General features: G+C 61.6%; 450 protein-coding genes, 8 tRNA genes, 4 pseudogenes and 1 riboswitch. Of the genes and pseudogenes, 257 read left to right on the top strand and 205 right to left on the bottom strand.

Translation table 11 applies throughout. The annotated features are described in order from the left end of the window. Positions 1–178: 178 nt before the first annotated feature. Complete coding sequence (locus tag AB4Z25_RS20270) at positions 179–553, bottom strand: VOC family protein (protein ID WP_112540511.1); 375 nt, start codon at positions 551–553, stop codon at positions 179–181. Between the two features lie 216 nt (positions 554–769). Between AB4Z25_RS20270 and AB4Z25_RS20265 the strand changes: the two genes are divergently transcribed. Next, positions 770–1,102, top strand: a complete 333-nt coding sequence (locus tag AB4Z25_RS20265) for a hypothetical protein (RefSeq protein ID WP_162698830.1) — start codon at positions 770–772, stop codon at positions 1,100–1,102. Between the two features lie 166 nt (positions 1,103–1,268). Here AB4Z25_RS20265 and AB4Z25_RS20260 read toward each other — a convergent pair whose 3' ends face one another. Both AB4Z25_RS20260 and AB4Z25_RS20255 read right to left on the bottom strand, forming a co-directional pair. Continuing rightward, the gene (locus tag AB4Z25_RS20260) at positions 1,269–2,204 is read right to left on the bottom strand and encodes a sensor domain-containing diguanylate cyclase (protein ID WP_112540513.1); all 936 of its coding nucleotides are present in this window, start codon (positions 2,202–2,204) and stop codon (positions 1,269–1,271) included. A gap of 91 nt (positions 2,205–2,295) precedes the next feature. After that, positions 2,296–3,204, bottom strand: coding sequence for a DUF1003 domain-containing protein (locus AB4Z25_RS20255; RefSeq protein ID WP_112390924.1), 909 nt, complete (start codon positions 3,202–3,204; stop codon positions 2,296–2,298). A gap of 205 nt (positions 3,205–3,409) precedes the next feature. Here AB4Z25_RS20255 and AB4Z25_RS20250 point away from each other — a divergent pair, with 205 nt between their 5' ends. Further along, positions 3,410–5,098 (top strand): sensor domain-containing diguanylate cyclase, encoded by a 1,689-nt coding sequence (locus AB4Z25_RS20250; protein WP_442208850.1) that lies wholly within the window; start codon positions 3,410–3,412, stop codon positions 5,096–5,098. Between the two features lie 355 nt (positions 5,099–5,453). Here AB4Z25_RS20250 and AB4Z25_RS20245 read toward each other — a convergent pair whose 3' ends face one another. Continuing rightward, a complete protein-coding gene (locus tag AB4Z25_RS20245) occupies positions 5,454–6,182 on the bottom strand; it encodes an SDR family oxidoreductase (protein WP_112540515.1) in 729 nt (242 codons plus the stop codon). Positions 6,183–6,347: 165 nt separating this feature from the next. Here AB4Z25_RS20245 and AB4Z25_RS20240 point away from each other — a divergent pair, with 165 nt between their 5' ends. After that, positions 6,348–7,241 (top strand): AraC family transcriptional regulator N-terminal domain-containing protein, encoded by an 894-nt coding sequence (locus AB4Z25_RS20240; protein WP_442208849.1) that lies wholly within the window; start codon positions 6,348–6,350, stop codon positions 7,239–7,241. Positions 7,242–7,257: 16 nt separating this feature from the next. Here AB4Z25_RS20240 and AB4Z25_RS20235 read toward each other — a convergent pair whose 3' ends face one another. Beyond that, entirely contained in the window at positions 7,258–7,623 is a 366-nt protein-coding gene (locus AB4Z25_RS20235) for a MerR family transcriptional regulator (protein ID WP_112540516.1), read from the bottom strand. A gap of 83 nt (positions 7,624–7,706) precedes the next feature. Here AB4Z25_RS20235 and AB4Z25_RS20230 point away from each other — a divergent pair, with 83 nt between their 5' ends. Further along, positions 7,707–8,528 carry an oxidoreductase gene (locus AB4Z25_RS20230; protein WP_112540517.1) on the top strand — a complete coding sequence of 274 codons (822 nt, stop codon included), beginning with the start codon at positions 7,707–7,709 and terminating at the stop codon, positions 8,526–8,528. Positions 8,529–8,546: 18 nt separating this feature from the next. On the opposite strand, the gene AB4Z25_RS20225 is transcribed toward AB4Z25_RS20230, so the two are convergent. Continuing rightward, positions 8,547–8,969, bottom strand: a complete 423-nt coding sequence (locus tag AB4Z25_RS20225) for a SufE family protein (RefSeq protein ID WP_112540518.1) — start codon at positions 8,967–8,969, stop codon at positions 8,547–8,549. Positions 8,970–9,178: 209 nt separating this feature from the next. Further along, positions 9,179–9,697: a DUF5330 domain-containing protein gene (locus AB4Z25_RS20220; protein WP_112540519.1), complete on the bottom strand. Its 519-nt coding sequence runs from the start codon at positions 9,695–9,697 to the stop codon at positions 9,179–9,181. 452 nt (positions 9,698–10,149) lie between these two features. Here AB4Z25_RS20220 and AB4Z25_RS20215 point away from each other — a divergent pair, with 452 nt between their 5' ends. The 4 genes from AB4Z25_RS20215 to AB4Z25_RS20200 all read left to right on the top strand — a co-directional run bounded on the left by AB4Z25_RS20215 (position 10,150) and on the right by AB4Z25_RS20200 (position 15,345). After that, complete coding sequence (locus tag AB4Z25_RS20215; RefSeq protein ID WP_112540520.1) at positions 10,150–11,691, top strand: sensor histidine kinase; 1,542 nt, start codon at positions 10,150–10,152, stop codon at positions 11,689–11,691. Beyond that, positions 11,663–12,586, top strand: coding sequence for a peptidoglycan-binding domain-containing protein (locus AB4Z25_RS20210; protein WP_112540521.1), 924 nt, complete (start codon positions 11,663–11,665; stop codon positions 12,584–12,586). Before AB4Z25_RS20215 ends, AB4Z25_RS20210 begins: the two co-directional genes overlap by 29 nt. A gap of 464 nt (positions 12,587–13,050) precedes the next feature. Further along, positions 13,051–13,812: a hypothetical protein gene (locus AB4Z25_RS20205; RefSeq protein ID WP_112540522.1), complete on the top strand. Its 762-nt coding sequence runs from the start codon at positions 13,051–13,053 to the stop codon at positions 13,810–13,812. A 393-nt stretch (positions 13,813–14,205) separates the two neighbouring features. Continuing rightward, positions 14,206–15,345 (top strand): porin, encoded by a 1,140-nt coding sequence (locus AB4Z25_RS20200; RefSeq protein WP_112540523.1) that lies wholly within the window; start codon positions 14,206–14,208, stop codon positions 15,343–15,345. 128 nt (positions 15,346–15,473) lie between these two features. Here AB4Z25_RS20200 and AB4Z25_RS20195 read toward each other — a convergent pair whose 3' ends face one another. Further along, positions 15,474–16,109 carry a TetR/AcrR family transcriptional regulator gene (locus tag AB4Z25_RS20195; RefSeq protein WP_162698831.1) on the bottom strand — a complete coding sequence of 212 codons (636 nt, stop codon included), beginning with the start codon at positions 16,107–16,109 and terminating at the stop codon, positions 15,474–15,476. Between the two features lie 221 nt (positions 16,110–16,330). Here AB4Z25_RS20195 and AB4Z25_RS20190 point away from each other — a divergent pair, with 221 nt between their 5' ends. Further along, positions 16,331–16,906 (top strand): TetR/AcrR family transcriptional regulator, encoded by a 576-nt coding sequence (locus AB4Z25_RS20190; RefSeq protein ID WP_112540525.1) that lies wholly within the window; start codon positions 16,331–16,333, stop codon positions 16,904–16,906. A gap of 52 nt (positions 16,907–16,958) precedes the next feature. Continuing rightward, a complete protein-coding gene (locus AB4Z25_RS20185) occupies positions 16,959–17,318 on the top strand; it encodes a DUF1491 family protein (protein ID WP_112540526.1) in 360 nt (119 codons plus the stop codon). On the opposite strand, the gene AB4Z25_RS20180 is transcribed toward AB4Z25_RS20185, so the two are convergent. Together AB4Z25_RS20180 and AB4Z25_RS20175 are read right to left on the bottom strand one after the other, a co-directional pair. Continuing rightward, complete coding sequence (locus tag AB4Z25_RS20180; protein ID WP_442208848.1) at positions 17,315–18,346, bottom strand: DUF2336 domain-containing protein; 1,032 nt, start codon at positions 18,344–18,346, stop codon at positions 17,315–17,317. The genes AB4Z25_RS20185 and AB4Z25_RS20180 overlap by 4 nt on opposite strands. Positions 18,347–18,589: 243 nt before the next feature. After that, positions 18,590–18,796, bottom strand: coding sequence for a hypothetical protein (locus tag AB4Z25_RS20175; RefSeq protein ID WP_112390911.1), 207 nt, complete (start codon positions 18,794–18,796; stop codon positions 18,590–18,592). Positions 18,797–19,319: 523 nt separating this feature from the next. Here AB4Z25_RS20175 and AB4Z25_RS20170 point away from each other — a divergent pair. Beyond that, entirely contained in the window at positions 19,320–19,490 is a 171-nt protein-coding gene (locus tag AB4Z25_RS20170; protein ID WP_310297669.1) for a hypothetical protein, read from the top strand. 5 nt (positions 19,491–19,495) lie between these two features. Here AB4Z25_RS20170 and AB4Z25_RS20165 read toward each other — a convergent pair whose 3' ends face one another. Together AB4Z25_RS20165 and AB4Z25_RS20160 are read right to left on the bottom strand one after the other, a co-directional pair. Continuing rightward, positions 19,496–20,047 (bottom strand): DUF1254 domain-containing protein, encoded by a 552-nt coding sequence (locus AB4Z25_RS20165; protein ID WP_112540527.1) that lies wholly within the window; start codon positions 20,045–20,047, stop codon positions 19,496–19,498. Continuing rightward, positions 20,040–20,627, bottom strand: coding sequence for a DUF1214 domain-containing protein (locus tag AB4Z25_RS20160; protein ID WP_112540528.1), 588 nt, complete (start codon positions 20,625–20,627; stop codon positions 20,040–20,042). The genes AB4Z25_RS20165 and AB4Z25_RS20160 overlap by 8 nt, the downstream gene beginning before the upstream one ends. 137 nt (positions 20,628–20,764) lie before the next feature. Between AB4Z25_RS20160 and AB4Z25_RS20155 the strand changes: the two genes are divergently transcribed. Together AB4Z25_RS20155 and AB4Z25_RS20150 are read left to right on the top strand one after the other, a co-directional pair. Continuing rightward, the gene (locus AB4Z25_RS20155) at positions 20,765–21,049 is read left to right on the top strand and encodes a type II toxin-antitoxin system RelE/ParE family toxin (RefSeq protein WP_112540529.1); all 285 of its coding nucleotides are present in this window, start codon (positions 20,765–20,767) and stop codon (positions 21,047–21,049) included. Continuing rightward, entirely contained in the window at positions 21,021–21,341 is a 321-nt protein-coding gene (locus tag AB4Z25_RS20150; RefSeq protein ID WP_112540530.1) for a HigA family addiction module antitoxin, read from the top strand. The genes AB4Z25_RS20155 and AB4Z25_RS20150 overlap by 29 nt, the downstream gene beginning before the upstream one ends. Positions 21,342–21,549: 208 nt before the next feature. Here the strand turns inward: AB4Z25_RS20150 and AB4Z25_RS20145 are convergent, their stop codons facing one another. Next, complete coding sequence (locus tag AB4Z25_RS20145) at positions 21,550–23,688, bottom strand: transglycosylase domain-containing protein (RefSeq protein ID WP_442208847.1); 2,139 nt, start codon at positions 23,686–23,688, stop codon at positions 21,550–21,552. Positions 23,689–23,875: 187 nt separating this feature from the next. Here AB4Z25_RS20145 and AB4Z25_RS20140 point away from each other — a divergent pair, with 187 nt between their 5' ends. Further along, entirely contained in the window at positions 23,876–24,352 is a 477-nt protein-coding gene (locus AB4Z25_RS20140; RefSeq protein ID WP_112390929.1) for a YcgN family cysteine cluster protein, read from the top strand. Between the two features lie 23 nt (positions 24,353–24,375). On the opposite strand, the gene ampC is transcribed toward AB4Z25_RS20140, so the two are convergent. Then, on the bottom strand, positions 24,376–25,527 hold the full coding sequence (gene ampC, locus AB4Z25_RS20135) for a class C beta-lactamase (RefSeq protein ID WP_162698835.1): 1,152 nt from the start codon (positions 25,525–25,527) through the stop codon (positions 24,376–24,378). 131 nt (positions 25,528–25,658) lie between these two features. Further along, complete coding sequence (locus tag AB4Z25_RS20130; RefSeq protein ID WP_112540533.1) at positions 25,659–26,546, bottom strand: LysR family transcriptional regulator; 888 nt, start codon at positions 26,544–26,546, stop codon at positions 25,659–25,661. 141 nt (positions 26,547–26,687) lie between these two features. On the opposite strand from AB4Z25_RS20130, the gene AB4Z25_RS20125 reads away from it, so the two are divergent. Then, positions 26,688–28,130, top strand: a complete 1,443-nt coding sequence (locus AB4Z25_RS20125) for an MFS transporter (protein ID WP_112540534.1) — start codon at positions 26,688–26,690, stop codon at positions 28,128–28,130. A 3-nt stretch (positions 28,131–28,133) separates the two neighbouring features. Here AB4Z25_RS20125 and AB4Z25_RS20120 read toward each other — a convergent pair whose 3' ends face one another. After that, positions 28,134–28,706, bottom strand: coding sequence for a TetR family transcriptional regulator (locus tag AB4Z25_RS20120; RefSeq protein WP_112540535.1), 573 nt, complete (start codon positions 28,704–28,706; stop codon positions 28,134–28,136). 107 nt (positions 28,707–28,813) lie between these two features. Between AB4Z25_RS20120 and AB4Z25_RS20115 the strand changes: the two genes are divergently transcribed. Together AB4Z25_RS20115 and AB4Z25_RS20110 are read left to right on the top strand one after the other, a co-directional pair. Next, on the top strand, positions 28,814–29,728 hold the full coding sequence (locus AB4Z25_RS20115; RefSeq protein ID WP_112540536.1) for an SDR family oxidoreductase: 915 nt from the start codon (positions 28,814–28,816) through the stop codon (positions 29,726–29,728). A gap of 108 nt (positions 29,729–29,836) precedes the next feature. Continuing rightward, on the top strand, positions 29,837–30,283 hold the full coding sequence (locus tag AB4Z25_RS20110; protein ID WP_112540537.1) for a GIY-YIG nuclease family protein: 447 nt from the start codon (positions 29,837–29,839) through the stop codon (positions 30,281–30,283). Between the two features lie 105 nt (positions 30,284–30,388). On the opposite strand, the gene AB4Z25_RS20105 is transcribed toward AB4Z25_RS20110, so the two are convergent. From AB4Z25_RS20105 to AB4Z25_RS20090, 4 genes are all read right to left on the bottom strand, one after another. Next, positions 30,389–30,625: a type II toxin-antitoxin system prevent-host-death family antitoxin gene (locus AB4Z25_RS20105; protein WP_162698832.1), complete on the bottom strand. Its 237-nt coding sequence runs from the start codon at positions 30,623–30,625 to the stop codon at positions 30,389–30,391. 59 nt (positions 30,626–30,684) lie between these two features. Further along, entirely contained in the window at positions 30,685–31,017 is a 333-nt protein-coding gene (locus AB4Z25_RS20100; RefSeq protein WP_112540538.1) for an MmcQ/YjbR family DNA-binding protein, read from the bottom strand. A gap of 47 nt (positions 31,018–31,064) precedes the next feature. After that, positions 31,065–32,423: an HD-GYP domain-containing protein gene (locus AB4Z25_RS20095; protein WP_112540539.1), complete on the bottom strand. Its 1,359-nt coding sequence runs from the start codon at positions 32,421–32,423 to the stop codon at positions 31,065–31,067. 208 nt (positions 32,424–32,631) lie between these two features. After that, the gene (locus tag AB4Z25_RS20090) at positions 32,632–32,919 is read right to left on the bottom strand and encodes a DUF3892 domain-containing protein (RefSeq protein ID WP_112540540.1); all 288 of its coding nucleotides are present in this window, start codon (positions 32,917–32,919) and stop codon (positions 32,632–32,634) included. A 641-nt stretch (positions 32,920–33,560) separates the two neighbouring features. Between AB4Z25_RS20090 and AB4Z25_RS20085 the strand changes: the two genes are divergently transcribed. Both AB4Z25_RS20085 and AB4Z25_RS20080 read left to right on the top strand, forming a co-directional pair. Continuing rightward, positions 33,561–34,262, top strand: coding sequence for a hypothetical protein (locus AB4Z25_RS20085; protein WP_112540541.1), 702 nt, complete (start codon positions 33,561–33,563; stop codon positions 34,260–34,262). 82 nt (positions 34,263–34,344) lie between these two features. After that, positions 34,345–35,634, top strand: coding sequence for a DNA-packaging protein (locus tag AB4Z25_RS20080; protein WP_112540599.1), 1,290 nt, complete (start codon positions 34,345–34,347; stop codon positions 35,632–35,634). 33 nt (positions 35,635–35,667) lie between these two features. Here the strand turns inward: AB4Z25_RS20080 and AB4Z25_RS20075 are convergent, their stop codons facing one another. Further along, the gene (locus tag AB4Z25_RS20075; protein ID WP_442208846.1) at positions 35,668–35,796 is read right to left on the bottom strand and encodes a hypothetical protein; all 129 of its coding nucleotides are present in this window, start codon (positions 35,794–35,796) and stop codon (positions 35,668–35,670) included. Between the two features lie 141 nt (positions 35,797–35,937). Between AB4Z25_RS20075 and AB4Z25_RS20070 the strand changes: the two genes are divergently transcribed. The 7 genes from AB4Z25_RS20070 to AB4Z25_RS20040 all read left to right on the top strand — a co-directional run bounded on the left by AB4Z25_RS20070 (position 35,938) and on the right by AB4Z25_RS20040 (position 41,406). Beyond that, positions 35,938–36,609, top strand: coding sequence for a hypothetical protein (locus AB4Z25_RS20070; RefSeq protein WP_112540542.1), 672 nt, complete (start codon positions 35,938–35,940; stop codon positions 36,607–36,609). A gap of 23 nt (positions 36,610–36,632) precedes the next feature. Then, the gene (locus AB4Z25_RS20065; RefSeq protein WP_112540543.1) at positions 36,633–36,944 is read left to right on the top strand and encodes a Dabb family protein; all 312 of its coding nucleotides are present in this window, start codon (positions 36,633–36,635) and stop codon (positions 36,942–36,944) included. Positions 36,945–37,160: 216 nt separating this feature from the next. Beyond that, the gene (locus AB4Z25_RS20060) at positions 37,161–38,318 is read left to right on the top strand and encodes a phage portal protein (RefSeq protein ID WP_112540544.1); all 1,158 of its coding nucleotides are present in this window, start codon (positions 37,161–37,163) and stop codon (positions 38,316–38,318) included. A 54-nt stretch (positions 38,319–38,372) separates the two neighbouring features. Then, positions 38,373–38,933, top strand: a complete 561-nt coding sequence (locus tag AB4Z25_RS20055) for an alpha-ketoglutarate-dependent dioxygenase AlkB family protein (protein ID WP_112540545.1) — start codon at positions 38,373–38,375, stop codon at positions 38,931–38,933. A gap of 178 nt (positions 38,934–39,111) precedes the next feature. Further along, the gene (locus AB4Z25_RS20050) at positions 39,112–39,429 is read left to right on the top strand and encodes a DUF6107 family protein (protein WP_112540546.1); all 318 of its coding nucleotides are present in this window, start codon (positions 39,112–39,114) and stop codon (positions 39,427–39,429) included. A 147-nt stretch (positions 39,430–39,576) separates the two neighbouring features. After that, positions 39,577–40,143: an HK97 family phage prohead protease gene (locus tag AB4Z25_RS20045; RefSeq protein ID WP_112390960.1), complete on the top strand. Its 567-nt coding sequence runs from the start codon at positions 39,577–39,579 to the stop codon at positions 40,141–40,143. A 9-nt stretch (positions 40,144–40,152) separates the two neighbouring features. After that, positions 40,153–41,406 carry a phage major capsid protein gene (locus AB4Z25_RS20040; RefSeq protein WP_112540547.1) on the top strand — a complete coding sequence of 418 codons (1,254 nt, stop codon included), beginning with the start codon at positions 40,153–40,155 and terminating at the stop codon, positions 41,404–41,406. A gap of 115 nt (positions 41,407–41,521) precedes the next feature. Here the strand turns inward: AB4Z25_RS20040 and AB4Z25_RS20035 are convergent, their stop codons facing one another. Further along, positions 41,522–42,442, bottom strand: coding sequence for an IS110 family transposase (locus AB4Z25_RS20035; RefSeq protein ID WP_442208845.1), 921 nt, complete (start codon positions 42,440–42,442; stop codon positions 41,522–41,524). A 350-nt stretch (positions 42,443–42,792) separates the two neighbouring features. Here AB4Z25_RS20035 and AB4Z25_RS20030 point away from each other — a divergent pair, with 350 nt between their 5' ends. From AB4Z25_RS20030 to AB4Z25_RS20020, 3 genes are all read left to right on the top strand, one after another. Continuing rightward, the gene (locus AB4Z25_RS20030; protein WP_112540549.1) at positions 42,793–43,362 is read left to right on the top strand and encodes a head-tail connector protein; all 570 of its coding nucleotides are present in this window, start codon (positions 42,793–42,795) and stop codon (positions 43,360–43,362) included. Then, positions 43,362–43,697, top strand: coding sequence for a phage head closure protein (locus AB4Z25_RS20025; protein ID WP_112540550.1), 336 nt, complete (start codon positions 43,362–43,364; stop codon positions 43,695–43,697). The genes AB4Z25_RS20030 and AB4Z25_RS20025 overlap by 1 nt, the downstream gene beginning before the upstream one ends. An 87-nt stretch (positions 43,698–43,784) precedes the next feature. Continuing rightward, positions 43,785–44,201, top strand: coding sequence for a DUF3168 domain-containing protein (locus tag AB4Z25_RS20020; RefSeq protein WP_112540551.1), 417 nt, complete (start codon positions 43,785–43,787; stop codon positions 44,199–44,201). On the opposite strand, the gene AB4Z25_RS20015 is transcribed toward AB4Z25_RS20020, so the two are convergent. Then, a complete protein-coding gene (locus AB4Z25_RS20015) occupies positions 44,161–45,345 on the bottom strand; it encodes an MFS transporter (RefSeq protein ID WP_442208862.1) in 1,185 nt (394 codons plus the stop codon). The two genes, AB4Z25_RS20020 and AB4Z25_RS20015, sit on opposite strands and share 41 nt — an antisense overlap. Before the next feature lie 360 nt (positions 45,346–45,705). Between AB4Z25_RS20015 and AB4Z25_RS20010 the strand changes: the two genes are divergently transcribed. From AB4Z25_RS20010 to AB4Z25_RS19905, 22 genes and pseudogenes are all read left to right on the top strand, one after another. Next, entirely contained in the window at positions 45,706–46,113 is a 408-nt protein-coding gene (locus AB4Z25_RS20010) for a phage major tail protein, TP901-1 family (protein WP_112540553.1), read from the top strand. Next, positions 46,113–46,478: a gene transfer agent family protein gene (locus tag AB4Z25_RS20005; protein ID WP_112540554.1), complete on the top strand. Its 366-nt coding sequence runs from the start codon at positions 46,113–46,115 to the stop codon at positions 46,476–46,478. The genes AB4Z25_RS20010 and AB4Z25_RS20005 overlap by 1 nt, the downstream gene beginning before the upstream one ends. A gap of 104 nt (positions 46,479–46,582) precedes the next feature. After that, complete coding sequence (locus AB4Z25_RS20000) at positions 46,583–46,696, top strand: phage tail assembly chaperone (RefSeq protein ID WP_442208844.1); 114 nt, start codon at positions 46,583–46,585, stop codon at positions 46,694–46,696. A gap of 44 nt (positions 46,697–46,740) precedes the next feature. Continuing rightward, a complete protein-coding gene (locus AB4Z25_RS19995; protein ID WP_112540600.1) occupies positions 46,741–47,748 on the top strand; it encodes a serine hydrolase domain-containing protein in 1,008 nt (335 codons plus the stop codon). A gap of 25 nt (positions 47,749–47,773) precedes the next feature. Then, positions 47,774–48,317, top strand: a pseudogene (locus tag AB4Z25_RS19990) (phage tail tape measure protein). Between the two features lie 7 nt (positions 48,318–48,324). After that, positions 48,325–48,963 (top strand): TIGR02217 family protein, encoded by a 639-nt coding sequence (locus AB4Z25_RS19985; RefSeq protein WP_112540556.1) that lies wholly within the window; start codon positions 48,325–48,327, stop codon positions 48,961–48,963. Then, complete coding sequence (locus tag AB4Z25_RS19980) at positions 48,960–49,850, top strand: baseplate hub domain-containing protein (protein WP_112540557.1); 891 nt, start codon at positions 48,960–48,962, stop codon at positions 49,848–49,850. Before AB4Z25_RS19985 ends, AB4Z25_RS19980 begins: the two co-directional genes overlap by 4 nt. After that, positions 49,847–50,299, top strand: a complete 453-nt coding sequence (locus AB4Z25_RS19975; RefSeq protein ID WP_112540558.1) for an NlpC/P60 family protein — start codon at positions 49,847–49,849, stop codon at positions 50,297–50,299. Before AB4Z25_RS19980 ends, AB4Z25_RS19975 begins: the two co-directional genes overlap by 4 nt. Before the next feature lie 331 nt (positions 50,300–50,630). Beyond that, positions 50,631–54,416 carry a baseplate multidomain protein megatron gene (locus AB4Z25_RS19970; RefSeq protein ID WP_442208843.1) on the top strand — a complete coding sequence of 1,262 codons (3,786 nt, stop codon included), beginning with the start codon at positions 50,631–50,633 and terminating at the stop codon, positions 54,414–54,416. 21 nt (positions 54,417–54,437) lie between these two features. Next, positions 54,438–54,644 carry a hypothetical protein gene (locus tag AB4Z25_RS19965; protein ID WP_112540559.1) on the top strand — a complete coding sequence of 69 codons (207 nt, stop codon included), beginning with the start codon at positions 54,438–54,440 and terminating at the stop codon, positions 54,642–54,644. Positions 54,645–54,837: 193 nt separating this feature from the next. Further along, on the top strand, positions 54,838–55,086 hold the full coding sequence (locus AB4Z25_RS19960; RefSeq protein WP_112390722.1) for a hypothetical protein: 249 nt from the start codon (positions 54,838–54,840) through the stop codon (positions 55,084–55,086). A gap of 52 nt (positions 55,087–55,138) precedes the next feature. Next, entirely contained in the window at positions 55,139–55,801 is a 663-nt protein-coding gene (locus AB4Z25_RS19955) for a response regulator transcription factor (protein WP_112390723.1), read from the top strand. Next, entirely contained in the window at positions 55,801–57,204 is a 1,404-nt protein-coding gene (locus AB4Z25_RS19950; RefSeq protein ID WP_112540560.1) for a sensor histidine kinase, read from the top strand. Before AB4Z25_RS19955 ends, AB4Z25_RS19950 begins: the two co-directional genes overlap by 1 nt. A gap of 118 nt (positions 57,205–57,322) precedes the next feature. Next, a complete protein-coding gene (locus AB4Z25_RS19945; protein WP_112540561.1) occupies positions 57,323–57,748 on the top strand; it encodes a hypothetical protein in 426 nt (141 codons plus the stop codon). Positions 57,749–57,941: 193 nt separating this feature from the next. Beyond that, positions 57,942–59,081, top strand: coding sequence for a c-type cytochrome biogenesis protein CcmI (ccmI, locus tag AB4Z25_RS19940; RefSeq protein WP_112540601.1), 1,140 nt, complete (start codon positions 57,942–57,944; stop codon positions 59,079–59,081). Further along, positions 59,078–59,530 (top strand): cytochrome c maturation protein CcmE, encoded by a 453-nt coding sequence (gene ccmE, locus AB4Z25_RS19935; protein WP_112390726.1) that lies wholly within the window; start codon positions 59,078–59,080, stop codon positions 59,528–59,530. The genes ccmI and ccmE overlap by 4 nt, the downstream gene beginning before the upstream one ends. Next, complete coding sequence (locus tag AB4Z25_RS19930; RefSeq protein WP_112540562.1) at positions 59,527–61,524, top strand: heme lyase CcmF/NrfE family subunit; 1,998 nt, start codon at positions 59,527–59,529, stop codon at positions 61,522–61,524. The genes ccmE and AB4Z25_RS19930 overlap by 4 nt, the downstream gene beginning before the upstream one ends. Positions 61,525–61,667: 143 nt before the next feature. Next, a complete protein-coding gene (locus tag AB4Z25_RS19925) occupies positions 61,668–62,165 on the top strand; it encodes a cytochrome c-type biogenesis protein (RefSeq protein WP_112540564.1) in 498 nt (165 codons plus the stop codon). A 190-nt stretch (positions 62,166–62,355) separates the two neighbouring features. Then, entirely contained in the window at positions 62,356–63,942 is a 1,587-nt protein-coding gene (locus AB4Z25_RS19920; RefSeq protein ID WP_442208842.1) for a Do family serine endopeptidase, read from the top strand. A 101-nt stretch (positions 63,943–64,043) separates the two neighbouring features. Then, a complete protein-coding gene (locus AB4Z25_RS19915) occupies positions 64,044–64,790 on the top strand; it encodes a response regulator transcription factor (protein ID WP_112390729.1) in 747 nt (248 codons plus the stop codon). Further along, positions 64,787–66,196 carry a sensor histidine kinase gene (locus tag AB4Z25_RS19910; protein ID WP_112540566.1) on the top strand — a complete coding sequence of 470 codons (1,410 nt, stop codon included), beginning with the start codon at positions 64,787–64,789 and terminating at the stop codon, positions 66,194–66,196. The genes AB4Z25_RS19915 and AB4Z25_RS19910 overlap by 4 nt, the downstream gene beginning before the upstream one ends. Positions 66,197–66,311: 115 nt before the next feature. After that, complete coding sequence (locus AB4Z25_RS19905) at positions 66,312–69,266, top strand: bifunctional [glutamine synthetase] adenylyltransferase/[glutamine synthetase]-adenylyl-L-tyrosine phosphorylase (RefSeq protein WP_112540567.1); 2,955 nt, start codon at positions 66,312–66,314, stop codon at positions 69,264–69,266. Here AB4Z25_RS19905 and AB4Z25_RS19900 read toward each other — a convergent pair. Together AB4Z25_RS19900 and pepN are read right to left on the bottom strand one after the other, a co-directional pair. Further along, complete coding sequence (locus AB4Z25_RS19900; RefSeq protein WP_112540568.1) at positions 69,263–71,581, bottom strand: sensor histidine kinase; 2,319 nt, start codon at positions 71,579–71,581, stop codon at positions 69,263–69,265. The two genes, AB4Z25_RS19905 and AB4Z25_RS19900, sit on opposite strands and share 4 nt — an antisense overlap. A 183-nt stretch (positions 71,582–71,764) precedes the next feature. After that, positions 71,765–74,413: an aminopeptidase N gene (gene pepN / locus AB4Z25_RS19895; protein ID WP_442208841.1), complete on the bottom strand. Its 2,649-nt coding sequence runs from the start codon at positions 74,411–74,413 to the stop codon at positions 71,765–71,767. 299 nt (positions 74,414–74,712) lie between these two features. Between pepN and AB4Z25_RS19890 the strand changes: the two genes are divergently transcribed. Continuing rightward, positions 74,713–75,642: a DMT family transporter gene (locus tag AB4Z25_RS19890; protein WP_112540570.1), complete on the top strand. Its 930-nt coding sequence runs from the start codon at positions 74,713–74,715 to the stop codon at positions 75,640–75,642. Positions 75,643–75,859: 217 nt separating this feature from the next. Further along, positions 75,860–76,750 carry a hypothetical protein gene (locus AB4Z25_RS19885; RefSeq protein ID WP_112540571.1) on the top strand — a complete coding sequence of 297 codons (891 nt, stop codon included), beginning with the start codon at positions 75,860–75,862 and terminating at the stop codon, positions 76,748–76,750. On the opposite strand, the gene AB4Z25_RS19880 is transcribed toward AB4Z25_RS19885, so the two are convergent. The 5 genes from AB4Z25_RS19880 to AB4Z25_RS19860 form a co-directional block, all read right to left on the bottom strand. Beyond that, a complete protein-coding gene (locus AB4Z25_RS19880; RefSeq protein ID WP_442208840.1) occupies positions 76,747–76,896 on the bottom strand; it encodes a hypothetical protein in 150 nt (49 codons plus the stop codon). The two genes, AB4Z25_RS19885 and AB4Z25_RS19880, sit on opposite strands and share 4 nt — an antisense overlap. Before the next feature lie 41 nt (positions 76,897–76,937). Continuing rightward, positions 76,938–77,129: a hypothetical protein gene (locus tag AB4Z25_RS19875; RefSeq protein WP_112390736.1), complete on the bottom strand. Its 192-nt coding sequence runs from the start codon at positions 77,127–77,129 to the stop codon at positions 76,938–76,940. A 134-nt stretch (positions 77,130–77,263) separates the two neighbouring features. Next, positions 77,264–78,148 (bottom strand): uracil-DNA glycosylase, encoded by an 885-nt coding sequence (locus AB4Z25_RS19870; protein WP_442208839.1) that lies wholly within the window; start codon positions 78,146–78,148, stop codon positions 77,264–77,266. A 57-nt stretch (positions 78,149–78,205) separates the two neighbouring features. Next, positions 78,206–79,501 carry an Hsp70 family protein gene (locus AB4Z25_RS19865; protein WP_112540573.1) on the bottom strand — a complete coding sequence of 432 codons (1,296 nt, stop codon included), beginning with the start codon at positions 79,499–79,501 and terminating at the stop codon, positions 78,206–78,208. A 142-nt stretch (positions 79,502–79,643) separates the two neighbouring features. Next, positions 79,644–80,534: a LysR family transcriptional regulator gene (locus tag AB4Z25_RS19860; protein WP_112540574.1), complete on the bottom strand. Its 891-nt coding sequence runs from the start codon at positions 80,532–80,534 to the stop codon at positions 79,644–79,646. A 102-nt stretch (positions 80,535–80,636) separates the two neighbouring features. On the opposite strand from AB4Z25_RS19860, the pseudogene blaOXA reads away from it, so the two are divergent. Then, positions 80,637–81,448, top strand: a pseudogene (gene blaOXA, locus AB4Z25_RS19855) (class D beta-lactamase). A gap of 38 nt (positions 81,449–81,486) precedes the next feature. Here blaOXA and AB4Z25_RS19850 read toward each other — a convergent pair. From AB4Z25_RS19850 to AB4Z25_RS19840, 3 genes are all read right to left on the bottom strand, one after another. Then, the gene (locus AB4Z25_RS19850) at positions 81,487–84,618 is read right to left on the bottom strand and encodes an efflux RND transporter permease subunit (protein WP_112390741.1); all 3,132 of its coding nucleotides are present in this window, start codon (positions 84,616–84,618) and stop codon (positions 81,487–81,489) included. Next, positions 84,615–85,943 (bottom strand): efflux RND transporter periplasmic adaptor subunit, encoded by a 1,329-nt coding sequence (locus AB4Z25_RS19845; protein WP_112540575.1) that lies wholly within the window; start codon positions 85,941–85,943, stop codon positions 84,615–84,617. Before AB4Z25_RS19845 ends, AB4Z25_RS19850 begins: the two co-directional genes overlap by 4 nt. A gap of 189 nt (positions 85,944–86,132) precedes the next feature. Beyond that, complete coding sequence (locus AB4Z25_RS19840; protein WP_112540576.1) at positions 86,133–86,921, bottom strand: SDR family oxidoreductase; 789 nt, start codon at positions 86,919–86,921, stop codon at positions 86,133–86,135. 253 nt (positions 86,922–87,174) lie between these two features. On the opposite strand from AB4Z25_RS19840, the gene AB4Z25_RS19835 reads away from it, so the two are divergent. Both AB4Z25_RS19835 and AB4Z25_RS19830 read left to right on the top strand, forming a co-directional pair. After that, positions 87,175–88,839 (top strand): electron transfer flavoprotein-ubiquinone oxidoreductase, encoded by a 1,665-nt coding sequence (locus AB4Z25_RS19835; RefSeq protein WP_112540577.1) that lies wholly within the window; start codon positions 87,175–87,177, stop codon positions 88,837–88,839. Between the two features lie 167 nt (positions 88,840–89,006). Next, positions 89,007–89,621 carry a L,D-transpeptidase gene (locus AB4Z25_RS19830; protein WP_112540578.1) on the top strand — a complete coding sequence of 205 codons (615 nt, stop codon included), beginning with the start codon at positions 89,007–89,009 and terminating at the stop codon, positions 89,619–89,621. 43 nt (positions 89,622–89,664) lie between these two features. Here the strand turns inward: AB4Z25_RS19830 and AB4Z25_RS19825 are convergent, their stop codons facing one another. After that, complete coding sequence (locus AB4Z25_RS19825) at positions 89,665–90,570, bottom strand: DMT family transporter (RefSeq protein ID WP_112540579.1); 906 nt, start codon at positions 90,568–90,570, stop codon at positions 89,665–89,667. Between the two features lie 142 nt (positions 90,571–90,712). Here AB4Z25_RS19825 and AB4Z25_RS19820 point away from each other — a divergent pair, with 142 nt between their 5' ends. From AB4Z25_RS19820 to AB4Z25_RS19800, 5 genes are all read left to right on the top strand, one after another. Next, positions 90,713–91,186 (top strand): Lrp/AsnC family transcriptional regulator, encoded by a 474-nt coding sequence (locus AB4Z25_RS19820; protein ID WP_112517147.1) that lies wholly within the window; start codon positions 90,713–90,715, stop codon positions 91,184–91,186. Between the two features lie 107 nt (positions 91,187–91,293). Further along, the gene (locus AB4Z25_RS19815) at positions 91,294–92,226 is read left to right on the top strand and encodes an ABC transporter substrate-binding protein (protein WP_112540580.1); all 933 of its coding nucleotides are present in this window, start codon (positions 91,294–91,296) and stop codon (positions 92,224–92,226) included. A gap of 6 nt (positions 92,227–92,232) precedes the next feature. Next, positions 92,233–93,246, top strand: a complete 1,014-nt coding sequence (locus tag AB4Z25_RS19810; RefSeq protein ID WP_442208838.1) for a FecCD family ABC transporter permease — start codon at positions 92,233–92,235, stop codon at positions 93,244–93,246. Then, positions 93,243–94,244 carry a FecCD family ABC transporter permease gene (locus AB4Z25_RS19805; RefSeq protein ID WP_442208837.1) on the top strand — a complete coding sequence of 334 codons (1,002 nt, stop codon included), beginning with the start codon at positions 93,243–93,245 and terminating at the stop codon, positions 94,242–94,244. Before AB4Z25_RS19810 ends, AB4Z25_RS19805 begins: the two co-directional genes overlap by 4 nt. Further along, positions 94,237–95,046, top strand: a complete 810-nt coding sequence (locus tag AB4Z25_RS19800; RefSeq protein ID WP_112540582.1) for an ABC transporter ATP-binding protein — start codon at positions 94,237–94,239, stop codon at positions 95,044–95,046. The genes AB4Z25_RS19805 and AB4Z25_RS19800 overlap by 8 nt, the downstream gene beginning before the upstream one ends. On the opposite strand, the gene mgtE is transcribed toward AB4Z25_RS19800, so the two are convergent. Both mgtE and AB4Z25_RS19790 read right to left on the bottom strand, forming a co-directional pair. Then, on the bottom strand, positions 95,027–96,400 hold the full coding sequence (mgtE, locus tag AB4Z25_RS19795; protein ID WP_112540583.1) for a magnesium transporter: 1,374 nt from the start codon (positions 96,398–96,400) through the stop codon (positions 95,027–95,029). The genes AB4Z25_RS19800 and mgtE overlap by 20 nt on opposite strands. 294 nt (positions 96,401–96,694) lie before the next feature. After that, complete coding sequence (locus tag AB4Z25_RS19790) at positions 96,695–97,708, bottom strand: zinc-binding alcohol dehydrogenase family protein (RefSeq protein WP_112540584.1); 1,014 nt, start codon at positions 97,706–97,708, stop codon at positions 96,695–96,697. A 103-nt stretch (positions 97,709–97,811) separates the two neighbouring features. Here AB4Z25_RS19790 and AB4Z25_RS19785 point away from each other — a divergent pair, with 103 nt between their 5' ends. Further along, a complete protein-coding gene (locus AB4Z25_RS19785) occupies positions 97,812–98,207 on the top strand; it encodes a winged helix-turn-helix transcriptional regulator (protein WP_112540585.1) in 396 nt (131 codons plus the stop codon). Here AB4Z25_RS19785 and AB4Z25_RS19780 read toward each other — a convergent pair. Then, positions 98,175–99,392: an MFS transporter gene (locus AB4Z25_RS19780; RefSeq protein ID WP_112540586.1), complete on the bottom strand. Its 1,218-nt coding sequence runs from the start codon at positions 99,390–99,392 to the stop codon at positions 98,175–98,177. The genes AB4Z25_RS19785 and AB4Z25_RS19780 overlap by 33 nt on opposite strands. Before the next feature lie 305 nt (positions 99,393–99,697). Between AB4Z25_RS19780 and AB4Z25_RS19775 the strand changes: the two genes are divergently transcribed. Further along, entirely contained in the window at positions 99,698–100,642 is a 945-nt protein-coding gene (locus AB4Z25_RS19775; RefSeq protein ID WP_112540587.1) for a diacylglycerol/lipid kinase family protein, read from the top strand. A gap of 1 nt (position 100,643) precedes the next feature. Here AB4Z25_RS19775 and AB4Z25_RS19770 read toward each other — a convergent pair whose 3' ends face one another. Continuing rightward, positions 100,644–101,996 carry a glutamine synthetase family protein gene (locus tag AB4Z25_RS19770; RefSeq protein WP_112540603.1) on the bottom strand — a complete coding sequence of 451 codons (1,353 nt, stop codon included), beginning with the start codon at positions 101,994–101,996 and terminating at the stop codon, positions 100,644–100,646. Positions 101,997–102,079: 83 nt separating this feature from the next. Between AB4Z25_RS19770 and AB4Z25_RS19765 the strand changes: the two genes are divergently transcribed. Further along, entirely contained in the window at positions 102,080–103,447 is a 1,368-nt protein-coding gene (locus tag AB4Z25_RS19765; RefSeq protein WP_112540588.1) for an aspartate aminotransferase family protein, read from the top strand. Here the strand turns inward: AB4Z25_RS19765 and AB4Z25_RS19760 are convergent. Both AB4Z25_RS19760 and AB4Z25_RS19755 read right to left on the bottom strand, forming a co-directional pair. Continuing rightward, a complete protein-coding gene (locus AB4Z25_RS19760) occupies positions 103,444–104,952 on the bottom strand; it encodes a glycosyltransferase family 39 protein (protein ID WP_112540604.1) in 1,509 nt (502 codons plus the stop codon). The genes AB4Z25_RS19765 and AB4Z25_RS19760 overlap by 4 nt on opposite strands. Positions 104,953–104,959: 7 nt before the next feature. After that, positions 104,960–105,964 (bottom strand): glycosyltransferase family 2 protein, encoded by a 1,005-nt coding sequence (locus AB4Z25_RS19755; RefSeq protein WP_112540589.1) that lies wholly within the window; start codon positions 105,962–105,964, stop codon positions 104,960–104,962. 85 nt (positions 105,965–106,049) lie between these two features. On the opposite strand from AB4Z25_RS19755, the gene AB4Z25_RS19750 reads away from it, so the two are divergent. Further along, complete coding sequence (locus AB4Z25_RS19750) at positions 106,050–107,012, top strand: lysylphosphatidylglycerol synthase domain-containing protein (RefSeq protein WP_112540590.1); 963 nt, start codon at positions 106,050–106,052, stop codon at positions 107,010–107,012. Here the strand turns inward: AB4Z25_RS19750 and AB4Z25_RS19745 are convergent. The 4 genes from AB4Z25_RS19745 to AB4Z25_RS19730 are packed head-to-tail and all read right to left on the bottom strand — an operon-like array spanning position 106,980 to position 109,322. Beyond that, positions 106,980–108,224, bottom strand: coding sequence for an RNA polymerase sigma factor (locus AB4Z25_RS19745; RefSeq protein WP_112540591.1), 1,245 nt, complete (start codon positions 108,222–108,224; stop codon positions 106,980–106,982). The two genes, AB4Z25_RS19750 and AB4Z25_RS19745, sit on opposite strands and share 33 nt — an antisense overlap. Positions 108,225–108,227: 3 nt before the next feature. Next, positions 108,228–108,587 (bottom strand): YciI family protein, encoded by a 360-nt coding sequence (locus AB4Z25_RS19740; RefSeq protein ID WP_112540592.1) that lies wholly within the window; start codon positions 108,585–108,587, stop codon positions 108,228–108,230. 4 nt (positions 108,588–108,591) lie between these two features. Next, a complete protein-coding gene (locus tag AB4Z25_RS19735; RefSeq protein ID WP_112540593.1) occupies positions 108,592–108,951 on the bottom strand; it encodes a YciI family protein in 360 nt (119 codons plus the stop codon). Then, the gene (locus AB4Z25_RS19730; RefSeq protein ID WP_112540594.1) at positions 108,948–109,322 is read right to left on the bottom strand and encodes a YciI family protein; all 375 of its coding nucleotides are present in this window, start codon (positions 109,320–109,322) and stop codon (positions 108,948–108,950) included. Before AB4Z25_RS19730 ends, AB4Z25_RS19735 begins: the two co-directional genes overlap by 4 nt. 151 nt (positions 109,323–109,473) lie before the next feature. Here AB4Z25_RS19730 and AB4Z25_RS19725 point away from each other — a divergent pair, with 151 nt between their 5' ends. Continuing rightward, positions 109,474–109,689 (top strand): hypothetical protein, encoded by a 216-nt coding sequence (locus tag AB4Z25_RS19725; protein ID WP_112540595.1) that lies wholly within the window; start codon positions 109,474–109,476, stop codon positions 109,687–109,689. A gap of 2 nt (positions 109,690–109,691) precedes the next feature. On the opposite strand, the gene AB4Z25_RS19720 is transcribed toward AB4Z25_RS19725, so the two are convergent. From AB4Z25_RS19720 to AB4Z25_RS19710, 3 genes are all read right to left on the bottom strand, one after another. After that, complete coding sequence (locus AB4Z25_RS19720) at positions 109,692–111,200, bottom strand: AMP nucleosidase (RefSeq protein ID WP_112540596.1); 1,509 nt, start codon at positions 111,198–111,200, stop codon at positions 109,692–109,694. 59 nt (positions 111,201–111,259) lie between these two features. Continuing rightward, positions 111,260–111,439 (bottom strand): hypothetical protein, encoded by a 180-nt coding sequence (locus AB4Z25_RS19715; protein ID WP_112390767.1) that lies wholly within the window; start codon positions 111,437–111,439, stop codon positions 111,260–111,262. Positions 111,440–111,756: 317 nt separating this feature from the next. Next, positions 111,757–112,095, bottom strand: a complete 339-nt coding sequence (locus tag AB4Z25_RS19710) for a DUF2147 domain-containing protein (RefSeq protein ID WP_112537575.1) — start codon at positions 112,093–112,095, stop codon at positions 111,757–111,759. A 440-nt stretch (positions 112,096–112,535) separates the two neighbouring features. Between AB4Z25_RS19710 and AB4Z25_RS19705 the strand changes: the two genes are divergently transcribed. After that, complete coding sequence (locus AB4Z25_RS19705) at positions 112,536–112,802, top strand: tetratricopeptide repeat protein (RefSeq protein ID WP_112537574.1); 267 nt, start codon at positions 112,536–112,538, stop codon at positions 112,800–112,802. Between the two features lie 128 nt (positions 112,803–112,930). On the opposite strand, the gene AB4Z25_RS19700 is transcribed toward AB4Z25_RS19705, so the two are convergent. The 3 genes from AB4Z25_RS19700 to AB4Z25_RS19690 form a co-directional block, all read right to left on the bottom strand. Further along, a complete protein-coding gene (locus AB4Z25_RS19700; protein ID WP_112537599.1) occupies positions 112,931–114,043 on the bottom strand; it encodes a pyridoxal phosphate-dependent aminotransferase in 1,113 nt (370 codons plus the stop codon). 89 nt (positions 114,044–114,132) lie between these two features. After that, entirely contained in the window at positions 114,133–114,540 is a 408-nt protein-coding gene (locus AB4Z25_RS19695; RefSeq protein WP_112390770.1) for a PilZ domain-containing protein, read from the bottom strand. 152 nt (positions 114,541–114,692) lie between these two features. Then, a complete protein-coding gene (locus AB4Z25_RS19690; RefSeq protein ID WP_112537573.1) occupies positions 114,693–115,097 on the bottom strand; it encodes a DUF2177 family protein in 405 nt (134 codons plus the stop codon). A 164-nt stretch (positions 115,098–115,261) separates the two neighbouring features. Between AB4Z25_RS19690 and AB4Z25_RS19685 the strand changes: the two genes are divergently transcribed. Beyond that, the gene (locus AB4Z25_RS19685) at positions 115,262–115,708 is read left to right on the top strand and encodes a baeRF12 domain-containing protein (protein ID WP_112537572.1); all 447 of its coding nucleotides are present in this window, start codon (positions 115,262–115,264) and stop codon (positions 115,706–115,708) included. 60 nt (positions 115,709–115,768) lie between these two features. Here AB4Z25_RS19685 and AB4Z25_RS19680 read toward each other — a convergent pair whose 3' ends face one another. Beyond that, the gene (locus tag AB4Z25_RS19680) at positions 115,769–116,113 is read right to left on the bottom strand and encodes a hypothetical protein (protein WP_112390773.1); all 345 of its coding nucleotides are present in this window, start codon (positions 116,111–116,113) and stop codon (positions 115,769–115,771) included. 339 nt (positions 116,114–116,452) lie between these two features. On the opposite strand from AB4Z25_RS19680, the gene AB4Z25_RS19675 reads away from it, so the two are divergent. Together AB4Z25_RS19675 and AB4Z25_RS19670 are read left to right on the top strand one after the other, a co-directional pair. Continuing rightward, positions 116,453–116,890, top strand: coding sequence for a glyoxalase superfamily protein (locus AB4Z25_RS19675; RefSeq protein ID WP_112537571.1), 438 nt, complete (start codon positions 116,453–116,455; stop codon positions 116,888–116,890). A 17-nt stretch (positions 116,891–116,907) separates the two neighbouring features. After that, positions 116,908–118,275 (top strand): MATE family efflux transporter, encoded by a 1,368-nt coding sequence (locus tag AB4Z25_RS19670; RefSeq protein WP_112537598.1) that lies wholly within the window; start codon positions 116,908–116,910, stop codon positions 118,273–118,275. Positions 118,276–118,456: 181 nt separating this feature from the next. Here AB4Z25_RS19670 and AB4Z25_RS19665 read toward each other — a convergent pair whose 3' ends face one another. The 8 genes from AB4Z25_RS19665 to AB4Z25_RS19630 all read right to left on the bottom strand — a co-directional run bounded on the left by AB4Z25_RS19665 (position 118,457) and on the right by AB4Z25_RS19630 (position 126,796). Next, a complete protein-coding gene (locus AB4Z25_RS19665) occupies positions 118,457–118,612 on the bottom strand; it encodes a hypothetical protein (RefSeq protein ID WP_442208836.1) in 156 nt (51 codons plus the stop codon). Positions 118,613–118,699: 87 nt separating this feature from the next. Beyond that, positions 118,700–119,536: a helix-turn-helix domain-containing protein gene (locus AB4Z25_RS19660; protein ID WP_112537597.1), complete on the bottom strand. Its 837-nt coding sequence runs from the start codon at positions 119,534–119,536 to the stop codon at positions 118,700–118,702. Between the two features lie 38 nt (positions 119,537–119,574). Continuing rightward, on the bottom strand, positions 119,575–119,802 hold the full coding sequence (locus AB4Z25_RS19655; protein ID WP_112537570.1) for a DUF1127 domain-containing protein: 228 nt from the start codon (positions 119,800–119,802) through the stop codon (positions 119,575–119,577). Positions 119,803–119,893: 91 nt separating this feature from the next. Then, entirely contained in the window at positions 119,894–120,688 is a 795-nt protein-coding gene (gene iolB / locus AB4Z25_RS19650) for a 5-deoxy-glucuronate isomerase (protein WP_112537569.1), read from the bottom strand. Positions 120,689–120,904: 216 nt separating this feature from the next. Beyond that, a complete protein-coding gene (iolE, locus tag AB4Z25_RS19645) occupies positions 120,905–121,822 on the bottom strand; it encodes a myo-inosose-2 dehydratase (RefSeq protein ID WP_112537568.1) in 918 nt (305 codons plus the stop codon). Positions 121,823–121,955: 133 nt separating this feature from the next. Next, positions 121,956–123,806 (bottom strand): 3D-(3,5/4)-trihydroxycyclohexane-1,2-dione acylhydrolase (decyclizing), encoded by a 1,851-nt coding sequence (gene iolD / locus AB4Z25_RS19640; RefSeq protein ID WP_112537567.1) that lies wholly within the window; start codon positions 123,804–123,806, stop codon positions 121,956–121,958. Positions 123,807–123,893: 87 nt separating this feature from the next. Then, a complete protein-coding gene (locus AB4Z25_RS19635; RefSeq protein WP_112537566.1) occupies positions 123,894–125,828 on the bottom strand; it encodes a bifunctional 5-dehydro-2-deoxygluconokinase/5-dehydro-2-deoxyphosphogluconate aldolase in 1,935 nt (644 codons plus the stop codon). A 92-nt stretch (positions 125,829–125,920) separates the two neighbouring features. After that, on the bottom strand, positions 125,921–126,796 hold the full coding sequence (locus AB4Z25_RS19630; protein WP_112537565.1) for a MurR/RpiR family transcriptional regulator: 876 nt from the start codon (positions 126,794–126,796) through the stop codon (positions 125,921–125,923). 209 nt (positions 126,797–127,005) lie between these two features. On the opposite strand from AB4Z25_RS19630, the gene AB4Z25_RS19625 reads away from it, so the two are divergent. From AB4Z25_RS19625 to AB4Z25_RS19610, 4 genes are all read left to right on the top strand, one after another. After that, complete coding sequence (locus AB4Z25_RS19625) at positions 127,006–128,121, top strand: Gfo/Idh/MocA family protein (protein ID WP_112537564.1); 1,116 nt, start codon at positions 127,006–127,008, stop codon at positions 128,119–128,121. A gap of 77 nt (positions 128,122–128,198) precedes the next feature. Beyond that, a complete protein-coding gene (locus tag AB4Z25_RS19620; protein ID WP_442208835.1) occupies positions 128,199–129,416 on the top strand; it encodes an NAD(P)/FAD-dependent oxidoreductase in 1,218 nt (405 codons plus the stop codon). A gap of 85 nt (positions 129,417–129,501) precedes the next feature. Next, positions 129,502–129,591: transfer RNA gene (locus AB4Z25_RS19615), tRNA-Ser, on the top strand. A 564-nt stretch (positions 129,592–130,155) separates the two neighbouring features. Beyond that, positions 130,156–131,226, top strand: coding sequence for a porin (locus AB4Z25_RS19610; RefSeq protein ID WP_112537562.1), 1,071 nt, complete (start codon positions 130,156–130,158; stop codon positions 131,224–131,226). A 105-nt stretch (positions 131,227–131,331) separates the two neighbouring features. Here AB4Z25_RS19610 and AB4Z25_RS19605 read toward each other — a convergent pair whose 3' ends face one another. Together AB4Z25_RS19605 and AB4Z25_RS19600 are read right to left on the bottom strand one after the other, a co-directional pair. Then, entirely contained in the window at positions 131,332–132,219 is an 888-nt protein-coding gene (locus AB4Z25_RS19605; protein ID WP_112537561.1) for an alpha/beta fold hydrolase, read from the bottom strand. 56 nt (positions 132,220–132,275) lie between these two features. After that, complete coding sequence (locus AB4Z25_RS19600; protein ID WP_112537560.1) at positions 132,276–134,342, bottom strand: lytic transglycosylase domain-containing protein; 2,067 nt, start codon at positions 134,340–134,342, stop codon at positions 132,276–132,278. 216 nt (positions 134,343–134,558) lie between these two features. On the opposite strand from AB4Z25_RS19600, the gene dapA reads away from it, so the two are divergent. Together dapA and smpB are read left to right on the top strand one after the other, a co-directional pair. Next, entirely contained in the window at positions 134,559–135,443 is an 885-nt protein-coding gene (gene dapA / locus AB4Z25_RS19595) for a 4-hydroxy-tetrahydrodipicolinate synthase (protein ID WP_112390787.1), read from the top strand. 112 nt (positions 135,444–135,555) lie between these two features. Further along, positions 135,556–136,035 (top strand): SsrA-binding protein SmpB, encoded by a 480-nt coding sequence (gene smpB / locus AB4Z25_RS19590; RefSeq protein ID WP_112390788.1) that lies wholly within the window; start codon positions 135,556–135,558, stop codon positions 136,033–136,035. Between the two features lie 134 nt (positions 136,036–136,169). Here smpB and AB4Z25_RS19585 read toward each other — a convergent pair whose 3' ends face one another. After that, positions 136,170–136,751: a LabA-like NYN domain-containing protein gene (locus AB4Z25_RS19585; protein WP_112517113.1), complete on the bottom strand. Its 582-nt coding sequence runs from the start codon at positions 136,749–136,751 to the stop codon at positions 136,170–136,172. Between the two features lie 293 nt (positions 136,752–137,044). On the opposite strand from AB4Z25_RS19585, the gene rpoZ reads away from it, so the two are divergent. From rpoZ to AB4Z25_RS19525, 12 genes are all read left to right on the top strand, one after another. After that, the gene (gene rpoZ / locus AB4Z25_RS19580) at positions 137,045–137,449 is read left to right on the top strand and encodes a DNA-directed RNA polymerase subunit omega (RefSeq protein ID WP_112390789.1); all 405 of its coding nucleotides are present in this window, start codon (positions 137,045–137,047) and stop codon (positions 137,447–137,449) included. Positions 137,450–137,590: 141 nt separating this feature from the next. Further along, the gene (locus AB4Z25_RS19575) at positions 137,591–139,825 is read left to right on the top strand and encodes a RelA/SpoT family protein (protein WP_112390790.1); all 2,235 of its coding nucleotides are present in this window, start codon (positions 137,591–137,593) and stop codon (positions 139,823–139,825) included. A gap of 165 nt (positions 139,826–139,990) precedes the next feature. After that, positions 139,991–140,140, top strand: coding sequence for a DUF3563 family protein (locus AB4Z25_RS19570; protein ID WP_112390791.1), 150 nt, complete (start codon positions 139,991–139,993; stop codon positions 140,138–140,140). Between the two features lie 144 nt (positions 140,141–140,284). Further along, complete coding sequence (locus AB4Z25_RS19565; protein WP_112390792.1) at positions 140,285–140,875, top strand: DUF2062 domain-containing protein; 591 nt, start codon at positions 140,285–140,287, stop codon at positions 140,873–140,875. A gap of 25 nt (positions 140,876–140,900) precedes the next feature. Next, positions 140,901–141,305, top strand: a complete 405-nt coding sequence (acpS, locus tag AB4Z25_RS19560; RefSeq protein ID WP_112390793.1) for a holo-ACP synthase — start codon at positions 140,901–140,903, stop codon at positions 141,303–141,305. A 115-nt stretch (positions 141,306–141,420) separates the two neighbouring features. Further along, positions 141,421–142,164, top strand: a complete 744-nt coding sequence (gene lepB, locus AB4Z25_RS19555; RefSeq protein ID WP_112390794.1) for a signal peptidase I — start codon at positions 141,421–141,423, stop codon at positions 142,162–142,164. Beyond that, a complete protein-coding gene (rnc, locus tag AB4Z25_RS19550; RefSeq protein WP_112537559.1) occupies positions 142,161–142,880 on the top strand; it encodes a ribonuclease III in 720 nt (239 codons plus the stop codon). The genes lepB and rnc overlap by 4 nt, the downstream gene beginning before the upstream one ends. Before the next feature lie 7 nt (positions 142,881–142,887). Next, positions 142,888–143,829 carry a GTPase Era gene (gene era, locus AB4Z25_RS19545; RefSeq protein ID WP_112517110.1) on the top strand — a complete coding sequence of 314 codons (942 nt, stop codon included), beginning with the start codon at positions 142,888–142,890 and terminating at the stop codon, positions 143,827–143,829. Positions 143,830–144,145: 316 nt separating this feature from the next. After that, positions 144,146–144,898, top strand: a complete 753-nt coding sequence (locus tag AB4Z25_RS19540; RefSeq protein WP_112517109.1) for a Crp/Fnr family transcriptional regulator — start codon at positions 144,146–144,148, stop codon at positions 144,896–144,898. A gap of 232 nt (positions 144,899–145,130) precedes the next feature. After that, complete coding sequence (locus AB4Z25_RS19535) at positions 145,131–145,490, top strand: response regulator (protein WP_112537558.1); 360 nt, start codon at positions 145,131–145,133, stop codon at positions 145,488–145,490. 66 nt (positions 145,491–145,556) lie between these two features. Continuing rightward, positions 145,557–146,327: a DNA repair protein RecO gene (gene recO / locus AB4Z25_RS19530; protein ID WP_112517106.1), complete on the top strand. Its 771-nt coding sequence runs from the start codon at positions 145,557–145,559 to the stop codon at positions 146,325–146,327. Between the two features lie 105 nt (positions 146,328–146,432). Then, complete coding sequence (locus AB4Z25_RS19525; RefSeq protein ID WP_112537557.1) at positions 146,433–147,428, top strand: aldo/keto reductase; 996 nt, start codon at positions 146,433–146,435, stop codon at positions 147,426–147,428. Here AB4Z25_RS19525 and AB4Z25_RS19520 read toward each other — a convergent pair. Both AB4Z25_RS19520 and AB4Z25_RS19515 read right to left on the bottom strand, forming a co-directional pair. Beyond that, positions 147,425–148,282, bottom strand: a complete 858-nt coding sequence (locus AB4Z25_RS19520) for an MOSC domain-containing protein (protein ID WP_112537556.1) — start codon at positions 148,280–148,282, stop codon at positions 147,425–147,427. The two genes, AB4Z25_RS19525 and AB4Z25_RS19520, sit on opposite strands and share 4 nt — an antisense overlap. 15 nt (positions 148,283–148,297) lie before the next feature. Further along, positions 148,298–148,942 carry an HD domain-containing protein gene (locus AB4Z25_RS19515; protein WP_112537555.1) on the bottom strand — a complete coding sequence of 215 codons (645 nt, stop codon included), beginning with the start codon at positions 148,940–148,942 and terminating at the stop codon, positions 148,298–148,300. A 264-nt stretch (positions 148,943–149,206) separates the two neighbouring features. Here AB4Z25_RS19515 and AB4Z25_RS19510 point away from each other — a divergent pair, with 264 nt between their 5' ends. Beyond that, positions 149,207–149,518 (top strand): hypothetical protein, encoded by a 312-nt coding sequence (locus AB4Z25_RS19510; protein ID WP_112537554.1) that lies wholly within the window; start codon positions 149,207–149,209, stop codon positions 149,516–149,518. Positions 149,519–149,631: 113 nt separating this feature from the next. Further along, positions 149,632–150,147 carry a superoxide dismutase family protein gene (locus AB4Z25_RS19505; RefSeq protein WP_112537553.1) on the top strand — a complete coding sequence of 172 codons (516 nt, stop codon included), beginning with the start codon at positions 149,632–149,634 and terminating at the stop codon, positions 150,145–150,147. Positions 150,148–150,188: 41 nt separating this feature from the next. Here AB4Z25_RS19505 and AB4Z25_RS19500 read toward each other — a convergent pair whose 3' ends face one another. The 9 genes from AB4Z25_RS19500 to AB4Z25_RS19460 form a co-directional block, all read right to left on the bottom strand. Beyond that, positions 150,189–150,764, bottom strand: coding sequence for a hypothetical protein (locus AB4Z25_RS19500; protein ID WP_112517102.1), 576 nt, complete (start codon positions 150,762–150,764; stop codon positions 150,189–150,191). A gap of 54 nt (positions 150,765–150,818) precedes the next feature. Further along, positions 150,819–151,742 carry a mechanosensitive ion channel family protein gene (locus tag AB4Z25_RS19495; protein WP_442208834.1) on the bottom strand — a complete coding sequence of 308 codons (924 nt, stop codon included), beginning with the start codon at positions 151,740–151,742 and terminating at the stop codon, positions 150,819–150,821. A 49-nt stretch (positions 151,743–151,791) separates the two neighbouring features. After that, positions 151,792–152,280 (bottom strand): tyrosine phosphatase family protein, encoded by a 489-nt coding sequence (locus tag AB4Z25_RS19490; RefSeq protein ID WP_112537595.1) that lies wholly within the window; start codon positions 152,278–152,280, stop codon positions 151,792–151,794. Positions 152,281–152,321: 41 nt separating this feature from the next. Continuing rightward, positions 152,322–152,894 carry an HD domain-containing protein gene (locus tag AB4Z25_RS19485; protein WP_112537551.1) on the bottom strand — a complete coding sequence of 191 codons (573 nt, stop codon included), beginning with the start codon at positions 152,892–152,894 and terminating at the stop codon, positions 152,322–152,324. A 26-nt stretch (positions 152,895–152,920) separates the two neighbouring features. Continuing rightward, positions 152,921–153,760: a CAF17-like 4Fe-4S cluster assembly/insertion protein YgfZ gene (gene ygfZ, locus AB4Z25_RS19480; protein ID WP_112537550.1), complete on the bottom strand. Its 840-nt coding sequence runs from the start codon at positions 153,758–153,760 to the stop codon at positions 152,921–152,923. Between the two features lie 80 nt (positions 153,761–153,840). Then, positions 153,841–154,602: a hypothetical protein gene (locus AB4Z25_RS19475; RefSeq protein WP_112517098.1), complete on the bottom strand. Its 762-nt coding sequence runs from the start codon at positions 154,600–154,602 to the stop codon at positions 153,841–153,843. 14 nt (positions 154,603–154,616) lie between these two features. Beyond that, positions 154,617–154,874, bottom strand: a complete 258-nt coding sequence (locus AB4Z25_RS19470) for a hypothetical protein (RefSeq protein ID WP_112390884.1) — start codon at positions 154,872–154,874, stop codon at positions 154,617–154,619. 100 nt (positions 154,875–154,974) lie between these two features. Then, a complete protein-coding gene (locus AB4Z25_RS19465) occupies positions 154,975–155,433 on the bottom strand; it encodes a TIGR02301 family protein (protein ID WP_442208859.1) in 459 nt (152 codons plus the stop codon). 36 nt (positions 155,434–155,469) lie between these two features. Continuing rightward, positions 155,470–155,925: an NUDIX hydrolase gene (locus tag AB4Z25_RS19460; protein ID WP_442208833.1), complete on the bottom strand. Its 456-nt coding sequence runs from the start codon at positions 155,923–155,925 to the stop codon at positions 155,470–155,472. 63 nt (positions 155,926–155,988) lie between these two features. Between AB4Z25_RS19460 and AB4Z25_RS19455 the strand changes: the two genes are divergently transcribed. The 3 genes from AB4Z25_RS19455 to AB4Z25_RS19445 are packed head-to-tail and all read left to right on the top strand — an operon-like array spanning position 155,989 to position 157,770. After that, positions 155,989–156,309 carry a YnfA family protein gene (locus AB4Z25_RS19455; protein ID WP_112537592.1) on the top strand — a complete coding sequence of 107 codons (321 nt, stop codon included), beginning with the start codon at positions 155,989–155,991 and terminating at the stop codon, positions 156,307–156,309. A 47-nt stretch (positions 156,310–156,356) separates the two neighbouring features. Further along, positions 156,357–157,118 carry an SOS response-associated peptidase gene (locus AB4Z25_RS19450; protein WP_112537549.1) on the top strand — a complete coding sequence of 254 codons (762 nt, stop codon included), beginning with the start codon at positions 156,357–156,359 and terminating at the stop codon, positions 157,116–157,118. Between the two features lie 31 nt (positions 157,119–157,149). Then, the gene (locus AB4Z25_RS19445) at positions 157,150–157,770 is read left to right on the top strand and encodes a LysE/ArgO family amino acid transporter (protein WP_112537548.1); all 621 of its coding nucleotides are present in this window, start codon (positions 157,150–157,152) and stop codon (positions 157,768–157,770) included. On the opposite strand, the gene AB4Z25_RS19440 is transcribed toward AB4Z25_RS19445, so the two are convergent. From AB4Z25_RS19440 to AB4Z25_RS19420, 5 genes and pseudogenes are all read right to left on the bottom strand, one after another. Beyond that, positions 157,767–157,907, bottom strand: a complete 141-nt coding sequence (locus tag AB4Z25_RS19440) for a hypothetical protein (protein WP_442208832.1) — start codon at positions 157,905–157,907, stop codon at positions 157,767–157,769. The genes AB4Z25_RS19445 and AB4Z25_RS19440 overlap by 4 nt on opposite strands. Positions 157,908–158,066: 159 nt before the next feature. Next, a complete protein-coding gene (pssA, locus tag AB4Z25_RS19435) occupies positions 158,067–158,912 on the bottom strand; it encodes a CDP-diacylglycerol--serine O-phosphatidyltransferase (protein WP_112517094.1) in 846 nt (281 codons plus the stop codon). Positions 158,913–158,930: 18 nt separating this feature from the next. Beyond that, positions 158,931–159,632, bottom strand: a pseudogene (locus AB4Z25_RS19430) (phosphatidylserine decarboxylase); the annotation flags it as partial. 136 nt (positions 159,633–159,768) lie between these two features. Further along, on the bottom strand, positions 159,769–161,643 hold the full coding sequence (locus tag AB4Z25_RS19425; protein ID WP_112537546.1) for an ABCB family ABC transporter ATP-binding protein/permease: 1,875 nt from the start codon (positions 161,641–161,643) through the stop codon (positions 159,769–159,771). A 226-nt stretch (positions 161,644–161,869) separates the two neighbouring features. Next, positions 161,870–163,945 carry a LysM peptidoglycan-binding domain-containing protein gene (locus AB4Z25_RS19420; protein WP_112537545.1) on the bottom strand — a complete coding sequence of 692 codons (2,076 nt, stop codon included), beginning with the start codon at positions 163,943–163,945 and terminating at the stop codon, positions 161,870–161,872. A gap of 156 nt (positions 163,946–164,101) precedes the next feature. On the opposite strand from AB4Z25_RS19420, the gene AB4Z25_RS19415 reads away from it, so the two are divergent. After that, positions 164,102–164,725, top strand: a complete 624-nt coding sequence (locus AB4Z25_RS19415; RefSeq protein ID WP_112390837.1) for a TIGR00730 family Rossman fold protein — start codon at positions 164,102–164,104, stop codon at positions 164,723–164,725. Between the two features lie 15 nt (positions 164,726–164,740). Here the strand turns inward: AB4Z25_RS19415 and rarD are convergent, their stop codons facing one another. The 7 genes from rarD to cysS form a co-directional block, all read right to left on the bottom strand. Continuing rightward, positions 164,741–165,655, bottom strand: a complete 915-nt coding sequence (gene rarD / locus AB4Z25_RS19410; RefSeq protein WP_112390838.1) for an EamA family transporter RarD — start codon at positions 165,653–165,655, stop codon at positions 164,741–164,743. Positions 165,656–165,773: 118 nt separating this feature from the next. Continuing rightward, positions 165,774–167,390, bottom strand: coding sequence for a citramalate synthase (gene cimA / locus AB4Z25_RS19405; protein WP_112537544.1), 1,617 nt, complete (start codon positions 167,388–167,390; stop codon positions 165,774–165,776). Positions 167,391–167,754: 364 nt separating this feature from the next. Then, positions 167,755–168,714, bottom strand: a complete 960-nt coding sequence (gene pip, locus AB4Z25_RS19400) for a prolyl aminopeptidase (protein WP_112537543.1) — start codon at positions 168,712–168,714, stop codon at positions 167,755–167,757. Continuing rightward, on the bottom strand, positions 168,711–169,187 hold the full coding sequence (locus AB4Z25_RS19395; RefSeq protein ID WP_112537542.1) for a GFA family protein: 477 nt from the start codon (positions 169,185–169,187) through the stop codon (positions 168,711–168,713). The genes pip and AB4Z25_RS19395 overlap by 4 nt, the downstream gene beginning before the upstream one ends. Further along, a complete protein-coding gene (locus AB4Z25_RS19390; protein ID WP_112537541.1) occupies positions 169,184–169,672 on the bottom strand; it encodes a GFA family protein in 489 nt (162 codons plus the stop codon). The genes AB4Z25_RS19395 and AB4Z25_RS19390 overlap by 4 nt, the downstream gene beginning before the upstream one ends. After that, on the bottom strand, positions 169,669–170,145 hold the full coding sequence (locus AB4Z25_RS19385) for a GFA family protein (protein WP_112537540.1): 477 nt from the start codon (positions 170,143–170,145) through the stop codon (positions 169,669–169,671). The genes AB4Z25_RS19390 and AB4Z25_RS19385 overlap by 4 nt, the downstream gene beginning before the upstream one ends. 205 nt (positions 170,146–170,350) lie before the next feature. Beyond that, on the bottom strand, positions 170,351–171,727 hold the full coding sequence (gene cysS / locus AB4Z25_RS19380) for a cysteine--tRNA ligase (RefSeq protein ID WP_112537538.1): 1,377 nt from the start codon (positions 171,725–171,727) through the stop codon (positions 170,351–170,353). Between the two features lie 340 nt (positions 171,728–172,067). Between cysS and AB4Z25_RS19375 the strand changes: the two genes are divergently transcribed. Next, on the top strand, positions 172,068–172,802 hold the full coding sequence (locus tag AB4Z25_RS19375; protein ID WP_112537537.1) for a GH25 family lysozyme: 735 nt from the start codon (positions 172,068–172,070) through the stop codon (positions 172,800–172,802). 1 nt (position 172,803) lies between these two features. Here AB4Z25_RS19375 and AB4Z25_RS19370 read toward each other — a convergent pair whose 3' ends face one another. The 4 genes from AB4Z25_RS19370 to radA form a co-directional block, all read right to left on the bottom strand. After that, positions 172,804–173,544, bottom strand: a complete 741-nt coding sequence (locus tag AB4Z25_RS19370) for an SDR family NAD(P)-dependent oxidoreductase (RefSeq protein ID WP_112517085.1) — start codon at positions 173,542–173,544, stop codon at positions 172,804–172,806. Positions 173,545–173,622: 78 nt separating this feature from the next. Then, the gene (gene purF / locus AB4Z25_RS19365; RefSeq protein WP_112537536.1) at positions 173,623–175,113 is read right to left on the bottom strand and encodes an amidophosphoribosyltransferase; all 1,491 of its coding nucleotides are present in this window, start codon (positions 175,111–175,113) and stop codon (positions 173,623–173,625) included. 173 nt (positions 175,114–175,286) lie between these two features. Continuing rightward, the gene (locus tag AB4Z25_RS19360) at positions 175,287–175,916 is read right to left on the bottom strand and encodes a CvpA family protein (RefSeq protein WP_112390848.1); all 630 of its coding nucleotides are present in this window, start codon (positions 175,914–175,916) and stop codon (positions 175,287–175,289) included. 94 nt (positions 175,917–176,010) lie between these two features. Then, the gene (gene radA / locus AB4Z25_RS19355) at positions 176,011–177,414 is read right to left on the bottom strand and encodes a DNA repair protein RadA (RefSeq protein WP_112537535.1); all 1,404 of its coding nucleotides are present in this window, start codon (positions 177,412–177,414) and stop codon (positions 176,011–176,013) included. A gap of 247 nt (positions 177,415–177,661) precedes the next feature. Here radA and AB4Z25_RS19350 point away from each other — a divergent pair, with 247 nt between their 5' ends. Beyond that, the gene (locus AB4Z25_RS19350; RefSeq protein WP_112537534.1) at positions 177,662–178,351 is read left to right on the top strand and encodes a PDZ domain-containing protein; all 690 of its coding nucleotides are present in this window, start codon (positions 177,662–177,664) and stop codon (positions 178,349–178,351) included. A gap of 173 nt (positions 178,352–178,524) precedes the next feature. Further along, positions 178,525–179,160 carry a LysE family translocator gene (locus AB4Z25_RS19345; RefSeq protein ID WP_442208831.1) on the top strand — a complete coding sequence of 212 codons (636 nt, stop codon included), beginning with the start codon at positions 178,525–178,527 and terminating at the stop codon, positions 179,158–179,160. 6 nt (positions 179,161–179,166) lie between these two features. Here the strand turns inward: AB4Z25_RS19345 and alr are convergent, their stop codons facing one another. The 4 genes from alr to AB4Z25_RS19325 all read right to left on the bottom strand — a co-directional run bounded on the left by alr (position 179,167) and on the right by AB4Z25_RS19325 (position 182,629). After that, positions 179,167–180,330, bottom strand: coding sequence for an alanine racemase (gene alr / locus AB4Z25_RS19340; RefSeq protein ID WP_112537532.1), 1,164 nt, complete (start codon positions 180,328–180,330; stop codon positions 179,167–179,169). A gap of 103 nt (positions 180,331–180,433) precedes the next feature. Continuing rightward, positions 180,434–180,796, bottom strand: coding sequence for an HVO_A0114 family putative DNA-binding protein (locus AB4Z25_RS19335; protein WP_112390853.1), 363 nt, complete (start codon positions 180,794–180,796; stop codon positions 180,434–180,436). After that, positions 180,793–181,050, bottom strand: coding sequence for a toxin-antitoxin system TumE family protein (locus tag AB4Z25_RS19330; protein ID WP_442208830.1), 258 nt, complete (start codon positions 181,048–181,050; stop codon positions 180,793–180,795). The genes AB4Z25_RS19335 and AB4Z25_RS19330 overlap by 4 nt, the downstream gene beginning before the upstream one ends. Positions 181,051–181,132: 82 nt before the next feature. Further along, positions 181,133–182,629 (bottom strand): replicative DNA helicase, encoded by a 1,497-nt coding sequence (locus tag AB4Z25_RS19325; RefSeq protein WP_112517338.1) that lies wholly within the window; start codon positions 182,627–182,629, stop codon positions 181,133–181,135. Positions 182,630–182,952: 323 nt separating this feature from the next. Between AB4Z25_RS19325 and AB4Z25_RS19320 the strand changes: the two genes are divergently transcribed. From AB4Z25_RS19320 to AB4Z25_RS19310, 3 genes are read left to right on the top strand one after another with little or no spacing between them, the layout of a single operon-like run. Next, positions 182,953–183,396: a MarR family transcriptional regulator gene (locus AB4Z25_RS19320; RefSeq protein WP_112537531.1), complete on the top strand. Its 444-nt coding sequence runs from the start codon at positions 182,953–182,955 to the stop codon at positions 183,394–183,396. Positions 183,397–183,406: 10 nt separating this feature from the next. Then, a complete protein-coding gene (locus AB4Z25_RS19315; RefSeq protein ID WP_112537530.1) occupies positions 183,407–185,077 on the top strand; it encodes an MFS transporter in 1,671 nt (556 codons plus the stop codon). Positions 185,078–185,095: 18 nt separating this feature from the next. Then, positions 185,096–186,160: an HlyD family secretion protein gene (locus tag AB4Z25_RS19310; RefSeq protein WP_112537529.1), complete on the top strand. Its 1,065-nt coding sequence runs from the start codon at positions 185,096–185,098 to the stop codon at positions 186,158–186,160. Between the two features lie 57 nt (positions 186,161–186,217). Here the strand turns inward: AB4Z25_RS19310 and rplI are convergent, their stop codons facing one another. From rplI to AB4Z25_RS19285, 5 genes are all read right to left on the bottom strand, one after another. Continuing rightward, the gene (gene rplI, locus AB4Z25_RS19305; protein WP_112517079.1) at positions 186,218–186,796 is read right to left on the bottom strand and encodes a 50S ribosomal protein L9; all 579 of its coding nucleotides are present in this window, start codon (positions 186,794–186,796) and stop codon (positions 186,218–186,220) included. Between the two features lie 15 nt (positions 186,797–186,811). Next, positions 186,812–187,795 carry a DUF2232 domain-containing protein gene (locus AB4Z25_RS19300; protein ID WP_112537528.1) on the bottom strand — a complete coding sequence of 328 codons (984 nt, stop codon included), beginning with the start codon at positions 187,793–187,795 and terminating at the stop codon, positions 186,812–186,814. A 156-nt stretch (positions 187,796–187,951) separates the two neighbouring features. Then, positions 187,952–188,200, bottom strand: coding sequence for a 30S ribosomal protein S18 (rpsR, locus tag AB4Z25_RS19295; RefSeq protein WP_004680498.1), 249 nt, complete (start codon positions 188,198–188,200; stop codon positions 187,952–187,954). 12 nt (positions 188,201–188,212) lie between these two features. Further along, positions 188,213–188,671, bottom strand: coding sequence for a 30S ribosomal protein S6 (rpsF, locus tag AB4Z25_RS19290; protein WP_112390859.1), 459 nt, complete (start codon positions 188,669–188,671; stop codon positions 188,213–188,215). A gap of 335 nt (positions 188,672–189,006) precedes the next feature. After that, positions 189,007–190,050, bottom strand: coding sequence for an aldo/keto reductase (locus AB4Z25_RS19285; protein WP_112537527.1), 1,044 nt, complete (start codon positions 190,048–190,050; stop codon positions 189,007–189,009). A gap of 205 nt (positions 190,051–190,255) precedes the next feature. On the opposite strand from AB4Z25_RS19285, the gene fabD reads away from it, so the two are divergent. The 7 genes from fabD (at position 190,256) to gmk (ending at position 196,753) form a co-directional block, all read left to right on the top strand. Then, on the top strand, positions 190,256–191,200 hold the full coding sequence (fabD, locus tag AB4Z25_RS19280; RefSeq protein ID WP_112537526.1) for an ACP S-malonyltransferase: 945 nt from the start codon (positions 190,256–190,258) through the stop codon (positions 191,198–191,200). A gap of 30 nt (positions 191,201–191,230) precedes the next feature. After that, the gene (gene fabG / locus AB4Z25_RS19275; protein WP_112390863.1) at positions 191,231–191,968 is read left to right on the top strand and encodes a 3-oxoacyl-[acyl-carrier-protein] reductase; all 738 of its coding nucleotides are present in this window, start codon (positions 191,231–191,233) and stop codon (positions 191,966–191,968) included. 287 nt (positions 191,969–192,255) lie between these two features. After that, positions 192,256–192,492, top strand: coding sequence for an acyl carrier protein (locus AB4Z25_RS19270; protein ID WP_003502080.1), 237 nt, complete (start codon positions 192,256–192,258; stop codon positions 192,490–192,492). 93 nt (positions 192,493–192,585) lie between these two features. Continuing rightward, complete coding sequence (gene fabF, locus AB4Z25_RS19265; RefSeq protein WP_112537525.1) at positions 192,586–193,848, top strand: beta-ketoacyl-ACP synthase II; 1,263 nt, start codon at positions 192,586–192,588, stop codon at positions 193,846–193,848. A 116-nt stretch (positions 193,849–193,964) separates the two neighbouring features. Next, complete coding sequence (gene mltG / locus AB4Z25_RS19260) at positions 193,965–195,185, top strand: endolytic transglycosylase MltG (protein WP_112537524.1); 1,221 nt, start codon at positions 193,965–193,967, stop codon at positions 195,183–195,185. Positions 195,186–195,199: 14 nt separating this feature from the next. Next, a complete protein-coding gene (locus tag AB4Z25_RS19255; protein WP_112390866.1) occupies positions 195,200–196,087 on the top strand; it encodes a YicC/YloC family endoribonuclease in 888 nt (295 codons plus the stop codon). Positions 196,088–196,090: 3 nt separating this feature from the next. Then, positions 196,091–196,753, top strand: a complete 663-nt coding sequence (gene gmk / locus AB4Z25_RS19250) for a guanylate kinase (protein ID WP_112537523.1) — start codon at positions 196,091–196,093, stop codon at positions 196,751–196,753. 220 nt (positions 196,754–196,973) lie between these two features. On the opposite strand, the gene rsmA is transcribed toward gmk, so the two are convergent. From rsmA to AB4Z25_RS19215, 7 genes are all read right to left on the bottom strand, one after another. Further along, positions 196,974–197,801 (bottom strand): 16S rRNA (adenine(1518)-N(6)/adenine(1519)-N(6))-dimethyltransferase RsmA, encoded by an 828-nt coding sequence (gene rsmA / locus AB4Z25_RS19245; protein ID WP_112537522.1) that lies wholly within the window; start codon positions 197,799–197,801, stop codon positions 196,974–196,976. After that, positions 197,801–198,826: a 4-hydroxythreonine-4-phosphate dehydrogenase PdxA gene (pdxA, locus tag AB4Z25_RS19240; protein ID WP_112537521.1), complete on the bottom strand. Its 1,026-nt coding sequence runs from the start codon at positions 198,824–198,826 to the stop codon at positions 197,801–197,803. Before pdxA ends, rsmA begins: the two co-directional genes overlap by 1 nt. Before the next feature lie 4 nt (positions 198,827–198,830). Further along, positions 198,831–199,769: a peptidylprolyl isomerase gene (locus tag AB4Z25_RS19235; protein WP_112537520.1), complete on the bottom strand. Its 939-nt coding sequence runs from the start codon at positions 199,767–199,769 to the stop codon at positions 198,831–198,833. Positions 199,770–199,954: 185 nt separating this feature from the next. Then, entirely contained in the window at positions 199,955–202,318 is a 2,364-nt protein-coding gene (locus tag AB4Z25_RS19230; RefSeq protein WP_112537519.1) for an LPS-assembly protein LptD, read from the bottom strand. Beyond that, a complete protein-coding gene (gene lptG, locus AB4Z25_RS19225; protein ID WP_442208829.1) occupies positions 202,318–203,406 on the bottom strand; it encodes an LPS export ABC transporter permease LptG in 1,089 nt (362 codons plus the stop codon). Before lptG ends, AB4Z25_RS19230 begins: the two co-directional genes overlap by 1 nt. Beyond that, positions 203,403–204,578, bottom strand: a complete 1,176-nt coding sequence (locus tag AB4Z25_RS19220) for an LptF/LptG family permease (protein WP_112537517.1) — start codon at positions 204,576–204,578, stop codon at positions 203,403–203,405. The genes lptG and AB4Z25_RS19220 overlap by 4 nt, the downstream gene beginning before the upstream one ends. A 97-nt stretch (positions 204,579–204,675) precedes the next feature. Continuing rightward, positions 204,676–205,446 carry a phosphatase PAP2 family protein gene (locus AB4Z25_RS19215; protein ID WP_442208857.1) on the bottom strand — a complete coding sequence of 257 codons (771 nt, stop codon included), beginning with the start codon at positions 205,444–205,446 and terminating at the stop codon, positions 204,676–204,678. A gap of 166 nt (positions 205,447–205,612) precedes the next feature. Here AB4Z25_RS19215 and AB4Z25_RS19210 point away from each other — a divergent pair, with 166 nt between their 5' ends. Further along, positions 205,613–207,106, top strand: a complete 1,494-nt coding sequence (locus AB4Z25_RS19210; RefSeq protein WP_112537590.1) for a leucyl aminopeptidase — start codon at positions 205,613–205,615, stop codon at positions 207,104–207,106. A gap of 20 nt (positions 207,107–207,126) precedes the next feature. Further along, positions 207,127–207,576, top strand: coding sequence for a DNA polymerase III subunit chi (locus AB4Z25_RS19205; RefSeq protein ID WP_112537516.1), 450 nt, complete (start codon positions 207,127–207,129; stop codon positions 207,574–207,576). Between the two features lie 9 nt (positions 207,577–207,585). On the opposite strand, the gene AB4Z25_RS19200 is transcribed toward AB4Z25_RS19205, so the two are convergent. From AB4Z25_RS19200 to AB4Z25_RS19180, 5 genes are all read right to left on the bottom strand, one after another. Beyond that, a complete protein-coding gene (locus AB4Z25_RS19200) occupies positions 207,586–207,804 on the bottom strand; it encodes a hypothetical protein (protein WP_112390891.1) in 219 nt (72 codons plus the stop codon). 54 nt (positions 207,805–207,858) lie between these two features. Next, the gene (locus AB4Z25_RS19195; RefSeq protein WP_112537515.1) at positions 207,859–208,785 is read right to left on the bottom strand and encodes a Gfo/Idh/MocA family protein; all 927 of its coding nucleotides are present in this window, start codon (positions 208,783–208,785) and stop codon (positions 207,859–207,861) included. 95 nt (positions 208,786–208,880) lie between these two features. After that, a complete protein-coding gene (locus AB4Z25_RS19190) occupies positions 208,881–209,699 on the bottom strand; it encodes a polysaccharide deacetylase family protein (RefSeq protein WP_112537514.1) in 819 nt (272 codons plus the stop codon). Between the two features lie 129 nt (positions 209,700–209,828). Continuing rightward, the gene (locus AB4Z25_RS19185) at positions 209,829–211,712 is read right to left on the bottom strand and encodes an ABC-F family ATP-binding cassette domain-containing protein (protein ID WP_112537513.1); all 1,884 of its coding nucleotides are present in this window, start codon (positions 211,710–211,712) and stop codon (positions 209,829–209,831) included. Positions 211,713–211,762: 50 nt separating this feature from the next. Then, positions 211,763–212,809: a GGDEF domain-containing protein gene (locus tag AB4Z25_RS19180; protein WP_112537512.1), complete on the bottom strand. Its 1,047-nt coding sequence runs from the start codon at positions 212,807–212,809 to the stop codon at positions 211,763–211,765. Positions 212,810–213,044: 235 nt separating this feature from the next. Between AB4Z25_RS19180 and AB4Z25_RS19175 the strand changes: the two genes are divergently transcribed. Beyond that, positions 213,045–213,734, top strand: a complete 690-nt coding sequence (locus AB4Z25_RS19175; RefSeq protein ID WP_112537511.1) for a glutathione S-transferase family protein — start codon at positions 213,045–213,047, stop codon at positions 213,732–213,734. 84 nt (positions 213,735–213,818) lie between these two features. After that, positions 213,819–214,241 (top strand): nucleoside-diphosphate kinase, encoded by a 423-nt coding sequence (ndk, locus tag AB4Z25_RS19170; RefSeq protein ID WP_016553456.1) that lies wholly within the window; start codon positions 213,819–213,821, stop codon positions 214,239–214,241. Between the two features lie 235 nt (positions 214,242–214,476). Here ndk and AB4Z25_RS19165 read toward each other — a convergent pair whose 3' ends face one another. Next, a complete protein-coding gene (locus tag AB4Z25_RS19165) occupies positions 214,477–214,986 on the bottom strand; it encodes a hypothetical protein (RefSeq protein WP_112537510.1) in 510 nt (169 codons plus the stop codon). Further along, positions 214,983–215,528, bottom strand: a complete 546-nt coding sequence (locus AB4Z25_RS19160; RefSeq protein WP_112537589.1) for a CGNR zinc finger domain-containing protein — start codon at positions 215,526–215,528, stop codon at positions 214,983–214,985. The genes AB4Z25_RS19165 and AB4Z25_RS19160 overlap by 4 nt, the downstream gene beginning before the upstream one ends. A 67-nt stretch (positions 215,529–215,595) precedes the next feature. On the opposite strand from AB4Z25_RS19160, the gene AB4Z25_RS19155 reads away from it, so the two are divergent. After that, complete coding sequence (locus AB4Z25_RS19155) at positions 215,596–216,492, top strand: branched-chain amino acid ABC transporter permease (protein WP_112537509.1); 897 nt, start codon at positions 215,596–215,598, stop codon at positions 216,490–216,492. A gap of 23 nt (positions 216,493–216,515) precedes the next feature. On the opposite strand, the gene AB4Z25_RS19150 is transcribed toward AB4Z25_RS19155, so the two are convergent. The 5 genes from AB4Z25_RS19150 to AB4Z25_RS19130 all read right to left on the bottom strand — a co-directional run bounded on the left by AB4Z25_RS19150 (position 216,516) and on the right by AB4Z25_RS19130 (position 220,972). Continuing rightward, positions 216,516–216,977, bottom strand: a complete 462-nt coding sequence (locus AB4Z25_RS19150) for a molybdenum cofactor biosynthesis protein MoaE (protein ID WP_112537508.1) — start codon at positions 216,975–216,977, stop codon at positions 216,516–216,518. Between the two features lie 236 nt (positions 216,978–217,213). Next, positions 217,214–217,468 (bottom strand): molybdopterin converting factor subunit 1, encoded by a 255-nt coding sequence (moaD, locus tag AB4Z25_RS19145; protein ID WP_112537507.1) that lies wholly within the window; start codon positions 217,466–217,468, stop codon positions 217,214–217,216. Further along, the gene (gene pgsA / locus AB4Z25_RS19140) at positions 217,468–218,055 is read right to left on the bottom strand and encodes a CDP-diacylglycerol--glycerol-3-phosphate 3-phosphatidyltransferase (protein ID WP_112389555.1); all 588 of its coding nucleotides are present in this window, start codon (positions 218,053–218,055) and stop codon (positions 217,468–217,470) included. The genes moaD and pgsA overlap by 1 nt, the downstream gene beginning before the upstream one ends. Before the next feature lie 110 nt (positions 218,056–218,165). Next, entirely contained in the window at positions 218,166–220,208 is a 2,043-nt protein-coding gene (gene uvrC / locus AB4Z25_RS19135; RefSeq protein WP_112537506.1) for an excinuclease ABC subunit UvrC, read from the bottom strand. Then, positions 220,205–220,972, bottom strand: a complete 768-nt coding sequence (locus tag AB4Z25_RS19130; protein WP_112537505.1) for an SDR family oxidoreductase — start codon at positions 220,970–220,972, stop codon at positions 220,205–220,207. Before AB4Z25_RS19130 ends, uvrC begins: the two co-directional genes overlap by 4 nt. A gap of 364 nt (positions 220,973–221,336) precedes the next feature. Here AB4Z25_RS19130 and AB4Z25_RS19125 point away from each other — a divergent pair, with 364 nt between their 5' ends. After that, complete coding sequence (locus tag AB4Z25_RS19125) at positions 221,337–221,972, top strand: outer membrane protein (RefSeq protein ID WP_112389558.1); 636 nt, start codon at positions 221,337–221,339, stop codon at positions 221,970–221,972. Positions 221,973–222,029: 57 nt separating this feature from the next. Here the strand turns inward: AB4Z25_RS19125 and AB4Z25_RS19120 are convergent, their stop codons facing one another. Both AB4Z25_RS19120 and AB4Z25_RS19115 read right to left on the bottom strand, forming a co-directional pair. After that, on the bottom strand, positions 222,030–222,623 hold the full coding sequence (locus AB4Z25_RS19120; RefSeq protein WP_112389559.1) for a glutathione S-transferase: 594 nt from the start codon (positions 222,621–222,623) through the stop codon (positions 222,030–222,032). Between the two features lie 57 nt (positions 222,624–222,680). Continuing rightward, positions 222,681–223,550, bottom strand: coding sequence for a 23S rRNA (adenine(2030)-N(6))-methyltransferase RlmJ (locus tag AB4Z25_RS19115; protein WP_112537504.1), 870 nt, complete (start codon positions 223,548–223,550; stop codon positions 222,681–222,683). Positions 223,551–223,633: 83 nt separating this feature from the next. On the opposite strand from AB4Z25_RS19115, the gene AB4Z25_RS19110 reads away from it, so the two are divergent. From AB4Z25_RS19110 to AB4Z25_RS19100, 3 genes are all read left to right on the top strand, one after another. Next, the gene (locus AB4Z25_RS19110) at positions 223,634–225,757 is read left to right on the top strand and encodes a molybdopterin oxidoreductase family protein (RefSeq protein ID WP_112537588.1); all 2,124 of its coding nucleotides are present in this window, start codon (positions 223,634–223,636) and stop codon (positions 225,755–225,757) included. Then, positions 225,754–226,347 carry an NUDIX domain-containing protein gene (locus tag AB4Z25_RS19105; protein ID WP_112537503.1) on the top strand — a complete coding sequence of 198 codons (594 nt, stop codon included), beginning with the start codon at positions 225,754–225,756 and terminating at the stop codon, positions 226,345–226,347. The genes AB4Z25_RS19110 and AB4Z25_RS19105 overlap by 4 nt, the downstream gene beginning before the upstream one ends. Before the next feature lie 99 nt (positions 226,348–226,446). Further along, a complete protein-coding gene (locus AB4Z25_RS19100; protein WP_112537502.1) occupies positions 226,447–227,616 on the top strand; it encodes an alpha-D-ribose 1-methylphosphonate 5-triphosphate diphosphatase in 1,170 nt (389 codons plus the stop codon). On the opposite strand, the gene AB4Z25_RS19095 is transcribed toward AB4Z25_RS19100, so the two are convergent. The 4 genes from AB4Z25_RS19095 to purM are packed head-to-tail and all read right to left on the bottom strand — an operon-like array spanning position 227,617 to position 230,048. Further along, positions 227,617–228,045 carry a type II toxin-antitoxin system VapC family toxin gene (locus tag AB4Z25_RS19095; RefSeq protein WP_442208828.1) on the bottom strand — a complete coding sequence of 143 codons (429 nt, stop codon included), beginning with the start codon at positions 228,043–228,045 and terminating at the stop codon, positions 227,617–227,619. Continuing rightward, on the bottom strand, positions 228,021–228,257 hold the full coding sequence (locus tag AB4Z25_RS19090) for a type II toxin-antitoxin system prevent-host-death family antitoxin (RefSeq protein ID WP_112537501.1): 237 nt from the start codon (positions 228,255–228,257) through the stop codon (positions 228,021–228,023). Before AB4Z25_RS19090 ends, AB4Z25_RS19095 begins: the two co-directional genes overlap by 25 nt. Positions 228,258–228,315: 58 nt before the next feature. Continuing rightward, positions 228,316–228,978, bottom strand: coding sequence for a phosphoribosylglycinamide formyltransferase (gene purN / locus AB4Z25_RS19085; protein WP_442208827.1), 663 nt, complete (start codon positions 228,976–228,978; stop codon positions 228,316–228,318). Next, positions 228,975–230,048, bottom strand: a complete 1,074-nt coding sequence (gene purM, locus AB4Z25_RS19080; protein ID WP_112537499.1) for a phosphoribosylformylglycinamidine cyclo-ligase — start codon at positions 230,046–230,048, stop codon at positions 228,975–228,977. Before purM ends, purN begins: the two co-directional genes overlap by 4 nt. A gap of 242 nt (positions 230,049–230,290) precedes the next feature. On the opposite strand from purM, the gene AB4Z25_RS19075 reads away from it, so the two are divergent. From AB4Z25_RS19075 to ppx, 4 genes are all read left to right on the top strand, one after another. Beyond that, positions 230,291–231,412, top strand: a complete 1,122-nt coding sequence (locus AB4Z25_RS19075) for an AI-2E family transporter (protein ID WP_112517043.1) — start codon at positions 230,291–230,293, stop codon at positions 231,410–231,412. After that, positions 231,409–232,107, top strand: a complete 699-nt coding sequence (hdaA, locus tag AB4Z25_RS19070) for a DnaA regulatory inactivator HdaA (protein ID WP_112537498.1) — start codon at positions 231,409–231,411, stop codon at positions 232,105–232,107. Before AB4Z25_RS19075 ends, hdaA begins: the two co-directional genes overlap by 4 nt. A gap of 65 nt (positions 232,108–232,172) precedes the next feature. After that, entirely contained in the window at positions 232,173–234,377 is a 2,205-nt protein-coding gene (locus AB4Z25_RS19065) for an RNA degradosome polyphosphate kinase (protein ID WP_112537497.1), read from the top strand. Between the two features lie 10 nt (positions 234,378–234,387). Continuing rightward, a complete protein-coding gene (gene ppx / locus AB4Z25_RS19060) occupies positions 234,388–235,911 on the top strand; it encodes an exopolyphosphatase (RefSeq protein WP_112517040.1) in 1,524 nt (507 codons plus the stop codon). A gap of 12 nt (positions 235,912–235,923) precedes the next feature. Here ppx and AB4Z25_RS19055 read toward each other — a convergent pair whose 3' ends face one another. The 3 genes from AB4Z25_RS19055 to AB4Z25_RS19045 form a co-directional block, all read right to left on the bottom strand. Continuing rightward, a complete protein-coding gene (locus AB4Z25_RS19055; protein ID WP_112537495.1) occupies positions 235,924–236,598 on the bottom strand; it encodes a glutathione S-transferase N-terminal domain-containing protein in 675 nt (224 codons plus the stop codon). 133 nt (positions 236,599–236,731) lie between these two features. Further along, positions 236,732–237,652 carry a LysR family transcriptional regulator gene (locus AB4Z25_RS19050; protein ID WP_442208826.1) on the bottom strand — a complete coding sequence of 307 codons (921 nt, stop codon included), beginning with the start codon at positions 237,650–237,652 and terminating at the stop codon, positions 236,732–236,734. Between the two features lie 141 nt (positions 237,653–237,793). Beyond that, entirely contained in the window at positions 237,794–238,357 is a 564-nt protein-coding gene (locus AB4Z25_RS19045; protein ID WP_112537494.1) for a DUF308 domain-containing protein, read from the bottom strand. 123 nt (positions 238,358–238,480) lie between these two features. On the opposite strand from AB4Z25_RS19045, the gene AB4Z25_RS19040 reads away from it, so the two are divergent. After that, on the top strand, positions 238,481–239,059 hold the full coding sequence (locus tag AB4Z25_RS19040; RefSeq protein ID WP_112389573.1) for a TetR/AcrR family transcriptional regulator: 579 nt from the start codon (positions 238,481–238,483) through the stop codon (positions 239,057–239,059). A 99-nt stretch (positions 239,060–239,158) separates the two neighbouring features. Beyond that, positions 239,159–240,037, top strand: a complete 879-nt coding sequence (locus AB4Z25_RS19035; protein ID WP_112537493.1) for an aldo/keto reductase family oxidoreductase — start codon at positions 239,159–239,161, stop codon at positions 240,035–240,037. A gap of 60 nt (positions 240,038–240,097) precedes the next feature. Here AB4Z25_RS19035 and AB4Z25_RS19030 read toward each other — a convergent pair whose 3' ends face one another. The 5 genes from AB4Z25_RS19030 to AB4Z25_RS19010 all read right to left on the bottom strand — a co-directional run bounded on the left by AB4Z25_RS19030 (position 240,098) and on the right by AB4Z25_RS19010 (position 245,701). Next, positions 240,098–241,456 carry an esterase-like activity of phytase family protein gene (locus AB4Z25_RS19030; RefSeq protein WP_112537492.1) on the bottom strand — a complete coding sequence of 453 codons (1,359 nt, stop codon included), beginning with the start codon at positions 241,454–241,456 and terminating at the stop codon, positions 240,098–240,100. 45 nt (positions 241,457–241,501) lie between these two features. After that, complete coding sequence (locus tag AB4Z25_RS19025; RefSeq protein WP_112537491.1) at positions 241,502–242,575, bottom strand: adenylate/guanylate cyclase domain-containing protein; 1,074 nt, start codon at positions 242,573–242,575, stop codon at positions 241,502–241,504. Positions 242,576–242,653: 78 nt separating this feature from the next. After that, positions 242,654–243,799 carry a ribonuclease D gene (gene rnd / locus AB4Z25_RS19020; RefSeq protein ID WP_112537490.1) on the bottom strand — a complete coding sequence of 382 codons (1,146 nt, stop codon included), beginning with the start codon at positions 243,797–243,799 and terminating at the stop codon, positions 242,654–242,656. A gap of 99 nt (positions 243,800–243,898) precedes the next feature. Beyond that, complete coding sequence (locus AB4Z25_RS19015) at positions 243,899–244,261, bottom strand: hypothetical protein (protein WP_162698663.1); 363 nt, start codon at positions 244,259–244,261, stop codon at positions 243,899–243,901. A gap of 48 nt (positions 244,262–244,309) precedes the next feature. Beyond that, entirely contained in the window at positions 244,310–245,701 is a 1,392-nt protein-coding gene (locus tag AB4Z25_RS19010; RefSeq protein ID WP_112537488.1) for a multicopper oxidase family protein, read from the bottom strand. A 253-nt stretch (positions 245,702–245,954) separates the two neighbouring features. Between AB4Z25_RS19010 and aspS the strand changes: the two genes are divergently transcribed. Then, positions 245,955–247,745: an aspartate--tRNA ligase gene (gene aspS / locus AB4Z25_RS19005; protein WP_112537486.1), complete on the top strand. Its 1,791-nt coding sequence runs from the start codon at positions 245,955–245,957 to the stop codon at positions 247,743–247,745. Between the two features lie 138 nt (positions 247,746–247,883). Here aspS and AB4Z25_RS19000 read toward each other — a convergent pair whose 3' ends face one another. Beyond that, entirely contained in the window at positions 247,884–249,071 is a 1,188-nt protein-coding gene (locus tag AB4Z25_RS19000; protein WP_112537485.1) for a hypothetical protein, read from the bottom strand. A gap of 217 nt (positions 249,072–249,288) precedes the next feature. Between AB4Z25_RS19000 and parC the strand changes: the two genes are divergently transcribed. Together parC and AB4Z25_RS18990 are read left to right on the top strand one after the other, a co-directional pair. Further along, the gene (gene parC / locus AB4Z25_RS18995) at positions 249,289–251,547 is read left to right on the top strand and encodes a DNA topoisomerase IV subunit A (protein ID WP_112389582.1); all 2,259 of its coding nucleotides are present in this window, start codon (positions 249,289–249,291) and stop codon (positions 251,545–251,547) included. A gap of 160 nt (positions 251,548–251,707) precedes the next feature. Continuing rightward, complete coding sequence (locus AB4Z25_RS18990) at positions 251,708–252,163, top strand: SRPBCC family protein (RefSeq protein WP_112389583.1); 456 nt, start codon at positions 251,708–251,710, stop codon at positions 252,161–252,163. A gap of 131 nt (positions 252,164–252,294) precedes the next feature. Here AB4Z25_RS18990 and AB4Z25_RS18985 read toward each other — a convergent pair whose 3' ends face one another. The 3 genes from AB4Z25_RS18985 to hemB form a co-directional block, all read right to left on the bottom strand. Then, positions 252,295–253,071, bottom strand: coding sequence for an arginyltransferase (locus tag AB4Z25_RS18985; protein ID WP_112389584.1), 777 nt, complete (start codon positions 253,069–253,071; stop codon positions 252,295–252,297). 167 nt (positions 253,072–253,238) lie between these two features. Continuing rightward, positions 253,239–253,697 carry an RDD family protein gene (locus tag AB4Z25_RS18980; protein ID WP_112389585.1) on the bottom strand — a complete coding sequence of 153 codons (459 nt, stop codon included), beginning with the start codon at positions 253,695–253,697 and terminating at the stop codon, positions 253,239–253,241. Positions 253,698–253,767: 70 nt separating this feature from the next. Further along, positions 253,768–254,781 (bottom strand): porphobilinogen synthase, encoded by a 1,014-nt coding sequence (hemB, locus tag AB4Z25_RS18975; RefSeq protein WP_112537585.1) that lies wholly within the window; start codon positions 254,779–254,781, stop codon positions 253,768–253,770. A 132-nt stretch (positions 254,782–254,913) separates the two neighbouring features. On the opposite strand from hemB, the gene AB4Z25_RS18970 reads away from it, so the two are divergent. From AB4Z25_RS18970 to AB4Z25_RS18960, 3 genes are all read left to right on the top strand, one after another. Beyond that, complete coding sequence (locus AB4Z25_RS18970) at positions 254,914–255,351, top strand: DUF6163 family protein (protein ID WP_112389586.1); 438 nt, start codon at positions 254,914–254,916, stop codon at positions 255,349–255,351. Positions 255,352–255,481: 130 nt separating this feature from the next. Continuing rightward, positions 255,482–255,997: a transcriptional regulator LdtR gene (gene ldtR, locus AB4Z25_RS18965; protein ID WP_112389587.1), complete on the top strand. Its 516-nt coding sequence runs from the start codon at positions 255,482–255,484 to the stop codon at positions 255,995–255,997. A gap of 137 nt (positions 255,998–256,134) precedes the next feature. Next, positions 256,135–256,533, top strand: coding sequence for a hypothetical protein (locus AB4Z25_RS18960; RefSeq protein ID WP_112537484.1), 399 nt, complete (start codon positions 256,135–256,137; stop codon positions 256,531–256,533). A gap of 767 nt (positions 256,534–257,300) precedes the next feature. On the opposite strand, the gene AB4Z25_RS18955 is transcribed toward AB4Z25_RS18960, so the two are convergent. Then, on the bottom strand, positions 257,301–257,708 hold the full coding sequence (locus AB4Z25_RS18955; protein ID WP_112537483.1) for a hypothetical protein: 408 nt from the start codon (positions 257,706–257,708) through the stop codon (positions 257,301–257,303). A 443-nt stretch (positions 257,709–258,151) separates the two neighbouring features. On the opposite strand from AB4Z25_RS18955, the gene AB4Z25_RS18950 reads away from it, so the two are divergent. The 5 genes from AB4Z25_RS18950 (at position 258,152) to AB4Z25_RS18930 (ending at position 263,476) form a co-directional block, all read left to right on the top strand. After that, positions 258,152–259,459 carry a L,D-transpeptidase family protein gene (locus AB4Z25_RS18950; RefSeq protein WP_112389589.1) on the top strand — a complete coding sequence of 436 codons (1,308 nt, stop codon included), beginning with the start codon at positions 258,152–258,154 and terminating at the stop codon, positions 259,457–259,459. A 325-nt stretch (positions 259,460–259,784) separates the two neighbouring features. Next, positions 259,785–261,083 carry a serine hydroxymethyltransferase gene (glyA, locus tag AB4Z25_RS18945; protein WP_112389590.1) on the top strand — a complete coding sequence of 433 codons (1,299 nt, stop codon included), beginning with the start codon at positions 259,785–259,787 and terminating at the stop codon, positions 261,081–261,083. Positions 261,084–261,092: 9 nt separating this feature from the next. Continuing rightward, the gene (gene nrdR, locus AB4Z25_RS18940; protein WP_112389591.1) at positions 261,093–261,569 is read left to right on the top strand and encodes a transcriptional regulator NrdR; all 477 of its coding nucleotides are present in this window, start codon (positions 261,093–261,095) and stop codon (positions 261,567–261,569) included. A 3-nt stretch (positions 261,570–261,572) separates the two neighbouring features. Continuing rightward, positions 261,573–262,856 carry a bifunctional diaminohydroxyphosphoribosylaminopyrimidine deaminase/5-amino-6-(5-phosphoribosylamino)uracil reductase RibD gene (ribD, locus tag AB4Z25_RS18935; RefSeq protein WP_112537482.1) on the top strand — a complete coding sequence of 428 codons (1,284 nt, stop codon included), beginning with the start codon at positions 261,573–261,575 and terminating at the stop codon, positions 262,854–262,856. Beyond that, positions 262,856–263,476, top strand: coding sequence for a riboflavin synthase (locus tag AB4Z25_RS18930; RefSeq protein ID WP_112537481.1), 621 nt, complete (start codon positions 262,856–262,858; stop codon positions 263,474–263,476). Before ribD ends, AB4Z25_RS18930 begins: the two co-directional genes overlap by 1 nt. Here AB4Z25_RS18930 and AB4Z25_RS18925 read toward each other — a convergent pair. The 3 genes from AB4Z25_RS18925 to AB4Z25_RS18915 form a co-directional block, all read right to left on the bottom strand. Next, positions 263,439–263,972 (bottom strand): GNAT family N-acetyltransferase, encoded by a 534-nt coding sequence (locus tag AB4Z25_RS18925; protein ID WP_112537480.1) that lies wholly within the window; start codon positions 263,970–263,972, stop codon positions 263,439–263,441. The two genes, AB4Z25_RS18930 and AB4Z25_RS18925, sit on opposite strands and share 38 nt — an antisense overlap. Positions 263,973–263,991: 19 nt before the next feature. After that, positions 263,992–264,495, bottom strand: coding sequence for a cupin domain-containing protein (locus tag AB4Z25_RS18920; RefSeq protein ID WP_112537479.1), 504 nt, complete (start codon positions 264,493–264,495; stop codon positions 263,992–263,994). Positions 264,496–264,612: 117 nt separating this feature from the next. Further along, on the bottom strand, positions 264,613–264,972 hold the full coding sequence (locus tag AB4Z25_RS18915; protein WP_112389596.1) for a hypothetical protein: 360 nt from the start codon (positions 264,970–264,972) through the stop codon (positions 264,613–264,615). A 334-nt stretch (positions 264,973–265,306) separates the two neighbouring features. Between AB4Z25_RS18915 and ribH the strand changes: the two genes are divergently transcribed. The 3 genes from ribH (at position 265,307) to AB4Z25_RS18900 (ending at position 268,590) form a co-directional block, all read left to right on the top strand. Beyond that, the gene (ribH, locus tag AB4Z25_RS18910) at positions 265,307–265,768 is read left to right on the top strand and encodes a 6,7-dimethyl-8-ribityllumazine synthase (RefSeq protein ID WP_112537478.1); all 462 of its coding nucleotides are present in this window, start codon (positions 265,307–265,309) and stop codon (positions 265,766–265,768) included. Next, positions 265,765–266,247: a transcription antitermination factor NusB gene (gene nusB, locus AB4Z25_RS18905; protein ID WP_112517016.1), complete on the top strand. Its 483-nt coding sequence runs from the start codon at positions 265,765–265,767 to the stop codon at positions 266,245–266,247. The genes ribH and nusB overlap by 4 nt, the downstream gene beginning before the upstream one ends. Before the next feature lie 201 nt (positions 266,248–266,448). Further along, the gene (locus tag AB4Z25_RS18900) at positions 266,449–268,590 is read left to right on the top strand and encodes a sodium-translocating pyrophosphatase (protein ID WP_112389599.1); all 2,142 of its coding nucleotides are present in this window, start codon (positions 266,449–266,451) and stop codon (positions 268,588–268,590) included. Between the two features lie 78 nt (positions 268,591–268,668). Here AB4Z25_RS18900 and AB4Z25_RS18895 read toward each other — a convergent pair whose 3' ends face one another. Beyond that, positions 268,669–269,193, bottom strand: coding sequence for an outer membrane protein assembly factor BamE (locus AB4Z25_RS18895; RefSeq protein ID WP_112389600.1), 525 nt, complete (start codon positions 269,191–269,193; stop codon positions 268,669–268,671). A 191-nt stretch (positions 269,194–269,384) separates the two neighbouring features. On the opposite strand from AB4Z25_RS18895, the pseudogene AB4Z25_RS18890 reads away from it, so the two are divergent. The 6 genes and pseudogenes from AB4Z25_RS18890 to AB4Z25_RS18865 all read left to right on the top strand — a co-directional run bounded on the left by AB4Z25_RS18890 (position 269,385) and on the right by AB4Z25_RS18865 (position 273,828). Then, positions 269,385–269,974: pseudogene (locus AB4Z25_RS18890) on the top strand (ubiquinol-cytochrome C chaperone family protein). Between the two features lie 10 nt (positions 269,975–269,984). Continuing rightward, positions 269,985–270,539 (top strand): DUF177 domain-containing protein, encoded by a 555-nt coding sequence (locus AB4Z25_RS18885; protein ID WP_112537476.1) that lies wholly within the window; start codon positions 269,985–269,987, stop codon positions 270,537–270,539. Between the two features lie 101 nt (positions 270,540–270,640). Then, a complete protein-coding gene (plsX, locus tag AB4Z25_RS18880) occupies positions 270,641–271,687 on the top strand; it encodes a phosphate acyltransferase PlsX (protein WP_112389603.1) in 1,047 nt (348 codons plus the stop codon). Between the two features lie 19 nt (positions 271,688–271,706). Continuing rightward, positions 271,707–272,678 carry a beta-ketoacyl-ACP synthase III gene (locus tag AB4Z25_RS18875; protein WP_112517011.1) on the top strand — a complete coding sequence of 324 codons (972 nt, stop codon included), beginning with the start codon at positions 271,707–271,709 and terminating at the stop codon, positions 272,676–272,678. A 110-nt stretch (positions 272,679–272,788) separates the two neighbouring features. Further along, complete coding sequence (locus AB4Z25_RS18870; RefSeq protein ID WP_112389605.1) at positions 272,789–273,127, top strand: integration host factor subunit alpha; 339 nt, start codon at positions 272,789–272,791, stop codon at positions 273,125–273,127. A gap of 110 nt (positions 273,128–273,237) precedes the next feature. After that, the gene (locus AB4Z25_RS18865) at positions 273,238–273,828 is read left to right on the top strand and encodes a MerR family transcriptional regulator (protein WP_112389606.1); all 591 of its coding nucleotides are present in this window, start codon (positions 273,238–273,240) and stop codon (positions 273,826–273,828) included. Positions 273,829–273,891: 63 nt separating this feature from the next. On the opposite strand, the gene AB4Z25_RS18860 is transcribed toward AB4Z25_RS18865, so the two are convergent. Both AB4Z25_RS18860 and AB4Z25_RS18855 read right to left on the bottom strand, forming a co-directional pair. After that, positions 273,892–274,209, bottom strand: a complete 318-nt coding sequence (locus AB4Z25_RS18860; protein WP_112389607.1) for a DUF1236 domain-containing protein — start codon at positions 274,207–274,209, stop codon at positions 273,892–273,894. A 78-nt stretch (positions 274,210–274,287) separates the two neighbouring features. Further along, on the bottom strand, positions 274,288–274,497 hold the full coding sequence (locus tag AB4Z25_RS18855; RefSeq protein ID WP_112537475.1) for a hypothetical protein: 210 nt from the start codon (positions 274,495–274,497) through the stop codon (positions 274,288–274,290). 306 nt (positions 274,498–274,803) lie between these two features. Here AB4Z25_RS18855 and bcsN point away from each other — a divergent pair, with 306 nt between their 5' ends. From bcsN to AB4Z25_RS18750, 21 genes are all read left to right on the top strand, one after another. Beyond that, positions 274,804–275,805 carry a cellulose biosynthesis protein BcsN gene (bcsN, locus tag AB4Z25_RS18850; RefSeq protein ID WP_112537474.1) on the top strand — a complete coding sequence of 334 codons (1,002 nt, stop codon included), beginning with the start codon at positions 274,804–274,806 and terminating at the stop codon, positions 275,803–275,805. Positions 275,806–275,857: 52 nt separating this feature from the next. Beyond that, positions 275,858–278,056, top strand: a complete 2,199-nt coding sequence (gene bcsA / locus AB4Z25_RS18845; protein ID WP_112537473.1) for a UDP-forming cellulose synthase catalytic subunit — start codon at positions 275,858–275,860, stop codon at positions 278,054–278,056. Then, a complete protein-coding gene (locus tag AB4Z25_RS18840) occupies positions 278,056–280,623 on the top strand; it encodes a cellulose biosynthesis cyclic di-GMP-binding regulatory protein BcsB (protein WP_112537472.1) in 2,568 nt (855 codons plus the stop codon). The genes bcsA and AB4Z25_RS18840 overlap by 1 nt, the downstream gene beginning before the upstream one ends. After that, positions 280,620–281,657: a glycosyl hydrolase family 8 gene (locus AB4Z25_RS18835; protein ID WP_442208825.1), complete on the top strand. Its 1,038-nt coding sequence runs from the start codon at positions 280,620–280,622 to the stop codon at positions 281,655–281,657. The genes AB4Z25_RS18840 and AB4Z25_RS18835 overlap by 4 nt, the downstream gene beginning before the upstream one ends. Continuing rightward, positions 281,654–284,095, top strand: coding sequence for a cellulose synthase (locus AB4Z25_RS18830; RefSeq protein ID WP_112537471.1), 2,442 nt, complete (start codon positions 281,654–281,656; stop codon positions 284,093–284,095). The genes AB4Z25_RS18835 and AB4Z25_RS18830 overlap by 4 nt, the downstream gene beginning before the upstream one ends. A gap of 55 nt (positions 284,096–284,150) precedes the next feature. After that, entirely contained in the window at positions 284,151–285,191 is a 1,041-nt protein-coding gene (locus AB4Z25_RS18825; protein WP_112537470.1) for a trans-3-hydroxy-L-proline dehydratase, read from the top strand. A gap of 97 nt (positions 285,192–285,288) precedes the next feature. Further along, entirely contained in the window at positions 285,289–285,903 is a 615-nt protein-coding gene (locus AB4Z25_RS18820; RefSeq protein WP_442208855.1) for an HAD family hydrolase, read from the top strand. Between the two features lie 87 nt (positions 285,904–285,990). Further along, a tRNA-Pro gene (locus AB4Z25_RS18815) sits at positions 285,991–286,067 on the top strand. A 415-nt stretch (positions 286,068–286,482) separates the two neighbouring features. Further along, entirely contained in the window at positions 286,483–287,934 is a 1,452-nt protein-coding gene (locus AB4Z25_RS18810; RefSeq protein WP_112537584.1) for a DUF3300 domain-containing protein, read from the top strand. Positions 287,935–287,958: 24 nt separating this feature from the next. After that, complete coding sequence (locus tag AB4Z25_RS18805) at positions 287,959–288,921, top strand: DUF2950 domain-containing protein (RefSeq protein ID WP_112537468.1); 963 nt, start codon at positions 287,959–287,961, stop codon at positions 288,919–288,921. A 28-nt stretch (positions 288,922–288,949) separates the two neighbouring features. Continuing rightward, on the top strand, positions 288,950–290,134 hold the full coding sequence (locus tag AB4Z25_RS18800; protein WP_442208824.1) for a hypothetical protein: 1,185 nt from the start codon (positions 288,950–288,952) through the stop codon (positions 290,132–290,134). 33 nt (positions 290,135–290,167) lie between these two features. Beyond that, positions 290,168–291,628 carry a transglycosylase SLT domain-containing protein gene (locus AB4Z25_RS18795; protein WP_442208823.1) on the top strand — a complete coding sequence of 487 codons (1,461 nt, stop codon included), beginning with the start codon at positions 290,168–290,170 and terminating at the stop codon, positions 291,626–291,628. 147 nt (positions 291,629–291,775) lie between these two features. Next, on the top strand, positions 291,776–292,756 hold the full coding sequence (locus tag AB4Z25_RS18790) for a formylglycine-generating enzyme family protein (RefSeq protein ID WP_442208822.1): 981 nt from the start codon (positions 291,776–291,778) through the stop codon (positions 292,754–292,756). Positions 292,757–292,878: 122 nt separating this feature from the next. Further along, on the top strand, positions 292,879–294,732 hold the full coding sequence (locus AB4Z25_RS18785; RefSeq protein ID WP_112537583.1) for an ATP-binding protein: 1,854 nt from the start codon (positions 292,879–292,881) through the stop codon (positions 294,730–294,732). 13 nt (positions 294,733–294,745) lie between these two features. Continuing rightward, on the top strand, positions 294,746–295,360 hold the full coding sequence (locus AB4Z25_RS18780) for a response regulator transcription factor (RefSeq protein ID WP_112537464.1): 615 nt from the start codon (positions 294,746–294,748) through the stop codon (positions 295,358–295,360). Between the two features lie 108 nt (positions 295,361–295,468). Further along, positions 295,469–295,816: a response regulator transcription factor gene (locus AB4Z25_RS18775; RefSeq protein WP_442208821.1), complete on the top strand. Its 348-nt coding sequence runs from the start codon at positions 295,469–295,471 to the stop codon at positions 295,814–295,816. A gap of 247 nt (positions 295,817–296,063) precedes the next feature. Further along, the gene (locus AB4Z25_RS18770) at positions 296,064–296,498 is read left to right on the top strand and encodes a YidH family protein (RefSeq protein WP_442208820.1); all 435 of its coding nucleotides are present in this window, start codon (positions 296,064–296,066) and stop codon (positions 296,496–296,498) included. Positions 296,499–296,519: 21 nt separating this feature from the next. Further along, entirely contained in the window at positions 296,520–297,392 is an 873-nt protein-coding gene (locus AB4Z25_RS18765; RefSeq protein ID WP_112537463.1) for a Na+-dependent transporter, read from the top strand. Positions 297,393–297,437: 45 nt separating this feature from the next. Next, on the top strand, positions 297,438–297,818 hold the full coding sequence (locus AB4Z25_RS18760; protein WP_112517992.1) for a DUF1622 domain-containing protein: 381 nt from the start codon (positions 297,438–297,440) through the stop codon (positions 297,816–297,818). Positions 297,819–298,077: 259 nt separating this feature from the next. Next, positions 298,078–299,586 carry an arylsulfatase gene (locus tag AB4Z25_RS18755; protein ID WP_112537462.1) on the top strand — a complete coding sequence of 503 codons (1,509 nt, stop codon included), beginning with the start codon at positions 298,078–298,080 and terminating at the stop codon, positions 299,584–299,586. A 335-nt stretch (positions 299,587–299,921) separates the two neighbouring features. Then, positions 299,922–300,143 carry a hypothetical protein gene (locus AB4Z25_RS18750; protein WP_112537460.1) on the top strand — a complete coding sequence of 74 codons (222 nt, stop codon included), beginning with the start codon at positions 299,922–299,924 and terminating at the stop codon, positions 300,141–300,143. Between the two features lie 13 nt (positions 300,144–300,156). Here AB4Z25_RS18750 and AB4Z25_RS18745 read toward each other — a convergent pair whose 3' ends face one another. Further along, on the bottom strand, positions 300,157–300,390 hold the full coding sequence (locus AB4Z25_RS18745) for a DUF982 domain-containing protein (protein WP_112517002.1): 234 nt from the start codon (positions 300,388–300,390) through the stop codon (positions 300,157–300,159). 176 nt (positions 300,391–300,566) lie between these two features. Here AB4Z25_RS18745 and AB4Z25_RS18740 point away from each other — a divergent pair, with 176 nt between their 5' ends. Next, positions 300,567–300,779: a hypothetical protein gene (locus tag AB4Z25_RS18740; RefSeq protein WP_112537459.1), complete on the top strand. Its 213-nt coding sequence runs from the start codon at positions 300,567–300,569 to the stop codon at positions 300,777–300,779. A 3-nt stretch (positions 300,780–300,782) separates the two neighbouring features. On the opposite strand, the gene AB4Z25_RS18735 is transcribed toward AB4Z25_RS18740, so the two are convergent. From AB4Z25_RS18735 to AB4Z25_RS18710, 6 genes are all read right to left on the bottom strand, one after another. Continuing rightward, positions 300,783–300,932, bottom strand: a complete 150-nt coding sequence (locus tag AB4Z25_RS18735; protein WP_310298328.1) for a hypothetical protein — start codon at positions 300,930–300,932, stop codon at positions 300,783–300,785. A gap of 64 nt (positions 300,933–300,996) precedes the next feature. Then, the gene (locus tag AB4Z25_RS18730; protein ID WP_112537458.1) at positions 300,997–301,290 is read right to left on the bottom strand and encodes a helix-turn-helix transcriptional regulator; all 294 of its coding nucleotides are present in this window, start codon (positions 301,288–301,290) and stop codon (positions 300,997–300,999) included. 31 nt (positions 301,291–301,321) lie between these two features. After that, a complete protein-coding gene (locus tag AB4Z25_RS18725; protein ID WP_112537457.1) occupies positions 301,322–302,575 on the bottom strand; it encodes an O-antigen ligase family protein in 1,254 nt (417 codons plus the stop codon). Beyond that, positions 302,572–304,131, bottom strand: a complete 1,560-nt coding sequence (locus tag AB4Z25_RS18720; RefSeq protein WP_112537456.1) for an undecaprenyl-phosphate glucose phosphotransferase — start codon at positions 304,129–304,131, stop codon at positions 302,572–302,574. Before AB4Z25_RS18720 ends, AB4Z25_RS18725 begins: the two co-directional genes overlap by 4 nt. A 66-nt stretch (positions 304,132–304,197) precedes the next feature. Further along, positions 304,198–305,361 carry a glycosyltransferase family 4 protein gene (locus tag AB4Z25_RS18715; protein WP_112537455.1) on the bottom strand — a complete coding sequence of 388 codons (1,164 nt, stop codon included), beginning with the start codon at positions 305,359–305,361 and terminating at the stop codon, positions 304,198–304,200. A gap of 6 nt (positions 305,362–305,367) precedes the next feature. After that, positions 305,368–305,943 (bottom strand): polysaccharide biosynthesis/export family protein, encoded by a 576-nt coding sequence (locus tag AB4Z25_RS18710; RefSeq protein ID WP_112537454.1) that lies wholly within the window; start codon positions 305,941–305,943, stop codon positions 305,368–305,370. A gap of 191 nt (positions 305,944–306,134) precedes the next feature. On the opposite strand from AB4Z25_RS18710, the gene AB4Z25_RS18705 reads away from it, so the two are divergent. Continuing rightward, the gene (locus AB4Z25_RS18705) at positions 306,135–308,282 is read left to right on the top strand and encodes a GumC family protein (protein ID WP_442208819.1); all 2,148 of its coding nucleotides are present in this window, start codon (positions 306,135–306,137) and stop codon (positions 308,280–308,282) included. Between the two features lie 3 nt (positions 308,283–308,285). On the opposite strand, the gene AB4Z25_RS18700 is transcribed toward AB4Z25_RS18705, so the two are convergent. After that, positions 308,286–309,524, bottom strand: coding sequence for a GNAT family N-acetyltransferase (locus AB4Z25_RS18700; RefSeq protein ID WP_112537452.1), 1,239 nt, complete (start codon positions 309,522–309,524; stop codon positions 308,286–308,288). Positions 309,525–309,645: 121 nt separating this feature from the next. Beyond that, positions 309,646–309,855, bottom strand: coding sequence for a DUF2842 domain-containing protein (locus tag AB4Z25_RS18695; RefSeq protein ID WP_112516994.1), 210 nt, complete (start codon positions 309,853–309,855; stop codon positions 309,646–309,648). A 113-nt stretch (positions 309,856–309,968) separates the two neighbouring features. Between AB4Z25_RS18695 and AB4Z25_RS18690 the strand changes: the two genes are divergently transcribed. Together AB4Z25_RS18690 and AB4Z25_RS18685 are read left to right on the top strand one after the other, a co-directional pair. Next, positions 309,969–311,072, top strand: coding sequence for a COX15/CtaA family protein (locus AB4Z25_RS18690; RefSeq protein ID WP_112537451.1), 1,104 nt, complete (start codon positions 309,969–309,971; stop codon positions 311,070–311,072). Positions 311,073–311,231: 159 nt separating this feature from the next. Continuing rightward, entirely contained in the window at positions 311,232–311,639 is a 408-nt protein-coding gene (locus AB4Z25_RS18685) for a DoxX family protein (protein ID WP_112537450.1), read from the top strand. 2 nt (positions 311,640–311,641) lie between these two features. Here AB4Z25_RS18685 and AB4Z25_RS18680 read toward each other — a convergent pair whose 3' ends face one another. The 5 genes from AB4Z25_RS18680 to cml all read right to left on the bottom strand — a co-directional run bounded on the left by AB4Z25_RS18680 (position 311,642) and on the right by cml (position 316,071). Beyond that, positions 311,642–312,427, bottom strand: coding sequence for a sulfite exporter TauE/SafE family protein (locus AB4Z25_RS18680; protein WP_112537449.1), 786 nt, complete (start codon positions 312,425–312,427; stop codon positions 311,642–311,644). A gap of 57 nt (positions 312,428–312,484) precedes the next feature. Next, positions 312,485–313,408: an N-acetyl-gamma-glutamyl-phosphate reductase gene (gene argC / locus AB4Z25_RS18675; protein ID WP_112537448.1), complete on the bottom strand. Its 924-nt coding sequence runs from the start codon at positions 313,406–313,408 to the stop codon at positions 312,485–312,487. Between the two features lie 80 nt (positions 313,409–313,488). Then, positions 313,489–314,442 carry an agmatinase gene (gene speB, locus AB4Z25_RS18670; protein ID WP_112537447.1) on the bottom strand — a complete coding sequence of 318 codons (954 nt, stop codon included), beginning with the start codon at positions 314,440–314,442 and terminating at the stop codon, positions 313,489–313,491. Next, positions 314,432–314,800, bottom strand: coding sequence for an antibiotic biosynthesis monooxygenase family protein (locus AB4Z25_RS18665; protein WP_112537446.1), 369 nt, complete (start codon positions 314,798–314,800; stop codon positions 314,432–314,434). Before AB4Z25_RS18665 ends, speB begins: the two co-directional genes overlap by 11 nt. Before the next feature lie 92 nt (positions 314,801–314,892). Next, complete coding sequence (cml, locus tag AB4Z25_RS18660) at positions 314,893–316,071, bottom strand: CmlA/FloR family chloramphenicol efflux MFS transporter (RefSeq protein WP_112537445.1); 1,179 nt, start codon at positions 316,069–316,071, stop codon at positions 314,893–314,895. Between the two features lie 289 nt (positions 316,072–316,360). Between cml and AB4Z25_RS18655 the strand changes: the two genes are divergently transcribed. After that, on the top strand, positions 316,361–316,738 hold the full coding sequence (locus AB4Z25_RS18655; protein ID WP_112537581.1) for a VOC family protein: 378 nt from the start codon (positions 316,361–316,363) through the stop codon (positions 316,736–316,738). A 55-nt stretch (positions 316,739–316,793) separates the two neighbouring features. On the opposite strand, the gene rpsI is transcribed toward AB4Z25_RS18655, so the two are convergent. After that, positions 316,794–317,261 carry a 30S ribosomal protein S9 gene (rpsI, locus tag AB4Z25_RS18650; protein ID WP_112389640.1) on the bottom strand — a complete coding sequence of 156 codons (468 nt, stop codon included), beginning with the start codon at positions 317,259–317,261 and terminating at the stop codon, positions 316,794–316,796. Between the two features lie 2 nt (positions 317,262–317,263). Beyond that, entirely contained in the window at positions 317,264–317,728 is a 465-nt protein-coding gene (gene rplM, locus AB4Z25_RS18645) for a 50S ribosomal protein L13 (RefSeq protein ID WP_112389641.1), read from the bottom strand. 26 nt (positions 317,729–317,754) lie between these two features. Between rplM and AB4Z25_RS18640 the strand changes: the two genes are divergently transcribed. Beyond that, on the top strand, positions 317,755–317,907 hold the full coding sequence (locus tag AB4Z25_RS18640; protein WP_162698667.1) for a hypothetical protein: 153 nt from the start codon (positions 317,755–317,757) through the stop codon (positions 317,905–317,907). Positions 317,908–317,950: 43 nt separating this feature from the next. Here AB4Z25_RS18640 and AB4Z25_RS18635 read toward each other — a convergent pair whose 3' ends face one another. Continuing rightward, entirely contained in the window at positions 317,951–318,382 is a 432-nt protein-coding gene (locus AB4Z25_RS18635) for a PaaI family thioesterase (protein ID WP_112537444.1), read from the bottom strand. Between the two features lie 74 nt (positions 318,383–318,456). On the opposite strand from AB4Z25_RS18635, the gene AB4Z25_RS18630 reads away from it, so the two are divergent. Both AB4Z25_RS18630 and AB4Z25_RS18625 read left to right on the top strand, forming a co-directional pair. Continuing rightward, positions 318,457–319,290, top strand: a complete 834-nt coding sequence (locus tag AB4Z25_RS18630; RefSeq protein ID WP_112537443.1) for an enoyl-CoA hydratase — start codon at positions 318,457–318,459, stop codon at positions 319,288–319,290. A gap of 3 nt (positions 319,291–319,293) precedes the next feature. Continuing rightward, complete coding sequence (locus tag AB4Z25_RS18625) at positions 319,294–319,527, top strand: methionyl-tRNA formyltransferase (protein WP_442208818.1); 234 nt, start codon at positions 319,294–319,296, stop codon at positions 319,525–319,527. 3 nt (positions 319,528–319,530) lie between these two features. On the opposite strand, the gene AB4Z25_RS18620 is transcribed toward AB4Z25_RS18625, so the two are convergent. Both AB4Z25_RS18620 and AB4Z25_RS18615 read right to left on the bottom strand, forming a co-directional pair. After that, entirely contained in the window at positions 319,531–320,367 is an 837-nt protein-coding gene (locus AB4Z25_RS18620) for a DMT family transporter (protein ID WP_112537442.1), read from the bottom strand. A gap of 446 nt (positions 320,368–320,813) precedes the next feature. Beyond that, the gene (locus AB4Z25_RS18615) at positions 320,814–321,137 is read right to left on the bottom strand and encodes a hypothetical protein (protein ID WP_442208817.1); all 324 of its coding nucleotides are present in this window, start codon (positions 321,135–321,137) and stop codon (positions 320,814–320,816) included. A gap of 95 nt (positions 321,138–321,232) precedes the next feature. Between AB4Z25_RS18615 and AB4Z25_RS18610 the strand changes: the two genes are divergently transcribed. Next, on the top strand, positions 321,233–321,661 hold the full coding sequence (locus AB4Z25_RS18610) for a CoA-binding protein (protein WP_112537441.1): 429 nt from the start codon (positions 321,233–321,235) through the stop codon (positions 321,659–321,661). A gap of 103 nt (positions 321,662–321,764) precedes the next feature. Further along, complete coding sequence (locus AB4Z25_RS18605; RefSeq protein ID WP_112537440.1) at positions 321,765–323,048, top strand: O-acetylhomoserine aminocarboxypropyltransferase; 1,284 nt, start codon at positions 321,765–321,767, stop codon at positions 323,046–323,048. 18 nt (positions 323,049–323,066) lie between these two features. Here the strand turns inward: AB4Z25_RS18605 and AB4Z25_RS18600 are convergent, their stop codons facing one another. Together AB4Z25_RS18600 and AB4Z25_RS18595 are read right to left on the bottom strand one after the other, a co-directional pair. Further along, entirely contained in the window at positions 323,067–323,387 is a 321-nt protein-coding gene (locus AB4Z25_RS18600) for a hypothetical protein (RefSeq protein WP_112389648.1), read from the bottom strand. A 184-nt stretch (positions 323,388–323,571) separates the two neighbouring features. Continuing rightward, positions 323,572–324,417 (bottom strand): class I SAM-dependent methyltransferase, encoded by an 846-nt coding sequence (locus AB4Z25_RS18595; protein ID WP_442208816.1) that lies wholly within the window; start codon positions 324,415–324,417, stop codon positions 323,572–323,574. Positions 324,418–324,539: 122 nt separating this feature from the next. On the opposite strand from AB4Z25_RS18595, the gene AB4Z25_RS18590 reads away from it, so the two are divergent. The 3 genes from AB4Z25_RS18590 to AB4Z25_RS18580 all read left to right on the top strand — a co-directional run bounded on the left by AB4Z25_RS18590 (position 324,540) and on the right by AB4Z25_RS18580 (position 327,559). After that, positions 324,540–326,510 (top strand): transcriptional regulator, encoded by a 1,971-nt coding sequence (locus AB4Z25_RS18590; RefSeq protein WP_442208815.1) that lies wholly within the window; start codon positions 324,540–324,542, stop codon positions 326,508–326,510. Positions 326,511–326,588: 78 nt separating this feature from the next. Continuing rightward, a complete protein-coding gene (locus AB4Z25_RS18585; RefSeq protein WP_112537437.1) occupies positions 326,589–327,206 on the top strand; it encodes a LysE family transporter in 618 nt (205 codons plus the stop codon). Between the two features lie 8 nt (positions 327,207–327,214). After that, positions 327,215–327,559: a cupin domain-containing protein gene (locus tag AB4Z25_RS18580; protein WP_112537436.1), complete on the top strand. Its 345-nt coding sequence runs from the start codon at positions 327,215–327,217 to the stop codon at positions 327,557–327,559. Between the two features lie 10 nt (positions 327,560–327,569). Here AB4Z25_RS18580 and AB4Z25_RS18575 read toward each other — a convergent pair whose 3' ends face one another. Beyond that, the gene (locus AB4Z25_RS18575) at positions 327,570–328,031 is read right to left on the bottom strand and encodes a MarR family transcriptional regulator (protein WP_112537435.1); all 462 of its coding nucleotides are present in this window, start codon (positions 328,029–328,031) and stop codon (positions 327,570–327,572) included. A 149-nt stretch (positions 328,032–328,180) separates the two neighbouring features. Between AB4Z25_RS18575 and AB4Z25_RS18570 the strand changes: the two genes are divergently transcribed. From AB4Z25_RS18570 to AB4Z25_RS18545, 6 genes are all read left to right on the top strand, one after another. Then, complete coding sequence (locus AB4Z25_RS18570; protein WP_112537434.1) at positions 328,181–328,978, top strand: SDR family NAD(P)-dependent oxidoreductase; 798 nt, start codon at positions 328,181–328,183, stop codon at positions 328,976–328,978. A gap of 288 nt (positions 328,979–329,266) precedes the next feature. Then, the gene (gene pstS / locus AB4Z25_RS18565) at positions 329,267–330,289 is read left to right on the top strand and encodes a phosphate ABC transporter substrate-binding protein PstS (protein ID WP_112389655.1); all 1,023 of its coding nucleotides are present in this window, start codon (positions 329,267–329,269) and stop codon (positions 330,287–330,289) included. 83 nt (positions 330,290–330,372) lie between these two features. Then, positions 330,373–331,350 carry a phosphate ABC transporter permease subunit PstC gene (gene pstC, locus AB4Z25_RS18560; protein WP_112537433.1) on the top strand — a complete coding sequence of 326 codons (978 nt, stop codon included), beginning with the start codon at positions 330,373–330,375 and terminating at the stop codon, positions 331,348–331,350. A gap of 1 nt (position 331,351) precedes the next feature. Further along, entirely contained in the window at positions 331,352–332,203 is an 852-nt protein-coding gene (gene pstA / locus AB4Z25_RS18555) for a phosphate ABC transporter permease PstA (RefSeq protein WP_112537432.1), read from the top strand. Beyond that, entirely contained in the window at positions 332,203–333,009 is an 807-nt protein-coding gene (gene pstB, locus AB4Z25_RS18550; RefSeq protein ID WP_442208814.1) for a phosphate ABC transporter ATP-binding protein PstB, read from the top strand. The genes pstA and pstB overlap by 1 nt, the downstream gene beginning before the upstream one ends. 119 nt (positions 333,010–333,128) lie before the next feature. Further along, positions 333,129–333,884: a DUF1194 domain-containing protein gene (locus AB4Z25_RS18545; protein ID WP_162698666.1), complete on the top strand. Its 756-nt coding sequence runs from the start codon at positions 333,129–333,131 to the stop codon at positions 333,882–333,884. 2 nt (positions 333,885–333,886) lie between these two features. Here the strand turns inward: AB4Z25_RS18545 and AB4Z25_RS18540 are convergent, their stop codons facing one another. Both AB4Z25_RS18540 and AB4Z25_RS18535 read right to left on the bottom strand, forming a co-directional pair. After that, positions 333,887–335,131 (bottom strand): cytochrome P450, encoded by a 1,245-nt coding sequence (locus AB4Z25_RS18540; RefSeq protein ID WP_112537429.1) that lies wholly within the window; start codon positions 335,129–335,131, stop codon positions 333,887–333,889. Between the two features lie 57 nt (positions 335,132–335,188). Continuing rightward, on the bottom strand, positions 335,189–336,442 hold the full coding sequence (locus tag AB4Z25_RS18535) for a GGDEF domain-containing protein (protein WP_112537428.1): 1,254 nt from the start codon (positions 336,440–336,442) through the stop codon (positions 335,189–335,191). A gap of 377 nt (positions 336,443–336,819) precedes the next feature. Here AB4Z25_RS18535 and clpP point away from each other — a divergent pair, with 377 nt between their 5' ends. The 6 genes from clpP (at position 336,820) to AB4Z25_RS18505 (ending at position 345,888) form a co-directional block, all read left to right on the top strand. Further along, the gene (gene clpP / locus AB4Z25_RS18530) at positions 336,820–337,452 is read left to right on the top strand and encodes an ATP-dependent Clp endopeptidase proteolytic subunit ClpP (protein WP_112389661.1); all 633 of its coding nucleotides are present in this window, start codon (positions 336,820–336,822) and stop codon (positions 337,450–337,452) included. A 303-nt stretch (positions 337,453–337,755) separates the two neighbouring features. Then, positions 337,756–339,033, top strand: a complete 1,278-nt coding sequence (gene clpX, locus AB4Z25_RS18525; RefSeq protein ID WP_112389662.1) for an ATP-dependent Clp protease ATP-binding subunit ClpX — start codon at positions 337,756–337,758, stop codon at positions 339,031–339,033. Between the two features lie 404 nt (positions 339,034–339,437). Next, positions 339,438–341,855 carry an endopeptidase La gene (gene lon / locus AB4Z25_RS18520; protein WP_112389663.1) on the top strand — a complete coding sequence of 806 codons (2,418 nt, stop codon included), beginning with the start codon at positions 339,438–339,440 and terminating at the stop codon, positions 341,853–341,855. 204 nt (positions 341,856–342,059) lie between these two features. Next, on the top strand, positions 342,060–342,335 hold the full coding sequence (gene hupB, locus AB4Z25_RS18515; protein WP_112389664.1) for a DNA-binding protein HupB: 276 nt from the start codon (positions 342,060–342,062) through the stop codon (positions 342,333–342,335). 123 nt (positions 342,336–342,458) lie between these two features. After that, positions 342,459–342,606: riboswitch (FMN riboswitch) on the top strand. Between the two features lie 79 nt (positions 342,607–342,685). Further along, positions 342,686–343,594, top strand: a complete 909-nt coding sequence (locus tag AB4Z25_RS18510; RefSeq protein ID WP_112537427.1) for a DMT family transporter — start codon at positions 342,686–342,688, stop codon at positions 343,592–343,594. 95 nt (positions 343,595–343,689) lie between these two features. After that, complete coding sequence (locus tag AB4Z25_RS18505) at positions 343,690–345,888, top strand: esterase-like activity of phytase family protein (protein ID WP_112537579.1); 2,199 nt, start codon at positions 343,690–343,692, stop codon at positions 345,886–345,888. Between the two features lie 282 nt (positions 345,889–346,170). Here AB4Z25_RS18505 and AB4Z25_RS18500 read toward each other — a convergent pair whose 3' ends face one another. Both AB4Z25_RS18500 and AB4Z25_RS18495 read right to left on the bottom strand, forming a co-directional pair. Then, positions 346,171–347,157, bottom strand: a complete 987-nt coding sequence (locus AB4Z25_RS18500) for an aldo/keto reductase (protein WP_112537426.1) — start codon at positions 347,155–347,157, stop codon at positions 346,171–346,173. Positions 347,158–347,248: 91 nt separating this feature from the next. Beyond that, on the bottom strand, positions 347,249–347,755 hold the full coding sequence (locus AB4Z25_RS18495; protein ID WP_112537425.1) for a DUF3833 family protein: 507 nt from the start codon (positions 347,753–347,755) through the stop codon (positions 347,249–347,251). 79 nt (positions 347,756–347,834) lie between these two features. Here AB4Z25_RS18495 and AB4Z25_RS18490 point away from each other — a divergent pair, with 79 nt between their 5' ends. After that, positions 347,835–348,257 (top strand): (R)-mandelonitrile lyase, encoded by a 423-nt coding sequence (locus tag AB4Z25_RS18490; RefSeq protein ID WP_112537424.1) that lies wholly within the window; start codon positions 347,835–347,837, stop codon positions 348,255–348,257. Between the two features lie 42 nt (positions 348,258–348,299). On the opposite strand, the gene AB4Z25_RS18485 is transcribed toward AB4Z25_RS18490, so the two are convergent. After that, positions 348,300–348,905: a class I SAM-dependent methyltransferase gene (locus tag AB4Z25_RS18485; protein ID WP_112537423.1), complete on the bottom strand. Its 606-nt coding sequence runs from the start codon at positions 348,903–348,905 to the stop codon at positions 348,300–348,302. A 122-nt stretch (positions 348,906–349,027) separates the two neighbouring features. Between AB4Z25_RS18485 and AB4Z25_RS18480 the strand changes: the two genes are divergently transcribed. The 7 genes from AB4Z25_RS18480 (at position 349,028) to AB4Z25_RS18450 (ending at position 356,136) form a co-directional block, all read left to right on the top strand. After that, positions 349,028–349,300 (top strand): hypothetical protein, encoded by a 273-nt coding sequence (locus AB4Z25_RS18480; RefSeq protein ID WP_442208813.1) that lies wholly within the window; start codon positions 349,028–349,030, stop codon positions 349,298–349,300. Continuing rightward, positions 349,297–350,235 carry a hypothetical protein gene (locus AB4Z25_RS18475; RefSeq protein ID WP_442208812.1) on the top strand — a complete coding sequence of 313 codons (939 nt, stop codon included), beginning with the start codon at positions 349,297–349,299 and terminating at the stop codon, positions 350,233–350,235. The genes AB4Z25_RS18480 and AB4Z25_RS18475 overlap by 4 nt, the downstream gene beginning before the upstream one ends. A 114-nt stretch (positions 350,236–350,349) precedes the next feature. Next, positions 350,350–350,631: a hypothetical protein gene (locus AB4Z25_RS18470; protein WP_442208811.1), complete on the top strand. Its 282-nt coding sequence runs from the start codon at positions 350,350–350,352 to the stop codon at positions 350,629–350,631. Between the two features lie 131 nt (positions 350,632–350,762). Continuing rightward, positions 350,763–351,017, top strand: coding sequence for a hypothetical protein (locus AB4Z25_RS18465; RefSeq protein WP_442208809.1), 255 nt, complete (start codon positions 350,763–350,765; stop codon positions 351,015–351,017). Positions 351,018–351,196: 179 nt separating this feature from the next. Further along, positions 351,197–352,501, top strand: coding sequence for a phage major capsid protein (locus tag AB4Z25_RS18460; protein WP_442208807.1), 1,305 nt, complete (start codon positions 351,197–351,199; stop codon positions 352,499–352,501). 148 nt (positions 352,502–352,649) lie between these two features. Next, complete coding sequence (locus AB4Z25_RS18455) at positions 352,650–352,970, top strand: hypothetical protein (RefSeq protein WP_442208805.1); 321 nt, start codon at positions 352,650–352,652, stop codon at positions 352,968–352,970. Further along, on the top strand, positions 352,963–356,136 hold the full coding sequence (locus AB4Z25_RS18450; RefSeq protein ID WP_442208804.1) for a phage tail length tape measure family protein: 3,174 nt from the start codon (positions 352,963–352,965) through the stop codon (positions 356,134–356,136). Before AB4Z25_RS18455 ends, AB4Z25_RS18450 begins: the two co-directional genes overlap by 8 nt. A 111-nt stretch (positions 356,137–356,247) precedes the next feature. On the opposite strand, the gene AB4Z25_RS18445 is transcribed toward AB4Z25_RS18450, so the two are convergent. Continuing rightward, positions 356,248–356,820, bottom strand: a complete 573-nt coding sequence (locus tag AB4Z25_RS18445) for a hypothetical protein (RefSeq protein ID WP_442208802.1) — start codon at positions 356,818–356,820, stop codon at positions 356,248–356,250. A gap of 128 nt (positions 356,821–356,948) precedes the next feature. Then, the gene (locus AB4Z25_RS18440) at positions 356,949–357,386 is read right to left on the bottom strand and encodes a hypothetical protein (RefSeq protein ID WP_442208801.1); all 438 of its coding nucleotides are present in this window, start codon (positions 357,384–357,386) and stop codon (positions 356,949–356,951) included. A 165-nt stretch (positions 357,387–357,551) separates the two neighbouring features. Here AB4Z25_RS18440 and AB4Z25_RS18435 point away from each other — a divergent pair, with 165 nt between their 5' ends. The 5 genes from AB4Z25_RS18435 to AB4Z25_RS18415 are packed head-to-tail and all read left to right on the top strand — an operon-like array spanning position 357,552 to position 359,901. Beyond that, positions 357,552–357,686, top strand: coding sequence for a hypothetical protein (locus AB4Z25_RS18435; RefSeq protein WP_442208800.1), 135 nt, complete (start codon positions 357,552–357,554; stop codon positions 357,684–357,686). A gap of 40 nt (positions 357,687–357,726) precedes the next feature. After that, positions 357,727–358,248, top strand: coding sequence for a hypothetical protein (locus AB4Z25_RS18430; protein WP_442208799.1), 522 nt, complete (start codon positions 357,727–357,729; stop codon positions 358,246–358,248). Continuing rightward, on the top strand, positions 358,236–358,490 hold the full coding sequence (locus AB4Z25_RS18425; RefSeq protein ID WP_442208798.1) for a hypothetical protein: 255 nt from the start codon (positions 358,236–358,238) through the stop codon (positions 358,488–358,490). The genes AB4Z25_RS18430 and AB4Z25_RS18425 overlap by 13 nt, the downstream gene beginning before the upstream one ends. Continuing rightward, entirely contained in the window at positions 358,487–358,738 is a 252-nt protein-coding gene (locus tag AB4Z25_RS18420; protein ID WP_442208797.1) for a helix-turn-helix transcriptional regulator, read from the top strand. The genes AB4Z25_RS18425 and AB4Z25_RS18420 overlap by 4 nt, the downstream gene beginning before the upstream one ends. Beyond that, complete coding sequence (locus AB4Z25_RS18415) at positions 358,735–359,901, top strand: site-specific integrase (protein ID WP_442208796.1); 1,167 nt, start codon at positions 358,735–358,737, stop codon at positions 359,899–359,901. The genes AB4Z25_RS18420 and AB4Z25_RS18415 overlap by 4 nt, the downstream gene beginning before the upstream one ends. 5 nt (positions 359,902–359,906) lie before the next feature. Here AB4Z25_RS18415 and AB4Z25_RS18410 read toward each other — a convergent pair. Next, positions 359,907–359,982 (bottom strand) — tRNA-Val (locus AB4Z25_RS18410). 399 nt (positions 359,983–360,381) lie between these two features. Here AB4Z25_RS18410 and AB4Z25_RS18405 point away from each other — a divergent pair. From AB4Z25_RS18405 to AB4Z25_RS18280, 26 genes are all read left to right on the top strand, one after another. Continuing rightward, positions 360,382–360,458: transfer RNA gene (locus AB4Z25_RS18405), tRNA-Asp, on the top strand. 50 nt (positions 360,459–360,508) lie between these two features. Next, positions 360,509–360,585 (top strand) — tRNA-Asp (locus tag AB4Z25_RS18400). Between the two features lie 246 nt (positions 360,586–360,831). Beyond that, a complete protein-coding gene (locus AB4Z25_RS18395) occupies positions 360,832–361,197 on the top strand; it encodes an NADH-quinone oxidoreductase subunit A (protein WP_112389750.1) in 366 nt (121 codons plus the stop codon). Beyond that, entirely contained in the window at positions 361,188–361,772 is a 585-nt protein-coding gene (locus tag AB4Z25_RS18390; protein ID WP_112389670.1) for a NuoB/complex I 20 kDa subunit family protein, read from the top strand. Before AB4Z25_RS18395 ends, AB4Z25_RS18390 begins: the two co-directional genes overlap by 10 nt. Positions 361,773–361,790: 18 nt before the next feature. Then, positions 361,791–362,393, top strand: coding sequence for an NADH-quinone oxidoreductase subunit C (locus tag AB4Z25_RS18385; RefSeq protein ID WP_112389671.1), 603 nt, complete (start codon positions 361,791–361,793; stop codon positions 362,391–362,393). A 36-nt stretch (positions 362,394–362,429) separates the two neighbouring features. Continuing rightward, positions 362,430–362,825 (top strand): four helix bundle protein, encoded by a 396-nt coding sequence (locus AB4Z25_RS18380; RefSeq protein ID WP_442208853.1) that lies wholly within the window; start codon positions 362,430–362,432, stop codon positions 362,823–362,825. Positions 362,826–362,885: 60 nt separating this feature from the next. Continuing rightward, positions 362,886–364,076, top strand: coding sequence for an NADH-quinone oxidoreductase subunit D (locus AB4Z25_RS18375; protein ID WP_112537421.1), 1,191 nt, complete (start codon positions 362,886–362,888; stop codon positions 364,074–364,076). Continuing rightward, a complete protein-coding gene (locus AB4Z25_RS18370) occupies positions 364,076–364,351 on the top strand; it encodes a hypothetical protein (protein WP_112537420.1) in 276 nt (91 codons plus the stop codon). Before AB4Z25_RS18375 ends, AB4Z25_RS18370 begins: the two co-directional genes overlap by 1 nt. A 16-nt stretch (positions 364,352–364,367) precedes the next feature. After that, on the top strand, positions 364,368–365,501 hold the full coding sequence (locus AB4Z25_RS18365) for an NADH-quinone oxidoreductase subunit E (RefSeq protein WP_112537419.1): 1,134 nt from the start codon (positions 364,368–364,370) through the stop codon (positions 365,499–365,501). A gap of 10 nt (positions 365,502–365,511) precedes the next feature. Further along, positions 365,512–366,816 carry an NADH-quinone oxidoreductase subunit NuoF gene (gene nuoF / locus AB4Z25_RS18360; protein ID WP_112537418.1) on the top strand — a complete coding sequence of 435 codons (1,305 nt, stop codon included), beginning with the start codon at positions 365,512–365,514 and terminating at the stop codon, positions 366,814–366,816. Continuing rightward, positions 366,817–367,431, top strand: coding sequence for a 5' DNA nuclease (locus AB4Z25_RS18355; RefSeq protein ID WP_442208795.1), 615 nt, complete (start codon positions 366,817–366,819; stop codon positions 367,429–367,431). Positions 367,432–367,655: 224 nt separating this feature from the next. Continuing rightward, positions 367,656–369,737, top strand: coding sequence for an NADH-quinone oxidoreductase subunit NuoG (gene nuoG / locus AB4Z25_RS18350; protein WP_112537416.1), 2,082 nt, complete (start codon positions 367,656–367,658; stop codon positions 369,735–369,737). Between the two features lie 12 nt (positions 369,738–369,749). After that, positions 369,750–370,793, top strand: coding sequence for an NADH-quinone oxidoreductase subunit NuoH (nuoH, locus tag AB4Z25_RS18345; RefSeq protein ID WP_112389678.1), 1,044 nt, complete (start codon positions 369,750–369,752; stop codon positions 370,791–370,793). A 40-nt stretch (positions 370,794–370,833) separates the two neighbouring features. Beyond that, entirely contained in the window at positions 370,834–371,325 is a 492-nt protein-coding gene (gene nuoI, locus AB4Z25_RS18340; protein WP_112389679.1) for an NADH-quinone oxidoreductase subunit NuoI, read from the top strand. A 143-nt stretch (positions 371,326–371,468) separates the two neighbouring features. Continuing rightward, positions 371,469–372,083 carry an NADH-quinone oxidoreductase subunit J gene (locus AB4Z25_RS18335; RefSeq protein ID WP_112389680.1) on the top strand — a complete coding sequence of 205 codons (615 nt, stop codon included), beginning with the start codon at positions 371,469–371,471 and terminating at the stop codon, positions 372,081–372,083. A gap of 24 nt (positions 372,084–372,107) precedes the next feature. Beyond that, positions 372,108–372,416, top strand: a complete 309-nt coding sequence (gene nuoK / locus AB4Z25_RS18330) for an NADH-quinone oxidoreductase subunit NuoK (RefSeq protein ID WP_018900202.1) — start codon at positions 372,108–372,110, stop codon at positions 372,414–372,416. Positions 372,417–372,423: 7 nt separating this feature from the next. After that, entirely contained in the window at positions 372,424–374,421 is a 1,998-nt protein-coding gene (nuoL, locus tag AB4Z25_RS18325; RefSeq protein WP_112537414.1) for an NADH-quinone oxidoreductase subunit L, read from the top strand. Continuing rightward, the gene (locus tag AB4Z25_RS18320) at positions 374,421–375,932 is read left to right on the top strand and encodes an NADH-quinone oxidoreductase subunit M (protein WP_112537413.1); all 1,512 of its coding nucleotides are present in this window, start codon (positions 374,421–374,423) and stop codon (positions 375,930–375,932) included. Before nuoL ends, AB4Z25_RS18320 begins: the two co-directional genes overlap by 1 nt. Positions 375,933–375,950: 18 nt before the next feature. Then, on the top strand, positions 375,951–377,396 hold the full coding sequence (nuoN, locus tag AB4Z25_RS18315; protein ID WP_112516956.1) for an NADH-quinone oxidoreductase subunit NuoN: 1,446 nt from the start codon (positions 375,951–375,953) through the stop codon (positions 377,394–377,396). Continuing rightward, positions 377,396–378,160: a biotin--[acetyl-CoA-carboxylase] ligase gene (locus tag AB4Z25_RS18310; RefSeq protein WP_112537412.1), complete on the top strand. Its 765-nt coding sequence runs from the start codon at positions 377,396–377,398 to the stop codon at positions 378,158–378,160. Before nuoN ends, AB4Z25_RS18310 begins: the two co-directional genes overlap by 1 nt. A 9-nt stretch (positions 378,161–378,169) precedes the next feature. Next, positions 378,170–379,840, top strand: coding sequence for a ribonuclease J (locus tag AB4Z25_RS18305; RefSeq protein WP_112537411.1), 1,671 nt, complete (start codon positions 378,170–378,172; stop codon positions 379,838–379,840). A 4-nt stretch (positions 379,841–379,844) separates the two neighbouring features. Continuing rightward, entirely contained in the window at positions 379,845–380,249 is a 405-nt protein-coding gene (mce, locus tag AB4Z25_RS18300) for a methylmalonyl-CoA epimerase (RefSeq protein WP_112537410.1), read from the top strand. A 119-nt stretch (positions 380,250–380,368) separates the two neighbouring features. Then, positions 380,369–380,650: a DUF1467 family protein gene (locus tag AB4Z25_RS18295; protein ID WP_112389686.1), complete on the top strand. Its 282-nt coding sequence runs from the start codon at positions 380,369–380,371 to the stop codon at positions 380,648–380,650. 581 nt (positions 380,651–381,231) lie between these two features. After that, positions 381,232–382,554, top strand: a complete 1,323-nt coding sequence (gene proS, locus AB4Z25_RS18290) for a proline--tRNA ligase (protein WP_112537409.1) — start codon at positions 381,232–381,234, stop codon at positions 382,552–382,554. Positions 382,555–382,567: 13 nt separating this feature from the next. Beyond that, positions 382,568–383,875: a lipoprotein-releasing ABC transporter permease subunit gene (locus AB4Z25_RS18285; protein WP_112389688.1), complete on the top strand. Its 1,308-nt coding sequence runs from the start codon at positions 382,568–382,570 to the stop codon at positions 383,873–383,875. Between the two features lie 15 nt (positions 383,876–383,890). Beyond that, on the top strand, positions 383,891–384,574 hold the full coding sequence (locus AB4Z25_RS18280) for an ABC transporter ATP-binding protein (protein WP_112517329.1): 684 nt from the start codon (positions 383,891–383,893) through the stop codon (positions 384,572–384,574). Here AB4Z25_RS18280 and AB4Z25_RS18275 read toward each other — a convergent pair. Both AB4Z25_RS18275 and AB4Z25_RS18270 read right to left on the bottom strand, forming a co-directional pair. After that, a complete protein-coding gene (locus AB4Z25_RS18275) occupies positions 384,571–385,035 on the bottom strand; it encodes a DUF5680 domain-containing protein (protein ID WP_442208794.1) in 465 nt (154 codons plus the stop codon). The two genes, AB4Z25_RS18280 and AB4Z25_RS18275, sit on opposite strands and share 4 nt — an antisense overlap. Positions 385,036–385,100: 65 nt before the next feature. Then, positions 385,101–385,676 carry a hypothetical protein gene (locus AB4Z25_RS18270; RefSeq protein ID WP_112537406.1) on the bottom strand — a complete coding sequence of 192 codons (576 nt, stop codon included), beginning with the start codon at positions 385,674–385,676 and terminating at the stop codon, positions 385,101–385,103. A gap of 303 nt (positions 385,677–385,979) precedes the next feature. Here AB4Z25_RS18270 and dnaE point away from each other — a divergent pair, with 303 nt between their 5' ends. Next, entirely contained in the window at positions 385,980–389,465 is a 3,486-nt protein-coding gene (gene dnaE / locus AB4Z25_RS18265) for a DNA polymerase III subunit alpha (RefSeq protein ID WP_112537405.1), read from the top strand. Here the strand turns inward: dnaE and AB4Z25_RS18260 are convergent. Beyond that, positions 389,462–390,700 (bottom strand): L,D-transpeptidase family protein, encoded by a 1,239-nt coding sequence (locus AB4Z25_RS18260; protein ID WP_112537404.1) that lies wholly within the window; start codon positions 390,698–390,700, stop codon positions 389,462–389,464. The genes dnaE and AB4Z25_RS18260 overlap by 4 nt on opposite strands. Before the next feature lie 173 nt (positions 390,701–390,873). Between AB4Z25_RS18260 and AB4Z25_RS18255 the strand changes: the two genes are divergently transcribed. Further along, on the top strand, positions 390,874–392,607 hold the full coding sequence (locus AB4Z25_RS18255; RefSeq protein ID WP_162698665.1) for a GNAT family N-acetyltransferase: 1,734 nt from the start codon (positions 390,874–390,876) through the stop codon (positions 392,605–392,607). On the opposite strand, the gene AB4Z25_RS18250 is transcribed toward AB4Z25_RS18255, so the two are convergent. From AB4Z25_RS18250 to AB4Z25_RS18240, 3 genes are all read right to left on the bottom strand, one after another. After that, positions 392,604–393,899 (bottom strand): DNA polymerase IV, encoded by a 1,296-nt coding sequence (locus AB4Z25_RS18250; RefSeq protein ID WP_112537402.1) that lies wholly within the window; start codon positions 393,897–393,899, stop codon positions 392,604–392,606. The genes AB4Z25_RS18255 and AB4Z25_RS18250 overlap by 4 nt on opposite strands. Positions 393,900–394,024: 125 nt before the next feature. Continuing rightward, entirely contained in the window at positions 394,025–394,690 is a 666-nt protein-coding gene (locus tag AB4Z25_RS18245; protein WP_112537401.1) for a hypothetical protein, read from the bottom strand. 2 nt (positions 394,691–394,692) lie between these two features. Beyond that, the gene (locus tag AB4Z25_RS18240) at positions 394,693–395,001 is read right to left on the bottom strand and encodes a DUF3572 domain-containing protein (RefSeq protein WP_112389695.1); all 309 of its coding nucleotides are present in this window, start codon (positions 394,999–395,001) and stop codon (positions 394,693–394,695) included. Positions 395,002–395,134: 133 nt separating this feature from the next. Between AB4Z25_RS18240 and AB4Z25_RS18235 the strand changes: the two genes are divergently transcribed. Both AB4Z25_RS18235 and AB4Z25_RS18230 read left to right on the top strand, forming a co-directional pair. Then, positions 395,135–395,506: a response regulator gene (locus tag AB4Z25_RS18235; RefSeq protein WP_003547430.1), complete on the top strand. Its 372-nt coding sequence runs from the start codon at positions 395,135–395,137 to the stop codon at positions 395,504–395,506. Between the two features lie 18 nt (positions 395,507–395,524). Beyond that, positions 395,525–396,898 (top strand): PleD family two-component system response regulator, encoded by a 1,374-nt coding sequence (locus tag AB4Z25_RS18230; RefSeq protein ID WP_112516946.1) that lies wholly within the window; start codon positions 395,525–395,527, stop codon positions 396,896–396,898. Positions 396,899–397,659: 761 nt separating this feature from the next. Here AB4Z25_RS18230 and rpmG read toward each other — a convergent pair. The 5 genes from rpmG to topA form a co-directional block, all read right to left on the bottom strand. Further along, positions 397,660–397,827: a 50S ribosomal protein L33 gene (gene rpmG / locus AB4Z25_RS18225; protein WP_003587245.1), complete on the bottom strand. Its 168-nt coding sequence runs from the start codon at positions 397,825–397,827 to the stop codon at positions 397,660–397,662. A gap of 93 nt (positions 397,828–397,920) precedes the next feature. Further along, complete coding sequence (locus AB4Z25_RS18220; RefSeq protein WP_112537400.1) at positions 397,921–399,105, bottom strand: MFS transporter; 1,185 nt, start codon at positions 399,103–399,105, stop codon at positions 397,921–397,923. A 274-nt stretch (positions 399,106–399,379) separates the two neighbouring features. Further along, the gene (locus AB4Z25_RS18215; protein ID WP_112537399.1) at positions 399,380–399,838 is read right to left on the bottom strand and encodes a DUF983 domain-containing protein; all 459 of its coding nucleotides are present in this window, start codon (positions 399,836–399,838) and stop codon (positions 399,380–399,382) included. 18 nt (positions 399,839–399,856) lie between these two features. After that, positions 399,857–402,226 (bottom strand): ribonuclease R, encoded by a 2,370-nt coding sequence (rnr, locus tag AB4Z25_RS18210; RefSeq protein WP_112537398.1) that lies wholly within the window; start codon positions 402,224–402,226, stop codon positions 399,857–399,859. A gap of 2 nt (positions 402,227–402,228) precedes the next feature. Further along, entirely contained in the window at positions 402,229–404,916 is a 2,688-nt protein-coding gene (gene topA / locus AB4Z25_RS18205; protein WP_112537397.1) for a type I DNA topoisomerase, read from the bottom strand. 251 nt (positions 404,917–405,167) lie between these two features. Here topA and AB4Z25_RS18200 point away from each other — a divergent pair, with 251 nt between their 5' ends. After that, complete coding sequence (locus AB4Z25_RS18200; protein WP_112389701.1) at positions 405,168–405,347, top strand: hypothetical protein; 180 nt, start codon at positions 405,168–405,170, stop codon at positions 405,345–405,347. 5 nt (positions 405,348–405,352) lie between these two features. On the opposite strand, the gene dprA is transcribed toward AB4Z25_RS18200, so the two are convergent. The 5 genes from dprA to AB4Z25_RS18175 are packed head-to-tail and all read right to left on the bottom strand — an operon-like array spanning position 405,353 to position 409,589. Further along, positions 405,353–406,498 carry a DNA-processing protein DprA gene (gene dprA, locus AB4Z25_RS18195; RefSeq protein WP_112537396.1) on the bottom strand — a complete coding sequence of 382 codons (1,146 nt, stop codon included), beginning with the start codon at positions 406,496–406,498 and terminating at the stop codon, positions 405,353–405,355. A gap of 1 nt (position 406,499) precedes the next feature. Then, positions 406,500–407,120, bottom strand: coding sequence for a glycerol-3-phosphate 1-O-acyltransferase PlsY (gene plsY / locus AB4Z25_RS18190; protein ID WP_112537395.1), 621 nt, complete (start codon positions 407,118–407,120; stop codon positions 406,500–406,502). A gap of 46 nt (positions 407,121–407,166) precedes the next feature. Continuing rightward, positions 407,167–407,334 (bottom strand): hypothetical protein, encoded by a 168-nt coding sequence (locus tag AB4Z25_RS18185; RefSeq protein ID WP_162698664.1) that lies wholly within the window; start codon positions 407,332–407,334, stop codon positions 407,167–407,169. Positions 407,335–407,346: 12 nt separating this feature from the next. After that, complete coding sequence (locus AB4Z25_RS18180; RefSeq protein WP_112537394.1) at positions 407,347–408,636, bottom strand: dihydroorotase; 1,290 nt, start codon at positions 408,634–408,636, stop codon at positions 407,347–407,349. After that, positions 408,633–409,589: an aspartate carbamoyltransferase catalytic subunit gene (locus tag AB4Z25_RS18175; RefSeq protein WP_112516939.1), complete on the bottom strand. Its 957-nt coding sequence runs from the start codon at positions 409,587–409,589 to the stop codon at positions 408,633–408,635. The genes AB4Z25_RS18180 and AB4Z25_RS18175 overlap by 4 nt, the downstream gene beginning before the upstream one ends. Before the next feature lie 177 nt (positions 409,590–409,766). On the opposite strand from AB4Z25_RS18175, the gene AB4Z25_RS18170 reads away from it, so the two are divergent. Continuing rightward, positions 409,767–411,416, top strand: coding sequence for an acyl-CoA dehydrogenase family protein (locus AB4Z25_RS18170; protein ID WP_112516938.1), 1,650 nt, complete (start codon positions 409,767–409,769; stop codon positions 411,414–411,416). A 3-nt stretch (positions 411,417–411,419) separates the two neighbouring features. Continuing rightward, positions 411,420–412,037, top strand: a complete 618-nt coding sequence (locus AB4Z25_RS18165) for a GNAT family N-acetyltransferase (RefSeq protein ID WP_112537393.1) — start codon at positions 411,420–411,422, stop codon at positions 412,035–412,037. 25 nt (positions 412,038–412,062) lie between these two features. On the opposite strand, the gene AB4Z25_RS18160 is transcribed toward AB4Z25_RS18165, so the two are convergent. Further along, positions 412,063–412,719 carry a TetR/AcrR family transcriptional regulator gene (locus AB4Z25_RS18160; RefSeq protein WP_112537578.1) on the bottom strand — a complete coding sequence of 219 codons (657 nt, stop codon included), beginning with the start codon at positions 412,717–412,719 and terminating at the stop codon, positions 412,063–412,065. Between the two features lie 111 nt (positions 412,720–412,830). Between AB4Z25_RS18160 and AB4Z25_RS18155 the strand changes: the two genes are divergently transcribed. The 4 genes from AB4Z25_RS18155 to AB4Z25_RS18140 all read left to right on the top strand — a co-directional run bounded on the left by AB4Z25_RS18155 (position 412,831) and on the right by AB4Z25_RS18140 (position 415,446). Continuing rightward, the gene (locus tag AB4Z25_RS18155) at positions 412,831–414,024 is read left to right on the top strand and encodes a TCR/Tet family MFS transporter (RefSeq protein ID WP_112537392.1); all 1,194 of its coding nucleotides are present in this window, start codon (positions 412,831–412,833) and stop codon (positions 414,022–414,024) included. Positions 414,025–414,174: 150 nt separating this feature from the next. Continuing rightward, positions 414,175–414,825, top strand: coding sequence for a TetR/AcrR family transcriptional regulator (locus AB4Z25_RS18150; RefSeq protein ID WP_112537391.1), 651 nt, complete (start codon positions 414,175–414,177; stop codon positions 414,823–414,825). Positions 414,826–414,946: 121 nt separating this feature from the next. Next, entirely contained in the window at positions 414,947–415,123 is a 177-nt protein-coding gene (locus AB4Z25_RS18145) for a hypothetical protein (protein ID WP_442208865.1), read from the top strand. After that, the gene (locus AB4Z25_RS18140) at positions 415,120–415,446 is read left to right on the top strand and encodes a DUF6105 family protein (RefSeq protein ID WP_112537390.1); all 327 of its coding nucleotides are present in this window, start codon (positions 415,120–415,122) and stop codon (positions 415,444–415,446) included. Before AB4Z25_RS18145 ends, AB4Z25_RS18140 begins: the two co-directional genes overlap by 4 nt. Here AB4Z25_RS18140 and ruvX read toward each other — a convergent pair. Further along, positions 415,389–415,877 carry a Holliday junction resolvase RuvX gene (gene ruvX, locus AB4Z25_RS18135; protein ID WP_112516933.1) on the bottom strand — a complete coding sequence of 163 codons (489 nt, stop codon included), beginning with the start codon at positions 415,875–415,877 and terminating at the stop codon, positions 415,389–415,391. The genes AB4Z25_RS18140 and ruvX overlap by 58 nt on opposite strands. Positions 415,878–415,996: 119 nt before the next feature. On the opposite strand from ruvX, the gene AB4Z25_RS18130 reads away from it, so the two are divergent. From AB4Z25_RS18130 to AB4Z25_RS18115, 4 genes are all read left to right on the top strand, one after another. Beyond that, a complete protein-coding gene (locus AB4Z25_RS18130; protein ID WP_112389712.1) occupies positions 415,997–416,701 on the top strand; it encodes a metal-dependent hydrolase in 705 nt (234 codons plus the stop codon). Positions 416,702–416,770: 69 nt separating this feature from the next. After that, positions 416,771–417,058 (top strand): Asp-tRNA(Asn)/Glu-tRNA(Gln) amidotransferase subunit GatC, encoded by a 288-nt coding sequence (gene gatC / locus AB4Z25_RS18125; protein WP_112389713.1) that lies wholly within the window; start codon positions 416,771–416,773, stop codon positions 417,056–417,058. A gap of 54 nt (positions 417,059–417,112) precedes the next feature. Continuing rightward, on the top strand, positions 417,113–418,594 hold the full coding sequence (gatA, locus tag AB4Z25_RS18120) for an Asp-tRNA(Asn)/Glu-tRNA(Gln) amidotransferase subunit GatA (RefSeq protein ID WP_112537389.1): 1,482 nt from the start codon (positions 417,113–417,115) through the stop codon (positions 418,592–418,594). A 38-nt stretch (positions 418,595–418,632) separates the two neighbouring features. Continuing rightward, positions 418,633–418,908, top strand: a complete 276-nt coding sequence (locus tag AB4Z25_RS18115; protein ID WP_112537388.1) for a hypothetical protein — start codon at positions 418,633–418,635, stop codon at positions 418,906–418,908. Between the two features lie 3 nt (positions 418,909–418,911). On the opposite strand, the gene AB4Z25_RS18110 is transcribed toward AB4Z25_RS18115, so the two are convergent. The 3 genes from AB4Z25_RS18110 to AB4Z25_RS18100 form a co-directional block, all read right to left on the bottom strand. After that, the gene (locus tag AB4Z25_RS18110) at positions 418,912–419,202 is read right to left on the bottom strand and encodes a type II toxin-antitoxin system RelE/ParE family toxin (protein ID WP_112537387.1); all 291 of its coding nucleotides are present in this window, start codon (positions 419,200–419,202) and stop codon (positions 418,912–418,914) included. Continuing rightward, positions 419,192–419,377 carry a hypothetical protein gene (locus tag AB4Z25_RS18105; RefSeq protein WP_112537386.1) on the bottom strand — a complete coding sequence of 62 codons (186 nt, stop codon included), beginning with the start codon at positions 419,375–419,377 and terminating at the stop codon, positions 419,192–419,194. The genes AB4Z25_RS18110 and AB4Z25_RS18105 overlap by 11 nt, the downstream gene beginning before the upstream one ends. Positions 419,378–419,464: 87 nt before the next feature. Continuing rightward, a complete protein-coding gene (locus tag AB4Z25_RS18100; RefSeq protein WP_112537385.1) occupies positions 419,465–419,722 on the bottom strand; it encodes a YjhX family toxin in 258 nt (85 codons plus the stop codon). A gap of 289 nt (positions 419,723–420,011) precedes the next feature. Here AB4Z25_RS18100 and AB4Z25_RS18095 point away from each other — a divergent pair, with 289 nt between their 5' ends. Then, the gene (locus AB4Z25_RS18095; protein WP_112537384.1) at positions 420,012–420,521 is read left to right on the top strand and encodes a GNAT family N-acetyltransferase; all 510 of its coding nucleotides are present in this window, start codon (positions 420,012–420,014) and stop codon (positions 420,519–420,521) included. Here AB4Z25_RS18095 and AB4Z25_RS18090 read toward each other — a convergent pair. Next, positions 420,518–420,823, bottom strand: coding sequence for a DUF1294 domain-containing protein (locus tag AB4Z25_RS18090; protein WP_112537383.1), 306 nt, complete (start codon positions 420,821–420,823; stop codon positions 420,518–420,520). The genes AB4Z25_RS18095 and AB4Z25_RS18090 overlap by 4 nt on opposite strands. A gap of 134 nt (positions 420,824–420,957) precedes the next feature. Here AB4Z25_RS18090 and gatB point away from each other — a divergent pair, with 134 nt between their 5' ends. From gatB to AB4Z25_RS18065, 5 genes are all read left to right on the top strand, one after another. After that, positions 420,958–422,463 (top strand): Asp-tRNA(Asn)/Glu-tRNA(Gln) amidotransferase subunit GatB, encoded by a 1,506-nt coding sequence (gatB, locus tag AB4Z25_RS18085; RefSeq protein WP_112537382.1) that lies wholly within the window; start codon positions 420,958–420,960, stop codon positions 422,461–422,463. 61 nt (positions 422,464–422,524) lie between these two features. Further along, positions 422,525–423,028: a GNAT family N-acetyltransferase gene (locus AB4Z25_RS18080; protein WP_112537381.1), complete on the top strand. Its 504-nt coding sequence runs from the start codon at positions 422,525–422,527 to the stop codon at positions 423,026–423,028. Positions 423,029–423,035: 7 nt separating this feature from the next. Beyond that, entirely contained in the window at positions 423,036–423,500 is a 465-nt protein-coding gene (locus AB4Z25_RS18075; RefSeq protein WP_442208793.1) for a GNAT family N-acetyltransferase, read from the top strand. Positions 423,501–423,604: 104 nt separating this feature from the next. Further along, entirely contained in the window at positions 423,605–424,000 is a 396-nt protein-coding gene (locus AB4Z25_RS18070; RefSeq protein ID WP_112389721.1) for an NADH:ubiquinone oxidoreductase subunit NDUFA12, read from the top strand. Between the two features lie 118 nt (positions 424,001–424,118). Next, positions 424,119–424,556, top strand: a complete 438-nt coding sequence (locus AB4Z25_RS18065) for a DUF2155 domain-containing protein (RefSeq protein WP_112537380.1) — start codon at positions 424,119–424,121, stop codon at positions 424,554–424,556. Positions 424,557–424,758: 202 nt separating this feature from the next. Here AB4Z25_RS18065 and aat read toward each other — a convergent pair whose 3' ends face one another. The 5 genes from aat to AB4Z25_RS18040 form a co-directional block, all read right to left on the bottom strand. Further along, complete coding sequence (gene aat, locus AB4Z25_RS18060; protein WP_112537379.1) at positions 424,759–425,373, bottom strand: leucyl/phenylalanyl-tRNA--protein transferase; 615 nt, start codon at positions 425,371–425,373, stop codon at positions 424,759–424,761. 6 nt (positions 425,374–425,379) lie between these two features. Continuing rightward, complete coding sequence (gene accC, locus AB4Z25_RS18055) at positions 425,380–426,729, bottom strand: acetyl-CoA carboxylase biotin carboxylase subunit (RefSeq protein WP_112389724.1); 1,350 nt, start codon at positions 426,727–426,729, stop codon at positions 425,380–425,382. A gap of 10 nt (positions 426,730–426,739) precedes the next feature. Next, positions 426,740–427,216: an acetyl-CoA carboxylase biotin carboxyl carrier protein gene (accB, locus tag AB4Z25_RS18050; protein ID WP_112389725.1), complete on the bottom strand. Its 477-nt coding sequence runs from the start codon at positions 427,214–427,216 to the stop codon at positions 426,740–426,742. Positions 427,217–427,238: 22 nt separating this feature from the next. After that, entirely contained in the window at positions 427,239–427,676 is a 438-nt protein-coding gene (gene aroQ / locus AB4Z25_RS18045; RefSeq protein WP_112517326.1) for a type II 3-dehydroquinate dehydratase, read from the bottom strand. Between the two features lie 145 nt (positions 427,677–427,821). Beyond that, positions 427,822–428,580 (bottom strand): DsbA family protein, encoded by a 759-nt coding sequence (locus AB4Z25_RS18040; protein ID WP_112537576.1) that lies wholly within the window; start codon positions 428,578–428,580, stop codon positions 427,822–427,824. 202 nt (positions 428,581–428,782) lie between these two features. Between AB4Z25_RS18040 and AB4Z25_RS18035 the strand changes: the two genes are divergently transcribed. Then, positions 428,783–429,940, top strand: a complete 1,158-nt coding sequence (locus AB4Z25_RS18035) for an aminotransferase class I/II-fold pyridoxal phosphate-dependent enzyme (protein ID WP_112537378.1) — start codon at positions 428,783–428,785, stop codon at positions 429,938–429,940. Between the two features lie 209 nt (positions 429,941–430,149). Here AB4Z25_RS18035 and AB4Z25_RS18030 read toward each other — a convergent pair whose 3' ends face one another. After that, positions 430,150–433,065, bottom strand: coding sequence for an Rne/Rng family ribonuclease (locus AB4Z25_RS18030; protein WP_112537377.1), 2,916 nt, complete (start codon positions 433,063–433,065; stop codon positions 430,150–430,152). A 733-nt stretch (positions 433,066–433,798) separates the two neighbouring features. On the opposite strand from AB4Z25_RS18030, the gene AB4Z25_RS18025 reads away from it, so the two are divergent. From AB4Z25_RS18025 to prfB, 3 genes are all read left to right on the top strand, one after another. Then, on the top strand, positions 433,799–434,962 hold the full coding sequence (locus AB4Z25_RS18025) for an N-acetylmuramoyl-L-alanine amidase (RefSeq protein WP_112537376.1): 1,164 nt from the start codon (positions 433,799–433,801) through the stop codon (positions 434,960–434,962). 241 nt (positions 434,963–435,203) lie between these two features. After that, complete coding sequence (locus tag AB4Z25_RS18020; protein WP_112537375.1) at positions 435,204–437,663, top strand: penicillin-binding protein 1A; 2,460 nt, start codon at positions 435,204–435,206, stop codon at positions 437,661–437,663. Positions 437,664–437,763: 100 nt separating this feature from the next. Continuing rightward, positions 437,764–438,895 (top strand): peptide chain release factor 2 gene (gene prfB / locus AB4Z25_RS18015; protein WP_112389732.1). Its coding sequence is split into 2 segments (ribosomal slippage): positions 437,764–437,832 and positions 437,834–438,895, totalling 1,131 coding nucleotides; the frame shifts between segments, so codons are not numbered across the junction. A 54-nt stretch (positions 438,896–438,949) separates the two neighbouring features. Here the strand turns inward: prfB and AB4Z25_RS18010 are convergent. Both AB4Z25_RS18010 and AB4Z25_RS18005 read right to left on the bottom strand, forming a co-directional pair. Then, complete coding sequence (locus AB4Z25_RS18010; protein ID WP_310298653.1) at positions 438,950–439,270, bottom strand: hypothetical protein; 321 nt, start codon at positions 439,268–439,270, stop codon at positions 438,950–438,952. 218 nt (positions 439,271–439,488) lie between these two features. Further along, positions 439,489–439,564, bottom strand: a tRNA-Thr gene (locus AB4Z25_RS18005). A gap of 271 nt (positions 439,565–439,835) precedes the next feature. Here AB4Z25_RS18005 and AB4Z25_RS18000 point away from each other — a divergent pair. Both AB4Z25_RS18000 and AB4Z25_RS17995 read left to right on the top strand, forming a co-directional pair. Continuing rightward, positions 439,836–440,609: an NAD kinase gene (locus AB4Z25_RS18000; RefSeq protein ID WP_112537373.1), complete on the top strand. Its 774-nt coding sequence runs from the start codon at positions 439,836–439,838 to the stop codon at positions 440,607–440,609. Between the two features lie 2 nt (positions 440,610–440,611). Then, on the top strand, positions 440,612–441,136 hold the full coding sequence (locus AB4Z25_RS17995) for a hypothetical protein (RefSeq protein ID WP_112537372.1): 525 nt from the start codon (positions 440,612–440,614) through the stop codon (positions 441,134–441,136). A 54-nt stretch (positions 441,137–441,190) separates the two neighbouring features. On the opposite strand, the gene AB4Z25_RS17990 is transcribed toward AB4Z25_RS17995, so the two are convergent. From AB4Z25_RS17990 to rlmB, 3 genes are all read right to left on the bottom strand, one after another. Further along, positions 441,191–441,328 carry a hypothetical protein gene (locus AB4Z25_RS17990; RefSeq protein WP_442208792.1) on the bottom strand — a complete coding sequence of 46 codons (138 nt, stop codon included), beginning with the start codon at positions 441,326–441,328 and terminating at the stop codon, positions 441,191–441,193. Between the two features lie 62 nt (positions 441,329–441,390). Further along, entirely contained in the window at positions 441,391–441,549 is a 159-nt protein-coding gene (locus tag AB4Z25_RS17985; protein WP_442208791.1) for a hypothetical protein, read from the bottom strand. Between the two features lie 81 nt (positions 441,550–441,630). Beyond that, positions 441,631–442,521: a 23S rRNA (guanosine(2251)-2'-O)-methyltransferase RlmB gene (gene rlmB, locus AB4Z25_RS17980; RefSeq protein ID WP_112541165.1), complete on the bottom strand. Its 891-nt coding sequence runs from the start codon at positions 442,519–442,521 to the stop codon at positions 441,631–441,633. Between the two features lie 203 nt (positions 442,522–442,724). Here rlmB and AB4Z25_RS17975 point away from each other — a divergent pair. From AB4Z25_RS17975 to AB4Z25_RS17965, 3 genes are all read left to right on the top strand, one after another. After that, a tRNA-Tyr gene (locus AB4Z25_RS17975) sits at positions 442,725–442,809 on the top strand. Between the two features lie 31 nt (positions 442,810–442,840). Continuing rightward, positions 442,841–442,914, top strand: a tRNA-Gly gene (locus AB4Z25_RS17970). Between the two features lie 197 nt (positions 442,915–443,111). Beyond that, a partial coding sequence (locus AB4Z25_RS17965; protein ID WP_421387882.1) for a GTP-binding protein occupies positions 443,112–443,258 on the top strand: 147 nt, incomplete at its 3' end.

Genomic DNA, 443,258 nt, shown 5'->3' with positions numbered 1-443,258 from the left:
ACGTCATATGGCGTCATTGCCGCATGAGAGCGGCATGAATTGAGACCCTGCGCCGAGGCGCGGGGCAGAAACGCGTTGGTACTCCGCCCGGAAAATCAAAATGGGCGGATGAGCAGCTAATGCGGCGAGTTTTTCAACGATATCGGCGCAAAGCAGCCGGTTTCGCCCACGCCAACCGTCACCTCACCGCCAGCGTCCGCGCCGTCAGCTTGTTCCCATCCGGATCCCGCAGATACGCGACAAACGCCCCGTTTGGGCGCTCCGAGGGCGGGGTTTCGATCGCCGTGCCGCCATGCGTGCTACCGGCGGCATGCCACGCCAGAACATGCTCCCGGCTCGCAGCACCGATGCCGATCGTCCCGCCGTTCGCCGCCGTCGCGGGCTTGCCGTCGATCGGCGTGGTGATCATCAGCCGGCCGCCCTCATGGGCATAGATCAGCCGTCCCCGCGCATCCATCTCGCCGGGCTTGCCGCCCAATGCGGCGAAGGTGGCGTCGTAGAAGCGCCGGGACCGCTCCAGGTCGTTGCTGCCGATCATGATGTGGGTGAACATGCTTTGTCTCCAGTGGGCCGGGGTATTCCAGGTTAAAGACATGGGCCAGCCGGAAAGCCCGGTCAATGCGGAAATTGTTGCCGCGTTCCCCCAGCGAGCGCCGCCTGCGGATTGCCCGCGGCTGGGCTGTCGGGAAAGCGGGGCGGCGCAATTTCTCTCGCCAGTCATATTCCTGCATGCTAATTTATTCCGGCAATCAGATCGGGAGGGGCGTTCGTGCGTTTGCAACTCGTAGCCTGCATTTTGGCTTTGATCCCATTGGATGCTTCTGCCAGCTCGCCGTCGGACATAGCCGATCTCGTCGGTGCGCGGGCTCCCGGCGCCGAAAGCGAGATGCAGGCCCGCGGATATGTGGATGTCGGGGGCAACAACACCTGGTGGAATGCTGCCCGAAAGCAGTGCGTCAAGGTGCGCGTCTCTCAGGGACGGTATGCATCCATCTCGCAGCTCAAGGCTTCCTCCTGCGGCCAGAAGGCGACTGCCGCCAAGAACTGCCCGGCAGACCTGTCTCAAGCTGACCTTTACAAGTATCCGGGCTGCAGCCTGTGAGCCGGTGACGTTGCTCCGGCTGGGCTTATCAGGCAATCAGAGATAGGAGTGCTGATCATGATGGGGACTTTCCCAGGTTCATGACCGCCGCGACGTTTGTCATCTCCGCAGGTTTCGCCGGTGCGACCGACGTGGCCGTTCGCTTCAAGTGCGGTGCCTGTTTCGCCTAGAGCGCCGAAACCCTGTTCCGCCCCGAGCGCTTCGACAGATACAACCCCTCATCGGCACGCTTCAGGATATCGCTGGACGACCGGTCCGGCAGGCCGAATTCGGCCACGCCGCCGCTGATCGTCGATTCGTAGCGCAGGCTCTCCCGGAGAATGGCGGGAACGCGTTCGCGCAGCCGCTCGGCGATCTCCAGCGCGTCGGTCTGGCGGGTGCCCGGCATCACCACCACGAATTCGTCGCCGCCGAAGCGGGCGATCATGTCGTCCTGGCGCAGATGCTGGCGGCAGAGGCGGGCGATCTCGATCAGCGCCGTGTCGCCGGCGTGGTGGCCCATCTCGTCGTTGAGCCTCTTGAAATTGTCGAGGTCGAAGACCAGCACTGAGGTCTGCGATTTCTCGCGCTCGAAGACCGTCAGCCGCTGATCCAGCGTTTCGATCAGCTTGCGCCGGTTGTAGAGCCCCGTCAGCGCGTCGGTTTCGCTGAGCTGGCGCAGCTGCTGCTGCACCTCGTTCTTGCCGGTGATATTGCTCGCCACCCAGACGACGGCATCCTCGCCCTCCACCTGAAAGGGCAGCGCCTGGACGCGGCCTTCGAACCAGATCGAATGGCCGGGGCCATCGCCCGCACCCTTCACATCGGCGCCGCTGAGTTCGTATTCGACGATATGCAGCGCGCCGCTTTCGAGCGCTCGCTCGATCTCGGCGGCAAACCAGCGGGCCTTTTCCTCTTTCAGCACGTCATACATGGTGAGCCCGACAAGGCCGCTGCCATCGTGATAATGCCGGAGATCCTTGCCGCCGAAGATCGCCGCATAGCGGCCGCTGCGGGTGAGAATGAAGGCCGGATCCGGAAGGGAAGACAGGATCGACGTCAATTGCTGCTGCGTAAACACCCTGTCACCTCTCAGATGACGCGCGGGGAGGGCGCCTGTCATCTGCCTGTCAGTCTTTCGTCTGCCCAATCTGGCACAGCCGCATTGCATTTTTCTAAATGGGGGCCTGCGAGAGCTGACCGGGTATTTGTTGTCAGCCGTCCGTCTCATCCGCCTTCGGCGATGCGCTGAACAGGTTCTTCAGCGCGTTGGTCTTTGTCTTCTGCACCCTGCTCATCTTCAGCGCCCGGTTGGCGGCCTTGGCCTGTTCCAGCATCATCTCGATCTGGATCTGCTGGATCTCGGTCAGCCGCTCCCATTGCCGGTTCAGGAGGTGATCGACCTTTTCGTGCAGGTGGCGGATTTCGAGCTCCGCCTTGAGGTTGACCTTGTAGTCGTTGAGCGCCCGCAACCGGTCCTTCGATTCCTGGCGGCGCTGGCTCATCATGATGATCGGTGCCTGCAGTGCAGCGATGGTCGAGAGGATGAGGTTGAGGAGAATGAAGGGATAGGCGTCGAAGGCCCGCTGCTCGCCCATCAGGAAGTTGATGCCCATCCAGACGGCGAGGAAGAAGCAGAAGGAGATGATGAAGGTCCAGCTGCCGCCGAAGGTGGCAACGACATCGGCGACGCGATCGCCGATCGAGCGGCGCTCCTCATAGTCTTCTTCGATGTTTTCGGCCAGCGTATCGTGGCTGCGCAGGCTCTCCACCACCTCGTCCTCGAGGTTGGAAAGTTCGCCGCGCTCGTCGCGCAACAGCTCGGCGATATACTGGCCGCGATAGTCGTCCACGACCTTGCGGTTGATATAGTCATCCGAGCGCAGCCCCGGATGCTTCTGCCGCATGAAATCGGCGAGCGACGGGCGCAGGTCGTCGAAGTGAATGGCATCCTTCTTCTTCAGCGTAGCACCGGTGATCGCGTCGACCAGGCGCACGGACTTCGCCTTGGCCTGCGCCAGGCTGTCGCTGTAGTCCTTCATCTCGACGGTGGCGGCCTCGCCATGTCCGGCATCGAAATCCACGATCCCGCCTGCGAAATCCAGGGGCTTTTCTTCTGCCATCCGACGATCCTGTGTGCCGATTTCCTGCGCCTCTAAACATCAAATCGAACAGGATTGTGACATTGTTCTGCGATCCCGGCGAGGCCATTTGCCGCTATAGGCTCGGGCTGATAACCGGGACTGGCCATGCGCGATTAACGGCATCAAAAGCTTTTTGCCGTATCGGAACGTCATGATCTCGAGTGGACTTCGAAACATATTTTCGGTGGCCGCTCTGCTCCTGGTAATGCTGCTGCCTGCTGGCGCCGCATCGGCCGGCGAAGCGGAGTCCCTGGGGATTCGCAGTTCCTGCCAGGCCTACGCCACGCTTTCAGAAGACTTGGCCGCCATTGTCAGGAATGAGGCACGCTGGTCCTGCGGCGCCAAGGAATACTCCCTCGATGCCGAGCGTGTGCTGCTGCGCTTCGACATTGCCCCCGGCGAGACGCTGCCCCGCTATTTTCTCTCCAGGCGCAGCGCGCTTGAGGTTGTGCATCTGCTTGCTATCAGCAGTGATGGCGCGATCAGGGAAAACACCATTCCCGCCGCCGCCCTGCAGAGCTCGATGGCCGGCGGCTATTTCAAGGCGCCCCTGCCGGAGCTGACCGGCGAGACCAGGCAGGTCGTCGCCGTCATCGACCTGCCGAGCCACAAGATGACGCTGGAGCGCGCCTATCTCGCCCCGGTGGATGGCGCCGGTGGCGTCAGTGATATGCGCTTCGCGCTGATCCTCGCCGGGCTTGCCGGCATGCTCGTCATGCCGCTGATCTTCAATGCCGCCTTCTACCGGGCGCTGCGCGAAACTTTCGTTCTCTGGCACACGGCGCTGACGTTCTCGCTGCTGGCGACCATTCTCGTCACATCCGGCCTGTCGGTCCTGCTGTTTGATCCGCCGGCGATGACGCTGAGCTGGATGACGACGGTGATCTTCGGCATGACGGTCGCATCCGGCGCAATGTTCACCCACAGCTTCGTCGAGCCCGGCCGGATGCATCCGTGGCTGCGCCGCGCGCTGCCCTGGTGCGCCGCCTGGGCGATTGTCCTCAGCGTCTTTCACGCGGTCTTCCCCTTCGTCGCCCGCCCCATCCAGTCGAGCGCCTACACGGCGGCTTTTGCCCCCGTGCTTGCTCTCTTCATGCTGTCGATGATCGATGCCTGGCGCCGCGGCAGCCGCGCTGCGCGCTACCAGGCGATCGGTTACCTGCCGATGGTCGTGGTCGGCCTGATCCGTCTGGTGACCGGCATCGTTCCCTGGCTGCCGAGCACCGACGCGACACTGCTCTTCTATGCCGGCTGCGTCTGTGAGGTCGTCTTCACCACGCTTGGCGTGGCCGAGCGCTTCGTCACCATGAAGCGCGAGCGCGACCGCGCCCGCAACGAAGCCGAACTGCTGGAACGTCTCTCCGAAACTGACGCCCTGACGGGCTTGCTGAACCGAAGGGCGATCGAACTGCGTTTCGAGCAACTTCGCGCCGAGGGCTTCACGACGCTCGCGATCATCGACCTCGATCATTTCAAGGCGATCAACGACGTCAACGGCCACAGCACCGGAGACGAGGTGCTGAAGGCCGTCGCGAACGCACTCCAGCCCGGACCTAGCGTCCGCGCCTACCGCCTCGGCGGCGAGGAATTCGTGCTCCTCTTGCGCGGCGAGGACGCCGGGACTCAGGCCGAACTCCGCCGCCAGGCCATCCCCGCCATCGTTGCCCACACTGTCGCCGGCCTCGAACGGCCGGTCACCGCCAGCATGGGCATCGCCGATCTTCTTGCAGAAGAGGATTTCGCGGCCCTCTATGAACGGGCCGACAAGCTGCTCTATGAAGCCAAGAGCGCGGGTAGAAACCGGACGCGGAGTGCGGTGAGGGTGGTTGAGGTGACGCAGGGGTTCGCGGGTGAGCGGGCGATGAGTGCGTAAGGGGCGGGCTGCTCCTGTCAGGTAGCCCGCCTAACCGTTGCCTTGAACGTAGCCGCTATCGGCCATCGCGTTCACATCATCGGCACAGTAACAATCAGAACAACTGCCAGTCCCGCGAGCAGGACTGATGTTTCGATCATGAAGATGGCGATCTGCCGGCTGGACATTTCAGGAAAAAGGGATTTCATCATTTGCTCCTATTAAAAATATTATTCTAACGGAGCCACCGTATCACCAAAGATAATCGAAAAGTTTTTTATTTTCGAATTTGCTAAAATTTTCTTAATGGCTGGTCGCGGCCCAGGTTGCCCGGGGCCGCTCTCCAGCTTGTGAGGGCGTCACAGCGCCCGCGGGATCACCAGGGCAGCACGCCATTGTGGTTGAAGTAGCCCGCTGTCGGGCCGTCCTCGCCGAGCGTCGCCAGCTTCACCGCCACTTCGGCTGCTTCTTCCACCGTCCGGTAGCCGCTATTGCCGTTCATCTCGGTCGCCGTATAGCCGGGGTCGGCGGCGTTGATCTTGATGCTGAAGGGTTCGGCGGCCTTGGCGAGCGAGACGGTGGCGGCGTTGAGTGCCGATTTCGAGCTGTTGTAGCCGAGCGCGTTGACCGCGTAGAACTCGTTGTCGGGGTCGAGCAGCGACTGGATCGAGCCGAGTTCGCTGCTCATCATCACGATCCGTCCCGCACCCGACGCCTTCAGCAGCGGCAGGAAGGCCTGTGTCACACGGATCGGCCCGAAGACGTTCACCTCGTAGACGTTCTTGGTGATGCCGATCGGCTCCTCGAGCGGCGAGATGCCGAAACCGTCGGCGATCCCGGCATTGTTGACGAGGGCATCGAGCGTGCCCGTCTGTCCGGCAAGCGCCTTTGCGGCGGCCGCCACGCTGCTATCATCGGTGACGTCGAGCTCGAGCCAGTGCGCGTCGAACCCTTCAGCTTTCAGCCTGGCGGCGGCCGCTTCGCCACGGCTCTGGTCGCGGGCACCCAGCCAGACGCGATAGCCTTCCGATGCCAGCCGCCGCGCGATTTCGAAGCCGATGCCCTTGTTGGCGCCGGTAACAACTGCAGTCTTGATCTTGGTCATGTCTCACTCCGTTTGTGGAGCCTTAGACATCGTGCCGATCGCGATCGCAGCGTGAGCCGCAAAATCCCGGCTTCTTGCCTAATCCTCCTGACCTGCTGCCCGCAACGCGCCGCTCTCTTGTCTTGCGTTCGGCGGCCATGCCACCATATGTCCATGATGGAAGCGATGGATGAATTGCGCGATCGGGCGCTGAGACACGCGCAGGGACAGCGCACGCAAACCGCTGTCCCGCGGGTGACGATCACCAAGGATGCGGCGCTGACGGGGATGACACCCGGCATCTATGAGCCGATGCTCTGCCTCGTCCTGCAGGGCGCGAAATGTGCGCTGATCGGCGACAGGCGGCTGCATTACGACCGTGCGAGTTATTTCGTCGCCAGCATCGAGGTTCCCGGCGCCTGCCAGATCGTCGAGGCGCGCCCCGATACACCCTATCTCGCCGTCGCCCTGACGCTCGATATCCCTGTTGTCGCCGAAATCATCATGGACATGCCGGGCCTGCCGCCGATGGCCGATGGTCCCGGTTTCGGCATCAGTCCTGTCACGCCCGATCTTGCCGATGCCTGGCTGCGGCTGATCAAGCTGCTCGACACGCCCTCGGATATCACGATCATGGCGCCGATGCTGGAGCGCGAGATCATCTACCGCGTGCTGCTCGGCCCGCATGGGCCGATGCTGCGACAACTGGCCCGCAGCGACAGCCGTCTCGGCCAGATCCGCCGTGCCATCAGCCATATCCGCGACAATTTCGATCAGCCCATCACCATCGAAACGCTTGCCTGCATCGCCGGCATGAGCCCGTCGGTGTTCCACAAGCACTTCAAGGATGTGACGGCGATGAGCCCGATCCAGTATCAGAAGAAGCTGCGGCTCCACGAGGCCCGCCGCCGCCTGCTGGCCGACCCCGGCGATACGGTACGCGTGGCCTTCTCGGTGGGCTATGAAAGCGCCACCCAGTTCAGCCGCGAATATGCCCGCCAGTTCGGCGCTCCGCCCGCCCGCGATGCCGGAAGGCTCAGGGAGCGCGGGACGCATCTGCGCCAATTGATCGACGGCTGAAGAAGCGCAGCGAGCGCTACGATTTTGTCTCTGACGTGCGGTACCGATCGAGCTTCTGCAGAATGAAATCCTCTATCTTCCGAAGCTCGGCGAGCTTGCCCCTGACGATATCGAGGCGTTCTTCGAGAAAACTCACGGTCTCCGCGGCGGTGACTTCGCGCTCCCCGTAAGTGTCGAGGATCGGCCCGATTTCCTTCAGCGAAAGGCCAAGTTGCTGCGCCTGGCGAACGTGCTCGATCCTCTTGATGGCACTCGCATCATAGTCCCGGTAGACGCGGCTTCCCGCCCGCCGCTCGGTCGAGCGGATCAGGCCGATCTCTTCATAGTGCCGGATCCCGTCCTTCGACATGCCGGAGATGCGGGCGAGTTCGCCGATGAGCATTTTTTAAACCGCTTGACTGTGGGGTTTCCCGATAGATTACGAAGGAAGCAGTTTCGTTTCAACCGATAAGTCCGAGGTTCAGAATGCCCGCATCGCAAAAGCCCGTCGCCCTCGTCACCGGGGCCTCATCCGGCATGGGAAAGGATTTCGCCATGCGCCTGCTGGCGGAAGGCTATGTGGTCTATGCGGCGGCGCGCCGCCTGGAGCGCATGCAGGATATCGTCGCCAGGGGCGGTCTGGCGATTGCCATGGACGTCACCGATGACGCGTCGATGCTATCAGGTGTCGAGCAGATCATTGGCGGGCAGGGTCGCATCGATGTGCTCGTCAATTGCGCCGGCTACGGCCAGTATGGCGCCATCGAGGATGTGCCGATCGATCTCGCCCGCCGGCAGATGGAGGTCAACCTCTTCGGGCTCGCCCGGCTGACCCAGCTCTGCCTGCCACATATGCGCGCCCGCAAGTTCGGCCGCATCGTCAATATTTCTTCGATCGGCGGCAAGCTCACCACCCCGCTCGGCGGCTGGTATCACGCATCGAAATTCGCGCTCGAAGGCTGGTCCGACGTGCTGCGCAACGAGGTGCGCGGCTTCGGCATCGACGTCATCGTTATCCAGCCGGGCGGCATCGAAACCGAATGGAGTGATATCGCCACCGGCGAGGCATCGCGCATCTCAGGGTCCGGCCCCTATGGAAAGCTCGTCCAGGCCTTCGTTCGCGGTCAGTCGAGAATGCGCAAGGCGCCCCCGCCATCGGTGATCACCGAGCTGCTCAGCAAGGCGGTCGGCGCAGCCCGGCCCCGCACACGCTATGCCGGCGGCATGCTGGCCAAGCCGCTGCTGTTCCTGCGCCGCTGGCTGCCGGACCGTATTTTTGATCGTTTGATCATGTCGGCCTTCCGCTAACCGGCGGCCGCGTTTCCCTCAGGCCGCCGCGCGAACCCGTGCCTCTTCGCGAATGCGGTTGACCATCGAGCGCAGCCCGTTGGAGCGCTGCGCCGAAAGGTTTTCGACGAGGCCGATCTTGGCGAAAGTCTCAAAGGCATCGAGTGCTGCGATCTCGGAGGCGGTCTTGCCGGAATAGGTGGCAAGCACGATGGCGACGAGGCCGCGGACGATATGGGCGTCGGAATCGCCCTCGAAGGTCATCACCGGATTGTCGGGGTTGCCATCGGTATGCGTCACCAGCCACACCTGGCTGGCGCAGCCCATCACCTTGTTGGCGGATGTCTTCTTCTCGTCCGCAAGATCGGGCAGCGCCTTGCCGAGCTCGATCACATAGCGGTAGCGGTCTTCCCAGTCGTCGAGCAAGGAGAAGTCGTCGATGATGTCGTCAAGCGATGCCATGGGAGCGGGGCCTTTCAGTGATGCCCTGCATATAGGGGAAGTGCAGCTCTTTTTGAACCGTTAAAAAAGAAAACGCCGTGAAGGATGGGCATCCTCACGGCGTACAGCAAACTGCTGAAATAAACAGGGCAGGCACGTCAGGCACGGCGGGAATTCCCTGAGGGGGAAGGCCGGTGCAAGCTTTGGGGCGGGAGGTCTCCCGCGGAATTTCAGGAGACCGGGCGCGGTTTCGGCGTCGGGATGACGGACGGAACGGTTCCGGTGACGACGGTGTCGGAGGCGCTCGCATCATCGACCGGCGGGCGGTAAGGCATCGGCTGGTTCAGTGCGGCGGTCTTCTCTTCCTTTGCGGAAGGAGCGAGCGCTGCAACCGGGGTGAGGTTGGCGAGCGGTGCGGCGACGGCGCCTGCTGCTTCGGCGATCTTGGCGGACGGCTTGTCCTTCTCGTCGCCGGAAAGCTGGCTGTCGATCAGCTGGTAGGCGACACGGGCGCCTTCGCGGGCTCTGTAGCCGAGCGCGGTCAGCGTTTCGCCGCCCTTGCTGCAGACTTCCGGCTTCTCGCCGCACATGCCCGTTATATAGTCATAGGCGCCGCTGACGGCGGTGAAGGCGTCGGAAAATTGAACCTGGGGGTCGTTGGCGAGGCGCGTCGAGCTTTCCGAGCTGAAAAGCGGCAGCAGCACCAGCACAAGTCCGAACCAGAAGCTTCCTTTGATCAGTAGTCTCATTGTCGTTGCCCATCCTGTTTTCCCGTCCGGTCTTGTTGCCGAATCAGGGTCCGTTTCCGGTGTGCTTTCACCCTAGCGCGGAAGTGCGAATGCCACTTTTCGAAACTCCGCGGCATTTGCGGCAAATTTAATTCGAATTTTAAATAAAGGCCGACGTACCGTATTTCAGTCAAATTGTAGCCATCGGCATTAAGCATGGCACGGCCTACCGCCTGTAATTGCAGGGATTCTCAACGATGGCCTCGCCGCAAAAGTTAACACAAAGCTGAAATGCCAGCGAATTCCATCGCTTACCCCCTGTTAACCACGAAAACCAAAGGCCCGCCGCAATGGCTCAAAACGGGACTTTTGCCGCTTTCTGGCTGTGGAGGCGGGTTTTGCCTTATCCTTTCTTTAAGCGCCCAGGGCCTATTGTCCGGGTCTGTTAAAGAGCCTTTTCGGGCGGGTATTGCGTGCGAGTATTGAGTGACATCGGCAACCGGGCGGCAGCCCTCGTGGACCGGGCAGCGGCAAGCTGGCTTTCCCGCACGGGGAGCGGCGAGGCCGTTGCCGAACGCGAGCTTGCCATTCTCCGCCGCCTCGTCTTCCTGTCGTCGGGCGCGCTGATTGCAGCCCCGGCCGGCCTCTCCTTTGTAACCAGCCCCGCCGTGGCACTGCCCGCAGGTGTGGCGACGGTCTGCGCCGCCTTCCTGTTTTCGGCTGTCGGCAGCATCGCGCTGTCGCGCCAAACGCAGGTGGCAAGCGCTGTCATTCCGGAGACAGCCGAAGACTTCTTCCTGCAAAACAGTGCGGGCCTGATCCTGTTCCTCGATCCGCAGGGCAACGTCACCTCGGCCGGTGGCCGCGATATAAGCGAGTATCTTGCCTGGATGCGCGAGCCCAAGGGCCGCGGCTTCATCGAGCAGGTGCATGTCTCCGACCGCATCCTGTTCCTGCAGGCGCTCGATCAGCTGCGCCAGGGCGATGATGCCGTCAGCGTCGACCTGAGGCTGGACCGCCCGGGCGTCTCGCGCGATCTGCGCCAGTTCGCCTATCTCCGGATGGATATGACCGCGCGGCGCGACGGCGAAGGCGCGCTTGCCGCCGTCGTCTCCCAGCTTCGCGACGTCTCGGTCGAGCAGCAGCTGCGCATCGATGCGCAGAGCCGTGCCGCCGATGCCGAATCGGCTAACGATGCCAAGTCGCGCTTCCTGGCTGCCGTCAGCCACGAGCTGCGCACCCCGCTGAACGCCATTCTCGGCTTCTCCGACATTCTGCTCGGCGAATATTTCGGCAAGTTCGAAAACGATCGCCAGCGCGAGTATGTCGGCTTGGTGCGCGATTCCGGGGCCCACCTTCTGTCGGTGGTCAACACCATGCTCGATATGAGCAAGATCGAAGCCGGGCGCTACGAGCTGATGCTCGAGCCCTTCGATATCGGCGCTTCGATCAAGTCGTGCGAGGCGATGCTGACGCTGCAGGCAAAGACCAAGGGTGTGTCGCTGACCAGCCGCATTCAGCGCGATCTCGACGAGGTCGTGGCCGACCAGCGCGCCGTCCAGCAGATCCTGATCAATCTCGTCGGCAACGCCGTGAAGTTCACTGAACAGGGCGGGGCTGTCACCGTAGACGCCTCGGTGCGCGCAGGCGTGCTGCAGCTCAGCGTCAGCGATACCGGCATCGGCATTCCCGCCGACCGGCTGGCGACGCTCGGCCAGCCCTTCGTGCAGATCCAGAACGATTATACCCGTCAATATGAAGGCACCGGCCTCGGCCTGTCGCTGGTCAAGGGGCTCGTGGCGCTGCATGGCGGCCACTTCGCCATTGCCAGTGCGCCGGGCGAGGGCACGATCATCACCATATCGATCGCGGCGGATGGTTCCGGCGCACCGGCCGCGGATGCGGCGCGGGATGCGGCCGTCGAATTTCCGCCACGCCTGAAGACGACTGCGGCATCCGTTGCCGGATTGGAAGAGGGGCTGTTCGATGGCCGCGCGCAAGCGAAAATCGCCTAAGGGGAAGAGGGGCCGGCAGCAGCCGGGCCTGCTTCTGACGGGGGCAGCCGCCTTGGGCGGCGTCGGCATGACGGGCGCATCGATGCTCGGCGGCGTCGTTGCGCGCAATCCATCGATCGCCGGCGGAACCGCCGCCTTCGTCGTCATCTTCTCCTTCGTTGCGGCCAATGCCCTCTGGTATCAGCCGGGCACGCATCCGCATCCGTTCTTCCGCACCCGTGATCTCTCCTCGCCATTTTCCATCGGCCGCCCCTCGGTCGAGGAGCCGCATCCAAACGACGTCACGACTTTCAAGATCGAGCGGCCGGGCGATGAGGGTGCGACCACCAATGCGCTGCCGCCGGCCGCAACCGGTGGCCAGCAGCCGGTACAGCTGGTCATGGATATCCAGCAGCAGCTGATCCGCCGCGGCCTCTACAATGGCACTGCGGACGGCGTCATCGGCCCGCGCACCAGCGCTGCCATCCTGTTCTTCGAAGAGACCGTCGGCATGCCGCAGAACGGCGAGGCGACGCCGGAGGTTCTGGCGGCACTGCAGACCGATTCGGCAGGCCCTTCCACGGTGCCCACAGAGAAGCCGCGCGCGGATGTCAGTTCCGCCGCATCCGCCGAGGACCCGGTGGCGGCGGCTATCCGCAGCGCCGAGAAACAGGTTAAGACGGCGACCGCGGCCCCCAAGCAGGTGACGCCTGGCGAACTCTCCAGCGTCGATCTGGTCTTGAAGATCCAGAAGGGTCTGGCCAACATGGCCTATGCCAATGTCGGCGTCGACGGTGTGGCCGGCGAACAAACCCGCGCTGCCATCCGCCACTTCCAAAAGCACTACAACCTGCCGGAAGATGGCGAGCCCAACGCGGCGGTGCTGAAGAAGCTGAAGGAAATCGGCGCGATTTAGCGTCGAGTCGAAATTCCTCTTTTGATTGCATTAAAGGCGTTCAAACACGCTTTTCGGGACGCTGGGCGCGCGGACTGGTACGTATGCGTTCCGCAAATAATGACAGATTGTCGCAGACTATGCGCGCAAAACTACTGGCGGGTGAGGGCGAAAGGCGATTTAAGTCGCTGTAAACATAGGAAAACAGGTAGAAGTCTAGCTCACGCCTATTGTTTCATAGGTCGCTGTATTAGCAACGAATTTATAATTCTCACAAAAATATGATATAAATACTCGGCTCGCTTGGTGCTATTCATCAAGTGCGACCGGGGGGCCAGTCAGGAGCAACGGACTGTGATTAAATTGTCACTTTCTCGCATCTGAAAGATACCAGTCGGATGGTATCTTTCTCTCGTCGCCACGCCGCGGGCATCCCCGCGCCCTCCTTGAACGGGACGGCGCCTTCCCCCGCCAGGATCAAACAAATGTTGCGCGAACCTTCCTATGGCGGGATGGGCGAACTGGACGGCTCCGACCGCGCCATGTATCGCTCCACCGCCTCTATCAATGATCTCGAAAATCCGCGGCTTTACAAAGCCCTCCACGATCATTTCGCGGCGGTGTATCCCGTCACGTCCAAAACCGGCGCATCCGAGTTCCATCTCGGCGGCGGCCAGTCCTTCCGTCTCCATCGCGGCGTAAACGATCTCAATTTCGAGATCACCTATTCGGAAATTTCCCGTTTTGCGGCGATCACCCGTTCGCTCAACTCCAGAACGAAGAAATACGCGAAAGACGGCCTGCAGTGGAGCACATCGCGCGTCGCCTCTCCCAAGCAGCTGCTCGCGCTGCCGCGTCCGCTCGACGAGCCGCGTTCGCCGGAAGACGTGCTGATGTCGATCTTCCATCTCGATCTCAATGATTCGGCGGAGACCGAACGGCGAATCACGACTTGCATCGCCGCGCTCTATCCGTCCGGTCCGCGCCTCGGCGGCGGTCAGCAGGGCAATGATGCGCAGATGACGATGTCCAATCTTGCCGACTGGCTGTCCTTCCAGGACGTGCGCCAGGTGCTGCAGGTCGATGACGCCGATCATGCCGCGACCATGCTCGTCTCGATGATGTTCGGCGGCTTTGCCTCGCGCATGAGCGCGGGTGAGGGCTTGCCCGACAGGGCCTCTCTCACAGGCTATCTGAAGAGCTGCATCCAGCTTTTCGTCCGTGGCTGCCGCCGTCACGACGCCTGATGATCTTCCAAACCGGCCGCCGCAGGCGCGGCCGGTTGAGCGTTGCTCCGCCACGGGATCGCCATTCTCCGGCCCGATTTCCTTCATCGGAGCCTCTGCTCTAGCGCCTTGCTTTTATTAATTATTTCTTAACGTGCCAGCCTGGTTATGCACAGCAGAACCGCCCCGGACCGCCAAAATGTGGTAAAAATGCCACGAGAAAAACTTCCGGGATAATTTTGGTACGAATACGTTTATTAAATAATTGACGACTCCGGGGCCTCCTGTTCATATCCAGCCCGTGACCGAAGCAAACGTTCGGAAACGCATGGCGGACTGAAATTTCAGGGGACCGCATCCATCGCGCTAAGCAAGAGCCAACCTTGGGGTTGGCCTCTGGAACGGAGACAGAAAATGAACATCAAGAGCCTCCTTCTCGGCTCCGCTGCTGCACTCGCAGTAGTATCCGGTGCACAGGCTGCCGACGCTATCGTCGCCGCCGAACCGGAAGCAGTAGAATACGTCAAGGTTTGCGACGCCTACGGCACCGGCTACTTCTACATCCCGGGCACGGAAACCTGCCTCAAGATCGCTGGTTATGTCCGTTTCGACGCCGGCTTCGGCTTCGGCGACGCATACGACAACAACGGCGGCCAGGATTGGGGTGATCACACCCGCGCTGAACTCTCGTTCGACACCAAGAGCGACACCGAATACGGCACGCTGACGGGCCGTATCGCCCTCCAGGCCAACGCCAACGGCGCAACGATCCCGGCTGGTGGCCTCACCGGCGGTGCGGCCACGACGCTCGGCAGTGAAGGCAACAGCACCATCATCGACGAAGCCTACCTGGAGCTCGGCGGCTTCCGCGCTGGTAAGTTCGCAAGCTGGTGGGACAACGACTTCACCGGTGAATCCGACAAGATGTCGAACAACACCAACTTCAATGCTGTTCGTTACACCTACGACGCTGGCGACTTCTACGCTGGTGTTGCTCTTGAAGAACTCGGTGGCATTTCCGGCCGCGACGCCTATGCCGATTTTGGTCTGGCTCCGACGGTTTCGCAGCTTGACAACAACAGCCTCGGCATCGACGCCTCGGTTGGCGGCAAGTTCGGTGCGTTCACTTGGCAGGTTTACGGTGGTTACAGCCAGCGTGAAGAAGAAGGCGCAGTCACCGCCCGTATGTCGGCTGACATCGGCCCCGGCACCCTCGAAGGCGCTGTCGTCTGGTCTTCTGGTCTGAACTCCGAAACCTTCACCAACAACTACGACCAGACGGGTGAATGGACCTTCGTTGCTGAATACCAGATCAAGGCAACCGACAAGCTGACCATCACTCCGGAAGTCCAGTACACCTCCAACATCGTTCCGGATGTTGACGGCAACTGGGATACCGGCCACATGTGGCGCGCTGGTGCAACCATGGACTACAAGATCGTCGACAACCTCTCGACCCGCGTTTCTGCGACTTACGTCAACGAAAACTACGGCAATGCAGGTGGTTCGGCTGATTGGGTTGAAGGCTTCTTCCGCCTGCAGCGCGACTTCTAATCACACGCTATAAGCCGATTAAGATTGACCTCCAAATCGGTTTCGAAAGGAGAGCCCGGGTTCCCACCGGGCTCTTCTCGTTTTTATGTGATGGGTATTGACTGAAGTGACGCGCCTGAGTGCTGCCGTTAAGGTCGAAGTCCGTTGGCGAAGATCTTCAGGCTGGAGCGCAGATAGGCCTTGGTGCGCTTGGCGCGGACATCGGGATCGGCGCCGCCGCGATCGATGCTGAGGCTGCCGAAGACGATGCCGATCAGCATCGTCGCCGCCGCATCCGCGTCGATGGCAATGATCAGTCCCTTGTCCGTCAACTGGCGCAGCCAGCTGGCAAGCTCGGCCCGGGCCATGTCGAAATCGAGCCGCAGCTGCGGCACGTATTCGGTGGCTTCCCAGGCGACTTCGATCAGGAAATACTGGCGCATGTTCGCCGGGCTCGGCGCTTCGTTTTCATCGACGAAGAACACACGGCCGAAAAGCTCGTCGAGAGCGATCCCGTCCGTGGCTTCGGGGAAGTAGAAAACAGAGCCTATCTTCGCCTTGATGGCAGCGGAAAGAAGATCGCCTTTGGCTTCGTAGAAATCGTAGAATGTCCGCTTGGAGATGCCGCATTTCGCCGCGATGATATCGACGGTTGTATTGGCATAGCCGAGCTCGATAAAGACGTCCGTGCCTGCCTCTATTATGTCGGCCTGCCGCTGGTCTAGATCGATGCTCTTCGGCCGCCCGCGAGGCCGCTTCTGCTTTTCGTCGGTGTTCGAGCTCACATTTCCCCTGCGCGCACGTGATATTTTCATCCCTGCGGCACTGATACATGAAGAGCTGCGGCGGGTACAGCGACTTCAATGTCGCGATTATGTTACAGGCTGTTGACAGGCTGCGGGAAAATCGCAGCATCGAAAATCGTTGCACGCCAAAGGCCAGATGCTAAGCTTGCCGCAGGGAAAACAAGGGAGCAACGCATGATTGTCTCCTCGCCGGGGACAGCATGGAAAGCCCGTACAGACGCCGCAAGCAGCCTGAGCTCGTCAGGCGCAATCTGCTCGATGAAGCGCGCAAGCTTGCCGTCGAGGAAGGCCTCGCCTCGGTGACGATGCAGGCCGTTTCCGAGGCCGCCGGCGTCACCAAGGGCGGCTGCATTCACCACTTTCCAAGCAAGAAGGACCTGATCGAGGCCGTCTTCGACGAGCTGTTGCAGGCGATCGACGAGGATATCGAGGCACGTATCGCCAGCGACCCCGAACCCTACGGCTCCTTCACCCGCGCCTATATCAACTCGGTCTTCGACAAGAACGAGCGGACGAATGGCGGCCACTGGGCGCCGCTGACCATTTCGGCGCTGACCGACCCCCATCTGCGCACCCTGGTGGCTGATTGGGCCAATGCCCGCGCCGAGCGCCACAGCGCCACCGATGGCGACATGCATCTGCGCATCGCCCGCTTTGCCGCCGATGGCATCTGGCTCGCCAATCTCTACCATGTCGATATTGCCGATGCCGAAAAGATCAAGGCGGATCTCCTGGCCGTGACCGAAAGGCCGCGGGTTTCCCTGGCAAGGGCCTAGAGCCGGCGGAGCAGCTCTGGCGCCGCCGCCGCCATCCGCCTATAGAACGTCCATGAGACTTCGCACCGACATTTTCGTTTCCGCGCTGCTGCGCCGCGTCTTCGCCATGGGGGATTTCGCCGCCGTGGAGAAGAAGGGCGCCGAGGAAGCCGGTGCGATCTTCATCCGCCAGCATTTCCGCGATGGGCTGGAAACGCTTTTCGGCCCGGCGCCGCAAAGCTTTTTCGATGAGGAAGACAACGGTGACCGGCTGTTCGAGATCCGCATGGAGCGGCAGGAGCCGGAGATGGTCAGGGAGCTGCTGGAGCGCGAACGCAAGTTCGATCCGGATCTCTGGATCGTTGAGCTCGAGACCGGCGATGCGGCAGCGCTGCTGACGCTGGCAGCAGAGAAGAAGAAAAGCCCGTTCTAGCGGCGGCCGACCGTCTTCAGCTCGCGGGCAGGCGGCACTTTGCGCTCCGCAACCGCCGGCTCCGCCTGGCCGTCGCGTTCCGGCATGTAGGTGTAGCTGTCGGCACGGCGCCACGCCTCGACCCGTTCGTGGCATTCCTCCGCATCGAGCGCATCCAGCACCATCCAGGCGCGGGTGACGCTGTGCTGCGGCTCGGCCAGATGCGGATAAAGCTTTTCCAGCACGAAGACGGCATCGAGAAAGCCCATGCCCAGGCTCATAAGCGTCGTTGCCAGCTGCTGGCCGGAGAGGTCGAGCATGATGCGCTCGGCAAGCCAGCGGCTGGCAGACAGCGCATCGGCAAGCGTGCTGGCAAAATGGCTGGCCTCGCGGGAGCGGGCGAAGCGCACGAGCAGCGCTTCCTGGATATCGGAAATCGTCCTGAGACCGAGCCGGTCGTCATCCTTGCGGCCGAGATGGCTGGCAAGCCCGCGGATCTTCTGGCGCATCGCCTCTTCGTTGGCGAGGCGCTCGGCAAAATCGGGATCGACAGCAGGCTCTTCGATAACAGGAACAGCGGCAGCGATCGGAGCGGCTGTCTCTGCGGCCGGCAATTCGGCGGGTGCGGGGCGGGCGGTCGCCTGGCGCAGCGCCACCAGCGCATCGATCACCTTCGGCGAAAGATTGTCACGGCTGACGATGGCGCGGATATGGGCGGTGCCCTGCGTGCGGGCGATCATGATCAGCGTATCGTCGCTGATCGCCTGCGAGGCGGTGAGAAAGGGGGCTGCGACCGATATCGGCTGATTGCCGATGAACAGGGCAACTGCCTGCGGGATTACGATGCATTGCGACAGGGCGGCAACGGCCTGGCGGCGCGCCTCCTCGGAGGAGGCCTGGAAGAGGGGCGTGAAGAGTTCTGCAAACTGGCGCAGCTCGGATCGCGTCGGATGCGCCAATCCCTCGAAGCTGCTGACAGTCGCCATCAATACCACGTCCTTCTTTCGAATGGCCATCGGCCCTTCTAGGTCTCTAAACCGGTCACGCACAAGAATACCCCGGAAACGCCGATACTGAGGGATCGAATGCGCCGGTTGGACGGAGACCGGACCCATACGAATATGAATAAATCCTACATCGGCAGGGTTAATGCTTGCTGAAGATTTTAATCAAATGCCACACAATAATACACGTAGCGCGTGCGCCGGTATAGGTAGCCGACAAACGAAAAGCGCCCCGCTGATACGAGGCGCCGAGCGTTGTCCGGATTGCTCCGGAAGTGTTTTGGAACGTTAAAGTCCCTTGTGGGAGCGCAAGGCCATCAACAGCTTTTCGCCGTTATCATGACCCGACTGATAGAGGTCGAGCGCTGCCGAAGCGGCAAAATGTGCTTCGGGACTTTTGATGTCGAGACGCTTCTCCGAGCACCACGCGTCGAGTGCGCCGCGCAGCACGTCCAGATCTTCGGGAGAGAATGTCGCATTCACGAATAAAGACATGAATTGCCCTCCGTGTCCTGCGGCAAGAGCGTATATTGTCTCTCAAGCGGTCATCGCCGTTAAACCTTTGACCGATGGACGGACCATACGCCCATTCAGGGCGACTGCAATTAATATTTTCATGACGTAAATCGGCAACACATCCTTATGACGTAAAGGTGATCGGCGCGCTTTTCGTAAGGTCCTGAATTTATGCGTCTTTCCTAATTAAATCTGACTTATTGCCATGTGAAACTAAAAGCCAGCTCGCCGCGTTTATTGAACGGCCTTACAACAAGGCTTCGCAGTGCTGAAATATTAGGAAACTGTTAACTATCCTATGTCTCAATTCGGACAGGAACAGCGCGGTTCGAAGGTTCGGCCGTCAAGATTCCACATCACGGATATCCGCAAAGGTGCCGTGAGAAAGGCGCGAATGCCCGGAGATGCCGGCAACGGTATTGAAGGACGCGCTGGCCCGCGCAGGCGGGCAGGGTGAAATCCGCTTAGCTTCATCCGTCTCGGGCAGTGCATGGAGACGAGAATGGCCACCATAGTCGCATTGGCTGACCGGCGCTCGCAACAGCCGCGCCGCAAGGACCAGGAGCCCGTCGAGGCTCAGATATTGCTGTTCACCGGGGTCCGCTACGAGCGGCTCACCGACGCGCCGAAACCCCGTCCGGTGCCACGCGCGCCGCGTGTGAAGAGCAAGTAGAGATATCAATTGCCGCTGGCGTAGGTTTCGCAGCCCGCCTCGGTCAGAAAGTTCTTTGCCGCGTTGTCGAAGCTTGCCTGCGGGGCAAGCGTGCGCAGCACCGCGTAACCTTCGCTATGGGTCATCTCCACCAGGATGGTCTGCTGCAGATCGGCAGGCAAAGCCTTGCGCAGCTCCGTCAGCTTGATCGGGCTTGCCGCCAGCACATCCAGCGCCCCGCCCACCGACGTCCTGTCATTCATGCTGAACACCTCGTTCGAGGCGCCGTCATAAACGGCGATCGACCAGAAGGGCACGCTGCCCTTGGCGGTGAAGCGCACCGGGCCGTCTTCCAGATCGAAGGAGCAGACGGCGGTGCGCACGAAGGGATCGCTGTTCGACAGCCCGGCATCGTCATAGGTCGATGACAGCAGATAGAAATTGTTCGGATCGCCTTCGGCAATCACCCGCGTCTCGGCATCCTTGCCGGTGAAATGCGGCAGCGCCAGGATGATGACCAGATGCAGCAGGGCGGCGCCGAACAGGCCGGTGATGATGGCAAAGACGATCCTAAGCATTGCCGCACCCGGTCTTCTCGAGCTTCGGCATCGCCAGATCGATAACCCCGGAGCTTCCGGCCGTCGGTGTGTCGAACAATGTCAGCACCAGCCGGAAGGTGCCGGCCGCCGGAAGCGCCAGCCAGTTGCCGGGCCGGGCGCTGGCGGAAACGTCGATGACGAAGCTGCTGTCGGTCTGGCGCAGAACGGTCCAGGAATTCAGCGCGCCGGGCAGGCCGGGGCGAACCGAGGCGGGATTGCCGCTATTGTCTGATGTATAGAGCGTCCAGAGCCGTGCTGCCGGCGTCTGCCCGCTGATCCGGTAGCTGCATCCGGCATTCAGCCGGTCGCCATGGTCATCGACACCAGCCGTGAATGTCAGCCCCTCGGCGCTGCCATAAAGCAGCTTCCCGGCGCGCGCCCGGTGCGATTTCGCGTAAGGATCGGCATCGGCAGTCTGCAGCTCCGGAAAGGCTTCCCAAGCGCCAAGCTTGATGGCGCCGAACCCCTGCGTCACATCCAGCGCATACCGCGAAACCATGATCCCGCCGCCGAAAGCGACGATCAGCGTAATCGCGATAAATAGCGGGAATCGAAACACTGCCGGCCCTTGAGATCAAATCAGATGAAAGGGTTAGCACTGATTCTGGCGGGGTGGAATGGTGGAGGTCGTGGTCTTAGCCACTCAACGGGGCATAACGCATTGCGTTATATAACGCTATGCGTTATGTTTGTCGGATGATCAGAAGCTTTGCCGACGCTGAAACCGAAGGAATCTGGGGCGGCGAGCGCAGCCGGAAACTGCCCGCGGATATCCAGCCGGTCGCCTTGCGGAAGTTGCGTCTCATCAACAGCGCGAAGGCGCTGGATGACCTCCGCATCCCGCCCGGAAACCGCCTCGAAGCGCTGAAAGGCAACAGGCGCGGGCAATATTCCATTCGCATAAACGACCAGTGGCGCATCTGCTTCCGCTGGCAGGAAGGAGCGGTACATAATGTCGAAATCGTCGACTACCATGGATGAGGCAGGGCTTCTCCCCAACCCGCATCCCGGCGAGATCCTGCTGGAGGACTTCCTGAAGCCGATGGAGATCAGCCAGAACGCATTGGCGCGCGCCATTCACGTGCCGCCACGGCGGATCAACGAGATCGTTCTGGGGAAGCGCACCGTGACGGCGGACACGGACCTGCGTCTGGCCCGCTATTTCGGTCTCTCCGAAGGCTTCTTCCTGGGCTTGCAGACCGACTACGACCTGATGGAGCGCAGACGGGAGATTGGTGCTGACCTGTCTTCGATCATGCCGCATGCGGCCTGAGGATTTGCAGGATAGGAAATCTGGTGCCTGCGGCCCCCTCATCCGCCCTTCGGGCGCCTTCTCCCCAAGCGGAGAAGGGAAAAGGAGTTTGCGGCTTGCCCGACTTCCCCTCTACCCTCGGGGCGAGGGCAGGGTGAGGGGCTCCAGGCGCCGTAAGTCTTTATAGATTCTGAGAAAATTGGCAGACACGTCTAGCGCTCCACCCCAATCACTCCACACTCGCCACCTTCTGCGCTTCCAGCGGCGCTGCGTCCTTCAGCTTCTCGCCGAGGTCCTTGAGGATCTTCGTGCTTTCGGCTGACAGCATGCGCGGGCGCACCAGCTGGGGGATGCCGTCGGCGGGTTTGGCGGCGGCGGTTTTGGCGGCGTCCTTGGGGGAGGGTAGCGGGTTTTCGATGCCGGGGATCGGGCGCAGCACGACGCCCTGGTGGGCGTAGTCCATGGCGCGCTTGAAGGTCATGGCGGGCAGCGAGCCGCCGGTCATGTTGTTGGTCGAGGTATAGTCGTCGTTGCCGAACCAGACGGCGGTCGTGTAATTGCCGGTGAAGCCGACGAACCAGGCGTCGCGATAGGCCTGGGTCGTCCCCGTCTTGCCGGCGGTGACGATGCCGTTGTCGAGGGCGGCCTTGCGGGCGGTGCCGACATAGGGGATGCGGCTCAGCATCTGGTTCATTTCGTCATCGGCCTTTTCGGACAGCACCCGCTTGGCCGGCGGCTCGTCGCGGTCGAAGTCGTAGAGCACGTCGCCGTCGTAATCGAGGATCTGGGTGATGCCGTGGCGCCGCGACTGATAGCCGCCCGCCGGGAAGACTGCATAAGCCGTCGCCTGGTCGAGGACGGTGACTTCGGAGGTGCCGATCGGGATCGTCACGTCGTCACGCACCGGCGATTCCACGCCCATCGCTTTCGCCATGGCGCGGATCGGCTGGATGCCGAGCTTTTCCTTGGCGAGACGCACGGGAATGGTGTTGATCGACTGGGCGATCGCCGTTTCCAGCGTCACGCGCCCGGCATAGCGGTTTTCGTAATTGTGCGGGCTCCAGTTGCCCCAGGAGATCGGCGCGTCGATGATCGTCGTCTTCGGCGTCATGCCGCTCTCCATGGCCACCGAATAGGTGTAGACCTTGAAGGACGAGCCCGGCTGGCGCAGCGCCTTGGTGGCGCGGTTAAACTGGCTTTCGCCATAATCCCGGCCGCCGACCATGGCGCGCACCGCACCGCCGTTTTCGATCATCACCATCGCGCCCTGCTTGGCGTGATAGCTCTCGCCATATTCGCGCAGCGACGTCTCGACCGAATCCTCGGCCGCCTGCTGGATGCCCATGTCGATGGTGGTGCGGACCACGAGCGAATGCTGGTGGAAGCGCGAGGCCAGCCGCTGCACCTCGTCGAAGGCCCAGTCGAGGAAGAAGTCGGGCGCCTCCTGCTCGTTGCGGTCGATGGCGGTGGCCGGATTGCGCCGCGCGGCGATCACCTGTCCCTCGGTCATCAACCCGCTCTGGACGAGATTGGTGAGCACCTCGTTGGCACGGGCGCGCGCCGCCGGAAGATTGACATGCGGGGCATATTTCGCCGGCGCCTTGAAGAGACCGGCGAGCATGGCGCTTTCGGCCAGGTTCACATCGGTGATGCTCTTGCCGAAATAGAATTGCGAGGCCGCCGCCGCACCGAACGTGCCGCCGCCCATATAGGCGCGGTCGAGATAGGTGGAGAGGATTTCCTTCTTGGAGAGATTGGCCTCCAGCCACAGCGCCAGGAAGGCTTCGGTGATCTTGCGGTCGATCGAGCGCTCGTTGGAGAGAAACAGGTTCTTCGCCAGCTGCTGCGTCAGCGTCGAGCCGCCCTGGACGACTTCGCCGGCCTGCGCATTGGTGACCAGCGCCCGGAACAGGCCGATGACGTCGATGCCGAAATGGTCGAAGAAGCGGCGGTCTTCGGTCGCCAGCACCGATTTGATCAGGCTGTCGGGCAGCTCGTCGATCGGAACCGAGTTCTGGTGGATGACGCCGCGATGGCCGATGACATTGCCGTAGCGGTCGGTGAAGGTGACGGCGAAATCGCCGCGATTGCGCCAGTCTTCCTTGGTCGCCTCGAAGGCGGGCTGGGCCAGCGCCAGCATCAAGACGGCGCCGACGGAGCCGAGCGTCAAGCCTTCGCCGCCGAGTTCGAAGACGATGCGCTTCCAGCCGCGAACGCGGAAGCGGCGGAAGAAGATGGTGATGTCTTCCCAGATTTCGGCAGAGCGGAAACCGGCGTTCCAGACCGTCGAATCGATCCAGGAATCGATCTTCAGCAGAAGGTGCCTGCTCTTCTTCGGCTTCTTTTCCGGAGTATCAGGATCCTGCACGTTCTTCACTTCCCGCCCGATCGCGCTTGACGGCTGGCCCCCCAGGCGTCAGAGCAACAGCCTCATTCGGCATTGCGCTCTTCGATAAACGAAGCATGCTGAATGTTTGATTGATTTGCCCGGTGATAACAAGAGACGCAGTCTGCCTCACGCGAATTTGCGGGGCCGCTGTTGCAGAAACGAAATGATGGAAGACACACCCTTCTGGAAGCGCAAGACGCTGCCCGAGATGACGAAGGCAGAATGGGAAAGCATCTGCGATGGATGCGGGCTCTGTTGTCTGAACAAGCTCGAGGAGTGGGACTCGGGCGACATCTACTTCACCTCGGTTGCCTGCAAGCTGCTGGATGGCGAGAGCTGTCGGTGCTCGAACTACGAGAAGCGCTGGGATTTCGTGCCCGATTGCGTGCAGCTGACCAAGGAAAACGTTCCTGAGATCGCCTGGCTGCCGCCGACCTGCGGCTACCGGCTGATCAATGAGGGCGAGGACCTCTACTGGTGGCACCCGCTGGTTTCGGGCGACCCCGAAACCGTGCACCAGGCCGGCATTTCCGCCAGGGGACGGACGATCAGCGAGACGGAGATCGACCCCGAGGCGCTGGAGGATTACGTGGTCGACTGGCCGCTGACGGTGGGCAACGACGCGAAGGAGCGGCCGGAATAGGGGCCGCGCCTCGCACTGCTTTTTTACTTGGCCGTATAAGGCTTTAGCGCTTCAAGCATTTTCAGCCCCGCTTCTGCGCGCGCCGTGTTGGGATAGTTGCGGTTGGCGATCACCACGAGCGCCGTCCGGGTCTTGGGGACCAGCATAATATAGGTGCCGAAGCCGTTGGTTGCGCCTGTCTTGTTGAGCAGGACAGCGTTTTGGGGCTCAAGCGGCTTTGCCAGTTGCTTCACCGGCTGGCTGTTCATGACCATCTCAGGGGCATTGCCTGCCAAGAGACGGTCGAGCTTCACCGGCCACGGATACTGTTCCCAGATCATGTCCTGCGTGAACGAGGCGGTTTCGAAATAGCCGGTATGGGTCTTGCGGATCGCCGCGGCGAGATCAGGGGCGAGGGCGGCCTGATCAAGGTTCAGTTCGAGCATGTGCAGCATGTCGCGCGGCGTCGATTTGATGCCGTAGGCTTCCTCTTCGAGAACGCCCGGGTTGACGCGGATCGGGCGGTTATCCTTGGAGTAGCCGAAGGCGTAGCGGTCTGCGGCGGCTTCTGGAACAGAGATGAAGGTGCTCTTCAGGCCGAGCGCCGGGAAGAGGTCTTTCTCCGCGGCCGCGCGATAGCTGCCTTCGAGGCGCTGGCCGGCGATGCGGCCGAGCAGGCCGATGCTGACATTCGAATAGGAGCGCATCGTGCCCGGCTTGTAGGGCGGTTTCCAGCTCTTGAGATAGGCCGTCAGTTCCGCGTCGTTGGTGACGCTGTCAGGAACCTGCAGCGGCAGGCCGCCTGATGTGTGGGTGGCGAGATTGACGAGGGTGATCTTGTCGAAGGCGCTGCCCTTTAGTTCCGGCAGATAGGTGGAAACAGGTTGCGAAAGCGAAATGACACCGCGCTGTTCGGCGAGCGCTGCCAGCGTCACATTAAAAATTTTGCTGACTGAGCCGAGCTCGAAGATCGTATCCGGCGTGACTGGCGTCTTCGCTTCGCGCGAGGCCTCGCCATAGCTGTAATAGAACTGCTTTCCGTTGACCGAAATGCCGATGGCGAGCCCCGGAATATCAAATTGCTTGATGATGGGCTGGAAAGCGTCGTCTGCCAGCGCCTGAAAGGCTTTGTCCGTCAATTCCGCGGCATGAAGCGGGGTTGCCGATAGGGAAAGTGCAATAACGCAGTGTCTCATATTCACGGGGCGGCTCCTTGATATGCGCCGGCAAAATGGGCCGGCACGCGGTCGATAACGCGGCCGGGCGCATCGTCACAAACGATAAGAACTCGCAGGAGACCCTAGATAAATTTGGGCATGGGTCCCCGTCAGGCGCAGATCTCGCGAACGCAGCCGCGCAGCCAGCGATGCGCCGGATCGGCATCCATCCTGGGATGCCAGAGCAGCGAGATGGTGATCTCCGGCGCGGCGAAGGGAAGCGCGAAGCTGTGGAGACCGGCGCGCAGGTTGCCAGTATAGCGCTCGGGCACGCTGGCGATCAGGTCCGAGGCGCGCGCCAGCGCCAGCGCTTCGGAAAAGCTGCCGACGGCGGTGACGATCTCCCGTGCCAGCCCGATCGCCCGGAGGGCCGTATCGACGGGTCCGCCCTCCAGCCCGCGGCGGGAAATCTGGATATGGCGGCCTCCGGCATAGCGGGCGGCGGTCATCGCACCTTTCGAAAGCGGGTGGTCCGCCCCGACGACGCCGATGAAGCGATCGTGAAACAATGCCTGGGCGCGGATTTCCGGGCCGGTCGTCTCGCCGATGACGCCGGTTTCGAGATCGGCTTCGCCATCGCGCAGGGAGGCGCTGTCCTTGTCCTGCTTCGGCAGGAAGCGCAGCCGGACGCCGGGCGCGCGCTCTGCGGCGAGGCGGATCAGGGCCGGGCCGAAATTCTCGACGAAACCATCGCGGTTGCGCAGCACGAAGGTGCGCTTGAGCTGCGACAGGTCGAAGGCTTCGGCCGGCCGCAGCAGCGTCTCGGCCTCTTCACGCAGATGGCTGACCCGCTCGCGCAGCTCGAGCGCCCGCGGCGTCGGCACCAGACCGCGCCCGGCGCGCACGAGAAGCGGATCGCCGACGGTTTCGCGAAGCCGCGCCAGCGCCCGGCTCATCGCCGAAGGGCTGAGCCGCAGGCGCCGGGCGGCGCGCGCCACGCTGCCTTCGGCCAGCAGAACATCGAGCGTATAGAGGAGGTTGAGATCGGGCTTGGTCATGGTGCCTCCGGTTGGCGATCGCGATGATATGGCGTTCTATGCACGAATGAAATGCAAATGATGCGTATTCCGCCATATCTCCGGTGGCGCTAGGCTTCTCTCGGCTCCTCTTCAGGAGCATTTGAGAACGGAGTGCTTTGCATGACCATCCCCCTTCGACCCACCACCTCCGATGTGGCGCCAATCGCTGCGGCGCCGGTGCGGGGAGCGCTGGCGAGCCTGTCGCTCGCGCTGCTTCTTTCCTCGCTCGGCACCAGCATTGCCAATGTCGGTCTGCCGGTGCTGGCGCAGGCGTTTTCAGCCAGTTTCCAGCAGGTTCAGTGGGTGGTGATCGCCTATTTGCTGGCGATGACGGCGCTGATCGTCAGCGCCGGACGGCTCGGCGACCTGATCGGGCGGCGCCGCCTGCTGATGGCGGGTATCCTGCTTTCCACCGCGGCATCGGCGCTTTGCGGACTGGCGCCGGCGCTCTGGGTTCTGATCGCCGCCCGCACGCTGCAGGGGCTGGGCGCAGCGGTGATGATGGCGCTTGCCATTGCCATGGTGGGCGAGGCGGTGCCGAAGGAAAAGACCGGCCGGGCGATGGGGCTGCTCGGGACCATGTCGGCGATCGGGACGGCGCTCGGTCCTTCGCTCGGCGGTGTGCTGATTGCGCTGGCCGGCTGGCGGGCGATCTTCCTCGTCACCGTGCCGCTCGGTTTGCTGGCCTTCCTGCTCGCCCGCCATTGCCTGCGGGACGGGGAGAAAAGCAATCCGGCGCCGCGCCAGGGCTTCGATCTGGCCGGTACGCTGCTTCTGGCACTGGTACTGGTTGCCTATGCACTGGCGATGACCATCGGCCGCGGCAGCTTCGGCATGTTGCAGGCCGGGCTGCTGGCGGCGGCCGCGGCTGGAACGGGTGCGTTCCTGTTGGCCGAAGCGAGGGTGAAGTCGCCGCTGTTTCGGCCAGTGATGCTGCGCGATCCGGTGCTGGCGCCCAGCCTTGCGATCAATCTCTGCGTGGCGACGGTGATGATGACGACGCTGGTGGTCGGGCCGTTCTACCTGTCGCGCGGCCTGGGGCTCGATACGGCGATGACGGGGGCGGTCATGTCGATCGGCCCGCTGATCTCGACGGTGAGCGGCGTTCTGGGCGGGCGGATCGTCGACCGCCTTGGTGCCGGAAACATGGTGATAGCAGGGTTGGCGGCGATGGCAGCCGGGGCACTGGCGCTCTGCGCTCTGCCGGGTCTTGCCGGCTACATTGCCGGGATCGCGGTGCTGACGCCGGGCTATCAGCTGTTTCAGGCGGCCAACAACACGATGGTGATGACCGGTGTGGCAGCGGGGCAGCGTGGCGTCATCTCCGGCATGCTGGGTCTCTCGCGCAATCTCGGCCTGATCACCGGCGCATCGGTGATGGGGGCGATCTTTGCCGCAGCGCTTGGCGGTGCGGATGCCGCGGCGGCGGCGCCCGATGTCATTGCAACAGGCATGCGGCTGACATTTGCCGTCGCGGCAGGCCTGATCATCGCCGCCATCGCCATTGCCGGAGTGGCCCGGTTTGCCGACGCGCGGCGTGCCGATGCCGCAGGCGAGATGTGACGATCAGACTAGCGCTTTCAGATCAAGCACCCCGAGAAACAGCCGCAGCTCCCGCTCCACATAGTCGGCAGCACGGCCTTCGGCGGTGAAGCCCCACCAGAGCAGTGAGCCCTGCCATTGCGACAGCATCAGCCGGGCCGAGGTTGCGGGATCCGGCGCGGCGGAGAGGCATTCGGCGAGGGCCTCCGTCAGCGCCTTGGCCCAGGCTGCACCCCGGGCACGGAGCAGCGGATCGCGGAAATCTTCGCGCAGCACGAGGAGGCCCTGAGCATAGGCGGCCGCGTCCTCGCCGTAATCCTGCGACAGGCCAGTGAGCAGGGCGACGGCGCCGCCAGGGGTCTTTTCCGAAGACGCGGCAAGCTTTGCGGTTTCGGCATCCAGCCCATCCCAGGCATGCATGAGTGCCGCCCGCAGCATCGCCGCCTTGGTGCCGAAGCGCTGGACGAGGGTGGAGCCGGAAAGGCCGCTGACCTTGGCCACCGCGCCGAAGCTGGCCGCATCCGGCCCCTCGTCATGGATGAGGGCGAGAACCATCTCCAGAAGCTGCTCGTCCTGAAGGGTGCGGGTGCGCGGCATTGCATTTCCTCTTGCGTTCGATACAAATATGAACGAACGTTCGTTTATAATCAATTGCCTGCTGGGAGATGCGGGCGGATTTTGGTTCTAGCGTGGAGGATTTGGTTATGACAGCGGATCTGACAGGAAAGGTGGCGCTGGTGGCCGGCGGGACGCGCGGCGCCGGGCGGGGGATTGCCATCGAGCTTGGTGCTGCCGGGACGACCGTCTATGTGACCGGCCGCTCGACACGAAAGCAGCGCTCGGAATACGACCGGCCGGAGACGATCGAAGAGACGGCGGAGATGGTGACGGCAGTGGGCGGCCGGGGGATAGCCCTGCGCGTCGACCATCTGGTGGCGTCCGAGGTGGAGGCGCTGGTGGGGCGGATCCGCACGGACGAGGGCAGGCTGGATATTCTCGTCAGCGATATCTGGGGCGGCGAGCACCTGACGGAATGGGACAAGCCGGTCTGGGAACACTCGCTGGAAAACGGCCTGCGCATGCTGCGGCTGGCGATCGACACGCATCTCATCACCGCCCACTACGCCCTGCCGCTGCTGATCGAAAGGCCGGGCGGACTGCTGGTGGAGATGACTGATGGCACGGCCGACTACAACGCCGCGCATTATCGGCTGAACCCCTATTACGACCTCGTCAAGACAGGCGTGATCCGCATGGCCTGGGCGCATGGCAGGGACCTGGAAAAGCACGGCTGCACCGCGGTTTCGCTGACGCCCGGCTGGATGCGCTCGGAAATGATGCTGGAGATCTACGGGGTGACCGAGGAGACCTGGCGCGACAGCAGCATCGCGCCTGCGCATTTCGTGATCTCCGAAACCCCGCGCTTCACCGGCCGGGCGGTGGCGGCGCTGGCTGGCGATCCGGAGAAGGCGCGGTTCAACGGGCAGTCGCTGTCGAGCGGCGGACTGGCGAAGCTCTATGGCTTCGACGATGTCGACGGATCGCGGCCGGACTGCTGGCGCTACATGGACGAGGTGGTGGAGACGGGGAAGGATGCGGATGCGGCGGGGTATCGGTGAGACGTAAATCAATATATAGTATGCAAGTTTCAATAGCATACACTATTGCGTTTCTGAAATGTTCTGTCATGATTGCGGCGTAGGTGCAAATTCCCAGCGGAGCAAAACATGGCAACAGGCATCTTTGGCCTTCTCGGGCAGTTGAACTCCTCACCTGAGCCCCACTTCCACCATTGGCAGGGAGCATCTGGTCAATGGTGGATTACGACGGTGTTTCCGCTGCTTGCGTCGCACATTGATCAGTCGTCCGTCTATGTGATGGTGAGACGAGAAGCTAATGGGATGGCCCGCCCACTTTACATCGGTCAGACGTCCGACACCGCTCGGCGAATGGACGAACACCTTAATGACAAGATTTGGCAGGCCATGAACCTCGGAGGCAACGAACTGCATCTCCATTTTCTTGCGAAGACCGAGCAAGAGCGTTTCGCTATCGAGACCGACATTCGCAACGGCCACGAAACTCCACTTAACCGTCAAAACAGCGTGGCAACGGCAGGCAGTTTCCTCGGGTTGCTGTCATCAAAGCCAATTGCAATGGGTTTGGGGCGCTAGGCTAGGCTGCCGCTACCAAGGCGCCACCTTCGACGAGAAGACATAAGCGCGCTTTGAAATGCAGGGCTGGCGGTCAGCGCGCAGCTTTTTCTGATCGCCATAATGCTATGAGCCTTCATCACGAGCGAAGGCTACATCCGGGCCAGGAAATGTTCTAAGGAATGCCGCGAAACTGGCTCTGTGCGGTTTTTCTGGCGTGCGAATCTTCTCTGCCGCTGAAACACTAACAAGCACCGCCACTGGCTTTCCCCCGTCAGTAATCGTGACGAATTCGCCAAGACGTACGGCCTCGACCTGGCAGGGAAGATCATGTTGTGCGTCCGCAATATCCATGGTTTTCATTAGTCTATTCCGCGTCATCCTAGGGAAAGTTTGGGCGCCATTCGGCTTGGAAGCAAGGCCTACCCATCCAGCAGCCCATGCAACCCCTTCGGCGCCACGTTCAGCCAGGCCTTGCGCACCAGATCGCGGGTGAGGCTGTCGTCGGCAATGGCGTTGTAGAGGCGGGTGGAGCCGCGTTCGCCCCAGCCGCCGGGGACGGCGAGCGTCTCCTTTGGGGCGACTTCGAGGGTGAGTTTCTGCTGGTCGGGTGTCAGGCGGACGACGCAGTAATCCTGATCCGGAAAGGTCAGGAAAATCTTGCCGCGCACGCGAAAATCGCGTGTGCCGAAATGGGCGCTTTCGGCCGTTTCCGGTAGGGAAAGCGCGAAGGCTGCCAGCTGCTCCCGGTCCATGCCGGATTGTAGCATGGAAGATCAGATGGCCCAAGCGCGGGGCCAGATCAAGCAGCCGCCTTCTTCTCGATGGCGGTGCGGTCGAGTGCCCGTTCGAGCGCTTCGATACAGACGGGATCGTGGCTCTGGCCGGCCCCTTCCCAGAGGATCGACAGCGCCTTCGAGATCGGCATTGCGGACCGGTAGGGGCGGTCGGCGGTGAGCGCGTCGAAGACATCGGCGGTGGAGACGATGCGGACTTCCATGGGGATGGCTTCGGCGGTCAAGCCGCGCGGATAGCCCTTGCCGTCGAGCCGCTCGTGATGGGCGCCGCCGATAATAGCGGCATCGGAAAAGGCATGGATGCGCGACAGGATGAGCTCGGAAAATTCCGAATGGCGCTTCATCTGCACCCATTCCTCGCCCTCCAGCTTGCCCGGCTTGTCGAGCACGGAATTGGAGACGCCGAGCTTGCCGATATCGTGAAGCAGGGCGGCGCGTTTCAGGAAGCGGCGCCCCTCGGCATCGATGCCCATCTCTTCGGCGATCAGATCGGTGAACAGCGCGACGCGATCGCTATGGCCGGAGGTATAAGGGCTTTTCGCGTCGATCACCTTGGCGAAGGCGGCGGCGATATCGTCGAGATAATTGTCGTCGGCCATGATCGCCTGCTGGCCGGGCTCGCTGCTGAGCACGACCTCTTCCAGCTGATCGGACGCGAGCACCTGCCAGAAGTCAGGGCGGGCGGCAACGCGGCCGAAGGCGGCGCAGAGATCGGGATCGAACCAGGTGCCGGACCGTTTGGCGATCTCGGCCTTGGAGGCCTCCGGGCCGCCGCTTGCCTGGAAGATATCGGCGATCTGCGAGAGCAGCGCGATGCGCGAGAATAGCGGGATTTCGGTGCCCGAGAGGCCGATCGGCCGGCCGCCGCCATTCCAGTGTTCGTCGAGGCCGAGAATGCCGTTGGCGACATCTTCGGAAAATCGCATCATCCGGGCGATTTCGGCGCCGCGCTGACAGCGCGTCTGGATCAGGTCGGTGACGATCTCGCCGCCATTCTGCAGGATATTCAGGATGCCGCGGAAACGTTCGGCAAGGCCGGCCTGCATGCCGGTATGGCCGATGACGAAGCGCAGCACCTGGCCGAGGCTGCCATCGACGAGCTTGAAGTCGCGTTTGAAGGCGAGATCGTCGGCCAGATAGATCTCGCAGATGCGCGCCGCATTGCTGCTGCAGCCGAGGTCTTTCAGGAGCAGCGTGTAATAGAGATCCTGCAGGGCGCTGTCGGGCAGACCGAGCTCGCGGCCGATATGGGTGCCGATATAGCAGGCGCGGATGCAATGGCCGGGCGGCTGTCCCTCGGTGAGATCGAGCGCCTTGCTGAGCGCCTCGATGATTTCCGCAAGCCGGATCTGGATGCCGCTCATGATGGTGCCGCCTGAATAGGGTTCGGTTCAGTTGGCGCCGGGGAGGTTGAGGAAGGGTTCAGGAAGGTGGTTAAGATGGGGGATTGTGGAGGGATTTCAGTGTATTAGAAAATATTAATGCACGCCATAATTTTAAATTGCTGTGAGGCATTAGTCAGCGCTACTCGGTGTTGTGGCGCTGACCAACGAAGTGCGAGAAGCCAGACGCCTATCGACAGCTGGCAAGGCTCAATAAGTTATTCGGTTCCGCACCATCGGCTTCGGTTCTCAAGTATTTGCGGCCATTGCGTGTTGCAATGACCACCCAAACCGATTTTCCATTGGCTTTTGTCCAGAAGCGCCACCGCCCGTCCTCTATTCCGGCAATAGCAACATCAAGCTTGATACACCAAGCTCCACCACTCTCAGATCCGGTCGCGCCGCCTACGCTGTCGATCCGCCGGTCCGCATCATTCTCATCTGGGATTATGCAAGTTATTTGGTGATCTGTTGGCATTTTGGTTTCCTGTGTAAAATCGAGGAAACGCTTGACGTGAATCGCGTAACGCGTAACTTGAGGACGTGATCACAAACCAAGCGGTTCTATCGCTTGTTTCGGTTGAGGCGACGGTTGTAGCTAACCGTCGCCTTTCACGTTTGCCGAGACCTCTGAGTCGGGCAAGCGTTGCTTATTGCTTACACAAGGCTAGTGCCGCGATCTCCACAGGTTTTTCTCACGTTCTTAAGCTACGCTTGTTTGCGGGCGTCCTCGCGGGGTGCGGTTCGGTCTGGTTTTTGAAATTATAGGAAAATAATCCTTGACGGCGTCACGGTGGTTTGGTAGGGTTATGGCATAGTCGGAAAGTTGCGGCGCGGTGACGCGGTGGCTTTCGGGGTTGGTCACTGAATTGGTGACGCTTAGCCGCTCCCTCATTCCTGTGCTTGCCACAGGAATCCAGTGCGCACATGTCTATGGGCGCGGGAGACCTTCTTTATAAAGCAAAGAGTCATTCACGGCGCGGACGCGCCGTGGCTGGATTCCTGTGACGAGCACAGGAATGAGGGAAGTGGGTGGGGCTCGCCTTCAGCATCAGCATGCAAGACCGGGCATTTGGTCCGGTTTTTTTATGTCCGAAGTTTTGCGGCGGAGATTTTTCGATGATCGGTGACGGTTTTGTGGCGGAGCTTTGCGGCTTCTGGCCGGAGCGGCGTGTCTATTCCGGGGCGCAGTCTCTGGAGAGCGGCGGCGGTTGGAGCGATCAGCGGGCGCGGGATGCGGTGGCCGCCTGTCGGCTGGAGACCAAGTCGGAGGTTTTGCCGGGCGATGAGCTCCGGGTGATGCTGAACCAGATGACGGCGGAGATGCGGGAGCAGTTTGCCGCCTTCGTCGAGCTGCGCAAGGGCGCCGAAATTGCCGCTGACGGTGGCGACGAGGCGGCGGGCAAGCTGGCGCGGGCGGATCTGAAGGCGGCTGTTGATGCCATGGGGCTGATCGTCCGTACGCTGGAGAAGATCGACCAGCTGCAGCGCCAGCTGGCCCGCGACCGGGAAATCGAGATGGAAAGCCGCGAGCAGGTCGAAGGCTATGCGGCGGCCAAGCGGCAGTTGCTGGAGATCATCGAGCAGCGTGCCGAGGAGAAGGCGGCTGTGATCGTTGCCGCCAGGATGAGGGACTTGCAGGCGGGCGGGGAGGCGAACCGGGATGACGGGATTTCCGCGGCCAGGGCAGACGGTGCGGATGGCCTCGGCGCGGCAGAAACGCCAGGCGGAGGAAAAGCGGCTGAAGGCGGCGATGGCCGGTGCGATGTCGGCGGCCGAGAGGCTGCACCGCGGCTTGGTGGTGCTTGGCGCGGAGCATGAGGCAGCGCGGGAGACTATTGGTGCCGGGCGGCTGGCGGCTGAGGCGCTTTCGGATGCGTCTGCAGAGTTAGGAGCCTGGCCGATGGAGCTCGATGCCGGTCTTTCGGCGCTGCAGAAACTCGATTTCATCGGCGAGCGGCTGATATCGGGCTTTCCCGCGGCGCTCAGGGACTGGCAGCTGACGGGCCGGCTGGAGCAGAAGCCGCCGGAGGGCGATTGGCGGACGTGGTTGCTGCTTGGCGGACGCGGCTCCGGCAAGACACGGGCGGGAGCGGAATGGGTGCATGCGGTGGCGAGTGCCGGGCAGCGCTCGGATTTGCGGATCGCGCTGGTGGCGGAGACGCTCGGCGATGCGCGCGAGGTGATGATCGACGGCATTTCCGGGATCTGCAGGATCGCCCGGCGAAACCGGCCGGAATTCAAGATTTCGAGGCGGCGGCTGGTCTGGCCGAATGGCGCGGTGGCGCAGGTGTTTTCCTCCGAGGATCCGGAGAGCTTGCGCGGGCCGCAGTTTCACATGGCCTGGTGCGATGAGCTGGCAAAATGGAAGCACGGGCAGGAGACCTTCGACATGCTGCAGTTCGGCCTGCGGCTCGGCAACCGGCCGCAACAGCTGGTGACGACGACGCCGCGGCCGGTGCCGCTGTTGAAGGCGCTGATGGCAGACGAGGGGACGCGGCTGACGCGGATCAGCACGCTGGCCAACCGCGCCAATCTGGCGCCGGGTTTCATCGACGCGCTTGCGGCGCGCTATGGCGGCACGCGGCTGGGGCGGCAGGAGCTGGATGGCGAGCTGATCGAGGACCGCGAGGACGCGCTGTGGAAGCGCGGCCAGATCGAGGCGCTGGCGATCCGTTTTACCGGAACGCTGCGGCGCATCGTCGTCGCGGTCGATCCGCCGGCAACGGCCGGCACGCAATCCTGTTGCGGCATTGTCGTGGCGGGAGTCGAGACCTCGGGGCGGGCGGTGGTGCTGGCCGATTGCTCGGTCGAGGGTGCGAGCCCGGCGGGCTGGGCGGGTGCGGTGGTGCGCGCCTATCATCGCTTCGGCGCCGACCGGGTGATCGCCGAGATCAACCAGGGCGGCGATATGGTTTGCGCCATGCTGCGCAGCATCGATGCCTCGCTGCCGGTTTCGACGGTGAGGGCGACGCGCGGAAAGTTTTTGCGGGCGGAGCCGGTGGCGGCCCTCTACGAGCAGGGGCGGGTGGCCCATGCCGGGCGCTTTACGGCGCTGGAGGACCAGATGTGTGATTTCGGCCCGGACGGACTTTCGAACGGCCGCTCGCCCGACCGGCTGGATGCGCTGATCTGGGCGCTGACGGCGCTGATGCTCGAAGGAGGCGGCGAACCGCGGGTCAGGGGTATATGACGCTTCGCCGCTCGCCTTTCGCGCCGCGGCGGTTTATCGCTGCTTCGGCGGCTCGGCCGGACGCGGTGGCTCGCGAGTCGGCCGGATCTGGCGCCACTCGTTTTCCATCTGGTCGACGAGGTGCTGGGGAATGGTGGTCTGGGTGTTGGCGGGCGTCTGCATCGGTCTCCTCTCCGGCTGCACAGGCAATATGAGGAATGCATGACACAGCTCAAATAGGCTGTAAATCAGGGGCTTAAACGCTTTAAACGATTGAAATTATTTTAATCGATTAGGGCCGCGACGATTTTCAGGGTTATCCACATGGACCGCAGGATTTTCTTCGACGAGGTGCGCGCCAGCCTGTTCAAGGGCACGCTGCAGCAGCCGCAGGTAGAGGGCATGAGCGCAATCCTCGACTATTGGCAGGCGCGCCATGCGGACGACGACCGGCGCTGGCTGGCCTATATCCTGGCAACCGCCTTTCACGAGACGGCCTACACGATGCAGCCGGTGCGCGAGACGCTGGCCGGAAGCGACGAGAGGGCGATCGAAATCCTCGATCGGGCCTATGCGGCGGGCAAGCTTTCCTGGGTGAAGACGGTCTACTGGCTGCCCGACGAGGACGGCAAGAGCTGGCTGGGGCGCGGGCTGGTGCAGCTGACGCACAAGCGGAATTACGAGGCGATGAGCCTTTTGACCGGCATCGATCTGGTGGCCGCGCCTGACCGGGCTATGGAGATGGGCACGGCGGTGAAGATCCTCATCGAGGGTATGATCGCAGGCAGCTTCACCAAGCACCGGCTGGCCGACCATCTGAACGGCGAGAAGGACGACTGGGTGAACGCCAGGCGCATCGTCAACGGCACAGACCGGGCGGAAAAGCTCGGCGATTACGGCAGGCTTTTCGATGCGGCCTTGCGCCGCGCGAAGCCTGAGGGCCTCTGGCAGCGGTTGAAGGCCCGCCTTTCGCGTGTTATCGCCCGGCTCTCTTAAAGACCGAGCAAGGAGTGCGCCCCGTGATCCGCCATATCGTTTTCTTCACCGTGCCGGAAGAAAACCGCGAGGCGGTGCGCAAGGGCCTGTCGGTGCTGACAGGCATCCCGCATGCGCTGACGCTGGAGATCGGCGAAAACGTCAAGACAGACCAGTGGGGCAACGCCGTCGATTTCGTCGTCTATGGCGAGTTTGCCGACGAGGCGGCACTGGCGGCCTACAAGGCGCATCCGGATTACGAGCTTTCGACAACGACGGTGAAGCCGCTGCGCGACACCCGGGTGGCGGCGGATTTCGATAGCGCGCGGGCCGTGAAGGTGCCGATTGTAGGGTAGGTAGGGTCGCAAACCTCACCTTACGTCATTCCTGTGCTCGTCACAGGAATCCAGTGCGCCCAAGTCCTTGGGCGCGGGAGACTATTTCCAATAGGTAAGTGAGTCATTCACCGCGCGGACGCGCGGTGGCTGGATTCCTGTGACGAGCACAGGAATGAGGGAAGATGGAGTGAGCGTCTCCCTCCAAGCGCCTGCCTTTCAACAGGGGACATCATCATGAACATCCGGTCTTTTCTGCCGTGGGGTTTCACGGCGGGGCGTAATGCTGTGGCCGAAGAGAAAGCGGCGTCGGGGTTTTTGTCGCTGGCGGCGCAGGGGCAGGCGAGCTGGACGGGGCGGTCTTATGCGGCGCTGTCGCGCGAGGGGTTCATGAAGAACCCGGTGGCGCATCGTTGTGTCAGGCTGATCTCGGAGGCTGCGGCCTGCGTGCCGTTTCTGATCTATGAGGGCGAGCGGGAGCGGCCGGAGCATCCGGCGGCGGCGCTGCTCAGGCAGCCGAACGGGCGGATGGGCGGGCCGGATTTTTTCGAGGCGCTCTATGGGCATTTGCTGCTCTCTGGCAATGCTTATGTCGAGCGGCTGATGGTGGGGGCGGGGCTGCGCGAGCTGCATCTCTTGCGGCCCGACAGGATCAGTGTCGTCGAGGGGCGGGACGGGTGGCCGGAGGCCTATGACTATCGCGCCGACGGATCGGTCCGGCGCTTTGCGGTGGAGGCCGAGGGGATAGCGCTGCTGCATCTCAAACTCTTTCATCCGCTCGACGATCACCTGGGTTTTCCGCCGCTGGCGGCAGCGCAGGTGGCGCTCGATCTCTCCAACGCGGCGGCGAGCTGGAACAAGGCGCTGCTCGACAATTCGGCCCGTCCCTCCGGCGCGCTGGTCTATCAGCCTAAGGAGGGCGGCAATCTTTCGCCCGATCAATATGAGCGGCTGCGCCAGGAGCTGGACGACGGTTATTCCGGGCCGATGCGCGCCGGGCGGCCGCTGCTGCTTGAAGGCGGGCTGGACTGGAAGGCGATGGGCCTGTCGCCGAAGGACATGGATTTCGTCGAGGCCCGCAATGGCGCTGCCCGCGACATCGCGCTCGCCTTCGGCGTGCCGCCGATGCTGCTTGGTATTCCCGGGGACAATACTTTTGCCAACTATCAGGAGGCCAACCGGGCCTTCTATCGCCTCACGGTGCTGCCGATGCTGACGCGGACGGCGGCTTCGCTTTCGGCCTGGCTGGGTGGCGCCTATGGCGAGGGGCTGCGGCTGGAGCCGGATCTGGATAAGGTGGCCGGGCTCTCGGCCGAGCGCGGGGAGCTGTGGGCAAGAGTGGGGGCGGCGGGGTTTCTGACGGATGAGGAGAAGCGGGAGGCGGTGGGGTATTGACCGGCGCCCGTCTGCTGACGAAAGCTATAGTGGTTTTGCGGGCTGGGGAGCGCTGTGGTTGTCGATGGGGTGGACTATGTCGGGGGCTTTCTGTCTGCATCAGATTGTGATGCGATTTGTGAGGCGCTCGATGCTGTTGCATGGGATACGACATTGAAGCGACGCGTGCAGCATTTTGGATATCGCTACGACTACCGTGCGAGGACAGTGCCTGCTGATGCGTGGCTCGGGCCGCTGCCGGATTGGTTGCAGAGGCTGGCGCAGTGGATGGTGGAGTATGGTCACTTCGATGCGCTGCCGGATCAGGTGATCGCCAATGAGTATTTGCCGGGGCAGGGCATCAGCGCGCATGTCGATTGCGAGCCTTGTTTCGGCGAGACCATTGCGTCTCTGAGCTTGCTTTCGACATGCGAGATGGTGTTTCGCCGTGCGGTCACCGGCGAGCGGAGGAGCCTGATGCTTGCGCCGGGTTCGCTGTTGGTACTGAAAGGTGAGGCGCGGTACGACTGGACGCATGAGATACCGGCGCGGTCGGCCGATGACGTCGACGGCGAGAAGCGGCCTCGCGGGCGGCGGATGTCGCTGACCTTTCGCAATGTGATCCGGAGCCTTTGAGCCGCCGGATACGGACGCGTTGAATCGGCGTGTGAAGCTGCTGATTCAGCCTGCCAGCAAGACTGTGCAAGCGATTCATAAGATTCGTTGAAACGCGATTGGCGGGGACGCCGGTCCGTATTGGCCGTGGGCCTTTGCGGGCCATCCGCGTGCGCATCCTCCACAAGGGAGTTTGACGATGGCTGACTTTTCCAATGATGGCGGGCTCTGGGCCAGCCGGGCGCTGGGGGCTTCGGCGGGGGCGGCGGTGTCGCTGATCTATCTGTTGCCGAAGAGCCGGCGGGAGGCGGCGAGCCGGTTCTTTTCGGGGCTCTCCTGCGGGCTGATCTTTGGCGGGCCGACGGGGATCTGGCTCGTGGAGCGGCTGGGGATTGCCGATCGTCTTTCGGCCTCCGAGATCATGCTGTCCGGCTCGGCTGCGGCCAGCCTCTGCGCCTGGTGGGTGCTGGGGGTTTTGGCGCGGGTGGCGCAGCGGTGGCGAGCGAATAGCGAATAGTTTTGGGCTTGCGATCCCGCCGTGGCGGGCGGCATTCGCCGCTATTCGCTATTCGCTATTCGCTATTCGCTATTCGCTATTCGCTATTCGCCATTCGTCCACCGCTCCCCCCCAGACATTTCACTTTCACAATCAGGAGCACCAACCATGACCGCATCGCTCATGGGCGCGGAGACGCGCAAGTTTGCCAATCTGGAACTGCGCCATCTCAAGCGCGACGGGACGTTTTCGGGTTATGCGAGCGTCTTCGGCGAGGTCGATCTCGGCAAGGACCAGGTGGAGCGCGGGGCGTTTCGCAAGTCGTTGTCGGAGCGCGGGGCGGAGGGGGTCAGGATGCTGTTTCAGCATGATCCTTCCGAACCGATCGGCGCCTGGAAGACGATCCGCGAGGATAGCCGCGGGCTCTATGTCGAGGGCGTGCTGGCGGATGGCGTGGCACGCGCCGGCGAGGTGCGGCAGCTGATCAGGAACGGCGCGCTGGATGGGCTGTCGATCGGGTTCCGGACTGTCAGGGCGCGCACCGATGCCAAGAGCGGCGTCAGGCGGATATTGGAGGCGGATCTCTGGGAGATCTCGATCGTCACCTTTCCGATGCTGCCTTCGGCACGGGTGCAGAACATCAAGAATGCGCGGTGGTTCCGCGACAAGGAGACCGAGCTCGTCCGCGCCATGCGCCGGGCGGCAAGGGCGATGCTGACCGAAACCTTCAGATAGGATCGAGATATGACCGACAGGACTGCGAAGACGGCGCCCGAGATCAAGGCGGTGCCGGAGACGATGACGGCTGCCTTCGACGATTTCATGGAGGCCTTCGAGGCCTTCAAGGAAACCAACGACCGGCGCCTTGGCGAGATCGAGGCGAAGTTCACCGACGACGTCGTCACCCGCGACAAGATGGACCGCATCAACCGCGCCATGGACGAGCAGAAGAAGCTCATCGACCAGCTGGTGCTGAAGAAGGCGCGTCCGCCGCTGGGACGTTCGGGCGTCGGCGGGGCTGATACGGCCGAGCACAAGGCGGCCTTCGAAAACTATATCCGCCGCGGCGACGAGGCGGGGCTGCGCGAGATCGAGGCGAAGGCGATGTCATCGGGGACGGGCGCCGACGGCGGCTATCTGGTGCCGCCGGAGACCGATACCGAAATCGGCCGCAGGCTTTCGGTGGTGTCGCCGATCCGGGCGCTGGCGACGGTGCGGCAAGTCTCCGGCTCGGTGCTGAAGAAGCCGTTCTCGACGTCGGGCATGGCCTCCGGCTGGGTTTCCGAGACGGCGGCGCGGCCGCAGACGGGCAATGCCCAGCTTGCCGAGCTGACCTTCCCGACCATGGAGCTCTACGCCATGCCGGCGGCGACCCAGGCGCTGCTCGACGACGCGGCTGTCGATATCGAGGCCTGGATCTCGGGCGAGGTCGATACCGTCTTTGCCGAGCAGGAGGGCACGGCCTTCGTCTCCGGCGACGGGACGAACAAGCCGAAGGGGTTCCTCGCCTATACGGCGGTGGCCGACAGCGGCTGGAGCTGGGGCAATCTCGGCTATATCCCGACCGGGGCGGCGGGTGCCTTTGCCTCCAGCGGCGCTTCGGATGTGCTCGTCGACGCCGTCTACGCGCTGAAGGCCGGTTACCGGCAGAACGCCAATTTCGTGATGAACCGCAAGACGCAAGCGACGGTGCGCAAGCTGAAGGACGCCGATGGCCGCTACATGTGGCAGCCGCCGACAACGGCGGGGCAGGCAGCAACGCTGATGGGCTTTCCGGTGGCCGAGGCCGAGGACATGCCCGACATTGCGGCAGGGGCGATGGCGATCGCTTTCGGGGATTTCCGGGCGGGGTATCTGGTGGTGGATCGCACGGGAGTGCGGGTGCTGCGCGATCCCTATTCGGCGAAGCCGTATGTGTTGTTCTACACGACGAAGCGCGTCGGCGGCGGGGTGCAGAATTTCGAGGCGATCAAGCTGGTGAAGTTTGCGGTGAGTTGATGGGGGGTGAGTAGCGGGTAGTGAGTAGCGAATAGAGTGGCTCTCTTGGCGGGTGTGGCCCCCTCGTCCGCCTCCCCGCACCTTCTCCCCGAGGGGAGAGCGACTGTCTTTGGCGTCAAGCGCTTTGCCATGGTTTTGCGTCCCGGATGATAGCGTTGAGGATGGTGAGGAGCTTTCGCATGGTTGCGACGAGGGCGACGATCTTCGGCTTGCCGGCTGCGACGAGCCGGTCGCGGAAGGCCTTGAGGCCCGGGTTGTGACGGCTTGCAGCCATGAACAGGACGGCGCGCACCTTGCCTCTGCCGCCGCCGATGAAGCTCTTGCCCTTCCATTTGCCCGACTGCCGCGTCCAGGGCGCCAGTCCTGCCAGTGAGGCGATCTGGCGCCGGTCGAGGCTGCCGAGCTCCGGCAGCTCGGCCATCAGCGTGCGGGCCGTTGTCGGCCCGACGCCTGGCACGGAGATCCGCAGCGTCTCGCGCACCCGCCATATCGGCGACTTACGGATATGGTCGTCGAGGTCGGCATCGAGGCTGTCGAGTTCGCGCCGCAAGGCGGCGAGCAAGCGCTTGATGCTTTTCTGCGCCTGTCTTGCCAACACCATACGCAACCGGTTCTCCTCCGCCACGATCATCTGCACGATCTGGCGCCTGCGGGCGACGAGTTCGGAAAGGGCCTGCGTCTCGGCATCGCGCAGCGGCCGGATCTCGGGCTTGGTCGCCAGCACGAAGGCGGCAATGACGGCGGCATCGATCGGGTCAGTCTTGGCCTTGCGGCCGATGGCATTGGCATAGGCACGCACCTGCGCCGGATTGACGACGAGCACCGTCAGTCCTGCCGATGACAGTCCGGCCACAGCCTGCGTCTCGAAGCCGCCGGTCGCCTCAAGCGCGATCGCATCGGCCCCGATCGCCTTCAGTCGGCCGGTCAGCTCGCCAATACCGGCATCGTCGTTGTCCACCGCAAAAGCCTCGCCCTGCGGAAGCACCGCCACGTCGAGCCGGTCTTTCGAAACATCGATGCCTACTATCGTCTCCATCTGATCCCATCCTTGCCTAAGCGGGCTTTGCCTGCGCAAGCGGCCCTGGCGACTGTTCGGGTTCAATGGAACGGCGGACGGAGACCCAGGCTCTCCCACGGGCTTGGTGTCCCAAAGGGGCATCGGCCTTCCATCCGCCACCGCGATAGGCATTACAGCCTCGATAGCGGATAAAGGGAAGTTACAAGGGGGAAGTCAGAGCGAGAGGCCGCCGCAGCTTTCCCTTCTCCCCAGCGGGGAGAAGGTGGCCCAAAGGGCCGGATGAGGGGGCTGCGGGCGCTTGCCTTCATTGTTTTATGGAGGCGAGGGTGGCGACCTCGTCTCGCCCCATCTTTCAAAAGGAATTTCCAATGACCTATGCATTGATCACTCCGCCACTGGCGGAGGCGCTGGCGCTTGGCGAGGTGAAGGCGCATTTGCGGCTGGACGGGGATGAGGAGGATGGGTTGCTGATGTCGCTGATCCGCGTTGCCCGTGAGCATCTGGAGCGGGTGACGGGGCTTTGTCTGATGGGGCAGGGCTGGCGGCTTTATCTTGATTCAGTTCCTGAGGACGGGGTGATTCAGATTGCCAGGGGGCCGGTGCAAGCGATTGAAAGCGTGACGCTTTATGATGCCGGTGGCGAGGAAGTCTCGTTGCCGCTGGATGGGCATGTTCTGGATCGCAGCACGCGGCCGGCGCGGCTGATCCTCGGGCGCACTGCGGTGGCCGGGCGGGCGATCAATGGCATCGAGATCGATTTTTCGGCGGGCTTCGGCGAAACGGCAGCCGATGTGCCTGATACCCTGAAGCGGGCGATGCTGATGCATGTGGCGCAGATGTTTGCGTTCCGCGGTGCTATCGCGGTGGCCGATCAGCCGGCGGATATTCCCGATGGATACGACCGGCTGATCGCGCCCTTTCTGATGAGGCGGCTCTGATGCGGGCGGTGATGTTCGATCCCGGGCAGATGACGGCGCGCTTGCAGCTGGAGCGGCCGGTCGAGACGGCGGACGGGCAGGGCGGGGCGGCGGTTTCGTTTGAACCGGTCTGCTTGGTCTGGGCCTGCATCGAGCCGCTGGGCGAGATCCGCGAGGAGCGGGCGGGCGCCGAGCTCGTGACGGTGACGCACAGGATCTGGCTCAGGTTTCGCACCGGTCTTGCTGCTGGCATGCGGCTGCGCAAGGGCGAGCGCATCTTCGCGATCCGGAGTCTGCGTGATCCCGATGAGGGCGGGCGCTATCTCGTATGCCTCTGCGAGGAGGACGGGCGATGACGGCGGTTGTGCAGACGATCACCGATCTCGCGGTCTTTCTGGCGAAACTGGCGCGGGATGGCGGCAAGCAGCCGAAGGAGACTGGCGATGAGCGCGGCAAATGAACTGCTGGCGGCGATCCATGCGCGGCTGACCGGCGATGGCGGGCTTCGCGGGCTGATCGGGGCGGATGGTATCCGCGACAGGCTGGTGAGCGGCAAGCGGCTGCCCTGCATCGTGATCGGCGAGATGACGAGCGGCAGCATTCTCGAGGGCGAGGCGGGCGAGGAGCATCAGTTCTCGCTCGACATCTGCTGCGAGGAGGGCGGCCGCAAGGCGGCGGGTGTGATCGTGGCGATGGTCTTGAGGTTGCTCGACGATGCGGCGCTGACGCTGCAGGGGCATCACCTTGTCGGGCTGCAGCATCTTTTGACGCGGTCGCGGCGCGAGGCGAAGACGCGGATGCATATCGCCGAAATGCGCTTCAGGGCAGTGACGGAACCGGTTGACGCGCCGCCTGCCTGACCATGGCGGCGAGCATGAAGACCAGGGCAAGGGCGATGGCCGCCAGCACGGCGCAGATGATGAGCGTCAGGCCGGTGCCGGCGCGGTCGAGCGTGGCGGTGAAGATGACGGGTGCTGCGGCATTGGCAAGGTTTTGCGGCATCGACAGGCGGGCCGCCTGCAACCCGTATTCTTTGGCAGAGAAGAAGGACAGCGGCAGCAGCGCGCGGGCGACGGCGAGGATGCCGGAGCCGAACCCGTACATCAGGATGAAGGTGACGAGGACAGGGGTCGAGCCGCTGAACGCGAGCAGCATCGCGAAGCTTGCGAGCATCAGGCTGATGCCGACGATCGAGGTCAGGATCGGGTTGCCGCGCTTGCCGAGCAGCATGTCGAGCCCGCGCGCCGAAATGCCGATGATGCCTCGCGCGGAGCCGAGCTGCAGCGCAAAGGCGGGCGAGGCGCCGGACTGGCGGAAGATTTCGATCAGCGACGGCGCCACGCCGAAACTGACGAAGGTGCAGAGCGTGGTGGAGGCTGCCAGCAGCAGGAAGGCGGTGCGGCGCTGCTTCTCAGACAGCGCGATCGGCGGCGTTTCTGCGGCAGGGCCCTGTGTATGCGTGGCGACCGGTTTTGGCAGCGCGAAAAGATGCAGCGGCAGGCAGATGAAGAGGTGGAGGGCGGCCGAAATCCGGAAGGCGGCGCGCCAGCCGAAGGCGTCGTTGAGCCACGTCAGCAACGGCCAGAAGATGGTCGCCGAAAGGCCGGTGAACAGCATGAGGATCGCGATGACGCGCTTGCCGTTCATCCCCTCGCGCTCGACGACGGCGGTATAGGCGGGTGCCGACAGGCCGAGCGCGCCGCCGAGGCCGATGACGATCCAGGCGAGCGCATAGAGGACGATGTCGTGCGCAGCCGAGAGCATGACGAGGCCGGTGGCGAAGATCACGGACGAGGCGGCGAGTACTTTGGCGGCGCCATGGCGCGCCAGCAGGCGGCCGGTACCTGGGCTGGCGAAGGCGGTGACCACCATCATGATGGTGATGCCGGCAAAGATGATCTCATTCGGCAGGCCGAGCTCGGGCGCGATGACGCGGCCCATGACGCCGAGCATGTCGAAGGTGGTGCCCCAGCCGATGAGCTGGGTGATCGCGAGGACGGCGATCGTCTGCGCCGAGCGGAGGGTGGCATTGGTGCTGAAAGGCTTTGGGGCTGGAAATAGGGGTGGGGTTTAGCAGGTTTGGTGGGGGTGAGGAAAGTCGTGTTCTTGGTGTCGCGGATGTCGTGTCCGTGGCCCCTCATCCGCCCTGCGAGCACCTTCTCCCCGAGGGGGGGAAGGGGAAACCGCGACCTTGATTTCGCTTTATGGCTCGGCGTTGCGGCGCCTCCCTTCTCCCCGGCGAGGAGAAGGTGCCCGAAGGGCGGATGAGGGGGCTCCGGTTGCTGTGTGACGTGAGTGTCTCGCCGCGCAGACGCGCGGATGCGTGCTTTGGGCAGGCGGTTCGGGTTTCAGGAGGGCAAGGGCATGGTGGCGCAGAAGGGCAAGGATCTGCTGTTGAAGATCCACAATGGGACGGGTTACGAGACGGTGGCGGGGCTGCGGTCGAAGCGGCTGGCGTTCAATGCCGAGACGGTCGATGTGACCGATGCGGAGAGCGCCGGGCGGTGGCGGGAGCTGTTGGGTGGGGCGGGCGTGCAGCGGGCTTCGGTTTCGGGCGCCGGCATCTTCAAGGATGCGGCGTCCGACGGGCTGGTGCGGGGCGCGTTTTTCAATGCGTCGATCTTGAACTGGCAGATCGTCGTGCCCGATTTCGGCGGCGTGACGGGAGCATTCCAGGTGACGGCGCTCGAATATTCCGGGCAGCATGATGGCGAGATCCTGTTCGAGCTGGCGCTGGAATCGGCCGGTGCACTGACCTTCGGAGCGCTCTGATGCGGGCGGCGGGGGCGAGAGCGAACCGCAGGCGCGGCGAGATCGAGGCGGTCGTCGATGGCGAGCGGCGGATTTTGTGCCTGACGCTCGGGGCGCTGGCGGAGCTGGAGACGGCCTTCGCGGCCAACGATCTCACAGGGCTCGCCGAGCGATTTTCGGCCGGGCGGCTGAAGGCTGAGGACATGATCCGCATCATTGGCGCCGGCCTTCGCGGCGGCGGTAATCTCTATTCCGATCAGGACGTTGCCGAGGCGAGCGTCGATGGCGGCATTGCCGGTTTTGCGGCTGTCGTCGGCGAACTGCTGATCGCGACTTTTGCAGAACCGCAGACAGAGGCAGGCGGCTCCTCCCTCCGCCCCCTCTAGCCGCAGCGGGCGGGGCCGCAGCACGCGCCGGGCCATTTCCCTGGGCGCGCGTGCTGCATACCGGTCTCTGCCTGCTGCGGCTTTCTCCTGATGCCTTCTAGGCGATGACGCCGGTGGAGTTCTTCGCGGCGGCCGGCGGAATGGTGCCGCGGGCCGCGGGGTTTTCGCGCGACGGGCTGGCGGAAATGATGGCGCGGTTTCCGGATGGGGTGGGGTGACGGCATCATGCTATGATCCCGAGGTCACCGGATTCGGAGCTGAGATGGGGCAGGCGGACGGTATCTTTGCCAAGGGAACGATCACCTTTCCCTTCACGGATTGGGACGAGTGGCCGGTGGAGATGTTCGGCTGGTCGAGCGAGCGGCTGGACATGCTCTCCGCTGAACTGGCGAAGGGCGAAAGCAGCGCGTTCATGATCGTCCGGGACGGGCGTCTCATCTACCGCTGGGGCGATATCGCCTTCAAGTCGAGCGTGGCATCGGTGCGCAAGAGTCTGGTCAATGTGCTCTACGGCATGCTGATTGCCGAAGGGCGGATCGATCCGCAGCAGACGCTTGCCGATTTCAATATTGACGACATGACGCCGCTGACGGCGAGTGAGCGCAAGGCGACGGTCATGGATCTGCTGCGCGCACGCTCGGGCGTCTACCTGCCGTCGGTATACGACACGGCGAACGGCAGGCCTGACAGAGGCAGCCATCCGCCTGGAACGCATTGGTTCTACAACAACTGGGATTTCAACGTTCTCGGCACGATCGTCGAGCGGGCGACCGGCGAGAATGTGCTGGAGGCGCTTGCGTCCCGCCTGGTCAAGCCATTGCGCATGCAGGACTGCGCGCCGGGTGACGGGTGGTTTCAGAACGGGCCGGAGTCCATGCATCCGGTCTACAAGATCCAGATGTCGGCGCGGGATCTGGCGCGGGTCGGGCTTCTCTATCTCCGGCATGGGCGGTGGGGCGCAAAGCAGCTCGTGCCGCAGAGCTGGGTGCGGGAAAGCACGCGGCCGCATTCGGAGGTTGGCGCCGGGCGTGCGTATGGATTGCTCTGGTGGGTGGCGGAGGCGGACGCCGAAGACGATCCGATAGCGGTGCATGTGCCGATGTTCTACGCCAGCGGCTGGGGCGGGCAGTATCTGATCGTGCTGCCGGAGCTCGATCTCGTCATCGTGCACCGCTCGGCGACGGCGCTGCGGGCTGGACCGGGCGTCAGCCATGTACGCATGGGGGAATTTCTGCGGCTGGCGCTTTCGGCGATGCCGGAGCGCGGCTGAGCCTCACAGTTTTCAGGAGACATCGATGGACGACGATGACACCGGGCTTGGCCAGATGGCCGGGCAGGCCGATGAATTACGCCGTGCGCTCGAGGATCTGCAGGGCCGGTCGCGGTCTTTCGGATCGGCGCTCAGCGGTGCGCTCCGAAGCGCCGTCAGCGGCGGCAAGGGGCTCGACGATATCCTGCGCGGGGCTTGGAAAACGGCTGGCCGATATCGCTCTTTCGGCGGGAATGAAGCCGCTGGAGGGGCTGATCGGCGGCGCCGTATTCGGGCTTGCGGGCGGTCTTGGCAAGATCGTGCCCTTCGCCGATGGCGGGGTGGTTTCGGCGCCGAGCTATTTCCCTCTCGGCGGCAATGTCGGGCTGATGGGCGAGGCGGGCAGCGAGGCGATCCTGCCGCTGAGGCGCGGGCCGGATGGGGCGCTGGGCGTGGCGGCCGCGGGCGGCGGCGGGACTCAGATCGTCTTCAATGTGACGGCCACCGATGCGCAGAGCTTCCAGAAGAGCGAGGCGCAGATTTCGGCGATGCTGGCGCGCACGGCGATGCGCGGCCAGCGCAATCTGTGAGGCTGAGATGAGCGGGTTTCATGAGGTGCAATTTCCGCTGAGGCTGTCGCTTTCGACGAGCGGCGGGCCGGTGCGGCGGACCGATATCGTCAATCTGTCGAACGGCCGCGAAAGCCGCAACAGCCGCTGGCGCGATGCGCGGCGGAGCTACGATGCCGGGTCGGGCGTTCGCTCGGCCGGCGATCTCTACGAGGTGCTGGAATTTTTCGAGGCGCGGAGCGGCGAACTCTATGGCTTCCGGTTCCGCGATCCGCTCGACTGGAAATCCGGACGACCTGACCAGCCGGTAACGGCGCTCGACCAGATGCTGGGCACCGGCGACGGCGCGAGGGCGGCGTTTCAGTTGGTGAAGACCTATGGCGATGCGGCGGCAAGCAATGCGCGACGGATTGCGAAGCCCGTGGCTGGCAGCGTGACGCTCGCCGTCGATGGGGTCGTGATGGCAGGAACCACTTACCTTTGCGACGTTGTGGCGGGGATCGTGACCTTTCTGCCGGGCAGCATTCCAGCGGCCGGGGCGCGGGTGACCGCGGGCTTCGAGCTCGATGTGCCGGTGCGGTTTGCGACCGGGCGGATCGACGTGAACCTGACGGCCTTCAACGCCGGGCGGATCCCGGCCATTCCGCTGGCGGAGATCCTGTCATGAGGACAATCGGTTCGGAACTCAGGGCGCATCTCGATGGCGATGCGACGACGGTCTGCCATGCCTGGCGCGTGACGCGCAGCGATGGGGTGGTGCTGGGCTTTAGCGAGCATGACCACGACCTGACTTTCACAGGCACGGTGTTTCTGGCGGCCAGCGGCTTTTCGGCAAGTGGTACCGAAGAAAATACGGGCCTGCCTGCGGCGACGAGCGAGGTGACTGGCGGTTTTTCGAATGCGGCGATCAGCGAGGCGGATCTGCAGCGCGGGCTTTATGATGGCGCGCGCGTCGAGGTGTTTCTGGTCAACTGGGCGATGCCGGATCAGCATCTGCTGCTGAAGGTGCAGGAGATCGGCGAAGTGACGCGCAGCGGCGGGCAGTTTCGCGCCGAGTTGCGCAGTTTCGCGCACCGGCTGAACCAGCCGCAGGGACGGCTCTATGGCCGCCGCTGCGATGCGGCGCTCGGTGATGCCAGATGCGGGATCGATGTGACGCAAAGTCAGTTCTGCCGCGAGGGTGTGCTGGCTACGGTCATCGATGCGACACGGATCTCCGTATCGGGGCTGAGCGCCTTCCCGGATGGGTTCTTTCGCTATGGGACGATTGCGTTTCTCGACGGGGAAAACGCCGGCGAACGGCTGGATATCGAGGCGCATGGCGCGGCGGGAGCCGAGGTCGAGGTGACGCTGTGGCTGTCGATGGCGCGGGCGCCGGACGCGGGCTGCCGGGTGCTGTTGACGGCGGGTTGCGACAAGGCCTTCGGCACCTGCCGGGCCAAGTTCGCCAACCAGCGGAATTTCCGCGGCTTCCCGCATATGCCGGGCGCCGACTTTGCCTATACCTATGCGGATGGCGGCAGCATCCATGACGGGAGCGCGCTCTTCAAATGACTGCAATCAACCAACGGGCGCTTTCGGCCGCCGAGAGCTGGATCGGCACGCCCTACAGGCACCAGGCATCCGCCAAAGGCATCGGCTGCGACTGCCTTGGCCTCATCCGCGGCATCTGGCGCGAGCTTTACGGCGTCGAGCCGGAGATGCCGCCGCCCTATGCGCGCGACTGGGCCGAGCGGAGTGGCGAGGACCGGCTGCTCGATGCAGCGCTCCGGCATTTCGGTGCGCCGGTTCCGGTGGAGGCGATGCAGCCGGGCGATCTCATGCTGTTTCGCTGGCGGCCGGATGTGGCAGCAAAGCATGCGGGCATCTTCGCCGGTGAGAAGAGTTTTATCCATGCCTATGAACAGGCGGAGGTTATCCGGTCGGTATTGGTGCCGAGCTGGCGGCGGCGTGTGACGGCCGTGTTCCGGTTTCCGGAGGTTGCAGCGAAACTTGAAAATTGAAGCGCATGTATGTATGTTTTGGGAGTGGTGAGCGGAGCTGTAACTCCGCCCACCCTTTGCTTATGTGTGGAATTGAATCCGGATGGCTATTGACCAGCCCGTCCGGGTTTTCCTCACACTAAGCGTGATACCGAATGGCAAGAACCACATAGCATCACCTCCTTGATCGAGAGCAAGGCCCTTGCCGAGGCTGGAGAGGCCCGTCCTCTCCAGTGAGCCGGCTGGTATCGGCGCTTCTGCTTCTGCTCACGACTGCAGCAATCCAACACAATCATTGCGGGAAAAACCAAGTGCCGTGTAAGCGGCGCTGGCGACTCGCTGCGAGGTTTGCATGGCCACTCTCCTTCTTCAGGCGGCGGGGGCGCTGGCGGGCAATGCGCTCGACCGGGCGCTGATCGGCGGCGGCCAGACGGTGCGCGGTGCGCGGCTTTCGACGGCACGCATTCCGGGCGCCGACGAGGGAACGTCGATCAACCGGGTCTATGGCGCCGTCAGGATCGGCGGGACGATGATCTGGGCGACGCGCTTCGAGGAAGTGGTGACCACCGAACGGACGGGAGGCAAGTCCTCGTCGGGGCCGAAGGTCGAGACGTTCCGCTACTTCGCCAATTTCGCGATCGGGCTCTGCGAGGGCCCGGTTGCCTGTGTCAGACGCATATGGGCCGACGGCAAGGAACTCGACCTGACGGCGATCGAGATGCGGTTCTATCCGGGTGACGCGGAACAGCTGCCCGATCCGCTGATCGAGGCCAAGCAGGGAACGGGAATGGCACCGGCCTATCGCGGGCTCGCCTACGTCGTGTTCGAGCGGCTGCCGCTCGACAGCTACGGCAATCGCATCCCGCTGATGCAGTTCGAAGTGGTGCGGGCGGTCGGAGAATTGGAGGCGCAGGTCCAGGCGGTCTGCACCATTCCGGGGGCGACGGAGCATGGCTACCGGCCCGTGGCGGTCTCGGAAAAGACCGGTGCGGGAAGCGCCCGGCTGCTCAACCGAAACAGCCTGCAGGGGTTGACCGACTGGGACGTTTCGATCAGCGAGCTGACGGCGGTCTGCCCAAACCTCAAGCGGGTGGCGCTTGTCGTCTCCTGGTTCGGAACGGACTTGCGGGCCGGCAATTGCCGGATCGTGCCCGGTGTCGAAGTGCAGGCGCGCAATGCCGAAAGCAGTCAATGGTTGGTGTCGGGCGTCTCGCGGGCGCAAGCCCATCTGGTCAGCCGCCGCGACGGCGGGCCGGCCTATGGCGGGACGCCGGATGATCTGAGCGTCGTCTCGGCGATCGCCGATCTCAAAGCGCGAGGGCTGGAGGTCTATCTCTATCCGTTCGTGATGATGGATATCGAAAGCGGCAATGCGTTGCCGGATCCCTATGGCGGCAGCGGCCAGGCGGCCTATCCCTGGCGCGGGCGGGTAACATGCCATCCAGCGATCGGCCAGCCGGGATCGGCGGACCGGACGGCGGCAGCGGGGGCGCAGATCGAGGCGTTCAGAGGCGCGGCGCAGGCCGGAGACTTCAGCTACGCCGGGCAGCGGGTGATCTATAACGGCGGCGAGGAGAGCTACCGCCGGTTCATCCTGCATTATGCGCAGCTCGCAAAGGCGGCAGGCGGCGTTTCGGGTTTCATCATCGGCTCGGAAATGCGCGGTCTGACGCAGGTGCGCGACGAGACCGGTGACTTTCCGTTCGTCAATGCGCTGGTGGCTCTGGCAGCCGACGTGAAAGCCCTGCTTCCGCAGGTGAAGCTGACCTATGCCGCCAACTGGAGCGAATATTCGGGATACCGGCCGGATGATGGCAGTGGTGACGTCTGTTTCAATCTCGATCCACTTTGGGCATCAAACGCGATCGATGCTGTCGGCATCGACAATTACATGCCGCTTTCCGATTGGCGCGACTGCGATCTGGCGGCTGCGAGCCCGGACGGGATGCGGGCCGCGGACGACAAGGCCGGATTGATAGCTGCGATTGCAGGCGGCGAGGGGTTCGACTGGTATTATGCCGGTGATGCCGACCGGAAGGCGCGGGTGCGAACGCCGATTACCGACGGTCTTGCAGGCAAGCCCTGGGTCTACAGGTACAAGGATATCGAGGGCTGGTGGGCGAACCGGCACTACGACCGCGTCAGCGGGGTTGAAAAGGCGGCGCCGACCGGCTGGCAGGCGGGGATGAAGCCGGTCTGGTTCACCGAGCTCGGCTGCGCGGCGATCGACAAGGGCGGCAATCAGCCGAATGTCTTTGCCGATCCGAAGTCGGCGGAGAATGCGGCGCCCTATTTCTCTAGCCGGGCGCGCTCCGATGCCATGCAGCGGCGGTTTCTGGAGGCGCATCATGCCTGGTGGAGCCGTCCCGGCGCTGCAGCCGGCATGGTCGATCCCGCCCATATTTTCCCGTGGTCGTGGGATGCACGGCCCTATCCGGCCTTTCCACTGGAAACGGATATCTGGAGCGATGGCGCAAACTGGCGCAGCGGTCATTGGCTCAATGGCCGGTTGGGGGCCGGAAGTCTGGCGGATGTGATAGCGGCGGTGTTTCGCGATCATGGTTTCGAAGATTTCGATGTCTCGGCGGTATCAGGCGACCTGACAGGCTATGCGCAGGGCGACATGACTTCGGCGCGCAGCCTGATCGAGCCGCTGCTGGAAGCCTTCCAGATCGACGCCTTCGAGGATGGCGGTTTGCTGCGGTTTCGCTCGAGAGCGCGGGCGAGCCTGCCTCCCACTGATATCGCCGTGCTTGCCGATATCGAGGATCGCCCGCTGTGGCAGGAAACCCGCGGACATGACAGCGATCACGCTGCCGAGGCTGTCGTCACCTTCTACAATCCCGATGCCGCTTACGAGCAGGCGGGCGTGCGCTCGCACCGGGCCCAATCGGCGACGAGTCGCGTGCTGAAGAGCGATCTTCAGGCGGTGCTCGCGGAGGAGACGGCGCTGAATGCCGCCGAGGCGCTGCTGCGCGACAACCGGATCGGCAGACGGTCGGTGCGCTTTGCGCTGCCGCCTGGCGCACTGCAGTTTCAGCCGGGTGATGTGGTGACGATCACCGATGGGCCGCCGGGGCGGTTCCTGATCGCGTCGATCGAAGACGGAGGCACGAGAGAGGTCGAGGCGCGCGAGTTTGCGCCATCGGCGGGCGCGGCACCGGCTGAAGAGGCCGGCGGCAGGAACGGCAGCGGCCAGCCATCGAGCCTGTTCGATCCGGTGGTTCAGCTGATGGATTTGCCGCGGTTCGCGGCAGGCGAGGCCGAAAGTTTTGCAAGGGCCGCGGTCTTCGCGCGTCCCTGGAAGACGGCCGGGCTCTCGTCCTCGGTGAGCGGGGAAGGCTATCGCGGCCGCGCGCTGCTCGAACGGCCGGCGCGGATCGGGGTGCTTGCGGCGCCGCTATTGGCCGGGGTGCCGGGGCGTTTCGACTGGTCGGTAAACGTGGAGCTGGAGCTGCCGTTCGGGGAGCTTTCGTCGGCATCGGCGATCGCGGTGCTGAACGGGGCGAATATGCTTGCGGTGCTTTCGGGCAATGGCAGCTGGGAGGTTCTGGCTTTTCAGCAGGCCGAGGAGATTGCGGCCGGGCGCTGGCGGTTGAGCGGTCTGCTGAGAGGGCTGGCGGGGTCTGAGGATGCGATGGGCGCCGGAGCGGAGGCGGGTGCCTTCATCGTCGCGCTCGACGAGGCGGTGGTGCCGCTCGGGCTCGGCGGTGACGAGATAGGGCTGCGGCTCAACTGGATCGTCGAGGCGTCAGGGGTATCAGGAAAGATAGGTCCCTTTGTTTTCGAGGGCGGGATGAGGGCGGAGACGCCGCTTTCTCCCGTTCATCTGCGCGCGGCGAGAGACGCTGCGGGTGCTGCGTGCTTCTCCTGGATCCGGCGTGGGCGTGTCGACGCCGACAACTGGATGGCTGCGGATATTCCCCTCGACGAACCCTTCGAGCGCTACCGGGTCGAGGTGATGAGCGGGGCCGAGGTCAAGCGGCTGGTCGAGGTCTCTGCCGCGGCCTGGACCTATCCGTTGGCCGGTGAACTTGCCGATTTCGGCAATCCGCAGGCCGAGCTGACGATCCGCGTGCAGCAGATGGGCCAGCGCATACCGCTCGGGCTTCCGGCGGTGGCAACGATGACGATGTGATTTTCAACGGAAGGAATGGTCATGGGTGATTTGAAGAACTGGTATCATTCAAAGACGATCTGGGGTGCGCTGATCGCCATCGGCGCGTCGGTTCTGCATGCGGCGGGAATCGATATCGAGGCGGGCGACCAGAGCCAGATCGTCGATTCTCTCGTCAATATTTCCGGCGCGATCGGCGGGCTTCTGGCCATCTACGGACGGCTGACGGCGAATGCGGCGATCCGCTGAAACGGTGTTTCAAGAAAGAGGCCGGCAGCGGCATCAAGAGCTTCTGCCGCCTCATCTTTCGGCTGTGAATATCGTTAGGGAAATACAGTCAAGAATTGTTCTAAACCTCCGTCATTACAGTGCATTCATTTGCCATTCAGGTCACGTGAGTACATAGTCGGGCCAAGTTGGAACCACGTTGGAAGCATTGCACATGGCCTCTCCTCTGAGCGTCGTAGCCTTGGCCGCAGGGCTGGCTGTATCGGCGCCCTCACCGGACGACTCCCGCACTCTCGTGGTGCGCGTCTCGGGCGATTGCAGCGCCGCCGCGCAGCAGGTCGTTGAGCAGACGGGTGGCCAGCTGCTTTCGGTTCAGCCCTCGGGCGACACCTGCATCATCACCGTGCTCGTTCAGGGCAACGGCCAGCGCCCCCGCAAGGTAACCGTCAGGGTTCCGATGTAGGCGGAATCGGCCTATGAAACTCCAGTGACACAATCGAGGTGAGAGCGGACCGATGCGCATTCTGGTAGTCGAAGACGACGTCAATCTGAACCGGCAGCTGAGCGACACGCTGAAAGAGGCGGGCTATGTCGTCGATCAGGCTTTCGATGGCGAAGAGGGACATTTCCTCGGCGACACCGAGCCCTATGACGCGATCATTCTCGATATCGGCCTGCCGGAACTGGATGGCGTCAGCGTTCTCGAAAAGTGGCGCGGTGCAGGGCGCGGCATGCCGGTTCTGATCCTGACGGCGCGCGACCGCTGGAGCGACAAGGTGGCGGGCATCGACGCAGGCGCCGACGACTACGTGACCAAGCCTTTCCACGTGGAAGAAGTGCTGGCGCGCATTCGCGCACTGATCCGCCGCGCCGCCGGTCATTCCTCGTCGGAAATCGTCTGCGGGCCTGTCCGGCTCGATACCAAGACCTCGAAAGCCGTCGTCAACGGCGTGGCGCTGAAGCTGACGTCGCATGAGTACCGGCTGCTTTCCTATCTCATGCATCACATGGGCGAGGTCGTCTCCCGATCGGAACTTGTGGAGCATATGTACGACCAGGATTTCGACCGTGATTCCAATACGATCGAAGTCTTCGTCGGACGTCTGCGCAAGAAGATGGGCGTCGACCTGATCGAAACGGTGCGCGGTCTCGGATACCGCATTCAAGCGCCGGCCTAATGCGCATAAAGTCGCTCACCGCACGCGTTCTCTTGTTGACGACCGTATGGTCGACCGTGGCGCTTGTGGTGATCGGGCTGTTGATCTCGACGCTCTATCGCCGCAGCGCCGAGCGCGGCTTTCAGGATCTGCTGCGCGCGCAGCTCTACAACGTCATCAACTCGGTCACGATCGGCGATCAGGGTGCGCTGGCAGGCAGCCCGCAGCTCGGCGACCTGCGCTTCGCCCAGCCGCGCACCGGCTGGTACTGGGTGGTGGAGCCGCTCGGCACCTATACGGCGGCACCGCTGGTCTCGCCCTCTCTCGGCTCGGCGACCATTCCCGTTCCTTCGGTGCTCGAAGCGCCTTTCGACAAGAACTACGAGCGCTATTACCAGGTGACCGATGCCAGCGGAAACCGGGTGCAGGTGGCCGAAACGGAAGTGGTGCTCGATACCGACGGGCGCGCGGCGCGCTTTCGCGTCAGCGGCAATGTCGAAGTCGTCGAAAGCGACGTCAGCAACTTTTCCCACAGTCTTTATCTGGCGCTCGCCGGCTTCGGGGTCGGCAGTTTGATCGTCAACGCACTCGCCATTCTCTTCGGCCTCAAGCCGCTGGATAAGGCGCGCGCCGCGCTGGAGCGGATCCGCGCCGGCGAGAGCGAGCAGCTGAAGGGCGATTTTCCGCGCGAGATCCTGCCGCTTGCCAATGAGGTCAATGCGCTGATCGACAGCAACCGCCGCATCGTTGAGCGCGCCCGCATGCAGGTCGGCAATCTGGCGCATTCGCTGAAGACGCCGATTGCCGTGCTGCTCAACGAGGCGCGGGTGCTGGAGCGCTCGCATGGCGAACTGGTGAAGAGCCAGGCCGAGGCGATGCAGGGGCAGGTGCAATCCTATCTCAACCGTGCCCGCATCGCCGCGCAGCGCGAAAGCGTGCTGGCGCGTACTGATGCGGAACCGGCGCTCGAGCGGCTGGTGCGCGTCATGCGCCGCCTCAACGTCGACAAGGAATTCGAGCTGTCGGTCGTTCCGCCGCATCTGGCGGTGGCGATGGAGCAGCAGGATCTGGAAGAGACGGTGGGCAATCTGCTGGAGAATGCAGCGCGTTTTGCCGTTCACAAGATCAAGCTCACGGCGGTGGAAGCTGCGGACGACGTCAAAGGCGCCGAAAGCAGCGGCCGCAAGCATTGGGTGGAACTGGTCGTCGAGGACGACGGGCCGGGTCTGGAGCCCGATCAGATGAAGGAAGCGCTGAAGCGCGGCAAGCGGCTGGACGAAAGCAAGCCGGGAACCGGGCTTGGCCTTTCGATCGTCACCGAGATCGCCAACGAGTATCAGGGTCGGCTGGAACTCTCCCGCGGTGAGGCGGGCGGTCTGCGGGCACGGCTAATTTTGCCGGGTCTTACAAAGGATGTTGCGTGAGCAATTGCTTGATGTCACAAAGACATAGGCAAGTGCATAGCATGCTTTGCCTTAAAGCCGACACGAGCACATGTGCATCTGGCGGCGTTGATTTGTTCTTTTCTGCTGGTTCGACAGAATGATGTTACGCGCGAATGCCATGATCGTCTCCTCGCTTTTGGTTGCCGTTGCGCTGAGCGGCTGCACGACGACGAAGAGCAGCACTTCAGGCGGCATGTTTTCCCGCAAGCCCTCTGCCTCGGCGAGCTTCATCTCCGCGCTGCAGGGCGGTATTGCTGGACGCAGCGGCATAGAACTCAGCGACAGCGACAAACAGCGGGCGCTCGAAGCGGAATACCGGGCGCTTGAGGGTGCCGCCGTCGGCCAGCCGGTCGTCTGGAGCGGCCGCAATGTCAGCGGCAAGGTCGTTGCCGCAGCGCCCTACCAGGTCGGCTCGCAGAATTGCCGCCAATACACTCACACGCTGACAGTCGATGGCAAGGATACCGCAGTGCGCGGATCGGCCTGCCGCAACAGCGACGGAAGCTGGTCGCCGCTCGGCTAGACCAACCGGCATTCAGCCCATGCTGGGCTGCAAATGGCGCTTCTCCACGCTTCAGGCTCACGTACGTTCGCCGCAGCCTGAACTGAGTGCCGATTGGTCCTGACCGCACCAATCTTGCGGCGAAACGCCTCAAATCTTCGTCATTCCGGCTTTGACAGTTGGAATGGCGGCGCGCTTCAAGTATTGGGCCGTTATGCTTTTCTGGATTCTTGTTGCCGCAATGACGGCGGCTGTGGCCGCGCTGCTGCTTTATCCGCTCCTGCGCGGAGCGAAGGCGCTTGACGACGGGCGCGAGGGCGAGGTTGCCGTCTATCGCGACCAGCTGCGCGAGCTCGACCGCGACCTCTCCGGCGGACTGATCACGGCGGACGAAGCGGACTACGCGCGGGCCGAGATCGGCCGGCGGCTGATCGCCGTTTCGGCGGCAGGTCCGGCCGCAGCGCCGAAGGCGGCGCGCCACCATCGCTTCAGCGAGGCCTTCATCCTTCTTCTTCTGCCGCTGACGGGGCTCTGTCTTTACGTTGCGATGGGCCGGCCTGGCCTGCCATCGCAACCACTTCAGGCCCGGCTCGAAAATCCCGGCAACGACATGGCGATCCTGGTCTCCAAGGCCGAGCGGCATCTGGCGCAGAACCCTGAAGACGGCAAGGGCTGGGATGTGCTGGCGCCGATCTATTTCAACGCCATGCGTATCGACGATGCCGAGAAGGCTTATCGCAACGCCATCCGACTGCTCGGGCCCAGCGCCATCCGTCTGGATGGCCTGGCGGAAACGCTGATGGCCGGTTCGAACGGGGCGATCACCGCGGATGCGCGCCAGGCGCTGGAGCAGTCGCTGGCGCTCGAGCCCGACAATCCGCGGGCAAAGTTCTACGTGGCGCTGAGCATGGAACAGGCTGGCCAGACCGGCGAGGCGAGGGCGGCCTTCGAGGCGATCGCCAAGGAATCGCCCGCCGACGCGCCGTGGCTGCCAATGGTCAACGATCACATCGCCAAGAATGGCGGCACGCCTGATGTCGCTGCCGTCGGCAAGGCGCCGGGCGGGCCGACCGCGGAAGACGTGGCGGCGGCGCAGACGATGAACGCCGGCGACCAGCAGCAGATGATCCGCGGCATGGTCGAAAGCCTGGATGCCAAGCTGAAGGCCGATCCCAACAATTTCGAGGGCTGGGTGCGGCTTGTCCGCTCTTATGCCGTATTGAACGACAAGGATCATGCCGCGGAGGCGCTGAAGCGCGGGCTGGCGGCGTTTCCGGCCGATGGCGATCAAGGCAAGCAGTTGCTCGCACTGGGGCGCGAGCTGGGAGTTGCGGCAGAGGGGGTAACGGAATGACGCGCAAGCAGAAGCGCCTGGCAGTGATCGGCGGCGGCATGAGCTTCATCATCGCCGCGGTGCTGCTGGTGATGTTCGCCTTCAGCCAGTCCGTTGCTTATTTCTACATGCCAGCCGATCTTGCCAAGACGCCGGTGCCGCCGGAAACGCGCATCCGTCTCGGCGGTCTGGTGGGCGAGGGCAGCGTCATCCGCGGTGTCGGCTCAACGGTCGAATTCGCGGTGACCGACGGCGGCGGCCAGCCGGTGAAGGTCAAATATACGGGCATCCTTCCCGACCTGTTCCGTGAGGGACAGGGCGTCGTCACCGAAGGCAAGTTCGAGGCCGCCAGCCACGAGTTCATCGCCGATACCGTGCTGGCCAAGCATGATGAGAAATACATGCCGAAGGACGTTGCCGACCGCCTGAAATCGCAAGGGCTCTGGAAAGAGGGCGAGGGCGTGCAATGATCATTGAGATCGGCCATTACGCATTGGTGCTGGCGCTGGCGACGGCGATCATTCTCTCGATCGTGCCCGTCATCGGCGCGCGACGCCGCGACCAGGCGATGATGGATGTCGCGCCGCTCGGCTCGATCGTCCTCTTCGCGCTCGTGACCCTCTCCTTCGGCGTGCTGACCTATGCGCATGTGGTCTCCGACTTCTCGGTGAAGAACGTCTGGGAGAACTCGCATTCGCTGGTGCCGCTGATCTACAAATATTCGGGCGTCTGGGGCAATCATGAGGGATCGATGATGCTCTGGCTGCTGATCCTGGCGCTGTTCAGCGCCATGGTAGCGCTGTTCGGCCGCAATCTGCCGGATACGCTGCGTGCCAATGTCCTGTCGGTGCAGGCCTGGATCTCGGTTGCCTTCATCCTCTTCATTCTGCTGACGTCCAATCCGTTCACCCGACTCGATCCGGCACCGGCGGAGGGGCGTGACCTGAACCCGGTGCTGCAGGATATCGGGCTGGCGATCCATCCGCCGATGCTCTACCTCGGCTATGTCGGTTTCTCGGTCTGCTTCTCCTTTGCCGTCGCGGCGCTGATGGAAGGGCGGATCGATGCCGCCTGGGCGCGCTGGGTTCGCCCCTGGACGCTGGCCGCCTGGACCTTCCTGACGCTCGGCATCGCCATGGGCTCCTACTGGGCCTATTACGAGCTCGGCTGGGGCGGCTGGTGGTTCTGGGATCCGGTCGAGAACGCCTCCTTCATGCCCTGGTTGGCAGGGACAGCATTGCTGCATTCGGCGCTGGTCATGGAGAAGCGCGAGGCGCTGAAAATCTGGACAGTGCTCTTGGCCATCCTCACCTTCTCACTGTCGCTGATGGGGACCTTCCTCGTTCGCTCCGGCGTGCTGACCTCGGTCCATGCCTTTGCCAGCGACCCGAGCCGAGGCGTCTTCATCCTCTGCATCCTGATGATCTTCATCGGCGGGGCTTTGTCGCTCTTTGCCTTCCGCGCGCCGCTGCTGTCGGCCGGCGGTCTCTTCGCGCCGGTTTCGCGTGAGGGTGCGCTGGTGCTGAACAACCTGATCCTGACGGTTGCCTGCGGCACGGTGCTGACGGGCACGCTCTATCCGCTGCTTCTGGAAACGCTGACGGGCGACAAGATCTCGGTCGGTCCGCCGTTCTTCAACATGACCTTCGGGCTGCTGATGATCCCGCTTTTGCTGGTGGTGCCGTTCGGGCCGCTGCTGGCGTGGAAGCGCGGCGATCTGCTCGGCGTGCTGCAGCGGCTCTATGCGGCCGCCGGTCTGGCTTTCGTCGCGGCGGTGGTTTTCTTCTACATCGAGCATGGCGGCCCGGTTCTTTCGGTTCTCGGGCTGGCCGCCGGGCTGTTTCTGGTCTTCGGCGCTGCCACCGATCTGTGGTATCGCGCCGGCATCGGCAAGGTGGCCGCCAATGTCGCCTGGCGCCGGCTGACGGGTCTGCCGCGTTCGGCTTTCGGCACGGCGCTCGCCCATGCGGGACTTGGTGTCACCGTGCTCGGCATCGTCGCGGTCTCCACCTTCGCGACCGAACACGTGCTGGAGATGAAACCGGGACAGACGGCCGATGCCGGCGGATACGTGCTGCATTTCGACGGCATGCGGCCGGCGACCGGCCCGAACTACCATGAAGACCGCGGCCATTTCACCATCCGCCGGGGGGGCGTCGAGGTTGCCGATGTCTGGTCGGCCAAACGCGTCTATGTCGCCCAGCAGATGCCGACCACCGAGGCCGGAATCCTGACCTTCGGGCTCAGCCAGCTTTATGTCTCGCTCGGCGATCCCACAAATGACGGCGGCATCGTCGTGCGGATCTGGTGGAAGCCGTTCATTCTCTGCATCTGGGGGGGAGCGCTTTTGATGTCGCTCGGCGGGTTCGTATCGCTCAGCGACAGGCGGCTGCGCGTTGGTGCCCCCCGGCGGAAAGCAAAGGCGGCAAAGCCGTCTGCTCCGGCGATGGAGCCGGCGGAATGAGGGGCCTACTTTCTCCCTCATTCCTGTGCTTGTCACAGGAATCCAGTGCGCCCAAGTCCTTGGGCGCGGGAGAGGCCCTTTGCCGACAAGAGTCTTTCACCGCGCAGACGCGCGGTTGCTGGATACCTGTGACGAGCACAGGAATGAGGGGAGGAGAGGTTTGGCGCTCCTCTTTGCTGTCGAGATCGGCAGCCTACCTGCTGACAATTCTCTTTCTGATCTTCGCAACGCTCCCCGCCTTCGCCGTGAACCCCGACGAAGTACTGGCCGATCCCGCGATGGAAACGCGCGCGCGGACGCTGTCGGCGGAATTGCGGTGCATGGTTTGCCAGAACCAGTCGATCGACGATTCCAATGCCGAGCTTGCCAAGGATCTCAGGCTTCTGGTGCGCGAGCGCATCAAGGATGGCGACAGCGACGAGCAGGTGCTTGATTATATAGTCTCGCGCTACGGCGAATTCGTGCTGCTGAAGCCGCGGTTCAGTATCCGCACCGTGTTGCTATGGGGTGCGCCTGTGGTGCTGATCCTGGCGGGCGGCATCTCGATGCTGGTTTTTGCGCGCCGCAGGGTGGGCAAGCCGACGGGAAGCCGGCTGACGGATGACGAGCAGGCGAAGCTTGACGAGTTACTGAGCAAGTAGCTTAGGGGCAGCTGCGAGGCCATATCCGGCGGGCCTTGGACAAAAAGTCGCGGCTGGTCACAATCCCGACATTACAAATTTTTCATTGGCCGGACAGTTCGCAGTAAGGTCCCGCATCCTATATCTTCATCCATCAGCCGATCCCGACCGGGGGCCGGACCGACTAAATGATGAAGAGAAGGTGCCTATAATGTTCAAGACTCCCTCCCTTGCCACTGCGCTGAAGGCCTCAACCGTCGCAGGTCTCGCCGCTGCCGTGCTAGCCACCGGCGTGCCGCTTGAGATCACCCGTTCCTATGCCGAAGCCGTCAACGTTCAGGCGCCGGCCGTGCCGAGCTTTGCCAATGTCGTCGACGCCGTTTCGCCGGCCGTCGTTTCCGTCCGCGTCGAATCCCGCATCAAGCCGGCGTCCGACGACGGCAACGGTTTTTCCTTTGACTTCAATGGCCGCGGTTTCGACGACCTGCCTGATGATCATCCGCTGAAGCGCTTCTTCAAGCAGTTTGGCGAACAGGGTCCGAATGGCGGCGAGGGCCAGGATGGCCAGCAGCGTCCGCCGCGCCACTTCGGTGAGCGTGGTCCGGGCCCGGGTGGCCCTGTTGGTCCCGGCCGCCTGCGTCCTGTCGCTCAGGGCTCCGGCTTCTTCATCTCCGAAGACGGCTATATCGTTACCAACAACCACGTCGTTTCCGACGGCTCGGCTTTTGTTGCTGTCATGAACGACGGCACCGAGCTTGATGCTAAGCTGATCGGCAAGGACCCGCGCACCGACCTCGCCGTGCTGAAGGTCGACGGCAAGGGCAAGAAGTTCACCTACGTCAACTGGGCCGATGACAACAATGTCCGCGTCGGCGACTGGGTCGTCGCTGTCGGCAATCCGTTCGGCCTCGGCGGCACAGTGACCGCCGGTATCGTTTCGGCCCGCGGCCGCGACATCGGCTCCGGTCCCTATGACGACTATCTTCAGGTGGACGCTGCCGTGAACCGCGGCAACTCCGGTGGCCCGACCTTCAACCTCAACGGTCAGGTCGTCGGCATCAACACCGCGATCTTCTCCCCGTCGGGCGGCAGCGTCGGCATTGCCTTCGCCATTCCGGCCTCGACCGCCAAGGACGTCGTTGCCGACCTGATGAAGGACGGTACGGTTTCGCGCGGCTATCTCGGCGTGCAGATCCAGCCGGTGACCAAGGATATCGCCGACTCGCTCGGCCTTTCCGAAGCCAACGGTGCGCTCGTCGTTTCCGCTCAGGATGGAACGCCTGGCCAGAAGGCCGGCATGAAGGCTGGCGATGTCGTCACCGCCGTCAATGGCGAAACGGTCAAGGATGCCCGCGATCTCAGCCGCCGCATCGGCGCGATGCAGCCGGGCAAGAAGGTCGAAGTATCGATCTGGCGCGATGGCAAGGCACAGTCTCTGACCGTCGAGCTTGGCACGCTGCCGGCCGACCAGAAGGACGCTTCGACCGACGACAGCGATCAGCCGCAGGCACCGGCGTCCGAGAAGGCGCTTGCCGATCTCGGCCTGACGGTTGGCCCGGCCGATGACGGCAAGGGCCTGCAGATCACCAATATTGACCCGAACTCCGACGCTGCCGACAAGGGCATCAAGGCAGGCGAGAAGATCACCTCGGTGAACAACCAGGACATCACCTCGGCTGATGACGTCGTCAAGGTTCTGAACCAGGCAAAGAAGGACGGCCGCACCCGGGCGCTCTTCCAGATCCAGTCGAAGGACGGCAGCCGCTTCGTCGCCCTTCCGATCAATAGCCAAGGCTGATCCCCCACAGCCTTGACCGGCGCATCCCCATGATGCGCCCGAGACGGGAGCCGCGCACCAGCCCGCGCGGCTCCCTTCCACTCCATCCCTAGGTGGCCGCGATGACCCAAGCGCAACAGGAAGACGTATTGAGCCTTGCCGAAACGAAACCGGCAGGTAATGTCAGCCGCATGAAGATTCTGATTATCGAGGATGACCTCGAAGCTGCGGTTTACCTGACGAAAGCCTTTCGCGAGGCGGGGATCGTCGTCGATCATGCGAGCGACGGCGAGAGCGGCCTATTCATGGGCTCGGAAAATACCTACGACGTCATCGTCATCGACCGCATGCTGCCGCGCCGCGACGGGCTTTCCGTCATCAGCGAGCTGCGCCGCAAGGCGATCCACACCCCGGTTCTCATTCTCTCCGCTCTCGGCCAGGTCGACGATCGCGTCACCGGTTTGCGCGCCGGCGGCGACGACTATCTGCCGAAGCCCTATGCCTTCAGCGAGCTGCTTGCCCGCGTCGAGGTTCTCGGCCGCCGCAAGGGCACGCCGGAGCAGGATGTTGTCTACCGCGTTGGCGATCTGGAACTCGACCGGCTCTCCCACGAAGTGCGCCGTGGCGGCAAGGAAATCCCGTTGCAGCCGCGCGAATTCCGTCTGCTCGAATATCTGATGAAGAATGCCGGTCAGGTCGTGACCCGCACGATGCTTCTCGAAAACGTCTGGGATTACCATTTCGATCCGCAGACCAATGTCATCGACGTGCATGTCTCGCGACTGCGCTCGAAGATCGAGAAGGATTTCAGCCAGCCGCTGCTGAAGACGATCCGCGGGGCGGGTTACATGATCAAGGACGAAGGATGAACCGTTTCTGGTTTCTCTTCCGCTCTACCGCAGTCCGCCTTTCGGCTCTTTACATCCTGCTCTTCGCCATCTGCGCCGCGACGCTCGTCATCTATGTGACGGCGATGTCGCAGCGTCTGCTGACGGGCCAGATCCGCGAGGCGGTGCAGCAGGAGGTCGATCAGGTCAAGCGCGCTTACGACACCGGCGGCATCAATGCGCTGCTGCGCTCGATGGAGCGCCGCTCGCGCCAGCCGGGCGCCAATCTCTACATCATCGCCGGCCCCTCGGGCGATATCCTGGCGGGTAACGTCGCCTCGGTGCAGCCTGGCGTCTTCGAGGAGACGGGCTGGACCTCGGTGCCGTTCTTTTATCAGCGCTATGCCGAAAGCGGCCTCGACCGCCGCCATATGGCGATCGCCAATCTCTTCGTGCTCGACAATGGGCTGCGTATTCTCGTTGGCCGCGACCTCGGCGAGCCGGAGCGGTTCCGTGTGCTGGTGCGGCAAGCCCTTATGGTGGCGCTGGCGATCATGGGCCTGGGCGCGCTGATCATCTGGTTCGGCATTGGCCGCAATGCCTTGAAGCGCATCGACAGGATGTCGGGCGCCAGCAAGAAGATCATGGCGGGCGATCTCTCTCAACGTCTGCCGGTCGGTGGCTCGGGCGACGAATTCGATCGTCTTTCGGTGTCGCTGAATACCATGCTGGAACGCATCGAGAAGCTGAACGAGGGGCTGCGGCAGGTTTCCGACAACATCGCTCACGACTTGAAGACGCCGCTGACACGGCTGCGCAACAAGGCGGCCGACGCGCTGGATACCGATGACGCGGAACAGCGACGCGGTGCGCTTGAGGGCATCATCTCCGAATCCGACCAGCTGATCCGCACCTTCAATGCGCTGCTGATGATTTCCCGCGTCGAGGCAGGATCGGCGGCTGCGGAAATGTCGACGATCGAGATTTCGGCGATCGTCGCTGATTGTGCCGAACTCTACGAGCCTGTTGCCGATGAGGCGGGGTTGACGCTGACCTCCGAGGTCGAGCCCGGCATTTCCGTGCAGGGCAATCGCGAGCTGATCGGCCAGGCGCTGTTCAATCTCATCGACAACGCGATCAAATATTCAGTCGATTGCGACGGCCATGGCCAGATTGTTATCAAGCTGGCGCGCCGGGCCGATGCGATCTGCCTTTCGGTCGCCGACCACGGCGTCGGCGTTCCCGCCGACAAGCGTGAAGCCGTTATCAAGCGTTTCGTGCGGCTCGACGAAAGCCGGTCGAAGCCCGGGACAGGGCTCGGGCTTTCGCTTGTCGAGGCGGTGATGGAGCTGCATGGCGGGACGCTGGAGCTCTCCGACACCAATCCCGGCAAGGAAGAGGGCCGCGGCCTGACCGTGACGATGAGCTTCCCGGCAAAGCCTGCCTGAGCCAAAACCTCCTCAGACTATGCGCCGTTAAACGTATTGGCTCCTGACGCATGTGGCCCTAGGTTAAGGGCATACGGCAAAACGCGATTCCGGCGTGGCGCTGCCGGGAGGTGGGATGCTGAAGAAATCGACACATCTGCTGAAGGACGCTGCAGGCGCAGCGCTGAAGCCGCTCAACCAGTCCGAACTGAAGCTGGCGATGACCGATCTAGCCGAGATCGGCCGCGAGCAGCCGGCTGTCGCCGCGATGCTGAAGGCCGGTGGTCCGCTCTGCGATTTCATCGCCGCCGCCTTCACGCTGTCGCCCTATCTCCGGGACGCCGCCAATATCGACAACGACATCCTGGCTGCGGCAATCTCAGCGCCGCTGGAGCCGCAGATCGAGGCGCTGATCAAAGAGGCGCGCGACAGCTGGCAGGCGGAGGAGGGTGTGTTTCCGGCGGAATCCGTGGTGATGACCCGCCTGCGGCGGATCAAGCGCAAGGTGGCCTTCCTGGTGGCGCTGGCCGATCTCGCGCGGATATTCGACGGCCGCCAGACGACGGCGTGGCTGAGTGCTCTGGCCGAAGCATCGGTTGCTGCGGCGATAGATCATCTGCTGATGTCGGCGCATGAGAGCGGCAAGCTTGTGATCAAGGATACCGGCAAGCCGAGCGAAGGCTCGGGCCTGATCGTGCTCGGCATGGGCAAGCTCGGCGCCTCCGAACTCAACTATTCCTCCGATATCGACCTTGTCGTGTTCTTCGACGAGCAGGCGGGGATCGTTCCCGATCCTGACGATGCGATCGAGATCTTTCCGCGGCTGATGCGGCGGCTGGTGCGCATTCTTCAGGAGCGCACCGCCGATGGCTATGTGTTCCGCACCGATCTGAGGCTCCGGCCGGATCCGGGATCGACGCCGCTGGCGATCTCCTTCGATGCGGCGATGATCTATTACGAGGGCAGGGGGCAGAACTGGGAGCGGGCGGCTTTCATCAAGGCCAAGCCCGTCGCCGGAGACCTTGCGGCTGGCGAGGATTTTCTGCGCGGCCTGGTGCCATTCGTCTTCCGCAAATATCTCGACTATGCGGCGATTGCCGACATTCATTCGATCAAGCGGCAGATCCACGCGCACAAGGGCCACGGGGCGATTGCCGTCAAAGGGCACAACGTCAAGCTGGGGCGTGGCGGTATCCGCGAGATCGAGTTCTTTGCGCAGACGCAGCAGCTGATCGCCGGCGGGCGCATGCCGGTGCTGCGCAGCCGCGGCACCGAGGAGACGCTGGCCGAACTGACCAAGGCAAAGTGGATCGATGCGGAGACCCGCGACGAGCTCACGGATGCTTACTGGTTCCTGCGTGATGTCGAGCACCGCATCCAGATGGTGCGCGACGAGCAGACGCATCTGCTACCGGAGACCGAAGCCGACCTGAAACGCATCGCCTTCATGATGGGCTTCAGCGACACGTCGAGTTTTTCGGAAAAGCTGGTCGATAAGCTCAGGACCGTCGAGCGGCGCTATGCGCGGCTGTTCGAACAGGAAAACAAGCTTTCGACCGACACCGGCAATCTTGTCTTCACCGGCCAGAACGACGATCCGGATACGCTGGAGACGCTGAAGAAGATGGGCTTCCAGCGCCCGTCGGATATTTCACGCATCATCCGGACCTGGCACTATGGCCGCTACAGGGCGACGCAATCGGTCGAGGCGCGCGAGCGGCTGACGGAATTGACGCCGCAGCTCCTGCGGGTCTTCGGCGAGAGCAAGAGGGCGGACGAGGCGCTGCTGCGATTCGACAGCTTCATTTCGGGTCTGCCTTCAGGCATCCAGCTTTTCTCGCTGCTCGGCAGCAATCCGGCGCTGCTTTCGCTGATCGTCAACATCATGTCCTCGGCGCCGAAGCTTGCCGAAGTGATCGCCGCCAAGCCGCATGTTTTCGACGGCATGCTCGATCCCGGTCTGATGGCGGAGCTGCCGACGCGCGAGTATCTCGGCGAGCGCCTGAAGGCGTCTCTGGTCCAGGCTCGCTATTATGAAGAACTGCTCGACCGGCTGCGCATCTTCGCAGCCGAACAGCGGTTCCTGATCGGTATCCGGCTGTTGACGGGCGCCATCAATGGCGCGATGGCGGCGCGGGCCTTTACCCATCTCGCCGACCTGATCATCGAGGCAGCGCTCGACGGCGTTGTCAAAGAGGTCGAGGCGGCGCATGGGCGTTTCCCGGGCGGCAAGGTGGCCGTTGCCGGCATGGGCAAGCTCGGCAGTTTCGAGCTGACCGCAGGCTCCGATATCGACCTGATCCTGCTCTACGACTATGACGACACGGCTGGCGAGTCCGACGGCGAGAAGCCGCTCGATGCGGTGCGCTATTTTACCCGCATCACCCAGCGCCTGATCGCCGCCTTTTCTGCACCGACGGCAGAAGGCATTCTCTACGAGGTCGACATGCGGCTTCGCCCCTCCGGCAACAAGGGGCCGGTGGCGACGCGGATCAATTCCTTCGAGAAATACCAGCGCGAGGAAGCCTGGACCTGGGAGCACATGGCGCTCAGCCGGGCGCGGCTGATCTGCGGCGATGCGAGCTTAACGGAAGCTGCCGAGCGGATCATTTCCGATGTGCTGTCGCAGAAGCGCGATACGGCCAAGGTCGCGCGCGATGTCGGCGAGATGCGTGACCTGATCGACAAGGAGAAGGCGCCGGAGAACGGCTGGGATCTGAAGCTCATCCCGGGCGGCGTCATTGATATCGAGTTCATCGCGCAATATCTGGCACTGATTGCACCCACAAAGGGCGATGCTGTGAAGGTCAACGGGCTGAATACGGGCGAGGCGCTGAAGGCGCTTGGCGGTAGGCTGATGACGCCTGCCGATCTCGATACCTGCCTCGAGGCATTCAACCTCTATACCGAGCTTTCGCAGCTGATCCGTCTCTGCATCGACGGGCTGTTCGATCCGAAGGAAGCCCCATCGGGGCTCGTCGAGCTCGTCTGCCGGGCCGGCGACTGCCCCGATATCAAAACGCTGGAAAGCGAAGTGAAGCGGCTGTCGAAGGCGGTGCGCAAGATCTTTCAGGCGGTCCTGAAGGCCTAGCGGATCACATCGGGAATACGGAAGGTGATGGCGGTACCGCGGCCTTCGCGCGATCGGATGCGCATGTTGCCGCCATGCAGCGCCGCCAGCGAGCGGGAGATCGCCAGGCCGAGGCCCGAGCCGCCCTTGCTCTTCGCATACTGGCTCTGCACCTGCTCGAAGGGTTGGCCGATCTTCGACAGCGCCTTGCGCGGAATGCCGATGCCGGTATCGGCGATGGTGATAACAACACCCTTGGCATCGCGGCGGGTGCGCAGTGCGATACGGCCGCCGTCGTTGGTGAACTTCACGGCGTTGGAGAGCAGGTTGAGCATGATCTGCTTCATGGCGCGGCGGTCGGCCGTCAGCGTCATGCCATCGCAGAGACGCTGCTCGATGACGATGTTCTTTTCGGCGGCCGGGATGGCCGTGAAGCGCAGGCTTTCCTCGATGAGAGGCGCGAGATCGATCGTCTCACGATGCAGCTTCATGTGGCCGGCTTCGATCTTCGACATGTCGAGGATGTCGTTGATGACATTCAGCAGGTGCTTGCCGCTGTCATGGATATCGCGGGCATATTCGTCGTATTTCAGCGAGCCGAGCGGGCCGAACATCTGGTCCTGCAGGATTTCGGAGAAGCCGAGGATGGCGTTCAGCGGCGTGCGCAGCTCATGCGACATGTTGGCGAGGAATTCCGACTTGGCCTTGTTAGCGGCCTCGGCGCGTTCCTTTTCGGCGAGATAGTTGGCGTTGGCGACAGAGAGCGCGGCCTTCTGGTCTTCGAGCGTGGCGCGGTAGGACTTGAGGTCGCCGATCGTCGCGACGTGGCGGCGCTCGGAGTCGCGCAGGCGTTCCTGGTTGCGCTTCAGAAGCGTGATGTCGGTGCCGACGGAGACCATGCCGCCGTCGCGGGTGCGGCGCTCGTTGATCTGCAACCAACGCTCGTCGGCAAGCTGGACTTCGGCGGTGCGCGAGTGGCCGGCGCCATGCGGATCGACCATGCGGCGCTCGATCACCGGACGGGCGGCGGCGGCGTTGACGACGCTGCGCTCGGTGCCCGGAACGAGCACGCTGTCGGGAAGGCCATAGGCCTGCTGGAAATGGGCGTTGCACATCACCAGACGGTCGTTCTTGTCCCAGAGCACGAAGGCTTCCGAGGTGCACTCGATGGCGTCTGCGAGGCGCTGGTCGGCTTCGGCATAGCGCTGGGCGAGGCGGTGCTGCTCGGTGACGTCCATGGCGATGCCGATCATGTGCATGCGGCCGGAATTGCTGCGGATCATCTGGGCGCGGGCGCGCATCCAGACATAGTGACCGGCGGCATGGCGCATGCGGAAGATCTGGTCGACCTGGCCGGACGTGCCCTTGGCAATCGAACGGGCGATCTCGTGCAGGCCGCCGTCCTCGGGGTGCATCAGGCGGGCGGCCTCGTTGAAGGACATCGTCTTGTCGGAGCCGGGCAGGCCGAGCATGTCGTACATCGACCGCGACCAGAAGAATTCGCGGTTCTCGAAATCGAAATCCCAGAGGCCGCAACGGCCGCGGGACAGCGCGGTTTCGACGCGCTGGTTGGATTCGACGAAGATATCGTCGGCATCGCGGGCCCGCTTCACCTGCATGTAATAGGCATAGAGGATGACGAGCAGGATCGAGGATATACCGGCAAACAATGTGACGTTGAGCGTCAGCTCCTCGCGCCAGAGCTTGCCGATCTGATCCAGCGAGGTGGCAGCGATGATATAGCCGCCGGACGAGCCGACGAGGCTGATCTCGGCATAGTGGGGATCGCCGCTGATCGTCGTTTCGATGACACCAGCGCGATCGCCGAAGCGGCGGATCGCCGATACTTCGGGGAAGAAGTCGCCGACGTCGGAACCGACATACGAAACGCCCGCTGCGGAGGCTGCAAAGACCTTGCCGCTCGACTGAACTAGCAGGATGAAGGAGCCGCTGTCGAGCCTGTCCTGGGGAAGAAACTTGGAAAGCCGCGCCTGCGCTTCGGCGCCATTGCCTGCGTCGAACAGGTCACCAGCGTCGGAAAAGACGGCTGCGGCCGCGGCCGCCGAAAGCGATGTCGCATGACGGGCGGCGGCGCCCATCCGCGAATATTCCGACATCATCCCGAAGATGTGCGAGGCGGCGACAACGGACAAAAAGGCGACGATCAGCGCCGGGATGGCACGCTTCAAGATGGTTTCGACCTGTGGAAGACGTGGTGCGCCGGCCTGGCGCGCGACCGGACGAGGGCTTCGGGTGGCCTGCGGCCATGCCCGGAGCGAACCCAAATCGACACGCAGCCGTCCTTGGGCCGCAGTTGCCCGCCGCACGTTCATCATCGTGATAACCTTGATCCCTCGTGTGATTCGATGCGCCGCTCGCTCGAACCTGACTCAATGAATCATTCCTGATTCGCCGTGTCCAGAGGCAAAGGTAAAAATCTGTTAACTATTTATAAGTGCTGATTTTTTGGTGAGTCTCGCGAGGTCCGGGCACAAGCTGCCGGACCTCGCCTTCGCAAATCACCCCTTGAGCGTCCGCTCGACGATATCGCCCACGTCGCTCGAAAGGCCAGGCGCGCGTTCTATCTCCATCAGAGCCGAACGGGCGAAATCGGCCCGCGCCGGCTCCAGTGAGCGCCAGGAGCGCATCGATGTGAGGATGCGGGCAGCCAGCTGCGGATTGCGCTGGTCGATATCGAGGATCTCGCCAGCGAGGAAGCGATAGCCCTCGCCATCGGCACGGCCGAAGCCGGTCGGATTGGTGAAGGCGAAGGTGCCGATCAGCGACCGGACCCGGTTCGGGTTCGTACTCTTGAAGAGCGGGCTGTCCATCAGTTTCTTGACGCGGTCGAGTGTCGCCGCACCCGGGATCGTCGCCTGGACCGAGAACCACTTGTCGACGACGAGGGCATTCTCTTCAAAGCGGTCGCGGAAGGCCGACAGAGCGCTGACGGCCTCGGCGCTGTCAGGGAAACGGTGTGCCAGGAGTGTCAGGGCGTGCAACTGCTCGGTCATGTTGTTGGCGGCGTCGAAGGCGGCCTTGGCACGAACCGGCGTGTTCTCTGCGTAGGAGAGATAGGTGAGGGCGGCATTGCGCAGCGCGCGCCGTCCGGCACTCGCTGCATCCGGGCTGAAGGCGCCCGATGTCGTCATAGTCTCGAAGAGGTTTGCAAAGATCGCGGCACCCTGTTCGGCGATCTGCTTCATCACCGCCTGACGGCCGGCATGGATTGCGTCGGGATCGTTGTTGCCGCCGAGCTCGCGGGCGATATCGGCTTCGCTCGGAAGCGCCAGCGCCTGGGCGCGGAAGGCGGGCTCCAGCGTTTCGTCGGAGGCGGCTGCGAGCAGGGCGTCGACAAAGGTCTGTTCGCAGGCCACCGCCTTGCCGTCACGGGCGTCGCGGGCGGCTTTGAGGAGGTTTGGCAAGGCCAGATCGGTCAGCGCCTGCCAGCGGGCGAAATGATCGGTCTCGTGGCGGGCGAGCAGTGCGAGATCGGCCGGGGCCTGATCGAAATGCAGGTTGATCGGCGCCGAGAAGCTGCGGTTGATCGACACGACCGGGCGCGAGGCGATGCCATGGAAGACGGCGGTCTGCGTCTTGCCGGTCAGGTGCAGCACCTCGTTGGCATATTCGGCGCCTTCGACCGACTTCGGCTTGATCGCCTTGCCGCTTTCGGCAAACAGCGCCAGGCTGAGCGGGATATGCATCGGCTTCTTGTCGGCCTGGCCGGGCGTTGCAGGAACGACTTGTTCGAGCTGCAGCGTGAAGGTCTTGGCCTTGGCGTCATAGGTGCCCGAGGCCGTGACGAGCGGCGTGCCGGCCTGATGGTACCAGAGCGAGAACTGCGCGAGATCGCGGCCACTGGCGTCCTCGAAGCACTTGACGAAGTCCTCGATCGTCACCGCTTCGCCGTCATGGCGCTTGAAATAGGTGTCCATGCCCTTCTTGAAGAGCTTCTTGCCGAGCAGCGTCGCGATCATGCGCGTGACTTCGCTGCCCTTCTCATAGACGGTCGTCGTGTAGAAGTTGTTGATTTCGCGGTACTTCGTCGGGCGAACGGGGTGCGCCAGGGGGCCGCCGTCTTCCGGGAACTGCTCGGACTTCAGGTGGCGCACTTCGGCGATGCGTTTGACCGGGCGGGAGCGCTGATCCGAGGAGAATTCGTGGTCGCGATAGACCGTCAGGCCTTCCTTCAGGCAGAGCTGGAACCAGTCGCGGCAGGTGATGCGGTTGCCGGTCCAGTTGTGAAAATACTCATGCGCGATGATCGCCTCGATATTGGCGTAGTCGGCATCGGTCGCGGTCTCGGGGTCGGCAAGGACGTATTTGTCGTTGAAGACGTTGAGGCCCTTGTTCTCCATGGCACCCATGTTGAAGTCGGAGACGGCGACGATCATGAAGATATCGAGATCATATTCGCGGCCGAAGACCTCTTCGTCCCACTTCATCGAGCGCTTCAGCGCATCCATGGCGTAGGCCGCGCGCGGCTCCTTGCCATGCTCGACATAGATCTTCAGCGCGACGTCGCGGCCGCTTTTCGTCGTGAACGTGTCTTCGATGATGCCGAGGTCGCCGGCAACCAGCGCGAAGAGATAGCTCGGCTTCGGATGCGGATCGAACCAGGCGGCAAAATGCTTGCCTTCGCCATAACCGGCGCCGCCCAGGAAGTTGCCGTTTGACAGCAGCAACGGGTTGGCGGCCTTCTCGGCAATGATGTTGACCGTGTAGGGCGCCAGAACGTCGGGACGATCCGGGAAATAGGTGATGCGGCGGAAGCCTTCGGCCTCGCACTGCGTGCAGTAGATACCGCCGGTGCGGTAGAGGCCCATCAGCTGGGTATTTTCGGAAGGATTGATGATCGTGGTGATCGTCAGTTCGAAAGGCTCGGTGGCCGGGAGATCGCGAACCGTGAGAGCATCCGGCGTCGCAGAATATTGCGCCGCGGGCATCTCGATCTGGTCGAACAGCAGGCCGGAGAGGGAAAGTTCGTCGCCGTCAAGGATCAGCGGCGCCTTCGGATCTGCACCTTCGCGCCGGTGGAAGATCAGCCGCGACTCGACCTTGGTCTCCGTCGGGTCGAGTTCGAAGGTCAGGTCCACGCGCTCAAGGACGAAATCGGTGGGCCGGTAGTCTGCCAGGTTAATGACCTGGCCTGTGTCTGTACGCATAAGTGTTCCCTGAAGACCTTTATCGATATGACCGAGACAGGGACGGAATCCCCGCCGTAAATTTTGGGGGCGATGATTACATTAAAGTCTGAACTAAACTTAAAGCAAAGGCCACTGAGCTTTCTTTTCGGCGCCGGCGCTGGACTTTTCCTGACACTTCCTCGAATTTCGCTTTTCGCTGGAAAATTTCCCCATCGTCGCTGTTCTTTCGTTACCATGCCGTCACACGTCACCGTGCCGCCGAGTCGGGCGGTATCCTCCTGCCTTGGAACATCAGCCGCCAGCGAGCTTGGGAAGACATGGAATCGGTTTTGAGAAACCCGATGAGGGGGATCCTGATGAAGGTCTCGTCGGTTGTCGTCTTTCTCGGCATGCAGACCTTCATAAAGCTGGCGGGAACCGGCATCGCGCCGGGGCAGGTGACCTTCTACCGCTCGTTCTTTGCGCTGTTTCCGATCATGGCCTATCTCGCCTATCGCGGTCAGCTGAAGGCTGCTTTCTACACGGCCAATCCGATCGGTCATGTGAAACGCGGCACGATCGGCATCATCTCTATGGGCTTCGGCTTCTACGGGCTGATGCACCTGCCGCTGCCTGAAGCGATTGCGCTGGGCTACGCCACGCCGCTGATTGCCGTCATCTTCGCTGCGGTGTTCCTGAAGGAACGTGTGCGGCTTTACCGCTGGAGCGCGGTGTTCTTCGGTATTATCGGGGTGGCGATCGTTTCATGGCCAAAGCTGACGCTGTTTCGCGCCGGCGGGATGGAGACGGAACAGGCGGTCGGCGCCATCTGCGTGCTGCTCTCGGCGGTGCTCGCCGGTATGGCGATGATCCAGGTCCGCAAGCTGGTGGAGGAGGAGCGCACGGCGACGATCGTTCTCTACTTCTCGATGATCGCCTCGCTCTGTTCGTTGCTGACGCTGCCTTTCGGCTGGTACTCGCTGGATCTCGAGACGACGCTGTTTCTCGTCGGTGCCGGCTTTTGCGGCGGGGTGGCGCAGATCCTGCTGACGGAGAGCTACCGGCATGCCGATGTCTCGACCATCGCGCCGTTCGAGTATACGTCGATTTTGCTCGGTGGCGTCATCGGCTATGTCGTCTTCGGCGACGTGCCGGGCGGCCACATGATGGTCGGCACCGCTATCGTCATCGCGGCCGGTGTCTACATTATTCACCGCGAACACCGGCTCGGTCTGGAACGCCGAAATGCCCGGCGCGCAGGCGGCTGACCGCTTGCTGGACGGAGTTGATTCCGATCCTATTGCACCTCTCCAGCGGGAATATACTGGCGAAATTTTAGGATACCAAAGCCGCCTTGAATATGATTGATGAAGCTGACGAAGTTTCATTTATTCAAAGCCTTGCATATGCGAATGGCCACCAAAAAGGACTGAATTGTCCCGAAGGCTGGTAGCTCCGGAAGCTGGCTTGCGAGCGGGGGCGCTTATGGCATTTTCGGCTGACGAACTGGCGCACCACCCGAACTTCCTGGCTTCAATCCGGCTACTCGCGGGCGACATGCGCGGGATGTTCGATGCCGCCCCGCGTCTTGCCAGGCTTCTCGCTTCGCACCAGCGCTGGCTGCTGACCCAGACCGCCTATGCGCTAAGCCTTCAGCACGATCCCGAGGATGCATCGACAGGCTTTACCGCCGTGGCACTGACCGCGCGTATCACCGATTACAAGGTGGCGAGCCGCAACACGGTGCTGAATTTCATCGATGAGCTGCTGACCTACCGCTTCATCGCCCATACACCGGGCGAAGAACGCCGCCGGCCGCGCCACTTCGAGCCTGCCGAGGTCAGTCATCAGGCGATGTATGGATGGTTTTTGTCGAACCTGACTGCACTCGATCTGATCGATGAGGGCAACCGTGCGGCCTGTTTCCAAGCCAATCCGGAGTTGATGCGCCTTGCCCATCCGCTGATCGCGGAGAATTGCCTGCACAACGACGGCTGGCGCGAGCCGCCGGAGCAGGTGGGATTGTTCCTCTGGACCGAGGCTGGCGGCATGGTGGTCGATCATCTGATATCGAGGATCGATCTGCAGAGCTGCGACGGCGAACGCTACAGCGTCGGACGCATCGAGACGCGCAATCTGGCAGGCGATTTCATGATGTCGCGGACGCACCTGCAGCGGCTGTTTGCCAAGGCCGTGCAGCAGGGATGCCTCGGCTGGTACGACGAGCCGAAGAAGACACAGCTCTGGCTTTCCAAGGCGTTTCTGCAGAATTATTGCGGCTGGCAGGCGATTAAGTTCGCCTATGTCGATCAGGCCTTCGAATTTGCGAAGGCGCAGATCGAGCGGGATCCCGTCAGGTTTGCCGTCTGCGCCTAGAGCGCGATCGCGGCAATGTCCTTGACCGGGGTCACGGGCTCGCTGGCGCTAAGCTCGCGCTCATATTCCTTCGCAGCGCAGACCGCGGCATGGATGTGCTCGATGGTTTCGATATTGCGCAGCAGCGAGATGATGACGGCAGACATGCTAAACTCCATCCGCGCGCTCTGTTGGGCGGCGCGGTAACTCAGTATTCCTGGAAGTCGGCGAAGATCGCAGCTGGACGCGTCGTGCGGCCGGTGATGCCGGTGCCGCGGGCGATCATCTGTTCGTTGGTTGCGAAGCCGAGACGGCTATAGCCTTGCGTGGTGCGGATCGGGCCGCCGGCAAGGCGCAGGGTTTCAAACCCGCAGTGTATTGGACGAAAACGTGTGTTCATTGCCTTGGTTCCTGTCAGATTCCTCCCAAGACACGAGTATATATTGCAGCGCAGCATTGATTCTGCAATGCACCTAAACGAGACGCAGGCATGCGCCTGGCGCATGGGCTCATTCATAAAATCTTTAAGATTGGCTATTTTGTAATCAGATCGAGGTCGCGCAGTTTCTGCTGAAACGCTAAAAGATCGTTCCAGGCCAAGCGCTTATTGACCGGTGCGGTCAGCAAGTCCTGCGGATGCAATGTGGCCAGCGCCGGAACTGTCAGGCTTCCTGCACCGATTTCCTTCCACTGGCCGCGCAGGCCATGGATGGTGTCTGTCTCGCCGAAAAAGACGCGAGCCGCGAAATTTCCGAAGAGCAGGATGGCTTTCGGCTCCGCCAGAGCGATCTGCCGCTCGATGAAGGGGCGGCAGATATCCATCTCCGCCGCCGATGGCACACGGTTGCCGGGCGGCCGCCAGGGGATGACCTGGGTCAGCAGAATGCTGGAACGGTCCAGGCCGATCGCTGCGAGCATCTTGTCGAGCAGCGCACCGGGGCGGCCTGCAAAGGGCTGTCCTTCGCGATCGTCCTCGGCGCTCGGCGCCGATCCGATCACCATGATGCCGCGTGCCGCATCGCCGGTCGCAAAGATGGTCGAGCGGGCGCTGTGTTTCAGATTACAGCCGTTGAAGGCTTCGAGCGCGGTTTTCAGTTCGGTGAGCGAGCGGGCGCTTTCGGCGGCAAAGCGCGCCTGCTGCACGGCTTCACCGTCCGGAATGGCAGGCTGAGGCCTCGACGCTGAAGATGCTGCCGTGGCCGGCGCCTGGCGCTGCGGCGCCGCCCGTTCCTGAGGCTGCGGCTGGCTTGCCGGAGCGGATTGCTGCGGGGCGGTGGCGCGTCTCGCCGCCTTCATCGCTTCGAATTCAGCGAAGCGATCGACCGCCTCCTCTTCCAGCAGCCACTCGACGCCCGCATCCGCATGGAAATGCAGAAGCGCTGCGAGTTCGGCCGGGGAGAGGTCGTTTGCGGAGATCATCTGGCGACCTTAGCGGAGCGGCAGCGCCAATGAAAGTGCTGCAAACGGCCGGGCGGCCTATTGCACAGTCCATTGCGAAATGTCGTCGCGTTCGCCGATCAGCGCGAGACCGTGGGCGATTGACAGCAGCTCGCCGCCGCTCTCGATCTTGTCCCGGTCGAAGCGCTCGGTGAAGATCCGACGCACGGCTGGTACGAAGGATGTGCCGCCGGTGAGGAAGACCTTGTCGATAGTTTCCGCCTTGGTCTGCGTCTTCTCCAGCACGTCATCAAGCGCGCCTTCGATGCGGCTGAGATCGTCGGCGATCCAGGTTTCGAAATTCTTGCGCTTGACGGTGCGCTGTCCGCCGCGGCCAAGCGGCGCGAAGTCGAAGGCCGCTTCTTCTTCGGCCGAGAGCGCCATCTTCGTCGCCGACACCGCCTGATAGAGCGGGTAGCCCTCGTCGTGATCGACGAGATCGACGAAGATTTCCAGCTTCTCGGGCTCAAGCGCGGTACGCACCAGTTTTCTCAGGTCTTCGAACTCGCGGGAGGTCTTGAAGATCGACAGCTGGTTCCAGCGGCCGAAGCTCGAATAGTAGTTCGACGGCACCTCAAGGATCTTGTCGAAGCTCTTGAAATGACTCCCCTTGCCGATCTGCGGCGCGACGACATTGTCGATCATGCGGTAGTCGAAGTGATCGCCGGCGATGCCGACGCCGGAATGGCCGATCGGCGTGGCGGTGAGCTTGCCGGCAATGGTTTCGAAGCGGATCAGCGAATAGTCCGTCGTGCCGCCGCCGAAGTCGGCGACCAGCACGGTGGCGTCAGACGTCAGGTTCTGCGCAAAGTAGAAGGCGGCTGCGACCGGTTCGTAGACATAGTGGATTTCAGGAAAGCCGAAGCGCGACAGCGCCTCGTTGTAGCGGTCCGTCGCCAATGCGGGATCGGCGGATGCGCCGGCAAAATGCACCGGGCGGCCGGCGACGATGCGGCTGACGTCGGACGGCCAGTTGTCGCCGGCATAGCCGCGCAGCCGCCGGATGAAGACTTCCATCAGGTCTTCGAAGCTCTGGCGCTTGCCGTAGATCAGCGTGCCCTGGAAGAGGGCGCTGGCGGCAAAGGTCTTGATCGACTGCAGGAAGCGGCAGTCGCCGGGATTGTCGATGAACTGGCGGATCGCTGCCGCGCCCGCTTCGACCTTGAGCGCCGAAGCGCCGAGCTGCGCGTCCTTCATGAAGGAGAGGGCGGTTCGCATGCTGTCGGCCGTGCCTGCCGCGCTGGTGAAACTCATGGAATGCGTCGCATTGGCGCCATCCGCCATTGCCAGAACCGTATTGGTCGTGCCGAAATCAAGCCCGAGCGCCCGTGCCATGGCCGTGCTCCTTCAATATCCGTCAAAATGTCTTGGACCGGGACCCTGCCCGGATGCGAAAAGGGCGGCGCATCTGCGCGCCCTGCGAATTTTTGAGAGCGCGGGTGATCGCATAGGACGGCGGCGAAAGCAACCCGCAGAATCAGGCCGGAGCGGCTGTCTGCGTCTCCTCCGACATCTGTTGCATCCACCGGCGAAAGGTCTCCATCGCCGGCGTCACCGGCCGCGATTTCAGGCGGGTCAGCCAGTAGCTGCCCTTGGAGATGTAAACAGGGAAAGGCTGCTCGATTTCGCCGGCCGCCAGTTGCCGCGAGAACATCAGCGGCGGGGCGAGCGCCACACCCGCGCCCTGCATCGCCGCCTCGACCATCAGCACTGACGAATCGAAGACCAGTCCGAGGATCGGTGGCGGCTCGACGCCAGCCGCCTCGAACCAGCTTGGCCATTCGTCGGTGCGGTACGAGCGCAGCAGCGTCTGCCGGGCAACGTCGTCAGGGGTTTTCAGCGTGCGGGCGATCGGTGGAATGCAGAGCACGGAGAGCGGTGCCTCGAACAGCGCTTCGGCCTCGATATCGTGCCAGGCGCCGTTGCCAAAGCGGATTGCGTAGTCGAGGCCTTCGGCGGCGATATCCACCCGGTTGTTGTTGGTCGAAAGCCGGAGATCGATATAGGGAAACTTCGCACGGAAATCCGCCAGCCGCGGCAGCAGCCAGCCGACCGCCAGCGTGCCGACGGCGCCGAGCTTCAGCACTTCGCGCAGCTGCCCGCCCTCGAAACGCTCCAGCATGTCGGCCATCCGGTCGAAGGATTCGCGCAGCACCGGCAGCAGCGCCAGTCCCTCCTCGGTGATCATCAACCCGCGCGGCAGGCGGCGGAAGAGGGTAACGCCGAGGCGCTGCTCCAGAAGCTTCACCTGATGGCTGACGGCGGCCTGCGTGACGCAGAGTTCGATGGCCGCACGGGTAAAACTCAGATGCCGGGAGGCTGCCTCGAAAGCGCGCAGGGCGTTGAGGGGAAGGTAGGGTCGAACCATGAGATGGCCTAATTCAATTCATGCCTAACCGCAGATATCATCGTTTGATCGGGCCTCGCAAGCCGGCCTAGAAAGCCGTGTCGAACCACATGGAGCACGGCAGTGGCAGTTTCAAAATCTCTTATCTTCGCCTTCTCATTCGGCATTTCGGCGCTTCTCGGCAATGTGGATGCGGCCCTGGCTGGTGATCCGATCCGCTGCACCGTTATTATCGATGAAAAGACCGGCGAGACCATTTTCCGCCAGGGCAATTGCGATCAGGGATTCTATCCGCAATCGACGTTCAAACTGCCCTTGGCCATGATGGGCTACGATGCGGGTATTCTGGTCGACGAGCACACCCCCCTTTGGCGTTACCGGCCGGAACTGCAGCGGCAGCGCAAGATCGAGCGAAAGGACACCGATCCGGCAATCTGGCTACGGGATTCCGTCGTCTGGTTCTCGCAGGAGCTGACGACGAAGCGGTCGGAGACCGCGCCTTTGCCCGCTATGTCACGGGCTTCGGCTACGGCAACGAGAATGTGTCCGGCGGGCTGACGCAGGCGTGGCTGATGTCGTCGCTGAAGATTTCGGCGGAAGAGCAGGCACGCTTCCTGCTGCGTTTCCGGCGCGGCGAGCTGCCGATCTCGGAGGAGGCGCGCCAGAAAACGGAAGCGATCGTTCCCCGCTTTCGAGCCGCCGATGGCTGGACGATCCAGGGCAAGACCGGTTCCGGCTGGCTACGCAGCAGCAATGGCGAGGCCAATCTGGAGCGGCCGCTCGGCTGGTTCGTCGGCTGGGCGGTGAGGGGCGACCGGCGTCTGGTCTTCGCAAGGCTCTCTATCGGCAACCATCGCTATCGTGGCAATCCGATCAGCTTCGAGACGCGCGATGCGCTGATTGCCGATCTGCCGAAGCTGGTCGAAGGCCGTTAAGCGAAAAGGCGCCCCGAGAGGCGCCCTTTCTTGTCGTCTTATTCGGCGGCAACCGCCCGGGTCTCCGGTTCGCCATCCTCGTTGGCGGGCGCCTCATGTGCCGGCTTGCGGCTGAAGCGCTGCTTGAGCCAGGTCTCGAAGCGGCCCATCTGCACGAAGATGACCGGGGTGATGAACAGCGTCAGCGCCTGCGAGACGATCAGACCACCGACGACGGCGATGCCGAGCGGCTGGCGCAGCTCCGAGCTGGCGCCCGAGCCGAGCGCGATCGGCAGGGCACCGAGCATGGCGCAGAAGGTCGTCATCATGATCGGCCGGAAACGCCGCACGCAAGCCTCGTGGATCGCTTCCGCCGGTGACATCTTGGTCGATCGGAGATTCTCCAGCGCCACGTCGATCATCATGATCGCGTTCTTCTTGACGATACCGATCAGCATCAGCAGGCCGATGAGCGCGATGATCGACAGGTCGAGCCCCATGACTTTCAGGGCCAGAAGCGCGCCGAGTGCCGCTGCCGGGAGGCCCGACAGAATGGTCAGCGGATGGATGAAGCTCTCGTAGAGAACGCCAAGCACGACGTAGATCGTCAGGATCGCCGCCAGGATCAGATAAGGCGTGTTGCCCTGCGACTGTTCGAAGATTTGCGCTGTACCGCCGTAGCTGGTGAACACGTCGGCAGGCATGTTCATATCGTGCTTGATCTGGTCGATCGCCGCCGTCGCATCGCTGAGGGATTCGCCGGCCGGCAGGTTGAAGGAGACTGTCGTCGAGACGAGCTGGCCGGTCTGGTTGATGGTAACGGGGCCGGTGGTTCGCTGGACATGCGCGAAGTTCGATAGCGGAACCAGCGTGCCGTTGGCCGATGCGACGTTGATTTCCGACAGCTTCTGGTCGTCCCAGGGCTTGCCGGTATCGTATTCGACGATGACGTCGTAGCTGTCGCCGGTCGACTGTATCTCGGCTGCGGTGTAGCTGCTGAAGGCCTCCTGCAGCGTGGTGCGCAGCAGATCGTTATCGATGCCGAAGGCTGCGGCCTTCTCGCTGTCGATGACGATGTTGGCCTGCAGCGCATTGTTCTGCGCGTCGGTCGTCACGTCGGTGAAACGCGAATCCTGGCGGAGTGCGGTCACCATCTTGCCGGCCCAGAGATTGGTCGTGTCGGCGTTGAGTGCCTGTACGATCAGCTGATACTGGCTGGCCGTCTGTCTGCCACCGAAGCGCAGGCTCTGGTTCGGGGTGACGAAGGCCTGCAGGCCGGGGATCTTGTTGAGCGACGAGCGCAGTTCGCGCAGGGTCTGCTCAAGCGGCACGCGCTGGTCCTTGTCCTTCAGCTCGACATAGATCGTGCCGTTGTTCAGAGGCTTCTGCGCATTGCCGCCGACCGTGGACATCACGTGATTGACGGCGCTGTTTGCCTTTACAGCCGCGGCTGCCTGCTTCTGCAGGGCTTCCATGGCCGAGTAGGAGATGTCCTGGCGGGCCTGCGTGGAGATCTGCAGGCGGCCGATATCTTCCTGCGGGAAAAAGCTCGAGGGCAGTGTCATGAACAGGTAGATGGTCAGCGCCACCGAGGCGAAGAACACGCCGATGACGGTCATGGTATGCCGAAGGCACCAGGCGACCGCGCGGTCGTAACCGTGAAGGGTCCGTTCGAAGCCCGCATCGAAGAGCCTTACCAGAAGCGGCGGGCGGCTGTGGCCTTCGGAAAGCCGCGAGCCGAGCATCGGCGTTACCGTCAGCGAGACGATCGCCGAGGCGACGATGGCGATGGCAACGACCATGCCGAACTCGTTGAAGACGCGCCCGACGACACCGCCCATCAACAGGATCGGAATGAAGACGGCGATCAGCGAAACCGACATCGAGATGATCGTGTAGCTGACCTCGCCGGAACCCTTGATCGCCGCTTCGCGGACGGGCATTCCCTCCTCGACATGGCGCAGGATGTTTTCGAGCATGACGATCGCGTCATCGACCACGAGACCCACCGCGAGCGTCAGCCCGAGCAGAGAGATGTTGTCGATACTGTAGCCCAGCACATACATCATGCCGAAGGTCGAGATCAGCGACAGCGGAACGGCAAGGCCCGGAATGATCGTCGCCGTCAAATGGCCGGTGAACAGATAGATGACGAGCACGACAAGGCCAATCGTCAGCAACAACGTAAACTTGACGTCGGTGATGGCTGCGCGGATCGGCTTTGCTGCGTCGTTCATCACCACGGTTTTGACCGATGGCGGAATTTCCGCATGCAACTGCGGCAGCTTGGCATTGATTGCATCGACGACATCGACGGTATTGGCGTCCGGCTGGCGCTGGATGGCCAGGATGATGCCGCGGTTGCCGTCATACCAGCTGCCGGTATTTTGGTTCTCGACGCTGTCCTCGACATTTGCCACGTCGCTGAGGTGAATCGCTGCGCCATTCGGCGAGGCGATGACCAGCGTGCGGAATTGGTCGGCGTTGACGCGCTGCGTATTCGCATTGATCGTCATCGTCTGGGAGCTGTTCTGCAGCGTGCCGACCGGGCTCTGATTGTTGGCGGCGGCAATGGCCTTGTTCACCGTGTCGATGCCGATTCCACGGGCCTGAAGCTTGCTGGGATCGACCTCGACGCGAACGGCATAGGTCTGTGCGCCAAATACCGATACCTGGGCAACGCCCGGCAGCGTTGAGAGCGACGGCGAAATGATGTCTTCGGCAATCTCGTCGAGCTTGCTGCGCGGCATCGTATCGCTCTGCACCGCCATCAGCATGACGGGCGCGTCGGCCGGGTTGGTCTTGCGATAGCTCGGCGGCGTCGTCAGGTTGTCAGGCAGCTGCCGGGTGGCGTGGGAGATCGCCGCCTGGACGTCGGCTGCAGCCGCATCGATGTCACGGTTCAGATCGAACTGCAGCACGATGCTGGTATTGCCGAGCGAGCTCGACGCGCTGATTTCGCTGATACCCGGAATGGTCTCGAATTGCTTGATCAGCGGTGTCGCAACCGATGTCGCCATGGTCTGCGGTGAGGCGCCGGTTAGCTGGGCCGAAACGTTGATCGTCGGGAAGTCGACCTGTGGCAGGGCGGCGACCGGGATCAACTGGTATCCCGCAAGGCCGGCCAGAATAGCGCCGATCGCCAGAAGCGTCGTGGCGACGGGACGCTGGATGCAGAAGTTCGGAATCATTCCTCAGTCCCCGCGGTGGCGTTGCCTGTTTGCTGCTGCAAGCTGTCGGCGGCCGAGGCCACGTTGAGTGCCTTGTCGTCGAACTGTTCGTTGACCGCCTGTTTGTCGTTCAGGTTGCCCTGGCCCTCGATGACCACGTGGTCGCCTGCCGAAAGCCCCGACGAGATGGCCGAAAAACCACCATTGGAGCGGGCGACCGTCACCGGTGTCAGCTGAACCTTGCCGTCCTTGGCGACGAAGGCGAAGAAACCGGTCGGTCCCGGGTTGACCGCCACGGTCGGTACGACGATCTGCTGGTCCTTGTTGTCAAAATGCACGACGACGTTGATCGACTGGCCGGGCCAGAGCGCCCCCGAGGCGTTTTCAAAACGCGCCTTTACGGCGATCGTGCCGGAGGCCTTGTCGACGATATTGTCGTAGAAGCTGACGGCGCCCTTGCGGACTTCACCCTTGGTGGAATCCGGAGCAGTGCTGACATCGACCGGACCGGCAGCCAGCGCCGTCTTCAGCTCCTTGAGATAGCGTTCCTGGAGATTGAACTGAACATAGATCGGGTCGTATTTGGCGATGGTGACGATGGCCGAGCCTGCATTGACGAAGGCGCCGTTGCTGATCGTCACGTCCCCCAGGCGTCCGTCGAACGGCGCCCGGATCTCGGTATGGTCGAGCGTGATCTGGTCGGCGGCGAGGGTGGCCTTGTCTGCTTCGACGGTTGCGGCGGCGCTATCGCGGGTCGCCTTGGCCTGATCGGAGCTTTGCTGGGTGCCTGCCTTCTGGTCGGCGAGGTCCTGCGCGCGGGTCAAGGCGATCTCTGCGCCGCTGAGTGTTGCCTGATCGCGGACGATCATCGCCCGATCCTTGTCGACCGCGGCCTTGGCCGACCGGTCGTCGAGCTTGGCGATCAGATCGCCGGCCTTGACCGTTGCGCCGTCCTGGACGCTGACGCCGACGATCTGGCCCTGCTCCTGCGCGGCGATCGTCGTGTTGTCGTCGGCGACCGCCCAGCCGGAAGCGGCAACGTCGATCGGCAGGGCCGCCTGAGCTGCGGCAACAGTCTTGATCACAGCCGGACCGCCTGCACCGCCACGGCGATGTCCGCCATTGCCGCCAGCTTGACTGCCGGATGCTGCCGCATCGCTGGCTGCGGCCTGCTGATTGCCGCCCGCGCCACCGCCATCTCCCTTGCCCGAGCCATGGGCGGCAGGTTGCTTGATCAGTTTCGAAAGATAGGGAACCTGCTGTGCATAGGGGATGCGATTGCCGAACTGCCAGATGCCGGCGGCGGCGATTGCGACGATGCTGACTGTGATCCAGAATTTCTTCATGAGCGAGACCGGTTTTGAACAGAATGGGGCGAAATTTATGCTCTAAATGAGCCGCCTATTTTGCGGCGCAAAAAAGACATTATTCGCCGCTTACGATCACTAAGCGTTTATAACAGCTTAAATTTTCGTAATGAACATTCGGTAATATTAGTCTAGCTCTAATATATACTGGATCGCTACATCGGTCGACTATACCGACCGTGCCGCTCCACCATCGCAACGGATCAGTGACCCGGTGATGTAACTTGCTGGTTCGCTGCACAAAAATGCTGCGGTGGCCGCGAACTCATCGACCTTTCCATAGCGCCCGACGGGAATGCGCGCTTCCTTTTCCGAGCGGATTTCGTCCATCGCGCGGCCGGTGCGTCTTGCTGCCGCACCGTCGAGTTCGTCGAGGCGGCCGGTGAGAATGCTGCCCGGCAGGAGCAGATTGGTGGTGACGCCATGGCTGGCGATTTCGGAGGCCAGGGTCTTGCTCCAGCCGGCAAGGGCAGGGCGCAGGGTATTGGAGAGCGCCAGGTTGGCGATCGGCTCGATGACTCCCGACGAGGCGACCGTCAGGATGCGGCCCCAGCCCTGCTGCTTCATGCCCGGAAGCAGCGCGTTGGTGAGTGTGATGACACGCAGCACCATCGAGAAGAAATAGGTCTCCAGCTTCTCGGCTGTCATGTCTTCGGTCGTACCCGGCGTCGGGCCGCCGGTGTTGTTGACGAGGATATCGAGGCCGCCGAACTTGTCGTTGACGGCTGATGTCACCGTCTGCACGAAGTTCTCGTCGCCGAGATCGGCCCAGATCCAGTCGGCCTTGCCATTGCCCTCGGCGTTGATCGCCTTGCAGTTGGCGTCCAGCTGCTCGCCGCTGCGTCCACAGAGCAGGACATTGGCGCCTTCGCGCGCCAAGGCCACCGCGATGCCGTGGCCCAATCCGCGTGACGATGCCAGAACGAGTGCGCGTTTGCCCTTGATGCCGAGATCCATGATATCCTCCAATGGTGTGCCTTTGTATAAGGCGCGGGCAGGCGGAAAGAAAAGCGGATCAACGAGAAAATCACGCAGTATAATTGACGTGAACGTAAACGTTAAATAGGTTTGTGCGCATGAAGGAAATCATTGTGCGAATTGGGAGATTGGCTGTCGTTTCCCGGCTCGACAATGCTTTCCGGTTTTGACAAGAGATTAGCCCAGATTGGGGAATGAGCCGCGGCGGCGGCCGAGCGGAGACCGAACGAAGATGACCGAGACGACAGAGCTTCCGGAACGCGAAAGCATGGAATTCGACGTTGTGATCGTCGGTGGCGGGCCGGCCGGTCTGTCTGCGGCGATCCGGCTGAAGCAGGTCAATCCGGAACTGTCGGTCGTGGTGCTGGAGAAGGGAGCCGAAGTCGGCGCTCATATCCTATCGGGCGCCGTCGTCGATCCGATCGGCATCGACCGTCTGCTGCCGGACTGGCGTTCGGAAAGCGATCATCCCTTCAAGACCGAAGTCAAGGACGATCATTTCCTGGTGCTTGGCCCGGCCGGCTCGATCCGCCTGCCGAACGCTCTCATGCCGCCGCTGATGAACAATCACGGCAATTACATCGTCTCACTCGGCAACGTCTGTCGTTGGCTGGCGGGCCACGCGGAAGCACTCGGTGTCGAGATCTATCCGGGCTTTGCCGCAACCGAAGTGCTCTATAACGACGAAGGCGCCGTCATCGGGGTCGCAACCGGCGACATGGGCATCGAGCGCAACGGCGAACCCGGCCCGAACTTTACACGCGGCATGGAACTGCTCGGCAAATATGTGCTGATCGGTGAGGGTGTGCGCGGCTCGCTCGCCAAGCAGCTGATCGCCAAGTTCGATCTGCAGAAAGACCGCGAGCCGCAGAAATTCGGCATCGGCATAAAGGAGCTCTGGCAGGTCAAGCCGGAGAACCACAAGCAGGGTCTGGTGCAGCACTCCTTCGGCTGGCCGCTCGGAATGGCCGCCGGTGGCGGCTCGTTCCTCTACCACCTCGAAGACAACATGGTCGCCGTCGGCTTCGTCGTGCACCTGAACTACAAGAACCCCTATCTCTACCCCTTCGAGGAATTCCAGCGCTTCAAGACCCATCCGGCGATCCGCGGCACGTTCGAGGGCGGCAAGCGGCTTTCCTACGGCGCCCGCGCCATCACCGAGGGCGGCTACCAGTCGGTGCCGAAGCTGACCTTCCCGGGTGGCGCGCTGATCGGCTGCTCGGCCGGTTTCGTCAATGTGCCCCGCATCAAGGGCAGCCATAATGCGGTGCTGTCTGGCATGCTGGCGGCCGAGAAGATCGCCGCGGCGATCGAGGCGGGCCGCGCCAATGACGAGATCATCGAGATTGAGAATGAATGGCGCAAGACCGATATCGGCAAGGACCTGAAGAAGGTCCGCAACGTCAAGCCGCTGTGGTCGAAGTTCGGCACGCTTGTCGGCATCGGCCTTGGGGGGCTCGACATGTGGACCAACACGCTGTTCGGCTTCTCGTTCTTCGGCACGCTCAAGCACGGCAAGACCGACGCCCAGTCGCTGGAGCCGGCCTCGCAGCACAAGAAGATCGATTATCCGAAGCCCGATGGCGTTCTCACCTTCGACCGTCTCTCCTCGGTGTTCCTGTCGAACACCAATCACGAGGAGGATCAGCCGGTTCATCTGAAGGTCAAGGACATGGCGCTGCAGAAGTCGTCCGAGCACGACATCTATGCCGGTCCCTCGACCCGCTACTGTCCGGCCGGCGTCTACGAATGGGTGGAGAAGGACGGCCAGGAGACCTACGTCATCAACGCCCAGAACTGCGTCCACTGCAAGACCTGCGACATCAAGGATCCCAACCAAAACATCAACTGGGTTCCTCCGCAGGGCGGCGAAGGGCCGGTCTATCCGAATATGTGAGGCTGCACCTCAGGGTGGCGCATGGGATTTGATCATATGCCCGTGAAAACTGCCGGTATCGCCACTTTTCGGCCTTACTTGTTGCGCCGCGCGGCATCTGTTTAACCGCGTATTAACCATGTTTTCCTTAACTTCAGGGCATCAACCTGATGTTAAGGACCGTCTGAATGCAGATCTCCCGCCGTGGCTTCCTAATGGGCCTCTCCGCTCTTCTGGCGGGATGCGCTTCCAGCGGTCCTGATCATCGCGCCAATTACGCAGCGCTTCCGGCGGAGAAATTTCCGCTTCCGGCCATGCCGCTCGAAAAGCTCGATCCGGACCTGCGCCGTCAGCAGGTCGCTTATGTCTCGGATCAAGCTGCGGGAACGGTTGTCGTCGATACGCCAGCCCGCCGCCTCTATTACATTCTGGGTGATGGGCAGGCGATGCGCTATGGCGTCGGTGTCGGCCGGGAAGGGCTGGCGCTGGCAGGCAACGCCTATGTCGGGCGCAAGGCCGAATGGCCGACCTGGACGCCGACCGAAAACATGCAGCGCCGCGAGGCGCGCTACCGCAAACTCGCCGGCGGCATGCCCGGCGGCCCGAACAATCCACTCGGCGCGCGGGCCATGTATCTCTATCGCGGCGGCAACGACACCCATTTCCGCATTCACGGTACCAACCAGCCGCAATCGATCGGTCTCGCCATGTCGAGCGGCTGCATCCGCATGCTGAACCACGACGTCATCGATCTCTATGATCGCGTCCTGCCCGGCGCCAAGGTCATCGTTATCCAGGCCTGAACGGAAAAGCCCGGCAATGCCGGGCTTTCATTGTTCGATTCGGTCAATGCCGTCTGGCGGCAATCCCGGTCGAGAGCGCCACGCCGATGCCCGTCATGACAGCGGCGGTCACTTCGGCAATGCCGACCGGTTCTCCCAGAAACACGCTTCCGCCGATCGTTGCCAGCACGGGCGTCAGCGCCGTGAAGGCCGCGGCCTGTGTGCCGCCGAGCGTCTTGACCGCCGTGCCATAGGCGAGCATCGCGACGAGGCCTGAAAGCACGCCCTGACTCAGCACCTGCAGGCCGATATCAGCGGTGCTCGCCTTGGCAAGCGAGGTGCCGAAAATCAGAGCAAGCACACCGATGATCAGGAACGACCAGATGGCGATCAGGGCGCTCGCCTGCAGTGCGGTCAGGCCACTGCGGCGGAAGGCATGCGTATAGCTCGCCCAGAGCACGGCGCCAGCTGGAAGCAGGACGAAGCTCGTCCATGGCAGCGAGGCATCCGACAGGCTGCGCAGCAGCAGGATCAGCACACCGCCGACGATGGCGGCAAGGCCGAGCTTGCGGGTCAGGTCGGGCCGTTCGCCGAAGATGACGATGCCGATCAGGGCCGTCGCCAGCGGCATCGAGCCGCCGAGCAGGATGCCGGATGAGGCGGCGGGCGTCGAATGGATCGCCAGCGTCGTCAGCAGAAAGAACGCAGCGCCGGCACCCGCAACCATCAGCGCCAGCAGATGCAGCGGCACGCCCTTCGGCAATAGCCCTGTTTTCAACCATACCGGCGCCAGCGCCAGCGCCGGAATGCCATAGCGGATCAGCCCGATATCGAGCGAGCCGAGCGGGGTGGCGGCACTGTGGCGGGTCGCCAGGAACCACGACGCCCAGATCAGCACGGTGACGGTTCCGCCGATATAGCCGGGAATGAGGGAAGGGGACTTTTCGTTGGTGATGGTGAAGCTGGTCATCGCGCTATCCTCCGCACGCCCGGATCATTTCCGGTTGAGAAAAGGATAGGTCGGAAGGCCGGGGCATGTCCTTGCTATCTATGGCTTCCAGATCGTGGTATCAGCAATGATATGCCAATATGGTCTCTGGAAATGAGAAGATATGCCAAATCTCGATAAATTCGATATCGCTATTCTGAAGTGCCTTCAGGAGGATGCGCGGGCCACCAACGTGGAGATTGCCGAGAAGGTCAACCTCTCGCCGTCTCCCTGCCTTCGCCGCATCCGCAACCTCGAAAAGTCAGGCGTCATCCGCGGTTACCGTGCCGATATCGACCGCAAGGAAGTCGGCCTCGGCCTCACCGTCTTCGTCGAGTTCAAGGTGGCGCACCACACCCGCGAGAATTCCGAGGCGCAGCAGGCGGCGCTCCTTGCCATTCCCGAAATCGTCTCCTGCTTCCTGATATCGGGCACCGCTGATTTCCTGGCCGAGGTCGTGGTCGAGGATCTGGCGGCCTACGAGCGTCTGCTGACCGAGACGCTGCTGACATTGCCGAATGTCAGCGACATCCGCTCGAACTTCGCGATCCGCAGCATGAAGACCCACGGAGCCCTGAAATTGCCTGACGCAAAATAAGGTGATTATTTTTGTAAACTTTACTTGAAGTGCCCGCGTCAATTCTGTAGCGGAAATTTGAGAGCGGGGATCAACGCCCCGCTGCTGTTTTCAGCTGGGAGTTTGACATGAGCCTGTTTCAGAATTCGATTTCTCGCCGCCAGTTCGGCCTTCTCCTTGGCGCTGCCGCCGCAGCCACTGTCGCCGCTCCGGCGCTGGCCGATGACGCCGCACGCACCATCACGCATCTCCTGGGTTCGACCGAAATCACCGGCAAGCCGCAGCGCATCGTCGCGCTCGAATTCTCCTTCGTCCAGTCGCTGGATGCGCTGGGCGTCGTGCCTGTCGGCATCACCGATGACAACCAGCCAAAGCGCATCGAGCAGCTGCTCGGCAAAAAGGTCGAATATAGCTCCGTCGGTACCCGTCTCGAGCCGAACCTCGAGCTCGTCAGCGCGCTCGCGCCAGACCTGATCATTGCCGACCAGCTCCGCCATTCGGCAATCTACGCACAGCTGAGCGCCATTGCGCCGACGATCGTGCTGAACAGCTGGGAGGGCAGTTACCAGACGATCAAGGAAGGCGTGGTGACCATCGCCGATGCGCTCGGCGAAAAGGGCAAGGGTGAAAAGGCGGTTGCCGATCATGATGCGGTGATCGCAGCCCTCGTTGCCAAGATCCCGGCAGGCGAGAAACGCCGCTTTCTGCTCGCCGTCGCCAATGCCGATTCCATGAGCCTCCATACGTCCGCATCCTTCACAGGCTCGGTATTCAAGGCCATGGGCCTGACGCCGGCAATCGACTCGACGGATGCGGTCGAGAGCGGCGCCAGCCTTGAGCGTCTGATCGCCGTCAATCCCGACGTCTTCCTGGTTGCGACTGATGCTGGCGGCACGGTCTTCGATCAGTGGAAGAGCAACAGCGCCTTCACCAACATCTCGGCTGTCAAAAGCGGCAACATCTTCGAGGTCGATCGCAACCAGTTCTCGCGTTTCCGCGGTCTGAAGACCGCCGAGATGATCGCTGGCGAAATCCTCGCCAAAGTCTACAAGGCCGGATAACCGCTGGTGGACGGCAAGGCAGCAGCGATGGCGGGGCAGGGACGGTTGCAGCCGGTCGCGCTCGGCTGCCTGCTGCTGATGGCGCTCGCCGCCGTCATCGTCGCTGCCGTCTCCTTCGGCGTTTCGGAGCTGCCGGTTCGGCGTGCGCTGTCGCTGCTCGTGTCGCCCGATGGCTCCCCCGATAGCGCGCTCGTCTGGGACGTGCGCCTGCCGCGGGCGCTGCTGGCGGTCATGATCGGCGCCAATCTGGCGGTGGCAGGTGTGCTGATCCAGACGCTGACGCGCAATCCGCTCGCCTCGCCGCAAACCTTCGGCATCAATGCCGGAGCCTCGCTCGTCATCGTTCTCTGCCTGATCGCCCTGCCGGAATTGCGCGGTGCCGGAACGGTATGGCCGGCATTCGCGGGTGCCGCGGCAGTCGGCCTCGCCATGTGGGCGCTCTCCGTCTCCGGTGCCATTAATGACATGAAGCTGGCGCTGGCAGGCATCTCCATTCAGCTTGTACTTGCAGCCCTCGTTCAGGCGATCCTGATCGCCAACAATGCCGCGCAGGATATCGTCTACTGGCTCGCCGGATCGATCAATGGCGCGCAATGGGAAAAAGTCTGGATTATCCTGCCCTTCACGCTCATCGGCAGCGGAACCGCACTTCTGGCAGGCCGCCATTTCGGCGTGCTGGCGCTGGATGAAACCACGGGCCTATCGCTCGGGCAGAATGCGCGGCGCGTCGGCGGGCTGGCGGCGGCGTTGATCGTGGTGCTGGCCGGTTCCGCCGTTGCCGTCAGCGGCCCGATCGGCTTCATCGGCCTGCTGGTGCCGCATATCATCCGGCGGCTCGTCGGCGGGGATCAGCTGACGCTGATTGCGCTGAGCGCCATCGCCGGGCCGTTGCTGCTGAATGCGGCCGATCTCCTCGGCCGCGTTGCCGCCTATCCCCGGGAAATGCCTGTCGGCATCGTCACGGCGCTGATCGGCGCGCCGGCCTTCCTGCTTATCCTCTGGCGCCAGAGGGTCAGATGAGCACACTCGCCGGAAAACAGACGCGGGCGCTGACGGTCTGCGTTACCATCGCCGTTCTCATTGCCGTCCTCGCCATTCTCGGCATGACTGTCGGCGCCGTGACCCTGAGCATCGGCCAGGTGCTTGATGGCATCGGCGGCGGCAAAAATGCCTTCATCGTCATGCAATACCGCGCCCCGCGCGTCGCCGTCTCCATCCTCGCCGGGGCGTCCTTCGGTCTGGCGGGTGTCTTCCTGCAGGGCGCGCTGCGCAATCCGCTGGCCTCTCCCGATGTCGTCGGCATCACCAAATGCGCCGGGCTCGGCGCCTTCCTGGCAGGGATGATGGCGCCACCCGCCTGGGCGATCTGGGCGATCCCGGCCGGTGTCGTTTCAGGCGCGATCCTCGGTGCGGCACTGCTGCTGCTGATCGGCCGCACTTTCGGCGGCGGTATCGCGGCGCTGGCCCTGGTGGGCGTGGCGCTCGGCATGCTGGCGCAGGCGCTGATCCAGTATGTGATGGTGATCTTTCCGACCCGTGCGGACCAGTCGATGGTCTGGCTTGCCGGCAGCGTCTACGGCAGTTCGATGACCGACGTGCTGGTGCTCGGCCTCTGGCTGTTCGCCTGCCTGCCGCTCGTCCTCTTCGCCGCTGCACGTCTCGATGCCAGCGGCTTTGGCGATGAGACGCTTGTCAGCCTTGGCATGCCACCGGCCCGGCTGCGGGGCGGCTTGATCGTCGTCTCGGTGCTGCTCTGCGCCGGTGCCGTCGCCAGTGTCGGCAGCATGGGATTTCTCGGCCTGCTGGCGCCGCATGCCGCCCGGCTGCTTGTCGGTCCGCGCGCCCGGCATCTGGTGCCATCGAGCGCGCTGATGGGCGCGCTGGCTCTATCTGCTGCCGATCTGGCCGGCCGTCTCGTGGCGCTGCCGAACGAGATCCCGGCCGGCATCGTCGCGGCGGTGATCGGCGGACCCTATCTGATTTTCCTGCTCATCAAGGAGACCGGCCGTCATGAGTAGTGCTGCCCAATCGCGTCTTGCCGGAGAGAAGCTTACGCTTGGCTATGCCGCGCTGCGAGTGCTGGAGAATGTCGATGTCACCATACCGGATGGAAAGATCACCGCGCTGATCGGCGCCAACGGCAGCGGCAAATCCACGCTCCTGAAAGCGCTCGGCCGGATTATCGCGCCGGAGGCGGGCATCGTCTATCTCGATGGCAGGGAGATTGCGGCGATGCCGGGCAGGGCGATTGCCAAGGCGCTGGCGCTCCTGCCGCAGAGCCCGGTTTCGCCCGACGGTCTGACGGTGCGCCAGCTCTGCCGTTTCGGCCGCCACCCGCACAAAGGCCTGCTGTCGCGCCCCAGCGCGCATGACGAGGAGATCGTCGATCACGCGCTTGCCGCCACCGGTCTAGTCGATCTCGCCTCGCGCCCGCTTGACCGTCTCTCCGGCGGCCAGCGTCAGCGCGCCTGGATCGCCATGGCGCTGGCGCAGGAAACACCGATCCTGCTGCTCGATGAGCCGACCACCTATCTCGATATCGCCCATCAGCTGGAAGTGCTGGAACTGCTCAGGGATCTGAACCGCAATCGCGGCCGCACCGTCGTCATGGTCGTCCATGACCTGAACCACGCGGCGCAATATGCCGATCATATCATCGCCGTTGCCGATGGCGGCATCCACGCGGCCGGAAGCCCCGGCGCCTTGCTGACGCCGGAGCTGATAAAGACCGTGTTTGGAGTGGATGCGGCGGTGGTGCCGCATCCGGTTGACGGCACGCCGCTGTGCCTGCCGATCGCCTCTAGAGAAGCGTCCCGGTGAGGATCAGCAGGGCGACCGAGAAGTAGATCACCAGGCCTGTCACATCGACCAGCGTTGCCACGAACGGGGCCGATGCCGTGGCCGGATCGAGCTTCATGCGCTGCAGGATGAACGGCAGCATCGAGCCCGAGATCGAGCCGAAGGTGACGATGCCGATCAGCGCCGAGAAGACCGTGAACCCGACGAGGATCCAGTGTGGACCATAGTCGTAGAGCCCGGCTGTCTGCCAGAAGAACACGCGGGTCATGCCGACGAGGCCGAGGATGGCGCCAAGCACGATGCCGGTCGGCAGTTCACGCAGCAGCACCCGCCACCAGTCGGAAAGCTTCAACTCGCCAACGGCCAGCGCCCGGATGATCAGGGATGTCGCCTGCGAGCCGGAATTACCCCCCGAGCTCATGATCAGCGGAATGAACAGCGTCAGCACCACGGCCTTCTCAAGCTCGCCTTCGAAATGCTGCATGGCGCTTGCCGTCAGCATTTCACCGAGGAAGAGGGCACAGAGCCAGCCGGCGCGCTTGCGGATCATGCCGCCGAAGCTGATCTTCATATAGGGCTTGCCGAGGGCTTCCATACCACCGAAGCGCTGGGCGCCATCCGTGGTATCGGCGATCATCGTGTCGATCACGTCATCGACGGTGACGATGCCGAGGATCAGACCGTGATCATCGACGACGGGCAGAGCCAGAAGGTCGTGCTTGCGGATCAGACGGGCGACGTCTTCCTGCTTCATCAGCGGATCGGCGGCGACCGGTGTGCCCTTCTGGGCGACGGTCAGGATCGAGGCATCGGGCTCGCCGGTGATGAGGCGGCGCAGCGTCACGACATGCATCAGCGCGCCGGAATTCTCATCCAGCACATAGATGGCATAGACGGTCTCGCGCGACCGCTCGACATGGCGCACATGGGCAAGCGTCTGCTCGACGGTCCAGTTGCCGGGCACGCTGACGAACTCGGTCGTCATGATGCTGCCTGCGGTGCGGGGCGGATAACCCATCAAATGCTGGATGGCGACACGAACAGGCTCTTCGAGGCTGTTGAAGAGCCGGGTGCGGGTATCGGCGTCGAGCTCAAGCAGGACGTCGGCGACACGGTCGTTCGACATGCCGTGCAGCAGGCGTGCGGCATCGGCGCGATCCATGACGCCAAGGATCGAGGCGGCGTGGCGCAGTTCCGGCCGGTCGAGGATGTTGACGGCATATTCCTGCGGCATCTTCGACAAGATGCGGGCTGCCTCGGCAGGGGCGAGCGAATTCAACGACTCGACGCGCTCGGCGATGGTCGCAACTTTATTGTTGGTCATGAAGGCGCGCGCGGCATTGCCGGCCCGCAGGGGGAAGCGATTGATGTTCATTAGCTCGCCTTTCCGTCGATCCGCCGTAGCGTCCGATCGGGCGAGCCCGGAGCTACCAGGTCAGCGCGAAAGGGCCGCGTACGGCAAAGGCAATCGACTGCTACTGTCGCTTGGCATCTTGATGATGGCTCCGTTGATATCCGCGCTCAGCGGTTGCTGTGCGCGTGTGATGTAGGTGGTCCCGAACGCTAAAAAAGTCAACTGGGATATGCGGTTAATGGCAGAATGCCGCACCATCGGGCGCGGCATTCTTCAAGGCATGATTTACGAGGTATTGAGAGGCGCGTTCCCGGCTCAGAATCCGGCCAGGACCACCTTGCCCTTGGTCTTGCCTGTCTCGATCATCGCATGTGCCTTTTTCAGGTTCGCCGCATTGATCGTGCCCACCGTCTCGGTCAGCGTCGTGCGGATTTTCCCGGCATCGACGAGTTCGGCAGTCTTGTTCAGGAGATGATGCTGCTCGATCATATCGGGCGTGCCGAAGATCGGCCGGGTGAACATCAGCTCCCAATGCACCGAATTTGCCTTGCGCTTAAAAGGCATGATGTCGAGCACCTTCGGATCGTCGATCAGCGCAAAACGGCCCTGCGGCGCGATTGCCTCGGCGATCTCGGCGAGATGCTGGTCGGTATTCGTAGTCGAGAAGACGAAACCTGGAGCACCAAGGCCAAGCGCAGCGACCTGCGCGGCGATCGGCTTGGAATGATCGATGACGTGATGGGCGCCTAAATCCTTCACCCACTCCTGCGTCTCCGGCCGTGACGCGGTGGCGATGACAGTCAGATCGGTCAGCGCCCGCAGGATCTGGATGGTGATCGAGCCGACCCCACCGGCGCCGCCGATGACGAGCAGCGAGCGGGCCGCGCCCGGGACCGGATCCTGCACCTTCAACCGGTCAAACAGCGCTTCATAGGCGGTGATCGAGGTCAGCGGCAGGGCGGCGGCGGCGGCAAAGTCCAGTGTCTTCGGCTTGCGGCCGACGATGCGCTCATCGACGAGATGGAATTCGGCATTCGAGCCCGGGCGGGTGATCGAGCCGGCATAGAAGACTTCATCGCCGGGGCGAAACAGCGTCACGTCGGGGCCTACGGCCTTGACCACTCCGGCCGCATCCCAGCCGATCACCTTGAGTTCGCCAGAGGGAGGGGCGGCGTTGGCGCGGATCTTCACGTCAACGGGATTGACGGAGATCGCCTTGATCTCGACCAGCAGGTCATGCCCCTTGGCTTCGGGCACCGGCAGCTCGACATCGACGAGCGAGGTTTCGGCGGCGATGGGCTGGGGCGTCTTGTAGGCGACGGCGCGCATGGGAAACTCCTGTATTCGTTGCACAGAGGCTAAATGCGTCTTATGTTCAATCGACGCAAGAATGCACAAATTCTGTACGTAGTACCTAAAAGGATACCGTCAAATGTCGTTGCCCCGTGCCAAGCTGACGAAGAACTTCCCCGGCTGTCCGGTGGAGGCGACGCTGAGCTTTCTCGATGGCAAGTGGAAGGGCGTGATCCTGTTCCATCTCATGGATGGAACGCTGCGCTTCAATGAGCTGCGCCGCAAGCTGCCCGCCGTTACCCAGCGCATGCTGACGAAGCAGTTGAGGGAACTGGAAGATTGCGGACTGATCTCGCGAAAAGTCTATCCGGTGGTGCCGCCGCGGGTTGAATATGCGATGACGCCGCTCGGTGAAACGCTGAAGCCGGTCATCAAGGCCTTGGCTGCCTGGGGCGACGAACACGTGTTCTGCCGCCCCGATGGCATGGAATTGCGCGAAGCCTCAGGCGCTCCGGCTACGGCGCTCCAGGCGTAGCGACGCGGCGAAGACGAAGATCCCCAGGAACGACAGGAAGGCACCGACATAGCCTGTCGAGGCGTATCCATAGCCGCAGGCGATGACGAGGCCGCCGAGCCAGGCACCGAGAGCATTGGCGATGTTGAAGGCGGAATGGTTGGAGGCGGCGGCCAGCGTCTGCGCATCGGCTGCCACGTCCATCAGGCGCGTCTGCAGGGCAGGGCCTGCCGCGAAGCCGCAACCGGTCAGGAACACGCAGGCTGCGAGCATGACCGGATTGGCCGCGGTCAGCGAGAAGCAGCTGAGCACCACGATGTTGAAGATCAGCGAGCCGCCGATCGTGCCCATCAGCGACTTGTCGGCAAGCCAGGATCCCAGCACGTTGCCGACATTCATGCCGATGCCGAACAGCACCATCATCACGGCCACCATGCTGGCGGGCAGCATCGCAACCTTCATCGTCGTATCGGCGATATAGCTGAACATCGCGAACATGCCGCCATAGCCGACAGCGGCGATGGCGAGCGTCAACAGCACCTGCGGCCGCTTGAAAGCGCCGAGTTCGCGCATGAAGCTCGCGCCTTCGGCAACCTGATCGCGCGGCACGTAGTACCAGATCAGCGCCACCGTCACGACGCCGATGACGCCGACCGTGGTGAAGGCGACGCGCCAGTCCAGCGACTGGCCGAAGAAGGTGGCGAGCGGCGTGCCGAGCAGCGTGGCAATCGTCAGGCCGAGCATGACGCGGCCGACGGCGCGGGCCCGCTTGTGCACCGGCACCATCGAGGCAGCGACGATTGCCGCGACACCGAAATAGGCGCCGTGCGGCAGGCCGGTGATGAAGCGCATCAGCGTGAAGCTCTCGAAGGTCGGTGCCATCGCGCTCAGGATATTGCCGATCGCAAAGACGCCCATCAGCAGAAGCAGCAGCGAGCGCCGCGCCATCTTGGCAGCGAGCACCGCAATCACCGGCGCACCGATGACGACGCCGAGTGCGTAGGCGCTGATCACGTAACCCGCCTGCGGCGTGGTAACGGAGAAGGTGCTCGCCACATTCGGCAGCAGGCCCATGATCGCGAATTCGCCGGTGCCGATGCCGAAGCCGCCGCATGCCAGCGCCAGCTGCACCAGCGCGACTGCCATCGGCGACGGCGCTTCTGCAACGGGTGCATCAATAGAATCGTTTACGGCAATCTGGCTCACGGGAGCTCCTGGGCATGTCTCAAAGGCTTCTCATTCCGGGCGTTCAGCGCGGAAGTCGGCCTGTCTATGGCGGGAAGGGAGGTACGTGCCTCCATTCTGCATTCTATCCCTGATTGCCTCCAGAGCGTCGAGTGCGTTTTTTGCAGTGCAGCGTCCTGCTATGTGCATACGTCCATTGCTATATTAGCATTCCTCACCTGTGTGGCCGTGTTGAGCCCGGCCACCTTGCCGCTTGAAATCATTGAGCTAGCGACCATCTGTAGCTGTGACATCGGTGGGATGTGTCACGGGGAACGGAACGCTGCATGAAGCTTGTCGGTTTTTTCAATAAGGATGGCGGGACGTTCCGGACGACAGATATGGAGGCCTACGAGAAAAAGGCCGAGGCGACGTTCCGCGAAGCCGGCCACGATTTCGAGGCGATCGTCTTTCCCGGCAAGGAAATCGTTCCGGCCATGGAACGGGCTGCCCGCCGCGACGATATCGATGGCATTGTCGCCGGCGGCGGCGACGGCACGATCTCGGCGGCGGCCTCCATCGCCTGGAAGAACGGCGTTGCTCTAGGTGTCGTTCCGGCCGGCACCATGAACCTTTTCGCCCGCTCGCTGAAAGTGCCGCTCGATATCTGGCAGGCGCTCGACGTCCTGGCCTATGGCGAGGTCGACAATGTCGATATCGCCAGCGCCAACGACCGGCCCTTCATCCACCAGTTTTCGGCCGGGCTGCATGCCCGCATGGTGCGCTACCGCAATTCCTACAGTTTCCGCTCCCGGCTTGGAAAAATGCGCGCCAGCACCCGTGCCGCCCTGGGCGTAGTGATGAACCCGCCGGAATTCGAGGTCGAGTTCGAGGCGCTGGGTGTGAGGGAACGGCGCCGTGTCTCGGCGGTGTCGGTCTCCAACAATCCCTTCGGCGAGAATGCGCTGCTTTATGCCGACGATCTGCGCAGCGGCGAACTGGGCTTTTATACCGCCAAACCGCTGAAGCCGCTTGGCGTCGCCAAGCTCGCCTTCGACATGCTGCGCGGCAAGGTTCGCGACAATGCCGACATCATGGTCATGCACCCGGCCGAAGTGAACCTGCATTTCCCGAAGATGCGGGCAAAGGCCAATTGCGTCATGGATGGCGAACTGCTGCCGCTGGCCCGCGATATCCGGCTAAGGCTGCATCCGGGCGAGCTGAAGGTGCTCGTCCGCCAGGGGCTGGCCGCGCAGAAGCACGAGACCGATCGCCGCGAGCCTGCCGCATAATCTAGATGCGTGGCAGGTAGGTGCGGTAGTCGAAATCCGAGACAGTGCGCAGCGAGATCAGCGCTTCCTTGTATTTCGTATCGCCAAAAAGCTTCTGATAGCCCTCTCCGAACACGTCTTTGATGAAAGGCGAGGCTCGGAAGGCTTCGACCGCGGTCAGGAAGTCGTGCGTCAGGCGCTCGGTATTCTCAGGCACGTGCGACGGCGTGGTTTCGACGCCGGGATCGAGCTCCTCGTCGAGGCCGAGCAGCATGCCGCCGAGAATGGCTGCGAGCAGCAGGTAGGGATTGGCGTCGGCACCCGCGACCCGGTGTTCGACACGCGCCGCCGGACCGTTCATATCCGGAATGCGGATCGCCGTGCCGCGATGGCCGTATCCCCAGGTGAGATCGACAGGCGCGAAGGACCCCGGCTGGAAGCGGCGGTAGGAATTGGCAAAGGGCGCAAAGACCAGCTGCGCCTCGCGCATCGTCTTCAGCATGCCCGCCGTGACGGACTTCAGACACTTCGGATCGCCGCCCTTGGCATCCAGGATGTTGCGGCCGTCCTTGTCGATGATGCTGGCATGCACATGCAGGCCGGACCCGGCATGATCGGAATAGGGCTTGGCCATGCAGGTCGATTTCAACCCATGGCGTCTCGCCGCCTGTTCGGCAATGCGCTTCAGGTAGATGCAGTCGTCGGCCGCCGCCAGCGCGTCCGGCCGGTGCAGCAGGTTGATCTCGAATTGCCCGGGGCCAAATTCCGCCGTCGTCGCGTCGGCAGGCAGGTTCTGCGCGCTCGCATAGCTGCGCACGGTCCGCAGATAATCGTCGAGCGCATCGGTGGCACTCATGTCGTAGAGCTGGAACCCGTTCGGCTCGCCGCGATAGGTGAGCTTCTTCGGCGGCGAGGGATAGCCGGTCTCCAGCCAGTCCTGTTCGACCACGTAGAATTCCAGCTCGGTCGCCACGACGGGCGTCAGGCCGCGCTCGTCGTAGCGCTTCAGGATCGAAGCGAGGATGGCGCGCGGATCCATGAAGCTCGGCGTACCGTCGAATTCATGCATCGTCGCCAAGACCTGCATCGATCCCTCCGGCGCCCAGGGCATCGGGGCCAGGCTGCGCTTGTCGGGAATGCAGTTTCCGTCGGGATCGCCGATCGACAGCGACAGGCCGGTAATGTCGTCGTTGTCGTCGCCCCAGATATCAAGCGATTGCGTCGAGGAGGGGAGGCGCACGTCGCCGGTCCAGATTTTCTTCTGCGCCTCGAGCGGAATTCGCTTGCCGCGCAGGTCGCCGTTCATGCCGACAAGCATGATTTCGACCCAGGGCTCGTCAGCCGCAGCTTTGCCGTGCATCTTGTCAGCCGTCATGATCTTGAAAATCCCCTCTGAGCAGGCCAAGGTCGTAACCCATTGGGAAGATCCTTTCAATCTCTGCAGGTGTTTCGCAAATCATGTCCGATACTTACCAGCGCTCAAATCTCGCCGCCCTCGATGCCGCCCATCATCTGCATCCCTTCTCGGATATGAAAAAGCTGAATGCCGGCGGCACGCGCATCATCGAGCGCGGCGAAGGCGTCCATATCTGGGATAGCAGCGGCAAGAAATATCTGGACGGATTTGCCGGTCTCTGGTGCGTCAATGTCGGCTATGGCCGCAAGGAAATCACCGACGCCGCCGCCAGGCAGATGAACGAGCTGCCCTATTACAACACCTTCTTCGGCACCACGAGCACGCCGACGACGCTGCTCGCCGAGAAGGTCACCGCCCATGCCGGGCCGCGCTTCAACCATGTCTTCTTCACCGGCTCCGGCTCCGAGGCCAACGACACCTGGTTCCGCATGGCCCGCGTCTACTGGAGCGCCATCGGCCAGCCATCCAAGAAGATCGTCATCGCCCGCAAGAACGGCTACCACGGCTCGACGGTAGCAGGCGCCAGCCTCGGCGGCATGAAGTACATGCACGAGCAGGGCGACCTGCCGATCCCCGGCATCGTCCATATCGGCCAGCCCTACTGGTACGCCGAGGGTGGTGATCTTACGCCGGCCGAATTCGGCCTCAAGGTGGCGCGCGAGCTGGAAGCGAAGATCGACGAACTCGGCGAGGAGAATGTCGCAGCCTTCGTCGCCGAACCGATCCAGGGAGCCGCCGGCGTCATCGTGCCGCCGGAAACCTACTGGCCGGAGATCGCCCGCATCTGCAAGGCGCGCAACATCCTGCTGGTCACCGACGAAGTGATCTGCGGTTTCGGCCGCCTCGGCGAGTGGTTCGGCCATCAATATTATGGCGTCGAGCCCGATCTTTGCCCGATCGCCAAGGGCCTCTCCTCAGGCTATCTGCCGATCGGCGGCGTACTGGTTTCGGATCGGGTTGCCGATGTGCTGATCAACGATGTCGGCGATTTCAACCACGGCTTCACCTATTCCGGCCACCCGGTCTGCGCCGCCGCCGCGCTCGAAAACCTGCGCATCATCGAAGAGGAAAAGCTGGTCGAGCGCGTCCGCGACGACATCGGCCCCTATTTCGCCAGGGCCTGGAACGCACTGGCCGACCACGACCTCGTCGGCGAAGCAGCCAGCGTTGGCCTCATGGCCGCGCTGCAGCTGACCGCCGACAAGAAGACCCGCACCCGCTTCGAAAAGCCCGACGCCATCGGCTCCCTCGTGCGCAACCACGCACTCGCCAACGGCCTGATCCTCCGCGCCACCGGCGACCGTATGCTCGCCTCTCCGCCTCTGGTGATCAGCCACGCCGAGGTGGACGAGATGGCGAGGATCACAAAGATCGCGCTCGATGCGGCGTGGAAGGAGCTGCGGGGCTAGCCGCTCGGCGAGCCGTCCACCCAGGCATAACCGAAGCGATAGGTGTCGCCATCGGCCGCATAGTGATAGGGCACGTCGACAGAGACAGCCTGGGGGGCAGGCGTGATCTTCTGCGATGTGAGCCATTCCCTGAGGCTCAGCGGGATCACCGGCTGATCCTTGCTTTCGATATTCCATACGAGAAGCATTGGCTGGTTTTCCGCGGCTTCAATCTTCGTGCCGCCTGGCGGGTAGAGCGGCGAGATCACGGGGACATCGGGAAACTGAAGCCGGAGATTGCCGCCCGTCCAGTCCTTGGTGACGACGATCAGTCCTGGCGATCCCTGAGCCTTGAGGATCTCGGCAAGGCCGCGATAGGGGACGTTGCCACGTTCGTAATTGTGAGTGAGACCCGCAGTCACGATCCGCCCGGCCATGGCGATCGGCAGAGCGGCCATCACGAAGACGATGATGGCCATGAGCCGCTGCACGCCCGGCCATGAATCAACGCCGGCGGCCTCGATCTTCATGCACAGATAGAGCGGAGCAACGAAGAGAATCGGAATGAGCCAGCGACCCTTGATGTTGGTGGCGTGGCCGAAGACGATCAGAGCGAGAATGGCGACTGCCGAAAACAAGAGAATGCGTTCGACGAGCGCGATGTCGCGTGACGAGGCAGTAAGGCTGTTAAAAAGGGCTTTGCGGAACGTGACTGCGAAGATCAGCGCTGTGGCCAATACAAATCCGGCAATAGCCTCTGCGAACGAGCCCATCCCGGCCAGCAGCTGCAACGGATAGTTTGCGGCATCATTCTCCGTCAGCTTGCCCAGCGTTCCCTCGGATGCTGCCGTCAGATGATCCTTCAGCCATAGCGCATGCGGCAGCGGTAGAGCGATCGCGATTGCAGCAGTCACCAGCAACCGCCGGTCGAAGATGCGCTTCCGCATGCTGCGGCCGGTCAGCGCTGCCAGAAAAGCGGCAGCCGGCAGGAGCGGGAAATTGTACTTGGACAGCATTCCGATGCCGATTGCGAGGCCGGTCAGCGCATAGGAGGCAAGGCTCGGGCGCTTCAGCGTCAGGACGTACCCGTAGATGAACATGCTGCTTGCGAAGAACAGGGCGACCGAGTGTGTAAGATCGCGTTGCATCTCGAAGGCGACCTGCGGGATCGTCAGCAGACCCAGAGTCGCAGCCACGACAAGCATCCGGTCATGCAGCAACATCCGTGCTGTCAGCGCGAAGAAGACATAGGCACCGAACAGCATCGCGTTCTTGACGATCGCCAGCGTTACCACGGAGACACCGGCGACGGAGAAAACCGCGTATTGGAGCCAATTGTAGAAGGGTGGCTGTTCGCCATAGCCGGCTGCAAGCCACTGCAGGCGGAAGACCTGCTGGGCCTCGTCGATGCCGAGCGTAGCCGGCAACATCAGGCGAACGACGACGTGAACAGCGAAATAGGCGGCGAGCAGAGCAAACAGCCAGGCGGGAACCGTTGTTGTCCTCGCCTGACCTGAAGCGGTCATTGATGGATCAAGCTTCGCTTCCATCGAAGATCTGCCGGACGATATAGTTCGGCGAGGCGTCGTCGCGGTAATAGGTGCGGGCGATCATTTCGGCGAGGATGCCGGTGGTGATCAGCTGAACCGAGGACAGCAGGAAGACGACGCCGACCATCAGCATTGGACGGGTGCCGATGTCGTGGCCCATGATGAATTTGTCGACGAACAGATAAAACAGGATCAGGGCTGCGATCGCGCCGAAGCCGAGGCCGAGCGAACCGAAGAAGTGACCGGGCCGCGCCTTGTAGCGCATGAAGAACATCACCGAGAGCAGGTCGAGGATCACCCGGAACGTGCGGGAAATGCCGTATTTCGATACGCCATGCTGACGCGCGTGATGGGTGACCGGCATTTCGCCGATGCGCGAGCTCGGCACGACGCCGGCGACCCAGGCCGGAATGAAACGGTGCATCTCGCCCATCAGCTTGACCTGCTTGATGATCGAGGCGCGATAGATCTTCAGGCTGCAGCCGTAATCGTGCAACTTGACGCCGGTGATGCGGCCGATGAGGTAATTGGCGCACCAGGAGGGGATCTTGCGCAGCAAAAGGCCATCCTGACGGTTCTTCCGCCAGCCGACCAAAAGGTCGAGTTCGCGGCGTTCGAGCTCGGAGACCATCGAAGGGATGTCCTTCGGATCGTTCTGCAGGTCGCCGTCCATCGTGGCGATCAGGCGGCCCTGCGCGGCGTCGATGCCGGCCTGCATGGCGGCCGTCTGGCCGAAATTGCGCTGCAGTGCGACGATGCGCAGAGCAAGTCCGTTGCGGCCGACGTAGTGGCGCGCATTGACCAGCGTCGCATCCGTGCTGCCGTCGTCAACGAGGATCAGTTCCCACGGGCTCGCATAACCGGCCATGGCTTCGACGATGCGCTCGACGAGCGGGCCGACGCTTTCTTCTTCGTTGAAAACCGGTACCACGAGCGAAAGCTCAAGCGGTGCACCGGTATCATTTGCGCTCACGAGCGACTCTGACATTGTCTGCAACTCTTATTGCTCCTAAAAGGCCCGTTATGGCCAAGCAGGCGGCTGTTTCGGCCGCGAAAGTCAGGATGCCTACTACATGAACTCTCCGGCTGGCGCTAGCCGACAATCCTGGTTCGCACGCAATCGCATGACGTTGCTGACCGTCGTGATTGTCGCAGCATATGCGCTTTTCATCGAATGGTTCTGGGGCTGGTCCTCGATCCTGGCGCAATGGGCTGCCGTTGGCGTGCTGCCGATCCTGATCGCGCTTGTTCTGCTGACCAGCACCTACTTCCTGCGCACCTGGCGCATTCTCGATTATTTCCCGCGCGAAACCGCGGGCCAGTTCCGCACGCTGTTCCGCGTCACGCAGATCCACAATCTCTTGAATATCATGCTGCCGTTCCGGAGCGGCGAGACCAGCTTCCCGCTGCTGATGCGCACGGAATTCGGCATTCCGCTCGCCCGCGGCACGTCGGCGCTTCTCGTCATGCGGCTTCTCGATCTTCATGCATTGCTTGCGGCAGCCGGAATCGGTTTTGCAAGCGCGGCCGGCAACGCCTTGATCGCGTGGATCATTTGGGCTGTCTTCCTGCTGCTGCCGGTCGCCGCATTTGCCGTTCGCAAGCCGCTGCTGCGTCTGGGCTTCAAGCTGGCGCCGAAGAAAGCTCAGGGCTTTCTGGCCGAGATCGAAAACGGTCTTCCGGTCAATGGCATCGCCTTTGCCCGTGCCTGGGCGATGACGGCGGTGAACTGGCTGGTGAAGGTGCTGGTTCTCGCCTGGGCTCTCAGCCTCATGGGCGTTCTGCCGCTGGCGGCAAGCTTCGGCGGCGCGCTGGGGGGGGAGTTGTCCTCTGTACTTCCGGTTCATGCACCGGGCGGGGTCGGAACCTATCCAGCCGGCATCACCGCCGGCGCTGTCGCCTTCGGTGCGTCGGGGGAAAAGGCAGCACTTGCCGCCCTGGCGCAGGCGAGCGTCAATGCGCATCTGCTGATCATTGTCTCGGCCCTGACAGGCACGGCCATTTCACTGCCCTTCGGCCGCCGCCGCAAGCTCTGATATCCGCTGTCTGAGGAACAGTTTCTCCGGCTCCTGCTGGCAGAGCGACAGGGCGCGCCGGTAGGCGCCGATTGCCTCTTCCCTGCGGCCGAGTTGGCGCAGGAAATCGGCGCGGGCGGAATGTGCCAGGTGATAGGTTTCGAGTTCGCCCGCCTGCAGGATGCCGTCGATGATTTCGATCCCGCGCGCATAGCCTTCGGTCATGGCGATCGCCACAGCACGGTTGAGCTCGGCAACGGGTGAGGGCTGTGCCGCGATCAGCAGGTCGTAATAGGCGGCAATGCGCCGCCAGTCGGTCGCCTCCGGCGTTCCGGCCTTGGCATGTTCCGCGGCGATCGCTGCCTGCACGGTGTAAAGGCCGATCTCCGGATGCGCCATGGCGCGGCCGAGCAGATCGAGGCCCTCGGCGATCTCTTTCCGGTCCCAGAGGCCCCGGTCCTGATCTGCAAGCAGGACAAGGCCGCCATCCGCGCCGCGCCGCGCTGTCCGGCGTGAATTCTGCAGCAGCATCAGCGCCAGCAGTCCCTCGATGTCGGGGTGCGGCAGAAGCGTTATCATCAGCCGAGCGAGCCTGATCGCCTCGCCGGTCAGATCAGTGCGGACGATCTCGCTGCCGGATGAGGCCGAATAGCCCTCGTTGAAAACCAGATAGATGACATGCAGGACGCGATCCAGCCGTTTGGGCAGTGCATCGCGCTCCGGCACCTCATAGGGGATCTTCGCTGCGCGAATCCTGTTCTTCGCCCTAACGATGCGCTGTGCCACCGTCGGCGCCGGAACCAGGAAGGCATGGGCGATCGCCTCCGTCGTCAATCCGCAGATTTCCCGCAGCGCCATGGCCATCTGCGCGTCGGCGGGGATGGCGGGATGACAGCAGGTGAAGATCAGCCTCAGCATGTCGTCGCCGATCGCCTCCATTTCCCCGGCCTCCATGGTTTGCGCCGTGCCGTAGAGGCTGTCTTCGATGTCCTTCGCCGAGGCGTCGAAACGGGCGCGGCGGCGGATGTGATCGATCGCCCGGAATCGACCTGTCGAGATCAGCCAGGCGGAGGGATTGCCGGGAACGCCGTCACGCGGCCAGCTGCGTGCCGCCTCGGCAAAGGCGTCGTGCAGCGCCTCCTCCGCCCGGTCGAAATCGCCAAGCAGGCGGATCAGCGTTGCCAGAACACGGCGCGACTGTGTCCGGTAGATCTCCTCGATTGCGGTCTCCAAGTGCTACTCCGGTATCACAAGCGTCCGCACCGGCCGCAGTTCGACCGCGCCGAAGCGGGCGGAGGGAATGCGCGAGGCAATCCGCCGGGCAGCGTGGTCGTCGGCTGCCTCGATGATGTAAAGGCCGGCCAGATGCTCCTTGGTCTCGACATAGGGGCCGTCGGTCGCATGAAGGTTGCCGTCGCGCACGCGCAGCACCGTCGCCTTGTCAGGCATCTCCAGCGCATCGGCATGGATCATCACGCCCTTGCTGCGAAGCTCCTCGTCGAAACTGACATGCGCCTTGATCAATTCGTCCGTCTCGGCCTGTGTCAGCGTCCCGTCGCTATCGGCCGAATTGTAGATCAGGCAGACGTAGCGCATCGGATCACTCCCTTTCCTGGATGGAATAGGCGGGCCGGACCTCGATCGAGGCATAGTCGGCGATCGGGAAGGCCGAGGCGATCTCGGTGGCCTGCCTTATATCCTTCGCCTCGATCAGCACGAAGCCGCCGAGATGCTCCTTGATTTCTGCAAACGGCCCGTCGGTCGCAGACAAAGCGCCATCGCGGACCCGCACCGTAACCGCGGTTTCCGGATCGTGCAGCGCCAGCGCAGTGATCAGATGGCCGCTGTCACGCCATCGGTTGTCGCTGAGGATGCACTTCTGCGTCAGCACATCCCATTCTTCCTGGGGCACCAGCTTGCTCTTCTCGGTATCGAACCAGATCTGGCAGAGAAATTTCATGGTGTCGCCTCCCGAAGGCCGTTCTTGAAATCATGGATCGGGCGGACTTCGATACTGCCATATCTGGCAAGCGGAATGCCGGCGGCAACCCGGATGGCGTCGTTCAGATCCTTCGCCTCTATGAGGATGAAGCCGCCGAGCTGTTCCTTCGTCTCGGCATAGGGGCCATCTGTGACCGACATCTCGCTGTTGCGGATCTTGACGGTGACCGCCGCGCCCGGCTTCTGCAGAGCTTCGGCATGGATCATGTGGCCGCTGGCTTCAAGGTCGCGGTCATAGGCCGCCGAATCTCGGTCGAGCGTCTGCTTTTCTTCATTCGTCATGCGCTCGAGCACCGACGGCTCGAACCACACCTGGCACAGATATCGCATCGCGGCTTTCCTCCTGGCTGCCTCATCAGCTCCTGGACGACGAGACTAAGCGCAAATCGACAGCGGGAGAAAAAATCTTTCTTCGAGGCACAATGTCGAAACCCTGCAGCGGCCAGCCGACAAGCTCCATCGATAACATCGAGGAGCAGAGATGATGGGAATTCTTGAGGTCGCGATCGCCAGCTGGGTGGCGAGACGTCAGCCGAAGATGACGGCAGACGAGTTCTATGAGCAGCAAGAGCAATGGCTTCTGCCGCGGTTTGTGATCGCGGTGCTGCTGTTCATCGCCATCATCGGCGCGATGGACATGGTCCCGCGCGAGAAAACCGGCCCGCAGATGACTGCGGACCGGAGCATTGACGATTGAGCTTACTGGAAAGCCGTCTCGAAGAAGCTGCGCAGCTTGCGCGAATGCAGCGTTTCGGGGGGCATGGCCGCCAGCTTCTGGATGGCCCGGATGCCGATCTGCAGATGCTGGTTGACCTGCGTGCGATAGAAGGCCGTCGCCATGCCCGGCAGCTTCAGTTCGCCGTGCAGCGGCTTGTCGGAAACGCAGAGCAGCGTGCCGTAGGGAACGCGGAAGCGGAAGCCGTTGGCGGCGATCGTTGCCGATTCCATGTCGAGCGCAATAGCGCGGGCCTGCGACAGCCGCTTCACCGGGCCTGCCTGATCGCGCAGTTCCCAGTTGCGGTTGTCGATGGTCCCGACCGTGCCGGTGCGCATGATACGCTTAAGCTCGAAGCCCTCGTAACCGGTGATTTCGGCAACGGCCGCTTCCAGCGCTACCTGCACTTCGGCGAGCGCCGGGATCGGCACCCAGACCGGCAGGTCGTCGTCGAGAACGTGGTCTTCGCGCATATAAGCATGGGCCAGCACGTAGTCGCCGAGCCGCTGGCTGTTGCGCAGACCGGCGCAGTGGCCGAGCATCAGCCAGGCATGCGGGCGAAGCACGGCCACGTGGTCGGTGATCGTCTTGGCGTTGGAAGGGCCGACGCCGATATTGATCATCGTGATGCCGCCGTGCCCCTTCTTCTTGAGGTGATAGGCAGGCATCTGCGGCAGGCGGCCGGGCGTCGCATCGCCTTCCGGCGTGCTGGAACCCGCATGGGTGATGATGTTGCCGGGCTCGACGAAGGCGGTGTAGCCCTCTTCGCCGCCGCCATTGGCCATCACGCCACGCGCCCAGTTGCAGAATTCGTCGATGTAGAACTGGTAGTTCGTGAACAGAACGAAATTCTGGAAGTGCTGCGCGCCGGTTGCCGTGTAGTGGGAAAGGCGGGCGAGCGAATAGTCGATGCGCTGCGCCGTGAATGGCGCCAGCGGCGATGGCTCGCCGGGCGGCGGAATATATTCGCCGTTGGCGATCTCGTCGTCGGTGGTGTTCAGATCCGGCGTGTCGAAGAGATCACGCATCGGAATATCCATGAAGGCCGATGCGGAGGCCTCGACATGGGCGCCTTCGCCGAAGGCGAAATGCAGCGGGATCGGCGTTGAGGACTCGGAGACGATGACCGGAACATTGTGGCTCTTCATCAGAAGCGCCAGCTGTTCCTTGAGATAATGCCGGAAGAGTTTAGGACGCGTCACCGTCGTCGTGTAGACGCCCGGCGATGTCACATGGCCGTAAGAGAGGCGGCTGTCGACATGGCCGAAGCTCGTCGTCTCGATGCTCACCTGCGGATAGAAGGCCCGGTGCCGCGCGGTGATCGGCGCGCCCTTGGCAAGGGTCGCAAAACTGTCGATCAGGAAGGCGGTGTTGCGCTCGTAAAGCTCGGTCAGCACATCCACGGCCTTGGCCGGATCGTCGAAGCTTTGCGGTTCAAAGGCGGGCGGAGACGAGATGTCGAGGGGTGCTAGCGGAGAGATTCGTGTGCTCATGGCGCATTATATAGCGCCGGTTTTAACAAGCAAGCGACGCCCGGAAGGCGAAAATGAGATTATTTGGGAGCGCCTGAACAGAACGGGCTGCTGATTTCGGCGCAGGTATAGTTCGCCCCGAAATGCGATTGGGCGCCACCGCCGCCACCGCGAACCACCGCTGCCGAAAACGCCACCGCGAAGACGGCTGCCGAGAGTGTGATAATGGTGAAGCGTCTTGCCAGAATGAGCACGTCCATGTTCCCTAACCCGTATGCGCCCTTGATCGTTGCCCTTCTTTTGACACGGTGCGGCTGAACGGGTGCTGAGATGCCGGTTCATTTGGCGTTCAGGAAAATGGGTGGGTTTTGGGGGGCCTCATGAGGGGGCGGGCACGGCGCCTGCGGCCCCCTCATCCGGCTGCCGCCACCTTCTCCCCGCTGGGGAGAAGGGAAGTGCCGCAACGCCTCGATCCCTTCTCCCCAGCGGGGAGAAGGTGCCCGAAGGGCGGATGAGGGGGCTCCGGGCGGAAGGTTGCTTTAGTTCCGGCGAACAGGAACGGTGGCTCCAATCAATCCTACAGCCGCGTCCAGGTCTGCGATTTGCAGAGCACCTTCATCACGCAACCCTTCATCCGCAGCGTATCGCCGGACACGCTGCCGGAGCCGCTATAGGTCTTGTCGTCCTTGGGGTCGGTGATCTCGCCGTCATAGGTACTGCCGGTGCCCGCCAGCGTGCCGATCTTCTTGCCCGAGAATTTGCCGCTTTTCAGCGTTATGCAATAGCTGCCGCCGCAAGCCGCGATCTGGGCGGTATCGCCAGACGCTGTCTTCCAGTTGCCGACGATCGGCTCGTCCGCATGGGCGAGCCCTGCCGAAAGCGCCAGCGCGCTTGCGATAATAAATGTGCGGATCATCTTTTCCTCCCTGATGTCCAAACCGGCGCGAAAAATAACTGACGCGAACGTAAAGGTAAATATCGGAAAGCCGGGAAATGCCGGGTTTTCAAGGGGGCTGAAGCTGCAGATTTTCCGATTTGTCGTTTGGGCAGCTCGTTTCGTGGTGAACGAAGCGTTGATTTTCAAATCTGAATCTTTCGTAAAATTGTCTCGAAACTCCTTAATTTGCAGGCATCGCGATGTTTAACAAAAACCCAAGTTTACCAAGCGTTTGGACTTTGTTTGTCTCAAATTAATCATGCATTTTAGGCGTTTTTTGAAAGCCCCGCGGCATAGTGGAGCCATCAAACGAGCGGGGCAAACCCGCCGAACCGAAGGGACCGAAAGCCGCGATAGACGGCACGGCCTGGAGGGTAAAACAGGGCAAGTCGACAACAGGCTAAACAGGGATAAAACCGATGGCACGCTTTGAAATGCACAATGCTGAAATGGCCACCATGGGTGGCGACAAAAACGCCGACGTCTTCTGCGAAATGGGTCTGATGTATGCAACCGGCCGCGGCTGCGAAGTCGATCTGGTCGCCGCGCACAAGTGGCTGAACATCGCCGCCATCAAGGGCAGCGACCGCGCCGTCGACCTGCGCGCCGACGTCGCGGCTTCGATGAGCAAGATGCAGCTGGTCGAGGCGCTCCGCGCCGCTCGCGAGTGGATGACCATCCACTAAGCTGCAACGAAAAATCAGACAAGAATAACAACCTCGAAACGAGGGGAATGGCGGGCACCTTGACCGGGCCTGCGCCAGGAGAACGGAACCGCGACCGGCAGAAACAAGGCCGGCGCGGTTTTTCCGTTTTAGCCGAGCGTGCGCAGCACCTGCGGCAGTGATCGCTCGAAGAGGGCCATATCGGCTTCAGGCCCGACGCTAACACGGATGCAGCGGTTGAGCGGCGCGACACCCGGCATGCGGATGAACACGCCATGCTGCATCAGCCCATCGACGATGGCGCGCGCATAGGTGCCGTCACGCCCGGCATCGACAGTCACGAAATTGGTAGCCGAAGGCAGCGGCGAAAGCTGGTTTGCCCGCGCAATGTCGGAGATGCGCTCGCGTGCTGCGTGGATCTTGCCGACCACCTCGGCGAGGTAGGCCTGATCCTTCAGCGCGGCCAGCGCCGCCGCCGTTGCCAGCCGGTTCATGCCGAAGTGATTGCGGATCTTGTCGAAAGCCTGGGCGGTGCCCGGCGTCGAGATCACATAGCCGACACGGGCGCCGGCCAGGCCATAGGCCTTGGAGAAGGTGCGGGTGCGAACGATGTTCGGCAGGTCGATCAGGGATTCGACTGATGGCAGGGCACTCGCCGGTCCCGTCTCGCTATAGGCCTCGTCGAGAACCATCAGGCAGGTTTCGGGCAGCGCTCTGGCAAAGGCGACGATCTTGTCGGCATCCCACCAGCTGCCCATCGGATTATCGGGATTGGCGAAATAGACGAGCGGCGCATTCTCGCGCTTCACCGCGTCGAGCAGGCCGTCGAGATCTTCCCGGTCGTTGACATAGGGAACGGTAACGAGGCGCCCGCCAAAACCGGCAACATGGAAGTTGAAGGTCGGATAGCCGCCGAGCGAGGTGACGACGGGCATGCCGGGTTCGATCACCAGCCGGACGATCTGCCCGAGCAGCTCGTCGATGCCGCCGCCGATGGCGATATTGGCCGCGGTGACGCCGAGATGGGCGGCCAGCGCCTCGCGCAGCTCGAAATTCTCCGGGTCGTTGTATTTCCAGATATCGCCGCCTGCCGCGCGCATCGCCTCGAGCACTGAGGGGGCCGGGCCGAAGCCGTTTTCATTGGCGCCGATACGAGCCTCGACCTTCAGGCCGCGCTGGCGCTCGATGGCTTCGGGGCCGACGAAAGGAACGGTGGAGGGCAGGGAGCTGACCAGCGGCGTGAAGCGCGAAAAGGCGGACATGGAAATGCTGAATCCCGGATAAAATGAAAGCGGCGCCAACAATAGGCGCCGCTCTTTTCAAGGCAAGCAAGATTATTCCAGAAACCGGCCTATTGCATCGCCGTGATGCGGCCCGCGCGGCGAGCCTGGATCGCCTCGACATTGCCGGCCATGAAGTCGGCGCGCACCACGCGGCGCAGTACTTCCGGATCGAGCACATTGATGAAGCGAACGCCGATGCGTTCCTTGTTGCGGTACACCTCTGCGCAGCCGATGCGGTAGGCGAGCCCCAGAATGTTCAGATAATAATGTTTCGGAAGGCCGGCCGTCGACGCGACGAGGAATGTGGCACCGCCGCGCGAGATATCGAGGATCTCCGCACTGCGAAGCGACATGCCGGTGAGACACGGGCGCACCGCGATGATGCGCGCCGGCCGGCTGACCTGGAATTGCTCCCAGCGCTGGTCGTAGACCTCAGATTTCACCGTCGCGAGATGCGTTGCCCGGTCCATGGACATCGTGCAGTCCTCCGTCTGAGCCAAGGTCATCCTGGCGCGTTCTGGCAGAGCCTCACATGAATGTTTTGCGCATTCGTCAAAGAGATTTAGACAATTTTAGTGAATGTGAATTTTGTGCTTACGTGACACAGTCCTGTGCCGCAGCGGGAAGCCTATCCGCCAAAAGCCCGCGCAGCCGCATAGCCGCCCGCAGCCGTTGCCGCGGTGACGAATGTGCCCCAGGCCATGTCCACCAGGGTCATCGTCACAGGCCAGTTCTTCAGCGTCGACAGATTGGTAATGTCATAGGTGCCGTAGGCCGCCAGTCCCAGAATGGCACCATAGACAAGCGCTGTGGTCAGCGAGGCCGCGCTGACCGCCGGAAGCACCGCGAGCACCACGACGGCGACCGCAAAGAACACATAGAACAACGCCGCGATGCCGAGTGCCGGCTGTGGCAGCATCAGGTCGCCCAGCTGATCGCGGTAGAAGGTGCGGGCAACGAGGCCGAGCCAAATCGCATCCAGCACCAGCAGCGTGGCGAAAGACCCGGCATAGGCAATCAGCGCTGTTTTCATCGGCGTCTCTCCCGTTTGATCATCTCTACGCTGAATTGAGAAATTGGATTGCCTGACTGAATCGTTTTCTCGGCCCCGGTTGCGAACTCTTTCAATTCCCAGGCGTTTTGCCTTGGTCGATGAAGTGCTCCGCGCTTCGGTAAACAATCAAGAGGATATGAAAAATGGCTGATATCAGAGTGCCTTGGGAGTCCTGGGTGGTGGTCTGTGACGGTGCGAAAGCGCTGTTCATGCAGAATGCCGGCGACGCCCAGATCATGAACCTGCAGGTTCAGGAAACCCTGACGCAGCCGAACGAGCCGACGCGTGAACTCGGCACCGACAAGCCGGGCCGGACCTCGGCGCCGGATGGCCAGAGTGCCAGCGCGATCGAGCAGACTGATTGGCAGGGCCGGGCGGAAGCCGAATTTCTGAAGCAGGTCGCTGCCAAGCTCGATGAGCTTGTGCACCAGAAAGATGCCCGCCGCATCGTCCTCGTCGCGCCGCCGAAGGCGCTCGGCACGCTCCGCCCGGTTCTTAGCGCCGGTGCGCAGGCGGCAATCTCCGCAGAAGTCGCAAAGGACTATACCAATCTGCCGGTTGACCAGATCGAGCGCCACCTCGCGGCATAATGTCTGGAACGAAGCAGGATATCGCGGGCGGCTTCGGCCGCCCGTTTTCATGGGGGAAGGTCAGAGGCCAGTTTCGAAGCTCAGCCGCAGGACGTGATGCAGGAACTCGGCGTTGATCAACATGTTGAAACTGATCGTCACGAGCTCGCCTTCGCGCTTGACCACCGTCGAGCCGATCTCGTCGTGAATGCCGAGAATCTCGAGGAAGAAATTGCTCGGCATCTCCACCGAGGGGCTCACTTCCAGCACGGCGCCGCCGAGATTGATCGTGCGGATCAGGCAGCGGACCTGTGTGCCGGTGCTGAGATGATGGCCGACAAAGATGATCTTGCCGGGGCGGTCCAAATGGAAGTCACGATAGGATTGCTCCTGATCGCCGTCATTGAGGTGCATCTGAAAGGCCATGTCAGCCTCCGCTTGTTGTCTGGTTGAAATGTAATATGGGAATGCTGATAAGTTGTGAAAAGCATTGGTAAATTTTGAGCCTTATGCGGGACTGGCGGCGAAAAGCGCTGTATTTCCGGTGTTTCGGGCGCCGCCGGGCAGGTCATTATGGGGCATTCTTGACAGTTTCGCCGCTCTGCCGCATACAGGCTGCGGTTCGAGGCACCGGCCGCTCGCGGATGAAAGTCCATGGTGAAGCCTCGCAAACATGAGTCACGGCCATTTGGTGCATGCTGACTGACGGCAAGGCGAGCTCCCATTCACAGTCGACAATGGCATGCCTTCCGAAAGGCTGAACCTGTGACAACGACCTATCCATCCATCGACGAGCTGAAGGCTCAGGCCAAGCGCCTGCGCCAGGCCATGGAAACCCGCGGCAGCGCGATTTCCCACAGTGCCGCGCTCGAACTTATCGCCCAGCAATATGGCGCGCGTGACTGGAACACGCTGTCGGCGCTCGCCACCCGCCCGAATGCCGAGCCGATCTCGCGGCTCTCGGTCGGCGCGCAGGTGCGCGGCAGCTATCTGAACCAGCCCTTTACCGGCAAGGTGCTGGCGCTGGCGCAGACCAATGGCGGATTGCACAAGATCACCCTCCATTTCGACGAACCCGTCGATGTCGTGACCTTCGAGAGCTTCTCGGCGTTCCGCCAGCGCGTCAATGCGCAGGTGGACGGCAACGGCATCTCGCCGCGCAAGACCTCGAATGGTCTGCCGCAGCTCGTTCTCGACATCTGATGGCCGGGATCCCGCTGATGAACACTGCATCCGCAGCCAATCCGTTTCTCACCGCGCCACTGGCCAGGGTTTTTGCCCGCACGGCAGCGCCGATCATCCTGATCACCACCATCAACGGCCTGTTTGCCGTGGTGGACGCCTATTTCCTCGGTGCCTATGTCGGCGCCGGGGCGCTGTCGGCGGTGACGCTGATCTTTCCCGGCCTGATGATGGTCGTGGCGCTGCAGTCGCTGGTCTCCAACGGCATGGCGAGCATCCTGGCCCGCGAGCTCGGCGGCGGCAATCGCGATGCCGCACGCCGCACCTTCGCGGCCGCCCATGCGCTGGCGATCGCCGTCGTGCTCGTCGTCAACCTGATCTACTGGACAATCGGCTGGCGCATCGTCGGCAATGCGGCGGCGGGCGATATGGCGGTCGCGGACAACGCCAGCACGTTCATGGGCATCATGGTCGGTGCCGCACCGATCGCCTTCTTCCTGTCGCTCAATATCGATGCGCTGCGCAGCGAAGGCCGGATCGGTTTCATGACGCTTGTCATGCTTGCCGCTTCGGCACTGAACATCTCCGCCAACTGGTTCTTCATGGCGGTGCTGCATTGGGGTGTGGCGGGTTCGGCGCTGGGCTCGGTGCTCGCCCAGGCGATCTGCCTTCTGGCTGTTATCATCTACCGCTGGCGGAATGTTGCAGCGTTGCGGCCCGCAACGCGCTTCCCGCTCTCGGACTGGAGGCCGATCCTGGCGCTCGGCGCACCGATGAGCCTTGGCTTCATCGGCATCTCGCTCTGCTCGGCGGCCGTCATCTTCAACCTGTCGATCTGGGGCGAGGGCGATTACGTCGCGACCGTCGGCGCCTATGGCATCATCACCCGCGTCATGACCGTCGCCTACCTGCCGCTGCTCGGCCTCAACATCGCCTCGCAGACGATCGCCGGCAACAATTACGGCGCGGGCCTGCGGGATCGTGTCGGTCAAAGCCTGAAGATCGCGATGATTGCCGCGCTCGTCTATTGCACCGGCGTGGAGATCGTCGTCGAGCTCTCGGCAACCCGCCTCGGCCACATCTTCGTCGCCGACCCCGTCGTCATCGCCGAAGTCTCGCGCATCCTGCCCTGGACCGTCGGAGCCTATTTCCTGTTCGGCCAGATGATCGTGCTGTCGGGTTATTTCCAAGCGATCGGTGATGCCAGGCGTGCGGCGATCTTCGGCCTGTCGCGCGCCTATCTCTTCACCCTGCCGCTCACATTCCTGATGCCGCATGCCTTTGGCGAAATGGGGATATGGATGGTGCCGGTCTTCGCTGAGGCCTGCATGTTCGTGCTGGCTTTCGCGGTTCTGGCGAGGAATGCGAAGCGGTTGGGGTGGCGGTATGGGTTGTTGCCGGCGTGAGGGGCTGATGGGGGCTGTTGTCGAAGACGGTTCCCCCGAATACCCTCATCCCTGTGCTCGTCACAGGGATCCAGCCTGCCCAAGTCCTTGGGCAGAAAAGACTCTTCTCGCCGCGCCGACGCGCGGCGGCTGGATTCCTGTGACAAGCACAGGAATGAGGGAGGGCTTCAGGACGTCGCCCTCAGTCCTTGTCGGCCGAGGTCGCTGCCGTATCGGCTTCCTTCAGCGCCTCGGCACATTCCTGGCAGCAGACTTCCACGGTCGTGCCGCCGAGCTTGACGCTGATCGCGTCATGGCCGAGTTCGCAGTCGCAGGCGGCGCATGTGGTTTTCTTCATCTTCTGATCCTCCGTTGGGTATCCCGTTCGGGACAGGATCATAAGACCACTGGAGGCACCGGCCTCGCTGTCGAATTCTTTAGCGACTTATCGCGGCCGGATGCGCGCCGCGCGCTGGAATTCTGCCGGGCTCCGGCCATAGGCCTGGCGGAACGAGGCAGTGAAGTGGCTGTGGCTCGAAAAGCCGAGCTCGAGGCCGAGCGCGGTCAGATCGTCGTACTTGCCGAGAAGATCGAGCGCCCGGGCAAGGCGCAGCCGCAGCTGATAGCGATAGAGCGGCGTCGCCTCGACCTGCTGGAAGACTTGGGTGAGATAGACGGGCGAGACGCCGACTTCGGCGCCGATCTCCGCAAGCGTCCAGCGCCGGGCGAGGTCGGAGGAGAGCACCAGCTTTGCCCGATCGACAAGCTTCTGACGGCCGATACTGGCGCTTGCTCCATGTGACGTGCGTTCGCCAAGCGAACGGCGAACGAGGGTAAGCGCCAGCGTCTCCGCTTCCAGCGTCTCGGCAGCGCCCTGACGCAGGCCATGGCGCAGAAGGGCGACGAGCGCCTGCGCCCGCGGGTCGATCCGCCGGCGCTGCCGGCGAAAGCCGAACAGATCGCCGGGCTGGACCTGGTCCCGGGGCGCCAGTTCGGCCAGCAGCGCGTCATCGACGGAAAGGTCGATGCAGGCGTCGCCTCCATCGACGGGATGGCTGATCTGGTAGCTTTGCCCGGCATTGAAGAACAGCATCTGGTTGGCTTCCGCCACCGTGTCGCTGCGTCCGACATGGCGCATGAAGACGCCACGATAGGGATAGACGAGGCTGGTCTTGTGGGCGCATTCCTCGCCGCTCCTGTGACGGCATTCGCCATCGCAGACCACGTCACGGATGGTGACGGTGTCCGTCTTCAAAAGCAGCGCTGTCGAAAATTGCGGCATCATATCGTCCGGGGATTGCGGGCGCATCCTAGCATAGTTCAATCGCGGGAATAGACGTGCACGTCGCTTTCGGTCTGGTAGCGCGACAGCCCGATATCCTTCAGCTGCGCATCCGAAAGCTCCATCACGGCATTCAGGTTACGCCGCTCGCGAAGCTTGCGCGCGGTACAGCGATAGAAGGAGAGGAGGGCGGTGCCCAGCCGGGAACGAGCTGTCCGCAGCAGATAGCCGTTGCGGCCGGAAATGAGGGTGGTCGAGCCGTGCATGATGTTGCTCCATCGGTGTTGTTTCGATGGAGGCAGTGAACCATTTGCACGGCTCGCCCGCTGTCAGATTATTTAGCGATCGAACGGCTGATTATTTCAGCAGCCACTCATGCTCCGGCGCGTTGTAGAACTTCCATACTCGCTTCGGCCCGGCCATGACATTGAGATAGTAAAGGTCATAGCCATGCGTCGCGGCGCAGGGGTGATAGCCCTTCGGCACCAGCGTCACGTCGCCGTCCTCCAGCACCATCGCCTCGTCGAGCGAACGGTCGTCGGTATAGACGCGCTGGAAGCCGAAGCCCTGCGGCGGGTTGAGGCGATGATAATAGGTCTCTTCCAGGAAACTCTCGTTCGGCAGATTGTCCTGGTCGTGCTTGTGCGGCGGGTAGGAGGAGGTGTGGCCACCCGGCGTGATCACCTCGACGACGAGCAGCGAATGCGCCGACGCATCGTCTTCGGGCATGATGTTGTTGACGTGGCGGACATTGGTGCCCTTGCCGCGTGTCAGCGGTGGATGCGCACCCGGGGGGATCGCCTTCGCCTCGTAGGTGCCGCCGCCCGGTGCCGAGCAGACGGCAAGTTCCAGATCGGTCTCGGCGGTCACCGACCAGGCCGATTCCATCGGGATATAGAGCGCATGCGGTGCGCCGTCGAACGGGCTCATGCGCTCGCCGAGCGTGCCGAAATCGCGGGTGCCAGCCGAGGCCTTGCCTTTGCCGCTGACCCAGACGAGGCAGATCTCGCGCTCACCCGTTTCGCCCGATGCGGTCTCGCCCGGTTTCAGCCGGTATATGTCGAAGCCGACATAGGTCCAACCGGCGCTTTCAGGCGTCACATGGGTGACGCGGCCGCTGGTGCCTTCGGGTTTTACCTTGAGATTCGGCATGGTGTTTCCTCCTCGATATGATGAACTCAGGGTGGGGCCACCCCCCTCTGCCCTGCCGGGCATCTCCCCTTCAAGGGGGGAGATCGACTCGTGTTGACCTCGCGGTCGGCAATAAATGTTGGAGCGAGTGGACGCTCCTAGTTGATCTCCCCACTTGAGGGGGAGATGCCCGGCAGGGCAGAGGGGGGTGGCCCCACCCGCAATTCGCGCCGGATATTACCCCTTCGGAAACCCTTCCGTCTCCACGGTATAACCCGCAGCCGTCATCACCCGCATCAGTTCGGCATAGCCGACCTCGGCCATCTTCTTCGGCGGTGCCTTGCGCGGGTCCTGTTCGGCTTCGACGACGAACCAGCCCTCATAGCCGTAATCGGCAAAGCGCTGGACGATCGCGGCGAAATCGAGCGAGCCGTCACCGGGAACAGTAAACGCGCCGAGCGCCACCGCATCGAGGAACGACTGCTTGCTGCGGTCGAGGCCATCGACGACAGGCTTGCGGATATCCTTGACGTGGACGTGGTTGATGCGGGCGTGGTGGTTGTCGATGGCGCGCAACACGTCGCCGCCGGCGAAGGCCAGATGGCCGGCGTCGAGCAGCAGCGGAATGCCGGCGCCCGAATGCTTCATGAAGGCGTCGAGTTCCGGTTCGGTCTCGACCACGGCCGCCATATGGTGGTGGTAGGAGAGGGGCATGCCCTGATCGGCGCACCATTCGCCGAATTCGGTGACGCGGCCCGCATAGGCCTTCATTTCGTCATCGGAAAGGCGCGGCTTGGTGGCGAGCGGCTTGGAACGGTCGCCCTGGATCGAGCGGCCGACTTCGCCATAGACGATGCAGGGCGCGTTGACCGCCTTGAACAGCTCGATCATCGGCGCGATGCGGTCCTTGTTGGCCGAAAGTTCCTCGTTGACGAGCGTGCCCGAGAACCAGCCACCGCAAAGCGTCACGTCGGCGGCGCGCAGGATCGGCAGCATTTCACCGGGATTGTTCGGGAAGCGGCGGCCCTGTTCCATGCCGGTAAAGCCCGCGCCACGCGACTGGCGCAGGCATTCTTCGAGCGATACGTCGTCGCTGAGTTCAGGAAGATCGTCGTTCCACCAGGCGATAGGCGACATGCCAAGTTTGGCCTTCATTGTTATTCTCCTCGTCATTCTCTTAAATCAGTGAGTGCGGCCCCCTCATCCGGCTGCCGCCACCTTCTCCCCGAGGGGAGAAGGTGCCCGAAGGGCGGATGAGGGGGCTACGCGCTCTAAGTTCTCAAAATCTTCAACCAGCCCGCTGCGCCTGACGTGCCTTCACATAGGCCGCATGCGCCTTGTTGACCTGATCGCGCGGGCTCACCTCAGGCACCGCAACATCCCACCAGTGGCCACCGGCTTCCGTCGTGATCAGCGGATCGGTATCGATGACGAAGACCGAGGTCCGGTCGTTGCCCTTCGAATCGGCGATCGCCTTTTCCAGTTCGGCGATCGATGCGACCTTGACGGCAATCGCCCCCATCGCTTCGGCATGCGCGCGGAAATCGATCTCCGGCATGACCTCGTGATAGGAGTCCTTCAGCAGGTTGTTGAAGTTGGCGCCGCCGGTTGCCATCTGCAGCCGGTTGATGCAGCCATAGCCGCGGTTATCCAGCAGCACGATGTTGAGCTTCAGGCCCATCATCACCGATGTCGCCAGTTCCGAATTCAGCATCATGTAGGAACCGTCGCCGATCATCACGACGACATCCTTCTCGGGATGCGCCATCTTGGCGCCGAGACCGCCGGCGATCTCGTAGCCCATGCAGGAGAAGCCATATTCCATGTGATAGCTGCCGGGTGCCGTCGCCGGCCAGAGCTTGTGCATTTCGCCGGGAAGACCGCCCGCGGCGCAAAGGCCGATCGCCTTTTCGAGCTCGAAAGAGCGCGTCACGGCGCCGATCACTTGCGCGTCGGAGGGGAGCGCCGCATTGGTGGAAGCCATCGCCTTGCTGGCGGCTTCCATCCAGACATTCTTTTCCTTCGTTGCCTTCTCGGCAAGTGCTGCCGGCGCCTTCCAGCCGGAAAGACCCTTGGACAGCGCCTTCAGGCCTTCGCGCGCATCGGCGACCAGCGGCTGGCCATCATGCTTGTAGGCGTCGTAGGCCGCGATATTGAGGCCAAGCATCTTCAGCCCGTCATTCTTGAAGAGCGCCCAGGAGCCGGTGGTGAAGTCCTGGCAGCGGGTGCCGACGGCGATGACGAGATCGGTATCCTCGGCAATCGCATTGGCGGCCGATGTTCCGGTGACGCCGACCGAACCGAGTGCCAGCGGATGCCGCTCGTCGATCGCCGACTTGCCGGCCTGCGTCAGCACGACAGGAACGCCGTGCGCATCCGCAAAGGCGGCAAGTTCTTTGGTCGCCTGCGAATAAAGCACTCCGCCGCCGGCGATGATCACCGGCTTCTGCGATGCCTTGATCAGCGCGATGGCCGAGGCAAGCTCGTCGGCATCAGGTTGCGGACGCCTGACGGCCCACACCTTTTCTTCGAACAGGCTTTCCGGATAGTCGAAGGCTTCGGCCTGCACATCCTGGCAGAGCGACAGCGTCACCGGGCCGCAATCCAGCGGATCAGTCAGCACCTGCATGGCGCGCTTCAGCGCCGAGATGATCTGCTCGGGGCGGGTGATGCGATCGAAATAGCGTGAAACCGGGCGGAAGGCGTCGTTGGCCGAGACCGTGCCGTCACCCCAGTCTTCGATCTGCTGCAGCACCGGATCCGGGGCGCGATTGGCGAAGACATCGCCCGGCAGGAAGAGCACCGGGATGCGGTTGACATGCGCCACGCCGGCGGCGGTCACCATATTGAGTGCGCCGGGGCCGATCGAGGTCGTGCAGGCCATGAAGCGCTGGCGGAAGCTCGCCTTGGCATAGGCGATCGCCGCATGCGCCATGCCCTGCTCGTTATGGGCGCGGTAGGTCGGCAGCTCGCTGCGCACCTGATAGAGCGCTTCGCCCATTCCCGCAACGTTGCCATGGCCGAAGATCGCCCAGACGCCGCCGAAGATCGGCACCTTCTTGCCGTCGACGACGGTCATCTGCTTCTTCAGGAAATGCGCAACAGCCTGCGCCATCGTCAAACGGATTGTCTTACCCATCGGGTCCTCCCGAACCTTCGCTCTGTATCTTCCCCTCCCAGCCCTCATCGAATCGAGAGGGCCAGGAGGGGTCTAATCCTCAAATTCTCAGTTCAGCCCGCGCGTCTTCAGCCAGGCCTCGGTCAACTGGCGGAAACGGCCCGCCATGTCGGATATCGCCTCCTCGTCATTCATCTTGCCGGACAGCCAGCTGCGAGCGGCATCGGCAAAGATCGTGCGTCCGACGGCAAACCCCTTGACCGACGGGGCGGCGAGTGTCGCCTCGAAGCCCTTGAGCAATTCGTCGGCCGGCGCTTCCAGCCCGAGCAGCACGATACCACGGCACCATGGATCATTTTTGGCGATCACCGCATCGATCTTCTTCCAGGCGGCGCTCGATGCCTGCGGCTCGAGCTTCCACCAGTCGGGCTTGATGCCGAGCGCATAGAGCTCTTCCATTGCCGTCGAGACGGTATCGTCGGTCAGCGGTGCGTTCTTGCTGGCGATGATCTCGACCAGCAGCTCGCGGCCGACCTTGCGGGCGGCTTCGAACAGCGTGCGCAGCTTTTCCTGCTGCTCGAGCTTCAGCTCGGCCGGATCATCCGGGTGATAGAAGCACAGGCACTTGATGCAATGGTTCAGCGGCCATTCGACGAGCTGCGAGCCGATATCCTGGCTGAACTCGAAGCGCAGCGGCTTCGAACCCGGCAGCTCGACCGGGCGGCCGATCCAGGAGAAATTCTTGGTCGCGGCGTCGAAGAAGGCATCGCGGCCGAAGCGCTCGTCGATCAGCATGCCGTAGCCGCTGCGGTTGTTGGCAACCCGGGCGGCGGCTTCGACGGCCAGCCGCTTGAAGGCGACGATCTTCTTGTGATCGACGCCGAGTTCGTCGCAGACGCTGGTGAGCTGAGAGCGATGATCGATCGCCAGCGCCATCAGCAGCGGAATGTCGCCCTTGCGGGTCGATGCCCAGTGAATGTGGTTGATCGCCTCGTCCTTGCGCAGCGCCCGGTGTTCGCTGCCCTTCGTCAGGAAGAAGTCGAGTTCGGCCCAGGTCGGATATTCAGGCGAGCAGAGCAGACGGGAGACCGCGAAGGCGCCGCAGGCATTGGCCCAGGTGGCGCAGGTCTTCAGCGGCTCATGTTTCAGCCAGCCGCGCAGGAAGCCGGACATGAAGGCATCGCCGGCGCCGAGCACGTTGAACACCTCGATCGGGAAACCTTCGCCGACAATGCCGTCTTCCAGATTGTCGCTGATCGGGCCGTCATAGACGATACAGCCCATGGCGCCGCGCTTGAGCACGATCGTCGCCGGTGAAAGGCGGCGGATTTCCTTGAGCGCGCCGAGCACGTCATCGGCGCCCGAAGCGATCAGGATTTCCTCTTCCGTACCGATGATCAGATCGCAATCCGGCAGCGTTTCCTTCATTTTCGAGGAGACGCGGTCTGACTTCACATAGCGCTCGAAGCCCTCGGCATGGCCGGCAAGGCCCCAGAGATTCGGGCGGTAGTCGATATCGAAGATCACCTTGCGGCCATTCGCCTTGGCAATCCGGATCGCCTTGCGCTGTGCTGCTTCCGTATTCGGGCGGGAGAAATGCGTGCCGGAGACCAGAACCGCGCGCGATGACTTGATGAAGTCCTCGTCGACATCGCTTTCTTCCAGCGCCATGTCGGCGCAATCGGAGCGGTAGAAGATCATCGGCGAAACGCCTTCGGCCTCGACCGCCAGCAGAACCAGCGCCGTCAGCCGCTCCTTGTCGGTCTTGATGCCCTTGGTCTCGACGCCTTCACGCGCCGACTGCTCGATGATGAAGCGGCCCATCTGCTCGTTGCCGACGCGGGTGATCAGCGCCGATTTCAGCCCGAGCCGCGCCGTGCCGATGGCGATATTCGCCGGGCAACCGCCAACCGACTTCGCAAACGAGCCGATATCTTCAAGCCGCGTGCCGATCTGCTGGCCATAAAGGTCAACGGAGGAGCGGCCGATGGTGATCACATCGAGAGTTGCCTCGGGCTGTGAGCCCGGATTCGATTGTACCATAGTATCCTCCCGCTCATTTTTGTGCGGCGTCCAGCGCCTGCGAATTGACAATAATGAAACAACGGTTCCGTCTTGTTGTCAATTCGGAATGTTTATTCCATTTTGCTTTTCGACGGCTTTTGGCCCTGTGTCTTGCGCCGCCGCTCGGCGATCGCCACTGGAAGCGCCATGGTCAACGCCATCGAGGCCGATAGCGACCGGAACCCGGCAAAATCCGCCTCAGCCACTTCGAACCAGCAGGTGGCGCGCGAGGCGAGCGGCGAGAAGGCAGAATCGGTGATGGCAACGACCGGCACGCCGCGATCGGCAAGCGCTTCGGCCTGCGAAAGACTGTCGGCCGCATAGGGCGAGAAGCTCGCCGCGATCGCCGCATCCCGGGGTGTTGCGAACTGCACCATTTCAGGATCGACGCCATTCGGCGACGCAACGATCTGGTGGCGGATGCCGAGCTTCGAGAAGGCGTAGGTCATATGCGCCGTCAGCGGATAGGAGCGGCGCTTGGCGATCAGATAGATCGTCTCGGCGCTTGCTAGGATATCCACCGCCTTGGTGAAGGTCTCGCTCTGCACCGTCGAAGCCATCCGGTTGATCGACTGGCTCGCCGCGCCGATGAAGCCCGACAGCAGATTGGCGTCCTCATCGTCACCGCCGGATTGCTCCAGCGTCACCAGACGCTCTTCATAGCTCAGCGTCCGGTCGCGCAACCGTTCGCGGAAAATGCTCTGCAGATCCGAAAAGCCCTCGTAACCCAGATGATGCGCAAGCCGCACCAGCGTCGACGGTTGGACCTCGGAGGCTGCAGCGATGCTGGCCGTCGTGCCGAAGGCGATTTCATCGGGATTGCTGAGCGCGAAGGCGGCGACCTGCGCCAGTCGCTTCGGCATGCTCACCTTCCGCTCGATGATCGTGCTGCGCAGACTCTCGAAATCGCGGGGTACGCGCGTCTGCGCCTTGGCGTCGTTATCCATGCAGGCAATCCAAGAAATGAAACATATATTCCATATTTCGCACCATAGATGATTTCTCCCGGCGTTTCTAACTGTTTTTAATTCGCTGAATTTTCAGTATTTTAGACACAAACCCGGTACGCGTGCCGCAAATGCCGCAACATTAGTATCTTGTCAAAATGATCTAAATATTCCAAAAATCGCCTCGCTTTCGGAGGAGGATACGCAAAATGAGGCCACTTGGCATAGGTTTGATCGGTACCGGCTATATGGGCAAGTGCCACGCGCTGGCCTGGAATGCGGTCAAGACCGTCTTCGGCGATGTCGAGCGGCCGCGCCTCGTGCATCTGGCCGAAGCCAATCCCGATCTCGCCAGCTCGCGCGCCTCCGAATTTGGCTTCGAGAAGGCGACCGCCGATTGGCGGACGCTGATCGCTGATCCTGAGGTCGATGTCGTCTCGGTGACGACGCCCAACCAGTTCCACGCCGAGATGGCGATCGCAGCGCTTGAAGCGGGCAAGCACGTCTGGTGCGAAAAGCCGATGGCGCCTGCTTATAAGGACGCCAGGCGCATGCTCGATGTCGCCAAGGCATCGGGCAAGGTCGCGGTGCTCGGCTACAATTATATCCAGAACCCGATCATGCGGCATATCAAGACGCTGATCGAGGAAGGTGCGATCGGCACCGTCAATCATATCCGCGTCGAGATGGACGAGGACTTCATGGCCGATGCCGATGTCTTCTTCTATTGGAAGAGCGAACTCTCGGCAGGCTACGGTGCGCTCGACGATTTCGCCGTCCACCCGCTGTCGCTGCTCTGGTATCTCTTCGGCCATGTCGAGGCCGTGATTACAGATATGGTGAAGCCCTATGCCGATCGTCCGGTCAAGGAAGGCGGCCGCCGCGCTGTCGAGAATCACGATGCGGCCAATGTGCTGATGCGCCTCGGCGGCGGGATCTCCGCGGTCTTGATGGCCAACCGTGCCGCCTGGGGCCGCAAGGGCCGCATCACTCTGCAGATCTACGGCTCGAAGGGCTCGATCGCCTATGACCAGGAGCGGATGAACGAGTTCGACCTCTATCAGGCGACGGGGCGCGGCACGGAACAGGGCTACCGCAAGATTCTCGCGGCTCCGGCGCATCAGCCCTATGACCGCTTCATTCCCGCACCGGGCCACGGCCTCGGCTTCAACGATCTGAAGATCATCGAATGCCGCGAACTGATCCGGGCCATTTCGGGCGAGCCGTCGTCCTTGGTGACATTCGAAGACGGTCTTAGGATAGAGAAGTCTGTTCACGCCATGGCACAGTCGTTTCACGAGCGCCGCTGGATCGAGATCGATTGAAGAGATTCGCTTCCGGTTGACGGCGCAAGGGGCGGGGACTACCTCTCGCCCCAACAACGAATGCAGGGAGCGGGACCGTGACGGACAGACTGGTAATCATCGGCGCAGGGCAGGCAGGCTTCGCCATGGCTGCAAAACTCCGTGCCCTCAAGGACACCCGCCCGATTACCGTCCTCGGCGCCGAGGATGTGCTGCCCTACCAGCGTCCGCCGTTGTCCAAGAAATATCTGCTCGGCGAGATGAGCTTCGATCGCCTGCTGTTTCGCCCGGAGCAGTGGTACCCGGACAATAATGTCGAGATCCGCCTGTCGACCTGGGTCGAGCAGATCAAGCGCGACACCAAGCAGGTGCTGCTGCAGGACGGCTCCTCTATAGAATATGGAACGCTGGCGCTGACGACGGGCTCGACGCCGCGCAAGCTGCCGGCAGCCATCGGCGGCGATCTCGAAGGCGTCTATGTCGCCCGCGACAAGCGCGATGCCGACCTGCTGGCCGGCGAAATGCGCCCGGGCCGCCGAGTCCTTATTATAGGCGGCGGCTATATCGGTCTCGAAGCGGCGGCTGTAGCCCGCCATCTCGGCCTTGAAGTCACCGTCATCGAGATGGCCGATCGCATCCTGCAGCGCGTCGCCGCCAAGGAAACCGCTGACATCATCCGGGTGATTCACGAAACCCACGACGTCGTCATCCGCGAAAAGACCGGATTGAAGCATCTGATCGGCAAGGATGGCCGGGTTGTCGGCGCCGAGCTGTCCGACGGCTCGGTGATCGACATCGATTTCGCCATCGTCGGCATTGGCGTCGTCCCGAACGACCAGCTCGCAAAGGAAGCGGGCCTCGATGTCGCCAATGGAATCATCGTCGACGAGTTCGCCCGCACCTCTGATCCGTCCATATATGCAGCAGGCGATTGCGCCGTGCTCCCCTGGCAGGGCGGCAAGATCAGACTCGAATCGGTGCAGAACGCCGTCGACCAGGCCGATGCCGCCGCTGCAGTGATTGCAGGCGGCAGTGCCGCCTATGATCCGAAGCCGTGGTTCTGGTCGGATCAGTATGACGTGAAGCTGCAGATCGCCGGTTTCAACCTCGGCTACGATGAAACGCTGTTGCGCCCGGGCGCCCGCGAAGGCGCGCATTCGATCTGGTATTTCCGCAAGGGCCAGTTCATCGCCGTAGACGCCATCAACGACGCCAAGGCCTATGTGACGGGCAAGAAGATGCTGGAGACCGGAATCAATCCGGACAAGGCCATTCTGGCCGACGGTACTGCCGATCTGAAGCAGCTCCTGGCATAAAGACCGGGTGCCCTGTGGTCTCGACTGTGAAAAGCCGAAATAGCGCTTGATTCACCAGTCGAATGACTCTATCAGGCTCCCAACCGGAGAGGTGGCCGAGTGGTCGAAGGCGCTCCCCTGCTAAGGGAGTATACCCGAGAGGGTATCGTGGGTTCGAATCCCATCTTCTCCGCCATCCTTCCCAAAAAAGATCATTCAGCATTTCGTTTGTGACGCCCGGCTGCGAATCCGCATCGGGCGTTTTGCCGTTCAAATGGAATCGAATTCAGTTGCCCGCAGAATCAAAAATGGGAATCACCGCAGGCCGGATGTGATTCACGAGCCTCCATCTCTGGTCATCGGCGCAAACCAAATCCTCCGGCACGACAAGCAAGATGTGCCGAAAGCCCCGAATCCGGCGGAAAATCGGTATCATTGCGGCACATAACGCCGGTTCATCCACATGTGTGATGCCGCTAAACCCCTGCAAAACCGGGCGTTTCTTAACGAAGTATAAAGAAGCCGGCGGGGCGTATGTCGATTTTGTGTCCTTTGAGCAACAGGGGTCTGTGAAGGCAGATGCAAACAGCACAAAGGAGGCAGTTGGTGATTGCGTGACGGACGGCGTCTTGTATTTTCAACCTCGGAAGCGAGGGCGGTTGATCGTCCGACTTCTTGAAACATGGGGATGGGGCAGGGAACGCTGCTCTAACGGCGAAAAATCCCAGACCCGATCGAAACTTTGAATTGGAGGTCACCAATGACAATCAAGAGCCTTCTTCTCGGCTCCGCTGCTGCTCTCGCAGTAGTATCCGGTGCACAGGCTGCCGACGCTATCGTTGCAGCTGAACCGGAAGCAGTAGAATACGTTCGCGTTTGCGACGCATACGGCACTGGCTACTTCTACATCCCGGGCACCGAAACCTGCCTCAAGATCGAAGGCTACGTTCGTTTTGACGTAAACTTCGGCTTCGGCGATGCGTACGAAACCGGCGGCACGCCGACCGGCGCGACTGAAGACTGGAACGTCCGCACCCGCGGTCAGGTTCAGTTCACCGCCAAGAGCGACACTGAATACGGTCCGCTCACCGGCGTTATCGTCTATCAGGCTAACTACCGTCCGGCTGGCGCCGCTCTGGATCAGGGCAACCAGAACGAAACCGTTCTCGACACCGCTTACATCGACATCGCTGGCCTCCGCGTCGGTAAGTTCGTTAACTGGTGGGACGATGACTTCTCGGGCGAGTTCGACACGCTGAACTCCGGCACGACCAGCTTCAACACCATCCGTTACCAGTATGAGTCTGGCGACTTCTACGCTGGTATCGCTGTTGAAGAACTCGGCGGCCAGGACTTCGATTGGGAAACCAATGGTAATGACGTCGGTATCGACGTTGGCGTTGGTGGCACGGCTGGTGCCTTCACGTACCAGGTCATCGGCGGCTACGACATCGACGCTGAAGAAGGCGCTGTTCGCGTAAAGCTCGGTGCTGACATCGGTCCGGGTACCTTCGGTATCGCTGGTATCTACTCCAGCGGCCAGAGCGCATACTACACGGCTGGTGAATGGTCGATCGCTGCTCAGTACGCTGTCAAGGCTACCGACAAGTTCACCATCACTCCTGGCGTTCAGTACATCGGCAACACCGAACTTGACGTCGACGGCAACTACGACGACGGCCACACCTGGCTCGCTGGCGTAACGCTCGACTACCAGATCGCAGAGAACCTCTCCACGAAGCTGGCAATCAACTACGGCAATGCTGACGACGGCGCTGGCAACAGCACGGACGGCGTAAACGGCTTCTTCCGCCTGCAGCGCGCATTCTAATCTGATCTGACTTCGGTCAAATCAGGAAAGCCCGGCTCTCGAGCCGGGCTTTTTGTTTTTCAGCGTATCGTCAAATCGATTTGCTTGGTCCCGATGCGGTAGCCGCTAACCGCAAGCTTCGATGAATTGCTGCAACCGCTCGGCAATGCCATCGATATGCAGCGACGGCGCGTGTCCCTGGCCTGAAGCTGTCAGAAGTTCGGCCCGCGGATGGCGCCTCAGCATCTTGTTTGCTGTCTCTTCAGACAACAGCTTGGAATTCTCGCCGCGCACGATCATCAGCGGCGCAACCGCCATCGCCTCGAACTGCGCCCACATATCCGGCAACGGCTTACTGAGGTCTGCTGCCCTCATCGCTTCAGCGATCGCCGGATCGAAGTCGCTGACGATCAGGCTGCTGTCCTGCCGATAGATCGCCTGCGCCATCTCGCGCCAATCATCCGCCGAAAGCGCCGGAAAGTCGCGGCCGTGCAGACCGCGTAGAATCTCGGCGGCATCGGCAAAGTTCTCTGGCCTCCGCGCCTGCGATAGGTAATCCTGGATATGCCGCAGACCTGCCGGTTCCAGCACCGGCCCGACGTCGTTGAGCACCACACCTGCCAGCAATTCCGGTTTCACCACTGCGATCAGATGCAGGATCAATCCTCCGCGCGAGGTGCCGATGAAGGCGGCGCGGGGGACATTGAGTGCGTCGCAAAGCATCAGCACATCCTGCGCTTCGACGGCGATATTGTAGTTCGCCTTGTTGTCATCCCAGTCGGAGAGCCCGCGGCCGCGATAGTCGAGGGCGATGACACGGCGGGGGAATTGCGGGTGGCGCGAGAGAAAGATCGCCAGCTGGTGAAAGTCGCGGGAGTTGCGTGTCAGCCCCGGCAGGCAGATGACGGGAAGGGCGGCATTCAGATCACTGCCATAGTCCCGCGCATGCAGGCGCAGGCCGTCTGCCGTGGTGATCGTCCGTGCCACAAAGCCAGTTCCGAAATCGGTCGCCATCGCAATCTCCCTGTCGAGAGAGAGGTTAGCGCCGCTGCATCATCTCGCAAGTGCCATTACGAGGAGCGGCCGCCGATCAGATCGCGCTCGATATCGGGCGTCTGTCCGAGGCGGGCTTTGTAGACCTCGTAGTTCTCCATCACACGCTGCACGTAGTTGCGCGTTTCGGGGAAGGGGATGCGCTCGATCCAGTCGACGATTTCGTCGATATTCTTGCCGCGCGGGTCGCCGTAGCGGGCGATCCATTCGGGCACGCGTTTCGGGCCGGCATTATAGGCGATGAAGGTCAGGATATAGGAGCCGCCGAAGGCGTCGATCTGCTCGCCGAGATAATGGGCGCCGAGTGTCGCGTTATAGCCGGCATCACCCGTCAGCTTGTCGGCGGAGTAGGCGATGTTGTGCCGCTTGGCGACTGCCTTGGCGGTGCCGGGCAGAAGCTGCAGCAACCCGCGGGCATTGGCGGCGGAGACAGCGGCCGGATTGAAGGCGCTTTCCTGACGGGCGATGGCATAGGCGAGTGCCTTGCCGGAGCCAGAAATATTGGCGCTTGCGGGAATGACGCCGACGGGGAAGGCAAGCGCTGCGACATCGATGCCGCGCGAATAGGCAATCTTGCCGATCTGCAGCGACAGGTGATGATCACCGGAGCGCTCGGCCTGCGCGGTGAGAATCGCCAGTTCGCCGGGGCTCTGGATCTGGTCGGCAAGCGCCAGATAGAGTGCTGCTGCCCGCCAGCCATGTCCGGCGGCTTCAAGTCGCGCTATCGCCTGCACCGCTTCGCGCGATTGCAGGTTCTGCCGGTCCTGGCTGGTCGGCGACGGGTAGGAAACATCAAGCGTCTTGCGGCCCAGCCGCTCGCTGGCGAGCTGACCGTAGAAGGTGCTCGGCAGGCTCGCCGCCTTTGTATAGAATTCTTTCGATTGACCGGGGCCGCCGGCCTCCGCCGAGCGTCCGAGCCAATACCAGGCGCGAGACACCGAAAGCGGGCCGCTGGAGATTTGCAGGATCTTGCGGAAATGCTGTTCGGCGGCGTTGGGGTCCTGAAGGCCGCGCAGCGCATACCAGCCGGCATGGAACTCAGCCTCAACGATATCGGTCGGGCTCGTCGCCACGCTGTTGGAAACGATGCGATAGGCGGCGGCAAACTGTCCCTGATCGACCAGCCCGCGGCTGATGATCCGTTGCTCGTTCCACCATTCGCCGGCATTCACAAGCTCGTCGCGCTTCGATGGCATCTGCGCCAGAAGCTTCGCGGCCTCTGCATATTTCTCCTGTTTGCGCAGATATTCGATGCGGGCAAAGAGATAGCCGGGGTCGGTGCCCCATGTCTTGTCGACGCCGTTGAGCAGGGCTGCGGCGTTCGGCGCCTTGGCGGCGACGGCCGCCCAGGCCTTGTAGAGCGATTGCGCCTGTCCCATGTCGCCGAAGCGCTTGGCTTGTGCCGTGCGGCCGCGATACATGAGATAGTCCATGCGTGCCTTGTGGTCGGCAGGCGTGATCAGGCCGGAAAACTCGGCAAGGATCTTGTCTTCGGTTGGCTTGTCGAGGCTCTGGCCGCGCCAGACCTTGCGGATATATTTGGCGGCCTGCGCCTGCTTTCCGGCCGAAACCAGCGCACGCGACAGAATGATGGCGCCCTCGTTTGTCTCCGGCGCGGTATCGCCGAAAGCGGCAAACACAGCCGCCGGGTCAGGGTTTTCGTCGTAGAGTGCGCGTTCCGAATTGGCGCGCAGCCGCGAAAGACCGGGCCAGCCTTTCAGCTCCTGCGAGGCGCCGGCGATCTCGTAGGATGGGATACCCTTCTGTCCGGACATGGCGATCGCCCAGGTCAGGATATGGCGGTCGAGCGTTCCCTTCGCCATGCCGTCGCGAATGGAGATAGCCTGCTGCGGATCCTTGGCCGATAGCGCGTCGAGCCCGCTCTTGAGGTCGCCGTTCACAGGCGCGAGCGTGCGCGGAATGGCGCCGGTCATGATCGATTCCGGCATGGATGTCTGCGGCACATAGCCGATGGGCTTGACGTCGGGAACCGGAACATCTGTCTGCGGCAATGGCGACGCAACACTGCTCCACGCGGCGGCCGACAGGCCGAGGGCGGTCAGGGTCAGGACAGCTCTTCTCATCCGGGATACTCGCAACGAAAACGTGGCCCCAAGTCTCGCAAACGGCATCTTAATGAAAGCTTACCGGAACCGGTAAACTTCGTTCACATTTGATATCGGAATTTGCCCTAAACCGATCTCAGCATGCTTGTCGCGGCGTTTTCACCGCTCTATGGTGCGCAACTCTTATCCAAAGAATGCGGCCGAAGCGTGGATTTCGGCCTTAGGGAGTTCTGCATGTTCAAGGGATCCATTCCCGCCCTCGTCACCCCCTTCACGGATTCTGGCAATGTCGATGAAGCGGCTTTCGCCGCCCATGTCGATTGGCAGATCAAGGAAGGAAGCAGCGGCCTCGTTCCTGTCGGCACGACCGGCGAATCGCCGACGCTGTCGCATGCCGAGCACAAACGGGTGGTGGAACTCTGCATCGAGGCGGCCGCCAAGCGCGTCCCTGTTATGGCCGGTGCCGGATCGAACAACACGCGCGAAGCGATCGAGCTTGCCCAGCATGCCGAAAAGGCAGGCGCGGATGCCGTGCTCGTCGTCACGCCCTATTACAACAAGCCGACACAGAAGGGCCTGATCGCCCATTTCTCGGCGATCGCCGAGGCGGTCAAGCTGCCGATCTACATCTACAACATCCCCGGCCGTTCGGTGATCGACATGTCGCCGGAGACGATGGGTGCGCTCGCCAAGGCGCATTCCAACATCGTCGGCGTCAAGGATGCGACGGGCAAGATCGAGCGCGTCTCCGACCAGCGCATCACCTGCGGCAAGGATTTCCGCCAGCTTTCCGGTGAAGACGCAACAGCGCTGGGCTTCAACGCTCACGGTGGCGTCGGCTGTATTTCGGTCGTTGCCAATGTCGCGCCACGCCTCTGTGCGGAGTTCCAGGCGGCAACGCTGGCTGGCGATTACGTCAAGGCGCTGGAATATCAGGATCGGCTGATGCCGCTGCACAAGGCAGTGTTCATGGAGCCGGGCGTCTGTGGCGCGAAATACGGTCTGGCCAAGCTTGGCCGCATGAGCCGCAACGTTCGCTCGCCGCTGGTCGCCTCGCTGGAAGCCGGCACAGAAGCCGCGATGGACGCAGCGCTCCGTCACGCCGGCCTGTTGAACTGAACCAGAGGTGAGGGCGGGCTTGCCCGTCTTCACAAGCACGGGTGGTTCCCCTACATAAGTGGCAGGAAATGAGGGCGCGCCGTCGTGCGCCCCAAGCAGTTGGAATTTCGTCATGGCCCCCAAAGGCAGCCAGCGCATCGTCAAGAAGGTTGTCGCCGAAAACCGCAAGGCGCGCTTCAACTACGAGATCATCGACACCTATGAAGCGGGGCTCATGCTGATGGGCACCGAGGTCAAGGCACTGCGCGACGGCAAGGCCAATATCGCTGAATCCTATGCATCGGACGAGGGTGGCGAAATCTGGCTGATCAATTCCTATCTGCCGGAATATCTGCAGGCCAACCGCTTCAATCACGAGCCGCGCCGCCGCCGCAAGCTGCTGCTGTCTGCGCGTGAAATCAATCGCTTGCGCTCCGGCATCAACCGCGAAGGCATGACGCTCGTGCCATTGAAGATCTACTTCAACGAACAGGGGCGCGCCAAGATGGAGCTCGCCCTCGCCAAGGGCAAGAAGCTGCACGACAAGCGCGAGACGGAGAAGGAACGCGATTGGAACCGGCAGAAGAGCCGGTTGCTCAAGGACAATCGCTGATCCTCAGCGCCTTCTGGCATTACCAGCGCGCTAAAAGACAATCGGACCGCAATCGAAGATCACGGTCCGATGGAACAAACTCATCACGGAAGAAGGATGCAGCCGGATCACGCAGGTGAACCGGCCAGCCGGTCTTATTCGTCGGTCTCAGCGGCTGCGGGAGCCTCGACCTGCCTCTGCGGCCGCTCGGAAGGATCGCGGCCGATTTCTGCCTTGAGCGACAGAAGATCGATGAAGTGATCGGCCTGGCGGCGCAGATCGTCAGCGATCATCGGCGGCTGGGTTGCCATCGTCGAGATGATCGAAACCTTGCGGCCGCGGCGCTGCAGCGCTTCGACCAGCGTCGTAAAATCGCCGTCGCCGGAGAAGATGACGAGGTGATCGACGGTTTCGGACTGTTCCATCGCGTCTATCGCGAGTTCGATATCCATGTTGCCCTTGATCTTGCGGCGGCCCATGGAGTCGGTGAATTCCTTCGCAGGCTTGGTTACAACCTTGTAGCCGTTGTAATCCAGCCAGTCGATCAGCGGGCGGATCGAGGAATATTCCTGGTCTTCGATCAACGCCGTATAATAGTAAGCACGCAGCAGGTAGCCGCGTTTCTGGAATGCTTTCAGCAGCTTGCGGTAGTCAATATCGAAGCCGAGGCTCTTGGATGCCGCATAAAGGTTGGCGCCATCGATAAAGAGCGCAATTTTTTCCCGTGGGTCGAACATCGCCTGCCAATCCAATTAGAGTAATCCAAATAGTCTCTCGTCAAAAACACATAAAAACAATGGCTTAACTGGCGAGAGGAATAATCCGTAATTTATGAATTATTCATATACAGGAGATTTAGGGCACGATTCGGCATATTCCAAGCAACTATTGGTGGAAATGTCATATTCTCCGTGCGATTTTAACAGGATAGGCCGTAAACCGCAGGCCTACGCACGAAAAACTTGAATTCGCCGGGTTTTAATTGTATCGGGCGTACCAATCCCGAGATCACGACCGCAAAGGACAGGCAATGGCCCGTGTCACAGTTGAAGATTGCATCGACAAAGTAGAGAACCGCTTCGAGCTGGTTCTGCTTGCCAGCCACCGCGCCCGGCTGATTTCCCAGGGTGCCTCGATCACCATCGATCGCGACAACGACAAGAACCCGGTCGTAGCTCTGCGCGAAATCGCAGACGAGACCCTGTCTCCCGACGACCTGAAGGAAGACCTGATCCATTCGCTGCAGAAGCATGTCGAAGTCGACGAGCCCGAGCCCGATCCGGCCAGCCTGATTGCTGCCGGCGGCGTATCGGCTGCCGATGGCGAAGATCAGGACGATCAGCCGGAAACCATCACGTTCGACCAGATGTCGGAAGAAGAGCTTCTGGCCGGTATCGAAGGCCTCGTGCCGCCGGAAAAGAGCGACGACTACTAAGTCGCTGCCTGTCCGGTGCGCCAAATGATTTGACGATTACCAATCGTCAATCTTGCGCCTTTATTGCTACGGCATAATATTGATGATCCGTGCGCCAATCGTTGATTGGCGCGCTTTTATTTTTGTCGGAGTATTTTCGGGATGATGCGTCAGTACGAGCTCGTGGAGCGGGTGCAGAAATACAAGCCCGACGCCAATGAAGCTCTGCTGAACAAAGCCTATGTCTATGCCATGCAGAAGCACGGCCAGCAGAAGCGCGCCAGCGGCGATCCCTACATCTCCCATCCGCTCGAAGTCGCGGCCATTCTGACCGACATGCATCTCGACGAGTCGACGATTGCGGTCGCCCTGCTGCATGACACGATCGAGGATACGACGGCGACCCGCGCCGAGATCGACGAGCTGTTCGGCGAAGACATCGGCCGCCTCGTCGAGGGTCTCACCAAGATCAAAAAGCTCGACCTCGTCACCAAGAAGGCGAAGCAGGCCGAGAACCTCCGCAAGCTGCTGCTTGCCATTTCCGACGACGTGCGCGTGCTGCTCGTCAAGCTGGCCGACCGTCTGCACAACATGCGCACGCTCGACCATATGGCCGCGGACAAGCGCGCGCGCATTTCCGAGGAGACGATGGATATCTATGCGCCGCTCGCCGGCCGCATGGGTATGCAGGACATGCGCGACGAGCTCGAGGAGCTCTCCTTCCGTCACATCAACCCGGAAGCCTATGAGACCGTCACCAAGCGCCTAGAGGAGCTCTCCCAGCGCAATGAAGGCCTCGTCAAGAAGATCGAGACGGAACTGCGCGATCTGCTCGTGGCAAACGGCATGGCGAGCGTTTACGTCAAGGGCCGCCAGAAGAAACCCTATTCGGTCTTCCGCAAGATGCAGTCGAAATCGCTTTCCTTCGAGCAGCTGTCGGATGTCTACGGTTTCCGAATCCTCGTCGATGAAATTCCTGCCTGCTACCGGGCGCTCGGCATCGTCCACACCCGCTGGCGCGTCGTTCCCGGCCGCTTCAAGGACTACATCTCGACGCCGAAGCAGAACGACTACCGTTCGCTGCACACAACCATCGTCGGCCCGTCCTCGCAGCGTATCGAGCTGCAGATCCGCACCAAGCGCATGCACGAGATCGCCGAATACGGTATCGCCGCCCACACCCTCTACAAGGACGGCGCGACGACGCCCGACGGCGATATCCTGTCGCGCGAATCCAATGCCTATTCCTGGCTGCGTCACACCATCGAGGCGCTGGCCGAAGGCGACAGCCCGGAAGAATTCCTCGAGCACACCAAGCTCGAGCTCTTCCAGGACCAGGTCTTCTGTTTCACGCCGAAGGGCAAGCTGATCGCCCTGCCGCGTGGCGCGACGCCGATCGACTTTGCCTATGCCGTCCATACCAATATCGGCGACACCACCGTTGGCGCCAAGATCAACGGCCGCATCATGCCGCTGGTGACGAGGCTGGCGAATGGTGACGAAGTCGAGATCATCCGTTCTGGTGTGCAGGTGCCGCCGGCCGCGTGGGAAGAGATCGTCGTCACCGGCAAGGCGCGTGCTGCCATCCGCCGCGCCACCCGCATGGCCATCCGCAAGCAATATGCTGGCCTCGGCCACCGTATTCTCGAGCGCACCTTCGACCGCGCCGGCAAGATCTTCTCGCGCGATGCGATGAAGCCTGCACTGCACCGCCTCGGCCAGAAGGATGTCGAGGATGCGATCGCCGCTGTCGGCCGCGGCGAGATGTCATCGCTCGACGTGCTGCGCGCCGTCTATCCCGATCATCAGGACGAGCGCGTCACCGTCAAGCCGAGCGGCGACGAGGGCTGGTTCAACGTCCGCAGCGCCTCGGGCATGATCTTCAAGGTTCCGGGCAAGAACAAGGAAGGTGCCGAAGCGGGCCTTCTCGCAGGCGAGCCCGGCGTCGACGCGGTTCCGATCCGCGGCATCTCCAGCAACATCGCCGTCCAGTTCGCGCCGACAGGTGCTGTGCCCGGTGATCGCATCGTCGGCATCATGGAGAAGGGGAAGGGGATCACCATCTATCCGATCCAGTCCTCCGCTCTGCAGCATTTTGACGACCAGCCGGACCGCTGGATCGATGTCCGCTGGGATCTCGATGAGGCCAACAAGTCGCGCTTCATGGCCCGCATTCTGGTCAATGCGCTGAACGAGCCGGGCACCCTTGCAAAAGTGGCGCAGACGGTTGGCGGTCTCGACGTCAACATCCGCATCCTGAACACGGTGCGTGTTGCCGCCGATTTCACCGAAATGACGCTGGATATCGAGGTGTGGGACCTGCGCCAGCTGAACCAGATGCTCGCTCAGCTCAAGGAACTGGACTGCATTGCCACCGTGCGGCGCCTCTACGACTGAGGCGTCTGCACATTTTATGATCGTTTTGTGACCAAATTTGCACGACGAAAAGGCCATGTATGCATTATGCGCATGGCTGCACTCGTATTAGAGCGTTGGTAATTGTGCGCTGCAGCACCTATCTTCCGTGTCATCAGAGAATGAACGAAAGAAAGAGACAACGTTATGTTTGGTCCTATCAAGAAAATCGCCCGCGCCCTTCGCGCTCCGAGCGCCCAGGAACGTGAAATGGCCTACCTGAACGGTTCACATGATCGTATTGATCTTGAATATCGTCAGCGTCAGGTTGACCGCGGTCTGTTCCGCGCCCGTTAATCTGCGAATAATACTTCCGAAACTGTGATGGGGCGCCCTGTATGATGTGCGCCCTGTGCGAAGAAACTGGACGGCGCGGCTGGCGGTAACCGTGATTATTCGCCGCTCTTGTCATGGTGAGGTGCCCTGCACTAAATAGCCGCCATGTTGTTCCGCCGTAGAAAACCCGCAGGATTTCGAGAAAGAATGCGCGAGGCCTTCTGGCCACGCAAAGGCTTTCTGCGCCCCATGCGTTACTTGAAGATGCGCGTCCTCAGATTGACGGCCTCGCCGCATGCCGTTGCGGCGGGCGTGGCTGCCGGCGTCTTCGTGTCCTGGACGCCATTCATCGGCGTGCATTTCATCATGGCCTTCGTCATCACCTACTTCCTGTCGGGAAGCATGGTGGCCGCCGCACTCGGATGCGCCGCCTTCGGCAATCCGCTGACCTATCCCTTCATCTGGGGCATCACCTGGGAAATCGGGCATTTGCTGCTGGCGCGCAAGGATACGCTGGCCGGCCAGCAGATCGATCTCCACGAGATGTTCCATCAGCTGCATTTCACTGAGCTCTGGCGCCCGGTACTGGAGCCGATGCTGATCGGCGCCATTCCGCCCGCCGCCGTCACCTCCGTTGTGCTTTATATGCTGACATACTACACCGTCAGTGGCTTTCAGTCGCGCCGCCGCACGCGGTTGATGGATCGCGCCAAGCTCCGTCTCGCCATCGCCGAGCATGACGTGCCGACGGTATGACGTCTCGCCCGCAGAAGGACCTTTCATGATCATCGGCATTGGCAGCGATCTCATCGATATCAGGCGCGTCGAGAAATCGATCGAGCGTTTTGGCGAGCGTTTCACAAACCGCTGCTTTACCGACGTCGAGCGGGCCCGCTCCGACCGCCGGGCGAACCGGGCCGAATCCTACGCCAAACGCTTCGCCGCCAAGGAAGCCTGCTCGAAGGCTCTTGGAACGGGCATCGCCCAGGGTGTCTTCTGGAAGGATATGGGCGTCGTCAATCTGCCGAGCGGCAAGCCGACGATGCGCCTGACGGGCGGGGCGGCCGAAATCCTGCAGGCAATGATGCCTGCAGCGCACCGGCCGGTCATTCATTTGACAATAACCGATGATTATCCGCTTGCTCAGGCATTCGTGATCATCGAGGCGCTGCCGGAAGGCATCTGAGCCGCGGCCTGTCGTCGCTTTTAATGTTCGCGCCATTGCCGCCACCGGCCGAAGCCGCTAGAGAGAAGCAACTATAGAATTGCGCCGCTTCGGCGCCTTTGAGGAATAAGACTGCGTGTCCGAAAAAGCCGATACCAAGCCGAACGCTCTGTGGGAAAACATCAAGGTCATCATCCAGGCATTGCTGCTGGCGATGGTCATCCGCACCGTCTTCTTCCAGCCTTTCACCATCCCGTCCGGCTCCATGATGCCGACGCTCCTGGTTGGTGACTACATCTTCGTCAACAAGTTCGCTTACGGCTATTCGAAATACTCGCTGCCTTTCTCGCCGAACCTTTTCAGCGGCCGCATCTTCGAAAGCGAGCCGAAGCGCGGCGATATCGTCGTCTTCCGCTTCCCGCCGAATCCGGAAGTCGATTACATCAAGCGTCTCGTCGGCCTGCCGGGTGACAAGATCCAGGTGACCAACGGCGTGCTCTTCATCAATGGCAAGCCGGTTCCGAAGGTCGCCGACGGCACCTTCAATTCCGACTATGCGCAGGATCCGGGCCAGGACGTTCCGGTCTTCCGCGAAACGCTTGATGACGGCAAGACCTACGACACGCTCGACCAGTCGCCTGTTTCGCGCGGTGACAACACGCAGGAATTCGTAGTCCCCGAAGGCCACTACTTCATGATGGGCGACAACCGTGACAACTCGCTCGACAGCCGTTTCGACGTCGGTTTCGTTCCGGCCGAAAATCTCGTCGGCCGCGCCAGCGTCATCTTCTTCTCGCTCGGCAACGACACCTCGTTCCGCGAAATCTGGAAATGGCCGTCCAACATGCGTTGGGACCGCCTCTTCAAGGTTGTTGAATGACGAAGGCTCAGACGCTCTCGGCGGCCGACCGTTCCAAGCTTGAAAGCTTGATCGGTCATGAGTTCGCCGAGAAGGGGCGCCTGGACCGTGCCTTGACACATGCCAGCGCCCGGACGCAAAAGGGCGGCAATTACGAACGTCTCGAATTCCTCGGCGACAGAGTGCTCGGCCTCTGCATCGCCGAGCTGCTTTTCAAGACGTTCGGCAATGCCGCGGAAGGCGAGCTCTCTGTGCGGCTGAACCAGCTGGTCAGCGCCGATACCTGCGCTTCCGTTGCTGACGAGCTCGATCTGCATCTGTTCATCCGCACCGGTTCGGATGTGAAGAAGCTGACCGGCAAGCGAATGATGAATGTGCGCGCCGACGTGGTGGAAAGCCTGATCGCCGCGCTCTATCTCGATGGCGGGCTGGAGATCGCCCGCAGCTTCATCCTGAAGTATTGGGAGAAGCGTGCGGTCCGGGCCGATGGTGCCCGCCGCGACGCGAAAACCGAATTGCAGGAATGGGCGCACGCGAAATTTGGCGTGACGCCCCTATATCGTGTTGAAGAACGCAGCGGCCCGGATCATGATCCGCGCTTTACAGTGACCGTTGAAGTGGCCGGTGTGGCTCCTGAAACGGGCGTGGACCGTTCCAAGCGCGCAGCCGAACAGGTGGCTGCGACGAAGATGCTGGAACGTGAAGGTATTTGGCAGAAACCCTCTGCCGGGAATTGACGGAACAATGACCGAAGAAAATGACATCGCGCCTGACGGCGCCGCAGAAACGCATGGCCCGACCCATTCCGGTTTCGTTGCCCTGATCGGGCCGACGAATGCCGGCAAGTCGACGTTGGTGAACCGCCTCGTCGGCGCCAAGGTATCGATCGTCAGCCATAAGGTGCAGACGACGCGTGCCGTTGTCCGCGGCATCGCGATCCACAACAACGCCCAGATCGTCTTCATGGACACGCCCGGTATCTTCAAGCCGCGCCGCAGGCTGGACCGCGCCATGGTCACCTCGGCCTGGGGTGGGGCCAAGGATGCCGACGTCATCATGCTGCTCATCGACAGCGAGCGCGGATTGCGCGGCGATGCCGAGGCTATTCTGGAAGGGCTGAAGGACGTCCCGCAGAGGAAGATCCTGGTTCTGAACAAGATCGACCGCGTCAACCGCGAACTGCTTCTGGCGCTCGCGGCAACGGCGAACCAGACAGTCCAGTTCGACCAGACCTTTATGATCTCGGCCGAAAACGGCTCGGGATGCGATGACGTGATGAACTATCTCGCCGAGACGCTGCCTGAGGGCCCCTGGTACTATCCGGAAGACCAGATCTCCGATCTGCCGATGCGCCAGCTGGCCGCCGAAATCACCCGCGAGAAGCTCTTCCTGCGCCTGCATCAGGAGCTTCCCTACTCGTCCCACGTCGAGACCGAGAAATGGGAAGAGCGCAAGGACGGCTCGGTGCGCATCGAGCAGGTCATCTATGTCGAGCGCGACAGCCAGAAGAAGATCGCTCTCGGCAAGGGCGGCGAAACGATCAAGGCGATCTCGTCGGCCTCCCGCCGCGAACTTTCGGAAATCCTCGAGCAGAACGTCCATCTGTTCCTGTTCGTGAAGGTGCGAGAGAACTGGGGCGACGATCCCGAGCGGTTCCGCGAAATGGGACTGGATTTCCCGCGATAAAAGGTAGGTGAGGGGATAGGGCTTAGCGTCTGCGGCCCCCTCATCCGGCTCTTCGAGCCACCTTCTCCCCGAGGGGAGAAGGGGAAAGCCGCGGCCTCTCCATTCCCTTCTCCCCAGCGGGGAGAAGGTGCCCAAAGGGCGGATGAGGGGGCTCCGGACGCTCCGCTGGCAGGAAAACCATCTAGCCCCACCCACATCCTTGTTTTTCAATAAAAAATCCCAACCGTTCGCGGAACAAAACCGCCATCCCGCGCATTTTTCGCCTTGAACGGCGCGCTGAATATGATGCGCCGCTTTTTTCGGGCGCAGGGCTGGGATGGCAACGTCAAAACCGACACACTCCTTCAAGACACCGTGCGAACAGTGTCCCTTGCGGCCCTTGCCGCATTTTCGCGAATTCAGCGGTGACGAACTGGATTTCGTCTCCCGCTTCAAGAAGGGGGAACTGGCCGCCGATGCCGGTGCGACGATCCTCGTCGAGGGCGCCAACAGCGCCCATCTCTTCACGGTGCTCTCGGGCTGGGGCTTCCGCTACAAGTCGCTGGAAGACGGCCGCCGCCAGATCCTGAACTATATCATGCCCGGTGACCTGATCGGTCTGCAGGGCACGATCATGGGCGAGATGCAGCATTCCGTCGAAGCCCTGTCGCCGGTCTCGCTCTGCGTCTTCGAGCGCGATAAGCTGATGACGCTCTACAACAAGCATTCCTCGCTCGCCTTCGATATCACCTGGATCGCGGCGCAGGAGGAGCGCATCCTCGACGAACATCTGCTCAGCATCGGAAGGCGAACGGCGCTTGAGCGCGCCGCCTATCTCGTCGCCTTCCTCTATGAACGCGGCAAGCGGCTCAATCTGTTCAACGGGCGGAAATTCATTCCGATCACCCAGCAGCACATCGCCGATACGCTCGGCCTGTCAATCGTCCACACCAACAAGACGTTGAAGAAGCTTGCCGAGCGCGGGCTGATCCGTTGGCAGGAACGGGGCTGCGAAGTGCTGAACGGCGAGGGGCTGCTGGATATCGCCGGCTGGGAAGGGCTGCCTAGCGGGAAACGCCCTTTCATATAAGCGTTTCAGCAACTATGTCTTTTTTAAATGCAAATCAGTGCTATGGAAAATAAGGTCCGGACATGCCACTTTTTCTCCCGGTTCGCTGTCTTATGGAGCGAACGGGACGTCGGGTTGCAGGCCGAACCGTTTCCGGTGCGGCGAGCACCCGTCCAAGAGGGCATCTGAGGTAAAAATGCGGTTTGATAAGACGGTGCGCGCCGTCAGCGGCGCACAGCGAGGGGCATAAATCATGAACGCAACCCGTGTTCTGGTTCTGGAAGACAGTCTTATCATTGCCATGGAAGCAGAAGACATTCTGCGCGCCGTCGGCGTCGAGACAATCGATATTGCCAACAGCCTGGATCAGGCCATGGAGGCCGTGAACGCCGAGAGCTACGATTTCGCGCTTCTCGATGTGAACCTCGGCGAATCCATGAGCTTCGGCTTTGCCCGCCATCTGAATGACCGCGGCATTCCTTTCGGCTTCGTCAGCGGTTATTCCGATAGCCAGGATTTTCCAGCCGACCTGCAGCAGGTGCCGCTGCTCGTAAAGCCCTTCGACGAAGGCGCGATGCGCGATTTTCTGGACAAGCTCTTTCCGGGCGAATGACGGCTTCCATGACATTTGCGAAGCCTTGCTCTAGGATCGATTCCTGAAGTCTGAGGTTTGTTGCCGATGCAATGGCAGGATCATGCAATCGTTCTGGGCGTGAAGCGCCACGGCGAGACAAGCGTCATCGCCGAGGTGATGACGCGCGATCGCGGCCGCCATCTCGGTCTCGTCCGCTCCGGCCGTTCGCGCAGCATGCAGCCGGTGCTGCAGCCGGGCAATGAAGTCGATGTCATCTGGCGAGCGCGCCTTGACGAGCACCTCGGCGAATTCAGGATCGAGCCGCTGCAGCTTCGCGCCGCGCGGCTGATGGAGAGTGCCACCGCCGTCTATGGCGTGCAGGCGATGGGTGCTTTGCTGCGCCTGCTGCCCGAGCGTGATCCGCATCCGCATCTCTACGACGCGCTGGAGGTCATTCTCGACAATCTCCACAATCCTGCCGATGCCGGCGAGCTCTTTGTCCGCTTCGAACTCGCGGTGCTGAATGATCTCGGTTACGGCATCGATCTCAGTGAATGTGCAGCGACCGGCGTCAAGACCGATCTCGCCTACGTCTCGCCGAAATCCGGCCGCGCCGTCTGCCGCGCAGCAGGCAGGCCCTATGCCGACAAGATGCTGCTGCTGCCGTCGTTTTTGGCGGGCGAGGGCAATCACGCGGCCGATTACGACAATCTCGCCGCCGCCTTCCGCCTGACCAGCTTCTTTCTCCACCGCCATGTCTACGAGCCGCGCGGCATCGAGGCGGCATCGGCCCGCGACGGTTTCATCCAGTCGGCACTGAAGGCGATCAATGCCTCGGCAACAGCCCTGCCGCCGGATGGCAAACTCTCCGCCTGAAAGGCGGTTTTTCACCGGTGAAGGATATGCTGCGGATTTGGCGGTTTACCGCGCCGCGATCGCTCCCTATCTCTTCAGCGACGGCAGATGGTGGAGGAATAGGACATGCTGACCAAACCTGACAACACGACGGCGATCACCCTCTGGAACGGCCGCGAGATCCCGCGCCTCGGCATGGGCTGCTGGGCGATCGGCGGGCCGTTCTATGCGGGCGATGTCCCGCTCGGCTGGGGCGAGGTGGACGACGGCGAATCGATCCGCGCCATCAACCGTGCGGTCGATCTCGGCATCCGCTTTTTCGATACCGCCTCGAATTACGGGGCAGGGCATTCCGAGGAGGTGGTCGGCCGTGCCATCGGCAATCGCGACGATATCGTCATCGCCACCAAGTTCGGCCATGCAACCGACGAAAAGACCAAGCAGGCGACCGGCGCCTTTGCCGACCCGGCCTTCATCCGGCAATCGGCGCAAACCTCGCTGCGTCGGCTGCGCCGCGAGCGGCTGGATCTGCTGCAGTTCCATCTGAACGACTTTCCGCTCGAAGCCTCAGACGAGGTCTTCGGGACGCTTGAGACCCTGAAGGCCGAGGGCAAGATCGACGCTTTCGGCTGGAGCACCGACTATCCGGACCGGGCGGCCCGCCATCTCGATCGCAACGGCTTCGTCTCCGTGCAGCATACGATGAACGTCTTCGAGCCGGTGCCGGAGATGATCGCCCTCATCGAGAAGAACGGCCTGATCTCGATCAACCGCGGCCCGCTGGCCATGGGGCTGCTCAGCGGCAAGTTCACGCCGGGCAAGACTGTCGGCGAAAAGGATGTCCGCGGCGCAAGCCTCGACTGGATGATCTATTTCAAGGACGGAAAGATCGCCCCCGAATTCGCCGCCCGTCTCGACGCCGTTAGAAATCTCCTGACCGATGGCGGCAGGACGCTGACGCAGGGCGCGCTCGCCTGGCTCTGGGCCCGCTCGCCCCGCACCCTGCCGATCCCCGGTTTCCGGACGGTCGCCCAGGTCGAGGAAAATGCCGGCGCCCTGGCGAAGGGTCCGTTGCCATCAGATGTGATGAGCAGGATCGACGATGCGCTCTCCGGCCTCTAGGCGCGGTTGCGCACCTTGAAGGCCCAGCCTTCCGGCCGTTCCTCGATCACCCTTACGGTGTCGCCGATGGCGATCGTGCCGGTGCCCCGTGGCGTCGCGTTCCAGCCGAACAGCGGCCCCGGTACGCGCCGGTCCGCCGACATGCGCACACGGCCCATCGCCGGCATCGGGTTCGGCACGTCGCGCGAGCCGGTGATCTGGTCCTGGGTCGTCATGATGCAGCGGGCGCAGGGCTTGACGAGATCGAGCCGGATGCCGGCGATCTCGATCGCCGCCCAGCGGTCTTCGGGCCAGGGTTCGTCGATGTCGATGACGATGTTCGGGCGGAAACGTTCCATGCCGATTTCACCTTCCGCATGGCTGGCTAGATCGGCATTCAGCGCCTTCAGCGATCCCGTCGTCGTCACCAGGATCTGATAGCCGTCGGCAAAGGTCACCGGCGTGTCCGGTCCGGCCCATTCCGGGCTGGCAATTCGCTCGGCGGCGGCATCGAAGAACACCAGCTTGACCTCGCGCCCCAGCCATTCTGACAGCCGGCTGTTGCTCCCGTCATCGGCAACGGCGGCATTCACAGGTGTCTTCCAGATGACGACATCCATCCGCCTGTCCGGTTGCGGCGGCGGAACCGCGATCTCGCCCTTGCCATCCATAAGCAGACGGAACGCTGCGGCTTCCGGACGGACGTCGATGCGCGCCAGATCCTGCAGTTCGCGCTGGGTGATGCATTGTCCGTCAGCGTCCGTGATCATCGCCCGCCGGTCGCCCGGCAGGCCGAATGCGTCGATCGCAGAAGAGGCAAGCGCAATGCCCCTGGCGCTCTTGAGCGGGTAGATGAAGAGATCGCTGACCTGCATGCTGTCTCCTGAAGCCTAGATTTCGTCCATGAAGTCGGCGAGGAAATCGCGCAACCGCTTGTCGCGTTCCGCCGCCAGTTCGCGTCCGGCTCCCGTCTGGAAGCCGTCGGCCAGTTTGAACAGTTTGGTCTGGAAGTGGTCGATTGCATAGCGCTTGTCGTCGAGCGGGCGTTCCTTGGCGCCGGGGTCGAAGGGGTCGTAGAGCCCGGAGACCATGCGCCCGGCGATGTAGAAACAGCGGGCAGCGCCGACAGCGCCGATCGCGTCGAGCCGGTCGGCATCCTGCAGCATCTTCGCTTCCAGCGTCTCGGGCGTCACATTGGCGGAGAAGCTGTGTGCGGTGATCGCATGCGAAACGGCTGCGATATCCTCTGCCGTCCAGCCAAGCTTCTGCAGGATCCCGGATGCCTTCTGTGCCGCGAGCGCCGAGGCCTTGGAGCGGAGCGGTGAGCTCTTCTCGACGGCAACGCAATCATGCAGCAGCACGGCAGCGGCCAGAATGCGCGCATCGCCGCCTTCGATCTTCTGGATGCGCATGGCGTTCTTGAAGACGCGCAGCACATGCGCCAGATCATGCGAACCGTCGTCGCCCTCGGTGGCAAATGGAATAAGCTCAGCCGCAAGGCTCTCGAAGGGGGCAAAGGCTTCGGCCTGATGCATTCTCGTCACCGCAATCGTTGGTATGGAGGCCCGGAATAGGGCTTCGGGCAGAGAGTTGCAATGCGCCTTTCGCATGAGGGGCGAAGCCGTGGAAAACCCGGAGCCGGGATCACCTTTGAACGCTTTGTCAACCTTCCTTAATGGGAAGTTAACAGCTTGTTGACCCGACTCACTATTCGGGGTATCCCCGGACCAGTTCGATTTTCCCCATTTGTATTGCGTACAGACAGCACCGAAGAATTAAGGCGGTGGACGGAGGTTTGTATGGCCCAAGTTGCATCTGTTTCAGACACGGCATATGCCTATTTGGCAACGCTTTCCCGGCTCGACACGAATGGCGACGGCGTTTTGAGCCGTGGCGAACGTGCAGCTGACGAGAAGCCTGGTATTCTCGCTGAACTGAGTGAAGAGCCGAAGCATGAGCCGCGCTCGACAGCAACCGACAATGTTCTTGCCCTGATGATGGGCATGCGTACGACCGGTACCGATATGACCTTCGCGGCATCCAATGATGATGGTTCGCCCGATCTCTATCGCAGCACCTACGGCCAATACGATCTCGATATCGCCTCCTGAGGCGAACGCAGACCGTATTCACGAAGCCGGCCATTTGGCCGGCTTTTGTTTTTGCCGGAACCCCTTCGGCAGTGAGGCGTTGGACAACGACAGCCAAGCGGAAGGAAACCCTCATGAAAACGACCATCGTCATTGCTGCGCTGACGTTCGCAGTTCCGGCCTTCGCCGCCAATGCGCAGGACAAGCAGACCGCGACCGCCAATTTCGTCGACGGCAAAGGCAAGGAGAGCGGCCGGGCAACGCTCACCGCGGCCGCCAATGGCGGCGTGATGCTCGAAGTCGAGGTCTCCGGTCTGCCCGCCAATAAATGGGTCGCCTTCCACGTCCACGAAACCGGCAAATGCGACGCCGCCACCCATCACGAATCGGCCGGCAAGCATTTCAACCCGACAGATGCCGAACACGGCTTCCTGGCGGCAAAGGGTCCGCATGCCGGCGACATGCCGAACCAGTATGTCGGTCAGGACGGCATCCTCCGCGCCCAGGTCTTCGACAGCATGGTGACGCTGGATGGCAAGAAGGACGGCATACGCGGTCGGGCGCTGATGATCCACGCAAATTCGGATGACTATCGCAGCCAGCCGTCGGGCGATGCGGGCGAGAGGCTGGCGTGTGGGGTGATTAAATAACCGTCCCGCATTCCTGTGACGAGCACAGGAATGCGGGAAACTCACCCATAATAATACCGCTCCGCATACCAATCGGCCGATGCCATCGGCTTTTCCTGCGCCACCCAGCGGGCGATGTCGCTTTCCTCCAGCAGCTCCGACGTCATCTGATCTTCCAGCCCGACGAAGATCAGGTTGGTGTTTTCCCTGAGCCGCGGGTCGCGGGCGAAGCCCATCTTGCTGTCGTTGGCCGTGTGCAGCAGGTTCATCCTGACGTAGAAGAATTCCGGGTGGTAATCCATCTCGCTCGCCTCGGTGAAGGCATGGGCGACTTCGATGACCGATTTCTGCGGCCCGCTATAGGCGGTGATTGCCTCGTTGAGCCCGAAGGTCGCGCCATAGAGGCCGACCGATTGCGCCGGGATGACGCTGACCTCGCCGCTGACAAGGTCGATCTGCTGGCCCGAAAACCCGGCGCTGGTGCCATCGAGCGCCCCACGGAAGAAATAGGAGAATTGGCCGCGCGTCAGATAGATCGCCTGCCAGCGAAACCGCACATACTCGCCGGAATCGCCGGTCAGCCCCTTGAGCGTCTGCAGGCTTTGCAAAAATGTATCGCGGTAGTTCGGCAGTGGCATCGATCAATCTCCTTGAGAGATTAACCGGCAGCGAGTCAAAACGTTCCGTTCGCGCTATGGCCTGGACGGCTGGTTCTTGGCCGCTGCGCGTCTGGTCGGACCTGTTGTCTTCTCTTCGACAGGAGCGGCTTCGGGAAGCGTGTTGCCATTGGCCGCGGTCACCGGCAGCAGATGACCGCCTTCGTCGAAGCTGAGCTTGATCCGCTTCACCATATCGCGGCTGAGCAGCCACCAGTCGCCGGTCTTCGCCCAGTAGCGCAGCGTCACGCTGATCGTCGCGCCACCGATCGTATCGACGAAAGCGCTGGGTGCAGGCGATTTCAGCACACGCGGATCCTGCTTTGCCAGAGACACCAGCCGCTCCATCGCCGCATCCAGGTCGTCGGCATAGGCGACCGCGACCTTCACCTCGTTCTGGCGCGTCGGTTCGCGGCTGTAATTGGTGATCGGCGTGTTCCAGAGAATGGAATTCGGCGCCAGCCTGTAGAGACCGTCGCCGGTCTTGAACTCCGTCGCAAACAGGCCGATCTCACGGACTGTTCCGGAGATGCTGCTGGTTTCTATATACTCACCCACCCGGAACGGCCTGAGGATCAACAGCATGATCCCCGCGGCGATATTCTGTAGCGTGCCTTGCAGCGCCAGCCCGATGGCCAGACCGGCAGCGCCGAGTGTGGCGATGATCGAGGCCGTCTGCACGCCGAACTGGCCGAGCACGGTGATGAAGACGAGGATCAGCAGCGCATAGCGCAGCACATTGGTGAAGAAGCGCGCCAGCGTTTCGTCGATGCCGCGAACGCGGGAAATCCCCTCATAGGCCCAGCGGCTGAGAAAGCTCGCCATCGCCCAGCCGACGATCAGCAGAATGATCGCGCCGAGAATCGAAAAGGAATATTGAACTGCGAGTGCGCTTGCCTGGCTGAGCGCCGTGCGCGTTGCGACGATGACGTCTGTTGCCTGTTCCATGCCTGCTGTCATACCTCGAATTTCCATTGCCCTTCGCTAGATGGGGCAGGGTACCGGGGCGTCAACCAGTTTTATCGGGAGCGATGGACAGCACGAAAGGCGCGTTGCCGTCGGCATCGGCGCCGCGGCCGATGGCGCGAACGGCGGCAATCAGCCTGCCATCGCGCTTCAGCAGGCCGTCGCCGATCTCGATGATTCGGGTGTTCGGCGTCGCATGGGGCGAGGCGGTGCGCAGCCTTTGCGCAAGCTCCCGGTCGTCCTGATCGGGCACCCGCGCAAGGGCGGCAACGAGTGCTGCGGCAGGTGAGCGCGAGACGCCCATCCAGCAATGGACAAGCAGCGGGGCGCTGTCATCCCAGCCGGCAGCGAAATCGATGATCTTCTGCACATGGGCCTCATCGGGCGCAACGAGATTGCCGGTGCCCTTGAAGGCGATGTCGTTCATGTGCAGCAGCAGATGGCGGTCGGCGGCGATGACGCCCGGCCGGTGAAAGGCCTGTTCCTTGGCCATCAGGCTGACCATCTCGCGGGAGCCGTGGCGCACCGCCATCTCGGCGATCCGCAGCAGTGGTGAAACGACGATATGGGGCGTCACGGCCTGGCGCTCCGGAGAGCTTCGATCGCCTCGAACCGTTCGCAGAACAGCCGCTGCGCCTCGACCGCCGGAAGCGGCTCCATCGGTAACATCTCGCGGGTAATCCCGCGCGGCTGGCCGAAGAATTTTTGCGCTTCGGCTGGTGTGAAGCCTGCCAGGCAGGTGGCCTCGAAATAGGCGGCGATCGTGTCGGCCTTCTTGATCTTGTCCTTCAGCTCGCGCGAGGGGTGCGGCGGCAGGCCGAAGCGCAGATGAACGGCGGCTTCCAGCCGCTTCTCCACCGTCTTGTAGCCACCGCCGACGACGGATTTGAACGGCGAGATCATGTCGCCGATCACATATTCCGGCGCATCGTGCAGCAGGGCCAACAGGCAGTCGTCGGGGCTCGCCGTATTGAGGCGGCGAAAGATATCCTCGACGGCAAGACTGTGCTGCGCCACCGAAAATGCATGATTACCCGAGGTCTGGCCATTCCACCGTGCAACGCGCGCAAGGCCATGTGCGATGTCGCTGAGTTCGACATCCAGCGGCGACGGGTCGAGCAGATCGAGACGCCTGCCGGAGAGCATGCGTTGCCAGGCACGGGGCGGCTTTGTCACGCGCTGGCCTCGTCGGAGGCGGATGGGAAGGTAAGGCCGGTCCAGGCGGGCAGCGTCAACGACACCGCGGTATCGCCTGCCATCAGCACCGTGCCTGCAGCCATGGCCTCACCGGCGCGATCGATACGGACGATGGCAAGGCCGGTCTGGCCGCTGACGGTGCCGAGTGTGCCGACAGGCTTGCCGCCAGCCGTGATTTCCGTGCCCGGCGCCGGAAGTGCGCCCGTTGCAGTGACGGTCACAACACGCCGGCGCGCGGTGCCGCGGTGCTGCATGCGGGAAACCACTTCCTGGCCGACATAGCAGCCCTTCTTGAATGACAGGCCGCCATTGAGGTCCATCAGCGCGTCATGCGGGAAGATATCCTGCAGCGCGTAATCGGGGCCTGAAGTGACGATGCCATGTGCGGCCCGCAGGGCGTCGTAGAGCAAGGCGTCATCCGCGCCATGCTTGCCCTCGCGGCGGTGCAGCGTGATGCCAGCCTTGGCAAACCGGCTGTCGGCCGCGCCGTCAGCGGTTGCATCATCCCAGGAAACGGTCACACCGTCGGCCTCGATGGACGAAAGCGTCACGGCGGCGCGCAGCTTGTACATTGTCAGCCGCTTCACCAGCGCATCATGCTGATCGCGATCGGTCTCGATGATGAAATCAGTGCCGTCGCGCCAGATCATGAAGTCGAACAGAATCTTGCCCTGCGGCGTCAGCAGCGCGCCGGGGCGCGCCTCGTTTGGCACCATCGAGACGATATCGGTGGTGATCAGGTTCTGCAGAAAGGATTCGGCATCCGCGCCGCCGATGCGGAAAAGCGCGCGGTGCGGGAGAAAGACGGATGGCATGGCGAGACCTGTCGCGTTCGTTGTCGCTCAGAGTTAAGTCTTCCGCGCCGCCGCTGCAAGCGGCGGGGGAGGGCTTGCGATCAATCGCCTGCGGTGAAGAACTTCCACTTGCCGTCAGGCGTGATGCCCAGGCGGTAGAAATTGTAGCCGCCGAATTCCTGCATGTCGGAGAGATCGCCGGCGGTGACGATGCGCAACAGCTCGACACGCTCGGGCGGCGTCAGCGCCTTCAGGTCCTTCTCGGCGAAATAGGGCCAGACATAGGCTTCGTCGGCCGTTCCGGCGCCCACATGTACGAAGCCAGTGGAGATGACGTCGAGCATGATGGCGAGGATCTCGTCGCCATCAGGGTCGCCGGAGAGATCCTTCAGCGTTCCAATCGGGTCGTCCGTCGGCTCGCCGACGGTCACCTGCGTCTGCTGCGCGCCGGTGCCCATCAGCGGGCGCAGCCGCTCCAGATCGCCGGAAGCCGCCGCCTCGACGATCTGCTGGCGCATTTTGCGCACCGGCTCCGGCGCCTTGTTGATGTCGTAGATCACCTCGACAGGCTTGGCGTCGTCGGTGGCGCCTGGCGTCTTGTCTGTGCTCTTGCCGGCATTGTCCTTGTTAACAAGCGGATCCGGCATCGGCACGCCCGGCGCCGTTGCCGGCGGGGTCTGCGTTTGCTGTTGTTGCTGGCTGTTTTTCTGATCGGTCGCCTGCGGGTCGGGCTGCCCTGGAACCTTGTGCAGCTCAGAAAGCGCATGCGCCACCGGCGCTGGCAAAACACCGGCACCGACGCATAAAGCAACGAGAAGCGGCGCCATCAGCCGCCGCGGGGCCTTGTCCTTACCGGTTTGCATCGGGCTCTCTAATTCTACTGCAGTCTGCGGTTGGGAGAAAACTCACCAGCAAGCATCCGTTCGCGCAGCGAATCGAGCAAGGCTTCCGCGTTGTTCTCGCCGTGGAGGCGAATCGTCTCGCGCAGGGCATGGATGATGGCGGTGTCGGCAATGATTTCGGGCTCGATGCCGTCGGCCATGCCGTCAGCCCAAGCCTCGTTGTGGTACTCCAAAGCCGCCTGCATCTTTTCGTGGACGATCATGTCGTCGATGTCGTTGAGGCTTGGTTCCATTTTCTTTTCCTCGAACTGCATGCCTTACTGCCTGGTTAACAACTCTATCAGCCTTTTCCCAAAACGACACGCGCGGGAGTGAAAACAGGTTAATTAAACGTCAATTTCCAAAACGCGAAGTAATTTCTGTGGCCAGTGTTGCACCTTCGTTACGGTAGCGCTCTTCTGCCACGATCGCGGATGCCGTGCAATCGGTATAGACGGAGGCGAAGGCACGGTATCCACGGTTGAAGGCCGCGGTCAGTCTTTCCTTGCGCTGAGGCTCGTCTTTCGCTTCAGAATCAAGCAGTTGCTGCATCTCATCGCGCCATTCGTCCCCGCCCGGGGCCTTGCACAGCGTTCGCAGATAATGCACCGAACCGATCACTTCGGCAAAGCGCAACAGCTTGTCGTCATAGGGCACAGTAGCCGGTGGGGGCGGCGGCGCCTCGGGAACCGCAGGCGGTGCCTTCTTGCCCTGAGCCCACACAGGTGCGGACATGGCCGCACCGGCGCACAAGAACAGAGACAAGAAAACGCGTCGTACGGGAATCATGCTGATAGTTGATACGCAAGCGATGTCGGGAACAAGGCGCCGCGCCATGTTTCCACGCGGTTATTGTCGAAGCGCCAGCCGTTCCACGCATTCGAGCACCGATTGCGGAACCGGCAGGCGCCGGATCTCGTCGAGACTGTACCAGCCGATCGCTGCGGCATCGTCGGCAGCTTCCGCGACCGCGTCGGCATCTGCCTCCACCGTGAAGACCGAAAGATAGAAATGGCTGCTGATACTGCCGTCGGGGGCGTGGGTCTTCAGATCATACTCGGAAAACAGCTTCGGATTGCGGGCTGCAATGCCGGTTTCCTCGTGGAACTCGCGAAGCGCCGTCTGATCCGGCGTCTCTCCCGGTTCCGCCCGGCCGCCGGGGAAGGCGTACATGTCGGCAGAGGGGGGATTGCGGCGCAGCACCAGCAGAAACCTGCCGTCACGCTCGAGAATGGCAGAGGATGCCGCCCTGGCCGTCGATGCCGTCTCTGTCATGTCCCAGCTGCTTTCAAGGTTGCGCACCATGTTCCGATCGCCGAACGTGGATATCAGCCTGAGTACCGGACGTTCGATTCGAAGGAAAGACCGCTGACCTACCTGATCTATGCCTTTGCTGCCCTCTTCGAGATCGCCGGCTGCTTTGCCTTCTGGGCCTGGCTGAAAATGGGCAGGTCCGCCTGGTGGCTGGCGCCCGGCATGGTGTCGCTGGCGCTGTTTGCCTGGCTGCTGACCCTGGTGCCGAGCGAGGCGGCCGGGCGCACCTTCGCGGCTTATGGCGGCATCTATATCGCCGCATCGATCCTCTGGCTCTGGCTGGCCGAAAACCGGGTGCCCGATCGCTGGGATATCGGCGGCGCGGCGGTCTGCCTGGCGGGCACGGCGATCATCCTCTTTGCGCCGCGCAGCTGACGCAACCGACCCTTGACCGTCGCCTGACGGGGTGCAAAGACAATCTCATGTGCGGACGCTATGCCCTGACATTGACCCCGGAAGAGCTGCAGGACCTGCTGGGAGTGGTCGAGCTGGAGGACTTTCCGGCGCGCTACAATATCGCCCCGACACAGCCGATCCTCGTCGTCGTTTCGGGCGAGACGCCGGAGAAGGGCAGCAACCAGCCGGATCGCCGCGCCGTCCTCGTGCGCTGGGGCTTCACGCCCTCCTGGGTCAAGGATCCCAAGCAGTTTCCGCTGCTGATCAATGCGCGTTCGGAGACCGCAATCGGCAAGGCGTCGTTCCGCGCCGCCATGCGCCATCGCCGCGTTCTGGTTCCGGCATCGGGCTTCTACGAATGGCACCGTCCATCCAAGGAAAGCGGCGAGAAATCGCAGGCTTACTGGATCAAGCCGAAGCATGGCGGCATCGTCGCCTTTGCCGGACTGATGGAAACCTGGGCATCCGCCGACGGATCGGAAGTCGATACCGGCGCGATTCTCACGACCGCAGCCAACTCGGCCATCGCGCCGATCCACGACCGGATGCCTGTCGTCATCAAGCCTGAGGACTTCTCCCGCTGGCTGGATTGCAAGACGCAGGAGCCGCGCGAGGTTGCCGATCTGATGAGGCCGGTCGAAGACGACTTCTTCGAAGCGATCCCGGTGTCCGACAAGGTCAACAAGGTTTCGAACATGGGTGAGGACCTGCAGACGCCTGTCGTCCTCGAAAAGCCCCCGAAGCCTGTTGCCGCAAAGCCCAGCGACGGGCAGCTCAGCTTCTTCTGATCCAAAATTCTCTCATTTCCCGGACCATAATATGATCTCGATTTCGGCTGCCCTTTCGGGCTTCTTCCTCGGCGCATCCCTGATTATCGCTATCGGCGCGCAGAATGCCTTCATTCTTCGCCAGGGGCTGTTGCGCTCGCATGTCTTCATCCTCTGCCTGATCTGCGCGCTGTCGGATGCGCTGCTCATCGCCGCCGGTGTTGGCGGTCTGGGCACGCTGGTGTCGCAATCGCCGGTGCTGATTTCGGTGGTCACGCTCGGCGGCGCCGTCTTCCTCGGCTCCTACGCCTTCATGGCCTTCCGCCGGGCGCTGCATCCGGGCGCCATGCAGGCAGGATCGCCGCAGGCGCTGGGGCTGAAGGCGGCGGTCGCCACCTGCCTCGCCTTCACCTTCCTCAATCCGCATGTCTATCTGGATACGGTGGTGCTGCTGGGCAGCCTGTCGGCCGCCTATCAGGGGCAGGACCGGATCGCATACGGCGCGGGAGCCGCAATCGCGTCTTTCGTCTGGTTCTTTGGTCTGGGATATGGAGCGCGGCTGCTGCAGCCGGTCTTTGCAAAACCCGCCGCCTGGCGGGTTCTCGACGTCATCATCGGCGTCGTCATGAGCCTGCTGGCAATCAGCCTGCTCTGGCGCTTCCTCGCTGCTTAAGCAGGCTTCTTGATGAGGGCAGGCTTCTTCAGCATCAGTGCTGCTGCCAGTACGGCTTTCAGGCCGAGCGGGCAGTAGTGGGTGCTGAGATCCTGCTTGGCCGGCTGTTCCGCTGCACCAGTTTTCTTCGAGGTCACGATACTCTCCTTACGTGTTCCCTGGATGTGTTCTGATTTGCTCTTTTGTCGCGAAAAACGACAAAAGAGAGGCATCGATCATCAGGAAGTGTGTAAGGCGAAAACTTTGCGCGAGGCTTGATGCAGAAAAGCACGCTTGGGTAGCGTGCTAATTAAATCTCAGATGTGGCGGCCCATGTCGTCTTCGCCGACACCGGGTTCCTCGATCGTCAGCGTGCCGTATTTCTTCTTCCAGCGGTGGGCGCCGAAGGGCAGGGAGATGAGGTAGATCACCACGGTGAAGACCATGATTTCCCAGGTAAAGCTCATCAGCAGCGCGACATAGAGAACGACGCCGAGCATCAGCGGCAGCACCAGATCGCGGCGCAGCTTGCTGCCCTCCTGCTTGCCGGACCAGACCGGCAGGCGGCTGATCAGCAGGAAGGCGATCAGCACGGTGTAGGCCGAAGAGATATAGGCAAACAGCCGGTCGCTCTCCATCCCCAGGAAGCCGAGATAGACGGGCAACAGCACCAACATGGCGCCGGCAGGGGCCGGCACGCCGACGAAATATTCCGATTGCCAGGGCGCCCGGTTTTCGCGCTCCGACATGACGTTGAAACGCGCAAGCCGCAGGCCGGCGGCGATCGTATAGATCAGTGCCGCGATCCAGCCGATCGAGCGCGCCTGATCGAGTGCATAGACATAAACGACGAGGGCAGGGGCAACACCGAAATTGACGATGTCGGCCAGCGAATCCATCTGCGCGCCGAATTTCGACGTCGCCTTCATCAGCCGGGCGATACGTCCGTCGATGCCGTCGAGGAAGGCGGCGAGCAACACCATCATCACGGCAAGCTCGTAGCGCCCTTCGAAGGCAAGACGGATGCCGGTCAGGCCGGCGCAGATCGCCAGGATGGTGATGAGATTGGGAACGACCAGCCGGAGCGGAATTTCACGCAGCCTCGGCCCGCGCGCTGAATCGTTCGGGCCGTTGGGTTCGAAAGGCGGAAAAGGCGTCTCCATGTGGCGCTCCTGATCGTCTTAGCTGCGGCGGCTGATGACAGGACCCTTGGCGGAGGCGAATTCGGCAAGCACCGTCTCACCGGCAATCGCCGTCTGGCCGAGCGCGACACGCGGCGCCGAACCGGCAGGCAGGAAGACGTCGAGGCGCGAACCGAAGCGGATCAGGCCGAAGCGCTCGCCAGCGGCCAGCGGCTCGTTGGTGTTCGCCCAGCAGAGAATGCGCCGCGCGACCAGACCGGCGATCTGCACGACGCCGATATTGCCATGGGCCGTTTCGATGACCAGGCCGTTGCGCTCGTTGTCTTCGCTGGCCTTGTCGAGTTCGGCATTCACGAAGCTGCCGGAGCGGTAATTGATGCTGACGATGCGGCCACGCACCGGCGAACGGTTCACATGGCAGTTGAAGACGTTCATGAACACCGAGATGCGCAGCATCGGCTCGCTGCCGAGATTGAGCTCGGCCGGCGGCGTCACCATCTGGATCGACGACACCTTGCCGTCAGCAGGCGAGATGACCAGATCGTCGTCTTGCGGCGTCATGCGCTCGGGATCGCGGAAGAAGTAGGCGCACCACAGCGTCAGGATCAGGCCGACCCAGAACAGCGGCTTGAAAAGCCAGCCAAGCAGCAGCGATGCGACGAAGAAGGCGGCGACAAAGGGATAGCCTTCCTTATGGACCGGAACGATGGTGTTTCGAACGGTATCAAGCAGGCTCATATGCGCCGGTCTCCTCGGTTTTTTCGTTACCGCTGGTTATAGAAAAACTCCGGCCGGGGCAATGCCGTGGCCGCTGCGGCGGCCTTCATGAAAGGGTTCTAAACAGCAAAACGGCGGATCGGCCGTTTTGTTCAGGTGGTTAGGTGGCTGGAGCAAGGCGCGTGACAACGCCCAGATCGTCGCTCTCGCGCACCTGCTTCAGATGTTCTTCGGCCTGTGTCGCCTCGCGCTGGCGGTTCCACATCGAGGCGTAGAGACCGTCCTTGGCGAGCAGCGCCGCATGCGTTCCCCGCTCGGCGATCTCGCCGCTCTTCAAGACGATGATCTCGTCGGCGCCGATGACGGTCGACAGGCGGTGGGCGATGACCAGCGTCGTGCGGTTCTTCGAGACGGCGTCGAGTGCCGTCTGGATCTCGCCTTCGGTCGTCGTGTCGAGCGCCGACGTCGCCTCGTCGAGGATCAGGATCGGCGGCGCCTTCAAAACGGTGCGGGCGATCGCCACGCGCTGCTTTTCGCCACCCGAGAGCTTCAGTCCGCGTTCGCCGACCTTGGTCTCGAAACCTTCGGGCAGAAGATCGATGAAATGGGCGATCTGCGCGATCTCGGCCGCAGTCTTCACCTCGGCGTCACTGGCGCCGGGACGGCCATAGCGGATGTTGTAGGCGACCGTATCATTGAAGAGCACGGTATCCTGCGGCACCATGCCGATCGCCGAGCGCAGGCTCTTCTGCGTCAGGCCGCGGATATCCTGGCCATCGACGGTGATCGCCCCGCTCTGGATGTCGTAGAATCGGTAGAGCAGGCGCGACAGCGTCGACTTGCCGGCTCCCGAGGGACCGACGACCGCGACGGTCTTGCCTGCCGGGACATCGAAGGAAATGCCCTTCAGGATCGGCCGCGCCGCGTCGTAGGCGAAATGCACGTCCTTGAAGCTGATTGCACCCTGCGCGATCGAAAGCGGCTTGGCATCCGGCGCATCCGTCACCTCGGCCTTGACCTCGAGAAGATCGAACATCTGCTCGATATCGGTCAGGCCCTGGCGGATTTCGCGATAGACGAAGCCGATGAAGTTCAGCGGCACGGCAAGCTGCAGCAGCATCGAGTTGACGAACACGAAGTCGCCGACGGTCTGTTCGCCGCGCTGCACGGCAAGGCCCGAGAGAACCAGCATGACGGTGGTGCCGAGACCGAAGATCACGCCCTGGCCGAAGTTCAGCCAGCCGAGCGAGGTCCAGACGTCGGTCGCCGCCTTCTCGTATTTCTCCATCGATTTGTCGAAGCGCTTGGCCTCCATCTCCTCGTTGCCGAAATATTTGACGGTCTCGAAGTTGAGGAGGGAATCGATCGCCTTGGTATTGGCGTCGGTATCGCTGTCGTTCATCGACCGGCGGATCGAGATGCGCCAGTCGCTGGCGCGGATCGTGAACCAGATATAGGCCCACACGGTAAACGCGGTGACGGCGAGATAGGAGAAGCCGTAGCCCCACCAGAAGATGAAGGCGGTCAGCAGGAACTCGATGACCGTCGGCACAGAGTTCAGGATTGTGAAACGGACGATCGTTTCGATGCCCTTGGTGCCGCGCTCGATGATGCGCGACAGGCCGCCGGTCTTGCGCTCCAGATGGAAGCGCAGCGACAGCTCGTGCATGTGGACGAAGGTCTTGAAGGCGAGCTTGCGCACCGCATACTGGCCGACACTAGCAAACAGCGCGTCGCGCAGCTGGTTGAGCGCCAGCTGGATCAGCCGCGTCAGATTATAGGCGATGATTAGCGCGATCGCGCCGGTCAGCAGCGGCGGAAGACTGGTGTGGAGATCTGTCTTGCCGTTAAGCGCGTCGGTCGACCACTTGAAGAAGTAGGGAACCAGCAGCAGCACGAATTTCGAGATCAGCAGGTAGACCGACGCCCAGACGACGCGCATCTTCAGGTCCGGCCGCTCGTTCGGCCACATATAGGGCCAGAGATTGAACAGCGTGCGCAGCAGGTTGGAATCAGAAACCGTCTTGTTTGCCATGCCCATCTCCAGCCCGGGGGTGGGCTTTCACCACGAATGCATCGTTTCGATAGCGGCAATTGCAAAAGGCGGAACGGCCCTTTCGAGGGCCTCCGCCAGACAGTCTCGCCGTCCCCCGCCACATAGGATTTGACGGCGGCGAATGCAACGGCAAACCGCCAAAGAGAAAAGGCCGGGCGCTATATTCGCCCGGCCTTTATCAATAGTCGCAGATCTTTCGAACTGTTTAGAGGTGTTCGCCCGCCTTCAGCTTGCGGTGCAGCTCTTCCGAATTCGGCAGCGCGTCCTTGGGAACGCCGAAGATCTGGCCGGGCAGGATGCGATCGGGGTTTTTGATCTCATCCTCGTTGGCCATGTAGATCGTCGTGTAGCGCACGCCCGCGCCATAGACTCGGCGCGAGATCTGCCAAAGCGTATCGCCGCGGCGGATGATGACGGTGTTGTTGCTCGTCGTCAGCGGCGCCTGTTCGATCGTCTTCGGCTCACTGCTGTTGCCCGATGCCACTTCGTTGGTGGCGGGAACAGGTGCGGCGGCTGTCGCCGGAGCCGGTGCTGCGGGCGCGGCCGGAACGGTGGTCAGCGTATCGATCATCGCCGACAGCTTTTCGAGGGCTGCACCGACCGATTTCGCATCGCGGGGCAGGGCCTGCAGCGTTGACAAGGCGGATGCCGCCGACTGCGAGGCCTTTGCTGCCGTTTCCTTGAACGGCGCGCCGGCATCCACCGACGGACGGAACTCGGAGATCGAGCGCAGCGCGAATTCGGTTGCCGAGCGGGCGGCGGCGAGCTGTTCGGCTCCCGGCACCTTGGCATCGGCAAACAGACCCTTCAGCAGCGCGAACGCCTTGCCGGCATCCATGCGCAGCTTGGTCAGTTCACCCTCTTCGAGCGGCACCATCGACGGTGCGGTGGTCGCAGCACCCGTGGCAGGCGCCGTGGTCTGCGCAGCGACAGTCACCTGGTCGCCTTCCGGACGGTTGAAGTTGACGGCGGCGCGCACGAGAACCTTGCCCGAACCATCGACGACATCGACGCGGATCTTGTGGTCGCCGACTGCCAGATCCATGGCGCCGTCGATGACGAAGTGGCCGTCGCCACCGGCCTTCGCCTTGCCGATCAGCTTGTCGTCGGCATAGGCGAGCACGTTGGCATTGGCCTTGGCCGTGCCTGCAACGAAGATCTTGTTGCCTTCGATCTCGACCGCATTGACCATGACTTCAGCCGGTGTTGCCGGAACGGCCGGTGCCGTATTGGCGATATCGGTGGAAGCTGCGGGCAGGGCGGGTGTTGCACCGTTTGCTGCAGGCGTTGCCGCAGCGGTCTGCTGCTCGGCCTTCGGAGCGGTGATGATGCGGCTTGCTTCACCCGGCTTGGAAACCATGGCCAGCAGCTCGGCGCCGCTGCCATCCTTCGGCACGGAAACGGTCGCGACTTCTTCCGAGGTCTGAACCTTGCCGTCCTTGCCGGTGACCTTCAGCACCAGCTGGTGATCGCCGGGGCCGAGCGGATTGTCGAGCACGGCTGCGAAGTCGCCGGAAGGGCCGACATCGGTCGTGGTGACCACCTTGTCGCCATCGACGACTTCAAGCTTGCCGTTCGGCTCAGCGGAGCCGGCGATAACGGTCGAACCATCCGGCTCGACTCGCAGAACGTCGAAGGCGGGAACCTTCGGGCCGGCATTGGCCTGATCGGTGGCGGCAGGGGCCGCGGTTGCCGGAGCATTCGCGTCGGCTGCAGGCTGCTGGGCGGTAGCGTCGGCCGCGGGCTGTGTTGCGGCAGGCTGGGCCGCCGGAGCGCCCGTCAGTTCGGCTTCGGCCTTGAGGAGGGCGGCGAGCGCGTCTGCAGCATTTTCAGGCAGCGCCTGGATCGTCGCCAGTGCCTTCGCAGCGCCGTCCTTGGCCTTGGTGATGACGGCAGAGGTTGCCAGGTCGATACCCTCAGGAGCGGCGAAATCGGCAATCGCCTGCAGCGCGCCGGTCGCCTTGGTCTTGGCGGCTGTGAGCGCATCGGCAGCCGGGGTCTTGCCGTCGGCGAATAGCGCCTTAAGTTCCGTGAGAGACTGTCCGGCGTCGGCCGTCAGGCGGCCGACCTTTCCGGTGGTTTCAGCAGCGTCGGCAACGGCGTTACGGGCCGTCTTGCCGGCTTCTTCGACCGTATTCTTGACTTCGGAGCCAGCCTGATTGATCGCATCACCAACTTTTGACGCGTCTCCGCCGATCCGGGGCATCACCACGAAGACCATCAAAAGGATTGCAATTGCAAGCACTGCGAGGGCCAGCAAGCCGGCGCGGTTTCTCATCATTCATTCTCCCCAGGCGGCAAATGTGCCGTAGTAATCAGAAATTGCTAGCGATTCCCTGTGCTTTTCACAAGCATCCAAGCCCGTCACCTACGCTTAAGACGTAGGTTTTGCCTCATTTTTCTTGACTGCTCAGCCCCGGAATAGTTGTTTGGCCCAATGACCGATCAATCACACTCGATAAAATCCATCTGCGTCTATTGCGGCTCCAGGCCGGGACGCGACGCTGCATACATGACTGCCGGACGCACGCTCGGCAAGGAAATTGCCGAATATGGGTTAAGGCTCATCTACGGCGGCGGCACCAAAGGCATCATGGGGGCGGTTGCCAGCGGGGTGCTTTCGGCGGGCGGTCAGGTGACGGGGATCATCCCGGAATTCCTGATCGACATGGAAGCGACGCGCCATTCTCTCGGCCAGCTCAACGAACTGATTGTAACGCCTGACATGCATGCGCGCAAACACATGATGTTTGAGCGCTCCGATGCGTTCGTGGCGCTTCCGGGCGGTATTGGCACGCTGGAGGAGATCGTCGAGATCATGACCTGGGCGCAGCTCGCCCGTCATGAAAAGCCGATGGTTTTCGCCAATATCAACGGCTTCTGGGATCCGATGATGGAGCTCCTGAAGCATATGACTGACGAGGGCTTCATCCACACGGCCCATCGCGTCCAGCCGCTCGTCATCGACAATATCGCCGATATCGTTCCGGCGATCATGGCGCAGGCCGCCGAAATCGCCGCCGATCGTGGCGGCGAGGACGAGGTTCTTTCGAAAATGTGATGGTAAGCGGGCGCCTCAGCGCCCGCGCGTCGCATTCAGCATCGACACTGTGTAGAGCACCAAGCCCGCCCAGATCAGCGGGAAGGCGATCATCCGCGCCGTGCCGAGCGGCTCGTGGAAGGCGAAGATGGCGATCAGGAAGATCATCGTTGGGGCGATATACTGCATGATGCCAATGGTGGAGAGCTTCAGCAGCTTGGCGCCATTGGCATAGATCATCAGCGGTGCGGCAGTGATAAGGCCGCAGCCGAGCAGAAGGGCGGTATCGCTCCAGCCGGTCTCGATGAAATGGCCTTCGCCGGTCACGAGCTCTAGGTAGAGGATATAGAGGATCGCGGGGACGCTGAGGATCAGCACTTCGAGCAGAAAGCCCTGGTTCGGGCCGAGCGGCAGCGTCTTGCGGAAGAAGGCGTAAAAGGCCCAGCTGAAGGCGAGCGTCAGCGCGATCCACGGCAGACCGCCGCCATCGAAGGCGAGCACGACGACGGCAATGGCAGCAAGGCCGATCGCCGCGATCTGCAGCGGCCGCAGCTTTTCCTTCAACAGAACCGAGCCCATGAAGATGCTGATCAGCGGATTGATGAAATAGCCCATCGCCGCATCCAGCGAATGCCCGGCGCCGATCGCCCAGACATAGGTGCCCCAGTTGACGGTGATGAGAGCGGCGGTCAGCGTCGCCATGGCGATCAATCGCGGGGAGCGCAGCGCATCACGGATTTCCTGCGTGCGCCCGAGCACAAGAAGCACGAGGCCTGCGATCGGAACCGACCAGAGAACACGATGCGCGATGACTTCGGCCGGCGAAATATGCGCCAGCGCCTTCATGTAGATCGGCAGCAGCCCCCACAGCAGATAGGCAGTCAGCGCGAAGGCAAAGCCGCGTGGGCTGTCTTCGTTCTTAATGATCGGCGCGGTCGCATCGACGGACATGGGGGCGTTTCCATAATTTATCGTTATGGAACCCGCTCTAACCTAACCGCCATGAATAGGCCAATTCATTTCCGTGAATGGATGTGAAGGAGTTTTGATTTGCCAGAAACCAAAACTCTCACTCCGCCGCGATCTTGCCTGCCAGCTGCCGGTTCTTCATCAGCTTGTAAATGACCGAGTCCATCAGCGCCTGGAACGAGGCGTCGATGATGTTCTCGGACACCCCGACCGTCCACCAGCGCACGCCGCTGGAATCGATGGATTCGATCAGCACGCGGGTGATCGCCTCGGTGCCGCCATTCAGGATACGCACCTTGAAGTCGGCGAGCACGAGGTCGTCGATCTCATGCTGGTACTTGCCGAAATCCTTGCGCAGCGCGAGGTCGAGTGCGTTGACTGGGCCTTCGGCTTCCGCGACCGACATCAGCGTCTGGCCGTCGATGGTGATCTTCACCACCGCTTCGGAGACGATCTTGACGCGGCCGAGGCTGTCGAAGCGGCGCTCGATCATCACCCGGAAACCATCGATGCCGAAGAATTCCGGGATGGTGCCGAGCGTGCGGCGGGCCAGCAGCTCGAAGCTGGCGTCGGCGCCCTCATAGGCATAGCCGGAAGCCTCGCGCTCCTTGACGATGGAGATCAGCAGGTCGAGCTTCGGATCATCCTTGCCGACCTCGATGCCGCGGCGCTTGAGGGCGTTTATGAAATTCGCCTTGCCGCCCTGGTCGGAGACCATGATCTTGCGGAAATTGCCCACACTTTCCGGCTTCACATGCTCGTAGGTGCGGGGATCCTTGAGCAGCGCCGAGGCATGAATGCCGGCCTTGGTGGCGAAGGCTGACGCGCCGACATAGGGCATCTGGTGATCGGGCGAGCGGTTCAAGAGCTCGTCGAAGGCATGCGACAGGCGGGTGAGACCGAGCAGCCGCTCTTCGTCGATGGCCGTTTCGAAGCGCGTCGCATAGGTGTCCTTCAGCGCCAGCGTCGGGATCAGCGTCACCAGATTGGCGTTGCCGCAGCGCTCGCCGATGCCGTTCAGCGTGCCCTGGATCTGTCGCACGCCCGCTTCGACCGCGGCCAGCGAATTGGCGACCGCCTGGCCGGTGTCATTATGGGCATGGATACCGAGACAGTCGCCGGGAACGCCGGCTGAAATCAGCGCCTCGACGATCGCCCGGATCTCCGGCGGCTGCGTTCCGCCATTGGTGTCGCAGAGCACCACCCAGCGCGCGCCGGCCTCGTAGGCGGCCTTGGCGCAGGCGATGGCATATTCCGGATTGGCCTTGTAGCCATCGAAGAAATGCTCGCAATCGACCATCGCCTCCTTGCCGGCTGCAACCGCCGCCTTGACGCTTTCGGCGATCGATTCCAGATTTTCCTCGTTGGTACAGCCGAGCGCCACCTTCACATGGTAGTCCCAGCTCTTGGCGACGAAACAGATCGCGTCGCTCTTCGCCTGCAGCAGGGTGGCGAGGCCCGGATCGTTGGAGGTCGAGATGCCCGGCCGCTTGGTCATGCCGAAGGCGACGAAACGGGCGTCCTTGGTGCGCTTCTCGCTGAAAAAGGCCGTGTCGGTCGGATTGGCGCCGGGATAGCCGCCCTCGACATAATCGAGGCCGAATTCATCGAGCATCGCCGCGATCGCAATCTTGTCCTCGACCGAAAAGTCGATCCCGGGGGTCTGCTGTCCGTCCCGGAGCGTCGTGTCGAAGAGGTAGATGCGTTCTCTGCTCATTGTCGTTCCTCCCGGCTGAGCGGGTGTTGAGTGTCTGTCACCCGCCCTCGTGGTTCGAGACGGCCCTTGCGGGCCTCCCTCACCATGAGGGCTGGTCGTTGTGCCATCTGGCACGCATGTCTCTCAGGCAGCGATTGTGCCTTGGTCGTCTTCACGCTCACCGGCCTCGTGGTTCGAGACGGCCCCTTGGGGCCTCCTCACCATGAGGGTTGATCGTTGTGCCCTCGGGCTCTCGATCCACGGCGGCGCGAACCTCCGTCCTCATCCTGAGAAGCTTAAGGTCCTCGAAATGAGGCGCCCGGCAGGCTGCCTCCATCCTCATCCTGAGGTGCCCGAAGGGCCTCGAAGGACGAGGATGGCCACCTCAGGCCTTCCCCGCAAACCTGTCCGTCGCCCGGATCAGCTGATCGAGTATCCCCGGCTCCGAAAATGCATGTCCCGCACCCTCGACCAGATGAAACTCCGCCTTCGGCCAGGCCTTGTGCAGCTGCCAGGCATATTTGGCCGGGCAGGGCATGTCGTAACGGCCGTGGACGATGACGCCGGGAATTTCCTTCAGCTTGTGCGCATCGCGCAGCAGCTGCCCTTCGTCCATCCAGCCGGCATTGACGAAGAAATGATTCTCGATGCGGGCAAAGGCATAGGCGAACTCGGCCTCCTCGAACTTGCCGCTGGTCGATTTCTCCGGCAGCAGGGTGATCGTCTCGCCCTCCCAGATGCTCCAGGCATGCGCGGCCTCAAGCGCCACCGCCCGGTCCGAACCGGTGAGGCGGCGGTGATAGGCCTGCATCATCTCGTGGCGCTCGTCCAGCGGGATGGGGGCGATGAAGCGCTCCCACTTGTCCGGAAACATCTCGGAGACACCGAACTGATAGTACCAGTCGAGCTCGGCCTTGGTCAGCGTGTAGATGCCGCGCACGATCAGTTCCGAAACGTGTTCCGGGTGCTTTTCGGCATAGGCAAGCGCCAGCGTCGAGCCCCAGGAGCCGCCGAAGACCTGCCATTTGTCGACGCCTGCCATCTCGCGCAGCCGTTCGATATCGGCAACGAGATCCCAGGTGGTGTTGGCCTCGAGGTTCGCATGCGGGGTGGACTTGCCGCAGCCGCGCTGGTCGAACAGCATCACATCGTAGAGCTTGGGATCGAAGAGGCGGCGATGAACCGGCGAGAAGCCGCCGCCCGGGCCGCCATGCAGGAACACCGCCGGCTTGGCGCCCGGCGTGCCCGAGCGCTCCCAGTAGATCCTGTGGCCGTCACCGACATCGAGATGGCCTGACGCATAGGCCTCGATTTCAGGATAGAGCGTCCGCAACACTTCGGTCATGCCTTGAAGCCTTTCGCCGGCCAGTTTTCGGTATCGTGATCGGGATGCTGGAAGGAGATGATCGCCTCCTGGCGCGCGTAGAAATCCGGATCCGTGTGAACCGGCGCATCGAAGATCTTCTCGATCCAGGGAAGCCGGGCGTCATGGTTGACCTGCACCTGCGGCTGCAGGTCGTCCCGTTCGTCGAAACTGCCGATCGCCAGTTCCAGGCCGCCCGGATGCCGGTAGGTCATCGGCGTGCCGCAATCGCTGCAGAAGCCGCGCTCGATATTGATCGACGACTGGAAATAGCTGATCTCGCCGCGCGTCCATTCCATCCCGTCCTCGGGCGCCGTCACCAGCGCCGAGAAGAAGCCGCCGAACTGCTTCTGGCACATGCGGCAATGGCAGATGGAGGGGCGGCCGAGCTTGCCGGAGATGCGGAAACGGATCGCGCCGCACTGGCAGCCGCCTGTTCGAATGGGGTCACTCATCTTGATTCTCCAGGGGGCCAATGATCGGTGTCGTGGTCGGGATGCTGGTGATTGCTCGATGCGATCGCGTCTTCGCGCTCACTGCTTTCGGGTTCCGGCTCGACGGGCAAGGCGTCAAGCTCATGCGACCAGCGCATCTTGCTCGCCATGTTCGATTGCGCGACCGGCTTGACGGATTGCGGCTCGTCGAGCGAGCCGAGGGTGATGTTGATGAACTCTGCGCCCGGAACATCGTAGAACAACGGCGTACCGCACTCGCCGCAAAAGCCGCGGCGCACGAGATCGGATGAATGAAACCATTTCGGTTCACCGCGCGTGATGTCGAAATCAGAACGCATGACACCGGCGAGCGGCAGCGAATAGTTTCCGGCTGCCTTCTGGCACATGCGGCAATGGCAGACATGCGGATAGCCGAGCTCGCCGGTAGTGCGGTAGCGCACCGCGCCGCACTGGCAGCCACCGCTCTTGTCCCGCGTTCCATTCACGACCTGTCCTCCGGCGGCCACACGGAGGTGTCGTGATCCGGGTGCTGGTAGGAGACGATCTCGTTGATGAACTCCGCCGCCTCGAGATCGTCTTCGGTGCGGATGCCGGGCAGGTCATGCAGTCGGTCGACAAAGGTAAGCCTGGCTTCGATGCCGTATTGAATCGTCGGCGGCAGCGCGGCCGGATCGTCGAAGGTACCGGCCGCAATCGCCAGACCGTCCGGCGCCTCATAGGTCAGCGGCGTACCGCAATCGGAGCAGAAACCGCGCCAGGCGAAGTTGGAAGACTTGAAGCGCTTGCGCTCCCCGCGTGTCCAAGTCAGATCGGCGCCCCGGACCGAGACCAGCGGCGCATAATAGCCGCCCGACGCCTTCTGGCACATGCGGCAATGACAGATCGACGAATGCGTCAGCTCGCCCTCGACCCGGAAGCGAACGGCACCGCACTGGCATCCACCGGTGTAGACTGTCATTGCATCGTCCTCCGCGATCCCGGGTCCTGAAAAAAGCCCCCTCCCAACCCTCCCCACAAGGGGGAGGGCTTACTTGTGGCACCGCTTGCAGACATCGTCATTGCATCGGCGCAATTTGAGAGGTGACAACCAGGCGAGGCGGCCGCTAAGCCCCTCCCTCTTGTGGGGAGGGGTTGGGGAGGGGACTTGGCAAAGACCAATGATCTCACCGCTTCAGCTCCCAAGTCGTCACACGTTCGCCGGTTGCCGCATCCTTGCCGTCTTTCAGCTGCACGCCCTCGGCCAGCAGTTCGTCACGCAGCTTGTCCGCCTCGGCAAAATTCTTCGCCTTCAACAGCTCAAGCCGCGCCGCGACACGCCGGTCGATATCGAGGGCGACGGCCTCGTCCACCTCGGTCTTCTCCGGCAAAACGCCGAGCAACGCCGCACTGGCCGCAAACACCGAGGGATCGCCGCCCTGTGCCAGTGCATGCAGCGCCTGCACGGCGGCCACCGTGTTCAGGTCATCCGCAAGCGCCGCCAGCACCGCCGCATCCGGCTCGGCATTGCCGACATCAACCGCCGGCCACTTTGCCAGCAGCCGCTCCGCTTCCTCCAGCCGCTTGATCGAGAAATCGATCGGCTCGCGGTAATGCGTCATCAGCATTGCCAGTCGCAGCACTTCGCCCGGCCATTTACGGCCGCCGAATTTTTCGGTGTGCAGCAGCTCGTAGATGGTGACGAAATTGCCTTCGGATTTCGACATCTTGCGGCCTTCGACCTGCAGGAAGCCGTTATGCATCCAGACATTCGCCATCACCTCGGTGCCGTGGGCGCAGCGCGACTGGGCGATCTCGTTTTCATGGTGCGGGAAGATCAGGTCGAGCCCGCCACCGTGAATGTCGAAGACCTCGCCGACATAGCGCTGGCTCATCGCTGAGCACTCGATATGCCAGCCCGGACGGCCGCGGCCCCAGGGGCTCTCCCAGCCGGGTTCGTTATGCGACGAAAGCTTCCAGAGCACGAAGTCACCGGGGTTCTTCTTGTGGGCATCGACGGCGATGCGCGCGCCCGCCTGCTGTTCGTCGAGATTGCGCTTCGACAGCTGGCCGTAATCGCGCATCGAGCGGGTGTCGAACAGCACTTCGCCCTCGGCCTGATAGGCGTGGCCATTGGCCAGCAGCTTTTCGATGATCTCGATCATCCCACCGATATTCTCGGTCGCCCGCGGCTGATGCGTCGGCTCAAGGCAGCCGAGCGATCTGGCGTCGTCGAGAAACTGCGTCTCGGTCTTCTCGGTGACGCGGCGGATCGCCTCGTTCAGGGGCAGGCCGGGATAATCGCGCAAAGCGCGGGCGTTGATCTTGTCATCGACGTCGGTGATGTTGCGCGCATAGACGACCTTTTCGGTGCCATAGACATGCCGCAGCAGCCGGAACAGCACGTCGAAGACGATGACCGGGCGGGCATTGCCGATATGGGCGAAATCATAGACGGTCGGGCCGCAGACATACATGCGGACATTGTCGCGATCGATCGGTTCGAAATCCGTCTTTTCGCGCGTCAGCGTGTTGTACAGTCGAAGTTCAGCCTGACCGGCCATGTCTTGTTCTCCCAATGCAATGTTCCGAAAAATGCCACCACCGGCGGGCCGGGGCGTTTATCTCTTTGCGTATTTGGGAGACGAAAACGGCCAGGCCAGCGAGCGCGCTAGCGAATAATCTTCCGGCAGTTAATGCAGATAACCGTTTTCATGGCGCGTTTTATGGCGCGGGAACGGTGATTGGTCAAGTGGGGGTGAGGCCCGGTTCGGCAAAGCCGCAGCGATCGATCCCGTGAATCGATCGTAGGGCCGAACGCCCGAAGCGCCAAGCGAAGGGCCGGGCATCAATGCGTGCCATTTCCATGCTATCACCGCAACTGAAACAGATGAGATCAATCACGTGCGCCGCGTCTTCCGCCTGCTCATCACCGCCATCATCCTGACGGTTGTCGCCGCCGGCGCCTATCTGGCATACGATCGGGCCATGACGCCATTCTCGCCGCCATCACTCGCCGACTATCCAATCCAGGGCATCGATATCAGCCACCATCAGGGCGACATCGACTGGGCACGCCTCAAGGGCCAGCCCAACATCCGCTTCGTCATCATGAAGGCAACGGAGGGCGGCGATCATCGCGACCGGAAATTCGCGGCGAATTGGCAGGCAGCCAGGGACGCCGGCATCATCCGCGGCGCCTACCACTTCTTCACCTTCTGCCGCCCGGGCGCAGAGCAGGCGGATAACGTGCTCGCCACCATCCCCGCCGATGCTGATGCCCTGCCGCTGGCGCTCGACCTCGAATTCACCGGCAATTGCGGCAAGGTGCCGACGCTGGACGAACTCAGCGCCGAGCTATCAGCCTTCTACACGCGCCTCGGCAGCCGCTATCCCGGCCGGCCATTGTTCTACATGAACGAGAGTTTCTTCGAGCAATATTTCGCCGGCAACGAAAGCCGCTTCCCGCCGCACGACCTCTGGATCCGCAGCATCGCGCACCGGCCGAATTGCAGCCGCTGGTCGCTCTGGCAATTCGCCGACGATGGGAAGGTGGAAGGCATCAAGGGCGCGGTCGATCTCAACGCGCTATGCCCGGAGAGCGGGTTGGCGCCGTATTTTTCCAGGCCGTGGAGCTAGCTCACGACGGTAGGTGGTAATCGACCAGCTTGTTTTCGCGGACGATGAAGAGCTTGCCCGTTTCGGTGACATCGGGGCCGGTGAGCGGCAGGATGGCCTTGGCGACTTCCGACGGATGCGGCAGGCTTGCCGGGTCTTCGCCGGGAACGGCCTGGGCGCGCATGGCGGTGCGGGTGGCGCCCGGATCGACGCTGGTGATGCGCAGCGGCGTCGACTGGCTTTCACCGGCCCAAGTGCGGGCCAGCGCCTCGACGGCGGCCTTGGAGGCGGAGTAGGGCCCCCAGAACGGGCGACACTTGTGGGCGGCGGCCGAGGACAGGATCACGGCGCGGCCGGCTTCGGCGCGGGTGAGCAGGGGATCGACGGAACGGATCAGCCGCCAAGTCGCGTTGACATTGATATTCATCACCTTCTCGAAAGTCTTCGCCTCGACATGGCCGATCGGCGAGATGACGCCGAGCACGCCGGCATTGGCGACGAGAATGTCGAGCTTGCCCCAGCGCTCGAAGATCGAGCCGCCGAGACGGTCGATGGCGTCCATGTCGGCAAGATCGAACGGCACCAGCGTGGCGCTGCCGCCCGCGGCCTTGATCGCATCGTCGAGATCCTCGAGGCCGCCGACAGTGCGGGCGCAGGCAATCACATGCGCGCCGGCCTTGGCGAGTTCGAGCGCGGTGAAGTAGCCGATGCCGCGCGAAGCGCCGGTCACGAGTGCGATCTTGCCTTCAAGGTTGATAGTCATTGTGCCCCGGTCTCTGCGTCACAGGAAAAACAAAGGGCGCAATAAGCGCCCCTCGATAAAATGTCAAAGCCGATACGGTCAGCCGTTGGTCGCCAGTAGCGAGACCTTGCGGCCTACAGTCTCGCCATCCTTGTCGAGCAGGCGGGTCGGGTAGTCGCCGGTGAAATAGTGGTCGGTGAACTGCGGGCGGGCGTTGTTGCGGTCTTCTCCGCCGACGGCACGGTAGAGGCCGTTGATCGACAAGAATTCAAGCGAGTCGGCGCCGATATATTTGCACATCGCTTCCAGGCTCTCGTACTGGTTGGCGAGCAGCTTGTCGCGATCCGGCGTATCGATGCCATAGAAGTCGGGGTAGTAAATCATCGGGCTGGCGACGCGCAGATGCACTTCCTTGGCGCCGGCATCGCGGATCATCTGCACGATCTTCAGCGATGTCGTGCCACGCACGACCGAGTCGTCGACGAGCACGACGCGCTTGCCTTCGATCATCGCCCGGTTGGCGGAATGCTTCAGCTTCACGCCGAAGGCGCGGATTTGCTGCGTCGGCTCGATGAAGGTGCGGCCGACATAATGGTTGCGGATGATGCCGTATTCGAAGGGAATACCGCTCTCCTGCGCATAGCCGAGTGCCGCCGGCGTGCCGCCGTCGGGAACGGGAACGACGACGTCGGCTTCGACGGGCGCTTCCTTGGCGAGGTTGATGCCCATGTTCTTGCGGGCAACATAGACGCTGCGGCCGCTGACGACCGAATCCGGACGGGCGAAATAGACATATTCGAACAGGCAGAGGCGCTCCGGCTGACCGTTGCCGGCCTTGCGGGCGTCGATGGTGATCGAGCCATCCGGCTGGATCTCACAGATGATGACTTCGCCATTCTCGACGTCGCGGATGAACTTTGCGCCGATGATGTCAAGCGCACAGGTTTCGGACGCGAAGATCGGCTTGCCGTCGAGTTCGCCCATCACCAGCGGGCGGATGCCGGTGGGGTCGCGGGCGGCGATCAGCTTGGTGCGGGTGATCGCCAACATCGAATAGCCGCCTTCCATCTGGCGGATGGCGTCGATGAAGCGGTCGGCAGTCGAGGTGTAGCGCGAGCGGGCGATGAGGTGGAGAACGACTTCGGTATCGGACGTCGCCTGGAAAATGGCGCCACCGGCGATCAGCTGGCGGCGAAGGGTCAGGCCGTTGGTGAAGTTGCCGTTATGGGCAATAGCGATGCCGCCGACTTCGAGTTCGGCAAACAGCGGCTGCACGTTGCGCAGCGCCACTTCGCCCGTGGTCGAATAGCGGTTGTGACCGATCGAGATGTTGCCGGGCAGGCGGGCCAGCGTTGTCGGATTGGTGTAGTGGTCGCCGACCAGACCCATATGCCGTTCCGAATGGAAGCGCAGTCCGTCGAAGGAGACGATACCGGCGGCTTCCTGTCCGCGGTGCTGGAGGGCGTGAAGCCCGAGCGCCGTCAGCGTTGCCGCATCGGGATGGCCGAGAATACCGAAGACGCCGCACTCTTCGTGGAGCGTATCCCCGTCGAGTTCGTCATTGAGCGTCAGGGAATAGGACTGGTTCATCGATGCGGGCCTTTGCTCTCACAAGAATGGATCGGCTTTTCCATAGCATGACGCCGTGATCATGCGTTTTAAACGGCTGAGGCCCGGCAGAGCGGTTGCCCGGCCGGACCTTTACTGTACGTCCCGCTCAAATGGCAATTGCCGTTGCGCAGGTCAAGCTGTTGAACACTGTGTCAATTCGACTGCGGTTGCGCAGGGGCTGCGGGTGCGGCCGGTGCTGCATCGTCCGCCGGCGCCTGATCGGCGGCCGGTGCATTGGCGTTGCCCGTATTTTCGCTCGGCGGAAGAACCTTGTCCATCACGCTCGTGCGCACCATTTGGGCGAATTCTTCCGGCAGGACCGATTGCAGCTTCACGACCATCGAGTCGAGGAACGGCTTTGACTTGGCGTTGTTGACCCAGCCCGGACGGTGATCGGCATCGACAAGCCAGTTCCAGAAGGCGACGGCAACGACGAGCAGCAGTATGCCGCGTGCAGCACCGAAGAGGAAGCCCAAAGTACGGTCAAGCGCGCCGATACGGCTGTCGATGATGAAATCGGCAATCTTCATGGTGATGAAGGAGATGACGATCAGCGCGATCAGGAACACGACCGCGGCAGAGCCGACGATCGCGATGCGGTCGTCATCGGTGTACTTCTTCGCGTAGGGCACCAGGTAGTGGTAGAGGTAGTAGGCTGCGGCAGCCGAGCCACCCCAGCTTGCGATCGACAGGACCTCACGGGAAAAACCGCGGACCATCGCCAATACGGCGGAGAAGAGTACGACGCCGATGACAATACCGTCGAAAATCGTAATGGGCATATAAATTCAACTCCAGGGCCCTTACGTTTCCGCAAGCGGGCCGCGCCTCATTCGTGTGCATCCTATATCACTACCGTTTGCGGCAATGAAAGGATCAACCGTCGTCTTCCACACGTCGTAGCGCACCCTTCGATCCGGCGATGCGCGCGACCAGGTCCGGCAGGCTCTCTATCTCGTTCCAGCGTCCGCCCGTGCCCTTCGGCAGATCGGCGGTCGCTGTTGGAAGCAGCGCTGCAGAAAATCCCAGCTTCTCGGCTTCTTTGAGGCGCTGGGCGGTGTGCGCAACCGGTCGGACGGCCCCCGACAGACTGACTTCGCCGAAATAGACGCAATCGGCCGGGAGAGCAATACCGGCAAGCGAGGAAACAAGGGCCGATGCGACTGCCAGATCGGCTGCCGGCTCGGAGATCCGGTAGCCGCCGGCGATGTTCAGATAGACGTCGTGCTGGCCGAGCTTCACGCCGCAATGGGCTTCGAGCACCGCAAGGATCATCGAAAGCCTGGCCGAGTCCCATCCGACGATGGCGCGGCGCGGCGTGCCGAGCGAGGTAGGCGCCACCAGCGCCTGCACCTCGACGAGGATCGGCCGCGTGCCTTCCATGCCGGCAAACACCGCCGCCCCCGGCGATTTTTCGTTGCGTTCGCCGAGGAACAGCTCTGAAGGGTTGGCAACTTCGCGCAGGCCCTTGTCGGACATTTCGAAGACGCCGATCTCGTCGGTCGGTCCGAAGCGGTTCTTGACCGTGCGCAGGATGCGGTAGTGATGGCCGCGATCGCCCTCGAAATAGAGGACGGCATCGACCATGTGTTCGACGACGCGCGGTCCGGCGATCTGGCCGTCCTTGGTGACATGGCCGACGAGCACCATAGCGGCACCCGTCTGCTTGGCGAAACGGATCATCGCTTGAACGCCGGTTCTGACCTGGGTGACGGTGCCCGGTGCCGATTCCGCCAGGTCGCTCCAGAGCGTCTGGATGGAATCGATGATCACCAGATCGGGGCGCTTGCCCTCGGCAAGCGTCGCGAGGATGTCCTCGACATTGGTTTCGGCAGCCAGCATCACGGCGGTATCGGCCGCGTTCAGCCGCTGGGCGCGCAGGCGCACCTGGGCGACGGCTTCTTCGCCCGAGACATAGATGATCTTGTGTCCACGGCGCGACAATGCCGCCGCCGCCTGCATCAGCAGCGTCGACTTGCCGATACCGGGATCGCCGCCGACGAGCACCGCCGAGCCACGCACGAAGCCGCCGCCGAGCGCCCGGTCGAGTTCGGAGATGCCGGTATGGATGCGCGGCGCTTCCTCGATCTCGCCCGAAAGCGCGGTGAGGGTAACGGGACGCCCCTTCTTCGGCGTTTTGGCCGGTCCGCCGCCGATGCCGCCCATCGGATCTTCCTCGACGATGGTATTCCACTCGCCGCAGCCTTCGCACTTTCCGGCCCAGCGGTTGTGGACCGTGCCGCAGTTCTGGCAGGTGAATTGAGTTCTGGCCTTCGCCATCAGCTTGGACTTTCAATTCTGGAGTTGGCGCCGCCATCCGGTCGCGGATGATTCGCTCTTTCATCCATATGTCGGTCCGTTCGGCGCCCGACGCAACAGGCGATAGGCGTGCGGTCAGAGCAGCACACGCGCATGCGACTTTAGTTTAATGATCTGCTGATCTATTGGCGAATTATTAAGCCGAGAGGGCCATTTATAGCACGCGGAGTCCGGCATCGGCCGGCTCGTGTCTATGGTGGAGATTGACTTGAAAAAATCATACCTTGCTGTTCGCGCGTTTGTCATTGCCGCGAACATCGCTTCGCCGCTCGCAATATATCCCGCAGCCGCTGCAACGCCCCCTGCAGACGGATTGCCGAAACCCTCGATCTCCAAGGCGCTTGATGCGCTTCTGCTGCCGGTCAACAAGGCCGTCGTCAAGAAGTTCAAGCTCGCCAAGGGAGAGCATGGCGTTCTGGTACTTTCCGTAAAGCCGGGCGGCGTTGCCGACAAGCAAGGGATCAAGCCGGGCGACGTTCTTTCCGAGGTTCATGGCCATAAGGTTCATAAGCCCGTCGATGTCGATGTCGCTGTCAGGCGCGATCTGAAGGCAGGCCATTCGGATGTCGCGCTTTCGCTGGAGCGCGGCGGCGCCGTGGTCGCGGTTGCCGCCGTCATCACGATGGAATCCTACAACGAGGCCGTATCGGTAACCGAAGTTTCCAGCTGGGAAAGCGATACTTCCGATGCGTCCTTCTCCTATTCGGAATATGTGTCCGAAGAATCGGAGACCATCGAGTCCTCCTACGAGAGTGAGGAGAGCGTTGTCGAAGAGGCGATGACACAGGAGGAATCGGCCACGGACGAAGAGTCCAGTGCAGATGAAGCCGACGACAGCGACGATAGTGCCGATGACGGAGACGGTGACGACGGAGATGGCGGCTCCGACGAAGAGTAATCCAAAACCGAATTTGGGGCGGCCGTGCACAAGCGCGGCCGCCTATTTAACACCGGCGGATCGGCCTTCAACGCGCTCCCTCAATTGAGGCCGCGGCACCAATCAAAACTAATGATTTTCCTATCATCGGCCGCGGTGGCAGGTTGCGATGCTCATTTCATGGAACATTGCTCGTGCTCGATTATTCGCTCGCCCATTGGATTACTTTCCTGACAGCCGCCGTTCTTTTGAACCTGTCGCCAGGACCGGATATGGCCTTCATCCTCGGCCATACGATCAAGAGCGGCACGCGCGCCGGTTTTTCTGCCGTCTTCGGCGTCTGGAGCGGGGCGTTCATGCATGTGCTGTTTGCCGCCTTCGGCCTGTCGGCGGTACTGGCCGCATCGGCCTTTGCCTTTTCCGCGGTCAAGTGGGTCGGCGTCGGCTATCTGGTCTGGCTCGGCATTCAGGCTCTGCGGTCGGGCGGCGAGGGGGGCTTCATCAAGGCGGCGGCGGAAACGATGGCCTGGCACCGGATCTACCGGCAGGGCGTGCTGGTCTCGCTGCTCAATCCGAAGGTGGCGATCTTCTTCCTCGCCTTCCTGCCGCAATTCGTCGTCGAAGGCGCTGGCCCGGTCTGGCTGCAGCTTGCCGTCCATGGCGTCCTGATCATTGCGGTGGCGATGCTCATCGAGCCGCCGCTGATCCTTGCAGGCGGAAAGCTCGCCGAACTCGTCAAGGGCAATCGCAAGATCGGCCTGTGGCTTGATCGCGGGCTCGGCGCGCTCTTGGTGGCGCTCGGCGTCCGCCTGGCGCTCACCACTCGCTAAGCGCGCCTATTCCTCGTCGGCGACGTATTTCCGTTCGTGGCGCAGGCCAACGCTGGTCAGCATCTCGTAGCCGATCGTGCCGGCGGCACGCGCCGCGTCATCGACGGGAATATTCTTGCCGAACAGCTCGATGTAGTCTCCGGCGCGGATCAGATTGTCCGGCAGGTCGGTGACGTCGAAGATCGTCAGGTCCATGGTGATCCGCCCGGCAACGGGCACCGTGTATCCCTCGAAGAAGCCCTGGCCGCCCTGTGGCAGCGCATTGCGCAGCGGCACGCCACCGCTCGACTGGCTGCGCATGTAGCCATCCGCATAACCGGCGGCGACGATCGCCAGCCGGCTGTCGCGGGTGAGTTTCAGCGCCCGCCCGTAGCTGACGCTCTCTCCGGCGCGCACGGTGCGCACCTGGATCACCCGCGCTTCGGCGGTGGCGACCGGACGCATCGGGTTTGCCATGCCGTTGACCGCCTCGCCGCCATAAAGCGCGATGCCGGGGCGGGTCAGGTCGAAGTGGTAGTTGTCGCCAAGGAAGATGCCGGCGGAAGCCGCCAGGCTTGAATCGATACCTTCATAGGCGGCGGTAACCTTGCGGAATGATTCAAGCTGCTGCTTGTTCATCGGCGAAAGCTGATCGTCGCCGCAGGCAAGATGGCTCATGACGAGGACGGGCGCAAAGCTTGCCGGACGCGACACGTCGTCGGCCAGCGCCAGGGCTTCATCGATATGGAGCCCAAGCCGGTTGAAGCCGGTATCGACATGCAGCGCGCAGGGATAATCGCCATACTCCGACAGCACCGCCATCCAGAAGGCGAGCTGCTCCTCGGAGGAGATCACGGGCACCAGATCGTTCTCGAAGAACCGCCGCTCGGTGCCCGGCCATATGCCGGAGAGCACGAAGATGCGCGCCTCCGGCGCATAAAGCCTGAGCGTCACCCCCTCATCGACGGTCGCCACGAAGAAGTCGCGCGCACCGGCCATGTAAAGCGTCTCACCGGCATCCTCGATCCCCATGCCGTAGGCGTCCGCCTTGACGACTGCCGATGCCCGCGCCTTTCCGGACCGTCGCGCCATGTCCCGCCAGTTCTGGGCAAGCGCGGAGAGATCCACCGTCAGCCGCAGACCGGCGGATTCAAAATGATCGTCTTCAAAGGCGTCGGAAATATCGGTCATCGCACACATCAAAAAGAAAGGCCGGAGAGGAGTCTCCGGCCAGTCTAAAGCGCATGACGTCAGAGGGGAAGCCCGTCGCTGCATTGCAGCAATGTCGTCCCCGTCAGGCGACGCTGCGTAGGTCGAAATCCGCGTGGATGACATCATAGGGTACATGGATGCGACCTTCGTCATTAAGTTCGACGAGACCCCACTCGATGAGAGGTGCGGTGTCGTCGTGAACCCGTTTGACATCGCGGGAGAGCGCGGAGGCGAGGGCGCGATAGGTTGAAGGTCCGAGTTTCTGCAGTGTCTCGATCAGCGTCCACCGCTTGGGCGTCAATACGCCGAACAACTGTTCAGGGGAGGCGAAGCTGAAGACATGTTCCTGTTCTTCGCCGGTCTCCCACGCGGCGGCAAATCCCTCCAGCGCATCGTGCAGAGCCGTTTCGTCGTTCCGTTGAATTCGGATGATGGCGGTGGTCATTGGCGGCGTTGCCTCCTGATCTCTACATCTCGAAGAAAGTCAGCAATCAGTTTCCTAATCGTGGTGAAGTCATAGGGCTCTTCGTGGTCTTTGAGATGCTTGTGGTCGCCTTTGCCTCTTTCGTTGTCGAAGCCGACGACACGTTTGCCCGGATATCCATAAAACAGGCTGTATTTGTAGCTATGCTGACTTCCCAGCAAAGGCTGAGGCAATTTCCAGATCACAATCTCGACGATTGCACCATCCGACAGCATCGTTTTCGAACGCCGAAGCAACTGAGCCCTCATGTTGGCGATTGTGCCAACATGAGGGCTCTGTGTCAAATTACGGCGAAGATCAATGCTCTTCGTATTGCGTGAACGACGGCTCGGCCAAGTCGGCGAAGCGGGTGAACTCCGACTGGAAGGCGAGCTTGACGGTGCCGGTCGGTCCGTGGCGCTGCTTGGCGATGATCACGTCGGCCGTGCCTTTGACCTTGTCGAACAGCGCTTCCCATTCCGCATATTTCGGATCGGCGGGATCGCGGGGCTCGAGGTTCTTCACGTAATATTCCTCGCGGAACACGAAGAGCACGACGTCCGCGTCCTGCTCGATCGAGCCCGATTCACGCAGGTCGGAGAGCTGCGGGCGTTTGTCGTCGCGGCTTTCGACCTGACGCGACAGCTGCGACAGCGCCACGATCGGAACGTTGAGTTCCTTGCCGAGCGCCTTGAGGCCTGTGGTGATCTGGGTGATTTCCTGAACGCGGTTTTCGCCCGACTTGCCGGAGCCGGTCATCAGCTGGATATAGTCCACCACCAGGCAATCGAGGCCGCGCTGGCGCTTCAGGCGGCGGGCGCGCGCCGAAAGCTGGGCGATCGAGATACCACCGGTCTGGTCGATATAGAGCGGCACCTTCTGCATCATCATCGAGCAGGCGACGAGCTTTTCGAAATCGGCGTCATTGATGTCGCCGCGGCGGATCTTCGAGGAGGAGACTTCCGTCTGCTCGGAGATGATACGCGTGGCCAGCTGTTCGGACGACATTTCGAGCGAGTAGAAGCCGACGACGCCGCCCTGTTTGGCCTTCATGCTGCCATCTGCCTGCACTTCGCCTTCATAGGCGGCGGCGATGTTGTAAGCGATGTTGGTGGCAAGTGAGGTCTTGCCCATGCCCGGGCGTCCGGCGAGCACGATCAAGTCGGAGCGCTGCAACCCGCCCATCTTGCCGTCGAGCGAGTGAATGCCGGTGGAGATGCCGGAGAGGCCGCCATCGCGCTCCTTGGCGACGGCGGCCATGTCGATCGCCAGCGCCACGGCGTCGTTGAACGACTGGAAGCCGCCGTCGTAGCGGCCGTTTTCGGCCAGTTCGAACAGCCGGCGCTCGGTGTCTTCGATCTGCGCCTGCGGCGGCATGTCGAGCGGCGCGTCATAGGCGATGTTGACGACATCCTCGCCGATGGTGATCAGCGCGCGGCGCAGCGCCAGGTCGTAGATGGCGCGGCCGTAGTCTTCGGCATTGATGATGGTGACGGCTTCGCGGGCGAGGCGGGCGAGATACTCGGAGACCGTCATGTCGCCGACCTTCTCGTCGGCCTTCAGGAAGGTCTTGATCGTCACCGGGTTTGCGATCTTGCCCATGCGGATGATGTCGCCCGCGACCTCGAAGATCTTCCGGTGCAGCGGCTCGTAGAGATGGATCGGCTTGAGGAAGTCGGACACCCGGTAATAGGCGTCGTTGTTCATCAGGATCGCACCCAGAAGCGCCTGCTCCGCCTCGATATTGTTGGGGGCTTCGCGGTAGTGCTGCTCGGCAGGAGCAACGGCTGCAATCTTTCGCGCTGCGTCGTTCATCGTCATCCGTTCTATCGTTTCTATCCCGGATTTGAAGACAGCCACCCGCAAATGCAAGTGCATGGCTGCAACAGCGCCCGCCGGTCGTCAAAATCCATTGCGCTTTGCACGTTGTTCGACTTGTCCACAGCGGCTTCGAGCCTGTGGACAAAATATGCTATCGTGTCACCCTGGGGACACGGCAGGAAGGCTGCGACTCAGGCGCCGATTCCATAGCGGTCATTTTACCCGCAAGCGCCTGAAGTTAGCACTTGAAAAAATACAAATTTTGATTTAGATAGCAGTAATATAATTAGTGCACTAACAAAAATGGACTGGAATCTATGGCGAATAAGCTGCTTGGCCGCGAACTGATTGAAGATATCGCTGCCTTCACCCGCAAGCTGAGAGCGACTTTCGATGCCAGGGTGAGGGAGCGCAACATGACGCTGCCACGCGCCCGGGTGTTCTTCAATCTCAACAAGAAGGACGGCATCAACCAGCGCGAGCTCGCCGACCGGCTGGAGCTGGAGACCCCGACGCTGGTGCGCATTCTCGATGCGATGGAAGGGCAGGGCTATGTCGAGCGACGCGTCGCCGGCTCGGATCGGCGCGCCAAGGAAATCTACATGACGGATTCCGGGCGGGTGGTTGCCGGCGAAGTCGAGGCGCTGGCCGAGGATATTCGCGGCCAGATCATCTCCGGTATTCCCGAAAGCGATCTCCGGACTACCTTGAATGTTATCCGCGCGATGCAGGCAAACCTGGCGGCCGTTCGCGGGCAATGAGGATGCTCGTATGAGCCTCGCCGAGACAGCCAACGACAATGCTGGGCCCGCCCGCAAGGGCGAGGAAGAGGCCGTTATGCCGCCGCCCGCAGCGCCTGTACTGCCGGCGCCGCTGGCCCGCTGGAAGGTGCCGCTCTACATGGCCTCATCGGTGCTGTTCTTCCTGACCCAGGGGTTGGGGATGAACCTGCTGACGGCCAATATCTATCAGCTGCAGGGCTCGTTCTCGGCGACCACGATCGAAGTGTCCTGGCTTTCCGCCGCCTATATGGCGCCCTATGCCAGCCTCGCCATCGCGCTCTTCAAGATCCGCACGCAATATGGCCTGCGCCGCTTCGCGGAATTCAGCATCATCTGCTTCCTCTTCGCCTCGATGATGAACCTGCTGATCACCGATCTGCATTCGGCAATCGTCGTGCGCGCTATCAGCGGCATGGCGGCCGCTCCGCTCTCGACGCTCGGCTTCCTCTATATGCTGGAAGCCTTCCCGCCGGAGAAGAAGCTTTCGGTGGGGCTTAGCCTTGCCTTGATGAACACGCTGTTTGCCGCGCCGATCGCCCGCATCATCTCTCCCTCGCTGCTCGATCTCGGCGGCTACAGCGCTCTCTACACGTTCGAGATGGGACTGGCGCTGATTGCGCTGCCGGTCATCTACCTGCTGCCGCTGACGGCGCCGCCGCGCGCCAATGTCATCCAGCGGCTCGATATCCTGAGCTATCTGCTGCTCGCCGTCAGCTTCGGCTGCCTCGCCGTCGTGCTCACGCTCGGGCGGCTCTACTGGTGGTTCGAAGTGCCCTGGCTCGGCGTCGTGCTGGCTGTCTCGATCGGAGCCCTGACGCTGATGTTCCTGATCGAGCTGCCGCGCGCCAATCCGATGATCGATCTGCGTTGGGTTCTGTCAGGCCCGAACCTGCGTATGGCAGGCCTATTGCTGCTCTTCCGCTTCGTCTCCTCGGAGCAATCGACGACGGCGGCGAATTTCTATCAGCAGCTCGGCCTGCTCAACGACCAGACGATCCACCTCTACGGGATCATCCTCTTGTCGTCGCTCGCAGGCGGGCTCTTCTGCGCCTATCTGATGGTGACGCGCTATGTCGAGACCGCCCATGTGCTGGCGCTGATCCTGATCGCTGCTGGTGCCTATATCGACAGTCAGTCGACCAGCCTGACACGCCCGCCGGAAATGTATCTGAGCCAGGCGATGGTCGCTGCCGGTGCCGCGATGTTCCTGCCGCCGGTGATGTCCAAGGGCTTTGCCGCCGTGCTCGCCAAGGGCATGCCCTATATCGTCAACTTCCTGGTGATCTTCCTGTTCACCCAGTCGATCGGCTCGCTCTTTGCTTCATCGGTGCTCGGCACCTTCGTGGTCATCCGCGAGAAGTTTCATTCGAACGTTCTCGTCGAGCATATTCTGCTCACCGATCCGATCGTCGCCCAGCGGGTATCACAGCTTTCGGCGGCCTACGGCAAGGTCATCACCGACAAGACGCTGCTGAATGCCGAGGGCCTCTCGCTGCTTGGCCAGCAGGTAACGAGGGAAGCCTATGTGCTTGCCTATAACGACGCCTTCTACATGATCTTCCTGTCCTGCCTGGCAGGTCTCGTCGTCCTTCTTCTTCATCTCGCATGGAAGCGCCGGCCCTGGCAGAACGGGCCGGAGGCAGCCCTTGCGCAATCCTGAGCCAGAGGCCCCGTCCGCATGTTCAAGTCCCTCCGCTCGCCCACCTCGCTAGTCGTGCTGATCGCCGGCGCCGCCGGTATTCTGCTGGTACTCTATGCCTGGCGCCTGCCGCCCTTCGTCACCTCGGTGGAGACGACAGACAACGCCTACGTCCGCGGCTACGTCACGCTGATGAGCCCGCAGGTCAGCGGCTACGTCGTCGACGTCCCGGTCAAAGACTACGAGCACGTCAAGCAGGGGCAGGTCCTCGCCAAGATCGACGACCGCATCTATGCGCAGAAGCTGGCCCAGTCGCGCGCCGCACTCGACGGCCAGAAGGCCTCGCTCGCCAATTCGCATCAGCAGGAACTCTCCGCGCAGGCGACGATTGCCTCCAGCCAGGCGCAGATCGACAGCGCCAACGCGGCGCTGAAACGCGCTCAGCTCGCCTGGGATCGCGTCGACAATCTCAGCAATCGCGGCATCGCCTCGGCCAGCGAATCCGAAGCCGCCCAGGCAACCCTCGATCAGGCGAAGGCTGCGCTCAATCAGGCGCAGGCGGCCCTCGAAGTCTCCAGGCAGAGCCTGGCGACGATCATCGTCAACCGCGCGTCTCTGGAAGCCAATGTCGCAGGCGCCGAGGCAGCGGTTCAGCTTGCCGAGATCGACCTGCAGAACACGTCGATCGTTGCGCCGCGAGATGGCCATCTCGGAGAGGTCGGCGTGCGTATCGGCCAGTACGTGACGTCAGGCACGCAGCTGATGGCGGTTGTCCCCGAAGATGTCTGGGTGATCGCCAATTTCAAGGAAACCCAGCTCGATGGCATGCAGGTCGGCCAGCCGGTATCCGTCTCGGTTGATGCACTCGGCCACCACCGCCTGACCGGCCGCGTCGAGCGCTTCTCGCCGGCAGCCGGTTCCGAATTCGCCGTCATCAAGCCGGACAACGCCACCGGCAATTTCACCAAGGTTGCCCAGCGCGTCGGCGTCCGCATCAGCATCGACCCCGGCCAGGAGCTGGCAAAGGATCTGGCACCCGGCCTCTCGGTGGAGGTGCGCATCGACAAGAGCGCAGCACCGCTGAAGAGTGTTGCGGAGAATTAGAAACGAAAAAGCCCGGCGCAAGGCCGGGCTTTCCGTATCAGCAGATGAATGCAAAGCTTATGCTTCGTCTTCGTCAACGCCGTCAGCTTCCGGATCGAAGAAGTCTTCCGGACGCAGTGCGTCTTCGTCAACGCCGTAGATCGCGTCGACCGAGGTCAGGGTCTCGCCCTTGAGCTGGCGTTCGGCTTCTTCGGCAGAACGGGCAACGTTGAGTTCGACGTGGATTTCGACTTCGGCGTGAAGCTGGATAGCAACCTTGTGCAAGCCGATTGCCTTGATCGGCGTGTTCAGGTGAACCTGGTTACGGCCGATGTTGAAGCCTTCGGCAGCCAGGATTTCGACGACGTCGCGAGCAGCGACCGAGCCGTACATCTGGCCGGTTTCGCCAGCCGAACGGACGACGATGAAGGACTTGCCGTCGAGAACGTCGGCAACTTTCTGGGCTTCCGACTTGCGCTCGAGGTTACGGGCTTCGAGCGTTGCACGCTCGGCTTCGAAACGCTTGCGGTTAGCTTCGTTGGCGCGCAGCGCCTTGCCGAGCGGCAGCAGGTAGTTACGGGCAAAGCCGTCGCGAACCTTTACGGTTTCGCCCATCTGGCCGAGCTTGGAGATGCGTTCGAGAAGAATGACGTCCATGTTAGAGTTCCTTTCTTAGATGTTCGAATCTGTTGGTTTAGGGGCATCACCATCCTTGTTGGGGGTCAGTGCGATCGCTTTGCGCGTATCGGACAGACCAACGACCAGGATGAAAAAGGCTGGCAGCATCAGGAGAAGCGATGCCAGGTAGCAAAGGATCAGCGCCGGCAGGCGCCAGTCCTTGCCGCGCGTGCGGAAATGCAGCGAGGCGAAGCCGGAGAGCAGGAAGCCCGCACCGAACGTGCCGACGACGGTTGCTCCGATCATCGCCGGAACGCCGCCGAAGAAGGTGGCGGCCAGACCGGCGAGGAAGATGAAGATCGAATTGCGGTTCATGCGCAGCGCCGACGGAATGTCCTCGCGCGGACGAAGCGCACGGCCGGAGGCATTCACGATCCGCGTGGCGATGTAATAGGCCGCAAACAGCAGAACCACCCACATCGAGCCCTGGATGGCAGGCAGCATCAGCACCAGCAGCGACTTGGTCTGCGCCGCCGCCGCCGCGTCGATGTTCAGCTCCGGCTGCTGCTGGGCAAAGGAGGTGAACAGCGTATCGACCATCTGGCTGACGAGATCCGGGCCGTAGCCGATCATGAAGCCGGTGACGATGACCGCAAGCGTCACCAGGCCGCAGAGATGCAGCAGGATGTCGGAGAGCGGGTACCAGGCCATCAGATTGTCGGGGCCGCCGAGTTCGGAGGCCGGACGCGCCAGATTGGCGAGGTGGCTGATCCAGCCGGCCGGCAGCAGCGTCACCAGCGTCATCATCAGCGCGAAGGTCGGCGAGATGGCTACGGCGCCGAGAACACCGGCGGTCACGACGGCGGAGATAGCGGCGGCATTGCCCCAGCCGAGGCCGACGAGAAGAATGGGCAGCGCGGAAGCGGCGTAAAGCACGGCGCTGAACGACAATTGAACGCTCGCGCCGAGCACCAGCAGTGCGGCGGTCAAACCGGCGAGGGCGCCGATCAATAGCGTTTTAGAGTTCAGTTTGTTCACGATCGCTGTCCTGCTTTATCAAGCAGTTAGAGGGATTTTTCTGAATCGGTTTCAGAAAGACCTCAACATGGGTTTTAAGAGTTCCGATCCGCGCCCATCGCGAAAGGGAGCAGGGAAGGCAGTTCTGCCTTCCCTCAATTCGTTTGCGTCAGCCGATTAGGCGACGACGTACGGCAGCAGGCCGAGGAAGCGGGCGCGCTTGATCGCCTGAGCGAGTTCGCGCTGCTTCTTCTGGGAAACAGCCGTGATACGGGAAGGAACAATCTTGCCGCGCTCGGAAATGTAGCGCTGCAGGAGACGAACGTCCTTGTAGTCGATGCGCGGAGCGTTTGCACCAGAGAAGGGGCAAGTCTTGCGACGACGATGGAACGGGCGACGAACCGGTGCGGAGGAAGCTTCAGACATTATCAGGTCTCCTTAAGCGCGGTCTTCGCGGGGAGCGCGGTCCGGACGCGGGCCACGCTGGAAGTCGCCGTCACGGCGCGGCGGACGATCGCCGAAGTCGCGGCGCGGGCCACGGTCGCCGCCTTCACGCGGGCCACGGTCGTCGCGGTCGCGCTTCTGCATCATGGCAGACGGGCCTTCTTCGTGCTTTTCAACAGCGATCGTCATGTAGCGCAGGACGTCTTCGCTGATGCGCATCTGACGTTCCATTTCCTGCACGGCAGCAGCCGGGGCGTCGATGTCGACGAGAACGTAATGAGCCTTGCGGTTCTTCTTGATGCGGTAGGTCAGGGACTTGAGGCCCCAGTTTTCGACGCGCCCGACTTTACCACCGTTAGCTTCGAGGACACCCTTGTACTGTTCTACGAGGGCGTCGACCTGCTGAGCGGAAATATCCTGCCGGGCAAGGAATACATGTTCATAAAGAGCCATGACAGCTTTGCCTTTCTTGCGTTTGTTTCAACCCGAACTTCGGCGGCTAAGCCTCAACGACTGCTCCTGATGGGCGAACCCAGGCAAGAAAAGCGTTTCCGAGACGGTCGAGAGCGGAGACACGGGAGGCTGGAACGCTTCCGTTCCGACGATTCCCTCGCGGAAACCGGCCCTCCGTTCAGCCACCAGCCAGAAGACCGGGTTTGCGAACAGGGGCGCTTATACGGGTTTTTCGGGAGAAGGCAAGGGTAACAGGTGAATTAACGAGTAAAGCCCGGATGGCAGCTCTACCAAAGAGAAGAGCCGCGCAAGGATTGCGCGGCTCGCTTCTTTTCTTACAGCGGCATCGGATACTGCCGGTGCACCTTCTCGATCTCGTCCAGGACCTCATGCGAGAGCTTCACGTCGGTGGCGCCGATATCGATCTTCAGCTGGTCCATCGTCGTCGCGCCGATGATAACCGAGGCCATGAAGCGGCGGGTGAGGCAGAAGGCGAGCGCCATGGCCGACGGGTCGAGGCCGTGCTTGGCGGCGATCCCGAGATAGGCCTTGGTCGGCGCTTCCTGCAGCGGCTGCAGGCGGCCGCCGAGGTCGCCGTTGATCGAAGCGCGCGATCCCGCGGGCTTTTCGCCGTTTTGGTACTTGCCGGAAAGAATGCCGGCGGCGAGTGGCGAATAGGCGAGCAGGCCGACGTCTTCGTGATGCGACAGCTCGGCCAGATCCAGATCGAAATGGCGATAGAGCAGGTTGTATTCGTTCTGGACGCTGGCGACGCGCGGCAGGCCCTTCTGCTCCGAGAGCGTCAGATATTTCTGGATACCCCAGGTCGTCTCGTTGGAAAGGCCGATCGCGCGCACCTTGCCGTCCTTCACCAGTGTGCCCGCCGTCTCCAGAATCTCAAGAATATTGGCGGCAGCCTTGGCGCGGTCCTGCTTGAAGGGATCGTAGTGCCAGTTCTGGCGGAAGTGGAAATGGCCGCGGTTCGGCCAGTGGATCTGGTAGAGGTCGATATAGTCGGTCTTCAGCCGCTTGAGGCTGGCTTCGACGGCGAGCGTCATGTTCTTGGCATCTGCGCCTTCGCCGCCGCGGATATAGGAGCGGCCATGACCGGCAACCTTGGTGGCGAGAACCACGTCCTTGCGCTTGCCGGTCTTTTCGAACCAGCTGCCGATAAATTGCTCGGTGTGGCCGTATGTTTCGGCCGAAAGCGGCGTCGTCGGGTAGAGTTCGGCCGTATCGAAGAAGTTTACGCCTTTTTCGACAGCGTAATTCATCTGCTCATGAGCTTCTTCTTCGCTGTTCTGCGTGCCCCAGGTCATGGTGCCCAGGCAGATTTGCGAGACGGAAATGCCGGTACGGCCTAATGTATTGAACTTCATCGGAAAACCTTGAAAGCAGTGAGAGTGGGATACTCTACGGGAGGGCGGCGCAAATTTAGGCGGGAATCGAGCGAGCGCAAGTGCAAAAAGCCCGGTTTCTCGCACCTGCAAAAGGCTCTGGAGACCGCGAACGAGCTATTGACTCCTCAGGAAAGAACGTCAATTGGAGGCGAAATCGCCCAAATGACATAATAGGGATATTGAAATGACGGTCGCTTTTACATTTCCGGGCCAAGGCAGCCAGGCTGTCGGCATGGGCAAGGAGCTTTCCGAAAACTTCGCCGAAGCCCGTGCGGTATTCGATGAAGTCGACGAGGCGCTCGGCGAGAAGCTGTCGTCCATCATGTTCGAAGGTCCCGAAGAGACGCTGACGCTGACGGCAAACGCCCAGCCGGCGCTGATGGCCGTCTCCATGGCTGTGATCCGCGTGCTGCAGGCCAAGGGCCTCGATCTTAAGTCGAAGGTTTCCTATGTCGCCGGTCACTCGCTCGGCGAATATTCCGCTCTCTGTGCCGCTGGCACGTTCTCGCTGGCCGATACCGCGCGCCTGTTGCGCATCCGCGGCAATGCCATGCAGGCCGCCGTGCCCGTCGGCGTCGGTGCCATGGCGGCGATCATCGGTCTGGAACATGCCGATGTGATCGCCGTTTGCGAAGAAGCCTCGGGCCTCGGTTCGGTGCAGATCGCCAACGACAATGGCGGCGGCCAGCTGGTGATTTCAGGTGAGAAGGCGCCCGTCGAAAAGGCGGCAGCGCTCGCGACCGAAAAGGGCGCCAAGCGCGCCATCCTGTTGCCGGTCTCTGCTCCTTTCCATTCGACGCTGATGGCACCGGCCGCCGACGCGATGCGCGAGGCGCTTGCCGGCGTTTCGAAATCCGATCCTATCGTGCCTGTTATCGCCAATGTGCGCGCAGCACCGGTGACCAATGCCGATGAGATCGCCAAGCTGCTCGTCGAGCAGGTCACTGGCCAGGTCCGCTGGCGCGAAACGGTGGAATGGTTTGCCGCCAACAATGTCACGACGCTCTATGAACTCGGCTCCGGCAAGGTGCTGACAGGTCTGGCGCGCCGCATCGACAAGACGGTCAATGGCATCGCAGTCAATTCGGCCGCCGATATCGACGCGGCCATCGCCGCCCTCATGGCCTGATCGGCCCCACCAGACATAAGGAACGCCCCCATGCTCGATCTTACCGGCCGTAAGGCTCTCGTCACAGGCGCATCCGGCGGCATCGGCGAGGAAATCGCCCGCCTCCTTCACAAGCAGGGTGCCATCGTCGGCCTGCACGGCACGCGCGTCGAGAAGCTTGAAGCGCTGGCAGCCGATCTCGGCGATCGGGTCAAGATCTTCCCGGCAAACCTGTCGAACCGCGACGAAGTCAAGGCGCTTGGCGCCAAGGCGGAAGAAGAGCTCGGCGGCGTCGATATTCTCGTCAATAATGCCGGCATCACCAAGGACGGTCTCTTCGTGCGTATGAGCGATGAGGACTGGGACAGCGTCATCCAGGTCAACCTGACCTCGACCTTCCTGCTGACCCGCGAGCTGACGCATCCGATGATGCGCCGCCGCTTCGGCCGCATCATCAACATCACCTCGATCGTCGGGGTGACAGGCAATCCGGGCCAGGCCAACTACTGCGCCTCCAAGGCCGGCATGGTCGGCTTCACCAAGTCGCTCGCGCAGGAAATCGCCACCCGCAACGTCACCGTCAACTGCGTTGCGCCGGGCTTCATCGAAAGCGCCATGACCGGCAAGCTGAACGACAAGCAGAAGGACGCGATCATGGGCGCGATCCCGATGAAGCGCATGGGTACGGGCGCCGAAGTCGCCTCCGCCGTCGCCTATCTCGCCTCCAACGAAGCGGGCTACATGACGGGCCAGACGCTGCACGTAAACGGCGGCATGGCCATGATCTGAAACGGGAAACCGGCCCTCCCGGCGTTTTTCACGTCAATAGCGTGTTGACCAATCTGGCGGGGTTGATTTTCTGGCTTTGCGGCAGACATAAACCATGTTAAGCGGGCCAATGACTGTGAACAGTCGTCCCGGGAAACAAGGCGAACCGGCAGGCTTTCAGCCAGCCAGGGACACCGCAAGCCGGGCCAACGAGTTTGCTGAACGCGTCGAGAAGGCGCGGTAGGCTGAAAACAGGGTAGGGGTGCCAGAAGGCACTCTGATCAGGACATAAGGTCGAGGAAACCGACATGAGCGATATCGCAGAACGCGTAAAGAAAATTGTTATTGATCATCTTGGCGTCGATGCCGACAAGGTTGTCGAAGGCGCAAGCTTTATCGACGATCTGGGCGCTGACTCGCTCGACACCGTCGAACTGGTCATGGCATTCGAAGAAGAATTCGGCGTTGAAATTCCTGACGACGCAGCTGACTCGATCCTGACGGTCGGCGATGCAGTCAAGTTCATCGAGAAGGCCCAGGCTTAATCCTGAGCGATTTTCAAAGGGCGGGCCACGAGTCCGCCCTTTTTATTTGGGGCTAGGCCCAACTCAAAGAAAGACGATAGGCGGGGGCACTCGATGAGACGGGTCGTTATCACCGGTACCGGCATGGTATCACCCTTGGGATGCGGAACTGAAATTACCTGGAAGCGCCTGCTCGAAGGTCAAAATGGTGCCCGCCTGGTGACCGAATTCGAGGTCGAAGACCTTCCCGCCAAGATCGCCTGCCGCATTCCCGTCGGCGACGGCACCAACGGAACATTCAACGTCGATGAGTGGATGGAGCCGAAGGAGCAGCGCAAGGTCGATCCCTTCATCATCTACGGCATGGCGGCCGCCGACATGGCGCTCAAGGATGCCAACTGGCATCCGCAGACCGACGAAGACCAGATCGCCACCGGCGTTCTGATCGGCTCCGGCATCGGTGGCATCGAAGGCATTGTCGAAGCCGGCTACACGCTGCGCGACAAGGGTCCGCGCCGCATTTCGCCCTTCTTCATTCCCGGCCGTCTGATCAATCTCGTGTCCGGCCAGGTTTCGATCCGCCACAAGCTGCGCGGCCCGAACCACTCCGTTGTCACCGCCTGCTCGACCGGCGCGCACGCCATCGGCGATGCTGCCCGTCTGATCGCATTCGGCGATGCCGATGTCATGGTTGCCGGCGGTACGGAATCGCCCGTCAGCCGCATTTCGCTCGCAGGCTTTGCCGCCTGCAAGGCGCTGTCCACGCAGCACAACGACAGCCCCACCAAGGCATCGCGCCCTTACGACAAGGACCGTGACGGTTTCGTCATGGGAGAAGGTGCGGGCATCGTCGTTCTCGAAGAGCTGGAGCATGCGCTCGCGCGCGGCGCCAAGATCTATGCCGAAGTCGTCGGCTACGGTCTCTCCGGCGACGCCTATCACATCACCGCACCGTCGGAAGACGGCGAGGGCGCACAACGCTGCATGACCATGGCGCTGAAGCGCGCCGGCCTAACGCCTGCCGATGTCGACTACATCAACGCCCACGGCACCTCGACCATGGCCGATACGATCGAGCTCGGCGCTGTCGAGCGGCTGGTCGGCAATGCCGCCTCGAAGATCTCGATGTCCTCGACCAAGTCGGCGACCGGCCATCTGCTGGGTGCCGCCGGTGCCATCGAGGCGATCTTCGCGACGCTTTCCATCCGTGACAATGTCGCGCCGCCGACGCTCAATCTCGACAACCCTGAGCGGGAAACGGCGATCGACCTCGTGCCGCACAAGGCTCGTCAGCGGGAAATCAATGTGGCACTGTCGAATTCCTTCGGATTCGGCGGTACCAATGCATCGCTGGTTCTGCGCCGCTACAGCGCGTAACGGCGCTTTTTGGCACAGCACGAAGGCAGGGCCGGCCCCTTGTGGAGACGGCCCACCTGTTTTTTGCCGTATTGCTTCTTAAAAAGCAGACGGGGCCAAATATAGAGGATTGCCGGGTGAGCGACACGAACCAAGGGAACGAAACGCCGGGTCAGGGCGACCAGCAGGCGCAGAACGGCCGGATCATTCCGAAATCGCCGACTGAAGCGCTGCGCCCGGAACGCGTTCCCGAGCCGCCGAAGCGCTCCAAGAAGGCGCGCAGCCAGGTCGTCATCTTCCTGAATTTCGTCATGACCATTGTCGTGCTCGGCTGCGCGGCGGCCGTCTTCGCGTTCTATTACGCGATCTCGAGCTACCAGGATCCCGGTCCTCTGGAAACCAACACCAATTTCATTGTTCGCAGCGGCGCCGGTCTCTCCGAGATCTCGAGCAACCTCGAGCGCAACAACATCATCTCTGATGCCCGCATCTTCCGCTATCTGACGGCGACCCATCTGAACGAGGGCGAGAGCCTGAAGGCCGGTGAATACGAGATCAAGGCCAAGGCCTCCATGAACGACATCATGGAGCTTCTGAAGTCTGGCAAGTCGATCCTCTATTCGATCTCCTTCCCCGAAGGCCTGACCGTCCGCCAGATGTTCAACCGCATGAATGACGACCAGGTGCTGGAAGGCGAGCTGCCGACCGTGCTGCCGGCCGAAGGCAGCCTGCGCCCCGATACCTACAAGTTCTCCCGCGGCACCAAGCGCAGCGAAATCGTCGATCAGATGGCAGCGGCACAGACCAAGCTGCTCGACCAAGTCTGGGACAAGCGCGACCCCTCGGTGCAGCTGAAGTCCAAGGAGGAGATGGTGACGCTCGCCTCGATCGTCGAGAAGGAAACCGGCGTGCCGGATGAGCGCGCCCATGTCGCATCCGTCTTCCTCAACCGTCTCGGCAAGGGCATGCGCCTGCAGTCCGATCCGACGATCATCTACGGTCTCTTCGGCGGCGACGGCAAGCCGGCCGACCGGCCGATCTACCAGTCGGACCTGAAGAAGGACACGCCCTTCAACACCTACATCATCAAGGGCCTGCCGCCGTCGCCGATCGCCAATCCGGGCCGTGATGCGCTCGAAGCCGTCGCCAACCCGTGGAAGACCGAGGATCTCTATTTCGTCGCCGATGGCACGGGCGGTCACGTCTTTGCGGCAACGCTCGACGAGCACAATTCCAATGTCAAGCGCTGGCGCAAGCTGGAGTCTGACAAGGGCGCCGACCCGAACATCGCCGTCGACGGTCAGCCCGAAGCACAGGCGGATGCGCCTGCCGCCCAGAAGAAAAAGAAAACCAACTGATTTCGGAGATTCGGATGGCTTTGCAATCCATGACCGGTTTTGCGCGGCGTGAGGGAACGAGCGGCCGCTGGCGCTGGGCATGGGAGCTGCGGTCCGTCAACGGCAAGGGCCTCGACCTGCGCCTGCGCCTGCCGCCTGGCCTCGAGCGCATGGAGGTGGATGTTCGCCGCATGACGGGCGAGGCCTTCAGCCGCGGCAACATGCAGGCCAACCTTTCCGTCTCGGCCGGTGAGAACCGCTTCGAAACCGTCCTCAATCAGGAAGCGCTGGCGACCGTCCTGGCGATGCGCGATCAGCTGGCCGGCATCATCGATCCGGCGCCACTGAAGCTCGATACGCTGCTGTCGATCCGGGGTCTCGTGGAGTTCCGCGAAACCGAAGACAGCGAAGAAGCGGTTGCGGCGCGCGACGCTGAGGTGATGAACGGCCTCATTGCCGCCCTTGCCGATCTGAAGCTCATGCGCGAGCACGAAGGCGCGGCGCTGTCGCGCATCCTCCTCGATCATGTCTCAACCATCGAGACACTGACCAGGACCATCGAGAGCGATCCGTCGCGCTCGCCGCAGGAAATCGCCGAGCGGCTGAAGGCGCAGGTCTCCCTGCTACTGGAGAGTTCAGCCGCATTCGACCGCGACCGGCTTCACGCCGAAGCCGCATTGCTGGCGACACGGGCCGATCTTCGCGAGGAAATCGACCGGCTGAAGGCCCATGTCGCCGCTGCCCGCGAATTGCTGGCAAAAGGCGGCCCTGTCGGCCGCAAGCTGGATTTCCTTGCACAGGAATTTAACCGGGAATCGAATACGATCTGTTCGAAATCGAATGCTTCGGCGGTGACCGCCGCCGGCATTGAACTGAAAGTCGTCATCGACCAGTTCCGCGAACAGGTCCAGAATCTGGAGTGATCCATGCAACCGACGAAAACGTCGCCCATTCAGATCGCACGCCGCGGCCTGATGCTTGTCATCTCGTCGCCGTCGGGCGCCGGTAAATCGACGATTGCCCGCACGCTCTTGGCGCAGGATAGCCAGATCGGTCTGTCAGTCAGCGTCACCACGCGTCAGCGCCGCCCGAGCGAGGTCGAGGGCATCCACTATCGTTTCGTCAGCATCCGCGAGTTCGAGGTGCTGCGCGATTCCGATTCGCTGCTCGAATGGGCCGAGGTCCACGGCAATTTCTACGGCACCCCGCGCCAGCCTGTCGAAAAGGCAATGGGCGAGGGCCGCGACATGCTCTTCGACATCGACTGGCAGGGCGCCCAGCAGCTGCAGGAAAAGATGTCGGCCGACGTGGTCTCGATCTTCGTCCTGCCGCCGACCATGACCGAGCTGCAGTCGCGCCTGCACCGCCGCGCGGAAGATTCTGAAGAAGTCATCGCCCAGCGGCTGGCCAATTCCCGCGCCGAAATCGGCCACTGGCGGGAATACGACTATGTCATCGTCAACGACGATCTCGACAAGGCCTTCGATTCCGTGCAGTCGATCGTCAAGGCCGAGCGTCTCCGCCGCGACCGCGGCCACGGCGTCTTCGATTTCGTTACCAAGCTGCTGGAAGAGACGCCGGTTCTCTGAGGTCGACTGGAGCGCCGGTTTCGACGGCATGCCCGATTCCCTCCCTCATTCCTGTGCTCGTCACAGGAATCCAGCCACCGCGCATCGGCGCGGCGAATGACTCATTTTCAATTTGAAGAAGTGTCTTCTGCGCCCAAAGACTTGGGCGCACTGGCCCCCTGTGAGTCCCGTAGGCGCAGCCCTAAGGGCGCAGGGATGAGGGGACAGCGTAGGAAGTCCCCTAGAGGCTATTCGCCAACAAGCAAAACTCATCCACCGAAACCGTCTCCGCCCGCCGCTGCGGATCAATGCCGGCCTTGGCCAGCAATACCTCTCCGCCAATCGGCTTCAGGCTCTGGCGCAGCATCTTGCGGCGCTGGCCGAAGGCAGCATGCGTAACGCGCTCCAGATTGGCGACGGAGCAGGGGATCGGATTTTCGCGAGGCGTCAGATGCACGACGGTCGACGTCACCTTCGGCGGCGGCGTGAAGGCCTGCGGCGAGATGTCGAAGGCCATGTGCGCCTGCGTTCGCCAGCCCGCGAGCACCCCAAGGCGACCGTAGTGATCGTCGTCTTCGGTTGCGACGATGCGCTCGCCGACTTCCTTCTGGAACATCAGCGTCAATGAATCCCAGAATGGCGGCCATTCTCTCGGCAGCAGCCAGTTCACCAGCAGTTGCGTACCGACATTATAGGGCAGGTTGGCGATGATCTTGACCGGACCTTCAGGCGCCATGCCCTCGAAATCGGTCTTCAACGCATCGCCTTCCATGACCTCAAGACGGCCCGGATAATGATCGGCAATTTCGGCGAGCGCCGGCAGGCAGCGCGGATCGCGCTCGACGGCGATCACTTTCTTGGCGCCGAGCGCCAGGATCGCCCGCGTCAGCCCGCCGGGGCCGGGGCCGACCTCGAAGACGGTCGCATTCTCAAGGTTGCCGGCGGTGCGGGCAACCTTCTGCGTCAGATTGAGATCGAGAAGAAAGTTTTGGCCGAGCGCCTTGCGGGCATCGAGCCCGTGACGCTGGATCACGTCGCGCAGCGGCGGCAAGCCGTCGAGTGCGGCCATCAGCGATGGCTCTCGGCATTGCGCCCGAGCTGGGCTGCAAGCTTCAGCGCTGCAACGAGGCTGTGTTCGCGGGCGATACCCGTGCCGGCGATACCGAAGGCGGTGCCATGGTCGGGCGACGTGCGTACGAAGGGGAGGCCGAGCGTGACGTTGACGGAATCGTCGAAGCCGAGCGCCTTGGCCGGGATCAGCGCCTGATCGTGGTACATGCAGATAGCGACGTCATAGCGGGCACGGGCTTCGTCGTGGAACATCGTATCGGCGGGCAGGGGGCCGATGGCGTCGATGCCTTCCGAGCGCAACTGCTGGATCGCCGGATGGATGATATCCTCGTCCTCGTGCCCCATCAGCCCGCTCTCGCCGGCATGCGGATTAAGCCCGGCGACGGCAAGACGCGGCTGCGCGATGCCGAAGCGGTCTCTGAGATCGGCATGGGCGATGCGGCAGGTTTCAGCGATCAGTTCGCCAGTGAGCGCCCGGGCCACATCCTTGATTGGAATATGGATGGTGACGGGAATGGCGCGCAGTTTCGGCCCAGCCAGCATCATGACGGGCGTGAGAGGCTTTCCGGTCGCGCGTGCGGCGAGATCGGCCAGAAACTCGGTATGCCCGGGAAACTTGAAGCCTGCTTCGTAGAGAACCGACTTCGCGATCGGATTGGTGACGACACCGAGCGCCTCGCCTTTCTGGGTCAGCGACACGGCGGTCTCGATCGCCGCGATCGTTCCGGCGGCCGTCGAAACATGCGGCTCACCCGCAGCAACTTCGACACCGGCAGGGATCGGAAGCACCGGTAGCGCGTCGGCGAATATCTCAGCCGCTGACGCGGCGTCGGCATGGCGGACAGGCACAATGAGATCCAGCTGCCGTGCACGGACCGCAAGCACATCTGGATCGCCGATGAAGAAGAACGGCGCAAGGCCGAGTTCGCGGCGGCGCAGCCACGCCATCAGCGTGATATCGGGGCCGACACCAGCCGGATCACCCTGCGTCAGCGCCAATGGTCGCGAGAACGGGACTGTCATGGTGTCAGCGATAGATGATCTGCGCCTTCGAGCGCAGTTCGTCGAGATACTTCTTGGCATTCTCGTCGGTCGGCGATTCCTTGTTGGACTTCGCCTTGTCGAGATCTTCCTGGCGGAACACCATTTCGGCAGCGGTATCATCAGACACCTGACGCTGGCTGCAGATCGCCAGATACTCGACGCCCTTCTCAGTGACGCGTGTCGTGGTCGTGTTGCCCTTCGCCTGCTCGATGAGCGGCTTCCAGTCAGCCGGCAGCTGCGGTGCGAGCATGCGGCCGAGATCGCGCACGGAAACGTCACGCATTGTGGCTGCAAAGACCTTAGCCTGATCGCAGCCCGGATACTTGGCGCGCGACGCATCCGCCTCGCTCTTGCGCTTCGCCGTGATGCCCTTCTTTGCTGGCGGGACGACGAAGATCACCTGCTGCAGCATATATTCTGTGGTTTCAGGCTTCTGCTTGTTGTTGTCCATCATGCGCGACACGAGATCGCTGCTCGACATGCGGGCCGAAGAGCCGTAGCGCGCATTGACCAAGCGTGGCCAGCTCATCTGGACGGCGATGAACTGCTTGAAATGATCGGCGCCGACGCCGGCTTTGGTCAGAATATCGGTCAGCTGGGCGACCGTCAGCTTGTTGCCTTGTGCGAAGCGCGCGAAGGATGCATCGACTTCATCCTTGGAGACCGACATGCGGATACGCGCGATCTCCTGACGCTTCAGCGTTTCATCGACCAGGGATTCCTGCGCTGTCTTTGCATCCGCCTTCTGATGCTGAAGCCGCAGGAAGGCGACGCGCTTGGCGACGTCGCCGCTGGTGATTGCCGTCCCGTTGACGACGGCCTTGACTTCGCTCGCTGCAAAAGCGGGCTGGTAGGCTGCCGCTGCGATGCACATCGCAGCGCCTGCAAACAATGCCGTTACGGCCTTTCTGGCGCCAAACATCTATCGACCCTTCCCTAGACGGCACAGTTCAATGTGCGCCTATTTCCTTCCATCGCGGCAACCGGACAGTCATTCCAGCAGAAATGATGCTTTCCTATGCCTCAGATAATTGCTGACGGCAATGTCCTGCAAAACTGTTGCGGCGAAAGAAAGGCTCTCTTTCTTTCGCCGCCATGTCATCTGTCTTAGTTGTTATAAATCTTGCTGTCCGGGTTGTCGAAGTCCCCGAGTTTGATGTCGCCGAGGGTCCGGAACGTCAGCCTGGCACCGATTGTCCAATCGCTTGCCGACTCGTCGCTGATGTCGCGCTTGTCGGTGTAGGCGATGGTGAAGATCGTGCATTCGTCTTCATAAGAGAGGCCGATGCTCTTCTTCGAAATGACATCATTGTTGAGATCCCAGGCAATACCACCGAAGATCGACCAGTAGTCCTTGAATTTGACACTCGCCTTCGTCTGGATTTCGTCCGCATCGCTGGACAGGCCATAGTCCGGTTGCGCGGTAATGTGCGTGTAGATCAACTGACTCTGGAACGTGTCATTCTGAAAACCGGCGGTGAAGTCGCCCCGGTTGAGTGACAGATCTTTTTCATCGAGACGATACGAGGCAGCCAGCGCCAGCCCCTGCGGCGTCTCGATTCCAGCGAGGCCAACATAATCGGAACGTGTGGTCTCAAGGCCGGATTCGCTGCCCACATTGACCAGATCCGGGCTGGCGAACGAATTCTTGCCAGCCAGCTGATAGGATTGGCCGAAGATGCCATGCAGCTTGTAACCGTTGTCGAACGAGCCGGTATACTGGAAGCCGATATTGGCGCGCGTGCCGCCCTCGATACGGTCATAGCCCGAGAATTTGTCCCGGTCGAAGAGGTTGGTTGCGTCGAACACGAAGCTCTGTGCGTCTTCGTTCGGCAATGCGCCTGCAAGAGGCTCGTCGGGCCGCGCGTAAATCTGCGCGATCGGCTCGATCACATGCGTGCTGTTGTCGGTGGTGATCAGGAATGGGTAACGGGCTTCGAGGCCCGCTGTGATCATCCCACGAGTTGCTGCATCGCCGTTATCGAAGTCGCCGTTGTAGACGGACGTTCCGCTGATCGAGTTCGGGTCATCCATATTCACCGAGAGAGCGTCGGCCCGCGCGGCAAGTAGTGGCGTGATCAGAACGCCAGCCGGCGTCACGAAAGTGCGCTTCCATTCCAGTTCGCCACTAAGGCGGCTGTATTGCCCCTTGAGCGAGAAGCGGTCCTCGCCGAGCGGGTTGTCAAAGAAGTCGTCGTGCGTACGCGAAATATTGGTCAGGTTGACGTCGAGCGACAACTCTCCGCCCGCCAGCGGCTGCGGCGCGACATAGTGATAGTCCATCGTCGGATAGACGATCGCTTGCTGTTTTTCACTTTCGCTCGTCCGATCGGCGTCCTGCACGTCGAAATAGAAAGCGCGCATGTCGAAGTAATTGCGCTTGCCGAGACCCGTCAGGTAAACTTGGTTGGTTTGCGTCGTCCCCGAGTAGCCCTTCAGCTCATATGTTCGCGAGAAATTGTTGTCCGACTGGTACATGACGTCCCAGCCGAAGCTCCAGCGCGGATTAATCTTGAAGTCCGCCTTCGACGCGATCATGCCGCGATCGTCGCGCTGGTCGCTCGTACCCGCCGTGAAGCTTTCCGGACTAAGCTGATTGATGCCAGCGATGCGCAGAGTGTGCGTGCCGTTTTCAAAGCGCTGCCGGAACTCGGTATCGAGCAGGAAACCCTGCTGCGTATAGCCGGTACCGGTTACCGTTGCGTCCATGCTCGGAGAGAAGACGTAATAATACGGAACAGAGAGGCCGAAGCCCAGGTTCTGCGATGTGCTCATTGTCGGGAACAGGAAGCCCGACTTGCGCTTGACCGTATTGTCCGGAACTTCGATCCAGGGAAGGTAGGCAATCGGCGTACCGAGAAGCTCCAGCCGCGCATGTTCGAGCCGGATCGTATGCTTTTCGCCATTCTGAATGACGCGCTGGGCTTTCACCTGCCAGAATGGCGCCTTGTCCGGCTGTTCGGCGCATGGAAGGCAGGCCGTGTAGACACCCTTATTCAGGATCATCTGCGTGCCGCCGACGCGCTCGCCGCTTTCGGCCACGATTCGGGTGTTGTCCGCCGTCTCAATGCGCAGCGCGTTGATGAAACCGTTGGCAAAGTCGTCGGTCACATCGAGCTTGTCAGAATACATCCGGTTGCCATCGGGACTGATCATCTCGATGTTGCCGAGCGCCATCATCCGGCCGGTCTTCTGGTTGTATTCGACGCGCTGGGCCACAAGTTTGTAGCCGGCATAATTGATCTGGACGCCGCCGATCACCGAAACGACCTGCGAGTCCTTGTTGTAAATCAGTTCGTTGGCCGAAAGCACGAGCTTTTGACCGGCTTCAACCTTCGGTTGGAGCTTTTGCGATGCCTGATTTTCCTGTGCGAAGACTTCTGGAATGCTTCCGGAGTAGCTAAGCAGAGTCACGCCTGCAAGCAGGGCAACCATGTGTTTACTCAAAGTCTTGCGGTTGCCTGCCGCCACTAGCCATCCTCCTGATGAAGCAGAATCGTTGCACCCAATGCGAGCGCGACGACTACCGGAATCCAGGCCGCCACGAAAGGCGGTACGACTCCGCTGCTTCCAAATGCTTTCACAAGCACGGTCAGCACATAAAGCACGAAGCCTGAGAGGATTCCACCCAGAATCACGGACCTCGATTGGTTGAACCGGCTAAATTTTAGGGACACTGTTGCAGCAATGAGAGTCATCGCCACGAGCAGCAGTGGCTGCGACAGCAGTGAGTGGAATTGGGTCTCCAGCGCCTTGGTCGGAACGCCGAATGACTTCGCTATTGCTATTCTGTTCGAAAGATCAAAGAAAGCAATGGTTTCAGGTGGCGTGAGACGCTCTCTGACAAAGTCCTGCTTCAAATTGGTACGCAGTTGTAGCGTATCCTTACGCTGCACGACTTCGCCCGGCCGACGCTCGATAACGTCCTTAAGAAGCCAGTAACCATCTTCCAACTTTGCGGACTTCGCGTCCTGCCTCAGGATCACTTCCCCATCGGAATTGAAGTGGACGAGGACGGCGTCCATCAGCAGCGTACCATTCTCGACAATCGATTTTGCTCCGATGATCACGTCATCATGGCCGCTGATCTGCCGAATCCAGGGTATCTGCGATGACGCGTTGGCGATCTTGTCCTGCCCGCGCCAATCCGTTTCCAACAACGCCGCTTGACGCTGCCCCCAGGCAGCGATGGGGTTGATGACCGCGACGGTAAATACGCCAAGCAGCAGGGCTCCGACGGCAAAGGGTGCCATGAACTGCCAGACCGAGATGCCGGCAGCACGCGTAACGACAAGCTCATATTTGCGGTTGAGCCCGATCAAAACCGTCATCCCGACAAACAGCGCGATGAATGGAACGGTTTGCTGAAGCAGCAGAGGGAGCCGCACAGCCGTCATGACAAGCCCGCTGGCAACAGTATAGCCCGGCAGGCCGGACATTCTCGTCGCCGTTTCGCTAAAGTCGATCAGAAACACGATGCTGATAATGCCGAGAAAGAACCAGATCGTGGTCGTGAGGTAGCGGCGAAAGAAATAACGTCCAAGTGTCCCGAAAATCATGCGTTCCCTCCCGAATTTCCATTCTTTCTGGGAAGATAGGAGGACGCGGCCGTTCGAATCCAAAGCCAAACGCTTCCGATGCCCGTGGTCACAGAGAAGCGTCCGTGAAGGTTCAGGAACACGATGGAGATCACCGAAGCGACGACCGGAATGCCGTAGAGGATGGCGATAAACGTCGGACGGGTATCTATCTCGTTTGCCGCGTAGAACGACGCCCAGCGAAGCGCAAACGAAAGGCTAAGCGCTCCGATCATCGGGTGGAGCCGCGCTTGACGGTGAGATCGCGCATCGCCGGCAATCACCAGCGATATCAGGGCGAAGACGAAAGGCAGCGTCCAATCCGTCAGGCGCCGGTGCAGCTCAGCAGTGTAAGCTCCTGGTCTCGCGATATAATCCTTGTCGGTCACATCGGGATTGAGCAGGTATCCCAGGTCCCGGTCGCTGGCGCGCAGCGTCGCCTGGCCACGGTTTTCAGTCAGATCCGACAGGTCAAATGAATAGGAATCGAAGCGAATGATCGAAACGTTCCCATCACGCGTCTTTCGCTGAACTTCGCCGTCCTTCATCAGCAGCGACGTGCCGCTCGGATCGACAGCACCCTCACGGGCATAATAGATCATGTCGAATGCGGGATCGCGTTCATCGACGACGAACAAGCCGCGCAACACGCGCCCTGCTAGCCGTTCGGAGATCTGAACGAAGAGGCCGTCATCGATTTTGCGGAAGTTTTTCTCTTCGATGACCGTCGAGAGCAGGTCAGCGTAGGTCTCGGCGACCATCTGGCGCACGCCGGTCTTGGCCTTCGGCTCGACGACGTTGTCGACAAAGAACGAAAAGACGCTGATCAGCGCGGCAAGCAGCAGAATGGGACGCACGAGGATGCTGCGATTGGCGCCTGCCGCATCGATAACCGTCAGTTCGGAATCGTTGTTCATCGTCGTCAGCGTCTGGGTAATGCCGATGACGAGCGCGAAGGGCAGGACGACGGGAATGATCGAGGGAAGGATCAGTGTCGCGAGCATCGCGAAGGATCCAACCGACTGACCACTGTCGGTCACGAGATTGACGCGCTGCAGCACCTGAGTCGTCCAGATGATCGCCAGCACTGGCAACAGCGCTACGAGGAACATCTGGCCGACACGCCGCAATATGTAAATCTCGAGAAGTTTCATGCCTGCCCTTGGTCGGTCTGCGAGGCGAGCGCCTTGCAGCGGAATCCATCTACGATGTTTGTTTCGCTTTTGCGACCTGTCCGCTTGAAAAATTCATTCAAATTTCAGAATTTTTTGCCCGGTGTGACGAATCTGTGAAGGCATAGATCCCGGCAAAGACGACGACCGCAAGCAGCCAGCCGAGCACGATGTCGGAGAGGAAATGACCGCCGAAAGCAAGCCGCATCACTGGTGTCAGCAGCGAAATTGCCAGTATTGGCAGAAAAAGGCCGGTTCTGGCCGGTTGCGGGATGAAGATCAGCAGACAGAGCAGCCATCCGGCGCTCGCCGCTTCGCCGGAGATGAAGGAACAGTTGCTGACGCATTTTCCCGCAAAGGATCCGGCCCGCACGAAATCCATCATGCCGCCGAAATCGATCACGGACACCGGGCGAGGGCGGCCCCAATGCTCCTTCAGGATCACATTGACGATCAATCCCGGGCCGATCAGCAGCGAGCTCAATGCGATTTTCAGATTGCGTGCCCGTGCGGCCTTGAAGGTCGAGCCATGCTGCGTGTAGCAGGCGATCAGCATACAAAGCTGGATGATCGCGACCACATAGGGCAGCCGGAAGAAGATCATGCGCAGGTTCTTCAGAAACCAGTTATTGGCCGCCATGAACGCGCCGCAAATATCGCCGGCCTGTGAGGTGGCGTCGCAGGTTGCCGGTGTGAAGAAATAGCGCGAGGTGGAAAGGTCGATCTGCGGGAATGCCGAGAAGATGATCAGCAGAACCCACCACAGACAGAACAGCGCCACGAAGATGTCCGTCGCTGCAGGCGGAAAGCCGATTCTCCGGTCTGATATATAGGTCTTGAGGGCTGCTATCACTGGTAACGTCTTCCGTTCTCGGAGCCTTCCTGCGGCGCGGTGGCTTTCTGCCTTGGCGGCGTGGATTTGTCCATGGGCTTCCGATCACGTCTTGTTTTCGCCCCTGAAACCCGGAATGATCGCCGCCAAACGGGATTCCTTTGCGAATCCGCAGGGAGAAGACATGTCTGTTAAATTCGATATTTCATTCGCGAAATCGGCCAAGATCAGTGGCGGTCTCGCCGTCCTTCTGAAGGCAGGCGATGGCGAACTGGCAGCCGGTACCGAAATTGCCGATCCGGCCGGTATCATTGCCAAGGCTTCCAAGATTGCCAAGTTTTCCGCCAAGGCGATGTCGGCGCTCGATCTCGTCGCGCCCGAGGGCTCACCTGCCGACCGCCTGTTCGTCATCGGCATCGGCAAGCCGCAGGACTTGACCTCGCATGACTGGCTGAAGCTCGGCGGTATCGCCGCCGCCAAGGTCAAGGGCGCCGACAAGGCGACTATCTTCATCGATGCGCCAGGCGCTGCCATCACTGCAAAGGCCGCCGCCGACTTCTCGCTCGGCATGCTGTTGCGCGCCTACAGCTTCGACACCTACAAGACGAAGAAGTCGGAAGAAGACGAAAAGGCCAACGGCAAGTCGGCGAAGATCACCATCGTCACCGCGGATGCGAGCGGCGCCAAGAAGGCACTGGCGGATTCCGAGGCGGTTGCCGAAGGCGTCAACCTGGCCCGTGATCTCGTCAACGAGCCGCCGAATGTGCTAGGTCCGGTCGAATTCGCCGCCAAGGCCAAGGAGCTGGAAAAGCTCGGCGTCGAAGTGGAAATCCTGACCGAGCGCGAGATGAAGCGGCTTGGCATGGGCGCGCTCCTCGGCGTCGCCCAGGGCTCCGTTCGCCCGCCGCGCCTTGCCATCATGCATTGGAAGGGCGGCAAGGCGAAAGACCGCCCGATCGCCTTCATCGGCAAAGGCGTCGTCTTCGACACCGGTGGCATTTCCATCAAGCCGGCTGCCGGCATGGAGGACATGAAGGGTGATATGGGCGGTGCCGCCGCCGTCATCGGCCTCATGCATGTGCTCGCCGCCCGCAAGGCTGACGTCAACGCCGTCGGCATCATCGGCTTGGTCGAGAACATGCCGGATGGCAACGCCCAGCGCCCGGGCGACATCGTCACTTCGATGTCCGGCCAGACCATCGAGATCATCAACACCGATGCCGAAGGCCGCCTCGTGCTTTGCGATGCCCTCTGGTATTGCAATGACCGCTTCAAGCCGCGTTTCATGATCAATCTGGCGACGCTGACCGGCGCCATCATGGTGGCGCTCGGCAATGTCCATGCCGGCCTGTTCTCGAATGACGACACGCTTTCGGCGCAGCTGACATCCGCCGGTCTGACGGCCAACGAGAAGCTCTGGCGCATGCCGCTCGGGCGAGACTACGACAAGATGATCGATTCCAAATTCGCCGACATGAAGAATACCGGCGGCCGCTATGCGGGTTCGATCACCGCCGCCCATTTCTTGAAGCGTTTCGTGCAGGAAACCCCCTGGGCGCATCTGGATATTGCCGGCACCGCGCTCGGCTCGCCGCAGGATGAGATCAACCAGTCCTGGGGCTCCGGCTTCGGCGTCCGGCTGCTCGACCAGCTCGTCCGCGACCACTACGAGGCCTGATCACAGGCCGGAATGCAGGCATGACCGAAGTTCTTTTCTACCATCTGACGGAATCCAAGCTGGAGGACGCCCTGCCGCCGCTCGTCGACAAGAGCGTCGAGCGCGGCTGGCGCGTCGCCATCCAGGTCAAGGAGCCGGCGCGGCGTGATGCGCTCGATGCGCATCTCTGGACCTATCGTGAAGAAAGCTTCCTGCCGCATGGCACGGATGAGACCGAGCTGGCCGCAAGCCAGCCCGTGCTCCTGACCGTGACCGGCGACAACGCCAACCAAGCCACGGTCCGCTTCATCGTCGATGGTGCCGAGCCGCCGGTGGCTGATACCTATGAGCGGATCGTCTTCATGTTAGACGGTTACGATCAGGAGCAGCTTGAAGGCGCGCGCGCCCAGTGGAAGAAGCTGAAGGGCGAGGGCCATACCCTCACATACTGGCAGCAGACGCCGGAGGGGCGCTGGGAGAAGAAGGCGTAGGCGCGCCGCTCAGCCGTCCCGCTTGAACGTCCACTTCACGACATAGTCGCCGTTGCGTTTCAGCTTTGCCTTGGTTTTCAGCGTCACCGGCCCGCCGAGCGCGGCTTCGGCCTTCTCGAAGGCGTGCCGGGCCTCGGCCATGGCGGCGTGATAGGCGCTGTTGTCGCGCTTGGGGCTGTCTGCGACTTCCTTGAGGAGGGCGGTCATTTCCGCTTTGCTTTCGGCCATCTCCGCCCTCGCTTTCAGATAGAGATGCGGCGCATGGGCCGCAGTGCTCTGTGATCAATCGTGGAAGGCTTCCACGAACTTGCGCTTGCCGAGCATGAAGGCATCGGCGACATGGCGCAGCGGTGCCAGATCGACGTCGGACTGGCCGGCCTTGATGATCTCGGCAAAACGGCGGTAGAGCGACGGATATTCCTCTTCCGGTGCGGAGAACGTCAGTTCGCCGTTGACCGAGAGCTTCGAGCCGCCTTCGGCAAGCTCCATCCGACCCGCTGCCGTCTCGACGATGATATCCCAGCTCTGCTTGCCGGTCTGGCGCCAGTCGAATTCGCCGTGGACGGTCATCGCTCCGGCGTCGCGGAAATGCAGGTCGGCAGCGATCGGCGCATCGCGGTTTTCAGGAAACTCCAGCGTTGCGCCGGTAAGGAAGATCGCCCGCGGCAGGATGTGGGTGACGATCGACAGAGCGTTGATGCCAGGGTCGAAGACGCCAAGGCCGCCTGCCTGCCAGATCCAGTCCTGGTTCGGATGCCAGTGACGGACATCTTCCTTCCAGATGACGTGGACGTTCTTGATCTCGGTCTTGGCGAGAAAATCCTTGGCGGCCTCGACGGCCGCGGCATAGCGCGAGTGCCAGCTGGCAAACAGAGAGACACCCTTCTTGGCGGCGAGCGCTTCGAGATCGGCCACTTCGCTCAGCGTTGCGCCCGGCGGCTTTTCGAGAAAGACGTGCTTGCCGGCCGAAAGCGCCTTGTAGGCCGCTTCATAGCGGTACTGCGGCGGCATGCAGAGCGAGACGGCGTCGATCTCGGACACGGCCTCAAGCATCGCTTCGATCGTCGTAAAGCTCTGGATACCCTCCACGGTGCCATGGCGGCTCGCCGTGGCAACGAGCTTGTAATCGGCATTCTTGGCGATGGAAGGAAGATGCTGGTCGCGGACGATCTTGCCGACGCCGACGATGGCGAGGTTGATGGGGGACATGACGGGTGTTCGCTCCGGTGTTTCGCTCAAAAGTATGATTTATTGGGCGCTTGTTTTATCAGAATGCTACAGCCGGGCAAGCCGTCATGTCACCCTCAAAGCGAGGCCATTTCGATGGCGCGGCTGTCTTTCTTGTACTTCAGCGTCACCACCTTGTAGCCCTCGGCTTCCAGCCGCGCGAGCAGGGCAGGGAGCATCGCTGCGGTGCGCTTGTGGATGTCGTGCATCAGGATGATGCCGCGGCCGCGCTGGCGAAGCCGGTTCATGGCCCGGTCGGCAACCTGTTCCGGCGTAGAGGTGAAATAATCCTTGGTATCGACATCGACATCCATGACGATCATCTCGCGCGCCGCGACGGCACCGCGAAGCTTGCGGCTGTCGGCGAGATAGGGGAAGCGGAAGAAATTGACGTCGGTGCCGGTCGCCTTGGTCACGGCTGCTTCGCCGCGGGTGATCTCGGCGATCGCCTGGTCGAAGGACAATGTGTCGAGGTTCGGATGCTTGTAGGTGTGGCTGCCGATCGTGTTGCCTTCCATGGCAACGCGGCGCGCCAGCTCCGGATGCAGTGCGGCCATCTCGCCGACCATCATGAAGGCGCCCTTGACGCCGAAGCGGTCGAGCGTTGCCAGCACCCGGTCGGTCCGGCCGGGGATCGGGCCGTCGTCGAAGGAAAGCACGACTTCCTTCGGCTCGAGCTTCAAATCCTTCAGCGAGGAAACCGTCAGCACGCGGCCGGCCAGATGGTGGGTTTCGCCGAAGGCCAGATTGGCGGGCTTCGGGAAACCGGCTTCGCTTTCCTCGGTCTTGATCGAAGACGTCTTGATCGTCTTGTCGGGAGCAGGCTGCTTGGTCGTCTGGCAGCCGCAAAGGGCAAGCGAGATGAGGACACTCGAAAGAAGGGCGATACGGGACATGAAAGGGGCTCAACAAATCAGTAATGAATGTTGAGACAACCTTTCGAATTATGGTTAACGATCGGTTTAAATCGGATGCCCGGGCGCTAACTTGTGCCGTTCTGCCGCAGCCTTTTCCGGGGTCTGTGGCTAACTTGCCATGGCCTCTTCATACTCGGAGGAAAGCTCCAGCCATTGCTCTTCGGCAGCGGCCAGTTTCGCTGCCGCCTCGCCGCGCTGCTTGGCCTTTTCGGCCGCCTTGGCAGGCGTCTTCTCGTAGAGCGCTGGATCCGCAAGCTCTGCATCAAGCGCCTGAATCTGTTTCTCCAGCTTGGCCGTCAAGGATTCGATTTCGTTGATCTTTTTCTTCAGCGGCGCAAAGGAGGCGCGCTTGTCGGCGTTCAGCTTGCGCTGTTCGGCCTTGGTCGCCGGATCGTCGGCATTCTGCGGCTTCTCGTCCTTCTTCTTGCCGGAGGAGACGATCAGGTCGCGATACTCGTCCATGTCGCCGTCGAAGCTCGAAACGGTGCCGTTGTTGACGAGCCAGAGCCGGTCGACGGTCGCCTCGATCAGGTGGCGGTCGTGCGAGATCAGGATAACGGCGCCTTCATAGTCGTTCAGCGCCTCGATCAGCGCCCGGCGGCTGTCGATATCGAGGTGGTTGGTCGGTTCGTCGAGGATAAGCAGGTTCGGTGCATGGAAGGCAGCCAGCCCCATCAGCAGCCGCGCCTTCTCGCCGCCGGAGAGATCCTTCGCGGCCGTCGCCATCTTTTCGGTCGCCAGTCCCATCTGCGCCACGCGGGCGCGGACCTTGGCCTCGGGTTCGGTCGGCATCAGCCGGCGCACATGCTCGACCGGCGTCTCGTTGGGAACGAGGTCGTCCAGCTGATGCTGGGCGAAAAAGCCTATCTTCAGGTTCGATGCCACTTTCAGCTCGCCGCCGTCAGGCGCGAGACGTCCGGAAATGAACTTCGCGAAGGTGGACTTGCCGTTGCCGTTCGAGCCGAGCAGGGCGATGCGATCGTCATTGTCGATGCGCAGCGTGATATTCTTGAGGATCGGCTTGCCGGGTTCGTAGCCGACGGCGCCACCCTGGATGGCGACGATCGGTGAGGCCGGCTGTCTTTCTGGCTCGGGGAAGGTGATCGGCTGGACGTGATCCTCGATCACGGCGGCAACCGTGCCCATGCGCTCCAGCGCCTTGACGCGCGACTGCGCCTGCCGGGCTTTGGAGGCCTTGGCTTTGAAACGGTCGATGAAGCTCTGCAGGTGCTTGCGCGCCGCATCGTTCTTCGCCTTGGCCTTCATCTGCAATTCGTCGGCTTCCGCCTTCTGGCGCTCGAACTGGTCGTAGCCGCCGCGGTAGAAGGTCAGCTTCTTCTGGTCGAGATGGACGATCGAATTGACCGCGTTGTTCAGCATGTCGCGGTCGTGGCTGATGACGATGACGGTGTGCGGGTAGCGGCGCACATAGTCCTCGAGCCACATCGTTCCTTCGAGGTCGAGATAGTTGGTCGGCTCGTCGAGCAAAAGCAGGTCGGGCTCGGCAAACAGCACCGAGGCAAGCGCCACGCGCATGCGCCAGCCGCCGGAGAAGGAGGAGGCGGGCCTGAGCTGGGCTTCCTGGTTGAAGCCGAGACCGGCCAGAATGCTGGCAGCGCGCGCTTCGGCTGAGTGTGCGTCGATATCGACGAGGCGCGTCTGGATTTCGGCGATGCGATGCGCGTCGGTCGCCGTTTCGGCTTCCTTTAGAAGGGCCGCGCGTTCCTTGTCGGCCGACAGCACGATTTCGATCAGCGACTGCTCGGTGGCCGGCGCTTCCTGCGCCACCTGGCCGATGCGGGCGTTCTTGGGGATCGAGACCGACCCGGTCTCGGCGCCGAGATCGCCGGTGATGATGCGGAAGAGCGTCGATTTACCCGCGCCATTGCGCCCGACAAGGCCGGCCTTGGTGCCCGCCGGAAGCGTCACGCTGGCATGGTCGAGAAGCAGGCGCCCGGCAATGCGGGCAGAGATTTCGGTGATCGTGATCATGCGCGGCGTTTTGGCCGAAACAGCCGGTCAAGGCAAGGGGTCAGACGCCGTCAGCGGCCGAAGGCCTGGATGGGCTGGCGGCGGTTGGATTGGGCGGCGAGCAGTGCCACGCGGGCGTTGGCCTGCAACTGCGCGCCGGTTGCCGCATCGCCGCTGAGTGCGATGCCCAGCGAGATGTTGAGCGTCCCCGGATCGGATTTGTCCGTCGTCGCAAACACCATGTTCTCTTCGACGGACTGGCGCAGCCGCTCGGCAATGGCGATGGCGTCGCGCATGCCGACATTGGCGAAGATGAAGGCGAACTCGTCGCCCTCGGTTCGCGAGACGAAGTCGTTCTTCTTGATCGACTTGCGGAACAGGTTGCTCAGCTTCTTCATAAGCTTGTTGCCGGCCTGCACGCCATATTTGGCATTCAGCTGCCGGAAGTCGTCGATATCCACCATGATGAGCGCGCTGCCGGCCGCCCCTTCGTCGCGCTCGTAGAGCTCGCCGATGGCATTGGTGAGCGCGATGCGGTTTGGCAGGCCGGTCAGCGGATCGGTGACCGAGGCGGCCTGTACCGCGGCAACGCCACGCTCCAGCGCCTCGATGCGTTCGACATCGGAGAGCAGCTTGGCTTCGAGTTCGGTCTCGGCGGCGAGCACCGACGCCAGCGAGGAGGCGAGATATTCCATCTCGCTCATGAAGGCATCGAGCCCCTGTTCGGAATTGCCGGAGAGCGATTGCAGCAGCGTCTCGGCGGCGCGCGCGAAGGCATATTTCTGCTTCAGCCCATCCGACAGCCGGTCGGCGGCTTCGCGCAACAGCTTGCTCGCTTCGGTACCGGCGGTTTCGGCGGCAAGGCCGCAATGGCTGACCAGCCTATATTTGAGGCCGAGTTCGTCGAGCCGCGCCTGAGCCGGATGGTTGCCGAGGGCGGAAATATCGGTAGCAAGCGCCGTGTTGCGGCCGCAGACGGCTTCGTGCAGCAGTTCGTAATTCCGCGGCAGCCCAGCGATGCTCAGCCGCGCCATGTGCTCGGCGATCTTCTGGGCATCGTTCTGCGGGCTAGGGCGGGCGCCCTCGCGCTGTGCTGCATTTCTGGTTGTGTTCTGCATCACCGTTCCCTGGCGTTGCTTTAGCGGCGGCTTATCCTTTCGCTATGCGCCGCAGATTTTAAAATAGCTTGAATTTTCAGTATCTCCGGCTCTTCACCGCCGGAAAGGCGCAAAATGCGGTTAATGCAACCTTGAAGCGCCAAGCACCGAAGCTGATGGCGCCCATCAGATTTCGTCATTTGATCCCGGCGCCGCTTTGCCGTGAAATGCGGCTGATATTCACGAGAGGACGGCCATGACCCTTGCGCTCTATTCCCTCTGCGGCGCCCGCCCGCAGCATTTCTTTTCGCCGCATTGCTGGAAGGCCGTGATGGCGCTGGCGCACAAGGGGCTGGCCTTCGACGAGATCCCGACGACCTATGCCGGCATCGTCAGGATCGGCGGCGGTTTCTCGCCGACCCTGCCGGTGCTCGATGACAACGGCCATCTGGTGTCCGACAGCTTCGCGATCGCGCTCTATCTCGAAGATGCCTATCCCGACCGGCCGTCGCTCTTTGGCGGCGAGGGCGGCAAGGCGCTGTCGCGGATGGTCGAAGGCTATTCGCAGATGGTGATCCACAGGGCGATCATGAAGATGGCGCTGATGGACATTCACGGCGCGCTTGACGAAGGCGACAAGGCCTATTTCCGCCAAAGCCGCGAACAACGGCTCGGCCGCAAGCTTGAGGATGTCGTCGCCGACCGCGTCGCCGAGGAGGCGGCCTTTGCCGCCAAACTCGAACCGATGCGCCACATGCTGAAGTTCCAGCCCTTCATCGGCGGCGAGAGCCCGCTCTTTGCCGATTACATCGTTTTCGGCGCCCTGCAGTGGCTGCGGGTGACGGCGGGATTGTCGATGCTATCAGCCGATGACCCGGTCGTCGCATGGCTCGATCGCTGCCTCGACCTGCATGGTGGCAGGGCGCGCGGTGTGACAGCGGCGTGAAATTGCCGCGTCCCCCTTGTTTTCGGGAGTTGGGGCGGGTAAAGACCGCCCACTTTTCCCCGCTAAACCAGAGGATTTGACCCAATGGCGATTGAACGCACCTTTTCGATGATCAAGCCGGACGCAACGAAGCGCAACCTGACGGGCGCTATCACCAAGATGCTCGAAGATGCCGGCCTCCGCGTCGTCGCTTCCAAGCGCGTCTGGATGAGCAAGCGCGAAGCTGAAGGCTTCTACGCCGTTCACAAGGAACGCCCCTTCTTCGGCGAACTCGTCGAAGGCATGACCTCCGGCCCGACCATCGTTCAGGTTCTGGAAGGCGAAGGCGCCATCCTGAAGAACCGCGAAATCATGGGCGCGACCAACCCGGCAAACGCTGACGAAGGCACGATCCGCAAGGTTCACGCTCTCTCGATCGGCGAGAACTCGGTTCACGGCTCGGACGCTCCCGAGACCGCTGCCCAGGAAATCAAGTACTGGTTCTCCGACACCGAAATCGTCGGCTGAATCGGAATGTCAGCCTGACGGCTGATGTGATTGAAATGACTCATGAAGCCGGGGCTTTTGCTCCGGCTTTTTGTTTGAGTTGACGCGGCGAACTTGGGCCCGCGGCCCCCTCATCCGGCTGCCGCCACCTTCTCCCCAAGGGGAGAAGGGATGTGCCGCAACCTCTCGTTTCCCCTTCTCCCCAGCGGGGAGAAGGTGGCCCGAAGGGTCGGATGAGGGGGCACGGGCGTAAACGTCAAACCGCCGGACACTTGTCCGTATTCGAATAATCCACCGTCCCGTCGGCCTTAAACACCTCCGGGTTCTTCGTATAAAACGGCCCGACCACCAGCGGCTTGCTGGGCAGCATCGCCGCCTGATCGACATCGGAGACGAACTGCGTCTGCAGTTCCTGCAGCGTCTTGCCGTCGGCGGCCACCAGCTTGATCTTGGCCCCGTAAGGCTTGTCCTTGCGCACGCAATGGATCGCCGGGCTCTGCAGCGTGATCTTGTCCCAGGCGGGGAAGATCTTTTCCTGCAGCACGATCGGATCGCCGCCCGCCGGGTTTTCGAATTCGGCGATCGCCACAGTGCCGTCAGGGATCGGCGAGGTCTTGCGCAGCGTCACCAGATAGGTGGCGGTCGCCACACGGTAGTTGAAGACGAAGATGTGACCGGATACCTCGACCATCTTCTCCATCTCGCGCTGGCAGCCTGCGATCAGCAGGGCCGAAAGGCCGAGCGCGGCAATCGCGTTGATCTTCATGGCGTCTCCTCCTTCTTGCGCCGGTAGTGGCGGCTGGCCTTCGCCCGGTTGCCGCAGACGGTCATGTCGCACCAGGCGCGGCTTCTGTTCTTGCTGCGGTCGATGAACAGCCAGCCGCAGTTGCGGCAGATCTTCATTCTCTCGGGATCGGGCATGGCTATCAGCCGCAGAGCCGAATGTGCCGTTGCCGCGTCGAGCCCGCCGGGCGCGGCCCCGCGCAATGCGGCGGCAATCCGCTCGAGCAACCCGGCCAGAAGGCCATCATCGTCCTCGCCGGCCACGCGGCTGCGAAAGTAGCGGTCGGTAGCTTCGCGCAGGCCGATGAAGGCCGGGCGGTTCGCCACTTTAACCGGCATCATATCACCGAACAGCGCCCGCTCGGCGCAAAACGCCGCCGCGGCGGCCGGAAAGCTGTCGAGCTGATCGGGCGTTGCGAAGCGATCGATGCTCTGTTCGGCGTCATGGCGCAGGATCACGCTGTTGGCGACATCAAGCGCGAGCGCGCCTCCGGAAAAGCGGTGCTGGGTCCAGGTAAAGCTCATGATGAAAATATAACTGGTAAAAGCCATTTTGCCAGTTATTATTTTAGGAGAAATCCGGAGGACTGGAATGGCCTATCTTCTGCAGCAGCTGGCGAATGCGGTGCCTCTTGCGGCACTCTACGCCGCGCTGGCCTTCGGCTATGCGATCGCCTTCGGCGTCACCAAGCGCGCCGACATCACCTATGGGGCGATGTTCGCCTTTGCCGGGCAGATGCTGCTGCTGTTCACCGACTTCGCCTATAACCGTCTCTGGTTGATCCTGCCCGCGGCACTGGCGATCGGCGTTGCCATGTCCTTCGTCTATTCGCTGCTGACCGGTTTCTGGATTGGCCGCAGCATCATGCAGCCGCTGGTACGCCGTTCGGCCAACACCGTGATCGTCGCCGCGCTCGGCGTCACCATCCTGTTGATGGAAACGGCGCGGCTGGCGTCGGACACCCGCGAGATCTGGCTGCCGCCGCTGCTGAACGGCACGGTGGTGTTCTGGAGCGATGCCGCCTTCAAGGTAACGCTGACCTATATCCAGCTGCTCAATACCGGATTGATGATGCTGCTGATCGCGACGGGAACGCTGATCCTGCGCCGCACCTCGCTCGGGCGCATCTGGCGGGCCGTCACCGACGATCCCATGGCCGCCGAACTCTGCGGCACCAGCGCCGGCAAGGTATTCCTCGTCGCTTATGTCGCCGCTACCTTCGTCGCCACTGTCTGCGGCATCCTCACCACCTTCTATTACGGCTCGATGGATTTCGGCGCCGGCCTGCTGTTCGGCCTCAAGGTACTGATGATCTCGGCGGCAGGCGGCTATTCCGATCCGCTGAAATCGGCGGGCGGGGCGGCAGGCATCGGCTTTGCCGAAACTCTCTGGACCGCCTACGGCCCGTTCCTCTGGCGCGACTTCGTCGTCTTTTCGCTGCTGGTCTTCCTGCTGGTCATGAGCAGGCGCGAGCGGGCGATGCCCTAGAACCGTTCAGGCAAGAAGCCCGGTCACTTCCACTTGTCGCGGGCGGCATCGTCACTGTCCTTGGCGGCGATCCATTCGCCTGTCTTGCCGTCCTTGCCATGCTCCTTCTTCCAGAAGGGAGCAGACGTCTTCAGGTAATCCATGACGAAATTGGCGCCGTCGAAGGCCGCTTGCCGATGCGGGGCGGCGGCGATGACGAGGACGATATTCTCACCGGCGGCGATCTTGCCGAAACGGTGAATGGCGGTCAGGCCCTTGAGGGCGAAGCGCTCGATCGCGAGATTGGCGATGCGGAGCATCTCGGCCTCGGCCATGCCGGGGTAGTGCTCAAGCTCCAGCGCCGAGAGCGTCCCGCCTTCGTCGCGGCAGAGGCCGGTGAAGGTGACGATGGCGCCGATACCGGGCTTGTTCTTGGAGAGCAAGTTGGTTTCGGCTTGGAGGTCAAAGTCTTCGCGCTGGACGCGGATGGTGGGGGAGGTGGTCATGGGCAGTTTCTCGCCGATGAGGAGAGGCCGTGCCGTGTCAGCCCCCCTCTGGCCTGCCGGCCATCTCCCCCACGGGTGGGGAGATCACAAGGGGTGACGTCCTCGCAGAATTTTTCCGTTTGATTCAGTTGAAGCGTCAATTGTTTGGGGAAGCCGGCGCCCCCAGCTGATCTCCCCACCTGTGGGGGAGATGCCCGGTAGGGCAGAGGGGGGCGAACTGGCTCGGCGCCCACCACTCACCCACCCGTCATCGGCGGAAAGATCCCGATCTCGCGCGGCGTGCCGATCGGGTCGTCGTGCTCCACATGCTCCTGGTCGAGCGCCACGCGGATAACGTTTTCATATTGAAGCGCGGTCTCATACTCTTCGCCCAAGCCTTTCAGATGACTCAGAAGATCGGCGACGGTGACGACGGAGGCGGGGAGGTCGATCTCTTCTTCGCTCTTGCCGATCCGCTCGCGCACCCAGGCGAAATAGACGAGACGCGTCATCACTCTTCGTCCACGATATGCTTCAGGCCGGCGCGGAAATAGTCGTAGCCGGTATAGATCGTCAGGATGGCGGCGACCCAGAGAAGGCCGATGCCGATCTGCGTCGTGTAGGGCAGCACGGCGTCACCGGCCGGGCCCGCCAGCAGGAAGGCGATGGCGACCAGCTGCAGCGTCGTCTTCCACTTGGCGATGCGCGTCACGGGCACGCTGACCTTCAGCGCCGCCAGATATTCGCGCAGACCGGAGACCAGGATTTCGCGGCAGAGAATGATGATCGCCGCCCAGATCGACCAGCCGGCAATCGTGCCGTCGGCGGCAACCAGCAGCAGGATCGAGGCGACCAGCAGCTTGTCGGCGATCGGATCGAGCATGCGGCCGATATTCGAAGTCTGGTTCCAGATGCGCGCCAGATAGCCATCGAGGAAGTCGGTGACCGAGGCGATGACGAAGATCCAGAAGGCGACCCAGCGGGCGAGATCCGAGCTCTGCAGCCGTCCCTCGACGAAGAAGCAGATGACGATCAGCGGTACCGCAAGAATGCGTCCGTAGGTCAGCAGGTTCGGGATATTGTATGCGCGCGATGCCATGAATCTGTTCTCTGAAATGATGTGCCCGTAGATGACGGCTTTGGCCCTCGACCGTCAACATTCTTTCTGGTTTTCGCTGTCCTTTGCGTGGAATTTGCGACCGTGACGGCCTATTTCGCGGCGTCGTCGTGAAAATGATTGTAGACCACCTTGGCCACCGCCTCCGAAATGCCCTCGACCGCCATCAGATCCGAAAGCGCGGCGCGCGAGACGGCCTTGGCGGTGCCGAAATGCTGCAGCAGCGCGCGTTTGCGCGACGGTCCGATGCCGCCGATCTCGTCCAGCGGGTTCTTGACCATCTCCTTCTTGCGTCGCGCCCGGTGTGAGCCGATCGCGAAGCGGTGCGCCTCGTCGCGCATGCGCTGGATGAAATAGAGCACCGGATCGCGCGGCGGCAGCGAGAAGCTCTCCTTTCCCGGCGGAAAGAAGCGTTCACGGCCGGCCTCGCGGTCGACACCCTTGGCGACGCCGATGGCGATCACGCTGTCGGTGATGCCGAGTTCTTCGAGGATCGCCCTGACAGCCGTCATCTGCCCCTGACCGCCGTCGATCAGGATAACGTCGGGCCAGGCCGGGAAGGGCATGTCGGCGGCGTCGATCCCTGCGGCAACGGGCTGCGAACGATCAGGAATCCCTTCTTCCTTGATCAGCCGCGAGAAGCGGCGCGTCATCACTTCCTTCATCATCCCGAAGTCGTCGCCGGGCGTGATGTCGGTCGATTTGATATTGAACTTCCGGTACTGGTTCTTCACGAAACCCTCAGGCCCCGCGACCACCATGCCGCCAACGGCATTGGTGCCCATGATATGCGAGTTGTCGTAGATCTCGACGCGCTGCGGCACATAGGGAAGGTTGAAGGTGGTCTTGAAGCCATCGAGCAGCCGTGACTGCGATGCGGTTTCGGCGAGCTTGCGCCCATGCGCCTCGCGGGCATTGCCGACGACGTGATCGACCAGATCGCGCTTCTCGCCGCGCTGCGGCACGAGGATCGAAACCTTGTGTCCGGCCTTCTCGCCGAGTGCGGCGGACAGGAGCTCCATCTCGTCGACGGTCTCCGACAGCATGATCTGCTTCGGCACCGGCTTGTCGTCGTAGAACTGCGCCAAGAACGCGCTCAGCACTTCGGCGCTTGAGAGCTGCGGGTCGGCCTTCGGGAAATAGGCGCGGTTGCCCCAGTTCTGCCCGGTCCGGAAGAAGAACACCTGGATGCAGGAAATCCCGCCTTCGTGGTGGATCGCGAAGACATCGGCCTCATCGACACCTGCCGGATTGATGCCCTGGTGGCTGGAGACATGTGACAGCGAGGCGAGGCGATCGCGATAGACGGCGGCGCGCTCGAAATCGAGATCCTCGGCGGCGGCGTTCATGGCTTCCGCCATATGCGCCTTCACCTTCTGGCTCTTGCCGGAGAGAAAGTCCTTCGCCTCCTGCACCAGCTCACCATAACCGGCATCGCTGACCTCGTGGGTGCAGGGACCCGAACAGCGCTTGATCTGGTAGAGCAGACAGGGGCGGGTGCGCGTCTCGAAGACGCTGTCGGTACAGGTGCGGATCAGGAAGGCGCGCTGCAGCGAATTGATCGTGCGGCCGACGGCGCCGGCAGAGGCGAAGGGGCCGAAATACTCGCCCTTGCGGGCACGCGCGCCGCGATGCTTGAAGATCGCCGGTGCCCGGTGATCCCCGGTGATCAGGATATAGGGAAACGACTTGTCGTCGCGCAGCAGCACATTAAAGCGCGGCCGCAAGCGCTTGATCAGATTCGCTTCGAGAAGCAGCGCCTCGATTTCGGTGCGGGTGGTGACGAATTCCATATGGGCCGTCTGGCGGACCATCTGGGCGATACGGTTCGAGTGGACGCGCCCCATTGCATAGTTGCTGACGCGCTTCTTCAGGCTGCGCGCCTTGCCGACATAGAGCACATCGCCATCGGCATTGAACATGCGATAGACACCGGGGCTGTTCGGCAGCCGCTTGACGAATTCGCCGATCAGCTCCTGGCCGGTCAGGCCGGTTTCGTTGATCCCGCCCTCGTTCCAGTCCATATCGGCAGAGATAGGCGCGGCGGAAGGTTCACCCTCCACCTCGATATCGTCATCCGTTTCATCGATCTCATCATAAAGAACACCGCCATCCGGCAGCTTCTTGGCATTCATTCCTTGATCTCCAGCACATCTGGCGTCTGCCACGCAAGATGCTGGCCGCCGTCGAGTGCAATCATCTGGCCTGTGACCGAGGGCGTTTCGAACAGGAAACGAATCGTTCGTCCGAATTCCTCCAGTTCAGGACCCCTCTTCAAGATAAGGGCTGCGACCTGCGCTTGGAAGTCTTCTTGCAGCTGACGCTCGCTTGGAATCGACGGCCCGGGGCCGATGGCATTGACCCGGATGCGCGGCGCCAGCGCCTGCGCCATGGTTTGCGTCGCCGTCCAGAGTGCCGATTTCGACAGCGTATAGGAATAGAAGCTCGGCCGGAGCGCCCAGACGCGCTGATCGATGATGTTGACGATCAGTCCATCGGCAGCCTGCGGCAGCTGCTCGGCGAATTTCGCAGCCAGAATCGACGGCGCCCTGAGATGGACGGCAAAATGCTCTTCCCATATCCCGGCATCGAAGGCCCGCAGCGAATCCTCGTGGAAAATCGAGGCGTTGTTTACGAGCAGATCGAGCGGTCCAAGCGCCTCGGACGCCTTCTGAATCAGCTTTTCGGTCTCATTTATTTTTGTGAGGTCGCCCTGGACCGCAACGGCCCGATGACCACTTTGCCGCAATTCTGCCGCAAACTCCTCCGCCTCGGCGAGCGAGCCGTTGGCATGGATGGCAACCGAAAAGCCGTTATCTGCCAAATCCTTGGCAATGGCGCGTCCTATTCTTTTGGCTGCACCTGTTATCAGGGCTGCCCTAAGTCTCTTCTCGCTCAAAAGCTTGCCTTCTTAACCCGTGAGTCTAGGTGCTTCCTATATAGGGGCGGGTACACATTAGATAAATAGGGTGCCGCGATTGCGTTGTGGGTGGCGATATTCTATGTATTAGTTGAGAATATAGATCCATAAAATAAGTATTCATGATTTAACCATTCGTTATGGTTAACAAATAGTCTGTTGCGCTATAGCAACATCGAATTTCAGCCACCCCGCCGCCACAATCATTTCACAATTTGGCTCTTTCAAATCCGCAATTGGGCTCCACTTTCACCCTCGATCCGAGAGGGACATCTAGTAATTGCTCGCGAATGCTTCGGTGTAAAACAGTTGACGAAGAGCGCGGGACTGAAAGGAGACAAGTATGCGTACACTCATTGCTAGCCTGATGGCTTCTGCCTTCGTCGTAGCCGGCTTCACCGCTGCAAACGCTGCCGATGCAGTTGACCAGGTCCCGGAAGCTCCGGTAGCCCAGAACGAGCCGGTTACCCCGGCCGGTAACTGGGAAGGCTTCTACCTCGGCGGTGCAGGCACCTACAACATGGGTGACTTCAACAACAGCCGCAACGGCTACGCCATGGGCGGTCAGCTGTACACGGGCTACAACTGGCAGGCTGGCCAGATCGTTTACGGTGTTGAAGCCGACCTCGGCTATTCCGGCCTTGATCACTCGGCTGGCGGCATCACCGAAAAGAACCGTTTCAACGGCTCCGTTCGTGGCCGCGTCGGTTACGACCTGAACCCCTTCCTGCTGTACGGCACGGCCGGTCTGGCTGCGACCAACAACAAGGTTAGCGGCCTCGGCGACTCCGACAGCAAGATGGCTTACGGCTACACCGTCGGCGTTGGTGCCGAAGCTTTCGTCACGAGCAACATCACGGCTCGCGTCGAATACCGCTTCAGCGACTACCAGGACAAGGACTACAACCTGGGCGGCACGAACGTTTCGCGCGGCTATGACGAACAGAGCGTCAAGGTCGGTATCGGCGTGAAGTTCTAATCAGATCATCTGATCAAAGAAAAAGCCGGGGTTTTGCCCCGGCTTTTTTGTGTCTGGTTATTGCGGCTTGAAATCGGAATAGGTGGGGAATTTCTTCTCGAATGTTCTCAACCAGCCGATCAGTTCCGAGTGATCGGCCTCCCACTGTCCCTTGAAGCGCAGATCGAGATAGCCGATCGTCGCGGCAAGAGCGAAATGGCCGCCATGCAGCTTCTTGCCAAGTTTCGGCGGATGAGCGCTGATATGGTTCAGGCCGCTGACGGCCTTCTTCCACTGCCGGTCGATCCAGGGCTGGTGGATTTTTTCCTCATCGCGGAAGCGGCGCTCATAGACGATCGCCAGCAGGCAGTCGCAGATCCCGTCGCAGAGCGCTTCGAGGATTTCGGCCTCGGTGCGCTTGCCGTTCTTTTCTGGATAGAGCTTCCGTTTCTTCAGCCGGTGGAAATAGTGCATGATGGCGATGCTGTCGAAAACCGACGTGCCATCGTCTGTCAAAAGGGTAGGGATCTTTCCGAGCGGATTGTTATCGACGAGGATCGCCGGACCGGCATTGGTATCGACCCGAATCTCGGTGACATCGAGCTCGAGATAATGCGCCGCCATGCGCACCTTGCTGGAGTAGGGCGATGTCGTGGCGCAGAGAAGCTTCATGTTTCACCTGTGAAAATGCATTGGCGCGGCGGACTATTCCGCACGCTGCCGTCATGGTCAATCGTTTGCGACAGCCTTCTCTTCACCGCGAAGCCAGAAGGCACGGTGCGACGCATAGCGGTCCTGAGCCATGATATCCTTGAGGGCAGGGAGCATGCGGTGCAGCTCGTCCTTCAGCGTGAAGGGCGGATTGACGATGATCAGCCCCGAGCCGGTCAGCCCGGTAATGCCGCGGTCGCTGCGCACGCTGAGTTCGGCGCAGAGGATTTTCGGAATGCCGGTCGCCTGCAGTGCCTCGTGGAATTCCTTGACCGGCGCGCCCTTCTTCAGCGGGTACCACAGGCAGTAGGTGCCGCCTGGAAAACGCCGATAACCCTTGACCAGACCATCGACCAGCCGGTCGTATTCGCCATCCTCTTCGAACGGCGGATCGACCAGAACCATGCCGCGCTTTTCCTTCGGCGGCAGATGCGCGCCGAGCGACAGCCAGCCGTCGAGCTCGGTGATGCGAACATGATGATCGCCTTCGAAGAGGCGGTGCAGCCGCGCGAAATCCTCGGGATGCAGCTCCATCGCCGACAAGCGATCCTGCGGCCGGAACAGCATGCGCGAAAGCTTCGGCGAACCGGGATAATAGCGGATACCACCGTCAGGATTGAGCTCGCGAACCGCCGAGAGATAAGGCTCCAGCAATTCGGCGACCTGCGGATCCAGATCGGCTTCCATGAGTTTGCCGATGCCGGTCTGCCATTCGCCGGTCTTCTGCGCCTCTTCGGAAGACAGGTCGTAAAGACCGATGCCGCCATGCGTATCGAGCACGCGGAAGGCGGCGTCCTTCTTCTGCAGATAGCGGATCAGCCGGGCCTGAATGGCGTGTTTCAGCACATCGGCAAAATTGCCCGCATGATAGATATGGCGGTAGTTCATCGTTGCTGATGCCTGTCATGAATTCGCCTGATCGGCGCACTTTCCGGCTTTTGGCCGCTTTCCGGTTGGCATATAGAAATCACATGAACATTGCGACCCCCATTCACGCCAAATCCCGGGTCGGGCACACTGCCTGTCCCCATGACTGTCCCTCCACCTGCGCGCTGGAGGTCGATATCACGGACGATGGCCGGATCGGGCGCGTGCGCGGCGCGGGCGATCACAGCTACACCTCTGGCGTCATCTGCGCCAAGGTGGCGCGCTATGCGGAGCGGCTCTATCATCCCGACAGACTGATGCACCCGCAGCGCCGCAAGGGCGCCAAGGGGGCAGGGAGCTGGCAGCAAATCTCGTGGGACGACGCGCTGGATGAAATCGCCAATGCCTTCGTCAAGGCTGAAGCCAGGCACGGCAGCGAGGCGGTCTGGCCCTATTTCTATGCCGGGACCATGGGCTGGGTACAGCGCGACTCGATCGAGCGTCTGCGCCACGCCAAGCGCTATTCCGGCTTCTTCTCGTCGATCTGCACCAATCCCGCCTGGACCGGCTTCACCATGGCAACCGGTACGCTGCGCGGCCCGGATCCCCGCGAGATGGCCCGCACCGATTGCGTCGTCATTTGGGGAACCAATGCGGTCGCGACGCAAGTCAACGTCATGACCCACGCCATCAAGTCGCGCAAGGAGCGCGGCGCCAAGATCGTCGTCGTCGATATCTACGACAACCCGACGATGAAGCAGGCCGATATGGCGCTGATCGTCAGGCCCGGCACCGATGCCGCACTGGCCTGCGCCGTCATGAATGTCGCCTTCCGCGACGGCTATGCCGACCGTGCCTATATGGCGAAATATGCCGATGACCCGGCCGGTCTCGAAGCGCATCTCAAGACGAAGACGCCGGAATGGGCGGCTGCGATCACCGGTCTCTCCGTCGACGAGATCGAGGCGTTCGCTGCCCTCGTCGGCCAGACCAGGAAGACCTTCTTCCGCCTCGGCTATGGCTTTACCCGCCAGCGAAACGGCGCGGTCGCCATGCATGCGGCGGCCTCGATCGCCACCGTGCTCGGCTCCTGGCAATATGAGGGCGGCGGCGCCTTCCATTCGAATAGCGATATCTTCCGCATGAACAATGCGGAACTGACCGGCAAGTCGATGAAGGATGCGGATATCCGGATGATCGACCAGTCGCAGATCGGCCGGGCGCTGACCGGCGACGCCGTGGCGCTTCGCCATCGCGGACCTGTCACGGCGATGCTGATCCAGAACACAAACCCGGTGAACATCGCCCCGGAACAGCGCCTCGTGAAGCAGGGCTTTGCCCGCGACGATCTCTTCGTCGCCGTCCACGAGCAATTCATGACCGATACTGCCGAAATGGCCGATATCGTCATCCCCGCCACGATGTTCGTCGAGCATGACGACATCTACCGCGCAGGCGGACAGAACCACATTCTGCTCGGTCCCAAACTGGTCGAGCCGCCGGAAACCGTGCGCAGCAACCTCTTCGTCATCGAGGAGCTTGCCAAGCGCCTTGGCGTCTCCGATCGCCCGGGCTTCGGCTTCACGGCGCGCGACATGGTCGATCGCGTCCTGAAGGACAGCAATCTTCCCGATTACGACTATTTCCTCGAACACAAGTGGTTCGACCGCCAGCCGGATTTCGACGACGCACATTTCCTGAACGGTTTCGCCCATGCTGACGGCAAGTTCCATTTCCGTCCGGACTGGGTGAACGGTGCCGCACCGAACAAGCCGCCGGCAGCCGTCGGCGCCCTTGGCCCGCACGAGGAACTGCCGCAATTTCCGGATCAGGTCGATGTCATCGAACTGGCCGACGCCGAGCATCCGTTCCGGCTCGCCACCTCTCCGGCCCGCAATTTCCTGAATTCGAGCTTCGCCGAGACCAAGACCTCGCGGCAGAAGGAGGGACGCCCGGAACTGATGGTCAATCCTGAAGATGCGCTGGCGCATGGCCTGGAAACCGGTGACCTCGTCCATATCGGCAACACCAGAGGCGACCTGCGTATCCACGTGAAGGTCACCGAAGAGGTGAAGCCCGGCGTTCTGATCGCCGAGGGACTGTGGCCGAACAAGGCGCATGTCGATGGCGAGGGCATCAACGTGCTCACCGGCGCCGATCCCGTCGCGCCCTATGGCGGTGCTGCCGTCCACGACAACAAGGTCTGGCTACGCAAGGACGCCGCATGACGAAATTCGAGAAGGCTGGCGCGAAAATCGTCAGCGAAACCGTGCTTTCCAGGGGCTGGACCAAGCTCAGCGCCTACAAGATCGATTACACGGACTCGGACGGCGTCACCCATCGCCTCGACCGCGAGGTCTATCACCGCACGCCCGCCGCAACGATCCTGCTCCATGATCCCAAACGCGGCACCGTCGTGCTCGTGCGCCAATACCGCCTGCCGCCGGATCTCCACGGCGAGGCGCCGTTCCTGTTCGAGACCCCGGCCGGTCTGCTGGATGGCGACGAACCGGAAGCCGCGATCCGCCGCGAAGCGATGGAAGAGACCGGCTTTCAGGTCCGCGACGTCCGGTTCCTCTTCCAAGCCTATAGCTCTCCCGGTTCCAACAGCGAAGTAGTGCACTTCTTCGCTGCCGAGATCGACACGTCGGACCGCGTTTCCGATGGCGGCGGGCTGGCGGAGGAGCATGAAGATATCGAAGTGCTGGAAATCCCGCTCGACGACGCCCTGGCGATGATCGAAAGCGGCGAAATTCTGGATATGAAGACGATCATCCTGCTGCAGTGGGCGGCGATGAACAGAGAGACGTGGCGTTAGCCGGAAAATAATGGCGCGCTCCGGCGTTTCATCCGCCTGTCACGAATCCGTCCTATGCGCTGCGGTTTGTCCCCGCCTTGCCCCAATCAGGAGAAAACCATGTGGCTCAGTAATTTCACGCTCGTCCTTCCCGGTGAAATCGTCAGCCACGGCTCGGTGCGGGTCGAGGATGGCGTCATCGCCGAAATTCGCGACGAGACTGTCGCGGGTGCTGCCATCGATGGCGGCGGACGGTTCCTGATGCCGGGCTTCGTCGATCTGCATGGCGACATGATCGAGCGCGAGATCGCGCCGCGTCCGAATGCGATGATGCCGATCGATTTCGGTATCCATGAGCTCGACAAGAAGCTCGCCGCCGCCGGCGTCACCACGGCCTATGCGGCGATCTCCTTTGCCACCGAAAGCGTCTACGGCCACGTCCGTTCGCTGGAAACGACCTCCGCCGTCATCGAAGGAATCAACCGGCTGCGTAATTCGCTGCTGATCGACCACAAGGTTCACGCCCGCTACGAGATCACCAATGTCGGCGCTGCTCCGGCGCTGGAGAAGCTGCTCGCCGCCGATCAGGTCGATATGGTGTCGCTGACCGACCATACGCCGGGGCAGGGCCAGTACAACAATATCGAAGCCTACGTCACCAGCATGTCGGAGCGCCGCGCCATCACCAGGGAGATGGCGCTCGAAGTCGTCCAGAAGCGCATCGCCATGCGCGAGGATCCGGCAATCGACGTCAAGCTGCGCGAGATCCTCGCGCTGTCGCTGCGCCACAAGCTGTCGCTCGCCTCTCATGACGACGATAGCGCCGCCAAGGTTGCCGAAATGCATGATCTCGGCGTCACGATCAGCGAATTCCCGGTGACGCTCGATGCCGCCGAAGAAGCCCGCCGCCGTGGCCTCTGGACGCTGATGGGCGCGCCGAATGCGCTGCGCGGCCAGTCGATGTCCGGCAATCTGAGCGCGCTTGACGCCGCAAGCGCCGGCCTCTTGTCCGTTATCGCTGCCGATTACCACCCGGCCGCATTCGTCCCCGGCATCTTCAAGATCGCCGACGCGATGGAAGGCAATTTGCCGGCAGCCGTTGCCATGGCAACGTCGAACGCAGCGCGTTCTGCGGGCCTCCTGGATCGCGGCGAGATCGCCATCGGCCAACGCGCCGATCTCGTGGCGGTCGAGAAGGGCGACGTGCACCGCATTCGCGCCACGTTCCGGGCGGGGCGGTTCGTCTATAGTGACGGGACGTTGCATCCTGTCGAGGCGATCGCGGCCTAATCAGGAAAGCAGCGGCACGTTTTCGCGCGCGGCCGCTGCGATCAATTGCTTGTCCAGTGTGGCGAGCGGTAGCTTGGATTCGATTGCCAGCGCCAGATAGGCGGCGTCGTAGGCGGTGAGCTGATGCCGCTCTGCTAGGTCGAGAATCATGTCGTCGCTCGACGAGCGCCGCGTGAAGATGCTCAGTCCACGCAAGAGTTTCACACCCTCACAAGCCTTGTCGAACTCGATCCGATTGCGCTTTCTGGCCATCATCAGGACATTGCGCACTTCATGCCACAGCAAGTCGGGAGCAATGGCATCAGAGGTTTGAAGGTGAACGAACGCGGCAGCCGCGACCGATGAGCTTTCGTCTGGGAGAACCCAGCTGCAGACAATAGAGGTATCGACGACGAATTTGGCCGTCATCTCCGGCCGGTCGCCTTCCATTCCGCAATTTCCTCCTGCGTGATGGCAGGCATTGTCTTCCGGAAGGCACGGATGGCCTCTATCGCTTCCATGCGCTTCTCGCCATCCGCAACGACCGCAGCCATCTTGGCCACCGGCATCCCGTCGCGAACGATGACAATCTCCTCGCCCGCTTCGACCATGGCAAGAAGCTCAGCGAGCGTTGTATCATCTATGCTGACGGTTATCGTCATGCGCGTGCTCCATCGATAGCGGAGCCATGATGATCCGCATCAGCGGACCGGTCAACCGTTACCCGATCAGCGAAATCACCCGGTCCGTCCCCGCCGAAGCCGCACTACCGCTCCCGACAGCCTTGCCGCCTTCCATCCGCACCTTGCCCTCGGCAAATATCCGGAGCGCCTGCGGATAGAGCTGGTGCTCAACGGTCAGCACGCGGCCGGCCAGAGCATCTGCCGTGTCGCCCGAAAGTACCGGCACAGCCGCCTGGCCGATCACCGGGCCTTCGTCCATGCCTTCGGTGACGAAATGCACGGTACATCCTGCAATCCGCATGCCGGCGTCGATGGCGCGCTGGTGCGTGTGCAAGCCGGGGAAGAGCGGCAGCAGGGAAGGGTGGATGTTGATCATCCTGCCCTCGTAACGCTGGATGAAGGTGGCGCTCAGAAGGCGCATATAGCCTGCGAGGCAGAGGATATCGGGCGACAGCGTGTCGAGGGCTTCGAAGATCGCCGCCTCGTGGGCGTCCTTGCTGGCATAGTCTTTGCGCGCGAAAGCGAAGGTCGGGATGCCCTCGGCGGCGGCCTTGGCGAGGCCGCCCGCATCCGCCTTGTCCGAGACTACGCCGACGATCTCGGCCGGAAAGTCCGCAGCCTTGGCGGCCGCGACTAGCGCCATCATGTTGGAGCCGCTGCCGGAAATGAAGACGACAGCGCGTTTGCGCGGTGTGCTCATAGGCCGAGCGTACCCTGATATTGCGTGCCCTGGGCACCTTCGGCGCGGGCAATCATCCGGCCGAGAACGACGATCTTTTCGCCTTCGGCTTCCAGGGCCTTGGTGACGGCTTCGACGTTTTCAGGCGAGACAACGGCGATCATGCCGACGCCGCAGTTGAAGGTGCGCAGCATTTCCTTGGCTTCGACGCCGCCGGTCTTGGCAAGCCACGAGAACACGGCCGGAACCTTCACAGCAGACAGGTCGATTTCGGCAGCCAGATGCTTCGGCAGAACGCGCGGAATATTCTCGGGGAAGCCGCCGCCGGTGATGTGCGCGAGCGCCTTGATCGCCTTGGTTTCGCGGATCGCCTTCAGAAGCGGCTTCACATAGATGCGGGTCGGGGTCAGCAGCGCTTCGCCGAGCTTCTTGCCATCGGCGAACGGCGCGGGCGCATCCCAGCCGAGGCCGGAGAGTTCGACGATCTTGCGCACCAGCGAGAAGCCGTTGGAATGGACGCCCGAGGAGGCGAGGCCGAGGATGACATCGCCTTCGGCAATGTCGCCGGCCGGAAGCAGTTCGCCACGCTCGGCAGCACCGACGGCAAAGCCTGCGAGATCGTAATCGCCGGAGGAATACATGCCCGGCATTTCGGCGGTTTCGCCGCCGATCAGCGCGCAGCCTGCGTCACGGCAGCCGGCGGCAATGCCTTCGACGATCGCCGCACCCTGGTTGGGGTCGAGCTTGCCGGTGGCGAAATAGTCGAGGAAGAACAGCGGCTCGGCGCCCTGGACGACGAGGTCGTTGACGCACATGGCGACGAGGTCGATGCCGACGGTGTCGTGATAGTCGGCGTCGATGGCGATCTTCAGCTTGGTGCCGACGCCGTCATTGGCGGCAACGAGAACCGGATCCTTGAAGCCTGCGGCCTTGAGATCGAAGAGACCGCCGAAGCCGCCGATCTCGCCGTCGGCGCCCGGGCGGCGCGTCGAGCGCACGGCAGGCTTGATCTTCTCTACCATCAGGTTGCCGGCATCGATATCGACGCCCGCATCGCTATAGGTCAGGCCGTTTTTTCCAGACTGGCTCATGCTGATCTCCGATGGCTGGTTCAGGCGGGATTTAACCCTGTGTCACATGCGGGTCGCAATTGCATGAGCGTGCGCTTTATGCAAGGCGGTGCATGGAGAAAAGCCCCAATTTCCCGCTCTTTTCATAGGCGCGGCGCGGTTTTTCGGCAGCAGGGTTGACCATCTTCCGGGCCGCATCCTATGTGCTTCAAAGGTGGTCGCGGCCAAGATCGCGCCGCGATGCGGGATGAACGGGGTAATCGATGCCAAATCAGGTCAGCGGTACGAGTCTGAAGCGCCAGGTCTTCTTCTGGCTCGGCGTGCTCGTTTTCTTCATCCTCTTCCTGCTGGTTTTCAGCTCCATCCTGCTGCCGTTCCTGGCAGGCATGGCGATCGCCTATTTCCTGGATCCGGTCGCCGACAGGCTGCAGAAGATCGGCCTTAGCCGCATGATGGCGACGGTCGTCATTCTCGTGTCCTTCGTTCTGGTCATCGTCGTGGCGCTGATGACGCTGATCCCGATCCTGGCCAGCCAGTTCACCGACTTCGCCGGCAAATTCCCGGGCTATATCGATCAGCTGCAGCAGTTCATCACCAATTCGCAGAACTCCCTGTTGCCGGATTGGATCAAGAGCCAGCTAGGCACCATCAAGAACAATTTCTCGGAGATCCTGTCGCAGGGCGTCGGCTTCATGACCGGCCTTTTCGCGCAGATCTGGAGCTCCGGCCTCGCTGTCGTCAACCTGATCTCGCTGCTGATCGTCACCCCCGTCGTCGCCTTCTACATGCTGCTCGACTGGGACCGCATGGTGGCGCAGATCGATCGCTATATCCCGCGCGATTACGTCGCCAACGTCCACCAGATCGCCCGCGAGATCGATCAGGCGATTGCCGGTTTCATCCGCGGACAGGGCTCGCTCTGCCTGATCCTCGGCATCTATTATGCCGTCGGTCTGTCGCTGGTCGGCCTGAATTTCGGCTTGCTGATCGGCCTCTTCGCCGGGATGATCAGCTTCATCCCTTACGTCGGCTCGATGCTCGGCCTGCTGATTGCCGTCGGCGTCGCCATCGTGCAATTCTGGCCGGACTATATCTGGGTCGGCGCCGTGCTCGCGGTCTTCTTCAGCGGCCAGTTCCTGGAGGGCAACATCCTGCAGCCGAAGCTCGTCGGCCATAGTGTGGGCCTGCATCCGGTCTGGCTGATGTTCGCGCTGTTTGCCTTCGGTGCGCTGTTCGGTTTCGTCGGTCTGCTGATTGCTGTGCCGGCTGCTGCGGCCGTCGGCGTTCTTGTCCGCTTCGCGCTGTCGCGCTACCTTGAGAGCGATCTTTATGCGGGTCAGTCGAAGCCATCTGTTATCCGCAAGTCCAAAGCCGACACGAAATGAACGACGTAAAGCGCAAGGCGGGAGAGCAGCTTCCGCTGGTCTTTTCTCATGATACCGCAAGCGGGCGCGACGATCTCCTGATCTCCGACCGGCTGAGCGCCGCCGTCGCCATCGTCGATGCCTGGCCGCAATGGCCGTCGCCGGTTGTCATCCTCGCCGGTCCGGTCGGCTCCGGGAAATCGCATCTGGCCAGCATCTGGAAAGAGCACAGCAACGCCACCAGCATTCATCCGAAGGCCGGCGCGCAGGCGGCGATCGCGGCTGCCAATGGCCCGGTGCTGTTCGAGGATGTCGATCGCGAAGGCTTCGACGATACCGAGCTCTTCCATGTCATCAACAGCGTGCGCGAAAACGGCCACAGCCTGATGATGACCAGCCGCCTCTGGCCGATGTCCTGGCCGGTGGAGCTTGCCGATCTGCGCTCGCGGCTGAAGGCGGCCACCGTCGTCGAGATCGGCGAGCCCGATGAAGAGCTGCTGTCGCAGGTCATCGTCAAGCTGTTTGCCGACCGCCAGCTTAATATAGATGACAAACTCGTGCTCTATATCGTCAACAGGATGGAACGCTCGCTGAATGCCGCCCAGACGATCGTCGAGCGGCTCGACCGGCTTGCCTGGTCGCGGGGGACCAAGATCACCCGGGCGATGGCGGCTGAAGTATTGAATGAATTGGGAAATTCAGGCCCGCTCGATTGACTGTCACAGTTCCGTCGTGAAACTGATATAATTCGCAGGGACGAATAAACGGGACGGACCGACATATGGACAGTGCAGTTGCCGAGCATCAGGAACCGAAGCCGGAAGCGCCGTCCGCCGTCCCCCCGCTGGAAGAGTTGCTCTCAAGCCCGGAGCGCTTCATCAACCGCGAATTCTCCTGGCTGCAGTTCAATCGCCGCGTCCTCGAGGAAACGCTGAATACCGAGCATCCGCTGCTCGAGCGCGTCCGCTTCCTGTCGATCTCGGCGGCCAACCTCGACGAATTCTTTATGGTCCGCGTCGCGGGTCTGGAGGCGCAGGTCCGCCAGAATATCGCGGTCCGCACGCCCGACGGCAAGACGCCGGCCGAGCAGCTGGACGCCATCCTGCAGGAAATCGACAATCTGCAGATGGAGCAGCAGGCCTCGCTCGCGGTGCTTCAGCAATATCTGGCCCGCGAAGACATCCTGATCGTCCGCCCGGGCGCGCTGAGCGACGTTGATCGCCAGTGGCTGGCGACCGAATTCGAACAGGCGATCTTCCCGGTGCTGACGCCGCTGTCGATCGACCCGGCGCATCCGTTCCCGTTCATTCCGAACCTCGGCTTCTCGATCGGCTTGCAGCTGACCAGCAAGCATGGCCGCGAGCCGATGACGGCGCTGCTGCGCCTGCCGCCGGCGCTCGACCGCTTCGTCCGCCTGCCCGATGACGGCAACACCATCCGCTACATCACGCTCGAAGACGTCGCGAACATCTTTATCCACCGGCTCTACCCGGGATATGAGGTGCAGGGTTCTGGTACCTTCCGCATCATCAGAGACAGCGATATCGAAGTCGAGGAAGAAGCTGAAGACCTTGTGCGCTTCTTTGAGACGGCGCTGAAGCGCCGCCGCCGCGGCAAGGCGATCCGTATCGAGACCGATTCCGAAATGCCGCCTTCGCTCCGCCAATTCGTCGTCCAGGCGATGGCAGTTCCCGACAATCGCGTCGCCGTTCTTCCAGGTCTCCTGGCGCTGAACACGCTGTCTGAGATCACCAAGGCGCCGCGCGACGATCTCCGGTTTCAGCCCTACAACGCCCGATTTCCCGAGCGCGTCCGCGAACATGCCGGTGACTGCTTCGCCGCCATCCGAGAAAAGGACATGGTGGTCCACCATCCTTACGAGTCTTTCGACGTGGTCGTCCAGTTCCTGCTCCAGGCTGCGCGCGATCCTGACGTCCTGGCGATAAAGCAGACGCTCTATCGCACCTCCAACGACAGCCCGATCGTGCGCGCACTGATCGATGCCGCCGAATCCGGCAAGTCGGTGACAGCGCTGGTCGAGCTCAAGGCGCGTTTCGACGAGGAAGCCAACATCCGTTGGGCCCGCGACCTCGAACGCGCCGGCGTGCAGGTCGTCTTCGGCTTCATCGAATTGAAGACCCATTCGAAGATGTCGCTGGTCGTACGCCGTGAGGAGGGCAAGCTGCGCAGCTACTGCCATCTCGGCACCGGCAACTATCACCCGATCACCGCGAAGATCTACACCGACCTGTCGTTCTTCACCTGCAATCCCGTCATCGCCCATGACATGGCGAACATCTTCAATTTCATCACCGGCTATGGTGAGCCGGAAGAGAGCATGAAGCTCGCGGTCTCGCCCTATACGCTACGCTCGCGCATCCTGCGTCACATCGACGAAGAGATCATGCACGCCAGAAACGGCGCCCCGGCGGCGATCTGGATGAAGATGAATGCGCTTGTCGACCCCGAGATCATCGACGCGCTCTATACGGCAAGCCATGCCGGCGTCGAGATCGATCTCGTCGTGCGCGGCATCTGCTGCCTGCGTCCGCAGGTGCCGGGTCTGTCGGAAAATATCCGTGTCAAATCGATCGTCGGACGCTTCCTGGAGCACAGCCGCATCTTCTGCTTCGGCAACGGTTACGGCCTGCCGTCGGACAAGGCGCTGGTCTATATCGGCTCGGCCGACATGATGCCGCGCAATCTCGACCGGCGTGTCGAAACGCTGGTGCCGCTCACCAATCCGACTGTGCATGAACAGGTTCTGTCCCAGATCATGCTGGGCAATATCATTGACAATCAGCAAAGCTACGAGATATTGCCCGACGGAACGTCCAGGCGCATGGAGGTGCGCAAGGGCGAGGAGCCGTTCAACGCGCAGCAGTATTTCATGACAAACCCCAGCCTTTCCGGCCGCGGTGAAGCGTTGAAATCCAGTGCGCCCAAGCTGATCGCCGGTCTGCTTTCCGGCCGGACCAAGAGATAACTGGACCTGCATGGTTGAATCAGAAGCCCAGGGGCGCCTGCCAGGCATAGCCCCGGTCTCCGTCGTCGATATCGGATCGAACTCGATCCGCGTGGTGATCTACGAAGGCATGTCCCGCTCGCCGGCGATCCTTTTCAATGAGAAGGTGCTGTGCGGCCTTGGCAAAGGCATCGCGCTGACCGGCAAGATGGATGAGCAGAGCGTCGAACGGGCGCTGGCCGCGCTTCATCGCTTCAAGGCTCTCTCCGATCAGGCGCGTGCGGCGACGATGTACGTGCTGGCGACGGCTGCGGCCCGCGAGGCGTCCAACGGTCCCGATTTCATCCACAAGGCCGAAACCATTCTGAAGCGCAAGGTGCGCGTTCTCTCCGGCGAGGAAGAGGCCCGCTTCTCCGCGCTCGGCATCATCAGCGGCTTCTTCCATCCCGATGGTATCGCCGGCGATCTCGGCGGAGGCTCGCTCGAGCTCATCGATATCAAGGAGCGCGAGATCGGCAAGGGTATTACCCTGCCGCTCGGTGGCCTTCGTCTGTCGGAATATGCCGGCGGCTCGCTCGACAAGGCGCGCGCCTTCGCGCGCAAGCACGTTCGCAGCGCCGGAAAGATCCTCGAAAAGGGGGCAGGCCGGACCTTTTATGCCGTCGGCGGCACATGGCGAAACATCGCCAAGCTGCATATGGAGCTCAGCCAATATCCGCTGCACATGATGCAGGGATACGAGGTGACACTCGAAGGCATGATGCAGTTTCTCGATCAGGTTGAAGTGGCAAGGGACAGCAAGGATCCGGCTTTCCAGGCCGTGTCCAAACACCGCCGCGCGCTTTTGCCCTTCGGCGCTGTAGCGATGAAGGAAGTGCTGAGCGCCATGAAGCCCTCGATCATTTCCTTCTCGGCACAGGGCGTGCGCGAAGGCTATCTCTATTCGCTGCTGTCCGAAGGCGAACGCCGTGCCGATCCGCTGCTGGCGGCCGCAGGCGAACTTGCGATCCTGCGCGCCCGCTCGCCGGAACATGCCCGCGAGCTTGCCGAATGGACTGGGCGGATGATCCCGTCCTTCGGGATTTCGGAGACCGAAGAAGAGGGGCGCTACCGTCAGGCCGCCTGTCTGCTCGCCGATATCAGCTGGCGCGCCCATCCGGATTACCGCGGCCTTCAGGCGCTGAACCTGATCGCCCACTCCTCCTTCGTCGGCATCAGCCATCCGGGCCGAGCCTTCATCGCGCTCACCAACTACTACCGCTTCGAAGGCTTGCATGACGACGGCTCGACCGCGCCGCTGGCAAAGATCGCCGGTCCGCAATTCGTCGAGCGTGCCAAGCTGCTCGGCGGCCTGCTCAGGGTCGTCTATCTGTTCTCGGCATCGATGCCCGGCGTCGTGAAGAACCTGCATTTCCGCAAGTCTTCACAGCCGGATGTCGATATCGAGCTGGTCGTCCCGCACGATTATCACGACTTCACCGGCGAACGCCTCGAAGGCCGCCTGCAGCAGCTGTCGAAGCTGACCAACAAGCGGCTGGCTTTCGTTTTCGAGTAGGCGCCCGGACGGTTACGCCGCGTTCTGCGGGAAGAGCGCGCGGCGGGTTTCCTCATCCAGCGTATGCTTGAAGCTATGGTCTTGCTTCATCGCCAGCGCCCGCAGCACGGCTGGCCGCTCCGCCACTTGCTGCATGAACCGCGCGACGTGCGGATAGTCTTCAAGCCCTCTCTCGCCAAACACGTAACCGGCCGAAGCCGCCCAGCCCCAGAGGGCCACGTCGGCGATCGTATATTCCTCGCCGGCAAGCCAGGGCGATTGCGAAAGTCTGGCATCGAAGACGCGGTAGTGCCGCTCCAGCTCCTTGACGTAGCGGTTCTTCGCATAGGGCAGATCTTCCGGCGCGTAGTGCAGGAAGTGGATCGCCTGTCCCGAGAAGGGTGAGAGGCCGGTCGCCACCAGCTGCAGCCACGACAGCATCGCTGCCTTGCCGCCGATGCCGGCCGGAATGAAGCGGCCATGCTTCTCTGCGAGATACAGCAGGATGGCATGCGAATCGAAGACCGTGACCCCGTCGTCGACGAGAGCGGGAACCTTGGCGTTGGGATTGATCTTCAGAAATGCCGGCGCGTGCTGCTCGCCCTTGAAGATATCGACTGGGTGGACGGTGAAGGCAAGGTTCAGTTCTTGCAGCAGAACCGCGACCTTCATCGAGTTCGGTGTCGCATGGAAATAGAAATCAAGCATCAGAAATCCTCATAAGCGCTGATCGCAACCTTCGACGATGGAAGGTTCAGGCTGAAGATGCCGATGCCCGGGACGTCTTACCAATCGATCTGGTGGATCGCACCTAGCGCCGGGATAGATGCCTTCCGGACATTCACGTGCCGCCTTTCCGCGAGACGCTCATCACCATCTTGCGCAGCCACATATGGGCGGGATCGGCGCGCATCTTCGGATGCCAGAAAACATTCATGCTGAAGGGGGACAGCGCGACCGGCGGCTCGAACAGGTCGAGCGATTGCGCGAAGCGCTGGAGGAACCGCAGCGGCAATGTGCAGATGCAATCGGTGCTGGCGAGCACGAGAGGCGCCATCGCATAGCTCTGAACCGATACCGAAACATGGCGCTCCCGGCCGATTTCCGCCAGCGCGTTATCGATCATTCCGGTAAAATGGCCGCCGGTCGTCGAGATCAGCAGGTGATCGAGGCGGCAGAACTCGTCGAGACCAAGCTCTCCCGTGCCGCGCGGATGACCGCGCCGCTGGGCGGTCATGAACTTCTCTTCGAACAATGTGCTTGATATCAGCTCGTTGGAGCCATCCTCTGCGGCGCCTACAAACAGGTCGATCTCGCCCTGTTCCAGCAGTCGGGCAATCCTCGACTTGTCGGGCAGGGTGAAGGCGATCTTCACTTCGGGCGCGTGCGCTTTGATCAGCGGAATGAGATCGGGCGCCAGGATTGCCGCCGGATTGTCGGTTGCGGCGATCCGGAAGACGCGCTTGCTCGTCAGGGGATCGAAGAGGTGGGCGGTGTTGACGAAGTCCTCGAAGCGCTCCAGCAGCCGCGCCAGCTCCGGCTGAAGGGCGATCGCGTGCGGCGTCGGGGTCATGCCGCGGCCGGAAATAGACGGAATGAACAGCGGATCGTTCAGCAGGTGCCGCAAGCGGGTCAATCGTGCCGAGAGCGCCGATTGGCTGATATTCAGCCGGACCGCCGCATGGGTGACATTCGGCTCCTTGAGAAGCGCATCGAGCGTCATCAGCAGCCCGGAATCGAAATCGGAAATTCGCTGGCTCAATCACATGCTCCCTGATCACGGTCACTGCCGTTCAATATAGGAGCGAAACACGTTGTCATAGGTGGATTGCCGTCCGCCTCGCGAGCGGGTCTTCGGCCGGTATCGGGAGACCGGCCGAGACTGTTCTTTCAAGTAAGGATTTCAAGCCTTGGCGCCAGCCCCGCGATTGGCGGCGACCGTCAGCCAGATCGCTGACACGAGGAAGTAGAATGCGCCGAAACTTGCATAAGGCGCGATGTCGAGGATACCAGGCATCTGAGCGCCGAGAGACTGGCTGATCATGAAGCCGCCGGCCAGCGTCGATTGCGCACCACTCAGCACCATGGCCCATTGCGCGCCGTACGAGCGCCAGCGGCGTACGCCGGTGTAGAGCTGCAGCAGCCCCGACAGGATCGCCCATATGCCGAAGGCTGCGAGAACTGCGTGATTGTCCTTCATCACCGCGAGAATGACCACGATTGTCATGACGGTGCTGGCGGCGACGTTGAGGCTTTGGGACGGGTTTACCTTGAGGCCGCCATTGGCTCTGGCATCGACTAGATTGGCGATGGCATCCCAGGCCGGGTAGATGATGAGCAGGATAGCCGCGATGGCAGGATGCGCACCAACGGCAACGGCTGCGGCCACCCAGGCGATCGAAAAGATCGCGCGGGCGAAATAGTAAGACCGCAGCCAGTTGGTCTGCGATGAGGATTGAACTTGCATGTCAGGCTCCTTATTTTTATGTCTACCAACTAGTAGGTAGTTAAATTTAGGGAGTCAATGCTTTTGATGTTTTTCTCGCAAAAGGCAGGCGGCTTGACATTTTTGCCTACCAAAAGGTAGGTGATGCTCATGGAGCAATCGACCTCAGAAAAAATCCTCGATATCGCGCAATCCCGCATTATCGCCGGCGGCTATAATGGCTTCAGCTATGCGGATATTTCGGATGCGATCGGTATTCGTAAGGCGAGCATCCATCACCACTTCCCGACAAAGGCCGAACTCGTTTCCGCCCTTGTCGGCCGCTATACGGGTCAGGTGAAGTCCGGCCTCGGAGGAGTGCTCGAGCAGATACCGCAGCCTGCGGCACAGTTGGATGCCTATGTCGGCCATTGGCAGAAATGCATCGCTGATGCCTCGCTGCCATTCTGCATGTGCGCCATGCTGGCAAGCGAGATCCAGATGCTGCCTCCTGATGTCGCATCGCTGGTTCGCGGCCATTTCGAGTATCTCGCCAGATGGCTGGAGACGGTTTTCGACGCCGGGGCCAGGCACAATGTCTTTCGCCTCAACGCTTCGCCGGAAGCCCATGCACAGATATTCATGGCTTCGGTTCATGGGGCCATGCTCTCCGCCCGTGCCCTGGACAAGCCTGAACTCTTTGCCGCGGTTATCGGCCCGCAGGTCGCCGCACTGAAAGCATAATTCATTGTCCGGAAATCCGGACAGCCCGTTCGGATTGTCTGCGGTTATCGCTTCGGCCCGCTTGCCCTATCTCTCGTGTTATTCAAACGGAGATAGACCATGTCCAATCTTGAAAAGTCCGGCACATACGCTCTCGGCCACCGCAAGGTGAAGCGGCTCGGCTACGGCGCCATGCAGCTCGCAGGCAAGGGCGTTTTCGGCCCGCCGAAGGATCGCGCCGAGGCGGTTGCCGTGTTGCGCGAGGCAATCGAAAGCGGCGTCGATCACATCGATACCAGCGATTTCTATGGCCCCCACGTCACCAACCAGATCATCAAGGAAGCCTTGCATCCGTATCGGGACGATCTCGTCATCGTCACCAAGATCGGCGCGACGCGCGGCGCCGATGCCTCGTGGAGCCCGGCCTTCTCGAAAGAAGCGCTGACGCAGGCGGTCCATGACAACCTGAAGAACCTTGGTCGCGATGTCATCGAAGTGGTCAACCTTCGTGCGATGTTTGACGTTCACGGTCCGGCGGAAGGCTCGCTGGAGGAACCGCTGACCGTTCTGGCCGATCTCCAGCGCCAAGGCCTCGTCAAGCATGTCGGCCTATCCAACGTGACCGCCAGGCAGATTGCCGACGGCCGGAAGATCACCGAGATCGTCTGCGTTCAGAACCAGTATAATCTCGCCCATCGTGAAGACGATGCGCTGATCGCGCAGCTGGCCGCCGAGCGCACGGCCTATGTGCCGTTCTTCCCGCTCGGCGGCTTCTCGCCGCTGCAGTCGTCGACGCTTTCGGAGGTCGCCAGCGAACTCGGCGCATCGCCATTGCAGGTGGCGCTCGCATGGTTGCTGCAGCGATCGCCGAACATCCTGCTGATCCCCGGCACATCGTCGCGCAGCCATCTCCGCGAAAACCTTGCGGTCGCCGATATCGTTCTGCCTGCCGAGGCTGTCAAGAAGCTCGACGGCATCGGAGCCGCCAAGGGCGCATAATCCATAAAATAAGGGCGCCCGGCTTTCACCAGGCGCCCTCATCGTATCTCGAGACCCGAATTACTTCGCGTTCAGGAAGTCGCCGACTTCGAGCAGGCTGAATTCGTTGTTGTCAGCCTTGTCGACGGCGCGGCCGGCCGAGAAGGGCAGGTTGTTGTCGTTGCCGATGATGATGTGCGTGGCGTCGACGCGATCGACGTTTTCGATCGTCACGAACGGCATGTCGTAGATGCCGTCCTTGCTGCCGGCCTTCTTCTTGTTGTCGGGGTCCTTGATGTTGAGCAGATCGATATAGCCGATCTTGCGGACCGCCTTGCCAACATTGGCATCGTTGAACTCGATCTTGTAAACGCGCTTCAGCTCTGCAGGAGCCTCGAAGCAATCCGGCTTCGGCTGTTTAGGATCGGCGCAGGCCTTGTCCTTGGTGCCGGCGCCATTGTCGCGCTCGATGACCAGAGCGGTCGTCTCGTCCAGCATGTTGAAGTCGCCGATCGACGCGCCCTTGTCTTCGAACGGGTAGAACCAGCTGCGGCCGGTCCACTTCTTCGAGGCGACGTCGAATTCGATGACGCGGATCGCAGTATGGCCATCGACCGTTTCCATCTTGCCGTCGTCCTGGAAGAGCGCGCCTTCGAGCAGGCCGTAGAGCTTGGCTCCATCCTTCGACAGCGCAAGTCCCTCGAAGCCGCCGGAGCGCTTCAGGTTGAAGACCGGGTTCTTGCCAACAGGTGTGCCCGGCAGCTGGATCAGCGCGTTGTCAGGCGAGATGACGGGCTTCCCATCGACAACAGTCGGGATGACATCCGCTAGTGCGCCCTTGGCGTCGAATTTCAGGAGATAAGGACCGAACTCGTCGCCGACCCAGAAACCGTCGGCAACCGGCTGAACGGATTCGATGTCGAAATCGGCGCCGGTCAGATAACGGGTGTCCGAGCCTTCCATGACGATCGGGAAGGGGGCGATCTTGTTCGGGTCGGAAAGGAAGAGGTTCTTGACGACGTCGGCTTTGCTGGAGGCCCAGTCGAATTTCATCTGATGCAGGAAGAGCATCGAGTCGGACGAGGTGAACTTGGAGCCGAAGCCGTTGTCGGACAGCGTCCAGAAGGTGCCGTCGGCCATCGTCTTGATACCGGAGAAGCCCTGGATCGGCTGGCCGTCGAACGGCAGCTTGAGGTCGGTGACGCGGGCGCCATCTTTGCCCGGAACGGTGCCGAGCGCTTCGGTGCGCTTACGGTCAACAGTCGTGAACTTGCCGGAATGCTTCAGGAATTCAGGTGCATCGGCAGGAGCGGGCGTCATCGTGTTCGCAGGCAGGATCGACTGGCCTGCGAGCGTGGCGGTAAATTCTTGCTGGTCGGCCGAAGCGGACGTGGCCATCAGAAGCAGTAGGGAAACGGAAGCGAAAAGAGCTTTTTTCATTGAGACCCCCAAAAAATGAAGTGGCGGTCCCGATTAGCAGCCGATCTATGTCGCCGAGTTGACTGTTGAGTGAAGCTTTGGTGACTGCGCCGAAAGCGGGATGGCTTGCGCCAGCGCCATGACGCCGAGCCCTTGGCCGCGGCCTTTGAGGGCATGCACGCCGAGATCCTCGGCATTGACGAAATCCGGCAGCGTCATCCGGCCGGCCAGTTCGCTGGAGATGAGGATCGGCCGGTTCAGCGCCTTGCAGAGCGACTCCAGCCGCGACGTGGTGTTCACCGTATCGCCGAAATAGGTGATCTTGTGATGATCGACGCCGATCTCGGCGGTGATGACGAAGCCGCCATGCAGGGCGGCGCGCAACCGCGGAACCTGCCCGTAGCGCTTCAGCCAGCCCTCCGCTTCGTCTTCGATGGCGTTCAGGATATCGAAGACGCAACGTACGCAGCGGCCGTTCTTCATGCCGCGGGCAAGCGGCCAGGTGATGATCGCGGCATCGCCGACATAATCGTCGATCGTGCCCCGGTTGCGCCGGACGGGCTCTGCAAAGGCGGCAAACAGCGAGTTCAGCATCTGCTGGGCGCGCAGGTCGCCGTGCTTCTCGGCAAAGGGCGTCGAATCCACCAGATCGATGAACAGGAAGATGCGTTCTTCGCTCACAGGGTTTCGGTAGCGGCCGGTCAGCATCGCAAGGAAGACGTCGCGGCCGAGCAGTTCGCGGACACGCACGACGAAGATCACCGCGGCGCAGACGACGAGCGCATACATGAAGACGTTGAACGGCAGGACGATCGCCTCGACCCAGGATGTCGACGGGATGGCGCCGATGCCGCGCAGGAAAAGCCCGGCAACGGCAAAGCCGAGGCTCATCAGGATTTCATAGATGAACAGCTGCGCCAGGAAATAGGTCAGCGTCGGCAGCCGCTGGATCCGGCGTGAGAGGCCACGCAGGATCGCCTTGCGCTCGAAGGCCAGGATCGGCATGCCGATGAACAGTGCGAAGGTTGCCCCGATGAACGGCCTGCTGTCGCCATAGAACAGCACGTCGTAGAGAACGCCGCTGCCGGCCATGACAATCGAAAGCAGGAGCCAGTTCTGTACCGGTGATATTTCTCGCATCAGCGCTATCGCCTTGATTTGCCGTATAGTGTCCGGCCATGTAGGCGGCCGGTCAAGGCATTTCAAAGGCAAGAACGCTCAGAGAGTGACCGTATCCACCTTCCGGCCGGCAAAACGCAGCGCGATCTCGCCCTTGATGAGCTGCAGCGCAGGCTCGCCGAACAGTTCGCGGCGCCAGCCGTGCAGGGCTGAAACTTCGGCCTTCTCGCCTTCTGCAGCGATCTTGTCGAGATCCTCGCTGTTGGCGATGACCTTCGGCGCGACGCCATGCTTTTCGGAGATCAGCTTCAGCAGGACCTTGAGCAGCTCGACGGCAGCCGCGGCGCCTTCCGGCGCCTGGGTGTGGCGCGGCACATGCGGCATGTCGGCCTTCGGCAGCGCCAGCGCCTCGTTGACGGCTTCGAGGACAGCGGCGCCGGACGAGGAGCGCTCCCAGCCCTTCGGGATGGTCCGCAGGCGGCCGAGCGCCTCGGTATCCTTGGGCTGCTGCTGGGCGATTTCGTAAATGGCATCGTCCTTCAATACGCGCGAGCGCGGCACATTGCGGGCGCGGGCCTCGCGCTCGCGCCAGGCGGCGACATATTTCAGGATCGCCAGTTCCTGCGGCTTGCGCAGGCGCATCTTTAGGCGCTGCCAGGCGTCGTCAGGATGCATGTCGTAGGTTTCGCGTGCCTCGAGCACATCCATTTCTTCCGAAAGCCAGGAGGAGCGGCCTTCGCGCTCCAGTTCGTCCTTCAGATAGAGATAGGCGTCGCGCAGATGCGTAACGTCGGCCAGCGCATAATCCAGCTGCTTTTCGGAAAGCGGGCGGCGGCTCCAGTCGGTGAAGCGCGAAGACTTGTCGATCTGCACACCCTTGGTGCGGCTGACGAGCTGGTCGTAGGAAACGCTGTCGCCGAAGCCGCAGACCATGGCTGCAACCTGCGTGTCGAAGATCGGATGTGGGATCAGCCCGCCGCGGTTGAAAATGATTTCGATGTCCTGCCGCGCGGCGTGAAAAACCTTCAGAACCTTGGTGTCCGCCATCAGTTCGAAGAACGGCGCAAGATCGATGCCCTTGGCCAGCGGATCGACGATGACTTCGGTCGTCGGGCTCGCCATCTGGATCAGGCAGAGCTCCGGCCAAAAGGTCGTTTCACGCAGAAACTCGGTGTCGATCGTGATGAAGTCGGACTTGGCCAGCTCTTTGCAGGCGGCCGCCAATTCGGCGGTTGTTTCGATCATATCAATTCATTCACAAGGAAAAGGGACGTTTAACCTTCCTTCTCCTTTCGAAGAGATATGTCAATACGTTGAAGGCGCTGCTCGCCATACGGATGTGGGCTATTCGCCGGGATGAGGCCGGGGCTTGCCCTTATTGCTATGTTCGTTGGCGAGCACAGCAATCCATCCGCCGGCAGCAACAATGGCTGGCAGGACAATGAAAGCAAAGATTTCAATGCCGCTCATGATGGCAAACCTCTGAGTGCGCGTCGTCCGGCTAAATGTAATGCAACCGCGGCCGAAAGCCAACAGAAGGCGCCGATCGCAAAGGTGAATGTCGCCGCCACCGTCCCCGTTGCCGAATAGAGTGCTGCTGCAATTGGAGCAAAGACGCCGACCGTAAGGCAAGATGTTGATGCCCTGTCGATGGCATTTGCCAGATACTTCGTCCGTTCGATCTCGCGCAAATTCGACAGCCTCCATTTCTCTCACCTCTTATGGTTGCGAAAAATGGGGCGAAGGTCAATCACCTCAAACGACCCTGACGTAGCTCGTCATCCCCGTCTTCTGATGCTCGATGATATGGCAATGGAGCAGCCAGTCGCCCGGATTGTCGGCAACGAAGGCGAGCTGCACCTTCTCGTCGGGCTGGATCAGGTAGGTGTCGGAGACGATAGGCATCACCTCCCGCGTCGAGGACGAGATCACCTTGAAGCTCATGCCGTGCAAGTGGATCGGGTGCAGGTGAGGGGTGACGTTTTCAAGCTGGAAGATGTAGCTCTTGCCCTGTTTGAGCTCGGCGAGCGGCGCCGTCGGATCCGGCGTGTCGCCGGGCCACGGAACCTTGTTGATCGCCCAGAAACTGTAGCCGAGCGTTCCGCAGATACTGTCGACAGGCGCATTTTCTGCCGTGGCGCTAAGCAGCAGCGGGATCTTCTCGGCGGACGAGAGATCGGCCTCCGGAACGGGATTGGCAGCAAGCGCCCCAAGATCTCCGGCGTTCCGCTTCAGCGATTGCCCCGTGGCGCGCAGGCTGGCAAGCGTCTTCGGGTTCGTGCCGCGAATGTCCTCGAGCGTGGCGACCGCACCTTCGTTATCGGGCATGCGAACCGCGAGATCCAGCCGCTGTCCGGGGCCGATCTGCAGAAGTTCGAGCGGAAAGCGCTTCGGCACCGGGTTGCCGTCGATGGCGATCACGGTCGCTTCGGCACCTTCCATTTTCAGCGAATAGATGCGGGTGACGTCAGTGACCGCGATGCGCAGGCGCACGAGACCGCCTGACGGAGCATCATATTGCGGCTCTTGATGCCAGTTGGCGGTACGCACCGTGCCGTAGGTGCCGGTCTTCGCCGCATCGCGCGGCCGGAACGGCGCGATGAACTGGCCGTCGCCGCCAAGCCGCCAGTCGCGCAGATTGAGCACCACTTCGGCGTCGAAGACCGGATCGGCCGGATCCTCGACGACGATGACGCCGGTCATGCCGTGGCCCATCTGGGTCAGCGTGTTGCAATGCGGGTGATACCAGAAGGTCCCGGTATCCGGCGGTGTGAAGTTATAGTCGAAGCTGTCGTTGGTATAGACATAGGGCTGCGTCATGAACGGCACGCCGTCCATCCGGTTGTCGATCCGCAGACCGTGCCAGTGGATCGTCGTCGGCTCGTCGAGCGTGTTCGTCAGCTTCGCCGCATAGGGTTTGCCGCGTGCCATGCGCAGCACCGGCGGCATGCCCTGGTCGCCCCAGGTCATGATGTCCTTTGTCGGTCCGACCTCCGTCAGCGCCGCCTGCGTCTTCATCGCCTTTAGCACCTGCGGCTCGGGCGCTGCCTCGGCAAAACCGAATTTGCTGGCGACCCCGATCCCGACGCCATAGGCGCCTGCGACTGCGGAAGCTTTCAGAAGGTTACGGCGGGTGAGGAGAGGCATGGAACGCTCCGGCGGCAGGGATGCGCCATCTTTAAAGTTGACTGGCGGTTTCATCAATAAGCAACTGCCAGCCAAACTGCCGCAGTCCCGGTCACTTGGTCGCCGCAATAAACCGGCGTCTAACCGGCGCGAATGTCCGCTAAGCCTTGACAAATCAGACCGTCCATGCGCTTTTCCGCCCGATTTTCTTGTCGGCGCTTGAGGGTGGAATTTGCCCTTGCAGCCGTCTCAGCAGATACCGGGAATAGAGATTATGCATCGCTACCGCAGCCACACCTGTGCCGCCCTCCGCAAGTCGGACGTCGGCTCGACCGTCCGGATTTCCGGCTGGGTTCACCGCGTTCGTGACCATGGCGGCGTGCTCTTCATCGACCTTCGCGACCATTACGGCATCACCCAGGTCGTCGCCGATCCGGATAGCCCGGCCTTCAAGACCGCCGAAGTCGTGCGTGGCGAGTGGGTCATCCGCATCGATGGTCTCGTGAAGGCCCGTACGGAAGACACCGTCAACAAGACCATGGCGACTGGCGAGATCGAACTCTACGCCCAGGAGATCGAAGTCCTGGCGGTTGCCAAGGAACTGCCGCTCCCGGTCTTCGGCGAGCCTGATTATCCTGAAGACGTTCGCCTCAAGTACCGCTTCCTCGACCTGCGCCGCGATACGCTGCACAAGAACATAGTCAAGCGCACGCAGATCATCTCCGATATCCGCAACCGTATGGCATCGGCCGGCTTCGGCGAATACACGACGCCGATCCTGACGGCTTCGTCGCCGGAAGGCGCGCGCGACTTCCTCGTTCCGAGCCGTATCCATCCCGGCCAGTTCTTCGCCCTGCCGCAGGCGCCGCAGCAGTACAAGCAGCTGCTGATGGTTGCCGGTTTCGACCGCTACTTCCAGATCGCGCCGTGCTTCCGTGACGAAGATCCGCGCGCCGACCGTCTGCCGGGCGAATTCTACCAGCTCGACGTCGAAATGAGCTTCGTCACCCAGGAAGACGTCTGGGATACGATGGCCCCGATCATCACCAACGTGTTCGAGCAGTTCGCCGAAGGCAAGCCGGTCACCAAGGAATGGCCGCGCATCCCCTACGACGTCGCGATCCGCAAATACGGTTCCGACAAGCCGGACCTGCGCAACCCGATCGAGATGCAGGCCGTCACCGAACATTTCGACGGCTCCGGCTTCAAGGTCTTCGCCGGCATGATCGCCGCAAACCCGAAGGTCGAAGTCTGGGCAATCCCGGCCAAGACCGGCGGCTCGCGCGCATTCTGCGACCGCATGAATGCCTGGGCGCAGTCGTTGGGACAGCCGGGCCTCGGCTACATCTTCTGGAAGGAAGAGGACGGCAAGGTCGGCGGCTCCGGCCCGCTCGCCAAGAACATCGGCGAAGAGCGTACTGAAGCCCTTCGCGTTCAGCTCGGACTTGAGGCAGGCGACGCCGCCTTCTTCGTCGCTGGCGAACCTGCCAAGTTCTACAAGTTCGCAGGCGAAGCCCGCACCAAGGCTGGTGAAGATCTGAACCTCGTCGATCGCGACCGCTTCGAGCTGTGCTGGATCATCGACTTCCCGTTCTACGAATGGAGCGAGGAAGACAAGAAGGTCGACTTCGCGCACAACCCCTTCTCGATGCCGCAGGGCGGTCTCGAGGCGCTGCAGACCAAGGAGCCGCTGTCGCTCAAGGCCTACCAGTACGACGCCGTCTGCAACGGCTTCGAAATCGCTTCGGGGTCGATCCGTAACCAGTCTCCGGAAGCCATGGTCAAGGCCTTCGAACTGGTCGGTCTCAGCCAGACGGATGTCGAAGAACGCTTCGGTGGCATGTACCGTGCCTTCCAGTACGGCGCGCCTCCGCATGGCGGCTGCGCATTCGGCATCGACCGTATCGTCATGCTGCTGCTCGGCGCCAAGAACCTGCGTGAAATCACGCTGTTCCCGATGAACCAGCAGGCCCAGGATCTGCTGATGAACGCGCCGTCGGCGGCAACGCCGAAGCAGCTCATGGAACTGTCGCTGCGCGTCATGCCGCAGCCGAAGAAGGACTGAGCCTAGCTCCTTCACTCATTTCAAAGAGCCGCCTTCGTCACGCGAAGGCGGCTCTTTCTTTTTCAGGTTCCGGCGGCAAAGAAAAACCCGGCCGCTGAGCGGCCGGGTCATCAGAATGCAGGTCGGATTTGCCTGATCTTACTGGTTCGCGTTGATCTTCACGCCGAGAACGTTCGGCAACGTGTTCGGAGCGCCCATGGCAGCACCCATGATCGTCGGGAACGGCACGGCCTGGGTCGGTGCTGCGCTGACGACGAAGCTCTTCGGGTCGTCGAGATAGGTGTTCACGGCTGCCGAAATGGCGTTCTGCAGTTCGGGAACGTTGAGTTGCGCAACGGCCAGCGGTGCCATGGCCTTCAGCGCGTCGCCCATCTGCTTGCCGGTCATGTTCTGCTTGGAACCGGCATAGTCGAGCGCACGCTTGGTGATCGAGGCGTCGTCGAAGCGGATTTCGGCGCTGTTGAAGGACAGCTGCTGCAGCAGGCCGAGCATGGCAAGGCCGAGGGCCTGCTGGGCTTCTTCCTTGTTCGGGTTGGCTTCGGAGGCCTTGGCGGCTTCCTGCAGCGACTTCATGAAGGCGGGCGTGTAGCCCGAGATCTTGAAGGCAAGGTTCAGGCGGCCGACATTGGTGACGTCGAAGGCGAATTCGGAAATGTCGATCGTGCCGGGAGCCAGATCCCAGGCGCCCTTCATGGTGATGTCGCCATTGACATGCTCGAGCGCGAGCTTCTCGATCGCTTCCTTCGACTGCGGGTCCGGAGCGTTGCTGAGATCGGCCTTCATGCTCTTGAAGGCGCCGTCGAAGTCGAAGCCGGACTCGTCTTCTCGAACCGTCAGGTTCATGTCGGTCTCGGCCAGCGAGAACACGTCCTTGCCGTCCTTGGTGACCTTGAACGGGCCGGTATGCGCCGTTTCATAGAGCAGCATGGAATCGATGCCGTCGCCCGTCGCATCGGCAGGGATCGAAATGCCGCCGAGCTTCATGTCGCTGGCGCTGACGGTCGCGCCGTCTTCGGTGATGTTGATGTCGGGGAAGGTTGCTTCCTCGATGTAGTAGCCGCCGTCTTCGTCTTCTTCGACGCCTGTCAGCGTGATGTCGCCGATCTTCAGCGCTTCGCCGGCGGCCGGCTTGAAGCCGGCATTCTTCAGCGTCACCGTCGTGTCGTTGACATCGACGCCATCGGCAACGATCGTGCCGCCCTGCGCGATATAGGCGGCGTTCAGCTTTTTCAGCAGATCCTGGCCGTCGAGGGCGAACGCGCTGGTGGCGAGTGACAGAAATGCTGCGCCGGAAAGCATAAGCCGGGTGGTCCGGTAAAATGTCATGACGAAATCCTCTGGTGGCGGTTGGGGCTAGTCTATTGCGAGGTCGAGGCGCGTTATATTTGTGCGAACTCTAAATTTTAGTTGATACGCAAAGCAAACGAAGTCCAAATGACGTGGCGATGCTTGATGGCCACATGATGTCATTCTGGCACGTCATCCACAGGCGCAAGCCCCCCGATTCCTTGCCGTGGAGAGCCTTCTAGGCTAGGCAAGGCCTATGGGACAAGAGATTTTGCCGCCTTCCGGCGGGGACGACGACAGCATTCTTCCGGTTGACCTCAAGGCCGCGCTCGAAGAGCGTTACTTGGCCTATGCGCTGTCGACCATCATGCACCGCGCTCTTCCGGATGTGCGCGACGGCCTGAAGCCGGTGCACCGGCGCATCATTCACGCCATGAGCGAGATGGGCATCCGCCCGAATGCCGCCTTCAAGAAATGCGCCCGTATCGTCGGTGACGTCATCGGTAAGTTCCACCCGCATGGCGACCAGTCGGTTTATGACGCGCTGGTGCGCCTGGCGCAGGACTTCTCGCAGCGCTATCCGCTGGTGGACGGGCAGGGGAACTTCGGCAATATCGACGGCGACAATGCGGCCGCCTATCGTTACACCGAAGCCCGGATGACCGAGGTCACCGCGCTGCTGCTCGACGGTATCGAGCAGGACGCGGTCGATTTCCGCCTGACCTACAACGAGGAAGACGAGGAGCCGACGGTTCTGCCGGGTTCCTTCCCGAACCTGCTCGCCAACGGCTCGTCCGGCATCGCCGTCGGCATGGCGACGTCCATTCCCTCGCACAACGCCCATGAGCTCTGCGACGCAGCACTGCATCTGATCAAGCATCCGGATGCCACGGTCGAGACGCTGGTCGAATCCTTCATTCCCGGCCCCGACTTCCCGACCGGCGGCATCATCATCGATAGCCGCGCCAGCATCATCGAGGCCTACAAGACCGGCCGCGGCGGTTTCCGCACGCGCGCCAAGTGGGAGACCGAGGATCTCGGCCGCGGCGGCTACCAGATCGTCGTCACCGAAATCCCGTTCCAGGTTCAGAAGTCGCGCCTGATCGAAAAGATCGCCGAGCTGCTGATTGCCCGCAAGCTGCCGCTTCTCGAAGATATCCGCGACGAGTCCGCCGAAGACGTGCGCGTTGTCCTGGTGCCGAAGAACCGCACCGTCGATCCGACGATCCTGATGGAATCGATGTTCAAGCTGACGGAGCTCGAAAGCCGCTTCCCGCTGAACATGAACGTGCTGTCGATGGGCCGCGTTCCGCGCGTCATGGCGCTGAACGAAGTGCTGAAGGAATGGCTGGATCACCGCCGCGACGTGCTGCAGCGCCGCTCGCGCTTCCGCCTTGCCGCCATCGAACGGCGCATTGAAATCCTCGGCGGTCTGTTGATCGCCTACCTGAACATCGACGAAGTCATCCGCATCATCCGCGAGGAAGACGAGCCGAAGCCTGTGATGATCGCCCGTTGGGACCTGACGGACAATCAGGTTGAGGCGATCCTCAACATGCGGCTGCGCTCGCTGCGCAAGCTCGAGGAATTCGAGATCCGCAAGGAGTTTGACGAGCTGACCGCTGAGAAGGCCGGCATCGAAGCGCTGCTCGCCTCCGACGAGAAGCAGTGGCAGACGGTTGCCTGGGAAATCGGCGAGGTGAAGAAGAAGTTCGCCAAGGCGACCGAGCTTGGCCGCCGCCGCACCCAGTTCGCCGATGCGCCGGAAGCCGATGAAGACGCCATCCAGCAGGCGATGATCGAGAAGGAACCAATCACCGTCGTTGTCTCCGAAAAGGGCTGGATCCGCGCTCTCAAGGGCCATATTTCGGATACGGCGTCGCTGACCTTCAAGGAAGGCGATGCGCTGAAGGTGGCATTCCCGGCGCAGACGACCGACAAGATCCTGATCGTCACCACCGGCGGCAAGGCCTTCACGCTGGGCGGCGACAAGCTGCCGGGCGGCCGCGGCCATGGCGAACCACTGCGCATCATGATCGACATGGACAACGATCAGGACGTGCTGACTGCCTTCGTCCACGATCCCGCCCGCAAGCAGCTGATCGTCTCGACGGCCGGCAACGGCTTCGTCGTTGCGGAAGCGGAAATGGCTGCCAATACCCGCAAGGGCAAGCAGATCATGAACGTCTCGATGCCCGACGAGACCAAGCTTCTGGTACCGGTCAGTGGTGACCACGTCGCTGTCGTCGGCGAAAACCGCAAGCTGCTGGTCTTCCCGCTGGCGCAGATCCCCGAAATGGGCCGTGGCAAGGGCGTTCGCCTGCAGCGCTACAAGGATGGCGGCATCTCCGATGTCCGCTGCTTCGCGATCGACGCTGGCCTCTCCTGGGAGGACAGCGCAGGCCGCATGTTCAACAAGAACAAGGACGAGCTGGCCGAATGGCTGGCCGACCGCGCCACAGCCGGTCGCACCGTCCCGAAGGGCTTCCCGCGTAGCGGCAAATTCGCCGGCTGACACCGGTAACATTTTGGCGAGCCGCTCTTGGCGAGCGGTTTGCCTCCTCTATCTCAGTCCTGTCACCAAAAAATGGGAACGGCTCCATTCCGAAGGCGGACGGAATGGCCCCGCAGAGAACCTGCGGCGTGCATTGGGCCTGTTACACGGAGGAAAATCGATGTCCGCAGAGAAGATCAAACTCACTGTTACGCATACCTATAGAGCGCCGCCCTCGGTGGTCTATGATTCCTGGCTCAACCCGGCGATAGCCAGACGCTTCCTCTTTGCCACCGATGACGGTCATGTCATTCGCGCCGAAATCGACGCCCATGTCGGCGGACGCTTCCTCGTCGTCGACCGCCGCCCGACCGGCGATGCCTGCCACAGCGGCATCTTCCTGGAACTGCACCGCCCGAAACGCATGGTCTTCAGCTTCTCCGTCGAAGATCACGACCATTGCACCGACCGCGTCCAGATCGATTTCGAACAGCTGGGCAGCGGCTGCCGCCTGACGCTGACGCACGAAATGTGCTCGGAATGGGCCGCCCATGAGGAAAAGACCCGTCAGGGCTGGGCGCATGTGATGGAAGGTCTGGAACGGGAAGTCGACCAGGTCGATCGGCTAGCGAGCTAGCTGTCGGCCAAACGGTTCAGCGCGGTTTTGTATTTCGATATGCCGATCCGCGCTGCTTCCACTGTGCGGCAAATACCTGCCTCGCGCCGTCCGCGAACGCCCTGTGACCGCAGAAGCGATCGGGGAATGGCTTAATCCGTGCCGCCCTCGGCAAGCACTGATGAATCGAAACGCTCCCATCCGCGCGGCGTCAGATGCTCCTGCGGCTGGAAGCGGGTCTTGTAATCCATTTTCCGCGATCCCTGGACCCAGTAGCCGAGATAGACATGGGGAAGGCCGAGCGCCTTGGTGCGCTTCACATGGTCGAGGATCATGTAGGTGCCGAGCGAGCGGCGGTCGTAGTCGGGGTTGAAATAGGAATAGACCATCGACAGGCCGTCGCTCATCGTATCCGTCAATGCCGCCGCGATCAGTTCGCCGCGCGGCCGGGTCTCGAGGCCGGAGCCTTCCTCCCGCTTGCGGTATTCGATGATGCGGGTGTTGACGTGGGTGTCTTCCACCATGATCGCATAGTCGAGCACGGTCATGTCAGACATGCCGCCTTGCTGGTGGCGATAGTCGAGATAGCGGCGGAACAGCGAATATTGCTCGCTGGACGGCTGGGCCGGGAATTCGGTGGCGATCAGATCGCTGTTGTTGCCCATCACCCGCGTCATCGATTTCGTCGGCTGGAACTCCTGCGCCAGGATGCGCACGGAGACGCAGGCGCGACAGGCTTCGCAGGCCGGGCGGTAAGCGATGTTCTGGGAGCGGCGGAAACCGCCTTGCGTCAGGATATCGTTCATCTCGGCCGCACGCGGGCCGACCAGATGCGTAAAGACCTTGCGCTCCATCTCCTGCGGCAGATACGGGCATGCAGCCGGTGCCGTCAGATAAAACTGAGGGGATGGCGTGGTCTGCGTATTCATCTGACGCGGATGGTTCCTTCGGTGACCGTCAATCTTGACAGCATGACTTAAGAATAAAAAACGTCAACAGCGCGGCCGGTTTCTCCGCGCTATCATTTTGTCGTAGATATTTGATATGGCGCCCCGAACTGGCACGCAAAGGCCAGCCGGGGACTTTATTTCGGTAATCAGTTGGTGCGCACCGTCACGGTACCGACCAGGAAGTCGTGGATCATCCGGCTGCGCTCGGTGAAAAGACCGACCAGAAGAATCAGCGGCGTCAGCACCGAGTTCAGGATCCAGAACAGCGCCAGGTGAACGATCGCCGTCAGGAAATCGAGCGGACGTCCATCGACGCGCATCATCTGGATGCCCATCGCCCGCATGCCGAGCGAGGCCTGCGCGGGGCCGCCGACCGTCAGGCCGAAATAGATGCCTGCCACCAGCACGAAGAGCGCCGGATAGAGGAAGAAGCCGAGGCCGAGCGTCACGATCGACAGGAAGAACAGCACGACCGCTGCCGGAATGCACAGCAGCAGCACAATGATGTAATCCAGGATGAACGCAAAGACCCGCCGGCTGAGCGTCCCGCTATAGGCGCGCCAGTCGTCCGGTGCGGCGTAGACGGGATTGGGGTTCAGGCTCATCGAGGTCTCCTTTGAAAAACGATGCCACTGATATGGTGTCGGCGGCTGGAGATGCAATGATGCGCGATTTTCAGCCTTTGGCGAGCTTGCGGGCGACCTCGATCGCGAAATAGGTCAGGATGCCGTCGCAGCCGGCGCGCTTGAAGGCGAGCAGCGTCTCCATCATCGCCCGGTCGCCATCGATCCAGCCGTTCGCCGCCGCCGCCTTGATCTGCGAATATTCGCCCGACACCTGATAGGCGAAGGTCGGCAGGCCGAAGGCTTCCTTCATCCGCCAGCAGATGTCGAGATAGGGCAGGCCGGGCTTGACCATCAGCATGTCGGCGCCTTCCTCGACGTCGAGTGCCGCATCGCGGATCGCCTCGGTGCCGTTGGCCGGGTCGATATAATAGGTCTTCTTGTCGCCTTTCAGCAGACCGCCGGTCGAGATCGCCTCGCGGTAGGGACCATAGAAGGCGGAGGCGAATTTCGTCGCATAGCTCATGATGCCGACATTCTGGTGGCCGGCCGCATCCAGCGCGTAGCGGATGGCGCCGATGCGTCCGTCCATCATTTCGGAGGGTGAGATGATATCGGAACCGGCATCGGCCTGCATCACCGCCGCACGCGCCACCTGATCGACCGTCTCGTCGTTGACGATCTCGCCGTCGCGCAGAATGCCGTCATGGCCGTGGCTGGTGAACGGATCGAGCGCCACATCGGTGATGACGCCGATATGGGGCACATGCTTCTTCAGCGCGATCGTCGCCTGGTTGATCAGGTTGTTGACCTCGAGACTGTTCGAACCGGTGGCGTCGCGCAGCTCCATCTCGATATTCGGGAAAGTGGCGATCGCGGGAACGCCGAGATCGGCCGCTTCCTTCGCTGCTTCCACCAGCCTGTCGACGCTCATCCTGTTGACGCCTGGCATTGCCGGGATCGGCTCGACGATGCCGCTGCCGGGCACGACGAAGACCGGCCAGATCAGGTCGTCCACCGTCAGCCGGTTTTCCTGCACCAGGCGGCGCGTCCAGTCGGCCTTGCGGTTGCGGCGCATGCGGCGGTGTCCGGTAATGTCGTCGACGAGGTGGGTCTTGTCCTGCATTGTCTTGTCCCTGGCCATTCCATTTGCTGGCGCGCTCATTATCATGCCATCTTCGAAATCCAAACCGGACGATTGGCCGCGCCGCCTGATCCCGTCTGGCGAAGTGCAGAAGGCAAACATAAAGTCCGCCCCATGGAAAATGATTCTCCGGCCCTGCCGAAACGCACGCTGACCGACCTGATGTTCATCCTCTTCCTGAGGCTGGTGGCGATCACCTGCTTCTGGTTCGGCCTGCAATATTGGGGGATGCTGGTCGGCTACTCGCTTGTTGGAGCCGGCCGCTTCGATCTGCTCAGTCTGCCCTGGAAGGTTTGCGCCACGACGCTGGCCGTCGTCTTCCCGGTCGCCTCGCTCGGCTTGTGGCTGACGGTCTCCTGGGGGCCGGTCGTCTGGGTGCTTGCCGCAGGCCTGCAGGTGCTGATGCACGGCGTCCTGCCGGAGATCTTCGGCTCCAACAAACTCATTGTTTTGACACATGGTTTGGTGGCCCTGATGTACCTGGCTTTCCGTATCGCATTGTGGTTCGAGAAGCGCAGGCAGCGCCGTCAGGTAAGCGTTGATTTACCCTGATACAACGGGAGGTTTCCGGTAAGGTGCTGTTAAGCCTGCAGTTTAAGTAGAATTTTATTTGTATTCGATAGGGTCTGTCTCAAGGCGGGAAGAAAACCAACACCGCCAAACAAACAGTGAGGCAGTCATCATGAACACGAAAATCAAGCCGCAGGCGGTATCGAACTTCCGTGACCAGCAGGACCAGGACATCCGTGATCTTTACATGGAATCCCTTCATCTTGTTGAACGTCTTCACCGCCGTCTTCTGGATGTCATCAAGGACGAGTTCGACCGTCAGGGCCGCAGCGACGTCAACGCCATCCAGGCTCTCCTGCTCTTCAACATCGGCAACTCGGAACTGACCGCCGGCGAGCTGCGCTCGCGCGGTTACTACCTGGGCTCCAACGTTTCCTACAACGTCAAGAAGCTCGTCGACCTCGGCTTCATCAACCACCAGCGCTCGCGCATCGACCGCCGCTCCGTCCGCATCAGCCTGACGGAAACCGGCACCGAGATCGCCGAGACGGTCGCCAAGCTCTACGAACGCCACATCACCTCGATCGACAAGGTCGGCGGCATCGGCACCGACGAATTCACCCAGATGAACAAGCTCCTGCAGCGCCTCGACCGCTTCTGGAACGACAGCATCATGTACCGCCTCTGATCTGCCAAGGCCGTTATTCCCGATGGCCCGGTAGCAATTCAAAGTGGCATGCAGAGCATAACGGGGCGAGAGAAGGCGCCCCGTTATGCTATTCCGCGTGCCCATTGCGTGCCATTTTTTTTGAACGGAAGACTGTTATGGCCAACACTCCTCACATCACCTCAAATCATCTGCTTGTTCGGCTGATGCCCATTATCGATTCGACTATTAATGCTATGGGAGCGACCTACCTAGCTGTCATCCTCGGGATAGCTTCGACGCTCGGCGATGCAAAAGATTATCCCGACCTTCGGTCATTGATGCATAAGCTCGCTATCCCCCTCTTGATTGGAGTCATTGTCACCATTGTCGCATCAGGTTCGTGCCGCGCATATTTTTCTGAGCGCGAGTATGCCGAAAAAGTCCGCTCCTCGTTTTTCCCACTGAACAAAGTGAACCGGAAAGCGCTCTATACTGCCTTCATTTTCAGCGTGGCGTCGCTAATATTTCTCCTGGTTGTTTTGCTGATGTTCAGCATTTTTCTGCTCACGGTGTGAGCTGCGCAGTATTGTGGCTTAACAAAATGACGGTTGCTTGCTAACGCTGGTCCTGTCGCTGCTTGATGACTTCGCCATCAAGCCTTCGTTTTTGTGGTTTTTCCCAAGCTTTAAATCACCGGGTTGAAGCTTTTTGATCGCGGTTGCGGGCACGCAACCCTGCCTCGTGGCGAGCAGCGGGTGGCAAATGTCAAGCTCCTTCGCGGGGAACCGCTTGCGGGCGGAAGGGACTTGATGCGCGCGAGGGCGGAGCCCTAGGAATCAGAAAGGGCCGGTTTTCACCGGCCCCCGCAGTCGTTGGTATCTGTGTTAGTGGAAGTAGGTAATGATGAAGACGGCGATCATGTAAATCGTCCGCATTTCCACCTTACCTGACACTTCGACCCGAATATGCATGGGGAGCATCTCCGGCCCTAAGAGCGCCCTCAGAACCTTGAAAAAGGATTGAGGTTAAACTTGCAAGTTGGTTAGGCATTCCATCGGAAGGTGGGGTGGCCACCCCAAGAACTTCCTCCTGTGGGCTTTGTGCTTCTATCTTTTTCGCGTTTCGTGCTTCGGTTCTTTTGGCGCTTTGATCAGTTTTCGTTTTCAGCTTTTTTCACAGATACTTTTTGCGTGCTTGCTTTTTCGACTTTGGGAGCTTTTTTCGTTTTCGGTTTTCAGCGGTTCGTTTTCGAGCTTTTGCGTTCTTTCACAGGTTCTCTTCGCTGCTGGACTACGCCGACATCAGCACATATGGATTGCGTGCGGTCGAAGTTCAAGACCAGTTAACGACGTATTGCGGGGGCAGGCTGCAAGCCGAGTAGCCCTGTGAAAACACCGATGTAGAAGCCGAGGGTCGTCTGAATTGAGTTCATGCAGAACTTCAGCCGCTCGGGGTCGCTGGTACGGAAATAAGTGATGATGCAGGTTACGAAGAACACCGTGATCGATAGCAGCATTACGAGCAGAATGCCGGGGCGGATGTAGTCGTTAGGAGAGAACGCGTCCGTTGCCTGTATAGCCTTGGTCTCGGCACTGTAGGCAGGCGGCACCAAAATCTCCATGAGACGATCAAGCAGACCATCATTAGCGGGGACCAGCTGCTCTTCGATTATTGAACGCTCGATGTCTTCAAGGCTGGCGCGGAGATCAAGTTCGGAAGGAGGACGATTGCAGATCCTTTGACGGTTCACTATCGCCTCTTTTGCGCTCGCTCTCAGTGAGTGATTGATGAAGGCATCCCGCTCACCGCCGGCGTGTCATCTTTGCAACGCATGTCTGCCAAGCGGAATCGCCTGTATTCAGGCCGTTTTTTAGCCGTTATTAACCAGCACCGTTTACGCATTGATATGGTTTGGTCCGTGCCATTCACCTGTCTTGAACCTACCGCCGGTAGGTCTTCGAAAGGGTAGGCGACACGAATTGGCCATATTGGTATGGCAGCGGAAAGACGGTAGACGGCGCCCTCAGACAGCATTTCACGCCTTCACGTTTCCGGCTCGCAATCTTGTGATGCCCGGTGGCGGAAATTTTGTGATGCGCCAGAGAACGGAATGATAGTGGTCTGCGTTATCGCGCAGTGACTCGCAAAGCCCGCGGTTTCCTCTCAAGCCTGCGGCATTCATTGGTTGGGACTATGTCGAAGAAAAACGGAATTGAAGCTCTCTCGCGCCGCGCATTTCTGGCCTCCGCGGCCACGTTTGGCGTCAGCGCCCTGGCCGCCCCGGCATTGGCGCAGACGGCCGTCGACGCGCTGATCAACGCGCCGCGCCGCGGCGACTGGGACGATCAGTTCGATGCCAAGGCCGCATCGCGCACCGCCAACGCCATTGTTTCCAATACCCCGATCCTCGGTCCCCAATCCGTTTCCAGCATGCAGCAGGCGATCGCCCAGTACCAGCAGATCGCATCTGCCGGCGGCTGGCCGACGGTCAATCCGCCTGCCGACCAGCGCCTGCAGCTCGGCGTCACCGATCAGTCGGTCCAGGCGCTGCGCCAGCGTCTCTTCGCCACCGGTGACCTTCCGCAGGAAGCCGGCATGTCGTCCTCGTTCGATTCTTATGTGGACGGTGCCGTCAAGCGCTTCCAGGCCCGTCACGGCCTCCCGTCCGATGGCGTCATCGGCGAGTTCACACTGAAGGCGATGAACATTCCGGTCGATGTCCGCCTGCAGCAGCTGAACACCAACCTGATCCGCCTGCAGACATTCCCGGAAGAGCTCGGCCGCCGTCACGTCATGGTCAACATTCCGGCAGCTTACGTCGAAGCCGTCCAGGATGGCGCCGTTGCCACCCGCCACAATGCGATCGTCGGCCGCCTGAGCCGCCCGACGCATCTCGTCAATTCGAAAATCTACGAGGTCATCCTCAATCCTTACTGGACCGCGCCGCGCTCGATCGTCGAAAAGGACATCGTGCCGCTGATGCGCAAGGACCCGACCTACCTGACGCGCAACAATATTCGCCTGATCGACGGCAAGGGCACCGAAGTAGCGCCTGAAACCATCGACTGGAACGCCGAGAAGGCCCCCAACCTGATGTTCCGTCAGGACCCGGGCAAGATCAACGCCATGGCCTCGACGAAGATCAACTTCTACAACAAGAACGGCGAGTACATGCACGACACGCCGCAGCAGGGCCTGTTCAACAAGCTGATGCGCTTCGAATCCTCGGGCTGCGTCCGCGTCCAGAACGTCCGCGACCTGACGACCTGGCTGCTCGGCGAGACCCCCGGCTGGCCGCGCCAGCAGATGGAGCAGGTCATCGCCAGCCGCGTCAACACGCCGATCAAGCTCTCTGAAGAAGTGCCGGTCTATTTCGTCTACATCTCCGCCTGGGGCATGCCCGACGGCGTCGTCCAGTTCCGCGACGACATCTACCAGATGGACGGCAACGCCGAACTGGCGCTGGATACGACGGCGACGACGGAGCAGCCGGTTCAATAAAGGCTGGTGTTTTGAGTTTGAGAAAGGCCGTGCGATTGCGCGGCCTTTTTTGTTTGGCGTCGGCACGCGTGGCCCCCTCATCCGGCCCTGCGGGCCACCTTCTCCCCCAGGGGAGAAGGGACGTTGGAGCCGCAGCGTCCACTTCCCCTCTCCCCTGGGGGAGAGGGTAGGGTGAGGGGGCTCCGGGCGCTGACAGCGCCTTTTCGGCCCAATACTGGCTGCCTCAACACCCCGCGCGTAGATTGCCCAGCAAATGTCGTTCTTCGTATTGCTCTGGCGCAAACGGAAGGCTAAAGCTGCGGCCATTCAAGTTGAGGAGCCCGCCATGACCAATGCTTCCACGCAGACCTTCTTCAATCGTTCGCTCGCCGATACCGATCCTGAGATCTTCGGCGCGATCGGCAAGGAGCTCGGCCGCCAGCGCCATGAGATCGAACTCATCGCCTCGGAAAACATCGTTTCCCGTGCGGTTCTGGAAGCCCAGGGCTCGATCATGACCAACAAGTACGCCGAAGGTTATCCGGGCAAGCGTTACTACGGTGGTTGCCAGTTCGTCGACATCGCCGAAGAACTGGCGATCGAACGCGCCAAGAAGCTCTTCGGCGTCAATTTCGCCAACGTTCAGCCGAATTCCGGTTCGCAGATGAACCAGGCCGTCTTCCTGGCGCTGCTGCAGCCGGGTGATACCTTCATGGGTCTCGACCTCAATTCGGGCGGTCACCTGACGCATGGTTCGCCTGTCAACATGTCCGGCAAATGGTTCAACGTCGTGTCCTACGGGGTGCGCGAAGGCGACAACCTGCTCGACATGGATGAAGTGGCCCGCAAGGCCGAGGAAACCAAGCCGAAGCTGATCATCGCCGGCGGCACCGCTTACTCCCGCATCTGGGACTGGAAGCGTTTCCGCGAGATCGCCGACAGCGTCGGCGCCTATCTGATGGTCGACATGGCCCACATCGCCGGTCTCGTTGCCGGTGGCCAGCATCCGTCGCCGTTCCCGCATTGCCATGTTGCCACGACCACGACCCACAAGTCGCTTCGTGGCCCGCGCGGCGGCGTGATCCTCACCAATGACGAGGATCTGGCGAAGAAGTTCAATTCGGCCGTCTTCCCGGGTCTCCAGGGCGGTCCGCTGATGCACATCATCGCTGCCAAGGCCGTTGCCTTCGGCGAAGCGCTGCAGCCTGAGTTCAAGGATTACGCGGCACAGATCGTCAAGAACGCCAAGGCGCTTGCCGAAACGCTCATCGCAGGCGGCCTCGACGTCGTTTCCGGCGGCACCGACAACCACCTGATGCTGGTCGACCTTCGCAAGAAGAACGCCACGGGCAAGCGCGCCGAACAGGCGCTCGGCCGCGCCTTCATCACCTGCAACAAGAACGGCATTCCGTTCGACCCTGAAAAGCCCTTCGTCACCTCTGGCGTCCGTCTGGGCGCGCCGGCCGGTACGACCCGCGGCTTCAAGGAAGCGGAATTCAAGGAAATCGGCAAGCTGATCGTCGAGGTTCTCGACGGCCTGAAGGCCGCCAATTCCGACGAAGGCAATGCCGGTGTCGAAGCCGCCGTGCGGGATAAGGTGATGAACCTCACCAACCGCTTCCCAATGTACGATTACATCGGCTAAGGATAGCGCATGCGCTGCCCATTCTGCGGATCGGAAGACACACAGGTCAAGGATTCACGCCCGGCGGAGGACAATACGTCCATCCGCCGCAGGCGTATCTGTCCCGATTGCGGCGGCCGCTTCACGACCTTCGAGCGCGTGCAGCTGCGCGAGCTGATGGTCGTCAAGAAGACCGGCCGCAAGGTGCCTTTCGACCGCGACAAGCTGGTTCGCTCCTTCGAGATCGCGCTGCGCAAGCGGCCGGTCGATCGCGACAGGATCGAGCGGGCCGTCTCTGGTATTGTCCGCCGTCTCGAAAGTTCGGGAGAAGTGGAAATCAGCTCCGAGGCCATTGGCCTGCAGGTGCTGGAAGCGCTGAAGAGCCTCGATGACGTCGGCTTCGTGCGCTATGCATCCGTCTACCGCGATTTCTCGCATGCCGAGGATTTCGAAAAGGTCATCTCGGAGATCAACGCCAAGATCGGCCGCGATACGCTGGACAGCTGAGCGATGAGCACTTCGACAGATGACGAACGCTATATGGCCGAGGCGATCCGCCTCGGCCTTTTGCATCTTGGCCAGACCTCGACCAACCCGTCGGTCGGCTGCGTCGTTGTCAAGGATGGCGAGATCGTTGGGCGCGGCACCACGGCTATAGGCGGCCGCCCGCATGCCGAGCCGCAGGCGCTTGCCGAGGCAGGCAGCCGTGCCGAGGGCGCCACTGCCTATGTGACGCTCGAGCCCTGCTCGCATTTCGGCAAGACACCGCCTTGCGCCAATTCACTGATCGCGGCGGGTGTCTCCCGCGTGGTGATCAGCGTCACTGATCCCGACGAGCGCGTGTCCGGCCGCGGCATCGCCATGCTCCAGGATGCAGGGATCACTGTCGATACCGGCGTTCTGCAAGAGGAGGGCAGGCGCTCGCTTGCCGCCTATCTCACACGCCAGACGAAGAAGCGGCCCTATGTGACTCTCAAGCTTGCTGTTTCCGCCGACGGCATGATCGGCCGGCGCGGCGAGGGGCAGGTGGCGATTACCGGGCCGGCCGCGCGCGCCGAGGTACAGAAGCTCAGGGCGGAGTCGGACGCGATATTGATCGGCATCGGCACGGCGATTGCCGACGATCCGGAACTGACGGTGCGGATCGCCGGGCAGGAGATCCGCTCGCCGGTGCGCATCGTGCTGGATCCGATGCTGTCGCTGCCTGTGACCGGCAAGCTGGCACGGACGGCGCGGGATGTTCCGGTGATTGTGGTGGCGCGGGAAGAGCTATCCGATTTGGCGGATGTCGAGGGATCACTCCCCTCTGTCCTGCCGGACATCTCCCCCTCAAGGGGGGAGATCGACTCGCGGATAGCATCTCCCCAAACAATTGAAGCTGGAACGAGCGGCCGCCCCCAGCCAATCTCCCCCCTTGTGGGGGAGATGCCCGGCAGGGCAGAGGGGGGTAACCCAACCACCGACACCAGCGAATTGGACTCCCGCCGCACCGCCCTCGAGGCTCTCGGCATCGAAATCCTCTACTGCAATCCCTACCACCCGGAAGTCCTGCTCCCGGCGCTGGCATCCCGCGGCATCTCCTCGCTGATCGTCGAGGGCGGCGCCAGGACCGCAAAGCTTTTCCTCGACGCCGGCCTCGTCGATCGCATCCAGCTTTACCAGGGTGACGTCGTGATCGGCGCCGATGGTATTGAATCGCCGGTGACGAAGACCGATATGCCATCCGGTTTCGCCCTGAGGGGCACATTTGCATTCGGGCCCGACCGAATGGACGAATACGAAAGAGAGCTTTGATGTTCACCGGCATTGTTACCGATATGGGCAGGATCGAATCCGTTTCCGCGATGAATGAGGGCGTCAAGCTGCGCGTCGCCACCAGCTACGATCCGGCGACCATCGACATGGGCGCGTCCATCTCGCATTCCGGCGTCTGCCTGACAGTGACGGGATTGCCCGCCGAAGGCAGCAACGGCCGCTGGTTCGAGGTCGAGGCCTGGGAAGAGGCGCTGCGGCTGACGACGATCGCCACCTGGAAGGAAGGCAGCCGGGTCAATCTCGAGCGCTCGCTGAAGATCGGCGATGAGCTCGGCGGCCATATCGTTTCCGGCCATGTCGATGGCAAGGCCGAAATCCTCTCGGTGACCGCCGAAGGCGACGCCACCCGCTACCGCCTGCGGGCGCCCGAACATCTGGCGAAATTTGTCGCTCCCAAGGGTTCGATCGCCCTCGATGGCACCTCGCTGACCGTCAATGCCGTCGATGGCACCGATTTCGACGTGCTGTTGATCCGCCACACGCTCGAAGTGACCACCTGGGGCGAGCGCAAGGCGGGCGATTTCGTCAATTTCGAAGTCGATACCATGGCCCGCTACGCCGCTAGGCTGGCAGAGTTTCCGTCCGCGAAAGCAGAATGATTTCGCCGTTGTAGTCGGTGCGCGTCACTTCGCGGAAGCCGAGCTTTCCCGCAAGGCGGATCGACGGCGCGTTTTCCGGCGAGATGATGCAGGTCATCTCCATGTCAGGAAAGCGCTTTTCGCCCCAAGCGATCATCGCCCGTAAGGCCTCCGTCGCATAGCCGCGGCCGTGGAAGGATGGCGAAAGCGCCCAGCCGGTCTCCAGCGTTCCCTCGATCGACGGCGTCATCTCGCGGCGGGTTTCTAGAAAGCCGCATTCGCCGACGAAGCGGCCGCTTTTCTTTTCCTCGATGGCCAGGAAGCCGAAGCCCATATGGTGCCACATGCCGGTGGCGCGCAGCAGCCGCGCCCAGGTCTGTTCGCGTGTGCTCGGCACGCCGGTGATGTGGCGCACCACGTCCTCGTCAGCCCAGAAGGTGACGTAGGCTTCGAAATCGGTCTTGCGGTGCGGGCGCAGGATCAGGCGCTCCGTCTCGATCGTCGGAATATTCAACATTGAAAATCGCTTTCTGTTTTTATGCGCCAGGCTCGTTATGCCAGTAGTCAAGGCTCTCATCGGTGCGGCCGATGACCCGGAAGCTCGGGGAACCGCCATCCTTGCGGGTCTTGGCCAGGAACTTGCCGGAGTCGGGATATTCGACGATCTCCGTCGGCGACATCGTCGAGACGCCCATGTAGATCAGCGGTTCACTCCCGGTATTGAGGATCTGATGCGCCGTCTCGGGTCCGCCGGCCGGTGCGCCGAGAACCGATCCTTTGGAGATCGCGTGCCGTTCGGCGCCGAAGCGGTATTCGCCGCTTCCGGAGAGAACGATGAACAGCTCATCTTCGACATGATGATTGTGGAAGGGGCAACCCGATTTGCCTGGCGGCACTTCATTATAGCTGATGCCGAGATTGGAAAGGCCGAGAAGCTTGCCGAAGGAAATATCGGTGCTTTCGTAAAGCGTGCCTTGTGTCCAATGATCGAGTTCGAGGGTGGCCGGGTTGATGACCGGTGTCGTCTTTTCTGATGGCATGTTTTGTCTCCTTGGCGGGCAACAGACCATCATTCGGCAGTGGTTTTCAAGAGCGGGAATAGAGATATAGGGAAAGGCGGCGCTCAGCACGCCGCCTTTCCCTGATCGTAGTTGATGTCAATCGGTGAAGATCGTCAGGCTGCCATCGGCCGCCTGTTCGACGTTGATGACGTTGTTGACGCTGATACCCTGGTCAGCAAGCTTTCGGGTAAGGCTCCTGTTGGCGTCGATCGAGGCTTGGATCTGGTGGACTTCCTGAGCATCGCGGATCGGGGCCGAGCGCGGGCCGAACTGGTCCATGCTGTCGATGTTGCGCCAGTCCTGATATTGCTGGACGGCGAAGTTGCCCTGGAACGAGCGCAAGGTCTGCTCGATGCCGGGGGCGGAGTTCATCCCAAGGCTTTCCGCACGGCTGACGCCGGCAAAGGCGAGGGAGGAGAGAGCGGAAACGATGGCGAGTTTGGCAACGCGGTTCATGGTAGTATCCTTTCATCTGCCCGGACGGTCGGCTGTCGTGCAGGGGATCGTCGGCGTTACGAGAAAGGAATTGGGGCGCCAAAGCCACCCCTTCAATGGCTTAAGTCACTGAAATCGCGTTAATTATTCTTCATCTTCGTTGCCTTTTTTATGCCTTATTCGGGGCGGTGGAAAGCGCATGTTGATGCGCTGCAGCATGGCTTGGTTCTATGCACTTGCAAGGATTTCAGGTTTTGCATTTCAGCCATGATCGGAATTTGCTTGCCATTCGCGCGAAGGCATGTTTTGACCGCGGCCTGCCGCATGGCGAGTTCTCTAAAACCGAAGGTGACACATGGCGCGGGCCGATGCTCCCCACATTTTGATCGTTGAAGCACGCTTCTACGACGACATGGCTGACGCACTCCTCGAAGGTGCGAGCTTCGCGCTGAAGGAAGCCGCCGCGACCTTCGACGTGGTGACGGTTCCCGGCGCGCTGGAAATTCCGGCGGCGATTGCAATGGCGCTCGACGGCGCAGATAATGGCGGCGTGTTGTATGACGGCTTTGTCGCCCTCGGCATGGTCATTCGCGGCGAAACCTATCATTTCGATATCGTCTCCAATGAGTCGTCGCGCGCATTGATGGATCTCGCCGTCAGCGAGTCGCTTGCCATCGGCAACGGCATTCTGACGGTTGAAAACGACGAGCAGGCTTGGGCGCGTGTCCGCCGCTCCGACAAGGACAAGGGCGGTTTTGCCGCCCGTGCAGCTCTCACGATGATCGAGCTGAAGAAGAAACTGGGTGGGCTTGAATGAGCAATGAAACTCCGGAGCGTCAGGTAAAGGCGGCAAATCAGCGGGGCGCTGCGCGTCTTGCTGCCGTTCAGGCGCTCTATCAGATGGATATCGGCGGTACCGGCGTTCTGGAGATCGTCGCCGAATACGAGGCGCATCGCCTCGGCCAGGAAATCGACGGCGAAACCTATCTCAAGGCTGATCCGTCGTGGTTCCGCTCCATCGTCTCGGGCGTCGTGCGTGAACAGCTGCGCCTCGACCCGCTGATCGCGTCCGCCCTGCAGGACGACTGGGCGCTGTCGCGCCTCGACAGCACGGTACGTGCCATCCTGCGCGCCGGCGTTTTCGAGCTGACCGACCGCAAGGACGTGCCTGTCGCCGTCATCGTCACCGAGTATATGGAGATCGCCCAGGCGTTCTTCGAGGATGATGAGCCCAAGCTCGTCAACGCCGTCCTCGACCGCATCGCCAAGCAGGTACGCGGCGACACGCGGAAATAGGCTTCGCGCCTTCTATCGGACCAAATCTCTCAATCCGTTGTGCTGCAAGGGTTTTAGCCTCTGCGGTCTTGACGTCGTGTTTTCCACCAAGCAATCTCCGCACGCAAAGCTAGAGCGTTTCTGAGGAGAGAAGACGATTCGGCTGCGTTCGTGGTCGGGGCGGAGAAGTGCACCGGCAGCACTTTTGGAGGAAAGAGCGAAATGAACATTCTTTTATGCGTAATCGCATGCGGTCTGCTCTCGGTGGTCTACGCCATCTGGACGACCCGTTCGGTGCTGGCCGCCGATCAGGGTAATAGCCGCATGCAAGAAATCGCGGGCTATATCCGCGAGGGCGCACAGGCCTATCTCACGCGTCAGTACAAGGCGATTTCGGTCGTCGGTATCGTTGTTTTCATTGCAGCATGGCTGCTTCTCTCCGGGACGGCCGCGATCGGCTTTCTGATCGGCGCCGTGCTTTCAGGCGCTGCCGGTTTCATCGGCATGCACGTTTCCGTCCGCGCCAACGTGCGCACGGCTCAGGCCGCCTCCCACAGCCTCGCGGCTGGCCTCGATATCGCCTTCAAGTCCGGCGCCATCACGGGTATGCTCGTTGCCGGTCTCGCGCTGCTCGGCGTGTCGATCTATTATTACGTCCTGACAGGCATTCTCGGTCACGAATCCGGATCGCGCGAGGTCATCGATGCGCTTGTGTCGCTCGGCTTCGGTGCATCGCTGATCTCGATCTTCGCCCGTCTGGGCGGCGGCATCTTCACCAAGGGTGCCGACGTCGGCGGCGACCTAGTCGGTAAAGTGGAAGCGGGTATTCCGGAAGATGATCCGCGCAACCCGGCCACGATCGCCGATAACGTCGGCGACAATGTCGGTGACTGCGCAGGCATGGCTGCCGACCTGTTCGAGACCTATGCTGTCTCGGTCGTCGCCACCATGGTGCTTGCCGCCATTTTCTTTGCCGGGGCGCCGATCCTGCAGTCGGCGATGATCTATCCGCTGGCGATCTGCGGCGTCTGCATCATCACCTCGATCATCGGCACCTTCTTCGTCAAGCTCGGCTCGAACGGTTCGATCATGGGCGCTCTCTACAAGGGTCTGATCGTCACCGGTCTGCTGTCGATCGTCGGTCTCGGTATTGCCACATCGCTGACAGTCGGCTGGGGTTCGCTCGGGACCGTTGCCGGACATGAAATCACCGGTACGAACCTCTTCATCTGCGGTCTTGTCGGTCTTGTGGTCACGGCACTTATTGTCGTCATCACCGAATATTACACGGGCACCGGCAAGCGCCCCGTCGTCTCGATCGCCCAGGCATCGGTGACCGGTCACGGCACCAATGTCATCCAGGGCCTTGCAGTCTCGCTGGAATCGACAGCGCTTCCCGCCATCGTCATCGTTGGCGGTATCCTGGCGACCTACCAGTTCGGCGGCCTGTTCGGCACCGGTATCGCAGTCACCTCGATGCTCGGCCTTGCCGGCATGATCGTCGCTCTCGATGCCTTCGGTCCGGTCACCGACAATGCCGGTGGTATCGCCGAAATGGCGCATCTGCCGCCTGAAGTGCGCAAGTCGACCGACGCGCTCGACGCCGTCGGCAATACGACGAAGGCCGTCACCAAGGGCTACGCGATCGGTTCTGCCGGTCTCGGCGCGCTGGTGCTGTTCGCCGCCTATGCCAACGACCTGCAATACTTCGCCGCCCATGGCGACCAGTATCCGTATTTCGCAGGCATCGGCACGATCTCCTTCGATCTGTCGAACCCCTACGTTGTCGCCGGTCTGCTGTTCGGCGGTCTGATCCCGTATCTGTTCGGCGGTATCGCCATGACGGCCGTCGGCCGCGCGGCGGGCGCCATCGTCGAGGAAGTGCGCAAGCAGTTCCGCGAAAAGCCGGGCATCATGCAGGGCACGGAAAAGCCGGATTACGGCCGCGCCGTCGACCTTCTGACCAAGGCCGCGATCCGCGAGATGATCATCCCCTCGCTGCTGCCGGTTCTGGCGCCCATCGTCGTCTACTTCGGCGTTCTCCTGATCTCCGGCTCCAAGGCCTCGGCCTTCGCCGCGCTCGGCGCCTCTCTGCTCGGCGTGATCATCAACGGCCTCTTCGTCGCCATCTCGATGACTTCGGGCGGCGGCGCATGGGACAACGCCAAGAAGTCCTTCGAAGACGGCTTCGTCGACAAGGACGGCAACCGTCACATGAAGGGTTCGGAAGCCCACAAGGCGTCCGTCACGGGCGATACCGTCGGCGATCCCTACAAGGACACCGCTGGTCCGGCCGTCAACCCGGCGATCAAGATCACCAATATTGTCGCGCTTCTGCTGCTTGCGATCCTCGCCGGCATGTAAGGGGAGGCGATAGCCTGAAACGAAGAAACCCGCCGGAGCGATCCGGCGGGTTTCTTAATTGTTTCTGCAATCGCAGTCTTACTTGATGCTTGCCGGGTTCTGGGGATTGCCATCCGGTGTACCGAACAGGCTCTTTGCCGCGCTGCCTGCGCCGCCCGAGAGAACCTGCTGCAGGAAGGTGAGTTCGCGGCCGCCGGTCGGCGTGACGCGCGAGATCGTGTCGAACACCTTGCCGTCCTGGAGCGTGTAGTTGGCGCGCCGCGCCACGACGCCGTCCTTGTCGAAATAGATGGCGAGAACTGTCTGGTCCACCACCTTCAGCTTCTGGAAGGCGACGGAGCGCGTGCGGCGCTGCGAGATATAATAGAAGACTTCGTTGTCGAAGGTCGCGGTCGTCGAAGGCGTGCCGAGCGAAAGCAGGACCTGCTCGCGGCTAGAGCCCTCGGGAACGAGGTTGAGCGACTCCGCATCGACGACATAGCCGCCGTTCAGCACGGTGCCGGTCTGGCAACCTGTCAGTCCCGCTGAAGCAATCATGATCGCAATGGCCGCGCTGCTGAAGAACTTTACGTCAGACTTGAAATACCGTTTCTTCAACGACATCTACTCCCCTTGAGTATCGGTAGGCGGCTTTGGGCCATGCTTGAGCACCGCTGATGCAAAACCTTTGTGGCCTTTCCGGGGTCGAATTCTCCCAATTCGCCGCGTCGCAGCCCTGAAAGGGCGCTGTCCCGAAAGTGGCCACCTTCGGCATTGCAATTCGCGCCTGCTTCGGTAAACCAGCTTTCGAATTCATGCAACACGGCCCACGCAACTCCGCGTGAAGAATGAGGCATTTCCGGAAAAAACAATGATCTTCGGGCTCTTTCGTAAGAAAAACAACAATCAGGCGATCGTCGAACGGCAGTATTCGACGCTGACGGCTGCGGCCCGTATGCCCGAATTCTATGAGACGATGAATGTGCCCGACACGGTCATGGGCCGTTTCGAGATGCTGTCGCTGGTTATGATCCTGTTCTTCCGCCGCACCCGCGCCTCCGGCACGAGTGGTCAGGAGATCGCCCAGGAGATCGTCGATGCCTTCTTTCAGGATATCGACTATTCGATCCGCGAGCTCGGTATCGGCGACAACAGCGTGCCGAAGCGCATGAAAAAACTCGCCGGCATGTTCTATGGCCGTCTCGAAGCCTATTCGAAGGCGATGGATGCAGGAAATGGCGAGGAGCTTGCCACGGCATTATCCCGCAATATCCACCCGAAGTCGGAAGCCCCGGCAGATATGAGCGAACTGAGCGGCTGGATGTTCAAGGCCGAAGCTGCTCTGTCCGGACAATCCGAAGATCAGATCGCCACCGGTTCAGCAACGCTGCCAGAAGCGGTCTGAGGAGGACGTAATGAAGCATCAGGATGACGCCATTCCCTTTTCCTACCTCGTGAAGGTTGGACATGTCTCGGCCAACCCCGTCGAGGTTCGCCTTGAGGCGGACGAGAAGGAGCGCAAGGCGCTTGCCGAAAGCTGGGATATTCTGGCGGTCGACGAGCTGCGCGCCGAGCTGCAGATCAACCGCTGGAAAAAAGACGGCATCCGCGTCAAGGGCAGGGTACGTGCCAAGATCGTTCAGGCCTGCGTCGTCACGCTCGAACCGGTGCCCTCTGATATCGACGAGCAGTTCGAGCAGATCTTCGTGCCTGAGAATTCCAAGCTGGCCCGCCGCCCGGCCAATGATGCCGGCGAGATGGTGCTGGATCCCGATGGTCCCGATCTGCCTGAAGCCTTCGTCGGCGACAGTATCGATGCGGGCGCCGTTGTGACTGAATTTGCGGCCCTGGCAATCGATCCCTATCCCCGCAAGGCCGGCATCGAGTTTTCCGGACACATCGAAGATGACGGCCAGAAGGACAAGAAGCCTTCGCCCTTCGCTGCGCTGAAAGACTGGAAGAAGGACTGAATACCCGTTGGGTATTTGACATATTTGAGTTGTAAGCGTTACGAAAACCGGTATTTTGGCCGAAATTTCGCCTCCCCGGCGAAAAGAAGGATCAGGGACGCGTGATTAGAATTTCTCTCGACCTCATGGGTGGCGACTTTGGTCCCCAGGTTGTCATCCCAGGTGCCGCAAAGGCATTGGAGCGGCATCCGGATATCTCCTTCGCTTTCTACGGGTTGAAAGAGCAGTGCGATCCGGTTCTGGCGAATTTTCCCAAACTCCGCGACAAGTCTGTTTTCCATGACTGCGAGCTTGCCGTCCGCATGGACGAGAAGCCCAGCCAGGCGCTGCGCCGCGGCCGCTATGTCTCGACCATGTGGCGGTCGATCGAGGCCGTAAAGACCGGTGAGGCCGATGTTGCGGTTTCGGCCGGCAATACCGGCGCGCTGATGGCCATGTCGAAATTCTGTCTGCGGACGATGGCCAATATCGAGCGTCCGGCAATTGCCGCGATCTGGCCGACGCTGCGCGGCGAAAGCATCGTTCTCGATGTGGGCGCCACAATCGGCGCAGACGCGCAGCAGCTGATGGACTTCGCTCTGATGGGCGGCGCCATGGCGCGCGCACTCTTCGATCTCGAGCGTCCGACGGTCGGCCTGCTGAATGTCGGCGTTGAAGAGGTCAAGGGTCAGGACGAAGTCAAGGAAGCCGGCCGCCTGCTTCGCGAAGCGGGCATCGAGTCGCTCGAATATTCGGGCTTCGTCGAGGGCAACGATATCGGCAAGGGCACGGTCGACGTTGTCGTCACCGAGGGTTTCTCCGGCAATATCGCCCTGAAGACGGCGGAAGGCACCGCCAAGCAGATCAGCACGCTGCTGCGCGAGGCGATGTCGCGCACGCTGATGGCCAGGATCGGCTATCTGCTTGCCAAGAGCGCCTTCGATCTCCTCCGCGAGAAGATGGACCCGAGCAAGGTCAATGGCGGCGTATTCCTCGGTCTCAACGGCATCGTCATCAAGAGCCATGGCGGCGCCAATGCCGAAGGCATCGCTGCCGCGATCGAAGTCGGTTACGACATGGCCAAGAATGGCCTCAATCAGAAAATAGAAAACGATCTTAAGAAATATCACGCCAAGCGGCTGCCCCCGATCGGGCCGGAAGCTGCGTGAGCGACGGGGTTTAGCAAGTATGATCCGTTCAGTGGTTCGCGGGTTCGGATCCGCACTTCCGAAACGCGTAATGACCAATCGTGACATGGAGGACGTTGTCGATACGTCGGACGAGTGGATCGTCCAGCGCACCGGCATCCGCCAGCGCTACGTTGCAGGCGAGGGCGAGACGACCTCGTCGCTCGGCGAGGCTGCAGCCCGTGCCGCGCTCGACAATGCAGGCCTGACGCCTGCCGACATCGATCTCATCATCTGTGCCACCTCGACGCCGGACAACACGTTTCCCGCGACCGCCGTCAACATCCAGAACCGTCTCGGTATGAGCCATGGCTTCGCTTTCGACGTTCAGGCTGTCTGCACCGGCTTTGTTTATGCGGTGACGACGGCGGACGCCTATATCCGTGGCGGCCTTGCCAAGCGTGTGCTGGTCATTGGCGCCGAAACCTTCTCCCGCATTCTCGATTGGAACGATCGCACCACCTGCGTTCTGTTCGGCGATGGTGCCGGCGCGATCGTGCTGGAGGCCTCAGAAGGCGAGGGCAAGACCTCGGACCGCGGCGTTCTGACCGCGCATCTGCGCTCCGACGGCTCCCACAAGGACAAGCTTTTCGTCGATGGCGGCCCGTCGAGCACCGGCACTGTCGGCAAACTGCGCATGGAAGGCCGCGAGGTCTTTAAATATGCTGTCGGCATGATCACCGACGTCATTACCGCAGCCTTCGAGGCGACCGGCACCACGTCTGACGATCTCGATTGGCTGGTCCCCCACCAGGCAAATCGGCGCATCATCGACGGTTCGGCCAAGAAGCTCAACATTGCCCCAGAAAAAGTCGTCGTTACCGTCGATCTCCATGGCAACACCTCGGCGGCTTCCATTCCACTAGCGCTCGCCGTTGCGGCCGGTGACGGCCGTATCAAGAAGGGCGATCTGGTGATGCTGGAGGCCATGGGCGGCGGCTTCACATGGGGCGCCGTATTGCTGCGCTGGTAACGGCATAAATCGCGAAAAACTGGCGACGAACAAGAGCTTGACCGTAAGGCACAAGACAAATAGTCTTTGTTCGCTTTCATAAGATATTTTGTAGTTTGGGCGGGGAAACCATGACCGGAAAGACAGTGACGCGAGCAGACCTGGCGGAATCGGTTTTCCGGAAGGTAGGCCTCTCGCGAACGGAATCCGCCGAGCTTGTCGAAACCGTGATCGACGAGATCTGCAACGCCATCGTCCGCGGCGAGACCGTCAAGCTTTCGTCCTTCGCGACATTCCAGGTCCGCGACAAGAACGAGCGCATCGGCCGCAATCCGAAGACCGGCGAAGAGGTGCCGATTTCACCCCGCCGCGTCATGACCTTCAAGGCGTCAAACGTCCTGAAGACCCGGATTCTCAAGGCGCATACGCTTCGCAAGGTGAAGCAGAAGCCAGTCAATCCGGCCTCCTGAGCCCATCCCGGGCACTGTGCATAATCGATAAATCATTGATGTCATTGCCCGCGATCTGTGGGAACGCGAAGACGTGACTTGAATTCGACGCTTCAAACCGTTGAAATATGATGAGTCGCGGATTGGACCGCCACCGAGGTCGCGTAGGGAGTAGGACGTTGGACAAGAGCCCTGATGCTTTTCGAACCATCAGCGAAGTTGCGGATGACCTTGATCTGCCGCAACACGTCTTGCGCTTCTGGGAAACTCGCTTTCCGCAGATAAAGCCGATGAAGCGCGGCGGTGGACGCCGTTATTATCGTCCTGAGGATGTCGATCTGCTGAAGGGCATCCGGCATCTGCTTTACGATCATGGCTATACGATCAAGGGCGTGCAGAAACTCCTGAAGACCAACGGCAACAAGTTCGTGGTCTCGGTCGCCCATGGCGATCTTGCGAGCGTCGAGGCGCTGGCTGCGAGTTCCAAGGATGGAGCAGGGGCTTCGTCCGAGCCGAGGGTCAGCATGGCCGACGAGGATCAGCTGGTCGGGCGCGCCAAAGCGCCAATTACGCGCCGCTTCTTCAATTTCGTGAGCGGCGAGGACGAACAGGCCGACGTATCGATCGGCAAATCCAGCGTCGGCAAGGAAGACCGGGCCCTGCTTCAGGAAGCACTCTACGATCTCCTGGAATGCAAGCGCCTGCTCGATCAGGTCCGCTAATCAATTAGATCCACGTAAGTCTAAAGCGCGGAAGCATGTGCTCCCGCGCTTTTTCTGTAGACGTTATTCGAGAACCTGGATGACGCGGTGCGTCTGTGGCTCCACGATCACGCGGCGATCGTTGATGACCGTATAGGCATAGCCATCTGCATCCGGAACGGTGTGGACTTCGACGGTGTCAGGCAGCGTCGTGCCGACGACGACATCGCCATCATAGACGACCGACGGCACCTGCTGCTCCATCACATAGGTGCGGACTTGTCCCGGAAGCACGATTGCGCCTGTCGGCGCGGGATCGGTGACGATGACAGTGCTCTGCGCGAACGCGGCAGAGCTGACCGTCAGAAGTACGGCGGCCGTGGCCAGCATGGTCTTGCGCATGGTGTGAACTCCTTTTCCTACCCAGCTGAGATCAAAACGCCGCTGGATATTCGTTGTTCCCCACACTCAGCCCGCCGCTTACTCCGCGCGCACCATGTCCAGCAGCGTGTCGTGGTCGTGAATGCCGTCGAAGTAGAAGCGGATCACATCGCGGGCGACCTGAAGCGCATCGACGCTCTGCTTGTTCAGGCGCCGTTCCGCAATGATGGCATCGAAGACGCCCTGCAGCACATCGACCTCGTCAGGGGCGACTGGATCGTGCATCGCGCGTTCTGTGATCGCGTTCATGGAAACCTCCGCATCTCCTCCTGCATATGTGTCAATGTGCGTGCGGCGGCGGCGCATTTCAACCAGCAAGCGCGGCAATGGTAATTGAGGCGTTACTAAAAAACATTATTCGTCCGCAGCTTGGCGCTGTCCGAAATCGCCAGGGTAACTTCTCTCCATGCGAAGTCTGCGTATCCCATTAATAAGTGATTAACCATAAGCGTCGTTTATTCCATCCTGAATGCGGGCGGCTCGTTGATTCGAGAAACCGTCGCGCGAATCTCCCCGTCTGGGGAACAGGAAAGACGATAACGGCGGCTCCCTGACATGCGTTTGCTGAATCTGATATCGATCGTTGCGGTCGCGGGCGTCATGTCCGGCTGTACCTCGACGAGCGGCAGCGTCAAGCAGCCGTCGGCGCCCGAGGCCGTGGCCAGCGAAAAGGCGCTTGTTCTGCCGCCGCCGGGTGGCCCGTCGATCGTCAGCGTCATCGAGACGAAGCGCGGAAACGGTGTCGAGCAGACGCTGGCGCTCTTCACCTCGTCTTCCGTTCCCGGTCAGAACTTTCTCAAGGTCCAGTTTCTCGGCGCCAGCGGTTCCAATCCGGATACCGGCGGCGCCGGCTACAAGATGCTCGGCGAAACCGCGATGTCGCGCGAAGCCTTTGGCGCTGTGCCCGGCGTCGCGATGGCACGCAACACGACATTCCTGCAAAACAGCTACGGACCGTTCTCCTACGCCTCCGGCCGCAGCCGCGGCGGCGATACCTGTATCTATGGCTGGCAGCAGATCCGGTCCAGCCATGCGGCGCATACCCAGGCGCGCAATTTCGGTATGATCCAGGTCAAGCTCCGGCTGTGCGATGCCCGCGCCAGCGAGCGGCAGCTGCTGGCCGTCATGTATGGCTATACGATCACCGGTACGCTGAATGGCGAAATCTGGAACCCTTACGGCGATGTCCGCGGCGCCGATCCGACGCTCGGTCGCACCGGCAGCCCGATCTATCCAGATGACGGCGGTTATCGCCAGATGTCGATGCCGCTGGGCTATGAGCCTGCACCACCGGCCGTCAACCGCGTTGCCGTGCGGCGCACCGTCGTGGCGGCTCAGCCGGCCGCGGCACCGCAGACCGTCGTGCAGCAGCTGGCGCCGGTCGGGCCGCGCGTGCCGCTTCCGGATGCGCCGGCGCAGAGCTCACAGGTGGTCGTGCCGGGCGCTCCAGCGCAGCCTGCGGCTCCCGCACAACAATCCGCGCGGGCAGGCGGTGTCGCCGTCCCCTCGCCAGACTGCATAGGCGATGCGGCCATGACGGCCGCCTGCCGGAGATAGACGGGCATGCCCGGGCCATCAGGCCCGGTTTTGTTATTTCGAAGGGACGTCGATGCATAAGGCCCGAAGCATCCTCATATGGGCGGTTGTCTCGCTCTGCGTGATCGCATTGATCACTCTGCCGGTGAATCTGCAGACGCAGCTCATCGCCAGCATCACCGTGGTCACCATCATGGCGATCATCAAGGTGATGAAGGGCGAGGGGACCTGGCGGCTGATCGCGCTCGCCTTCGGTACCTCAATCGTTTTGCGCTATGTCTATTGGCGCACGACGAACACCCTGCCGCCGGTCAATCAGCTCGAAAACTTCATTCCCGGTCTGCTTCTCTATCTGGCCGAAATGTATTCGGTCGCAATGCTGGCGCTCAGCCTCTTCATCGTCGCCACGCCGCTGCCGCCGCGCCCGTCGCGCGCCGCCCGCAATGACCGCCACCCGCATGTCGATGTCTTCGTCCCGTCCTATAACGAGGACGCGCATCTGCTCGCCAATACGCTGGCCGCCGCCAAGGCGATGGATTATCCGGCCGACAAGCTGCATGTCTGGCTGCTTGATGACGGTGGTACGCTGCAGAAGCGCAATTCCAACAAGCTGGTCGAAGCCCAGGCCGCCGCCGCGCGGCACAATGAGTTGAAGCAGCTCTGCGAAGATCTCGACGTCAAATACCTGACCCGCGAGCGCAACGAGCATGCCAAGGCCGGCAATCTCAACAACGGCATGAAGCACTCGACCGGCGAGCTGATCGCCGTCTTCGACGCCGACCACGCCCCGGCGCGCGACTTCCTGCTGGAAACGGTCGGCTATTTCGACGACGACCCGAAGCTCTTCCTGGTCCAGACGCCGCACTTCTTCATCAATCCGGATCCGCTCGAGCGCAACCTGCGCACCTTCGACAATATGCCGAGCGAGAACGAGATGTTCTACGGCATCATCCAGCGCGGTCTCGATAAGTGGAATGCCGCCTTCTTCTGCGGCTCGGCTGCGGTTCTCAGCCGCCGGGCGCTGGAAAGCCAGGGCGGCTTCTCCGGTATCAGCATCACCGAGGACTGCGAAACGGCGCTGGCGCTGCATGGCACCGGCTGGAACTCGATCTATGTCGACAAGCCGCTGATCGCTGGCCTGCAGCCTGCCACTTTCGCCAGCTTCATCGGCCAGCGCAGCCGCTGGGCACAGGGCATGATGCAGATCCTGCGTTTCCGCTTCCCGCTCCTGAAGCGCGGCCTGACGATCCCGCAGCGCCTCTGCTACATGTCCTCTACGCTGTTCTGGCTCTTCCCGTTCCCGCGCACGATCTTCCTCTTCGCGCCGCTCTTCTACCTGTTCTTCGATCTCGAAATCTTCACCGCATCGGGCGGCGAGTTCCTGGCCTATACGCTGGCCTACATGCTCGTGAACCTGATGATGCAGAACTATCTCTATGGTTCGTTCCGCTGGCCATGGATTTCCGAGCTCTACGAGTATGTGCAGACCGTGCACCTGCTTCCCGCCGTCGTCTCGGTGATGCTCAATCCACGTAAGCCGACCTTCAAGGTGACGGCAAAGGACGAATCGATCGCCGTCAGCCGACTGTCGGAAATCAGCCGTCCGTTCTTCGTGATTTTCGCGGTGCAGATCATCGCGTTGATTATCACCATCTACCGCATCTATGCCGAGCCCTATAAGGCCGACGTGACGCTCGTCGTCGGCGGCTGGAACATCATCAACCTGATCATGGCCGGCTGCGCGCTGGGCGTTGTCTCCGAGCGTGGCGAGCGTTCGTCATCGCGGCGTGTGCGCGTCAACCGGCGCTGCGAGCTCGGCGTCAACGGCAAATGGTATACCGCCTCGATCGAGGACGTTTCGGTCCATGGCGCCCGCCTGCATGTGTTCAACAAGCAGCTCGACCTAATGGCGATCGGCGCCGAAGGCGAGATCCGCTTCCGTCCCTATAGCGGTGCCGATCTCGAAACCCTGCCGCTCATCGTCCGCAACATCGAGCCCTCGGGCGATATCACCGCGGTCGGCTGCCAGTACATTCCGAAGAGCGCGCTCGATCACCGGCTGATCGCCGACCTGATGTTTGCCAATTCCGATCAGTGGACGCAGTTCCAGCAGGGCCGCCGCCGCAATCCGGGGCTGATCCGCGGCACCATCTGGTTCCTCGGCCTGTCGCTCTACCAGACGAGCCGCGGCCTGGTTTACTTCTTCCGTAGCATGCGGCCGGAGCGCGAGCAGGCGCAGCAGCAGCAACAGACGGCAAAGGCGAACAGCTGATGAAGAAGCTTGCCGCTGCCTCCGCTCTGCTTCTCAGCGCCTCGGCGATCGCTTATGCGCAGACCGCCCAGGCGCCTGCACCTTTCGACATGTCCGGTGAACGTCCGACCGGGCTGCAGCCAATGGTGCCGCGGCTGACGCTTCCCGCCCAGCAGCCAGCAGCCGTTCCGCCACAGCCGGCACCCGTTCCTGCGGCCCCTGTCTCCGCTGCACCCATCCCGGCAGCACCCCCGCAAGCCGCGCCAACGGCCGCCGTTCCGGCAACGCCGCCGGTCTTTTCTCAACCGGCCGCAGCGCCGGCACCTGTTCCGGCAGCGCCTGTTCCTGCTGTGCCCGTCAATGTCCAGCAGCCCGCGCCGCAGGCGCCCTCCGCCCAGCAGGCGGCAGCGCCGGATGCGGCATCGGCTGCGCGTGCCGCCGGAAATGTCGTGCGTTACGTCGTACCGGCAGCGAAATTTGGCCTCGAAGGCGAGTACGACCGCAAGTCCTGGACCGTCTATCTGACGCCCGAGCAGGCGGCTGCACCGGCAAAGTTCAATTTCGCCTATCAGAACTCGATCGTCGTCGCCCCCGAGGCCTCGCAGCTGACGGTGCTGATCAACAACCGGCCGGTCGGCCAGCAGCAGGTCGGCTCGCCCGACAGCCAGTCCTCCGTCAGTTTCGATGTGCCGCGCGGGCTGCTGCAGCCAGGCGCCAATCTGCTGACATTCGAGACCAATCAGCGCCACCGCACCGATTGCAGCATCCAGTCGACCTATGAGCTCTGGTCGAACATCGATCCGTCGCAGACCTATTTCAGTTTCGCCGGACAGGACGCAGCCAAGCTTTCGAGCACCGATGCGATCCGCGCGATCGGTGTCGATGGCGCCGGCAAGACCGAATTCGACCTGCTGGTCCCGGCGCTCGAACAGCCAGGCACCACCAAGCCGCTGCTGCGGCTGACGCAGGGCCTCTCTGTGCTGAGCGGCATGCCGAACCAGACCTTCTCGTTCAGCACCGACCGGGTGCCGGCAGGTGGGGCCGGAAAGCTCAGTGTTCTCGTCGGGACGCCGGCCGAGCTTGCGCCTTACTTCCCGGCGCTGCCGCCAGCCGTTCAGGCTGCTCCGCTTGCCACCTTCGCCACCGATCCGCGGACCGGTGCGACGGTGCTGGTTATCAGCGGTCCGTCCTGGCCGGCAATCTCGGCGGCGATCGATACGATCGTGTCGCCGACCGACCGCTCGCCGGCGGTCCGCCGCGACGTACTGACGACGCAGCGCTGGACGGCGCCGGATGCGCCGCTGCTCTTCGAGGATACCCGACTCAGCTTCCAGCAACTCGGCGTCAAGACCACCGAATTCTCCGGCCGCCGGTTCAGGACCGATTTCAACGTCGCCGTTCCCGCCGATTTCTACGCCAATGCCTATGGCGAGGCGACGGTGCTGCTCGATGCTGCCTATACCGAGAATGTGCTGCCCGGCAGCCATATCGATATCTATGTGAACGGCAACATTGCCTCGACCGTGCCGATCACCTCGACCGGCGGCGGCATCCTGCGCCATCTGCCGATCCGCGTGACCATGCGGCACTTCAAGCCGGGCCTGAACGAGCTCGCGCTTGAGGCGATCCTGCAGACCAAGGACGATGCCGCCTGCGTGCCGGGCTCGACGGCCGCCAGCACGCCGCGTTTCGCCCTGTTCGACACCACCGAATTCCACATGCCGGATTTCGCCCGCGTCGGCCAGCGGCCCAATCTCGCGGCGATGGCAGGCACCGCCTATCCCTACGGACGGCTGACCGGACCGATGCCGCTGTTCATCGATCGCGCCGATGCCGATACGCTGTCGGCGACCGCGACGCTGCTTGGCCAGATGGCAAGCGTCGCCGGTCACCCGATCGATATCGAAACCTCGGCGTCGCCAAGCACGATCGGCGATCGCGACGCGATCTTCATCGGCTCGATCTCGCAGCTTCCGGCGACCGCGCTCTCGCAGGTCAACGTGGCGACCGCCAGCCAGGCCTCGTGGCGCCCGGTGCCCGACACCCAGGCGGCGCAGACGGATACCAATGCAGCCTTCGATGAATGGCGCTCGAAAGTCAGCGGTGGCGCCTGGAGCGGCCAGGTGACGGCTTTCCAGGAGTGGATGCGCCGCAACTTCGATATCTCGCTGAGCTCGCTGCAATTCGTGCCCGGCGCGGAAGAAGTCTTCGCGCCGTCGAACGTCGCGACCATGATGGTCGCCCAGGGGGCAAGCCCCGAAGGCGGTGGCACCTGGACGCTGGTCACCGCGCCATCCGCCAAGGATCTGCGCGAAGGCGCCGAAGCGCTGACCTCGCAGGCGAACTGGCCGCAAATCTCCGGCCATATCACCACCTATTCGTCGAAGACCGGCAAGGTCGAAAGCGTGCCGGTGACGCGCTTCGATTTCGTTCCCTCGCAGACCGGTACGATCGCCAACTACCGGCTGATCGCCGCTAACTGGCTGTCGACCAACATCCTGTCCTACGCCTTCCTCCTCGTCGTCCTGTCTATCCTGATCGGCGTTACGACATCGAGCATGCTCGGCCGGCTGGGGCGCGGAAAATGAGGGCGCTCGCGGCAGCAGGCGCCGTCGCGCTCACCGTGCTGTGGCAGCCGGTGGCCGCTCAGCAGGTGCTCGTCGCCCCGCAGGCCTGGGCCGCCTACAAGACGCAGTTCGTCGATCAGACCGGCCGCGTCATCGACAACGGTAACGGCAATATCAGCCATAGCGAAGGGCAGGGCTATGGCCTGCTGCTTTCCTATCTGGCGAACAGCCCGTCCGATTTCGAGCAGATCTGGTATTTCACCCGCACCGAGCTGCTGCTGCGCAATGATGGATTGGCAGTGTGGAAATGGGATCCGGCCTCCAAGCCGCATGTCACCGACACCAACAACGCGTCCGACGGCGATCTCTTGATCGCCTATGCCCTGGCGCTGGCAGGCACGGCCTGGAACAAGCCTGATTATATCGAGGCTGCCGCCAAGATGGCGCATTCGCTGCTGACAGAGGCAGTCGTGCAATCGGGCGGGCGGACGCTGCTGATGCCGGGTGTGGAAGGCTTCATGCCGCCGGGCCGCAAGGACGGCCCGGTCATCAACCCGTCCTACTGGATCTATGAGGCCCTGCCGGTGATGGCGCTGCTCGCGCCATCCGATCAGTGGCAGAAACTGACGGATGACGGGTTGGCGCTGCTGCGCTCCATGCAGTTCGGCCCGCGCAAGCTGCCTGCCGAATGGGTGAGTCTGGCGCGCATGCCGGCCCCGGCCGAAGGTTTCGATGCCGAGTTTGCCTATAACTCGGTTCGCATCCCGCTTTATCTCGCCCGCGCCGGCATTGCCGACAAGGCGCTGCTCTCCCGGCTGCAGGAGGGGATGACGGTAGACGGTGCTCCGGCCACCATCGATCTAACGACAGGTAAACCGAAAGCCGCGCTTTCCGATGCCGGTTATCGAATTGTTAACGATGTTGTGGCCTGTGTAGTGAATGGCACAAGGCTGCCAGAATCAGCCTTGCAGTTCTCGCCAGCGCTCTACTATCCGTCCACCCTCCAGCTGCTCGGGCTGGCCTTTGTCGGGGAGAAACATCCGGAGTGTCTGTGAAGTCCTCTCTCGTTGCAATTTCCGCCGCGGTCGTGGTGGCTGGTGTCATCACCGGCCTGAAGGATCGTGCGGCGCTTCAGCAGCGTTTCGGGATGGGCGAAGAGGAGAAGGCTCCGAACCTGATGCTGATGGAGCGGATCAAGGGGCCGGATGCGCCGGCCGATCCGAAGATCGACGTCCAGGCAATCACCGATCGTCTGCAGGCCGCAGCACCCGTCCTCACGGCGCAGACGCAGGCGCCAGCCCCCGTTATCGCAACACCGCAGCCTCAGCCGCCCGCCAGCGCAGCGATGACGCCGGTCGAGACCGCCCAGCAGACGCCGCCGCAGCCCGTCCAGCAGCAGACATCCGCACCGCAATCGCAGGCGCAGCCGAAGGTCGATGAGAGCGCGCTGCGCTATTTCGCCAGCCGCGGCGACAAGGTGCGTCTGCAGGCCGAAATCTCGCGTCTCCAGGCGCTCTACCCGAACTGGGTGCCGCCAGCCGATCCGCTCGCCGTTCCGCAAAGCGGCGACAGGCAGCTCGAAACCATGTGGCAGCTCTATTCCGAAGGCCGCTACGCGGAGCTTCGCAAGGCGATCGCCGACCGGCAGACGGCCGAGGCAGCCTGGCAACCGCCCGCAGACCTGCTCGACCGCCTCGACGTTGCCGAAGCGCGGGCCCGGCTGGTCAATGCCTCTGATCTCAAGCAATACGCAACCGTCATCGATATCGGCTCGGCGACCCCGAGCCTGCTGACCTGCAGCGATATCGACGTTCTCTGGCGCGTTGCCGAAGCCTTCGTCAGCAGCGACCGCCAGCAGCGCGGCGTCGATGCCTATAGCTACATCCTGAAGAACTGCACCAATCCGCAGGAGCGCCTGGCGACGATCCAGAAGGCCGCGGCCGTTCTGCCCTACCAGCCGATGCAGTCGCTGCTTGCGCTCGAGCAGCCTGCCGTCAGCGGCGCCCGCGAATTCGATGCCATTCGTGATGATCTGGCCCGCCGTTTCCTAGCCGAAGGCAATGCCGACGACAAGCTGACGGTGGCGCCCGATTATATCTCCCGGGTCGAGCGGCTTGCCGAAGCGCAGGGCCAGCCGACCGATGCGCTGTTGCTCGGCTGGTATCAGCTGCGCCGCCAGAATGCCGAGGACGCCGAGAAGTGGTTCCGCGCTGCACGCACCAAGGAAGACAGCGCATCCGCGTCCGAAGGTCTGGCGCTGGCCCTCATCGACAGAAAGGCGCCGCAGGAAGCCGAAGACGTCATGTATAAATGGCGCACGGACTCCAAGGACGCCATGGACACCTATCTGGCCGCGACCGCCAACGTCATGGCGCTGCAGCCACCCGCCAATCTCAGCGAGGATGTGCTGGGCCGCATGGCCGCCGAAATCATCGCCCAGAAATATGTCCCGACCGCCCAGCAGTTCGGCTGGTATGCGCGCTCGCTGAACCAGCCGCAGACAGCTGCCCGCTGGTTCGAGACGGCGCTGCGCTGGAAGCCGGATGACGAGCCCTCTGCCTACGGCCTGGCGATCACCCGCGAGCAGCTGAACGACCGCAAAGGCGTTGCCGAAGTGCAGCGTCTCTGGGCCGGTCATTCGCAGCGTATCGCAACGCTCGACGATACCTCGTCGCTGACGCCGAACACATCGCAACCGCTTCCGGGGCCCGGCCAGGCACCGCAGACCGGCGCTCCTGCCGCAATGGCACCCGTTCAGCAACAGGCAGCACAGCCGATGCAGCAACAGATGCAGCCGGTGCAGGCACAGCCGCAACAATACCAGCAGTATCAGCCGGTTCAGCAATACCAGCAGCAGCCCGTTCAACAGCAGCAGCAGGCTGCACTTCGCCCGCGCCCGCGCGCCCCGGTGGCCGATTATGCCGAGCCGCAGCTGCAGACGCGCAATGTCGAACGCGGCGGCCGCCAGCCGCGCGGCTGCTCCACGACCGTTGACGCCGATATGCTGAACCCGGGCGATGCGCTGAACCGTGGCTGGTGCCTGATGGACCTCAACCGCCCGATGGAGGCGATCGGCGCCTTCGAGACAGCGCTGAAGAGCCCGGTTCGCCAGAACCGCGAAGATGCCGCCTACGGCCAGAGCCTTGCCTATCTGCGCGCCGGCCTTTCCAACAACGCTGCCGTAGCCGCAACCCGCGCACCGCAGAACCGCCAGCGCGCCGCCGAGCTCCAGGTCGCCATCCTCGCCGACCGGGCGCTTTCGGCCTATGGCGCCAAGCGCTACCGCGAGACGCTGATCTTCCTCGACCAGCGCGCCCAGCTGAAGCAGGAAACCATCGACCTGATGGTGCTGCGCGGCTACTGCTACCTGAACCTCAAGATGTATGGCGACGCCACGCGCGTCTTCGAGGCGGCGGCTGCGACCGGCAGCAAGGATGCCAATCGCGGCCTGGCCGATGTCCGCAACGCAACGCACCCCGATACCGTTTACTGACCTTGGCAATCGCGCCTGCCGCGGATAGACAGGTTCCGCAAGAGGGACTCGCGCGATGAGAACATCCAAGGTCATCCATGTCGTTACCTGCCATGCCGAAGGCGAGGTGGGGGATGTGATCGTCGGTGGCGTCGCGCCGCCGCCGGGCGAGACCGTCTGGGACCAGTCCCGCTTCATCGCCAGCGACGAGACGCTGCGCAACTTCGTGCTCAACGAGCCGCGCGGCGGCGTCTTCCGCCATGTGAACCTCCTGGTGCCGCCGAAGAACCCGAAGGCGCAGATGGGCTGGATCATCATGGAACCGGCCGACACGCCGCCGATGTCCGGCTCGAATTCCATCTGCGTTTCCACCGTGCTGCTCGATACCGGCATCATCCCGATGCAGGAGCCGGAGACGAAGATGATCCTCGAGCCGCCGGCCGGTCTCATCGAGGTCACCGCCACCTGCAAGAATGGCAAGGCCGAGCGCATCAGCGTCAAGAACGTCGCCTCCTTCGCCGACAAGCTCGATGCCAGGCTCGAGGTCGAGGGCCTCGGCACGCTCACCGTCGATACCGCCTACGGCGGCGACAGCTTCGTCATCGTCGATGCCCACGCACTGGGTTTTGCGATCGCACCGCACGAGGCCCGCGATCTCGCCGAACTCGGCATGAAGATCACCAAGGCGGCCAACGAACAGCTGGGTTTCGTCCACCCCGTCAACAGCGGCTGGGACCACATCTCCTTCTGCCAGTTCGCCGCGCCCGTCGTCGTCGAGAACGGCATCCTGACCGGCGCCAACGCTGTTGCCATCCGCCCCGGCAAGATCGACCGCTCGCCGACCGGCACCGGCTGCTCGGCCCGCATGGCGCTTCTGCATGCGAAGGGTCAGATGAAGGTCGGCGACAAATTCACCGGCCGCTCGATCATCGGCTCCGAGTTCCATTGCTCGATCGATTCCGAAGCCGATATCGGCGGCAAGCCCGGCATCGTGCCGATCATCTCCGGCCGCGCCTGGGTGACGGGAACGCAGCAGCTGATGCTCGACCCCTCCGATCCCTATCCGTCCGGCTACCGCCTGTCCGATACCTGGCCGATGGAAAAGCAAAGCGGCTGAACCGCGCCACGGCCCGCCAATCATTCAAGCAGACAAGGAATACGCAGTGCCCAATTCCCATATCTTCGGCAAAGACTATGACGCCTTCCTGTTCGACATGGACGGCACGCTGGTGAATTCGATCGCCGTGGTGGAGCGCGTCTGGGGCGACTGGGCAAAGCGCCACGGCCTGGAACCTGAGGTCTTCATGAAGACGGTGCATGGCGTGCGTGCCTCCGATACGGTCCGCAACCTCGGCCTGCCGGGCGTCGATCCCTTCCACGAAGCCAAGCTGCTGCTGGATGCCGAGATGGAAGATGTCGAAGGCATCATCGAAATCCCCGGCGCCATCGATTTCGTCAAGAGCCTTCCCGAGGACCGCTGGGCGATCGTGACCTCCGCCCCTGCCGAGCTCGCCTTCAAGCGCCTGAAGGCGGCCGGCATTCCGCTGCCGAAGGTGATGGTCACCGGCGAAGAAGTCTCGGCCGGCAAGCCGAGCCCGGAATGCTACATCCTCGGTGCCAAGCGCCTCGGCGTCGATCCGGCCCGCTGCCTCGTGTTCGAAGATGCCGTCGCAGGGATCCTCGCAGGCGAGGCGGCCGGCGCCGATGTCGTGGTCATCACCACCACCCACGCAACGCCGTTCGAAACACCACATGCCGAAACCGATAGCTACGTGAATTACCGCGCCGAAGCCAAGCCCGGCGCACTCGTCCTCTCGACGGCAAAATAAGGCCACGGCTTTTTGCAGGTGGAGCTCCTTTTTCCACTTGCATTCAAGCCGTCGAAAAACTAAACGATGCAAGCCGTTTAGGCAGGTCGGGGCGTAGCGCAGCCCGGTAGCGCACTTGACTGGGGGTCAAGGGGTCGCAGGTTCAAGTCCTGTCGCCCCGACCATTTAAATCCTTGAAAACCCTAGTCAAAACACGGATGAGCCCTTGGAGGGCTTATCTGTTTTGGGAATGTTACGTGTCCAAATTGGCGCTACGTGACGCAAGGTCCCGAAAAGTCCCAAACAGAAGTTACCTCGCTTGTATGCTTTATTGTCAGCGCGGCCCGGCTGATTCCTGTTCTGATCAGGTTTTCTATTACGTAAGCAACTTCTTGCGCGAAACACCGGCATCAAGCCGCCCCTGACTGCGGCAGTAGTTGGCCCTTGGTCCAACTATACTTCGCCTGACCGCGGATCGAATATGGCCGCCTCGGCGAGGTCCCGCTCTCCAGCCTCAGCGGCACTCGCCACAATCCGGCATCGAGCGCAGTGCCGCGCATCGTCGCTGAACGGGTCTCGACCGACAAGGGGATGTCCGAAATGCCGCGGATCTACGAACTTCGCCTCGCAACGGCGGTTGCGCTCCTGCTGACCTTCAGCGGACTTCCTTTCGTTCCCGGAGCGTCGCAGAGTGCGTGGGCGCAGCAAACTGCGGCCGCCGACGCGCCGGCAGACACGGACGATGCGGCGGATCCGTTGACGGATGACGAGCTCGCGGTGCTGGTCGCGCGCATTGCGCTCTATCCCGACGATCTCGTTGCCTTGGTGACGTCCGCCTCGCTCTATCCGCTGCAGATCGTCGAGGCGCAGCGCTATCTCGATGATGCCAAGAAGGATACGAAGCTGAAACCCAAGGATACTTGGGACGGTAGCGTGATCTCGCTTTTGAACTACCCCGATATCGTCAAGATGATGAGCGACGATCTCGACTGGACGCAATCGCTAGGCGAGGCCCTGGCCAACCAGCAGAAAGATGTCCTCATCGCCATCCAGCAATTGCGCGACAAGGCGGTGGCCGACGGCATCATCAAGACCGACGACAAGATCAAGGTGGTTCAGGAAAACGACAACGTCGTCATCCAGTCGGCAAGCCCCGAGAAGATCTACGTCCCGCAATATGCGCCAGAGATGCTGTACGAGCCGGATTACGCGCCGCAGCCGATCAGCTACTACCCCGACTATTATCCGAACTATACATATCCGACCGCGCCCTTCTTCGCCGCCGCCGTAACCGGCGCGATCTGGGCGGCAGCGGTCGATTGGGACGACTGGGGTGTATGGGGCGGCCGCTGGCGCGGCGATGTCGATATCGACTGCGACCACTGCTTCAACAACATCAACGGCAAGGTCAATTTCAACGATATCGACTGGAAGAACGTCGATCGCAGCAAGATCAAGTTCGACCGCGACCAGTTCAACAAGATCGACCGCAACTCCATCAAGAACAGCATCAAGGCGAGCGACCGCAACAGCATCAAGGCCAAGGCGAATGCCATCGGAAACAGCCGCAATACGGCAATCCGCAACAAGGCCGGCAATGTCAGTGTCAAGGATATCCGCAACAGCAAGATCGATGCGGACCGGATCAATCGCGACAAGATCAACCGCGACATGGCGTCGAAGATCGGCAACAAGCCGGGTCAGGGCATTGCCGGGCGTACGCCGTCGGCCAGGCCTGCGGGCAATCTGGCAGGCAAGGCCAGTTTCGACCGTCCGGCAGGAAAGCCGAGGCCCGCGGCGCGCCTCGACAAACGCCCGAAGAAGCCATCCGCTCTCGGCCATGTCGATAATGGCAGACGGGCACAGATGCAGTCCGAACGGGGCCGGTTGGCCATGGGCGGTGGGAGCAGGCCCAGCTTCGGAGGCGGCAACCGCGGCGGCGGGCACGCGATCGGCGCTGGTGCCGGCCGGGGAGGTGGACATGCGATCGGACGCGGTGGTGGCGGCGGGCATCGCTCCGTTCCCCATCGCGGTGGCGGACGCCGCCGGTAACCCCTCGAGCAAAGGAAGACAGTCATGATCACGACAGTCCGCACCATGATCCTGAGCTCGGTCTTTACCGTCGCTCTTGCCGGCTTTGCGGCATTTCCGGCGGCCATCAATGCCGCCGAGCCAACTGAAGGAATGGTCATCGCAGGCTTTGCATCGCAGACCGATCCGCCGGCATTCGACACGCCTGAAGCCGCCGTCGATGCCTTCAAGGCAGCGCTCGCCGCCGACGATTTCGACAAGCTGGCCAGCCTGCTCGGCCTCGATGCCGCCAAGGCCAAGGCGGGCGAGGGCGTCATGGACACATATGCCGAGATCCGTGACGGCGTGAAGAAGCAGCTTACGGTGCGCGACGTTGATGGCGCCAAAATCCTGGATATCGGCGACAAGCTCTGGCCGTTGCCGTTCCCGATCGTCAAGGGCGAAGACGGCAAATGGTCCTTCGATACCTATGCCGGCTTCGAGGAGATCATTAACCGCCGCGTCGGCGAAAACGAGCTGCAGGCGATCGCCACCATGCGCGCCTATGTCGATGCGCAGAAAGAATATGCCGCCGAAGACCACGATGGCGACGGCGTTCTCGAATATGCGCAGCGGCTGATCAGCAGCGATGGAAAGACGGATGGCCTCTACTGGTCTCCCGATCTCGGTGCGGGGGAAAGTCCCGCGGGCGCGGCCTTCGAGACCGATGCGGCTCTCAGGAAGGCGAAGGCCGGGGCGGGATATTTCGGTTACCACTACCGCATCCTGACGGCGCAGGGGCCGAACATTGCCGGCGGCAAGTTCGACTACATCATCAACGGCAACATGATCGCCGGTTTCGGGCTGATCGCCTGGCCGATCCGCTACGACGAGACGGGTGTCCATACCTTCATGGTGAATGCCAATGGCACGGTCTATCAGGCCGACCTGGGCAAGAACACCGACGCGATCGCCGTAGGGATCAGGACCTTCAATCCAGACGACAACTGGGAAGTGACCGACGACTAGAACCGCTCGCGCGGACGAGGGGATTTGCATGGACGATACGCATGCGGGCGCTCCCCGGTCGAAGGAGTTTCTCGCGTCCCATGGCGGACCTTTCTACGAGCTGCAGCGCCGGCTGAAGCTTTTGCACGACCATGCGCTGATGTCCGGCCGCCGCGCGGTGCTTTTCATCGGGATAGCCTGGGGCGGGCCGTTTCTTCTTGGGCTGCCGCAAAGCCTTTCCATCGACACATCAGGCGGTCTGACCTACCTCACGGATGTCAGTGTCTGGGCGCGGTTTGTCATCGCCATCGGAGCCTTCGTGCTGGCTGAGCAGCAGGTCGAGCAGCGGTTGCAGGAAGAACTCCGCCATGTGGTTTCCGCACCTGTCATCGCGCCATCGTCCTTCGCCGGTGCTGCCGATGCGGTCAATGACGCGCTGCGGCGACGGAATTCGAACCTGGCAGAGATCATTTGCCTGCTGATCGCCATCATCGCCGCCTGCGTCGTGCTCCGGCATCAATATGTCACAGACAAGCCGTCATGGGCGGTGATGACCGCACCGGCGGGTAACGTGGTTACGCTTGCGGGATGGTGGTCGATCGCCGTCAGCATTCCATTGTTCTGGTTCCTTGTGACCCGCGGGCTGTGGCGGCATCTTGTCTGGTCTCTGTTGTTGCGCCGCCTGTCGTGGCTCGAGCTGCGGCTGGTCGCCACACATCCGGATGGCAAGGGCGGGATAGGCTTTCTGGCAGATTACCCAAGCGCCTACGTGACATCCGTTTTCGGCGTCAGTTGCGCCGTTGCCGCGACTCTGGCGCAGAACCTGCTGCAGGAGACGGCGACGCTGACGAATATCTCCATTCTGATGGTGGTCTGGCTGGTCATCATCCTCGGCCTGTTCGCCTTTCCGCTATCGGCCTTCTCCAGACCGCTGCTTGAACTCAAGAAGGTGTCGATGGCTCGCCTCAGTGCCCAGGCCACACAGTATCACCGGATGGCCGAGCGTAAGCTCACCGGCAGCAATGCCGTTGCAGCGACCGGATCCGAACCGGAAGATGTCACCGATCCGACGAAGCAATACGAGCTGACACGCAAGCTTTCACCAATGCTGTTGAGCCACGCCGCACTTCTGCCCGTCTCCGCGGCGGCGCTGCTGCCTTTTGCAATTCTCGCTTCGACACGCGTGCCGTTCAAGGAAGTCCTCTCGCTCGTCAAGAAGCTTCTGTTGCTTTGACGCGCCACGATTGCTCAGGGATTCGAGGTCAAGATGTTCAACTTCTTCATAGGTTGCCTGTTTGCGGCGAGCGTTCTGGTCGCAGCACCCTTGGCATATTCGCAGGCGAATTCCGGTGCGCGTGCGCCATCGATCCTGCCGAAGGCCAGTACGGATGATCTCGACGGAATGACCAAGCGGCGGCTGGTCAGGATTCTGGTGCCCTTCAGCAAGACCATCTATTTCCTCGACAAGGGGCGTCAGTTCGGCACCGCGGTCGAATTCGGCACCGCGCTGGAAGAGGAACTGAACAAGGGGAAGACGAAGGAGATCGATCGCATCCGTGTTGCCTTCATCCCCACCAGCCGCGATCGCCTGATGCCTGCGTTGATCGAAGGGCAGGGCGATATCGTCATGGCCAATCTCACCATCACGCCGAAGCGGTTGGAACAGGTGGATTTCAGCGCGCCGATCTACACCAAGGCCAGCGAGGTTCTGGTGTCTGGGCCTTCCGCACCTGCCGTCGGGAGCGTCGATGATCTTGCCGGAAAGGAGATCGCCGTTCGCCAGACCAGCAGTTACTACGAGCATCTTATCGCCATGAATGACAGGTTCCGCCAGGAGGGCAAACAGGAGATCGTCATCAAGCCGATCGACGAGAACCTTGAGGACGAGGACCTGATGGAGATGGTCAATGCCGGACTGCTGCCATGGACGATCGTCGATCAGTACAAGGCGGACATCTGGTCGAAGGTTTTCAAGGACGTGACTGTTCATCCCGATATCGCGGTGTCGACGGACGGCCAGACCGCATGGGCGCTTCGCAAGAACAGTCCGCAGCTCAAAGCCGTGCTCGACAAGTTTGCCGAGACCCACAAGGTGGGCACGGCTTTCGGCAACATGCTGCGGACGCGCTACTTCAAAGACGACAAGGTGCTGAAAAGGGCCTATTCCCCTGCCGACATCGAGCGGTTTCAGACGCTTGTCGAAGTCTTCAGGAAATACGGCGGCGAATACTCGTTCGACTATCTGATGCTGGTCGCCCAGGGCTATCAGGAATCGCAGCTTGACCAGTCCAGGCGCAGCCCGCGCGGCGCGGTCGGCATCATGCAGCTTCTTCCTGCAACCGCCGCTGCAAAGGAAGTCGGCATCAAGGACATTGCCAAGAGCGAGGACCGCAATGTCGAAGCGGGCGCAAAGTATCTGCGCCACCTTGTCGAGGTCTATATCAACGATCCCGGGATCACCGCCAAGGATCGCCAGCTTATGGCCTTTGCCGCCTATAATGCCGGACCGGGAAACCTCCGCAAGTTCCGGAAGAAGGCGTCAGAGCTGGGGCTGGATCCGAATGTCTGGTTCGGCAATGTCGAGAATGGCGCCGCCGCCATCGTCGGCCGGGAAACGGTTCAGTATGTCAGCAATATCTACAAATACTACGTGGCGTATAGCTTGCTGCAGGACCGCATGGCCTTCGACCGGCGTTCTGCCGGTGCCGGCGACGTACCTAAGAACTGAAGACCGGGATCAATCGTCATCCGGCCGGAACCGGCGTCGGCTGTCCGTATGGCAGTTGGCCTTGGGTCCAATAGAAGCGCACTTTGAAACGTGGCAGAGTCGGCACACGCAGGCATTCGAATTCACCGGTGAAGCGCGAGGCGAACCATGAATGTAAGGTCGGCAGATATCGTCCAGCCAGCACGGGAAGGCGCTCCCGCCGGCATGGTCTTCGTGCCCGGTTCGACCTACGTCATGGGTTCCGATGACCACTATCCCGAAGAGGCTCCAGCGCATCCGGTGACGGTCGATGGCTTTTGGATCGACGAGGCTCCCGTCACCAACCGGCAGTTCCTTACTTTCGTCAATTCGACAGGGCACATTACGTTCGCTGAGAAACGGCCGCTCGCCGAAGATTATCCGGGCGCTGACCCGGCCAACCTCAGGGCGGGATCGCTGGTCTTTACGCCGCCCGATCACCCGGTTCGGAGCCGGGACATCAGGCAATGGTGGGTGTTCACGCTCGGAGCAAACTGGCGCCATCCCCTCGGCCGCAAAAGCAGCATCGGCACTATTCTCGATCATCCGGTGGTTCATATCGCCTATAGCGACGCACTGGCATTCGCACGCTGGGCCGGCAAGGAGCTGCCGACGGAGGCGGAATGGGAACTGGCCGCGCGCGGCGGGCTCGACGGTGCGGAATTCGCCTGGGGCGATGAACTCGCGCCCGGTGGCGTTCACATGGCCAATACCTGGCAAGGCATCTTCCCCCACGAGAACCTCGAAGAGGACGGGTTCGCCCGGACGTCGCCGATCAAGACCTATCCCGCCAACGGCTACGGGATCTACGACATGATTGGAAATGTATGGGAATGGACGGTCGATTTCTGGACGACACAGCATCCGCAGCCGGCCGCCAAGCCGTGCTGCATTCCCAGAAACCCGCGGGGCACGGATGCCGGCGGCAGCATCGATCCCCGTCAGGCAGAGCTGCATATTCCCCGACGCGTTCTCAAGGGCGGCTCTCATCTCTGCGCACCGAGCTACTGCCGCCGTTACAGGCCGGCCGCTCGCCACGCGCAGGAGATCGATACGACGACCAGCCATGTCGGCTTCCGTTGCGTGCGGCGGACGGGGCAGAACGGCTGAGATAGCAGGCACGCTTACGGCGATGTTTACGCTAACATTTACCGTAACGTACTTGTGGCCCCGGATGCTGATGCAATGGTCCTCGCATGGTGGGATCACTGGTCTTCGACGGCCCTCAAACGATGTTTGCAAGATTTCGTTCGCGGCTGGTTGCCGCGGCTATCCTGCTTTTCGGCTTCCATTTTGCCGGCCCTTCCCTGGCTGAGCAGGCGCCGGCGCCCGTCAAGCGTATCCTCATCCTCTACGAGAACCAGGCTACACTTCCTGCCGTCGTCCAGGTTGCCGCCGGATTGCGGGAAAGCATGCTCGCCAACATGCCGATCGGCATCGAGGTCTATAGTGAGTATCTCGATACGGACCGGTTTCCCGACCCGGCAAACGTCACTCGCATCGCGGGCTATCTTGCAAGCAAATACGCAGCGACGAAGTTTGATGTGGTGATCGCCGGCGGGCCGGGCGCGCTGCAGTTCGCACTCGACCATCGCGCCACCATCGGCAACAATGCGCCCATCGTATTTGGTGCCGTCAGCGACGTGTCGCTCCGAACCCGGACGTTGCCTGTGGATGTGAAAGGCGTGGTCAGCCATTTCGACGTCCGCAAGACCATAGACCTTGCGCTGACACTTCAGCCCGATGCCAAGGAGATCGTCGTCATGACCGGCTCGTCCGGCTTCGACAAGAACTGGCAGGCGACGGCCAGGGAGACGCTGACCGACAGCTACAAGGGGGTACCCGTCAACTACCGAAGCGGTCTGACGATCGATGGCTTCAAGGCTATCGCTGGCAGTCTCCCCCGAGACGCCATCCTGATGGTCCTGAACATTTTCGAGGATGCCGATGGCCGCAAGTTCTATCCCCGCGATGCGACGCAGGCGATAGCCTCGGTTTCCAAGGCTCCCGCATACAGCGTCTACAGTTCCCATTTCGGCGCGGGTGTTGTGGCGGGATATGTCGGGACATTCGAGGATATCGGCAAGGAAATGGGAGCCACCGCAGCCAGGCTCGTTGCCGGCGACATGTCCGGACCGCAAACACATCTTGTCAAGGATGGACCGCTGGTCGACTGGGAGCGGATCAAGCACTGGGAGATCGATCCGAAGCTGATACCCGACGATGCCCAGATCCTCAACTACGAGATGTCGCCATGGGAAAAGTATCGGGTCGAAATCCTAACGATGCTCGCGGTGATCCTTCTCCAGGCTGCCACTATCGCCGCGCTCTTCCTGCAGCGGCGGCGCCAGCTTCGGCTTCAGGCAGAGCTCAATCTGGAACGGCTGGAGCTCGCATATCTTTCCCGAACCTCGCAGCTCGGCGAATTGTCGGGCGCGCTTGCTCATGAACTCAATCAACCTCTGACGTCGATCCTCTCCAATGCGGAGTCCGGTGCCCGTCTTCTGGAGAACGAGCCGATCGATATCGGCGAGCTTCGCGACATTCTGAACGATATCGTCCTGGACAACCGGCGTGCGGCAACCGTTATCACCCAGTTACGACGGTTGATGATCAGGGGCGAAACGACCTTGGAGCGAATGGACTTGAACTACGCGGTGACGACCACGCTGGCACTGGCGCGCAGCGAACTGCTTGCGCGTCAAACCCAGGTCGACCTGCTGCAGGATATGCCAGATGTGCCGATCTGCGGGAACCTGCCGCAGCTTCAGCAGGTTCTGCTGAACCTTTTTCTCAATGCCACGGACGCGATGGCGCATCTGCCGCCAACGCAGCGTGAGATTGCAATTCAGACCAAGAAGCGCGATGATGGCACGTGCGAGTTGACCGTGACAGATCACGGTATAGGCATTGCCTCCGGCCGTCATGGCGAGATCTTCAAGCCTTTTGTCAGCACCAAGAAGTCGAGCCTCGGGCTCGGGCTGGCTATCTGCAGATCGATCGTACAGGCCCACGGGGGGACCCTGCAGTTCGATGAGAACTTCGAAAAGGGCGCGCGGGCGGTACTCGTCCTGCCGTCTGCATAGAGGGGAAAGCACGATGAGCGATACCGCAGCAGTGACCGTCTTTCTGATCGATGACGACGAAGCGGTCCTCAAGGCCCTGAAGCGTCTTTTGGGCGCGTTCGGGCATCACGTCGAGGCGCATACCAGCGCCGAAGCGTTTCTCGAGCTGCACGATCCAGAGGTCCCGGGATGCGCGATCGTCGATCTCGGCCTGCCGGGCATGGACGGGTTGGCGGTGCAGGAGCTTCTTCTGGCGGAAAGCGTTGAACGGCCCATCATCTTCCTGACCGGGCAGGCGGATATCCCCGCCACGGTCCGGGCGATGAAGGCGGGCGCGATCGATTTCCTGACCAAGCCGGTGAATGCGGCGTCGCTGATGGCGGCCGTCGCCACGGCAATTGAGCGCGATGCCGGCGCGCGGCAGGCCGGGGAGGAGCGGCGGCAGATCGAACAGCGGATCGCCTCGCTGACCGCCCGCGAGCGCGAGGTCCTCACCTGTGTCGTTGCCGGGCGTTTGAACAAGCAGATTGCCGCAGAGCTCGGCACGGTCGAGAAGACAATCAAAGTTCATCGCGGCCGCATGATGGAAAAGATGGGCGTCCGCACGGTTGCCGATCTCGTGCGGATGTCGGCGGCAGCACACCATTGACGCGAAGTTGCTTCGGCCTGCGCGAGCTGATTGGTATTGGACTGAAGGCCAATTCCTGATGGCAGGCGCATGCTGTAAGACAGCGTCATGGAGAGCGCAAAACTCAGAGTGGCTATCGTGGACGACGACGAGGTCGTGCGCCGCGCCTTGCGCCGGATGATCGCTTCCCTGTCCTTCGATCCTGTCGAATTTTCGGCGGGCGAAACCTTCCTGGCCGCGCTGCTGACGACGACGTTCTCCTGTGCGTTGATCGACATGCACATGCCGGGCTTGAACGGCATCGATATCGTCCTGCGGATGCGGCAGGACGGGCATCTGGTTCCGGCGATCATCATTACCGGCGGCGATGTTCCAAAGATGCGCGAACGCTGTCTGAGAGCCGGGGCCGCAAATTACCTGGTAAAGCCCGTTGAGCGCGAGACGGTGTCGCGCGCGATCAGGCTGATATTGAACTGATCCGCTGCCAAGCGACTCTACCTCCTTGCTCCGGCAGACTTTCATGCCGCATTCACCCGTACCGTCATCTCGCTGCTGCTATCGCAATTTCGGATTCTTCGCGAGCGCCGCCTGCACGCGCCATCCGCCTATTGGACCTAAGGCCAATTACGGCAGTCATTCGCGATGGTGTAGTTGATACCGTGCCAGTTCGCCGGTCACCGGCCAGCCGGCAGGCTCCAATCTGACGGTTGTCAGGGGATGGAAGATGAACGAGGCCGAGACCTCCACAGAACTGTCATCGCGACGTACGGGCATGTCGTTCCAGCGCACGCGGATGAGCGCCGACCGGACGCTGATGTCGGTCATCCGCACATCGCTTTCGCTGATCGGCTTCGGTTTCACGATTTTCCAGTTCTTCGCCAAGCTGAAGGCCGCCGGCACACTCGAAAGCGGCTCGCCCAAAAATTTTGGTCTGGCGCTGGTGGGGCTCGGGGTGGGCATGCTGATCGTCGGGATCGTCTACCATCTCCAGTTCATGTCCGGCTTGCGGGGCTTGAGGCACGACATGGTGGCCGATGGCCTCATCCACGGCGAGAGCCGCTTCCCTGTCTCGTTCACCATGATCATCGCCGTCCTTCTGCTGATGACCGGCGTGCTGGCGATTGCCGGCATGACCTTCGGAGCGGGACCGTTTGGCTGACCGTCGAAAGGAAACGCAAGCGTGACCCTTGCTCAGATCATCCCCCTCGTTCTGACGGCCAGCATCTTCCTCAACGTATTGGCGCTCGGCCTCGCTGCCAATCTCGAAGATGCTACTTATCTGTTCCGGCGGCCATGGCTTCTGCTGCGCGCCGTCCTGTCGATGAACGTCCTGATGGTACTCATCGTCGTCGCTTGCGCTTCGATCTTCGATCTGACCTTTCCGGTGAAAGTCGTGCTGCTGGCACTGGCAGTCTCGCCGGTGCCGCCGCTTTTGCCGACCAAGGAACGCAAGCATGGGGCGACCCGATCCTATGCCGTTGGCCTTCTGGTTTCGGCAGTGCTTCTCTCCCTTGTATTCATCCCCTCGTCGATCGAATGGATCGGGCAATACTTCGGCCGGGAGACGCATGTTTCGGCATCCGATATCGCGCCTGTGATCCTGATTTCGGCGATCGTCCCGCTGGCCATCGGCATCCTCGTTCACCGGCTGATGCCGGATCTCGCGGAGAAATTTGTCCGCCCGGTGTCACTGCTGTCGATGATCCTCCTGGTGCTCGGCGCCTTGCCCATCCTCCTCACGATGTCCGGCGCGATCTGGACGACGATCGTCAACGGTTCGCTGATCGCGCTGGCATGCTTCACGCTGATCGGGCTTGCTGTCGGGCACATCCTGGGCGGCGGCCCCGATCCCGGTAATCGCACGGCACTTGCGCTCGCCACGTGCAGCCGCCATCCGGGCATGGCGCTGACGATCGCCTCGCTGAATTTTCCGGATCAGAAGGCGGAGTTCATGGCCGTCGTCATCTTGCATCTGATCGTCGGAGCGCTGGTTTCCATCCCCTATCTGCGCTGGCGCATTAGCCGCGATCGGGTGGCATGGACGCCGCCGTGACATCGGTGGTGAACCGCGTGAAACGCTTTTCAGCAGGAGACGGCAATGGAAGAATGGCTTGTCTACCTCACCGAGCGCGCCGTCGTTCTCATCAATGGCGCTGCTCTTGTCGTCGTTGTCTACGGCACGCTTGAAGCCTTCGTTGCGGCGATCAGGATCATCGTGGCCGGGCGCCTGTCCGAGGAGGAACGCAGTCTCGTCTGGCTGACGTTCGGCCGCTGGCTGGTTGCCGGTCTCAGCTTCCAGCTCGCGGCTGACATCGTCGAAACGTCGATCTCGCCGAGCTGGGAGGAGATCGGGCGCTTCGCGGCAATCGCGGTTATCCGGACGTTCCTCAATTTCTTCATCAATCGGGATATGGGCGAGCTCCGCGAGCGGCGGAAGGAAACCGCGCGCGAGCGGCAGGCGGCCGCCGCCCCGGAATAACAGGAGGCCAGCGAGGCTGAAATTCCGGCGCCGGATCGAGACGTTCCGGCGGCAGATGCCTGTTGCCGCATGATAGGCTGATAGCATTCCTTAGCCGATGTTTTCGCACCCTTAGGTGGACCAAGGTCCAACTGGACGAGCACCGGTTCGCAGAGCAGTTTTCCCCCCGCAAGCACATTTCGGCGACGCCCTGCGCGCAGTCCAATCAAGAATTGGCACGGCACACCGACTGTACCTCATCGGAAAAAGGAACTCAGAAATGGCGACCAAGAAACCGAACGTTCTAATCATGTGGGGAGACGATATCGGACAGTCGAACCTCAGTTGCTACACCAGGGGCCTGATGGGCTACAAAACGCCCAACATCGACCGCCTTGCGAGCGAAGGCATGATCTTTACGGACTCCTATGCGGAGCAGAGTTGCACGGCGGGCCGTGCCGCCTTCATAACCGGCCAGTGCGGTCTGCGGACCGGCCTGACTAAGGTCGGCCTTCCCGGCGCTGAACTGGGCCTCAAGGCCGAAGACATCACCATTGCTCAAGCCCTCAAGCCGCTCGGCTACCGGACCGGGCAATTCGGCAAGAACCATCTGGGCGACCGCGACGAACATCTGCCGACGGTGCACGGCTTCGATGAGTTCTTTGGCAACCTCTATCACCTCAACGCCGAAGAGGAGCCCGAAGAAGTCGATTACCCGAACGCGAAGGACTTCCCCGAGTTCAGGAAGAAATATGGTCCCCGCGGCGTCCTCCATTGCTGGGCGGATGGAAAAGGCGGTCAGAAGATCGAGAATACCGGCCCGCTGACGAAAAAGCGCATGGAGACCTGCGACGACGAGTTCCTGGCGGCGGCCAAGAAATTCATCAAGGCTGCCCACGACGCCGGCGAGCCGTTCTTCGTCTGGTTCAACACGTCACACATGCATGCGTGGACGCATGTCAAGCCGGAGAGCCGCGGGCAGTCCGGACGTTGGCAGTCGGAATATCATGACGTGATGATCGATCACGACAAGTGCATCGGCGAGATGCTCGACTTCATCGACAAGCTCGGAATTGCCGACAATACCTTCGTGCAGTACAGCACTGACAACGGTCCGCACATGAACACCTGGCCGGATGCGGGCATGACGCCGTTCCGGTCCGAAAAGAACACAAGCTGGGAAGGCGCCTATCGCGTTCCATGCATGGTTCGTTTCCCGGGCCATATCAAGGCCGGGTCGGTGTCGAACGGGATCATCAGCCACCAGGACTGGTTTCCAACCATCCTTGCCATAGCCGGCGAGTCCGATATCAAGGAAAAGCTGAAGAAGGGCCACAAGGTCGGCGATACGACATTCAAGGTCCATCTCGACGGCCACAACCTGCTGCCCTACCTGACAGGTAAAGAGGCCGAGAGCCCGCGCAAGGGCTTCATCTACTTCACCGATGACGGCGACGTCGCGGCGCTCCGATACGACAACTGGAAAATGATGTTCATGGAACAGCGTGTCGAGACGACGCTCAAAATATGGCTGGAACCGTTCGTCGTGCTGCGCACGCCGTATATTTTCAATCTGCGGATGGATCCATACGAACGCGCGATACAGACCTCCAATACGTTCTACGATTGGATGTTCCGGCACATCTATCTGCTTGTGCCGGCCCAGGCAGGCGTGGCGGAATTCCTGTCATCGTTCAAAGAGTTTCCGCCCCGGCAGAAATCTGCGAGCTTCAGCCTGGATCAAGTGCTCGAAAAGATGACGGATGCATCGGCCAGCGGAGGGCATTGAAGCCCTGACGCCAGGCTGTATAGCGCTGGAGAGAAGAAAGAAAGGGTGCCCCGGTCGACAAGGCCGGGGCACATCCGCCTTAACGAGAAGGCATCGGTCTACTGTGTTTGGATCGGGCATAGGATGGACAACTGGCGCCTCAAGTCGAGATCAAGGCGGCGCGGCTTGCCTTCCGCGCGACGCTTTCGTCAGGGTAGCCCGCCGTATTCTTCTTTATAGCATCCGCGCCAACCCCACCAAATTTGGCCGTGGCGAATTGTGAATAGTCCTCGCTTTTTCTCCGCTGCGGGCCGTATTCTTTCACCCATGCGCCATAGCGGCGCATGGGGGCGGCCATGACCGATCGCAGATTTGATGACAGTCCGCGCGGGCAGCTTGCCGAGGCGTTTCAGGCCTTGTCCGAGGCGGCGGTGCGCGCGGGTTGGGGTGACGGCGATGTTGCGCGCGCGCTGTGCGAGCTTGCCGAGGAATATCTGATCGAGATCAGCGGCAAGGCGATCACCGATGGCGCCCTGCATCCGCGTCTGGCGGACGTGATCCCGATCCGCAAACACTAAAGCGTGATCGGCACTATTCCAGCAGTCCTGCCGTGCGAACGGCGGTGATGAAGGACAGCCGCGCCTTTCCGGCGCTGATCAGCCCATCGAGCGCATCGAGGCAATGCTGCATGGCGATGCGGTATTCGCGGCCGCGCTTTCCTGGCCAGCGCTTGAGGAATTCGACAGCCTCCCAGGCGGTGGAAATGATAAGGTCTGCGGTTGCGGATTTGACGCGGACGGGGGAGGGGAAATTTCTCTGACTCATGACACGATCTTCGATACTGAACGGAACCTGCCAGCAAACGCCCGCCCGCTGGCTTTGTTCCCGATAAATTTCCGGCAGTTGCAAAGCGTGAGATCGGCGCGCATAGTGAGCGCGTTCCCAATCCATTCGTGCCGTTGCGGATGTCCCGCATCAGGCCTTCATGAAGTGCTGCTGCGATGCTCGCCACACCCATCCATCCGCGCGACCTGCCGTTATTTTCGGAGGATCTCGACGTGATCTCGAATATTCTGGATGAAGTCTGCGAAGATCGGGGCGTTGGCCGCCGGACGCAGGAAGCCGAGCGCCTCGGCGCCGCGATGATCCAGCTCTACCGTCAGGGCGTCAGGGACGGCGCAAAGCTCGCCGCTCTGACCAAGGCCTACCTCTGAAGATTACTTCTGCTCGACGGAAATTCCGTTCTGGCCGATGCTGAGCTCGACGCCCTCAGGCTTGCGTTCTTCGTGGAAGATATAGGCCCCCAGGCCGACGACGACGACCAGCAGGGCGCCGATGACGAAATAAAGTCCATTGCTACGATTCAAGATGTTTTCCCTTAACGCGTTGATTGCGCGGCGGAAAACGCATGAGAACCGGTTTGGTTCCGTCTCAGTCGTCGTTGGTGGCGTTAAGCTCTTCTGGCCTCAGCCCGTCATCGCCGTTCGGGCGCGCTTTCAGCCGCACGCCGGGGCCGCCTTCGTCGTGACTGCCGCTGGCGATGAAGACGATGCCGGCAGCCTCAAGCGCATGCTTGGCGGCGAGAAACGCCTGCGGTTCTCCCGTGCCGGTGCCATGTTCGAGGGCGGAGACCGTCTGTGTCGAGAGCCCGGCGGCATCGGCCAGTTCCTCGATGCTCATGCCGGTCATGGCGCGCGCGCCGCGTATCTGTGTTCCTGTGATCATCAGAGGAATTGTAGCGCGGATGGCGCGCTTCTCAAGTGGCGCGGGCTGCGGTTTCGCCTGCCAATTCGCGCTGGTGGCGATGCTCCAGAGCCGAGCATCCCCAGACGATCCCGAACAGCAGATAGACGTGGCGCCAGTGGTCGATGTCGATGACGTTGCCGATCGTTGCGTGGCCGATGACGCAGATCCAGGCGATCATCAGGAACGGCTGCCAGGGGCGGTCCTTCAAGAGGTTCTTGAAGCCGAGGTAGATGGTCCAGATCAGCATCGACACATAGGTGACGAAGCCGAGCCAGCCGTATGTTGTCAGGCATTTCAGCCAGATATTGTGCTCGTCCTCGGGGAAAATCGTGCCGAATACCATCGGGCCGATGCCGAAGGGTCGTTCCATCATCATCTGGAAGCCGATGCGGTGGCGGTCGAACCGGCCGAGATATTCGCCGTCATATTGCTGGACAAGCTGCGCGCGGGTGCTGAAGAGATCGGCCACCTGCGGAATCTGCAAAGCGATCACCAAGGCGGCGACCATCAGGATGACGGCGGTCATCGACATCAGCAGGATCTTCAGCCGGAAGGCGCCGGTGCGCTCCTTCAGCAGCATGACGAAGATCAGGATGACGATCGTCAAGAGGAACAGGCCCCAGGCGGCGCGCGAGAAGGACAGGAAGACGCCGAGCGCCAGGATCAGCAGCGCGAAGGCGCGGATCGGCGAGCTCAAGAGGCTGCGCGTCAGCATCCCGTGCACAAGATAGAGGGAAGGGGCGACGAGGAAGGGGCCGAAGACGTTCGGATCCTGGAAGGCGCCCTTGGCGCGGTCGTAGAGGGTGAACACCTCGGAGCCGGGAAAGGCGTGAAAATAGCCGAGAATGCCGAGCGCAGAGGTGATGACTGCGGCAAAGACCCAAGCGTTGAAGATCAGCACGAGGCGCTTGGCATTGTCCTCGATGATCGCCGCATAGAAGACCGAGGTCAGCGCCAGAAAGGTGGAGACCGCCACATACATCGGGCCGCCGGTCATGTCCTTCATCTGCGTCAGCGACAGCATGCCCCCGACATTGAAGGTGAGGAGCAGGGCGAGCAGGATGCCGCTGTAGCGGGAGATGCGAAGGCCGAGGATGAACCAGATGCCGGTCAGCCCGGCCATCCAGAGCTCATAGGGCGCGGGCTCGTCGATGACGAAGCCCGAGAGGAACACGCCGAAGGCAACCATCGCCGAGCCGATCAGCCGCAGCGTCACGCGCTGCGGGTCGGAGACGCGCGCGTATGTCGCCTCGATCGCGCTCAATAGGCGTTTTCCGTGTTCAGCAGCCGGATCGGCGTCAGGAACAGGATCTTCAGATCGAACCAGAGCGACCAGTTCTCGATATAGTAGAGATCGTAGGCCGTGCGGAACTTGATCTTGTCGTCGTTGTCGACTTCGCCGCGCCAGCCGTTGATCTGCGCCCAGCCGGTGACGCCGGGCTTGACGCGGTGGCGGGCGAAATAGCCTTCGACGACATCGCCGAAGGCGCGGTCGCGGGCCTGGGCGAGAACGGCGTGGGGGCGTGGGCCGACCAGCGACAACTCGCCGCGCAGCACGTTGAACAGTTGCGGCAGTTCGTCGATCGACGATTTGCGGATGAAGCGGCCGACAGGGGTGACGCGCGGGTCGCCCTTGGTGACGGCGGCCTTGGCCGTGGGATCGCTCAGATGCGTGTACATCGAGCGGAACTTGAAGACGTTAATGATCTCGTTGTTGAAGCCGTGGCGCTTCTGCATGAAGAACACAGGGCCCTTCGAGGTCAGCTTGATGGCGATCGCCGTGGCGACCATCACCGGCCAGAGCAGCAACAGCGCCAGCGACGCAAAAAACAGGTCGAAGCCGCGCTTGGCTACCGAATCCCAGTCCTGGATCGGCTTTTTGAAGATATCGAGCATCGGCACGGTGCCGACATGCGAATAGGCGCGCGGGCGGAAGCGCAGGCGGTTGGCATGGGCGGCAAGGCGGATATCGACCGGGAGCACCCAGAGTTTCTTCAAGAGCTGCAGAATGCGCGCTTCGGCGCTGAGCGGCAGCGCGATGATCAGCATGTCGATGCGCGTCAGGCGGACGAATTCGACGAGCTCTGCGACGGTGCCGAGCTTCGGATAACCGGCGACCATGATCGGCGAGCGCTTCTCGCCGCGATCGTCGAAGATGCCGCAGATGCGGATGTCGTTGTCGGGCTGCAGTTCGAGCAGGCGGATCAGATCTTTCGCCGGATCGCCGCCGCCCACGATCACGGCGCGCCGTTCCATGACGCCGTTGCGCGCCCAGTTGCGGATGCCGTAGGCGACGAGGAAGCGGGTACCGATGAGGAAGAGACCGGAAAGCGAGAACCAGGCCAGATGGATCTGGATCTGCGTCAGCGATACATCGCGCACCAGCGCGAAGATCAGCGCCGTGACGATGAAGGCTGCGCCCCAGGACAGGAAGATCCGCGGCAGCAGCCGAACGCGCGAGCGCAGCGCCGGGATCGAATAGGTATCGCTGATCTGCAGGCTGATGACCGCAAGAGCCGCCGCCACAAAGGCCATGGCCACGCGTGCCCCAAAACTTTCGCTGCCGTCGCCCGGCCAGATCAGGAATGCCAGCAGGCCGATCAGGAATTGCGAGGCGAATTCGAACAGGCGGAACTGGCCGATGATGATCGAAGGCGAATGTGTGCCTTCGCGGAACTGCTCGGCGATCTGCAGCGCATAAGCGTTGATGGTCGCGGTCTCGTCCGGCTTTTCATCGCCGTCGCCACGCACATTGATGTCCGAAACCCGCTTTCGCAGCGTATCGACGTCGAACTGATCGTTCTTTTCTGCCTTGTTCATGAGGCTACCGCCGCTCGTTGATACGAACGGCTTAACACCAAGCCCCTAAGAAAGATTTACGAGATCTTATATATTTGCCGGCTGCGGCGTCATACCCACGAGCTCGTAGTATAGTTTCAGAACATCCTTGGCCATCACAGGTGCGGAGAAAACCGCCTTCACGGCGTCTGCCGACGGCATGGTCTGCCGCCCCCATCCGGGCTTGGCGATTGCCTCCGCCATCACCCGCGCCAGATCACCGGCGTCGCCTGGCGCCACCAGCGCGCTGCTGTCCTTGCCGAGCACCTCAGGGATGCCGCCGACACGGCTGGCGATGACGGTCTTGCTGGCGCCGAGTGCTTCGAGAACAATATAGGGCATGGCTTCGGCGCGGGAGGGGACGACGACATTGTCGGACATGGCGAAGGCGTCCTGCACCCGCATCGCAGGCAGCATGCTGATGCGTTTCCCCAGCCCGCGCTCGACCATCATGTCGCGGTATTTGTCGCGGTCAGGGCCGTCGCCGATCATCAGCGCCGAGAGCGGCCGCCCGGCCAGACGCTCCGTCCTGGCAAAGGCATCCACAAAAAGATCGGGACCCTTAAGGTCCCTGAGCATGCCGATGTAGATGAACTGGACGGCGTCGGATCGGGTCGGGATCACCTGGAAGTCGCGCTCCCCGATGCCGTTATAGATCAGCCGTGTCTTGGTCTTCGGCTTGCCGACCTTCTTCAGATATGTGTCGCGCTCGTATTCGCAGATGAAGACGAGCGCGTCGGTCAGATATTCCTGCAGCCGCTCCATCTTGAGCACGAATTGCCCGAGGAGCGAGGTGCGGGAATAATGCAGGCTTCCGCCATGGGCGGTATAGAGGCGGGCTACGCGATACCTGTTCACCCGCAGGGCTGAGCCAACGAGCCGCGCGAGCACACCGCCTTTGGCGCCGTGTCCGTGCAGCACATCAGGCCGCAAACTTTTGATCGTCTTGTATGTATCCCAGATAACAGGGATATCCGAGATGCCGGGGGCGCGGCGGATCGGCACGCGCGTCAGTCCCAGCGAAAGGTAGGGACGGATGTCGTCGAACAGCCGGTCCTCGTGCTCGCCGCCGGTCGAACTGTCGCAGAGAATGCCGACCTCGTGACCGGCTTTGCTGTGCTCCTCGACGAGATCGCGGACATGGCGAAAAATGCCACCGACCGGTGACCTGAAGCAGTGAATGATGCGGAGAGGCCGTTGTTCGTCTGCCATATGCGATCAGAACAGCCGTTCGCGGACGTAGATGGTGTCGCCGGCAATGATGGCGGACGAGATGTTGACGCGGCCGGTGATGACCTGGCCGTTGATCTTGCGTGTCACGTCGACGCTTGCCTGATTGGCGCGGGAAGAGAAGCCGCCGGCCACCGCAATGGCGTTCTGCACGGTCAGGCCTGGAACATAGGCATATTGGCCGGGCTGGCCGACTTCACCCATGACGTAGATAGAACGGTAGCGATCGACATCGATGGTGACGTCAGGATCGCGCAGATAACCCTGCTTGAGCTTGGCGGCAAGCTGGCCGGACAGCTGCTGCAGCGTGCGGCCGCGGGCAGGAACCTGACCGACGAGCGGGAAGGCGACATAGCCTGCCTGGTCGACGGTGTAGCTGTTGGTCATGCTCGGCTGATCGAAGACGGTGATCCGCAGCCGGTCACCGCTATCCAGCGTATAGGGCTGGATCGTCGCCTGCTGGAAAGCCTTCGGCGCCGGCTTATAGGTGTTGCAGCCGCTCAATGCCGCAGTCATGGCGGCAAGGCTCAGGGCCAGAAACATCTTGGGCTTTGCGAAAGGCATCCGACTGTGCTCACAGGAAACGAACTTGGTCCCTGTCGTTATCAATCCGTTAGGGTTAATGCCCGGTAAAAATTTGCAGGATTTTTTGGAAGACGGCAGGTTTGGGCGCCTTACTTGCCCAGCCGGTAATTAACGCTTGGGTTACTATAGTCGTTTACCCTTCGCCACACCTTTGTTCTTGGAGTGCGAGTATGTCCGGCGTAACGGGTAATCAGGATGTCGATATCGATCTTGGCCAGCTTGTCCGTGCGGTATGGGAACGGCGGCTCAAGGTCGTCGCGATCACGCTGGTCGGGGCAGGGGTCGCCTTTGCCGGCGCCAAGATGATTGCTCCGAAATACCGCGGCGAAACGCGGTTGCTGATCGAACAGCGCGCACCGGCCTTCGCCAACACCCAGTCTGCCGACGCCAATGCCGGGCCGCTGCTGGACGAACTGAACATCGCCAGCCAGGTGCAGCTGCTGCAATCGGCCGATCTGATCAAGAAGGTCATTAACAGCGAGAAGCTTTACGAGCTTCCCGAATTCGACGAAGCCGCGAACGGCTCGGCGCTGACCGATATCCTGATTGCGTTGCATCTGAAGAAGAACCCGGCCGAGAACCCGCCGGAAGAACGCGTCATCGATGCGTTCACGGAGCGCCTGCAGGTCTTCCAGGTGCCGGGCTCCCGCGTCATCGGCATCAACTTCACCTCCAAGGATCCGAAGCTCGCCGCCCGCATCCCCAATGCGATGGCCTCCGTCTATCTCGCTACCCAAAGCGGCGCGAAGCTCGATTCCAACTCCGAAGCGACCCGCTGGCTGGAGCCCGAGATCGAAAGCCTGCGTCAGAAGGTCAGCGATGCCGAGCAGAAGGTTGCCGAATACCGCTCGGTATATGGCTTGCTGCCCACCAATGGCGGCAGCAATTTCCCGACCCAGCAGCTGAACGATATTTCCGCGGAGCTGACGCGCGTCCGTGGCGAGAAGGCCAATGCCGAGGCCCGCGCACAGGCCGTTCGCAATGCCCTGTCGTCGGGCGCACCGTCCGATACGCTGCCGGATATCATGGCATCGCAGTCGATGCAGCGGCTGAAAGGCACCGAGTCCGGCCTGCAGTCGCAGATTTCCGATCTCAGCACATCGCTGCTCAACAACCACCCGAGGCTTCGTAGCCTGCGGGCCCAGCTCGCCGACATCAAGACGCAGATCCGCCAGGAGACGCAGAAGATCCTGACCAGCATCGAGAATGAATCGAAGGTCGCCGACCTTCGTGCCGCCGAGCTCGAGCGCCAGTCCACTACACTGCAGCAGAATAGCGCCAAGGCCGGTGAAGATGAAGTCGGCCTCAATGCCCTGCAGCGCGAAGCCAATGCCCAGCGCCAGCTGCTCGAGACCTATCTCGTCCGCTACCGCGAGGCCGCCTCTCGTGCCGACAGCAATTCCAGCCCAGCCGACGCCCGCATCGTTTCCAAGGCTGTCCAGCCGGTCGATCCCTATTTCCCGAAGGTCGTGCCGATCGTCATCGTTGCCGCTTTCGCAACGCTGATCCTCACCTCGATCTTCATCATGCTGGCAGAGCTTTTCAGCGGCCGTGCGCTGCGCCCCGTCGGTGCATCCGCCGTCCCGATCGCCCGGACCGAAGACGAAACGCTCACCGCTGCCGCGCCGGTCAAGTCCAAACGCGCCGCACCGTCGAGCATGCTGTCTGCACACGAGGAAGAAGTGGCCGTCGAAGAGCCGGCAGAAACCGTAGAGCCCGCTGACGACAACGAGTTCTCGATCGGCTCCGTTGCCGAATACCTGACCAGCAGCCGCGCGCCGCTGGCAATCGCCATATCACCCGTTGGTGACGATGGATCGGCAGCAACCGTCGCACTGGCCCGCAAGCTCTCGGCATCCGGCCAGCGCACCATTCTGGTCGACATGACCGGCTCCGGTTATCCGACGGTTCTGATGGCCGAAGATCTGAAAGCGCCCGGCGTGACCGATCTGCTTTGCGGCGTTGCCGCTTTCGGCGACACGATCCACGGCGACCGCGCCTCGGACGCCCATCTCATTCCGCAGGGGAATAGCGACGTGCGTCAGGCCATGCGCGGGGCCGATCGGCTCTCGCTGCTTCTCGATGCGCTGATGTCGGCCTACGATATCGTCGTCGTCGAATGCGGCGCGGCCGATGTGGCCGGCGTCTCGCGTCTGACCCGCAGCAAGGATGTCGAAATCATCCTGTCGATGCCCGAAGTGTTGGAGGACGAGTTCGTCCATGCCATGACGGAATTCGAAAAGGCCGGCTATCAGCGCGTCGTGCTGATGTCGGGCGGGGAAGCCGCCGAGCCTGATGTTGCCCGCCACGCGGCGTGACGATCAGATGCCGATCCTGGCGCGAACGCGCTGGGCGGCACGATAGAAACCCGGCCGGGCCTTGATGAAGGCCTTGCTTCTGGTGATGGCGCGATGCGCCGCGCCGGCGATCGATCCCTTCAGCGACAGCGGCAGAACCACATCGTGATGGCTGGTCTCGACAGGCGCCCAAGAGCGCTTGTAGGTCTGGTCTCCAAGGCCGAAGTCGAAGAGCGATACGCCCTTGCCCTGCAGCCCCGATATCATCTGCCAATAGAGAAATTCGCCGGGGCTCGAATCCGGTACCAGGCTCTCATCGATCGCGCCGAACTGGCAGATAATGTGATCGCCCTTGCGCGAGATGCCTGAAACCGCGGCAATCTTGCCCGCAAGCTCGCCCTTCAGCCGCAGCGCATGCATTTCCAGGCCGTAGTCGCCGCCGTCGCGAATATCGATAAGGCCGTGCAGGAAGGCTTTCGTCTCAGCATCGGCAAAAACGTCGGGCAGACCGAGGGTGCGGAAGCGCTCCGCCTTCTGCTTGAAGAACAGGTCGAGCAGCGCGTGCTGTTCGCCAGCCGCGCCCCCATCCACATAGTCGAACCCGCCGACGGCCTCCAGCCGCTTCGACTGGACGCGGAACTTCTTGCGGCGGCTCTTGGCATTCACCTGCTTCAGCGTTGCCTCGAAATTGTCGAGCAGCGGCAGCTGATAGGCATGGTTCTGGTTTTGCACCATCGGCAGCAGGCCGAGAGGGTTTCGCCGCCCGCGCCATTCGAGCGGAATGTTCTGCAGCAGCAGAAGATCGGCTTTGCCCTGCAGCGCCTGTTTCAGGATTTCGGCAAAGCGCTGCGGATCGAGATCCTCGAAGGCTTCCACGAAATGTTCGGAAAACAGGCCGGTGTTGATATTGCTGTGATCGGCGCCGATGAAGCGGGCGATCCGGACGCCGTGGCTGCTATCGATCTCGACCGGCAGGATGAAGGCAACCTTGCCATGCGTGCTGCCCTTGAGGATTGCCAGCGGCCGTTTGTAGGCGCGCACCCAGGAGCGGCCCCATTCGTAGCCCTGATGCAGAGAGGTGAGGTGGTCCTTCTCCAGCGTCCGCCAATCGCGCTCCAGCGGCTCCATCGCATCGTGGACGCTTACATCCAGTTCGGCGATCGCCAGCTTGGCGCTGAGCGACCTCAGCCGCGAAATGCCGGCGTCGGCCTTGCCTGCGTCGTCGAGCGGCTGCTGGTCGGCATCGAGCTTCTGGGTCCTCACGGGAATTCTCCGGTCAAGATTGCTTGCCAGAGGATATAGCGCTGCGGAGCCTATCGAGGATTTAAACGTAGGCGGTGGCGCGCGCTTTTCCGCCGATCACGGTTATCTGCGCGTTAATGCGCTATTGCTGCTTCGGCCCGGCCATCCACTTGATGATCAGCATGGCGGGAAGCACCCAGAGCATGCCGGTCAGCGCGAAATAGAGCAGGTGGCCCCACCAGGGCGCCTCGCCAAGCGTGGCGACGGCGATCGTATTCGCGATCAGCGCATAGGCGAGCACGAGGACGATGATCAGGATCGTGCCGATGAATTTGCGCAGGCGAACGGGCATATCAGTTCAATCTTCCGGGTTGCTTGGACAGCGCGACGGCATGCCGCAAAGGTTCGGGGCTTGTTTTGCATGAGCCGCTGGGGCAAATCAACTGCCGTAACGAAGGAGCAATCATGGCCGTCGCGAATATGACCACCGAGCAGGCAATCCGGGGCGAAGTCCGCAAGCAGGATCGCAACCGCCGCGCATTGCGCATCTGGCTGGGTTTCGTGCTGCTGGCGCTCTTCTGTCTGGTGCTGGTCGGCGGCGCCACGCGGCTGACCAATTCCGGCCTGTCGATCACTGAATGGAAGCCGATCCACGGCGTCATCCCGCCGCTGAATGCCACGGAATGGGACGAGGAATTCAAGCTCTACCAGCGCATTCCCGAGTTCCAGCAGCTGAACAGCGACATGACGGTCGAAGAGTTCAAGGGCATCTTCTGGTGGGAATGGGCACACCGGCTGATTGCCCGCGGCATCGGCGTCATCTTCGGCCTGCCGCTTCTCTATTTCTGGATCACCGGCAAGGTGGAGCGCCGCCTGCGCTGGCCGCTTGCGGGTATTCTGGCGCTCGGCGGTCTGCAGGGCTTCATCGGCTGGTGGATGGTGTCCTCCGGTCTCTCCGTGCGCACCGATGTCAGCCAATATCGCCTTGCGACCCATCTGGTCATGGCCTGTCTGATCTTTGCCTCCTGCATGTGGATCATGCGGGGGCTCTCGCCGCATTCCGATGATGCAGCGCCGACGCAGAGCTCCAGACGCTGGGCGGCGGTGATCGCCATTTTCGCGCTGTTCCAGATCTATCTCGGCGCGCTCGTCGCCGGTCTGGATGCGGGTTTCACCTATAATACATGGCCGTTGATGGATGGTTCCGTCGTTCCGGGCGATCTGCTGATCCAGCAGCCGGCCTGGATCAACTTCTTCGAGAACCCGAAGACCGTTCAGTTCATCCACCGTGTCGGCGCCTACACCCTGTTCGCGCTGACGCTGATCAATGTGGTGATCGCCCTGCGCGCCGCACCGGCAACCACGCATGCGCGCCGCGCCGTCGTGCTCTTCGCGCTGGTGACCATCCAGGCGGCGATCGGCATCACCACGCTGCTGCTGCACGTGCCGCTGCATTGGGGCCTGCTGCATCAGGGCGGCGCGCTCGTCGTCTTCGGCTTCGCCATCGCCAACTGGCGCGGCTATTACGGGGAGTTCTCGCGGCAGACCACGATCGCCGAACGCGACTGACGCCTATTCGTGTCCGCATGTTTCAAGCCGCGGTGCAGATGCTCCGCGGCTTTTTCGATTTTGCCGGAAAATTCGCATGCGTCATTGTCGGCAACCCTCGCCACCATCCGTCCTTGTGGCATAGTTCACACGGCTTCGGCCGCAAAAGAGGGTAGGACAATGGGTAAGACAATCGCAATTCTCGTGGCACGGCTGATTTTCGGCGGCCTGTTCGTCATGGCGGCAAGCTTCAAATTCATGGATATGGGAGCGACCGCCGGTTATATTGCCGCCGCAGGTTTTCCGCTGCCGCTGTTGCTCTCCTGGATCGCCGCCTTTTTCGAGGTCGGGCTTGCTGTCGCACTGCTGAGCGGCGCCTTCTTCAGCGAGGCGGCGCTTGCTGCCGGCGTCTATGTGATCTTCCTTGCTTTCGCTTTCCACGGTCCGAACCGCTGGGAAGGCAACCAGGCCGAATTCGGCTTCTTCGTCGATCATTTCACATTTCTTGCCGGACTGCTGTTTGCCTTTGCTCATGGCCCGGGCGAAAAGCTGAGTGCCAATCTCGGTCTGCTGCGCAGGCCCGCCTGACGCTAGCGCAAGATGCCATCCAGCGCAGGCATGCCGAAGATCGCCGATGCGGCGATCAACAGATAGCAGGTCAGGCGGAAGGTGCTTTCTTTCGCTAGGCCGAACAGCTTCGAGCCGCCGTAAAGCCCAGCCGCATAGGCCGGAAGAATGACGATCGTCAACGCAAATACCGCCTGCACGAACAGGCCGCCGACGTAGTAGCTGATCGTCGTGAAGATGCTGGAGATCGAGAAGTAGAAGATAACGTTGGCGCGGACGCGCTGAAAGTTGCTCTTGCCCCCGAGCCAATAGGCGACGACGGGCGGCCCGCCGAGCTGGGCCGCACCGCTGAAGAGCCCGGCAAGCAGGCCGACGCCGGAACTCAGCGGTGCCGATGGTTCGCCGTGATAGCGCCAGCCGGAGATCAGAAGTGCGAGCAGGCAGATTGCCGTGCCGCAGATGATCCAGCGCAGCACCAGCGGATCCATCAGCGTCAGCACGACCGTTCCCGCCGGAACGCCAAGTACCGCACCCGCCGCCATGACGAAGACCTCGCGCCGGTTCGAGTTGCGCCAGGCAGCCGGGATCATGCCGAGGGTCGCCAGGCCGTCGATCATGAGAAGCACCGGCGAGATCAGCTTCGGCCCGACGATCGCGCCGCCAAGCGGAATGAAGATCAGCGCCGCACCAAATCCTGAAAAACCGCGGGCGAGCCCGGCGATGAACGCGAAGGCGATCAGCGCGTGGACGCCATGGTCCGGCAGCGCGGATGAAAGCCAGGAGGAGAGAGCGTCGAAGGAGAGGGGCATGGTGGCCTGGACATATGCGGAGGGAGGCGGCCGCGCCAGGCGCGGCCACCCGCCAAATCACGCGCCGATCATCAGGTCCATGTTCTGCACGGCAGCACCCGAGGCACCCTTGCCGAGATTGTCATAGACGGCGACCAGCAGCGCCTGTGCATTCGCATCATTGGCGAACACATGAAGGCGCATGCGGTTGGTGTCGTTGTAGATCTCCGGGTTGAGATCCGGCGTCCGTTCGGTGTTCTCGAACGGCGCCACTTCGACGACACCCTTGATACCGGCAAAATAGTCGGCGATCGCCGCATGGATTTCAGCGCCAGTCGGCACTTTTTGCAGATGCGACAGCTGCAGCGGCACGGTGACGACCATACCCTGCGCGAAATTGCCGACGACCGGCTGGAAGAACGGTACGCGGCCGAGCTTGGCATAGCGCTGCAACTCCGGCAGGTGCTTGTGCTTGAAGCTCAGGCCGTAGGGCATGTATTCAGGCGCGTCTTCACCCTTGGCGACATAATCCTCGATCATCGTCCGGCCGCCGCCGCTGTAACCCGAGATGCCGTTGACGGTGACAGGGTAATCGGCGGGCACAAGACCGCCTTCGACGAGCGGACGCAGCATGGCGATCGGGCCCTGCGGCCAGCAGCCCGGATTGGCGACACGCTTGGCCGAGGCGATGACACCGGCTTGATCCTTGCTGAGTTCCGCAAAGCCATAGGCCCAGCCTTCGGCAACGCGATGCGCCGTCGAGGCGTCAATCACCTTGGTGGTGTCGTTCTCGATCAGGCTGACGCTTTCCTTGGCGGCATCGTCAGGCAGGCAGAGGATCGCGACATCGGCCTTGTTCAAAAGCTCGGCGCGGACAGACTTGTCCTTGCGGCTTTCGGCCGGGATCGACAGCAGTTCGATATCACGGCGGCCAGCCAGGCGCTCGCGGATCTGCAGACCCGTCGTACCAGCTTCGCCATCAATGAATATCTTCGCTGCCATGATAATCCTGCGCTTTCAATGAGTTCCGGACTGTTCCGGAATCAGTTTGCCATGAAGTTGAATCAGTTTGATAACAGCCGTCATTTGGCGGCTGCGCGCCTCTCTGCGTGAAGGCCCAGCATATACATCGCGACCGTCGCCCCCGCAATGGCGGTGACATCGGCATGATCGTAGGGCGGCGAGACCTCGACGACATCGGCGCCACGAATATCGAGCTGATGCAGCCGCTGTAGAACCGAGAGGATTTTCGCGCTCGACGGGCCACCCGCAACCGGCGTGCCAGTGCCGGGTGCGAAGGCCGGATCGAGGCAATCGATATCGAAGGTCAGATAGGCGGGAGCACCCTTGGTGTGCGAAATGATCGTCGAGGCGATCTCCGAGGCGCTCATGTCCTCGACCTGATGGCCGTAGAGGATGGCGATGCCACAATCATCAGGCGCATGGGTGCGGATTCCGATCTGGATCGAACGGTCGGGATCGATGATGCCGTCGCGCACTGCGCGCGCCACGAAGGAGCCGTGGTCGATGCGCCCGGCATCGTCGAGCCAGGTGTCCTGGTGGGCGTCGAACTGCACCAGAGCCAGCGGTCCATGCTTGGCCGCATGCGCCTTGAGGATCGGCCAGGTCACGTAATGATCGCCGCCGAGCGTCAGCATGAAGGCGCCGCTGTCGAGGATCGTCTGCGCCTGCCGCTCGATCGCCGCGGGCGTCTCCTGGTGATTGCCGTAGTCGAGCAGGCAGTCGCCATAGTCGATGACCGCCATATCGGTGAAGAGGTCACGGTTGAACGGATATTGCGGATCGTTGTCGAAGATCGCCGACGCCCGGCGGATCGCCTGCGGTCCGAAGCGCGTACCCGGGCGATTGGAGACCGCGGCATCGAAAGGCACGCCCCAGACGGCAACGTCGACGCCCGCAAGATCCTTAGTAAACCGGCGGCGCATGAAGGAGAGCGCGCCGGCAAAGGTCGGATCGCTCGCTGCCGATGTCAGGCTGGCGGCGGTAAAGGCGTGGTCGATGGTCTTATTGGCCATTGGGGCTCCCTTCCTCCGGGGCGGTGAATTCATAGGCGCGTTCGACGCGCGCGATGCGAACCTTGTATTGCCTGTACCAGCGATCGCGGCCGATACGCTGGGCGGCGAGGTGGCTGGCAACCTGTTTCCACGCCTTCAGGCTTTCCTCGTCGGCCCAATAGGAATTGGTGATGCCGAAGCCATCCGCATCCCGCGCGCTCTCGGCCCCGAGACAGCCCGGCTGCTGCAGCGCAAGCTCGGCCATGCGATCGGCCATCGCCTCATATCCTTGATCTCCCGCGGTGCGGATCGAGGAAAAGGTGACGACGTAGTAGGGCGGCTGCGGGGTCTCGGCAAAGGGTGAGGGCGGGGTCGGCATGGCAATTCCTCTTCGGGAAAAGGCCTAGGCGAGGATTCAGCCGATTGCAAGTGAGAGGCGGCGAACCTGCCGCCGCCTCCATGGTTGCAGGGTCAGCAGATACGGCGAAGCGCGATAAGTGTAACGGCTGCCGACGCGGTGCAATAGCTCACCAATGGCCACGCCGTTTCATCGTTCAACAACAGCACGAAGGCCGTGCCTGCGACGACGACGATGAGGCTCTGGATGCAGGAATAAAGAGCCACTGCAGTTCCCGCCTTGTCGCCGAACGCCGCCAGCGCTCCGTTGGCTGTTACCGCCATGCTGAGCACGATACCGGCCGAGATGACCCACATCGGAAGCACGAAGCTGGCGAAAGATGGGGCAAGGAAGAATTCGCCGAGAGCGAGGAGCAAGGCGCCGAGAAGCAGCAGCCCCATGCCGCGCGCAAGGCTGCCCGCCGTTCCCCAAACCCTCACCAGACGGCCTGCGAAGCGGGCGGCGGCGATCATCACGATGGCGGCTGTCGCGAAGGAGAGGCTGAAGGCCATTTGCGAGAGCCCGGCCTTTTCGATCAGCACCCGTGGGGCTGTCGAGAAGAAGACGAAGAACGAACCCAGCGCCGCGCTGGATCCTATCGTGTAGGTCCAGAACGTCCCGCTTGCCAGAATGGGTCGCACATCGATCACCGTGCTCGCCGCCGTCGCTGGTCTCGTCTCGTGCCAGCCGGCAAATGCATTGATGATCGCCACCAGCATCATCGCGCCAAGCACCGTGAAGATCATGCGCCATCCGAAATGATCTGCGATCAGCGCGCCGGCGATCGGCCCAAGGGCCGGGACGAAAGACAGGATGGCCCCGAGCAGGCTGTAGATCACCGCACCCTCCGGCCGTGTGGCATAGACATCCCGCACCGTTGCGAATGTCGCCACAAGTGCTGCCGATGCCCCGGCGGCTTGCAGCAGCCTGAGCGCAACGAAGGCGGAGGCCGATGAGGTCGCCGCCAGCAAGAGCGAGGAGAGGGCAAAGAGCAGCGCACCACCAAGCAGGACCGGCCGCCTTCCGGTGCGATCGGAAAGCGGGCCGAAGAGCAGCTGACCGGCACCAAGGATCAGCATGTAGAGGCTGAGCGTCATCTGGATGATGTTAGGTGACGTACCGAGCGCGGCAGGCATTTTGGGAACAACGGGGAGGTAGATATCCATGGCAAGCGAGGCGAGGATATCGAAAGGTGCCATGAGCAGCAGTGCCGTCGGCAGGGAATAGGTCCAGTTTCTATTTTGGGAAGACATGAGTGTTCATCCGCTCGAACGAGTTCATTCGGCGGCGATCTGCCTTCTCATCGCAGTCTGGATAGATGGGACAGACGCCGCAACAACATCAAAAGGTTGCTGCGGCCTATCTGTCTGCGGACGGGATGCCTCCCATATCAGCTCCTGCCTTGTCAGGTGAAAACCTGCTGCCGGTCTAGCAGTCCTGCCGATGGCGATCAAGCACCGCCGCGACCCCGCACGGCATCCGTTGACTTCATCCATCGCTTCAAAGAAGCTTGGTTCAACCGAAGAGGAGAGACTGATGGGCATGTTCGATCACGTATCGATCGGAGTGAAGGATCTCGAGAGATCGCGCCAGTTCTACGATGCGTTGCTGGCGCCGCTCGGCTATGAGCGGCTGTCGAATTTCGATGGTACGGTGGGTTATGGCGCCGACAAGCCTGCTTTCTGGGTCAGTCAGGTAGAACGCCCGGTCCCCGCCGATCGCGGCTCGGGCCTGCATTTCTGCTTCACGGCACGCAGCGAGGAAGCCGTCAACGCGTTCTATGCCGCCGGCATGGCGAATGGCGGCGAAGACAACGGCACACCGGGAATTCGCCCTGACTACGGCCAGTTCTACTACGCGGCCTTCATCATCGATCCGGATGGCTACCGGCTCGAGGCGTTCTTCTTCAAGCCTGAATAAACAAAAAGGCCGGGCAAAAGCCCGGCCTTTCCGCAAAGCAATGTCCAGAAAGCGATTAACGCTTCGAGAACTGGAAGGAACGGCGAGCCTTGGCCTTACCGTACTTCTTACGCTCGACGACGCGGCTGTCGCGGGTCAGGAAGCCACCCTTCTTCAGGACCGGACGCAGGCCCGGCTCGAAGTAGGTGAGGGCCTTGGAGAGACCGTGACGAACGGCACCGGCCTGGCCGGAAAGACCGCCGCCTGCAACCGTCGCGATGATGTCGAACTGGCCGTCGCGGGCAGCAGCGAAGATCGGCTGACGCAGGATCATCTGCAGAACCGGACGTGCAAAGTATTCCGTGAATTCCTTGCCGTTGACGATGATCTTGCCGGAGCCGGCCTTGAGCCATACGCGGGCGACAGCGTTCTTGCGCTTGCCGGTCGCGTAGGAACGGCCAAGCGAGTCGACCTTACGGACGTGAACCGGAGCAGCTGCTTCGGAAGACGTGCCGAGATCCTTCAGGGAGGAGAGGTCAGCCATTCTTAGGCGCTCCTTACATTCTTTTTGTTCAGCTTGGCGACGTCGAGAACGACGGGCTGCTGTGCTTCGTGAGGATGGTTGGAACCAGCGTAAACGCGCAGGTTCTTCATCTGGCGGCGACCGAGCGGTCCGCGCGGAACCATGCGCTCAACAGCCTTCTCGAGAACGCGCTCCGGGAAGCGGCCTTCGATGATCTGGCGAGCAGTACGTTCCTTGATGCCGCCGGCGTAGCCGGTGTGCCAGTAGTAAACCTTGTCGGAATACTTCTTGCCGGTGAAGACGACCTTGTCGGCATTGATGACGATGACGTTGTCGCCGTCGTCAACGTGAGGCGTGAAGGTTGCCTTGTGCTTGCCGCGCAGACGCATAGCGATTACGGAAGCGAGACGGCCAACGACAAGCCCTTCGGCGTCGATGATGACCCACTTCTTCTCCACCTCTGCAGGCTTCTGGGAGAAAGTTGCCATAGTAGTTACTCTCTTTTGGATCCCTTATGCCCGAAGGCGAAGGGCGTTTCTTGTTGCTTGGTTTGGTGTCCGGAGACAGCCAAAAAGAAAGCAGCCCGGAAAGGCTGCGTTCTGGCGGTGTGTATAAAGGCAACCCTTTCCCGGGTCAACATCGCGCAATCGGCTATCTGAAAAAATAGACAAGCAATATCAATGCGATAAGGTATATGGTATTATGGTACCTCATATTTCCCGGGGTGGAATCGAGTAAGTGGCGGTGGCGTGCGCGATCAATTCGCTCTCATCGCGCTGAAATATCGATGCCTCGATCACTGCCAGACGCCTGCCGAGCTTGAGAATCCGGCAGGTGCAGAAGGTGGGTTCCAGCTTCGGGAATCTGAGGAAATTGATGTTGAGATTCGTGGTGACGGCAAGCGCCACAGGGCCGATATGCGAGAGCACTGCGATATAGGCGGTGACATCCGCCAGGGTGAAGAGCGCCGGTCCTGAAATCGTCCCGCCGGGCCGCAGATGCCGATCGGCCGGGTCGAGCCGCATCGAGGCCTTACCGGGCGCGATGTCGATCACCTTGAGCACCCGCCCGTCCGTATGGATCTGCGGAAAGTCCGTCTCCAGAAAACGGTGGACCTCGTCGATCGTCATGACCGGTTGCATCTGTTCACCTCGAAATTGCCGGCAGGCTGTGGCAGAACATCTAGCACGAAAGATGATTGCAGGGAGTTAGACCAATGGCCGAAGTCGTTTCCTTCCGGAAAGATCCAGACAAGGCGGGCGGGGCTGCGCTGGTGCTGCGCCAGCTGAATGACGGGGTTCTCAGGCTCACCCTGAACAATCCGCGGGCCAATGCGTTGTCGATCGCCGTCATGGAAACGCTGATGGGCGAGTTGCAGGCCGCCGGCGAGGATTCGTCGGTGCGCGTCGTCATCATCGCCTCTACCGGCAACATCTTCTCTGCCGGGCACGACCTGAAGGAGCTGACGGCGCATCGCGCCGATGCCGATGATGGCGTTGCCTTCTTCGAGGAGAGCTTTGCGCTTGCCGCCGATCTGATGCTCGAAATCACCCGCCTGCCGAAACCGGTGATCGCCGAGATCGACGGTCTGGCGACCGCCGCCGGCTGCCAGCTGGTCGCGTCCTGCGATCTGGCGATCTGCACCGACACCGCGACCTTCTGCACGCCGGGCGTCAATATCGGCCTGTTCTGCTCGACGCCGATGGTTGCGATATCTCGGGCCGCGCATCGCAAGCAGGCGATGGAAATGCTGTTGACCGGCGAGACCATCGATGCCTCGACCGCCAAGGATTTCGGTCTGGTCAACCGCATCGTGCCGAAACAATACCTGACCCAGGTGGTGACGAAATACGCCTCCGTCATCGCCTCGAAGTCGCCGGAAGCGATCCGCATCGGCAAGGAAGCCTTCTATCGCCAGCTCGAAATGCCGGTCGAGGAAGCCTACACCTTCGCCGCCGAAGTCATGGTCGACAGCATGCTGACGGCCGACGCGGAAGAAGGAATCGGCGCTTTCCTCGGTAAGCGCATCCCTGTCTGGCCGGAGGAGTAAAAGTTGGCACGTATTACCAAATTTGAACTCGCATCGATGCAGCGGTTCCAGCTCCATGATCCAATTGACGCGAAAATTTTCTCACACGAGTATGACGGTCGGCGTCTTATTCAAATCTCGACATACGGGCGGGATACACGCAAAGACACCGGTAAGCTGAGCCAGACTATCCAGTTGGACGAAGAGGCCGCTAGGCAGCTTTTCCAGTTCCTCGGAAGGGAATTCGGCTTCAGATGAAACTCATCCGAGCTTCAAGATTAGCCCGCCGGCGGCAATAATGACGCCGGCGAGGTAGCGCCAGGGGCTGGCGCGCTCTTTCAGCACGACGACCGAGATCACCAGTGCGAAGAGGATCGAGGTTTCGCGTAGCGCGGCGACGGTCGCGACCGGCGCTTTGGTCATAGCCCAGAGCGCCAGTCCATAGGAGGCGATCGAGCCCGAGCCGCCAATCAGGCCACGCCACCAGTGAACGCGCACGTGGATGGCGACCACGCGGGCGCCGCGCCGCGATATCGCCCAGGCAAACAAGAGCACCGGCGGCAGCAGCGACATCCACAGCGTATAGGAGATCGCATTGCCGGATATCCGTGCGCCGATGCCATCGACATAGGTGTAGGTGGCGATCACGCAGGCATTGATAAGGGCCAGCATGATGGCGTGGCGGCTGCCGTGTCTGGCTTCGAAGGCCAGCGTCAGGATGCCGGCGCAGATCGTCATCGTTCCGATCAGTGCGCCGCCTGACAGCGTTTCGCCGAGCACGAAGCTGCTTGTGGCGGCGATCAGCAGTGGTGCGCAACCGCGCATCAGCGGATAGACGAGCCCGATGTCACCGGCCCGGTAGGCACCGGCAACCAGCTGGAAATAGGCAAATTGCAGGATGGCGGAGACGCCGATGAACGGCCAGGCCGCAGCATTCGGCAGCGGCAGAAATGCCAGGAAGGGAAGTGCAGCGACTGCGCCGCCTGCAGAGATCAATGCCGCGTCGAGCGACTTGTCGGTGCCTGCCTTGATGATGGCGTTCCATGTCGCGTGGAGAAGGGCGCCGAAGAGAACCAGAAGAATGACGTCGAGGGGCAAGATCGCAAACCGGAGCGGGGAGGCGGGAGAACATCAGCGGTATGAGCTTCGCCACGCCGAAAATCAATGCGCCCGGATTATTTTGCAACCTGACGCTATGATTATCGCCGGGAACGGTGTCGCAGGCGAGGAGATTGGAGCTGCGTCGGACCCTTCCTGCGTGCACTCCCGATGCGTTTATTTTTATTCCCGCCACTCAACTGTGAGGTGTCTCTAATATATGCGGGAACGAAGCTGGCTTAAAGAAAAAACAAAAAGTGAACATCGCCTTGCGGTCTATTTCACCATTTAGTTATCTTACTGAAATATAGAGATTATTCTATTACTTTGGTATGCCGTAGATTGTGCGCCCATAGGGTGCATTTCGGCACAATCGATGCTGAAAGGCGCGAGTAGGCATGCGCCTTTCAGCACTGTGAGAACGGTTTCCAACACGCATCGATACGTTACAATGAGTGGTTCGGAACAAAAAATGTCCCGTCCAGGTTGTCGATGTTCTGGCAGTTGAGGACCGGGCAGGACCGGTCGTCGCGCGTCGGGATGTTTTTCCATTCGGCATACTCATTGGCGTCGCAGAAGCGGCTGTTGCGCACGAACCGGTCATAGAGCGGCAGTCCGCGCGGCGAGGTCCAGCGGAAGATCACCGCGCCCTGATTGTGGATGGCGGCGCGCGCGCTCTGGCAGGTCATCGATAGCGGATTGAGACGCGAGATCGCGAAGGAAGGCGAGGCCGCCAGCACGATCGCAATTGTCAGCACAAGTTTTTTCATGGGCCATTCCTCCTTGGAACCCGTATGGCTATATATACGCCTGAAAGAACTGCAGGTTTCAACCGGGTGAAAAAATGGCTGCGGGGGATGGGCCGATGGATCATGATCACTACAGCGATGCCTACATCGCCGAAATTCTGAATTCCGTGAAGACGATTGCGCTGACGGGCGCGTCGCCGAACCCGGCGCGCCCGAGCAACGGCGTGATGGGGTATCTCCTGTCACGCGGCTACGAGGTAATCCCGGTCAATCCGGGGCAGGCGGGCAAGACGATCCATGGGCAGATGGTCTACGGCAGGCTCGAGGATATTCCTGTTCCCGTCGATATGGTCGATGTGTTCCGCGCCTCCGAATATCTGCAGGAGGTGGTGACCGAAACTCTGGCGCTGGCCGTCCGCCCGCGGGTGATCTGGGCTCAGCTCGGCGTGCGCGACGACGATGCAGCCCGCCGCGCCGAGGCCGGCGGCATCAAGGTGGTGATGGACCGCTGCCCGGCAATCGAAATTCCGCGGCTTGCCGGATAGCGAACGGATTTTCCACATTTCTCCCGACGGTTGAAACGTCAGGCGATTAACATTTGCGCCGCCTTGGCTATGCTGCCGCCATTCAACGCAATGGGAGGACGGCATGGCAACGAACAATCCAGGCTTCAACACACTGGCAATCCACGCGGGCGCGCAGCCCGATCCGGCGACTGGCGCCCGTGCCACGCCGATCTATCAGACCACGGCCTACGTCTTCAACGACGCCGATCACGCCGCCTCGCTCTTCGGCCTGCAGGCATTCGGCAATATTTACACCCGCATCATGAACCCGACTCAGGCGGTGCTCGAAGAGCGTGTCGCAGCACTTGAGGGCGGCACCGCCGCGCTCGCCGTCGCATCGGGTCACGCCGCGCAGATGATCGTCTTCCACACGATCATGCGCCCGGGCGACAATTTCGTCGCCGCCAAGCGCCTCTATGGCGGCTCGATCAACCAGTTCGGCCATGCCTTCGATAATTTCGGCTGGCAGGTCCGCTGGGGCGATGTCGAGGATCCGGCGAGCTTCGAGAAGCATATCGACGGCAACACCCGCGCGATCTTCATCGAGAGCCTTGCCAATCCGGGCGGTACTTTCGTTGATATCGCTGCGATTGCGGAAGTGGCGCACAGGCACGGCCTGCCGCTGATCGTCGACAACACGATGGCATCGCCCTATCTCATCCGCCCGATCGAACACGGCGCCGATATCGTCATTCATTCGCTGACCAAGTTCCTTGGCGGCCATGGCAATTCGATGGGCGGCATCATCGTCGATGGCGGCACGTTCGACTGGTCGAAATCCGGCAATTATCCGATGCTGTCGAGCCCGCGCCCGGAATATAACGGTGTCGTGCTGCACTCGACCTTCGGCAATTTCGCCTTCGCCATCGCCTGCCGTGTACTCGGCCTGCGCGACCTTGGCCCGGCGATCGCGCCCTTCAACGCCTTCCTGATCCTGACAGGCATCGAAACGCTGCCGCTGCGCATGCAGCGCCACAGCGACAATGCCATCGCGGTCGCCAAATGGCTGAAGGCGCACAGCAAGGTAGCCTGGGTCAATTATGCCGGTCTCGATGATGATCCGAACCACGCAGTGCAGCAGCGCTATTCGCCAAAGGGCGCCGGATCGGTCTTCACCTTCGGCATCAAGGGCGGATACGAGGCGGGCAAGACCTTCGTCGAGGGGCTGGAGCTCTTCTCGCACCTCGCCAATATCGGCGACACCCGCTCGCTGGTGATCCACCCGGCCTCGACGACACACCGCCAGCTGACCGACGACCAGCGGATCGCCGCCGGCGCCGGTCCTGATGTCGTGCGTCTCTCCGTCGGTATCGAGGACGTCAAGGACATCATCGCCGATCTCGAGCAGTCGCTCGCCAAGATCTGATGATGCGCTGCCGCGGCGCTATCGCGACTGGCAGATGCCGGTGAGCGAGATCGCGTCGCGGCTGTCGATGACCATATGCAGCGTGCGCATCATGTCGGCTGCCATCAGCAGTGCTCTTGCCAGGTCGCTGGGTGGCTGCTGGCCGGCCGAGGTAGCGATCTTCAGGAGATCGAAGACGGTGTCGTAGCTTCCGTTGCTCGGAATCCCGACAAGCTGGCGCATTTCGCGTATTGTGCTTACGGATCGAAGGATGAAGCGCCGCGCATCATCCGGCCCAAGTGTCTGGACCTCGCTGGCAGCCCTCGTCACCTCCGCGATGAACTCGTTCGTCCCGGACATGCATGCCTCGTGATTTTTCTGCTGTTCCAGCGCACGAACGCGAACGGGGCCCGCCACGCCCTACCACGGCGGACCCCTTTTCGCATCGAGCGGCCCCCAGCCCCTCAAGATGAGCTAATCATAAATTAGCTCTGCCGTCGCGTGACACCGGCGTGACGCCGGCTTATCGGCGCGGCAGCCCATCTCAGCGTCTCATGATCACCACTTCCAGATACTCGCTCGGAACCACCATGGTACCGTCCTCGGCCCGGTTGAAACGGGTAGCAAGCTCCATGAGCTCGGCCGCTAGCGCCTTTTGCCCGGTGTCATCGAGCGTGCCGAAGGCCTTGAGAACCGGCCCGTAGAACGTCCGGAAGACATCCAGCCAATGCGCTGAGGACTTGTAGCGAAATACGAATTGGCGCGGCGTCGCGACGACCGATGCCTTGCTTGATGGAAACAGCTCCTCAAGCCGGGCACGCGTGCCCCAAAGCGCAGGCGAGCGGGCGCCTGTTGGTGGCGGCACGTGGCGTCCGATGGTCTTGAACAGCTGTCCGATGAAGCCGTCGGGCGTCCAGTTCGCAAGGCCGATCGATCCGCCGCTCTTGCAAACCCGCAGCAGTTCGGCGGCCGCGCGCTCCTGATCGGGGGTGAACATCACCCCGAAGATCGACATCGCATAGTCGAAGCTCTGGTCCGCGAAGGGCAGGTTCTCGGCATCCGCCTCCTGAAACTCCATCATCAGGCGATCGGCCTTTGCCCGCTCCTTCGCCTTTTCCAGGAGGGCCGGCACATAGTCGGTCGCCGTCACTGCGCACCAGCGGCGCGCGGCGGCCAGCGAGCCGTTGCCGTTGCCGGCAGCGACGTCGAGAACTTTGGACCCGGCGCGCAAATCCAGCGCCTCGCAAAGGCTCTCGCCGACGATCTGCAGGGTGGTGCCGACGACGGCATAATCGCCCGAAGACCAGGCGCCCTGCTGGCGGGCCTTCAGAGCTGCGAGATCGGCCATCGGTTGAGCGGGTGTGCCGGCAAGAGCCGCGGAAGTGGACATTCTTCTCTCCCTGGATCAGATTGTTGAAGTGTGAATACCGCCGCCGTGCATCAAGCCGCCGGACGCTTCCGGTATAGGCGGTGACCATGGGGGACGCCGTGTCACCAGGCGTGGGAACAACCGTGGAAATATCCGGGCGGCACGAACGGCCGCCACTGGAAATCTGCCTTCTCGGGCCGATGGCGGTCCGCCGCGACGGTGCCGAGGTGAAGCTGCCGGGGTCGCGAAAAGTCCGCGCCTTGCTCGCCTATCTGATCCTCTCGCCCTATGCGCAGGGCAGGGCACAGCTCTGCGACCTCTTCTGGGATGTCGCCGACGATCCGCGCGGCGAGTTGCGCTGGTGCCTGAGCCGCATCCGCGCCGTGATCGGCGAGCGCGTGATCGTGCAGGGCGATACGGTCGCTCTTGATCTCACCGGCTGTGCCATCGATGCGGTCGAGGTCGCCCTGGCGGCCCGCGCCGGGTTCGACGGCGTGCCGGTCGCAGCGCTGGCGTCACTTGCCGATCGCGCCTCGGGCGAGTTCCTGGATGGCCTCGCGATCGACAGACTTCCGGCCTTCGAAACATGGCTGATTTCCCAGCGCCGCCGCTTCCGCGACATGCAGGCGGATATCCTCGCCCATATCGTCGAGGTTTTGGCCGGTGCCGAACAACTGCCTTATCTCGACCGCTGGATCGAGTTGGCACCCTTCGATCTCCGGCCTCACCAGTTATTGTTGTCAACGCTCGTCGCCGAAGGACGGCTTCGCGATGCAGGCGAACATTTTGAGGCCACGTTGCGGTCTTTTGCCACCGAGGGCATCGAGACCGCGTCCCTGCGCGCGCTCTGGGAAGACCTTCGCAGAAAACCTGCCGCCGTGGCATCCACGGCACCTGAAACACCGCCATCGGAAACGCCTGCCGATAGCCGCCGCCGCGCCTCGATCGCCGTTATGCCTTTCAACGACATGTCGGTGCTTGCCATGCCCGGCGGCACGTCGGATGCGCTTGTCTATGACATCATTTCCCGGCTGGCGAAGCTCCGGACGCTAAAAGTCATTGCCCAGGGCACGATGTTCGCGCTGCGGGAGCGGATGCGCTCGCCCGAAGACATCGCCTCTGCCCTCAACGTCGATTACGTGGTCAACGGTATCTTCGAGCGCACCGGAACCCGCATCATCATCCGGCTGGAACTGATCGAGGCGCGGTCCAACACGATCGTATGGTCCGACGCGTTCGACCAGAATGCCGGAGAGACCCTTCTGCTGCTGGAGGAGATCGGCAGCCGCGTCGTAGCCTCGATCGAGCGGGAGATCGAAACGCAGGAGCGCAACCGCGCCTTCCTCAAACCGCCCAATTCGCTGGATGCCTGGGAAGCGCATCACCGCGGTCTCTGGCACATGTTCCGCTTCACCAAGGCCGACAACGATCAGGCGCAGCAGTTTTTCGAACGGGCGATCAGCCTCGATCCCACCTTCGCGCGCGCCCATGCCGGGCTTTCGTTCACGCATTTCCAGAATGCCTTCCAGCATTGGGCCGACCGCGACGAACAGGCGGAACTGGCCTACCGGACGGCCAGCCAGGCACTGCTTGCCGACGACCGCGATCCGGCCGCCCACCTGTCGATCGGCCGGGCGCTATGGCTGCGCAAGCTGCATGATCAGTCGATCGAGGAACTGCGCCAGTCCGTCGATCTCAGCCCGAGCTTTGCCTTCGCGCATTATTCACTGGCCTTCGTGCACTGCCAGTCCGGGGACCCGCAGGCCGCGATCCTTTCTGCAGACCAGTCGCAATCCCTCAGCCCCTACGATCCGATGCTGTTTGGAATGCTGGCAAGCCGGGCGATCGCTCTGGTGCGCCTTGGCCGATACGAGGAGGCTGCCGATTGGGCCGCAAAGGCCGCGATGCGCCCCAACGCGCATGTGCATATTATGGCCATCGCCGCGCTCTGCCTTGCCGTTGGCGGGCGGCTCGATGAGGGGCGGGCGCACGTCGCGGCGATCCGCCAGCGATATTCCGGCTATCATCTGGCCGATTTCTTCGCCGCTTTTCATCTCGTGCCGGTGGACCAGGCCTTATTCCGGGAAGCAGCAACGCGCATCGGGCTGACGTGATTCCGTCCCACTTGGCCAAGCCAGCCAAAGCCTCTAAGGTTCTGGTCTGAAAAACATTTCCGCGAGTCTCATCAAGCCATGTTTCTTCTCTCCGTTGCCGCAATATGGGCGGTCGCCGCCATCACGCCGGGCCCGAATTTCTTCATCGTCGTGCGCACGGCGCTGGAGGGCTCGACGCGTGCCGCGGTCGCGGTCATCGCCGGAGTCATCCTGGGCACGGTCTGCTGGGGGCTTGCCGGCTGGCTCGGCATCAGCGCCCTGTTCGCAGCCGCGCCCTTTGCCTACCTGTTCCTGAAGATCGCCGGCGGCGCCTATCTTCTCTGGCTCGGCGCCAAGCTTTTGTGGAAGACCTGCAGCAAGTCCGCAACGCTGGGCGAACCTGCGGTCCGCCCCGCCATGAGCAGCCGGCAGGCCTTCTATTCCGGCCTGATAACCAATCTCGCCAATCCGAAATCGGCCGTCTTCGTCGCCAGTCTCTTTGCCGCCACCCTGCCTGCCGACCATTCCTGGGTGCATGGCGCTCTGGCCGTGGTGACGATGGTTCTGGTCTCTTCGCTTTGGTATACCTTCGTTCTGACGGTCTTGCGAAACCCTACCGTATCAGGCGCCTATGCGCGAGGACGCCGACGCATCGACGCGATGGCCGGCCTCATTTTCATGGGATTCGGCGTCAAGCTTCTGACATCTGCCCGATAGGAGATAGCATGCCGCATCAACTCGTATTCGACCCGGCGTCCGTCGAGCCCGAAGTGGGCGCGCCCGCCGCCGACCGCGTCGTTTCCGGCAATCCGCAATTCCGCACCTGGAACCTGGAGGAAGCCGAAGGCGGCCTCTACGCCGGCATTTGGGAAGCGACACCCGGCAAATGGCGGATTTCCTACGATGAGTGGGAATATTTCAACGTGCTGTCAGGCCATTCGATCGTCACCGAAGACGGCGGCGAACCGGTGCATCTCAAGGCCGGCGACCGTATGATCCTCAGACCCGGCTTCAACGGAACCTGGGAAGTCGTTGAAACGACTCGCAAGGATTATGTGATCAGGGTCTGAGTGCCGAACCTCAGCGCCTAAAACTCTCCGCGAAAGCGGGGGAGGAAATGCGGTTCAGGGTTTTGCGCAATTCTTCCGACGCTTCAGTGCCGAAGGCGTTTTCGAAGCGGTCGCGTGCTTCGGCCCAGAGACGGTTGGCTTCTTCCCATTTTGCCCGTCCGGCCTCCGTCAGCGTCGCCCGTTTGACGCGCTTGTCCTTTTCGTCGGGCACCAGCTCCACCAGCCCGTCCCGGATTAGCGGCTTCAGCGTGTGTCCGAGGGCGGAGAGGTCCATCACCAGCCCGTCGGCCAGGAATTTCAGCGACGGCTTGTCGTTCATATGGATCTGCGTCAGTAGCCCGAACTGCGTGCCTCTCAGCCCGCTTGGCGCAAAGACCTCCTCATAGAGCTGCCCGAGCTGGCGGGTCGCGCGGCGAAGCGCGCTGTTGCTGCAAACGGTCCAGCTTTCGAAGCCCGGTATTTTTTCGTCCATCGTCGTTCTCCTGATCCGGTGTCACCGGATTGCTGCCGGCCGTCAATCGTCTTCGATAATTTCTTCGGTGCGCCCTTGCGCAAGATGTCGTTGATCTCAATATAGTGGCATATACCACTAATTACCAACGCATCGAAAAGGATTTCACGATGTCAACTTCCTCCCTTGGTACAGCTCTCGTTACCGGCGCCTCCTCGGGTATCGGCGCCACCTATGCCGATCGTCTCGCAATGCGCGGATACGATCTGCTGCTGGTCGCCCGTGATGCAGCCCGTCTGAATGCCCTGGCTGAAAAGCTCACCACCGCTCACGGCATCAAGGCCGAGGTCCTGCAGGCGGATCTGACGAACAGGGAAGACGTGCGAAAGGTCGAGAAGCGCCTGCGCGAGGACGAGGCGATTACGCTGCTCGTCAACAATGCCGGTGTCGGCCCTAAAGGCGCACTGCTCGAAGACGATATCGACTATCTCGAAACGATGATCGAGATCAACGTCGTGGCCGTCAATCGCCTCGGTGTCGCAGCGGCGCAGACCTTCGCGAAGCGCGGCAAGGGCGCCATCATCAACATTGCCTCGGTGGTCGCATTCCTCGCCGAACGCTTCCACGGCACGTACAATGCCAGCAAGGCCTTTGTGCTCAACCTGACCCAGTCGATCCATGCCGAGGCCAGCCCGAAGGGCGTCAAGGTTCAAGCTGTTCTTCCGGGCCTGACCCGCACCGAGATCTTCGAACGCGCTGGCGGCTCGGTTGATCAGCTGCCGCCGTCGATGGTGATGGACGTCACCGATCTCGTCGATGCGGCCCTTGCCGGCTTCGACCAGGGTGAACTCGTCACCGTCCCGTCGCTTCCTGATCCGGCCGATTTTGAAGCGTTGAACGCCGCCCGCCATGCGCTCGGACCCAACCTCTCACACAACAAGCCGGCCAGCCGCTACGGCATTGCATAAGGCTCCGGTTTTTGCCGGGCTGCGTCAAACCAACGCAGTCCGACATTAACATTTTGTAATGTTTACAGAGCCTTACAGGTTAAATCCTTGATTTAGTGAACGAACAGTCCTGCACGCTATGTGGGGCATCGGCGGCCGACTTCGAACTGTCGCAGAACTGTCATCAAACTGTAATGTGCAGCGCCTAGCCCGCCTTTGCGACGGGAATTTCAGCGCCCTTTGCCAGTGGATACCCCCTCCATGGCGCCGGTCTCGTCGATTGTTCGTTCCATTCAGGGAAGAGACCATATGCTCACCAAAACACTTCTTTCGGCCTGCCTCGGCGCCGGCCTGGTTGCTGCGCTCGCAGTGTCCGCCTCTGCCGCCGACATCACCGGCGCCGGTTCGACCTTCGTCTATCCGGTTCTGTCCAAGTGGTCCGCGGATTACAACAAGCAGACCGGTGACAAGCTGAACTACCAGTCGATCGGCTCGGGCGGCGGTATCGCCCAGATCAAGGCTGCGACCGTCGATTTCGGCGCGTCCGACGCCCCGATGAAGCCTGAAGACCTCAGCGCTGGCGGCTTCGGCCAGTTCCCGGTCGTCGTCGGCGGCATCGTTCCTGTCATCAACGTCAAGGGCATCAAGTCGGGCGAGCTGAAGCTCTCCGGCAAGGTTCTCGCCGACATTTATCTCGGCAACGTCACCAAGTGGAATGACAAGGCGATCGCCGACCTGAACCCGGGCCTCAAGCTGCCCGACAGCCAGATCGCCGTCGTTCACCGCTCGGACGGTTCGGGCACCTCGTTCAACTGGACGAACTTCTTCTCCAAGGTCAACCCGGACTGGAAGTCCAAAGTCGGTGAAGGCACTGCCGTCAACTGGCCGGTCGGCATCGGCGGCAAGGGCAACGAAGGCGTCGCTGCCTACGTCACCCGCGTGAAAGATTCGATCGGTTACGTCGAATACGCCTACGCCCTCCAGAACAAGCTGCCCTTCGTTCTCGTTCAGAACGCCTCCGGTCAGTATCCGAAGCCGAATGCAGATAGCTTCTCGGCTGCTGCTGCCAGCGCCGAATGGGGCAAGGCCCAGGACTTCTACCTGATCATGACCAACGCGCCTGGCGAAAAGGCCTGGCCGATCACCGCCACCACCTGGGCGATCATGTACAAGGAGCCGAAGGATGCCGAGCGCTCCAAGGCTGCTTTCGCCTTCTTCAAGTGGGCACTCGAGAACGGTCAGAAGGAAGCCTCTTCCCTCGATTACGTTCCGCTGCCGGCCACGCTGGTGAAGCAGATCGAAGACTACTGGACGGCGTCCTTCAAGGGCTAAGTCCTGGAAATGCCGGGGCAGGGAGCATTCGCTTTCTGCCCCGTTTGCTTTGACGCCCCCTCAAAAGCAAGTCGAGTATCGATATGAGTGAAGCACTGGCATCGCTGCCGGCCGTCGTGCCGGATGTGAAGCGCCGCGACGGCGCCAACGGCGACCGCATTTTCCACTGGATCGTGATGGGCTGCGGCCTGTTCGTTCTCGCCGCACTCCTGGCGGCGGCAATCTCCATGGCATGGGGCGGTCTTCTCGCCTTCCGCACCTTCGGTTTCGGCTTCATCACCGGTACCGAATGGGACCCTGTTGCCCAGCATTTTGCCGGTCTGGTGCCGATCTACGGCACGCTGGTGACCTCTGCGCTCGCCATGCTGATCGGCGTTCCCGTCAGTCTCGGCATTGCCGTCTTCGTCACCGAAGTGGCGCCGCGCTGGCTGCGCGGACCGATCGGCGGCGCGATCGAACTGCTCGCCGGCATTCCCTCGATCATCTACGGCATGTGGGGCCTGTTCACTTTCGCGCCCTTCATGTCGGATTACGTTCAGCCGGCGCTGATCGACTGGCTCGGCCCGATCCCCGGCATCGGCCTTCTGTTCTCGGGCGCCCCGATGGGCATCGGCATGCTGACCTCGGGCATCGTGCTGGCGATCATGATCATCCCCTACATCTCCTCGGTCATGCGCGACGTCTTCCTGGTCGTCCCGGCGCAGCTGAAGGAATCGGCCTATGCGCTGGGTTCGACGCGCTGGGAAGTGGTGCGCGACATCGTCATCCCGCACACCCGTACCGCCGTTGTCGGCGGCATCTTCCTCGGCCTCGGCCGCGCGCTCGGCGAGACGATGGCCGTCACCTTCGTGCTGGGGAACACCCACAATATCGCCGTCTCGCTGATGGAGCCCGGCAACTCGATCGCCGCCGCCATCGCCAACGAGTTCACCGAAGCCGATACCGACATCTATCTGTCGTCGCTGATCGCGCTGGGTTTCATCCTCTTCGTCGTGACCTTCATCGTCCTTGCCGCCGCCAAGCTGATGCTGCTGCGCATGGCAAAGCAGAGAGGCGAATAAGATGGCCGGTTCCAACTCCATCTATCGCAGCCGCCAGATCAAGAGCGGCATCGCGCTGACGCTCTGCACCGGCGCCACCGGCCTCGGCCTGATCTTCCTCGTCTGGATCCTCTGGACGACGCTCGTCAACGGTCTCTCGGCGCTCAGCCTGAAGCTCGTCACCGAGATGACGCCGCCCCCTGGTGAAGACGGCGGCCTCGCCAATGCTTTTGCAGGCAGCCTGATGATGGTCGTGCTCGCCGTCATCATCGGTACGCCGATCGGCATTCTGGCCGGCACCTACCTGGCCGAATTCAGCCGCGGCAAGAAGATCGGCGCGGTCATCCGCTTCATGAACGATATCCTGCTGTCGGCGCCGTCAATCATCATCGGCCTGTTCGTCTATGAGCTCGTCGTCCGCCAGACCGGCCATTTCTCCGGCTATGCCGGCGGCATCGCGCTCGCCTTCATCTTTCTGCCGGTGGTCGTGCGCACCACCGACGAGATGTTGCGCCTTGTACCGGACGTGATGCGCGAGGCAGCTCTTTCGCTCGGCATTCCGCGCTGGAAGGTCACGGTCGCCGTGCTCTATCGCGCCGCCTCGGCAGGTATCCTCACCGGAATCCTGCTCGCCGTCGCCCGCATCTCCGGCGAAACCGCGCCGCTGCTCTTCACTGCGTTGAACAACCAGTATTGGAGCACGGATATGTCCGAGCCGATGGCCAACATCCCGGTCGTGATCTTCCAGTACGCGATGAGCCCCTACGACGAATGGCATGTGCTCGCCTGGGCGGGCGCCTTCGTCATGACCGCAATCGTGCTGCTTCTGAGCGTGGGCTCCCGCGCCATTCTGAACCGTAAAGGTGGCAAATGATGCTGCAATCTTCCTCCACATTAGACACCCGCAGGACCGTGATGCCGATGGCCAACGACAAGTTCACCCTTGAAGATGTCAATTTCTACTATGGCGACGCGCATGCGATCCGTGGCGTCAGCCTGAATTTCCCCGAACGGCAGGTCTCGGCGCTGATCGGCCCCTCCGGCTGCGGCAAGTCCACGCTGCTGCGCATCCTCAACCGCATCTACATGCTCTATCCGAAGATGCGCGCGACTGGCACCGTCAAGCTCGATGGCGAAAACATCCTCGACCCGCGCTATTCGATGAACGAGCTGCGCGCCCGCGTCGGCATGGTGTTCCAGAAGCCGGTGCCGTTCCCGATGTCGATCTATGACAATATCGCTTACGGCATCCGCCACCACGAGCGGCTCGGCAAAGCTGACATGGATGTCCGTGTCGAGCAGGCGCTGCGCCAGGCAGCCCTCTGGGACGAGGTCAAGGACAAGCTGAAGGGCAGCGGTCTTGGCCTGTCCGGCGGGCAGCAGCAGCGTCTCTGCATTGCCCGCGCGGTGGCATTGCGCCCCGAAGTCCTGCTGCTCGACGAGCCGACCTCGGCACTCGATCCGATCTCGACGGCGAAGGTCGAGGAACTGGTGTCGCAGCTGAAGACCGATTTCACCATCGTCATCGTCACGCACAACATGCAGCAGGCGAGCCGCATCTCCGACAACACCGCCTTCATGTATCTCGGCGAACTCGTCGAATACGGCCCGACATCGCAGATCTTCCAGGCACCGAAAAACAAGCGCACCGAGGATTACATTACCGGACGTTATGGCTGATACGCCCGGTAGCCCTTTTGCCCAATCCCTTTAGGTGTATCCGAATACGCTAATTTACCGGCGCCGGTCCTTTCCGGTAAGAGAGCCCGGTCGCGAGCGGCGCGATGCGGGAGGGCTTCATGTCTTCGGGAATGATCGGGCGGTGGCTTCCACAGGGAGCCATCGCGGGGCTTCTGTTTGCTATATGCATGTCATCGGTCGCCTTTGCCGGCGAGAGGATCGATCTCGCGCTGGTTATCGCCGCCGACGTCTCGACGTCGATGGATCCGCGCGAGAAGGCGATGCAACAGGACGGCTTCGTCGCCGCCTTCCGCCAGCCCGAGATCATCGACGCGATCGGCAGCGGCAAATATGGCCGCATCGCAGTCACTTATGTCGAATGGGGCGGCGACCGCGGCCAGCGGATGGTGGTTCCCTGGACCTTGCTCAAGGATGAGGCCGATTGCTGGATGTTCTCGCTGCGGCTTGCCGAGAATTCCCCGACCAAGCTTCGTCGCGGCACCTCGATCAGCGAGGCGCTTTCCTATTCAGCCTCTCTGCTGCGCCAGAGCGGCTACGCGCCCGACCGGCTGGTCGTCAACATCTCCAGCGATGGCGTCAACAGCATCGGCCGGGAGGTCGCGCCCGTGCGCCGGGAACTGATCGCCGATGGCATGACGATCAACGCCCTCGTCATCAGCGCCCAGGGCGACGAAGACAACGAGGAGCCGAACCTCTCTCCGGAAGCACTGTTTTCCTATTTTCACCGCGAGGTCATCGGCGGCCCGGGCGCATTCGCCATGCCGGTCCGCTCCGCCGCCGACTACCCAAGCGCCATCTACCGCAAGCTACTGCGCGAGATCGGCGGCTTCGGCGAGATTGCCGGAAACCGCTGAAATCACCACGCCAAATCAAGCCGCTCCAGCCCGTGGAAGTGATAGACATCCTTCACCGCGGGCACCTTCGCCATCCGCAGGCCCGGCAGACGCTTGAAGAGGATCGGCAGGACGACGTTGAGCTCCAGACGCGCCAGCGGCGCGCCGATGCAGAAGTGGATGCCGGCGCCGAAGGAGAGGTTCGGGGCTTCGTTGCGACCGGGTTGGAAGGTGAGGGGATCGGTGAATTTCGCGGGGTCGAGATTGGCTGCCGCGAGAATGAGGCTCACCTTGTCGCCGCGTTTGAACGAAATGCCGTCGATCTCGACCGGCTCGAGAGCCCAGCGCTGGAAGATGTGAACCGGCGCGCAGATGCGCAACGTCTCTTCGACCGTCCGCTCCGTCGTCGGCTCATCCTTGAAGAGTTCGGCCGGATCGCAGCCATTGTCGAGGATGACGCGTACCGAATTGCCGATCTGGTGCACCGTCGCTTCGTGGCCGGCATTGAGCAGGACGATCGTCGTCGAGACGAGCTCGTCCTCGGTCAGATACTGGCCCTTGTGCTCGGTATGGATCATGTGGCTGAGCAGATCGTCGCGCGGCGCGGCGCGGCGTTCGGCAATCACCGTCTTCACATAGTCGGAGAATTCCTTGGCGGCCTTCTCGGCGCCGTCCTCGTCCTCGCGGGTTCGGCCGAAGAGATACATGCCGATATAGGCATGCGACCAGTCGAGAAGCTGCGGTCCCATCTCCTCGGGGATGCCGATCATCCGGGCGATCATCGTCACCGGAATGATATCGGCAAAAGCCGAGAGTAGCTCGACCTCGCCCTTGTCCGCGAAGCCGTCGATCAGCCGGTTGGCGAGTTCTTCCAGCTCCGGCTTCATCCGCTCGACATGGCGGGAGACGAAGGCGCGGTTGACCAGCGTGCGCAGACGGGTGTGTTCAGGCGGCTCCAACTCAAGCAGGGAATAGCGCTCGGCCAGATCGAAATTGGCCACATGCTGGTCTGGCTCCGGCAGTCCTAGCTCTTCGCGGCTGGCGATGTGCAGGATCTGGCGGCCGAAGCGGCGGTCGCGCAACAGGCTGTTCACATGGTCGTAGCCTGTGAAGAACCACTGCTTCTGCTGTTCCCAATAAAAGGTCGGACAATGCTGGTGCAGCGCCGAATAGACGGCGTTCGGATTGCTATAGAAAGCCGGATCGCTGCTATCGAGAGAAACGCGGCGGGTGGCGGGATCGATCGAGAGAAAGGGTGCTATCATCATGGCTTCGAGGCTTAGCGGATTTGCCAAGCCTCGAAAAGATGCAGCAACGGCTCTGCGTCAACCGGCGCGGGAAAGCGAGCCCATCCGGCGCAACGCCTCGACCTGATCGTCGACGGTCGGAACCAGTTCGCCGGCATTCTGGTCCATTTTTGCCGGCGGCGGAGCAGCCGTCTCCTTCTCGCCGAAGATGACGCTGCAATTGCGTCCGGCGCCCTTGGCGGCATAGAGCGCCCGGTCGGCGGCCGAGATCATCTTGTCTACATTGGCTTCAATCGGCGAGGCGATGGCTACGCCGATGCTGACGGTCGCCGGAACGATCGCTTCGCCGGTCGAGATCGGCAGGCGGCAGAACTCGGTGCGGATCGCCTCGGCCAGCGCTTCGGCTTCCGTCTGGTCGGCAACCGTTGCGAAGGCGGCGAATTCCTCGCCGCCCATGCGGCCGAAGACATGGTTCGGCACGAACTGGCGGGCGGATAGGGCGAAAGCCGAGAGTACGGCATCGCCGGCCTGGTGGCCGAAGCGGTCGTTGACGCGCTTGAAATGGTCGAGGTCGAACAGCAGCACGGCCACCTGGCGCTTTTCGTCGAAGGCCTTTTCCTGGATGGCGCCGAAGCGGGCAAACAGGCCGCGGCGGTTCCAGACGCCGGTCAGCGAATCCGTGAGGCTCAACACGCGCAAATGCCTTTCAGAGCGTTCCATGATCATGCGGCAGGTCAGTGCAAAGGCGATCGTCAGCAGGAAGGCGCTCACCATTGCTGCCACGCCGCCGTAATTGGTGGCCTGAGCATCGGTTGGCAAGGTCAGCGCCATCATCAGTGCCACGGCAAAGCAGAACACGCCCTGGATGACGAACACGGCAGCCAGCTTGCTGCGCGTTCTTTCCTGGCGCATGTTACCGGTGGCAACCGCCATGGCGAGCGCGGTCGCACCCGTGGCCGAGGCCAGATTATAGAGGATGACGCGGTTGCCGTAGTCGCCGCCGACCCATGGCAAGAAGACGCCGGCCAGCCAGATCGCCGGCGGCAGCAGCGCCCACCATTCGATCTTCCGGCGGTCGAGCGCCATGAAACCGGCGACCCAGGCGCTTTGCCCGGCTAGTGCCACGGCATTGCCGCCTTCGATAGAGAGAATATTCGGGATTTCACCGCGCAGCGCCACCATGGCAAAGCCTGCGCCGCTGAGAAGAAAGCCGAAGCTCCACAGCAGATAGGCCTTGTTGCGCGTGTTGTGGCGCCAGGCCATCAGCAGCAGCAAAGCGAGCGTCATGGCCTCCGAGCACCAGATCGCCAATCCTGTCGTAACACTAAACACGGCAATACCCCTTGAAGTCAGGGGCATACTCATCCGCCAATCTTCGCCAGTTGATTAATCGGGAGATCGGCGGCACGCGATATTCGCGGTTAGGCTTTGCAAAGGGTAAACGTTTGAAAGCACTTGCCGATAGATTAAGCTTCCCTTCATCCTGTCGCCGAGAAAAGCTGTGCGGGTGCTTGCAGGTCACTCGCCGTTAAGCGGCAATTCGCAGATAGACGCTACATCGCAGCACAAGGCTTTTCCACCGGTCCCCTTGCTTCTTAACGTTATCCTTATGCGTGTCTTGAAGTAGAGGGCAGGGACACTCTATGTAGGGATAAGGCATTTTTCTTTGATTCCCGGCCCGGCCGGCAAGACGTTGACAAAGGACGCACATGAGAAATCCAGTCGATACCGCTATGGCCCTCGTGCCGATGGTTGTTGAACAGACCAATCGCGGTGAACGCTCCTACGACATCTACTCCCGCCTGCTGAAGGAACGCATCATCTTCCTGACGGGTCCTGTCGAGGATCACATGGCGACGCTCGTCTGCGCCCAGCTTCTCTTCCTCGAGGCCGAAAACCCGAAGAAGGAAATCGCGCTTTACATCAATTCGCCAGGTGGCGTCGTCACCGCCGGCATGGCGATCTACGACACGATGCAGTTCATCAAGCCTGCCGTTTCGACGCTTTGCATCGGTCAGGCAGCTTCGATGGGTTCGTTGCTGCTGTGCGCCGGCGACAAGGACATGCGCTTCGCAACGCCGAACGCCCGCATCATGGTTCACCAGCCATCAGGCGGTTTCCAGGGTCAGGCTTCGGATATCGAGCGCCATGCACGCGACATCCTGAAGATGAAGCGCCGCCTGAACGAGGTTTATGTCAAGCATACCGGCCGCTCCTACGAGGAAGTCGAAAAGACGCTCGACCGCGATCACTTCATGACCGCTGACGAAGCCCGCGAATGGGGCGTCGTCGATAAGGTTCTGACGTCGCGCACCGAGATGGAAGGCGATGCTGCGGCATAGTGATTAATTGGGATGGTGTTTTCGCTGCCACAGTTCTATCCCAATTGTGATTGAACAAGGGGTTTAATCCCGGAGCGGACACGCTAAGAGTAAGTATTAATGCTATGTTGAATTTTCATGACATAGCATTCGGCATTCGAAGGGGAATTCGTTGCCGCCGGAACTTGAGCGTGTTTGGTTGGGTTCCGGTTCTTACCCCTTGAAGCTAGGCCGGCTGATGCTCCGGTGGCGGAGCGGGCTGGCGGGCCATTGAGTGGACCGCGATTTCACCTTTGAAATGCGGCGTGCTGGAAGGAAAGTGAAATGAGCAAGGTCAGCGGCAGCAACGGCGGCGACTCCAAAAATACCCTGTACTGCTCCTTCTGCGGAAAGAGCCAGCACGAAGTCCGGAAGCTGATTGCCGGGCCGACGGTGTTCATCTGCGATGAATGCGTCGAATTGTGCATGGACATCATTCGCGAGGAGAACAAGTCCTCGATGGTCAAGTCCCGCGACGGCGTTCCGACGCCCCAGGACATCATCAAGGTTCTCGACGAATACGTCATCGGCCAGCGTCAGGCGAAGAAGATCCTGTCGGTCGCCGTTCACAACCATTACAAGCGCCTCGCGCATGCGACCAAGAACGGCGAAATCGAGCTGGCGAAGTCGAACATCATGCTGGTCGGCCCGACCGGCTGCGGCAAGACTTACCTTGCCCAGACGCTCGCCCGCATCATCGACGTTCCCTTCACGATGGCCGATGCGACGACGCTGACCGAAGCCGGCTATGTCGGTGAAGACGTCGAAAACATCATCCTGAAGCTGCTGCAGTCTGCCGACTACAATGTTGAGCGCGCTCAGCGCGGTATCGTCTATATCGACGAAGTCGACAAGATTTCCCGCAAGTCGGACAATCCTTCGATCACCCGCGACGTGTCGGGCGAGGGCGTCCAGCAGGCGCTTCTGAAGATCATGGAAGGCACCGTTGCCTCGGTACCGCCGCAGGGCGGCCGCAAGCATCCTCAGCAGGAATTCCTGCAGGTCGATACCACGAACATCCTGTTCATCTGCGGTGGCGCTTTCGCCGGCCTCGACAAGATCATCTCCGCCCGTGGCGAGAAGACCTCGATCGGCTTCGGCGCCAGTGTCAAGGCGCAGGATGACCGCCGCGTCGGCGAAGTGCTGCGCGAACTCGAGCCCGAGGATCTGGTCAAGTTCGGCCTGATCCCCGAGTTCATCGGCCGTCTGCCGGTTCTGGCGACGCTTGAGGATCTGGACGAGGACGCGCTGATCCAGATCCTGTCGGAGCCGAAGAACGCGCTCATCAAGCAGTATCAGCGCCTGTTCGAGATGGAAGACGTGGAACTGACATTCCACGAGGATGCCCTTCGCGAAATCGCCCGCAAGGCGATCGTCCGTAAGACTGGCGCCCGCGGCCTTCGCTCGATCATGGAAAAGATCCTGCTCGACACGATGTTCGAACTGCCGGCGCTGGAAGGTGTCCGCGAAGTGGTCATCTCCGAGGAAGTGGCGCGCGGCTCGGCCCGCCCGCTCTACATCTACGCTGACCGTCAGGACGAGAAGGCCAACGCTTCTGCCTGATAGTCGTAGACGGCATGGTTAGATTTAGGGGCTTGCCTGCGGCGAGCCCCTTTCTATTTTGTGAACCGGGAGCCCTCCTGTTAATTATTGCAGAAGAAGCTTGAAAACGCTGTTCCTGACGTTGCGGAATGCGGCGTCCCCGGCAATGATGGAATGATTCCGTAGCGTGTTTTCCGGCCCAGTATTTTAGCCGGTTCGGAATTGGTAAGCGCCACTACAGTTACGCGCGTCATAGTGTGGGCGTTCCTTTGTAATAAGTCTGTCACAAGCAGGGAGCGCGAGCGTTGGCGTGGCTTGAAAAGGGTAAGAAGAACCTCCACTTGTAACCCAAGTGAGAGTGCCGGCCGGGTCCCAAGCGGCCGCGCCAGAGAGCCCGGAAACGGGACGATGGAAAGGAATAAGAAATGACGAAGAAAACGTCTGTAGCGAGCAGTGTTGCCTATCCTGTTTTGCCCCTGCGCGACATCGTAGTCTTCCCACATATGATCGTGCCGCTGTTCGTCGGCCGCGAGAAGTCGATCCGTGCACTTGAAGAAGTCATGGGCTCTGACAAGCAGATCATGCTCGTAACCCAGATCAACGCCAGCGACGACGATCCGGATCCGTCCGCGATCCACAATGTCGGCACCGTGGCCAATGTTCTGCAGTTGCTGAAGCTCCCCGACGGCACCGTCAAGGTTCTGGTCGAAGGCCGTGCGCGCGCCGAGATCGATGCCTATACGGCCCGCGAAGATTTCTACGAAGCCCTCGGTCATGTGCTCGAAGAGCCGCACGACGATCCGGTCGAGTTGGAAGCGCTGTCGCGCTCCGTCGTCTCGGAATTCGAGAGCTACGTGAAGCTCAACAAGAAGATCTCTCCTGAAGTTGTCGGCGCTGCCAGCCAGATCGACGACTACTCGAAGCTTGCCGATACGGTTGCGTCGCATCTGTCGATCAAGATCACCGAGAAGCAGGAGATGCTGGAAACCACCAGCGTCAAGGCCCGTCTCGAAAAGGCGCTCGGCTTCATGGAAGGCGAGATCTCGGTACTCCAGGTCGAGAAGCGCATCCGCTCGCGCGTCAAGCGCCAGATGGAGAAGACCCAGCGCGAATACTATCTGAACGAACAGATGAAGGCGATCCAGAAGGAGCTTGGCGACGGCGAGGAAGGCCGCGACGAGATGGCCGAACTGGAAGAGCGCATCTCCAAGACCAAGCTTTCGAAGGAAGCCAAGGAAAAGGCTGACGCGGAGCTGAAGAAGCTGCGCCAGATGAGCCCGATGTCGGCCGAAGCCACCGTCGTGCGCAATTATCTGGACTGGCTGCTCGGCATTCCCTGGGGCAAGAAGTCGAAGATCAAGTCCGATCTCAACAATGCCGAGAAGATCCTCGAAGCCGATCACTTCGGTCTCGACAAGGTCAAGGAACGCATCGTCGAGTATCTGGCCGTGCAGGCGCGTGCCACAAAGATCAAGGGCCCGATCCTGTGCCTCGTCGGCCCTCCGGGCGTCGGCAAGACCTCGCTCGCCCAGTCGATCGCCAAGGCGACCGGCCGCGAATACGTGCGCATGGCGCTCGGCGGCGTTCGTGACGAAGCTGAAATCCGCGGTCACCGCCGCACCTATATCGGCTCGATGCCCGGCAAGGTCATCCAGTCGATGAAGAAGGCGAAGAAGTCCAACCCGCTCTTCCTGCTCGATGAAATCGACAAGATGGGCCAGGATTTCCGCGGCGATCCGTCTTCGGCTCTGCTCGAAGTGCTCGATCCGGCGCAGAACTCGACCTTCATGGACCACTATCTGGAAGTCGAATACGACCTTTCGGACGTGATGTTCATCACCACGGCGAACACGCTGAATATCCCTGCGCCCCTGATGGATCGCATGGAAGTCATCCGTATCGCCGGATACACCGAAGACGAGAAGCGCGAAATCGCCAAGCGGCACCTGCTGCCGAAGGCCATCAAGGAACATGCGCTGCAGCCGCAGGAATTCTCGGTCAGCGACGATGCCCTGATGGCGATCAGCCAGCAGTACACCCGCGAAGCCGGTGTTCGTAACTTCGAACGCGAACTGATGAAGCTCGCCCGCAAGGCGGTCACCGAGATCATCAAGGGCAAGACGAAGTCGGTTCATGTCACGGCTGAGAACATCGACACCTATCTGGGTGTTCCGCGCTTCCGCCACGGCGAAGCCGAACGCGAAGATCAGGTGGGTGTTGTCACCGGTCTCGCATGGACCGAGGTCGGCGGCGAACTGCTGACGATCGAAGGCGTGATGATGCCGGGCAAGGGCCGCATGACGGTCACCGGCAATCTGAAGGAAGTGATGAAGGAGTCGATTTCGGCTGCTGCATCCTACGTCCGCTCACGCGCCGTCGATTTCGGCATCGAGCCCCCGCGCTTCGACAAGTCGGACATTCACGTCCACGTGCCTGAGGGTGCGACGCCGAAGGATGGTCCGTCGGCTGGTGTTGCGATGGCAACCGCGATCGTCTCGATCATGACCGGTATTCCGGTCGACAAGAACGTGGCGATGACGGGTGAAATCACCCTGCGCGGCCGTGTCCTGCCGATCGGCGGTCTGAAGGAAAAGCTGCTCGCAGCACTTCGCGGCGGCATCAAAAAGGTGCTCATTCCGGAAGAGAACGCCAAGGATCTGGCGGAGATTCCGGATAACGTGAAGAACAACATGGAGATCATCCCGGTATCGCGCATGGGCGAGGTGATCAAGCATGCTCTGATCCGCAGGCCGGAGCCGATCGAGTGGGATGGAACGGTTGAAACGCCGGTCATTGCAACGGTCGAAGGCCTTGACGACACAGGTGCTGGCATCGCTCATTGAGCGGCATTCGCCACATTTATGTCAAATTGCTGCAAATCCCCGAAAAGGCTGGCGTAAATCGCCAGCCTTTTTTGTGAAAACCTTATGGAGGTGCTTGCTTTTCCTTGATTTGCAGGGCTTTTGGGTTGCGGCGGGCCTGATGAAACCTATTCTGTGCCTGGCTTACAGATTGAGTCGTTTCAAACCATTGAAAGGGGTGGAAACATGAACAAGAATGAACTCGTGTCCGCAGTTGCTGAAAAAGCTGGCCTGACCAAGGCAGACGCTGCCTCTGCTGTCGACGCTGTTTTCGACGTTGTCCAGGGCGAACTGAAGAGCAAGGGTGACGTACGTCTCGCTGGCTTCGGCAGCTTCACCGTTTCTCATCGCGCTGCCACCAAGGGCCGCAATCCGTCCACCGGCGCTGAAGTCAATATTCCGGCTCGCAACGTGCCGAAGTTCACGCCCGGCAAGGGCCTGAAGGACGCCGTCAACGGCTAATCCGGTTTTGCTTGGCCGCCGGATAACGAGACCGGCAGGCGGAGTTTTGAAGGGTTCGGCGATAGCCGGACCCTTTTTGCATTTCGGACGGCTTGCAGGCGGAAGACCTTTGAACTACGGATCGGTAGTTCTCAGGGCGGGGTGAAAGTCCCCACCGGCGGTAAGGGTTTCGGCCCAAGCCCGCGAGCGCTTTGCCCGCAAAGGGGCAGGGGTCAGCAGATCCGGTGCAATTCCGGAGCCGACGGTATAGTCCGGATGAAAGAGAATGATCGCGAGCCGCATGCGGGGCAGGGTCTGCCCGGCAGCCGTCCTGCGCTCATGCGTCCTGATTTGTGTTGGTCCCTTTCTGGATGAAAGACATGAATCAGACTTCCCTTAGCTTTTCCTCGTCGCGTGCGATGGCCGGTGCCGCCTTCATGGTGCTGGCGGGCATCGCCTTTTCCATTCTGAATGTCGTCACCCAATGGGTGACGATGAAGATGGGCTTTTCCGCTGCCTCTGCCGCATTCTGGCAATATGCTTTTGCGCTGGTCTTCTCGCTGCCGTTTCTGAAGCGCACTGGTCTGTCGGCCATGCGCACTGCCTATCCCTGGCGCCATATTGTTCGCGTAGCGCTCGCCGCACTCGGCGTCGAGGCCTGGGTCGCCGGCCTCGCTTCGGTGCCTATCTGGCAGGCGATCGCGCTGGTAATGACCTCGCCATTCTTCATCATTCTCGGTGCCCGTCTGTTTCTCGGCGAGCGTGTCGGCCCGGCGCGCTGGGCAGCCACCGCCGCCGGTTTCGCCGGCGCGATGATCATCCTGCGGCCCTGGTCGGATGCCTTCACCTGGGCAGCCCTGCTGCCGATCCTCTCGGCGCTCTTCTGGGGCGCCTCGTCGCTGATCACCAAGAGCCTGACCGGCATCGAGAAGCCCGAAACGATCACTGTCTGGCTGCTGGTGCTGCTCACACCGATCAACGGCGTGCTTGCCGCTGCCGCTGGCTTCGAGTTGCCTGAGGGTTTCACCCTCGCGCTCTTCGTCTTTGCAGGTCTGCTGACGGTCTTTGCGCAATATCTGCTGACGCTCGCCTATACGGTGGCGGATGCCGCCTACGTTCAGCCCTTCGACGATCTGAAGCTGCCGCTCAATGTGCTCGCGGGCTGGCTGTTCTTCGGTTATGCGCCGGCAGGTTATCTCTGGCTGGGTGCAGCGCTGATTTTGACGGCTTCGCTGTTCATCATGCGCAACGAGATCAGACGCGAGCGGGCAGGGGCTTGATGCAAAGCGGTGCAAAACGCATCGCCTGTCATCCCTCTGTCATCCGCTTCCCTCAAAACCCCCATGTTTCGATTTTTCGACGCATGGGGGATTTCATGACTATTTCATCGCGCAAGGCAGCGCTCGCTGCCGTGCTTCTGGCTTCCGTTGCCTTTCCGGCGGCTGCCGAGCCTGTTTTCAACCGCATCGCATCTTTTCCGGTCGCTTCGAACCTGCCCGAAGGCAAGGACAAGCTTTCGACGACCTCCGCCGAAATCATCACCGCCACCGATGACGGCAACACGCTTGTCTACAGCGACAGCCCGCTCGGCGCGATCGGCTTCGTCGATATCACCGACGCCAAGGCCCCGAAGGCCCTGGGCGCGCTGATGATGGACGGTGAACCGACGTCGGTTACTTCGACGGCTGGCAAGGCGCTCGTCGCCGTCAACACCAGCGAAAGCAAGGTGAAGCCGTCGGGCCGTCTGGCGATCGTCGATGTTGCCACCAAGAAGATCGAGAATACCTGCGACCTCGGCGGTCAGCCGGACTCGATCGCCCTCAACAAAGACAAGACGCTCGGCACCATCGCCATCGAGAACGAGCGTGATGAAGACGTCAACGACGGCAAGATCCCGCAGATGCCGGCAGGCGATCTGGTGATCTTCGAAGTCAAGGCTGGCGCCGTCGATTGCGGCACCATCAAGCATGTCACCCTGACGGGTCTCTCGGCTGTTGCGCCTGAGGATCCGGAGCCCGAATTCGTCTCCTTCAACGGTCAGGACGAAATCGCCCTGACGCTGCAGGAAAACAACGAGATCGTCATCATCGACGGCAAGACCGGCACCGTGAAGACGCATTTCACCGCCGGCAGCACCGATCTCTCTGGTATCGACACCAAGAAGGACGGTCAGCTGAAGTTCACCGGCGAAGCGAAGGGCGTCCTTCGCGAGCCCGACGCCGTCAAGTGGCTGGACGACAACCGTCTCGTCGTCGCCAACGAAGGCGATTATGAAGGCGGCTCGCGCGGCTTCACCATCTTCGACAAGACCGGCAAGGTTCTCTACGAATCCGGCGCCTCGTTCGAGCGCGCCGTTGCCCATCTCAGCCACTATCCGGAGGGACGCTCGTCCGCCAAGGGCGTCGAGCCCGAAGGCCTCGAGGCCGCCAAGTTCGGCGACGATCAGCTGTTCTTCCTGCTCGCCGAGCGCGCCTCCGTCGTCGGCGTCTTCAAGGACACCGGTGCCGATCCGGAACTACTGCAGATCCTGCCGTCGGGCGTTTCGCCTGAGGGCGCTGTCGCCATCCCGAGCCGCAACCTGTTTGCCACCGCCAACGAAGTCGATCTCGGCGAAGATGGCGGCCCGCGCTCGCACGTCATGATCTATGAGCGTGCCGAAGGCGAGAAGGCCTATCCGCAGATCGTCTCGGCGGAGAAGGACGGCAACCCGATCGGTTTCGCAGCCCTTTCCGGCCTTGCAGCCGTTCCTGAAAAGGCCGGCCAGCTCTTTGCCGTTTCCGACAGCGTTCTCGGCAATCAGCCGACGATCTACACGATCGACGCGACGAAGAAGCCCGCTCTCATCACCGACGCGCTGACAGTCAAGCGCGATGGTGCGGCTGCCCAGAAGCTCGACATTGAAGGCATCGCCGTCGATGCCAAGGGCTGGTTCTGGCTGGCCTCCGAAGGCAATAGCGAGAAGCTCACGCCGCACGCTCTCTACCACGTCAACCCGAAGGGCGAGATCAAGGAAGAGATCGCGCTGCCGAAGGAACTGACGGATAACGAGATCCGCTACGGCTTCGAAGGCGTGACGATCGTCGGCTCCGGCGACGACGCAACGCTGTGGATGGCTGTCCAGCGCGAGTGGAAGGACGACAAGAAGGGCTTCGTCAAGCTCGTCTCCTACAATCCGAAGAGCAAGGAATGGGGTGCTGTTCGCTACCCGCTCGACAAGTCTGAAAACGGCTGGGTCGGCCTCTCGGAAATCTCCGCTCATGGCGACAGCGTCTACATCATCGAGCGCGACAACTTGGTCGGCGATGCTGCCAAGCTGAAGAAGCTCTACAAGGTCGCCATTTCCGACCTGAAGCCCGCCAAGCTCGGCGGCGAGCTGCCTGTCGTCAAGAAGGCGGAAGCCCACGACTTCCTCGACGAACTGAAGACGGCAACCAACGGCTACGTCCTCGACAAGCTCGAAGGCTTCGCCTTCGACGCCTCGGGCAAGCCCTACGCCGTCACCGACAACGACGGCGTCAGCGACTCCTCCGGCGAGACCCTGTTCTTCCCGGTCAACCTTGTTGGCACGAACTGAGCTGGCGATAGCTGGATGAGATTAGGAAGGCCGGGCGAAAGCCCGGCTTTTTTGCTGTTTGGGAGTGTTTGGCGTTGGGTAGCTCCCCGAAGCCTCCCTCATCCCTGTGCTTGTCACAGGGATCCAGTCTGCCCAAGTCTTTGGGCAGAAGAGAGTCTTTCCGCCGCGCAGACGCGCGTCGGCTGGATTCCTGTGACAAGCACAGGAATGAGGGAAGGGTGGGTGCAAACAAAAAAACGGCCGGAACAACCCGGCCGTCTCTCATTCCAATATACGCAAACCCTACCAGCGATGATGCACATGCGGCGCAATCAGCCGCTCGTAGATCTCGCGTGTCGCGGCCATCACATCATGCGAAAGCGGCGCAAGGCTGGCAGCGGCTGCATTGGCTTTCGCCTGCTCGCCATTGCGCGCGCCGGGGATGACCACGGTGACGGCTTCGTGCATCAGGATCCAGCGGAGTGCAAAGGCCGCCATCGTGGTGCCCGCGGGCACCAGCTTGCGCACTTCCTCGACCGCTTGCAGGCCGACTTCGAAGGGCACGCCGGCAAAGGTCTCGCCGACATCGAAGGCTTCGCCGTTGCGGTTGAAGTTGCGGTGGTCGTCGCTGGCGAACTTGGTGTCGCGGGTGATCTTGCCGGAGAGCAGGCCGCTGGCCAACGGCACGCGGGCAATGACCGCGACATTCTTGCGGCGGGCTTCCTGGAAGAACAGGTGATCAGGACGCTGCCGGAAGATGTTGTAGATGATCTGGATGCTCTCGACGCCCGGGAATTCAATGGCCTTTAGGGCTTCCTCTACCTTCTCGACGCTGACGCCATAGCCCTTGATCTTGCCGGCCTTCTGCAGCTCGTTCAGACCTTCGAACACTTCGGCGCGGTAGAGCACTTCCGTCGGAGGGCAGTGCAGCTGCACGAGGTCGAGACTGTCGACCTCGAGATTCTTCAGGCTGCGATCGATGAAGCCTTCGAGGTTCGCCTTGGTATAGCCGTCGGCGACATGCGGGTTGAGACGGCGGCCGGCCTTGGTGGCGACCATCGGCCGCTTGCCGCCGCGGCTCTTCAGCACATCGGCGACGATCTTTTCCGAGCGGCCGTCACCATAGACATCGGCGGTATCGATGAAGGTCATGCCGGCATCGAGCGCGGCGTTGAGTGCGGCGCGTCCATCAGCCTCGCTGACATCGCCCCAGGAGCCCCCGATCTGCCAGGCGCCGAAGCCGATATTGGTGACCGAGAACGGCATGCGGCCGAAACTATGCTCTTTCATGGAAATCTCCCTCGTGATGAAACTGCATCGCAACTAGCAGCCGCCGCAAATGGCGGCAAGCGTGCGACCGCAAGGGAGATAGGGCAGGGTCTCACTTCTTCGAGAAGGTGACCCGGACAGTGGCGACAGGGAAGCCGAATTTGCTGACCCAGGCGGTGTTGAGCAGCGTCCCGTCCGGCTGGCGGCGGATCGTATCGTGGAAACGCACGATGTTCTGCTTGGGGCCCGGCGCGATATCGACGAGATAGCTGTAGCGCGCCACATCGCCTTTGATCACTACCTCGGCAGGACCAACGACATCCTCGCGGGTGCCGCTGTAGCGCCCCGGCGCCGTTTTGACGAATCGCCAGGTTTTTCGCTCGCGAATGCCATCCGCGTAGACAAAGTCCTCCCGAAGCGTGAGCTGCTTGCCGTTCCAGCGGCCGGTCAGCGCCACGCGGAACTTGCGATCGACGCCGTTGATCGCCTTGAACTCGCCCTCGGCCACGCTGCGCCCGGCAAAGAAATCCTCGAGCGCGAAATCGCGGGCACTCGCCAGATGCGGCAGGGCGATGATGGCAAGCATGGCGGCGATAATGATAAGACCGGTGCGGCGCATGGTCTTCCTCCACTTCAAATCAGCCTGTTCCTGACCTACGTTTCGGCTGACGCACCGGATCAATCGCAGGAGAATCAAAATGGACATCAAGCAGGCCGGATCGCGGCCCTCGACCAGGCCATCCGCCGACTATTTCACCGGCACCGTCCGCCTCGATCCGATCGTCGAAGGCCCGGATCCGGCGCGGGTGCGCGCCGCCACCGTCACCTTCGAACCGGGCGCCCGCACGGCCTGGCATACGCACCCCCTCGGACAGACGCTGATCGTGACCTCGGGACGAGGCCTGGTACAGGTCTGGGGGCAGGACACCCGCGAAATCCGCACTGGCGACGTCGTCTGGTTTGAGCCCGGCGAAAAGCACTGGCATGGTGCTGCACCCGACACGGCGATGAGCCACATCGCCATCCAGGAGGCGCTGAACGGTTCCCCGGTCGATTGGATGGAGCATGTCAGCGACGATCAATATGCAGGAAAGAGCTGGACCGTTTCGCGCCAGGCCTAGGCGGAAGCGGGCGATCGGCGGTCTGCCGATCGCCGCGCGGCATCAGAGCCGCTTCAGGCAATAGGAAAAATGCGCGTGTGATTCGACGGTCAGGAACTCGAACTGCCAGCCGTAATCCTTGCAGAGCTTGGTGACCGCCTCGACGACGCCATAGACGATCGGCTTCACGGTATTGCCGGTGCAGAAATCATGCCCGGCAATCCGCCCCGTCCGCTTCACCTTCTTCTCGCAAAGCAGCAGTTCCTGCCAGGTGAGCTCGAAGGAATGGTCGGTGTCGATATAGGCCCAGTCGAGAAAACCGTCCTCGAATTCGGCCAGCTTCTCCAGCGAGGTGCCCTGCATCAGTTTGACCTGACCAGAGGCGATTTCGGCCTCGAACTTCGTGTGGACGTCGTGCAGGCCGGAGCTATAGCGGTCCATCCCCCAGGGATCGATGAGGAAAAGCTGGGACGGCCGATTCTTCTCGATGATCTCGGCGGTATATTCACCGAAGGCAACGCCCACCTCGACCCCGATTCCGCCATTCGGGATGCGGTAGAGCAGCTCGCCGCGATCCGGGAGAAGCCTGGCATTCTCCATATGGTGAGCCGAAAGCTGTGTCCGCGGCATCGCCGCACGCTGCGCCTGCCGTTCTTCGCGTGTCTTCATGATTCTCGCCTTATCCGGGGCAATTCTACTTCACTGACTGCCAAGTAGCCGAAAGACGCGGGAGCGCCAACATCGGAGCCGCGATGTGGGATCAAATATCTGAGATTTAACTTGGGAAAAGAATGGTGGGCGATGAGATACGGCACGCTCGCCGTGATACCAATGACTTACGCGGAAATGAGACGTCAGAAAATATTGAGCAAAAACAGTGCTCGACAAAATTCGATGTCTCACCGGAAATAGCCGGAGCGGCGCTCTGGTTCAGCCGCAATTCGGATGAGGTGCGCGGCAATCCCCTGCTTGAGCTGATGGCTCGATTTGAGCTCAGTATCAGGGATGCCGTCACGGCGTCGAAACTAGCTCATGCGCTTCGATTTCCGAGGGCCGCAGAATGAGCGAGTATCAGGCATCCGCTGCCCTTCTTCGATCGCTGGGCCGCTTTGGGGCGGACCCGAGGCGCGATCGTTATTTCGAGAGCGGGCAGGGCACACGCGCAGCGACACAATCCCACCTCAAACAGGCTGCCTCAAACTCGATTGATCGGGTGGTCACGACGGCACGGAGGCAGCGGCCTACGACCGAGGAGCGACAGAAAGAGGTTGAGCGTCGTCGCGTCTGGGGGAGTGGCGGCAATATGCCCGACAAGGTGCGCGCCCGGTACACTGAAGCCGAGCGCGCGGCGCTGTCCGTCATCGGTGAGCAGTGCAAGCGGAGGGGCTACTGCGATCTGTGTATCGACGAGATTGCGCGCCTGGCTGGTGTCAGCCGCACGTCGGTGCAGAACGCTATCCGGAAGGCCCGCTCGAAGGAGCTGTCGCATATCAGCGTCCGCGAGCGTCCGCAGGAGCACGGCAAGAGCCTCACCAACATCATCAAGATCACCTGTGACCTGTGGCTTGGCTGGATTGCACGAGCCATAGGGTTCAAACGTCTGAGTACTTCAGAGACTGCAGATAAAATATCTCTCTCTTTTACCGCGTGGACAGGTGGAAAAGGGCTTTCGAGGAAGGAGGAGGCGAGCGCCTCATCCAGTGGTTGCAACGCGGCAAAAGAGGCTGACGAACATGGGCAGACTGAGATCACTTCCACCACGGTTGAAGACGATTGCGCCTCGGCTATCAGGCGCAACGGCCGCGCCAGAGTCGAGGAAGGAAGCGGAAGCGCAGCGTACCCGGCGCAGAGATCAGGAAGATGCTGGCAGAGCCCTCTACAACACCAGAGCCTGGAAGAAGCTGCGGGAGGAGGTGATCGTCCGAGATCATCTCATTTGCCAGAAGACTGGCGTTCTCTGCATCGGCAAGCACCCGGCCCCCAACAGTCCAGTAGCTGACCACGTTATCCCTCACCGCGGAGACCCGGCATTGTTCTGGGACAAGAACAATATCCAGACCGTCAGCAAGGCCTATCACGACAGCCAGAAACAGCGCGAGGAGCGCTCAGGATCATGGTGAACCAGAATTGGGACTACGCACGTGCCGAGGTGGCTGAGCTGTGCGCGAGGCTACTAGCCGAGGGTGTAAACGCTCAGCAGCTGCGCGTGGCGCTATCCATCCGCGCTCAAGAGATGACGATTGAAGAGGTTGGCCGCGAGCATGCCGCCACCGTGTTTAGGTGCATTGCCAACTCGATCGAGGACTACGACGCGCCAGATCCGCACCTCGACGACGCTGAAGACATGCGGCCGAGCCTGACCGTCATCGAGGGCGGGGGCGGGTCAAAAGTCTAGAAGGGTCGATCCCTGTACACCCGCGCCCCTCTCACGCAGATAATTTTTTTCTTCCCACGCACAAATTGGGCTTCGTGAGCCGATATCTCAGTTTTCACGCCCGACAAGCAATTGAAAAGGTTAGCAAAAATATGCCTGACAACAACAATCCCGCGAATGACGCAGATTTATTTTCCCGCAAGGCTGCAGCCGATCAACTGATCACCGGAGCGGTTCGGGTCATGCTCGCAGACGGCATCCCTCTGCCGCTCATCATCGACCGGCTTTTGAGCTTCGCAGCGGTCCAGTCGAGTGTCGTCGATGGTCCGCACAAGACCGCAGAAGCGTTCCGAGAGATGGCTAACCGCATAGAGGCTGGGGCGCTCATCGGGAAGGCGCTTCAGTGATGCCGATAACGTGGCTTTTCCACAGCCGCCGCCAAGGGGCATTGACTGGCATGCGCGATCGGCATATCTCTGCGAACAAGGCATGCGAGACGCTGCCGAGGTCCGAGGGTCAAATCTTGGTCCGCCTGGCCCACCGGCATGCGAGATGCTGCCGAACCAGTCGCAAATACTGAACGCGCTTGGCGCGGGATGATCCGTTTTCATTAACGGCGGCGATTGGTAGTTTTGGCCCTTGGCAATTCCCCACGCCGCCTCACGTTGAGGCAAACATCATGAATAAAACTGTTCGCATGCCGAGTGCCGCCGCCGTTCTTATGGCCGCCGCCCGCCCGAAAGGCGTCCTCTCTTCGGTGCGCTCCGAAACTGATCCGCTGCCGGAACTGCTCCGGAACCTCAAAAACGAGGTGACGCGCATGGCCGATTTCGGTGATCGCGCGGATCGTCTGGAAAATCGTGTTGAGCAGATCGCCACCCGCCAGACCGATCTTGAGCAGTCTGGCGCTGGCCGCCGGCGCAATTCTGGCGGTGATCCCGCGTCCTGGGGGCAGACGGTAACACAGAGCCAGGATTACAAGCAGTTCGTCGCTAACAGCTGCAAGGGCAAGGCGAAAATCGGCGTCAACAACGCGTTGACCTCGATCAGCACGTCTGGAGGGGCGTTGATCCGCTCCGATCGCGACTCGAATGGCGTTTTGCTGCCCCGGCGCCGTCTGACCGTTCGCGCGCTGTGCGGGCAGGGCAAGACCGGCTCTAACTCGGTCGAGTACTTCAAGGAAAAGACCTTCGTCAACAATGCCGCAGCGGTTGCCGAGGGCGATCAGAAGCCGGAAAGTTCCCTCGAATATGAGCTAGCCGATACGCCGGTGCGCACGATTGCGCACTGGATCCCCGCCTCGCGCCAGGTCATGGAAGATGCGCCGCAGCTCGCTACGCTCGTTGATAGTTCGCTGCGCTATGGCCTTGCCGTCAAGGAAGAAAGCCAGCTTCTGTACGGCGACGGAACAGGCCAGAACCTCAATGGGATGATGCCGCAGGCAACGGCTTTCGACCTCACTCGGATTGTGGAAAGCACGGACACCCGCATTGACGTTATCCGCCATGCGATCAGCCAGGCGGAAGAGGCAGACCTGCCTGCCTCCGGCATCATCCTGAATACTCGCGACTGGTTGGGGATGCTCGGTATCAAGGATGCCGATGGTAACTACCTGTCGAACGGCCCTTGGTCGGGCGGACCCGGCACGCTCTGGGGGCTCCCCGTCGTGTGGACTAATTCCATGGCGGTCGGTGATTTCCTCGTCGGCGCGTTCGAGACGGCTACGCAGATCTACGACCGCATGGATCCGGAAGTCTTGGTCTCCGACGAGGACCGCGACAACTTCATCAAGAACATGCTGACCATCCGGGGCGAGGAGCGCCTGGCTTTCGCCGTCAAGCGCGCTGCTGCGCTGATTAAGGGCGATTTCGAGATCGCACTCGGAGAATAGGGGCGCGTTACCCACGAGGCCGACGAGCTAGGCCGAAAACGGAAAGCTGACCTCCCCGCGCCCACGTTTCGTATCAGGGGTCAAGGTCTGCAAGGCTTGCAGGGTGGGGAAATTCCCCACCCTCATCTCACTTTCGGAAAGAGCCACAATGAGCGAAGAAGCGCAGCGAAAGATCAAGATCCTCACAGCGGAAGTGGAAGCGCTGCGCCGCGGGTCCGAGGCCCATGCAGCGACGATCGAGAGCGCCAATCGGGCGCTGACGAACGTGCTGGCGCTCGCTGAGACCTACTACAAGGCGCTGCAGTCGGCAGATCAGCTCATGAGGGAGCATAAGAAGCGACTGGCGCGAGACCTCGTGGCAAGCGTCGTCGCCAACTCGCAGCCCCCGAAGATTGAAATTCCCCTTGTCAGCCTGGTGACCGCGTGGACGCCGATCGATCAACTCTTGGAGGCTAAGGCTGATGGCTAGCACAACAGAACGGAAAATCGTCGAACTGGTGATTGATGCCAGTTCCGCCGAGGCCGGAGCCAGAAAATACGAGCAAGCGCTTGATCACCTCGGCATCCGGCAGGAGCAGGCGCAGGCGAGGGTGCAGGCCGCGATGGAGCGCCAGCAGCGGATCTATTCCAGCGATCTGCCTGTCTCCATCGACCGGACTGCGCAGGCGGTCGATAAACTGCGGGCTGGTTTCGACCCGCTGTTCAAAGTGCAGGCGAGGGCCGAACAGCAGATGGTCAAGACCATCGAGACATATCAGCTGGCACTGCGCCGGGGTGTTATTTCGGAGGAGGAGTTTACCCGCGATATTGCGATGTTGAAGCAGAAGCAGATCAATGACATCGAGCGTGTTCGCCTGGCGCAGGACCGCGCATCTCCGGTCGCCAATGACAACGCGGCCGGGCGGCGCCAGAACCTTGGGTATCAAGGCTTCGATATCGCGCAGGGTCTCGCTTCCGGCATGCCGCTTGGAATGATCGCCGCGCAGCAGGGTCCGCAAGTCGCGCAGCTCTATGGCGGGCCAGGTGGTCTCAAGAACGCCTTGGGAGACGTGGAGTCTTTCGCCACCTCCGTGGTTACGACGATCGGTGCTATGCCACTGGCGCTGGCGGCGGCCGGTACGGCGGCAATCATGTACGCCAAGCGCAGCGAGGTCTCGCTAGAGAACGTCGATCAGGTGATCGAAAAGCATCGAGCAAATATCGCCTCGCTTCGTGAGGCCTACGGCGTTGCAGAGCAGGGTGCGAAATCATACTCCGCCGCTGAACAGCAGATCGCGGTAGCAGCGACGAAGGGCGATCTGGACGAGATGCAGAAGTATCAACTGCAGGCGGCGCGCGAGCTGCGGATGCAGTTCGGCAGTATGCAGACGCCTGGCAAGGGCGGGCAGGCGTTCTTCAACGTTTTCCCCGACTACAAGCCTTTCGCTGGAGCCTTCAATGATCTGGACAAGGGTATTCGCGACGGTCGGATCGAGGGCGAGAAGTTCATTGATGCGATCTCCGAGATTACCCGCATCAACCCGGAATATGAGAAGTTCAGCAACAAGATCCTGGAGGCTGCCAAGCAGTTCCTGCAGATCAATACGGAGATCAGCAAGACCAAGGATCTCCTGACGCAGATCGGCACGCTGGCGCCGCTCGACCCGCTTGGCGTCTTCAGCCCTGAACGGGACGCGCAGTCTGCATCTGACCGGACGCCTTCGCTGTTCAAGCAGCAACAGGACCGTATTGCCGCTTTGCGGCAAGAGGTGGCGGCCCGCTCCCCGGCGGAGAAGGAGGCGGCCGCCAGGGCCTCCGCGGCTGCGCAGTTCAACCCGAGTGAAAGCACCACTGACCGCGACTATCGCATCGATCTGGCCGGGATGCAGGCGCGGATCGCTGCTGAGCATCAGCTTGCCGAAGCGCAGCGCGAGCGCGTTCGTTCACTGAACGAGAGTGTTAATAGCCAGCAGCTCGATATCTCTCTGATCGGCAAGACCATCGGCGAGCAGACCGCTTTGCGGGAGGCTTACCAGTTGACGGCTCAGCTTAGGGAAGAGGCCGCCCGCAATAACACGAAGGTCGATGAACAGGAGATCGAGCTTATCAAGCAGAAGGCGGCAGAGATGGGCCGTTTGGCCGATCTTTATGCGCGTCTGCAGCTCAGGAACGATCTCCAGTTCGAGCGCGACCAGATCTTTCGCTCTGATGAAGATCAGCAGATCGCTGGCCGTCTTCGTAGTGCCGGTCAGCCGGTAGATTTCTCTTCGGCCGAAGCGGGCCTCATCCGCGATAACATCCGGCTTCAGGAACTGCGCGACGGCGTCAAAGGCTTCTTCTCTGATTTCAGGGACGGGCTTCTGAAGGGTGATGGTCTCGGCCAGGCGCTGGGCAATGCCATCCTGAACGCTTTGAACAATGTTCTCACCAAGATGACCGACCGGCTTATCGATCAGCTGGTGAACGGTCTGGTTGGGAATGGAACCGGATCGGGCAGCGGACTGCTGAGCAAGTTGTTCTCAGGAGCTTCGGCCGCGCCCGCAAACGATAATTTTGCGGCCAACACCACGCTTTCCAAGCTTCTCGGTGTCGGCGCCGCCAACGACAATGCGGCGGTGGGCAGCATTGCGAATTTTGCCGCAGCCATCAAGGCGAACGAGAGCGGTGGCAATTACTCGGCTCTAGGACCGCTCACGCGTAGCGGTGATCGCGCTTACGGTGCTTATCAGGTGATGGGTGCCAACGTAGGGCCGTGGACGCAGCAAGCGCTCGGCTACAGCATGACACCATCGGCCTTTCTCGCGTCGTCATCGGCCCAAGATGCGGTCTTCCAAAAGGTATTTGGTGGCTATGTCGGGAAGTATGGTGCTTCGGGGGCTGCGCAGGCGTGGTTCGGAGGGCCCGGATCGGTGGGCGGGAACGGTGCTGCCAGGGACATCCTTGGAACGTCAGGAACGGAATATGTCAACAAGTTCAACGCAAGCCTGAGTAGACTCGGAGACACGACAGCCTCGACTGTCGGCGATATGCGGGGACTCGGTCCTGCCGTTGGAAATGCCGCGCAGGGCCTGAGCACCTTTGGCAATGGGCTTGGTCAGTTCGGCCAGTCGCTTGGGAATATACAGCAGGGCGGCGGCGGTGGTTTCTTCTCGGAGCTTCTTGGGAAGATAGGCGGTTTCTTCGGTGGCGTTTCGCCCACCAGCTCTTTCTGGGCGCCGAACACCACTTACGGCGCATTTCTGGGGCTTTCAGGCGGTGGCTATACCGGGCCGGGCGGTGTCAATGATCCGGCTGGCATCGTCCATCGTGGGGAAGTCGTCTGGAGCCAGAGCGATATTGAGCGTGCCGGCGGTGTGGCGACCGTAGAGGCGATGCGTCTTGGAAAACGAGGTTACGCGATGGGTGGCGCCGGAGGATACGCGCCATCCAGCAGCCGCACCAGTGGCCCGCAGGCGGCAAACGTCAACGTCGATGTCAAGGTGATGAACAACAACGGTTCCGACGTGAAGGTGCAGAAGCGCAATACCGCCGATGGTCTACAGCTGGACGTCATCATCGATCAGGCTGTGGCCGACAAGATCAACACGCCTGGATCTCAATCTCGCAGCGCCATGAAATCGCAGTTCGGATTGACAGGGAGCCTCGCCCGAAGATAGTCGCCGGGGTGATTGACGGCTAAATCTGTCCACTTTTCATGTTCGCAACTTGAGAACTTTGATCGGGTCTGCAGCTTTGCAGGCCCGTTTCGCTGACGCCTACGCGAGGGGTCAGCTTATCTTCATCGCCTTCCAGCTATCCTGTCCGGTAGAATACTCGGTTTTACCCTGCTCGCAGCTGGAGATGAGAACCTCAAGAATGCGGGCGTTGATGGCGTCGATCTTCAAGGCAAAATCCCTCATTTTCCCGAAATCTATAACACGCGACTGGCCACCTTTTCCGCCACTAACTTGAGTGACGCCGGCCTTCCCGTTCTCAGAACCCCACACGCCATGCACGGCCTGATCTCGCTGTGTCTTGATCGACAGAGCATCGTCACAAATCAAACCTATCTGTTTCGCCCATGGCGGGAGAAGTTGGGCTTGCGCCTGTTCTTTCAGAAAGCGCGCTCTTTCGACGAAAGATGCTCGGTTGCCGCGGCCGCTATCAAATGGCTCTCCATTGTTAGCGGCCGTGACATAAGCGCCTAGGAGAAACTCCAGATGGGACCAATTGTGCGCAATCAAGCCTATTCCAGCAAGTTCGTTGTCGGAAATAGCAGGCATAACCCTGAATCCGCTTTTGTTGATTGTAAGCATCGAGGAGCCTTTCATAGCGGTTTGTGCGGCTGCAGCAGCCGACAAGCTGTCGTTTGCTGATCAGGGTTCGCCAAGTTGGCGACTCCTCAAAAAAAGGCGGGGGAGCTGTTCCACCGCGTTTCAAGTCGCCAAGTTGGCGACTTGATCGGGTCCGCAAATCTGCCGACCCGTCCTCATCTCGGATTGCGCTCCCTCAGTTCAGCGAGGAGGTCCAGTCGCTCTTTGGCGATGCGCTTCGCATCCTCGATGTCTTCCTTGAACGTGATCGCCTTCGCCACCTGGGAGAGGATCAGTAGGGTGTCGTGCAGCTCGCCAGCTGGCTTCGTCATCCGCTCGTCCCAAGCCTTGTATATCTTGAGGAGAGTATCGCTGTCTTTCTTTGGGCTGTCGGAAATCTCTCGCATAAGTTCGACAGGTATCGTGATGAAGATCTGCTCGGCCGCTTGGACCATTCCTTCCATCTCGTCACCCACTGCAAGGCCGATTTGGCATAGGCGGCGAATAGCGTCAGACCGTGTCGCAATGCGATTTTTGAAGCGCCAGTCGTCAATGGCCTCCTTCTCTTCTTCGGAGAGGTACATGTGAATTCGATGTTCACGCGGCTCGACCATACTTATCACCTAAAAATCGGCACACCTTGCACCGTCATGTATTGACTAATCCCCGCAAAAGATCAATGCTCGAAAAATCGGCACATGCAGTGCAGATTGCATCGATAACGTGAGGCGAAAATGCAAGCGAAGACCGTGAGGCTCCCCGTCATGATGGAGCCGAGCATGATTGAGCAAATTGACGACTGGAGCTTCGATAACCGGGTACGCACCAGGGCGGGCGCAGTTAGAAGGCTCATCCTGAAGGGCTTAGCTGCGGAGCAAGAAGCAGAAACGAAAAAAGCCGACGCAGCGGCCTAGAGAACCCGCGTCGGCTTTTCAAACACCTGAAAGGTATCAAATGCAGACGGACCATAACGCAAATGGTGGCCGGGGCGCAAGTGTCGTCTCTCGCCGCAAATTCTTCCAGATCGCCGCCGCTGGCACCGCCGCAACATTGCCAGTGGCGGCCAGCGCTGCGGCAGCCGAGACGACCTCCCGGCTACCGCAGCTCACCGACGAGCAGCAGCTCGAGAATTGCATTTCTCAGCTGCGCGACATTCTGCAGCGCATGAACCCAGCATCGAAATTGCACCCGGAATTCTACAGCGTCCGCCAGGACGGGTCTTTCCGCTTTTGCCTGCAGGGTGACGTGACGTTCCAGCCGTTTGATGGCGATGGGATCTACCTGGTGAGCGTGGACGGCTCGATTTGGGAATACCTTGTTCGCGAAGAGCCCGTCATATCGCTGGCAGGAAATTCGCTGGGCTATTCTCACTATTATGGCCGCGCCCGCGCCGACGATGGCGGCTGGGATGACTTTGAAAGATGGGTCACGAATTTCGTTAGAAAGGTCGGGGAGGTGCCAACATGGAGCGATTGAAGGTCGAACCTCTGCCACTGAGAAAGATCGTCGGCCGACTGACGGACATTCAAGGCGCGTTGGAATGCGCCGCGATCGTTGCCTACAACACCGAGCCAGCAGACCAGAGCGAGGCAAGGCGGGTGTCAGCTGTTGCCCGTTCAATCGATTGCTGCGTGTCTTCACTCCTTTACGTGATGGAGCTGCTTGAAGAGATCGAGCTTGAGAGCCGAAAGGCGATCGGCAAAAGGAACACGGCATGAAGGCCTCGCTTCGCGAAATCTCGATCCCACGCTTTGCACTTCGCCGCGACGAAGCGGCGGCGTCACTGGCGATCTCACCCTCGACGTTCGATATCTGGATCAAGCGCGGATATATGCCGGAAGGCCGATCGGTTGGTGGCGTGACGCTTTGGGACACGAACAGGCTTCGCGAAGCGTGGGACCGCCTGCAGGATGCGCAGGAGGCTGAAGACGATGGCGACAACCCCTTCGATGGGGTTGTCGCATGATCAAGCCGAGACTGCCGCGCTTCTGCGTTTTCGATCCGGATCGGAGAGGGAACGGGCGCTATTACGTGCGCAAGAAGGGCGCGCCGAAGATCCGCATCAAGGCCGCATTCGAATCACGGCCGGGCGAGATATCGAAAGCCTTCATGGATGAGTATTGGGCGGCGCTGGCCTCCATCGACGGGACGATCGCCGCTGCACCAGCGAAAGTGACTGCGCGAGAGGACACATTCAACTGGCTCTGCGACCAGTATTACCGATCGGACCTCTTCCAGCGCTTCGACCGTGATACGCAGCGCGATAAGCGTAGCGTCCTGACGCGGTTCTGCGAGGGCGCCGGCGAGCTGCCATATAAGAAGTATCGCAAAGAGGACATGGAGAAGAGCCAGCTAAAGCGCCGCGACAAGCCGGGCGCTGCCGACAAGCTGGTGAAGGTCATTAAGGCTCTCTTCAATTGGGCGATCGAAAAGAAGCTTGCCACACATAACCCGGCCGTGGGTGTCGCCGCCATCAATGTCGGTAGTGAGGGCTTCCACACCTGGACGCCGGAAGAGTTGGACCAGTTTCGCGAATTCTATCCGCTTGGCACCAAGCCGCGCCTGGCGATGGAGATCATGATCAATATCGGCGCCCGTCTATCGGATGCTGCCGGGATCGGTCCCCGTAACGAGACAATAATCAAGGGTGAGCGCTGGCTCCGGTTCACGGTCAAGAAGAACCGGAAACGGTTCGGACCGGTGACGATCGAGGCGCCGATGACAGACGAGTTGATCGCGGCTATTGCCGCCACTGAGATCGGCGCGGACGCCTACCTGGTGACGTCCTTCGGCAAGCCGTTCGTGACCGCTGGCCTTGGCAACAAGATGCGGGATTGGTGCAATGACGCGCACCTGCCGGACTGCTCTTCGCACGGCCTTCGGAAGGCCGCAGCGGTGGCGCTGGCTGAGAACGGCGCCAGCGCTCCGGAGCTTTGCGCCATCTTCGGATGGACGAACCTGCGGACGGCTCAAATCTACATCGACAAGGCGAATAAACGGAAGATGGCGCGTAACGCCTTCAGGCGCCGTGAGAGGGCTTCGGAGAAGCAAAGTGTCTCACTTTTGAAGGGCAAAAAGCGAAATGAGACAAACGAGGCAAAAAGCGATGCAAAATCAAATGGGAAATAAGGGAATGGTGGGCGATGAGAGACTCGAACTCCCGACATCCTCGGTGTAAACGAGGCGCTCTACCAACTGAGCTAATCGCCCTCGCGTCACGAAGCCTGTTCAGCCCGCCGCGTCGGTGGCCGTGATCTATGCGGATCGGGAAAAAACCGCAAGAGTGTTTGTGAAGATTTTTTGATTTTTTTGGAAAGGGCGCGGCAACGCAGGCTTTTCGGCTTGTGGAAAAGAGAAGGGGAGTACGCGGGCGAGTAACGCCGGGCGGATCTCTATATAGGGATCGGTGCGAGAAGGCCCCACGCGGCGTCTGCTTCGCGCGAAGTTTCAGGCACTTGCGGGCTGCATCCAAAACAATTTCCGTGCTGTCATGGATTTGTCTCCAAACCTGCTTGACACTCAAATGCGAACCCCTTAGTTAGCCGCTCATCGAAGCGGCGAGCCCGCCTCGGTAAGGAAGCGAAAGCCTCCGGATTGCTTGAAATGAATGCGGGTGTAGCTCAGTTGGTTAGAGTGCCGGCCTGTCACGCCGGAGGTCGCGGGTTCGAGCCCCGTCACTCGCGCCATTTCAAAGCAAGTGCTGAAAGGCACATTCCGGTCATCGCCTCCGCAATGCGCGGGTGTAGCTCAGTCGGTTAGAGTGCCGGCCTGTCACGCCGGAGGTCGCGGGTTCGAGCCCCGTCACTCGCGCCATTTTCTCCTCCAAGCCATGCAGAATTTCGTGGGCTGCCATGCAGCCTTCCGCAACCTAAGCGGATTTGTCGCGACATCGTTGCATCTGCTTGATAATGTCGCATCATCGTAGCTTGAATTGGTCTTCTAAAAGTCTTGCGCCGTGGCTCAGCCTGCGCTAACCACGGCTTGTTGCAACGCACGTTCGCTTGCCGGGCATTTGCCCATTGCGCCGCCCGGCGCAGCCGGCAAGCAGGGATGAACATGATGACTGAACTGCTCGGTAATTACATTCCGATCGCTATTTTCATTGGTATCGCTCTCGTTATCGGCCTGGCGCTTCTGATTGCGCCGTTCGCCGTTGCCTTCAAGGCGCCTGATTCGGAAAAGCTCTCTGCCTACGAATGCGGTTTCAATGCCTTCGACGATGCCCGCATGAAGTTCGACATCCGCTTCTATCTCGTGTCGATTCTCTTCATCATCTTCGACCTCGAAGTCGCCTTCCTGTTCCCCTGGGCCGTTTCCTTCGGCGCCATCGGCTGGTTCGGCTTCTGGTCCATGATGGTCTTCCTCTTCGTGCTGACCATCGGCTTTATCTATGAATGGAAGAAGGGAGCCCTGGAATGGGAGTGACCCCCGCCGGCAATCAGCCGCTCGTTTCTCAGGCCCCGAAGGGGATCATCGATCCCTCGACCGGCAAGCCGATCGGCGCCAATGACGCCTTCTTCGGCGAAATCAACAACGAGCTCGCCGACAAGGGCTTTCTCGTCACCTCGACCGACGAGCTGATCAACTGGGCCCGTACCGGCTCGCTGATGTGGATGACCTTCGGTCTCGCTTGCTGCGCCGTCGAAATGATGCAGCTGTCGATGCCGCGTTACGACGTCGAGCGCTTTGGCTTTGCGCCGCGCGCTTCGCCGCGCCAGTCCGACGTCATGATCGTCGCCGGCACGCTGACCAATAAGATGGCGCCTGCGCTCCGCAAGGTCTATGACCAGATGCCTGAGCCGCGTTACGTCATCTCGATGGGCTCCTGCGCCAATGGCGGCGGCTACTATCACTATTCCTATTCGGTTGTTCGCGGCTGCGACCGCGTCGTGCCGATCGACATCTACGTGCCGGGCTGTCCCCCCACGGCAGAGGCTCTGCTTTACGGCGTGCTCCTGCTGCAGAAGAAGATCCGGCGCACCGGCACGATCGAGCGGTAAGGGTTAAGGACAAGACATATGAGCGAAGCCCTCACTGAGCTGTCGTCCTATATCTCGGAAGCGCGTGGCAACCTGGTTGCCGCGTCGCAGCTGAAGTTCGGCGAATTGACCCTGACGACGACAGGTGAAAACCTGATCGCGTTGCTGACGTTCCTGCGTGATGATGCCAAGTGCGGCTTCGTCAACATGATCGACATCTGCGGCGTCGACTGGCCGCAGCGCGAGCTGCGTTTCGATGTCGTCTATCACCTTCTGTCTCCGAAGCAGAACCTGCGCATCCGCATCAAGGTCGCGACCGACGAAGACACGCCGGTCCCCTCGGCCTGCGCCGTTTATCCGGGCGCCGACTGGTTCGAGCGCGAGACTTGGGACATGTACGGCGTTCTCTTCACCGGCCACCCGGACCTGCGCCGAATCCTGACCGACTACGGTTTCGAAGGGCATCCGCTGCGCAAGGACTTCCCGACGACCGGTTTCGTCGAAGTCCGCTATGACGACGCTGCCAAGCGCGTTGTCTACGAGCCGGTCGAGCTGAAGCAGGAATTCCGCAACTTCGACTTCATGTCGCCATGGGAAGGCACGGATTATGTGCTGCCGGGCGATGAGAAGGCGAAGCAGTGAATTAGGTTTTAGGCAGTAGCCAGTAGCCAGTAGGCAATAGGAAGGAACAGGCAGACGATCAATTCCTACAGAGATTTAAAGGTCTGGCAGCGCGCCATGGATTTGGCGGTGGAGTGCTACGATCTCACGAGGGAGTTTCCAAGAGAAGAAGTCTACGGACTGGTTTCTCAGATACGTCGCGCTGCTGGATCGGTAGCGGCGAATATCGCGGAAGGTCATGGTCGCAATGTCACGGGCTCTTATGTCCAGCACTTGCGGATCGCCCAAGGGTCACTGAAGGAATTGGAAACGCATTTGATACTTTCCTCCCGAGTCGGGATCGTGCCGGCGGCCAAGCTGGAAACGGCGATGGCGTTAAGTGAGGAGATCGGAAAAATGCTGAGGTCGCTGATCAGAGGTCTGCTGGATGAACGGAATGATCGCAAGAATTAATCAAGAGCCTACTGCCTATTGGCTATTGGCTAATCCCTACAGGCGCGGAGCGCGTTGCAAATGACCGAACATAACGTCCGCAACTTCAACATCAATTTCGGACCGCAGCATCCGGCGGCGCACGGCGTTCTTCGTCTTGTCCTGGAGCTTGACGGCGAAATTGTGGAGCGTGTTGATCCGCATATCGGCCTGCTGCACCGCGGCACCGAGAAGCTGATCGAGACCAAGACCTATCTGCAGGCCGTTCCCTATTTCGACCGTCTCGATTACGTCGCGCCGATGAACCAGGAGCATGCCTATGCCCTGGCCGTCGAAAAGCTGCTCGGTATCGATATTCCGATCCGTGGCCAGCTGATCCGCGTTCTCTACTCGGAAATCGGCCGTATCCTTTCGCATCTGCTGAACGTCACGACGCAGGCCATGGACGTCGGCGCGCTGACGCCGCCGCTCTGGGGCTTCGAAGAGCGCGAAAAGCTGATGGTGTTCTATGAGCGTGCCTGCGGCGCGCGCATGCACGCTGCCTATTTCCGTCCAGGTGGCGTCCACCAGGATCTGCCGGAAGAGCTCGTCGAGGATATCGGCAAGTGGTGCGACCAGTTCCCGGGCAAGCTCGATGACATCGACGATCTGCTCACCGGCAACCGCATCTTCAAGCAGCGTAACGTCGATATCGGCGTCGTATCGCTGGAAGATTGCTGGGCCTGGGGCTTCTCGGGCGTCATGGTGCGCGGCTCGGGTGCGGCGTGGGATCTGCGCCGTTCGCAGCCCTACGAGTGCTATTCCGATCTCGAATTCGATATCCCGATCGGCAAGAACGGCGACTGCTACGACCGCTACCTGATCCGCATGATCGAAATGCGCGAATCGGTCCGGATCATGAAGCAGTGCGTCAATCGCTTGCTTTCCGACGCGAAGACTGGTCCGTTCTCGTCTGTTGACGGCAAGGTCGTGCCGCCGAAGCGTGGCCAGATGAAGCGCTCGATGGAAGCGCTGATCCACCACTTCAAGCTCTATACCGAAGGCTATCACGTCCCGGCCGGCGAAGTTTACGCCGCCGTCGAAGCGCCGAAGGGCGAGTTCGGCGTCTACGTGGTGTCTGATGGCAGCAACAAGCCGTACCGCTGCAAGATCCGCGCCCCGGGCTATGCCCACCTTCAGGCGATGGACTTCATGTGCCGCGGCCACCAGCTGGCTGACGTTGCAGCCGTTCTCGGCTCGCTCGACATCGTCTTCGGTGAGGTTGACCGCTGATGAAGCTCACCGTGCTCTCGGCCGCCGCGCTCCTCGTTGCCTCCTCGGCCTTCGCCCAGGACAATACGCAGGGATTCGGCCCGAAGCTCGGTGCGGAAGAGATAACGCCGCCAAGCGGTCAGGCCACGATCGGGGAGCTCGTTTCCAAGGGCTACCAGATCAAGGCCGCCGTTCCGAACGGCAAGAAATTCGTAGTGTTTTTGCAGAAAGACCAGTCGGCCTACGCATGCGAGATGCAGTCTTTGACGGCCTCGCGGTGTGGGACCCTAAACTGACAAGGCGTGAGGAAGAATGTCCGTTCGTCGACTAGCCGAAGATCAATTCCAGCCTGCCGCATTCGCCTTCAATGACGAAAACGCGGTCTGGGCGGATAAGACGATCCAGAAATATCCCGCAGGCCGTCAGCAGTCCGCGGTCATTCCGCTGCTGATGCGAGCGCAGGAGCAGGACGGTTGGGTCACGCGCGCGGCGATCGAGAAGGTCGCCGACATGCTTGACATGGCCTATATCCGTGTCCTCGAGGTCGCGACCTTCTACACGCAGTTCCAGCTGGGTCCCGTCGGTACGCGCGCCCACGTTCAGGTTTGCGGCACCACGCCCTGCATGCTGCGCGGTTCGGAAAAGCTGATGGCCGTCTGCCGCAGCAAGATCCACCAGCACCCGTTCGAGCGCAACGCCGAGGGCACACTGTCCTGGGAAGAGGTCGAGTGTCTCGGGGCCTGCGTCAACGCGCCGATGATCATGATCGGCAAGGACACCTACGAAGATCTGACGCCTGAGCGTCTCGAAGAGATCATCGACACGTTCAACGCCGGCAACGGCGCGAGCGTTAAGCCCGGTCCGCAGATCGATCGTCACTTCTCGTCGCCGGAAGGTGGCCCTACGTCGCTTCTGACCGAAGAGCCGAAGGCGAAGGCAAAGACCTCTGCGAAGAAGGCCGATGCCGATGCCGATGCCGTCAGCGTTCCGCCGTCGGAAGCTGCGCGTCCGAAGAGCACCGACGCAGAGACCAATGCTGCTTTGAAGACGCCTGTCACGGCGCCGAAGGCTGCTGCGAAGAACGCCGCTGCTGAGGCTGCACCCGCTGCCGCTGAAAAGCCTGCCAAGGCTGCCGCTGCTCCGGCCGCTGCCAAGCCCTCGCTGGAAGACAAGAACCGTCCGGCCGGCATCGCAAAGCCTGCTGCGCCTGACGATCTGAAACTGATCTCCGGCGTTGGTCCGAAGATCGAAGCTATTTTGAACGAACTCGGCATCTTCACCTTCGCGCAAGTCAGCGCGTGGAAGAAGGCTGAACGCGAATGGGTCGATGGATACTTGAATTTCAAGGGCCGCATCGAGCGCGACGACTGGGTCAAGCAGGCCAAGGCGCTCGCCAAGGGCGGTGAAGCGGAATATATCAAGGTCTTCGGCAAGAAGCCGCGGTAAGAGGTGAAGCATGTTACAAGATAAAGACCGCATCTTTACCAATATCTACGGCCTCAAGGACAAGTCCCTGAAGGGCGCGATGAGCCGCGGCCACTGGGATGGCACCAAGCAGATCCTCGAAAAGGGTCGCGACTGGATCATCAACGAGATGAAGGCTTCCGGCCTTCGCGGCCGTGGCGGCGCAGGCTTCCCGACCGGTCTCAAGTGGTCCTTCATGCCGAAGGAATCCGACGGCCGGCCGCACTACCTCGTCGTCAACGCCGACGAATCGGAACCCGGTACCTGCAAAGACCGCGATATCATGCGCCACGATCCGCATACGCTGATCGAAGGCTGCGTTATCGCCAGCTTCGCCATGGGCGCCAATGCTGCCTATATCTACGTCCGCGGCGAATATATCCGCGAGCGTGAAGCTCTCCAGGCTGCGATCGACGAGTGCTACGATGCCGGTCTACTCGGCAAGAGCAACAAGCTCGGCTACCCGATGGACATCTACGTCCACCACGGCGCCGGCGCCTATATCTGCGGCGAAGAAACCGCGCTGCTCGAAAGCCTGGAAGGCAAGAAGGGCCAGCCGCGCCTGAAGCCGCCGTTCCCGGCAAACATGGGTCTCTACGGCTGCCCGACGACCGTCAACAACGTCGAATCGATCGCCGTTGCGCCGACCATCCTGCGCCGCGGCGCCGGCTGGTTCTCGGCGATCGGCCGTCCGAACAATGTCGGCACCAAGCTGTTCATGCTCTCGGGCCACGTCAACAAGCCGTGCACCGTCGAAGAAGAGATGGGCATCACCTTCCGTGAGCTCGTCGATCGCCACGCCGGCGGCATCCGCGGCGGCTGGGACAACCTGCTCGCCGTCATTCCGGGCGGCGCATCGTGCCCGATCGTTCCGGCCAAGGACATCATCGACTGCCCGATGGACTTCGATGGCCTTCGCGCCGTCGGCTCCTCGTTCGGTACGGCCGCCGCGATCGTCATGGACAAGTCCACCGACGTCATCAAGGCGATCGCCCGTATCTCGGCCTTCTTCAAGCATGAGAGCTGCGGCCAGTGCACGCCGTGCCGCGAAGGCACCGGCTGGATGTGGCGCGTCATGGAGCGCATGGCCAAGGGCAACGCCCAGAAGCGCGAAATCGACATGCTGTTCCAGGTCACCAAGCAGATCGAAGGCCACACCATCTGTGCGCTTGGCGATGCTGCCGCATGGCCGGTCCAGGGTCTGATCCGCAATTTCCGTCCGGAAATCGAAGCGCGTATCGACCAGTACACGGCAAGCGCCATGGATCACGGCGCTGTTCTGGAAGCTGCGGAGTAAATGATGGCCAAGGCATCTGGCGGCAATGACAAGGAAGGGGCAGCCGATTTCTCGGCTGACTTCGGCCGTCTTGCTGCCGAGATGCTGGAGAACGCAAAGGCGATGCCGATCCACCCGCTGATGACCCATCCGGCCGCGGCGATGGCAGCGGCAACCGCCGTCGGCATCGGCTTCTCGACGCAGATGGCCGGCGCCTTCTTTGGCGCTCTGCAAGGCGCGTTGGAGGCGACCAGCCGGATTGCCGAAGCGCTCGACGAAACGCCGCCGCAGGCTGCAAAGCCCGAGGTGCGCATCAAGCCGGAAAATATCCGTCCGGCGGCAGTGCGCAAGGCGAAGCTCTCGATCGTCGCGACCGAGGAGCCCAAGGTTGCGGCGAAGAAGCCGGTCAGCCGTGCCAAGAAGGCCGACGACCTGAAGCTGATTTCGGGCATCGGTCCGAAGCTGGAGCAGGTTCTGAACGCCAGGGGCATCCGCACCTTCGCGGCGATTGCCGCCTGGAGCGATGCGGAAGCGGCAGGCGTTGACGCCGATCTCGGCTTTGATGGCCGGATCGCCCGCGACGACTGGCGCGGCCAGGCCAAGGCGCTCGCGGCGAAGGGCCGCAAGCGAAGCTGAATTTTTCCGGCTGACCCAAGCGGCCGGAGGGAATAAGGCAGGCATGGCGGGGCAGGGGCCTCGTTCACGCAAGCCGATCGGGTCTCGGGTTCCCCGGGGCCGGGGAAAGACAATTTGGGCGACGCCGATGCCTGCGGGGACGAAATCCCGCCTGGCAGCGGTCATGTTGCAGAATAGGTTTGTTTGCCGCCATCCGGCGAACGGGAAACAGGACTTGAGTGACGATGGCAAAACTGAAGATTGACGGCAACGAGATCGAGGTCCCGGATCACTACACGCTCATCCAGGCGTGTGAGGAAGCCGGCGCTGAAGTTCCGCGCTTCTGCTTCCATGAGCGGCTGTCGGTCGCCGGCAATTGCCGCATGTGCCTCGTCGAGGTGAAGGGTGGCCCGCCGAAGCCGCAGGCTTCCTGCGCCATGGGTGTTCGCGATATCCGCGGCGGCCCGAACGGCGAACTGCCTGAAGTTTTCACCAACACGCCGATGGTCAAGAAGGCCCGCGAAGGTGTGATGGAATTCCTGCTGATCAACCATCCGCTAGATTGCCCGATCTGCGACCAGGGCGGCGAGTGCGATCTGCAGGACCAGGCGATGGCCTTCGGCATCGACACCTCGCGCTATCAGGAAGACAAGCGCGCGGTCGAAGACAAGTATATCGGACCGCTCGTCAAGACGGTCATGAACCGCTGCATCCACTGCACGCGCTGCGTCCGCTTCACCACGGAAGTTGCCGGTATCTCCGAGCTTGGCCTGATCGGCCGCGGCGAAGATGCCGAAATCACCACCTATCTCGAGCAGGCGATGACCTCCGAGTTGCAGGGCAACGTCGTTGACCTCTGCCCGGTCGGCGCGCTGACCTCCAAGCCCTTCGCCTTCACGGCCCGTCCGTGGGAACTGAACAAGACTGAATCGATCGACGTCATGGACGCGCTCGGTTCGGCGATCCGTGTCGATACCCGTGGCCGCGAAGTCATGCGCGTCATGCCGCGCGTCAACGACCAGATCAACGAAGAGTGGATCTCCGACAAGAGCCGCTTCATCTGGGACGGCCTGAAGACGCAGCGCCTCGATCGTCCTTACGTCCGCAAGAGCGGCCGCCTGCAGCCGGCAACCTGGGCCGAAGCCTTCGGCGCCATCAAGACGGCAGTGGCTGGCACGACCGGCGAGAAGATCGGCGCGATTGCCGGCGACCTGTCCACAGTCGAAGAAATGTACGCGCTGCAGGAACTGGTAAAGTCGCTCGGTTCCGAGAACCTCGACTGTCGCCAGGATGGGGCGGCACTTGATCCGTCGCTCGGCCGCGCAAGCTACATCTTCAACCCGACCATCCAGGGCATCGAAGAAGCCGACGCGCTGCTGATCATCGGCGCCAACCCGCGCTTCGAAGCGGCCGTTCTCAACGCCCGCATCCGCAAGCGCTGGCGCCGCGGCGGTTTCCCGATCGGTGTGATCGGCGAAGCCGGCGACATGCGCTACGATTACGAATATCTCGGCGCTGGCCCGGATACGCTGAAGGATCTCGTCGACGGCAACCATGCCTTCGCCAAGGTTCTTGCTGATGCCAAGAAGCCGCTGATCATCATCGGCCAGGGTGCTCTCTCGCGTGTTGATGGTGCCGGCGTTCTCGCCAGCGCCGCCAAGCTCGCAGGCACGGTCGGCGCCGTTGCCGACGGATGGAACGGTTTTGCGGTTCTGCACACGGCAGCGGCCCGCGTCGGCGGCCTCGACCTCGGCTTCGTGCCGGGCGCCAAGGGCGTCAACGCTGCGGACATGCTGCCCTCCATGGACGTGCTCTTCCTTCTCGGCGCAGACGAACTCGATTTCACCAAGAAAGCCGCGAAGTTCACGGTCTATATCGGCTCGCATGGCGACCAGGGCGCGCATAACGCCGACGTCATCCTTCCGGCTGCTGCCTACACCGAAAAGTCCGGTACCTGGGTCAACACCGAAGGCCGCGTCCAGATGGGCAACCGCGCCGGTTTCGCACCGGGCGATGCCCGCGAAGACTGGGCGATCCTGCGTGCGCTTTCCGACGTGCTTGGCAAGAAGCTTCCCTTTGATTCGCTTGGTGAATTGCGCGGCAAGCTCTATGCGGCATTCCCGCATTTCGCAGCCGTCGACGAGATCGCCAAAAGCGACAGCGCCAAAATTGCCGCAGTTGCGAAAAAAGCCGGGAAGATGAACAAATCCGGGTTTGCTTCACCGGTCAAAGACTTCTATTTGACGAACCCGATCGCGCGCGCCTCGGCTGTCATGGCCGAGTGCTCGGCATTGGCCCGCAACAACTTCAAAGTCGCGGCAGAGTAAGGGCAGGGGACTATGGAATCGTTTGTTTCAACTTATGTCTTGCCTGGCCTCATCATGGTCGGCCAGTCGCTGCTCATGCTTGTCTGCCTGCTGGTCTTCATCGCATACATCCTGCTTGCCGACCGTAAGATCTGGGCTGCCGTTCAGCTGCGCCGTGGACCCAATGTGGTTGGTCCCTTCGGTCTTTTCCAGTCCTTCGCCGACCTTTTGAAGTTTGTCTTCAAGGAGCCGGTCATTCCGGCCGGCGCCAACAAGGTCGTCTTCCTGCTGGCCCCGCTGGTCACCGTGCTTCTGGCTCTGTCGACCTGGGCGGTCGTGCCGGTCGCCAACGGCTGGGTCATCGCCAACATCAATGTCGGCATTCTCTATATTCTGGCGATCTCGTCGCTCGAAGTGTACGGCATCATCATGGGCGGCTGGGCTTCGAACTCGAAGTATCCGTTCCTCGGCGCGCTCCGCTCGGCAGCGCAGATGGTTTCGTACGAAGTCTCGATCGGCTTCGTCATCGTCACCGTTCTTCTCTGCGTGGGTTCGCTGAACCTGACGGATATCGTCATGTCGCAGCAGACCGGTCTCGGCACCAAGCTCGGCCTGCCCAGCTCGTTCCTCGACTGGCACTGGCTGTCGCTGTTCCCGATGTTCATCATCTTCTTCATTTCGGCGCTTGCTGAAACCAACCGTCCGCCTTTCGACCTTCCGGAAGCGGAATCGGAACTGGTTGCCGGCTTCATGGTCGAATATGGCTCCTCGCCATACATGATGTTCATGCTCGGCGAATATGCTGCCATCTGCCTGATGTGCTCGCTGACGACGATCCTGTTCCTCGGCGGTTGGCTGCCTCCGGTCGATTTCTGGCTGATCAATTGGGTCCCGGGCATCATCTGGTTCATGCTGAAGTCGTGCTTCGTGTTCTTCATGTTCGCGATGGTCAAGGCTTTCGTGCCGCGCTACCGCTATGACCAGCTGATGCGCCTCGGCTGGAAGGTCTTCCTTCCGCTGTCGCTCGCCATGGTCGTCATTGTTGCATTCGTGCTGAAGCTGATGGGATGGGCATGATCATGTCCTTCCTCGTTTCCAGCAAATTTGGAGGTTGAAGATGGCCAGCTTGTCCAACGCCGTCAGCTCGCTGTTCCTCAAGGAATTCGTCGGCGCATTCTTTCTGTCGATGCGCTACTTCTTCAAGCAGAAGGCGACGATCAACTACCCTTTCGAAAAGGGTCCGGTTTCTCCGCGCTTCCGCGGCGAACACGCACTGCGCCGTTATCCCAACGGTGAAGAGCGTTGCATCGCCTGCAAGCTCTGCGAAGCGATCTGTCCCGCTCAGGCGATCACCATCGAAGCCGGCCCGCGCCGCAATGACGGCACGCGCCGCACGGTGCGTTACGACATCGACATGGTGAAGTGCATCTATTGCGGCTTCTGCCAGGAAGCTTGCCCTGTTGATGCGATCGTCGAAGGCCCGAATTTCGAATTCGCCACGGAAACCCGCGAAGAGCTTTATTTCGACAAGCAGCGGCTTCTCGACAATGGCGACCGGTGGGAACGCGAAATCGCGCGCAATATCGCGATCGACGCTCCGTACCGTTGATTGAAATTTGAAATGCCGCAGGGCTGGCACTCGCCGCCCGCGGTCAACATGCACCGGAGCTTTGCCGGCCCTTCAGGGGTGACGAAGCTTCATCGGGCAGGGAAACTCCCGGCTGCCCGGGGGAAGATGAAAAAGGCACCAACATGGGTCTGCAGGCTCTATTTTTCTATCTTTTCGCCTTCGTCGCGATAGCGTCGGCGTTCATGGTCATCTGGGCAAAGAACCCGGTTCACTCGGTTCTGTTCCTGATCCTGACCTTCTTTAACGCCGCGGGCCTCTTCCTGCTGCTCGGCGCCGAATTCCTGGCGATGATCCTGCTCGTCGTCTATGTCGGCGCGGTCGCGGTTCTCTTCCTATTCGTGGTCATGATGCTCGACATCGACTTCACGGAGCTGCGCGCGGGCGTTCTCGAATATGCGCCGATCGGCGCACTTATCGGCCTGATCCTCGCAGCCGAACTGATCGTTGTCGTCGGCGGCAGCGTGATTTCGCCCGAGATCGCCAAGACCGTCGCCATGCCGATCCCGGCGCTGACGGAACGCACCAATACGGCGGCTCTCGGCGACGTGCTCTATACGAATTACGTCTACTTCTTCCAGATCGCCGGCCTGGTGCTTCTGGTCGCCATGATCGGCGCGATCGTGCTGACGCTGAAGCATCGCACGAATATCCGCCGCCAGAATATTTCCCAGCAGGTTGCCCGCACGCCGGCGACCGCCGTTGAGGTGGTCACCGTCAAGCCGGGGCAGGGTGTCTAAGGACAGGTACAAGGAACAAAGAACATGGTCATCGGTCTTTCCCACTACCTGACGGTCAGCGCCATCCTCTTCACGCTCGGCGTCTTCGGCATCTTCCTGAACCGCAAGAACATCATCGTCATCCTGATGTCGATCGAACTGATCCTGCTTGCGGTCAACATCAACATGGTCGCCTTCTCGTCGTTCCTCAACGACATCGTCGGCCAGGTCTTCGCACTTTTCATTCTGACCGTTGCGGCTGCAGAAGCGGCGATCGGTCTTGCAATTCTCGTTGTCTTCTACCGTAACCGCGGTTCGATCGCGGTCGAAGACGTCAATATGATGAAGGGCTGAGCGGCTCATGTTCCTCTATAAGGCTATCGTCTTTCTTCCCTTGATCGGCGCGATCATTGCCGGCCTTTTCGGCCGCGCGATCGGCGCCAAGGCATCGGAATACGTCACCAGCGGCCTGATGATCATCACCGCCGCTCTCTCCTGGTATGTGTTCTTCACGGTGGCGCTCGGTCATCCGGAAGGCGCCATCAAGGTGGACGTGCTGCGCTGGATCCAGTCCGGCGGCATCGACGTCTCCTGGTCGCTGCGCATCGATACGCTCACCTCCGTCATGCTGATCGTCGTCAACACGGTCTCGACGCTGGTGCACATCTACTCGATCGGATACATGCATCATGATCCGCATCGCCCGCGTTTCTTCGCCTATCTGTCGCTCTTCACCTTCGCCATGCTGATGCTGGTGACCTCCGACAACCTGCTGCAGATGTTCTTCGGCTGGGAAGGCGTGGGTCTGGCCTCGTACCTCTTGATCGGCTTCTGGTTCAAGAAGCCGTCTGCCTCGGCTGCGGCGATGAAGGCTTTCATCGTCAACCGCGTCGGTGACTTCGGCTTCGTGCTCGGCATTGCCGGTGTCTTCGTGCTGTTCGGCGCCATCAACTTCGACACGATCTTCGCCAACGCCGCGAACTTCGCGCCGCATGAAGGTGCCGAAGCTGCCAGCGAAGTGGTGCTTAACCTCTTCGGCATGCAGCTCGACAAGACGCATGCGCTGACGGCCGTCTGCCTGCTGCTGTTCATGGGTGCCATGGGTAAGTCGGCGCAGTTCCTGCTGCACACCTGGCTCCCGGACGCCATGGAAGGCCCGACCCCGGTTTCGGCGCTCATTCATGCCGCAACCATGGTTACCGCCGGCGTCTTCCTCGTCGCCCGCATGTCGCCGCTGTTCGAACTGTCGCATGATGCCCTGACCGTCGTCACCATCATCGGTGCGATCACCGCCTTCTTCGCGGCAACGGTCGGCCTCGTCCAGAACGACATCAAGCGCGTCATCGCCTATTCCACCTGCTCGCAGCTCGGCTACATGTTCGTGGCTCTCGGAGTGGGGGCTTACGGCGCCGCAATCTTCCACCTTTTCACGCACGCCTTCTTCAAGGCTCTGCTGTTCCTTTGCGCCGGTTCGGTCATCCACGCCGTCGACGGCGAGCAGGACATGCGTTACATGGGCGGCCTGCGTCCGCACATCAAGGTAACGTTCTGGATGATGATGATCGGCACGCTCGCCATCACCGGCGTCGGCATTCCGTTCACGCCGTTCGGCTTTGCAGGCTTCTTCTCGAAGGACGTCATCATCGAAGCTGCCTACGCGTCGCATTCGCCGGCCGCAGGCTTCGCCTTCACCATGCTCGTCATCGCCGCGCTGTTCACCAGCTTCTATTCCTGGCGCCTGATCTTCATGACCTTCTTTGGCAAGCCGCGCGCTTCCCATGAAGTCATGCATCACGTCCATGAATCGCCGCAGGTCATGCTGGTGCCGCTCTATATCCTCGCGATCGGCGCCGTCTTCGCAGGCTTTCTCTTCGAGGGCCGCTTCTACGGCGAAGAATATGCCGAATTCTGGAAGGGCGCGCTGTTCACCTCCAAGGAGAATGAACTGCTGGAGCACTTCCATCACGTTCCGGCTCTGGTGGCTCTGAGCCCGTTCATTGCCATGGTCGTGGGCTTCGTGATCGCTTGGTACATGTACATCAAGTCGCCTTCGACGCCGCGCGTTCTCGCCCAGCAGCATCGCGTGCTCTACCAGTTCCTCTTGAACAAGTGGTACTTCGACGAGCTCTACGACTTCCTCTTCGTCCGCTCGGCCAAGGCTCTTGGCAAGTTCCTGTGGCAGAAGGGTGATGTCGGCGTCATCGATACCTACGGTCCGAACGGCATTGCCGCCCGCGTCGTCGATGTGACGAACCGCGTGGTCCGCCTGCAGACCGGTTACCTCTATCACTACGCCTTCGCGATGCTGATCGGCATTGCAGCGCTCGTTACCTGGATGATGCTCGGGAGTTCCTTCTGATGACCGATTGGCCTATTCTTACAACGGTCACCTTCCTGCCGCTGGTCGGCGTGGTGCTTCTGCTTTTGATGAATGAAAACGGCCCGAACGGCCGCCGGAACGTGCTCAACATCTCGTTGTTCACGACCATCGTCACGTTCCTGCTGTCGCTTCTGATCTGGATCGGCTTCGATAACGCCAATCCGGGCTTCCAGATGATCGAGAAGCATGCCTGGCTCGGCACCGGCATCGGCTACCATGTCGGCGTCGACGGCATCTCGATGCTGTTTGTCATCCTGTCGACCTTCCTCATGCCCTTCTGCGTGCTGGCCAGCTGGCTCTCGGTCGAGAAGCGCCTGAAGGAATACATGATCGCCTTCCTCATCCTCGAAGTGATGATGGTCGGTGTCTTCGTGTCGCTTGATATTGTGCTGTTCTACGTGTTCTTCGAAGCAGGCCTGATCCCGATGTTCCTGATCATCGGCGTCTGGGGCGGCGCGAACCGCGTCTATGCAAGCTACAAGTTCTTCCTCTACACGCTGCTCGGCTCGGTGCTGATGCTGCTCGCCATCATGGCAATGTACTGGCAGGCCGGCACGACCGATATTTCGGCGCTGCTCGCTTACAAGTTCCCGCCGCAGATGCAGACGTGGTTATGGCTGGCCTTCTTTGCCTCCTTCGCGGTGAAGATGCCGATGTGGCCCGTCCATACCTGGCTTCCCGATGCGCACGTTCAGGCCCCGACGGCTGGTTCCGTCATCCTGGCGGGCGTGCTCCTGAAGCTCGGCGGCTACGGCCTGATCCGCTTCTCCCTCGGTATGTTCCCGGTGGCGTCCGATTTCTTCGCGCCGATGGTCTTTGCCTTGTCGGTGATCGCCATCATCTACACCTCGCTGGTGGCGATGATGCAGGACGACATCAAGAAGCTGATCGCCTATTCGTCGGTGGCGCATATGGGCTATGTCACCATGGGCATCTTTGCCGCCAACATGCAGGGCGTTCAGGGCTCGATCTTCCAGATGCTGTCGCACGGCATCGTCTCGGGCGCGCTCTTCCTCTGCGTCGGCGTTGTCTACGACCGTACCCATACCCGCGAGATCGCGGCCTATGGCGGCCTCGTCAACAACATGCCGAAATACGCAGTGGCGATGATGGTCTTCACCATGGCCAATGTCGGTCTTCCCGGCACCTCTGGCTTCATCGGCGAATTCCTCACCCTGATCGGCGTCTTCCGTGCCAACACCTGGGTTGCGCTGTTTGCTGCCACCGGTGTCATCCTTTCAGCCGCCTACGCTCTGTGGCTCTATCGCCGCGTGATCTTCGGTGCGCTGGAGAAGGAAAAGCTGAAGGCGCTTCTCGATCTGTCGCCGCGTGAGCAGCTGCTGCTCTACCCGCTGATTGCGCTGACCATCCTCTTCGGTGTCTATCCGGCACCGGTCTTCGATGCGACGGCCGCTTCGGTGGATCTGCTGGTGAATAATTATACGGCCGCCGTACACGCAGCGCAGAACGTTGCGCTGTCGATGAATTGATGACGGGACTATTTGGACATGACCGCTGAAACCATTCTTGCAAGTCTGCATCTCGCCGCGCCGGAGCTGATCCTCGCGGTAGGCGCCCTTGTCCTTCTGATGATCGGCGTCTTTGCGGGCGAGCGTTCCGGGCGCATGGTGAGCGTGCTCGCCATGATCCTGTTCGCCGCCTCAGCGCTCTGGCTGATCTTCATCCCGTCCACGGGCCTCGCCTTCGGCGGCGTCTATCAGGCGGACGGATTCTCCCGCTTCATGAAGGTGACGGCACTGACCGGCTCCTTCGTGGCGCTCTTCATGTCGCTCAGCCTTGCCAAGGAAAACCAGCTCGACAAGTTCGAGTTCCCGGTTCTCCTCGTGCTCTGCACGCTCGGCATCATGCTGATGATCTCGGCAAACGATCTGATCGCGCTCTATCTCGGCCTCGAGTTGCAGTCGCTGGCGATCTATGTCGTCGCTGCGATCAATCGCGACAGCGTCAAGTCGACCGAAGCTGGCCTCAAGTATTTCGTCCTCGGCGCGCTCTCCTCGGGCATGCTGCTCTACGGCATGTCGCTGGTCTACGGCTTCACCGGCCACACGCATTTCGCCGACATCGCCCAGGCGCTGAATGTCGAAGGTGCGCGTTCGCTGGGCCTGATCTTCGGTCTGGTCTTCATCCTCGCCGGTATCGCGTTCAAGATCTCGGCCGTGCCGTTCCATATGTGGACGCCTGACGTTTACGAGGGGGCACCGACCCCGGTGACCGCATTCCTCGCCAGCGCCCCGAAGGTTGCGGCCATGGCCATGATGACCCGCATCGTCATCACCGCCTTCCAGCCGATCATGGCGGACTGGCAGCAGGTCGTCGTCTTCATCTCGATCGCCTCGATGCTGCTCGGTTCCTTCGCCGCGATCGGCCAGAAGAACATCAAGCGACTGATGGCCTATTCGTCGATCGGTCACATGGGCTATGCGCTGGTCGGCCTCGCCGCCGGCAACCAGACGGGCGTCTCCGGCGTCATGCTCTATATGGTCATCTACATGGTCATGACGCTCGGCTCCTTCGCGATCATCATGTCGATGCGCCGCAAGGACGGTACTGTCGTCGAGGGCATCGACGATCTCGCGGGCCTCTCCAGCACCAACCCCTTCATGGCGACAGTGCTGACGATCCTGATGTTCTCGCTGGCCGGCATTCCGCCGATGGCAGGCTTCTTCGCGAAGTACTTCGTATTCGTGGCCGCCATCGAAGCCAAGCTCTATGCGCTGGCGATCATCGGCGTGCTCGCCTCCGTCGTCGGCGCTTACTACTATCTGCGCGTCATCAAGCTGATGTGGTTCGATGAAGCCAAGGGTGAGTTTGCTCGCGTCTCCGGCGCTCTCAAGCTGGTCTACGGTCTCTCCGGCCTGTTCGTTCTCGCCTATGTTCTCATCGGCGGTCCGATCGGCGGTGCGGCTGAGCTCGCGGCAGCGACGCTGTTCTGATGGTGTCTCCCATGCGCCGCCGGATATCGCTCGGCGATTTCCGGCATGAAGCGCTGCCGGAGACCCCGTCGACCAACACGGAATGCCTTGCCCGGGCCCGGGCAGGGGACAGCGGCCTCCTCTGGGTGACCGCCGTCAGGCAGACCGGCGGCCGCGGCCGCCGTGGACGCCCCTGGGTTTCCGAACCCGGCAATCTCTACGCCTCTCTTCTTCTGATCGATCCGGCGCCGATGGAGCGCATGGGCTCTCTGCCGCTGGCGATTGCCGTCGCCGTGCATCAGGCCGTTCGCATGGTGCTGCCGCCGGCAGCCGAGCCGCTCGAAGTGAAGTGGCCGAACGACATTCTGATCGGCCGCAAGAAGACCTGCGGCATCCTCGTCGAGGGCGAGCAGCTGCCGGATGGCCGCTATGCGCTGGTGATCGGCATCGGCATCAATGTTTCCGTCATGCCTGATAATCCGATGTATCCGGTGACCTGCATCAGGGAGCAGGGTGGCAGGGCTTCCCCTGAGGAATTGTTTGCCCATCTCTATGCCTCGATGGCCGAAGTTCTGGATATCTGGAACGAGGGCCGCGGCATCCGGGAGATTACCGCACGCTGGCGCGATGTCGCCTGCGGCATTGGCGAGAAGATTACGGTGAATTTGCCGGACAGGTCGATTTCCGGCCAATTCGCCGGAATTGATGATAATGGGCTGTTGATGCTCGATACCGGCGCAGGCAGGATACTGCAGATCGCTGCCGGTGATGTTTTCTTTGGATAGTAGGACCTAATGGCGAAACAGGACGAACTGGTATTTCTTCCGCTGGGCGGCGTCGGCGAGATCGGCATGAATCTCGCGCTGTACGGCTATGGCCCCGCGGATCATCGCCAGTGGATCATGGTCGATTGCGGCGTGACCTTCCCGGGTCCCGATCTGCCGGGCGTCGATCTGGTGCTCCCTGATATCCGCTTTCTCGCCAAGGAGCGAAAGAGCCTCAAGGCGATCATCATCACCCATGCCCACGAAGACCACTACGGTGCGCTGGCCGATCTCTGGCCGGGCCTGAACGTCCCGGTCTACGCCTCGCCGTTCACGGCCGGGCTTCTCGAAGCCAAGCGCAATTATGAGAAGGACGCGATCGGCGAAGTGCCGGTGACGATCTTCAAGGCCGGCGATACGATCAATGTCGGCCCCTTCAGCATCGAAGGCGTTGCCGTCAACCACTCGATCCCCGAGCCGATGTCGCTGATGATCCGCACGCCGCTCGGCAATGTCATCCATACCGGCGACTGGAAGATCGACCACGAGCCGTCGCTCGGGCCGCTGACCGATGAGACCCGCTTCCGCCAGCTCGGCGACGAGGGCGTCCTGGCGATGATGTGCGATTCCACCAACGCGCTGCGCGACGGCGTCTCGCCATCCGAAAAGGACGTTTCCGCCAGCCTGCGCAAGATCATCGAGAATGCCGAGGGACGCGTGGCGATCACGACATTCTCCTCGAATGTCGGCCGTATCCGCACCGTCGCCGAGGCAGCCGAAGCCGCCGGCCGCGAGATCCTGCTGCTCGGTAGTTCGCTGAAGCGCGTCGTCGATGTCTCCCGCGAGCTGGGCCTGATGGAGGGCGTCAAGCCGTTCATCGCCGAAGACGAATACGGCTATATCCCGCGTGACAAGGTCGTTGTCATCCTTACCGGCAGCCAGGGCGAACCGCGCGCCGCACTCGCCAAGCTGTCGCGTGACGAGATGCGCAACGTGGCACTTGCCGCTGGCGATATCGTGGTCTTCTCCTCGCGCGCCATTCCCGGCAACGAGAAAGCCATCCAGGATATTAAGAACGGCCTCGTCGAGCAGGGCATCCACATCGTCACCGATAGCGAAGCCCTGGTTCACGTCTCCGGCCATCCCCGCCGCAACGAGCTGCAGAAGATGTACCAGCTGGTACGGCCGAAGATTCTCGTGCCTGTGCACGGGGAGGCGACGCATCTGACGGCGCATAAGGAACTTGCCGAACAGTCGGGTATCAAAAGTGTTCCCCGTGTCCGCAATGGTGACCTGCTGCGCCTGGCGCCGGGTCCGGCAGAGGTCATCGGCGAAGTGCCGCATGGCCGCATCTACAAGGACGGCTCGCTGATCGGCGATTTCGAGGAAATGGGCATCGGCGATCGCAAGAAGCTCTCCTATGTCGGCCATGTCGCCGTGAACGTGCTGCTGGACAGCCGCTTCGACATCATCGGCGAGCCGGATGTCGTGGCCATCGGCCTGCCTGTCTACGACGACGAAGGCGATGAGCTGGAGGATACGCTTTATGACGCCGTCGTCGGCGCCATCGAGAGCATTCCGCGCGCCCGCCGCAAGGATCTGGACATGGTGCAGGAGGCCGCGCGCCGCGCCGTGCGCTCTGCCGCAAACCATGCCTGGGGCAAGAAGCCGGTTGTGACTGTCTTCCTCAGCAAAGTCTGACCTTATGCTCGGCCGCGTCAATCACATCGCGCTTGCCGTCCCCGATCTCGCTGCGGCGAGCGCCAGTTATCGTGATACCCTGGGTGCCAGGGTGTCACAGCCGCAGGCCCTGCCTGACCACGGCGTCACCGTCGTCTTCGTCGAGCTCGAGAACACCAAAGTCGAACTGCTGGAGCCGCTCGGCGATGCCTCGCCGATCGCAGCCTTCCTCGAAAAGAACCCTGCCGGCGGCATGCACCATATCTGCTACGAGGTGGCGGATATCATTGCTGCCCGTGATCAGTTGCTGACATCAGGGGCTAGGGTGCTGGGCAACGGCGAACCGAAAACCGGCGCCCATGGCAAGCCAGTGTTGTTCTTGCACCCCAAGGATTTCTTCGGGACGCTAATCGAACTTGAGCAGATATAGGTGCCGCTGCGGCACAGTGACCTAACCCCCACGCGGATATCTTCTGTCATTTGAGCTTGGCGGTATTCCGCTCTATAAGCGCGGCGTTGCGATAGTCGTAACGCGATTTGGAACCCACCATGCTGCAGATTTTCTTACAGGGCTTCGCCGTCTATTTCATCGTCTGGTGGATCACGCTTTTCGCCGTCCTGCCGATCGGTCTGCGCACGCAGGCTGATGACAACGAGGTGGTGCTCGGCACCATTCCAAGCGCGCCGACACGCTTCCGTGCGCTCTTCGTATTCTCGACGACGACGGTGGTTTCAGCGATCGTCTACGGCGCTTGGTACTTCTCGTCGACCTACTTCGGTTGGGGGTTCGACGCCCTGCCGCAGATCGGCCCGGCCTTCAACATCGAGTAGGGCTTTTGCTCAATCTTTGAGCATATGTGTAAACTGTCGAGAAATGCCGTCATACGGCTGTCATCAAGATGATGCAAAGAGCTCACGCGGCGGCAGGAGCATCTGCCGCAACGCAATTCTCTGATGTTCACGTTAGGGAAGGGGCTGAAAAACAAAAAAAAACAAGGCTAAAAGCCTTGTTTTAAGTATCGCGTGATCCGTAACCGTTACCGGGGCTGCGACAAGCGCGCCTAAGATCTGATCCTCCCAAGACTTGACCGCGAGTTGGCAAGAATTTATCTCCTTGCCTGTTTTGTGAGCTGAAACTAGCTCAAAGAATGGGCTTTGTCACCAGCTTTTTTTGCATTTTTGCTACAGTCGGGTAAAAAATTCCTGTTGACAAGATTTTGATGCAAGCCCTTATAAATACGCGATTTTTTCTGCATTCGCGTTTTCCGGACGCCAACTTGCGTCTGCGGAAGGCTGCTTGCGTATCGCGCGGGTTTCTTTCCGGCTGCGAAGCAGATATGAACGCTGCCACTGTTAACGATTGCCGTCGATTCCGCGATTGATGTGGAATCCCAACTGCTCTGGAATCCGTCATGCGTCTGTCCCGCTACTTCCTGCCCATCCTGAAGGAAAACCCCAAGGAGGCGGAAATCGTCTCCCACCGGCTGATGCTGCGCGCCGGCATGATCCGCCAGCAGTCGCAGGGCATCTATTCCTGGCTGCCGCTCGGCAAGCGCGTCCTCGACAAGGTCAACAATATCATCCGCGAGGAGCAGAACCGCTCCGGCGCCATCGAGCTGTCGATGCCGACGCTGCAGTCTGCCGAGCTCTGGCAGGAAAGCGGCCGCTACGACGCCTATGGCAAGGAAATGCTGCGCATCAAGGACCGCCAGGACCGTCCGATGCTCTACGGCCCGACCAACGAAGAGATGGTCACCGACATCTTCCGGTCCTACGTCAAGTCCTACAAGGACCTGCCGCTGAACCTCTATCATATCCAGCTGAAGTTCCGCGACGAGATCCGTCCGCGTTTCGGCACCATGCGCTCGCGCGAGTTCATGATGAAGGATGCCTATTCCTTCGACCTGACGCGCGAAGGCGCCGAGCACTCCTATAAGAAGATGTTCGCCGCCTACCTGCGCACCTTCGATCGTCTCGGCCTGCGAGCCATTCCGATGCGTGCCGATACCGGCCCGATCGGCGGCGATCTCAGCCACGAATTCATCATCCTGGCCGACACCGGAGAATCCGAAGTCTACAGCCACAAGGACTTCGTGAATTTCGACATCCCCTCTGTCGATACCGATTTCGACGACGCCGCCGGTCTAGATGCGATCTTCAAGAAGTGGACGTCGGTCTACGCCGCCACCTCGGAAATGCACGACGCAGCCGCTTTCGACGCCATCCCCGAGAGCGACAGGCTCTCTGCGCGCGGTATCGAAGTCGGTCATATCTTCTATTTCGGCACCAAATATTCCGACCCGATGGGCGCCAAGGTGCAGGGACCTGACGGCAAGGAACACAATGTTCACATGGGTTCTTACGGCATCGGCCCGACACGCCTTGTTCCCGCCATCATCGAAGCATCGCATGATGAGAACGGAATCATCTGGCCGGCCTCCGTCGCGCCGTTCGATGCGATCGTGATCAACATGAAGGCCGGCGACGCCGCTTGCGACAGCGCCTGCGAAAAGATCTATGCCGCGCTCTCTAAGGCCGGCAAGGACGTCCTTTATGACGATACCGACGATCGCGCCGGAACGAAGTTCGCGACGGCAGACCTGATCGGCGTTCCGGTTCAGATCATTGCCGGCCCGCGTGCGGTCGCGAACGGCGAAGTCGAAGTCAAGGACCGCAAGACGGGTGCCCGCGAAACGATGACGATCGACGCGGCGATCAACAAGCTCTTGGGCTGATATCGGAGGCGAAATGGCAGACGCGGCAGTGGACCAGCGGGGTTCCAAATCCGGTTTCGGTTCGGCGAGTAAGCCATTTTCCACCTTCGAACGCATGGTCGCCTGGCGCTATCTGCGCGCCCGGCGCAAAGAAGCCTTCATTTCGGTGATCGCCGGCTTCTCCTTCGTCGGCATCATGCTCGGCGTCGCGACGCTGATCATCGTCATGGCCGTGATGAACGGGTTCCGCACCGAGCTGATCTCGCGCATTCTCGGCATCAATGGCCACATGATCGTCCAGCCGGTCGATGCGCCGTTCACCGACTATGCGGCGCTGACGGAGAAATTCGCCGCCGTGCCCGGTATCCGCATGGCGCTGCCGCTGGTCGAGGGCCAGACGCTGGCGTCGGGCCAGGGTGGGGCAGGCAGCGGTGCGCTGGTGCGTGGTATCCGCTCCGAAGACCTGACCAAGCTCAAAACCGTCTCCGACAACATCAAATCCGGCGATCTCGTCGGCTTCATGTCCGGGCAGGGCGTGTTGATCGGATCCGGCATGGCCAACCAGCTGGGGCTGCAGGCCGGCGATACGATCACGCTGATTTCGCCGGAAGGCGACGTGACGCCGATGGGCGTCAATCCGCGCGTCAAGTCCTACACCATATCGGGTATCTTCGAGATCGGCATGTCGGAATATGATTCCGCCATCATCTACATGCCGCTCGAGGAGGCGCAGCTCTATTTCAATTCGGAAGGGCTGGTGCAGTCGATCGAGCTCTTCGCCAATAATCCCGATGATATCGACAATCTGAGGCCGAAGGTGGAGGCTGCCGCTGGCCGCCAGATCGCCATCACCGACTGGCGCCAGCGCAACCAGACATTCTTCTCCGCCCTTCAGGTCGAGCGCAATGTCATGTTCATGATCCTGACGCTGATCGTTCTGGTCGCGGCGCTGAACATCATCTCCGGACTGATCATGCTGGTGAAGGACAAGGGCAGCGATATCGCCATCCTGCGCACCATGGGCGCCAGCTCCGGTGCTATCATGCGCATCTTCTTCATGACCGGCGCCGCAATCGGCATCGTCGGCACGCTGGCAGGCGTTCTGCTCGGCGTTGTCGTCTGCATCAATATCGAGTCGATCCGCCAGTTCTTCTCCTGGATCACCGGCACCATTCTCTTCAATCCGCAGCTCTATTTCCTCAGCCAGCTGCCGGCCCAGATGAGCGTCAGCGAGACGACCTCTGTCGTGATCATGGCGCTGACACTGTCCTTCCTTGCGACCATCTTCCCGGCCTGGCGCGCCTCGCGCCTCGATCCGGTGCAAGCGCTACGCTACGAATAAGGAATGCTGAACTCCATGAAACGCAATGTCGTTCTCAAGCTTTCCGGCGTCGAGCGTCACTACGGGCAGGGCGATACGGTGCTCTCGATCTTGAAGGGCGCGGATTTCACGCTGCATAGCGGCGAGATCGTCGCGCTTGTCGCGCCGTCGGGTACCGGCAAGTCAACCCTGCTGCATCTGGCCGGTTTGCTGGAACACCCTGACGAGGGCGAGGTCAACATCAACGGTCATGCCTGCAACGGGCTCTCCGATGACAAGCGCACGGCGATCCGCCGCAGCGAGATCGGCTTCGTCTATCAATTCCATCATCTGCTGCCGGAATTCTCGGCACAGGAAAACATCATGATGCCGCAGATGATTTCGGGCCTGGCGCGCAAGGAAGCCGCGGTTCGAGCCCAGCAGCTGCTCGATTACATGCGCATCGGCCATCGCGGTTCTCATCGCCCGGGCGAACTCTCCGGCGGTGAGCAGCAGCGCGTGGCGATCGCCCGCGCCGTTGCCAACGCGCCGAGCCTGCTTCTCGCCGACGAGCCGACCGGCAATCTCGACCCGGAAACCGCCAACTACGTCTTCGACGCACTGGAAGCGCTGGTTCGCCAGTCCGGTCTCGCTGCCCTGATCGCCACCCACAATCACGATCTCGCCGCGCGCATGGACCGCCGTGTGACGATCACCGACGGCAAGGTCGTCGAATTCTAAAGGCGGATCAGACCGCCGCGATAATCGAGTTCGTAAGCGCGCCGTTCTTCGACGACAATCATCTCCATGCCGCGGAAATGCCCGCAATCACCTTCGCTTCGGTCGATATACAGGCCGAACGCGTGTTCGTATTCCATGCCGCCGAGAAAGCGCTTTTCACCGCTGTAAAGCGCAGACAGCGCTGCCTTGATCACCGCCCCGGCGCGGCTGCCGTCGATCAGTCGCGGCTCGATGATGTGGCCGAAGTAGTTCATCGCCCAGACGGGCTCGCCGTTCAGCCAGACGGTTTCCTGGCCGGCGAAATCCGTGCCACCGAAATAGCTGTCGAGATAGCGCCATTCGCCGCGCTCATAGCCGATATCCTGCGATCCCGGCCGGCAGGCAGAGATTTTTGCCCCGCCGCCGACATAGGTCTGCGATTTTGCCTCGACGATGAAGTCGTTCAAGAGAGTGAGATACATGCCGCGCCTCCTGCGATATGTCTCGCAGACGTCGCGCTTTTTGTAGAGAACAAAAAGAGAACAAATCAGTTGCCGCAGATCGACTGGCCGGTTTCGTCCTTCCAGTCGGTAATGGCGATAACGCGCGGCTCCGATGTCTGATCCTTGCCGGCTTTTTGCAATTTGCCCGTCAGTGCATTGTAGTCGCAGGTGCCGCCGGCATCCGGGTCGAGCGTGTCGTAATCGCTGTAGGTATAGCCGGCGACGACGAACTGGCCGTTGCGATAGGCGAGCGTCAGCGTCTGCTCCCAGCGGCCCCGGCCGATGGCGCTGTTCTGCGAATGGACGGCGATCGACGATTTTCCGGCGGCCTTGATCGACGGCTCCTGGCCGTAGATCCCGTCCACAGCCGTGCTGCCCCAGATCTTGCCAGGTGCGCTGGCCGCAAGCCGCAGCAGATCGTGGTCGTCGCGCAGATAGATGTAGATGCCGAGCTGATCGTCTTCGGCATCCGCTGCAGCCTCGGCAAGCAAAGCCAGATCGGGCTTCCCATCGCCGTTCCAATCGCCCACGGCCGCATCGACGATGCGGGCGGGGCCGGTGTCTGCGGCAATAGCGGCCTGGGCCGAAAGCAGGGCGGCGGCAAGGATTGTGAGGCGCATGTTTCTCTCCTGTTCCGCGTTAACCAAACAGAAAACAATTCTGTTGACAACGGAACAATAGCGGAACAAACTAAAAACATAACGAGTAAAGGAGAGCCAAATGACTGACATGATACGTGACGTCGCAGCATTCACCTCCATCGCAATGTTTGTTGCCAGCTTCTCTCTGATCCTGATGGCGATGTAATTTTTCAGGGGACCGCATGGCTGCCATGCGGTTCCGGGCAGGGACTTCTTCTGGACATCTCCACGGCCAGGACCGACAATGGCACCGATTCATACGGGCGATTGAAGGGACGTGTCATGGCGGATGCAGAGGGCGGATTTATCGGCGGGACGCCGGGTTTCGTTCATCTGCGCGTACACTCGGCCTATTCGCTGCTCGAGGGTGCGCTGCCGCTGAAGAAGATCCTCTACAAGGCTTCGGGCGACAGCCAGCCGGCGATTGCCATCACCGATACCAACAATCTCTTCGTCGCCCTCGAATTCGCCCAGAAGGCGATGGACGAGGGGCTGCAGCCGATCATCGGCTGCCAGATCTCCGTTGATATGGAAGACGGGCTCGAAGTTGAAAAGCGCGGCGGCCAGCAGATGATGGGCAAACTGCCTGCGATCGTCGTGCTGGCGGCAACAGCTGCCGGTTACGAGCGCCTCGTCGATCTGGTGAGCCGCGCCTATCTCGGCGGTGAAGACAACCAGGCGGTCCACGTCCGCGCCTCCTGGCTGGAGGAAGCCGGTACCGAGGGGCTGATCGCGCTCACAGGTTCGCTTGGCGGCCCCATCGATATGGCCCTGAAGCAGGGGCATATGGCGCCGGCGGTTTCGCGCCTGTTGCGTCTCAAGGCGCTGTTCGGCGACCGGCTCTATGTCGAGCTGCAGCGCCACGGTACCTATGACAAGCGCCACGAGCAGAAGATGATCGGCCTTGCCTATGAGCACGATCTGCCGCTGGTCGCGACCAACGAGGCCTTCTTCCCGGCGCGCGACGATTATGACGCGCATGACGCCCTGATGGCCGTGGCGCACAACGCCATCGTCTCCGACGACAGCCGCTTCCGACTGACTCCGGATCACTATCTGAAGAGCCGGGCGGAGATGGCCAAGCTTTTTGCCGATCTGCCGGAGGCGCTGGAAAGCACGCTGGAGATCGCAAGACGCTGCTCCTTCGTGCTGCAGACCCGCAAGCCGATCCTGCCGCGCTTTACCGGTGCCAGCGACGACGCCGACGAGGCTGATCGTGCCGAATCCGGCGAACTGCGGCGCCAGGCCGTGGAGGGCCTCGATATGCGTCTGGCGACGCTCGGAATGTCGCCGGGCTACGAGGAAAAGGACTATCGCGACCGGCTCGAATTCGAGCTCAGTGTCATCGAGAAGATGAAGTTTCCCGGCTACTTCCTGATCGTTGCCGACTTCATCAAATGGGCCAAGCTGCAGGATATTCCGGTCGGCCCGGGCCGCGGTTCTGGTGCGGGCTCGCTGGTCGCCTACGCCCTGACGATTACCGACGTCGATCCGCTGCGCTTCTCGCTGCTGTTCGAACGCTTCCTCAATCCCGACCGCGTATCGATGCCCGACTTCGATATCGACTTCTGCCAGGATCGCCGCGAAGAGGTGATCCGCTACGTGCAGAAGAAATACGGCCGCGAGCAGGTGGCGCAGATCATCACCTTCGGTTCGCTGCAGGCGCGTGCTGCACTGCGCGACGTCGGTCGTGTGCTCGAGATGCCTTATGGCCAGGTTGACAAGATCTGCAAGCTGGTGCCGAACAACCCGGCCAATCCGACGCCGCTGTCGAAGGCGATCGAGGAAGAGCCGAAGCTGCAGGAAGAGGCGGCCAAGGAGCCCGTTGTCGCCCGTCTGCTCGACATCGCCCAGAAGATCGAAGGTCTGTACCGCCATGCCTCGACCCACGCCGCCGGTATCGTCATCGGTGACCGTCCGCTGTCGAAGCTGGTGCCGATGTATCGCGATCCGCGCTCCGACATGCCGGTCACCCAGTTCAACATGAAGTGGGTGGAACAGGCTGGCCTTGTGAAGTTCGACTTCCTCGGCCTGAAGACGCTGACCGTTCTGAAGGTCGCCGTCGATTTCGTCGCCAAGCGCGGCATCAAGGTCGATCTGGCCTCGATCCCGCTCGATGACAAGAAGACCTACGAGATGCTGTCGCGCGGCGAAACGGTCGGCGTGTTCCAGGTGGAAAGTGCCGGCATGCGCAAGGCGCTGATCGGCATGAAGCCCGACTGCATCGAGGACATCATCGCGCTGGTGGCGCTCTACCGCCCTGGCCCGATGGAAAACATCCCGACCTACAATGCCCGCAAGCATGGCGAGGAAGAGGTCGAGTCGATCCATCCGACCATCGACTACCTGTTGAAGGAAACCCAGGGCGTTATCGTCTACCAGGAGCAGGTCATGCAGATCGCTCAGGTTCTCTCCGGCTACTCGCTGGGTGAAGCTGACCTTCTGCGCCGCGCCATGGGTAAGAAGATCAAGGCGGAGATGGACCAGCAGCGCGAGCGCTTCGTCAGCGGCGCCGTCAAGAACGGCGTGTCGAAGCCGCAGGCCGACAACATTTTCGAACTGCTCGCCAAGTTTGCCAATTACGGCTTCAACAAGTCGCATGCCGCCGCCTACGCCATCGTCTCGTACCAGACGGCCTATATGAAGGCGCATTATCCGGTCGAGTTCCTGGCCGCCTCGATGACGCTCGATATGTCGAACACCGATAAGGTCAACGACTTCCGCCAGGATGCCAAGCGCCTCGGCATCGACGTGATTGCGCCCTCGGTCCAGACGTCGTTCCGGCATTTCGAGACGGGCGAGGAGCGGATCTACTACGCGCTGGCAGCGCTCAAGGGCGTCGGCGAAAACGCCGTCGAACACATCGTCTCGGTGCGCGGCGACAAACCCTTTGCAAGTATCGAGGACTTCTGCCTGCGCATCGATCCGCGCCAGGTGAACCGCCGCGTGCTCGAAAGCCTGATCTATGCCGGCGCCTTCGACTGCTTCAATCTCGACCGGGCGCAGCTTTCGGCTGGTCTCGACCGCGTGCTCGGCTATGCGCAGCGCGCGCAGGAAAACAAGCTGAGCGGCCAGTCCGATATCTTCGGTGGCGCGCTGTCGTCGGGACCGGAAAAGATCGCCCTGCCGCCTTATTCGCCCTGGCTCGCCTCGGAGCGGCTGCTGAAGGAATTTCAGGTTCTCGGTTTCTATCTGACGGCACATCCGCTCGACAGTTACAACAGCCTGTTGGACAAGATGCGCGTGCAGACCTTTGCGGATTTCTCCGCGGCTGTCAGGCAGGGGGCCGCCAATGGCCGTCTGGCCGGTACCGTGATTTCCAAGCAGGAGCGCAAGACGCGCACCGGCAACAAGATGGGCATCATCGTCTTCTCGGATTCGTCGGGCCAATACGAAGCCGTGCTGTTTTCCGAGATGCTGAACCAGTATCGCGATATCCTGGAATCCGGAAAATCCTTCGTCATCACCGCCATCGGCGAAGAGCGCCCCGAGGGTATCGGACTGCGGATCCAGACCATCCAGTCGCTGGAAGAAAAGTCGCTGCAGATGCAGAAGACGCTGCGCGTCTATGTCCGCGATTCCGGCCCCCTGAAGGCGGTTGCCGCCCACCTGAATGCCAAGGGCGAGGGGCTGGTGTCCTTCATCGTCATCAAGGAGGATGGCAAGCGCGAGGTCGAGGTGGCGCTGCAGCAGAAATACCGCATCACGCCGGAGATTGCCGCGGCTTTGCGCGCAGCACCCGGCATTGTCGATGTCGAGCTTGTCTAGCGCGTTACGGTGATGAAGTCGGTTCCGGCGCCCGTCTCAGGGCCGAGGCCGGTATCGGAAATCGTCATCGTCGAACCGGCGGCCAGCATCATGTCCACCTTGCGTCTGGTGTCGTCGGGGATCTGGATCCGCGACAGCGCGTTGGTGATCGGGCTGCCCATGATGATCGAGCCTTCTTGCGTCTTGATGCCGAGGCGCTTCATCGTCTGTGACGGCAGGTTGTTATCAAGCGTCAGGCCCAGCCAGTCTGCCGTGCCGTTTTCCTGATCGACCCTGTGCAGCGTGAAGAAGTGCGTTCCGAGCGCCAGTTGCGGGTTCTCGATGGTAACGGGAGCCTCGAAGACAGGCTTGAAATCCTGGCGGATCATCAGCACGCCATTCGGCGGCTCGCCTTTGCCTACCGCAGCGTAAACTTCCCTTAGGAGAGTATCGCTGGTGAGCGTTCGGTCGCCCTTGAACGCAGTCGGGCGCAAGGCCTTGAAAGCGTTGATCGCCTGCACCGTCGAGGGGCCGAGCAAACCATCCGGATTGCCGGCATTGAAGCCCAACTGATTGAGGAAGGTCTGGATGTCGATGATCGATTCCCGCTGGGCGCGGCGAGTGATCAGGATGCGGATCGGCTCAAGGTTTTCGGCGGGTGCTGCCGTTGGCGGCATCAGCGATGCAGACACCGTGTTCATCGCCAACTGTACCGGCTCGCCATCGGTGCTGCCGATGGATGGGCGTAGCTGGACGTCGGAGAGCAGCAGCGCCGGTTCCGGTGCGTTCGGGCGGAACAGCGACGGGTGGTCGATCGGCTCCGGCACGACGGCCGCATTGCTGATGATAACAGGGACGCTGAGATCCGTCATCTTGTAGAGCTCTTTGGCGAAGGCGGCGGGCATGCGCACGCAGCCATGCGAGGCCGGATAGCGCGGCACGGAATTCGACTCGTGCAGGGCGATGCCGGACCATGTCAGCCGCTGCATCCACGGCATCGGTGCTGCCGAATAGAGATTGGACTCGTGATATTTCTTCTTCTCGAGCACCGAGAAGATGCCGCTCGGCGTCGTGTGGCCGGGCTTGCCGGTCGAGACTTTCGAGGTCGCCACGACCTCGGTGCCGTCATAGACCGCAAGCGACTGTTTGTCCTTGGAGACGATGATTTGCAGCGTCCTGGCATCCGCTGCGAGAGCAGGGTTCACCAGTGCGGTTGCCGACAGCAAGCCGAGGCCGAAAACAAAACGCGAGAACATGTTACCCAACCAATACGCAATACTCGAGGGGAACAATATTCAACGAAGTTTAAGGAAGGCTTGATCGCGAGCCTCCGGGGCGGCCGTCACGCACTCGTGATCAAGCGGCCGCTTATTGTAGTGGGCGCGAATGTATGCAAATCTCGACGCCGTGGCGGTTGGGGAGCCCGGCTATGCACGTCGATATTGTGTCTGCGTTCGACGAACTCGAGAAATTGCAGGGCGACTGGGAGGCGGTCTATGACGCCGATCCGGAATCCAACTATTTCATGTCCTGGAACTGGATGCGGCGCTATCTGCAAACGCGCGCTAACTGGCATGTTCTGGCGGCAAAGCGCGCGGAAGCGGATGAGCATTACATCGCATTCCTGCCGTTGCAGATCCGCCTGGATTTCGAGCCGGGGAAGGGTTTTTTCAATGCCATCCATATGGCCGGTATGCCCTTCTCCGTTTACAGCGGCATTCTTTCCCGCCCCGAATGTTCCGACGAGGCGATGGCGGCTTTCGCAGCCTGTCTGCAGACCTTCAACTGGCGCCGGTTCAATCTCGATGAGATCTATCTGTCCGACCAGCGTCTCTCCGCACTGATCGGCAGTTTCCCGCGCCAGGAATTCGTGCCGGCAAAGGTCGTCCGGGCTGACCATATCACCGATGCCGGCGAGAGCATCGATCACGATGCCTATGTGTATATTCCGCTGGCGGATGACTTCGAGACATTCCTCAGTACCCGTCTCAGCGCCAAGGCGCGCCGCAACGCGCGGGTCGCTCTGCGCGATCTGGCGAGCGGAAAGCATGGGCTGCATGTCACCCATACGACCGCCGAGACATTCGAGCAGAATCTCGAGACCTTCTATGCGATGTGGAATGCGCAATGGGGTGTGCGTCAGCCGGATTATGCGGCCGGGATCATTGCCGGTTGCCGCAAGATGCTGCCCGGTTCGCTCGATGACGGATCGCTTCTGGTGCCTGTGCTTTGGGAGGGCGACAGGCCTGTCGCCATGCAGGTCCTCTATCTCGATCACAAGAAGAAGACGATGATCTGCTTCATCGGCAGCCGGGATAGCAACGCGGCCTCTCATAGCCCGGGATTCACGCTGCATTGTTATTGCCTGCGCTGGGCAATCGAGAACGACTACCGGAACTACGATTTCGGCACCGGAGATTTTGCCTACAAGTTCACTTTCGGCGGCGAACAGCAGCTGGTGGAGCGTCGCAGGGTGATGACGGTCTCCGAACGCAATATCGGCGATCGTCTCGACCCGCGCTCGCTGGACGCGGCCTGTTACCGCGCCGCGCAAATGGCAGCGAAAGGCGATATCGAAAATGCCGATCTCTGCTGCCGCCAGATCCTCGCCACCGACCCTTCTCATTCCCAGGCGCTGGCGCTCGCTGAAAGCCTCGAAGCGGCACGGCGCCGGCCGGCTGCGGATATCGAGCTGGAGGCGCTGATGCGCACCGCGATCGCAGATCACCGTGAGGGCGCCCTGGCGCGCGCCGAATCCGGCTATCGCCGCATCATCGAAGCGGTGCCCGGGCACTTTGCCGCCCTGCATCAGCTGGCGCTCGTGCTGTTGCAGCAGGGCCGCCTCGATGCCGCAAAGTCGTCGATCCTTGAGGCGCTGGCCGCCGGGCCTGGCAATGCGGCGGCCCATTGCACCTGTGGCAACATTCTTGCCGCTCTGTCCGAGGATGCTGCGGCGATCGCCAGCTATGAGCGCGCCATCGCCCTTTCGCCGTCCTATGCCGCGGCCTTTAACAATCGCGGCAATGTTCTGCGCCGGATGGGCCGGTTGGAGGATGCGGCGGAAAGCTATTCGCGAGCCCTCGAACTGGCGCCCGATCACGCACAGGCGGCGCTGAACAAGGCGGCCGTGCTGGCGCAGATCAACGCGATGGCCGTCGTCTAGCGGTCGCGCTTGCCGCTCCCGAACGTGTAACCTGTCTCGACGGTGTTCTTGCCGAACTTTTCGCGCAGCTTGTCCATCGCCGCTTCGGCGGCCGCGCGGCGGGTCGATTGCTCGTCGATCAGATCGGGCGGATCGGCGCGGCCGGGATCGCAAAGATCGGTGACGCCGATGCCGAGCAGCCGAAACTTAGTGCCGTCGGTCTCCCGTTCAAGCAGCTCAACGCCGGTGCGGAAGATCCGGTCGGCAAGCTGCGTCGGGTCTTCCAGCCGCCTGTTGCGCGTCCGCAGCTTGAAATCCGCAGTCTTCATCTTCAGCACGACGGTATGGCCGGCGATGTCATCCTTCTTCAGCCGCCAGGACACCTTCTCGGAGAGGTTCCGCAGGATCGGCACGAGATCCTCGTGGCGGGAAATGTCTTCGAAGAAGGTGGTTTCCGACGAGACGCTTTTCGCTGCCTCGTTGAGATGCACTTCGCGATCGTCGATGCCGCGGGAGAGCCGGGCGAGGCGCTGACCCATGCTGCCATAACGGCGCATCAGGTCGGTCTCTTCCATCTGCTGCAACTGACCGATCGTCCGGATGCCGTCGGCCTCCAGCGTTGCCGCGAAGGCCTTGCCGACGCCCCAGATGGTCGTCACCGGGCGCGGCGCCAGAAACTCCACAGCCTCTTCACGCCCGATGACCGAAAAGCCGCGGGGTTTCTGCAGGTCTGAAGCAACCTTGGCGAGGAACTTGCAATAGGAAAGCCCGACCGACACGCTGATGCCGATCTCCTTCTCCACCCGCCGTACGAATTTCGCCAGCGTCCGGGCAGGGGGATCGTTGTGCAGGCGCTCGGTGCCGCCGAGTTCCAGGAAGGCTTCGTCGATCGACAGTGGCTGCACCAGCGGCGTCAGCTCCTGCATCATCGACCTGACCTCGCGGCCGACCCTGACATATTTCTCCATGTCGGGCCGGATGACGATCGCCTGCGGGCAGGCTTCCAGGGCCTTGAACATCGGCATGGCAGAGCGCACGCCATGAATACGGGCGATATAGCAGGCGGTGGAAACCACGCCGCGCTTGCCGCCGCCGATGATCACGGGCTTGTCGGCGAGTTCGGGATTGTCGCGCTTTTCGACTGCCGCATAGAAGGCGTCGCAGTCGATATGCGCCAGCGTCAGGCCATAGAGCTCCTTGTGCCGGACAAGCCGCGGGCTTCCGCAGCTGACGCAACGGCGCGTCTCCGCCTTCTGCTCGGCAAGGCAGTCGCGACAGAAGCCGGGTGTCTTGTCAGGTGCAGCCAAAGTCATCACGGGAACAAATATTGAACATCGCGACATTACGCTCTAAGTTCTTGAGTCTCAAGACAGAGGAGCGCCGTGGCGTTGGATAACAAACGGCATTTTGGGGCCGTTGGATCGATGAAGACAGAGGATCAGCCGCGGCCACTGCCGCCGGAGGCGCCAAAGTGTTCGCCGATATGAACAGATGCCTCCTCCCAGCCCTTCACCCGGGCGATGCCTTCCATGGCCGAAGGGGCAAAGCGATGAATGTCCGACTCCGGCATCAGGTGCAGCAGCAGGCAATCCTCGACATGTTCGTGGACGGAATGAAGGTTGCGGACCATGTCGTCAATAAAGGCAACGGGCACATCGCGGGCGCCGTGCAGCGCCTTCACGATCGGCCCCTTGGGCTGCAGCGAGGCGAGCAGCGGGTAATGCAGCTCGAAGCGGTCGAGCAATCTGCGGCGCTGGTCGCGATAGACGGGCGGCATGGCCGTCAGGAGCACGATGTCGGCGGTGCCGGAAAGGCGCGCCAGAGTTTCCTCTGCAAGCAGAAGCGGCGCCTGCCACTCTTCCTGCCGCTCGAAAAAGGTTTCGATCAGCCGGCTGACAGTGACTTCGTCAGCCGCTGTCCCGTCCGGCGTTTCGATGTTTCCGTGCAGCTTGAACGACCGCGGCACCAGCCGATAGCCCTCGCTTTGCAGAAAGCGTTCGAACGGCACGATGAATTGCAGCACGACGTCATCAACGTCGCAGACGATCAGCGGCCGGTCGGCGAGCCGCACATGCGATGTGTCGAGGTGCTCGATCTCTGCCACGGTCAATACTGCCCCGAATCGAGACCGGGCGACGAGAAATGCTGCCAGGCAGCCGTCAGCGCCTCTGGCGGCGTGCCGCTCGCCTGGCAAAAAGCCAGGGCCGTCGGCTCATGCTGCATGACGAAGTCGAGCATGCCCGAAAGGAAGGCCGTATCGTTGATCGCGTTGCGCACCTGGGCCGGTTCAATGCCGGTCAGCGCAAGAAAACGCGAAAACATGTCGGGTTCATTTGCAAGCCAGCCGAGTACGGCGATCGCCGTTTCATGCGGATCCCTGGCCAGTTGTTTAGAGGTCTTGAAGTTGCTTTGCATTTCGCTGGGTAAGTTACCTTTTTTTCAACCAAATACCGGTAGCTTGCCGCTATCGGTTTCGTAGCCGCGCGTTCGCAGGTCGCTTCTTGTCAGGCGGACATTTGCAGGGACGGAACATAGGAACGAGCTTGCCATGCCCAAACAGGTGATGATTGTAGAAGATAATGAGCTCAACATGAAGCTCTTTCGCGACCTGATCGAGGCCTCGGGATATACGACCATCCAGACCCGGAACGGCATGGAAGCGCTTGATCTTGCTCGAAAACACCGTCCGGATCTGATCCTCATGGACATTCAGCTGCCGGAGGTTTCCGGTCTCGAGGTGACCAAGTGGCTGAAAGAGGACGACGAACTACATGTCATTCCCGTGATCGCGGTCACCGCATTCGCGATGAAGGGCGATGAGGAGCGAATCCGTCAGGGCGGCTGTGAGGCTTATGTGTCCAAGCCGATCTCGGTTCCCAAATTTATCGAAACGATCAAGACGTATCTCGGCGATGCTTAGTGCATCGGAAAGAAGCTCATGACTGCGCGCATTCTGGTTGTTGACGATATTCCGGCGAACGTGAAGCTGCTCGAAGCGCGGCTCGTCGCCGAGTATTTCGACGTGCTGACCGCTGCCGATGGCTATGAGGCGCTGGCGATCTGCGATCGCAACCAGGTCGATATCATTCTTCTCGATGTCATGATGCCGGGTCTCAACGGCTTCGAGGTCTGCGAGCGCCTGAAGGCAAACCCGAAGACCTCGCATATTCCGGTCGTCATGGTCACCGCGCTCGATCAGCCGGCCGACCGCGTGCGCGGCCTGAAGGCTGGTGCCGACGACTTTCTGACCAAGCCGGTCAACGACCTGCAGCTGATCTCGCGGGTCAAGAGCCTGCTGCGCCTGAAGACGCTGAGCGACGAACTGCGTATCCGCGCCGAAACGGCGCAGACCATGGGCATGGACGATCTGCTGCGGGCAGGCGAGGGACGCGCCGAGGACGCAGGCCAGATCCTGCTTGTCGATGGCCGCGCCAATTCGCAGGAACGTATCATCAAGACGCTGAAGCCGATCGCGGATGTGACGGCGATCTCCGATCCGCAGGCGGCTCTCTTCGAAGCGGCGGAAAACGCGTTCGAGCTGGTGATCGTCAATACCAATTTCGACGATTACGATCCGCTGCGGCTCTGCTCGCAGTTCCGCTCACTGGAGCGCACGCGCTTCCTGCCGATCCTGATCATCACCGAGCAGGGCGCCGACGACATGGTCATCCGGGCGCTGGATCTCGGCGTTAACGACTACATCATCCGTCCGCTCGATCCGAACGAGCTTGTCGCCCGCAGCCTGACGCAGATCCGCCGCAAGCGCTTCAACGACCGTCTGCGCGCCAGCGTCAAGCACACGATCGAGCTCGCGGTTACCGACGCACTGACTGGGCTGAATAACCGCCGCTATCTCGACAATCACCTGAACGTGCTTTTCAACCGCTCGATGGCGCGGGGCAAGCCGCTCTCGGTGCTGATCACCGACATCGATCGATTCAAGCAGGTCAACGATACCTACGGGCATGATGCCGGAGACGAAGTCCTGAAGGAGTTTGCCAACCGCATCCGCTCGACCGTGCGGGGCGCCGATCTTGCCTGCCGCTATGGCGGCGAGGAATTCGTCGTCGTCATGCCCGATACTTCCCCGGAGGTCGCGGCAGCCGTGGCGGAGCGCCTGCGGGCGTCGATCGAAGACAATGGCTTCACGTTGAAATCGGCAGGCGAGGAGCTAAAGGTCACGGCCTCGTTCGGCATCGCTTCGCGCCAATCGAGCGTATTGACGCCTGATCAGCTGATGAAGCAGGCCGATCTCGCGCTTTACGAAGCGAAGAACACCGGCCGCAACCGAGTCGTCGCCGCGGCGGCCTGACGATACCAGGCCTGTTTAGCGGGTGGTTTTCCCAGTTTTCCACCGGCAGCAGTGAAAGATTAACAAATTTTAATGATCCCGCTGCCATATCGCAGGCTGTTTTTCAACTAAGACCCCAAAAATGGAGAGCCGATACAATCGTCCAATTTGAGGGGGATTTGTGTTCGTTTTCACGAATAGAATCGTTCTCAAAAGTCAGCGTCAAGCATAAATGGTTTTGCGCCAAGAGTTGTGGTGATGTTACTATTCGCGTGAGTGTAAATCGGCTACCTAACGTAACGGAAGTGCGCGATAATTGTACTGATATATATTTCCGGTGTTCTTCGATCGCGTTTTTCTTCATCAAGTAAAGAAACGTGATTCGTTCATTTCGCACCTGCCCCAAAATTGGACTTTTAACCATAGGGACAAGCTCACAAATCTAATCATTAAGAATTTGTTGATTTTCTTTCATTTTCGGGCAAATTATCGAGCCATAAGAAAAGCGCTCCCGAACATGGGATGCCGAGATACCCCATGATGCTCAGGTCCGCCGCATCTCCTGGGTCGTGGGGTCGGTCGGCTAGTTCGCAACTTTAAGCGGTTCCTCGTGCCGCGTTGCTTGCTGGCCGACCCCCTTTCGTAAAAACACCGCCCTTGCCGATAAACCGGTAGGGCGGTGTTTTTGTTTGCGCTAACATTTATCGTGACGGTAGACCGGAAAACGAAAAAAGCGCGCAGCCGTTGGGCGCGCGCCTTTTTCAAAACCCAGGGATCAAGAATTACTTGATCTTGGTTTCCTTGAACTCGACATGCTTCTTAGCAATCGGGTCGTACTTGGTCTTGGTCATCTTGTCGGTCATCGTACGGCTGTTCTTCGTCGTGACGTAGAAGAAGCCGGTGTCGGCCGTCGACAGCAGCTTGATCTTGATTGTGGTAGCCTTAGCCATGGTCGTCCTGCCTTTAATAAAATGAATGCCGTGGCAAGCCGGATGGGCTCCACGGCAAATTCTGGCGCGAAAATACGAATCTCGCCCGAAATGTCAACCTCGCTTTCGAATGAAAAGCAGTCTTATGCCTGAAAGCAGGGCATAAATGCCGAAGAAGCCGGCGATTGCCCAGGCAAATCCGTTATTGCCGGCAACATCGATCGCCGCACCGATCACTTGCGGACCAGCAACGGTGCCAACGGCGTAACAGAAGACGAAGGCGGCATTGGCGGCGGCGAGGTCGGAGCCCGTCAGCCGCGAGCCGAGATGGTTGAGCCCGACCGTGTACAGACCGGCCACACAGCCGCCCCAGAAGAGCAGGACGCCTGCCATGAGTACCCAGCTATGCACGAGCAGCGGCAGCATCAGCGAGCCGATACAGCCCATGAAAGCCATGGCTGCGAGCAGGGGGCGCTTGTCCTTCATCTTGTCGGACAGCAGGCCGACGGGAATCTGGAAGATCACGTTGCCGATGCCCATCATCGTCAGCAGCAGGGCAGCCTGCGATTCGGTAAAGGCGGCGCGGGTCGCATAGATCGGAAACAGCGCCAGCCCGCCCGCTTCGACCGCTCCGAAGATGAAGACGGCGGCGGTCGCCGTCGGCACCAGGAAGACGTAGCGCATGAAATGCAGTTCCGGCTTCTCTTCCAGCACCGGGCTTTCGTAGCGCGCGATGAAGATCGGGATCGCGGCAAGCAGGATGGCGACAGCGCCGACGGCAAAGGGAAGCACGCCGTCGCTGCCGAGGATCGAGAAGAGCAGGGGGCCGGCGGCAAAGCCAAGCGATAGCACTGTCGCGTAGATGCCGAGCACGAAGCCGCGTTTCGATCGCGGCGATGCGGCGTTGATCCAGAACTCGGATAGGATGAAGAGCGTTGTCGTCGCACCATGAAAGGCAAAGCGCAACGGGAACCACATCCAGAAGTCCTGGGCGTAGTAGAAGCCGATCGCGCTGAGTGCCGAGATCACCACGGCCCACAGCATGGTGGAGGCAACGCCGTATTTATGCGCCAGCTTCGTCGTGATCGGCGCGGCAGCCATGGCGGCAACGCCGGCCATCGCGGTGTTCAGTCCGATCAGCGTCGACGAAATACCGCGCTTCTCGAGGATGATGCTGAGCAGCGGAAGGCCAAGGCCGATCGCTATGCCGACAGCAGAGATCGACGAGACGGCGGCAACGAGCGACGGCCAATGGATTTCTTCAACATCGCCCGGCGTGCCGTTTCTCGGCTGAGACATATATCCATCCTTGAATGACTGAAACGAATCACCCGTCTCGTGCCACACAGAAGGGCACAGACATGCCAAATCCAGGTGACGGGCAGAGCTTTAAGGGAAGTCCGGCGCTGATGGCAAGAGATCGAATAGTCGAACATCAGATCAGTCAAGAAAACGCGCACCACTTTATTCGCCGGACAAAGACACAGGCAGGCAAAAAAGCCCGCCACGCGCATGAGCGTTGCCCAATACAAGCGAATTATGTCTGGATGGTGAAGGTGCCTCGAAACGCGCCCTAAGGCTTGTCCCTGCCAGGGATCTCATAGACGTCGTGATCATCGCTGTGACCGCCGAAACCATGCATCCGCAGCGCCCATTGCAGGCCGATCACTCCGCCCTTGATCGGCTGGATGATGAGGAGCGCCGAGAGCAGCGTCGCCGGCGCCCAGATGGCGAAGGTCAGCCACATCGGCAGCGGCCAGACGAGATCGGTCAGCATGTAGCCGCCGAGAATGACATGGCCGATGACGAAGATCGTCAGATAGGGCGGTAAGTCGTCCGAGCGGTGGTGATGCATAGCCTCGCCGCAGGCGGCGCAATTGTCGACCGGCTTCAGGAAGGCGCGGAACAGTTTGCCGCTGCCGCAGTTCGGGCATTTGTTCAGCATGCCGCGGATGATCGAACGGCCGAGCGGCCGCTCTGACGTGTCTGTGCCGCCGAATTGGACCGAGTGATCGGGTGCAGGCGTCGTCATCGCAGTCTTCCTCTGGCGTTAGCGCCGCCCTCGCGGCGGTCTCGTGCCTGCCTTCTTGCGGGCCTGCATGTTATCGCGGCGGCCGGACTTGTGGAACGAGCGCACCGCCGTCGGCATCGCCCGTCCTTCGCTGATCATCTCGAAGCGCAACGCGCCGGCCAGCGGAATGGCCTCGGCAAGCTTCACCGTAACAGTGTCGCCGAGACGGTAGCCAAGACCGGTCCGCTCTCCCGACAGCGCCTGATGCGCTTCGTCGTAGATGAAATAGTCGCTGCCCAGCGTAGATATAGGGATGAAGCCGTCAGCTCCATACTCGGGCAGGGCGACAAATAGTCCCGACTTGGTGACGCCCGAAACCCGTCCCTCGAACTCCTCGCCGACGCGGCCGGCAAGGTGGTGGGCGATCAGCCGGTCGACGGTCTCGCGTTCAGCGGCCATCGCCCGGCGCTCGAAGGTCGAGATTTCGGCGGCGATATCGTCGAGCGCGGCCTCTTCCTCGGGCGTGATCCCGCCTTCGCCGAAGCCCAGCGAGCCGACCAGGGCGCGATGCACGATCAAGTCGGCGTAGCGCCGGATCGGCGAGGTGAAATGTGCGTATTTCATCAGGTTCAAGCCGAAATGCCCGATATTCTCGGGGCTGTAGATCGCCTGGCTCTGCGAGCGCAGCACCATCTCGTTGACCATCGTCTGATGCGGTGTTCCATCGGCTTTCGCAAGAATGCCATTGAAATTGTTGGCGCGCATGTTGCCGCTCTTGGCAAGCGAAATGCCGAGCGTCGCCAGGAACTCGCGCAGGATCTCCTGCTTGGCAAGCGTCGGGCCGTCATGCACGCGATAGATCAGAACCTGCTTCTTCTTTTCCAGCGTCTCGGCAGCCGAAACGTTGGCCTGGATCATCATCTCTTCGATGAGCTTGTGTGCGTCGAGCCGCGGCGGGACGAAGACACGATCGACGGTGCCGTCACTCTTAAGCAGGATCTTACGCTCGGGCATGTCGAGTTCGAGCGGCTGGCGCCGCTCGCGGCCGCGCGTCATTACTGCATAGGCGTTCCACAGCGGCTTCAGGATCGGCTCCAGCATCGGGCCGGTCTTGTCATCAGGCTTGCCGTCGATGGCAGCCTGCGCCTGCTGGTAGGAGAGCTTCGCCGCGCTCTTCATCATGATCCGGTGGAAGGTATGGCCGATCTTGCGGCCTTCCTTCGAAAATACCATGCGCACAGCCAGCGCCGGACGATCGACGCCCTCGCGCAGCGAGCAGAGATCGTTGGAGATGCGTTCCGGCAGCATCGGCACGACGCGATCCGGGAAATAGACCGAATTGCCCCGTTTCAGCGCCTCGCGGTCGAGCTGCGATTTCGGCCGGACATAATAGGAGACGTCGGCGATCGCGACGGTGACGATGACGCCATCGGCATTGTCGGGCGAGGGGTCGGTCTCGGCATAGACGGCGTCGTCGTGATCCTTGGCATCGGCGGGGTCGATGGTGATCAGCGGAACGTCGCGCCAGTCCTCGCGATGCGACATCGAAGCAGGCTTGGCAGCCTCCGCCTCATCGATGACGGCCTGCGGGAAGACATGCGGAATGCCCTGGGCGTGGATGGCGATCATCGAGATCGCCTTTTCGGATCCGACGGAGCCGACGACCGAGAGAACCTTGGCGCGCGGCAGGCCGAAGCGGCCGAGCCTTGCGATCTCGACCTCGACCAGGTCGCCGTCCTTGGCGCTGCCGGTATATTCAGGGTCGATCACCATTTCCTCGCCGCGCCGCTCGATCGGCAGCAGGCGTCCGGCGCCGCCGGGTGCTGCGCGGAACACGCCCATGCTGGCGCCGCGGCGCTTGTCGAGAACCTTGATGATGCGGGCGGTATAGGAGGGGCCGCCGCGATCGGCAGCCGGAAAGATTTTCGCGAGAACCCGGTCGCCCATGCCGGCAACGGGCGCTTTGCCCTTGCCCTGGCGTCCCGCAGGTGAGGACTGGCGGATGGCGACAGCCGGCGCCACGCCCTGGTCGTCCGGCCATTCTGCCGGGCGGCCTATCAGCTCGCCGTCCTTGTCACGCGTGGTGATGTCGAGAACGGTCACCGGTGGCAATGCGCCAGGGCGGATCAGCGACTTGCGCGTCTTCTGCAGCATTCCCTCTTGCTCGAGGTCACGCAGCAGGTGCTTGAGTTCGACGCGTGTATCGCCCTTCAGCCCGAACGCCTTGGCGATCTCGCGCTTCGATGCCTTCTGCGGATGGTCGGCGATGAAGCGCAGTATCACTTCGCGCGACGGCATGGCGCCGTGGACGATGTCCACTGCTTCAGGTTGGGCTTCGCTGCCCGCACGGCCAACCTTGCCCGGACGCTTGCCCGGGCCTCTTGTCTTCTCGCGCGGTATCTTGCTCACACTCAGCTCTTCTTCGCTTTGGCAGGCGCCTTGGCCTTCGCCGCTTTCGGTTTCGCGGCAGCCTTGGTCTTGGCTGCGGCCTTCGGCTTGGCGGCAGTCTTGGTTGCCTTGCCTTCGGCAGCGGCTGCCTTCGGCTTGGCCTTGCCCTTCGGAGCCGGTGCCTTGCCGGCCTTGGCGGTGATCAGCTCGACGGCTTCCTCGACGGTGATCGCCTGCGGATCCTTGCCCTTCGGCAGTGTCGCGTTGACCTTGCCCCAATTGACATAGGGGCCATACTTGCCGTCGCGCACGGTGATCGCACCGCCGCCATCCGGATGCTCACCGAGCTCCTTCAGCGCCGCCGGCGTTCCACGGCCGCGGCCGCCCGGTCCCTTGGCGGCCTTTTCGGCAATCACGGTGACGGCACGGTTGAGGCCGACGGAGAACACGTCCTCGACGGTTTCGAGGTTCGCGTAGCCGCCGTCATGCAGCAGGAACGGTCCGTAGCGGCCGATGCCCGACGAGATCATCTTGCCGGTTTCCGGATGCTTGCCGATATCGCGCGGCAGCGAGATCAGCGCCATGGCCTTCTCGTAGTCGATATCTTCAGGCTTCCATCCCTTCGGCAGCGAGGAGCGCTTCGCATCTTTGCCATCGCCACGCTGGATATAAGGCCCGAAGCGGCCCGAGCGCAGCGTCAGCTCTTCGCCGGTCGTCGGATCGGTGCCGAGGTTCTTCGGCTCGTTCAGCGCCGTGCCTTCGCCTTCGCCATTGTTTTCCGAGGAGAGCTGGCGGGTGTAGTTGCATTCCGGATAGTTCGAGCAGCCGACGAAGGCGCCGTATTTGCCGAGCTTCAGCGACAGGTTGCCGGTGCCGCAGACCTGGCAGATGCGCGGATCGCTGCCGTCCTCGCGCTTCGGAAACACCAGCGGCGCCAGCGATTCATTCAGCGAGTCGAGCACGTTGGTGACGCGCAGTTCCTTGGTGTCTTCGATCTGGGCGAAGAAATCCTTCCAGAAGTCGCGCAGAACCTGCTTCCAGTTCAGCTCGCCTGCCGAGATGCGGTCGAGCTTTTCTTCGAGATCGGCCGTGAAATCGTATTCGACATATTTGGTGAAGAAGCTTTCGAGGAAGGCCGTCACCAGCCGTCCCTTCGAATGCGGGATCAGCTTGCGCTTGTCGATCGTCACATATTCGCGGTCGCGAAGCGTGGCGAGCGTCGCGGCATAGGTGGACGGGCGGCCGATGCCGAGCTCTTCCATCTTCTTGATCAGCGAGGCTTCGGAGTAGCGCGGCGGCGGTTCGGTGAAGTGCTGCGTCGAATTGATCTTCTGCTTCGCGAGGTTCTCGCGGGCATTGATCTCGGGCAGGCGGCCATCTTCGTCGTCGTTGTCGTCGCTCTGCTCGCCGTCTTCCTTCTGGTCCGTATAGGCGGCGATGAAACCGTCGAAGCGGATCACCGAGCCGACAGCGCGAAGACCTGCCTTTTCGCCGCCCTTGTCGGCGGTGATTTCGGCGGTCGTGCGCTCGATCTCGGCCGAGGCCATCTGGCTGGCGATGCCGCGCTTCCAGATCAGGTCGTAAAGACGGATCTGGTCGGCATCCAGGTACTTGCGCACCTCGTCAGGCGTGCGGTTGAAATCGGTCGGCCGGATAGCTTCGTGGGCTTCCTGGGCGTTCTTCGCCTTGGTGGAGTAGAGGCGGGCCTTGTCGGGAACGTAACGGCTGCCGAACTGATCGAGGATGGCGCTGCGCGCCGCATCGATCGCTTCAGGCGCCATCTGCACGCCGTCGGTACGCATATAGGTAATGAGACCGACGGTTTCGCCGCCGATGTCGACGCCTTCATAGAGCTTCTGCGCCACCTGCATGGTGCGCGATGCCGAGAAGCCGAGCTTCGAGGACGCGGCCTGCTGCAGCGTCGATGTCGTGAACGGCGGCGACGGGTTGCGCTTGACGGGCTTTGCCTCGACGCTGTCGACGACATAGGAGGCGCCGTCGAGCAATGCCTTCAGCTTGCCGGCTTCCTCACCGTTGCCGATCGCGCGCGGCTGCAACCGCTTGCCATTGGCCGCAACCAGCTTGGCTTCGAACTCATCGCCGCGTGGTGTCTTCAAGAGCGCCGAGATGTTCCAGTATTCTTCCGAAATGAAGCGCTCGATCTCGGATTCACGGTCGCAGACGAGGCGCAAAGCCACCGACTGAACGCGCCCGGCCGAGCGGGCGCCCGGCAGCTTGCGCCAGAGGACCGGCGACAGGTTGAAGCCGACGAGATAATCGAGAGCACGGCGCGCCAGATAGGCATCGACCAGCGGCACGTCGATATCGCGCGGATCGGCCATTGCATCGAGCACGGCCTTCTTGGTGATTGCGTTGAAGACCACGCGCTTGACGGTCTTTCCGCCGAGCACCTTCTTCTTGTTGAGCATGTCGAGGACATGCCAGGAAATCGCTTCGCCTTCGCGATCAGGGTCGGTTGCCAGGAACAGGCCGTCGGAGGATTTCACCGCATCGGCAATATCCTTCATACGCTTGGCCGAGGCCCCATCGACCTCCCAAAGCATTTCGAAATCCTGATCGGGCAGAACCGATCCGTCCTTTGCAGGCAGATCGCGAACGTGACCGAAGGAGGCGAGCACCTTGTATCCAGGACCCAGATACTTGTTGATCGTCTTTGCCTTCGCAGGCGATTCTACCACGACTACATTCATGATGATTCTCTAAAAACTGCCGCGTCCGGCGGGAGGATGAGCGCAATACTTGCCGCTTGCAGATTGCCGGTTCTCCGACATGGACAGGGAAATCGCTTCGGTCAAGGGGTTTGCTTCAATTTTACGTTTTGCAACGTAATGCAACCTAAGAGGGATTATAAACGTATTGCAATTTAAGATAATTGCGTTATCGTTTTTCAGGTGTGGTCAAGGCCCCTCCCAAGCCGCCGTCCGTCATTCAGAGACTGTCCATGTCGCCCAAGGGTTTCAACAAGAGAACCGACAAATCGGCTTCGCGCGAAAACATCGCCTTTGTCAGGCAGATGCTGGCGGAGTTGCGTCAGGTTGCCGAAAAGGAAGACGCCAGCATGCTCTGCTATCTGATCGAGATGGCCTATGTTGAGGCCGGCGAACTTCACAACCGCATGTAGTGCGCTCAGTCTCCCATCGCAAGGGAGACCATGCCACCGGGATGCCGGTGCAGCCGCCCGGCAATATCCAGCTCCAGCAGAACCAGATAGACCGAAGGCGCCGGAAGTCCGGTATGGCGGATGATGTCGTCAACCTCGACCGGCGCCGGACCGAGCGCATCGGTGATCCGCGCCCGCTCGGAATCGTCGGGCGGCGATAGGCCGGGGCCGTTACTGGCAGGTTCCTCCGCCATCGGTGCCGAAAACAGGTCGAGCTGCGAGAGCGGCGCCAGCGCCTCGATGACGTCGCTGGGCGAAGTGACAATCATCGCTCCGTCTTTCAAGAGGCCGTTGGTGCCCTGGCAGCGCGGATCGAGCGGCGAGCCGGGCACGGCAAAGACCAGGCGCCCGAATTCACCGGCCAGACGCGCCGTGATCAGCGAGCCCGACCGTGTTGCCGCCTCGACGACGACCAGCCCAAGCGCGATACCGGCAATCAGCCGGTTGCGGCGTGGGAAATCCCGGGCGCGGGGTTCCCAGCCGAACGGCATCTCACTGACCGCCAGACCGCGGCCTTCGCAGATTTCATCGAGCAGCGGCACGTTTTCGGGCGGGTAGGGCTGGTTGAGGCCACCCGCGAGAGCCGCGATGGTGCCGGTATCGAGACTGGCGCGGTGGGCGGCGGTATCGATGCCGCGGGCAAGGCCGGATACGACGGCATATCCCGCGCGGCCGCAGTCCCTGGCGATCATCGCTGCAAATTTGGCGCCGCTGATCGAGGCATTGCGCGAGCCGACGATGCCGGTTGCCGGCCGATGCAGAACGGAGACGTCACCCTTGACGGCAATCAGCGGCGGGGCGCCATCGATCTGGCGAAGGGCTTGCGGATAGTCTGGTTCGCCGATGCCGATGAAGCGGGCGCCGAAACGCCGGGCCGTTTCCAGCTCGCGATGCGCTTCGGCCTCGGTGGCGATCCTGATCGCCCGGGTGGCGCCGCCGCGGGCCGAAAGCTCGGGCAGGGCGGCAAGAGCCGCCTCGGCGGAACCGAAATGATTGATGAGTCCACGAAAGGTGGCGGGCCCGACATTGTCGGAGCGGATCAGCCGAAGCCAAGCGATCCGTTGCCGGTCCGAAAGCGCAATTCCCTTTGGCCTTGCGCTTTCGACGTCCATCCTACCCCTTCGCCCCGATCTTGCTTTCCGTCCCGCCGATGAGCCGGGAGATGTTGGCCTTGTGTTTGTAATAGGAGATGACCGACATGATCGCCATCACTGCTGCAACCTTTTCGTATCCAAATATCCACAATGCAACCGGAATGACAAGCATCGCCGTGAGCGCCGCCAGCGACGAGTAGCGGAAGACGAAGGCCATGGTCAGCCAGACGGCGGCAAAGACCAGAACGAAGAGCGGCGCAACGCCGAGAAGCGTGCCGATATAGGTGGCGACACCCTTGCCGCCCTTGAAGCCCAGCCAGACCGGGAAGAGGTGGCCGAGGAAGGCAAAGAGGCCGGCAATGGCGCCAGCTTCGGGCCCTGCGACATAGGCCATGATCCAGGCTGCGACCGTCGCCTTCAGCGCGTCGAGCAGCAGGGTTGCCGCAGCAAGTTTCTTGTTGCCGGTGCGCAGCACGTTGGTGGCGCCGATATTGCCGGAACCGATACTGCGAACGTCACCGAGGCCGGCTGCCCGCGTCAGGATCAGGCCGAAGGGAATGGAGCCGAGCAGATAGCCGGCAACGGCTGCAGCAAGCGCCATGGGCAGAGTGATCTGCCAGTTGGTGAGTTCCGAAATCATGTCCCCTCCACCTTATATTCTACGGCCTTGTCCCGAAGCCGCTGTCTTAACCGTTCTCGAAGACCCAGATTTCCGCGCCACCGAGCAGCAGCGCGGCCAGCGTGCAGAGCGTCACGAATACGGTGCTCAGCACGATGGTCGACGAATAGTGCTTTGAGCCTCGCTGCTTCCGGATGGGGGCGGCATGATGACTGTCGTTCTCGCTCTCATTCATGCCGCTACCTCCTCAGTCCAGCGAATGAACCTTGACCCCGCCCACATAGGTCGCCACGGCCCGGCCCGAGAAACGGGCGTCCTCGAAAGGCGTGTTCTTCGAGCGCGACAGAAGCATGTCTTTCGAAACGAGCCAAGGCTCTTCGAGATCGATCAGCGTGATGTCCGCCTTGGCGCCGGGCTTCAGCGTTCCTGCGTCGAGGCCGAAGATCTGTGCCGGGCGCGTGGACATCGCATCGATCAGTCGCATCAGGCTGACACGGCCGCTGTGGTGCAGGCGAAGGGCCGCCGCCAGCATGGTTTCGAGACCGACGGCGCCGTCTGCCGCTTCGCCGAAGGGCAGACGCTTGGTATCGACATCCTGCGGATCATGCGAGGAGACAATGATATCGATCTCGCCCTTTGCCAGCGCATCGACCATCGCCACGCGATCGTCTTCGGTGCGCAGCGGCGGGTAGAGCTTGAAGAAGGTGCGGTACTCGCCGATGTCGTTCTCGTTGAGCGTCAGGTTGTTGATCGAGATGCCACAGGTGACTTTCGCGCCGCGGCGCTTGGCAAGCTGGATCGCCTCGACCGACTCAGGCACCGAGATCATCGCCGCGTGATAGTTGCCGCGGGTCAGCTGGGCGATGCGCAGATCGCGCTCGAGCGGGATCAGCTCGGCTTCCTTCGGAATGCCTCCGAGGCCAAGCCAGCTGGCAAACAGGCCTTCGTTCATCACGCCTGTCGCGCCGAGATATTTGTCGCGAGTCTCGCAGGAGATGACGGCGCCGAACTCGCGGGCATAGGTCATCACCCGGCGCAGCACCTGCGTATCGTGAATGCTGGAGCGGCCATCGGTGAACGCGACGGCACCGGCTTCCATGAGAAGGCCGATTTCGGTCATTTCCTCGCCGGCCAGATGCTTGGTGATCGCCGCTGCCGGATAGACATTGACGAGCGCCTTGTCCTTGGCGGTCTTCTTGACGAATTCGACCAGCGCGATGTCGTCGATCACAGGATCGGTATCCGGCATCATGATGATGGAGGTGACACCACCGGCTGCGGCGGCACGGCTGGCGGAAGCGATCGTCTCGCGATGCTCGGCACCCGGCTCGCCGATATGGACGCGGGCATCGACGAGGCCGGGTACGGCAACGAGACCGTTGCAGTCGCGGACTTCGGCGCCATCAGGCACGCCCTGGTTCAGCGCATCCTTGCCGGCGGCAACGATCACGCCGTCCTTGACGACGATGGTGCCCGTTTCATCGAGATTGCGCGAGGGATCGATGATGCGGACATTGTTGAGGACGAGGTTGCTCATGCGCCCACTCCTTCCGTCCGCGGCCCCTGGTTCTGAGACACAAGCAGGGTCTCCATCACCGCCATGCGCACAGCGACACCCATTTCGACCTGTTCGGCAATCACGCTCTGCGGACCGTCGGCGACCTCGGAGGCGATCTCGACGCCGCGGTTCATTGGGCCCGGATGCATGACAAGCGCGTCTTCCTTCGCCGATTTCAGCGTTTCGGCATCGAGTCCGTAGAAATGGTAATACTCACGCACCGAGGGCACAAAGGCGCCGGACATGCGCTCGCGCTGCAGGCGCAGCATCATCACCACGTCGGCGTCCTTCAGCCCTTCTTTCATTGAATGAAAGACTTCGACGCCCATTTCGGCGATGCCGGCGGGAAGCAGCGTTGCCGGAGCGACGACCCGAACCCGGGCGCCCATGGCGTTCAAAAGCAGGATGTTGGATCGGGCAACGCGCGAATGCAGCACGTCGCCGCAGATGGCGACGATGATGCGCGACAGCTTGCCCTTGGCACGGCGGATCGTCAGCGCGTCGAGCAGCGCCTGGGTCGGATGCTCATGCTGCCCGTCACCAGCATTGACGACCGAGCAGGAGACTTTCTGTGCGAGGAGCGCGGCGGCACCGGCGCTCGAATGGCGGATAACCAGCACGTCGGGGCGCATCGCATTCAGCGTCATCGCCGTATCGATCAGCGTCTCGCCCTTCTTCACCGACGAATTGCCGACCGACATGTTCATGACGTCGGCGCCAAGCCGCTTTCCGGCCAGTTCGAAGGAGGCCTGCGTGCGAGTCGACGCTTCGAAGAAGAGGTTGATCTGCGTCAGACCTCTCAGCGTCGACGTCTTCTTTTCTCTCTGTCGGCTGATCTTGACGGCCTCGTCGGCCTTGTCGAGGAGAAGGGTGATATCCTGCTCGGTGAGACCTTTGATACCGATGAGGTGGCGGTGGGGGAAAAAGACCATGAACCTGCCTCTTGCTGTGTCGCTGGGTCTATAATGAGTGCTGTCCGCGGCTGCAAGCTTGTGCTGTGGGCAAAGCTCTGTGTCCCCATGCAATTTTGCCGCAAATCCGCTAGAGCTGGAGTTGAAATCGTCAAGTTCCGGTTTCCATTTATCTGGCTCATGCAATAGAAGCGACTCATGACTCCCGCTGAAGAAAAACTCGCCGAGCTGAACCAGCCAAGCCTCTGGTCCGGTATCAACGCCTACCGCTCCGATCCGCTGATCGTCGACCTGACGGCAACGCTGCCGCGCGGCACGCGCGAAGACCTGGAAAACATGGGCCGCTACGTCACCTCGCCGGAGGCGCAGGAACTGGCGCGCATGGCGAACGAGGGCGTGCCGAAGCTGCGCACCCACGGGCCGCGCGGCGAGCGTCTCGATGTCGTCGAATTCCATCCGGCATGGCACGCGCTGATGCGCCGCTCGATGTCCGTCGGCCTGCATTCTTCCGTCTGGGATCCACAGGCCGATGCCGACGCCAAGGACCAGTCGCACAAGATCCGCGCCGCGCGCTTCTATCTGACGGCGCAGCTGGAATCCGGCCATCTCTGCCCGCTGACGATGACCAGCGCCTCCGTGGCTGCGCTCTCGGCGTCGCCTGCCGTCCAGAAGGACTGGGCGCCGAAGATCCTGTCGCGCAAATACGATTCCTCGAACAAGCCCGCCATGCAGAAGTCTGCCGTGACGATCGGCATGGGCATGACCGAGAAACAGGGCGGCACCGACGTCCGTTCCAACAAGACGACCGCCGAAAAGGTCAGCGAAGGCATCTACCGTCTCTCGGGCCACAAGTGGTTCATGTCGGCGCCGATGAGCGACGCCTTCATCATGCTGGCGCAGACCAAGGATGGCATGGGCTGCTTCCTGGTGCCGCGCCTGCTGGAGGACGGTTCGGCCAACGGCCTGCAGTTCCAGCGCCTGAAGGACAAGGTCGGCAATCGCTCGAACGCCTCCTCGGAAGTCGAGTTCAACGATACGTTCGGCTTCCTGCTCGGCGGTCCCGATGCCGGCATCCGCACCATCCTCGACATGGTGACGCTGACGCGGCTCGATTGCGCGCTGGCATCCTCGGGCATCATGCGCGCTTCGCTGGCCGAAGCCGTGCACCACACCCGCGGCCGCAGTGTCTTCGGCAAGATGCTCGTCCACCAGCCGATCATGACCCGCGTTCTCGCCGACATGGCGCTCGACGTCGCCGCCGCGACGGCGCTTTCCTTCCGCCTAGCAGACGCCTTCGACAAGGCCCGCAACAATGCCGAAGAGGCGGCCTATGCCCGCGTCATGACGCCGGTTGCCAAATACTGGTGCTGCAAGATTGCCCCGGCGCTGATCTATGAAGCGATGGAATGCATCGGCGGCAGCGGCTACATCGAGGAGCGCCCGATCGCCCGGCATTACCGCGAAGCCCCGGTCAACGCGATCTGGGAAGGCTCCGGCAACGTCATGGCGCTCGATCTTCTCAGGGTTCTCTCGCGTGGCAAGGATCTGTTCGAGACTGTCTTCGCCGGTCTCGCCCGCGATCTCGGCCCGGCCGGCAAGAAGACCATCGACGTGCTGCGCGCCGCCATGGCGCTTTGCGAGCGCGACGAAGGCGCTGCCCGCCTGCTGATCGAGCAGCTGGCGCTCGCCGCTGCTGCCGCCGAGCTTTATCGCCTCGGTGCTGGCCGTATCGCCGATGCCTTTATCGAGACACGTCTGGCAGGCGGCTGGCGCGCCACCTACGGCATGCTCGATGCCCGCTTCGACGCGAGCTATATCGTCGATTTGCTATATCCGCCGGCAAGCTGAGCGATGGCAACGATCCGCAACGCACGCCCCGATGACCTCGAGGCGATCTACGAGATTTCATTGCTGACGGGAGAGGCCGGGCAGGATGCCTCGGCGCTCTATCACGATCGCAAGATGATCGGTCACATCTATTCGGCGCCTTACGTGATGCTGAGCCCGGAGACGTCCTTCGTCGTCGAGGATGCAGATGGTGTTGCCGGTTATGTCGTCGGCCCTTACGATACGCCTGCTTTCGAAGACCGTCTTGAAAGCGAATGGTGGCCCGCCTTGCGTGACTGCTATCCGGCGCCGCAAGGCGATCCGGAAGGCTGGAATGCCGATCAGCGCCGTAGTTTCACCATCCACAATCCGCAGCGCGCTTTCGCGGCGCGCGCCGCCGAGTTCCCGGCCCATATCCATATGAACATGCTGCCGCGGCTGCAGGGGCAGGGGCTTGGCACCAGGCTTCTCGATCGCTGGATGACGTCGGCCCGCCAGGCCGGGGTCAAAGGCGTCCATCTCGGCACCAATGCGGGCAATATCGGCGGGCAGCGCTTTTGGGCCTCGCGCGGCTTCGAATGCCTCGCCCAGCCCTTCGTCGATCCCACGGATCGCTCGATCTGGTTTGGTCAGTATCTTTAATGTCTCCGAATGGAGACTTGCGCCGTCAGGCGTAGGGCGTTCTCGCCATAGCCGCTTTCACGCCGGTGCTTCCCTGATCGATCATGGCAAGGAAGAGGGCGGTCGCCTTCTCTGAATTCCCGTCCTGCCGGAATGCCCGATGCGCCTGGAGGAAGGCGACGCTCCAGGTTGCCAGCAGCAGGTTGGCGGCGAGATCGGCATCCGGATCGGACAGGTCGCGTCCCACAGTCTCCGCCAGTCCAGCGGCGACCGTCTGCGCCAGCTCGTCGCGGATCGCCCGGGCACGCGCTTTCAGCGTCTCGCTGCGCTCGACCGTTGCAATGAAGCTCTGGCTACGGTTGGAAAATTCCACATAGGGCCGCTGTTCGGCCACCAGCTGGTGGGCAAGCAGGCGCAAGGCCTCGACTGGCGGGACGGACGGATCGCGGTTTTGCAACGCATGGCGCAATGTCTCCCGCCCTTCCTCGTCGCGGTCGAAGAACATGTCCTCCTTGCGCGGGAAGTGATTGAACACCGTCATCCGCCCGACATCGGCCGCAGCCGCGATGTCATCGACCGTCACATGATCGAAGCCCCGCTCGAGAAACAGCCGGTCGGCGGCAAGAGAGATGGCCCGCCGGGTGGCGAGGCGTTTGCGGGATCGCCTGTCGTCAGGCTGATGGGAATCGAAAGTCGCGTTCATGTCCGCATCGTAGCGCAGTTTATATACTGAGTACATATTTGCATTGACAGTCTGTGGTCGCAGGATTTATGTACTGAGTACATTTTAAAACTCGGTATAGCGGAGCCTGCCATGAACAAGGCACTCGTCGTCATCTTCACCACCATCGGCCTCGACGCGGTCGGGATCGGTCTGATCTTCCCCATTCTTCCGCGGTTGATCGCGGAAGTGACGCATGCAGGCAATGTCGCCGCCTACATCGGCATCATGACCTCGCTCTATGCGGCGATGCAGTTCATCTGTGCGCCAGTGCTCGGCGCTCTCAGCGACAGGCTCGGGCGGCGGCCGGTGCTGCTGATCTCGATGACAGGCGCTGCCGTCAACTATCTGATCCTGGCCTTCGCGCCGCATTTGTGGATGCTGCTGATCGGCCGTGCCGTTGCCGGGCTGACAAGCGCCAACATTTCGGTCGCCAGCGCCTACATCACCGATATCTCGGCGGAGGAGACACGCGCCCGCCGTTTCGGATTGTTCAACGCCACCTTCGGCATCGGCTTTATCGTCGGCCCGGTTCTCGGCGGCATCCTTGGCGATTACTGGCTGAGGCTGCCGTTCATAGCTGCCGCAGTTCTCAACGCCGGCAATCTGCTCCTGGCGCTGCTGGTGCTTCCGGATTCGCGCAAACCGAGCCGCGAGCGGATCGATCTCGCCGCCCTCAACCCGCTTCGGCCGTTCCGCTGGCTGATCTCGATGCGTGGCTTGCTGCCTATTATCACTGTCTTCTTCATTTTCAGCGGCGTCGGCGAGGTCTATGGCACCTGCTGGGCTCTGTGGGGACATGACGTGTTTGGCTGGAACGGCCTGTGGATCGGCCTCTCACTCGGCACCTATGGCGCCTGCCAGGCTCTGGCACAGATGTTCCTGCCGGGGCCTGCCGTGAAGCTACTCGGCGAGCGCGCCACCATCCTGACTGGCCTTGCCGGCACCTCGCTGGCCCTTGCTGTCATGGCCTTCACCACGCAGCCGTGGATGATCTTTGCCGTCATGCCGGTGTTCGTGTTGGGCGGCATCGGCGTGCCGTCGCTCCAGTCCATGGCGACACGCATGGTGAGCGGCGAACAGCAGGGGCAGTTCCAGGGCCTGCTCGCCTCGGTCGTCAGCCTCTCGTCGATCGTCGCGCCGCTTGGCTTCTCCAGCTTCTATTTCGTCGTGCAGCAGCAATGGCCGGGCGCAATCTGGCTGTCGGCGATCGCCGTTTACGCGATCACCGTACCGATCGTCCTCGGCCTCAGCATTCCCCGAATGCGGACGGCCGAGGCCGCCTGAGGGAAGAGAGGCCGTGACCGTTGCATCACGGTCTCACCAATCTCCTGAAAACCATGGGATTATCCACAATCTATCAAGGCCTTGTCCGTTGCCGGGGCAGGGTGCCGTTGTTACTCACCTTGTAGTGACAAGAACGGAATCGGCTTCGATATGCTTGACGACACCATGGTTTTGGCACCCGTTGCCGCCGAACCCGAGAAGCGCATCCGCGACCGCGGCGCGACCGAAAAGACAATTCTGAAGGCCGCCAAGGCTCTGCTGGCCGAAGAGGGCTTTCAGAATTTCGGCATCAACGCCGTCGCCCGCCGCGCCGGCTGCGACAAGCAGCTGATCTATCGCTACTATGGCGGCCTCAACGGACTGGTCGAGGCAATTGGCGCCGATCTCGGCACCTGGGTCAAGGACCGCATCCCCGAAGATACCGGCGGCATGTTCCTGCTGACCTACGGCGATCTGATGGAGCGCCTGTCGCTGCTCTTCCTCGAGGCTTTGCGCGACGACCCGCTCGTCCGCCGCATCGTCGCCTGGGAAGTCTCGGAAAATACCGAGCAGGTGAGGCGTCTCTCCGAAGCCCGCTCCAAGGCGCTGGCGCAGTGGCTGGAGCGCATGCGCGGTTCGCTGACCCCGCCGAAGGGCGTCGATCCCGTCGCCACCAATGCGATTCTCTTCGCCGCGATCCAGCATCTCGTCCTTTCTGCCTCGGCTGGCGGGCAGTGCGCCGGCCTGGCGCTGAAGACCGCCAAGGACTGGGACAAGGCGGCAACGGCGCTGAAGCGCATCGTTCGCGGCGTCTACGGCTGACCGACGGTCGGCTCATCCACAGGCGGACGCCCCGCCGTTAACCTTAACAAATGGTTTACGTTGCGCCCCCGGCGTTAAGGCGACAGGGTACGAACAGTTAAATTCTTAGCTGTCAGGACCCATGATGGGAACCAGAGCCGCCAAAGCTGCGTTGCTTGTTGCCGCGATGATGTTTTTCGCGGTGCTCGCCCTTGATATCACCGTTCCCGCGGTCGTCCTGAGCGTAATGGCATTGTCGACCTGGGTTGCCGGTCTCGAAAGTCCGGCCGCCTGGCGTCATCGAGGGGAGGCCGCATGAAGTGGTTCCTGATCTTCTGGTTGGGCCCGATCGTTTTCCTGAGCGGCTGGTACTGGCTTTCCTATTACGACATGAATTTCGGCATCTTCATGCTGAGCCGTCAGGTCCATGACCTGACGTTCGAAGTCTATGGCCAGGTTCTGGGCGTGCCACCGGAAACTATTCCGCCGCTCGTTGCCCGCGCCATTGCCATCGACAGTCTCGTGGTTCTGGCGATCATCGCGTTCCGCAAGCGCAAGAAGATTGCCGCCTGGTGGGCCGCCCGTCAGGCGTCGAAATCATCTGCTCTCGACAGCGCCGACAGCCTGTCCAGGGCGCCCTGAAGAATGAAGCTCGCCGCAGCGGAATCGATCCGCTCGGCCCGCTTGGCGCGCGACACGTCCATCTCCAGCAAGGCCCGTTCAGCCGCGACCGTCGATAGCCGCTCGTCCCAATAGACGAAGGGAAGGGCGGTCTTCTGCTCCATGTTGCGCACGAAGGCGCGCGTTGCCTGCACGCGCGGACCGGCCGAACCATCCATGTTCATCGGCAGGCCGATGACGAAGCCGGCAACCTTTTCCTTCTCGGAAAAAGCCAGCAGCACCTCGGCATCGATGGTGAATTTCTCGCGGCGGATGACGGGACGTGGCGTCGAGAAGCGCCGTCCGAGATCGGACATCGAAAGGCCGATGGTCTTGGTACCGAGATCGAGCCCGGCGATCGCCTGTCCGGGCTGCAGGAATGCAGCCATCTCTTCGATCGTCATCACTGTCATCGGCGTTTCATCCCGTCAAAACAAATTGAAGCCTGTGGCGCTTTTCTTTGCAGCCATATCGGCTATGTCCATAACAATCGAGATCCGCTTTTGCATCACATAATAAAGGGACGCTTTTCATGAAGATCACCTGGCTTGGCCACTCCGCCTTCCGCATCGAAACCGGCAAGGCAAAAATCCTCCTCGACCCCTTCCTGACCTACAATGCCTCCTTCGAGGGCCAGGACATCAAGGATGTGTCGGCAGGCATCACCCATATTCTGCTGACCCACGGCCATGGCGACCATGTCGGCGACACCATCGCGCTCGCCAAGGAAACCGGCGCCACCGTTCTCGCCAATGCCGATCTCGCATCCTGGCTTGCCGCCAAGGGCGTCTCGAAGATCGAAATGGGCAATACTGGCGGCACGATTGCGCTCGGCGGCTTCTCGGCCACCTTCACCAATGCGCTGCATTCCTCGGCGCAGGTCACCGAAGACGGCATTGCCCATGCGCTCGGCAACGCCAACGGCCTGATGCTGCATTTCGACGACGAAGCCTCGATCTTCGCGATGGGCGATACCGACATCTTCTCCGACATGGCGCTGATCAACGAGCTGCACCAGCCGGATATCGGTCTCGTCCCTGTTGGCGACCGCTTCACCATGGGCGGCGCAGTGGCGGCACTTGCCTGCCAGCGCTACTTCAACTTCAAGACCGCCATCCCCTGCCATTACGGCACCTTCCCGATCATCGACCAGACCGCCGACAAGTTCGTCTCCGGCATGGAAGGTTCGAAGACGGAAGTGAAGGCGATCAAGCCTTCCGAGAGCTTCTCGATCTGACGAAAGCCCGTTGCACAAGGCGGACATGGTCTTTATAGCGAGTGGGAAATTTCCCTTTCGGAGTATGCCATGTCCGTCGATCTTGCCACCGTTAAGCGCGTTGCGCGCCTTGCCCGTATTGCCGTCTCCGAAGACGAGGCAAATCGCATGGTCGGCGAGCTGAATGGCATTCTCGGCTTCGTCGAACAGCTGTCCGAAGTGAATGTCGAAGGCGTCGAGGCCATGACCTCGGTCACGCCGATGGCGATGAAGAAGCGGACCGACCAGGTGACCGATGGCAACAAGGCCGACGACGTCGTCGCCAACGCTCCCGTCACCGACCACAATTTCTTCCTGGTACCGAAAGTCGTCGAATAAGCGCTGCCGCTTTTTCCGATCCCCGCTGCCATCAAAACGATCCGAGTAAACACTATGAGCGAACTCACCAGCCTGACCATTGCCGAAGCCCGCGAGAAGCTGCGCGGCAAAGAGATCACCGCCACCGAACTGACCGAAGCCTATATCTCGGCGATCGATGCGGCGAACGGCGCGCTGAACGCCTATATCAAGACCACGCCCGATCTCGCCCGCGTCATGGCAAAGAAGTCCGATGAGCGTATCGCGGCCGGCCAGGCAGGCGATCTCGAAGGCATCCCGCTCGGCATCAAGGATCTGTTCGCCACCGTCGGCGTCCACACCCAGGCCTGCAGCCACATTCTCGACGGCTTCGAACCGCGCTACGAATCGACGGTCACCCAGAACCTCTGGGACGACGGCGCCGTCATGCTCGGCAAGCTGAACATGGATGAGTTTGCCATGGGCTCGTCGAACGAGACCTCGCATTACGGTGCGGTGATTAACCCCTGGCGCGCCTCCGGCTCCAACCAGCAGTTGGTTCCGGGCGGCTCTTCGGGCGGTTCTGCCGCTGCCGTTGCCGCCCATCTCTGCGCCGGTGCGACCGCCACCGATACCGGCGGCTCGATCCGCCAGCCGGCAGCCTTCACCGGCACCGTCGGCATCAAGCCGACCTACGGCCGCTGCTCGCGCTGGGGCACGGTCGCCTTCGCATCCTCGCTCGACCAGGCTGGCCCGATCGCCCGCGACGTCCGCGACGCGGCGATCCTCCTGAAGTCGATGGCCTCGGTCGACTCCAAGGACACGACCTCGGTCGATCTGCCCGTTCCGGATTACGAAGCCGCACTCGGCAAATCGCTGAAGGGCATGAAGATCGGCATTCCGAACGAATACCGCGTCGACGGCATGCCCGAGGAGATCGAAACGCTCTGGCAGCAGGGCATTGCCTGGCTGAAGGATGCCGGTGCCGAGATCGTCAACATCTCGCTGCCGCACACCAAATATGCGCTTCCGGCCTATTACATCGTCGCCCCCGCCGAGGCCTCCTCGAACCTCGCCCGCTACGACGGCGTCCGCTACGGCCTGCGCGTCGACGGCAAGGACATCGCCGACATGTACGAGAAGACCCGCGCTGCGGGCTTCGGCAAGGAAGTCAAGCGCCGCATCATGATCGGCACCTACGTGCTGTCGGCCGGTTACTACGACGCCTATTACATCAAGGCCCAGAAGGTCCGCACGCTGATCAAGCGCGACTTTGAGATCGTCTTCGACGCCGGTGTCGATGCGATCCTCACGCCGGCCACGCCGTCGTCCGCTTTCGGTGTCGCCGACGAGAACCTCGCCGCCGATCCGGTCGCGATGTATCTGAACGACATCTTCACGGTCACCGTCAACATGGCGGGCCTGCCGGGCATCGCCGTTCCCGCCGGTCTCGACCACAAGGGCCTGCCGCTTGGCCTGCAGCTGATCGGTAAGCCCTTCGACGAGGAAACCCTCTTCAAGACCGCCCACGTCATCGAACAGGCAGCCGGCAAGTTCTCGCCGGCCAAGTGGTGGTGAGCGGAGCGGTCTGCTAGCCACGGCCCGGAGGAGGCGGAATGGCTCAGTCTGACATCCAACGTTTGATCGAAGCCCTCGACCGCCTTGCGGCCGCGCGCTTTGTCATGGGCGCCGAATGGACGGATGTTCACAACATCTGCCAGGCCCACGAAGGTCAGCGCCCCTTCGACTGGGGCCACGCTCTCTGCCATCGCATCGAGGGCGATGATTGGAATGCCGACTACTGGTACCGCCGCGCCGGACGGGCTCGCGGTACGGGGACGCTCGACGAGGAGTGGGCGGTGATGAAGGCCGAGTTTTCCGCAGCAGTCTGATATTCAATCCTGCTGCGGCGGATAGAGCTTGCGCTGGTGGACGATCGTTAGGATATCGAGGTCAACGGCGGAGACGATACGGTAGACGATCGTATACGGCAGTCCGGAAATTGCGAATTCCCGCGTGCCATGGACGCTGCCTTCCCGGCCGAGCAGCGGAAAATTCTCGAATATCTCGATGACCTGCCGAATGCGCGACAGAATGCGGTCGGCGGCGGCCGCGTCGAATCTCTTGATGTGGTGATGAATTTCACGGAGGTCAGCGATGGCCTGCGGTGTGAAATTAACGTTCAAACCCGAAACGCTCCCAGACCTTTTTTGCCGGGATCAATGAGGAGCGGTCATCTGCTTGCTTGAGCGCGGCTCGGATCTTCTTTTCCTTCCACGCGTCATAGTTCTCATCGGCCGCCGCGTTGGGCTGCACTTCGGTCAGGTCTTCGATGGGAATGGTGTCTCGCAGATCGCTCATGATGCTAAGATAGCGCGAAGACGACGTCGATCCAACCCTGTCGATTTAGAGGTAGACTGGCCCATTCAAGAGCCAGCCTCCGGTTTCTCACCTGTTATCCTGCTCCGCCCTCACCAGCACCAATCCCCGCTCGGTAATTCGATACGGTCTGCCGCCCTGCGAGCGGATGGCCCGTTTCTGCTTGAGCTTGCGGAAGGTGAGGATGTCGATGCCGGAGAAGACCCAACCTTCTCTGGTGAAAAGTTGAAGCTTCTCGATGGCGCGGTCTTCGCCGCGGGTGAGTTCGATCCGGCCGCCCTGGGCGAGCAGGTGCAGGATGCGCTGTTCGGCGCGTGAAATGTCCATTGTCGTGTCGATCCGGTCTGGCGCTCGAAAGCGCACAAAAAAACGATCCGGCGTTCAAGGCGAACGGCGGGGTTTCGTTTTTTTCTGGCCCATGCGCGCAAGCAGCTTGCGGGCAGGGCCCTTAGCGGGTCTCAGACGAGTTCAACATAAGGTTTGCCTAACCCACGCACAGGTTGCCGTCAAGCGCGCCAGATTCGCAACTCGCCTGCAAAAACGGTGCGAAAGCCGCGCAAACCGATGGAAAAACTGACGATTCGGTGTTCTACTTTGATCATTGAACGGGGGTTCCATGATCCACATTCGCAATGCCCGCGAGGGCGAGGCGGACCTTTTGAGTGAGATCGGCCTCAGAGCCTGGCAAAAGGCGATGGTGGCCATGGGCGAGACGGACGCGCTGCTCGATGCAGCGCGGAGTGCCTTTTCGAATTTTACCCGCAACAGCTGGCTGACGATCACAGTGGCCGAACTCAGCGGCCAGATTGTCGGCTGGGGAGCGCGGGAGAAATTCGACGAAACGATCTCGGATTTCTGGATCGATCCGGCCTTCACCCGCCAGGGTGTCGGCGCCGCGCTGCTGGCGCAGATCGAGACGGATATCGCCGACCAAGGCTTCTCCAGCGCCGGCATGCAGACGCATTCGGGTAACAACGAGGCTATCAACTTCTTCCAGAAGCACGGCTATAGCATTCACTGGCTGTCGATCGTCTACAACCCGAAGCTTGATCGCGACGTACCCTCCGTCGGTTTGACCAAGCCGCTCGAGAGCGGGGGCGACGGAACATATGGCCCTGATTTCTAGAGAAGTCCCAGCCGATCCAAGCCGAATAGTGCCGCCAACCCTCCGCAGAGCGTTGCATGAAGCACAGCGATCGCCAACAGAAGTGAGCGGAACGGCTCCTTCCGCGTCTTGTGCCGGAGCAAGCGCTGGGCCGTAACCGCGCCCGGGCTGCCGCCAAGCAGCGCCAGCGTCAGCAACGTTTGCTCGCTGATGCGCCGGCCTCCGGCACGCGCAGCTTCCTTGTCGAAGAAATAGACGGCGAAGACCAAAAGGTTGTAGGCCAGCAGCAGAGCGGCCAGCATCAACGGATCAGTGGCAGACATAGTCGGATGATAGCGCGCCAGCGTTAATAGCGCGAAAACGCATAGCACGTCCGCGAGGCGCCGAAAGCCTTGCACCGGCAGGCCATTTCCGTTACCTCACCAGATGAAAAGAACAGCCTCCCGAAGAGTATCACATGACCCTTGTCGACGTTCGCACGCCTGATCCGAAACGCTTCATTCCCGGCGCCACCGGCGATTGGGAAGTCATCATCGGCATGGAAGTCCATGCGCAGGTGCTGTCGAATTCGAAGCTCTTCTCCGGCGCATCGACGGAATTCGGCAAGCCGCAGAATTCGAACGTCTCTCTCGTCGACGCGGCCATGCCCGGCATGCTGCCCGTCATCAACGAGGAATGCGTCCGCCAGGCGGTGCGCACCGGTCTTGGCCTGAAGGCGCAGATCAACAAGCGCTCGCTGTTCGACCGCAAGAACTATTTCTATCCCGACTTGCCGCAGGGCTATCAGATCTCGCAGTTCAAGGATCCGATCGTCGGCGAGGGCCAGATCGTCATCTCGCTCGGTCCGGATCGTCAGGGCCAGTTCGAAGACATCGAGATCGGCATCGAGCGTCTGCATCTGGAACAGGACGCCGGCAAGTCGCTGCACGACCAGCACGCGACCATGTCCTATGTCGACCTGAACCGTTCCGGCGTCGCGCTGATGGAGATCGTCTCCAAGCCCGACATGCGCTCGTCCGATGAGGCCAAGGCCTACATGACGAAGCTGCGCTCGATCGTCCGCTATCTCGGCACCTGCGACGGCAACATGGACGAAGGCTCGATGCGCGCCGACGTCAACGTTTCCGTGCGCCGTCCCGGCGAAGGCTTCGGCACGCGCTGCGAGATCAAGAACGTCAACTCCATCCGCTTCATCGGTCAGGCGATCGAATACGAAGCCCGCCGCCAGATCGGGATTTTGGAGGACGGCGGCTCGATCGACCAGGAAACCCGTCTCTTCGACCCGAACAAGGGCGAGACGCGCTCCATGCGCTCCAAGGAAGACGCGCATGACTACCGCTACTTCCCGGATCCGGACCTGTTGCCGCTCGAGTTCGACGATGCTTTCGTCAGCGCGCTGGCAAAGGATCTGCCGGAGCTGCCCGATGACAAGAAGGACCGCTTCGTCCGCGAACTCGGCCTGTCGATCTATGACGCGTCGGTACTCGTGTCCGAAAAGGCGATTGCCGATTATTTCGAAGCCGTTGCCGAAGGCCGCGATGGCAAGACGGCTGCCAACTGGGTCATCAACGACTTGCTTGGTGCCTTGAACAAACTCGGAAAAGATATTGAATCGACTCCGGTTTCCCCGGCCCAGCTCGGCGGCATCATCGACCTGATCAAGGCCGAGACGATTTCCGGCAAGATCGCCAAGGACGTCTTCGAGATCATCCTCAACGAGGGTGGCGATCCCGCTGAAATCGTCGAAAGCCGCGGCATGAAGCAGGTGACCGACACCGGCGCCATCGAAAAAGCTGTCGATGAGATCATCGCCGCCAACCCCGATCAGGTTGCCAAGGTGCTGGCCAAGCCGACGTTGGCTGGCTGGTTCGTCGGCCAGGTCATGAAGTCGACCGGCGGCAAGGCCAACCCGCAGGCCGTCCAGGCGCTGGTCAAGGCCAAGCTCGGCATCGTCGAGGAATAACCGGCGTCTGCCGAAGAGCGTGAGCGGCCTCGGATCCCGGCGCCGCCAGGAGAAAGCCTTGGTGTATTTTGTCCGCACCGCCGGTGAGCGCGATCTGGAAAGGATCCGCGCCGTGCTGGTGGAGAGCTTTCATGCGACCTACGACCGCTTTTATGGCGAACCGAAGGTCGATGAACTGATCGCCCACCTGTTTTCGCCGGCGGCGCTGAAGGCGCGGCTGGCGAAGAAGAATGCCGAATTCGTCGTCGCCGACAGCGGCAAGGATATCGGTGCGGTCGGCTATGCGGCAATGTCCGCCGATTTGGCAAAGACGGCGATCCTGCATCTTCTCTATGTGCGTCCGGCGCTGCAGCGTCAGGGCATCGGCCGCGACATGTTTGCCGAGCTGGAAACCTGCTTTCCAGATGCGGAGATCATGCGTCTCGAAGTCGAGCCGAAGAACGAGGATGCGATCGGTTTCTACAGCCGGCTGGGTTTCATCGAGGCGGGCCGCAACGAGAATGTCGGCCCCGGCCAGTCGGGTATTGCGACGCTGGTGCTTGAAAAACATCTTCCCGCCCATTGAGACCATCATGACCGGCAAGCTCATCATCCGCGAGGCCCGGCAGGACGATCTTGCCGCGTTGATCGCACTCTTTGCCGCCGACGATATCGGCGGCCATGGCGATACGACCGACGAGAGCGCTTACGCGGACTACCTCAAGGCTTTCTGTGCGATCGCCGCGGCGCCGGACCAGACGCTCTATGTCGGCGAACTGTCCGGCGAAGTCGCCGGCACGTTTCAGATTTCGATAGCGACGACTTTGACCGGCCGCGGCGCATCCTTCATGATCATCGAGGCGGTGCAGACGCGCGGCGACTTGCGCGGGCAGGGCATCGGCGGGCAGATGATCGAGTTCTGTATCGCAGAGGCAAAAAGCCGCGGTCTCGTCCGCGTCCAGCTGATCTCGAACGGCAAGCGCAAGGATGCCCACCGGTTCTACGAGCGCCTGGGCTTCGAGCCATCGCATCTCGGCTTCAAGATGGCCTTGAAATGAGCCTTCGCAGATCTGGAATCACTGGACATTCAGGTCTTCCGGCGGCATAAGCGAGTGAACGAATTCCAGTCCCGCTTGACCTCCCTCAAGCACAAGGAACAGACATGAAGAACTTCCTGCTGCACATTTTCACCTGGTGGAACCACTACACGCTGGGAACACGGTTTGCGCTTCGCGGTTTCAAGCGTGTTGGCGAAGATGAGCTCGGCAATGTCTATTACGAAGGCGGCCTGTCTTCCTATGGTCTGCCGAAGCGCTGGGTGATCTACAGTGGCTATGCCGAAGCCTCGGCCATTCCTCCGGGCTGGCACGGCTGGATGCACCACCGCACCGACACCCCGCCGTCGAAGGAAAACTACGCCGCCAAGGAATGGGAAAAGGCGCACCGCGCCAACCCGACCGGCTCGCCGCAGGCCTACCGCCCGCCGGGTTCGCTGTCGGCCACCGGCGAGCGTCCGCGCGTCACCGGCGACTACGACGCCTGGACGCCTGGCAACTGAGTTCGCCGACCGCAAAGCGGGCCGTCCGGCCCGGCTTTTGGCCACAATTGACCTTTACCCGCAGGTTGGCCGCAGAAGCTGCGGCCATTATCATGAGATGCGGTGGAGACGGGTAGATATGCAGCTTTTCACGCGGAACCACGTCCTGCGTGCCGCCGGGATCGCCCTGGCGCTTGGCTCGCCGCTGTTGCCGCAGATCGCTTCTGCTGCGCGCATCGAAAACCCTGTCGCCGTCTTCTCCGGCCTCGACAAGATCACCGGCCGCATCACCACCTTCGACGTCTATGTCAATGAAACGGTCCAGTTCGGCGCGCTGCAGGTGACGCCGAAAGCCTGTTATTCGCGCGACCAGTCGGAAGCGCAAAAGATCGACGGTTTTGTCGAAGTCGACGAAATCACGCTCGACCGCAAGATCCGCCGCATCTTCACCGGCTGGATGTTCGCCGACAGCCCGGGTCTGAACGCCGTCGAACACCCGATCTATGACGTCTGGTTGAAGGACTGCAAGGCGCAGTCGGACGTGCCGGCACCCGATGGTGCGGCGAAGGCTAAATAAGTTTCCTGATTACCGGTTTGGGCCATTGTGGCCGGCCCTCGTCCTTCGAGGCCCTTCCGGGCACCTCAGGATGAGGGGCGGAGTGGCTATTGGCGCTGGAGTGCCCGTCGCTGGTTTTCATTCTGGCTCCGAGCGAGGCCTGCAAGAGAGCCCTCATCCTGAGGTGCCCGAAGGGCCTCGAAGGACGAGGGCGTGCGCTCCCCTAAAACTCCAGATGCGGCGAATCCATCGCGGCATCCAGCATGACCGCATATTCATCCTTCGGCACGTCGATCGCACCGAAGGTTTTCAGATGCTCGGTGGTGAACTGGGTATCCAGCAGCCTGAACTCTTTTTCCCTGAGACGCTCGACCAGATGCACCAGGCAGATCTTCGAGGCGTCGGTGCGCCGTGAGAACATGCTCTCGCCGAAGAACGCCGCGCCCAGCGAGACGCCGTAGAGGCCGCCGACAAGCGTATCGCCCTCCCAGGCCTCGACAGAATGCGCATGGCCGATGCGGTGGAGGGTCGAATAGAGCTGCCTGATGGTGCCGTTGATCCAGGTGCTCGGGCGCCCGGAGGTTTCCGCCGCGCAAGCCGAGATCACCGCATCGAAATCATGATTGAACCGGATATCGAACGGTCTGCGGCGAATGGTTTTCGCAAGACTTTTGGAAATGTGGAAATCGTCGAGCGGGATGACGCCGCGAAGTTCCGGCTCGACCCAGAAGATCTCCGGATCGTCAGCCGACTCGGCCATCGGGAAGAGGCCGATGGAGTAGGCGCGCAGGAGGATCTCCGGGGTAATTCCTGGGGACTTCCTGCGCGACCCTGCCATTCGTGATCAGGCCGGCTTGGTGCTGGCGAGATACTGTTCCAGCCAGTGGATGTCGTAGTCGCCATTCGCGATGTCCTGGTTCGAAACCAGATCCTGGAACAGCGGCAGCGTGGTCTTGATGCCATCCACGACGAACTCGTCCAGCGCGCGGCGCAGACGCATCATGCATTCGACGCGGGTGCGCCCGTGCACGATGAGCTTGCCGATGAGGCTGTCGTAGTAAGGCGGGATCTTGTAGCCCTGGTAGGCGCCGCTGTCGATGCGAACGCCGAGGCCGCCCGGTGCATGGAAATGCGTGATCGTGCCAGGCGAGGGCACGAAGGTGCGCGCGTCTTCGGCGTTGATACGGCATTCGATGGCGTGGCCCTCGAAGTTCACTTCCGCCTGCGTCACCGACAGACCGCCGCCCGAGGCGACGCGGATCTGTTCGTGCACCAGGTCGATGCCGGTGATGGCTTCGGTGACCGGGTGTTCCACCTGCAGGCGAGTGTTCATTTCGATGAAATAGAACTCGCCGTTCTCGTAGAGGAACTCGATCGTGCCGGCGCCGCGATATTTCAGCTTTTTCATGGCGTCGGCGCAGACTTGGCCGATCTTCATGCGCTGCTCGACGTTGAGCGCTGGGGAATTGGCTTCTTCCCAGACCTTCTGGTGGCGGCGCTGCAGCGAGCAGTCGCGTTCGCCGAGATGGATCGCATTGCCTTCGCCGTCGCCGAACACCTGAACTTCGATGTGGCGCGGCTTGCCGAGGTACTTTTCCATGTAGACGGCTTCGTTGCCGAAAGCGGCTGCCGCTTCGGTGCGGGCCGTCGACCAGGCTTCGATCACGTCGGCTTCGGATTTCGCGACCTTCATGCCGCGTCCGCCGCCGCCGGCGGTTGCCTTGATCAGAACGGGATAGCCGATTTCGGCCGCCGTCTTGATGGCGTCTTCTTCGGTCTTCACTTCGCCGTCAGAGCCCGGAACGACGGGGATGCCGAGTTCCTGCGCCGTCGTCTTGGCCGTGATCTTGTCGCCCATGATGCGGATGTGATCCGCGGTCGGGCCGATGAAGGTGATGCCGTGGGCCTCAAGAATATCCGCAAACTTGGCGTTTTCGGACAGGAAGCCGTAGCCGGGATGCACAGCATCGGCGCCGGTGATCTCGCAGGCTGCGACGATCTGATGGATGTTCAGATAGCTGTCGCGCGACGGCGGAGGGCCGATGCAGACGCTCTCGTCGGCAAGGCGCACATGCATGGCGTCGGCATCGGCGGTGGAGTGAACCACGACACAGGGAATGCCGAGCTCCTTGCAGGCGCGCAGGACGCGCAGCGCAATTTCGCCGCGGTTAGCAATGAGGATTTTCGAGACCATGATGCCCGCCTTATTCGATGACGACGAGGGCCTGGCCGTATTCGACGGGGCTGCCGTCTTCGACGAGGATTTCCGTGACCTTGCCTGACTTCGGCGACGGGATCTGGTTCATGGTCTTCATCGCTTCGATGATGAGAAGCGTCTGGCCTTCCTTGACGGTCGAGCCGACTTCGATGAACGCGCGTGCGCCCGGAGCCGGTGCCATATAGACGGTGCCGACCATCGGGGCGCTGACCGTGTTGGCCGGGTTGCGGGCCGGGGCAGCGGCTGCTGCCGGAGCGGCCGCAGGTGCGGCGGCTGCAGGCGCAGGCGCATAGGCCGGAGCGCCGCCGATCGGCGCCTGGACATATTGAACATTGCCGCCGCGCGAGACGCGGATGCGCAGATCTTCCTGTTCGACTTCGATTTCCGTCAGGTCCGTGTCGTTCAAGATGTTCGCGAGGTCACGGATCAGTGCCTGGTCGATACCCGATTTCTTTTCAGCCATGAGTGTTTGCCCTGTCTTCTTCTTATGCCGTAAGGTTCTTCAGCGCGTGAAGCGCCAGAATGTAGCTGTGAGGCCCGAAGCCGGCGATCACACCCTTGCAAGCAGGGGCAATCATCGACTTGTGGCGGAATTCTTCGCGTGCATGCACGTTAGAGATATGGAGCTCGATCACCGGAATGGAAATGGCCTTGATCGCATCATGCAGTGCAATGGATGTATGCGTGTAGGCTCCGGCATTGATCGCAACGCCTGCAGCCTTGTCGTTTGCTTCATGAAACCAGTCGACGAGCGCGCCTTCGTGGTTGCTCTGGCGGAAATCGATTTCGAGACCGAGTTCCTGGCCCGCAGCCCTGCAATCCGCTTCGATGTCCTTGAGCGTCTTGCCGCCATAGATGCCGGGCTCTCTTTTGCCCAGCATGTTCAGGTTGGGCCCGTTCAGGACGAAAATGGTTTGCGTCATCGAGTGTTCCATTAAATGCACGAGGGCAACCTATAGACTCCCCATGCCCTTAATGAAAGCCCTTTGGGGTAGGCAGCCGGAATCGTGCCATATTTGTCCACATGGCTGAAACGCTTAGATTTTGGCGATTTGATGAGCGTCGCTCTCAGCAGCTCGTCTTGCCGCAGGTGCGCATGTTCTTGACCTTGGCTTCCAGGTCGTCGAAACCGACCGCGCCCTGCACCAGCTCGTTGCCGATGACGTAGGAGGGCGTTCCGGTGATGCCGAGCTTCTGGGCAAGGTCATAGGCATTCTGCACCGAAGACGTGTCGGGGCTCTTTTCCATCTCGGCGCGTATCTGCTTTTCGTTGACGCCGAGCGAGGAGGCCACTTCGATGGCGCTGTCTTCGTCGGCGCGGCCTTCGCTGCCGAGCAGAGCCATGTGGAACTTCTCGTACTTTTCAGGCGCCAGCTTGCGGAAAGCGTCGGAAACCTTGTGCGCGGCAACCGATTCCGGGCCGAGGATCGGGAATTCCTTGAGCACGAAGCGGACGTTCTGGTCCTTCTTCAGCATCGTCTGCATGTCGGTCAGCGCGTGACGGCAATAGCCGCAATTGTAATCGAAGAACTCGACGATGGTCACGTCACCCCTTGGGTTGCCGATCGAGATATCGTCCTTGGCCTCGAAAATGCTCTTGCTGTTTTCGCCGATCACCTGGTTGGCTTTGACGAGGCGGGCCTCTTCCTGCTTCTTCTGCAGGGCGTCCTGAACGTCGAGCATGATCTCGGGATTTTGGATCAGGTATTCCTTGATGAACTCGCCGAATTCCTTCTTCTGCGCATCGTCGAGAGCGGCAGCGGGAAGGGGCATCGCAAAGCTGGCAGCGAGCGCAAGGGCGGTGAAGGTTTTCGGAAAGAGAGCCATTGTGTCCTCGTCGGCTGATCGAATGCGATGCCGCTTCATAACATCGCCCGGTTAATGGGCTGAAACGTTCGGCATCAAATTACGGTGTGCGGCCCGGCCATCAAACAGGATTTTTCTGGATCGCGGCGCAATCGCGGGATTGTGATGCACCTGATAATGCGGCAATTGTCTGGCCGCAATTGAATATCCGGAGTTTTAGCCCTTGTTTTCCGTATCGAAGCGCAGCGAAGTCGAGCCTTTCCACGCCATGGACGTTCTGGCGGAGGCGACCAAACGGCGTGCCGCCGGTCACCCGGTCATCTCGATGGCGGTCGGCCAGCCGTCGCATCCGGCACCGCAGGCAGCACTCGACGCGGCCCGCGCGGCACTGGCGGAAGGCAAGATCGGCTATACCGATGCGCTGGGGACCGCGCGGCTGAAACACGCGCTCGCCTGGCATTATCGCGATCGCCATGGCCTGGAGATCGATCCGGCGCGGATCGCCATCACGACGGGTTCCTCCGCCGGTTTCAATCTCGTCTTCCTGTCGCTGTTCGATACGGGCGATGCGGTGGCGATCGCCAGGCCCGGCTATCCGGCCTATCGCAACATTCTCGGCGCACTCGGGCTGAAGGTGATCGAGGTCGCAGTGACGGCCGAGACGCATTTCACGCTGACGCCAGAAAGCCTTGAAGCGGCGCAGCGCGAGAATGGCGTCAAGCTCAAGGGCGTCCTGCTTGCCAGTCCGGCAAATCCGACCGGGACGGTCACCGGCAGGGCGGCGCTGAAGGCGCTTGCCGATTATTGCGCCGCTCAATCGATCGCCTTCATCTCCGACGAAATCTATCACGGCCTGACCTTTGCCGGGGAGGAGACGAGCGCGCTGGAACTGACAGACGAGGCGATCGTCATCAATTCCTTCTCGAAATACTATTGCATGACCGGCTGGCGGATCGGCTGGATGGTGCTGCCGGAACGGCTGGTCCGCCCGATCGAGCGCGTTGCCCAGAGCCTCTATATCTCGCCGCCGGAACTGTCGCAGATCGCCGCCACCGCGGCACTTGGCGCTGCCGCCGAACTCGACGTCTATAAGGCGAGCTATGCCGCCAACCGCGATTTCCTGCTCCGCCGCTTGCCCGAAATCGGCCTGCCGGTGGCCTCGCCGATGGACGGCGCCTTCTACGCCTATGTCGATGTGACGCGGTTCAGCAATGACAGCATGGCCTTTGCCAAGCGCATGCTTGCGGAGATCAATGTCGCCGCGACGCCGGGCCTCGATTTCGATCCGCTCGAAGGCAACAGGACGATGCGCATGTCTTACGCCGGCTCGCAAACTGAGATCGTCGAAGCCGTCGAGCGCATGGCCCTCTGGCTGAAATAGAGTCCGCGCTCAAGCGCTTAGACGCATTTCCTGACTCATTTTGTCAGACAGGTGAATCAAGATCTGAAGAGGCTTGCTGCCGTGAGGCAAAGCCGGATTGGCCTTCTCGACTTATCTCGGATGCCCCTTTCCAATCTCTCCCGGATACGGAATCAAAAAAGCCGGCTGTGTCGCCACAGCCGGCTTTTCATTGATCAATCAGCGGGCTCTCAGAAGAAGCCGCGGCGCTGCCACCAGCCGGCCTTCTTCGGCTTGCCGTCGCCCTCGGGCTCGGCAGCTTCGCTGCGCGTCGATTTGACGGTCGGCGAAGAGGAGGAGACGTTCGAGCCGCGATTGGCGCGGGCCGACTTCGCTTCTTCCGTTGCCGGGGCGTCGAGGTCGGCAGAGGCTTCCACCGTCTCGGCTTCGGGTGCAGGTTCGGCAGTTGCTGCGGCAGCCGGAGCTTCCTCGGCAACGACAGGCTCTTCCACCGGCGAAACCTCGACAGCCTTCTTGCGGCCACGGCCGCGGCCCTTGGCGGGCTTGACGTCCTCGGTGACGAAGGCGCCGGTTTCGACAGCTGCCATCGCCGTCTGGCCTTCGGCGGCATCTTCGGAAACGGCCTCGATCACTTCAGCCTGCGTCTCGGCTGCCGCGCTTTCGGCAGCGTCACCTTCGCCGGCTTCGCCGTCAGCGTCCGTCTCGCCGTCAGTACCCTCGGCGCTCAGTTCGCCGTTTTCGTCACGGTTGCGGCGTCCGCCACGCTTGCCGCGGCGGCGGCGCTTGCGGCGCTGTTCGCTCTCGCTGTCGGTTTCGGCGCGGGCTTCCGCGGTGCCGGCAGCGGCTTCGTCGCCCTCTGCGCCTGCATCGTCCTCGTCACCTTCTCCATCGTCGCCCTCGTCACCGGAAGCGTCGTTGGCCGACTGCTGTTCATTTCCGCCACGTCCGCCACGGCGGCGGCGGCGCCGCTTGCGCTTGCGGTTGCCGGCTTCGCCATCGCTCTCGGCGCGTGCCTGCTGGGCAGGACGCTCGCTGGCGGCTGGCTTTTCTTCCAGTTCTTCGTCTTCTTCTTCGTCCACCTCGATCACGACATCGTCGTCGTCATCTTCAGGGATGGCCGCGAAGTTGAACAGGGTTTCGATCTTCACCGGATTTTCGACCGGCTCGCCGCGATCAATCGCAAAGTGCTGCGATCCGACGCTATTGTCGGCGCCGATGATGATCGCCACGCCGAAGCGGGTCTCGTAATCGACGATCGACTGGCGCTTGTGGTTCAGAAGATAGAGCGCGATGTCGGGCGTAGTGCGCACCGTGATGTCGTGCGTCGTGTTCTTCAGCAGATATTCCTCGATGCCGCGCAGCACATGCAGGGCGACCGAAGACTGCGAACGGACGTGACCGGTACCGCCGCAATGCGAGCAGACCTGGGTCGTCGATTCCAGAACCGAGGCACGGATACGCTGGCGCGACATTTCGAGAAGGCCGAAATGCGAGATACGGCCGACCTGGATACGGGCGCGGTCGTTCTTCAGGCATTCCTTCAGACGCTTCTCGACAGCGCGGTTGTTGCGCTTTTCTTCCATGTCGATGAAGTCGATAACGATCAGGCCTGCAAGGTCGCGAAGCCGAAGCTGGCGCGCGACTTCGTCGGCGGCTTCGAGGTTCGTCTGCAGGGCCGTGTCTTCGATCGAATGCTCGCGGGTCGAACGGCCGGAGTTGACGTCGATCGAAACCAGCGCTTCCGTCTGGTTCATGATCAGGTAGCCGCCCGACTTCAGCGTCACCTGCGGCTGCAGCATGCGGTCGAGCTGCGCTTCGATGCCGGAGCGCGAGAAGATCGGGTGGATGTCGCGGTAAGGCTGAACCACCTTGGCGTGGCTCGGCATCAGCATCTTCATGAAGTCTTTCGCTTCACGATAGCCTTCTTCGCCGGCAACGATGACTTCGCCGATATCCTTGTTGTAGAGGTCGCGGATCGAACGCTTGATCAGCGATCCCTCTTCATAGACGAGGCAAGGGGCTGTCGACGCCAGCGTCAGCGTGCGGACGTTTTCCCAGAGACGCATCAGATATTCGAAATCGCGCTTGACCTCGACCTTGGTGCGGTTGGCGCCGGCCGTGCGCAGAATGACGCCCATGCCCTGCGGCACTTCGAGCATCCGGGCGATTTCCTTCAGGCGCTTGCGGTCCTGCGGATTGGTGATCTTACGGGAGATGCCACCGCCACGCGCCGTATTCGGCATCAGCACCGAGTAACGGCCTGCGAGCGAGAGGTAAGTGGTAAGAGCTGCACCCTTGTTGCCGCGCTCTTCCTTGGCGACCTGCACGAGCAGGATTTGGCGGCGCTTGATGACTTCCTGGATGCGGTACTGCTTGCGCGGCTTGCGCTGAACGCGATCGGGAACTTCTTCCATCGCGTCTTCGGCGCCGACCGATTCGATCACTTCTTCCTCGTGGTCATGATCGTCGTCGTCATCGTCGTCATTGCCGCGGCGGCGGGAATCGACGTCTTCGGAAATCGAGTCGGTCTCGACCATGGCAGCCATCGAGCTGCCGTTCGAGTCGTCGTCGCTATCGACGGAAGCAACCGGCGCTTCGACATCGGTCGGGACGGCATCTTCGGTCGCGGTGGTCTCGACAACCTTCTTGCGGCTGCGGCGCGGCTTTGCAGCCTTCTTTACCGGAGCGGCGTCTTCGGCAGCCGGAGCTGCTTCCGCTTCGATCGCGGCAGGGGCCTCGGCCGTAGCGTCCGCTGCCGGCTCATCCTTGGCGACGATGCCGATGTCGGGCTGGTCCTGGTTGGCCGGATCGTTCATCGGCGCGGTTTCGACGTGCTCGACGTCGTCGTCGCGGCGATGCTCTTCGGCTTCCGCGCGCAGCAGCGCCTGACGATCGGCCAGCGGGATCTGGTAGTAATCAGGGTGGATTTCGGCAAAGGCCAGAAAGCCGTGCCGGTTGCCGCCGTAATCAACGAAGGCGGCCTGTAGCGAGGGTTCTACCCGCGTTACCTTTGCAAGATAGATGTTGCCGCGAATTTGCTTCTTGTGCTGCGACTCGAAGTCAAATTCTTCTATGCGGTTCCCGCGAACGACAACGACGCGCGTCTCTTCCTCGTGAGACGCGTCGATAAGCATTTTGTCTGCCATGTAAGCTGTGCTCCTCGGCGCAGCCTCATACGCGCATCCCCGCCAGTGTCTGAGACAGGCGGGTTGCGGTCAGGAGGGGTTGCGCCGGATAATGAAAGTCGCGCTTGGTTCGGGAGGACAGGCAACAGCCAGGCAACAGCGGGGAAGATATTCTCCCGGGGCCTGTAGACTTTGGATAAAACCTGCTGCGACACCATTATGACCAAGCGAGATCGACAATACTAAGACCCGTAGGTCCGATGAGTTTGCTCCTCGGAGCGGTTGGTGGCTATCCACCGATGAAGTTTCCGCATACGCCGGAAAAATCAGAATCCAGTTCACTCGGAAAGAAACACGTATGACGGCGGACGATTGCCGGTTGCGGCGCCAGGTCCTCTCAGGGGTTGGCAGCCTTCGCGGCGACTCTATCCCGTCAGCACTTCTAACCTGAAATCGTTGTATGGTTTCTCTGTCACAATAGCAAGGGAAAAGCCAAATGTGCCATAATATTGATGGATTTCGGCACGCATAGAAAATCGGGGATCCGCGGTCCCGATTCGATGCGCTATGCTCTGCGCCGGGCATCGGGCAGGCGCCGCCGGGCGGCGGGGATCATGTGCCCCGGGGACATATGCAATGACAAATAGGGTGTGGCGGTCGATTGTTTAAGAGGGAGCGGCCCGTAGCGGGGCAATCCGGCAACCGGAAGAATGTTTTTGCGGCGGCGCTCACTGCCGCGGCGCTGTGTCTCGCGATGGCGACCGCCATCGCAGCCGACGGCGCCAAGCCCGAGCCGCTGCTGGCCTACGGTGCCCGGATTATCGGCGATGACGCCCGCACCCGCATCGTCATCGATTTCGACCAGGCCCCCAGCTTCTCCATCCATTATATTGCCAATCCCGAGCGCATCGTCGTCGATCTCCCGGCGACCGCCTTCGGTTTCGATACCAAGCAGCTGGAAGCGCGCGGTCTCTTCAAGGATATCCGCTACGGCGCGATGGGCGAGGGCAGCGCGCGAATCGTGCTCACCGCCATCAAGCCGGTGAAGCTGGCGATTGCCAAGGTTCAGCAGGATGAGGACGGCAAGGGACACCGCCTGGTGCTCGACGCCGAGATGACGTCGAAGGAAGCCTTCGCCGCGCTCGTCAAGGCTCAGACCTGGAACGGCGCCGATGACCAGCAGGTGACTAGCGCCATTCCGGCAGCAGAGGCTGCAAAGCCCGGCGATTTCGTCATCGCCGTCGATGCCGGTCACGGCGGCATCGATACCGGCGCGATCGGCGTCGATACGAAAACCGAAGAAAAGCAGGTGACACTGGCCTTCGCCAAGGCGCTGGCCGACCGGCTGAACCGCGAGCCCGGCATCAAGGCGTTTCTGACCCGCGACAACGACGAGTTCCTCTCGCTTTCCGAGCGTGTGCAGATCGCCCGGCAGAACCACGCCGGCCTTTTCATCTCGCTGCATGCCGATACGCTGAAGCAGAAGGATATCCGCGGGGCGACCGTCTATACGATCTCCGACAAGGCATCCGACAAGCTCGCCGCCGATCTTGCTGAACGTGAAAACCTCTCGGATCAGATTGCCGGCAAGGAAACCGTCGCCGAGCCGCCCGAAGTGGCCGATATCCTGCTCGACCTGACGCGGCGCGAGACGCAGGCGTTTTCGATCTCGCTGGCCGAAAGCGTCCTGAACTCCTTCAAGGACCAGATCGGCACCATCAACAATCCGCATCGCCATGCAGGTTTCCAGGTTCTGAGGGCGCCCGACGTGCCATCGATCCTCGTCGAACTCGGCTTCCTCTCCAATGTGGAAGACGAGAAGCTGCTGCTCGATGACGCTTGGCGCGGCAAGATGGCGGACCTGATGACCTATGCGGTCAAGCGTTACCGCTCGTCGGTCGTCGCCAATGGCGGCTGACGCCGTGGCGAACATGTAACAGCGTGGACGAAAGCCGGGGACGGGACTGGAATGGGGCAGGGGAGCCCTATTTTGCTCACATTCAGGCCGTTACTCGCCGCTATGTTTCTGACCCGAGAGGCGGATTCGGCTTGTCGCAGTGCCGCTCATGGAGTAAGCCGCGCGCAATGTGTAGATTGCGCGCTCCGATGCGATGATATCGCCTGTGCCGATTGAAGATTTGGAATACCGGTAGCCCAATATGATCAGACTTCTTGGATATTTCTTCGGCATTGCTTGCGTCATGTTTCTTGGCGCCGCAGCTGTCGTTGCCGTCTATTTGGCAAACGTCGCGAAGGATCTCCCCGATTACGCCGTGCTGAACAGCTATGCGCCGCCGGTTACCACCCGCGTTCACGCCGGCAACGGCGCGCTGATGGCCGAATATGCCAAGGAAAAGCGCCTGTTCCTGCCGATCCAGGCAATCCCGGACCGCGTCAAGGCGGCGTTTCTTTCGGCCGAAGACAAGAATTTCTACAATCACCCGGGCGTCGATCTGACCGGCCTTGGCCGCGCCATCCTCGTCAACCTGCAGAATTTCGGTTCCGGCCGCCGCCCGGTCGGCGCTTCGACGATCACCCAGCAGGTCGCCAAGAACTTCCTTCTGACATCCGACCAGACCATCGACCGCAAGATCAAGGAAGCGATCCTCTCCTTCCGCATCGAGCAGGCCTATTCGAAGGACAAGATTCTTGAGCTTTATCTCAACGAGATCTTCTTCGGCCTGAACTCTTACGGCATTGCCGGCGCGTCACTCACCTATTTCAACAAGTCGGTCACTGAACTGACAATCGCCGAAGCCGCCTATCTGGCGTCGCTGCCGAAAGGCCCCGCGAATTACCATCCGTTCCGCCACCCTGAAGCTGCTCTCGAGCGCCGCAACTGGGTTGTCGACCGTATGGTCGAGAACGGCTATGTCAGCAAGGAAGACGGCGAAGAGGCGAAGAAGCAGCCGCTTGGCGTCACTGCCCGCAGCACCGGCCCGTCGCTCTTCGCATCCGATTACTTTGCCGAGGCCGTCCGCCGCCAGCTGATCGACCAGTATGGCGAAAAGACGCTGTATGAAGGCGGTCTTTCCGTCCGCACCTCACTCGATCCGCAGATGCAGCTTGCCGCCCGCAAGGCGCTGCAGGACGGCCTGACCACCTATGACGAGCGCCGCGGCTTCCACGGCGCGCTGAAGACCATCGACACGACGTCGGATTGGGGCAAGGCGCTGGCCGATATTCCGGCGCTCTCCGATGTGCCCGAATGGCGCCTGGCCGTCGTTCTGGCGGTTTCCGACGATGGCGCGGACATCGGCCTGCAGCCGCCGAAGGATGGTAGCGGCAAGATCGGCGCTGAGCGCGAGCGCGGTACGATCGCCGCCAAGAACATGCAGTGGGCCTACCGCTCCTCGACAGGCGACCGCAAGACCGCCAAGTCGCCGGAAGGCGTGCTGTCTCCTGGTGACGTGGTCTATGTCGCGCGTCAGGGCGACGAGACCTCGACCTCCTACCGCCTGCAGCAACCGCCGAAGGTTCAAGGTGGCCTCGTCGCCATGGACCCGAAGACCGGCCGCGTGCTCGCCATGGCCGGCGGCTTCTCCTACGGCCAGTCGGAATTCAACCGCGCGACGCAGGCGATGCGTCAGCCGGGCTCGTCGTTCAAGCCTTTCGTCTATGCTGCCGCCATGGACAACGGCTATACGCCGGCCTCCGTGATCATGGACGCGCCGATCGAGATCGTTTCCGGCGGCCAGGTCTGGAAGCCTGAAAACTACGGCGGCGAAGTCGGCGGCCCCTCGACGCTGCGCTCCGGTATCGAGCATTCGCGCAACCTGATGACGGTGCGCCTTGCCAATGACCTCGGCATGAACATCGTCGCCGAATATGCCGAGCGCTTCGGCATCTATGACAAGATGCCGCCGCTGCTCGCCATGTCGCTCGGCTCCGGCGAAACCACGGTGCTGCGCATGGTCTCGGCCTATTCGGTTCTGGCCAATGGCGGCAAGCAGATCAAGCCGACCCTGATCGACCGCATCCAGGACCGTTACGGCAAGACCATCTTCAAGCATGAAGAGCGCGTCTGCGATGGCTGCAATGCCGGCGACTGGCAGAACCAGGAAGAGCCCAATATCGTCGATAACCGCGAACAGGTTCTCGATCCGATGACCGCCTACCAGATCACCTCGATGATGCAGGGCGTCATCACCCGCGGTACAGCCGCAGGCAAGGTCGATCTCGGCGGCCGCGACGTTGCCGGCAAGACCGGTACGACCAACGACGAGAAGGACGCTTGGTTCGTCGGCTTCACGCCGGATCTCGTCGCCGGTCTCTATATGGGCTTCGATACGCCGGCCCCGCTTGGCCGCGGCGGCACGGGTGGTGGCCTCTCTGCGCCGATCTTCAACGAATTCATGCAGGCCGCCGTCAAGGACATGCCGCCGTCGAAATTCGTCATTCCGCAGGGCATGAACCTCGTCGCCATCGACCGCAAGACCGGCATGGCGGCGCAGGAAGGCGATCCGAACACCATTATCGAAGCCTTCAAGCCCGGCACCGGCCCGGCCGACAGCTTCTCGGTCATCGGCATGGACGGCACCATGGCACCGGAGGAAATCCTCAAGACCTCGCCACAGGCCAACCAGGCGGTGCAGTCTGGCGCCGGCGGCCTCTATTAACATCATCCGCAGAGACGGTGCGGCGGCCGCGGGCTTTACATCCTCGGCCGCCGCAACTATTTGACGGGCCAGCTCAAGACCAACGCAAAGAAGCAGGACAATGCGCGCCGAGATCATAAACGTAGTCGATGAAACCAAGCAGGCTATCACCCTGCTGAGGAGGCATCTTTGACTGGGACCAGGCGATAAGACGGCTGGACTGGTTGAACAACAAGGCAGAGGACCCGAACCTCTGGAACGATGCCCAGGAAGCCCAGAAGCTGATGCGCGAGCGCCAGCAGCTGGATGACGGCATCAATGGCGTGAAGCAGCTCGAACAGCAGCTGAACGACAATATCGAGCTCATCGAAATGGGCGAGGAAGAGGGCGACGAAGGCGTCGTCAAGGACGCCGAGGATGCGCTGAAGGGCCTGAAGGCCGAAGCTGCGCGCCGCCAGGTGGAGGCGATGCTCTCTGGCGAAGCCGATGGCAACGACGCCTATCTGGAAGTCCATTCCGGTGCCGGCGGCACCGAGAGCCAGGACTGGGCCAACATTCTGTTGCGCATGTACACGCGCTGGGCCGAACGTTCGAAGTTCAAGGTCGAGCTTCTCGAAGTTCACGATGGTGAAGAAGCGGGCATCAAGTCGGCGACGCTGCTCGTCAAGGGCCACAATGCTTATGGCTGGCTGAAGACCGAATCGGGCGTTCACCGCCTGGTGCGTATTTCGCCTTACGACAGCAATGCACGCCGGCACACGTCCTTCTCGTCCATCTGGGTCTACCCTGTGATCGACGACTCGATCCAGATCGACATCAACGAAGGCGATTGCCGCATCGATACCTACCGCTCGTCGGGCGCCGGCGGCCAGCACGTCAACACCACCGACTCGGCCGTGCGTATCACGCATATGCCGTCCGGTATCGTCGTGCAGTGCCAGCAGGAACGCTCACAGCATAAGAACCGCGCCAAGGCGTGGGACATGCTGCGCGCCCGTCTTTACGAAGCCGAACTGAAGAAGCGCGAAGACGCGGCCAATGCCGAAGCCGCCTCGAAGTCGGATATCGGCTGGGGCCACCAGATCCGCTCCTATGTGCTGCAGCCCTACCAGCTGGTCAAGGACCTGCGCACCGGCGTTGCCAGCACGGCGCCGGGCGACGTCCTCGACGGCGAACTCAACGAGTTCATGGAAGCAGCGCTTGCGCACCGCATCAGCGGCAAGCCCGATGCCGTCGTCGACGACATCGACTGAGCCGCGCAGGCTGGACAATAAAAAAAGCCCCGGACATCCGGGGCTTTTTTCGTTCTAGAGGTTCAGGCGGAAATAGACGCCGTTCCGATGCGGCCGGTAGTAGCGGTCGCGATACCGCCAATCGCGATCACCCCGCCAGCGCCGCTCGGCCCGCCAATCCCGGTGGTGACGGCGGTCATAGCGCCAGCTGTCGCGATAACGCGGGCGATGATCCCGGTAGTAGCGGCGATCCCGGTGCCGGACCTGAACCACATCGCTCTTCTCGACGGCAGCGACCGGCGCCTGAGATCGCGGCATCGCCGCCGCGGGCTCGACGGCAACGAAGGCCGAACCGATGGAAAGAACAGCAGCAACCGCCAAATGGACGATTTTCATAGCGCATCTCCTTGCTATTTCATGACCCAAGGTGACCCCACGGGCCTGAACTCGCTCTGAAGACGGGCTTCATGTTAGGTTCATGCGATGGGTAGCCGATCGGCGCGCGGAGATGCGGGAAACGGCAAAGCGCGGTTCAACGCGGTGACGACATTTGTTCGCGATGGGGAGAGTTGTCAGGAGAGGCAAGAGCAGCTGCGCTGCACTTCTCAGAAGAATGGTGCCCCCGGCAGGGTTCGAACCCGCGACCCCCTGATTACAAATCAGGTGCTCTACCAACTGAGCTACAAGGGCAATGCGTGCCAACTACCAGATTCTGAATTCGTGTAAAGGCAAAATCCGGCATCGGCGCGAATTCGTGAACGGTTTTGGCTGCAGAATCGTGGAAATCGTGCTGGGCGACAACAGCGGTTGGCGGAGACTATTGCGCCCCGCCGGGGCCGTTTCGCGGAAATGCCGGATGCTCACGCTTTGTCGAGTTTCCGCACTTTGTATTGATGTGCAAAACACCTTGTCGCACAAGCCCTTTATCCTTTAGCTAGGCGAGCATAACAAAGGGCATTGCATGGGCCGGTCATTTCAGACGCTTGGTTTTCTGGCTTCCTCCACGACTGAAGCGCTTGCTGCGCGCGAGGAGCTGATTCGGATCTACGGTGACGTGCCGGCCGAAGAGGCGGATGTGATCGTCGCGCTCGGCGGCGATGGCTTCATGCTGCAGACGCTGCATGGAATTATGAACAGCGGCAAGCTGGTCTATGGCATGAACCGCGGCTCCGTCGGCTTCCTGATGAACGATTACCGCACCGAGGATCTGCAAGAGCGCATCTGTGCTGCTGTCGAAAACGTCTTCCGTCCCCTGCAGATGACGACGGCCAATGCCGATGGCACGAATTCCGAGGCGCTCGCCATCAACGAGGTGTCGCTGTTTCGCCAGTCCTATCAGGCGGCCAAGCTTCGCGTCGAGGTGGACGGCCATGTCAGGCTGCCGGAATTGATCTGCGATGGCGTGATGGTGGCGACTCCGGCGGGCTCCACCGCCTACAATCTTTCCGCACACGGCCCGATCCTGCCGCTGGAAGCGCCGCTTCTGGCGTTGACGCCGGTCAGCGCCTTCAGGCCGCGGCGCTGGCGTGGCGCGTTGCTGCCGAACAAGGTGACGGTCGATATCCATATCCTTGAGGCCGAGAAGCGGCCGGTGAACGCCGTTGCCGATAATTCCGAGGTCAAGTCGGTGCTGCATGTGCGCATCGCCCAGTCGGAGCACATGACGGCGCGCATCCTCTCCGATCCCGATCGTTCGTGGTCGGACCGCATTCTGGCAGAACAGTTCGAGGACTAACGATGAGGGCAGGGACTTTTCTATTGGCGGCCACGCTCCTGACGGGCGCAGGGATCGCTAGGGCAGCTCCAGGCGCGGAGACGATCCTGCCGTCCGCTGTCACCTTCGCCACCAGCACGGGATATTGGGAAGAAAGCAAGGCTGACATCGCCATCGAGCGCACGCCCGACACATCAGGCAAACCCGTATCTGCCGATCAGACGGCGGCAAAACCCGGAGAGCCGCGCCATGGCTATTACAAGCTCTTCTCCGTCCGCCAGGATGACCGCACATCGAAGGTCTACCTGCAGCAGGTGGCGCAGACCGATGGTGGGCCGCAGATCGTCTCCACGGTGGAACTGCACGAATTCACCGATCTCAAGCCTTACGTCACCGACATCCGACCGGAGAACTCGACGGGGATCATCAAACAGCCGGGGCTGTTCGCCACCGTCTATTTGAAGACCGATCCGGATGCCGAGCCGGATGGCTGGACCGTGCTGATCGACGAGTTCGGAGAGATTTCCGTTGAAAAGGCGACCAACTGACAAAAAAGCCCCAGCTATACCGGGGCTTTTCTTTTGCACGGCCGGGCGGCCGGCCTACTGCTGCACAGGCTCGTTGATGCTTGCCTCGATCTTGGCGCCGTTGCCGGTCTGTCCGGTGCCGGATGGCGCCATCATCACGATGCTCAGCACCGAGCCAACCAATATAACTACGACGGCGATCATGATTCGCATGCGTTCTTCCTTGCATTAACCTGCGGGACAAACGCGCGGAGATGTTTGAGGTTCCGGAAGCCCTATTGCACAGGAGCTGGGGCAGAGGGGCTGGGGGCCGAGGGGGCCAGCGGATCGGGCTGGCGCACCGGATGGGAGGGATCGACCCAGACGAGGCTGAGAATGATGCCGACGAAGACTGCGACGAACAGAATGCCGAACAGGAGGGGCCGGATTGCCATGCCGGATCGTTTCCTTCTCTCTTGCTGTTTTCGGTTCGCCGCCATCTAGCTTCGGCATGCGTTCATTTTGAGACCTCGGTCCTATTTCGCCAGGTACTGCCGCGCCGCATACATGGCGATGGCAGCTGCGTTCGAAACGTTGAGCGACTTGATCGCGCCAGGCATATCGAGCCGGGCAAGTGCATTGACCGTCTCGCGGGTCTTCTGCCTCAGGCCCTTGCCTTCAGAGCCGAGAACGAGCGCCACCTTGTCACCTGTGAACGTTCCCTCAAGCGGAGCCGGCCCTTCCGAATCGAGGCCGATCGTCACAAAACCGAGCTTGTGCATCTCGCCGACGGCGTCGGCCAGATTGGTGATCTGGATATAAGGAATCAGTTCCAGCGCCCCGGAGGCCGATTTCGCCATCACACCTGATTCTGTCGGGCTATGTCTCTGGGTGGTGATGACGGCGCCAGCATTGAACGCCACTGCCGAGCGCATGATGGCGCCGACATTATGCGGATCGGTCACCTGGTCGAGAACCAGAAGCAACGGGCTGTCCTTCAAGGCTTCCAGCCGGCGGACGGGCAGGGGCCGCGTCTCCAGCATCACGCCCTGGTGGATCGCATCGGGGCCGAGCATCTTGTCGATATCCTGCGGCGAGACCATCTCGACCGGGATCTTCATGTTCTCGGGATTGATCTCGAGGCGCGCCAGCGCATTCTGCGTCACGGACAGCTTGATGTTCTTGCGCTCGGGATTTTCGAGCGCCGCGCGAACCGTGTGCAGGCCATAGAGATAGACCTGCTCAGGCGCCAGAACCGGCGGCTTCCAGTCGTCGCCGCCGCGCTTGCGCTTCTGCGGGCCGGGGGTCGGTATGTCACCGCGCTCGCGCTTTGCATCGCGGTGCTGGCGGCGCAAGGTCGCATAATGCGTATCCTTGGCGGTTTTGTCGGTGTCGGGCTTGCCGGTGAATTTGTTGTCTTTGCTCATGCGGCTTTTATAACGGCGGCAACTCTCCGCGCATAGGACTTCTTTCACAGAGGGCCTTTCAACAGGCGATGAAATTTTTCACATTTTTTCCGCAGTCATCGTGTTGACATGAGGAAATCGTCCGGTCATATACGCGGCGCAGACCGAGGGGCGGCAACGCCAGACGGTCGCAAGCTTGGTCTTCCGATCCAGACGAAACGAATGGAGAGATGCCCGAGTGGTTAAAGGGGACGGACTGTAAATCCGTTGGCTCAGCCTACGTTGGTTCAAATCCAACTCTCTCCACCATTCGTTCTCTGGTCGGGCCAAGACCAATCCCGCGGGTATAGCTCAATGGTAGAGCAGCAGCCTTCCAAGCTGAATACGCGGGTTCGATTCCCGCTACCCGCTCCAGTTTTTCCTTTTAGCTTCAGGTTGTTGCGCCGCGCTTTTGGCGGTGGATCTTGCGTTGCGTCAATTGCTTCCCATATGGGCAGCAAACCCCGGAATGCCGTTCGCAATTAGGTCTTGCGCAATCTCGCCGAAAGCCTTAAACGGCGGCACTAAACCGGTTCGCCGGGTCACCCATTTCGTTCACAGGAAGCATTCAAATGGCAAAGAGTAAGTTTGAGCGCAACAAGCCGCACGTAAACATCGGCACGATCGGCCACGTTGACCACGGCAAGACGTCTCTGACGGCAGCGATCACGAAGTATTTCGGCGAGTTCAAGGCGTATGACCAGATCGACGCTGCTCCG

This window comes from Rhizobium sp. RAF36, from assembly GCF_052114105.1.
Classification (GTDB): domain Bacteria; phylum Pseudomonadota; class Alphaproteobacteria; order Rhizobiales; family Rhizobiaceae; genus Rhizobium.
This window is presented reverse-complemented; position numbering and strand designations above follow the sequence as displayed.

Excerpts from the sequence above, each read along its gene's own strand:
- AB4Z25_RS18710 (WP_112537454.1), bottom strand. The coding sequence starts at position 305,943 with ATGCCTTTCGCAAAGCCCAAGATGTTTCTGGCCCTGAGCCTTGCCGCC.
- AB4Z25_RS19540 (WP_112517109.1), top strand. The coding sequence starts at position 144,146 with ATGGCAACGTCAAAACCGACACACTCCTTCAAGACACCGTGCGAACAG.
- bcsN (WP_112537474.1), top strand. The coding sequence starts at position 274,804 with ATGCGTTTGCTGAATCTGATATCGATCGTTGCGGTCGCGGGCGTCATG.
- AB4Z25_RS19970 (WP_442208843.1), top strand. The coding sequence starts at position 50,631 with ATGGCCACTCTCCTTCTTCAGGCGGCGGGGGCGCTGGCGGGCAATGCG.
- AB4Z25_RS19075 (WP_112517043.1), top strand. The coding sequence starts at position 230,291 with ATGCCAAATCAGGTCAGCGGTACGAGTCTGAAGCGCCAGGTCTTCTTC.
- moaD (WP_112537507.1), bottom strand. The coding sequence starts at position 217,468 with ATGACGCGTCTCGTCTATTTCGCCTGGGTGCGCGAGCGGATCGGCAAG.
- AB4Z25_RS19930 (WP_112540562.1), top strand. The coding sequence starts at position 59,527 with ATGATCATTGAGATCGGCCATTACGCATTGGTGCTGGCGCTGGCGACG.
- rarD (WP_112390838.1), bottom strand. The coding sequence starts at position 165,655 with ATGTCCGTCGATGCGACCGCGCCGATCATTAAGAACGAAGACAGCCCA.
- nusB (WP_112517016.1), top strand. The coding sequence starts at position 265,765 with ATGAGCAATGAAACTCCGGAGCGTCAGGTAAAGGCGGCAAATCAGCGG.
- AB4Z25_RS19490 (WP_112537595.1), bottom strand. The coding sequence starts at position 152,280 with ATGGCGGTGCGCCACGGCTCCCGCGAGATGGTCAGCCTGATGGCCAAG.
- AB4Z25_RS19425 (WP_112537546.1), bottom strand. The coding sequence starts at position 161,643 with ATGGCAAACAAGACGGTTTCTGATTCCAACCTGCTGCGCACGCTGTTC.
- AB4Z25_RS20220 (WP_112540519.1), bottom strand. The coding sequence starts at position 9,697 with ATGAGACTACTGATCAAAGGAAGCTTCTGGTTCGGACTTGTGCTGGTG.
- AB4Z25_RS19035 (WP_112537493.1), top strand. The coding sequence starts at position 239,159 with ATGTCCAATCTTGAAAAGTCCGGCACATACGCTCTCGGCCACCGCAAG.
- AB4Z25_RS20225 (WP_112540518.1), bottom strand. The coding sequence starts at position 8,969 with ATGGCATCGCTTGACGACATCATCGACGACTTCTCCTTGCTCGACGAC.
- AB4Z25_RS18545 (WP_162698666.1), top strand. The coding sequence starts at position 333,129 with ATGTCTTCGGGAATGATCGGGCGGTGGCTTCCACAGGGAGCCATCGCG.
- AB4Z25_RS19485 (WP_112537551.1), bottom strand. The coding sequence starts at position 152,894 with ATGCTCTCCGGCAGGCGTCTCGATCTGCTCGACCCGTCGCCGCTGGAT.
- AB4Z25_RS19385 (WP_112537540.1), bottom strand. The coding sequence starts at position 170,145 with ATGACAGTCTACACCGGTGGATGCCAGTGCGGTGCCGTTCGCTTCCGG.
- AB4Z25_RS18040 (WP_112537576.1), bottom strand. The coding sequence starts at position 428,580 with ATGGCTCTCTTTCCGAAAACCTTCACCGCCCTTGCGCTCGCTGCCAGC.
- AB4Z25_RS19635 (WP_112537566.1), bottom strand. The coding sequence starts at position 125,828 with ATGGTACAATCGAATCCGGGCTCACAGCCCGAGGCAACTCTCGATGTG.
- pepN (WP_442208841.1), bottom strand. The coding sequence starts at position 74,413 with ATGCGTACAGACACAGGCCAGGTCATTAACCTGGCAGACTACCGGCCC.
- AB4Z25_RS18295 (WP_112389686.1), top strand. The coding sequence starts at position 380,369 with ATGCTGCAGATTTTCTTACAGGGCTTCGCCGTCTATTTCATCGTCTGG.
- AB4Z25_RS18630 (WP_112537443.1), top strand. The coding sequence starts at position 318,457 with ATGGCCGAAGTCGTTTCCTTCCGGAAAGATCCAGACAAGGCGGGCGGG.
- AB4Z25_RS19800 (WP_112540582.1), top strand. The coding sequence starts at position 94,237 with ATGAGTAGTGCTGCCCAATCGCGTCTTGCCGGAGAGAAGCTTACGCTT.
- AB4Z25_RS18825 (WP_112537470.1), top strand. The coding sequence starts at position 284,151 with ATGAGAACATCCAAGGTCATCCATGTCGTTACCTGCCATGCCGAAGGC.
- uvrC (WP_112537506.1), bottom strand. The coding sequence starts at position 220,208 with ATGAATGCCAAGAAGCTGCCGGATGGCGGTGTTCTTTATGATGAGATC.
- AB4Z25_RS18875 (WP_112517011.1), top strand. The coding sequence starts at position 271,707 with ATGATCCGTTCAGTGGTTCGCGGGTTCGGATCCGCACTTCCGAAACGC.
- AB4Z25_RS18370 (WP_112537420.1), top strand. The coding sequence starts at position 364,076 with ATGAAGCTCACCGTGCTCTCGGCCGCCGCGCTCCTCGTTGCCTCCTCG.
- pssA (WP_112517094.1), bottom strand. The coding sequence starts at position 158,912 with ATGGAGACGCCTTTTCCGCCTTTCGAACCCAACGGCCCGAACGATTCA.
- AB4Z25_RS19890 (WP_112540570.1), top strand. The coding sequence starts at position 74,713 with ATGGAATCGGTTTTGAGAAACCCGATGAGGGGGATCCTGATGAAGGTC.
- lptG (WP_442208829.1), bottom strand. The coding sequence starts at position 203,406 with ATGATTTTCGGGACACTTGGACGTTATTTCTTTCGCCGCTACCTCACG.
- fabD (WP_112537526.1), top strand. The coding sequence starts at position 190,256 with ATGACGGTCGCTTTTACATTTCCGGGCCAAGGCAGCCAGGCTGTCGGC.
- AB4Z25_RS18695 (WP_112516994.1), bottom strand. The coding sequence starts at position 309,855 with ATGCCCGTTCGCCTGCGCAAATTCATCGGCACGATCCTGATCATCGTC.
- AB4Z25_RS18215 (WP_112537399.1), bottom strand. The coding sequence starts at position 399,838 with ATGACGACGCCTGCACCCGATCACTCGGTCCAATTCGGCGGCACAGAC.
- AB4Z25_RS19845 (WP_112540575.1), bottom strand. The coding sequence starts at position 85,943 with ATGAAGAAATTCTGGATCACAGTCAGCATCGTCGCAATCGCCGCCGCC.
- AB4Z25_RS18575 (WP_112537435.1), bottom strand. The coding sequence starts at position 328,031 with ATGGACGAAAAAATACCGGGCTTCGAAAGCTGGACCGTTTGCAGCAAC.
- plsY (WP_112537395.1), bottom strand. The coding sequence starts at position 407,120 with ATGATTTCGGAACTCACCAACTGGCAGATCACTCTGCCCATGGCGCTT.
- AB4Z25_RS19575 (WP_112390790.1), top strand. The coding sequence starts at position 137,591 with ATGATGCGTCAGTACGAGCTCGTGGAGCGGGTGCAGAAATACAAGCCC.
- AB4Z25_RS18075 (WP_442208793.1), top strand. The coding sequence starts at position 423,036 with ATGACCGGCAAGCTCATCATCCGCGAGGCCCGGCAGGACGATCTTGCC.
- ccmI (WP_112540601.1), top strand. The coding sequence starts at position 57,942 with ATGCTTTTCTGGATTCTTGTTGCCGCAATGACGGCGGCTGTGGCCGCG.
- AB4Z25_RS18095 (WP_112537384.1), top strand. The coding sequence starts at position 420,012 with ATGATCCACATTCGCAATGCCCGCGAGGGCGAGGCGGACCTTTTGAGT.
- AB4Z25_RS18145 (WP_442208865.1), top strand. The coding sequence starts at position 414,947 with ATGATGGGAACCAGAGCCGCCAAAGCTGCGTTGCTTGTTGCCGCGATG.
- AB4Z25_RS19515 (WP_112537555.1), bottom strand. The coding sequence starts at position 148,942 with ATGCATCAGGCCGAAGCCTTTGCCCCCTTCGAGAGCCTTGCGGCTGAG.
- ruvX (WP_112516933.1), bottom strand. The coding sequence starts at position 415,877 with ATGACAGTGATGACGATCGAAGAGATGGCTGCATTCCTGCAGCCCGGA.
- mce (WP_112537410.1), top strand. The coding sequence starts at position 379,845 with ATGCTCGGCCGCGTCAATCACATCGCGCTTGCCGTCCCCGATCTCGCT.
- AB4Z25_RS18485 (WP_112537423.1), bottom strand. The coding sequence starts at position 348,905 with ATGAAGACACGCGAAGAACGGCAGGCGCAGCGTGCGGCGATGCCGCGG.
- bcsA (WP_112537473.1), top strand. The coding sequence starts at position 275,858 with ATGCATAAGGCCCGAAGCATCCTCATATGGGCGGTTGTCTCGCTCTGC.
- AB4Z25_RS18495 (WP_112537425.1), bottom strand. The coding sequence starts at position 347,755 with ATGCGCCGCACCGGTCTTATCATTATCGCCGCCATGCTTGCCATCATC.
- AB4Z25_RS18705 (WP_442208819.1), top strand. The coding sequence starts at position 306,135 with ATGTCCGGCGTAACGGGTAATCAGGATGTCGATATCGATCTTGGCCAG.
- AB4Z25_RS19975 (WP_112540558.1), top strand. The coding sequence starts at position 49,847 with ATGACTGCAATCAACCAACGGGCGCTTTCGGCCGCCGAGAGCTGGATC.
- AB4Z25_RS18500 (WP_112537426.1), bottom strand. The coding sequence starts at position 347,157 with ATGAAAGAGCATAGTTTCGGCCGCATGCCGTTCTCGGTCACCAATATC.
- AB4Z25_RS18920 (WP_112537479.1), bottom strand. The coding sequence starts at position 264,495 with ATGCCATCAGAAAAGACGACACCGGTCATCAACCCGGCCACCCTCGAA.
- AB4Z25_RS19010 (WP_112537488.1), bottom strand. The coding sequence starts at position 245,701 with ATGCCTCTCCTCACCCGCCGTAACCTTCTGAAAGCTTCCGCAGTCGCA.
- AB4Z25_RS18305 (WP_112537411.1), top strand. The coding sequence starts at position 378,170 with ATGGCGAAACAGGACGAACTGGTATTTCTTCCGCTGGGCGGCGTCGGC.
- AB4Z25_RS20205 (WP_112540522.1), top strand. The coding sequence starts at position 13,051 with ATGTTGCGCGAACCTTCCTATGGCGGGATGGGCGAACTGGACGGCTCC.
- AB4Z25_RS19500 (WP_112517102.1), bottom strand. The coding sequence starts at position 150,764 with ATGCCACTGCCGAACTACCGCGATACATTTTTGCAAAGCCTGCAGACG.
- nuoN (WP_112516956.1), top strand. The coding sequence starts at position 375,951 with ATGACCGCTGAAACCATTCTTGCAAGTCTGCATCTCGCCGCGCCGGAG.
- AB4Z25_RS19860 (WP_112540574.1), bottom strand. The coding sequence starts at position 80,534 with ATGGTTCGACCCTACCTTCCCCTCAACGCCCTGCGCGCTTTCGAGGCA.
- AB4Z25_RS19310 (WP_112537529.1), top strand. The coding sequence starts at position 185,096 with ATGTTCAAGTCCCTCCGCTCGCCCACCTCGCTAGTCGTGCTGATCGCC.
- AB4Z25_RS18275 (WP_442208794.1), bottom strand. The coding sequence starts at position 385,035 with ATGTATCTCACTCTCTTGAACGACTTCATCGTCGAGGCAAAATCGCAG.
- AB4Z25_RS19505 (WP_112537553.1), top strand. The coding sequence starts at position 149,632 with ATGAAAACGACCATCGTCATTGCTGCGCTGACGTTCGCAGTTCCGGCC.
- AB4Z25_RS19370 (WP_112517085.1), bottom strand. The coding sequence starts at position 173,544 with ATGACTATCAACCTTGAAGGCAAGATCGCACTCGTGACCGGCGCTTCG.
- dapA (WP_112390787.1), top strand. The coding sequence starts at position 134,559 with ATGTTCAAGGGATCCATTCCCGCCCTCGTCACCCCCTTCACGGATTCT.
- AB4Z25_RS20150 (WP_112540530.1), top strand. The coding sequence starts at position 21,021 with ATGTCGAAATCGTCGACTACCATGGATGAGGCAGGGCTTCTCCCCAAC.
- AB4Z25_RS19960 (WP_112390722.1), top strand. The coding sequence starts at position 54,838 with ATGGCCTCTCCTCTGAGCGTCGTAGCCTTGGCCGCAGGGCTGGCTGTA.
- AB4Z25_RS20245 (WP_112540515.1), bottom strand. The coding sequence starts at position 6,182 with ATGACCAAGATCAAGACTGCAGTTGTTACCGGCGCCAACAAGGGCATC.
- AB4Z25_RS19785 (WP_112540585.1), top strand. The coding sequence starts at position 97,812 with ATGTCGTTGCCCCGTGCCAAGCTGACGAAGAACTTCCCCGGCTGTCCG.
- AB4Z25_RS18835 (WP_442208825.1), top strand. The coding sequence starts at position 280,620 with ATGAGGGCGCTCGCGGCAGCAGGCGCCGTCGCGCTCACCGTGCTGTGG.
- AB4Z25_RS18915 (WP_112389596.1), bottom strand. The coding sequence starts at position 264,972 with ATGAACCGCGTTGCCAAACTCGCCATCGTTTCCGCTCTCTCCTCCCTC.
- AB4Z25_RS19985 (WP_112540556.1), top strand. The coding sequence starts at position 48,325 with ATGAGCGGGTTTCATGAGGTGCAATTTCCGCTGAGGCTGTCGCTTTCG.
- AB4Z25_RS19110 (WP_112537588.1), top strand. The coding sequence starts at position 223,634 with ATGAACATTGCGACCCCCATTCACGCCAAATCCCGGGTCGGGCACACT.
- ribH (WP_112537478.1), top strand. The coding sequence starts at position 265,307 with ATGGCGCGGGCCGATGCTCCCCACATTTTGATCGTTGAAGCACGCTTC.
- AB4Z25_RS19995 (WP_112540600.1), top strand. The coding sequence starts at position 46,741 with ATGGGGCAGGCGGACGGTATCTTTGCCAAGGGAACGATCACCTTTCCC.
- AB4Z25_RS19165 (WP_112537510.1), bottom strand. The coding sequence starts at position 214,986 with ATGAAGATCAACGCGATTGCCGCGCTCGGCCTTTCGGCCCTGCTGATC.
- AB4Z25_RS19625 (WP_112537564.1), top strand. The coding sequence starts at position 127,006 with ATGAGGCCACTTGGCATAGGTTTGATCGGTACCGGCTATATGGGCAAG.
- AB4Z25_RS18505 (WP_112537579.1), top strand. The coding sequence starts at position 343,690 with ATGACTATTTCATCGCGCAAGGCAGCGCTCGCTGCCGTGCTTCTGGCT.
- AB4Z25_RS19750 (WP_112540590.1), top strand. The coding sequence starts at position 106,050 with ATGAACTCTCCGGCTGGCGCTAGCCGACAATCCTGGTTCGCACGCAAT.
- AB4Z25_RS19610 (WP_112537562.1), top strand. The coding sequence starts at position 130,156 with ATGACAATCAAGAGCCTTCTTCTCGGCTCCGCTGCTGCTCTCGCAGTA.
- AB4Z25_RS19900 (WP_112540568.1), bottom strand. The coding sequence starts at position 71,581 with ATGATGAACGTGCGGCGGGCAACTGCGGCCCAAGGACGGCTGCGTGTC.
- hupB (WP_112389664.1), top strand. The coding sequence starts at position 342,060 with ATGAACAAGAATGAACTCGTGTCCGCAGTTGCTGAAAAAGCTGGCCTG.
- AB4Z25_RS18820 (WP_442208855.1), top strand. The coding sequence starts at position 285,289 with ATGGACGGCACGCTGGTGAATTCGATCGCCGTGGTGGAGCGCGTCTGG.
- hdaA (WP_112537498.1), top strand. The coding sequence starts at position 231,409 with ATGAACGACGTAAAGCGCAAGGCGGGAGAGCAGCTTCCGCTGGTCTTT.
- AB4Z25_RS18745 (WP_112517002.1), bottom strand. The coding sequence starts at position 300,390 with ATGAGTCAGAGAAATTTCCCCTCCCCCGTCCGCGTCAAATCCGCAACC.
- AB4Z25_RS19285 (WP_112537527.1), bottom strand. The coding sequence starts at position 190,050 with ATGAAGTTCAATACATTAGGCCGTACCGGCATTTCCGTCTCGCAAATC.
- AB4Z25_RS18285 (WP_112389688.1), top strand. The coding sequence starts at position 382,568 with ATGGCAGACGCGGCAGTGGACCAGCGGGGTTCCAAATCCGGTTTCGGT.
- AB4Z25_RS20260 (WP_112540513.1), bottom strand. The coding sequence starts at position 2,204 with ATGACAGGCGCCCTCCCCGCGCGTCATCTGAGAGGTGACAGGGTGTTT.
- AB4Z25_RS19660 (WP_112537597.1), bottom strand. The coding sequence starts at position 119,536 with ATGCCGCAATTTTCGACAGCGCTGCTTTTGAAGACGGACACCGTCACC.
- era (WP_112517110.1), top strand. The coding sequence starts at position 142,888 with ATGACCGAAGAAAATGACATCGCGCCTGACGGCGCCGCAGAAACGCAT.
- AB4Z25_RS19125 (WP_112389558.1), top strand. The coding sequence starts at position 221,337 with ATGCGTACACTCATTGCTAGCCTGATGGCTTCTGCCTTCGTCGTAGCC.
- cimA (WP_112537544.1), bottom strand. The coding sequence starts at position 167,390 with ATGAGCAGAGAACGCATCTACCTCTTCGACACGACGCTCCGGGACGGA.
- AB4Z25_RS18070 (WP_112389721.1), top strand. The coding sequence starts at position 423,605 with ATGAAGAACTTCCTGCTGCACATTTTCACCTGGTGGAACCACTACACG.
- AB4Z25_RS19100 (WP_112537502.1), top strand. The coding sequence starts at position 226,447 with ATGTGGCTCAGTAATTTCACGCTCGTCCTTCCCGGTGAAATCGTCAGC.
- AB4Z25_RS18020 (WP_112537375.1), top strand. The coding sequence starts at position 435,204 with ATGATCAGACTTCTTGGATATTTCTTCGGCATTGCTTGCGTCATGTTT.
- AB4Z25_RS19150 (WP_112537508.1), bottom strand. The coding sequence starts at position 216,977 with ATGACCACCTCCCCCACCATCCGCGTCCAGCGCGAAGACTTTGACCTC.
- proS (WP_112537409.1), top strand. The coding sequence starts at position 381,232 with ATGCGTCTGTCCCGCTACTTCCTGCCCATCCTGAAGGAAAACCCCAAG.
- AB4Z25_RS19475 (WP_112517098.1), bottom strand. The coding sequence starts at position 154,602 with ATGCAAACCGGTAAGGACAAGGCCCCGCGGCGGCTGATGGCGCCGCTT.
- AB4Z25_RS18800 (WP_442208824.1), top strand. The coding sequence starts at position 288,950 with ATGGACGATACGCATGCGGGCGCTCCCCGGTCGAAGGAGTTTCTCGCG.
- AB4Z25_RS18720 (WP_112537456.1), bottom strand. The coding sequence starts at position 304,131 with ATGAACAAGGCAGAAAAGAACGATCAGTTCGACGTCGATACGCTGCGA.
- AB4Z25_RS19205 (WP_112537516.1), top strand. The coding sequence starts at position 207,127 with ATGACCGAAGTTCTTTTCTACCATCTGACGGAATCCAAGCTGGAGGAC.
- AB4Z25_RS18140 (WP_112537390.1), top strand. The coding sequence starts at position 415,120 with ATGAAGTGGTTCCTGATCTTCTGGTTGGGCCCGATCGTTTTCCTGAGC.
- AB4Z25_RS18200 (WP_112389701.1), top strand. The coding sequence starts at position 405,168 with ATGTCGCCCAAGGGTTTCAACAAGAGAACCGACAAATCGGCTTCGCGC.
- AB4Z25_RS18810 (WP_112537584.1), top strand. The coding sequence starts at position 286,483 with ATGCCGCGGATCTACGAACTTCGCCTCGCAACGGCGGTTGCGCTCCTG.
- cml (WP_112537445.1), bottom strand. The coding sequence starts at position 316,071 with ATGTCTTCCCAAAATAGAAACTGGACCTATTCCCTGCCGACGGCACTG.
- rplI (WP_112517079.1), bottom strand. The coding sequence starts at position 186,796 with ATGGACGTCATTCTTCTCGAACGCATCTCCAAGCTCGGCCAGATGGGC.
- AB4Z25_RS18595 (WP_442208816.1), bottom strand. The coding sequence starts at position 324,417 with ATGTCCACTTCCGCGGCTCTTGCCGGCACACCCGCTCAACCGATGGCC.
- AB4Z25_RS19090 (WP_112537501.1), bottom strand. The coding sequence starts at position 228,257 with ATGACGATAACCGTCAGCATAGATGATACAACGCTCGCTGAGCTTCTT.
- AB4Z25_RS20040 (WP_112540547.1), top strand. The coding sequence starts at position 40,153 with ATGACCGACAGGACTGCGAAGACGGCGCCCGAGATCAAGGCGGTGCCG.
- AB4Z25_RS18635 (WP_112537444.1), bottom strand. The coding sequence starts at position 318,382 with ATGCAACCGGTCATGACGATCGACGAGGTCCACCGTTTTCTGGAGACG.
- AB4Z25_RS18740 (WP_112537459.1), top strand. The coding sequence starts at position 300,567 with ATGCTCGCCACACCCATCCATCCGCGCGACCTGCCGTTATTTTCGGAG.
- purM (WP_112537499.1), bottom strand. The coding sequence starts at position 230,048 with ATGAGCCAGTCTGGAAAAAACGGCCTGACCTATAGCGATGCGGGCGTC.
- AB4Z25_RS18665 (WP_112537446.1), bottom strand. The coding sequence starts at position 314,800 with ATGCCGACCCCGCCCTCACCCTTTGCCGAGACCCCGCAGCCGCCCTAC.
- AB4Z25_RS19815 (WP_112540580.1), top strand. The coding sequence starts at position 91,294 with ATGAGCCTGTTTCAGAATTCGATTTCTCGCCGCCAGTTCGGCCTTCTC.
- AB4Z25_RS18790 (WP_442208822.1), top strand. The coding sequence starts at position 291,776 with ATGAATGTAAGGTCGGCAGATATCGTCCAGCCAGCACGGGAAGGCGCT.
- AB4Z25_RS19850 (WP_112390741.1), bottom strand. The coding sequence starts at position 84,618 with ATGATTCCGAACTTCTGCATCCAGCGTCCCGTCGCCACGACGCTTCTG.
- AB4Z25_RS19520 (WP_112537556.1), bottom strand. The coding sequence starts at position 148,282 with ATGCAGGTCAGCGATCTCTTCATCTACCCGCTCAAGAGCGCCAGGGGC.
- AB4Z25_RS19735 (WP_112540593.1), bottom strand. The coding sequence starts at position 108,951 with ATGAAATTTCTCTGCCAGATCTGGTTCGATACCGAGAAGAGCAAGCTG.
- AB4Z25_RS20115 (WP_112540536.1), top strand. The coding sequence starts at position 28,814 with ATGACAGCGGATCTGACAGGAAAGGTGGCGCTGGTGGCCGGCGGGACG.
- AB4Z25_RS19200 (WP_112390891.1), bottom strand. The coding sequence starts at position 207,804 with ATGGCCGAAAGCAAAGCGGAAATGACCGCCCTCCTCAAGGAAGTCGCA.
- nuoF (WP_112537418.1), top strand. The coding sequence starts at position 365,512 with ATGTTACAAGATAAAGACCGCATCTTTACCAATATCTACGGCCTCAAG.
- rlmB (WP_112541165.1), bottom strand. The coding sequence starts at position 442,521 with ATGAGCAAAGACAACAAATTCACCGGCAAGCCCGACACCGACAAAACC.
- AB4Z25_RS19730 (WP_112540594.1), bottom strand. The coding sequence starts at position 109,322 with ATGCGATATCTGTGCCAGGTGTGGTTCGAGCCGTCGGTGCTCGAGCGC.
- AB4Z25_RS19915 (WP_112390729.1), top strand. The coding sequence starts at position 64,044 with ATGACCCAAGCGCAACAGGAAGACGTATTGAGCCTTGCCGAAACGAAA.
- AB4Z25_RS18320 (WP_112537413.1), top strand. The coding sequence starts at position 374,421 with ATGACCGATTGGCCTATTCTTACAACGGTCACCTTCCTGCCGCTGGTC.
- AB4Z25_RS20060 (WP_112540544.1), top strand. The coding sequence starts at position 37,161 with ATGAACATCCGGTCTTTTCTGCCGTGGGGTTTCACGGCGGGGCGTAAT.
- AB4Z25_RS19885 (WP_112540571.1), top strand. The coding sequence starts at position 75,860 with ATGGCATTTTCGGCTGACGAACTGGCGCACCACCCGAACTTCCTGGCT.
- AB4Z25_RS18185 (WP_162698664.1), bottom strand. The coding sequence starts at position 407,334 with ATGAATGAGAGCGAGAACGACAGTCATCATGCCGCCCCCATCCGGAAG.
- AB4Z25_RS18640 (WP_162698667.1), top strand. The coding sequence starts at position 317,755 with ATGCCCGAAGGCGAAGGGCGTTTCTTGTTGCTTGGTTTGGTGTCCGGA.
- AB4Z25_RS19865 (WP_112540573.1), bottom strand. The coding sequence starts at position 79,501 with ATGGCACGGGCGCTCGGGCTTGATTTCGGCACGACCAATACGGTTCTG.
- AB4Z25_RS19725 (WP_112540595.1), top strand. The coding sequence starts at position 109,474 with ATGATGGGAATTCTTGAGGTCGCGATCGCCAGCTGGGTGGCGAGACGT.
- AB4Z25_RS19470 (WP_112390884.1), bottom strand. The coding sequence starts at position 154,874 with ATGGAACCAAGCCTCAACGACATCGACGACATGATCGTCCACGAAAAG.
- AB4Z25_RS18365 (WP_112537419.1), top strand. The coding sequence starts at position 364,368 with ATGTCCGTTCGTCGACTAGCCGAAGATCAATTCCAGCCTGCCGCATTC.
- AB4Z25_RS19360 (WP_112390848.1), bottom strand. The coding sequence starts at position 175,916 with ATGCCCATTACGATTTTCGACGGTATTGTCATCGGCGTCGTACTCTTC.
- AB4Z25_RS19175 (WP_112537511.1), top strand. The coding sequence starts at position 213,045 with ATGACCCTTGCGCTCTATTCCCTCTGCGGCGCCCGCCCGCAGCATTTC.
- AB4Z25_RS18985 (WP_112389584.1), bottom strand. The coding sequence starts at position 253,071 with ATGAATACGCAGACCACGCCATCCCCTCAGTTTTATCTGACGGCACCG.
- ribD (WP_112537482.1), top strand. The coding sequence starts at position 261,573 with ATGAGCACTTCGACAGATGACGAACGCTATATGGCCGAGGCGATCCGC.
- AB4Z25_RS20170 (WP_310297669.1), top strand. The coding sequence starts at position 19,320 with ATGGCCACCATAGTCGCATTGGCTGACCGGCGCTCGCAACAGCCGCGC.
- AB4Z25_RS18785 (WP_112537583.1), top strand. The coding sequence starts at position 292,879 with ATGTTTGCAAGATTTCGTTCGCGGCTGGTTGCCGCGGCTATCCTGCTT.
- AB4Z25_RS19880 (WP_442208840.1), bottom strand. The coding sequence starts at position 76,896 with ATGTCTGCCGTCATCATCTCGCTGCTGCGCAATATCGAAACCATCGAG.
- AB4Z25_RS18900 (WP_112389599.1), top strand. The coding sequence starts at position 266,449 with ATGAACATTCTTTTATGCGTAATCGCATGCGGTCTGCTCTCGGTGGTC.
- AB4Z25_RS19740 (WP_112540592.1), bottom strand. The coding sequence starts at position 108,587 with ATGCGCTACGTCTGCCTGATCTACAATTCGGCCGATAGCGACGGGACG.
- AB4Z25_RS19765 (WP_112540588.1), top strand. The coding sequence starts at position 102,080 with ATGTCCGATACTTACCAGCGCTCAAATCTCGCCGCCCTCGATGCCGCC.
- AB4Z25_RS18090 (WP_112537383.1), bottom strand. The coding sequence starts at position 420,823 with ATGTCTGCCACTGATCCGTTGATGCTGGCCGCTCTGCTGCTGGCCTAC.
- rnc (WP_112537559.1), top strand. The coding sequence starts at position 142,161 with ATGACGAAGGCTCAGACGCTCTCGGCGGCCGACCGTTCCAAGCTTGAA.
- hemB (WP_112537585.1), bottom strand. The coding sequence starts at position 254,781 with ATGCAGGACAAGACCCACCTCGTCGACGACATTACCGGACACCGCCGC.
- AB4Z25_RS19685 (WP_112537572.1), top strand. The coding sequence starts at position 115,262 with ATGGCTGATATCAGAGTGCCTTGGGAGTCCTGGGTGGTGGTCTGTGAC.
- AB4Z25_RS19825 (WP_112540579.1), bottom strand. The coding sequence starts at position 90,570 with ATGACCAGCTTCACCATCACCAACGAAAAGTCCCCTTCCCTCATTCCC.
- glyA (WP_112389590.1), top strand. The coding sequence starts at position 259,785 with ATGACCAATGCTTCCACGCAGACCTTCTTCAATCGTTCGCTCGCCGAT.
- AB4Z25_RS19695 (WP_112390770.1), bottom strand. The coding sequence starts at position 114,540 with ATGTCCATGGACCGGGCAACGCATCTCGCGACGGTGAAATCTGAGGTC.
- AB4Z25_RS18385 (WP_112389671.1), top strand. The coding sequence starts at position 361,791 with ATGAGCGAAGCCCTCACTGAGCTGTCGTCCTATATCTCGGAAGCGCGT.
- aat (WP_112537379.1), bottom strand. The coding sequence starts at position 425,373 with ATGGCAGGGTCGCGCAGGAAGTCCCCAGGAATTACCCCGGAGATCCTC.
- AB4Z25_RS19945 (WP_112540561.1), top strand. The coding sequence starts at position 57,323 with ATGATGTTACGCGCGAATGCCATGATCGTCTCCTCGCTTTTGGTTGCC.
- AB4Z25_RS19965 (WP_112540559.1), top strand. The coding sequence starts at position 54,438 with ATGGGTGATTTGAAGAACTGGTATCATTCAAAGACGATCTGGGGTGCG.
- AB4Z25_RS19680 (WP_112390773.1), bottom strand. The coding sequence starts at position 116,113 with ATGGCCTTTCAGATGCACCTCAATGACGGCGATCAGGAGCAATCCTAT.
- rpmG (WP_003587245.1), bottom strand. The coding sequence starts at position 397,827 with ATGGCTAAGGCTACCACAATCAAGATCAAGCTGCTGTCGACGGCCGAC.
- AB4Z25_RS18270 (WP_112537406.1), bottom strand. The coding sequence starts at position 385,676 with ATGCGCCTCACAATCCTTGCCGCCGCCCTGCTTTCGGCCCAGGCCGCT.
- AB4Z25_RS20085 (WP_112540541.1), top strand. The coding sequence starts at position 33,561 with ATGATCGGTGACGGTTTTGTGGCGGAGCTTTGCGGCTTCTGGCCGGAG.
- lon (WP_112389663.1), top strand. The coding sequence starts at position 339,438 with ATGACGAAGAAAACGTCTGTAGCGAGCAGTGTTGCCTATCCTGTTTTG.
- AB4Z25_RS18150 (WP_112537391.1), top strand. The coding sequence starts at position 414,175 with ATGCTTGACGACACCATGGTTTTGGCACCCGTTGCCGCCGAACCCGAG.
- AB4Z25_RS20230 (WP_112540517.1), top strand. The coding sequence starts at position 7,707 with ATGCCCGCATCGCAAAAGCCCGTCGCCCTCGTCACCGGGGCCTCATCC.
- AB4Z25_RS18395 (WP_112389750.1), top strand. The coding sequence starts at position 360,832 with ATGACTGAACTGCTCGGTAATTACATTCCGATCGCTATTTTCATTGGT.
- fabF (WP_112537525.1), top strand. The coding sequence starts at position 192,586 with ATGAGACGGGTCGTTATCACCGGTACCGGCATGGTATCACCCTTGGGA.
- AB4Z25_RS20240 (WP_442208849.1), top strand. The coding sequence starts at position 6,348 with ATGGATGAATTGCGCGATCGGGCGCTGAGACACGCGCAGGGACAGCGC.
- AB4Z25_RS19445 (WP_112537548.1), top strand. The coding sequence starts at position 157,150 with ATGATCTCGATTTCGGCTGCCCTTTCGGGCTTCTTCCTCGGCGCATCC.
- AB4Z25_RS20035 (WP_442208845.1), bottom strand. The coding sequence starts at position 42,442 with ATGGAGACGATAGTAGGCATCGATGTTTCGAAAGACCGGCTCGACGTG.
- AB4Z25_RS19720 (WP_112540596.1), bottom strand. The coding sequence starts at position 111,200 with ATGAGCACACGAATCTCTCCGCTAGCACCCCTCGACATCTCGTCTCCG.
- AB4Z25_RS20030 (WP_112540549.1), top strand. The coding sequence starts at position 42,793 with ATGACCTATGCATTGATCACTCCGCCACTGGCGGAGGCGCTGGCGCTT.
- AB4Z25_RS20120 (WP_112540535.1), bottom strand. The coding sequence starts at position 28,706 with ATGCCGCGCACCCGCACCCTTCAGGACGAGCAGCTTCTGGAGATGGTT.
- AB4Z25_RS18760 (WP_112517992.1), top strand. The coding sequence starts at position 297,438 with ATGGAAGAATGGCTTGTCTACCTCACCGAGCGCGCCGTCGTTCTCATC.
- AB4Z25_RS18420 (WP_442208797.1), top strand. The coding sequence starts at position 358,487 with ATGAAGGCCTCGCTTCGCGAAATCTCGATCCCACGCTTTGCACTTCGC.
- AB4Z25_RS19760 (WP_112540604.1), bottom strand. The coding sequence starts at position 104,952 with ATGACCGCTTCAGGTCAGGCGAGGACAACAACGGTTCCCGCCTGGCTG.
- AB4Z25_RS19565 (WP_112390792.1), top strand. The coding sequence starts at position 140,285 with ATGTTGTTCCGCCGTAGAAAACCCGCAGGATTTCGAGAAAGAATGCGC.
- AB4Z25_RS18480 (WP_442208813.1), top strand. The coding sequence starts at position 349,028 with ATGGTGGGCGATGAGATACGGCACGCTCGCCGTGATACCAATGACTTA.
- ldtR (WP_112389587.1), top strand. The coding sequence starts at position 255,482 with ATGAACACGAAAATCAAGCCGCAGGCGGTATCGAACTTCCGTGACCAG.
- AB4Z25_RS19770 (WP_112540603.1), bottom strand. The coding sequence starts at position 101,996 with ATGACGGCTGACAAGATGCACGGCAAAGCTGCGGCTGACGAGCCCTGG.
- AB4Z25_RS18570 (WP_112537434.1), top strand. The coding sequence starts at position 328,181 with ATGTCAACTTCCTCCCTTGGTACAGCTCTCGTTACCGGCGCCTCCTCG.
- AB4Z25_RS18435 (WP_442208800.1), top strand. The coding sequence starts at position 357,552 with ATGATTGAGCAAATTGACGACTGGAGCTTCGATAACCGGGTACGCACC.
- AB4Z25_RS19210 (WP_112537590.1), top strand. The coding sequence starts at position 205,613 with ATGTCTGTTAAATTCGATATTTCATTCGCGAAATCGGCCAAGATCAGT.
- aspS (WP_112537486.1), top strand. The coding sequence starts at position 245,955 with ATGCATCGCTACCGCAGCCACACCTGTGCCGCCCTCCGCAAGTCGGAC.
- rpoZ (WP_112390789.1), top strand. The coding sequence starts at position 137,045 with ATGGCCCGTGTCACAGTTGAAGATTGCATCGACAAAGTAGAGAACCGC.
- AB4Z25_RS18470 (WP_442208811.1), top strand. The coding sequence starts at position 350,350 with ATGGTGAACCAGAATTGGGACTACGCACGTGCCGAGGTGGCTGAGCTG.
- AB4Z25_RS19875 (WP_112390736.1), bottom strand. The coding sequence starts at position 77,129 with ATGAACACACGTTTTCGTCCAATACACTGCGGGTTTGAAACCCTGCGC.
- ampC (WP_162698835.1), bottom strand. The coding sequence starts at position 25,527 with ATGAGACACTGCGTTATTGCACTTTCCCTATCGGCAACCCCGCTTCAT.
- ndk (WP_016553456.1), top strand. The coding sequence starts at position 213,819 with ATGGCGATTGAACGCACCTTTTCGATGATCAAGCCGGACGCAACGAAG.
- AB4Z25_RS19105 (WP_112537503.1), top strand. The coding sequence starts at position 225,754 with ATGACGAAATTCGAGAAGGCTGGCGCGAAAATCGTCAGCGAAACCGTG.
- dprA (WP_112537396.1), bottom strand. The coding sequence starts at position 406,498 with ATGGACGTCGAAAGCGCAAGGCCAAAGGGAATTGCGCTTTCGGACCGG.
- AB4Z25_RS19605 (WP_112537561.1), bottom strand. The coding sequence starts at position 132,219 with ATGGCGACCGATTTCGGAACTGGCTTTGTGGCACGGACGATCACCACG.
- AB4Z25_RS20140 (WP_112390929.1), top strand. The coding sequence starts at position 23,876 with ATGGAAGACACACCCTTCTGGAAGCGCAAGACGCTGCCCGAGATGACG.
- AB4Z25_RS20000 (WP_442208844.1), top strand. The coding sequence starts at position 46,583 with ATGACGCCGGTGGAGTTCTTCGCGGCGGCCGGCGGAATGGTGCCGCGG.
- rpsF (WP_112390859.1), bottom strand. The coding sequence starts at position 188,671 with ATGGCTCTTTATGAACATGTATTCCTTGCCCGGCAGGATATTTCCGCT.
- AB4Z25_RS18580 (WP_112537436.1), top strand. The coding sequence starts at position 327,215 with ATGCCGCATCAACTCGTATTCGACCCGGCGTCCGTCGAGCCCGAAGTG.
- AB4Z25_RS18585 (WP_112537437.1), top strand. The coding sequence starts at position 326,589 with ATGTTTCTTCTCTCCGTTGCCGCAATATGGGCGGTCGCCGCCATCACG.
- AB4Z25_RS18450 (WP_442208804.1), top strand. The coding sequence starts at position 352,963 with ATGGCTAGCACAACAGAACGGAAAATCGTCGAACTGGTGATTGATGCC.
- AB4Z25_RS19570 (WP_112390791.1), top strand. The coding sequence starts at position 139,991 with ATGTTTGGTCCTATCAAGAAAATCGCCCGCGCCCTTCGCGCTCCGAGC.
- AB4Z25_RS19690 (WP_112537573.1), bottom strand. The coding sequence starts at position 115,097 with ATGAAAACAGCGCTGATTGCCTATGCCGGGTCTTTCGCCACGCTGCTG.
- clpX (WP_112389662.1), top strand. The coding sequence starts at position 337,756 with ATGAGCAAGGTCAGCGGCAGCAACGGCGGCGACTCCAAAAATACCCTG.
- AB4Z25_RS18355 (WP_442208795.1), top strand. The coding sequence starts at position 366,817 with ATGATGGCCAAGGCATCTGGCGGCAATGACAAGGAAGGGGCAGCCGAT.
- AB4Z25_RS18490 (WP_112537424.1), top strand. The coding sequence starts at position 347,835 with ATGGACATCAAGCAGGCCGGATCGCGGCCCTCGACCAGGCCATCCGCC.
- AB4Z25_RS19950 (WP_112540560.1), top strand. The coding sequence starts at position 55,801 with ATGCGCATAAAGTCGCTCACCGCACGCGTTCTCTTGTTGACGACCGTA.
- AB4Z25_RS18430 (WP_442208799.1), top strand. The coding sequence starts at position 357,727 with ATGCAGACGGACCATAACGCAAATGGTGGCCGGGGCGCAAGTGTCGTC.
- AB4Z25_RS19600 (WP_112537560.1), bottom strand. The coding sequence starts at position 134,342 with ATGAGAAGAGCTGTCCTGACCCTGACCGCCCTCGGCCTGTCGGCCGCC.
- AB4Z25_RS18155 (WP_112537392.1), top strand. The coding sequence starts at position 412,831 with ATGAACAAGGCACTCGTCGTCATCTTCACCACCATCGGCCTCGACGCG.
- AB4Z25_RS18100 (WP_112537385.1), bottom strand. The coding sequence starts at position 419,722 with ATGGACATTTCACGCGCCGAACAGCGCATCCTGCACCTGCTCGCCCAG.
- AB4Z25_RS19315 (WP_112537530.1), top strand. The coding sequence starts at position 183,407 with ATGAGCCTCGCCGAGACAGCCAACGACAATGCTGGGCCCGCCCGCAAG.
- iolD (WP_112537567.1), bottom strand. The coding sequence starts at position 123,806 with ATGGGTAAGACAATCCGTTTGACGATGGCGCAGGCTGTTGCGCATTTC.
- AB4Z25_RS19700 (WP_112537599.1), bottom strand. The coding sequence starts at position 114,043 with ATGTCCGCCTTTTCGCGCTTCACGCCGCTGGTCAGCTCCCTGCCCTCC.
- pstC (WP_112537433.1), top strand. The coding sequence starts at position 330,373 with ATGAGTGAAGCACTGGCATCGCTGCCGGCCGTCGTGCCGGATGTGAAG.
- pdxA (WP_112537521.1), bottom strand. The coding sequence starts at position 198,826 with ATGACAGTCCCGTTCTCGCGACCATTGGCGCTGACGCAGGGTGATCCG.
- AB4Z25_RS18105 (WP_112537386.1), bottom strand. The coding sequence starts at position 419,377 with ATGAGCGATCTGCGAGACACCATTCCCATCGAAGACCTGACCGAAGTG.
- AB4Z25_RS19495 (WP_442208834.1), bottom strand. The coding sequence starts at position 151,742 with ATGACAGCAGGCATGGAACAGGCAACAGACGTCATCGTCGCAACGCGC.
- pstS (WP_112389655.1), top strand. The coding sequence starts at position 329,267 with ATGCTCACCAAAACACTTCTTTCGGCCTGCCTCGGCGCCGGCCTGGTT.
- AB4Z25_RS18840 (WP_112537472.1), top strand. The coding sequence starts at position 278,056 with ATGAAGAAGCTTGCCGCTGCCTCCGCTCTGCTTCTCAGCGCCTCGGCG.
- gatC (WP_112389713.1), top strand. The coding sequence starts at position 416,771 with ATGTCCGTCGATCTTGCCACCGTTAAGCGCGTTGCGCGCCTTGCCCGT.
- AB4Z25_RS20080 (WP_112540599.1), top strand. The coding sequence starts at position 34,345 with ATGGAGCTCGATGCCGGTCTTTCGGCGCTGCAGAAACTCGATTTCATC.
- AB4Z25_RS18855 (WP_112537475.1), bottom strand. The coding sequence starts at position 274,497 with ATGAACGCGATCACAGAACGCGCGATGCACGATCCAGTCGCCCCTGAC.
- AB4Z25_RS19190 (WP_112537514.1), bottom strand. The coding sequence starts at position 209,699 with ATGTCCCGTATCGCCCTTCTTTCGAGTGTCCTCATCTCGCTTGCCCTT.
- AB4Z25_RS19335 (WP_112390853.1), bottom strand. The coding sequence starts at position 180,796 with ATGACCACCGCCATCATCCGAATTCAACGGAACGACGAAACGGCTCTG.
- AB4Z25_RS19805 (WP_442208837.1), top strand. The coding sequence starts at position 93,243 with ATGAGCACACTCGCCGGAAAACAGACGCGGGCGCTGACGGTCTGCGTT.
- AB4Z25_RS20045 (WP_112390960.1), top strand. The coding sequence starts at position 39,577 with ATGACCGCATCGCTCATGGGCGCGGAGACGCGCAAGTTTGCCAATCTG.
- AB4Z25_RS18615 (WP_442208817.1), bottom strand. The coding sequence starts at position 321,137 with ATGAAAAAACTTGTGCTGACAATTGCGATCGTGCTGGCGGCCTCGCCT.
- AB4Z25_RS20165 (WP_112540527.1), bottom strand. The coding sequence starts at position 20,047 with ATGCTTAGGATCGTCTTTGCCATCATCACCGGCCTGTTCGGCGCCGCC.
- AB4Z25_RS18130 (WP_112389712.1), top strand. The coding sequence starts at position 415,997 with ATGAAGATCACCTGGCTTGGCCACTCCGCCTTCCGCATCGAAACCGGC.
- AB4Z25_RS19905 (WP_112540567.1), top strand. The coding sequence starts at position 66,312 with ATGCTGAAGAAATCGACACATCTGCTGAAGGACGCTGCAGGCGCAGCG.
- fabG (WP_112390863.1), top strand. The coding sequence starts at position 191,231 with ATGCTCGATCTTACCGGCCGTAAGGCTCTCGTCACAGGCGCATCCGGC.
- AB4Z25_RS20130 (WP_112540533.1), bottom strand. The coding sequence starts at position 26,546 with ATGACCAAGCCCGATCTCAACCTCCTCTATACGCTCGATGTTCTGCTG.
- mgtE (WP_112540583.1), bottom strand. The coding sequence starts at position 96,400 with ATGAACATCAATCGCTTCCCCCTGCGGGCCGGCAATGCCGCGCGCGCC.
- ygfZ (WP_112537550.1), bottom strand. The coding sequence starts at position 153,760 with ATGCCATCCGTCTTTCTCCCGCACCGCGCGCTTTTCCGCATCGGCGGC.
- AB4Z25_RS19220 (WP_112537517.1), bottom strand. The coding sequence starts at position 204,578 with ATGAAACTTCTCGAGATTTACATATTGCGGCGTGTCGGCCAGATGTTC.
- AB4Z25_RS20175 (WP_112390911.1), bottom strand. The coding sequence starts at position 18,796 with ATGTCTTTATTCGTGAATGCGACATTCTCTCCCGAAGATCTGGACGTG.
- pstA (WP_112537432.1), top strand. The coding sequence starts at position 331,352 with ATGGCCGGTTCCAACTCCATCTATCGCAGCCGCCAGATCAAGAGCGGC.
- AB4Z25_RS18970 (WP_112389586.1), top strand. The coding sequence starts at position 254,914 with ATGGAAAATGATTCTCCGGCCCTGCCGAAACGCACGCTGACCGACCTG.
- gmk (WP_112537523.1), top strand. The coding sequence starts at position 196,091 with ATGCAACCGACGAAAACGTCGCCCATTCAGATCGCACGCCGCGGCCTG.
- clpP (WP_112389661.1), top strand. The coding sequence starts at position 336,820 with ATGAGAAATCCAGTCGATACCGCTATGGCCCTCGTGCCGATGGTTGTT.
- AB4Z25_RS18160 (WP_112537578.1), bottom strand. The coding sequence starts at position 412,719 with ATGAACGCGACTTTCGATTCCCATCAGCCTGACGACAGGCGATCCCGC.
- AB4Z25_RS18170 (WP_112516938.1), top strand. The coding sequence starts at position 409,767 with ATGACTCCCGCTGAAGAAAAACTCGCCGAGCTGAACCAGCCAAGCCTC.
- AB4Z25_RS19330 (WP_442208830.1), bottom strand. The coding sequence starts at position 181,050 with ATGCTGTCGGATGGTGCAATCGTCGAGATTGTGATCTGGAAATTGCCT.
- AB4Z25_RS19630 (WP_112537565.1), bottom strand. The coding sequence starts at position 126,796 with ATGGATAACGACGCCAAGGCGCAGACGCGCGTACCCCGCGATTTCGAG.
- AB4Z25_RS18865 (WP_112389606.1), top strand. The coding sequence starts at position 273,238 with ATGAGTCGCGGATTGGACCGCCACCGAGGTCGCGTAGGGAGTAGGACG.
- AB4Z25_RS20200 (WP_112540523.1), top strand. The coding sequence starts at position 14,206 with ATGAACATCAAGAGCCTCCTTCTCGGCTCCGCTGCTGCACTCGCAGTA.
- AB4Z25_RS18755 (WP_112537462.1), top strand. The coding sequence starts at position 298,078 with ATGGCGACCAAGAAACCGAACGTTCTAATCATGTGGGGAGACGATATC.
- AB4Z25_RS19715 (WP_112390767.1), bottom strand. The coding sequence starts at position 111,439 with ATGGACGTGCTCATTCTGGCAAGACGCTTCACCATTATCACACTCTCG.
- AB4Z25_RS19925 (WP_112540564.1), top strand. The coding sequence starts at position 61,668 with ATGAGGGGAGGAGAGGTTTGGCGCTCCTCTTTGCTGTCGAGATCGGCA.
- AB4Z25_RS19955 (WP_112390723.1), top strand. The coding sequence starts at position 55,139 with ATGCGCATTCTGGTAGTCGAAGACGACGTCAATCTGAACCGGCAGCTG.
- AB4Z25_RS19180 (WP_112537512.1), bottom strand. The coding sequence starts at position 212,809 with ATGCAGAACACAACCAGAAATGCAGCACAGCGCGAGGGCGCCCGCCCT.
- AB4Z25_RS19910 (WP_112540566.1), top strand. The coding sequence starts at position 64,787 with ATGAACCGTTTCTGGTTTCTCTTCCGCTCTACCGCAGTCCGCCTTTCG.
- AB4Z25_RS18715 (WP_112537455.1), bottom strand. The coding sequence starts at position 305,361 with ATGGCAGACGAACAACGGCCTCTCCGCATCATTCACTGCTTCAGGTCA.
- AB4Z25_RS18895 (WP_112389600.1), bottom strand. The coding sequence starts at position 269,193 with ATGTCGTTGAAGAAACGGTATTTCAAGTCTGACGTAAAGTTCTTCAGC.
- AB4Z25_RS19460 (WP_442208833.1), bottom strand. The coding sequence starts at position 155,925 with ATGGTGCGCAACCTTGAAAGCAGCTGGGACATGACAGAGACGGCATCG.
- AB4Z25_RS19120 (WP_112389559.1), bottom strand. The coding sequence starts at position 222,623 with ATGAAGCTTCTCTGCGCCACGACATCGCCCTACTCCAGCAAGGTGCGC.
- AB4Z25_RS18680 (WP_112537449.1), bottom strand. The coding sequence starts at position 312,427 with ATGCCCCTCTCCTTCGACGCTCTCTCCTCCTGGCTTTCATCCGCGCTG.
- ppx (WP_112517040.1), top strand. The coding sequence starts at position 234,388 with ATGGTTGAATCAGAAGCCCAGGGGCGCCTGCCAGGCATAGCCCCGGTC.
- AB4Z25_RS18605 (WP_112537440.1), top strand. The coding sequence starts at position 321,765 with ATGGCAACGAACAATCCAGGCTTCAACACACTGGCAATCCACGCGGGC.
- dnaE (WP_112537405.1), top strand. The coding sequence starts at position 385,980 with ATGGCGGATGCAGAGGGCGGATTTATCGGCGGGACGCCGGGTTTCGTT.
- AB4Z25_RS18930 (WP_112537481.1), top strand. The coding sequence starts at position 262,856 with ATGTTCACCGGCATTGTTACCGATATGGGCAGGATCGAATCCGTTTCC.
- rpsR (WP_004680498.1), bottom strand. The coding sequence starts at position 188,200 with ATGTCTGAAGCTTCCTCCGCACCGGTTCGTCGCCCGTTCCATCGTCGT.
- AB4Z25_RS20255 (WP_112390924.1), bottom strand. The coding sequence starts at position 3,204 with ATGGCAGAAGAAAAGCCCCTGGATTTCGCAGGCGGGATCGTGGATTTC.
- AB4Z25_RS18750 (WP_112537460.1), top strand. The coding sequence starts at position 299,922 with ATGACCGATCGCAGATTTGATGACAGTCCGCGCGGGCAGCTTGCCGAG.
- smpB (WP_112390788.1), top strand. The coding sequence starts at position 135,556 with ATGGCCCCCAAAGGCAGCCAGCGCATCGTCAAGAAGGTTGTCGCCGAA.
- AB4Z25_RS19450 (WP_112537549.1), top strand. The coding sequence starts at position 156,357 with ATGTGCGGACGCTATGCCCTGACATTGACCCCGGAAGAGCTGCAGGAC.
- iolB (WP_112537569.1), bottom strand. The coding sequence starts at position 120,688 with ATGCCGAATCTCAAGGTAAAACCCGAAGGCACCAGCGGCCGCGTCACC.
- pstB (WP_442208814.1), top strand. The coding sequence starts at position 332,203 with ATGCTGCAATCTTCCTCCACATTAGACACCCGCAGGACCGTGATGCCG.
- AB4Z25_RS19775 (WP_112540587.1), top strand. The coding sequence starts at position 99,698 with ATGAAGCTTGTCGGTTTTTTCAATAAGGATGGCGGGACGTTCCGGACG.
- nuoK (WP_018900202.1), top strand. The coding sequence starts at position 372,108 with ATGGTCATCGGTCTTTCCCACTACCTGACGGTCAGCGCCATCCTCTTC.
- AB4Z25_RS18010 (WP_310298653.1), bottom strand. The coding sequence starts at position 439,270 with ATGAAAATCGTCCATTTGGCGGTTGCTGCTGTTCTTTCCATCGGTTCG.
- ccmE (WP_112390726.1), top strand. The coding sequence starts at position 59,078 with ATGACGCGCAAGCAGAAGCGCCTGGCAGTGATCGGCGGCGGCATGAGC.
- pgsA (WP_112389555.1), bottom strand. The coding sequence starts at position 218,055 with ATGGCATCGCGCGCATACAATATCCCGAACCTGCTGACCTACGGACGC.
- accC (WP_112389724.1), bottom strand. The coding sequence starts at position 426,729 with ATGGTCTCGAAAATCCTCATTGCTAACCGCGGCGAAATTGCGCTGCGC.
- AB4Z25_RS19185 (WP_112537513.1), bottom strand. The coding sequence starts at position 211,712 with ATGATCACGATCACCGAAATCTCTGCCCGCATTGCCGGGCGCCTGCTT.
- parC (WP_112389582.1), top strand. The coding sequence starts at position 249,289 with ATGGGACAAGAGATTTTGCCGCCTTCCGGCGGGGACGACGACAGCATT.
- AB4Z25_RS18925 (WP_112537480.1), bottom strand. The coding sequence starts at position 263,972 with ATGTTGAATATTCCGACGATCGAGACGGAGCGCCTGATCCTGCGCCCG.
- aroQ (WP_112517326.1), bottom strand. The coding sequence starts at position 427,676 with ATGACGCAAACCATTTTCGTCCTGAACGGGCCCAACCTGAACATGCTG.
- AB4Z25_RS18540 (WP_112537429.1), bottom strand. The coding sequence starts at position 335,131 with ATGATGATAGCACCCTTTCTCTCGATCGATCCCGCCACCCGCCGCGTT.
- AB4Z25_RS20075 (WP_442208846.1), bottom strand. The coding sequence starts at position 35,796 with ATGCAGACGCCCGCCAACACCCAGACCACCATTCCCCAGCACCTCGTC.
- AB4Z25_RS20050 (WP_112540546.1), top strand. The coding sequence starts at position 39,112 with ATGGCTGACTTTTCCAATGATGGCGGGCTCTGGGCCAGCCGGGCGCTG.
- AB4Z25_RS17995 (WP_112537372.1), top strand. The coding sequence starts at position 440,612 with ATGAGGGCAGGGACTTTTCTATTGGCGGCCACGCTCCTGACGGGCGCA.
- AB4Z25_RS19415 (WP_112390837.1), top strand. The coding sequence starts at position 164,102 with ATGACCGATCAATCACACTCGATAAAATCCATCTGCGTCTATTGCGGC.
- AB4Z25_RS19015 (WP_162698663.1), bottom strand. The coding sequence starts at position 244,261 with ATGGAGGCTGTCGAATTTGCGCGAGATCGAACGGACGAAGTATCTGGC.
- AB4Z25_RS19835 (WP_112540577.1), top strand. The coding sequence starts at position 87,175 with ATGACCGAGACGACAGAGCTTCCGGAACGCGAAAGCATGGAATTCGAC.
- AB4Z25_RS17990 (WP_442208792.1), bottom strand. The coding sequence starts at position 441,328 with ATGCGAATCATGATCGCCGTCGTAGTTATATTGGTTGGCTCGGTGCTG.
- AB4Z25_RS18220 (WP_112537400.1), bottom strand. The coding sequence starts at position 399,105 with ATGTCTCAGCCGAGAAACGGCACGCCGGGCGATGTTGAAGAAATCCAT.
- AB4Z25_RS20105 (WP_162698832.1), bottom strand. The coding sequence starts at position 30,625 with ATGAAAACCATGGATATTGCGGACGCACAACATGATCTTCCCTGCCAG.
- AB4Z25_RS19395 (WP_112537542.1), bottom strand. The coding sequence starts at position 169,187 with ATGAGTGACCCCATTCGAACAGGCGGCTGCCAGTGCGGCGCGATCCGT.
- AB4Z25_RS18805 (WP_112537468.1), top strand. The coding sequence starts at position 287,959 with ATGATCACGACAGTCCGCACCATGATCCTGAGCTCGGTCTTTACCGTC.
- AB4Z25_RS19585 (WP_112517113.1), bottom strand. The coding sequence starts at position 136,751 with ATGTTCGACCCACGGGAAAAAATTGCGCTCTTTATCGATGGCGCCAAC.
- recO (WP_112517106.1), top strand. The coding sequence starts at position 145,557 with ATGCAATGGCAGGATCATGCAATCGTTCTGGGCGTGAAGCGCCACGGC.
- AB4Z25_RS18690 (WP_112537451.1), top strand. The coding sequence starts at position 309,969 with ATGGCCGTCGCGAATATGACCACCGAGCAGGCAATCCGGGGCGAAGTC.
- AB4Z25_RS19065 (WP_112537497.1), top strand. The coding sequence starts at position 232,173 with ATGGACAGTGCAGTTGCCGAGCATCAGGAACCGAAGCCGGAAGCGCCG.
- AB4Z25_RS19535 (WP_112537558.1), top strand. The coding sequence starts at position 145,131 with ATGAACGCAACCCGTGTTCTGGTTCTGGAAGACAGTCTTATCATTGCC.
- AB4Z25_RS18510 (WP_112537427.1), top strand. The coding sequence starts at position 342,686 with ATGAAAGACATGAATCAGACTTCCCTTAGCTTTTCCTCGTCGCGTGCG.
- AB4Z25_RS18465 (WP_442208809.1), top strand. The coding sequence starts at position 350,763 with ATGCCTGACAACAACAATCCCGCGAATGACGCAGATTTATTTTCCCGC.
- gatB (WP_112537382.1), top strand. The coding sequence starts at position 420,958 with ATGACCCTTGTCGACGTTCGCACGCCTGATCCGAAACGCTTCATTCCC.
- AB4Z25_RS18375 (WP_112537421.1), top strand. The coding sequence starts at position 362,886 with ATGACCGAACATAACGTCCGCAACTTCAACATCAATTTCGGACCGCAG.
- AB4Z25_RS18255 (WP_162698665.1), top strand. The coding sequence starts at position 390,874 with ATGCACGTCGATATTGTGTCTGCGTTCGACGAACTCGAGAAATTGCAG.
- AB4Z25_RS20020 (WP_112540551.1), top strand. The coding sequence starts at position 43,785 with ATGAGCGCGGCAAATGAACTGCTGGCGGCGATCCATGCGCGGCTGACC.
- acpS (WP_112390793.1), top strand. The coding sequence starts at position 140,901 with ATGATCATCGGCATTGGCAGCGATCTCATCGATATCAGGCGCGTCGAG.
- AB4Z25_RS19160 (WP_112537589.1), bottom strand. The coding sequence starts at position 215,528 with ATGAGCTTTACCTGGACCCAGCACCGCTTTTCCGGAGGCGCGCTCGCG.
- AB4Z25_RS20185 (WP_112540526.1), top strand. The coding sequence starts at position 16,959 with ATGAGACTTCGCACCGACATTTTCGTTTCCGCGCTGCTGCGCCGCGTC.
- nuoL (WP_112537414.1), top strand. The coding sequence starts at position 372,424 with ATGTTCCTCTATAAGGCTATCGTCTTTCTTCCCTTGATCGGCGCGATC.
- AB4Z25_RS19195 (WP_112537515.1), bottom strand. The coding sequence starts at position 208,785 with ATGTCCCCCATCAACCTCGCCATCGTCGGCGTCGGCAAGATCGTCCGC.
- AB4Z25_RS20125 (WP_112540534.1), top strand. The coding sequence starts at position 26,688 with ATGACCATCCCCCTTCGACCCACCACCTCCGATGTGGCGCCAATCGCT.
- AB4Z25_RS19255 (WP_112390866.1), top strand. The coding sequence starts at position 195,200 with ATGGCTTTGCAATCCATGACCGGTTTTGCGCGGCGTGAGGGAACGAGC.
- AB4Z25_RS19790 (WP_112540584.1), bottom strand. The coding sequence starts at position 97,708 with ATGCGCGCCGTCGCCTACAAGACGCCCCAGCCCATCGCCGCCGAAACC.
- argC (WP_112537448.1), bottom strand. The coding sequence starts at position 313,408 with ATGGCAGCGAAGATATTCATTGATGGCGAAGCTGGTACGACGGGTCTG.
- AB4Z25_RS18885 (WP_112537476.1), top strand. The coding sequence starts at position 269,985 with ATGAAGCATCAGGATGACGCCATTCCCTTTTCCTACCTCGTGAAGGTT.
- AB4Z25_RS18990 (WP_112389583.1), top strand. The coding sequence starts at position 251,708 with ATGTCCGCAGAGAAGATCAAACTCACTGTTACGCATACCTATAGAGCG.
- AB4Z25_RS18235 (WP_003547430.1), top strand. The coding sequence starts at position 395,135 with ATGCCCAAACAGGTGATGATTGTAGAAGATAATGAGCTCAACATGAAG.
- AB4Z25_RS18425 (WP_442208798.1), top strand. The coding sequence starts at position 358,236 with ATGGAGCGATTGAAGGTCGAACCTCTGCCACTGAGAAAGATCGTCGGC.
- AB4Z25_RS18310 (WP_112537412.1), top strand. The coding sequence starts at position 377,396 with ATGGTGTCTCCCATGCGCCGCCGGATATCGCTCGGCGATTTCCGGCAT.
- AB4Z25_RS18440 (WP_442208801.1), bottom strand. The coding sequence starts at position 357,386 with ATGGTCGAGCCGCGTGAACATCGAATTCACATGTACCTCTCCGAAGAA.
- AB4Z25_RS18770 (WP_442208820.1), top strand. The coding sequence starts at position 296,064 with ATGAACGAGGCCGAGACCTCCACAGAACTGTCATCGCGACGTACGGGC.
- AB4Z25_RS20010 (WP_112540553.1), top strand. The coding sequence starts at position 45,706 with ATGGTGGCGCAGAAGGGCAAGGATCTGCTGTTGAAGATCCACAATGGG.
- nuoI (WP_112389679.1), top strand. The coding sequence starts at position 370,834 with ATGGCCAGCTTGTCCAACGCCGTCAGCTCGCTGTTCCTCAAGGAATTC.
- AB4Z25_RS19420 (WP_112537545.1), bottom strand. The coding sequence starts at position 163,945 with ATGATGAGAAACCGCGCCGGCTTGCTGGCCCTCGCAGTGCTTGCAATT.
- AB4Z25_RS18280 (WP_112517329.1), top strand. The coding sequence starts at position 383,891 with ATGAAACGCAATGTCGTTCTCAAGCTTTCCGGCGTCGAGCGTCACTAC.
- AB4Z25_RS20210 (WP_112540521.1), top strand. The coding sequence starts at position 11,663 with ATGGCCGCGCGCAAGCGAAAATCGCCTAAGGGGAAGAGGGGCCGGCAG.
- AB4Z25_RS18610 (WP_112537441.1), top strand. The coding sequence starts at position 321,233 with ATGGATCATGATCACTACAGCGATGCCTACATCGCCGAAATTCTGAAT.
- AB4Z25_RS19920 (WP_442208842.1), top strand. The coding sequence starts at position 62,356 with ATGTTCAAGACTCCCTCCCTTGCCACTGCGCTGAAGGCCTCAACCGTC.
- AB4Z25_RS20090 (WP_112540540.1), bottom strand. The coding sequence starts at position 32,919 with ATGCCAACAGATCACCAAATAACTTGCATAATCCCAGATGAGAATGAT.
- speB (WP_112537447.1), bottom strand. The coding sequence starts at position 314,442 with ATGGCCAATAAGACCATCGACCACGCCTTTACCGCCGCCAGCCTGACA.
- AB4Z25_RS18730 (WP_112537458.1), bottom strand. The coding sequence starts at position 301,290 with ATGATCACAGGAACACAGATACGCGGCGCGCGCGCCATGACCGGCATG.
- AB4Z25_RS19655 (WP_112537570.1), bottom strand. The coding sequence starts at position 119,802 with ATGCACGGCTCGACCACCCTCATTTCCGGCCGCAACGGCTATCTGCTG.
- AB4Z25_RS19095 (WP_442208828.1), bottom strand. The coding sequence starts at position 228,045 with ATGGAAGGCGACCGGCCGGAGATGACGGCCAAATTCGTCGTCGATACC.
- AB4Z25_RS20100 (WP_112540538.1), bottom strand. The coding sequence starts at position 31,017 with ATGGACCGGGAGCAGCTGGCAGCCTTCGCGCTTTCCCTACCGGAAACG.
- AB4Z25_RS18240 (WP_112389695.1), bottom strand. The coding sequence starts at position 395,001 with ATGCAAAGCAACTTCAAGACCTCTAAACAACTGGCCAGGGATCCGCAT.
- AB4Z25_RS18335 (WP_112389680.1), top strand. The coding sequence starts at position 371,469 with ATGGGTCTGCAGGCTCTATTTTTCTATCTTTTCGCCTTCGTCGCGATA.
- AB4Z25_RS18230 (WP_112516946.1), top strand. The coding sequence starts at position 395,525 with ATGACTGCGCGCATTCTGGTTGTTGACGATATTCCGGCGAACGTGAAG.
- AB4Z25_RS19270 (WP_003502080.1), top strand. The coding sequence starts at position 192,256 with ATGAGCGATATCGCAGAACGCGTAAAGAAAATTGTTATTGATCATCTT.
- AB4Z25_RS18415 (WP_442208796.1), top strand. The coding sequence starts at position 358,735 with ATGATCAAGCCGAGACTGCCGCGCTTCTGCGTTTTCGATCCGGATCGG.
- purN (WP_442208827.1), bottom strand. The coding sequence starts at position 228,978 with ATGAGCACACCGCGCAAACGCGCTGTCGTCTTCATTTCCGGCAGCGGC.
- AB4Z25_RS19980 (WP_112540557.1), top strand. The coding sequence starts at position 48,960 with ATGAGGACAATCGGTTCGGAACTCAGGGCGCATCTCGATGGCGATGCG.
- AB4Z25_RS18000 (WP_112537373.1), top strand. The coding sequence starts at position 439,836 with ATGGGCCGGTCATTTCAGACGCTTGGTTTTCTGGCTTCCTCCACGACT.
- AB4Z25_RS18600 (WP_112389648.1), bottom strand. The coding sequence starts at position 323,387 with ATGTCCGGGACGAACGAGTTCATCGCGGAGGTGACGAGGGCTGCCAGC.
- AB4Z25_RS20270 (WP_112540511.1), bottom strand. The coding sequence starts at position 553 with ATGTTCACCCACATCATGATCGGCAGCAACGACCTGGAGCGGTCCCGG.
- AB4Z25_RS18860 (WP_112389607.1), bottom strand. The coding sequence starts at position 274,209 with ATGCGCAAGACCATGCTGGCCACGGCCGCCGTACTTCTGACGGTCAGC.
- rpsI (WP_112389640.1), bottom strand. The coding sequence starts at position 317,261 with ATGGCTGACCTCTCCTCCCTGAAGGATCTCGGCACGTCTTCCGAAGCA.
- AB4Z25_RS19665 (WP_442208836.1), bottom strand. The coding sequence starts at position 118,612 with ATGAAGAAAACCACATGCGCCGCCTGCGACTGCGAACTCGGCCATGAC.
- AB4Z25_RS19830 (WP_112540578.1), top strand. The coding sequence starts at position 89,007 with ATGCAGATCTCCCGCCGTGGCTTCCTAATGGGCCTCTCCGCTCTTCTG.
- AB4Z25_RS18165 (WP_112537393.1), top strand. The coding sequence starts at position 411,420 with ATGGCAACGATCCGCAACGCACGCCCCGATGACCTCGAGGCGATCTAC.
- AB4Z25_RS18870 (WP_112389605.1), top strand. The coding sequence starts at position 272,789 with ATGACCGGAAAGACAGTGACGCGAGCAGACCTGGCGGAATCGGTTTTC.
- AB4Z25_RS18390 (WP_112389670.1), top strand. The coding sequence starts at position 361,188 with ATGGGAGTGACCCCCGCCGGCAATCAGCCGCTCGTTTCTCAGGCCCCG.
- iolE (WP_112537568.1), bottom strand. The coding sequence starts at position 121,822 with ATGAAGGCCAAACTTGGCATGTCGCCTATCGCCTGGTGGAACGACGAT.
- AB4Z25_RS18655 (WP_112537581.1), top strand. The coding sequence starts at position 316,361 with ATGTTCGATCACGTATCGATCGGAGTGAAGGATCTCGAGAGATCGCGC.
- AB4Z25_RS20005 (WP_112540554.1), top strand. The coding sequence starts at position 46,113 with ATGCGGGCGGCGGGGGCGAGAGCGAACCGCAGGCGCGGCGAGATCGAG.
- AB4Z25_RS19235 (WP_112537520.1), bottom strand. The coding sequence starts at position 199,769 with ATGTTTGGCGCCAGAAAGGCCGTAACGGCATTGTTTGCAGGCGCTGCG.
- AB4Z25_RS19040 (WP_112389573.1), top strand. The coding sequence starts at position 238,481 with ATGCTCATGGAGCAATCGACCTCAGAAAAAATCCTCGATATCGCGCAA.
- AB4Z25_RS19155 (WP_112537509.1), top strand. The coding sequence starts at position 215,596 with ATGGCCTATCTTCTGCAGCAGCTGGCGAATGCGGTGCCTCTTGCGGCA.
- nuoH (WP_112389678.1), top strand. The coding sequence starts at position 369,750 with ATGGAATCGTTTGTTTCAACTTATGTCTTGCCTGGCCTCATCATGGTC.
- AB4Z25_RS18685 (WP_112537450.1), top strand. The coding sequence starts at position 311,232 with ATGGGTAAGACAATCGCAATTCTCGTGGCACGGCTGATTTTCGGCGGC.
- rnd (WP_112537490.1), bottom strand. The coding sequence starts at position 243,799 with ATGATCGAAACAACCGCCGAATTGGCGGCCGCCTGCAAAGAGCTGGCC.
- gatA (WP_112537389.1), top strand. The coding sequence starts at position 417,113 with ATGAGCGAACTCACCAGCCTGACCATTGCCGAAGCCCGCGAGAAGCTG.
- nuoG (WP_112537416.1), top strand. The coding sequence starts at position 367,656 with ATGGCAAAACTGAAGATTGACGGCAACGAGATCGAGGTCCCGGATCAC.
- topA (WP_112537397.1), bottom strand. The coding sequence starts at position 404,916 with ATGAATGTAGTCGTGGTAGAATCGCCTGCGAAGGCAAAGACGATCAAC.
- AB4Z25_RS18455 (WP_442208805.1), top strand. The coding sequence starts at position 352,650 with ATGAGCGAAGAAGCGCAGCGAAAGATCAAGATCCTCACAGCGGAAGTG.
- AB4Z25_RS19870 (WP_442208839.1), bottom strand. The coding sequence starts at position 78,148 with ATGATCTCCGCAAACGACCTCTCCCCGGCCGAACTCGCAGCGCTTCTG.
- AB4Z25_RS19670 (WP_112537598.1), top strand. The coding sequence starts at position 116,908 with ATGAACACTGCATCCGCAGCCAATCCGTTTCTCACCGCGCCACTGGCC.
- AB4Z25_RS19115 (WP_112537504.1), bottom strand. The coding sequence starts at position 223,550 with ATGAACTACCGCCATATCTATCATGCGGGCAATTTTGCCGATGTGCTG.
- AB4Z25_RS18980 (WP_112389585.1), bottom strand. The coding sequence starts at position 253,697 with ATGAGCCTGAACCCCAATCCCGTCTACGCCGCACCGGACGACTGGCGC.
- AB4Z25_RS19755 (WP_112540589.1), bottom strand. The coding sequence starts at position 105,964 with ATGTCAGAGTCGCTCGTGAGCGCAAATGATACCGGTGCACCGCTTGAG.
- purF (WP_112537536.1), bottom strand. The coding sequence starts at position 175,113 with ATGAACCAGTCCTATTCCCTGACGCTCAATGACGAACTCGACGGGGAT.
- AB4Z25_RS20110 (WP_112540537.1), top strand. The coding sequence starts at position 29,837 with ATGGCAACAGGCATCTTTGGCCTTCTCGGGCAGTTGAACTCCTCACCT.
- rplM (WP_112389641.1), bottom strand. The coding sequence starts at position 317,728 with ATGGCAACTTTCTCCCAGAAGCCTGCAGAGGTGGAGAAGAAGTGGGTC.
- accB (WP_112389725.1), bottom strand. The coding sequence starts at position 427,216 with ATGGCTGAAAAGAAATCGGGTATCGACCAGGCACTGATCCGTGACCTC.
- pip (WP_112537543.1), bottom strand. The coding sequence starts at position 168,714 with ATGACCGAAGTGTTGCGGACGCTCTATCCTGAAATCGAGGCCTATGCG.
- AB4Z25_RS20095 (WP_112540539.1), bottom strand. The coding sequence starts at position 32,423 with ATGAGCGGCATCCAGATCCGGCTTGCGGAAATCATCGAGGCGCTCAGC.
- AB4Z25_RS19025 (WP_112537491.1), bottom strand. The coding sequence starts at position 242,575 with ATGCGAGAAATATCACCGGTACAGAACTGGCTCCTGCTTTCGATTGTC.
- AB4Z25_RS19325 (WP_112517338.1), bottom strand. The coding sequence starts at position 182,629 with ATGAACGACGCAGCGCGAAAGATTGCAGCCGTTGCTCCTGCCGAGCAG.
- AB4Z25_RS18250 (WP_112537402.1), bottom strand. The coding sequence starts at position 393,899 with ATGACTTTGGCTGCACCTGACAAGACACCCGGCTTCTGTCGCGACTGC.
- rsmA (WP_112537522.1), bottom strand. The coding sequence starts at position 197,801 with ATGGCCGCACTCGACGGCTTGCCGCCGCTGCGCGACGTGATCCAGCGT.
- AB4Z25_RS18795 (WP_442208823.1), top strand. The coding sequence starts at position 290,168 with ATGTTCAACTTCTTCATAGGTTGCCTGTTTGCGGCGAGCGTTCTGGTC.
- AB4Z25_RS19030 (WP_112537492.1), bottom strand. The coding sequence starts at position 241,456 with ATGAAAAAAGCTCTTTTCGCTTCCGTTTCCCTACTGCTTCTGATGGCC.
- AB4Z25_RS18950 (WP_112389589.1), top strand. The coding sequence starts at position 258,152 with ATGTCGAAGAAAAACGGAATTGAAGCTCTCTCGCGCCGCGCATTTCTG.
- AB4Z25_RS19045 (WP_112537494.1), bottom strand. The coding sequence starts at position 238,357 with ATGCAAGTTCAATCCTCATCGCAGACCAACTGGCTGCGGTCTTACTAT.
- AB4Z25_RS19840 (WP_112540576.1), bottom strand. The coding sequence starts at position 86,921 with ATGGATCTCGGCATCAAGGGCAAACGCGCACTCGTTCTGGCATCGTCA.
- radA (WP_112537535.1), bottom strand. The coding sequence starts at position 177,414 with ATGGCGAAGGCCAGAACTCAATTCACCTGCCAGAACTGCGGCACGGTC.
- AB4Z25_RS18260 (WP_112537404.1), bottom strand. The coding sequence starts at position 390,700 with ATGTTCTCGCGTTTTGTTTTCGGCCTCGGCTTGCTGTCGGCAACCGCA.
- AB4Z25_RS19710 (WP_112537575.1), bottom strand. The coding sequence starts at position 112,095 with ATGATCCGCACATTTATTATCGCAAGCGCGCTGGCGCTTTCGGCAGGG.
- AB4Z25_RS19705 (WP_112537574.1), top strand. The coding sequence starts at position 112,536 with ATGGCACGCTTTGAAATGCACAATGCTGAAATGGCCACCATGGGTGGC.
- AB4Z25_RS18025 (WP_112537376.1), top strand. The coding sequence starts at position 433,799 with ATGGCGACCGCCATCGCAGCCGACGGCGCCAAGCCCGAGCCGCTGCTG.
- AB4Z25_RS18780 (WP_112537464.1), top strand. The coding sequence starts at position 294,746 with ATGAGCGATACCGCAGCAGTGACCGTCTTTCTGATCGATGACGACGAA.
- AB4Z25_RS19000 (WP_112537485.1), bottom strand. The coding sequence starts at position 249,071 with ATGACATTTTACCGGACCACCCGGCTTATGCTTTCCGGCGCAGCATTT.
- AB4Z25_RS20070 (WP_112540542.1), top strand. The coding sequence starts at position 35,938 with ATGGACCGCAGGATTTTCTTCGACGAGGTGCGCGCCAGCCTGTTCAAG.
- AB4Z25_RS20025 (WP_112540550.1), top strand. The coding sequence starts at position 43,362 with ATGCGGGCGGTGATGTTCGATCCCGGGCAGATGACGGCGCGCTTGCAG.
- AB4Z25_RS18115 (WP_112537388.1), top strand. The coding sequence starts at position 418,633 with ATGGCTCAGTCTGACATCCAACGTTTGATCGAAGCCCTCGACCGCCTT.
- AB4Z25_RS20190 (WP_112540525.1), top strand. The coding sequence starts at position 16,331 with ATGGAAAGCCCGTACAGACGCCGCAAGCAGCCTGAGCTCGTCAGGCGC.
- AB4Z25_RS18065 (WP_112537380.1), top strand. The coding sequence starts at position 424,119 with ATGCAGCTTTTCACGCGGAACCACGTCCTGCGTGCCGCCGGGATCGCC.
- AB4Z25_RS18175 (WP_112516939.1), bottom strand. The coding sequence starts at position 409,589 with ATGGTCTTTTTCCCCCACCGCCACCTCATCGGTATCAAAGGTCTCACC.
- AB4Z25_RS19820 (WP_112517147.1), top strand. The coding sequence starts at position 90,713 with ATGCCAAATCTCGATAAATTCGATATCGCTATTCTGAAGTGCCTTCAG.
- nrdR (WP_112389591.1), top strand. The coding sequence starts at position 261,093 with ATGCGCTGCCCATTCTGCGGATCGGAAGACACACAGGTCAAGGATTCA.
- cysS (WP_112537538.1), bottom strand. The coding sequence starts at position 171,727 with ATGGCCGGTCAGGCTGAACTTCGACTGTACAACACGCTGACGCGCGAA.
- alr (WP_112537532.1), bottom strand. The coding sequence starts at position 180,330 with ATGACCGATATTTCCGACGCCTTTGAAGACGATCATTTTGAATCCGCC.
- AB4Z25_RS18475 (WP_442208812.1), top strand. The coding sequence starts at position 349,297 with ATGAGCGAGTATCAGGCATCCGCTGCCCTTCTTCGATCGCTGGGCCGC.
- AB4Z25_RS20155 (WP_112540529.1), top strand. The coding sequence starts at position 20,765 with ATGATCAGAAGCTTTGCCGACGCTGAAACCGAAGGAATCTGGGGCGGC.
- AB4Z25_RS19510 (WP_112537554.1), top strand. The coding sequence starts at position 149,207 with ATGGCCCAAGTTGCATCTGTTTCAGACACGGCATATGCCTATTTGGCA.
- AB4Z25_RS18180 (WP_112537394.1), bottom strand. The coding sequence starts at position 408,636 with ATGAGCAACCTCGTCCTCAACAATGTCCGCATCATCGATCCCTCGCGC.
- AB4Z25_RS19055 (WP_112537495.1), bottom strand. The coding sequence starts at position 236,598 with ATGCTTGATTTCTATTTCCATGCGACACCGAACTCGATGAAGGTCGCG.
- AB4Z25_RS18960 (WP_112537484.1), top strand. The coding sequence starts at position 256,135 with ATGGCCAACACTCCTCACATCACCTCAAATCATCTGCTTGTTCGGCTG.
- AB4Z25_RS19525 (WP_112537557.1), top strand. The coding sequence starts at position 146,433 with ATGCTGACCAAACCTGACAACACGACGGCGATCACCCTCTGGAACGGC.
- AB4Z25_RS18030 (WP_112537377.1), bottom strand. The coding sequence starts at position 433,065 with ATGGCAGACAAAATGCTTATCGACGCGTCTCACGAGGAAGAGACGCGC.
- AB4Z25_RS19320 (WP_112537531.1), top strand. The coding sequence starts at position 182,953 with ATGGCGAATAAGCTGCTTGGCCGCGAACTGATTGAAGATATCGCTGCC.
- AB4Z25_RS20235 (WP_112540516.1), bottom strand. The coding sequence starts at position 7,623 with ATGCTCATCGGCGAACTCGCCCGCATCTCCGGCATGTCGAAGGACGGG.
- AB4Z25_RS17985 (WP_442208791.1), bottom strand. The coding sequence starts at position 441,549 with ATGGCAATCCGGCCCCTCCTGTTCGGCATTCTGTTCGTCGCAGTCTTC.